The sequence below is a fragment of the Bradyrhizobium sp. SEMIA genome, assembly GCF_014844175.1.
GTDB classification, from domain to species: domain Bacteria; phylum Pseudomonadota; class Alphaproteobacteria; order Rhizobiales; family Xanthobacteraceae; genus Bradyrhizobium; species Bradyrhizobium arachidis.
This window is the reverse complement of sequence record NZ_CP046601.1, coordinates 1926416-2378822: the sequence shown is the minus strand read 5'-3', so window position 1 is coordinate 2378822 and position 452407 is coordinate 1926416. Positions and strand designations below refer to the sequence as shown.

General features: G+C 63.7%; 412 protein-coding genes, 6 tRNA genes and 30 pseudogenes (1 of these 448 only partly in view). 164 read left to right on the top strand and 284 right to left on the bottom strand.

Translation table 11 applies throughout. The annotated features are described in order from the left end of the window. Nucleotides 1–680, top strand: partial view of a lytic murein transglycosylase gene (locus FOM02_RS11485; RefSeq protein ID WP_027559303.1) — the 3' portion only. The gene continues 145 nt to the left of window position 1, outside the view; the window shows 680 of its 825 coding nt (coding positions 146–825); its start codon lies off the left edge, out of view; the stop codon is at nt 678–680. 73 nt (nt 681–753) lie between these two features. Here the strand turns inward: FOM02_RS11485 and FOM02_RS11480 are convergent, their stop codons facing one another. Continuing rightward, entirely contained in the window at nt 754–1080 is a 327-nt protein-coding gene (locus tag FOM02_RS11480) for a hypothetical protein (RefSeq protein ID WP_027559304.1), read from the bottom strand. 664 nt (nt 1081–1744) lie between these two features. On the opposite strand from FOM02_RS11480, the gene FOM02_RS11475 reads away from it, so the two are divergent. The 4 genes from FOM02_RS11475 (at nt 1745) to FOM02_RS11460 (ending at nt 5204) form a co-directional block, all read left to right on the top strand. Next, the gene (locus tag FOM02_RS11475; protein ID WP_007590701.1) at nt 1745–1897 is read left to right on the top strand and encodes a DUF1127 domain-containing protein; all 153 of its coding nucleotides are present in this window, start codon (nt 1745–1747) and stop codon (nt 1895–1897) included. Between the two features lie 125 nt (nt 1898–2022). Continuing rightward, the gene (gene trmFO, locus FOM02_RS11470) at nt 2023–3450 is read left to right on the top strand and encodes a methylenetetrahydrofolate--tRNA-(uracil(54)-C(5))-methyltransferase (FADH(2)-oxidizing) TrmFO (protein WP_027559305.1); all 1428 of its coding nucleotides are present in this window, start codon (nt 2023–2025) and stop codon (nt 3448–3450) included. Between the two features lie 7 nt (nt 3451–3457). After that, nucleotides 3458–4552: a serine/threonine protein kinase gene (locus FOM02_RS11465; protein WP_027559306.1), complete on the top strand. Its 1095-nt coding sequence runs from the start codon at nt 3458–3460 to the stop codon at nt 4550–4552. A 97-nt stretch (nt 4553–4649) separates the two neighbouring features. Next, a complete protein-coding gene (locus tag FOM02_RS11460) occupies nt 4650–5204 on the top strand; it encodes a CAP domain-containing protein (protein ID WP_027559307.1) in 555 nt (184 codons plus the stop codon). 12 nt (nt 5205–5216) lie between these two features. Here the strand turns inward: FOM02_RS11460 and FOM02_RS11455 are convergent, their stop codons facing one another. From FOM02_RS11455 to FOM02_RS11435, 5 genes are all read right to left on the bottom strand, one after another. Next, on the bottom strand, nt 5217–5690 hold the full coding sequence (locus tag FOM02_RS11455; RefSeq protein WP_027559308.1) for a VOC family protein: 474 nt from the start codon (nt 5688–5690) through the stop codon (nt 5217–5219). A gap of 126 nt (nt 5691–5816) precedes the next feature. After that, nucleotides 5817–7148, bottom strand: coding sequence for an MFS transporter (locus tag FOM02_RS11450; RefSeq protein ID WP_027559309.1), 1332 nt, complete (start codon nt 7146–7148; stop codon nt 5817–5819). A 41-nt stretch (nt 7149–7189) separates the two neighbouring features. After that, nucleotides 7190–8131, bottom strand: coding sequence for a hydroxymethylglutaryl-CoA lyase (locus FOM02_RS11445; protein WP_027559310.1), 942 nt, complete (start codon nt 8129–8131; stop codon nt 7190–7192). Then, complete coding sequence (locus FOM02_RS11440) at nt 8128–9321, bottom strand: CaiB/BaiF CoA transferase family protein (RefSeq protein ID WP_027559311.1); 1194 nt, start codon at nt 9319–9321, stop codon at nt 8128–8130. The genes FOM02_RS11445 and FOM02_RS11440 overlap by 4 nt, the downstream gene beginning before the upstream one ends. A gap of 113 nt (nt 9322–9434) precedes the next feature. Continuing rightward, entirely contained in the window at nt 9435–10391 is a 957-nt protein-coding gene (locus tag FOM02_RS11435) for a LysR family transcriptional regulator (protein ID WP_051378460.1), read from the bottom strand. A gap of 200 nt (nt 10392–10591) precedes the next feature. Here FOM02_RS11435 and FOM02_RS11430 point away from each other — a divergent pair, with 200 nt between their 5' ends. Beyond that, on the top strand, nt 10592–11770 hold the full coding sequence (locus FOM02_RS11430) for an aminotransferase class V-fold PLP-dependent enzyme (protein ID WP_027559313.1): 1179 nt from the start codon (nt 10592–10594) through the stop codon (nt 11768–11770). Nucleotides 11771–11783: 13 nt separating this feature from the next. Here FOM02_RS11430 and FOM02_RS11425 read toward each other — a convergent pair. The 6 genes and pseudogenes from FOM02_RS11425 to yajC form a co-directional block, all read right to left on the bottom strand. Next, a pseudogene (locus FOM02_RS11425) lies at nt 11784–13027 on the bottom strand (threonine ammonia-lyase). A 45-nt stretch (nt 13028–13072) separates the two neighbouring features. Further along, nucleotides 13073–13933, bottom strand: a complete 861-nt coding sequence (locus tag FOM02_RS11420) for a phytoene/squalene synthase family protein (protein ID WP_027559315.1) — start codon at nt 13931–13933, stop codon at nt 13073–13075. After that, the gene (locus FOM02_RS11415; protein WP_027559316.1) at nt 13930–14313 is read right to left on the bottom strand and encodes an Mth938-like domain-containing protein; all 384 of its coding nucleotides are present in this window, start codon (nt 14311–14313) and stop codon (nt 13930–13932) included. Before FOM02_RS11415 ends, FOM02_RS11420 begins: the two co-directional genes overlap by 4 nt. Before the next feature lie 60 nt (nt 14314–14373). Next, nucleotides 14374–15393 carry a protein translocase subunit SecF gene (gene secF / locus FOM02_RS11410; RefSeq protein ID WP_027559317.1) on the bottom strand — a complete coding sequence of 340 codons (1020 nt, stop codon included), beginning with the start codon at nt 15391–15393 and terminating at the stop codon, nt 14374–14376. A 10-nt stretch (nt 15394–15403) separates the two neighbouring features. Then, nucleotides 15404–17008, bottom strand: a complete 1605-nt coding sequence (secD, locus tag FOM02_RS11405) for a protein translocase subunit SecD (RefSeq protein ID WP_027559318.1) — start codon at nt 17006–17008, stop codon at nt 15404–15406. Nucleotides 17009–17057: 49 nt separating this feature from the next. Continuing rightward, nucleotides 17058–17414, bottom strand: coding sequence for a preprotein translocase subunit YajC (gene yajC, locus FOM02_RS11400; RefSeq protein WP_027559319.1), 357 nt, complete (start codon nt 17412–17414; stop codon nt 17058–17060). A gap of 182 nt (nt 17415–17596) precedes the next feature. Here yajC and FOM02_RS11395 point away from each other — a divergent pair, with 182 nt between their 5' ends. Next, nucleotides 17597–18589 (top strand): ATP-binding protein, encoded by a 993-nt coding sequence (locus tag FOM02_RS11395; protein ID WP_027559320.1) that lies wholly within the window; start codon nt 17597–17599, stop codon nt 18587–18589. Nucleotides 18590–18899: 310 nt separating this feature from the next. Here the strand turns inward: FOM02_RS11395 and FOM02_RS11390 are convergent, their stop codons facing one another. From FOM02_RS11390 to FOM02_RS11360, 7 genes are all read right to left on the bottom strand, one after another. After that, nucleotides 18900–19985, bottom strand: coding sequence for a SphA family protein (locus tag FOM02_RS11390; protein WP_084334322.1), 1086 nt, complete (start codon nt 19983–19985; stop codon nt 18900–18902). Nucleotides 19986–20067: 82 nt separating this feature from the next. Continuing rightward, nucleotides 20068–21498 carry an outer membrane protein gene (locus FOM02_RS11385; RefSeq protein ID WP_027559322.1) on the bottom strand — a complete coding sequence of 477 codons (1431 nt, stop codon included), beginning with the start codon at nt 21496–21498 and terminating at the stop codon, nt 20068–20070. 360 nt (nt 21499–21858) lie between these two features. Then, nucleotides 21859–22896 (bottom strand): HAD family hydrolase, encoded by a 1038-nt coding sequence (locus tag FOM02_RS11380; RefSeq protein ID WP_092214142.1) that lies wholly within the window; start codon nt 22894–22896, stop codon nt 21859–21861. A gap of 178 nt (nt 22897–23074) precedes the next feature. Continuing rightward, nucleotides 23075–24853 carry an arylsulfatase gene (locus FOM02_RS11375; protein ID WP_231164033.1) on the bottom strand — a complete coding sequence of 593 codons (1779 nt, stop codon included), beginning with the start codon at nt 24851–24853 and terminating at the stop codon, nt 23075–23077. A 15-nt stretch (nt 24854–24868) separates the two neighbouring features. Further along, complete coding sequence (locus FOM02_RS11370; protein WP_027559325.1) at nt 24869–25864, bottom strand: formylglycine-generating enzyme family protein; 996 nt, start codon at nt 25862–25864, stop codon at nt 24869–24871. 378 nt (nt 25865–26242) lie between these two features. Continuing rightward, nucleotides 26243–27628: a LysM peptidoglycan-binding domain-containing M23 family metallopeptidase gene (locus FOM02_RS11365; protein ID WP_265441776.1), complete on the bottom strand. Its 1386-nt coding sequence runs from the start codon at nt 27626–27628 to the stop codon at nt 26243–26245. A 109-nt stretch (nt 27629–27737) separates the two neighbouring features. Continuing rightward, nucleotides 27738–28388 carry a protein-L-isoaspartate(D-aspartate) O-methyltransferase gene (locus FOM02_RS11360; RefSeq protein WP_027559327.1) on the bottom strand — a complete coding sequence of 217 codons (651 nt, stop codon included), beginning with the start codon at nt 28386–28388 and terminating at the stop codon, nt 27738–27740. A gap of 241 nt (nt 28389–28629) precedes the next feature. Here FOM02_RS11360 and FOM02_RS11355 point away from each other — a divergent pair, with 241 nt between their 5' ends. Continuing rightward, nucleotides 28630–29001 (top strand): response regulator, encoded by a 372-nt coding sequence (locus FOM02_RS11355; protein ID WP_027559328.1) that lies wholly within the window; start codon nt 28630–28632, stop codon nt 28999–29001. Nucleotides 29002–29004: 3 nt separating this feature from the next. Here the strand turns inward: FOM02_RS11355 and surE are convergent, their stop codons facing one another. Then, nucleotides 29005–29778, bottom strand: coding sequence for a 5'/3'-nucleotidase SurE (gene surE / locus FOM02_RS11350; RefSeq protein WP_265441775.1), 774 nt, complete (start codon nt 29776–29778; stop codon nt 29005–29007). Nucleotides 29779–29913: 135 nt separating this feature from the next. On the opposite strand from surE, the pseudogene FOM02_RS47100 reads away from it, so the two are divergent. Then, nucleotides 29914–30114 (top strand): annotated as a pseudogene (locus FOM02_RS47100) (hypothetical protein); the annotation flags it as partial. Between the two features lie 110 nt (nt 30115–30224). On the opposite strand, the pseudogene FOM02_RS11345 reads toward FOM02_RS47100, so the two are convergent. The 3 genes and pseudogenes from FOM02_RS11345 to FOM02_RS11335 all read right to left on the bottom strand — a co-directional run. Next, nucleotides 30225–31267: pseudogene (locus tag FOM02_RS11345) on the bottom strand (SPOR domain-containing protein); the annotation flags it as partial. A gap of 140 nt (nt 31268–31407) precedes the next feature. Beyond that, nucleotides 31408–33197 (bottom strand): annotated as a pseudogene (argS, locus tag FOM02_RS11340) (arginine--tRNA ligase). Between the two features lie 9 nt (nt 33198–33206). After that, a complete protein-coding gene (locus FOM02_RS11335) occupies nt 33207–34415 on the bottom strand; it encodes a deoxyguanosinetriphosphate triphosphohydrolase (RefSeq protein ID WP_027559339.1) in 1209 nt (402 codons plus the stop codon). Nucleotides 34416–34537: 122 nt separating this feature from the next. Between FOM02_RS11335 and erpA the strand changes: the two genes are divergently transcribed. Continuing rightward, complete coding sequence (gene erpA / locus FOM02_RS11330) at nt 34538–34867, top strand: iron-sulfur cluster insertion protein ErpA (RefSeq protein WP_027559340.1); 330 nt, start codon at nt 34538–34540, stop codon at nt 34865–34867. Nucleotides 34868–35088: 221 nt separating this feature from the next. Here erpA and FOM02_RS11325 read toward each other — a convergent pair whose 3' ends face one another. The 3 genes from FOM02_RS11325 to FOM02_RS11315 all read right to left on the bottom strand — a co-directional run bounded on the left by FOM02_RS11325 (nt 35089) and on the right by FOM02_RS11315 (nt 38304). Continuing rightward, complete coding sequence (locus FOM02_RS11325) at nt 35089–35403, bottom strand: hypothetical protein (RefSeq protein ID WP_028146277.1); 315 nt, start codon at nt 35401–35403, stop codon at nt 35089–35091. Continuing rightward, on the bottom strand, nt 35385–35756 hold the full coding sequence (locus FOM02_RS11320) for a hypothetical protein (RefSeq protein WP_141263039.1): 372 nt from the start codon (nt 35754–35756) through the stop codon (nt 35385–35387). Before FOM02_RS11320 ends, FOM02_RS11325 begins: the two co-directional genes overlap by 19 nt. A 217-nt stretch (nt 35757–35973) precedes the next feature. Beyond that, nucleotides 35974–38304 (bottom strand): hybrid sensor histidine kinase/response regulator, encoded by a 2331-nt coding sequence (locus FOM02_RS11315; RefSeq protein WP_027559341.1) that lies wholly within the window; start codon nt 38302–38304, stop codon nt 35974–35976. Between the two features lie 136 nt (nt 38305–38440). Here FOM02_RS11315 and xth point away from each other — a divergent pair, with 136 nt between their 5' ends. Further along, entirely contained in the window at nt 38441–39238 is a 798-nt protein-coding gene (xth, locus tag FOM02_RS11310) for an exodeoxyribonuclease III (protein ID WP_035729702.1), read from the top strand. Nucleotides 39239–39299: 61 nt separating this feature from the next. Here the strand turns inward: xth and FOM02_RS11305 are convergent. The 3 genes and pseudogenes from FOM02_RS11305 to FOM02_RS11295 all read right to left on the bottom strand — a co-directional run bounded on the left by FOM02_RS11305 (nt 39300) and on the right by FOM02_RS11295 (nt 42749). Then, nucleotides 39300–40127: pseudogene (locus tag FOM02_RS11305) on the bottom strand (tetratricopeptide repeat protein). Continuing rightward, nucleotides 40114–41838: a dihydroxy-acid dehydratase gene (ilvD, locus tag FOM02_RS11300; protein WP_027559344.1), complete on the bottom strand. Its 1725-nt coding sequence runs from the start codon at nt 41836–41838 to the stop codon at nt 40114–40116. The pseudogene FOM02_RS11305 and the gene ilvD overlap by 14 nt, the downstream one beginning before the upstream one ends. A gap of 716 nt (nt 41839–42554) precedes the next feature. Then, entirely contained in the window at nt 42555–42749 is a 195-nt protein-coding gene (locus tag FOM02_RS11295) for a hypothetical protein (RefSeq protein WP_027559345.1), read from the bottom strand. A 237-nt stretch (nt 42750–42986) separates the two neighbouring features. Between FOM02_RS11295 and FOM02_RS11290 the strand changes: the two genes are divergently transcribed. Then, nucleotides 42987–43499: a hypothetical protein gene (locus FOM02_RS11290; RefSeq protein ID WP_265441774.1), complete on the top strand. Its 513-nt coding sequence runs from the start codon at nt 42987–42989 to the stop codon at nt 43497–43499. Between the two features lie 344 nt (nt 43500–43843). Here FOM02_RS11290 and FOM02_RS11285 read toward each other — a convergent pair whose 3' ends face one another. The 4 genes from FOM02_RS11285 to FOM02_RS11270 all read right to left on the bottom strand — a co-directional run bounded on the left by FOM02_RS11285 (nt 43844) and on the right by FOM02_RS11270 (nt 46655). Further along, the gene (locus FOM02_RS11285; protein WP_265441773.1) at nt 43844–44167 is read right to left on the bottom strand and encodes a hypothetical protein; all 324 of its coding nucleotides are present in this window, start codon (nt 44165–44167) and stop codon (nt 43844–43846) included. A gap of 105 nt (nt 44168–44272) precedes the next feature. Next, complete coding sequence (locus FOM02_RS11280) at nt 44273–44485, bottom strand: hypothetical protein (RefSeq protein WP_027559349.1); 213 nt, start codon at nt 44483–44485, stop codon at nt 44273–44275. A gap of 153 nt (nt 44486–44638) precedes the next feature. Further along, nucleotides 44639–44815: a hypothetical protein gene (locus FOM02_RS11275; protein WP_167336499.1), complete on the bottom strand. Its 177-nt coding sequence runs from the start codon at nt 44813–44815 to the stop codon at nt 44639–44641. A 103-nt stretch (nt 44816–44918) separates the two neighbouring features. After that, nucleotides 44919–46655 (bottom strand): adenylate/guanylate cyclase domain-containing protein, encoded by a 1737-nt coding sequence (locus tag FOM02_RS11270; RefSeq protein ID WP_027559350.1) that lies wholly within the window; start codon nt 46653–46655, stop codon nt 44919–44921. 322 nt (nt 46656–46977) lie between these two features. On the opposite strand from FOM02_RS11270, the gene FOM02_RS11265 reads away from it, so the two are divergent. Further along, nucleotides 46978–49164 (top strand): lytic transglycosylase domain-containing protein, encoded by a 2187-nt coding sequence (locus FOM02_RS11265; RefSeq protein WP_027559351.1) that lies wholly within the window; start codon nt 46978–46980, stop codon nt 49162–49164. Nucleotides 49165–49239: 75 nt separating this feature from the next. Here FOM02_RS11265 and FOM02_RS11260 read toward each other — a convergent pair whose 3' ends face one another. Genes FOM02_RS11260 through FOM02_RS11250 form a run of 3 tightly spaced genes read right to left on the bottom strand, consistent with a single transcriptional unit; the run spans nt 49240 to nt 50179 of the window. Further along, a complete protein-coding gene (locus FOM02_RS11260) occupies nt 49240–49602 on the bottom strand; it encodes a hypothetical protein (RefSeq protein ID WP_051377871.1) in 363 nt (120 codons plus the stop codon). After that, nucleotides 49599–49787, bottom strand: a complete 189-nt coding sequence (locus FOM02_RS11255; protein ID WP_035729695.1) for a hypothetical protein — start codon at nt 49785–49787, stop codon at nt 49599–49601. The genes FOM02_RS11260 and FOM02_RS11255 overlap by 4 nt, the downstream gene beginning before the upstream one ends. Beyond that, a complete protein-coding gene (locus FOM02_RS11250; RefSeq protein WP_231164035.1) occupies nt 49784–50179 on the bottom strand; it encodes a hypothetical protein in 396 nt (131 codons plus the stop codon). The genes FOM02_RS11255 and FOM02_RS11250 overlap by 4 nt, the downstream gene beginning before the upstream one ends. A gap of 721 nt (nt 50180–50900) precedes the next feature. On the opposite strand from FOM02_RS11250, the gene FOM02_RS11245 reads away from it, so the two are divergent. The 3 genes from FOM02_RS11245 to FOM02_RS11235 all read left to right on the top strand — a co-directional run bounded on the left by FOM02_RS11245 (nt 50901) and on the right by FOM02_RS11235 (nt 54035). Then, nucleotides 50901–52883, top strand: coding sequence for a PAS domain S-box protein (locus FOM02_RS11245; RefSeq protein WP_035729692.1), 1983 nt, complete (start codon nt 50901–50903; stop codon nt 52881–52883). Then, complete coding sequence (locus tag FOM02_RS11240) at nt 52880–53551, top strand: response regulator transcription factor (RefSeq protein ID WP_027559354.1); 672 nt, start codon at nt 52880–52882, stop codon at nt 53549–53551. Before FOM02_RS11245 ends, FOM02_RS11240 begins: the two co-directional genes overlap by 4 nt. Nucleotides 53552–53648: 97 nt before the next feature. After that, nucleotides 53649–54035, top strand: coding sequence for a response regulator transcription factor (locus tag FOM02_RS11235; protein ID WP_027559355.1), 387 nt, complete (start codon nt 53649–53651; stop codon nt 54033–54035). Between the two features lie 29 nt (nt 54036–54064). Here the strand turns inward: FOM02_RS11235 and FOM02_RS11230 are convergent, their stop codons facing one another. The 16 genes and pseudogenes from FOM02_RS11230 to FOM02_RS11155 all read right to left on the bottom strand — a co-directional run bounded on the left by FOM02_RS11230 (nt 54065) and on the right by FOM02_RS11155 (nt 70756). Continuing rightward, nucleotides 54065–55036, bottom strand: coding sequence for a tripartite tricarboxylate transporter substrate binding protein BugD (locus FOM02_RS11230; protein ID WP_027559356.1), 972 nt, complete (start codon nt 55034–55036; stop codon nt 54065–54067). A 182-nt stretch (nt 55037–55218) separates the two neighbouring features. Beyond that, nucleotides 55219–56460, bottom strand: a complete 1242-nt coding sequence (locus tag FOM02_RS11225) for a threonine synthase (protein WP_027559357.1) — start codon at nt 56458–56460, stop codon at nt 55219–55221. Nucleotides 56461–56646: 186 nt separating this feature from the next. Then, entirely contained in the window at nt 56647–58068 is a 1422-nt protein-coding gene (gene lpdA / locus FOM02_RS11220; RefSeq protein WP_027559358.1) for a dihydrolipoyl dehydrogenase, read from the bottom strand. Nucleotides 58069–58085: 17 nt separating this feature from the next. Then, complete coding sequence (locus tag FOM02_RS11215) at nt 58086–58319, bottom strand: hypothetical protein (protein WP_027559359.1); 234 nt, start codon at nt 58317–58319, stop codon at nt 58086–58088. A gap of 8 nt (nt 58320–58327) precedes the next feature. After that, nucleotides 58328–59531: pseudogene (locus FOM02_RS11210) on the bottom strand (2-oxo acid dehydrogenase subunit E2). A gap of 63 nt (nt 59532–59594) precedes the next feature. Next, nucleotides 59595–60047, bottom strand: coding sequence for a nucleoside deaminase (locus FOM02_RS11205; protein ID WP_027559361.1), 453 nt, complete (start codon nt 60045–60047; stop codon nt 59595–59597). 2 nt (nt 60048–60049) lie between these two features. Then, nucleotides 60050–60352 (bottom strand): DUF5076 domain-containing protein, encoded by a 303-nt coding sequence (locus FOM02_RS11200; RefSeq protein WP_027559362.1) that lies wholly within the window; start codon nt 60350–60352, stop codon nt 60050–60052. 3 nt (nt 60353–60355) lie between these two features. Next, nucleotides 60356–61747, bottom strand: a complete 1392-nt coding sequence (locus tag FOM02_RS11195) for a pyruvate dehydrogenase complex E1 component subunit beta (protein WP_265441772.1) — start codon at nt 61745–61747, stop codon at nt 60356–60358. Between the two features lie 29 nt (nt 61748–61776). Continuing rightward, entirely contained in the window at nt 61777–62799 is a 1023-nt protein-coding gene (gene pdhA, locus FOM02_RS11190; protein WP_265441771.1) for a pyruvate dehydrogenase (acetyl-transferring) E1 component subunit alpha, read from the bottom strand. A gap of 257 nt (nt 62800–63056) precedes the next feature. Continuing rightward, nucleotides 63057–64436 carry a glycerophosphodiester phosphodiesterase family protein gene (locus FOM02_RS11185; protein ID WP_028146276.1) on the bottom strand — a complete coding sequence of 460 codons (1380 nt, stop codon included), beginning with the start codon at nt 64434–64436 and terminating at the stop codon, nt 63057–63059. 166 nt (nt 64437–64602) lie between these two features. Further along, a pseudogene (gene adh, locus FOM02_RS11180) lies at nt 64603–66118 on the bottom strand (aldehyde dehydrogenase). A 190-nt stretch (nt 66119–66308) separates the two neighbouring features. After that, nucleotides 66309–67235 (bottom strand): annotated as a pseudogene (locus FOM02_RS11175) (GAF domain-containing protein). A 215-nt stretch (nt 67236–67450) separates the two neighbouring features. Next, on the bottom strand, nt 67451–67768 hold the full coding sequence (locus FOM02_RS11170; RefSeq protein WP_027559368.1) for an FtsB family cell division protein: 318 nt from the start codon (nt 67766–67768) through the stop codon (nt 67451–67453). Nucleotides 67769–67959: 191 nt separating this feature from the next. Beyond that, entirely contained in the window at nt 67960–68511 is a 552-nt protein-coding gene (locus FOM02_RS11165) for an NADPH-dependent FMN reductase (protein ID WP_027559369.1), read from the bottom strand. A 183-nt stretch (nt 68512–68694) separates the two neighbouring features. Beyond that, nucleotides 68695–69693, bottom strand: coding sequence for an MBL fold metallo-hydrolase (locus FOM02_RS11160; protein ID WP_027559370.1), 999 nt, complete (start codon nt 69691–69693; stop codon nt 68695–68697). Nucleotides 69694–69811: 118 nt separating this feature from the next. Beyond that, nucleotides 69812–70756, bottom strand: a complete 945-nt coding sequence (locus FOM02_RS11155; protein ID WP_035729687.1) for an AraC family transcriptional regulator — start codon at nt 70754–70756, stop codon at nt 69812–69814. Between the two features lie 123 nt (nt 70757–70879). On the opposite strand from FOM02_RS11155, the gene FOM02_RS11150 reads away from it, so the two are divergent. After that, nucleotides 70880–71617 (top strand): SDR family oxidoreductase, encoded by a 738-nt coding sequence (locus tag FOM02_RS11150; RefSeq protein ID WP_027559371.1) that lies wholly within the window; start codon nt 70880–70882, stop codon nt 71615–71617. 35 nt (nt 71618–71652) lie between these two features. On the opposite strand, the pseudogene FOM02_RS11145 reads toward FOM02_RS11150, so the two are convergent. Together FOM02_RS11145 and eno are read right to left on the bottom strand one after the other, a co-directional pair. After that, nucleotides 71653–72785: pseudogene (locus tag FOM02_RS11145) on the bottom strand (zinc-binding dehydrogenase). Nucleotides 72786–72833: 48 nt separating this feature from the next. Beyond that, nucleotides 72834–74117, bottom strand: coding sequence for a phosphopyruvate hydratase (gene eno / locus FOM02_RS11140; RefSeq protein ID WP_027559373.1), 1284 nt, complete (start codon nt 74115–74117; stop codon nt 72834–72836). A gap of 174 nt (nt 74118–74291) precedes the next feature. Here eno and FOM02_RS11135 point away from each other — a divergent pair, with 174 nt between their 5' ends. Continuing rightward, nucleotides 74292–75269, top strand: coding sequence for a lyase (locus FOM02_RS11135; RefSeq protein ID WP_265441770.1), 978 nt, complete (start codon nt 74292–74294; stop codon nt 75267–75269). Nucleotides 75270–75365: 96 nt separating this feature from the next. Then, nucleotides 75366–75839: a preQ(1) synthase gene (queF, locus tag FOM02_RS11130; RefSeq protein WP_108914397.1), complete on the top strand. Its 474-nt coding sequence runs from the start codon at nt 75366–75368 to the stop codon at nt 75837–75839. Between the two features lie 46 nt (nt 75840–75885). On the opposite strand, the gene FOM02_RS11125 is transcribed toward queF, so the two are convergent. Continuing rightward, a complete protein-coding gene (locus FOM02_RS11125; RefSeq protein WP_027559376.1) occupies nt 75886–76752 on the bottom strand; it encodes an FkbM family methyltransferase in 867 nt (288 codons plus the stop codon). 373 nt (nt 76753–77125) lie between these two features. On the opposite strand from FOM02_RS11125, the gene FOM02_RS11120 reads away from it, so the two are divergent. Next, complete coding sequence (locus FOM02_RS11120; RefSeq protein WP_027559377.1) at nt 77126–77359, top strand: hypothetical protein; 234 nt, start codon at nt 77126–77128, stop codon at nt 77357–77359. A gap of 228 nt (nt 77360–77587) precedes the next feature. Here the strand turns inward: FOM02_RS11120 and FOM02_RS11115 are convergent, their stop codons facing one another. The 3 genes from FOM02_RS11115 to FOM02_RS11105 form a co-directional block, all read right to left on the bottom strand. Continuing rightward, nucleotides 77588–78799: an MFS transporter gene (locus FOM02_RS11115; protein ID WP_027559378.1), complete on the bottom strand. Its 1212-nt coding sequence runs from the start codon at nt 78797–78799 to the stop codon at nt 77588–77590. Then, nucleotides 78799–79671 carry a 3-deoxy-8-phosphooctulonate synthase gene (gene kdsA, locus FOM02_RS11110; RefSeq protein ID WP_027559379.1) on the bottom strand — a complete coding sequence of 291 codons (873 nt, stop codon included), beginning with the start codon at nt 79669–79671 and terminating at the stop codon, nt 78799–78801. The genes FOM02_RS11115 and kdsA overlap by 1 nt, the downstream gene beginning before the upstream one ends. A 126-nt stretch (nt 79672–79797) precedes the next feature. After that, nucleotides 79798–80124: an NIPSNAP family protein gene (locus tag FOM02_RS11105; RefSeq protein ID WP_027559380.1), complete on the bottom strand. Its 327-nt coding sequence runs from the start codon at nt 80122–80124 to the stop codon at nt 79798–79800. 187 nt (nt 80125–80311) lie between these two features. On the opposite strand from FOM02_RS11105, the gene FOM02_RS11100 reads away from it, so the two are divergent. The 3 genes and pseudogenes from FOM02_RS11100 to FOM02_RS11090 all read left to right on the top strand — a co-directional run bounded on the left by FOM02_RS11100 (nt 80312) and on the right by FOM02_RS11090 (nt 83133). Next, nucleotides 80312–80986 carry a response regulator transcription factor gene (locus FOM02_RS11100; protein ID WP_027559381.1) on the top strand — a complete coding sequence of 225 codons (675 nt, stop codon included), beginning with the start codon at nt 80312–80314 and terminating at the stop codon, nt 80984–80986. Then, nucleotides 80983–82358: pseudogene (locus FOM02_RS11095) on the top strand (sensor histidine kinase). The gene FOM02_RS11100 and the pseudogene FOM02_RS11095 overlap by 4 nt, the downstream one beginning before the upstream one ends. 112 nt (nt 82359–82470) lie before the next feature. Continuing rightward, nucleotides 82471–83133 carry a class I SAM-dependent methyltransferase gene (locus FOM02_RS11090; protein ID WP_027559383.1) on the top strand — a complete coding sequence of 221 codons (663 nt, stop codon included), beginning with the start codon at nt 82471–82473 and terminating at the stop codon, nt 83131–83133. 4 nt (nt 83134–83137) lie between these two features. Here the strand turns inward: FOM02_RS11090 and FOM02_RS11085 are convergent, their stop codons facing one another. The 3 genes from FOM02_RS11085 to tpiA form a co-directional block, all read right to left on the bottom strand. Then, nucleotides 83138–84769 carry a CTP synthase gene (locus FOM02_RS11085; protein ID WP_027559384.1) on the bottom strand — a complete coding sequence of 544 codons (1632 nt, stop codon included), beginning with the start codon at nt 84767–84769 and terminating at the stop codon, nt 83138–83140. Nucleotides 84770–84935: 166 nt separating this feature from the next. Next, on the bottom strand, nt 84936–85322 hold the full coding sequence (secG, locus tag FOM02_RS11080; RefSeq protein WP_027559385.1) for a preprotein translocase subunit SecG: 387 nt from the start codon (nt 85320–85322) through the stop codon (nt 84936–84938). Nucleotides 85323–85461: 139 nt separating this feature from the next. After that, a complete protein-coding gene (gene tpiA, locus FOM02_RS11075; RefSeq protein WP_027559386.1) occupies nt 85462–86217 on the bottom strand; it encodes a triose-phosphate isomerase in 756 nt (251 codons plus the stop codon). Between the two features lie 224 nt (nt 86218–86441). Between tpiA and FOM02_RS11070 the strand changes: the two are divergent. The 4 genes and pseudogenes from FOM02_RS11070 (at nt 86442) to moaC (ending at nt 90701) form a co-directional block, all read left to right on the top strand. Then, nucleotides 86442–88324: pseudogene (locus tag FOM02_RS11070) on the top strand (SurA N-terminal domain-containing protein). 14 nt (nt 88325–88338) lie between these two features. Continuing rightward, on the top strand, nt 88339–89352 hold the full coding sequence (trpD, locus tag FOM02_RS11065; protein ID WP_027559388.1) for an anthranilate phosphoribosyltransferase: 1014 nt from the start codon (nt 88339–88341) through the stop codon (nt 89350–89352). 7 nt (nt 89353–89359) lie between these two features. Further along, nucleotides 89360–90181, top strand: coding sequence for an indole-3-glycerol phosphate synthase TrpC (gene trpC / locus FOM02_RS11060; RefSeq protein ID WP_027559389.1), 822 nt, complete (start codon nt 89360–89362; stop codon nt 90179–90181). A 1-nt stretch (nt 90182) separates the two neighbouring features. Beyond that, complete coding sequence (moaC, locus tag FOM02_RS11055; RefSeq protein ID WP_027559390.1) at nt 90183–90701, top strand: cyclic pyranopterin monophosphate synthase MoaC; 519 nt, start codon at nt 90183–90185, stop codon at nt 90699–90701. Nucleotides 90702–90704: 3 nt separating this feature from the next. On the opposite strand, the gene FOM02_RS11050 is transcribed toward moaC, so the two are convergent. Next, on the bottom strand, nt 90705–91298 hold the full coding sequence (locus tag FOM02_RS11050) for a CGNR zinc finger domain-containing protein (protein WP_027559391.1): 594 nt from the start codon (nt 91296–91298) through the stop codon (nt 90705–90707). A gap of 101 nt (nt 91299–91399) precedes the next feature. Between FOM02_RS11050 and FOM02_RS11045 the strand changes: the two genes are divergently transcribed. Both FOM02_RS11045 and FOM02_RS11040 read left to right on the top strand, forming a co-directional pair. Next, on the top strand, nt 91400–92815 hold the full coding sequence (locus tag FOM02_RS11045) for an amidase (protein ID WP_027559392.1): 1416 nt from the start codon (nt 91400–91402) through the stop codon (nt 92813–92815). Continuing rightward, nucleotides 92812–94068, top strand: a complete 1257-nt coding sequence (locus FOM02_RS11040) for an MFS transporter (protein ID WP_027559393.1) — start codon at nt 92812–92814, stop codon at nt 94066–94068. Before FOM02_RS11045 ends, FOM02_RS11040 begins: the two co-directional genes overlap by 4 nt. Here FOM02_RS11040 and FOM02_RS11035 read toward each other — a convergent pair. Further along, nucleotides 94049–94213, bottom strand: a complete 165-nt coding sequence (locus tag FOM02_RS11035; protein ID WP_027559394.1) for a Flp family type IVb pilin — start codon at nt 94211–94213, stop codon at nt 94049–94051. The genes FOM02_RS11040 and FOM02_RS11035 overlap by 20 nt on opposite strands. A 314-nt stretch (nt 94214–94527) precedes the next feature. Between FOM02_RS11035 and FOM02_RS11030 the strand changes: the two genes are divergently transcribed. Together FOM02_RS11030 and FOM02_RS11025 are read left to right on the top strand one after the other, a co-directional pair. Further along, nucleotides 94528–97248, top strand: coding sequence for an EAL domain-containing protein (locus tag FOM02_RS11030; protein ID WP_265441769.1), 2721 nt, complete (start codon nt 94528–94530; stop codon nt 97246–97248). A gap of 318 nt (nt 97249–97566) precedes the next feature. After that, nucleotides 97567–98322, top strand: coding sequence for an SDR family oxidoreductase (locus tag FOM02_RS11025; protein WP_027559396.1), 756 nt, complete (start codon nt 97567–97569; stop codon nt 98320–98322). 73 nt (nt 98323–98395) lie between these two features. Here the strand turns inward: FOM02_RS11025 and FOM02_RS11020 are convergent, their stop codons facing one another. After that, complete coding sequence (locus FOM02_RS11020; RefSeq protein WP_027559397.1) at nt 98396–99733, bottom strand: S41 family peptidase; 1338 nt, start codon at nt 99731–99733, stop codon at nt 98396–98398. Between the two features lie 318 nt (nt 99734–100051). On the opposite strand from FOM02_RS11020, the gene FOM02_RS11015 reads away from it, so the two are divergent. From FOM02_RS11015 to FOM02_RS10980, 8 genes are all read left to right on the top strand, one after another. Then, entirely contained in the window at nt 100052–101185 is a 1134-nt protein-coding gene (locus FOM02_RS11015) for an alpha-hydroxy acid oxidase (RefSeq protein ID WP_027559398.1), read from the top strand. 8 nt (nt 101186–101193) lie between these two features. Beyond that, entirely contained in the window at nt 101194–101823 is a 630-nt protein-coding gene (locus FOM02_RS11010; protein WP_027559399.1) for an HAD family hydrolase, read from the top strand. Nucleotides 101824–101990: 167 nt separating this feature from the next. After that, entirely contained in the window at nt 101991–102185 is a 195-nt protein-coding gene (locus tag FOM02_RS11005) for a hypothetical protein (RefSeq protein ID WP_027559400.1), read from the top strand. 232 nt (nt 102186–102417) lie between these two features. After that, nucleotides 102418–103629: a gephyrin-like molybdotransferase Glp gene (gene glp, locus FOM02_RS11000; protein WP_027559401.1), complete on the top strand. Its 1212-nt coding sequence runs from the start codon at nt 102418–102420 to the stop codon at nt 103627–103629. A 176-nt stretch (nt 103630–103805) separates the two neighbouring features. Further along, nucleotides 103806–104507, top strand: a complete 702-nt coding sequence (lexA, locus tag FOM02_RS10995) for a transcriptional repressor LexA (protein WP_027559402.1) — start codon at nt 103806–103808, stop codon at nt 104505–104507. A 199-nt stretch (nt 104508–104706) separates the two neighbouring features. Then, complete coding sequence (locus tag FOM02_RS10990; protein WP_027559403.1) at nt 104707–104931, top strand: hypothetical protein; 225 nt, start codon at nt 104707–104709, stop codon at nt 104929–104931. Nucleotides 104932–105137: 206 nt separating this feature from the next. Beyond that, complete coding sequence (locus tag FOM02_RS10985; RefSeq protein ID WP_027559404.1) at nt 105138–105572, top strand: hypothetical protein; 435 nt, start codon at nt 105138–105140, stop codon at nt 105570–105572. A 203-nt stretch (nt 105573–105775) separates the two neighbouring features. Then, nucleotides 105776–106717, top strand: coding sequence for a GAF domain-containing protein (locus FOM02_RS10980; RefSeq protein WP_027559405.1), 942 nt, complete (start codon nt 105776–105778; stop codon nt 106715–106717). Between the two features lie 9 nt (nt 106718–106726). Here FOM02_RS10980 and FOM02_RS10975 read toward each other — a convergent pair. Beyond that, a pseudogene (locus FOM02_RS10975) lies at nt 106727–109020 on the bottom strand (ComEC/Rec2 family competence protein). 175 nt (nt 109021–109195) lie between these two features. Beyond that, a complete protein-coding gene (locus tag FOM02_RS10970) occupies nt 109196–109870 on the bottom strand; it encodes a hypothetical protein (protein ID WP_265441768.1) in 675 nt (224 codons plus the stop codon). Between the two features lie 12 nt (nt 109871–109882). Here FOM02_RS10970 and FOM02_RS10965 point away from each other — a divergent pair, with 12 nt between their 5' ends. Further along, nucleotides 109883–110038 carry a hypothetical protein gene (locus FOM02_RS10965; RefSeq protein WP_265441767.1) on the top strand — a complete coding sequence of 52 codons (156 nt, stop codon included), beginning with the start codon at nt 109883–109885 and terminating at the stop codon, nt 110036–110038. A gap of 514 nt (nt 110039–110552) precedes the next feature. On the opposite strand, the gene FOM02_RS10960 is transcribed toward FOM02_RS10965, so the two are convergent. From FOM02_RS10960 to FOM02_RS10940, 5 genes are all read right to left on the bottom strand, one after another. Continuing rightward, nucleotides 110553–111464 (bottom strand): IS1595 family transposase, encoded by a 912-nt coding sequence (locus tag FOM02_RS10960; RefSeq protein ID WP_265441766.1) that lies wholly within the window; start codon nt 111462–111464, stop codon nt 110553–110555. Nucleotides 111465–111574: 110 nt separating this feature from the next. After that, entirely contained in the window at nt 111575–111808 is a 234-nt protein-coding gene (locus tag FOM02_RS10955) for a DUF2171 domain-containing protein (protein ID WP_027559407.1), read from the bottom strand. A 179-nt stretch (nt 111809–111987) separates the two neighbouring features. Next, nucleotides 111988–112374 carry a nuclear transport factor 2 family protein gene (locus tag FOM02_RS10950; protein WP_027559408.1) on the bottom strand — a complete coding sequence of 129 codons (387 nt, stop codon included), beginning with the start codon at nt 112372–112374 and terminating at the stop codon, nt 111988–111990. A 9-nt stretch (nt 112375–112383) separates the two neighbouring features. Continuing rightward, nucleotides 112384–114060, bottom strand: a complete 1677-nt coding sequence (locus FOM02_RS10945) for a glutamine--tRNA ligase/YqeY domain fusion protein (protein ID WP_027559409.1) — start codon at nt 114058–114060, stop codon at nt 112384–112386. 79 nt (nt 114061–114139) lie between these two features. After that, the gene (locus FOM02_RS10940; protein ID WP_027559410.1) at nt 114140–114727 is read right to left on the bottom strand and encodes an NAD(P)H-dependent oxidoreductase; all 588 of its coding nucleotides are present in this window, start codon (nt 114725–114727) and stop codon (nt 114140–114142) included. A gap of 67 nt (nt 114728–114794) precedes the next feature. On the opposite strand from FOM02_RS10940, the gene gltX reads away from it, so the two are divergent. The 8 genes from gltX (at nt 114795) to FOM02_RS10900 (ending at nt 124150) form a co-directional block, all read left to right on the top strand. After that, a complete protein-coding gene (gene gltX, locus FOM02_RS10935; RefSeq protein ID WP_027559411.1) occupies nt 114795–116225 on the top strand; it encodes a glutamate--tRNA ligase in 1431 nt (476 codons plus the stop codon). A gap of 157 nt (nt 116226–116382) precedes the next feature. Further along, nucleotides 116383–117687 carry a citrate synthase gene (gene gltA, locus FOM02_RS10930; protein WP_027559412.1) on the top strand — a complete coding sequence of 435 codons (1305 nt, stop codon included), beginning with the start codon at nt 116383–116385 and terminating at the stop codon, nt 117685–117687. A gap of 278 nt (nt 117688–117965) precedes the next feature. Beyond that, nucleotides 117966–119144: an ROK family transcriptional regulator gene (locus tag FOM02_RS10925; RefSeq protein WP_027559413.1), complete on the top strand. Its 1179-nt coding sequence runs from the start codon at nt 117966–117968 to the stop codon at nt 119142–119144. Between the two features lie 62 nt (nt 119145–119206). Next, nucleotides 119207–120493, top strand: a complete 1287-nt coding sequence (locus FOM02_RS10920) for an ABC transporter substrate-binding protein (protein WP_027559414.1) — start codon at nt 119207–119209, stop codon at nt 120491–120493. After that, entirely contained in the window at nt 120490–121413 is a 924-nt protein-coding gene (locus FOM02_RS10915; protein ID WP_027559415.1) for a carbohydrate ABC transporter permease, read from the top strand. Before FOM02_RS10920 ends, FOM02_RS10915 begins: the two co-directional genes overlap by 4 nt. Next, on the top strand, nt 121406–122263 hold the full coding sequence (locus FOM02_RS10910) for a carbohydrate ABC transporter permease (protein ID WP_027559416.1): 858 nt from the start codon (nt 121406–121408) through the stop codon (nt 122261–122263). Before FOM02_RS10915 ends, FOM02_RS10910 begins: the two co-directional genes overlap by 8 nt. Nucleotides 122264–122273: 10 nt before the next feature. Then, entirely contained in the window at nt 122274–123383 is a 1110-nt protein-coding gene (locus tag FOM02_RS10905; RefSeq protein ID WP_027559417.1) for an ABC transporter ATP-binding protein, read from the top strand. After that, the gene (locus tag FOM02_RS10900) at nt 123380–124150 is read left to right on the top strand and encodes an SDR family NAD(P)-dependent oxidoreductase (RefSeq protein WP_027559418.1); all 771 of its coding nucleotides are present in this window, start codon (nt 123380–123382) and stop codon (nt 124148–124150) included. The genes FOM02_RS10905 and FOM02_RS10900 overlap by 4 nt, the downstream gene beginning before the upstream one ends. Before the next feature lie 136 nt (nt 124151–124286). Here FOM02_RS10900 and lpxB read toward each other — a convergent pair whose 3' ends face one another. From lpxB to FOM02_RS10830, 14 genes are all read right to left on the bottom strand, one after another. Next, nucleotides 124287–125465, bottom strand: a complete 1179-nt coding sequence (gene lpxB / locus FOM02_RS10895) for a lipid-A-disaccharide synthase (RefSeq protein ID WP_027559419.1) — start codon at nt 125463–125465, stop codon at nt 124287–124289. Then, nucleotides 125462–126319, bottom strand: coding sequence for an LpxI family protein (locus tag FOM02_RS10890; protein ID WP_035731199.1), 858 nt, complete (start codon nt 126317–126319; stop codon nt 125462–125464). The genes lpxB and FOM02_RS10890 overlap by 4 nt, the downstream gene beginning before the upstream one ends. Nucleotides 126320–126338: 19 nt before the next feature. Then, a complete protein-coding gene (gene lpxA / locus FOM02_RS10885; RefSeq protein ID WP_027559421.1) occupies nt 126339–127130 on the bottom strand; it encodes an acyl-ACP--UDP-N-acetylglucosamine O-acyltransferase in 792 nt (263 codons plus the stop codon). Between the two features lie 190 nt (nt 127131–127320). Further along, nucleotides 127321–127782, bottom strand: coding sequence for a 3-hydroxyacyl-ACP dehydratase FabZ (gene fabZ, locus FOM02_RS10880; RefSeq protein ID WP_027559422.1), 462 nt, complete (start codon nt 127780–127782; stop codon nt 127321–127323). Beyond that, on the bottom strand, nt 127779–128846 hold the full coding sequence (gene lpxD, locus FOM02_RS10875) for a UDP-3-O-(3-hydroxymyristoyl)glucosamine N-acyltransferase (protein WP_027559423.1): 1068 nt from the start codon (nt 128844–128846) through the stop codon (nt 127779–127781). Before lpxD ends, fabZ begins: the two co-directional genes overlap by 4 nt. Nucleotides 128847–128983: 137 nt before the next feature. Continuing rightward, nucleotides 128984–131539: an outer membrane protein assembly factor BamA gene (gene bamA, locus FOM02_RS10870; protein WP_027559424.1), complete on the bottom strand. Its 2556-nt coding sequence runs from the start codon at nt 131537–131539 to the stop codon at nt 128984–128986. A gap of 188 nt (nt 131540–131727) precedes the next feature. Continuing rightward, the gene (gene rseP / locus FOM02_RS10865; protein WP_027559425.1) at nt 131728–132879 is read right to left on the bottom strand and encodes an RIP metalloprotease RseP; all 1152 of its coding nucleotides are present in this window, start codon (nt 132877–132879) and stop codon (nt 131728–131730) included. Between the two features lie 45 nt (nt 132880–132924). Beyond that, nucleotides 132925–134148 carry a 1-deoxy-D-xylulose-5-phosphate reductoisomerase gene (gene dxr, locus FOM02_RS10860; RefSeq protein ID WP_027559426.1) on the bottom strand — a complete coding sequence of 408 codons (1224 nt, stop codon included), beginning with the start codon at nt 134146–134148 and terminating at the stop codon, nt 132925–132927. 4 nt (nt 134149–134152) lie between these two features. After that, nucleotides 134153–134995: a phosphatidate cytidylyltransferase gene (locus FOM02_RS10855; RefSeq protein WP_027559427.1), complete on the bottom strand. Its 843-nt coding sequence runs from the start codon at nt 134993–134995 to the stop codon at nt 134153–134155. Further along, nucleotides 134992–135747 carry an isoprenyl transferase gene (locus tag FOM02_RS10850; RefSeq protein WP_265441765.1) on the bottom strand — a complete coding sequence of 252 codons (756 nt, stop codon included), beginning with the start codon at nt 135745–135747 and terminating at the stop codon, nt 134992–134994. Before FOM02_RS10850 ends, FOM02_RS10855 begins: the two co-directional genes overlap by 4 nt. 10 nt (nt 135748–135757) lie before the next feature. After that, nucleotides 135758–136321, bottom strand: coding sequence for a ribosome recycling factor (gene frr / locus FOM02_RS10845; RefSeq protein ID WP_027559429.1), 564 nt, complete (start codon nt 136319–136321; stop codon nt 135758–135760). 65 nt (nt 136322–136386) lie between these two features. Next, complete coding sequence (pyrH, locus tag FOM02_RS10840; protein WP_027559430.1) at nt 136387–137103, bottom strand: UMP kinase; 717 nt, start codon at nt 137101–137103, stop codon at nt 136387–136389. Between the two features lie 60 nt (nt 137104–137163). Beyond that, the gene (gene tsf, locus FOM02_RS10835; RefSeq protein WP_027559431.1) at nt 137164–138087 is read right to left on the bottom strand and encodes a translation elongation factor Ts; all 924 of its coding nucleotides are present in this window, start codon (nt 138085–138087) and stop codon (nt 137164–137166) included. 132 nt (nt 138088–138219) lie between these two features. Further along, entirely contained in the window at nt 138220–139215 is a 996-nt protein-coding gene (locus FOM02_RS10830) for a 30S ribosomal protein S2 (protein ID WP_027559432.1), read from the bottom strand. Nucleotides 139216–139922: 707 nt separating this feature from the next. Here FOM02_RS10830 and panB point away from each other — a divergent pair. Then, the gene (gene panB, locus FOM02_RS10825) at nt 139923–140795 is read left to right on the top strand and encodes a 3-methyl-2-oxobutanoate hydroxymethyltransferase (protein ID WP_265441764.1); all 873 of its coding nucleotides are present in this window, start codon (nt 139923–139925) and stop codon (nt 140793–140795) included. 13 nt (nt 140796–140808) lie between these two features. Then, nucleotides 140809–141648, top strand: a complete 840-nt coding sequence (gene panC, locus FOM02_RS10820) for a pantoate--beta-alanine ligase (RefSeq protein ID WP_265441763.1) — start codon at nt 140809–140811, stop codon at nt 141646–141648. A 246-nt stretch (nt 141649–141894) separates the two neighbouring features. Here the strand turns inward: panC and FOM02_RS10815 are convergent, their stop codons facing one another. Continuing rightward, on the bottom strand, nt 141895–142098 hold the full coding sequence (locus FOM02_RS10815) for a hypothetical protein (RefSeq protein ID WP_084334696.1): 204 nt from the start codon (nt 142096–142098) through the stop codon (nt 141895–141897). A gap of 832 nt (nt 142099–142930) precedes the next feature. Here FOM02_RS10815 and FOM02_RS10810 point away from each other — a divergent pair. Further along, complete coding sequence (locus FOM02_RS10810) at nt 142931–143899, top strand: Fic family protein (RefSeq protein WP_265441761.1); 969 nt, start codon at nt 142931–142933, stop codon at nt 143897–143899. Nucleotides 143900–144859: 960 nt separating this feature from the next. Then, nucleotides 144860–145018, top strand: a complete 159-nt coding sequence (locus tag FOM02_RS10805; protein WP_265442302.1) for a hypothetical protein — start codon at nt 144860–144862, stop codon at nt 145016–145018. 141 nt (nt 145019–145159) lie between these two features. On the opposite strand, the pseudogene FOM02_RS10800 reads toward FOM02_RS10805, so the two are convergent. The 3 genes and pseudogenes from FOM02_RS10800 to FOM02_RS10790 all read right to left on the bottom strand — a co-directional run. After that, a pseudogene (locus FOM02_RS10800) lies at nt 145160–145641 on the bottom strand (transposase zinc-binding domain-containing protein); the annotation flags it as partial. Between the two features lie 376 nt (nt 145642–146017). Beyond that, nucleotides 146018–146317, bottom strand: a complete 300-nt coding sequence (locus FOM02_RS10795) for a hypothetical protein (protein WP_265441760.1) — start codon at nt 146315–146317, stop codon at nt 146018–146020. A 234-nt stretch (nt 146318–146551) separates the two neighbouring features. Further along, nucleotides 146552–147298 (bottom strand): C13 family peptidase, encoded by a 747-nt coding sequence (locus tag FOM02_RS10790; protein ID WP_265441759.1) that lies wholly within the window; start codon nt 147296–147298, stop codon nt 146552–146554. Nucleotides 147299–148467: 1169 nt separating this feature from the next. Between FOM02_RS10790 and FOM02_RS10785 the strand changes: the two genes are divergently transcribed. Continuing rightward, nucleotides 148468–148674 carry a hypothetical protein gene (locus FOM02_RS10785; protein ID WP_027562302.1) on the top strand — a complete coding sequence of 69 codons (207 nt, stop codon included), beginning with the start codon at nt 148468–148470 and terminating at the stop codon, nt 148672–148674. 617 nt (nt 148675–149291) lie between these two features. Here the strand turns inward: FOM02_RS10785 and FOM02_RS10780 are convergent. After that, entirely contained in the window at nt 149292–149495 is a 204-nt protein-coding gene (locus FOM02_RS10780) for a hypothetical protein (protein ID WP_265441758.1), read from the bottom strand. A 262-nt stretch (nt 149496–149757) separates the two neighbouring features. Between FOM02_RS10780 and FOM02_RS10775 the strand changes: the two genes are divergently transcribed. The 7 genes from FOM02_RS10775 (at nt 149758) to FOM02_RS46790 (ending at nt 161709) form a co-directional block, all read left to right on the top strand. After that, nucleotides 149758–150120 carry a hypothetical protein gene (locus FOM02_RS10775; protein WP_322596961.1) on the top strand — a complete coding sequence of 121 codons (363 nt, stop codon included), beginning with the start codon at nt 149758–149760 and terminating at the stop codon, nt 150118–150120. A 311-nt stretch (nt 150121–150431) separates the two neighbouring features. After that, complete coding sequence (locus FOM02_RS10770; RefSeq protein WP_051378090.1) at nt 150432–151601, top strand: hypothetical protein; 1170 nt, start codon at nt 150432–150434, stop codon at nt 151599–151601. Between the two features lie 11 nt (nt 151602–151612). Then, on the top strand, nt 151613–153475 hold the full coding sequence (locus tag FOM02_RS10765; protein ID WP_265441757.1) for a caspase family protein: 1863 nt from the start codon (nt 151613–151615) through the stop codon (nt 153473–153475). Continuing rightward, nucleotides 153472–154503, top strand: coding sequence for an AAA family ATPase (locus FOM02_RS10760; RefSeq protein ID WP_265441756.1), 1032 nt, complete (start codon nt 153472–153474; stop codon nt 154501–154503). The genes FOM02_RS10765 and FOM02_RS10760 overlap by 4 nt, the downstream gene beginning before the upstream one ends. A 1-nt stretch (nt 154504) precedes the next feature. Beyond that, on the top strand, nt 154505–158335 hold the full coding sequence (locus tag FOM02_RS10755) for an SAV_2336 N-terminal domain-related protein (RefSeq protein WP_265441755.1): 3831 nt from the start codon (nt 154505–154507) through the stop codon (nt 158333–158335). 623 nt (nt 158336–158958) lie between these two features. Continuing rightward, entirely contained in the window at nt 158959–159345 is a 387-nt protein-coding gene (locus FOM02_RS10750; RefSeq protein ID WP_265441754.1) for an ectoine synthase, read from the top strand. A 426-nt stretch (nt 159346–159771) separates the two neighbouring features. Then, on the top strand, nt 159772–161709 hold the full coding sequence (locus FOM02_RS46790; protein ID WP_322596960.1) for an AMP-binding protein: 1938 nt from the start codon (nt 159772–159774) through the stop codon (nt 161707–161709). Here the strand turns inward: FOM02_RS46790 and FOM02_RS10740 are convergent. The 5 genes and pseudogenes from FOM02_RS10740 to FOM02_RS10720 form a co-directional block, all read right to left on the bottom strand. Continuing rightward, a pseudogene (locus FOM02_RS10740) lies at nt 161660–162907 on the bottom strand (caspase family protein); the annotation flags it as partial. The gene FOM02_RS46790 and the pseudogene FOM02_RS10740 overlap by 50 nt on opposite strands. Before the next feature lie 179 nt (nt 162908–163086). Next, a complete protein-coding gene (locus tag FOM02_RS10735; RefSeq protein ID WP_027559434.1) occupies nt 163087–163827 on the bottom strand; it encodes a carbonic anhydrase in 741 nt (246 codons plus the stop codon). A 59-nt stretch (nt 163828–163886) separates the two neighbouring features. Then, nucleotides 163887–164414, bottom strand: a complete 528-nt coding sequence (locus FOM02_RS10730; RefSeq protein ID WP_051377869.1) for a DUF2846 domain-containing protein — start codon at nt 164412–164414, stop codon at nt 163887–163889. Nucleotides 164415–164521: 107 nt separating this feature from the next. Further along, the gene (dnaE, locus tag FOM02_RS10725) at nt 164522–168025 is read right to left on the bottom strand and encodes a DNA polymerase III subunit alpha (protein ID WP_265441753.1); all 3504 of its coding nucleotides are present in this window, start codon (nt 168023–168025) and stop codon (nt 164522–164524) included. Between the two features lie 455 nt (nt 168026–168480). Continuing rightward, a pseudogene (locus FOM02_RS10720) lies at nt 168481–169199 on the bottom strand (outer membrane protein). A 253-nt stretch (nt 169200–169452) separates the two neighbouring features. Here FOM02_RS10720 and FOM02_RS10715 point away from each other — a divergent pair. The 4 genes from FOM02_RS10715 to FOM02_RS10700 all read left to right on the top strand — a co-directional run bounded on the left by FOM02_RS10715 (nt 169453) and on the right by FOM02_RS10700 (nt 172927). Continuing rightward, a complete protein-coding gene (locus tag FOM02_RS10715; protein WP_027559438.1) occupies nt 169453–169755 on the top strand; it encodes a DUF3551 domain-containing protein in 303 nt (100 codons plus the stop codon). A 1-nt stretch (nt 169756) separates the two neighbouring features. Continuing rightward, a complete protein-coding gene (locus FOM02_RS10710) occupies nt 169757–170005 on the top strand; it encodes a DUF3551 domain-containing protein (protein WP_027559439.1) in 249 nt (82 codons plus the stop codon). Nucleotides 170006–170111: 106 nt separating this feature from the next. Next, nucleotides 170112–171443, top strand: a complete 1332-nt coding sequence (locus tag FOM02_RS10705; protein ID WP_141263034.1) for a hypothetical protein — start codon at nt 170112–170114, stop codon at nt 171441–171443. 173 nt (nt 171444–171616) lie between these two features. Continuing rightward, on the top strand, nt 171617–172927 hold the full coding sequence (locus tag FOM02_RS10700) for an MFS transporter (protein WP_035731196.1): 1311 nt from the start codon (nt 171617–171619) through the stop codon (nt 172925–172927). A gap of 12 nt (nt 172928–172939) precedes the next feature. Here FOM02_RS10700 and FOM02_RS10695 read toward each other — a convergent pair whose 3' ends face one another. Then, entirely contained in the window at nt 172940–173578 is a 639-nt protein-coding gene (locus tag FOM02_RS10695) for an HD domain-containing protein (RefSeq protein WP_027559442.1), read from the bottom strand. A gap of 49 nt (nt 173579–173627) precedes the next feature. Continuing rightward, nucleotides 173628–174089, bottom strand: coding sequence for a carboxymuconolactone decarboxylase family protein (locus tag FOM02_RS10690; RefSeq protein ID WP_027559443.1), 462 nt, complete (start codon nt 174087–174089; stop codon nt 173628–173630). A gap of 118 nt (nt 174090–174207) precedes the next feature. Here FOM02_RS10690 and FOM02_RS10685 point away from each other — a divergent pair, with 118 nt between their 5' ends. Together FOM02_RS10685 and FOM02_RS10680 are read left to right on the top strand one after the other, a co-directional pair. Further along, nucleotides 174208–175614 carry a PLP-dependent aminotransferase family protein gene (locus tag FOM02_RS10685; RefSeq protein ID WP_027559444.1) on the top strand — a complete coding sequence of 469 codons (1407 nt, stop codon included), beginning with the start codon at nt 174208–174210 and terminating at the stop codon, nt 175612–175614. A 108-nt stretch (nt 175615–175722) separates the two neighbouring features. After that, nucleotides 175723–176979 carry a hypothetical protein gene (locus tag FOM02_RS10680; RefSeq protein ID WP_027559445.1) on the top strand — a complete coding sequence of 419 codons (1257 nt, stop codon included), beginning with the start codon at nt 175723–175725 and terminating at the stop codon, nt 176977–176979. A 32-nt stretch (nt 176980–177011) separates the two neighbouring features. Here the strand turns inward: FOM02_RS10680 and FOM02_RS10675 are convergent, their stop codons facing one another. After that, nucleotides 177012–180158: a GAF domain-containing protein gene (locus FOM02_RS10675; RefSeq protein ID WP_027559446.1), complete on the bottom strand. Its 3147-nt coding sequence runs from the start codon at nt 180156–180158 to the stop codon at nt 177012–177014. A gap of 197 nt (nt 180159–180355) precedes the next feature. Next, nucleotides 180356–181129: a helix-turn-helix transcriptional regulator gene (locus FOM02_RS10670; protein ID WP_027559447.1), complete on the bottom strand. Its 774-nt coding sequence runs from the start codon at nt 181127–181129 to the stop codon at nt 180356–180358. Between the two features lie 107 nt (nt 181130–181236). Between FOM02_RS10670 and FOM02_RS10665 the strand changes: the two genes are divergently transcribed. Further along, the gene (locus FOM02_RS10665) at nt 181237–182316 is read left to right on the top strand and encodes an MDR/zinc-dependent alcohol dehydrogenase-like family protein (RefSeq protein WP_265441752.1); all 1080 of its coding nucleotides are present in this window, start codon (nt 181237–181239) and stop codon (nt 182314–182316) included. A 130-nt stretch (nt 182317–182446) separates the two neighbouring features. Here FOM02_RS10665 and FOM02_RS10660 read toward each other — a convergent pair whose 3' ends face one another. From FOM02_RS10660 to FOM02_RS10610, 11 genes and pseudogenes are all read right to left on the bottom strand, one after another. Then, the gene (locus tag FOM02_RS10660) at nt 182447–183148 is read right to left on the bottom strand and encodes an ABC transporter ATP-binding protein (protein WP_027559449.1); all 702 of its coding nucleotides are present in this window, start codon (nt 183146–183148) and stop codon (nt 182447–182449) included. Between the two features lie 7 nt (nt 183149–183155). Continuing rightward, the gene (locus FOM02_RS10655; protein WP_027559450.1) at nt 183156–184436 is read right to left on the bottom strand and encodes a lipoprotein-releasing ABC transporter permease subunit; all 1281 of its coding nucleotides are present in this window, start codon (nt 184434–184436) and stop codon (nt 183156–183158) included. A 73-nt stretch (nt 184437–184509) separates the two neighbouring features. Continuing rightward, nucleotides 184510–185829 carry a proline--tRNA ligase gene (gene proS / locus FOM02_RS10650; RefSeq protein ID WP_027559451.1) on the bottom strand — a complete coding sequence of 440 codons (1320 nt, stop codon included), beginning with the start codon at nt 185827–185829 and terminating at the stop codon, nt 184510–184512. 142 nt (nt 185830–185971) lie between these two features. Then, a complete protein-coding gene (locus FOM02_RS10645) occupies nt 185972–187534 on the bottom strand; it encodes a copper resistance CopC/CopD family protein (protein WP_027559452.1) in 1563 nt (520 codons plus the stop codon). Then, nucleotides 187534–188049, bottom strand: a complete 516-nt coding sequence (locus FOM02_RS10640; RefSeq protein ID WP_027559453.1) for a YcnI family protein — start codon at nt 188047–188049, stop codon at nt 187534–187536. Before FOM02_RS10640 ends, FOM02_RS10645 begins: the two co-directional genes overlap by 1 nt. A 20-nt stretch (nt 188050–188069) precedes the next feature. After that, entirely contained in the window at nt 188070–188492 is a 423-nt protein-coding gene (locus FOM02_RS10635) for a hypothetical protein (RefSeq protein ID WP_231164036.1), read from the bottom strand. An 11-nt stretch (nt 188493–188503) separates the two neighbouring features. Beyond that, on the bottom strand, nt 188504–189034 hold the full coding sequence (locus tag FOM02_RS10630) for a copper chaperone PCu(A)C (RefSeq protein ID WP_027559455.1): 531 nt from the start codon (nt 189032–189034) through the stop codon (nt 188504–188506). Between the two features lie 29 nt (nt 189035–189063). Then, nucleotides 189064–189561, bottom strand: a complete 498-nt coding sequence (locus tag FOM02_RS10625) for a TlpA family protein disulfide reductase (RefSeq protein ID WP_027559456.1) — start codon at nt 189559–189561, stop codon at nt 189064–189066. After that, complete coding sequence (locus FOM02_RS10620; RefSeq protein WP_027559457.1) at nt 189558–190769, bottom strand: sialidase family protein; 1212 nt, start codon at nt 190767–190769, stop codon at nt 189558–189560. The genes FOM02_RS10625 and FOM02_RS10620 overlap by 4 nt, the downstream gene beginning before the upstream one ends. A gap of 26 nt (nt 190770–190795) precedes the next feature. Next, nucleotides 190796–193194 (bottom strand): annotated as a pseudogene (locus tag FOM02_RS10615) (TonB-dependent receptor family protein). A gap of 84 nt (nt 193195–193278) precedes the next feature. Further along, nucleotides 193279–193656 carry a DUF2946 family protein gene (locus FOM02_RS10610; protein ID WP_027559459.1) on the bottom strand — a complete coding sequence of 126 codons (378 nt, stop codon included), beginning with the start codon at nt 193654–193656 and terminating at the stop codon, nt 193279–193281. Between the two features lie 476 nt (nt 193657–194132). On the opposite strand from FOM02_RS10610, the pseudogene FOM02_RS10605 reads away from it, so the two are divergent. The 4 genes and pseudogenes from FOM02_RS10605 to FOM02_RS10590 all read left to right on the top strand — a co-directional run bounded on the left by FOM02_RS10605 (nt 194133) and on the right by FOM02_RS10590 (nt 198245). Then, nucleotides 194133–194535 (top strand): annotated as a pseudogene (locus FOM02_RS10605) (globin). A gap of 141 nt (nt 194536–194676) precedes the next feature. Next, nucleotides 194677–195699: a sugar ABC transporter substrate-binding protein gene (locus FOM02_RS10600; protein ID WP_027559460.1), complete on the top strand. Its 1023-nt coding sequence runs from the start codon at nt 194677–194679 to the stop codon at nt 195697–195699. 6 nt (nt 195700–195705) lie between these two features. Then, nucleotides 195706–197208, top strand: coding sequence for a sugar ABC transporter ATP-binding protein (locus FOM02_RS10595; protein WP_027559461.1), 1503 nt, complete (start codon nt 195706–195708; stop codon nt 197206–197208). Between the two features lie 11 nt (nt 197209–197219). Beyond that, on the top strand, nt 197220–198245 hold the full coding sequence (locus FOM02_RS10590; RefSeq protein WP_027559462.1) for an ABC transporter permease: 1026 nt from the start codon (nt 197220–197222) through the stop codon (nt 198243–198245). Between the two features lie 243 nt (nt 198246–198488). Here FOM02_RS10590 and FOM02_RS10585 read toward each other — a convergent pair whose 3' ends face one another. From FOM02_RS10585 to FOM02_RS10535, 11 genes are all read right to left on the bottom strand, one after another. Then, entirely contained in the window at nt 198489–199211 is a 723-nt protein-coding gene (locus FOM02_RS10585) for a hypothetical protein (protein WP_027559463.1), read from the bottom strand. 135 nt (nt 199212–199346) lie between these two features. Next, the gene (locus FOM02_RS10580; RefSeq protein ID WP_027559464.1) at nt 199347–199721 is read right to left on the bottom strand and encodes a hypothetical protein; all 375 of its coding nucleotides are present in this window, start codon (nt 199719–199721) and stop codon (nt 199347–199349) included. Between the two features lie 15 nt (nt 199722–199736). Further along, complete coding sequence (locus FOM02_RS10575) at nt 199737–200690, bottom strand: CHAT domain-containing protein (RefSeq protein ID WP_265442176.1); 954 nt, start codon at nt 200688–200690, stop codon at nt 199737–199739. Beyond that, nucleotides 200681–201286, bottom strand: coding sequence for a hypothetical protein (locus FOM02_RS10570; protein ID WP_265441751.1), 606 nt, complete (start codon nt 201284–201286; stop codon nt 200681–200683). Before FOM02_RS10570 ends, FOM02_RS10575 begins: the two co-directional genes overlap by 10 nt. A 43-nt stretch (nt 201287–201329) precedes the next feature. Continuing rightward, nucleotides 201330–201542, bottom strand: a complete 213-nt coding sequence (locus FOM02_RS10565; RefSeq protein WP_265441750.1) for a hypothetical protein — start codon at nt 201540–201542, stop codon at nt 201330–201332. 53 nt (nt 201543–201595) lie between these two features. Continuing rightward, nucleotides 201596–202567 (bottom strand): ankyrin repeat domain-containing protein, encoded by a 972-nt coding sequence (locus tag FOM02_RS10560; protein WP_265441749.1) that lies wholly within the window; start codon nt 202565–202567, stop codon nt 201596–201598. Between the two features lie 518 nt (nt 202568–203085). Beyond that, nucleotides 203086–204129 (bottom strand): ABC transporter ATP-binding protein, encoded by a 1044-nt coding sequence (locus FOM02_RS10555; RefSeq protein ID WP_027559466.1) that lies wholly within the window; start codon nt 204127–204129, stop codon nt 203086–203088. Then, nucleotides 204122–205102 (bottom strand): ABC transporter ATP-binding protein, encoded by a 981-nt coding sequence (locus FOM02_RS10550; RefSeq protein ID WP_027559467.1) that lies wholly within the window; start codon nt 205100–205102, stop codon nt 204122–204124. Before FOM02_RS10550 ends, FOM02_RS10555 begins: the two co-directional genes overlap by 8 nt. Next, the gene (locus FOM02_RS10545; protein ID WP_027559468.1) at nt 205099–205920 is read right to left on the bottom strand and encodes an ABC transporter permease; all 822 of its coding nucleotides are present in this window, start codon (nt 205918–205920) and stop codon (nt 205099–205101) included. Before FOM02_RS10545 ends, FOM02_RS10550 begins: the two co-directional genes overlap by 4 nt. Beyond that, a complete protein-coding gene (locus tag FOM02_RS10540) occupies nt 205917–206840 on the bottom strand; it encodes an ABC transporter permease (RefSeq protein WP_027559469.1) in 924 nt (307 codons plus the stop codon). Before FOM02_RS10540 ends, FOM02_RS10545 begins: the two co-directional genes overlap by 4 nt. A gap of 60 nt (nt 206841–206900) precedes the next feature. Then, nucleotides 206901–208490 (bottom strand): ABC transporter substrate-binding protein, encoded by a 1590-nt coding sequence (locus tag FOM02_RS10535; protein WP_027559470.1) that lies wholly within the window; start codon nt 208488–208490, stop codon nt 206901–206903. A gap of 255 nt (nt 208491–208745) precedes the next feature. On the opposite strand from FOM02_RS10535, the gene FOM02_RS10530 reads away from it, so the two are divergent. After that, nucleotides 208746–209630: a hypothetical protein gene (locus FOM02_RS10530; RefSeq protein WP_027559471.1), complete on the top strand. Its 885-nt coding sequence runs from the start codon at nt 208746–208748 to the stop codon at nt 209628–209630. 32 nt (nt 209631–209662) lie between these two features. On the opposite strand, the gene mtnK is transcribed toward FOM02_RS10530, so the two are convergent. The 25 genes and pseudogenes from mtnK to FOM02_RS10405 form a co-directional block, all read right to left on the bottom strand. Further along, nucleotides 209663–210952, bottom strand: coding sequence for an S-methyl-5-thioribose kinase (gene mtnK / locus FOM02_RS10525; protein WP_027559472.1), 1290 nt, complete (start codon nt 210950–210952; stop codon nt 209663–209665). A 33-nt stretch (nt 210953–210985) separates the two neighbouring features. Further along, nucleotides 210986–211333, bottom strand: coding sequence for a hypothetical protein (locus FOM02_RS10520; RefSeq protein WP_027559473.1), 348 nt, complete (start codon nt 211331–211333; stop codon nt 210986–210988). A gap of 35 nt (nt 211334–211368) precedes the next feature. Next, nucleotides 211369–211644, bottom strand: a complete 276-nt coding sequence (locus FOM02_RS10515) for a DUF1467 family protein (protein WP_027559474.1) — start codon at nt 211642–211644, stop codon at nt 211369–211371. A gap of 9 nt (nt 211645–211653) precedes the next feature. Continuing rightward, a complete protein-coding gene (gene mce, locus FOM02_RS10510; RefSeq protein WP_027559475.1) occupies nt 211654–212058 on the bottom strand; it encodes a methylmalonyl-CoA epimerase in 405 nt (134 codons plus the stop codon). A 42-nt stretch (nt 212059–212100) separates the two neighbouring features. Next, nucleotides 212101–213771, bottom strand: coding sequence for a ribonuclease J (locus FOM02_RS10505; protein ID WP_027559476.1), 1671 nt, complete (start codon nt 213769–213771; stop codon nt 212101–212103). Next, nucleotides 213771–214576 (bottom strand): annotated as a pseudogene (locus FOM02_RS10500) (biotin--[acetyl-CoA-carboxylase] ligase). The gene FOM02_RS10505 and the pseudogene FOM02_RS10500 overlap by 1 nt, the downstream one beginning before the upstream one ends. A gap of 1 nt (nt 214577) precedes the next feature. Further along, nucleotides 214578–216015 (bottom strand): annotated as a pseudogene (gene nuoN, locus FOM02_RS10495) (NADH-quinone oxidoreductase subunit NuoN). A 22-nt stretch (nt 216016–216037) separates the two neighbouring features. After that, on the bottom strand, nt 216038–217546 hold the full coding sequence (locus FOM02_RS10490; protein ID WP_027559479.1) for an NADH-quinone oxidoreductase subunit M: 1509 nt from the start codon (nt 217544–217546) through the stop codon (nt 216038–216040). Beyond that, nucleotides 217547–219619 carry an NADH-quinone oxidoreductase subunit L gene (gene nuoL / locus FOM02_RS10485; protein WP_027559480.1) on the bottom strand — a complete coding sequence of 691 codons (2073 nt, stop codon included), beginning with the start codon at nt 219617–219619 and terminating at the stop codon, nt 217547–217549. 8 nt (nt 219620–219627) lie between these two features. Beyond that, nucleotides 219628–219936, bottom strand: coding sequence for an NADH-quinone oxidoreductase subunit NuoK (gene nuoK, locus FOM02_RS10480; protein ID WP_008547737.1), 309 nt, complete (start codon nt 219934–219936; stop codon nt 219628–219630). After that, nucleotides 219933–220571: an NADH-quinone oxidoreductase subunit J gene (locus FOM02_RS10475; protein WP_027559481.1), complete on the bottom strand. Its 639-nt coding sequence runs from the start codon at nt 220569–220571 to the stop codon at nt 219933–219935. The genes nuoK and FOM02_RS10475 overlap by 4 nt, the downstream gene beginning before the upstream one ends. A 9-nt stretch (nt 220572–220580) precedes the next feature. Further along, nucleotides 220581–221069 (bottom strand): NADH-quinone oxidoreductase subunit NuoI, encoded by a 489-nt coding sequence (gene nuoI, locus FOM02_RS10470; RefSeq protein ID WP_026232873.1) that lies wholly within the window; start codon nt 221067–221069, stop codon nt 220581–220583. A 16-nt stretch (nt 221070–221085) separates the two neighbouring features. Continuing rightward, the gene (nuoH, locus tag FOM02_RS10465; protein WP_092213972.1) at nt 221086–222153 is read right to left on the bottom strand and encodes an NADH-quinone oxidoreductase subunit NuoH; all 1068 of its coding nucleotides are present in this window, start codon (nt 222151–222153) and stop codon (nt 221086–221088) included. A gap of 10 nt (nt 222154–222163) precedes the next feature. Next, on the bottom strand, nt 222164–224239 hold the full coding sequence (nuoG, locus tag FOM02_RS10460) for an NADH-quinone oxidoreductase subunit NuoG (protein ID WP_027559483.1): 2076 nt from the start codon (nt 224237–224239) through the stop codon (nt 222164–222166). 5 nt (nt 224240–224244) lie between these two features. Then, on the bottom strand, nt 224245–225570 hold the full coding sequence (gene nuoF, locus FOM02_RS10455) for an NADH-quinone oxidoreductase subunit NuoF (protein ID WP_027559484.1): 1326 nt from the start codon (nt 225568–225570) through the stop codon (nt 224245–224247). 15 nt (nt 225571–225585) lie between these two features. Next, nucleotides 225586–225792, bottom strand: coding sequence for a hypothetical protein (locus FOM02_RS10450; protein ID WP_027559485.1), 207 nt, complete (start codon nt 225790–225792; stop codon nt 225586–225588). Then, nucleotides 225792–226403, bottom strand: a complete 612-nt coding sequence (nuoE, locus tag FOM02_RS10445) for an NADH-quinone oxidoreductase subunit NuoE (RefSeq protein WP_027559486.1) — start codon at nt 226401–226403, stop codon at nt 225792–225794. The genes FOM02_RS10450 and nuoE overlap by 1 nt, the downstream gene beginning before the upstream one ends. 10 nt (nt 226404–226413) lie before the next feature. Beyond that, nucleotides 226414–227376, bottom strand: coding sequence for an FkbM family methyltransferase (locus FOM02_RS10440; protein WP_027559487.1), 963 nt, complete (start codon nt 227374–227376; stop codon nt 226414–226416). After that, the gene (locus tag FOM02_RS10435; RefSeq protein ID WP_027559488.1) at nt 227376–228572 is read right to left on the bottom strand and encodes an NADH-quinone oxidoreductase subunit D; all 1197 of its coding nucleotides are present in this window, start codon (nt 228570–228572) and stop codon (nt 227376–227378) included. Before FOM02_RS10435 ends, FOM02_RS10440 begins: the two co-directional genes overlap by 1 nt. A 2-nt stretch (nt 228573–228574) precedes the next feature. Then, nucleotides 228575–229186, bottom strand: coding sequence for an NADH-quinone oxidoreductase subunit C (locus FOM02_RS10430; RefSeq protein ID WP_027559489.1), 612 nt, complete (start codon nt 229184–229186; stop codon nt 228575–228577). 11 nt (nt 229187–229197) lie between these two features. Further along, nucleotides 229198–229785 carry a NuoB/complex I 20 kDa subunit family protein gene (locus FOM02_RS10425; protein ID WP_027559490.1) on the bottom strand — a complete coding sequence of 196 codons (588 nt, stop codon included), beginning with the start codon at nt 229783–229785 and terminating at the stop codon, nt 229198–229200. Next, the gene (locus FOM02_RS10420; protein ID WP_008136158.1) at nt 229776–230141 is read right to left on the bottom strand and encodes an NADH-quinone oxidoreductase subunit A; all 366 of its coding nucleotides are present in this window, start codon (nt 230139–230141) and stop codon (nt 229776–229778) included. The genes FOM02_RS10425 and FOM02_RS10420 overlap by 10 nt, the downstream gene beginning before the upstream one ends. Before the next feature lie 444 nt (nt 230142–230585). Beyond that, nucleotides 230586–231722: a PepSY-associated TM helix domain-containing protein gene (locus tag FOM02_RS10415; RefSeq protein WP_035729667.1), complete on the bottom strand. Its 1137-nt coding sequence runs from the start codon at nt 231720–231722 to the stop codon at nt 230586–230588. 22 nt (nt 231723–231744) lie between these two features. Next, the gene (locus FOM02_RS10410) at nt 231745–233994 is read right to left on the bottom strand and encodes a TonB-dependent siderophore receptor (protein ID WP_027559491.1); all 2250 of its coding nucleotides are present in this window, start codon (nt 233992–233994) and stop codon (nt 231745–231747) included. 175 nt (nt 233995–234169) lie between these two features. Continuing rightward, nucleotides 234170–234685 carry a MarR family winged helix-turn-helix transcriptional regulator gene (locus FOM02_RS10405; RefSeq protein ID WP_027559492.1) on the bottom strand — a complete coding sequence of 172 codons (516 nt, stop codon included), beginning with the start codon at nt 234683–234685 and terminating at the stop codon, nt 234170–234172. A gap of 192 nt (nt 234686–234877) precedes the next feature. Here FOM02_RS10405 and FOM02_RS10400 point away from each other — a divergent pair, with 192 nt between their 5' ends. After that, nucleotides 234878–236068 carry an aromatic ring-hydroxylating dioxygenase subunit alpha gene (locus FOM02_RS10400; RefSeq protein ID WP_027559493.1) on the top strand — a complete coding sequence of 397 codons (1191 nt, stop codon included), beginning with the start codon at nt 234878–234880 and terminating at the stop codon, nt 236066–236068. A 60-nt stretch (nt 236069–236128) separates the two neighbouring features. Continuing rightward, nucleotides 236129–237421, top strand: coding sequence for a spinster family MFS transporter (locus FOM02_RS10395; RefSeq protein WP_027559494.1), 1293 nt, complete (start codon nt 236129–236131; stop codon nt 237419–237421). 104 nt (nt 237422–237525) lie between these two features. Here FOM02_RS10395 and FOM02_RS10390 read toward each other — a convergent pair whose 3' ends face one another. Further along, nucleotides 237526–238428, bottom strand: a complete 903-nt coding sequence (locus FOM02_RS10390; protein ID WP_028146275.1) for an alpha/beta fold hydrolase — start codon at nt 238426–238428, stop codon at nt 237526–237528. Between the two features lie 356 nt (nt 238429–238784). On the opposite strand from FOM02_RS10390, the gene FOM02_RS10385 reads away from it, so the two are divergent. After that, nucleotides 238785–238988 (top strand): hypothetical protein, encoded by a 204-nt coding sequence (locus FOM02_RS10385; RefSeq protein ID WP_027559495.1) that lies wholly within the window; start codon nt 238785–238787, stop codon nt 238986–238988. Between the two features lie 83 nt (nt 238989–239071). Here FOM02_RS10385 and FOM02_RS10380 read toward each other — a convergent pair whose 3' ends face one another. From FOM02_RS10380 to FOM02_RS10370, 3 genes are all read right to left on the bottom strand, one after another. Further along, nucleotides 239072–239347, bottom strand: a complete 276-nt coding sequence (locus FOM02_RS10380) for an SEC-C metal-binding domain-containing protein (RefSeq protein WP_027559496.1) — start codon at nt 239345–239347, stop codon at nt 239072–239074. Between the two features lie 5 nt (nt 239348–239352). Then, nucleotides 239353–239679: a hypothetical protein gene (locus FOM02_RS10375; protein WP_231164037.1), complete on the bottom strand. Its 327-nt coding sequence runs from the start codon at nt 239677–239679 to the stop codon at nt 239353–239355. A gap of 172 nt (nt 239680–239851) precedes the next feature. After that, nucleotides 239852–239928, bottom strand: a tRNA-Asp gene (locus tag FOM02_RS10370). A 236-nt stretch (nt 239929–240164) separates the two neighbouring features. On the opposite strand from FOM02_RS10370, the gene FOM02_RS10365 reads away from it, so the two are divergent. From FOM02_RS10365 to FOM02_RS10355, 3 genes are all read left to right on the top strand, one after another. Beyond that, on the top strand, nt 240165–240464 hold the full coding sequence (locus FOM02_RS10365; protein ID WP_027559498.1) for an HU family DNA-binding protein: 300 nt from the start codon (nt 240165–240167) through the stop codon (nt 240462–240464). A 105-nt stretch (nt 240465–240569) separates the two neighbouring features. Beyond that, nucleotides 240570–241820: a peptidase T gene (gene pepT, locus FOM02_RS10360; RefSeq protein WP_027559499.1), complete on the top strand. Its 1251-nt coding sequence runs from the start codon at nt 240570–240572 to the stop codon at nt 241818–241820. A gap of 91 nt (nt 241821–241911) precedes the next feature. Then, a complete protein-coding gene (locus tag FOM02_RS10355) occupies nt 241912–242727 on the top strand; it encodes an alpha/beta fold hydrolase (RefSeq protein ID WP_027559500.1) in 816 nt (271 codons plus the stop codon). A 17-nt stretch (nt 242728–242744) separates the two neighbouring features. Here the strand turns inward: FOM02_RS10355 and FOM02_RS10350 are convergent, their stop codons facing one another. Continuing rightward, nucleotides 242745–243638, bottom strand: coding sequence for a hypothetical protein (locus tag FOM02_RS10350; RefSeq protein WP_027559501.1), 894 nt, complete (start codon nt 243636–243638; stop codon nt 242745–242747). 368 nt (nt 243639–244006) lie between these two features. Between FOM02_RS10350 and FOM02_RS10345 the strand changes: the two genes are divergently transcribed. From FOM02_RS10345 to FOM02_RS10320, 6 genes and pseudogenes are all read left to right on the top strand, one after another. Then, nucleotides 244007–244249, top strand: a complete 243-nt coding sequence (locus FOM02_RS10345; RefSeq protein ID WP_027559502.1) for a hypothetical protein — start codon at nt 244007–244009, stop codon at nt 244247–244249. A gap of 118 nt (nt 244250–244367) precedes the next feature. Beyond that, nucleotides 244368–244727 (top strand): hypothetical protein, encoded by a 360-nt coding sequence (locus FOM02_RS10340; protein ID WP_027559503.1) that lies wholly within the window; start codon nt 244368–244370, stop codon nt 244725–244727. Nucleotides 244728–244784: 57 nt separating this feature from the next. Further along, nucleotides 244785–245877, top strand: a pseudogene (locus FOM02_RS10335) (TolC family protein). Next, nucleotides 245874–246851, top strand: a complete 978-nt coding sequence (ihpB, locus tag FOM02_RS10330; RefSeq protein WP_027559505.1) for a divalent metal ion exporter adaptor subunit IhpB — start codon at nt 245874–245876, stop codon at nt 246849–246851. Before FOM02_RS10335 ends, ihpB begins: the two are co-directional and overlap by 4 nt. Then, nucleotides 246844–250054, top strand: a pseudogene (locus FOM02_RS10325) (efflux RND transporter permease subunit). Before ihpB ends, FOM02_RS10325 begins: the two are co-directional and overlap by 8 nt. Before the next feature lie 2 nt (nt 250055–250056). After that, entirely contained in the window at nt 250057–251043 is a 987-nt protein-coding gene (locus FOM02_RS10320) for a cation diffusion facilitator family transporter (protein ID WP_265441746.1), read from the top strand. A gap of 211 nt (nt 251044–251254) precedes the next feature. Here FOM02_RS10320 and FOM02_RS10315 read toward each other — a convergent pair whose 3' ends face one another. Further along, nucleotides 251255–252115 (bottom strand): class I SAM-dependent methyltransferase, encoded by an 861-nt coding sequence (locus FOM02_RS10315; RefSeq protein ID WP_027559508.1) that lies wholly within the window; start codon nt 252113–252115, stop codon nt 251255–251257. Between the two features lie 189 nt (nt 252116–252304). Next, nucleotides 252305–252496 carry a hypothetical protein gene (locus FOM02_RS10310; protein WP_027559509.1) on the bottom strand — a complete coding sequence of 64 codons (192 nt, stop codon included), beginning with the start codon at nt 252494–252496 and terminating at the stop codon, nt 252305–252307. Nucleotides 252497–252746: 250 nt separating this feature from the next. On the opposite strand from FOM02_RS10310, the gene FOM02_RS10305 reads away from it, so the two are divergent. From FOM02_RS10305 to FOM02_RS10295, 3 genes are all read left to right on the top strand, one after another. Next, nucleotides 252747–254510, top strand: coding sequence for a caspase family protein (locus tag FOM02_RS10305; RefSeq protein WP_027559510.1), 1764 nt, complete (start codon nt 252747–252749; stop codon nt 254508–254510). A gap of 430 nt (nt 254511–254940) precedes the next feature. Then, nucleotides 254941–255297, top strand: a complete 357-nt coding sequence (locus FOM02_RS10300) for a hypothetical protein (RefSeq protein ID WP_027559511.1) — start codon at nt 254941–254943, stop codon at nt 255295–255297. Between the two features lie 220 nt (nt 255298–255517). Then, nucleotides 255518–255594: transfer RNA gene (locus FOM02_RS10295), tRNA-Val, on the top strand. A 94-nt stretch (nt 255595–255688) separates the two neighbouring features. Here the strand turns inward: FOM02_RS10295 and FOM02_RS10290 are convergent. From FOM02_RS10290 to FOM02_RS10265, 6 genes and pseudogenes are all read right to left on the bottom strand, one after another. After that, the gene (locus FOM02_RS10290; RefSeq protein WP_027559512.1) at nt 255689–256093 is read right to left on the bottom strand and encodes a GFA family protein; all 405 of its coding nucleotides are present in this window, start codon (nt 256091–256093) and stop codon (nt 255689–255691) included. 74 nt (nt 256094–256167) lie between these two features. Continuing rightward, nucleotides 256168–258591, bottom strand: coding sequence for an endopeptidase La (gene lon / locus FOM02_RS10285; RefSeq protein ID WP_027559513.1), 2424 nt, complete (start codon nt 258589–258591; stop codon nt 256168–256170). A 323-nt stretch (nt 258592–258914) separates the two neighbouring features. After that, nucleotides 258915–260186 carry an ATP-dependent Clp protease ATP-binding subunit ClpX gene (gene clpX, locus FOM02_RS10280; protein ID WP_008547851.1) on the bottom strand — a complete coding sequence of 424 codons (1272 nt, stop codon included), beginning with the start codon at nt 260184–260186 and terminating at the stop codon, nt 258915–258917. Between the two features lie 463 nt (nt 260187–260649). After that, a complete protein-coding gene (locus FOM02_RS10275; RefSeq protein ID WP_027559514.1) occupies nt 260650–261285 on the bottom strand; it encodes an ATP-dependent Clp protease proteolytic subunit in 636 nt (211 codons plus the stop codon). Nucleotides 261286–261561: 276 nt separating this feature from the next. After that, nucleotides 261562–262922 (bottom strand): annotated as a pseudogene (gene tig / locus FOM02_RS10270) (trigger factor). A gap of 175 nt (nt 262923–263097) precedes the next feature. After that, a tRNA-Leu gene (locus FOM02_RS10265) sits at nt 263098–263182 on the bottom strand. A gap of 153 nt (nt 263183–263335) precedes the next feature. Between FOM02_RS10265 and FOM02_RS10260 the strand changes: the two genes are divergently transcribed. Next, complete coding sequence (locus FOM02_RS10260) at nt 263336–264664, top strand: multicopper oxidase family protein (RefSeq protein ID WP_027559516.1); 1329 nt, start codon at nt 263336–263338, stop codon at nt 264662–264664. 87 nt (nt 264665–264751) lie between these two features. Here FOM02_RS10260 and FOM02_RS10255 read toward each other — a convergent pair whose 3' ends face one another. Beyond that, nucleotides 264752–265204 carry a GNAT family N-acetyltransferase gene (locus FOM02_RS10255; protein WP_027559517.1) on the bottom strand — a complete coding sequence of 151 codons (453 nt, stop codon included), beginning with the start codon at nt 265202–265204 and terminating at the stop codon, nt 264752–264754. After that, nucleotides 265204–266217: pseudogene (locus FOM02_RS10250) on the bottom strand (NAD(P)H-hydrate epimerase). The gene FOM02_RS10255 and the pseudogene FOM02_RS10250 overlap by 1 nt, the downstream one beginning before the upstream one ends. Nucleotides 266218–266598: 381 nt before the next feature. Between FOM02_RS10250 and FOM02_RS10245 the strand changes: the two are divergent. Beyond that, the gene (locus FOM02_RS10245) at nt 266599–266937 is read left to right on the top strand and encodes a P-II family nitrogen regulator (protein ID WP_007603495.1); all 339 of its coding nucleotides are present in this window, start codon (nt 266599–266601) and stop codon (nt 266935–266937) included. A 150-nt stretch (nt 266938–267087) separates the two neighbouring features. After that, the gene (gene glnA / locus FOM02_RS10240) at nt 267088–268497 is read left to right on the top strand and encodes a type I glutamate--ammonia ligase (protein ID WP_014494828.1); all 1410 of its coding nucleotides are present in this window, start codon (nt 267088–267090) and stop codon (nt 268495–268497) included. Between the two features lie 91 nt (nt 268498–268588). Here the strand turns inward: glnA and FOM02_RS10235 are convergent, their stop codons facing one another. From FOM02_RS10235 to FOM02_RS10225, 3 genes are all read right to left on the bottom strand, one after another. Beyond that, the gene (locus FOM02_RS10235) at nt 268589–269350 is read right to left on the bottom strand and encodes a slipin family protein (RefSeq protein ID WP_027559519.1); all 762 of its coding nucleotides are present in this window, start codon (nt 269348–269350) and stop codon (nt 268589–268591) included. After that, nucleotides 269347–270756, bottom strand: coding sequence for an NfeD family protein (locus FOM02_RS10230; RefSeq protein WP_027559520.1), 1410 nt, complete (start codon nt 270754–270756; stop codon nt 269347–269349). The genes FOM02_RS10235 and FOM02_RS10230 overlap by 4 nt, the downstream gene beginning before the upstream one ends. 159 nt (nt 270757–270915) lie before the next feature. After that, nucleotides 270916–271173 carry a tautomerase family protein gene (locus FOM02_RS10225; protein ID WP_027559521.1) on the bottom strand — a complete coding sequence of 86 codons (258 nt, stop codon included), beginning with the start codon at nt 271171–271173 and terminating at the stop codon, nt 270916–270918. A gap of 151 nt (nt 271174–271324) precedes the next feature. Between FOM02_RS10225 and FOM02_RS10220 the strand changes: the two genes are divergently transcribed. Further along, nucleotides 271325–272344 (top strand): GlxA family transcriptional regulator, encoded by a 1020-nt coding sequence (locus FOM02_RS10220; protein WP_051377865.1) that lies wholly within the window; start codon nt 271325–271327, stop codon nt 272342–272344. Here FOM02_RS10220 and FOM02_RS10215 read toward each other — a convergent pair. The 5 genes from FOM02_RS10215 to FOM02_RS10195 form a co-directional block, all read right to left on the bottom strand. Then, nucleotides 272332–272652 carry a hypothetical protein gene (locus tag FOM02_RS10215; RefSeq protein WP_028146274.1) on the bottom strand — a complete coding sequence of 107 codons (321 nt, stop codon included), beginning with the start codon at nt 272650–272652 and terminating at the stop codon, nt 272332–272334. The genes FOM02_RS10220 and FOM02_RS10215 overlap by 13 nt on opposite strands. A gap of 15 nt (nt 272653–272667) precedes the next feature. Next, nucleotides 272668–273732, bottom strand: coding sequence for a hypothetical protein (locus FOM02_RS10210; RefSeq protein WP_265441745.1), 1065 nt, complete (start codon nt 273730–273732; stop codon nt 272668–272670). A gap of 119 nt (nt 273733–273851) precedes the next feature. Then, nucleotides 273852–274457, bottom strand: a complete 606-nt coding sequence (locus FOM02_RS10205; protein ID WP_027559524.1) for a hypothetical protein — start codon at nt 274455–274457, stop codon at nt 273852–273854. 97 nt (nt 274458–274554) lie between these two features. Further along, nucleotides 274555–275328: a gamma-glutamyl-gamma-aminobutyrate hydrolase family protein gene (locus tag FOM02_RS10200; protein ID WP_027559525.1), complete on the bottom strand. Its 774-nt coding sequence runs from the start codon at nt 275326–275328 to the stop codon at nt 274555–274557. Between the two features lie 91 nt (nt 275329–275419). After that, entirely contained in the window at nt 275420–276136 is a 717-nt protein-coding gene (locus FOM02_RS10195) for a hypothetical protein (RefSeq protein ID WP_265441744.1), read from the bottom strand. Between the two features lie 136 nt (nt 276137–276272). Between FOM02_RS10195 and FOM02_RS10190 the strand changes: the two genes are divergently transcribed. Then, nucleotides 276273–277406, top strand: coding sequence for an AI-2E family transporter (locus tag FOM02_RS10190; protein ID WP_027559526.1), 1134 nt, complete (start codon nt 276273–276275; stop codon nt 277404–277406). A 16-nt stretch (nt 277407–277422) separates the two neighbouring features. Here FOM02_RS10190 and FOM02_RS10185 read toward each other — a convergent pair whose 3' ends face one another. The 6 genes from FOM02_RS10185 to FOM02_RS10160 all read right to left on the bottom strand — a co-directional run bounded on the left by FOM02_RS10185 (nt 277423) and on the right by FOM02_RS10160 (nt 281098). Beyond that, a complete protein-coding gene (locus FOM02_RS10185) occupies nt 277423–277719 on the bottom strand; it encodes an antibiotic biosynthesis monooxygenase family protein (protein WP_027559527.1) in 297 nt (98 codons plus the stop codon). Nucleotides 277720–277820: 101 nt separating this feature from the next. Next, nucleotides 277821–278057, bottom strand: coding sequence for a hypothetical protein (locus FOM02_RS10180; RefSeq protein WP_027559528.1), 237 nt, complete (start codon nt 278055–278057; stop codon nt 277821–277823). Nucleotides 278058–278115: 58 nt separating this feature from the next. Next, entirely contained in the window at nt 278116–279336 is a 1221-nt protein-coding gene (locus tag FOM02_RS10175) for a GGDEF domain-containing protein (protein ID WP_027559529.1), read from the bottom strand. 229 nt (nt 279337–279565) lie between these two features. Continuing rightward, nucleotides 279566–280045: a 30S ribosomal protein S9 gene (rpsI, locus tag FOM02_RS10170; protein WP_027559530.1), complete on the bottom strand. Its 480-nt coding sequence runs from the start codon at nt 280043–280045 to the stop codon at nt 279566–279568. A gap of 1 nt (nt 280046) precedes the next feature. Continuing rightward, entirely contained in the window at nt 280047–280511 is a 465-nt protein-coding gene (gene rplM / locus FOM02_RS10165) for a 50S ribosomal protein L13 (protein ID WP_011087726.1), read from the bottom strand. 158 nt (nt 280512–280669) lie between these two features. Next, on the bottom strand, nt 280670–281098 hold the full coding sequence (locus FOM02_RS10160; protein WP_027559531.1) for a PaaI family thioesterase: 429 nt from the start codon (nt 281096–281098) through the stop codon (nt 280670–280672). An 86-nt stretch (nt 281099–281184) separates the two neighbouring features. Here FOM02_RS10160 and FOM02_RS10155 point away from each other — a divergent pair, with 86 nt between their 5' ends. The 4 genes from FOM02_RS10155 to FOM02_RS10140 all read left to right on the top strand — a co-directional run bounded on the left by FOM02_RS10155 (nt 281185) and on the right by FOM02_RS10140 (nt 284681). Then, nucleotides 281185–282009 carry an enoyl-CoA hydratase gene (locus FOM02_RS10155; RefSeq protein WP_027559532.1) on the top strand — a complete coding sequence of 275 codons (825 nt, stop codon included), beginning with the start codon at nt 281185–281187 and terminating at the stop codon, nt 282007–282009. 123 nt (nt 282010–282132) lie between these two features. Beyond that, on the top strand, nt 282133–282717 hold the full coding sequence (locus tag FOM02_RS10150) for a CoA-binding protein (protein WP_027559533.1): 585 nt from the start codon (nt 282133–282135) through the stop codon (nt 282715–282717). A gap of 149 nt (nt 282718–282866) precedes the next feature. Continuing rightward, the gene (locus FOM02_RS10145; RefSeq protein ID WP_265441743.1) at nt 282867–284147 is read left to right on the top strand and encodes an O-acetylhomoserine aminocarboxypropyltransferase; all 1281 of its coding nucleotides are present in this window, start codon (nt 282867–282869) and stop codon (nt 284145–284147) included. Between the two features lie 189 nt (nt 284148–284336). After that, nucleotides 284337–284681, top strand: coding sequence for a hypothetical protein (locus tag FOM02_RS10140; RefSeq protein WP_027559535.1), 345 nt, complete (start codon nt 284337–284339; stop codon nt 284679–284681). On the opposite strand, the gene FOM02_RS10135 is transcribed toward FOM02_RS10140, so the two are convergent. After that, nucleotides 284682–285764: a COX15/CtaA family protein gene (locus FOM02_RS10135; protein WP_027559536.1), complete on the bottom strand. Its 1083-nt coding sequence runs from the start codon at nt 285762–285764 to the stop codon at nt 284682–284684. A 109-nt stretch (nt 285765–285873) separates the two neighbouring features. Between FOM02_RS10135 and FOM02_RS10130 the strand changes: the two genes are divergently transcribed. Continuing rightward, entirely contained in the window at nt 285874–286095 is a 222-nt protein-coding gene (locus tag FOM02_RS10130) for a DUF2842 domain-containing protein (RefSeq protein ID WP_027559537.1), read from the top strand. Here FOM02_RS10130 and FOM02_RS10125 read toward each other — a convergent pair. Then, on the bottom strand, nt 286079–287128 hold the full coding sequence (locus FOM02_RS10125; RefSeq protein WP_027559538.1) for a polysaccharide deacetylase family protein: 1050 nt from the start codon (nt 287126–287128) through the stop codon (nt 286079–286081). The two genes, FOM02_RS10130 and FOM02_RS10125, sit on opposite strands and share 17 nt — an antisense overlap. Before the next feature lie 128 nt (nt 287129–287256). Here FOM02_RS10125 and FOM02_RS10120 point away from each other — a divergent pair, with 128 nt between their 5' ends. Continuing rightward, a complete protein-coding gene (locus tag FOM02_RS10120; protein WP_027559539.1) occupies nt 287257–288435 on the top strand; it encodes a GNAT family N-acetyltransferase in 1179 nt (392 codons plus the stop codon). 156 nt (nt 288436–288591) lie between these two features. Here the strand turns inward: FOM02_RS10120 and FOM02_RS10115 are convergent, their stop codons facing one another. Next, nucleotides 288592–290880 carry a GumC family protein gene (locus tag FOM02_RS10115; RefSeq protein ID WP_027559540.1) on the bottom strand — a complete coding sequence of 763 codons (2289 nt, stop codon included), beginning with the start codon at nt 290878–290880 and terminating at the stop codon, nt 288592–288594. Nucleotides 290881–291080: 200 nt separating this feature from the next. Between FOM02_RS10115 and FOM02_RS10110 the strand changes: the two genes are divergently transcribed. The 3 genes from FOM02_RS10110 (at nt 291081) to FOM02_RS10100 (ending at nt 295295) form a co-directional block, all read left to right on the top strand. Beyond that, nucleotides 291081–292214 carry a glycosyltransferase family 4 protein gene (locus FOM02_RS10110; protein WP_027559541.1) on the top strand — a complete coding sequence of 378 codons (1134 nt, stop codon included), beginning with the start codon at nt 291081–291083 and terminating at the stop codon, nt 292212–292214. Nucleotides 292215–292332: 118 nt separating this feature from the next. Then, nucleotides 292333–293880, top strand: a complete 1548-nt coding sequence (locus FOM02_RS10105; RefSeq protein WP_027559542.1) for an undecaprenyl-phosphate glucose phosphotransferase — start codon at nt 292333–292335, stop codon at nt 293878–293880. A 158-nt stretch (nt 293881–294038) separates the two neighbouring features. Further along, nucleotides 294039–295295, top strand: a complete 1257-nt coding sequence (locus FOM02_RS10100; protein WP_027559543.1) for an O-antigen ligase family protein — start codon at nt 294039–294041, stop codon at nt 295293–295295. Here FOM02_RS10100 and FOM02_RS10095 read toward each other — a convergent pair. Then, nucleotides 295264–295740 (bottom strand): MarR family transcriptional regulator, encoded by a 477-nt coding sequence (locus tag FOM02_RS10095; protein WP_051378454.1) that lies wholly within the window; start codon nt 295738–295740, stop codon nt 295264–295266. The genes FOM02_RS10100 and FOM02_RS10095 overlap by 32 nt on opposite strands. Before the next feature lie 147 nt (nt 295741–295887). Here FOM02_RS10095 and FOM02_RS10090 point away from each other — a divergent pair, with 147 nt between their 5' ends. Further along, a complete protein-coding gene (locus FOM02_RS10090; protein WP_027559545.1) occupies nt 295888–297084 on the top strand; it encodes an FAD-dependent monooxygenase in 1197 nt (398 codons plus the stop codon). A 134-nt stretch (nt 297085–297218) separates the two neighbouring features. Here FOM02_RS10090 and FOM02_RS10085 read toward each other — a convergent pair whose 3' ends face one another. The 4 genes from FOM02_RS10085 to FOM02_RS10070 form a co-directional block, all read right to left on the bottom strand. Next, nucleotides 297219–298394: a saccharopine dehydrogenase family protein gene (locus tag FOM02_RS10085; protein WP_027559546.1), complete on the bottom strand. Its 1176-nt coding sequence runs from the start codon at nt 298392–298394 to the stop codon at nt 297219–297221. A 29-nt stretch (nt 298395–298423) separates the two neighbouring features. Next, complete coding sequence (locus FOM02_RS10080) at nt 298424–299602, bottom strand: saccharopine dehydrogenase family protein (RefSeq protein ID WP_027559547.1); 1179 nt, start codon at nt 299600–299602, stop codon at nt 298424–298426. Nucleotides 299603–299611: 9 nt separating this feature from the next. Further along, the gene (locus FOM02_RS10075; protein WP_265441742.1) at nt 299612–300394 is read right to left on the bottom strand and encodes a DUF169 domain-containing protein; all 783 of its coding nucleotides are present in this window, start codon (nt 300392–300394) and stop codon (nt 299612–299614) included. Nucleotides 300395–300455: 61 nt separating this feature from the next. Then, a complete protein-coding gene (locus FOM02_RS10070) occupies nt 300456–301172 on the bottom strand; it encodes a YdcF family protein (RefSeq protein WP_231164040.1) in 717 nt (238 codons plus the stop codon). A 233-nt stretch (nt 301173–301405) separates the two neighbouring features. Here FOM02_RS10070 and FOM02_RS10065 point away from each other — a divergent pair, with 233 nt between their 5' ends. From FOM02_RS10065 to FOM02_RS10055, 3 genes are all read left to right on the top strand, one after another. Beyond that, complete coding sequence (locus tag FOM02_RS10065) at nt 301406–302347, top strand: acetamidase/formamidase family protein (protein ID WP_027559550.1); 942 nt, start codon at nt 301406–301408, stop codon at nt 302345–302347. 199 nt (nt 302348–302546) lie between these two features. Further along, the gene (locus FOM02_RS10060) at nt 302547–302744 is read left to right on the top strand and encodes a hypothetical protein (protein ID WP_007603456.1); all 198 of its coding nucleotides are present in this window, start codon (nt 302547–302549) and stop codon (nt 302742–302744) included. A 72-nt stretch (nt 302745–302816) separates the two neighbouring features. Next, nucleotides 302817–303296 (top strand): GcrA family cell cycle regulator, encoded by a 480-nt coding sequence (locus FOM02_RS10055; RefSeq protein ID WP_027559551.1) that lies wholly within the window; start codon nt 302817–302819, stop codon nt 303294–303296. A gap of 340 nt (nt 303297–303636) precedes the next feature. Here the strand turns inward: FOM02_RS10055 and FOM02_RS10050 are convergent, their stop codons facing one another. Further along, nucleotides 303637–305193: a porin gene (locus FOM02_RS10050; RefSeq protein WP_027559552.1), complete on the bottom strand. Its 1557-nt coding sequence runs from the start codon at nt 305191–305193 to the stop codon at nt 303637–303639. 405 nt (nt 305194–305598) lie between these two features. On the opposite strand from FOM02_RS10050, the gene FOM02_RS10045 reads away from it, so the two are divergent. Then, on the top strand, nt 305599–306105 hold the full coding sequence (locus FOM02_RS10045; protein ID WP_027559553.1) for a MarR family winged helix-turn-helix transcriptional regulator: 507 nt from the start codon (nt 305599–305601) through the stop codon (nt 306103–306105). 116 nt (nt 306106–306221) lie between these two features. Here FOM02_RS10045 and FOM02_RS10040 read toward each other — a convergent pair whose 3' ends face one another. Together FOM02_RS10040 and FOM02_RS10035 are read right to left on the bottom strand one after the other, a co-directional pair. After that, nucleotides 306222–307331, bottom strand: a complete 1110-nt coding sequence (locus tag FOM02_RS10040) for an alpha/beta hydrolase family protein (protein WP_027559554.1) — start codon at nt 307329–307331, stop codon at nt 306222–306224. A 274-nt stretch (nt 307332–307605) separates the two neighbouring features. Beyond that, a complete protein-coding gene (locus FOM02_RS10035; protein ID WP_027559555.1) occupies nt 307606–308577 on the bottom strand; it encodes an SDR family NAD(P)-dependent oxidoreductase in 972 nt (323 codons plus the stop codon). A 456-nt stretch (nt 308578–309033) separates the two neighbouring features. On the opposite strand from FOM02_RS10035, the gene FOM02_RS10030 reads away from it, so the two are divergent. Further along, entirely contained in the window at nt 309034–309273 is a 240-nt protein-coding gene (locus FOM02_RS10030; RefSeq protein WP_027559556.1) for a hypothetical protein, read from the top strand. A gap of 119 nt (nt 309274–309392) precedes the next feature. On the opposite strand, the gene FOM02_RS10025 is transcribed toward FOM02_RS10030, so the two are convergent. Beyond that, nucleotides 309393–310367 carry an alpha/beta fold hydrolase gene (locus FOM02_RS10025; protein ID WP_027559557.1) on the bottom strand — a complete coding sequence of 325 codons (975 nt, stop codon included), beginning with the start codon at nt 310365–310367 and terminating at the stop codon, nt 309393–309395. 123 nt (nt 310368–310490) lie between these two features. Between FOM02_RS10025 and FOM02_RS10020 the strand changes: the two genes are divergently transcribed. Together FOM02_RS10020 and FOM02_RS10015 are read left to right on the top strand one after the other, a co-directional pair. Then, the gene (locus FOM02_RS10020; RefSeq protein WP_027559558.1) at nt 310491–311123 is read left to right on the top strand and encodes a TetR/AcrR family transcriptional regulator; all 633 of its coding nucleotides are present in this window, start codon (nt 310491–310493) and stop codon (nt 311121–311123) included. A 151-nt stretch (nt 311124–311274) separates the two neighbouring features. Next, entirely contained in the window at nt 311275–311595 is a 321-nt protein-coding gene (locus FOM02_RS10015) for a hypothetical protein (RefSeq protein ID WP_265441741.1), read from the top strand. A gap of 13 nt (nt 311596–311608) precedes the next feature. On the opposite strand, the gene FOM02_RS10010 is transcribed toward FOM02_RS10015, so the two are convergent. The 3 genes and pseudogenes from FOM02_RS10010 to FOM02_RS10005 form a co-directional block, all read right to left on the bottom strand. Beyond that, nucleotides 311609–312727, bottom strand: coding sequence for a tyrosine-type recombinase/integrase (locus tag FOM02_RS10010; protein ID WP_265441740.1), 1119 nt, complete (start codon nt 312725–312727; stop codon nt 311609–311611). 29 nt (nt 312728–312756) lie between these two features. Beyond that, nucleotides 312757–312921: pseudogene (locus FOM02_RS47095) on the bottom strand (helix-turn-helix domain-containing protein); the annotation flags it as partial. After that, complete coding sequence (locus tag FOM02_RS10005; RefSeq protein ID WP_265441739.1) at nt 312921–313781, bottom strand: hypothetical protein; 861 nt, start codon at nt 313779–313781, stop codon at nt 312921–312923. The pseudogene FOM02_RS47095 and the gene FOM02_RS10005, both read right to left, overlap by 1 nt. 1217 nt (nt 313782–314998) lie before the next feature. On the opposite strand from FOM02_RS10005, the gene FOM02_RS10000 reads away from it, so the two are divergent. The 3 genes from FOM02_RS10000 to FOM02_RS09990 all read left to right on the top strand — a co-directional run bounded on the left by FOM02_RS10000 (nt 314999) and on the right by FOM02_RS09990 (nt 317547). Further along, nucleotides 314999–315211, top strand: a complete 213-nt coding sequence (locus tag FOM02_RS10000) for a hypothetical protein (protein WP_265441738.1) — start codon at nt 314999–315001, stop codon at nt 315209–315211. Between the two features lie 1149 nt (nt 315212–316360). Further along, nucleotides 316361–316705: a YybH family protein gene (locus tag FOM02_RS09995; RefSeq protein WP_265441737.1), complete on the top strand. Its 345-nt coding sequence runs from the start codon at nt 316361–316363 to the stop codon at nt 316703–316705. A gap of 293 nt (nt 316706–316998) precedes the next feature. Continuing rightward, nucleotides 316999–317547 carry a hypothetical protein gene (locus tag FOM02_RS09990; RefSeq protein WP_265441736.1) on the top strand — a complete coding sequence of 183 codons (549 nt, stop codon included), beginning with the start codon at nt 316999–317001 and terminating at the stop codon, nt 317545–317547. Between the two features lie 608 nt (nt 317548–318155). Here the strand turns inward: FOM02_RS09990 and FOM02_RS09985 are convergent. From FOM02_RS09985 to FOM02_RS09910, 17 genes are all read right to left on the bottom strand, one after another. Beyond that, the gene (locus FOM02_RS09985; protein WP_265441735.1) at nt 318156–318857 is read right to left on the bottom strand and encodes an NYN domain-containing protein; all 702 of its coding nucleotides are present in this window, start codon (nt 318855–318857) and stop codon (nt 318156–318158) included. A gap of 411 nt (nt 318858–319268) precedes the next feature. Further along, complete coding sequence (locus FOM02_RS09980) at nt 319269–319937, bottom strand: recombinase family protein (RefSeq protein ID WP_265441734.1); 669 nt, start codon at nt 319935–319937, stop codon at nt 319269–319271. 138 nt (nt 319938–320075) lie between these two features. Then, entirely contained in the window at nt 320076–320777 is a 702-nt protein-coding gene (locus FOM02_RS09975) for a M48 family metallopeptidase (RefSeq protein WP_265441733.1), read from the bottom strand. After that, entirely contained in the window at nt 320774–324031 is a 3258-nt protein-coding gene (locus FOM02_RS09970; RefSeq protein WP_265441732.1) for a type I restriction endonuclease subunit R, read from the bottom strand. The genes FOM02_RS09975 and FOM02_RS09970 overlap by 4 nt, the downstream gene beginning before the upstream one ends. Further along, nucleotides 324028–325350: a restriction endonuclease subunit S gene (locus tag FOM02_RS09965; RefSeq protein ID WP_265441731.1), complete on the bottom strand. Its 1323-nt coding sequence runs from the start codon at nt 325348–325350 to the stop codon at nt 324028–324030. The genes FOM02_RS09970 and FOM02_RS09965 overlap by 4 nt, the downstream gene beginning before the upstream one ends. Continuing rightward, nucleotides 325343–327982 (bottom strand): type I restriction-modification system subunit M, encoded by a 2640-nt coding sequence (locus FOM02_RS09960; RefSeq protein ID WP_265441730.1) that lies wholly within the window; start codon nt 327980–327982, stop codon nt 325343–325345. The genes FOM02_RS09965 and FOM02_RS09960 overlap by 8 nt, the downstream gene beginning before the upstream one ends. Nucleotides 327983–328145: 163 nt before the next feature. Continuing rightward, nucleotides 328146–328724 carry a hypothetical protein gene (locus FOM02_RS09955; RefSeq protein ID WP_265441729.1) on the bottom strand — a complete coding sequence of 193 codons (579 nt, stop codon included), beginning with the start codon at nt 328722–328724 and terminating at the stop codon, nt 328146–328148. A 38-nt stretch (nt 328725–328762) separates the two neighbouring features. Continuing rightward, on the bottom strand, nt 328763–328996 hold the full coding sequence (locus tag FOM02_RS46785) for an HGGxSTG domain-containing protein (protein WP_322596985.1): 234 nt from the start codon (nt 328994–328996) through the stop codon (nt 328763–328765). Continuing rightward, a complete protein-coding gene (locus tag FOM02_RS09950) occupies nt 328926–329516 on the bottom strand; it encodes a hypothetical protein (RefSeq protein WP_265441728.1) in 591 nt (196 codons plus the stop codon). Before FOM02_RS09950 ends, FOM02_RS46785 begins: the two co-directional genes overlap by 71 nt. A gap of 171 nt (nt 329517–329687) precedes the next feature. Then, complete coding sequence (locus FOM02_RS09945) at nt 329688–330902, bottom strand: virulence-associated E family protein (RefSeq protein WP_265441727.1); 1215 nt, start codon at nt 330900–330902, stop codon at nt 329688–329690. A gap of 359 nt (nt 330903–331261) precedes the next feature. Beyond that, a tRNA-Pro gene (locus FOM02_RS09940) sits at nt 331262–331339 on the bottom strand. Between the two features lie 125 nt (nt 331340–331464). Further along, nucleotides 331465–332040: a MerR family transcriptional regulator gene (locus FOM02_RS09935; protein ID WP_027559560.1), complete on the bottom strand. Its 576-nt coding sequence runs from the start codon at nt 332038–332040 to the stop codon at nt 331465–331467. Between the two features lie 26 nt (nt 332041–332066). Then, a complete protein-coding gene (locus tag FOM02_RS09930; RefSeq protein ID WP_026311906.1) occupies nt 332067–332408 on the bottom strand; it encodes an integration host factor subunit alpha in 342 nt (113 codons plus the stop codon). A gap of 132 nt (nt 332409–332540) precedes the next feature. After that, complete coding sequence (locus FOM02_RS09925) at nt 332541–333521, bottom strand: beta-ketoacyl-ACP synthase III (protein WP_027559561.1); 981 nt, start codon at nt 333519–333521, stop codon at nt 332541–332543. After that, complete coding sequence (gene plsX / locus FOM02_RS09920) at nt 333518–334579, bottom strand: phosphate acyltransferase PlsX (RefSeq protein WP_027559562.1); 1062 nt, start codon at nt 334577–334579, stop codon at nt 333518–333520. Before plsX ends, FOM02_RS09925 begins: the two co-directional genes overlap by 4 nt. Nucleotides 334580–334877: 298 nt before the next feature. Continuing rightward, complete coding sequence (locus FOM02_RS09915; protein ID WP_027559563.1) at nt 334878–335447, bottom strand: YceD family protein; 570 nt, start codon at nt 335445–335447, stop codon at nt 334878–334880. Next, on the bottom strand, nt 335444–335995 hold the full coding sequence (locus tag FOM02_RS09910; RefSeq protein WP_027559564.1) for a ubiquinol-cytochrome C chaperone family protein: 552 nt from the start codon (nt 335993–335995) through the stop codon (nt 335444–335446). The genes FOM02_RS09915 and FOM02_RS09910 overlap by 4 nt, the downstream gene beginning before the upstream one ends. A gap of 98 nt (nt 335996–336093) precedes the next feature. Between FOM02_RS09910 and FOM02_RS09905 the strand changes: the two genes are divergently transcribed. Together FOM02_RS09905 and FOM02_RS09900 are read left to right on the top strand one after the other, a co-directional pair. Beyond that, on the top strand, nt 336094–336579 hold the full coding sequence (locus FOM02_RS09905) for an outer membrane protein assembly factor BamE (RefSeq protein WP_027559565.1): 486 nt from the start codon (nt 336094–336096) through the stop codon (nt 336577–336579). A 117-nt stretch (nt 336580–336696) separates the two neighbouring features. Then, entirely contained in the window at nt 336697–337698 is a 1002-nt protein-coding gene (locus FOM02_RS09900) for a Bug family tripartite tricarboxylate transporter substrate binding protein (RefSeq protein ID WP_027559566.1), read from the top strand. A gap of 252 nt (nt 337699–337950) precedes the next feature. Here the strand turns inward: FOM02_RS09900 and FOM02_RS09895 are convergent, their stop codons facing one another. The 13 genes from FOM02_RS09895 to FOM02_RS09835 all read right to left on the bottom strand — a co-directional run bounded on the left by FOM02_RS09895 (nt 337951) and on the right by FOM02_RS09835 (nt 349406). Next, nucleotides 337951–340071, bottom strand: a complete 2121-nt coding sequence (locus tag FOM02_RS09895; protein WP_027559567.1) for a sodium-translocating pyrophosphatase — start codon at nt 340069–340071, stop codon at nt 337951–337953. A gap of 271 nt (nt 340072–340342) precedes the next feature. Beyond that, entirely contained in the window at nt 340343–340948 is a 606-nt protein-coding gene (locus tag FOM02_RS09890; protein ID WP_027559568.1) for a hypothetical protein, read from the bottom strand. Nucleotides 340949–341046: 98 nt separating this feature from the next. Then, complete coding sequence (thiL, locus tag FOM02_RS09885; RefSeq protein ID WP_051377863.1) at nt 341047–342078, bottom strand: thiamine-phosphate kinase; 1032 nt, start codon at nt 342076–342078, stop codon at nt 341047–341049. A 143-nt stretch (nt 342079–342221) separates the two neighbouring features. Next, nucleotides 342222–342719 (bottom strand): transcription antitermination factor NusB, encoded by a 498-nt coding sequence (nusB, locus tag FOM02_RS09880; protein ID WP_027559570.1) that lies wholly within the window; start codon nt 342717–342719, stop codon nt 342222–342224. Between the two features lie 3 nt (nt 342720–342722). Then, on the bottom strand, nt 342723–343214 hold the full coding sequence (gene ribH / locus FOM02_RS09875) for a 6,7-dimethyl-8-ribityllumazine synthase (RefSeq protein ID WP_027559571.1): 492 nt from the start codon (nt 343212–343214) through the stop codon (nt 342723–342725). Nucleotides 343215–343381: 167 nt separating this feature from the next. Further along, nucleotides 343382–343990, bottom strand: coding sequence for a riboflavin synthase (locus FOM02_RS09870; protein ID WP_027559572.1), 609 nt, complete (start codon nt 343988–343990; stop codon nt 343382–343384). A gap of 1 nt (nt 343991) precedes the next feature. Continuing rightward, on the bottom strand, nt 343992–345140 hold the full coding sequence (gene ribD / locus FOM02_RS09865; RefSeq protein ID WP_027559573.1) for a bifunctional diaminohydroxyphosphoribosylaminopyrimidine deaminase/5-amino-6-(5-phosphoribosylamino)uracil reductase RibD: 1149 nt from the start codon (nt 345138–345140) through the stop codon (nt 343992–343994). Further along, complete coding sequence (gene nrdR / locus FOM02_RS09860; RefSeq protein ID WP_027559574.1) at nt 345137–345619, bottom strand: transcriptional regulator NrdR; 483 nt, start codon at nt 345617–345619, stop codon at nt 345137–345139. The genes ribD and nrdR overlap by 4 nt, the downstream gene beginning before the upstream one ends. Nucleotides 345620–345634: 15 nt before the next feature. Next, nucleotides 345635–346933: a serine hydroxymethyltransferase gene (gene glyA / locus FOM02_RS09855; RefSeq protein ID WP_027559575.1), complete on the bottom strand. Its 1299-nt coding sequence runs from the start codon at nt 346931–346933 to the stop codon at nt 345635–345637. A 273-nt stretch (nt 346934–347206) separates the two neighbouring features. Continuing rightward, the gene (locus FOM02_RS09850; protein ID WP_027559576.1) at nt 347207–347428 is read right to left on the bottom strand and encodes a hypothetical protein; all 222 of its coding nucleotides are present in this window, start codon (nt 347426–347428) and stop codon (nt 347207–347209) included. A 37-nt stretch (nt 347429–347465) separates the two neighbouring features. Continuing rightward, a complete protein-coding gene (locus FOM02_RS09845; protein ID WP_027559577.1) occupies nt 347466–347702 on the bottom strand; it encodes a hypothetical protein in 237 nt (78 codons plus the stop codon). 201 nt (nt 347703–347903) lie between these two features. Next, nucleotides 347904–348422 (bottom strand): transcriptional regulator LdtR, encoded by a 519-nt coding sequence (gene ldtR / locus FOM02_RS09840; RefSeq protein WP_018320040.1) that lies wholly within the window; start codon nt 348420–348422, stop codon nt 347904–347906. Between the two features lie 492 nt (nt 348423–348914). Further along, complete coding sequence (locus FOM02_RS09835) at nt 348915–349406, bottom strand: DUF6163 family protein (protein WP_027559578.1); 492 nt, start codon at nt 349404–349406, stop codon at nt 348915–348917. 122 nt (nt 349407–349528) lie between these two features. Here FOM02_RS09835 and hemB point away from each other — a divergent pair. From hemB to FOM02_RS09820, 3 genes and pseudogenes are all read left to right on the top strand, one after another. Further along, nucleotides 349529–350591 (top strand): annotated as a pseudogene (hemB, locus tag FOM02_RS09830) (porphobilinogen synthase). Between the two features lie 236 nt (nt 350592–350827). Further along, on the top strand, nt 350828–351370 hold the full coding sequence (locus FOM02_RS09825) for an RDD family protein (RefSeq protein WP_027559580.1): 543 nt from the start codon (nt 350828–350830) through the stop codon (nt 351368–351370). A 130-nt stretch (nt 351371–351500) separates the two neighbouring features. Further along, nucleotides 351501–352277, top strand: coding sequence for an arginyltransferase (locus tag FOM02_RS09820; protein ID WP_027559581.1), 777 nt, complete (start codon nt 351501–351503; stop codon nt 352275–352277). A gap of 70 nt (nt 352278–352347) precedes the next feature. Here the strand turns inward: FOM02_RS09820 and FOM02_RS09815 are convergent, their stop codons facing one another. After that, the gene (locus tag FOM02_RS09815; protein ID WP_027559582.1) at nt 352348–353700 is read right to left on the bottom strand and encodes an Nramp family divalent metal transporter; all 1353 of its coding nucleotides are present in this window, start codon (nt 353698–353700) and stop codon (nt 352348–352350) included. 170 nt (nt 353701–353870) lie between these two features. Here FOM02_RS09815 and FOM02_RS09810 point away from each other — a divergent pair. Beyond that, nucleotides 353871–355069 (top strand): annotated as a pseudogene (locus tag FOM02_RS09810) (MFS transporter). A 174-nt stretch (nt 355070–355243) separates the two neighbouring features. Here the strand turns inward: FOM02_RS09810 and FOM02_RS09805 are convergent. After that, nucleotides 355244–356503 (bottom strand): adenylate/guanylate cyclase domain-containing protein, encoded by a 1260-nt coding sequence (locus FOM02_RS09805; RefSeq protein ID WP_027559584.1) that lies wholly within the window; start codon nt 356501–356503, stop codon nt 355244–355246. Between the two features lie 177 nt (nt 356504–356680). Between FOM02_RS09805 and FOM02_RS09800 the strand changes: the two genes are divergently transcribed. Next, a complete protein-coding gene (locus FOM02_RS09800) occupies nt 356681–357835 on the top strand; it encodes an MFS transporter (protein ID WP_027559585.1) in 1155 nt (384 codons plus the stop codon). Here the strand turns inward: FOM02_RS09800 and FOM02_RS09795 are convergent. Next, nucleotides 357832–358746 carry a DMT family transporter gene (locus FOM02_RS09795; protein ID WP_265441726.1) on the bottom strand — a complete coding sequence of 305 codons (915 nt, stop codon included), beginning with the start codon at nt 358744–358746 and terminating at the stop codon, nt 357832–357834. The genes FOM02_RS09800 and FOM02_RS09795 overlap by 4 nt on opposite strands. Nucleotides 358747–359032: 286 nt before the next feature. On the opposite strand from FOM02_RS09795, the gene FOM02_RS09790 reads away from it, so the two are divergent. Both FOM02_RS09790 and FOM02_RS09785 read left to right on the top strand, forming a co-directional pair. Then, nucleotides 359033–359956 (top strand): ABC transporter ATP-binding protein, encoded by a 924-nt coding sequence (locus FOM02_RS09790; RefSeq protein ID WP_027560599.1) that lies wholly within the window; start codon nt 359033–359035, stop codon nt 359954–359956. Beyond that, nucleotides 359953–360714 (top strand): ABC transporter permease, encoded by a 762-nt coding sequence (locus tag FOM02_RS09785; protein WP_027560600.1) that lies wholly within the window; start codon nt 359953–359955, stop codon nt 360712–360714. The genes FOM02_RS09790 and FOM02_RS09785 overlap by 4 nt, the downstream gene beginning before the upstream one ends. Before the next feature lie 57 nt (nt 360715–360771). Here FOM02_RS09785 and FOM02_RS09780 read toward each other — a convergent pair whose 3' ends face one another. Next, nucleotides 360772–361095: a hypothetical protein gene (locus FOM02_RS09780; protein ID WP_027560601.1), complete on the bottom strand. Its 324-nt coding sequence runs from the start codon at nt 361093–361095 to the stop codon at nt 360772–360774. A 360-nt stretch (nt 361096–361455) separates the two neighbouring features. Between FOM02_RS09780 and FOM02_RS09775 the strand changes: the two genes are divergently transcribed. Further along, the gene (locus tag FOM02_RS09775) at nt 361456–362235 is read left to right on the top strand and encodes a L,D-transpeptidase (RefSeq protein ID WP_027560602.1); all 780 of its coding nucleotides are present in this window, start codon (nt 361456–361458) and stop codon (nt 362233–362235) included. Nucleotides 362236–362273: 38 nt separating this feature from the next. Here the strand turns inward: FOM02_RS09775 and FOM02_RS09770 are convergent, their stop codons facing one another. Then, nucleotides 362274–363530, bottom strand: a complete 1257-nt coding sequence (locus tag FOM02_RS09770) for a hypothetical protein (RefSeq protein WP_027560603.1) — start codon at nt 363528–363530, stop codon at nt 362274–362276. A 244-nt stretch (nt 363531–363774) separates the two neighbouring features. On the opposite strand from FOM02_RS09770, the gene FOM02_RS09765 reads away from it, so the two are divergent. The 3 genes and pseudogenes from FOM02_RS09765 to FOM02_RS09755 all read left to right on the top strand — a co-directional run bounded on the left by FOM02_RS09765 (nt 363775) and on the right by FOM02_RS09755 (nt 365720). After that, entirely contained in the window at nt 363775–364029 is a 255-nt protein-coding gene (locus tag FOM02_RS09765) for an acyl carrier protein (protein ID WP_027560604.1), read from the top strand. A 25-nt stretch (nt 364030–364054) separates the two neighbouring features. Beyond that, a pseudogene (locus FOM02_RS09760) lies at nt 364055–364978 on the top strand (AMP-binding protein); the annotation flags it as partial. Nucleotides 364979–365207: 229 nt separating this feature from the next. After that, nucleotides 365208–365720, top strand: coding sequence for a hypothetical protein (locus tag FOM02_RS09755; RefSeq protein ID WP_416207809.1), 513 nt, complete (start codon nt 365208–365210; stop codon nt 365718–365720). Between the two features lie 7 nt (nt 365721–365727). On the opposite strand, the gene FOM02_RS09750 is transcribed toward FOM02_RS09755, so the two are convergent. Genes FOM02_RS09750 through FOM02_RS09740 form a run of 3 tightly spaced genes read right to left on the bottom strand, consistent with a single transcriptional unit; the run spans nt 365728 to nt 369102 of the window. Continuing rightward, nucleotides 365728–366684: a hypothetical protein gene (locus tag FOM02_RS09750; protein ID WP_051377664.1), complete on the bottom strand. Its 957-nt coding sequence runs from the start codon at nt 366682–366684 to the stop codon at nt 365728–365730. 28 nt (nt 366685–366712) lie between these two features. After that, on the bottom strand, nt 366713–368095 hold the full coding sequence (locus FOM02_RS09745) for an MBOAT family O-acyltransferase (RefSeq protein ID WP_027560607.1): 1383 nt from the start codon (nt 368093–368095) through the stop codon (nt 366713–366715). Between the two features lie 47 nt (nt 368096–368142). Then, nucleotides 368143–369102 (bottom strand): acyl-CoA desaturase, encoded by a 960-nt coding sequence (locus FOM02_RS09740; protein WP_231164105.1) that lies wholly within the window; start codon nt 369100–369102, stop codon nt 368143–368145. 333 nt (nt 369103–369435) lie between these two features. On the opposite strand from FOM02_RS09740, the gene FOM02_RS09735 reads away from it, so the two are divergent. Next, a complete protein-coding gene (locus tag FOM02_RS09735) occupies nt 369436–370293 on the top strand; it encodes an alpha/beta fold hydrolase (protein WP_027560609.1) in 858 nt (285 codons plus the stop codon). Nucleotides 370294–370435: 142 nt separating this feature from the next. Here FOM02_RS09735 and FOM02_RS09730 read toward each other — a convergent pair whose 3' ends face one another. Further along, entirely contained in the window at nt 370436–372715 is a 2280-nt protein-coding gene (locus FOM02_RS09730; protein WP_027560610.1) for a fused MFS/spermidine synthase, read from the bottom strand. A 283-nt stretch (nt 372716–372998) separates the two neighbouring features. Between FOM02_RS09730 and FOM02_RS09725 the strand changes: the two genes are divergently transcribed. Together FOM02_RS09725 and FOM02_RS09720 are read left to right on the top strand one after the other, a co-directional pair. Beyond that, nucleotides 372999–374609 (top strand): phytoene desaturase family protein, encoded by a 1611-nt coding sequence (locus FOM02_RS09725; protein ID WP_027560611.1) that lies wholly within the window; start codon nt 372999–373001, stop codon nt 374607–374609. Between the two features lie 186 nt (nt 374610–374795). Beyond that, nucleotides 374796–374981, top strand: a complete 186-nt coding sequence (locus tag FOM02_RS09720; RefSeq protein ID WP_028146180.1) for a hypothetical protein — start codon at nt 374796–374798, stop codon at nt 374979–374981. Nucleotides 374982–375119: 138 nt separating this feature from the next. Here the strand turns inward: FOM02_RS09720 and FOM02_RS09715 are convergent, their stop codons facing one another. Next, nucleotides 375120–375275 carry a Flp family type IVb pilin gene (locus tag FOM02_RS09715; protein ID WP_092212661.1) on the bottom strand — a complete coding sequence of 52 codons (156 nt, stop codon included), beginning with the start codon at nt 375273–375275 and terminating at the stop codon, nt 375120–375122. Nucleotides 375276–375438: 163 nt separating this feature from the next. Here FOM02_RS09715 and FOM02_RS09710 point away from each other — a divergent pair, with 163 nt between their 5' ends. After that, a complete protein-coding gene (locus tag FOM02_RS09710) occupies nt 375439–376326 on the top strand; it encodes a 50S ribosomal protein L11 methyltransferase (RefSeq protein WP_027560614.1) in 888 nt (295 codons plus the stop codon). 96 nt (nt 376327–376422) lie between these two features. Here FOM02_RS09710 and FOM02_RS09705 read toward each other — a convergent pair whose 3' ends face one another. After that, complete coding sequence (locus tag FOM02_RS09705) at nt 376423–376608, bottom strand: hypothetical protein (RefSeq protein WP_027560615.1); 186 nt, start codon at nt 376606–376608, stop codon at nt 376423–376425. 188 nt (nt 376609–376796) lie between these two features. Here FOM02_RS09705 and FOM02_RS09700 point away from each other — a divergent pair, with 188 nt between their 5' ends. Then, on the top strand, nt 376797–378626 hold the full coding sequence (locus FOM02_RS09700) for an aminopeptidase P family protein (protein ID WP_027560616.1): 1830 nt from the start codon (nt 376797–376799) through the stop codon (nt 378624–378626). Between the two features lie 341 nt (nt 378627–378967). Further along, on the top strand, nt 378968–380248 hold the full coding sequence (locus tag FOM02_RS09695; RefSeq protein ID WP_027560617.1) for a multidrug effflux MFS transporter: 1281 nt from the start codon (nt 378968–378970) through the stop codon (nt 380246–380248). A gap of 168 nt (nt 380249–380416) precedes the next feature. Here FOM02_RS09695 and ligA read toward each other — a convergent pair whose 3' ends face one another. Further along, nucleotides 380417–382570, bottom strand: coding sequence for an NAD-dependent DNA ligase LigA (ligA, locus tag FOM02_RS09690; protein ID WP_027560618.1), 2154 nt, complete (start codon nt 382568–382570; stop codon nt 380417–380419). 117 nt (nt 382571–382687) lie between these two features. Here ligA and FOM02_RS09685 point away from each other — a divergent pair, with 117 nt between their 5' ends. Beyond that, a complete protein-coding gene (locus FOM02_RS09685) occupies nt 382688–382975 on the top strand; it encodes a GIY-YIG nuclease family protein (RefSeq protein ID WP_265441724.1) in 288 nt (95 codons plus the stop codon). 95 nt (nt 382976–383070) lie between these two features. Here FOM02_RS09685 and recN read toward each other — a convergent pair. The 7 genes and pseudogenes from recN to dmeF all read right to left on the bottom strand — a co-directional run bounded on the left by recN (nt 383071) and on the right by dmeF (nt 389809). Next, nucleotides 383071–384730 (bottom strand): annotated as a pseudogene (recN, locus tag FOM02_RS09680) (DNA repair protein RecN). A 25-nt stretch (nt 384731–384755) separates the two neighbouring features. Next, nucleotides 384756–385643 (bottom strand): outer membrane protein assembly factor BamD, encoded by an 888-nt coding sequence (locus tag FOM02_RS09675; protein ID WP_027560621.1) that lies wholly within the window; start codon nt 385641–385643, stop codon nt 384756–384758. Between the two features lie 245 nt (nt 385644–385888). Continuing rightward, entirely contained in the window at nt 385889–386851 is a 963-nt protein-coding gene (gene lpxC / locus FOM02_RS09670; protein WP_027560622.1) for a UDP-3-O-acyl-N-acetylglucosamine deacetylase, read from the bottom strand. 364 nt (nt 386852–387215) lie between these two features. After that, nucleotides 387216–387491: a hypothetical protein gene (locus tag FOM02_RS09665; RefSeq protein ID WP_265442301.1), complete on the bottom strand. Its 276-nt coding sequence runs from the start codon at nt 387489–387491 to the stop codon at nt 387216–387218. A 2-nt stretch (nt 387492–387493) separates the two neighbouring features. Then, on the bottom strand, nt 387494–387847 hold the full coding sequence (locus FOM02_RS09660; RefSeq protein WP_265441723.1) for a DMT family transporter: 354 nt from the start codon (nt 387845–387847) through the stop codon (nt 387494–387496). Nucleotides 387848–387931: 84 nt separating this feature from the next. Further along, entirely contained in the window at nt 387932–388753 is an 822-nt protein-coding gene (locus FOM02_RS09655; RefSeq protein ID WP_027559587.1) for an N-acyl homoserine lactonase family protein, read from the bottom strand. Nucleotides 388754–388843: 90 nt separating this feature from the next. After that, nucleotides 388844–389809, bottom strand: a complete 966-nt coding sequence (dmeF, locus tag FOM02_RS09650) for a CDF family Co(II)/Ni(II) efflux transporter DmeF (protein ID WP_027559588.1) — start codon at nt 389807–389809, stop codon at nt 388844–388846. 198 nt (nt 389810–390007) lie between these two features. Between dmeF and FOM02_RS09645 the strand changes: the two genes are divergently transcribed. Next, nucleotides 390008–390790, top strand: coding sequence for a chromate resistance protein ChrB domain-containing protein (locus tag FOM02_RS09645; protein ID WP_265441722.1), 783 nt, complete (start codon nt 390008–390010; stop codon nt 390788–390790). Here the strand turns inward: FOM02_RS09645 and FOM02_RS09640 are convergent. The 3 genes and pseudogenes from FOM02_RS09640 to FOM02_RS09630 form a co-directional block, all read right to left on the bottom strand. After that, nucleotides 390756–390923 (bottom strand): annotated as a pseudogene (locus FOM02_RS09640) (amidohydrolase family protein); the annotation flags it as partial. The gene FOM02_RS09645 and the pseudogene FOM02_RS09640 sit on opposite strands and share 35 nt — an antisense overlap. A gap of 178 nt (nt 390924–391101) precedes the next feature. After that, nucleotides 391102–391605, bottom strand: coding sequence for a GAF domain-containing protein (locus FOM02_RS09635; RefSeq protein ID WP_265441721.1), 504 nt, complete (start codon nt 391603–391605; stop codon nt 391102–391104). Continuing rightward, nucleotides 391602–392957, bottom strand: a complete 1356-nt coding sequence (locus FOM02_RS09630; protein WP_092220729.1) for an MFS transporter — start codon at nt 392955–392957, stop codon at nt 391602–391604. Before FOM02_RS09630 ends, FOM02_RS09635 begins: the two co-directional genes overlap by 4 nt. A gap of 112 nt (nt 392958–393069) precedes the next feature. Here FOM02_RS09630 and FOM02_RS09625 point away from each other — a divergent pair, with 112 nt between their 5' ends. Continuing rightward, complete coding sequence (locus FOM02_RS09625; protein WP_027559996.1) at nt 393070–393993, top strand: LysR family transcriptional regulator; 924 nt, start codon at nt 393070–393072, stop codon at nt 393991–393993. A 148-nt stretch (nt 393994–394141) separates the two neighbouring features. Beyond that, the gene (locus FOM02_RS09620) at nt 394142–395173 is read left to right on the top strand and encodes an LLM class flavin-dependent oxidoreductase (RefSeq protein WP_265441720.1); all 1032 of its coding nucleotides are present in this window, start codon (nt 394142–394144) and stop codon (nt 395171–395173) included. Between the two features lie 15 nt (nt 395174–395188). Here FOM02_RS09620 and rlmB read toward each other — a convergent pair whose 3' ends face one another. After that, nucleotides 395189–396016, bottom strand: a complete 828-nt coding sequence (gene rlmB / locus FOM02_RS09615; RefSeq protein ID WP_265441719.1) for a 23S rRNA (guanosine(2251)-2'-O)-methyltransferase RlmB — start codon at nt 396014–396016, stop codon at nt 395189–395191. A gap of 207 nt (nt 396017–396223) precedes the next feature. On the opposite strand from rlmB, the gene FOM02_RS09610 reads away from it, so the two are divergent. Beyond that, nucleotides 396224–396309, top strand: a tRNA-Tyr gene (locus FOM02_RS09610). Between the two features lie 689 nt (nt 396310–396998). On the opposite strand, the gene FOM02_RS09605 is transcribed toward FOM02_RS09610, so the two are convergent. The 6 genes from FOM02_RS09605 to FOM02_RS09580 form a co-directional block, all read right to left on the bottom strand. Continuing rightward, nucleotides 396999–397490 carry a hypothetical protein gene (locus FOM02_RS09605; RefSeq protein ID WP_265441718.1) on the bottom strand — a complete coding sequence of 164 codons (492 nt, stop codon included), beginning with the start codon at nt 397488–397490 and terminating at the stop codon, nt 396999–397001. A gap of 30 nt (nt 397491–397520) precedes the next feature. After that, a complete protein-coding gene (locus tag FOM02_RS09600) occupies nt 397521–398417 on the bottom strand; it encodes a nucleotidyltransferase (protein WP_265441717.1) in 897 nt (298 codons plus the stop codon). Nucleotides 398418–398429: 12 nt separating this feature from the next. Further along, nucleotides 398430–399368, bottom strand: a complete 939-nt coding sequence (locus FOM02_RS09595) for a patatin-like phospholipase family protein (RefSeq protein ID WP_265441716.1) — start codon at nt 399366–399368, stop codon at nt 398430–398432. Nucleotides 399369–399511: 143 nt separating this feature from the next. Next, nucleotides 399512–400429 (bottom strand): non-homologous end-joining DNA ligase, encoded by a 918-nt coding sequence (gene ligD / locus FOM02_RS09590; protein ID WP_416207765.1) that lies wholly within the window; start codon nt 400427–400429, stop codon nt 399512–399514. 115 nt (nt 400430–400544) lie between these two features. Continuing rightward, nucleotides 400545–400835, bottom strand: a complete 291-nt coding sequence (locus tag FOM02_RS09585) for a hypothetical protein (protein WP_265441714.1) — start codon at nt 400833–400835, stop codon at nt 400545–400547. Between the two features lie 390 nt (nt 400836–401225). Next, nucleotides 401226–401765 (bottom strand): hypothetical protein, encoded by a 540-nt coding sequence (locus FOM02_RS09580; RefSeq protein ID WP_265441713.1) that lies wholly within the window; start codon nt 401763–401765, stop codon nt 401226–401228. A gap of 811 nt (nt 401766–402576) precedes the next feature. On the opposite strand from FOM02_RS09580, the gene FOM02_RS09575 reads away from it, so the two are divergent. From FOM02_RS09575 to FOM02_RS46780, 5 genes are all read left to right on the top strand, one after another. Then, the gene (locus FOM02_RS09575; protein ID WP_265441712.1) at nt 402577–403164 is read left to right on the top strand and encodes a hypothetical protein; all 588 of its coding nucleotides are present in this window, start codon (nt 402577–402579) and stop codon (nt 403162–403164) included. Next, complete coding sequence (locus FOM02_RS09570; RefSeq protein ID WP_265441710.1) at nt 403161–404324, top strand: hypothetical protein; 1164 nt, start codon at nt 403161–403163, stop codon at nt 404322–404324. The genes FOM02_RS09575 and FOM02_RS09570 overlap by 4 nt, the downstream gene beginning before the upstream one ends. A 50-nt stretch (nt 404325–404374) precedes the next feature. Further along, a complete protein-coding gene (locus tag FOM02_RS09565; RefSeq protein ID WP_265441709.1) occupies nt 404375–405031 on the top strand; it encodes a hypothetical protein in 657 nt (218 codons plus the stop codon). A gap of 217 nt (nt 405032–405248) precedes the next feature. Continuing rightward, complete coding sequence (locus tag FOM02_RS09560) at nt 405249–405413, top strand: hypothetical protein (protein ID WP_265441708.1); 165 nt, start codon at nt 405249–405251, stop codon at nt 405411–405413. Nucleotides 405414–405546: 133 nt separating this feature from the next. Next, nucleotides 405547–405996 (top strand): DUF6894 family protein, encoded by a 450-nt coding sequence (locus FOM02_RS46780; protein WP_322596959.1) that lies wholly within the window; start codon nt 405547–405549, stop codon nt 405994–405996. A 343-nt stretch (nt 405997–406339) separates the two neighbouring features. Here the strand turns inward: FOM02_RS46780 and FOM02_RS09550 are convergent, their stop codons facing one another. From FOM02_RS09550 to FOM02_RS09520, 7 genes are all read right to left on the bottom strand, one after another. After that, nucleotides 406340–406648 carry a hypothetical protein gene (locus FOM02_RS09550; RefSeq protein ID WP_265441707.1) on the bottom strand — a complete coding sequence of 103 codons (309 nt, stop codon included), beginning with the start codon at nt 406646–406648 and terminating at the stop codon, nt 406340–406342. Nucleotides 406649–407504: 856 nt separating this feature from the next. Beyond that, nucleotides 407505–408059 (bottom strand): hypothetical protein, encoded by a 555-nt coding sequence (locus tag FOM02_RS09545; protein ID WP_265441706.1) that lies wholly within the window; start codon nt 408057–408059, stop codon nt 407505–407507. Between the two features lie 68 nt (nt 408060–408127). Further along, the gene (locus FOM02_RS09540) at nt 408128–408763 is read right to left on the bottom strand and encodes an HK97 family phage prohead protease (RefSeq protein WP_265441705.1); all 636 of its coding nucleotides are present in this window, start codon (nt 408761–408763) and stop codon (nt 408128–408130) included. Further along, a complete protein-coding gene (locus tag FOM02_RS09535; protein ID WP_265441704.1) occupies nt 408760–409683 on the bottom strand; it encodes a hypothetical protein in 924 nt (307 codons plus the stop codon). The genes FOM02_RS09540 and FOM02_RS09535 overlap by 4 nt, the downstream gene beginning before the upstream one ends. A 663-nt stretch (nt 409684–410346) precedes the next feature. Beyond that, nucleotides 410347–410928 carry a hypothetical protein gene (locus tag FOM02_RS09530; protein ID WP_265441703.1) on the bottom strand — a complete coding sequence of 194 codons (582 nt, stop codon included), beginning with the start codon at nt 410926–410928 and terminating at the stop codon, nt 410347–410349. After that, entirely contained in the window at nt 410921–411319 is a 399-nt protein-coding gene (locus FOM02_RS09525; RefSeq protein WP_265441702.1) for a helix-turn-helix domain-containing protein, read from the bottom strand. The genes FOM02_RS09530 and FOM02_RS09525 overlap by 8 nt, the downstream gene beginning before the upstream one ends. Nucleotides 411320–411581: 262 nt before the next feature. Next, nucleotides 411582–412394: a hypothetical protein gene (locus FOM02_RS09520; RefSeq protein WP_265441701.1), complete on the bottom strand. Its 813-nt coding sequence runs from the start codon at nt 412392–412394 to the stop codon at nt 411582–411584. Nucleotides 412395–413027: 633 nt separating this feature from the next. Between FOM02_RS09520 and FOM02_RS47090 the strand changes: the two genes are divergently transcribed. After that, nucleotides 413028–413225 (top strand): helix-turn-helix transcriptional regulator, encoded by a 198-nt coding sequence (locus FOM02_RS47090; protein WP_416207764.1) that lies wholly within the window; start codon nt 413028–413030, stop codon nt 413223–413225. Further along, entirely contained in the window at nt 413222–413524 is a 303-nt protein-coding gene (locus tag FOM02_RS09515; RefSeq protein WP_265441700.1) for a hypothetical protein, read from the top strand. The genes FOM02_RS47090 and FOM02_RS09515 overlap by 4 nt, the downstream gene beginning before the upstream one ends. A 125-nt stretch (nt 413525–413649) precedes the next feature. On the opposite strand, the gene FOM02_RS09510 is transcribed toward FOM02_RS09515, so the two are convergent. The 3 genes from FOM02_RS09510 to FOM02_RS09500 all read right to left on the bottom strand — a co-directional run bounded on the left by FOM02_RS09510 (nt 413650) and on the right by FOM02_RS09500 (nt 416256). Further along, entirely contained in the window at nt 413650–414849 is a 1200-nt protein-coding gene (locus FOM02_RS09510; protein ID WP_265441698.1) for a tyrosine-type recombinase/integrase, read from the bottom strand. 395 nt (nt 414850–415244) lie between these two features. Continuing rightward, nucleotides 415245–415727, bottom strand: a complete 483-nt coding sequence (locus FOM02_RS09505) for a hypothetical protein (RefSeq protein WP_265441697.1) — start codon at nt 415725–415727, stop codon at nt 415245–415247. Nucleotides 415728–415770: 43 nt separating this feature from the next. Then, complete coding sequence (locus FOM02_RS09500; RefSeq protein ID WP_265441696.1) at nt 415771–416256, bottom strand: hypothetical protein; 486 nt, start codon at nt 416254–416256, stop codon at nt 415771–415773. Between the two features lie 315 nt (nt 416257–416571). Here FOM02_RS09500 and FOM02_RS09495 point away from each other — a divergent pair, with 315 nt between their 5' ends. Both FOM02_RS09495 and FOM02_RS09490 read left to right on the top strand, forming a co-directional pair. Further along, nucleotides 416572–417048, top strand: coding sequence for a hypothetical protein (locus tag FOM02_RS09495; protein ID WP_027560001.1), 477 nt, complete (start codon nt 416572–416574; stop codon nt 417046–417048). 181 nt (nt 417049–417229) lie between these two features. Beyond that, nucleotides 417230–417304: transfer RNA gene (locus FOM02_RS09490), tRNA-Thr, on the top strand. 308 nt (nt 417305–417612) lie between these two features. Here the strand turns inward: FOM02_RS09490 and FOM02_RS09485 are convergent. The 3 genes from FOM02_RS09485 to FOM02_RS09475 are packed head-to-tail and all read right to left on the bottom strand — an operon-like array spanning nt 417613 to nt 422026. Continuing rightward, nucleotides 417613–420726 (bottom strand): efflux RND transporter permease subunit, encoded by a 3114-nt coding sequence (locus tag FOM02_RS09485; RefSeq protein ID WP_265441695.1) that lies wholly within the window; start codon nt 420724–420726, stop codon nt 417613–417615. Beyond that, nucleotides 420723–421826, bottom strand: coding sequence for an efflux RND transporter periplasmic adaptor subunit (locus FOM02_RS09480; protein WP_092213836.1), 1104 nt, complete (start codon nt 421824–421826; stop codon nt 420723–420725). The genes FOM02_RS09485 and FOM02_RS09480 overlap by 4 nt, the downstream gene beginning before the upstream one ends. A gap of 5 nt (nt 421827–421831) precedes the next feature. Continuing rightward, on the bottom strand, nt 421832–422026 hold the full coding sequence (locus tag FOM02_RS09475; protein ID WP_265441694.1) for a hypothetical protein: 195 nt from the start codon (nt 422024–422026) through the stop codon (nt 421832–421834). Nucleotides 422027–422162: 136 nt separating this feature from the next. On the opposite strand from FOM02_RS09475, the gene FOM02_RS09470 reads away from it, so the two are divergent. From FOM02_RS09470 to FOM02_RS09445, 6 genes are all read left to right on the top strand, one after another. Continuing rightward, nucleotides 422163–422681 carry a Na+/H+ antiporter subunit E gene (locus tag FOM02_RS09470; protein WP_092213738.1) on the top strand — a complete coding sequence of 173 codons (519 nt, stop codon included), beginning with the start codon at nt 422163–422165 and terminating at the stop codon, nt 422679–422681. Then, a complete protein-coding gene (locus tag FOM02_RS09465; RefSeq protein WP_027560005.1) occupies nt 422674–422964 on the top strand; it encodes a monovalent cation/H+ antiporter complex subunit F in 291 nt (96 codons plus the stop codon). The genes FOM02_RS09470 and FOM02_RS09465 overlap by 8 nt, the downstream gene beginning before the upstream one ends. Further along, the gene (locus tag FOM02_RS09460) at nt 422961–423254 is read left to right on the top strand and encodes a cation:proton antiporter (protein ID WP_027560006.1); all 294 of its coding nucleotides are present in this window, start codon (nt 422961–422963) and stop codon (nt 423252–423254) included. The genes FOM02_RS09465 and FOM02_RS09460 overlap by 4 nt, the downstream gene beginning before the upstream one ends. Continuing rightward, entirely contained in the window at nt 423251–424102 is an 852-nt protein-coding gene (gene mbhE / locus FOM02_RS09455; RefSeq protein ID WP_265441692.1) for a hydrogen gas-evolving membrane-bound hydrogenase subunit E, read from the top strand. The genes FOM02_RS09460 and mbhE overlap by 4 nt, the downstream gene beginning before the upstream one ends. An 88-nt stretch (nt 424103–424190) precedes the next feature. Then, on the top strand, nt 424191–424532 hold the full coding sequence (locus tag FOM02_RS09450) for an NADH-quinone oxidoreductase subunit K (protein ID WP_027560008.1): 342 nt from the start codon (nt 424191–424193) through the stop codon (nt 424530–424532). Further along, complete coding sequence (locus tag FOM02_RS09445; protein WP_027560009.1) at nt 424532–426301, top strand: complex I subunit 5 family protein; 1770 nt, start codon at nt 424532–424534, stop codon at nt 426299–426301. The genes FOM02_RS09450 and FOM02_RS09445 overlap by 1 nt, the downstream gene beginning before the upstream one ends. A 763-nt stretch (nt 426302–427064) precedes the next feature. Here the strand turns inward: FOM02_RS09445 and FOM02_RS09440 are convergent. Together FOM02_RS09440 and FOM02_RS09435 are read right to left on the bottom strand one after the other, a co-directional pair. Next, the gene (locus FOM02_RS09440; protein ID WP_027560010.1) at nt 427065–427484 is read right to left on the bottom strand and encodes a GFA family protein; all 420 of its coding nucleotides are present in this window, start codon (nt 427482–427484) and stop codon (nt 427065–427067) included. Continuing rightward, a complete protein-coding gene (locus FOM02_RS09435; protein ID WP_027560011.1) occupies nt 427481–428167 on the bottom strand; it encodes a class I SAM-dependent methyltransferase in 687 nt (228 codons plus the stop codon). Before FOM02_RS09435 ends, FOM02_RS09440 begins: the two co-directional genes overlap by 4 nt. 86 nt (nt 428168–428253) lie before the next feature. On the opposite strand from FOM02_RS09435, the gene FOM02_RS09430 reads away from it, so the two are divergent. After that, nucleotides 428254–428520: a hypothetical protein gene (locus tag FOM02_RS09430; protein WP_265441691.1), complete on the top strand. Its 267-nt coding sequence runs from the start codon at nt 428254–428256 to the stop codon at nt 428518–428520. Beyond that, complete coding sequence (locus FOM02_RS09425; protein ID WP_265441690.1) at nt 428517–429014, top strand: dienelactone hydrolase family protein; 498 nt, start codon at nt 428517–428519, stop codon at nt 429012–429014. The genes FOM02_RS09430 and FOM02_RS09425 overlap by 4 nt, the downstream gene beginning before the upstream one ends. A gap of 213 nt (nt 429015–429227) precedes the next feature. Here the strand turns inward: FOM02_RS09425 and FOM02_RS09420 are convergent, their stop codons facing one another. Then, nucleotides 429228–430925 (bottom strand): methyl-accepting chemotaxis protein, encoded by a 1698-nt coding sequence (locus FOM02_RS09420; protein ID WP_027560013.1) that lies wholly within the window; start codon nt 430923–430925, stop codon nt 429228–429230. Nucleotides 430926–431171: 246 nt separating this feature from the next. Between FOM02_RS09420 and FOM02_RS09415 the strand changes: the two genes are divergently transcribed. Beyond that, on the top strand, nt 431172–431363 hold the full coding sequence (locus tag FOM02_RS09415; protein ID WP_027560014.1) for a hypothetical protein: 192 nt from the start codon (nt 431172–431174) through the stop codon (nt 431361–431363). 3 nt (nt 431364–431366) lie between these two features. Here the strand turns inward: FOM02_RS09415 and FOM02_RS09410 are convergent, their stop codons facing one another. Then, entirely contained in the window at nt 431367–431600 is a 234-nt protein-coding gene (locus FOM02_RS09410) for a hypothetical protein (RefSeq protein WP_141263066.1), read from the bottom strand. Between the two features lie 45 nt (nt 431601–431645). Between FOM02_RS09410 and FOM02_RS09405 the strand changes: the two genes are divergently transcribed. Further along, nucleotides 431646–432029: a hypothetical protein gene (locus tag FOM02_RS09405; protein ID WP_027560015.1), complete on the top strand. Its 384-nt coding sequence runs from the start codon at nt 431646–431648 to the stop codon at nt 432027–432029. Nucleotides 432030–432332: 303 nt separating this feature from the next. Then, nucleotides 432333–432587, top strand: coding sequence for a hypothetical protein (locus FOM02_RS09400; RefSeq protein ID WP_027560016.1), 255 nt, complete (start codon nt 432333–432335; stop codon nt 432585–432587). A 36-nt stretch (nt 432588–432623) separates the two neighbouring features. Here the strand turns inward: FOM02_RS09400 and FOM02_RS46775 are convergent, their stop codons facing one another. From FOM02_RS46775 to FOM02_RS09380, 4 genes are all read right to left on the bottom strand, one after another. Next, nucleotides 432624–432866 (bottom strand): DUF6719 family protein, encoded by a 243-nt coding sequence (locus FOM02_RS46775; protein ID WP_027560017.1) that lies wholly within the window; start codon nt 432864–432866, stop codon nt 432624–432626. 242 nt (nt 432867–433108) lie between these two features. After that, nucleotides 433109–433816: an outer membrane protein gene (locus tag FOM02_RS09390; RefSeq protein WP_027560018.1), complete on the bottom strand. Its 708-nt coding sequence runs from the start codon at nt 433814–433816 to the stop codon at nt 433109–433111. 285 nt (nt 433817–434101) lie between these two features. Then, a complete protein-coding gene (locus FOM02_RS09385) occupies nt 434102–434524 on the bottom strand; it encodes a hypothetical protein (protein ID WP_027560019.1) in 423 nt (140 codons plus the stop codon). 313 nt (nt 434525–434837) lie between these two features. Next, on the bottom strand, nt 434838–435206 hold the full coding sequence (locus tag FOM02_RS09380) for a His-rich protein BRANT (protein WP_027560020.1): 369 nt from the start codon (nt 435204–435206) through the stop codon (nt 434838–434840). Nucleotides 435207–435456: 250 nt separating this feature from the next. Between FOM02_RS09380 and FOM02_RS09375 the strand changes: the two genes are divergently transcribed. After that, nucleotides 435457–435999: a tetratricopeptide repeat protein gene (locus tag FOM02_RS09375; RefSeq protein WP_027560021.1), complete on the top strand. Its 543-nt coding sequence runs from the start codon at nt 435457–435459 to the stop codon at nt 435997–435999. Between the two features lie 109 nt (nt 436000–436108). After that, a complete protein-coding gene (locus FOM02_RS09370) occupies nt 436109–437494 on the top strand; it encodes a serine hydrolase domain-containing protein (protein WP_265441689.1) in 1386 nt (461 codons plus the stop codon). On the opposite strand, the pseudogene FOM02_RS09365 reads toward FOM02_RS09370, so the two are convergent. Continuing rightward, nucleotides 437484–439068 (bottom strand): annotated as a pseudogene (locus FOM02_RS09365) (S10 family peptidase). The gene FOM02_RS09370 and the pseudogene FOM02_RS09365 overlap by 11 nt on opposite strands. Nucleotides 439069–439323: 255 nt before the next feature. Here FOM02_RS09365 and FOM02_RS09360 point away from each other — a divergent pair. Further along, nucleotides 439324–440103, top strand: coding sequence for an NAD kinase (locus tag FOM02_RS09360; RefSeq protein ID WP_027560024.1), 780 nt, complete (start codon nt 439324–439326; stop codon nt 440101–440103). 8 nt (nt 440104–440111) lie between these two features. Here the strand turns inward: FOM02_RS09360 and FOM02_RS09355 are convergent, their stop codons facing one another. From FOM02_RS09355 to FOM02_RS09340, 4 genes are read right to left on the bottom strand one after another with little or no spacing between them, the layout of a single operon-like run. Next, nucleotides 440112–440300 (bottom strand): hypothetical protein, encoded by a 189-nt coding sequence (locus FOM02_RS09355; protein WP_265441688.1) that lies wholly within the window; start codon nt 440298–440300, stop codon nt 440112–440114. Between the two features lie 10 nt (nt 440301–440310). Further along, complete coding sequence (locus FOM02_RS09350) at nt 440311–440688, bottom strand: hypothetical protein (protein ID WP_265441687.1); 378 nt, start codon at nt 440686–440688, stop codon at nt 440311–440313. 33 nt (nt 440689–440721) lie between these two features. After that, the gene (locus tag FOM02_RS09345) at nt 440722–440976 is read right to left on the bottom strand and encodes a helix-turn-helix domain-containing protein (protein WP_051377734.1); all 255 of its coding nucleotides are present in this window, start codon (nt 440974–440976) and stop codon (nt 440722–440724) included. Between the two features lie 2 nt (nt 440977–440978). Continuing rightward, nucleotides 440979–441542: a DUF2975 domain-containing protein gene (locus FOM02_RS09340; RefSeq protein ID WP_092213714.1), complete on the bottom strand. Its 564-nt coding sequence runs from the start codon at nt 441540–441542 to the stop codon at nt 440979–440981. Nucleotides 441543–441712: 170 nt separating this feature from the next. On the opposite strand from FOM02_RS09340, the gene FOM02_RS09335 reads away from it, so the two are divergent. Continuing rightward, nucleotides 441713–442258, top strand: a complete 546-nt coding sequence (locus FOM02_RS09335) for a response regulator (RefSeq protein WP_008549760.1) — start codon at nt 441713–441715, stop codon at nt 442256–442258. A 27-nt stretch (nt 442259–442285) separates the two neighbouring features. Next, nucleotides 442286–442864: an Hpt domain-containing protein gene (locus FOM02_RS09330; protein ID WP_265441686.1), complete on the top strand. Its 579-nt coding sequence runs from the start codon at nt 442286–442288 to the stop codon at nt 442862–442864. Nucleotides 442865–442994: 130 nt separating this feature from the next. On the opposite strand, the gene FOM02_RS09325 is transcribed toward FOM02_RS09330, so the two are convergent. The 4 genes from FOM02_RS09325 to folE all read right to left on the bottom strand — a co-directional run bounded on the left by FOM02_RS09325 (nt 442995) and on the right by folE (nt 446730). Then, nucleotides 442995–444170: a DUF2336 domain-containing protein gene (locus FOM02_RS09325; RefSeq protein ID WP_265441685.1), complete on the bottom strand. Its 1176-nt coding sequence runs from the start codon at nt 444168–444170 to the stop codon at nt 442995–442997. Nucleotides 444171–444342: 172 nt separating this feature from the next. Then, nucleotides 444343–445404: a lytic transglycosylase domain-containing protein gene (locus FOM02_RS09320; protein WP_265441684.1), complete on the bottom strand. Its 1062-nt coding sequence runs from the start codon at nt 445402–445404 to the stop codon at nt 444343–444345. Nucleotides 445405–445587: 183 nt separating this feature from the next. Next, nucleotides 445588–446010 (bottom strand): phosphoribosyl-AMP cyclohydrolase, encoded by a 423-nt coding sequence (gene hisI / locus FOM02_RS09315; RefSeq protein ID WP_265441683.1) that lies wholly within the window; start codon nt 446008–446010, stop codon nt 445588–445590. A gap of 27 nt (nt 446011–446037) precedes the next feature. Beyond that, nucleotides 446038–446730 carry a GTP cyclohydrolase I FolE gene (gene folE, locus FOM02_RS09310; protein WP_027560031.1) on the bottom strand — a complete coding sequence of 231 codons (693 nt, stop codon included), beginning with the start codon at nt 446728–446730 and terminating at the stop codon, nt 446038–446040. A gap of 242 nt (nt 446731–446972) precedes the next feature. Here folE and FOM02_RS09305 point away from each other — a divergent pair, with 242 nt between their 5' ends. Continuing rightward, on the top strand, nt 446973–447428 hold the full coding sequence (locus tag FOM02_RS09305) for an iron-sulfur cluster assembly scaffold protein (RefSeq protein WP_092213708.1): 456 nt from the start codon (nt 446973–446975) through the stop codon (nt 447426–447428). A 118-nt stretch (nt 447429–447546) separates the two neighbouring features. On the opposite strand, the gene FOM02_RS09300 is transcribed toward FOM02_RS09305, so the two are convergent. Then, a complete protein-coding gene (locus FOM02_RS09300) occupies nt 447547–448455 on the bottom strand; it encodes a hypothetical protein (RefSeq protein ID WP_027560033.1) in 909 nt (302 codons plus the stop codon). 228 nt (nt 448456–448683) lie between these two features. Between FOM02_RS09300 and yidD the strand changes: the two genes are divergently transcribed. After that, on the top strand, nt 448684–449022 hold the full coding sequence (gene yidD, locus FOM02_RS09295) for a membrane protein insertion efficiency factor YidD (protein ID WP_265441682.1): 339 nt from the start codon (nt 448684–448686) through the stop codon (nt 449020–449022). A gap of 120 nt (nt 449023–449142) precedes the next feature. Beyond that, nucleotides 449143–449361: a hypothetical protein gene (locus FOM02_RS09290; protein ID WP_265441681.1), complete on the top strand. Its 219-nt coding sequence runs from the start codon at nt 449143–449145 to the stop codon at nt 449359–449361. A 7-nt stretch (nt 449362–449368) separates the two neighbouring features. Here the strand turns inward: FOM02_RS09290 and FOM02_RS09285 are convergent, their stop codons facing one another. From FOM02_RS09285 to FOM02_RS09270, 4 genes are read right to left on the bottom strand one after another with little or no spacing between them, the layout of a single operon-like run. Beyond that, on the bottom strand, nt 449369–449728 hold the full coding sequence (locus FOM02_RS09285) for a 2Fe-2S iron-sulfur cluster-binding protein (protein ID WP_265441680.1): 360 nt from the start codon (nt 449726–449728) through the stop codon (nt 449369–449371). Further along, nucleotides 449718–450326, bottom strand: a complete 609-nt coding sequence (locus FOM02_RS09280; protein WP_265441679.1) for a ferredoxin reductase — start codon at nt 450324–450326, stop codon at nt 449718–449720. The genes FOM02_RS09285 and FOM02_RS09280 overlap by 11 nt, the downstream gene beginning before the upstream one ends. After that, entirely contained in the window at nt 450323–450844 is a 522-nt protein-coding gene (locus FOM02_RS09275; protein ID WP_265441678.1) for an MOSC domain-containing protein, read from the bottom strand. Before FOM02_RS09275 ends, FOM02_RS09280 begins: the two co-directional genes overlap by 4 nt. A gap of 55 nt (nt 450845–450899) precedes the next feature. Further along, nucleotides 450900–452213 carry an MFS transporter gene (locus FOM02_RS09270; protein ID WP_265441677.1) on the bottom strand — a complete coding sequence of 438 codons (1314 nt, stop codon included), beginning with the start codon at nt 452211–452213 and terminating at the stop codon, nt 450900–450902. Nucleotides 452214–452407 lie beyond the last annotated feature (194 nt).

The window sequence follows — 452407 nt, the reverse complement described above, 5'->3', positions numbered from 1 at the left end:
CCAAGGGCATCTCGCAGCAGGCCATCACCGCCGGGCTTGCCGGCGTGACGCTCGACCAGAGCGTGCTCAATCGTGACAAGTCGCAAAAGGTCTTCACCCAGACTTTTGAAGAGTTTTCCGGCCGCATGGTGCCGCCGCGGATGACGCGCGGCTCCAACATGATGAAGCAATACGGCTCGGTGCTCTCGCGGATCGAGCAGACCTACGGCGTGCCCGGCGAGGTGCTGGTCGCGATCTGGGGGCTCGAGACCGATTTCGGCGTCAACACCGGCAAGTTCGCCACCATCCGCTCGCTGGCGACGCTGGCCTATGACTGCCGGCGTTCCGAGCAATTTCGTGCTGAGCTGATGGATGCGCTGCGCATCGTCCAGCGCGGCGACCTGGCGCCCGGCGACATGAAGGGCGCCTGGGCCGGCGAGCTCGGTCAGACCCAGTTCATGCCGTCGTCCTGGATGAAATATGCCGTCGACTTCGACGGCAACGGCAAGCGCGATCTCCTGCACAATGCGCCCGATGTGCTGGCGTCCACCGCCAATTATCTCGCCGGGTATGGCTGGCAGAAGGGTAAGGATTGGCAGCCCGGCAGCCCGAACTTCGCGGTGCTCCAGCAGTGGAACAAGAGCGAGGTCTATTCGAAGACCGTGGCCTATTTCGCCACTCAGCTCGCGCGCGCTCCTTAAGACAACACTCTGCAAACGCATAGGGCCGATCGCCCGGCGACCGGCCCTCTCTTGAGTGCGTTTACCTACCCGTTTACTTGCCCATGGTGGCGTGCATCGCCTTGTTCAAATGCGCTCCGCACACACCCATCTTGCCATTGAGGAGCGCGTCCTGCGCCGCAGCGATCTCCTTCTGCGCGACGAACTTGCTGTCGCCGTCGGCCATGGCTTCGATCGCGGTTTCGGTCTTCTCCAGATTGGCCGAGCTGCAGCCGCCCATGGCGTGCTTGGCGGCCTGGGCCGGCGCGACGGCGAATGCGACGGCGGCAATTGCGATAACCCCGAGTAACTTCGTCATGATGTTACTTTCCTTCTCTTGTTCTTGAGACAGATCCAGCGACATTGCCGGAATCTGCGGCATGACTTTCCTCCGGGCGCGGCAACTTGCCGCAATAAATTCCCCGCGAGAATTGCGTGATGTTGCGCGCTGCGCAGAGGCGCATGCGAAATTTCTGATTTTCATTACAACTTGGTAATAAAACCACACCCCTGACGTGTGCGCACCGCGCCGGGAGAGGTCAAGACGCGAACCACGCCCGGATCAGCTCCCTCTGTCCCTGCCGGTTCCTTGGTCTCCGTCGTTCGGCCCACCGGCTAAAGAGCTGACGAATCGGTGGTGGCGCCCCATCGAGGAGCTGTCTGCTCGTGCTCAGCCCGCCCCTTATAATGAATTAATGTTCATTCTTTAGACTCAACCACACATGCGATTCGCGCATGCGAGACTTGGGCCCAGTAGCTGACCGGTCGCCTTGCGTGGGAGGGGAACACGACTTATTTCGGTCTCGAAGGGAACCGCGATTGTAATCATAAGCCCGTGTATTCACGGACATTTATGACAATCTGACGTCTCGCTCGCCCACTCTTGTGCGAGCTTGCCTCCGGGTTAATCGTCCGTTACCGGCGCTATGCATCCGACGCTTAGCTGCATCGCAACATCGGAACTTTCGCAGTGCACCACTCTCATCTATATTCATTTCAACGATGAGGCCTTGGGAAAGGCTGAATCGAACTACAGGAGACTACCAATGCTGCTCTCGCTCATCCGCATGATCCAGGCTTTCCGGGACTATCAGCGCAATGTTGCCGAGCTGTCCCAGCTCAGCGATCGCGAACTGGCCGACATCGGCCTCGATCGCTCGGACATCCCGCGCGTTGCCGCCGGTCAGTATCAGGGCTGATATCGTTCAGCCCTTACCGGACGAACCGATAGCGCCCGCCTCGTGCGGGCGTTGTCGTTTCTGATGGCAGAAAACTCGATCTCGGCGATTCCACTCTGCGCCGAAAAGCGCTACCTGTCCGCCCCATGACAGGACCCCAATCGAACATCGTGCACGTGATCGGTGCCGGCCTTGCCGGTTCCGAGGCCGCCTGGCAGGTGGCGAAATCCGGCGTGCCCGTCGTGCTGCATGAGATGCGGCCGACCCGCATGACCGAGGCGCACCGCACCGACGGTCTGGCCGAGCTCGTCTGCTCCAATTCGTTCCGCTCGGACGACGCCGCCAACAACGCCGTCGGCCTGCTGCATGCGGAGATGCGCCGGCTCGACTCGCTGATCATGCGCGCGGCTGACGCCAACCAGGTGCCCGCCGGCGGCGCGCTCGCGGTCGACCGCGACGGCTTCTCGGCCGCCGTCACCAAGGCGCTGAACGACCACCCCCTGATCGAGATCGCCCGCGGCGAGATCGCGGGCCTGCCGCCGGCCGACTGGAGCAACGTCATCGTTGCGACCGGTCCCCTCACCTCTGCCCCCCTCGCCGATGCCATCCGCGAGCTGACCGACGAGAACGCGCTCGCCTTCTTCGACGCGATCGCGCCGATCGTGCATCGCGAGTCCATCGACATGTCGGTAGCCTGGTTCCAGTCGCGCTACGACAAGGTCGGCCCCGGCGGCAACGGCGCCGACTACATCAACTGCCCAATGACCAAGGAGCAGTATGACGGCTTCGTCGGCGCGCTGATCGCCGGCGAGAAGACCGAGTTCAAGGAGTGGGAGACCAACACGCCCTATTTCGACGGCTGCCTGCCGATCGAGGTGATGGCGGAGCGCGGCCCCGAGACCCTGCGCCACGGCCCAATGAAGCCGGTCGGCCTCACCAACCCGCACGATCCCGCCACCAAGGCGTACGCGATCGTGCAGCTGCGCCAGGACAACAAGCTCGGCACGCTCTACAACATCGTCGGCTTCCAGACGAAGCTGAAATATGGTGAGCAGCAGCGCATCTTCCGCACCATTCCCGGGCTGGAGAAGGCCGAGTTTGCCCGCCTCGGCGGCCTGCATCGCAACACCTTCCTCAACTCGCCAAAGCTGCTCGACGGCCAGCTGCGCCTGCGCGCGCAGCCGCGGCTGCGCTTCGCCGGCCAGATGACGGGCTGCGAGGGCTACGTGGAATCCGCCAGCGTCGGCCTGATCGCCGGCCTCTACGCGGCAGCCGACGCCCGCGGCGAGACGCTGGCGAGCCCGCCGGGCACCACGGCGCTGGGATCGTTGCTCGGCCACATCACTGGCGGCCACATCGAAACCATCGAGCCGGGTACCCGCTCGTTCCAGCCGATGAACATCAATTTCGGCCTGTTTCCGCCGCTCGCGAGCGCACCGACCAAGAAACCGGACGGCACGCGGCTGCGCGGCAACGAGAAGACGGTGGCCAAGAAGCAAGCGATGAGTGCGCGGGCGCTCGCCGATCTCGATCGCTGGATCGCCGATCACCTGCGCATTGCCACCGCGGCGTGAGTTTCAGATGAGCCTCCCCAAAGACGACGCCGCGACCTTGTCGGCGCGCTGGACCGAGGGCGTTCTGCTCAAGCGCGACGTGTTCTCGACCGTCGAGCGCGGCCGCTTCCGCGGCGAGAACGGCGAGGTTGACGCGGTGCTGCGCCGGCTCGATGAAGTGCCATGGTGGTCCTTCCTGCTGGCGCGCCATCTGTTCGCGCGCGAGAAGCATGCGCTGGCGCTCGCAAAGGGCCTGAACGTCGGCCCCGAGCTGCTGTGGGCCGGACGCCGCGCGCTCGTGCGTGGCTTCGTCGACGGCGTCGCGCTGCATCTGGCAAAGCCCCATGGCGACCTCGCCTATTTTCGCTCGGCCAAGGCGGTGCTGCGCCGGCTGCGCCGCGCCGGCATCTGCCACAACGATCTCGCCAAGGAACAGAACTGGCTGGTCGGCCGCGACGGCCTCGCTTACGTGACCGACTTCCAGCTCGCAGCGTGCTTCAAACGGCGCGGCCGGCTCTATCGCATCCTCGCCTATGAAGACCTCAGGCATCTGCTCAAGCACAAGCGCTCCTACGCGCCCGAGGCGCTGACTCCGCGCGAGCGAAAGGTCCTTGCGAAGAAGTCGTTCGCCGCGAGCCTGTGGCTTGCCACCGGCAAGAAGGTCTATCGCGCCATCACCCGCGGCCTGTTCAACTTCACCGACCGCGAGGGCGGCGGCCGCCGGCTCGTCAACGATGCGCCGGTGCTGGCCGAGCTGATCCGCAAGAATCCCGCCGTGCGCGATACCGCCATCGTCGCCTTCGCCGACCGCCGCTCGGGCGTCGGGCTCTATGCCTTCGTCGAGGCCGATCAGGCCACGCTCGAAGGCCAGCTCCGCAACGAGCTGACCGCCGCGAGAGGCCCGAAGCCGCCGGAACACATCCAGGTCGTGCACGCCCTTCCGCGCGATCCCAGCGGCAAGCCGCGCACGGAGATCCTGCAGCTGGTCGCCATGAACCAGCTCGACCTGATCGAGCCGATGATGAGGAACGACCAGGATCGCGCCTTCCTCAAGGACATCCTGGAGCAGCGCAAGAACCTACGCGACCGCTTCAATTTCGAGGCGGACCTGCCAACCACCTAGCGCGGGGCCCTGTGCCTTGAAGCGTCCACATTGGCAATAGAGAAGCGGTCGAACGAAGGCAGGCTTTGGCGGAATCATGGGGACGCGGGGGACGACGATGCATGGTGTGGTTGGCGGCCTGATCGCCAGCCTTCTGCTGCTGGTGGCCGCCCCGGCCATGGCCGAGTCTCCGGCCGAGCAGATCTCGAGCTTCCGCCTCAAGCACGGTGAAGTCCGCGTCGTCCGCGACGCAACGCTGGACCGCATCGCCATGGACCAGGCGCGCGCGATGGCGGCGAAGGACGACCTCAGCCATGATGCCCTCGGCCCGTTCAACCGGCGCGTCGCCCCGGCCGGCGCGGGCCGCGCCGCCGAGAACATCGCCTATGGCTACGACAATTTCGAGAAGACGCTCGGACAGTGGATCGACTCCTCCGGGCACCGCAAGAACCTGTTGCTGCACAACGCCTCCCGTGTCGGCATCGCCAGTGCCAAGAACGCCAGCGGCAAGCGCACCTATTGGGCGATGGTGATCGCCGGCGATTACGAGCCCAAGGGCAAGAAGAAGAATAAAGATAAGGAGCCGCTGGTCGCCGTGAAGCGCGAGACTGCACCCGCGAGCAAGCCTAAATCCAGCGGCTGCCACGTCAAGCTGCTCAGCCTCTGCATCTGAGGTCGGACGATTTCAGCCGCGGCGCGCGGCCTCGATCGCTGCGACGTCGATCTTCGTCATCTCCATCATCGCATCGAACGCGCGCTTGGCCTCGGCACCACCGGCGGCAAGCGCTTCGGTCAGCATGCGCGGCGTGATCTGCCAGGAAACGCCCCATCGGTCCTTGCACCAGCCGCAGGCGCTCTCCTGCCCGCCATTGCCGACGATGGCGTTCCAATAGCGGTCGGTCTCCTCCTGATCGTCGGTGGCGATCTGGAATGAGAAGGCTTCGTTGTGCTTGAAGATCGGCCCACCGTTGAGGCCGAGACAGGCGACGCCGGCGACGGTGAACTCGACCGTGAGCACGTCGCCAGCCTTGCCAGACGGATAGTCGCTCGGCGCGCGGTGTACGGCACTCACCGTGCTGTCGGGGAACGTCGCGGCGTAGAAGCGGGCAGCCGCCTCGGCATCCCTGTCGTACCAGAGGCAAATCGTGTTCTTCGCCATCGTGTATCCCCTTCGGTTTCAAGACGATCGCACCGACATTCGTTGAGAACGGATAGTGGCGCGATCTTCTTCACGCTAGATACCCTCTTGGATGCGCGCCACCAAGGCGCGCCGATTGCCGCAGCCCTACCGTGCTGGTTCCGCCAAATCCTTGGCTTTCAAGTCGCGCGGCAGCACCGTCAGCAACAGGACTGCACAGAGCGCGCACAAACCACCGATGACGTAGAGCGCGGGCGTCGTGCTGCCGGTCCAGTCCTTCACCGACCCGACCATGACCGGGCTGACGATGCCGCCAACCTGCCCCAGCGTATTGATGAGCGCGATCCCGCTCGCTGCGCCGGCGCCGGCGAGAATCTTCGGAGGCAACGTCCAGAAGGTTGGAATGGCCGCAACCACACCACCGCCAAGGATCGCGAGCGCGCCAACCAGCGTGACCACGTTCCGGTCGAATGCGCCGGACGCGAAGAAGCCGACCGCTGCGGCCAGGATCAGGCCCGCGACGAACTTCGGGCGCTCGCCCGAGGCATCCGACAATCGCCCGACCACGATCATGCAGATGGCGCCGCAGATGTAGGGCACCGCCGTGAGGAAGCCAATCGCAGCCGCGCTGCCACCGCCGGCCGCCTTGATCAGATCGGGCGCCCAGAAATTAAGGCCGTAGGACGCGATCTGGATCAGGAAGTAGATGAAGCCGAGCAACAGCACGCCGGGCATGAGCAAGGAGCGCCACGCCGAATGCTCGCCGATTTCGCCCTTCTGGCGATCCAGCTGCCCCGAGATCAGCCGCCGCTCGTCATCGCTCAGCCATTCGGCCTGCTCGATCCCGTCATCGAAGCGCAATAACACGACGATGCCGAGCGCGACGCAAGGAATGCCGCCGGCCAGGAACAGCCACTGCCAGCCGGCGAGGCCATGCAGCCCGTGCAGATAATTGAGGATGAGACCCGAGATCGGTGCGCCGATGATTCCCGAGAATGCGGTGGCGAGAAAGAACACGGACGTCATGCGGCCGCGATGCGATTTTGGAAACCACAGTGTCAGATAATAGAGAATGCCGGGCGCAAAGCCGGCTTCCATCGCGCCGATCACAAAGCGCAGCGCGTAGAACTGCCACTCGCTGTTGACGAAGACCATGGCGGCCGTCGCCAGGCCCCAGGAGATCATGATGCGGGCGATCCAGCGCCGTGCGCCGAAACGATAGAGCAGCATGTTGCTCGGCACTTCCAGCAGCACATAGCCGACGACGAACAGGCTGGCGCCAAATCCGTAAGCCGTGTTGCTGAGGCCGAGATCGGCCTGCAATGCGGCCTTGGCGAAGCTGATGTTGACGCGATCGAAGAACGCGAAGAAGTAGCAGACGATGATCAGCGGCATCAGCCGCCACGCGATCTTCTTGATGACTTGATGCTCGGTAATTCCAGTATCGAGGTCGGCCGTCGTCGCCGTTGCAATCGTCATGGTTTCCTCCAATTTGCTTTAAGATTTTGATTGGCGGCCGCTCAGCCAGAGCGCCGCAGTCGTTCGGGTATGGGATGCAGATCGAGAGGACGGCCGGCCTTGGCGACCTGCCCCGGCACCTCATGTCCAACCAGTCCGGGCAATCGTAACGACAGATCGATCAAGCGCTGCAGATCGAGACCGGTCCGCAAGCCGATCTCATGGCAGAGATTGACGAGGTCTTCGGTACAGACATTGCCGGTGGCGCCCGGCGCAAATGGACATCCACCGAGACCGCCGAGGGCCGCATCGAAGCGGCGCGCGCCGGTGTCGTGGGCCGCGAGGACATTGACCAGTCCGAGCCCGCGCGTGTTGTGGAAGTGAAGCGTGAGCATGTCCGCGGGGACGAGCATCAGGACCTCGGCCACCAGCTGCGAGACCTGGTTGGGATTGGCCATGCCCGTGGTATCGGCAAGCGTGACGCCGTCGACACCGAGGTCGAGATAGCGTTTGACGATGTCGAGAACCTTCTTGAACGGCTGAACGCCCTCGAACGGACAGCCGAACCCGGTCGCAACCGTGGCGTTGACCATGGCACCACCGGCATGGGCCGGCTTCACGGTCTCGGCGAGCGCAGCGAGCGATTGCGCGTGCGTCATGTTCATGTTGGCGCGATTGTGCGTCTCGCTCGCAGACATCACGAAATTCAGTTCGTCAGCGCGGGCCGCCACCGCCAGCTCGGCGCCCTTCCGGTTCGGCACGAGCGCCGTGTAGATCGTGCCCGGACGGCGTTCGATGCCGGCGAAGACGTCCGCCGCGTCGCGCAGCGACGGGACCGCGGCCGGCGACACGAACGACGAGACCTCGATGCGGCCGAAGCCGATCGCGGACAGCGAATTGATGAGCCGAACCTTGTCGCTGGTCTCGACCCATTGCGCCTCGATCTGGAGGCCGTCGCGCGGGGCCACCTCCTGGATCATGATATCGGGCGGTGTTGCCATCATTGCACCGCTCCGCTGCGGCGCAGCTGCGCGATATCGGCAGGCTGCAGGCCAAGGGCCGTCAGCACCTCGTCGGTGTGCTGTCCCAGCGTCGGGCCGGACCATCTGACCGCGCCGGGCGTGTCGGAGAGCTTTGGCGCGATGCCCGGCATCTTCACGGTGACGTCGCCCGGCAGCTCGGTCGGCAGGATCATGTCGCGGGCGGCGTAGTGGGGATCGTCAACGATATCGGCGACCGAATAGATCCGGCCCGCAGGAACATCAGCCGCATCGAGGCGCGCGAGGATCTCGTCCATCGTCCGCTCCGACGTCCACGCGGCGATGGCGGCATCGAGCAAGGCGTTGCTGCGGACGCGTCCGTCATTGCTGGCGAGCGCCGGATCGTCGGCAAGGTCCGGACGGCCGACCACCTGCATCAAGCGCTTGAAGATCGCATCACTATTGCCGGCGATGACGACGTGGCGGCCATCGGAGCTCGGATACGTATTTGAGGGACTGATGCCCGGGAGGGCCCCGCCGGTGCGGGTCCGGACGTGCCCCATGAGATCATATTCGGGGACGAGGCTCTCCATCAGATTGAACACGCTCTCGTAGAGCGAGACGTCGACGACCTGCCCTCGCCCCTGCCCGGTCTTGACGCGCAGCAGCGACATCAGCGCACCGATCACGCCGTGGAGCGAGGCGAGGCTGTCGCCGATGCTGATGCCGACGCGGGCCGGCGGACTGTCCGGATCACCCGTGGTGAAGCGCAGTCCGCCCATGGCCTCGCCGATTGCACCGAACCCGGAGCGGTCGCGATAAGGCCCGGTCTGCCCATAGCCGGAGATGCGCACCAGCGTAAGGTCGGGGTTGAGCTTCGACAGCACATCCCAGCCGAGGCCAAGTTTCTCGAGGCTCCCCGGCTTGAAATTCTCGATCACGACATCGGCTTGCGCGGCCAGCCGCAGCGCCACGTCGCGTCCATCCGGCGATTTCAGATCGATCGCGATCGACTTCTTGTTGCGCGATTGCAGATACCACCAGAGCGAGGTGCCCTGATGCAGCTTGCGCCATGTGCGCAAGGGATCACCGCTGCCGGGCTGCTCGATCTTGATGACCTCAGCGCCGAACTCGGCGAATAGCCGCGCAGCAAATGGCGCAGCGATCAATGTTCCGAGTTCGACGACCCGTATTCCTGATAGTGGTCCGTCCACGTTCGGCGCTCCTCGATCTTCTTTGATCGTGGTGTCGCCGAGCGCAGGGTCTTATGTCCAATATCCTTTGATGAACACGCGTTCGCGGACGACGAACGAGGTTGAGGCCGGCGTCAATGCGGCCTGCCAGGCGATCGCAGATGCTCGAGCATCAGCTGGCTCGTCGCCGACAATCCTGCCGGATCTCGCGCGACCAGCACCAGCTCGCGATCGGCCCAGTCGTCCGTCAGCTCGATCGCCGTCAGGTTCATGCCGTGACTGAGGACCTCGAACGCACGGTCCGGAATGAGGCCGATGCCCATGCCGGCCTGCACCATCCGGCACACCGCATCGAAACCCGGCACATGGACTCGCAGCCGGATCGACTTGCCGATCTGCTGTGCGGTGTAGTGCGAACGAAGATAGATCGAGCTGGTCGCAAACAGGCCGACATGGTCGTAGTCGAGCGTATCGGCGAACGACACGTCCGTCGCGCCCGCAAGCGGATGATCCGTGCGCACCACGATGACGAGGCGATCCCGCCGGTAGGCGAACCGCTCCAGCCCGCGGGTCGAGACATCCGCCGAGCAGATGCCAATCTCGGCTACGCCCTCCTCGACGCCCCGAACGACATCGGCGCTCGGACGCTCCTGAAGGTCGAGGCGCACCAGCTCGTGCGCGCGGAAGAAGCCGGGCAGATCGTCGGGAAGGAACTCGACGATCGACGACAGATTGGCCAGCATCCGCACATGCCCGCGCACACCCCTCGCGTGCTCGGCCATGTCGACGGCGATCTTTTCGACGTTGAGCAAGGTCACCCGCGCATGATGCAGCAGCGATTCGCCGGCCGGCGTCAGCGCCATGCCGTTGGGATGCCGCTCGAACAGGGCGACCTCGAGCATCTCCTCAAGGTCATGCATGCGCTTGCTGACGGCCGACGGCGCGATCGCCTCGCGCTGGGAGGCGCGCGTCAGATTGCCCTCTTCGCAAATGGCGATGAACAGCCTGAGGGTCGTGAGGTCGATCCGTCGGGCGATGTTGATCTTGGCCGCCCCGCTCGCTGGGCGCGACGATTGCGATTTCTCTTGCATGGTCGGTTTCTCATCCGGGAGGATATCGCGTTCGGCGCCCATGGATTTCTCAAAATCCGGGGCGGGCGCCCTCCGGTTTGGAATCTGATACCAATAGGAGGCAGCAATCTGCGATTTTGTTCCAAGCGGCGCATCGCTTGCTCGCGCTTGTGATCGCGCCTAATTCAAATGACCGGGATAGCAGTGGCGGAGACCAGCACTTGATCGACATCGACCAGATTCGTGCCGACACGCCGGCCGCCGGCCGGCTCGCGTACCTCCACAATGCCGGAGCGGCTCTCATGCCGACCGCCGTCGTCAATGCCATGAAGCAGCATATTGATCTGGAGAGCGAGATCGGAGGCTATGCCGCCGCCGACCGCGAGGCCGAACAGCTCGATGCGGTTTACGGCTCGGTCGCACGCCTGCTGAATGCGGCGCCCGACGAGGTCGCCCTCATGGAGAACGCGACGGTCGCCTGGCAGATGGCGTTCTATTCGCTTCCATTTCGCCAGGGCGATCGGATCCTCACCGCCGAAGCGGAATATGCCGCCAACTATGTCGCGTTTCTTCAAGTCGCGAAACGAACTGGCGCGACGATCGATATCGTGCCGAGCGATGCCAGCGGAGAGCTCGATGTCGCCGCGCTCGAACGCATGATTGACGCGCGCGTGAAGCTGATCGCGATCACCTGGGTCCCGACCAATGGCGGGCTGGTCAATCCCGCGGCGGCGATCGGCAAGATTGCGCGGGAGCACGGCGTTCCCTACTTGCTCGATGCCTGCCAGGCCGTCGGCCAGATGGAGGTCGATGTCGAGGCCATCGGCTGCGACATGCTGTCGGCGACGGGGCGCAAATTCCTGCGCGGCCCGCGCGGCACCGGCTTTCTCTATGTCCGCCGCGCGCTGCTGCAGCAGCTCGAACCGCCGATGATCGACCATTTCGCGGCGCCGTGGGTCGCACGGAATGAATACCGGCTGCGCGACGATGCGCGCCGTTTCGAGACCTGGGAGAACAACTACGCGGCCCGGCTGGGGCTGGGCGCTGCCGTGGACTACGCCCTCGATATCGGTCTTGGCCCGATCGAGCAGCGCTGCCACCTGCTCGCCGATCGCCTGCGTGCCGGCCTTGCATCCATTCGTGGCGTCACAATTCGTGACCTCGGCCGCACGCCGGGCGCGATCGTCAGCTTCACGATGGAGGGGCATGAAGCGGATGCCATCGTCCGCAGCGCCGCTGCGGCCGGCATCGCCATCGGCGCTTCGGATCCGGCGAGCACCCGCATCGACGCCGAAATCCGCGCGCTGCCGCCGCTCGTGCGCGCATCCCCGCATTACTACAACACGGAAGCCGAGATCGATCGGCTTGTCGATCACCTCGCGGGTTTGGCGGCGCGGTAGCGGCGCGCACTGCTCAGGTGCAGCGCGCGCTCAGTCCGGATGCACTGAGCCTCGCCATGACCTCGTCGAGATGCGCGGCGTCGCGGGTCTCGATGACGAGTTGCAGCAGGGTCGCCTTGGCCGGCAGGTCGGAGAAGGTCCGCTGATGCGAAACCTCGATGATGTTGGCGCCAGCCTCGGCCAGCAGCCCCGCCACCGCAGCGAGCTGCCCGGGCCTGTCGGGGATATCGAGCGACAACTGGGTCAGCCGCCCCTCGCGCGCGAGCTCGCGGGTGAGAACGGATGCGATCAGCCGCGTATCAATGTTGCCGCCGCTCAGCACCAGGCCAACTTTCTCGCCGGCGAAGCGGGAGGGATCGGACATCAGCGCGGCAAGGCCGGCGGCGCCGGCGCCCTCGACGACCGTCTTCTCGATCGAGATCAGGGTCGCGACCGCGCGCTCGAGCTCGGCTTCGTTCACGAGCGCGATGTCGTCGACGAGGCCGCGGACGATCTCGGTGGTGATCTTACCCGGCGACTTCACCGCGATGCCTTCGGCGAGCGTGTCGCCGCGTGCCGGCAGATTGCCGTCGTGGATGGCGTTGTACATCGAGGGATAGAGCCAGGCTTCGACGCCCAGGATGCGCAGCGACGGCTTGATCGACTTGGCGGCGATGGCGATGCCGCTGATCAGCCCGCCGCCGCCGATCGGGACGACCAGCGTATCGAGCCCCGGCACGGCCTTGAGCATCTCAAGGCCAACGGTGCCCTGGCCCGCGATCACCAGCGGATCGTCGTAAGGATGGACGAAGATCATGCCGCGGGCTTCGCCATGGCTGCGCGCAAACGCCGCCGCCTCTTCCAGAGTTTCGCCCGTGACCACCACTTCGGCGCCATGGTGCCTGGTGTTCTCGATCTTCACCATCGGCGTGCCCACAGGCATCACGATGGTGGCGGGAATGCCGAGCGCCTCGCATGATAAGCGACGCCCTGGGCGTGGTTGCCCGCCGACATCGCGACGACGCCGCGCGCACGCTCTTCCGGCGTCAGCGCGGTGAGCCGGTTGAGCGCGCCGCGCTCCTTGAACGAGGAGGTGAACTGCAGGTTCTCGAATTTCAGCCAGATGTCGCAGCCGCAGATGTTGCTCAGCGTGCGGCTGTAGCTGCAGGGCGTCTCGACGACGGCGCCGCGGATGGTCTCGGCGGCGGCATGGATGTCGCGAGGTGTGACCGGATAGCTACCGAGATCCGCGGACATGTTTTGGGACAACTCAGCCATAGGACAGCATAGAGCATTTAGCCGGCTCAGGCGATAAGCCGGCCGCTATTTGGTAAATTCCCGGGAGCGCGAGGCACGCCATAGCGTCCACAGCGTGCGCAGCCGCGAGGCCGGCTGCGGCGTAAACGGATTGCGCGCTGGCTGCGCCAGGCGCTTGAGATCGGCCCGCACCAGCCCGAGCGGCAGAAAGGCTGGCCGGGCCGCGGTTGGCAGCTCCGCCAGCAGCGATAGCGCCGTCGCCAGATGCTGCTGCGCTTCGCCCGTGAGCTGGTCCAGCACGGCACGCAGGTTCGGCGTGTCCTTGCCGGCGAACACGTCCTCCATGTTGCAATTGTGGCGCGCCAGCACCTGCTGGGGCAGGAACAATTGCCGGTGCGCCGCATCACGCGGCAGGTTCGCGATGACCTGCGCGATGCCCTGCGCCAGCCCGGCGTGACGGGCGAGATGCTCGGCCGCGTCCGAAGGCGGCGCCATGATGCGGGCCGCGAGTGCAAACAGCGCCGACGAGGTCGCTGCCAGATAGCCTTCCAGCGCCGTCGTGGTCGGCATCGGATCGTTGTAGAGATCGAACTGGTGCTCGTCGACGAGCAGCGACAGTGGTTCGACCGGCAGGTCGAAATCGCGGATCGCGCGGAGCAGCTCTGCCGCCACGGGATTGCCCTCGGCGCTGCCATGGACATGGCCCGCGAGCAGATCGGTCCACCATTGAAAGCGGATCTCGCCCGGCAAGGGCTGGCTCACCTGGTCGCGGACGCGGACGATCTCGACGTTGAAGGCATAGAGTGCCAGCAGCGCGCGGCGCTCGGCGGCAGGCACGAACAGCGTCGCGGCATAGCGCGGAAAGTCATGGCCGCGCAGCAGATCGGCGCAGTAAGTCACGGTGTCCGGCGGCGCGGCGCTGCTCATGGCACGGCGATCAGCGCGGCCGCGACACGGCGCCGTTCGCCGATCATAATGTTGTAGGTGCGCACGGCTGGACCGGTCTGCATCGTGTCCAGCACCACCCTCACCGCCTTGAGCGCCTGGCGCAGCTCCGGCGGCGGCAGCCAGAGCCCGGTTCCGGTACCGATCAGCAGCGTGTCGATGCCGTTGGCGGCCGCGAACACCCGGTCCAGCGAATAGCGGTCGATCTTGGCGGGATCCGTCACGTCCCAGGCCCAGATCGCGTCGGGCAGGCAGAGCAGCGAGCCGCGATGCGACATGCCGGCAAAGGCGAAACCGCCCTTGCCATAAGCCTCGATCGGCGCCGAGCGCGGGAAATGCGGAGCGTTGGGATCGCCGGCCATGAACTTCGTCCGAATGGGCTGACTACCCTCGCAAACTCGTGCGAGGGCATAGGGTTCGGATCACGCCTTGGTTTTCTTCGCCGGCGCAGCCGTATCGGGCGCATCCTCGCGGTGCTCGCCGACGCCGAGATAGATCAGGATCGGAGCCGCGATGAAGATCGAGGTGTAGGTACCGACCAGCACGACGCCGAACATCATCACCGCGGTGAAGCTGTGAATGGCGTGACCGCCAAACAGTAGCAGCGCCAGCAGCGCCAATGTCACCGTGACGTGGGTGATGATCGAGCGCGACAGCGTCGAGTTGATGGACTCGTTGAGCAGCTGCGGCATCGGCATCTTCTTGTAGCGGCGCAGCATCTCGCGGATACGGTCGTAGATGACGACGGTGTCGTTGAGCGAATAGCCCAGAATCGTCAGCAGCGCGGCGATGCTGGTCAGGTCGAAATCGACCTGGCTGATCGACATGAAGCCGATCGTCAGCACGATGTCGTGCACGTTGGCGATCATGGCGCCCAACGCGAACTGCCATTCGAAGCGGAACCAGAGATAGATCAGGATCGCGACGATCGCGAGCATCAGGCCGAGCATACCGTAGGCCAAAAGCTCTCCGGCGACGCGCGGACCGAGCACCTCGGTGCGCTGAATGTCGACGCTCTCGCCGAGCGCGCCACGAAGCTTCTGCAGGGCTGCCTGCTGCGCGGCGTCGCCCCCTGGCTGTTCCGCAACACGGATCAGGACGTTCTCGGGGCCGCCGAACTGCTGCAACTGGACTTCGCCAAGACCCAGGGCGTCGAGCGTGGTGCGCATCGCCGCGATGTCGGCAGTGCCGGACCTCGCCTTCACCTCGAGCAGCGTGCCGCCCTTGAAGTCGATACCGAGGTTCAGGCCGTGGGTGAAGAACAGCGTGATCGCGACGATCGACAGCACCGCCGAGATCGGGAAGCTGATGCGGCGGAAGCGCGTGAAGTCGAAATGCGTGTTGTCCGGAACGATGCGCAGCGACGGCAACAGGCCAAGCGCCGCGACCACGGTGAGAATGGCAATGAGGACGCCGAGCCCGATGAGAACGGTGTGAGTCACGATCAGGCTCCTAGATCGGCACGCTCTGCGGCCGCTTCCACCGCACCCACCAAGCGACGATCAGCCGGGTCAGGGTGAAGGCGGTGAACACCGTGGTGATGATGCCGATGCCGAGCGTCACGGCGAAGCCGCGCACCGGGCCGGTGCCGATGTAGAACAGCACCGCGGCAGCAATGAAGGTGGTGATGTTGGAATCGAGGATGGTTGCGAGCGCGCGCTTGAACCCGGCGTCGATCGCCGAGATCGCGTTGCGGCCGCCGCGCAGCTCCTCGCGGATGCGCTCATAGATCAGCACGTTGGAGTCCACCGCGATGCCCACGGTGAGCACGATGCCGGCGATGCCGGGCAGCGTCAGCGTGGCGTTGAGCAGCGACAGCAGGCCGAAGATCATGGCGACGTTGATGGTCACCGCGATGTTGGCGAACACGCCGAACAGCCGGTAGGTCAGCAGCATGAACACGATCACGAGGATCGAGCCGACGTAAGCCGCAAGCTCACCCTTCTCGATCGAGTCCTGGCCGAGGCCCGGGCCGACGGTGCGCTCCTCGACTACGGTCAGCGGCGCCGGCAGCGCGCCGGCGCGCAGCAGGATGGCGAGATCGTTGGCCGATTGCACGGTGAAGCTGCCGGAGATCTGGCCCTGGCCGCCGGTGATGGGCTCGCGGATCACGGGCGCCGAGATCACCTTGTTGTCGAGCACGATCGCGAAGGGCAGCCCAACGTTTTCCTGCGTCGCCTGCGCGAATTTGCGCGCCCCCGACGTGTTGAACTTGAAGCTGACGACCGGTTCGCCGGTGCGCTGGTCGAAGCTCGCCTGGGCGTCGGTCAGGTCACCGCCGGCAACCAGCACCTGCTTCTTGACCACGTAAGGCGTCGGCGGCGGTGAGGCACTCATCAACAGCTCGGATTCCGGCGGCAACCTGCCCTGCTGCGCCTGATCCGGCGGCACGGAGGTATCGACCATGCGGAATTCCATCTTCGCGGTCTTGCCCAGCAATTCCTTCAGACGGGTCGGGTCCTGAAGGCCGGGGACCTGCACCAGGATGCGGTCGTTGCCCTGGCGCTGGATCACGGGCTCGACGGTGCCGAGCTCGTTGACGCGGCGCTCGACGATCTGGATCGACTGCTCGATGGTCTTGCGCATGCGGTCGAGCATCGCGGCCTGCGGGATGGTCAGGCGGATCACGCCGCCGCCGGCATCGGTCACCTCGAGGTCGCGCTGACCGCTCGATCCCATCAGACCGCCCAGCGGCTGGGACAGCTCGCGCAGCTTGGCGAGCGCCGGCTGCACGTCGGTCTCCTTGGTGATACGCACCTCGGCCGCGTCGTTGCGTACGGTGACGCCGCCGGTGAAGCCGATCTTGGCATCGCGCAGCGTCCGGCGCACGTCGTCACGGATCTGATCGAGCCGCTCCTTCTTCACATAGGCAGAATCGACCTCGAGCAGCAGATAGGAGCCGCCCTGGAGGTCGAGGCCGAGCACGAGCCGGCGCTGCGCCCAGGCCGGCCAGGTCTTGACCTGCGCTTCGGGAAAGAAGTTCGGGACCGCGCAGAGGCACACGATCAGCGCCGTCAGGATAATCCCGAGCGCCTTCCACCGCGTGAAATACAACATCGACTGGACCTGTCAGATCAGGAGACTTGAGATGCTCGCGGCAAAGCGCTCACTTGGCCGCGGTGTCGTCCTTCGCGCTTTCCTTGGCCGGCTCGCCCTTGGCGCGCACGCCGGAGATCATCTGGCGCATCTGCCGCACGCGCACGCCATCGGAGATCTCGAATTCGATCTGGTCGTCATCGACGACCTTGGTGACCTTTCCGACGAGGCCGCCCGAGGTCACGACGGTGTCGCCGCGGCGGATGTTCTTCACGAGGTCGGCATGGTCGCGGACCTTCTTCTGCTGCGGACGCAGAATCAGGAAGTACATGATCACGAAGATCAGGGCGAACGGCAGCAGCGACATCAACATGCTGTTGGTGTCACCGGCGCCCGCAGCCTGGGCATACGCAGGGGTAATCAACATTTCGGACGATCCTCGTGAGAACGGGGGACAGCCGGTCAGGCCCTCAAAGGCGACCGGTTCGGTCAAATTCGCGCGGACTATAGCGGCCACCGCCCCAATTGCAACGCTGCCAGACCGTCGATTTGGCCACCTTGCGGCGCGCCGTCAGGCCCGATAAGGCTGCGTTCTCAGGAACTTCGGACATGCCCAAAAAACCAAGCAAAAGCCCGGCCGGCAAAGGCCCCCGTACCCCTGCCAAGAAGCCTGCCCGCCTCGCGGCAAATCGCCCCAAGGGGGCCGTCAAGGCAGCCGCCACAGCAGCCTCAGACCTTAACCAGGAACGTGTCGTCCGCGCGCTGGAGACGATCGCGGCACACCTTGCCGCCCAGGGCAAGCCGATCGCTGAACCCGCCTCGTTCGACCGGGCGGACGCCTATGTCTGGCACCCCGATGGCCGCCTCGCGCCGGTGCCGCGGGTCAGCCGCGTCGAGCTGTTCCTGCTCAAGGGCGTCGACCGGATGCGGGACATCCTGATGGAGAACACCGAGCGTTTCGCCAACGGCTTGCCCGCCAACAACGCCCTGCTCTGGGGCGCGCGCGGCATGGGCAAGTCGTCGCTGGTGAAGGCCGCGCATGCCAGCATCAATGCGGACCGCAAGCCGGCAGACAAGCTGAAGCTGATCGAGATCCATCGCGAGGATATCGAAACGCTGCCGATGCTGATGGAGAAGCTCCGCGACGCCAGCTTCCGCTTCATCGTGTTCATCGATGACCTCTCCTTCGACGGCAATGACGCGTCCTACAAGTCGCTCAAGGCCGTGCTCGAAGGCGGCATCGAGGGCCGGCCCGAGAACGTCATCCTCTACGCCACTTCCAATCGCCGCCACCTACTGGCGCGTGACATGATCGAGAACGAGCGCTCGACCGCGATCAATCCCGGCGAAGCAGTCGAGGAGAAGGTCTCGCTGTCGGACCGCTTCGGCCTGTGGCTCGGCTTCCATCGCTGCAGCCAGGACGAATATCTCGCCATGGTGCGCGGCTATTGCAGCCATTTCGGCATCAAGGTCGACGACGAGGCGCTCGAGCGCGAGGCGCTGGAATGGTCGACCACGCGCGGCTCGCGCTCTGGCCGCGTCGCCTGGCAGTTCGTGCAGGAGCTTGCAGGACGGCTGGGTGTGAAGCTGACGGCGACGTAGCGGTCGGATCGCACCCCGGTTGCGGCTGTCTTTCCCCGAAGACGGGGAATCAAGGACGCGTACGTATCAAACCCGCCTCTGGCGCGTTTAGGGACCTGGGGGGCCGAGTTTGTACACTGCGCTTCAACATTGATGTTGAGCAGGCGCGTGCCCTCACCCGCGAGCGCGCTTGCGCGGGTCGCGCGCAGAGCTCCCTTCTCCGGTTGATCCCCTTACTTCATCACCCTGTGCCGGGTCGGCGCAACGGTGCTTTCCGGCGCGGCGGACGAAATCGCGTAGAAGAGGCGCGATTTGCCGTAGGGGCATGATCCTACTTAGTAATAATGTGCCTCGAGGGTGTCGGCGGCGTTGCCGCCGGGGGCGAAAGATTGAACGTCAGCCAGACGTTCCAGCCCGCTGGCCGATTTTCATTGGCGAATTCGCCGTAGGCCTTCAGGTTCAGATATCCCTGCATGTCTCCGACCGGGAAAATGTAGCCGACCTGCGGTCCAGCGCCGAGCACTCGCGACCGGAAACAGCCGACGCGATCGCCGGAGCCGCTGTCGCAGCCGAGCTGCTGATAGGCGTAACCCACGAGGCCGACCTGCCACTGCTTGGTCAGGAATTGCGACGCGCCCCAGTCGAAGTGCATGTCGACGCCGCTTTGATATTGAGTGGAGGGGTTGACGAAGTTGTATGTAAATCCCAGCACCCCTGAAAACTCGTGCCCGGTCTTTGGATTGAAATAAGTATAGCCACCTCCAGCGTCGATTGCCCAATGCCCGAGCCCTAAATTTGCAAGACGATCCGACTGATAGGCCCCAACCGGGATGTCCCCGGTGATGTAGGTCATGTAGTTGTGAACACCGGCGTTCCATTTCAGCTGGAACATCGGAAGCAGATCGCCAAATGCAGTGATCGAGCTGTCGATGCTGTCGAAGCGCGAGAATGGCAATACTCCGCCTCCTGGTCCCGTCACTGTCCCCACCAGTGATCCCGCCAACGACGTCGAGTTGGAGCCGTAGACACCCAGCAGGGAGGCCTGCGCCTGCGCGCCCAGCACCGGTGTCGCAAAGGTGTAGGTCCCGACTAAAAGGCCAAGATCCACATTCGCCTTGACGTTCGCATTCACGTTGACGTTCAGATTCGCGGGAATGCGACCGATCGTGATCTCCCGTGCCCGCGCCACGTCGCCGCCGGCGGAAACCGAGGTATGATAATAAATCGAGGTCACCGACCAGCCGGGCGCCTGCGCGGGGGCGGCGGCGAGGCTGCCAAAGAAGCCGGGTATCCAGAAGCTGACACCGCCTTCATCGGCTCGCGCCGCATCATTGGGGAGCGCGAGTAAGGTGGCAATTGCCGCCGCGCCCAGCCGACAAACGAAACCAGTCCTTGGTGTCAATTTCTTGCTCTTCATCGCGGATCTCCCATCCTTTCACGGTCTGCAACGGAGCCGGATTGCGTGACCAGAAATCTCCCAATCTCGAAGCAAGCACCTCTCACCTCTCGGGGAAGAGCAGTGACAATTCGGCCCGCAACTGCCAACTCGGCGTGCCGGTTGGACGAACGACGTTGTAATAGCCGGCTATATTTGCACTCACTGGCTGGTCGCCGATCTTGAAGATTCGGCCGAAACCGCCACCGATCGGTACGGTCCACTGCTGACCGGGGGCCGCCAGCCAGTTCGCGGTGATCACAGGTGAGCTTGTCAGGTACCACCCGTGCGCCATGTTGTAGTTGACGAACGGCTGCGCGAGAAATGCGTTTACGGGCGGCCGCAATGGATTGCCGCCAACTGACCACTGATTGTTGACCAGCACGCCGATCACCCAGTGTCCGGGCGTCACGAGGGCAACGGCGGTCGGACCGAACAACACCTTACCGGTTCCGAGAATCGGATCGCTCGCGGACGGAACCGTGAAGACGGGACCGACGCCCCAGATCAGAGTGCCTGGATGGGTGGGGGTGAAAAAGAACTGCTGGGTAATGTCGCCAATTCCATTCGTGTTGTTGTTAAAAAACGGACTAGGTTGACTGATCACGGGCATGATGGTGCGCGAGATCACATTCCAGTCCGCGTTGATGCGCAGCGGTATGACTGGCTGAATGTTGAGGACTTCCTGGGTGCGATTGAACGGCCCGGCGTTGAAATTCGTATTGCTTTGGAACGGAACGCTGACGAGATCGGCGATAGGATTCTGTGATTTCTTGGCTAGGTCTTCATCTTCGGAGTGCTCGGCAGAATGCGCGGTTCTTGCCGGCGCGACCGTATCGGGAAGCCCGCTCTCGAATTTGTAGTTCGCACCAAGCTTGACCATCTGAAGGTCGCGGTTCAGCGGGATGGACGGGACGGTGGGCGAAGTCCATTGTCCCAGCCCAATGTAATCGTATTCGAGTTTGAGCGTCCAATTCGCCTTGAAGCCGTACTCGATACCGACGCCAGCCAGCCAGCCAGAGCTGGTGTTGGACCCCTGCCAAGCGACGCCGGGGAAGTTCAACGAGGCATTGCTGCGCACCCAGCCACCGCCAAGCTTGGTGTAAAAAAGCCAGCGGTCTTCCACGAGCCCGACGCGGCCTGCCACCGTTCCGATCCAGTTCTGGCTCACCGAGCCGAGCGTAGGAGTCGGAAGCACGGGATGACCAAATGTCGCCCCATCGAAATCACCTTCCACGCCAAACAAAAGATGGCCGGCCTGGAAATTGTAGCCGGCCTGAACGCCACCGATGAATTCCGTCAGCCCGCCATATAAATTGTTGCCTGGAATGTTCAGGCTGCCGCTGGTCCAGGCCCCACCGACATTTGCGCCAAGATAAAACCCTGACCAATTGTATGGCGGCGGAAGAGCGGCCGGAGCCTTCACCGGCATATCCGCAGCACGCGCAGTGACGCTCACCAAGATAGCAAGCAGAGCCGCAAGGAACGACTTCATGGCACGCTCCCATATGGGGTAACGATATTGCCAGAATTTCCCGTCGCGTCCTCATTCAACTACAACTAGTTATTTTTGACTGTCTCTTACGGGACACACCCGGCGAGAATGTCGATCGGCTGGGTGCTTACCGCACACGAGGCCGCTTTTGGCCCGTTTGAGACAGACCAACCGGCTCAGAATTGTCCGCTTATGGGGTAGACCGGAAGCGACGGGTGCGTCGGCCATGTTCCAGGCCCGATGTCCGTTGTGAATTGGCCACAACCCGAAACTTAGTTGGCGTGCTCTGCCCAATAGCGTGCATTTAGCTTGATGGTTGATTCGCACATTCGCGCGGCCAGGAGCCTTACGATCTCGCCTCTAGTCAAACGAAAAGATCCTCTTCCAGTCCTTCTTCATGTCCACAACGGTCCACCTGTTCAGCGCTGCAGCATCGAGAGCGACATCGAGCTTGCCGAAATGTGATTGGCGATCGTAGGCATATTCACGTTCCGCGTCGGTATGGTGGACGATCAGGCCGAACCGCGCGCCGCTGGTACCGAGCGTCGCCCATTGCAGCATTTCGAGGTCGCCATCGGAGTTCCCGAAGGCGGCGATCGGACGCCGGCCAATGTGGCTATTGATCCCGATCGGCTTGCCGGCCTTGTCGTCGATGAAATCGACCTCGGGCAAGCGAAATAGAACCGGCGTGCTGTCGCGCATTTCATAGCGAGTCTTGATTGACGATCCGACGACCTGCTCGGGAGGCACTCCATAAGTCGTCTCGGTCCATGGCCGCATGAATTCGATGCCGCCACCTGACACGATGAAGGTCTTGAAGCCGTTGGTGCGGAGGTAAGCGAGCAATTCGAGCATAGGGTGATAAACGAGTTCGGTGTAGGGGCGTTTGAAGCGACCATCACGCGCGGTCGCAAGCCACTCTGTGACGATCTTCTCAAACTCCGCTGTCGTCATGCCGGCGTGAGTCACCGCCACCAGCTCGGCCACGCCCTTTTCTCCGAAAGCTGCGAGCGCCTTCAGGTCGCCGTTCAGCACGGCCGCGAAGGGCTGCTTTTCCTTCCATTCCGGATGCATGGGCGCAAGAACCTTCACGCGATCCAGCGCAAAAGCGAGCTGCACATACATCGGCTGCTCGATCCAAAGCGTCCCATCGTTGTCGAAGGTCGCGATGCGTTGATCGGGCGGTACGAAATAGGGCCCGCCACTCTCCGTGATCCGTGCGACGAAGTCGACGATCGAAGCTTTCGTCGGGCCGTCATTCCAAGATGGCAGAGGTCCGGCTTGCGTCTGGGCCATGGCCGACGTGGAACGTAGAGCGGCAGATAGAAACGGAAGCATCGCCAGAGACGAGAGCAGCGCGCGACGGTCAAGGCGTGGAAATCGCATGATCTGTTTCATTGTCGATCCGTTTTCGATTGTGCGGTCCCCACCGGCCAACATTGAAGGTGCGTGCGAGGCTGGCGTAGCGCTGCTGTTCGTCGCACGCTTGCCGATATGCTGCTTCGCGAGCAGTTGGATTCGGACCGCAGTGGATTGGCGAGCGCCGAAAGCGACGCCCGCCATTCATACTGATCCACTAGTCGCTGCGACCGGCGATTTTGGCCTGCTTGACCTGTTGCAGCACCTGCTCGAGGTTGTAGCTCGCCGGGTCCTGGAGCGGCGGGTACGGAATATAGCTCTCCAGTTCCTTCAGCCAGAGCGCCTGGCCGATGGGCAGCATGTTCCAGTCATAGACGTAGGCTGTAGAAGGGGAGCCGATGACGCCGCCCAGGCCCATGAGTGTCTTGTATTGTGCACCAATGGAGGTCTCGAACGGGTCTCGCTTGATATTGACGACCTGGGCCCAGTGATAAGGAAGCGCTCCGGCAATAAAGCCCTGCGGCGCGTCGGACACCATCGTGAAGTAGATCTTCCAGTTCTTGTAGCGCACCGCCGACGGATCCTTGCCCGAATAGTAGAAGAAGGTATCGCGCGCCGACTTTTCCGAACGTCCGGAAAGGTACTCGGCCTGATCGACGCCATCGAGCGTCGTCTTGACGATGCCGGGATATTGGCCGGCCTCGATGCGCTTCTTCAACTCGTCTCCCTTTGCGCCGCCCGCGATGCTGACAAACGTCGGCAGCCAGTCGAGTGACGCGAAGATGTCGTTCTTGATGGTACCGGGCTTGATGACCCCCGGCCAGCGAACGAGCGCCGGTGCGCGCATGCCGCCTTCCCAGGTGCTCAGCTTGCCGCCCTTGAACGGCGTGGTGCCGCCGTCCGGAAAGGTGATGGTTTCGGCACCGTTGTCGGTCGTGAACACGACGATCGTGTTGTCGAGTTGTCCCATGTCCTGGAGCTTCTTCAGCACATAGCCGACGTTGTCATCCAGCTGCTTCATGCCGGCCTCGTTGAGGCCCCAGTCCTTGCCACCGGGCTCGCCGACCATGGCCGCGTACTTGTCATTCAGCACGGTCGTGATGTGCATGCGCGCTGGGTTGTACCAGACGAAGAAAGGCTTGCCTGTCGTCTTCGGATCATTGCGATCGAGGAAGTCGATGACCTTGGCCGAGATTTCCTCATCGACACCCTTCGATCGCTCGAGCGTCAGCGGGCCCTGGTCGACGCACTGCTGAGTCCTGCCCGTACCATCGGACTTGCACGACAGGATGTTGCGCGGAGGCGTCAGGCAAACCGCCGTTTTCGGATCGACCGCGCCCGGTACCTCCGGGATGCCGGGGATCGGCGTATTCTTGCATGGCGGAGCAACCGTCTGCTGGGTGGGGGACTTGTTGATGTCAGGGAAACTCACGCCCTGCATAGCATCGAGGTGATACAGGTAGCCCCAGTATTCCTGGAAGCCGTGCGCGGTTGGCAGTGCGTCGGTGTGATCGCCGAGATGGTTCTTGCCGAATTCGCCGGTGTTGTAGCCGAGATCGAGCAAGAACTTGGCGAGCGCCGGGGTGCCGGGCCGCAAATAGGACGGGCTGCCGGGCAATTGCGGAGGAATCATTCCCGTTCGCAGCGGATGCATGCCGGTGAAGAAGGCATTGCGGCCCGCGGTGCAGCTCTGCTCGGCATAGTAATGCGTGAAGATCGCTCCTTCGTTGCCGATGCGATCGATGTTGGGCGTCTCGCCGACCATCAGGCCGCGATGGTAGATGCTCGGCTGATACAGGCCGATGTCATCACCCATGATGAAGAGGATGTTGGGCTTTTGCGCCGGCTGCTGGGCGGCTGCCGGAGTGCTGACCAATTCCTGCGACGGTATCATTATTGTCGCACTGAGCAGCGCTAGACAGGACCGCTTGATCCAGCTCCGCGTCTTGCCCGGCGTTGCAACCGAAAGCTTGTCATTGAATATGCAATTCAACATGGCATTGCTCTCCCGTTATGATGCGTTAGAGACACCTCGCCTGATGCACCGAAATCCAAGATGACTTGTGGATGTGTCGACCGGCTCGGCATGCCGCGCAGCCGGCCGGTAGCGCCGGCAGTAGTTCGGCGCGCACAAATGCGAGCCGCCTTTGATGACCTTGCGTGGAATCTTGACGTTGGTCGTTCTGGGGTCGTAGCTGTCGGCCTCGCGGCCGCCGCGCGGGTTCTCTGGAATGCAGCAGGCTTTTGCAGCGTCGGCCTCATGCCGAGGCGAGTACCAGTCGGACGTCCACTCCCAGACGTTGCCGATCATATCGTGCAGCCCGTATCCGTTCGGCGGAAATGCGGTGACCGGCGATGTCCGTTCGTACCCATCGTCGCCGGTATTTTGGCGTGGAAATTCGCCCTGCCAGGTGTTGGCCATGTGACGGCCCTCGGGCGCAAATTCATTTCCCCATGCGAACTCGGCGCCATCCAGCCCGCCGCGCGCCGCGAATTCCCATTCCGCCTCGGTCGGCAAATCCTTGCCGGCCCATTTTGCGTAGGCGATCACGTCGCTGAACGCCACATGCACGACGGGATGATCGTCCAGCCCACGAATGTCGCTGCCCGGCCCGTAGGGATGCCGCCAGTCCGCGCCTTTGGCGAAGGTCCACCACTGGCTGAAATCCTGGAGACTGACCGGATACGCGGGCGGAGAGAACATCAGCGAACCCGCGTAGATCATATGCGGGAGCATTCCGGGATAGTCCTTTGGATCGGGCGTGATCTCGGCAACGGTGACGTGGCCGGTAGCTCTGGCGAACGCCTTGAATTGCCGGTTCGTCACTGGATGGCGATCCATCCAGAACGCATCCACGGTGACGCGGTGGACCGGCGCTTCCTCCGGATAGTGCCGATCCGAACCCATGCGAAACGTGCCGCCCGGCACGTACAGCATTCCCTCATCTGCTGGATGCTGGAGCGATTGTCCGGAGTGAGGCGGTGATTTCGTATCAACCAGCTTCATGCCAATCTCCGGACCCGTGCGTCATTGGCCTGCGCCGCTACGGAAACGGAACGCCACTCTTCTAGGTTGATCTAGATCAAGGGTACCGGATCGGGTCTTTCACGCTGGCACTCTCCGCTGCGCCGTCGAAACCGAAGCAAACTCAAAACACTAGAAGATCGCACCGACAGCCATCGGCTACTTTGCATGGGGTTGTTTTTCGAAATTTGATTTTCCGCTCGCAAAAGACTCAGTGAGCCATGGTTCGAGGCAGCATCTCGGCTTGGCGACCGCCGCCTCTGGAATAGTGGATCGCCCGCTCGAGTGCGCAATGCGCACAAGGCGGGCGATGACAGCATATTTGTGGTGATTGCGCGCCCGACTCCGTGGGCCCTTGCCTCACGCCCCGTTCAGGAATTGAAGCGGGTCAACCGGGCTCGATCCCTTGCGGATCTCGAAGTGGAGCTGCGGCGACGCCACCTCACCGGATTGACCCGACTTGGCAATGACCTGACCGCGCTTGATGGTGTCACCGCGCTTCACCAACAGCTCACTCGCATGGGCATATGCGGTGACGTAGCCGTTGGAGTGCCGAACCAGGACCAGATTGCCGTAACCTTTCAGCTCGTTGCCGGAATAGGCAACGACGCCGTCTTCAGCCGCCTTGACCGGGGTGCCCTCGGGCACCGCGAGATTGATGCCGTCATTGGATTTGCCGTTAGTCTTGGCGCCATAGGTCGTGACCACCTTGCCGCGCACCGGCCAGCGGAAGGTCGGCAGCGCGCCGGTGGCTTCCGCAGCCTTCGCCGGCGTCTCGACGGGCTTCTCTTCGACATTGGTAGCCTGGGCCAGACGCGCGCTCTGCACGGGAGCGGCAGCCGCCATTTTGGTCGCCGGAACGGGAGCGGCCGCGACGGGCTGGAGCGTGCCCGCAACCGGCGCAGCCGCGACGGGGGCCGGAGCAACCGGCGCGGCAACCGCGACGGTCTTGGCGCCGGGCACGTTCAGCTTGGTGCCGAGCTTGAGCTTGGCCGACGGCTCGAGGCCGTTGGCGCGGGCGAGCTCGGTCGCCGAGATGTGGTTCTTGCGGGCGATGCTGGCGAGCGTGTCGCCGCGATTGACGAAGTGGATGCTCGGCGGCGCGGCGACGGCCGCAACGGGCTTGGCAGCAGGCGCCTTCGCCGGAGCCGCCGCGACCGCAGCAGGCGCCGGTGCAGCCGCCGTGGCCGGATGCGGAATGATCAGCTGCTGACCCGGCGAAAGCGCGCGCGGGCCCTTGTAACCGTTGGCGGCGAGGATCGCCTGCGGCGTGACGTGATACCGCTTGGCGAGCACGTCGAGCGTGTCGCTGGTGCCGACGATGATCTTGGTCCCGCCGGCCGGCTGGGCTGCCGCGACCGAGCGCGGCGGCACGGTGGCGGTGGTCTCGAGGTGGGGCTGTGCCGGGGGTGCATAGGAGCTGACACCCCGCCCGCCTCCGGACACGCCCCCACCCGATGTGACGGGATAGGATTGCGGTGCGGACACGGCCGGCGGCGGCAAAGGCTGCGACTGGTAGTAGCCGGGCTGGGTCTGAGGCCGCGCATATTGCGGCAGCTCACGCTGCGGCGGCGGGGCCTGCTGCACCGAACCGGTCTGCTCAGACGAGAAGGGATTGGAGAAGTTCGATTGGGACAGCCGCGACGACATGTCGGCGCTGCACCCTGCGAAGCTGAAGGAAATCAGCGCCAGCACCGCGACCTGCGGCACGCGGCGCGAGTAAAGCAACTCGGCGACGACAGACATGGTTACTCACTCGTACGCAACAGAACTGGTCTTTTAAGTAAACACCCGCCGAGTAAATAACGGCTTAACCCTCCCAATAAGATGTTGGCAGCACAGCCGATCCGGAATTCTACAGCTCCCGCGCCACGCCCGGCAGCGCGGGCACGAAGCGCACCTCGACGAGTTCCCTGCGCTCGATCCCCGCTTCGGTCCGGGTCAGCCGGATCAGGGTCTGCACACCCTGATGCGGGCCGACCGGGGCGATCAGGATGCCGCCGACCTCGAGCCGCTCGACCAGATTCTCCGGAAGCTGCTCCACCGCAGCGGTGACGATGATGCGATCGAACGGGCCGATATTGGGCGGCAGGTTGAGACCGTCGCCGAGCATCACCTCGACATTGTGACAGCCGAGCTTTTCGAGCCTGGCGCGCGCCGTGTCGGCAAGCCTGCGATAGCGCTCGACCGTCAGCACCTGCCCTGCGAGCCGCGACAGCACCGCGGCCTGGTAGCCGGAGCCGGCGCCGATCTCGAGCACGCGGTGCTGCTTCTGGAGCTGGAGCTGCTCGGTCATGTAGGCGACGACGAAGGGCTGGCTGATGGTCTGCCCGCAGGCGATCGGCAGCGCGCTGTCGCGATAGGCCCCCTCGCGATCGGCCTCATCGACGAACTCGTCGCGCGGCACCTCCTCCATGGTCCGCAGCACCGCCTGATCGCTGATGCCCCGACGCCTCAGCGTGAGCTGAAACATCATCTTTTCCGGCGGGTGCTGATTGGGGGTCATCGCTATTTGTATCGTCTCGTCAGGTCCGGATCGTCGCGCCCATTGCTAAGACCCGCGCCAAGAATCTTGTTCCTGCTCAGGAACCCATGATAGCTTTTTTGCTGGAGTATTTGACCACAAATTGGCTTGCATAGGCCTGACCGCAAAGGCCATTTTCAGGCGTCCGTTCGCCGAAACGCGCATTGCGTCGATTCGCGTTATCTGCGAACGTTTTCTGCAAATGGGCAAGGACTGAACGACAATGACTGCGACAGGGCTTTCGGGCCGCTCTGTATTCCTCGTCGAGGACGAGGTGATGATCAGGATGATGGTCGCGGACATGCTCGAAGAGCTCGGTTACAAGGTCGCCGCCGAGGCCGGCGATATCACCGAAGCCATGCGGCTCGCCCAGGCGACCGAGTTCGACATCGCCATTCTCGACGTCAACGTCAACGGGAAGGTCATCTCGCCGGTCGCGGACCTCATCAAGGCGAAGGGCTGCCCGTTCATCTTCGCCACCGGCTACGGCTCCTCCGGCCTGCCCGAGCAGTACCGCGATCGCCCGGCGCTGCAGAAGCCGTTCCAGCTCGACGCGCTCGGCAAGACCATCGAAGCCGCGCTTCGCGGCGGCTAGCCGCTATTTCAGCGTCGCGCTCAGCGCTTCGGAAAACGCCTCATTGGTGCGGTCGAGCCGGAGCGGGGTGACCGAGACGTAGCGCTCGCGAAGTGCCGCGAGATCGGTGCCGTCCGCCGGCGTGTCCATCATCGCCGCGCGCTCGAAGCCGATCCAGAAATAGGGATTGCCGCGGCCGTCCCTGCGCTCGTCGATCCTGAGGAAGCCGAGATTGCGCTTGCCCTGGCGCGTGACGCGGATGCCCAGCACATCCTCCGGCGCGCAGGACGGGAAATTGACGTTGATGACGGTGTCCTTGGGGATGCCGGCGGCGATCACCTTGCGCAGGATGTCCGGGCCGAACTTGCGCGCGGTGTCCCACGGCGGCCGTTCGCGCGTCTCGACGCTGAACTCCTGCGACAGCGCGAATGACGGCAGCCCCAGGATGGTGCCTTCGAGCGCACCGGCAATGGTGCCGGAATAGACCACGTCCTCGGCGACGTTACGGCCCTTGTTGACGCCCGACAGCACAAGGTCCGGCGGCTTGGTGCCGAGGATATGCCGCGCGCCCATGATGACGCAGTCGGTCGGCGTGCCGCGCACGGCGAAGTGCCGCGGGCCGACCTCGCGCAGGCGCAAGGGGTCGTTCAGCGATAGCGAATGCGACACCCCGGACTGGTCGAGCTCGGGCGCGACGACCCAGACGTCATCGGACAGCGCCTGCGCGATCTCCTCCACGACCTTGAGGCCGGGGGCATGGATACCGTCGTCATTGGTGCAGAGGATACGATAAGACATTGAGACCGCTAAAGAAAAACGAGAACAGCTTTACTTTCGTTAGCCCGAACGGTCCCATTTGTCACCATCCGCCCCCGCATTTCTAGCATTTCGTTAGCCGGGGCTAATCGCCAACTGTCGCCATTGGCGGGCCCAATGGCGACGAAAAATGGGGAAAACTCCGTGCCTGTCTTTATTACTGAGAAGCACCTCGTCGCCGGGGCCGCGCGCAAGACCTACAGCGACGGCGGCCCTAAGGGTCAGAAAGGGTTCGCTTTGCGCACCACCCCGAACGGCGTCTTCACTTATTATTACCAGCACCTCAACCCGAGCACCGGCAAGCGGGACTGGCACGTCATCGGCACCCACCCGGAGTGGACCCCTGCCCGCGCCCGCGCCGAGGCCACCCGCCTCGCCGGGGTGCTGATATTGCACAACCTGTCGCAGTCCGAGTGCCGAGCGCAAGTCGATGACCTCGGCGGCACCGCGGAGGGCGAGACGCTCGCCACCGACGGCGGATTGGCGTTCTGGTTCAGCGGCGGGAACACCACGCGGGGGCCGCTGGCCTTGGCGTTGACGTCGACCGGCGCCTCTTCGCGCGGCACGATCTTCTCGGAGCCGTCGCCGCTCGCCATCCGATCCGGCACCTTGGCCGAGGAGTCAGTCGGCGCCGGCACGATCTTGGTCGGCGTGTTGTCGGCCCGGATGATCGGCGGCTCGCCGCTGCGGGGCGAGCCCACATAGGTCTTGTAGGCGAAGGCCGCGCCCGTGCCGACAACAGCGAGCGCGAGGATCGCCGCGACCGTCATCATGCCGCCGCGATGCTTCTTCGGCTCGTCCTCGTCGAGATCGGATTCGGGATAGTCGCTCTGGAACGCGTAGGGATCATCAGGATAGGCGGGATCGCGCTGATAGTCCTGCTCGCCCGCCTCCAAGCGTCCGTAGAGCGCATCGTCGTAGCGCGACGGATCGGGCTGCGGATACGGCTCCTGATAGGCTTGCTCCTGCTGGGCCTGACCGTGCTGCTGGTAGGCCTGATCCGGGTAGGCTTGAGCCTGATGAGCCTGATCCTGGTAGCCGTGATCGGGATAGGCCTGCGGCTGATGGTAATCAGGCGCGGGCGCGGCCGGCTGGGCTGAATAGCGATGCAGCGGATGAACCGGGCTCACAGAGACGGGATAGTCGGGCTCGGGCGCCGGCTGCGGCTGCGGCTGCGGCTGCACGTTGGCGCGCCGCATCCACGACGGCGGCCCGGATGGAGGCGGCGGAGCCTGCTCGGCATGGTCCTGCTGATAGTCATCCTGCGAATAATTGTCGTCGTGATAGCTCTGGCTGGGCGCGGCGCTGCCGGCGGGCGGGCGCTGGGCTGCGACTGCGCAGCGAACGGATCGGTCTGACCGATCAGGCGGGCGAGCTCGGCCAAGGGGTCGCTTTCCGTCTTCCCATGCTGGTCGCCGCCGCGACCATAGTCATCGGAAGGAAACGGTCTGTTGTGATATCGTTCGGCCATCGTGATGATGCGTCCCTTCGGGAAAGCCGCGCGCCCCTCGACCAAGGCACTGCTTTCGACCCACAAGGCTTTCAACCAAGTCTAAGCGATCCGGCTTCTGCCGGTTACCCCCGAATTCCCATTAAGTAGTTCGCCCCAAACTACCGCATCTCGTCCGGAGCATGGACGCCGAGGATGGCGAGGCCCGATGCCAGGACAGAGACGACGCCCTGGACCATGGCCAGCCGCGCCTTCGTAAGATCTGCATCATTATTGATAATGAAGCGTAAATAGGGCAAATCGCGCCCCTTCGTCCAAAGCGCGTGAAATTCGCTGGCTAAATCATAGAGATAAAAGGCAATTCGGTGCGGTTCATGGGCCGCGGCGGCCGCTTCCAGCATGCGCGGATAAATTGCGAGGCGCTTGAGAAGATCGAGCTCGACGGGGTCGGACAGCCGATCCACCGCCGACTCACTGAGCCAGGCAATGCGCTTTTCGGCGTCCTCCGGCAGGTCCGGGAACACCTCCGCCCGCGCGTTGCGGAAGATTGAGTGGCCGCGGGCATGGCCGTACTGGACGTAGAACACCGGGTTGTCGCGCGACTGTTCCATGACCTTGGCGAGGTCGAAGTCGAGCACCGCGTCGTTCTTGCGGTACAGCATCATGAAGCGGACGGCATCCTGGCCGACCTCATCCACCACCTCACGCAAGGTGACAAAGTCCCCGCTCCGCTTGGACATTTTCACCGGCTCGCCGTTGCGCAGCAACTTCACGAGCTGGACGATCTTGACGTCGAGCGTGCCCTTGCCCGACGTCGTCGCCTTCACCGCCGCCTGCATACGCTTGATGTAGCCGCCATGGTCGGCGCCCCAGACGTCGATCATCTCGGCAAAGCCGCGGTCGAACTTGTTCTTGTGGTAGGCGATGTCGGAGGCGAAGTAGGTATAGGAATTGTCCGACTTGATCAGCGGACGATCGACGTCGTCGCCGTAGGCGGTCGCCTTGAACAGCAGCTGCTCGCGGTCTTCCCAATCCTCGACCGGCGCGCCCTTCGGCGGCGGCAGGCGGCCCTCATAGACGTCACCCTTGGCCTTCAGGAAATCGATGGTCTCGGCGACCTTGTTGTTGCCGGTCTCGATCAGCGAGCGCTCGGAGAAGAACACGTCGTGGCGGATGTTGAGCGCGGCGAGATCGTCCTTGATCTCATCCATCATCATCGCGATCGCCTTGGCGCGCACCGTCGGCAGCCACTGCGCCTCGCTCATGGCGAGCAGCTTGTCGCCGTGCTCCTTCGCCAGCGCCTCGCCGACCGGCTTCAGATAGTCGCCGGGATAGAGCCCTTCCGGGATCGCGCCGATGGCCTCACCGAGCGCCTCGCGGTAGCGGAGAAACGCAGAGCGGGCGAGCACGTCGACCTGCGCGCCGGCATCGTTGATGTAATATTCGCGGGTGACGTCGTGGCCGCCGAACTCAAGCAGGCTCGCCAGCGCATCGCCAAACACGGCGCCGCGGCAATGACCGACATGCATCGGCCCGGTCGGATTGGCCGAGACGTATTCGACGTTGACCTTGGCGCCGCCGTGGACGCGGCCGTAGTCAGCGCCCTCACGCAGCACCGTGCGCAGCGCCTCGGCCCAGGCGGCCGGCTTCAAGGTCAGATTGATGAAGCCGGGACCGGCGACGTCGACCTTGGCGATCAGCGCGTCAGTCGCAGCCGCTCGGCGATCTGCTCGGCGAGATCGCGGGGTTTTGCCTTTGCCTCTTTCGCAAGCACCATGGCGGCGTTGGTCGCCATGTCGCCATGGGAGGCATCGCGGGGCGGCTCGACCACCACGCGGGAGAAATCGATGCCCTCGGGCCAGTTGGCGTCCGCCGCGAGCGCGCGGCAGGCGGCGTGCACGCGTCCGAGCACGTCGGCGAACAAATGCAGGGATGAGGATGTCTGGGGCATGGCCGCCGCCTAACGCAAATCCGGGGTCGAGTCAAAAAGCCGCTGGTGCTCGGTCAGGGCGAAACGGTCGGTCATTCCGGCAATGAAATTGCCGATCCGCCGGGCCCGGTCGCCCTCATTGTCCGCCTCCGCCCCCGTGAGCCATTCCGGCGGCAGCTCGGCCGGCGATGTCAGGTATTTGGCGAACAGGTCGAACAGGATCTGCTCGGCCTCCCCCATGACCCGCATCACCCGCTTGTGGCGGTACATGTGCTGGTAGAGAAAGGCCTTGATGGCGGCTTCTTCCTCGGCGACCTCGGCCGGAAACGCGATCAGCGCCCTGCTCTGCTGGCGCACGTCCTGGGCCGATTGCGGCTTCACGGCATTGAGGTTCTTCTGCGCCTCCGCGAACACCGCGCCGATCAGGTGCGAGATCAGCTCGCGCACCAGCTCGGCCCCGCGCCGGACGTCTTCGAGGTCAGGGTAATGCGCGGAGGTCTCGGCGATGATCTCCGCGGTGAGCGGCATCACCTTGAGGTCGTCGAGATGGAACAGGCCGGCCCGCAACCCGTCGTCGATGTCGTGGGCGTCGTAGGCGATGTCATCTGCGATGGCGGCGACCTGGGCTTCGAGCGAGGCGAAGCTCCACAGTTCGAGGTCGTACGTCTTGATGTAGTTGGCGATGCCGACGGGGACGCCGTGCTCGCGATAGCGCCCGACCGGCGCGCCGCTGCGATCGGTCAAGGGGCCGTTGTGCTTGACGATGCCCTCAAGCGACTCCCAAGTCAGGTTCAGGCCGTCGAATTCAGGATAGCGGTGCTCCAGCGCGGCGACGACGCGAAGCGTCTGGGCATTGTGGTCGAAGCCGCCGAACTGCTTCAGGCAGGCATCCAGGGCCCGCTCGCCGGCGTGCCCGAACGGCGGGTGGCCGAGATCATGAGCCAGCGCCAGGGTTTCCGTGAGGTCCTCGTCCAGCCCAAGCTGCCGGGCCAGCGCCCGGGCGATCTGCGCCACCTCCAGCGAATGGGTGAGCCGGGTGCGGTAATGGTCGCCCTCGTGGAACACGAACACCTGGGTCTTGTACTTCAGGCGGCGGAACGCGGTGGAATGGATCACCCGGTCGCAATCCCGCCGGAACGGGCTCCGGGTCCGACTCGGCGGCTCGGCGACCAGCCGGCCACGGCTGCGATCGGGGTCGCAGGCATAGGGCGCGCGGGGGGCTGCCATTCCGACGGACACGGCGAATTTAGTCCCTATCCATTTGATTCTGCGTATGGTGGCACTTAACTATGTCGGACGCGGGATACCAACTGAATTGGGCAAGTGACCCTGGTATGACGCGGGACTATCGGAGACCAGCAATGACCACTGCCGTGACCATCAGCGACCGCGCCGCACGCCGGATTGGGGAGATCCTCAAGGGCGAAGGCACAGGTGCGATGCTGCGCATCTCCGTCGAGGGCGGCGGCTGCTCCGGCTTCCAGTACAAGTTCGACATCGACCGCGACCGCACCGACGACGATCTGGTGATCGAGCAGGACAATGCGGTGGTGCTGGTCGATTCCGCCTCGCAGCCGTTCCTGGCGGGCTCGCAGGTCGATTTCGTCGACGACCTGATCGGCGCCTCGTTCCGCGTCAACAATCCGAACGCGACGGCGTCCTGCGGCTGCGGGACCAGCTTCTCGATCTAGTCCGACTCAAAATCTGAAAAACAACCCCATGCACAGTAGCCGGGAAGCCGGCACGATGCGCTTCTGATTTTACGAAATTAATTTGACCCGTCGGGCAAAACAGGGGTAGGATGTCATCGTCGCGAGATCCCCAAAGTTGGGGCGTTCGACCTTGCTCCCAAGGTTTCGGTCGGTAATGTCGGGGATTGTCGATAGCGGACCAGTCAGGGGTCGCGAGTATCCTAACTCGCGATTTCAAGACTAGCCGCAACGTCCTCGCCTGTACGGGCAAGCCGACGCATTCGCGTGTCCTCCATCGCTGACGAAAGATCGCGGATCAGCTCCTTAAGCTGTGGCGCAAGGTGCACCGTATTCACGACCTTGATGACGTAAGGAGGCTTGAGGACATTCATGCCGCCCCCGAAAATTGAATCTAGGAAAGCAGCCGCTATATCACCATGCCATTCCGGAGCCCCTATTGCTGCCTTGAGGGCTGATCGAAAATCATAAGCAGTTTTCCAACTGCCGGCATCGAGCTCTATTGTGAGAATAGCCATTTTTGCGCTGTCTGCATTTGCGCCCCGGCACTAGGTTGATTTTTGTGCTGTCCTAGTTGCGTTCCGAGGCGACTGCAGAATTCCATGACGCCTGATGCAATAACTTCGTCGGTTTGCTTTGAATGATCCCACAGTCGGACTGAGCCGTCGCAATGGCGAAGGATGAAGTTGCCGTTGAGGTCGGCGCCAATAATCGAGACATCCTTGCCATGCCACCATGGTGCTCTCAGAGGACGCCAATCATCCCCGCGGATCAGGAAGGCAATTTTAAGCTCTCTGTCTGGACCAATCGCAAGGGCCTTCCACCGACCATCGGATCGAACTCGTTCAATGGCTTCTTGATCTCGTGTCATGTTAGGATAATTTCGGGTGCAATGCCGCCTCAGTTGGCGGCCTCCTTCCTATTACAGCCATGTCGCCTTGTGGCTCATCAGGCCGTTCCCGGGATTGATCGAAAGGGCCGGCATCGAAGGGGCAGGCTTCGATCCTGTTCGCCCCGGTCAAGCGGCATCCGGAGTCCGGCTCGGTCGAGCGCCTGAAGGCGGTCGCCGCGCGGGTCTATGGAAAGCTCTACGCGCCCGTCATCTGCCTTTCCTCGTCCGTCCACTCCACCTCAAGCGGCATCAGCTCCGGCTGAAGCGGCGCGTCCTCCGACATCGCGTAACCGTCCAGCGAACGCAGCAAGGCCGCGACCAGGGTGGGCTTGCGCAAGGGCTTTGCCAGAAAATCCGACATCCCCGCCTCGCGGCAGATCTTGACGTCCTCGGGGAAGGCATTGGCGGTCAGCGCGATGATCGGCAACGCGTCGAACCGGCCGCCTTGCGCACGGATCGCGCGGGTCGCGGCAAGGCCGTCCATGTCGGGCATGCGGACGTCCATCAGCACGACATCGTAATCGCCCTCTGAGGCTGCCGCGACGGCCTGGACACCGTCGGTCACGACCTTCAGCTCGACATCGAAGGCCCCCAGCATCTTGCTCACGACCATGCGGTTGACCGCATCGTCCTCGGCGACCAGCACCTTGAGCGGCCGGTCGAGCCCGGCGATGCGCGCCTTGAGCGCGTCGGCCTCGTCGGCGCCGGCCGCCTGGTCGGATGCCTGCGCCTGGCTCCAGGGCAGCACCAGCGTGAAACGGAAGGCCGAGCCCTCGCCCGGCATCGAGGTGACGCCGATGGTGCCGCCCATCTGCTCGATGATGCGGCGGGAGATCGCAAGGCCAAGTCCAGTACCGCCGAAGCGGCGGCTGATCGAGGCATCGGCCTGCGCGAAGTCGCTGAACAGCTGGCCGACCTTCTCGGGTGCGATGCCGATGCCGCTGTCGGTCACGGTCCATTCGACGGTGGCGAGCAGGTCGCGGCGCGCCTGGCAGGTCGCAGCGATCGTCACCTCGCCTTGATCGGTGAACTTCACGGCGTTGGAGGCAAGGTTGAGCAGCACCTGGCGGATGCGCGCGACGTCGCCGCGCAGCGTCGGCGGCAGGTTCGGATCGAGCGAGACCTTGACCGCGAGCCCTTTGCCCTTGGCGCTCGCGCGCGCGACCGTCGCAACGGTTTCGACCAACGCCTGCGGGGCGAAATCGATCGCCTCGAACTGGAAGCGGCCGGCCTCGAGCTTGGAGAGGTCGAGGATGTCGTTGAGGATGCGCTGGAGATTGTCGCCGGACTCCCGGATCGTGGTGACCGCCTCGCGCTGCTCCGGATCGAGCTTTGTCTCGAGCAACATGCTGGCCAGCCCGAGCACGCCGTTCATGGGCGTGCGGATCTCGTGGCTCATGACTGCGAGGAAATCCGACTTGGCGCGGCTCTCGGCCTCGGCCTTTTCGGCGCGCCAGCGCTCTGTGACGTCGCGGCCGAAGCCGCGATAGCCCAAGAATTGCCCGTCGCGGTCATAGGCCGGTTTCGCCGTCAGCGACCACAGCCGCGCCTCGCCGCCGGCGACGACCTTGAGGTTCATCTCGTGCAGCGGCTCGGCATGTTCCATCAGGCCGACGATGTTGTAGGCGGCGCTCTTGTCCTCGGGACAGAGCATGTCGAGCACGTCGGCGAATTGCGATCCCTTGAGCAGCGGAAGCGGCAGCTGCGCGACGTCGGCGAAGCGCTGGGGCACGTCGACGAGATGCCCCTCGGCGTCGGTCTGCCACAGCCAGTCGCTGGCGTTCTCCTGGAAGTCTTTCAGCAGCAGCGAGATGATCTCGGTCTGGCGCTCGAGCTCGAGCCGGGCCTTGAGGTTGCCGAGGAACAGGTTGCCCTGCGAGACGATGTTGCGCGCCATGAAGAACGCGAACAGCAGCAGGAATACCGCGGTCACCGGGTATGGCCCGCTTCCGCACAGCAATAGCGCTCCGGCGCAGGCGACCGTCATGGTGGCGAGATAGACGAGGCCGGCGCGCGGGAAGGTCGACAGCGTGAAGGCGCCGCCCGACATCATGCCCACCATCAGACAAGCCAGGATGAGCTGGCTGGTCGGCTCGATGCGACTGAACAGTGCCAGCGGCAGCGTGCCCCAGATCGCGGCGAGGAAAAACGCCTGCCGCAGCATCTGACGCGCGGCGCGGGGCGAGGCCTCCTGCAGTGGGCTCTGGTGCGAGCGGCGCCAGGCGCGCACGGCGAGCGAGGCGGTGACGGCAAGGGTCATGCCCCAGATCGCGAGGAAATCGTTCCAGCCCCTGCCCCAGAACAGGATGAGCACGATGGCGACATTGAGCATGGTGACGGCCATCGTCACCGGGATGGCCCGCATCACCGCGTCGATCTGCTTGGCGCGGATCCGGCGCAGCTCGCGCTCGCTGAGGCCGGCGGTCAGGCCGTCCTCGATCTCGAAGCCGCCGAGCCAGTACAGGAACGCGCCGATCAGGCCGTCGCGCGGCTCAGTCTGTCCCAACGATTTATCCGGCCATCCCATCCGCGGAACCTTTTCCGTATCAATGGCCTGCGGCCTGCTTAAGCCGGGTTAATTTTGTGGGAGATTCTGCGGCGTCCTTGACGGGCGTGTTTGCAGTTTGTTCTAACCATGGCCCTTGGTCCGGAGCCCCACCGACATGCCCATCAGAGTTGCCACCTGGAACGTGAACTCGGTCCGGCAGCGGATCGACCTGCTGCTGACCTGGCTGAAGGAGTGCCAGCCGGACATCGTCTGCCTGCAGGAGATCAAGTGCGTCGACGAGGCCTTCCCACGGCTGGAGATCGAGGCGCTCGGCTACAACGTGGTCACGCACGGGCAGAAGACGTTCAACGGCGTCGCCCTGCTCTCAAAACTCCGCTTCGACGAGACCAAATCGGGCCTCGCCGGCGACGACGAGGACGTCCATGCCCGCTTCCTCGAGGGCGTGGTGACGCTCAAGCGTGGGGTCCTGCGCATCGCCTGCCTCTATCTACCCAACGGCAATCCGGTCGGGACCGAGAAATATCCCTACAAGCTCAAATGGATGTCGCGGCTTCTTGAGTATTCGAAGGAGCGCCTCAAGACCGAGGAGCCGCTGATCCTCGCAGGCGACTTCAACGTGATTCCGCATGCCCGCGACGTCCACAATCCCGCGGCCTGGACCGAGGACGCCCTGTTCAAGGCCGAGACGCGCGAGAGTTTTCAGTCCCTGCTCAGCCTCGGCCTGACCGATGCCCTGCGGGCGGTGACCGACGAGGGTGGGCTCTACACGTTCTGGGATTACCAGGCCGGCGCTTGGCAGAAGAACCAGGGCCTGCGCATCGACCATCTCTTGCTGTCGCCGCAGGCCAGCGACAAGCTCGCCAATGTCGGCATCGACAGCTATGTGCGCGGCTGGGAGAAGCCGTCGGATCACGTGCCGGTGTGGGCGGATCTGGATCTAGAGGCGGCGTAACGTTCGCAGGGTTGGTGGGCACGCTGCGCTTTGCCCACCCTACGGCACCGAGGTCGCTGCCCTACTCGCGGCGGCCCTGCACCCACTGTTCCAGCATTTGCAGGCACATGGCGCGATCGTCGTCGGAGCCTTGGCGAAGGCGCGGTTGTAGCTTTCCTTGATCCAGGTCTCATCGGCGCCTGCGCTGTCACGCGCCAGGGTCAGCCACATCAGGCCGCGCGCAGCCTGCCGCGGCAGGCGGTCGCCGTTGAACAGCATCTGGCCGAGCAGCGCCTGGGCCTCGTGCTGGCCCTTCTGGGCGGCAAGGCCGAGCCAGCGCGCGCCGTAGCGGAAATCCTCGCGCGAAGCGTCCGGCGTCTTCAGGTAGAGCCGGGCGAGATCGTACTGGGCATCCGCATTGCCGAAATAGGAGGCCGCGTAGGAGAACATCTCACGCGCCCGGTCCTGGTCCGGCTTGACCTTGGAGTTCGGGATGCCGCTCAGATAGTAGCGGCCGAGCGCGACGAAGGCATTGGCCACGACCTGCGCCTGCGGCGCCGACGGGCTGTCCTCGGCATGCGCATTGGCGATCCGGCTGAAATATTCGAAGGCGCGGACATCGTCCTGGGCCACGCCGTCGCCATTGGCGTACATGCGGCCGAGCTTCCACTGCGCGATGGGATGACCGCCCTCGGCGGCATATTGCAGTGCGCTGAGGCTGGTCTCCTGAGGCGCGGTCACCGGCGCCGGCACCTTGCTGCGCACGGCGGGCGCGGCACCCGGCAAGGTGGTCACGACCGGGATGGTGGCGTCCTTGTTGACCGGCGCGCCATCAAAGGCGAGCGCGGGCGCGGCCAGCGCACCGGCCCCCGAACACAAACGCAACAATGGCACGCCTAGATGTCCGCATAGCACTGTTTCTCGTGCGCGCCGCCCGGATGGGTTACTGCCCCTCCGACTGCTGGTCCAACCTGCTGAGCATACTTCCAGAGCGCACCCGACGTGTGGTTAGTCGCGCGAGCGCTCCATTTGGTCTTGCGCTGAGCGAGCTCAGCGTCACTCAATTTTACGTTAAGGGTACCGACGTCCGCATCGATCTCGATGATGTCGCCGTCCTCGAGCAGCCCGATCGGGCCGCCGACCGCCGCCTCCGGGCCGACATGGCCGATGCAGAAGCCGCGGGTGGCGCCGGAGAAGCGGCCGTCGGTGATGAGCGCGATCTTGCCGCCCATGCCCTGGCCGGTCAGCGCCGCGGTGGTCTGGAGCATTTCCCGCATGCCGGGACCGCCCTTGGGCCCCTCGTAGCGGATCACGATGACTTCGCCTTCGCGATAGGTGCGCTTCTGGACCGCCTCGAAAGCATCCTCCTCACGGTCGAAGCACCTGGCCGGACCGGTAAACTTGAGGTTAGACATTCCCGCGACTTTCACGATCGCACCTTCTGGCGCCAAATTCCCCTTCAGACCGACCACACCGCCTGTCACGGTGATGGGCTTGTCTGCCGGGTGCACCACGTCCTGGTGCGGATTCCATTTCACGCTTTTGAGGTTTTCGGCGATCGTTCGACCGGTGACCGTAATGCAGTCGCCGTGGAGAAATCCGTTGTCGAGCAGCGTCTTCATCAGAAGCGGTATGCCACCTACTTCAAACATGTCTTTGGCGACATAACGACCACCCGGCTTCAAATCCGCGACATAAGGTGTCTTTTTGAAGATTTCGGCGACGTCGAATAAGTCAAACTTAATGCCGGCCTCGTGCGCGATCGCCGGCAGGTGCAGTGCAGCATTGGTCGAGCCGCCGGACGCGGCGACCACGGCAGCGGCATTCTCCAGCGCCTTGCGGGTGACGATGTCGCGCGGCCGGAGGTTCTCGGCGATCAGGTCCATCACTTTCTCGCCTGCGGTCATGCAGAAGGCGTCGCGGATCTCGTAGGGCGCCGGGGCACCGGCCGAGTAAGGCAGCGCGAGGCCAATAGCTTCCGAGACGGTCGCCATGGTGTTGGCGGTGAACTGCGCGCCGCAGGCGCCCGCCGAGGGGCACGCCACGCGCTCGATCTCGTCGAGGTCCTCGTCCGACATGGCGCCGACCGAGTGCTTGCCGACCGCCTCGAACATGTCCTGCACGGTGACCTGCTGCCCGCGGAAATTGCCGGGCAGGATCGAGCCGCCGTAGATGAAGATCGAGGGCACGTTGAGACGGACCATCGCCATCATCATGCCCGGCAGCGACTTGTCGCAGCCGGCGAGACCGACGAGGGCGTCATAGGCATGGCCGCGCACGGTCAGCTCGACCGAGTCGGCGATGCATTCGCGCGACGGCAGCGAGGAGCGCATGCCGTCATGGCCCATGGCGATGCCGTCGGTGACGGTGATGGTGCAGAATTCGCGGGGCGTGCCGCCGCCCGACGCGACGCCCTTCTTCACCGCCTGCGCCTGGCGCATCAGGGCGATGTTGCAGGGAGCGGCCTCGTTCCAGCAGGAGGCGACGCCGACGAAAGGCTGGTGGATCTGCTCGGTGGTCAGACCCATGGCGTAGAAGTAGGACCGGTGCGGCGCGCGCGCAGGGCCTTCCGTCACGTGACGGCTTGGCAGCCTCTGCTTGATGTTGGCCTTCGCGTCCATTGCAAACCAGTTTCCCCGGCTAACCCTTTCAGACCCGAAAAATCAGAGCCAAGATTTGAATCGACCAAGATTCGAATCGACCCTTGGATTTCCCGTCGCCTTGTTCGGACCGCCGCTGTCTCTCAAACTTTAGAGCGATTTTATTCATGTTCAGGTGTGGCCAAAAAGCGGCGCTGATGCGAACCGGCAGTGACGAGAGTTAAATCCGCCGTGAGTGTTGCGTGGACAGCACAATCGTTACCGGGAAGACACGGGTTGGCTTACCTTGATACCGTAGCGAAAATGACAATCCACAACTTGAGATTTTATGACACGAGCAGCGCGCCCGGCTTCGGCGCAATGACCGCGTATCCGCATTTGAGTCGACCCCTCACCGTTAGTGCCGTGGAGCGGGCAAAGGCGCAAAGTGCCGTGCCCACCACCGCTCCACCCTACGATGCTGGATCGCTTCGCTGCGCTCGCCATGACGGGGTACAGCATCTGAGGTAGAGCGCAGCGAAACCCATCGACTCTCGTCGGCGCCGAAGCATGATGGGTTTCGCTCCGCTCTACCCATCCTGCGGCCTCGCAGACACCTTTCCGGCCTCGCCGGCTTAAATCCGAATTTCGGTAAAGTGGAATAATTCTACAAAGATCGATTGACAGCCTCGCAGGTGTTTTGCCCGTCGGGCAACACGTCTCGATACGACAAGATCACCGTCCCGAGCGAACCAGGACTATTTCCTGTGCATGTGTCCGGACTGCGCTTCGAATCTCGCGACCGGCCGATCAAGTTGCCAGAGCTCCACATCGTGGCTGTCAACGAGTTTGGCGGCGCGAGAGATCGCCGATTCATCGTCGGTGCAGTCCATTTGAACCACCCCGATCGGTACGCTGTGGCGTCCCACCACAAATGCGCGATATGCCGGCATCCTGATCTCCGAAAAAGAATTGCAGCTCCACGTCAGAACATGACGCCGGGCAAATCTGAATTCGATGAGGATCGGAGCGCCGGTTTGTAGGGGCGGCATAGTGGCCGCACCGGTCCTATGCGGACCCTATACAATCGGGACCGCGCTCATCTCGAAATCATATCGCGACCAGCAACATATCGAGCCGGTCACGCCTGTCCGCGTGACGCATCGCAGGGAATGCGAACCGCGCGTGGCGTGGCGAGCCGCCACGATCCATCCCGCAAGCTTCGGCCTGCCCTGCCTGGCAACAACAACCGAACCGGTGAACTCATGTCTACCTCAGAGGTCAGCGACAGGATCATTGAACCGATGATCGCGCTCGCAGGCTGCTCACCCCGGCAGCGCATTGTCGTGGTCGGCGCGAAGAGCATGGAATTGATGATGGATCTGCAAAGGCGCGGATATTTTCTGGCTGCCTCGGCCGGCAATTGCGGCCTCCCGGCCGCCCAGTACGACGCAGCTCTCGTGGATTGGCGACGACGCCCGCTCAGCGCGCTCGATGCGGCGATGGATTGGCTCGACGGCTTCCTCGGGCCCCGTGCCGTGCTGGTGATCTGGCTCGACGCGCAGAAAGCGCAAGCGAAGGACAACCTTCGCGCCGCGGTGGCGAAGCGTGGCTTCGTCGTCCTGCAGGGCGCCGAACATCCGTGCGGCAGTGCCCTGCTCGCGCGACGATCGCAAGCCTATCCGATGCAAAAGGCGGCATAGGCACGCTGCCGATCATGGCGAGACCGGAGCAGCCGCGCGGCTTGATCCTGCCGCTCCCCGATCCGCTCTCCCTGATCCATCTCGTGGAGACCTCTCCCATGTTGAAGTCGAGGATACGGCGCGCCGTCATACGCGAGTGGATGGCACGTGCGCCCGAGCAGCGGCGATCGCTCCAGCAGGCCCTCGCTTTCGCAAGAGACGCGAGCGCGAGGCACAGGCTGCCACGCAGCCGCCAGTCGCCATGCGGCGTGATCATGCAATGGTTGAAGCCGCGCACGGGACGCGGCTAGCCGAAGCCGCGGGCGGGCTGATGGGCGCGCTCACGATCTTCGGCCTGCTGTCGGTCAGCGCGTTGCTGCCGTTTCAAGCGCTCGAACAGCGGAGTCAGCAAATCGCGGGTCGGCTTGCCGCTCAGCCCCGCCCCCGCGGGCGTGGGCCAGGGCCCAGGCGGCGGTCACGTCGCGTGGCGGAACTTCGATGCGCTTGATCGGGGTCAGTTCGCCGGACGCGGAGACGATGGCGGTCTCCTCGCTGCGGCAGCGCGGACACACGAAACGGACCTCGTGCGGGGTCGCCGACCAACTCGAACGTTTCAGGTTCGCCGCCATCGGCCAGGCGTCACAGTGCGAGCACGACACCAGGAACCGACCGGGATCGAGCATACCCATTCCATAGGACTCCGCGTCCTGCCGCCCCTTCAATGATTAACCCATGTGAATCGTTCCGGTGGCTGGGCACCGTCGGCCCTCGGCGAGCCGCCCCCGGCCCGCGGCTCAGTGCGCGCCCTTGAGGGTGCAGGAAGTGGTGCAGGTCACGGTGTTGCCGTGGTCGCACGCCTTGCAGGCGGCAACGCACTGGTTCATGTCGCGGGGATTGAAGGAGCTGTAGGTCCGCATCGGGCACGCCGGCGTCGAGCCGGTGATGTCCTGCTCCTGATTGCAGGCCGCCGTCATCAGCGCGAAGATGATCACCGCAAGAAGGCGCATGCGATTGCCCCAGGAGCGATCGGCAAAGGACGTCATCAGGGAACGCTGTATCGCAACGGCTCCCGGCATTCCCGCTGCGAGCCATCGCGAACCGCGACGCTCACATCCGGCAAGGATGCGTGCCAAACCTTAAGAACGGATTGCCGCCCCACGTCAGGCCGCGGCCCTGGTCGCGATCGCCCGCCGCGTGTCCAGCGCCAGCTGGCGATACTGTTCCGAGAGTTTCAGATAGAACTCGCGCTTGGCGCTGTCGGTGGCGAGCTTGGTGATGAGCTCGCATTCGGCGGTGAGCGTCTCGAACCGTTCCAGCCTGTCCTGAAGTTCTGTCATCGGCGTGTCCCCATCAAACGCCTTAGGGACAGCAAACCTAAGCCCGGGAAATAGGTCACGGCGAACATCGTTATGAAGTAGAATCAATTATTCCGGCGCGCCGCTATTTCTGCTCCAAACGCCAGGCGCCGTCCCATCCCTCGTCGGGCGGATCGGTCTCGAACTGTGCGATGCGACCGAGCAGCGTGCGCGAAGGACCGTCGCCGGGGACGGCTTCGAGCGCCGCGTTGAGGGCGGCACGCGCCTCGTCGAAACGGCGGGCACGGTAGGCGGCAAGGCCTTCGGCATAATGCGCGCGCAGGCTCGCTTGCGTGCCGGTGAGCGCGCCGGAGCGTGCCATCACCTCGAAGATCGGTTGCGGGATGGTCTGGCCCACGACCGCGAGCCGGTCGATCTCGCGCAGCTCGAGCTGCGTGCCGATCGCCTCCGCGGTCGCCTGCGCGATCAGGATGCGGGTACCGTACGTCTTGTTGACGGCCTCGAGCCGCGAGGCGAGGTTCACCGCGTCGCCCATCACGGTGAAGCTCATCATCAGCTCGGAGCCGATGCTGCCGGTCAGGACCTCGCCGGTGGCGATGCCGATCCGCAGATCGCACGGCGCGGGCATGGCGCGGATGCCGAGCAGGTCAGGCAATTGCCGTTGGAGCGCCGGCACCTGCTCGGCCATGTCGATGGCGGCAAGGCCCGCGAGCAGCGCGGGCTCGTCCTCGTCGATGAAGGGCGGGCCCCAATAGGCCATCACGGCATCGCCGATATATTTGTCGATGACGCCGCGATTGCTCCTGATCGGACCGGACATCACGGTGAAATAGTGGTTCATCACCTTGACAAGGCCGCGCGGGGTCATGCCCTCGCTCATCGAGGTGAAGCCGCTCATGTCGCAGAACATGATGGTCATGACCCGGCGCTGGCCGTCGATGGCGACCTCCGGGCGGTCGATCAGCCCCTGCACCACCTTGGGGTCGATGTAGCGGCCGAAGGTCTCGCGGATGCGCTCGTTGTGGCGGAGCTGCTCGACCATGCGGTTGAAGGCGGCAGCGAGCTCGCCGATCTCGTCCTTTGTCGAGACCGTGATGGGCTTGTCGAAGCGCCCGGCCTCGACCTCGCGGGTGCCGGCGAGCAGCAGGCGCACCGGCCGCGTGATGCCGCTCGAGACCAGCATCGCGAAGACAAAGCCGACGATCGCTGCGAGCAAGGTCACGATGCCCGAGATGATGATCGCCTGATGCTGCCGGCCGATCACCGTCGACGTCGAGGCAAAGACCTGCTTGAGCATGTCGCCACGAATGCCGTCGATCCTCTGATTGAACTGGTCGCGCAGGACGTCGAGACGCTCCAGCGTGCCGCGCGCCTCCGGCATCTGCTTGGCATCGATCTGCTTGAGGAGCCTTGCATGCTCCTCGTTCATGCCACGACGCAATTCGGAGACAGCGGTTTCGATGTGGGCGTCGATCCGCGCCAGCGCGGCATTGTCCGAGGGCGTTCTGGTATCGTCGATGATCGCGTTGATGTGGCTGCGCGCGTCCGAGGTCTCCTGCTCGATCCTGCGGTCGGCTTCCTCGAACTCCTTCAGCCGCGCCGCGTAGGCCTCCTCGTCCGGAGCCTCCTGCATCTTCATCATGACCATGCGGCGCAGCGCCACCGACCGCTCCAGCGAGCGGATATTGGCGCGCGCCAGATCGCCATAGGCGGGGATGTAGCGGTTGGTCAGCTCGTCCAGGAGGACGCCGACCTGGCTCGACATCACCATCGACAGGATCGAGGTGACCAGCATCAGGACGATCAATCCGAGGGCGATGCCGACGATCTTGCGCCGGATCGACTGGTTGAAAAGCGGCATGAGCGATTGGGACAAAGTGCTGAGAGGACGGATGGAACCCAATATACCGGATTTGGCGGCGGGAACACGCGCAATCCGGCTCTTCATGGCGCCGCCAGCAGCCGCAACCGTCGCGCGAGCCTTATTCGTTAACAAAGATTAAAGATACTGCCTTTTCCGCCGTTTCGGAAGTTCCCGTCTGCATCCGTATTTTGCCGCATTGTTGCGTGAGCGTGAGGAATGCGAGACGATGTCGTGACATCGTTTTGGTGTCGTCGTTGATTCTCAAGCCGCATGTCGTCGCGGACCTTGGTTTGTAGTGGTTTCGCAGGGGGACCATCCAATGAACCAGTGCCTACGCTCGCTCGCGTGTGTCGTTGCCGTGGCCGCGATGGCCTTCTTTCCCACTGAACTGGCGGCGAAGAGCAGTCACAAATCATCCGCGCCGAAGAAGACGCATGAGGCGAAAGCCGGCAAGCAGCGCCACGCCGCGGCCAAATCGCGGCACGGCAAGCATGCCGAGGCCAAGCGCAAATCGAAGAAGCAGGATGACGAACCCGCGGACAAGCCGGCTCCGCCGCCGCTGACCGGCGATCTCGCCGCGCTGAAGGACGCGATCGACCTCGCCCGCAAGGGCAAGAGCGACGATGCGACCGCCGCGCGCGACCGCATCGCGGATCCCGCCGGACAAAAGCTCGCCGACTGGTTCATGCTGCGTCATTCCGAGAGCACCGCACCTTTCAAGCGCTACGCCGGCTTCCTCGCCGCCAATCCGGACTGGCCGAGCAGCGCGCTGCTGCGCCGCCGCGCCGAAGCGCGGCTGTGGCAGGAGAAGAGCGACGCGGCGACCGTGCACAAATTCACGATGGACCGGCCGACCAGCGCCAAGGGCAAGTTTGCGCTGGCCCGCGTGCTGCTGAGCGAAGGCGATGCCGACCGGGCCGCTCGTCTGGTACGTGAGGCCTGGCGCAGTGAGGAGTTGTCCGAACGCAGCGAGGAGGATTCCTACGAGGCGTTCCGCGATCTCCTCGCCGCCGAGGATCACCGCGCGCGCATGGACAAGCGCCTCGGTGCCAAGGACTATGGCGCTGCGCGGCGCGCGGCAAAACGGCTCGGCGAGGACGCGCTCGCGATCGTCAAGGCCTGCGCCGCCGTCACGGGCAAGGCCAACAAGGCCAAGGACTATCTCGACGACGTGCCGGCCGATGCGCGCGCCGATCTCGGCTATGTGCTGTGCCGCGCGCAGTGGCACCTCCAGAAGGACCGGATCGACGACGCGGCCGAGGTGATCCTCGCCGCCGCGCCCGGCATGATGGCGGCGCAAGACACGGATGCCTGGTGGCGCGAGCGGCGCCTGCTGGCGCGCAAGCTGCTCGACCAGGGCAAATTCAAGACGGCCTACGACGTGGTGCGCTCCGCGGCGGTGCCCGAGAAGGAAGTCTACCGCATCGACTATCACTTCATGTGCGGCTGGATCGCGCTGCGCTATCTCGACGATCCCAGGACCGCGATGGTGCACTTCGCCGCCATCGACGAGGGCTCGGTCAATCCGATCGCGCTGTCGCGCGCGCATTACTGGCGCGGCCGTGCCGCCGAGGCCATGGGCGCAACCGCCGACGCGCGCATGAGCTACCAGGCCGCGGCACGTTATCCGACCGCCTATTACGGCCAGCTCGCGCGTGCCAGGCTCGGCATCGACCGCATCGAGCTGCGGGCGCCCTCGCCCGTGCTGGCCTCCGCCGACACGCCGCCAGCCGACGAGCGCGTGCGCGCCGCCGACATGCTCTACGGCATCGGCGAGCGCGACATGGTGTTCTACTACGCCGAGGATTTCGCCAAGGAGAGCACCGACGTCGCGGTCCTCGAAGCGCTCGGCGAGCTCGCCGGCCGGCGCAACGACGCGCGGGTGATGCTGGAGGTCGGCAAGTCGGCGCTGGCGCGCGGGCTCGCGCTCGACCATTACGCCTTCCCGACCATCGGTATCCCCGAGCACAAGCAGCTCGCGCCCGCGATCGAGACCAGCGTGATCTATTCGGTGGCGCGCACCGAGAGCTCGTTCGACCAGCGCGACAAGTCGCCCGCCAACGCGGTCGGCCTGATGCAGGTGACGCCGGAAGCCGGACGCGACACCGCAAAGCGCTTCGGCCTGACCTATGACTGGGACCGGATGGTCTCCGACCCCGTCTACAACACGCAGATGGGCGCCGCCGAGCTCAGCGCGCTGTTGTCGGAATATCGCGGCAACCAGATCATGACGTTCGCCGGCTACAATGCCGGCCGCGGCCGGGTGCGCGAATGGGTGCAGGCGCGTGGCGATCCCAGGGATCCCAATGTCGATCCAGTCGACTGGGTCGAACGCATCCCGCTGTCGGAGACGCGCAATTACGTCCAGCGCGTGATGGAGAACGTGCTGGTGTACCGCGCCCGGCTCGAGGATGGCGGCGTGGTCGCCAGCAAGAGCGATCAGCACGTGGTGACGCAGCAGGCCGGCGCAACCGCGCCCGTGGCGGCCGCAGCAACCGCTCCCTAGTCGGCGCCGCCGGGGCTGGACACGGCGCTCGCAAGGCTGCGTTGCTGCGGCTTCCACGCGAGTGCGGTCGCGCGGCTAGGTATCACCTCCTTCCGTCGTGATCAGGTCGCGGCCGTCCAGGTATGCGCCGGTCAAGGCTCTCGCGAAGGTCCAGGTCTGTATCGTGCAGCTCCAGCACGAGATGGCACTCAGGACCGCCAACGTCTCGATCATGCTTCGGGCAGCGGCCTCGACGTTTCCGGCGGCCGGCTCTGTGCGCCCAGGCAGCGGCCATTGCATCAAGAACGTCGTGAATTCGCCGCGCCGATAGCAATCGTAGTCACAGTAGCGCTGCTGTGTCCGCACATGCCGGACATAGCCGGACCGGATCGACCGCGAACATGTGCTGCACGTGGCCGCGCACAACGGGGGCTCGTGATTGACCAGCACGAATTTCATGAAGCCGCCCTCACGCGATCTTTCGCCAGGGCCTCGCAGAACAACGCGTAGCACTGATGGTCGCAATAACACAGACCGGTCGCGATCTCGCGGAGATAGCTGTCGCTGACCGGCTCGGAGCACTGCATGCACCCGATCCGCCGGAACGGGGTCCGGTCGTTCACCAGCACGAAGGCGAATTTCATGTGGCACCTCCCAAGGCGAAGCAGTAGACGCTGTCCAACGGAGACAATGCGGGCGGTGGAGCGCAAAGATGGTTTCGGCCGTCCGGATTGTCCCTGTGTCGCTCCACTTTTTGCGGCGGGACGAGGATGTACCTCCCGTCCTCCCTGCGTCGTGCAAAGATCTTGCCGTCGACGTACTTGATCTCGGTCGGATAGCAGTCGGCGCTGTTGCAGCAGCTCAGGCTCGGATTGTCCGGCATGTGCCAGGTCGAATAGAATTTTTCGTGCAGCTCCTGGTCCTGGGGCGGGTGCTGGCGATGAGCGGCACCGTGTCCCGTCTCCTGCGCCTCGATCGTCGCGCTGGAGCAGAGGAGAACCACCGGCCACAAGAGCTTGCATGAGCGGCTCAACATACGGGCTCCCGGATCAGAGAACGATGTCAGCTCTCCAATTCAGCCTCACGCGAACTGAGCCCGAAACAGCCACCGGCGGTCGCGCTCGCGGCGGGTGCGGAAGCGATCCACACATGTCTTCGAGCAGAGCGCGGTGCGCCACGAGTAGTGGCGGATCAGACCAAACTTGCCGCCGCACACCGCGCAGCCATTGACTGAAGAGCAACGTTCGGACTGGGATAGGCCACGCTCAGGAAGTACGGATGCATCGCACATTGCTGTCTCCCTCTGTTGCTTGCGGTTGCCCGTCGAGAAGTGCGGCGGCCTCGTCCGTGATCGCTGCCCGACGGAGAGACGTTCTCGTACGCTCGCTGCGATCGGCTGGTCGACACTCCCGATTGGTCGTGAGGATAGTCCGCCGGGCACGAAGCGCTCAATTGTACGGAGGTAAATGCCCGACATGACTTGGATTGGAGGAGCTATACCTAGGTTTGTCCGTATTCGCCCGGGGGCGCCCGCGCTCATTCATGTTCAACGAGACGGCGCATGATGCTCCGGCTGCACGGGCACGGTGAAATCTCAGTCGGCATGGCGCACGTAACGCGCTGCGATGGCCAGTGCGGCGAGCGGTCGATTCAAGGGCGAACGCCATGACCCCAATCCGACTTTGGCCGGAATTGCTCCTCTCGCGGCAACGTGCTCTACTTGTTATCACGCAGATAGATTGCCGGGAGCGTCTGCGATGAAGCCTCGCCGGGCCGTGTCGTTCGGGAAGTCAGCCGCGCAATTCCTCGCCGGCTGCGTCAAGCAGACTGTAACCGCCAAGCCGCACACCGATCCCGATGGCGGCTTGCTCGAAGCGGTCAAGCAGTGGCAGCAAGTGTTCGAGCACAATCCGGTCATGTATTTCATGGTCGATCCGGCCGGAACCGTGATCAACGTGAATACGTTCGGCGCCGCGCAACTGGGCTATACGGCCGCGGAGTTGATCGGCCGATCAGTGCTGGATGTCTTCTTCGAGGAGGATCGCGACTTCGTCCGCGCATGTGTCGCGCTGTGCCTCGAGACGGTCGACCAGTCCCACACCTGGGAAATCCGGAAGGTGCGCAAGGACCGGTCGGTGCTCTGGGTGCGCGAGAACGCCAAGACCATGCAGCGGGCCGATGGCGGGCCAATCGTGCTGGTGGCCTGCGAGAACATCACCGAGCGCAAGGAAGCGGAGAATGCGCTGCGACAGAGCGAGGCCTATCTCGCCCAGGCGCAGGAATTGAGCCACACTGGCAGTTTCGGCTGGAGGGCTGCAACCGGCGAGATCAGCTGGTCCAAGGAGACCTATCGCATCTTCGAATGCGATGAGGGGAGCAAGCCACGGATCCCGGTCATGCTCGAGCGGATCCATCCGGAGGACCGGCTTGCAGTGCAACGCATGACGGGCCGGGCTGCGCGCGAGGGAAAAGACTACGATCACGAATACCGGCTCGTGATGGCCGATGGTTCCATCAAGTACGTCCGCGCGGTGGCCCGGGCCACGCGCGATTCCGGCGGCCAGGTGGAGTTCGTGGGATCGGTGAGCGACATCACGGCAACCAAGGAGGCCGAGCGCAGGCTTCGTGAGAGCGAGCAGCGCTTTCGCGACTATGCCGAAACCGCGTCCGATTGGTTCTGGGAGACAGGGCCAGACCATCGCGTCACCTTGATCTCGGAGCACTCCGATACCATCACCGCGCCAGCAGGCCTGATCGGGCTCACCCGCTGGGACATCGCTCCGGACGCGGATCTCGAACCCGAAAAATGGCGAGAACATCGGGCCGCGCTCGACGCCCACGTTCCATTCCGCGACCTCGTGTATCGCAGCAAGGACCGCAGCGGGCAGCCGATCTACGTCCGGACCAGCGGCAAGCCGTTCTTCGACGCCGACGGGAGCTTTCTGGGCTACCGTGGCGTCTGTACCGACGTGACCGCGGCGATCCGCGCCGATCAGGCCGAAGAGGCGCTGCGCAAGGCCCAGGCCGAGCTTGCCCATGTGACGCGCGTCACGACGCTGGGTGAGCTGACCGCTTCCATTTCCCATGAAATCAATCAGCCGCTCGCCGCAGTGATCGCAAACGCCGACGCCTGCCTCACCTGGCTGAAGCGCAGTCCGCCCGATTTCAACGCGGCCCGCCGCTCCGTGGAGTGGATCATCGAGGACGGCACGCGCGCCAGCGATGTGATCCGCCACGTGCGGGCGCTCGCCAAGCGGTCCGACATCGAGATGGCTCCGCTCGACGCAAACGCGGTCGTGCGCGAGGCGGTCGCGCTCGTTCAGCGCGAGATGGCCAGCCACGCCGTGTCGGTACGGATGGAGCTGTCGTCCGCGCTGCCCAAGATCTTTGGCGATCGGATCCAATTGCAACAGGTCCTCATCAACCTGATCATGAACGGCATCGAAGCGATGGAATGCGTTGATGATCGTCCGCGCGAGCTGGACATCCGCTCAGCGGCGTGTGACGACGAGGCGGTGCTGGTGAGCGTCGCCGACTGCGGCGTCGGCATCTGTGAACAGGCGATGGACCGCCTGTTCACGCCATTCTTCACGACGAAGTCCTCCGGCATGGGCATGGGGCTGTCGATCTGCCGGTCCATCATCGAGGCCCATGGCGGACGACTTTCCGGCGCATCGAACCAGGACCGCGGCGCGACTTTTCAGATCACCCTGCCCCGCCATCGAGAGGAAACGTCGTGACCGAGCGCGCGGAGCCTTCGCCGTCGCAGGAGGACGGCGACCAGCCGGTCGTCTTCATCGTCGACGACGACGCGTCCATGCGTCGTGCGCTCACCAATCTTTTCGAGTCGGTCGGCCTCAAGGTCGAAGCCTTCGGCTCGGCAGCGCAACTGCTTCAGGCCAGGCCGCCGGAAGTCCCCAGTTGCCTGGTGCTCGACATCCGCCTGCCCGGAGCCAGCGGCCTGGACCTGCAGTCCGATCTCGCCAAGGCAAACATCCAAACGCCCATCATCTTCATCACCGGTCATGGTGACATTCCCATGACAGTTCGGGCCATGAAGAGTGGCGCCATCGACTTCCTGACCAAGCCGGTTCGCGACCAGGACATCCTCGACGCAGTCCAGGCCGCGATCGAGCGAGATCGCAAGCGCCGCGACCTCAACAAGACGGTCTCGACCGTCAAGTCACGCTTCGAGTCACTGTCCTCGCGGGAGCGAGACGTATTGTCGCTGGTGACGTCCGGCCTGATGAACAAGCAAGTGGCCGCCCAGCTCGGATTGGCGGAAATCACCGTCAAGATCTATCGCGGCCAGATCATGCGGAAAATGGGCGCGAAGTCGCTGGCCGATCTGGTGAGAATGAGCGAGGCACTCGGAATTCGACCCAGCAAGCCCGACATACAAACCTAAGTATGAGTTTCCAATGGTGACTGGCAGGTCCACCCTGCGCGCTCATGTGTAGCCGTGGCGACGGCAAGCGCGTAACCTCGGGCTAGGAGTGGACGTCTTGTCGGTGCCTCCGGTCATTTCGGTGCTTGACGATGACCCTTATGTGCGGGCCGCGATCAACAATCTCCTGGAATCCCGCGGATACACCGTCCATACATTCGCCTCCGCCGATGAGTTTCTGAGGTCGACAGATTCGACTGACGCCTCGTGCGTGATCGCCGACGTGCAGATGCCGTTCATGACCGGCATCGATCTGCTGACGCAGATGCGTGCTCAGGGTTCGGCGACGCCGTTCATCTTCATCACGGCTTTTCCGGATGAGAGCGTGCGCGTGCGCGCGCTCAAAGCCGGGGCGGTCTGTTTTCTCGGTAAGCCGTTTGCCCCCACGGACATGATGCAATGCCTGGACCGGGCGTTGGCGGCAGGCGGCGAAACCAGGGGGTGATTGTCGGCCAGCAAACGCGACGGTCCGCCTCAATCCACCTTGATGTTCGCCGCCTTGATGATCGGCCACCATTTGGCGATCTCGGCCTTCTGGCGATTGCCCAAGGCTTCGGGGGTGAGCTGATCCTTTGGCGTCATCTCCAGGCCCTGGCTTTCGAGCTGCTTCTTCACCGCGGGATCGTTCAGCGCTTCGACGGCAGCCGCATTGAGCTTGGTGACGATCTCCTTGGGCGTCCCCTTCGGCACCCACATGCCCGACCACAGCGTCATGTTGAAGCCTTTCAGCCCCGCCTCCTCCGCAGTCGGAATATCGGGCGCCGAGGCCAAACGCTTGTCGTCGGTGATGGCGTAGGCGCGGATGGTGCCCGCGCGGACCTGGTTGATGGAGTTCGAGGTCTGGTCGACGATGACGTCGATCTGGCCGGCGATGAGATCGTTCAGCGCGGGCGCGGTGCCGCGATACGGCACGTATTGCAGCTTGATGCCGGACACGCTCTCGAAATAGACGCCGGCGATGTGGCTGCCGGAGCCCGCACCGGCCGTGCCTGCGGTCGGCGGTGACGGTCGCGACTTCAGCCACCCCAGCAGCTCCTTCAGCGAGGTCGCTGGCACCGCGTTCTTGCTGACCACGATCATCGGATTGCTGGGCAGGAGCACCACGGGCTCGAGATCGGCGACGAGATCGTATTTGAGCTTGTAGACGGCCCCGTTGGCGACGTGAGTGCCGAGATGACCGAAGGAGATGGTGTAACCATCAGGCGGCGATTGCACGGCGCGCCCGACGCCGATCGAACCGCCCGCACCTGTGACGTTCTCGATCACCAGCGGCTGGCCGAGCGTCACGCGCATGCGCTCGGCGAGCACGCGCGCCATCGCATCCGACGGACCGCCGGCCGCAAAGGGCACGATGATGGTGATGGGATGCGAGGGATAGTCGTCGGCGCGCGCGGCGCCAGTGAGAGCGAGAATACCGATCAGCCCGGCCCAGATGGCCTTCTTCATTGTGTTCTCCCCAGCGATGTCGTTGTTGTTTTTCTTCACCTCGCCCCGCTTGCGGGGAGAGGTCAATTCGTGCGCAGCGCGAATTCGGGTGAGGGGGTACAGGTCTCACGAATATCTCATTCGCGGAGAGAGGCCCCTCACCCCAGCCCTCTCCCCGTAAGAACGGGGAGAGGGAGAGATTTCTAGAACTGCGAGTAGTCGATCGGCTTGTGGCGATCGAGCGTTCGGGTGACCGGCGGCAGCGGGTATTTCAGGCCGCTCGCGCAGTTGAACAGCATCACCCGGTCACCCTTCGAGACGCGGCCGTCGGCAAGGCTGTCCTTGTAGGCGGCGTAGGTGACAGCACCTTCGGGGCAGAGCAACAGCCCCTCCTCGCGCGCGACCTCGTTGAGCGCCGCAGAGATCTTGTCGTCGTCGACCGCGATGGCAAAGCCCTTGCTCTCGCGCACCGCACGCAGAATGAGAAAATCGCCGATCGCCTGCGGCACGCGGATGCCTGACGCGATGGTGTGGGCGTCCTCCCAGCGCGTCGCATGCTCGGTACCGGCCTCGTAAGCGCGCACCATCGGCGCGCAGCCCGAGGCCTGCACCGCGACCATGCGCGGACGCTTGCTTCCGATGAAGCCGATCTTCTCGAGCTCGTCGAACGCCTTCCACATGCCGATCAGGCCGGTGCCGCCGCCGGTCGGATAGAAGATCACATCGGGCACGTCCCAGCCGAGCTGCTCGGCGAGCTCGAGGCCCATCGTCTTCTTGCCTTCGATACGGTACGGCTCCTTCAGCGTCGAAGTGTCGAACCAGCCGACCTTGGCCTTGCCCTCGCCGACGATCTTGCCGCAATCGTCGATATAGCCGTTGACGCGGTAGACGGTCGCGCCCTGCAGCTCGATCTCGCTGACGTTCACCTCCGGCGTATCGGCCGGGCAGAAGATCGTGGTCTTGATGCCGCAGCTCGTCGCATAGGCAGCGAGCGCCGCGCCGGCATTGCCGTTGGTTGGCATCGCCATGTGCTTGATGCCGAGCGCCTTGCCCATCGACACCGCCATGACGAGGCCGCGGGCCTTGAACGAGCCGGTCGGCAGGCGCCCCTCGTCCTTCACGATGATCTCGCCGCCGCCGAGCTTCTTGCCGAGCTTCGGCAGCCGGATCAGCGGCGTCGTGACTTCACCGAGCGAGACGATGTCCTTGCATTTGCGCACCGGCAGCAGCTCGCGATAGCGCCACATGTCGGCCGGACGCTGCGCGAGGGTATCCTTGGTCAGCGCCTTCTTCACGCCGGCGAGGTCGTAGCGCACCAGCAGCGGCTTGCCGGCCTTGGAGAGGTTATGGACCTGGTCGGCGGCGTAATGATCGCCCTCCATCGCGCATTCGAGATGGGTGACGAAGGTCGGCCGTTCGATGGTGAGGTTGTCGTTGTCGTGCATGGGTTCATTCCCTTTTGTTGTTGTGTTGTTTCATTCTCTATTCGATCCCGTCACCCTGAGGTGCCGGAGCGAAGCGGAGGCCTCGAAGGGCGGCGGGCCCGACTGCTGCATCTCGGCCGTGCATCCTTCGAGGCTCGTTGCGCGAGCACCTCAGGATGACGGGTCCAATTGCGGCGCGCTCGCCCGTCAAATATTCAGCACCCGTCCGTACGCATCCAGCACGGCTTCCTTCATCATCTCCGACAGCGTCGGATGCGGGAACACCGTGTGCATCAGCTCTTCTTCCGTGGTCTCCAGGTTCATGGCGACGACGTAGCCCTGGATCAGCTCGGTCACTTCGGCGCCAACCATGTGGGCGCCGAGCAGCTGGCCGGTCTTCTTGTCGAAGATCACCTTGACGAGGCCCTGGTCCTCGCCGAGCGCGATCGCCTTGCCGTTGCCGACGAAGGGGAAACGGCCGACGCGGATCTCGCGGCCGCTCTCTTTGGCCTTGGCCTCCGTGAGACCGACCGAGGCAACTTGCGGGTGGCAGTAGGTGCAGCCCGGGATCATGTTCTTGTCCATGGGATGCGGATGCAGGCCCTTGATCGCCTCGACGCAGATCACACCCTCATGCTCGGCCTTGTGCGCAAGCATCGGGGGGCCCGCAACGTCGCCGATGGCGTAGATGCCGGGCACGTTGGTCTTGCCGTAGCCGTCGATCACGATGCAGCCGCGATCGGTCTTCACGCCGAGCTTTTCGAGGCCGAGATTCTCGATATTGCCGACAACGCCCACCGCCGAGATGACGCGCTCGAACTCGGTCGTGACAGGCTTGCCCTTCCCGTCATCGATGGTGGCAACGACGCTGTCGGCCTTCTTCTCCAGCTTCGTGACCTTGGTCGAGGACATGATCTTGATGCCCTGCTTCTCCAGCCGCTTGCGCGCAAGGCCCGCGATCTCGGCGTCCTCGACGGGGAGGATCTGCGGCAGCACCTCGACGACGGTAACGTCGGAGCCCATGGTGTGGAAGAACGAGGCGAACTCGATGCCGATCGCGCCGGAGCCGACCACCAGCAGCGATTTCGGCATCTTCTCCGGCACCATTGCTTCAAAGTAGGTCCAGACCAGCTTCTTGTCGGGCTCGAGCCCTGGCAGCACGCGCGGCCGCGCACCGGTCGCGACGATGATGTGCTTGGCCTGATAAGTCCCCTCGCCCAGCGAGCCCTTGGGGCCCTCGACATCGGACTTCTTCACGGTGACCTTGCCGGGCGCGTCGATCGAGGCGGCGCCCCAGATCACGCTGACCTTGTTCTTCTTCATCAGGAAGCCGACGCCGTCGTTCAGCCGCTTCGAGACGCCGCGCGAACGCTGCACCACCGCCTTCGGGTCGAACGAGACGTTGTCCGCCGACAGGCCGTAATCCTTGGCATGCTGCATGTAGTGATAGATCTCGGCCGAACGCAGCAGCGCTTTCGTCGGGATGCAGCCCCAGTTCAGGCAGATGCCGCCGAGATAGGATTTTTCGACGATCGCGGTCTTGAAGCCGAGCTGCGCGGCGCGGATCGCGGTGACGTAGCCGCCGGGACCGGAGCCGATGATGATGATGTCGAAAGACGTGTCGGCCATGGCGGCTCCCATTCAACTCAAGCGGTCGTTGCGCCGCGGGCGCGGCGTTTGAAGACGAAGGTTCTGATCAGCCATTCCAAGAGAATGACTGCCGCCATGATGGCGAAGATGGTGAGCGCGATCGGCCCCCAGATGTTGCGCGACAGCGCTTCACCGGCAAAGAAGGCGGCCTCAATGATCTCGCGGCCGAACGGGCTGAGCGTGAGGATCAGCGAAACCAGCATCGAGATCCAGGGCCAGCGCGTCGTCATGCGCCATCTCAGACCATCATCATGACGGGATTTTCAATCAGCTGCTTGAACGCGCCGATCAGCTCGGCGCCGAGCGCGCCGTCGATGGCGCGGTGATCGCAGGACAAGGTCACGCTCATCATGTGCGCGATCTCGATCTTGCCGCCGCGCACGACGGGACGCTCCTCGCTGGTGCCGACCGCGAGGATCGTGGCATGCGGCGGGTTGATCACGGCGGTGAAGTGGCTGATGCCGTACATGCCGAGGTTGGAGACCGCCGTGGTGCCGCCCTGATACTCCTCGGGCTTCAGCTTGCGCGAGCGGGCGCGCGCGGCGAAATCCTTCATCTCGTTGGAGATGGTCGAGAGCGTCTTGGTCTCGGCCTTGCGGATGATCGGCGTGATCAGGCCGCCGGGCATCGCGACCGCGACGCCGACGTCGGAATGGTGATGCTTGACCATGCCGCTTTCGGTCCAGCTCACATTGCAGTTCGGGATCTTCTGCAGCGCCACCGCCATCGCCTTGATGACGAAGTCGTTGACCGAGATCTTGTAGAGCGGCTTCTTCTCCTTGTCCTTTGGCGCAGCGGCGTTGATCTCCTCGCGCGCGGCGAGCAGCTTGCCGATGTCGCAGTCGATGGTGAGATAGAAGTGCGGAACGTTCTGGATCGATGCGGTCAGACGCTGCGCAATCGTGCGGCGCATGCCGTCGTGCGGGACGATGTCGTAGGAGCCCGGCTCGAACAGCGACAGGATCTGCTTGTCCGACATGGTCGCGCGATCGAGGGCGCGCCTGACGGCGCCGCGGCAGGTGCCTTGAGGCCCTTGCCGGACTTGGCCTGCTCGACGTCGCGCGCCACCACGCGGCCGTGCGGGCCGGTGCCGGTGACCATGCCGACATCGATGCCGGCCTCCTTGGCGAGACCTCAGCGGCTTTCGGCGGCGCGGCTGAGGCGCTCGGCTTGGCGGCGCCGGCCGCCTTCACATCCTCGCCCTCGCCGGCGAGCACCGCGATCACGTCATTGACGGGCACGTCCTGCGTCCCTTCGGGCACCAGGATCTTGGCGATCGTGCCCTCGTCGATGGCCTCGACCTCCATGGTCGCCTTGTCGGTCTCGATCTCGGCGATGACGTCGCCGGATTTGACCTTGTCGCCTTCCTTCTTCAGCCACTTGGCGAGGTTGCCCTTCTCCATCGTCGGCGAGAGAGCGGGCATCAGGATGTTGATGGGCATGCTGACCTCACGAAGAACTTCTCAAAACGTCGTCCCCGAGAGCGAGGACGAACAGGACCAGGTTTAGTTGCCGATGTCGCCCTGCCACAGGCGCTCATTGGCGGGATTGGAACGCCACGTCTTCATCATGGTGATGGAGCGGTCGTCGGCAAGATCGATCCAGGGGATGCCGAACTTGTCGAGAATGTCCTTGGAGCCCTCGAAGGTGACGGATTCCCCGATCACCACGAGCTTGACCTTGAACAAAGCGAGCGCGCCGGCGCACATCGAGCACGGCGACAGCGTGGTGTACATGACGGTGTCGTGGAACGAGATCGCGCCGGCCGCACGCAGGCAGCTCATCTCGCCGTGCAGGATGACGTTGTTCTCCTGCACGCGGTTGTTGTGGCCGCGGGCGATGATCTTGTTGTCGCGCGTCAGCACGGCGCCGATCGGCAGGCCGCCCTGCGCAATCGAGTCCTGCGCCTCGCGGATCGCCTCTAGCATGAAATCGTAATGATGGGATTCGATCGCCACGGTCAGTGCCCCTTCCCGCGCGGCGTCGTCGTGCCGGTGTCGGTGGGACGCTCGATCTCGGCCTGGAACATGTCGAGGATCCGGTTCAGCGCGTCTTCCTCGGTATATTCGCTCTCGCGCGCATAGGCGCGCGCGGCGTGCCGGGCGAGATCGACCAGCAGCAGCCCCCACATGTCGGGCTCCTCGAAGGCCCGCTGGAACGCCATCGACAGCCCGCCGTCCAGCACGAACACGCGCAGGATCTCGACCGCATCCTCGCGGGTCATGACGTCGGGTGGCAGTGGCTGCTCCTTGGGGCCCGCCATGGTCTACCTGTAGCAGACGGCTTTGGCGGCCTCGACCACTTCCGCCGCCGAGGGCAGCGCGAGCTTCTCCAGGTTGGAGGCATACGGCATCGGCACGTCCTTGCCGGAGACGCGCGTAACCGGCGCGTCGAGATAGTCGAAGGCGTTCTCCATGATGCGCGCGGCGATCTCGGCGCCGACGCCGCTCTGGGCCCAGCCCTCTTCCACGGTGACGGCGCGCCCCGTCTTCTTGACGGAGTTGACGATGGTCTCGGTATCCATCGGGCGCAGCGTGCGCAGGTCGATCACCTCGGCCTCGATGCCCTCCTTGGCGAGCTCGTCGGCGGCCTTGAGCGCATAGGTCATGCCATTCGACCAGGAGATGATGGTGACGTGGGAGCCCGAGCGCACGATGCGCGCCTTGCCGATCGGGATCACGAAATCGTCGAGCTTCGGCACCTCACCGGTGTGGCCGTAGAGCACCTCGTTCTCGAGGAAGATCACCGGATTGGGATCGCGGATCGCGGCCTTGAGCAGGCCCTTGTAATCGGCGGCCGAGAACGGCGCGACGACCTTGAGGCCCGGGATGTTCGAGTACCAGGACGAATAATCCTGGCTGTGCTGCGCGGCGACGCGGGCTGCCGCACCGTTGGGCCCGCGGAACACGATCGAGCAGCCCATCTGGCCGCCGGACATGTAGAGCGTCTTGGCCGCGGAGTTGATGATCTGGTCGATCGCCTGCATGGCGAAGTTGAAGGTCATGAACTCGACGATCGGCTTCAGGCCCGTCATGGCGGCACCGACGCCGACGCCGGCAAAGCCGTGCTCGGTGATCGGGGTGTCGATGACGCGCTTGGCGCCGAATTCCTGGAGCAGGCCTTGCGTGACCTTGTAGGCGCCCTGATATTCGGCGACCTCTTCGCCCATGACGAAGACGTCGGCGTCGCGGCGCATCTCTTCGGCCATGGCGTCGCGCAGCGCTTCGCGGATGGTCTGCGTCACCATCTCGGTGCCGGCGGGCACTTCCGGATCGGGCTCGGCGACGGCCTGCGGCGCGGGTGCAGCCTTGGGAGCTGGCGCCTCGGCCTTTGCGGCGCCTTGCGGCGGCGGCGGCGCGGACTCCGCAGCCTTCGCGGCCGGTGCAGGGGCTTTCGCGAGATCAGCCGCGCTCTCACCATCGGCGAGAATGGTCGCGATCGGCGTGTTCACCGCGACGTCGGCGGTCCCCTCGGGGATCAGGATCTTGCCGAGCGTCCCCTCATCGGTCGCCTCGACCTCCATCGTCGCCTTGTCGGTCTCGATCTCGGCGATGACGTCGCCAGACTTGATCTGCTCGCCCTCTTTCTTGAGCCACTTGGCGAGGTTGCCCTTCTCCATCGTGGGCGACAGCGCGGGCATCAGCACTTGAATTGGCATATCGACTCCAAAAGAAAGCTTGCGCGCGTTCAGCGGTAAACGTCGGTCCAGAGCTCGGCGGCATCCGGCTCGGGATCATGCTGGGCAAAGTCGGCGGACGCATTGACGATGTCGCGCACCTCGGCGTCGATCGCCTTGAGATCGGCCTCGTTGACCTTGGCCGCGAGCAAGCGGTTGCGCACCTGCTCGATCGGGTCCTGGTCGTGGCGAACCTTCTCGACCTCCTCGCGCGTGCGGTATTTTGCAGGGTCGGACATCGAGTGGCCGCGATAGCGGTAGGTCTGCATCTCCAGGATGAAGGGGCCCTTGCCGGCGCGGCACCAGGCCGCCGCCTCGTCGCCCGCAGCCTTCACGGCGCGGACGTCCATGCCGTCGACCTGCTTGCCGGGAATGTTGAAGGACGCACCGCGCTTGGAGAAGTCTTGCTGGGCAGAGGCGCGCGAGACCGAGGTGCCCATGGCGTAACGGTTGTTCTCGATGACGTAGATCACCGGCAGCTTCCACAGCTCGGCCATGTTGAAGCTCTCATAGACCTGGCCCTGGTTGGCCGCACCGTCGCCGAAATAGGTGACGCTGACGCTGTCGTTGCCGCGATAGTGATTGGCGAAGGCGAGGCCCGTGCCGAGCGAGACCTGGGCGCCGACGATGCCGTGACCGCCGTAGAAGTGCTTCTCCTTGCTGAACATGTGCATGGAGCCGCCCTTGCCCTTGGAATAGCCGCCGCGGCGGCCCGTGAGCTCGGCCATGACACCGTTGGCGTCCATGCCGGTGGCGAGCATATGGCCGTGGTCGCGATAGCCGGTGATGACCTGATCGCCCTCTTTCAGGGCCATCTGCATGCCGACCACCACGGCCTCCTGGCCGATATAGAGATGGCAGAAGCCGCCGATCGCACCCATGCCGTAGAGCTGGCCGGCCTTTTCCTCGAACCGCCGGATCAGGAGCATGTCGCGGAGCGCCTTGAGCTCCTGTTCCCTGGTGAATTCCGGGGGCGAACCGCCGTCGGTCTTGTCCTGCGCAGCGCCTGCGGCGGCTTTCTTGGGTGCGGCCATGGGAATTCCGGGTCAGAGAAAACTTCAGCCCTCTCTAACCCAAGTCAAACGCGGTTGGAAAGCACCGCAACGGAATAGCACGATTTTCATTATGCCGCACTGCAACGTGGCCGAAACTTTGCAAAACCTTTGGCGCCGATTGGGCAACATTAGCTCCGCGCCAATGCAGGCCGTGCCAGCAGATGCGGCAAGCATATCGGACACGCGCATCCCACGAGCAGAGACCCTTGGCGCGTGTCCGATTCGTACCGTCGGCCTTACCAGCCGAGCTCGCGCAGATAGGCTGTGCGGGCGGCAACGCCGGTGTGCGTGAAGTCGGTGAAGACCCCATCCACGCCGAGACGGAAAAATTTGAGATATTCGAGACCGGGATCGCCGTGATAATCGGCGGCGAGATATTTCTTCTCGTTCCGGAATGTGAAGACGTGCACGAACAGGCCGAGCTTGTGCGCACCGGCAACGAGGCTGGTCGGCTCCTGCGTCGATGCCTCCGGGGTCGATCCCTTGTAGGGCGTGCCGTCGGCGTTGCTGTCCTTCCACGGCGCGATCTTGAGCGGCACGATATAGGCCTTCCACGGCCCGATGCCGTCGGCATAGGCCTTGATCTCGGCAAGGCCCTCAGGGGTCAGCATCGCATCGTAGAGGCGCGCATCACCCGCAACCGTCCAGTCGAACGGACGTGAGCTCGTGATGTTGTTGAGCAGCACCTTGCCGGTCTTGAAGTCGATGCCGTTGCCGTCGATGAGCTGAACCTGCCGCGTCTGAAGCCCATGGCTGCGCATATATTTCAGGCTGCCGGGCTCGAAGCTCTGGACCAGGATGGGCGCATCCTTGGTGTTGAGGCCATTGTCCTTGATGATCTTGATCAGGGCATCCTCGAGCGGACGGCTGCCGGGCGCACCGCAGCCGTTTGCGATGGCCTGGGCATTGTTCCAGGTCGGGTTCTTGGTCTCGGGATAGACCAGGATGGGACGCCCGGTCGCCTTGCCCTTGGCCTTGGCGATGTCGATGACGTCCTGGAAGCTGATGACCGGGAATTTGCCGTTGAAGACTTTTGGCCGTTCGTTGGCGGCATCGTAGGTCGTGCCGGCGATCCATTCCTTCAGCTCGGCCATGGTGAAGTCGGTGATCGACCAGTCATTGGTGTGGTCCTCGCCGTCCACGATCAGCGACTTCAGCACCGATTTCGGATCGGCGGGATCCGTAAGATCAGTCAGATAATCAGCAGGCGCGGTCGGGGAAGCCGGCGCCTTGACGCGCACGCCGGGCACGGTGCGCTTGCGGGCCGCAACAGTCGCGTTGGTCTTGGCGACCTCGGCCACATTGGTGTTGTCGCTGAGCCAGGGGTTATGGCGCACCACCAGGACGCAGTCCTTGGTCAGGTGCAAATCCTCTTCGAGCGCGTCGGTGCCGAGCGCCGCGGCAAGCTCGTACGATGCCTCGGTCTCTTCGGCCACCAACCCCGGCAGGCCGCGATGGCCGAGGATCAGCGGGGGCTTGCCGTCGAGGGTCGGGACCTGCTTGGCACCAGCCGGAGCCGGGCCGGTCTGTGCGAAGGCCATCGACAGGGGAAGGAGCGCCGCGCCGACCAGCATCGCTCCAATACGCACCGTCCGACGTGAACGATTGTCCTGCATGACAAGCCTCCATCTTTGCGCAGCATCGCGTCAAAACGCCACAAGGGCGAGCCTGTCGTCTTGTCTCAATTCTCTGACAGGCGGATGACGGCGGGTGCGCAATGATAGATGCGCACAGGCGGCGCCGCCATGACGCCGCCTCTGCCTTGCCATCAGGGCTTGCCGATCAGAAGAAGCCGAGCTTCTTCGGGCTATAGCTGACCAGGAGGTTCTTGGTCTGCTGATAGTGATCGAGCATCATCTTGTGGGTCTCGCGGCCGACACCCGACTGCTTGTAGCCGCCGAAGGCGCATGCGCGGGATAGGCATGGTAGCAATTGGTCCAGACCCGGCCGGCCTGGATCGCCCTTCCGAAGCGGTAGCAGCGGTTGGCATCGCGGCTCCAGACGCCGGCCCCGAGGCCATAGAGCGTGTCGTTGGCGATCGCGAGCGCCTCATCGTCGGTCTTGAAGGTCGTGACCGAGACCACGGGGCCAAAGATCTCCTCCTGGAAGATGCGCATCTTGTTGTTGCCTTCGAACACCGTCGGCTGGACGTAGAAGCCGCCGGCGAGATCGCCCGCGAGCTCGGCGCGTCCGCCGCCGGCCAGCACCTTGGCGCCCTCCTGCTTGCCGATATCGATATAGGAGAGGATCTTTGCGAGCTGCTCGCTGGAGGCCTGTGCGCCGATCATGGTGTCGGCCGCGCGCGGGTCGCCCTGCTTGATCGCGGCGACGCGCTTGAGCGCCCGCTCCATGAAGCGGTCGTAGATGTCGGCATGGACCAGCGCCCGGCTCGGACAGGTGCAAACCTCGCCCTGGTTCAGCGCGAACATGACGAAGCCTTCGATCGCCTTGTCGAAGAAGTCGTCGTCTTCAGCAGTGACGTCGCTGAAGAAGATATTCGGCGACTTGCCGCCGAGCTCCAGCGTGACAGGGATGAGGTTCTGGCTGGCATATTGCATGATCAGCCGGCCCGTCGTGGTCTCGCCGGTGAAGGCGATCTTGGCGATCCGCGGGCTCGACGCCAGCGGCTTGCCGGCCTCGAGGCCAAAACCGTTGACGATGTTGAGGACGCCTGGGGGCAGGAGATCGCCGATGATCTCGGCCCAGACCATGATCGAGGCCGGCGTCTGCTCGGCTGGCTTGAGCACCACGCAATTGCCGGCGGCGAGCGCGGGGGCGAGCTTCCAGCACGCCATCAACAATGGGAAGTTCCAGGGAATGATCTGGCCGACCACGCCGAGCGGCTCATGGAAATGATAGGCGATGGTGTCGTGGTCGATCTCGCCGATCGAGCCTTCCTGCGCGCGGACGACGCCGGCGAAGTAGCGGAAGTGATCGATCGCCAGCGGCAGGTCGGCAGCGCGGGTCTCGCGGATTGGCTTGCCGTTGTCCCAGGTCTCGGCGATCGCGAGGCGCTCGAGATTCTCCTCCATGCGGTCGGCGATCTTGTTCAGGATGGCGGCGCGCTCGGCGACGCTGGTGCGACCCCACGCGCCTTGGCAGCATGGGCCGCATCGAGCGCGGCCTCGACGTCCTGCGCATCGGAGCGCGCAATCTTGCATACGATCTGGCCGTTCACCGGCGAGGCATTGTCGAAATATTTGCCGGCGATGGGTGCTGTGAACTTGCCGCCGATGAAATTGTCGTAGCGTTCGGCGAAGGGGCTTTGGGTGACGCCGAGGAATTCCACCTTGTTCATTGCTCACTCCCGATGTTGATGTTTGCGCGATCCGCCGTGTATTCACGACTTGCGCCGACGATCTCGCGGGAGGTGGTTTCTGTCAGCCCTGATAGAAGCGATGGCCGGGCGGGAGTGTCGCAGTTCTGCGACAGTCGCGGGGGAGATGGGACGCTCGCGGCCTCCACATCGTCATTGCGAGGACGATGGCCTAATGCCTGATATCGAACCGCTTCAGCTTCCGGTGCAGCGTGGCGCGGCTGACGCCGAGGGCTTTGGCGGCGGCCGAGACATTGCCGCCGGCGCGGAGCAGCGCCCGCTGCAACACCGCGCGCTGGCCGCCGGCAAGGTGATCATGCGCGGCATCGCCACCGAGCAGATCGGCCGCGGCCCAGTCCCGCGCGGGCGGTGCGGGTCGCGCCGATCACGAGATCGTCCGCATCGACCGCGACGAGGCCGATCGACTGGCCGTCCGGACCTTGCGTCAGCACGACGCGGGCATGAGCAAACGCCCGGCGAAACAAGTCGGCCTCGATGCGCCTTGCCGCCTCGCCGGCCGCGAGCGCGATCAGGCTGGAGAACGCATCGGTGCGGTCGGCGCGGCAGGAGGAGACGTCGAGCACGCCGGCGAAAGCTGCCTCGTGATCGTAGATCGGAACGGCGGTGCAGCTCAGCAGCGTGTTGCGGGTGAAGAAGTGCTGATCACGGTCGATCGTCAGCGGCCGCTGCTCGACGACGCAGGTGCCGATGCCGTTGGTGCCCTCATGCTCCTCGCTCCAGAGTGCACCGGTCCACAGGCCCCAGGACTGAAACGTGGCATCGTCGGCCGGCGTGCCGCGGCGGTCGACCGGCACGCCCTCGCCGTCGGCGAGCAACACGCAACAACCGGCCGCGCCGACAGCCTGGTAGAGCCGGTCCATGGCGCCTTGCGCGGCGGCAAGCAGCGGCGCGATGCGCTCGCGCGCCTGCCGCAACTCGGCGTCGCTGAGCCGCACCGGCAGATTGCGGCCGGCGGGATCGAGATGATGCAAGCGGGACGAACGGCACCATGAGGCCACCAGCGCGGAACGCGCGGCCTGGCCTGACGCAATGGCGGCCTGACACGGGCCGCGTGATGCCGGGACATTGGCCCATTCATCACTGTTTCCTCCGGGTGGCAGTCTAGGCTGTGCCGGCACGACCCGGTTGATCTGCGTCAACTCAGGCCGACAGCATAGAAAGCCATGAGCCAGCGCCGGCACTGCCGTCAAGCGGCAGTCCGGTTCCATGCTTGCGACCTTCGGTAGAATTGATCGACGCGTGCCGGATTTCGGCAGCGGCTTTCGATGCGGCTTTCGAATGGAGCGGAAAGCGCTACTTGGCCGGGATCATCCGAACGAGATCATGCGGATTGACGTAGTCGAGCTGGAAGCGCGCCCGCTCGTCCAGCATGTCGGGATCGATCTTGTCGGTGCGCAGCAGCGACACGCGCTGCTCGCTCCTGGCGCGCTCGCGCTTGAGCTGCGCCAGCTCGCTCGTCAGCGCGATGATCTCCTGGTCGAGCTCCTGGCGGGCGTTGAGGCCGTATTTGCCGGTATAGGCGTTGACGCCGAAATAGCCGACGATCGCGACCGCCATCGCATAGAGGGCAAGGCCGGTCAGGATCGATTTCAGGCGCGCGCGGGAGACCATCTCGGGAAGATGGGGGCAGCTTGGTTAAGGGAGTGTTAGTGCGCCCTGCCCGTTCGTCGGTCTGCCGACCCCATCGTCATGGCCGGGCTTGTCCCGGCCATCCACGCCTTGGCCCGCGGCGACGAAGAACGTGGATGCCCGGCACAAGGCCGGGCATGACGGAGAGGTTGAGCAAGCTTAAGCGGAGAGCCTCAGCCGTGGTGCTTCGCGACGTGCGCGGCGAAGGCGTCGATATAGGCCTGGAGCACGGGCTTGAGCGAGTCCTTGGTCAGGTTGCCCTCCGCATCGAAGGCATCGCCGACCGCGTTCAGATAGGTCTCCGGCTGCTGCATGATCGGGCCGGCAATGCCCGGCAGGATGTTCTGCAGCGTCTTGGCCGCACTGACGCCGCCGAGCGGGCCCGGCGAGTTCGAGACGATGCCGACCGGCTTGCCGTTGAACGAGCTCTTGCCATAGGGGCGCGAGGCGACGTCGATGGCGTTCTTGAGGACGCCCGGGATCGCGCGGTTGTATTCGGGGGTGACGAAGATGACGCCGTCGGACTTCTGGAGCTTGTCGCGGAAGGCCAGCCAGTCGGCCGGCGGCGCGCCCTCGAGGTCCTGGTTGAAGAACGAGATGCCCCCGAGGGTGACGACCTCGAGTTTGAGCGAGGCAGGCGCGAGTTTTGCCAGCGCATTGGCGATCTTCAGCGAAAAGCTGTCCTTGCGCAGGCTGCCGGCGATGACGACGATGTTGTAGGCCATGGAGTGTCCTTGAGGGCTTGAGCGGGAGTGCCGGGGCGGCACTTAAGCGATCCGGATCGATGGATGCAAGTGCATGAACCGGTCCGATTTGGAAACGCTGCGTTTCGCGAAAGCAGATGGTGACCAAAAACAATCGGGCCGCAAAGTGGCGGCCCGATCTTTCGTGCGAATCTGCAAATCCACTCAGATCGTCGGATTCCACGCCGACGGGATCAGGCGATATTTGGCGCCGTCCTTCTCGACATGGCCGACCGAGGGGAAGGTGAAGTGGAAGCCGACGACAGTGGCCTTCTCCGCCGCGGCCATGTCGTAGAATTTGTGGCGGGTCTCCTGCGCCAGCGCGGGATCGTTGTCGAACGCTACGTGCCAATCCGGATTGCGCAGGAAGAATTCCGGAATGTTGGTGACGTCGGACTGGATCAGGACCTTCTTGTCGCCGGAGGCGACCGCGAACGAGGTGTGACCCGGCGTGTGGCCCGGCGTCGCGATCGAGGTGATGCCCGGCGCGACTTCCTTGCCCCACTCGTATTTCGTGACCTTGGACTCGAGGCCGTCAAAGGTCTTCTTCACGTTGGCGAAGTAGTTCTTCATCATCGGATTGGACTCGGCCTTGGCGGCGTTGTCAGCGCTGGTCCAGAACTCCCAGTCCTTGCCCGGCACCATGATCTCCGCATTCGGGAAGGCGAGCGCGCCGTCGGCGAGGCGAATGCCGTTGGTGTGGTCGGGATGCAGATGCGAGAGCAGCACCACATCGATGCTCTTGGGATCGACGCCGGCGGCCTGGAGGTTCTGCAGCGTGCGGCCGACCGCGCCCTTGCTCGGCTCGAGATTGGCGACGCCGTTGCCGGCGTCGATCAGCACCAGCTTGGGGCCGGTGTTGATGAGCTGCGGGTTGAACGGCACCGTGACCATGCCCTTGGGCATGTAGGCGGCCTCGCCTGCGGCGAGCGCCTCCTCCTTCGACAGGTTGCTGACGAATTTGTCGGGCATCGGGAAGGTGCGCGCACCGTCATTGATCGAGGTGCACTCGATGCTGCCGACCTTGTAGCGATAGAAGCCCGGCGCCTGTGTCCCGGCTGGCGGCACCGAGGCATCGGCGATGGTCGGGCGAAGCCCGGTGGCGGCAGCCGCGCCGATGGCGGCGGCGCCTGCGAGCAGATGACGGCGATTGAGATCAGTCATGGAGAGGTCCCCTTCTGAGCGCCCTGCGGTTTTTCCGCTTTCAATGGCGGCGGAATAATCTCCAGCTTCGCTCAGAAGGCAAGACCTTCTTTCGGTGACGTGCCGCCGCTCGTCACGATTATTTATTCGAAGTGGTGGGGAATTTTTCGCCAGTGGCATGTCTGCGCCAATACCGCTTCGGTGCATGGCCGTAGACGCGTTTGAAGGCATGCCCGAAGGCGCTCTCCGAAGAGTACCCGACCTGCGTCGCGGTTGCCGAACTCGTCGCTCCACGACGCAGCCGATCGCATGCAAGTCGCATGCGCCATCGAAGCAAATAGTCGAGCGGCGCCAGCCCCACCAATGACTTGAACCGCCTCGAAAATGCGGATCGCGACATGGCGGCTGCGCCGGCCAACGCATCCAGGGTCCAGGGGTGGGCGACGTCCGCATGCATCAACCTGATCGCCTTGCCGATCCTCGCATCGACCAATGCGCCGATCCATCCGAAGCCTTCGCTGGCGCTCTGATCCAGCGCCGCACGGAGCACCTGGATGAGCAGGACGTCGGCGAGCCTGTCGGTGAGAACGTCCGCGCCGATTCCCGTTCCCCTGATCTCGAGATCGAGAATCTGCAGCGTGGACTGAATGACGGTTGCCGACGGACTGCGCGACGGTATGAGCAGAAAGCGGGGCAGCGCATCGAGCAGCAATTCGGCGCCTGACGCTTCGATCGCAAAACTGCCCGCAAGAAGAACGGTGTCGCTGCCCCCGCGACGCGCGACGTCGGATTGCGCCCAATCGAACGAAGCTATCCCGTCTTCGGGCGCCACGTCTTCGTCATTGGCCAGGACATAGGCCGGTGCATTCGCCAGCAGAAAACAGTCGCCGGTGGCGAGCCGGTGACTGGCTTCGTCGCCGAAGTCGATCCAGCAATCACCGCGGATGACCGCACCGAACTTCAGGGCGGGCTTGGCCGGGAACCGATACGACCAATTGCCGCCGGCCGCGAACCGCGTGCAGCGCGCGGCGCGAACATCCAGGAGCGAGAAGACTTGAGACAGAGGGTCGTGCGCTGGGTCCAAGGCTCAATCCGATACTCAATCCGATCGCTTGATCCGATCTCGACGATTTTCGAGCGCTTTGAGCATAGATCATCCGCGATCCCGATGCGAAGTTCATCTCGCAACACGCTGGAAGGAACATCCATGACGGGTATCGCAGGCAAGGTCATCGCGATTACGGGCGCGAGCAGCGGTATTGGCGAAGCCGCCGCCAGACTTCTCGCCGAACGGGGCGCCGTCGTGATCCTCGGCGCGAGGCGCGCCGAGAGGCTGGAAACGCTGGCCGCGAGCATTGCGTCAACGGGCGGAGAGGCTTTGTCTCGCGTCACTGACGTTCGACGACGCGACGATGTCGCCGCGCTGGTCGATCTGGCGAGAGACCGGTACGGAAAGCTGGATGTCCTGATCAACAATGCCGGGATCGCGCCGATTTCCCGACTGGATGATCTGAGGGTCGACGACTGGGATGACATGATAGACGTGAACGTGAAGGGCGTGCTCTACGGAATAGCTGCCGCCCTGCCCGTCTTCCGTCGCCAGGGCTTCGGCCATTTCGTCAATACATTGTCGACCTCCGGCATCAAGATCGTTCCAACGATGGCCGTCTATGCGGGATCAAAGAATGCCGTCAGGGCGATCTCCGAAGGGCTTCGTCAGGAGGCCGGCCCGGCCCTTCGGGTGACGAACATCTCCCCCGGTTACGTCGACACCGAACTGCCGTCCTCCATGACGGATTCGGCGTTACGGGAGCAAGGGCAGGCAAGCATGAAGGCGATCGCAATTCCGGCTAGCGCCATCGCGGAAGCGATGGCCTTCGCGATAGCGCAGCCGGATAGCGTGGACGTCGGCGAGATCGTTATCCGCCCCACCGCTCAGGCGTAAGTTCGATCAGGCCCGGACGCCGCTGCACGTCACGATTATTTATTTGGGTTGATGAGGAATTTTTCGCCGGTGGCGCGTTTGGCGTACAGCGCGATGTTGGCGGGATCGAGCACCTCGGTCAGCGACACCACCTTGGTGTAGTGGCTGGCGAAGGTGGTCTTGAGCTCCGACGCCACGCGCTGGCGCAGGCGGCCGATCTCGGCCGGACCGATGTTCTGGAGGAACGGCGTCAACAGCCAGCCGCCAACGCCCCAGCTCAGGCCGAACGACCGGTTCAGCTCGGTCGGACGCGTGTCGAGACTGCCGTAGATGTAGACATGCTTGTACACGTTGGAGCCGTAGCGGCTGTATTCCTTCGCGGTCTTGTTGGCCGCGACCTCCATCGCCGTGAGAATCTGGCTTGCGAGCTTGCCGCCGCCGATGGCGTCGAAGGCGATCGTGGCGCCGGTCTCGACCAGCGCATTGGTGAGATCGTCCATGAAGCTCGGCGCGGAGGAATCGACGACGTGCTTGGCGCCGATCTTGTGCAGGATGTCGGCCTGCTCCTTGCTGCGGACGATGTTGACGAGGCCGATGCCGTCCTTGATGCAGATCTTGTTGAGCATCTGGCCAAGGTTCGAGGCCGCGGCCGTGTGCACCAGCGCCTTGTGGTTCTCGCGCCGCATCGTCTCGGTCATGCCGAGCGCGGTCAGCGGATTGACGAACCAGGACGCGCCGTCTGCGGCCGTGGTGCCCGCCGGCAGCTCCATGACGTCGCGGACCTTGAGCACGCGATATTGCGTGTACATGGCGCCGCCGATCATCGACACCGTCTTGCCCATCAGCGCTTTCGCAGCATCCGACGCACCGGTCGCGATCACCGTGCCGGCGCCCTCATTGCCGACCGGAAGTGACTGGTCGAACCTCGCCGCCATCATCCGCATCGCGCCCTCCGGCATCGTCGCGGTGATGACCGGCATCTCCTTGGTGCCGGACGCCTGGCGGCCGACATGTCGGCCGCGCCGATCAACAGGCCGAGATCGGACGGATTGATCGGCGTCGCCTCGACGCGGACCACGACCTCGTCGTCCGCCGGCTCCGGAGTCGGGACATTCACGAGGGACAATTCCAGTTCGCCGCTCTTCTTGAGCAGCGAACGCAGTTGCAGTCCGGTCTTGCCGTCGCTCATGTCCGATCCTCCCTGTCCGTGTTTCGCGCTTCGCGCGGTGACGCTGGCTTACGCCAGCGCCTTCAGTGCCGCCTTGCCGCCATAGAGCGCCTGTTTGCCGAGTTGCTGCTCGATGCGCAGGAGCTGGTTGTATTTGGCGGTGCGATCGGAACGTGCAAGGGAGCCGGTCTTGATCTGACCGCAATTGGTGGCGACCGCGAGGTCGGCGATGGTGGAATCCTCGGTCTCGCCGGAGCGGTGCGACATGACGGAGGTATAGCCGTTCTTGTGCGCCATCTCGACAGCGGCGAGCGTCTCGGTCAGCGTGCCGATCTGGTTGACCTTGATCAGGATCGAGTTGGCGCGGCCGGCCTTGATGCCTTCGGCGAGGCGCTTGACGTTGGTGACGAAGAGGTCGTCGCCGACGAGCTGGCACTTCTTGCCGATGAGATCGGTCAGTTCCTTCCACCCGTCCATGTCGTCCTCCGACATGCCGTCCTCGATTGTCACGATCGGATAGCGGCCGACGAGGTCCGCGAGGTACTTGGCCTGCTCGGAGATCGAGCGGGTCTTGCCCTCGCCCTCATAGACGTACTTGCCGTCCTTGAAGAACTCGGTCGAGGCGCAGTCGAGGCCGAGCACGATGTCGGTCCCGGCCTTGTAGCCGGCCTTGCCGATCGCGTTCATGACGAATTCGAGCGCGGCGTCCGCCGACGGCAGGTTCGGGGCGAAGCCGCCCTCGTCGCCGACATTGGTGTTGTGGCCGGCCTTCTTCAGCTCCGACTTCAGCGTGTGGAAGACCTCGGCGCCATAGCGCAGGCCCTCGGCGAAGGAGGACGCGCCGACCGGGAGGATCATGAACTCCTGGAAGTCGATCGGATTGTCGGCATGCACGCCGCCATTGATGATGTTCATCATCGGCACCGGCAGCAGCCGCGCCGCGGTGCCGCCGACGTAGCGATAGAGCGGCATGTCGAGCGAGTTCGCTGCCGCCTTGGCGCAGGCGAGCGAGACGCCGAGGATGGCATTGGCCCCGAGCCGGCTCTTGTTCGGCGTGCCGTCGAGGTCGATCATGATCTGGTCGATCTGGGCCTGCTGCTCGACGTCCAGGCCGCTCAGGGCCTCGAAGATCTCGCCGTTGACGGCGCCCACCGCCTTGGTGACGCCCTTGCCGAGATAGCGGGTCTTGTCGCCATCGCGCAGTTCCACCGCCTCATGGGCGCCGGTCGAGGCACCGGAGGGCACCGCAGCGCGGCCGAGCGCGCCATCTTCCAGCACGACGTCGACCTCAACGGTGGGATTGCCACGGCTATCGAGAATTTCGCGGCCGATAATGTCGATGATGGCGGTCATGATGTGCACTTCCGTTCGTTAGGGCTGATCGGTGCCGCGGGTCTTACACGGGCCGCAAGCAAATGTGAACGCTTGGAGGGCGGGCTTCGACTGACGCGTGAAGTGGCTCGGACTAAGCTTCACCCCGCCTGATCTGCGCGTCCAACCTCAAACTGAGACAGTCGGGGTAACGCCATGAATCGCCGCCGGTTTCTTGCCTCGAGCGCCGCCCTCCTCGCGACCCGCCCATCTTTTGCGCAGGAGGGTCCGTTCCGGACGAAATATTTCCCCATTAGCGCCGGCATTGGCCTGCACGACCTCGCCCCCGCGCCCGACGGCACGGTCTGGTTCACGGCCCAGGGCAAGGGCCTGCTCGGCAGGCTCGATCCCCGGGATGGCAGCTTCAAGACCGTCAGCCTCGGCCAGGGCGCCGCTCCGCACGGCGTCACCATCGGCCCCGACGGCGCGCCCTGGATCACCGAGGGTGGCCAGAACGCGATCGCGCGGGTCGATCCGTCTGATCTCAAGGTCACGCTGTTCCGACTGCCGGAAAAGTTCGCCTACGCCAATCTCAACACCGGCGTGTTCGACAAGACCGGCACCTACTGGTTCACCGGCCAGTCCGGCTACTACGGCCGGCTCAAGCCGACATCGGGCGAGATGGATGTGTTCAAGGCAGCGAAGGGCGTCGGCCCCTACGGCATCGCGGTGACGCCCAAGGGCGACGTCTGGTACGCCTCGCTCGCCGGCAGCTACATCGCCAGGATCGATCTTGCGACCGGCAACGCCAGCGTGGTCGAACCGCCGACGCCGGACCAGGGCTCGCGGCGGGTCTGGTCGGATTCGAAGAACCGGATCTGGGTCAGCGAGTGGAATAGCGGGCACGTGTCGGTGCACGATCCCGCCGACGGCTCATGGAAAACGTGGAAGCTGCCGGGCGAACGCCCCCGCACCTATGCGGTTTATGTCGATAACAAGGACAAGGTCTGGCTCACCGATTTCTCCGCCAACGCGATCGTCCGCTTCGATCCCGCCACCGAGGCGTTCAACGTGTTCGCCAGCAACAAGGCCAATGCCAATGTCCGCCAACTCGACGGCCGCCCCGGCGAACTCTGGGGCTGCGAGTCCGGCAACGACCGGATCGTCATGATCCAGACGATCGCTGCCGGTTGACGGCAGCGGCATTTGCGTCCATCCCGGCACCCTCTGGAGCGCGATCTTATCGCGTTCCCGTTTTTCGTTGAGCATGATCTTTCGGAAGACCGGATCATGCTCGAACAGGATGTGACGATGGCGAAAAAATCCCTCCAGCTCGGCCGCGCGGTCGAATGGCCCCACACGCCGGAAGAAGCCCAGCTCGACCGCGTGCCCAATCCGCAAATGGGCACCGACTATCTGGTGCGCTTCACCGTGCCGGAATTCACTTCGCTCTGCCCGGTCACGGGGCAGCCGGATTTCGCGCATCTGATGATCGACTACGCGCCGGGCCAGTGGCTGCTGGAGTCGAAATCGCTCAAGCTCTACATCGCGAGCTTCCGCAATCACGGCGCCTTTCACGAGGACTGCACCGTGATGATCGGCAAGCGTATCGCGAGCGAGATCAAGCCGAAATGGCTGCGCATCGGCGGCTATTGGTATCCGCGCGGCGGCATCCCGATCGACGTGTTCTGGCAGACCGGCCGCGTGCCGAAAGGCCTGTGGGTGCCCGAGCAGGGCGTCGCGCCGTATCGCGGGCGGGGCTAGCGCGAGCTCAACCGCTGAGGGGCGCGTCCATATGATTATGCAGCGCCTACCGTGGCAAGCAGAGCCAGTGTTCTTCGTGATCGACCGCGATCAATCGATGGTCGTAACCACATTCGCCAAGGAATCGTGAGATTTCGTCTGCGGAGGTCCCAAACTTCGGGAGGAACGGAGGGTGGACACTTAGCATCAACATCGGCTTGATGTCCTGCAGGATCCGATTCAAGCCACGCAGGACGATCATTTCTCCGCCCTCGACGTCACATTTGACGAGGCACGCGCGCTCTCTGTTTGCTTGCAGTTCTTCAAGCAACAGGCTGTCGAGGGACACCCTGGGAACGTCTGCGGCGAGATCATCAAGCGTGATCACATGCTCCAGCGTCCATTGAGGATTTCCAGTCACGTTGGGGTCGGAAGCCAGGACAGCACGTGTGTCGGCGACGTGTTGGGACAGGGTTTTGACCGGAGGGGCGTCTTCGCCGACGAGCGCCCGGATGACGCGCAATCGCGAGGCAACGCCGGGAGCAAGCGAGCACATCGCGTCGAGCACGCCGAGGTTTTTTGCTTCCGAGTCGATTGCGACAACCCTGCAGGCAGGATCAGCAAACAGCGCGCCGGCGGTCATGAAGCCGAAGGAGCAGCCAATGTCGACGAAGTAGCAGCCGTTATGGGTGTCGAACCACTCCCGCATCGCGCGGCACGCCTCGACCTCGTAGTCGACCATCTCTTTCGCGAGGTACTTTGGGGGAACCTGGATCGGAAATGACCTGCCGACATTGAGAGTCAGGCCTTCTTTTCCGGCATGCCCGATGATCCAGTGATACGGTTTACGAAGCAGATCTCGAAGCCAAGGAAGCTTCGGCAAATAAGGATTTTGGCGAAAGACCTTGTCAAATAGCTCGATCGTTCCAGCCATGGAAATGCGTCCCTCTATCTGTCTTTCTTAGTTGTGCCCCCACAATTCGATCTCCGGTTGCGCAAGCCGGAACACGGCCTCTCGCAATAGATGATAAGTTCCTCTCTTTAGAGAACCGCGGCGGTCGCAGCGGTGTGCGGCTTCTGCCACCGCTTTCATCTGGCTTACGAAACCGTGGACGTCGAGCTCGCGGGCGGCGAGCTGGCTCGGCTTCGAGAGGAGGGCTCGACAACTCTTCCACGAAAAATAGGTCAGATCAGGGCGACCTGTCCTCGCTTCGGCCACACGGTCGATTCATGTGAGCTGGTCGAAGGACTCACTCGGACCGCGCGGCTCTCGCGGCATCTCCACAAGCAACCGCACCGTGGCCTAGATGTTCGATGCTAATAGGATTGCAGAGAGAACCAACACGGCGATCGATATAACGCCCAGCGCGATCTTCTCTCTGCGGGTCATGCCGCTTACCATTGATCGCGGCCTATATCTTCAGGCGCCTGCGGATCTTGGCGATACTCCCACTTTCCACCAACGCCTCGCCGCCGCCAAGTCTTCCCCGGATAAAGCGAGCTATCAGTCCAGCCGCCATCAACCGTTCGTCGCGGAATGATTGGCGGTGCGCACTCATGCCACGCCAACTCGGCGTCCGGATACTTCCGGTCCCGCCACCAGTAAAAAAATCGCATTAAGTAAGCCCTCAGTCAGAAATGGCCTACCAGCGGTTGCGATGCACAATCAAGCCGCGAGATTTTCTACTTTGGAAGGAGGGTTATTCTCCCACATCCGTCCTCTTCCTCCGGGGAACCCGCAGCGGCCGCTCTGTAGCGCGATACTTCCGTCAGGCCCGCGCGTCCGACGGCGCACGCGGCTTGAGCAGCCGGGCGCAGACGAGGCCCAGCAGCACCATGATCGCCGCGCTCACGCTCAGGGTCGGCACCTTGCCGGCATGCGCAAGGCCAAAACCATAGGCGATCGGGCCGACCGTCTGCCCCATGAAGAAGAAGAACGAATGCAGCGACATCGCCGTCGCCCGCGCGCCGATCGACAGCTCGCTGGCGAACACCTGCAAGCAACCATGGATCATGTAGAAGCCCCAGCCCATCGCCAGCATGCTGGCGAATTGCAGCTTCCATCCGGGACCGAAGGCAAGCGCGCCGAGCTGGAGGGCGACGAGGCTCGCGCCCGCGATCATCATGCCCTTGACGCCTAGCCAGGGCAGAAAGCGCGAGACCGTGAACGTGTAGAACAGCCCGCCGATGGCAAAGCCCGCGATCACGATGCCCGCGATCGACAGCGACTTCTCGCCGAGATCGAACAGCAGCGCGGCGATGAAGGGAAACAGGCCGAACACGCAGCAGCCCTCGACGAACACCGCCGAGTAGCAATAGCGCGTGTTGGGATTGGCGAAGATGGTGCGGTAGCCCTGGCGCAAGGTCTTCAGGTCGGTTTTCGGGGGCGCCGTCAGCGCGGCACCGCGGAAGCCGGCGGCCACGGCAACGGCCGCGATCAGACCGAGCCCGCCGAGGATCATGAGCACGCCGCGCCAGCCGATGAGATCGCCGATGATGCCGGAGGCACTCGCGCCGAGCAGATTTCCGGTCATCGAACCCGCCAGCGTGCGCCCGATCGCGACCTGCCGCTTGGCTGGCGCAACGAGGTCGGCGGTGAGACCGAGCGCAACCGGAAACACGCCGCCGGAGGCGATGCCGGCCAGGATGCGGCTTGCGAACAGGCCCGAGAAAGTCGTCGCGATCGCGCCGAGAATGCAGGCGACGCCGAGCAGCGCCAGACACAGCGTCATCAGGCGCGCCTTGCCGAACAGATCGGCAGCGGCGCCGATCACTGGCTGGACCAGCGCGTAGATCAAGGCATAGCCCGCCGCGATGCTGGCGGCGGTCGTGATGCTGACCGAGAAATCCTCGGCGACGTGCGGCAGAACTGGATCGAGCGCCCGCGTCGACAACGCCGCCGAGAAGCTGGCGAGCGCGATGATGTTGATCGCGGGCGGAAACTTCTGATCGGCGGACGGCCCTATCACAGGCTGGTGCATCAGCGCGTGATGCCCTTCGTATTCTTGGACGTATTCTTGGCCAGCGCGTCGAACGCCATCAGCTGAGCGATCAGCCCCTCGAACTCGCGCAGCGGCACCATGTTGGGGCCGTCGGAGGGCGCCCGATCGGGATCGGGATGGGTCTCGATGAAGACGCCGGCAACGCCGACCGCCACCGCCGCGCGCGCCAGCACCGGCACGAATTCGCGCTCGCCACCCGAGGACGTCCCCTTCCCGCCCGGCTGCTGCACCGAATGGGTGGCGTCGAAGATCACGGGCGCGCCGGTCGTGCGCGCCAGGATCGGCAGCGCGCGCATGTCGGAGACCAGCGTGTTGTAGCCGAAGGACGCGCCACGCTCCGTCACCAGCACATTCGGGTTGTTCGCGCCCGTGATCTTGGTCACGACATTGGCCATGTCCCAGGGCGCGAGGAACTGGCCCTTCTTGACGTTGACGACCTTGCCGGTGGCGGCCGCCGCCAGCAGCAGATCGGTCTGCCGGCACAGGAAGGCCGGGATCTGCAGGATGTCGACGGCCTGCGCCACCTCGGCGCATTGCGTGGCTTCGTGCACGTCGGTCAGGACCGGCAGGCCGAGCGAGGACTGGATCTCCGCGAAGATCGGCAGCGACTGCGCAAGACCAAGGCCGCGCGCGGCGGACGCGCTGGTGCGGTTGGCCTTGTCGAAGGAGGTCTTGTAGACGAGACCGATGTTCAGCCGCGCGGCGATCTCCTTCAGCGCGGAGGCCACCTCCAGCGCATGCTGGCGGCTTTCGAGCTGGCAGGGTCCTGCAATGATCGAGATCGGCAGGTCATTGCCGAAATTGACCTTGCCGATGGTGACGACCGGCGCCGCTGACGTCGAAGAGCTCAAGGCAAATCCCTCGTTTCGGCGCGACCATAGCCGCCATGAGGGTCGGATCAACCCTATTCGGCGCGGGCTGTCAGAATATCAGGGTTGCGCCGGGGCTGCCGGCGCCGCCCTAGTATCGGCAGGTTCCTACTTCACCGCCGAGAAGGCCGTCGGCGTCAGGAGCTGGCTGACGATGTTGCCGACGATCTGGCCATCCGCTTCGCTCTCGGCGCGTGCTTTCATCCAGTCCGGATCGGTCATGAACTTGCCCCACTTCGTCTCGCGCTCGGCGAGCGAGTCCCAGGCCAGGAAATAGGTCAGCTCCTGGTTGGATTCGCCGATCAGCGTGGTGAAGAACCCGGCCTGCTTGATGCCGTGCTTCTCCCACAGTTTCAGCGTGACCGTCTCGAACCGCTTCAAGAGCGCCGGCAGGCGGCCGGGCACGCAGCGATAGATGCGCATTTCGTAGATCATTCTTGGCTCCTCCCTGAACAGGTCGGGCGGTTATAGCGGCTGGCCCCGACGGTGTCTTGAGCGCCGCCCGGCCGCCCCTGTGGCGTTCTGCGCATGGCTTGAGCTTCCGGTACTGCGGCAGACCCCGCAATGCTGCCGCAATGATCGGGCCGCTACAAAGGCTCAGTTGTGGTTCAGGTGCCCATACATGCGGATCTTGCTCGTCGAGGATGAGGCGGAAATGGCCGGCGCGCTGGCCTCGGCGCTGAAGCGCTACGACATGGTGGTGGACCATGCCCCGACGCTCGCCGAGGCGGAAGAGGCCATTTCCGCCGACGTCCATGCCGCGGTCCTGCTCGACCGCCAGCTTCCCGATGGCGACGGCCTCGCGTTGATCCCCAAGCTTCGCGCGCGCGCCGACGGCGTGCCGATCATCGTCCTCACCGCGCGCGGCGAACTCGCCGACCGCATTGCCGGGCTCGACAGCGGCGCCGACGACTATCTTGCAAAACCGTTCGCGGTCGAGGAGCTGCTCGCACGCCTGCGTGCAGTGCTGCGGCGGCCCGCGGGCCTGTCTCCCGAAATCATCCGTGCCGGCCGCATCGCCTTCGACCTCAGTCATCGCGAAGCCAGCATCGACGGTGCGCCGTTCGAGCTGCCGCGCCGGGAGCTCCTGGTGCTCGAAGCCCTGATCCGCCGCATGGGGCGCACCGTGCTGCGCTCGGCCCTGGAAGAAGCGGTCTACAATTTCGACGACGAGATCCAGTCGAACGCGCTCGACACGCACGTCTCGCGGCTCAGGCGAAAGCTCGCGGATGCCGAGGCGGGCGTCGAGATCCATGGGATTCGCGGCGTTGGCTATCTCCTCAAGAAGCTGCCATGAGCAAACACCACGATCCCTATTGCCTGCGCTCACGGCTGAGCTGGCGCCTGCTATCGCTCCAGGCCGCACTGCTCCTTGCACTGGTTGCGGTCGTGGTCGGAGCGTTGTGCGCATCGGGCTTCGTGCTCGCCGGGCGCGACGAGGACCGTGTCATCGATGTCGTCCAGCGCGCGCTCACGCGCGATGCGAAGGCGCGCTGGCCCTGCGGCCGACGGCCGAGCTGACGCAGTTGCGCGGCGAGACGCCCGATCTCTGGTTCCTGGTCCGCGACCGGCAGGGTCGCGTCCTCAGCGAAGGCGCCGTGCCGGCCGAATTCGCCGCGATCGGCGCCGGCCTCGACCAGATCAGCCAGGCCCGGCTCGGCTGGCAGATGTTCGAGGACGATCCGCGCAAGCCGGCGGCGCGGCTGAAGCGGGTCGACACCGATGCCGGCCATGTGCAAATCATCACGGCGACGCAGGGACGACTGACGGGCGCCAAGGCGCTGTTGACGACGTCGCTTGCGTTCCTCGGCATCGCCCTGCCCGGCCTGCTGCTGATGGGGACGGCGACATTCATCGCGACGCCGATGATCGTGCAGCGCGCGTTCAGGGGGCTCGATACCACGGCGGACGAGGCGCGGCGCATCGACATCCATCAGCGCGGCGCGCGGCTCTCGGTGGAGCGGATTCCGCTGGAAGTCGTGCCGCTCGTGACTGCGGTCAATGATGCGCTGGCACGGCTCGACCAGGGCTATGCGCGCCACAAGCGCTTCGTCGCCGACGCAGCCCACGAGCTGCGCACGCCGATCGCGATCCTGAACACGCGCCTGGAGTCGCTTGCGCCGGGGCCGGACAAGACCCGCCTGCTCGAGGATGCCGCGCGGCTCGCAACCCTTGCCGAGCAATTGCTCGACATCCAGCGGCTCGACCGCTGCGGCCATCCCTTCACGCGCGTCAATCTCGCAGCCGTCGCGCAAAGCGTAGCCGCCGACCTCGCGCCACTGGCGATCGCCGCAGGCTACGAGCTGGCGCTCGATGCCCCACCGGCACCGATCGAGACGATCGGCGATGCGGCGGCGCTTGAGCGCGCGCTGACCAACCTCGTGCAGAATGCGATCCAGCATGGCCCTCGCCGCGGCATTATCGGAATTCGCGTCAGCAGCCCTGGGAGCATCGAGGTCACCGATGAAGGCGCCGGCATTCCCGCCGATCAGCGCGAGCAGATCTTCGAGCCGTTCTACCGGCTGGCGCCGCTCGATCGCGGTGCCGGACTCGGCCTCAACATGGTGCGCGAAATCGTGCAGCTGCATGGCGGCCACGTCTCGGTGACGGACGGACCGGATGGTGGCGCCTGTTTCAGGATGACGCTGCCGCCGGCGCGACAGAGCTGATTCAAGCCGCATCCGCTTCTGGCAGCGCAATGCTGTCGCAATGCGCCTCCGCAACATTGCATCCGTCACACCTCGAATCTTTAGGAGGTGCAAACCAGATGCCGGAGTGCGCATGCCCAACGATTTTCTTTCGTTCTTCCTGTCCTGGATGTCGTCTCCGCGTCAGGTCGGCGCCATCGCACCATCGGGTGCGGCGCTCGCCGATCTCATCACGCGCGAGATCTCTGCAACGACAGGTCCGATCCTCGAGCTCGGTCCCGGCACCGGCGCGTTCACCTACAAGCTGCTCAAACGCGGCGTCCGGCCGCAGGATCTGACGCTGATCGAATACGGCTCCGACTTCATGAAGCTGCTGCAAATGCGCTTTCCCGGCGCGCGCGTGCTGTGGATGGACGCGGCACGGCTCGCAACCGAGCGCCTCTATGACGGCGCACCCGTCGGCGCGGTCGTGAGCGGCCTGCCGCTGCTCAACATGTCGAGACGCAAGGTGATGTCGATCCTCAGCGGCGCGTTCAGCTACGTCCGCCCCGGCGGCGCCTTCTACCAGTTCACCTACGGCATGAGCTGCCCGGTGCCGCGGCCCGTGCTCGACCGGCTGGGCCTGCGCGCAAAGCTCGTGGACCGCGCCCTGCTGAACGTGCCGCCCGCCGCGGTCTACCGCCTGACGCGGCGGCCGCAGATGAAGCTGATCACGGGATCGCTTGCGCCCGAACCATCAGCGCGGGTCGCGTTGGCGCCGATGCAGCAAGCGCGCGGCTATTCGACCGCGCGCTGAGCCGTCAGACCAGCCGGCTCTGCACCATCGCCGCCTGGATGAACGAGGCGAACAACGGGTGTGGCTCGAACGGCCGCGACTTCAGCTCCGGATGGAATTGCACGCCGATGAACCAGGGATGATCCTCGTACTCGACGATCTCAGGCAGCACACCGTCGGGCGACAGGCCGGAGAATTTCAACCCGTGCTGCTCGAGGCGATCCTTATAGGCGGTGTTGACCTCGTAGCGGTGGCGGTGGCGCTCGGAAATCTCAGTCGCGCCGCCATAGACCTGCGAGACACGGCTGCCGCGATTGAGCGCGGCGGGATAAGCGCCGAGCCGCATCGTGCCGCCGAGATCGCCGGCCTGCGAGCGCTTCTCGAGCTCGTTGCCGCGCAGCCATTCCGTCATCAGGCCGACCAAGGGCTCCTTGGTCGGGCCGAACTCGGTGGAGTTGGCGTCCTCGATGCCGACGAGGTTTCGCGCGGCCTCGATCACCGCCATCTGCATGCCGAAGCAGATGCCGAAATACGGCACGTCGCGCTCGCGCGCGAACTGCGCCGCCTTGATCTTGCCTTCGGCGCCGCGCTGGCCGAATCCGCCGGGCACCAGGATGCCGTTGACGTGCTCGAGGAACGGCGCCGGATCTTCCTTCTCGAAGATCTCGCTCTCGATCCAGTCGAGATTGACCTTCACCTTGTTGGCGATGCCGCCGTGCGAGAGCGCCTCGATCAGCGACTTATACGCATCCTTCATGCCGGTATATTTGCCGACGATGGCGATGGTGACGTTGCCTTCGGGATTGCGGACGCGCTCGTTGATCTGCTGCCAGCTGCGCAGCTCCGGCGGAATCCGCGAGGCGATGCCGAAGGCGGCGAGCACCTCGTCGTCGAGGCCGGCGTTGTGATAGGCCTCGGGGACGGCGTAGATGTTGTCGACGTCGCGCGCCTCGATCACGGCGCTTTCGCGCACGTTGCAGAACAGACCGAGTTTGCGCCGCTCCTCCTTCGGGATCTCGCGGTCGGTACGGCACAGCAGGATGTCCGGCTGGATGCCGATCGAGCGCAGCTCCTTTACCGAATGCTGCGTTGGCTTGGTCTTCAATTCGCCAGCGCTCGGAATGTAGGGCAGCAGCGTGAGATGGATGTAGACGGCGTGGTCGCGCGGCAACTCGTTCTTGAGCTGGCGGATCGCCTCGAAGAACGGCAGGCCCTCGATGTCGCCGACGGTGCCGCCGATCTCGACCAGCACGAAATCGTACTCGTCGTTGCCGTCGAGCACGAACTCCTTGATGGCATTGGTGACGTGCGGCACCACCTGGATGGTCGCGCCGAGATAATCGCCGCGGCGCTCCTTGGAGATGATGTCCTGGTAGATCCGTCCCGTCGTGATGTTGTCGGCCTTGGTCGCCGGCCGCCCGGTGAAGCGCTCGTAGTGACCGAGATCGAGATCGGTCTCCGCGCCGTCATCGGTCACGAACACTTCGCCGTGCTGATACGGCGACATCGTTCCGGGATCGAGGTTGAGATAGGGATCGAGCTTGCGGAGGCGGACCTTGTAGCCCCGGGCTTGCAACAACGCACCGAGTGCCGCTGAAGCCAGACCCTTGCCGAGCGAGGAAACCACGCCGCCGGTGATGAATATGTACCGCGCCATGGGACTTAACCTCTAATCCCTCGAATTCGATTCGCCAAAGCGATTCGTATTCCGCCCCAAAGATTCTGCGGGCCTGTGGGTGATCCGAAACTGAGAGTGCTGACAGAGCCTTGATGGGGATTGTTGATGCAGGACGGTAGCCACCGCCCTGCATGGCCCCCCTGCTTTATTGCGAGCGCGGCACCTGCGGGCCTGACGGCGCCTGGTTCTGCTGCTGCTCGTCGGCCTTCTTCAGCGTGTCGAGGATGCCGCCCGAGGTCGGCGCCGAGATCGGCGCGCCGCCGGCCGGCTGGCTCTGCGAGGCCGGCTGGCCAATGATCGACGAGGGTGCGCGGTTGTACCCGGCGTGCCAGGACAGGAACAGGCTAGTCAGGAAGAAGCCAGCGGCAAGGATCGCGGTGGTCCGCGTCAAAAGGTTCGCGGTGCCGCGGCTCGACATGAAACCCGCGCCACCGCCCATGCCGAGGCCGCCGCCTTCCGACTTCTGGAGCAGGACGGCGCCGATCATGACGGCGACGATCATGAGGTGGATGACGATGACAACGGTCTGCATAATGTCCTTCCGTCACAAGCGGGCAGCGCCTGACGGCGGCCGGTCGCGCTTCGCGGGTTTTCCTGAAGTTGCGCGGTGTTACACGATCGGGAGGGGCATTGCCACCCCCGATCGGGCTCATGCCGACGGTTTGAAATAGCTAGGGGCAGCCCTTGGCAATCGCAAGGAAATCGGCCGCCTTCAGGCTGGCACCGCCGACCAAGGCGCCGTTGACGTTTTTGACCGCCATTAGCTCGGCCGCGTTGGACGGCTTGACCGAGCCGCCATAGAGGATGCGCATCTTCGCCCCTTCGGCCCTAAACCTTGAGGTCAGGAACTCCCGGATAAAGCCATGAATCTGCTCGACATCCTGGGCTGTGGGGGTGAGACCGGTGCCGATCGCCCAGACCGGCTCATAGGCCACGACCAGGTTGGCGGCGGTAGAGGCGTCCGGCAGCGAGCCGTCGAGCTGGCCGCGCAGGATATCCAGGGTCTGGCCGGCATCGCGCTGGCCTTGGGTCTCGCCGATGCAGACGATCGCGACCAAGCCGGCGCGCCAGGCGGCTTCCGCCTTCTGCCTGACGAGGGCATCGCCCTCGCCGTGGTCGGCGCGGCGCTCGGAATGGCCGACGATGATGGCGCTCGCCCCCGCATCCGCCAGCATTTCGGCGGCGATATCGCCGGTATGGGCGCCCGAGGCCTTGGGATGGCAATCCTGGGCCCCGACCGCGACCATCTTGCCCCGCGCCTTGTCGGCAAAGGCCGCGATCAGGGTCGCCGGCGGGCAGACCAGCAGGTCGGCCTTGGCAGCCACATCTGCCGCGCCGTTGAGCATGGCGTCGAATTCGGCAGCCGAACCTTTCAGGCCGTTCATTTTCCAGTTGCCGGCGATCAGGGGTCGGATGGCATCGGTCATGTCAATTTCCAGCAAAATGAGGTTTGCGCATGCGCTAGCAGAGCTGTCGCGGCAGTTCCAGAGACCAGAGGCCTTTAACCGCAGCTCTGGGGGACCGCCTGACCTGAGGTTGCGGGGGCAAAGCCACCACTTTATGATGATTGATCAATTTGGTGAGGCGCTTTTGCGGAATCTGCATTAAGACGCGCTCCCGTTCCCCTCCTGACCAAAACAAGTTGGACCAAATGCTTCGAGGAATGCGCAAGGCCTCATCAAACTGGGTCGGCAAGACCATTATGGCGATCGTGATGGGCGTGCTGATCATCAGCTTCGGCATTTGGGGCATCGCCGACATCTTCAAGGGCTTCGGTCAGTCCACGGTGGCCAAGATCGGCCACACCGAGATTTCGCTGAACGAGTTCCGCCAGATCTACACCGACCGTCTGCAGCAGATCAGCCGCCAGTTCGGCCGTCCGCTGACGCCTGACCAGGCGCGCGCCTTCGGCCTCGATCGCCAGGTGCTGCAGCAGACCATCGCGGAGGCCGCGCTCGACGAAGAGGCGCGCCGGCTCGGGCTCGGCCAGTCCGACGAGCAGATCCGCCAGGTCATCATGAACGACCCCAACTTCAAGGGCGTCGACGGCAAATTCGACGCCAACCGCTTCCAGGCCGTGATCCGCAATTTCGGCTACACCGAGCAGCGCTACGTCTCCGAGCAGCGCAAGGTGTCGCTGCGCCGGCAGCTCACCGGCACGATCGGCGCCGGCCTCGAGCCGCCGAAGGCGATGATCGACGTGCTGACGCGGTTCCAGAACGAGCAGCGCGCCATCGAGTTCGTCAGGCTCGACGCGGCGCAGGCGGGTCAGATCGATGCGCCCTCGCCCGAGGCGCTCGCCGCCTATTTCGAGGATCACAAGGTCCAGTTCCGCGCCCCCGAATATCGCAAGATTGCCTTCGTCGTGGTCTCGCCGGAGGAGATCGGCAAGTGGACCGAAGTGTCGGACGAGGACGCCAGGAAGGTGTTCGATCAGCGCAAGGACCGGTTCGGCACACCCGAAAGGCGCCAAATCCAGCAACTCGTATTCCCGAACGCCGCCGATGCGCAGGTCGCTCGCGAGCGCCTGGTCGCCGGCACGTCGTTCGAGGATCTCGGCAAGGAGCGCGGGCTGAGCGCCTCGGACGTCGACCTTGGGCTCGTGACCAAATCGTCGCTCGACTCCGCGGTCGGGAATGCCGCCTTCGCGCTGCCCGCAGGTGAGATCAGCCAGCCGATCCAGGGCGCCCTCGGCGTCTCCATCGTCAAGGTCGACAAGATCGAGCCCGGTGTCGAGCCGGACTTTGCAAAGGTCGCAGCCGACATCAAGCGCGAGATCGCCACCGAGCGCGCACGCGTCAAGGTCGCCGATCTCCGCGACAAGATGGAGGACGAGCGCGGCGGCGGCTCCAGCGTGATCGACGCGGCGCAGAAGCTCGGCCTCACCGCCGTGACAATCGACGCCGTCGACCGCTCCGGCCGCGCGCCCAACGGCCAGCCGGTCGCCAACATCCCGCAGGGGCTCGACGTGGTGTCGCAGGCCTTCAACACCGATGTCGGCGTCGACAACGACTCGATCTCGTTCAAGGGCGGCTATGTCTGGTACGACGTGCTCGCCATCACGCCCTCGCGCGACCGCAATCTCGACGAGGTCCGCGACCAGGTCGAGGCGCGCTGGCGCCAGGATCAGATCGCCGCCAAGCTGAAGACCAAGGCGACCGAGATGGTGCAGAAGCTCGAAGCCGGCGGCAAGCTCGCCGATGAAGCCGCCGCGATCGGCGTCAAGGTCGAGACCGCCTCGGGCTTCAAGCGCGACGACTCGCCGCGGCGGTGGCGGCCGCGTTCCGCACCGCCAAGGACGGCGTCGGGCAGACGCCCGCGAGCGGCGGCAGCGAGGTGATCGTCTTCCGCGTCACCGACATCGTCGACCCCGCGGTCGATGCCGCCTCGGATGCGGTCAAGAAGCTGAAGGACAGCCTCGACCGCGCGCTGACCGAGGAGCAGGTCACCGCCTACGTCAACAAGCTTGAAACCGACATCGGGACCACCATTAATCAGGCCGCCTTCGCGCAGGTGACCGGCGCGAACCAGTGAGTTGAAAGCACGCGATGGACGACCTGAAATCGATCATTGGAAAAGTGGCGACCGGCGCCAGCCTGTCGCGTGAAGAAGCCGCTTCCGCCTTCGACGCCATGATGTCCGGCGAGGCCACGCCCTCGCAGATGGGTGGCCTCTTGATGGCGCTCAGGGTCCGCGGCGAGACCGTGGACGAGATCACCGGCGCAGTGTCGGCGATGCGCTCCAAGATGCTCACCGTCGATGCGCCGGCAGATGCCGTCGACATCGTCGGCACCGGCGGCGACGGCTCCGGCTCGGTCAACGTCTCGACCTGCGCCTCCTTCATCGTCTCGGGCACCGGCCTGCCGGTCGCCAAGCATGGCAACCGCGCGCTGTCGTCGCGCTCGGGTGCCGCCGACGTGCTGGCCTCGCTCGGCGTCAAGATCGACCTCCGGCCGGAGCAGGTCGGTCGCTGCGTGCGCGAATGCGGCATAGGCTTCATGTTCGCGCCCGCCCATCATCCCGCCATGAAGAACGTCGGCCCGACCCGGGTCGAGCTTGCGACCCGCACGATCTTCAACCTGCTCGGGCCCCTGTCCAACCCGGCCGGCGTGAAACGGCAGATGGTCGGCGTGTTCTCGCGGCAATGGGTGCAGCCGCTGGCGCAGGTGCTCAAGAACCTCGGCTCCGAATCCGCCTGGGTCGTGCACGGCTCCGACGGTCTCGACGAGATCACCCTCACCGGCCCGACCTTCGTTTCCGCGCTCCACAAGGGCGAGATCCGGAATTTCGAGGTGACGCCGGAAGAGGCCGGCCTGTCGCGCTGCGAGCCCGGTGCGCTCAAGGGCGGTGACGCCGACGCCAACGCGGTCGCGCTGCAAAACGTGCTCGACGGCAAGCCGAGTCCGTACCGCGACGTCGCGCTGATGAATGCCGCCGCCGCGCTGGTCGTGGCCGGCCGCGCCAAGGATCTGAAGGAAGGCGTCGCGATCGGTGCGAAATCGCTCGACAGCGGTGCGGCAAGCGCGCGGCTGAAGCATCTGATCGCGGTCTCGAACGGCTGAGTTTCCCATGTCGGACATCCTGACCAAGATCGAAGCCTACAAGCGCGAAGAGATCGCCGCCGCCAAGCGCGCGCAGCCGCTCTCGGACGTCGAGGCCAGGGCCAAGGCGCAAGCCGCTCCCCGCGGCTTCGTCCGCGCCATCAAGGCCAAGCACGCCAATGGCGACTTCGCGCTGATTGCCGAGGTGAAGAAGGCTTCGCCCTCCAAGGGCCTGATCCGCGCCGACTTCGATCCGCCCGTGCTCGCCAAAGCCTATGAGGCCGGCGGCGCGGCCTGCCTGTCGGTGCTGACCGACACACCCTCGTTCCAGGGCCATCTAGACTTCATGGTGGCCGCACGCGCGGCGACGTCGCTGCCGGTGCTGCGCAAGGATTTCATGTTCGACACCTATCAGGTGGCGGAAGCGCGCGCGCACGGCGCCGACTGCATCCTGATCATCATGGCGGCGCTCGACGATGCCACGGCAAGAGATCTCGAAGACGCGGCGCTCGCCTACGGCATGGACGTGCTGATCGAAATCCACGACCGCGCCGAGCTCGACCGCGCGCTGAAGCTCCGCTCACCGATGATCGGCGTCAACAACCGCAATTTGCGCACCTTCGAGACCACGCTCGCCACCAGCGAGACGCTGGCGCCGCTGATCCCCGGCGAGCGGCTGATGGTCGGCGAGAGCGGCATCTTCACGCCCGCAGACCTCGCGCGGCTCGAGCGCGTCGGCATGTCGACCTTCCTGGTCGGCGAAAGCCTGATGCGGCAGGCCGACGTGACCGCCGCCACGCGCACCCTGCTCACGCGTGAGACCGCAGCGCGCGCCACGGGCACGCGCTGACATGGCGCGCAAGCCGTCTGCATCCAAGCCGTCAAGAGCGAAGGCCAGCCCTGCCCTCACCCATATCGGCGCCTCCGGCGAGGCGCGGATGGTCGACGTCTCGGAGAAGCCCGCGACCGAGCGGCTCGCCGTCGCCGAAGGCCGCGTCGTCATGACCAGGGCGACGCTCGACCTGATCGTCTCGGGTAACGCCAAGAAAGGCGACGTGCTCGGCACCGCGCGCATCGCCGGCATCATGGCGGCGAAGCGCACCTCGGAGCTGATCCCGCTCTGTCATCCGCTCGCGCTGTCGAAGGTCACCGTCGACATCGAGCCCGACAAGAAGCTGCCCGGCTGCCTCGTCCGCGCCAGCGTGAAGGTGACGGGACCGACCGGCGTCGAGATGGAGGCGCTCACGGCCGTGTCGGTCGCGTGCCTGACCATCTACGACATGATCAAGGCGGTCGAGCGCGGGGTGCGCATCGAGGGCATCCATCTCGTCGAGAAGCTCGGCGGCAAGTCGGGCCATTACCGCGCCTGAGATCTATTTCGCCTCGCGTTGCCGCTCGCGATAGGCACGCGTCTTGACGCGGTTTCCGCACAGCGTCGACATGCACCAGCGCCGCGTCGATGGTTTCGAGCGGTCGAAGAACACCCGGCAGCATTCCTCGGACGCGCACATCTTCAGTCGGTCGAGCGTTCCCAGCAGCGTGGCATCGTGAAGCTCAATCGCGATCGTCGAGAGGCCGCCAAGCGCATCCTCGCGTGCCGCCGACAATATTGCGCCGCGCCCGGCACGCGCCTCCACCCGCAATGGAAACGGCGCGAGAGCGCGGTCAAGCGCGTCGAGAACGTCCTTGTTGCGGCGCCGCTCGGCCGGCTCGCACTGCAGATAATCGCGCAAGGCGCCGCGCAGCTGTAGCGCAGTCTCGAGCATTGCGGGCGTGACACGTCCGCCCTCCCCCCCAAGACCGCGTTCCCGCATCCAGTCCGCCAGTTGCTTCGGCCCGCCGAGCTCGTCGCCCTGCGGGTGCGCCACGCCGAAATGCGTGAAATGGCGGACATCGAGCGTGTTGGCGAAGTCGTAGACGTTCGCCAGCGCGTCGGGAACCTTGAATTTGCGGGACTCTTTCGACATCGGACCACCGGGGATTGGAACACCAGTAAAACAGATTTACCGGTTGACAGCAACCAACACCTGTATAGTCTTTTTACAGGTGTCGATGGAGAACGCGAACCGTGACCGAAGCCCTTCACTATCTCGAACTCACCGAGCTCGCGGCGCGCATCAAGGCGCGCGACATCTCCGCGCTGGAGGTGACTCGCGCGCAACTCGGCCGTATCGACGCTCTGGACCGTGAGCTCTCCAGCTACGTCCACGTGATGGCGGAAACGGCGATTGCCGCGGCGGAAGCCGCGGACGCCGAAATCGCACATGGCCGATACCGGGGCCCGCTGCACGGCGTGCCGGTAGCGCTGAAGGATCTGTTCTGGACCAAGGGTATTCCGACAGCGGCCGGCACCACAGTTCATCGCAACTTTTGTCCCGGTGACGATGCGACCGTCGTGCGGCGGCTCAAGGACGCCGGCGCAGTGGTGCTCGGCAAGGTGCAGCTCACGGAGGGCGCCTATTCCGATCACCATCCGCAGGTGACGCCGCCGCAGAATCCGTGGAATGCGGCTTACTGGCCGGGCATTTCATCCAGCGGAGCGGCGGTCGCGACCGCCGCCGGGCTCTGCTTCGCCTCCCTCGGCTCCGACACCGGCGGCTCGATCCGGTGGCCGTCGGCGGCCAACGGCCTGACCGGACTGAAGCCCAGCTGGGGGCGGGTCAGCCGTCACGGTGCGTTCGAGCTGGCCGCGACGCTCGACCATGTCGGCCCGATCGCTCGCAGCGCGACCGATGCCGGCGCGCTGCTCGGCGTGATCGCCGGACACGACCCGAATGATCCGACGTCGCTGTGCGATCCGGTGCCCGACTTTCTCGCCTTGGCTGCACAGGACGTACGCGGCTTGCGGATCGGTGTCGACGCGGCTTGGAACAATGACGACGTGGAGCTCACGACACAGCGCGTGCTGGCGGACGCCATCGAGGTCTTCCGCTCGCTCGGCGCTGACATCGTCGATGTCAAATTTCCCGACGTGACGCAGGCGATCGCCGATTGGGCGCCGAATTGCGCGATCGAGGCTGCGGTCGCGCACGAGGCGACCTATCCCGCCCGCAAGGTCGAGTATGGCCCGATCCTCGCCGCGGTGATCGAGGCCGGTCGCGCGCTCTCCGCGCTCGATTACCAGAAGATCCTTTTGCGGCGGCTCGCGCTGCGCGGACGCGTGGTTGCACTGTTCGAGACCATCGACGTGCTGCTGATCCCGGTGCACCCGTTGCCGCCTGTGACGCTCGCCATGATCAGCACGCTCGGCGAACGGCCGGACCTGATCGCAAAGCTGCAGCGCTACACCTGCCCGTTCGACATGACCGGTCATCCCACGATCACGCTGCCGGGCGGCGTATCGGCGGATGGAATGCCGATCGCGTTCCAGCTCGTCGCGGCCCATCTCGACGAAGCCGTGCTCGTCCGTTCCGGCGCCGCATTCCAGCGCGCGACGTCCTGGCATCATCGCCATCCTTCTCTCACCTCGCGGAGGCAACATTGACCAATCAATCCACGCAGGCTCATCGGAGCATTTTCCACGGCTGGTTCGTCGTCGCAGCGGCATTCGCCGTCATGTTCGTCGGCTTCGGCTCCGCCTACACGTTCAGCGCCTTTCTCGAGCCGCTCCAGCGCGATTTCGGCGCCTCGCGCGGCTCGATCTCGCTGGTGTTTTCGATCGCGGGCTTCCTCTACTTCGCGCTCGGTCTCGTCAGTGGTCCCCTTGCCGATCGGCTCGGCTCGCGGCCGCTCGCGGTCGCCGGCATGATCCTGGTCGCGGTCGGGCTTGCGGCCGCAAGCATCGCGCGCTCGCTCGTCGAGGTCTATCTCGCCTATGGGCTGGGCGTCGGCATTGGGGTCGGCTGCGCCTATGTTCCCGCGATCGGCGCGGTGCAACGCTGGTTCGTGCGGCGCCGCGGTTTTGCCTCCGGGCTCGCGGTCAGCGGCATTGGGCTCGGCACGCTGGCGATGCCGCCGCTAGCCTCGCTTCTGATCGCATCGGTCGGCTGGCGCGGCGCCTATCTGGCGCTGGGCGCGATCGCACTGGTGCTCGGCGGCGGGCTCGCTCTGCTGATCGAGAACGATCCGAAGGACCGGGACCTCGGCCCGGACGGCGATCCACCTCGCGAAGCCTCCGCTGCCACCAACGCAGGCGGCGCCTCCGTGCGTGAGGCCGTCCGATCGACGCGTTTTGCCGGTCTCTATGTGTCATGCCTCGTCTGCTCCTTCGGCGCCTTCGTTCCGTTCGTCCATCTCGTGCCCTACGCGCGCGACCGCGGGGTCGCGGCATCATCGGCCGTGCTGTTGCTCGGGATGATCGGGGCCGGCAGCACCGCAGGCCGGTTCTTCCTCGGCGCGCTTGCCGACCGGATGGGCCGCGACCGCTCGCTGATCATGGTGCTGATCGGAATGGCGTTCGCGATGGTGATCTGGGCCGTCGCGGCAGATGTCTGGGCACTCGCCGCCTTCGCCTTCGTCTATGGCGTGTTCTACGGCGGCTGGGTCGCGGTCCTGCCGGCGGTCGTGATGGACTATTTTGGCGGACGCAATGTCAGCGGCATCATCGGCGTTCTCTACACCAGCGTCGCCTTCGGCACGCTGGTCGGCCCGAGCGCCGCCGGCTTTGCCTATGACTCGAGCCACAGCTACGCGCTGCCGATCCTGCTCAGCGCCGCCGCGAACATCATCGCGGCGCTGATCGTGATGGCGATATTGGCGCGCAGCGGAGCGCGCACGGTCACTTCAGCGACGAGCTGATCGATCCGAATTTTGCGCTGAGCTTGCTGCCCATCCCGTTGATGACGGTGATGATCGCAAGCGCGATGCCGGCGGCGATCAGGCCGTATTCGATGGCGGTCGCCCCGGATTCGTCGGCAATGAAGTTCTTCAAAACGTTTTTCACGATCGCATCCTCTCTGTCTCGTTCGCAGGGCTTTTCGCAAATCACGTGCCAAAGTCGCCGTTAGGATCGCCAGCAACTTAGATGGTTAAGCCTTGGTTGATCGCGGCCCGCGCGGCAGAAATTGACCGGCATGGTCGGGACGTCCGGCAATTCCTGCATCGCCATTCTCGCGCACAGATCGATTGCTTTTGCGCGCGTTCCTTCATGTCGCATTAACCAGCCTTCCTAACTTCGCCTCCACACCGTTCCCGTAAACCAACGGATGTTTTCGGGCTCAAGAATTGACCCTGACGTGTGCACGGCAATGATCCAGCATGATGACGAGATTTGGCAGCCGCCTTTTTGACCAAGCCTTCGTGCGCAGCGGACCGATCCGCTGGCTGGTGGTGGGCGGCACGCTTTTGATCGCGGCGATTGCCGTCGGCGCGACGCTGATGGCGCAGAATTTCCGCGAGCGCGCGTTGCGCAACGCCGGCCGCGAGCTGGAAAACACCGCACTGCTGCTTGCCCACCATTTCGATCAGCAGCTGCAGGATTTCGCGGTCATCCAGAAGGATTTCGTCGACCACGTCCGCACCACCGGAATCAACTCCGCGGAGGACTATCGCAAGCGTCTCTCCGGCCAGGAGGTCCACCGCATGCTGCGCTCGAAGATCGAGGCCCTGCCATACATCGGCGGCGTCAACATCATCGATGCCGAAGGCAACTTGATCAATTCGTCGACGGCCTGGCCGGCCCCGAAAGTGAATGTCGCCGACCGCGCCTATTTCCGCACCTTCAAATACGATCCCTATTCGCCTGATGTCCTGATCGAGCCCCTGCACAGCCGCATCTCGGGCGCCTGGACCATCCTGATCGTCCGCAAGATCGTGGGGCCGAACGGCGAGTTCATGGGCGTGGTCGGACGCGGCATCGAGCCCGCCAATTTCGAGAAGTTCTTCGCCTCCGTCGTCCTCGGCGATGGCGCGACGATCTCGATGCTGCACCGGGACGGCACGCTGCTCGCCCGCTATCCCCATTCCGGCGAGCTGATGGGACGGAATTTCAAGACCGGCTCGTTCGAGCAGCAGAGGATTTTCGGCCTCGATCATTTCGCCGGCCGCTTCATGAGCCCGGTCGACGGCGAGGACCGGCTGGCCTCGGCACGGGCCCTGCCCCACTTCCCGATCCTGATCATGGCCACCACGACGCGCGCCGCGGCCCTGACTGACTGGCGCGAGCAGATCAGCATCCTGATCTCGGTCGCCGGCGCCTCCGCGCTCGCCATCGCCGGCGTTCTGATCGCCATCGTGCGCAAGCTGCTGGAGCAGCATCGCGCTTCCCGCGAGCTGCTGACGCTGGAGAAGCAGCGTCTCGATCGCGCCGTCAACAACATGACGCAGGGCCTGCTGCTGTTCGACGCCGAACGGCGGCTCGTGGTCTGCAACCAGCGCTACATCGAGATGTACGGACTGTCGCCGGACGTGGTGAAGCCCAGCTCCAGCTTCGACGACATCATCGCCCATCGCAAGGCGACCGGCTCCTTCACCGGCAACGTCCAGGACTATGTCGCGCGCGTGCTGCGCGACATCCATGTCCGCAACTCCATGGTGGTCGACACCGCCGACGGCCGCTCGATCCACATTCTCAACGAACCGCTCGCCGACGGCGGCTGGGTCGCCACGCACGAGGACATCACCGAGCGCCGGCGCATCGAGGAGCGCATCACCCATCTCGCCCACTACGACGCGCTCACCGACCTGCCCAACCGCGCCATGTTCCACGAGCATCTGCGCGCGGAGCTGGCTGGCGTCACGGCCGGCGAACAGGTCGCGGTGCACTATATCGACATCGACGAGTTCAAAGGCGTCAACGACGCGCTCGGCCATCTCGTCGGCGACGAGCTGCTGAAGTCGGTGGCGGCGAGCCTGAGCCGGTGCATTGGCCCCGCGGATTTCGTGGCGCGGCTCGGCGGCGACGAATTCGCCATCGTGCAGAGCGCCGTGACGTCGCCGGACCAAGTCAACGAGCTCGTCGCGAGGGTCTTTCAGGCGATCCGCGCCCCGTACGACTGCATGGGCCATCATCTCACCACCGATGCCAGCATCGGCATTGCGCTCGCACCGGAGCACGGCACCGTGCTCGACCAGATCCTCAAGAACGCGGATATGGCGATGTATGCGGCCAAATCCGCCGGACGCCGCACCTATCGCTTCTTCGAGCCGGAGATGGACGCCAAGGTGCACGAGCGGCGGCAGCTCGAGATCGACCTTCGCCACGCCATCGCGCATGAAGGCCTCGAGGTCTATTACCAGCCCTGCCTCGGCCTGAAGGACGACCGCATCACCGGCTGCGAGGCGCTGGTGCGCTGGCGCCATCCCGAGCGTGGCATGGTCTCGCCGGCCGAGTTCATCCCGATCGCCGAGGATACCGGCCTGATCAACGAGATCGGCGAATGGGTGCTGGCGACTGCCTGTCGGGATGCGGCGGGCTGGCCCGACGATATCCGCCTCGCCGTCAACGTCTCGCCGGTACAGTTCAAGAGCGGCACGCTGGCGCTGAAGATCATGGCGGCGCTCGCCGCCTCCAATCTGCCGGCGAGCCGGCTCGAGCTCGAGATCACCGAGGCGGTGCTGATCCGCGACGACGATGCGGCGCTCGCGATCCTGCACCAGCTGCGCGCCATCGGCGTGCGCATCGCGCTCGACGATTTCGGCACCGGCTACTCGTCGCTGAGCTATCTGCACCGCTTCCCGTTCGACAAGATCAAGATCGACCGCTGCTTCGTCAAGGACATCGCCGGTCCCGACGGCTCCGCCAGCATCGTGCAGGCCGTCGTCAATCTGGCTGCCGCCCGCCGCATGGCCACCACGGCCGAGGGCGTCGAGACCGAGGAGCAGCAGCGCCTGCTCCGCGCGCTCGGCTGCTCGGAGATGCAGGGCTATCTGTTCAGCGCCGCAAAGTCCGCCGACCAGGTGCTGGAGCTGTTCACCCTGCATCGCAGTCGGCTCGCCGAGCGCAACGGCGCGGAAAGCCGCCGCCGCGAGGCGAGCTAGCCATTCGGCCTGCCCGCCGTGCTTGACGGTGGCATCAGGCCAAAGTATTTCAGCACTTGCAGCCGCCGAAACGCCGCTGCCGTAGGCGTTACCGTCATCCAACGCGTCCTTTGTCGAGAGGATCCCGGCTGGGAGATCTCGATTCACGAGACGCCACGGTCATGCCATCACTTTCCCCGCTTGCGGACATTTCCCCGTTCAAGACGTCGATTCCAGCGCGAGTCCTGTGCGCCTGGATGTTCGCGGTCTTGTCGGGTTGCTCGCTGCCGGGGTCTTCTGGGTTGCCGTGGCCTTCACCTCCATCGAAAGGCGGCAACCATGAAGATGACCGGCAACACGATCCTCATCACCGGCGGCACCAGCGGCATCGGCCGCGCGCTGGCCGAAGCTTTCCACGACCGCGGCAATCGCGTCATCGTCACCGGCAGGCGGCAGGCCCTGCTCGATCAGATCGCGGCTGAACGCCCCGGCCTGATCGGCCTGCCGCTCGACCTCGATGATGCCACGGAGCTACCGCGCCTGTCGGCTGATCTGTGCGCGCGCTTCCCCGAGCTCAACGTGCTGATCGCCAATGCCGGCATCTCGCGGCCGGAGGACATGACGGCGGACGGCTGGGATGCTTCCGATGCAGAAGCCATCGTCGCGACCAACATTGTCGGCGTGCTGCGCGTCACGGCGGCATTTCTGCCGCTCCTGAAGACGCAGCGGAACGCCACGATCATCGCGACCAGCTCGAACCTTGCCTTCGTGCCCCGCGCCGACTTCCCGGCCTACTGCGCCAGCAAGGCGTTCCTGCACTCCTGGCTGCAATCATTGCGGCACCAGCTCCGCAGGATTCCGGTCGAGGTGCTGGAGCTCGCGCCGCCCTATGTGCAGACCGAGCTCACCGGCACGCAGCAGGCCAGCGACGCGCGCGCCATGCCGCTTGCCGCCTACATCGCGGAAGTGATGCAACTGCTGGAGCTGCGGGTTCACCCTCGCGACGAGGTGCTGGTCGAGCGCGACCGCGCCCGCCGCTGGGCCGAGCGCGACGGCCGCTACGAGGCGACCTTCGCAGCCATGAATCCGAGCTGAGCCGGCGCCCAAAACGAATTCGCCCGGGAGCGGTATCCACTCCCGGGCGATCGATGTCTCGACGTTGTAGGGTTTAGTTCGGCACCGCAGCCTTCGGCGCGGGCTTGGCGGCGACCGCATTCGCGGTCTGGCCGTGGAGGAAATCGTAAGCCGCGTGCAGCGCCTTGTCGTCCTCCTCCTTCGGAGGAACGTAGGACTGCGATCCGGTCTGCTCCGTGCCGTCGGCAGCCGAGAGGTGGCCGCGCATCTGCGACTCCGCCATGGTGTCCATCCGGCCCTTCAGCTCCGCCGGCACGTCCTGGAGGATCTCGATGTCGGGCGCGATGCCCTGGGCCTGGATCGAGCGGCCCGACGGCGTGTAGTAGCGCGCGGTGGTCAGCGCCAGCGCGCCGTTGCCGGTGCCGAGCGGGATGATGGTCTGCACCGAGCCCTTGCCGAACGAGCGCGTGCCGATGATCGTCGCGCGCTTGTGATCATGCAGCGCACCGGCCACGATCTCCGAGGCCGAAGCCGAACCGCCATTGACCAGGATCACGAGCGGCTTGCCCTTGGTGAGGTCGCCGCCATGCGCGGTGAAGCGCTGAGTCTCTTCCGGATTGCGGCCGCGGGTCGAGACGACCTCGCCACGCTGCAGGAAGGCGCTCGATACCGACACGGCCTGGTCGAGCAGGCCGCCCGGGTTGTTGCGCAGGTCCATCACATAGCCGACGAGCTTCTCCTGCGGGACCTGCTTGGAGATCGCGGCGATCGCCTTCTTCAGCCCGTCGGTGGTCTGCTCGTTGAACGAAGTGACGCGGATATAGCCGATGTCGCCATTCTCGACATGGAATCGCACCGGGCGCACGTGGATGATCTCGCGCGTGATCGCGACATCGAGCGGCGCATCCGCGCCCTTGCGCACGATCGTGAGCTTGGTCTTGGTGTCGACCGGCCCCTTCATCTTGTTGACGGCCTGCTCGAGCGTCATGCCCTGCACGGCCTCGCCGTCGATCTTGGCGATGAGGTCGCCGGACATGATGCCGGCCTTGGATGCCGGCGTGTCGTCGATCGGCGAGACGACCTTGACCAGGCCCTCCTCCATCGTGACCTCGATGCCGAGGCCGCCGAACTCGCCGGAGGTGGTCTCCTGCATCTCGGTCCAGGCCTTGTCGTTCATGTAGCGCGAATGCGGATCGAGCGATGTCACCATGCCCGTGATCGCACCTTCGATCAGCTTGGCATTGTCGGGCTTCTCGACATAGCTCGCCTTCACGCGCTCGAAGACCTCGCCGAACAGGTTGAGCTGGTTATACGCATCATCCGCGCTCGCTGCCGCCCGTGCCGCCCATACGCCGCCATGGGGGCTCGCTACCAGAAGGGTCAGACACGCTCCGGTGAGCGCGCCCAGGGGGAACAGCAGGGATTTCCGCATGGAGGGCCTTCTTAGCTGGCGGTTCTCTTTGGAGGTCTGGAAGCCGCCATGCAAATGGCGATCCAGCCCGCTTCTCACAACACCATTCAGGTTTCTTCATGGCCGGGCTGCCACGCTGGCGGGTGCATGGCAAAAATCCCTTCGCCAAAAAGCCTTGGCCCGAGACCTAAACTTTTGGCAACGTTCCGAAATCGTTTCAAGCAAAGCGGAATCGGTCGGATGGGCCACGCCTCGCAGGTATGCGATCTTAGGATGGTTTTGCAGGTCCGGACGGGCTAAGGCGATGAGACAAGGCTTCAAATTCTCGGGAGGATAACAATGAACGAAGCACCCCGCATCCGGCCGGAACGGAACGTCGAACTCGGCGCCAGCAACGAGCCGTTCCAAAATCTGCACGAATTCGTCCGGAAGGCGCGTGCCAACCTCAACCAGAATGCCTGGGACTACATCGTCGGCGCCGCCGAGACAGAGACCACGATGCGCCGCAACCGCATGGCGCTGGACGAGATCGCCTTCCGCCCGCGCGTGCTGCGTGACGTCCGCAAGGTCGACGGCTCGGTCGAGCAGTTTGGCCGCAGGATGCGCCTGCCGGTGGTGCTGGCCCCGGTCGGCGCGCTCGAGATTTTTGACCCCGATGGCGCCGCGAGCGTCGCGCGCGCGGCCGGCACCTTCGGTGCGGCGCATATGCTGAGCTCGGTGTCGGAGCCTGGTCTGGAGAAGACCGCCGAGGCTGCCCCCGATGCGCTGCGCCTCTACCAGCTCTATGTCCGCGGTGACGATGCCTTCGTCGCCGATGTCGTCGCCAGGAGCGAGAAGAACGCCTACGCCGCGTTCTGCCTGACCGTGGACACCGCCCATTACAGCCGTCGCGAACGTGACATCGCCAAGCGCTATGTTCGCGAGAGCCGCCTGCGCGCCACCGGGGGCGACTACCAGAAGGGCCTGGAGTGGCGGACCGTGAAGATGATCAAGGACAAGTTCAAGATACCCCTGATCCTCAAGGGCATCGCCACCGCCGAGGATGCGCTGATCGCGCTCGACCATGGCGTCGAGTGGATCTACGTCTCCAACCATGGCGGGCGCCAGCTCGATCACGGTCGTGGCGCCATGCATGTGCTCCCTGAGATCGTCGAGGCCGTGAAGGGCCGCGCCAAGATCATGGTCGACGGCGGCTTCTGCCGCGGCACCGACATCGTCAAGGCGGTCGCGGCGGGCGCCGACCTCGTCGGCATCGGCCGGCTGCAATGCTGGGCGCTGGCGGCGGCGGGCGAAGCCGGCGTCACGCGGATGCTGGAACTGCTGGAGGACGAGGTGCTGCGCTGCCTCGGCCTGTTGGGCGCCACATCCTTCGCCGAGGTCAGCAAGTCCTGCCTGCATCCGGCGACCGCGACCAATGCGCCGGGCGTGTTCAGCGCGTTCCCGCTGTTCGATCACGACCCCTACCGGTACTGAATGAAAGGATGCAGGTGACCTCGCTCTCTCCCGGCAGCGCCGATGCGCTTCTGTTCGATCTCGGGCGCGTGGTGCTCGACATCGATTTCTCCAAGGCGATCGACTGCTGGGCGGGACATGCCGGCTGCAAGCCCGAAGCCATCGTCGCGCGCTATGTGCGCGACGAGGCCTACCGGCTGCACGAGGTCGGCAAGATCAGCGACGAGGACTATTTCGCCTCGCTGCGCACCTCACTCGGGATCGGCATTTCCGACGCGCAGTTCCTGGAGGGCTGGAACGCGGTCTTCGCCGGCGAGATGCCAGACATTGCCGAGCTGTTGCCGCGCGCGGCGCGGCAAATGCCGCTCTACGCCTTCTCCAACACCAACCGGCCGCACGTGGACTATTTCTCGAAGGAATATGCCGACCTGCTCGGCCATTTCCGCGAGGTCTACCTGTCCTCCAGCATCGGCCTGCGCAAGCCGGACGCGGAGGCTTTCGACCATGTCGTGGCCGCCATCGGCGTGCCGGCCAACCGGATCGTATTCTTCGACGATCTTGCCGAGAACATCGAGGGAGCCCGCGCCCGCGGCTTGACCGCGGTGCATGTGACCTCGCCCACCGATGTCGGGAACGCCTTGAAGGCACTCGGGGTTTGACGTTGGGGGCCGGTTCGGCCCGTCGCTGGGGCGCGCCGGTGCTGGACCTAATTTGGCGCAAAATGAGGAACCCAATCACTTTGTGCAATTTTGTACGGAGTTCCCGGAACGAATACCGGCTTCCGGACTCATGAGTCCGTTGGGAATTCTACATCAGGCTTATCGTCGTGTTGGGCAAAACCTACCTCACCAAGCAGGCCTCGCTGCTGATGAAATACGCCAGAACCACCTCGGATTCTGAGCTCTCCGCCAAGCTGATCAGCAAGGCCGCCGACCTGAAATCGCAGGCCGATCCGCTGCCCGACAAGGATCAGAGTCCCAAAGCGCCGGACGTCAGTCCGGACGAGCAGCCGGGGAGTTGACCGATGCTGGCCGTGGCACTCGTCCTTCTCGTCCTCGCCATGGCCATCCTCGTCCCGGTCTGTCTCGCCTTCTGGATCATGCCGCGGCGGACTTGACGTCTATCCCTCACTGCAGAGCGGACAACGCAGGATGAATCATCCTGCGTGATCGCCTTTTTGCCTCTGCGCCTGCACTCGGCTAGAACTCTCGCCGCCGATTTGCCCGAACGGGGCGCAGCTGGAGTTTTCACCCGTGGCCCTGATGCCGGTTTCTGACGCGCTTGCCGCGGTGCTTGCCGGCGCAGAGCCGCTGCCTGAAGAAATGCTCGCCCTCGACCAGGCCTTCCAGCGCGTGCTTGCCCACGACGTCGCGGCGCGGCGCACCCAGCCGCCGCAGGCGATGTCGGCGATGGATGGCTATGCGGTGCGTGCGGCCGACGCCGCCAAGATCGATTCCCAGCTCACCGTGATCGGCGAGGTCGCGGCGGGGCGGCCGTTTGCAGGATCGGTCGGCGCCGGCGAAGCCGTGCGGATCTTCACCGGCGGCGTCGTTCCCGACGGCGCAGACGCGGTCGTGATCCAGGAGGACACGGTTGCGGACGGCAGGCGCATCACGATCAAGGAAGCGGCCGTGACGGGACGACACATCCGCCCCGCCGGTGTCGATTTCAGCGAGGGCGACGTGCTGCTGCGCAAGGGCATCCGGCTGACGGAGCGCGACCTCGCGCTCGCCGCCGGCATGAATCACCCGTTTCTACCCGTCCACCGCCGCCCGAAGGTCGCGATTCTCGCCACCGGCGACGAGCTGGTGATGCCGGGCACCACGCCTGGCCCCGGCCAGATCGTCTATTCCAACGGCTATGCCCTGCACGCGCTCGCCCGCAGCGAGGGCGCCGATACCGTCGATCTCGGTGTTGCCGCCGATACCCTGGACGCCACCACCGCGGGCATACGCCGCGCCCGCGCGAGCGGCGCCGACATCCTGATCACCACCGGCGGCGCCTCGGTCGGCGACCACGATCTGGTCCAGCAGGCGCTGAAGGCCGAGGGCACCGCGATGACGTTCTGGAAGATCGCGATGCGGCCCGGCAAGCCGATGATGCATGGAAGGTTGGCGGCGATGCGCGTGATCGGCCTGCCCGGCAATCCCGTGTCATCCTATGTGTGCGCCTTCCTGTTCATGGTGCCGCTGATTCGGGCGCTGTCGGGCCGCTCCGTGATTCACCATCGCCGCGAGCGCGCGGTGCTGGGCCGCGACGTCGGCGCCAACGACCAGCGCGAAGATTATCTGCGCGCACGCCTGGAGACGCGCGACGACGGCACGCTGATCGCCCTTCCCGTCAATCACCAGGATTCCTCGCTGCTTGCGAATCTCGCTGCGGCACAGGCACTTCTCGTGCGCGCGCCGTTCGCGCCGAAGGCCGAAGCCGGCACACCTTGCGAGGTGCTGCGCCTGCCGGTCTGAACGCGCTGGCCACACGCGTGACGCGAACTTTGTCGCGTTCACGGTAAATTAAGCAGTTGCGGAACATGTATCGAACATATAGTGTCCGTTCATGATTTGTTTCGAGCATGCAGCGGCTTATCGCTGAATTCAGCGTCTCGGAATCGAACGACATCAACCGGGGGATTTTGGTCGAGATGTTAACGCGCAAACAGTACGAGCTCCTGCGGTTCATCAGCGAGCGACTGAAGGAAAGCGGCGTACCGCCCTCCTTCGACGAGATGAAGGACGCGCTCGATCTGCGCTCGAAATCAGGCATCCATCGCCTGATCACCGCGCTCGAGGAGCGCGGCTTCATCCGCCGCCTGCCCAACCGCGCCCGCGCCATCGAGGTGATCAAGCTGCCCGAGCTGCAGGCGGCCGCCGGCAATCGCCGCGGCTTCACGCCGAGCGTCATCGAGGGCAATCTCGGCAAGGTCCGCACGACCTCCAGCCCGCCTGCGGACGAGGGCGAGCGTCCCGTCGCGGTGCCGGTGATGGGCCGGATCGCGGCCGGCACGCCGATCGAGGCGTTGCAGACCCGCAGCCACACCATCAGCGTCCCGCCCGATATGCTCGGCTCGGGCGAGCACTACGCGCTCGAAGTGCGCGGCGATTCCATGGTGGAAGCCGGCATCCTCGACGGCGACATGGCGCTGATCCAGCGCAACGAGAGCGCCGACACCGGCGACATCGTGGTGGCGCTGATCGACGACGAGGAAGCGACCTTGAAGCGCTTCCGCCGCCGCGGCGCCTCGATCGCGCTCGAGCCCGCCAATGCGGCCTATGAGGTGCGCATCCTTCCGCCGAACCGGGTCAAGATTCAGGGCAAGCTGATCGGGCTTTATCGGAAGTACTGATACCGCAAGTACTAGGCGCGCTGTCCGCGCGCTTCGATCGGCATCGCCGACTAGAGATCGGAGCGGATGATTGTCCGCTCGCGCTGGATAGTCTTTCTGGTTTCGCGCAGATTATCCGGCCCCTCCTCCGGCGCTACATCCTCGCCACGCCGCACGAAGCAGCACCGCTTCGGAAAGGCTTTCGGTTCGAGGAGATGCCATGCGCAAGATCATCCTGAGCACAGTAGCAGCGGCGCTGATCGCAGCATCAGCATCGCAAGCCGTTGCCGCACCATCGCACCGCCATGCCCGTAAGAACGTGGCCAAGGAGACGGCCAAGGAAACGGCAATGAGCGAGCAAGTCCGCAACGCGCGCAATGCGCTCACGCAACCATCGCAACCGGTCTGGCCATACTCCGGTTGGTCGGCGCCGGCTGGCCGCTGAGCTGGCCACTGATACGCCCACCGAATGCACGAAAGCAGGCTTTGTTCCCGGGGGATTCGGGAAAGATAATGTGATCGCACGCTGCGGCAGCGAGCCGCAGATTTGCCTATAACCGGGCAGACGCTATGATGCTTCCACTCTGATAGAGGCCTGCGCCTCGTAAGACAGAGGCGCGGGTTGCTATCTCCGCATGAGGAGCACCCACGATGTGTGACTACAGCCTGCATGCCGTCGCATCGCGCCCTGCCGAGGTCGGCGAGACGATCGTGACGACAACGTTCCGCGGCACCTCGACGCGCGGCTTTGCCTCCGCGGCCGATCCGACCGTCGCGGTCTGCCTGCTGCCGGGAACGGAGCTCGCCTTCGCCGACAACGTCCGCTACGACAATCGCTGGATCTGGACGCGCACCGTCAACTCGCGTGTCGGCAAGTTCGGCAAGATTGATCCGCACATTCCCGATCGCCATCATGACGCGATCGAATTCCCCGACGGCAAATACGTGCTGGTGACTCAGCTCGTCGAAGGCCAGCAGGCAACCGTGCTGCAACTGCCCGTGACCCAGCCGCTCGGCGAGCGCGAGCACAAGCCGCAGGTCAGTGCCGAGAACCGCCCGACGACGCCGCGTCTGCCGATCGGTTGAAGCAGATATCCCCGGCCGCCAGGTCGGAGCCCGGAATTGAGATCGCCATCGCCGGCCGCGGCCGGCGACGTGGTGTTGTTTGTGTCTCTCGATATCCCACCTTCCCGTCGCACGAAGTTTGCGCGGCGCTGCCTGAATTTTGAACGTCCGTTTCACAGGCAAATGGCCGATGCTGTTCCGGCTTGGGACGGCGGACGGACTCGATGAAAACCTTCATTCGTGTCGTTGAACTCTGGGTGCCCGACAGGACGCGCATGCGTCTGGAATTCGGCGGCGGCCTCTACGGCGAAGGGCTGTCCGCGTTCAGGGCTGTGAGCGAAGATCTGCACTTCGGATATGACGAGGGGCTCCCCGGCAAGGCCTGGGCGTCCGGCCACCCGGTGATCCTCACCAAATTCGCCAACTCCTATTTCAAACGGACCGACCAAGCCCTTGCAGCCGGTCTCACCTGCGGCGTCGCGGTGCCGGTCTTTGCAGGCGAATTCCTGCAAGCGGTGATGGTGCTGTTCTGCGGCGACGACGAGGCGCATGTCGGCGCCATCGAGCTCTGGCACAACGACGCCGATACGTCCCACGAGATGAGGCTCGTCGACGGCTACTATGGCACCGCCGACATGTTCGAGTTCAACTCCCGCCACACCAGGTTTCCGCGCGGCTTCGGCCTGCCCGGACGCACCTGGAAAGCGGGCCTGCCGCTGATCATCAAGGACCTGCACAACGCCAAGAGCTTTCTGCGCTGGGAGGACGCGGCCGAAGTCGGGATCAACCTCGGCGTCGGCATCCCCTACCGAGCCGGCACTGAGAAGACCTGGGTTCTGACATTCCTCTCCGCGCAGGCAACGCCGATTGCGCGGCGCTTCGAGATCTGGGTGCCGAACGAGATTCGTTCGGCGCTGGTCTTCCACGCCGGCGACTGTGGCGCGCAGACCGACCTCACCGCGCTCTATGCGAACAAATCCATCGCCAGGAGCGAGGGCAGCATCGGCGGCGCCTGGGCCACAGGCATGCCCGCGCTCAATGACGATCTCGCGCATGACGGCTCGATCTCCGGCTCCGAGGCCCAAACAGCCGGACTGAGCCGGATGGTGGCGCTACCGGTGATCGGAGGTGCGGGACTCGACGCCGTGCTGGCCTGGTACTTGTAGCCGATCTGCTCAGTCATCGGCCTGCAAGTCGGCCTCGGACGGCGTTGCGTCCCGGTTGCGGAGCGTCGCCGCCTGCGGCGCAAGGCTCGTCCCGAAATCAGCCTCGCTCGCGATCGCCGGCGACCATGGACGGTCCGTGCCCCTCGCCTTCACTGCCTGGACCGCGAAGCCGTCGCCGCGATGTGTCAGGGCGAGCGCTCCTTGTGCGGCAAGACGCTGCCGGTCGACCACCATCGCCGCGCAATCCGGCGGCGCGGGCCTTGCCGTCACCACCAGTGCAGCGCGACTGCAATCATCCGCCAGCGCGTCGATCCGAAGGGACAGCGCCACCAGCCGCCCGTCGGCGAGCGGCGTGACGCAGCCGGCCTCGTCGCATGACCCGCCGTCAGCCAATGCGGCACTGCCGGCCTCGCGCGCATCGGCGTCGGCGGCGAGCCACTCCTTGAGCAGAAAACCGTCCTTGCTGGCCCTGATCAGATGCAGGCGCCCGTCCCTGCCCCGCACCGCGACGCTCTGGCCGTCCCCGGCAATCAGAATGTCGGGCTGGCGCGCCGCGAGGCCCCAGAGGATCGCCGCCAGCAGCACCACGGCGCCGGACCAGCGCAGCGGCGTGCGCACAAACCCATCACGATGACCCCGCAGGCTCGCCGCGATCAGCGGGCCTATGCCGAAGGCCGGGATGCGGCCGACCGCGCCTGGCAAGCCCGCTACCCAGCGCGAGACCGCGATCATCCAGTCGATGCCGATCCCCATCAGCCACCAGAACACGCCGTCGAGCCCGAACGGTGCCGCAAGCAGGCCCAACAGCCCGGCCGGCATGACCAGCGCCGAGACCACCGGCATGGCGCCGAGATTGGCGAGCACGCCGAACGGCGTGACGCGGTGGAAGTGGAAGGCGGCGTAGGGCGTGGTCGCAAGCCCCGCGATCAGCGAGGCCAGGAACAGCATCGCGATCTCGCGCCCGCCCCACAGCGCGATCCGCGCGGTCGTGGAATGCTCGGGCGAGGCAAACAAATTGGGCATGCCGATCTGCACCAGCGCAACAAGTCCCAGCGTCGCGGCGAAGGACATTTGAAAACTCGGATGCACAAGCGCTTCCGGCGCGACCGCGAGCACGATCAGCGCTGCCACGGCCAGCGTACGGAACGTGATGGCGCGGCGGTCGACCATCACTGCGATCAGCACCACCGCCGTCATGAAGAACGATCTTTGCGTCGCGACTTCCGCGCCCGACAGCAGCAGATAGAACGCCGCCGCGACCAGTGCCGCGGCCGCCGACCATTTCTTGATGGCGAAGCCGGCCGCAAGCCGCGGAATCAAGGCCAGCAGCGCGCGCACGGCGAAGAACACGACGCCGGCGACGACCGCCATGTGGTAGCCGGAGATCGACAGCACATGCCCCAGCCCCGAGATGAACATGGCGTCATTGACGGGCGTCGAGATCGCATCGCGCCGACCGGTCAGCAGCGCCGTCGCGATGGCGCGATTGTCGCCCTCGAGCGTCGCGCGGATGCGCGCGTCGATCGCATCGCGCAGGCCCTGCATGAACGCGGCATAGCGCAGCCGCAGGCCACCGGTATCCGGTGGCACGGACGCCGTGATCGCTCCCATCACGAAGCCGGAGGCGCCGATGCCCTGGAAGAACATGTCGCGCGAGAAATCGTAGCTGCCGGGTCGCACCGGCGAGATCGGCGGCAACAACCGCGCCTTCAGCTGCACGAAGCTGCCGACCTCGGGCGCGGTCCCCTTGCGCACCGACAAGCGCACGCGCTCGAGTTTTACATCACTGCGCTGCGCCTCCATCGCGGTGACACGAAGGACAAAACGGTCGGTGCGCTCGCGGATGTCGCGGTCTCGACGAAGCCCGACAGCGAGACCGAATAGAGCGGCTTTGCCAGCACCGTGTGCGCGATACGCGCCGTCTTCCAGGTCGCCACGGCCAGGCCGGCCGCGACCGTCGCGATCAGGAGCGCAGGCGCAAACCACCGGCTCCGCCGCAACAGGACCGCACCACAGATGAGCGCGACCGCGGTGGCGGCAACGACCCACAGCACCGGCTCATGATCGGCCGCGAAGTACAGCGCGATGCCGCCGCCGAACGCGACAGGCACCCACGGCAACAGCCGCCCGGCCAGCCGCCCGGCGCCGCCTCCGCCGCGCGCCCATTCGCCCAGCGTCTCGACGATCGCGGGCCAAAGGCCGGAGCCCGCCGGCGCAAAGCCGCCCGCCGAGGCGGTTCGGCCCGTCGGCCAAGTTCCCGCGATCCCTTGCGAGACACGCTGCGGCCGGCCCGGCTCCGCCATCCCCTAGCACCCTGCGATACGCGACGGGTGCCGAGGCTACCGGAACGTGCAGGCGGACGAATGAGGATTATATACTTGGCACCACACGGTACAGGATATAGAATCGGCGCTGTCTCCGGTGATTTGCCGGAGGCTGGCGCGCCCGGTGTCACGGAAGCCATGATCGACGCTGGCGTCAGGTCGTGGCAGGCATGGAATGATGACCCTGATGATTGGTCCGTAAGAAGTCTAGTAAGGCGAGTTTATCTTGCCATGCGAGACCCGGAACCTGTGGGTTCGGATAATGAAAATCGCAAATAGCCCCGTTCAGATGAGCTAGGTCTGATGCGAGGTCTTCTAGTTCGCTGAGAGAGAAAAGTTGGACGATATCGCGTTTGGCCTTCGTATCTCTGCCGGAGATTTGCAGGTAGAGCGTTGCTTCGGGCTCCATGGCCGGATCATCGTGTTTTACAATGACTCTCAGGTCTATTTTCCCGTGTACAATGAGATTGCGCCGCGGCTGGAGAAACTCCGCCCAAGATGTAATCCGCTTGAGATGGATGGCGATCAGAGGATAATAGCGAAACGCGCAATCCGCTTCGGCTCGAAAGCGAGTTAGTTTCTTGTCGAAGAAAATGCGTTCCCACGGATCGTTTTGTGTTCCATTTGCTACTACCATTGCCTTTAGCATTTGCATGAAGGATGCCTCGAACTGAGCCCAAATGGTCGCGATCTGTCCGATGGATGGCAAAAACTCTTGCGGTATGGGCGCCCAGGCTATCGATCCTCGCAGATTGCGGATTGGCGGCGCTCCGACGAGCACCTCTAACCTGCGACCACCGTCATCAAATAGCGTCCATGTTGCTGACATGCGGAGGCCTCAATGGGAATGAACGCAGATGACAAGTTCAACGAGAAAGAAGCTCAAGAGCGTTTTGAAGCTGCGCTGCGAGGCGCGCTGAAAACGCCGCATGAGCCGTTGAAGGAAAAGCCGAAGGTCCGCGCGGAAAAACCCGCGAAGAAGAAGCCCGGCAAATAAGCCGGGCTTCGATGTTACTTCTTCCGCTTCGGCGGGGAGGACTTTGACGGACGATGTTCGGTCTCAGTCGTTTTGGGGTGCGCTTTGACGTATTCCTTGCTCACAAAGCGCCCGCTATCTGAGTTACGCCTAACAATCTTGGTACCACCCTTAGCCATTGAGAAAACTCCTTGAGTAATGTGGTGCAACTGAACGCAAGCGAGCCCGACGTGTGGCAGTGCCAATGTGGCAGCCATACGTTTTGGCTCTATTCATCCGGCGTCGCTTGTTGCTCTGAATGCGAGACGGATGCTCTGGAAATGACGGGTTGCTGGCATGTGCCAACAGGCAGCAGCCCGAATCATCAACCGGAAGCTGTGATCTTAGCGTTCCCGGATGGCGTCAATCGATGAATCTTCAGCAGTTCCACTGAATTCACCGGGTGCGCCAGTATTTTACCCGGATCGGCGGTTTCGGTGGGTAACGCTTCGCTCGCCACTTGAGGAAGCGGCGAGCCAGCCGTTTGAAGTCATGCTTAGTGAGATTGACGATACGTCAGACGCTTGCCGGCCGCACCCTTGACGGCAAGGTCTGCACGTTCCCCGTCCTCGACGCCGAGCGCGGAGCGGTTTGAGTAGCGGAAGTCGAATTCCGCGAGATAGCGATGCAGGTGCTTCTCAGCGCAGTGCTGATAGACGCCCTTCATGCCGCGCTTGAAGATCGAATAGTAGCCCTCGACCGTGTTGGTACTGATGTCGCCGCGAACGTACTCGTCCTTGGAGTGGTTCACGGTCTCGTGGCTGAGGCCCTCGACTTCGGCAATGTACTTGTAAGCGTTCGCTTCGTCGGTCATCAGGCGCGCCTCCTTGCTGAGGTTGGCGCGGATGATCGGCAGGATTTCGCCAGCGCGAACGCCGTCAATGTGGAAGCTGCGAGCGGCGCCGCCACGCTCCACCAGAGTGAGAACAACGTTTTTGTTAGCCCAAGCGTAACGGCCCTTCTTCGGCATGCCTTTGAGGCGGCCGTAGAAGGTCTCGTCAACCTCAACCGGCTTGCCTCCGCCCCCCATGGGCGGGAGGAGCCCGCCAGCGCGCATCGCCTCCCGAATGCGATGGGTGAGGAACCAAGCCGATTTGTAGGTGATGCCGAGCGTGCGGTGGAGCTGATGGGCGCTCATGCCCTTCTTGCTCGACGCCATCAGGTAGAACGCCTGCAACCAGACGTGCAGCTTGATATGGCTGCTTTCCATCACGCTCTTGGTCGTGACGGAGAAGTCCTTGCGGCATTCCTTGACGCGGCAGCGGTAGACGCCGGGCTTCTTGGTAAGGAACGACTGATTGACCACGCCACAGTGCGGGCACACGCGCTCAGCGCCCCAGCGGAGACCTTCAAGGTACTCGCGGGCGGCTTCGTGGCTCTGAAAGTGCGGCGCGGTGAACGTAGACATAGGCCCCAATCCCCAAAGAATGCGGAGATTCTAGGGATTGGGCCTTGTGGTGTCAAGTATATAATCGCCGGACGAATAGCGGTACGGATCGGGAACGAACGGAGGCCCGCCTACTTTTCCTCTTCCATGGTCACGGCGACATCCGCTTTCGCCGACAGGCGCACCTTGTTGCCTTCGACGTCGGCAACGAGGCCCTTGTCGATGAAGTGATGGTGCCCCTTGTGGCTGCCCTCGCCGCTGTCCTTCTTGGTCAGCTTGATGCGATTGCCCTCGACCCGGTCGACGGTGCCGATGTGGACGCCGTCGGCGCCGATGACTTCCATATGCTCTGCGATGTTCTGCATGGCGGATCCTTGGTTGGGAATCCATCTCAACGCAGCCGACGCGCGTTCGTTTCCATCGTCATTCCGGGACGCGCCCCTTGGCGCGAGCCCGGAATCCATAACCACGAGCCGGGGTTATGGATTCCGGGCCTGGCCCTTCGGGCCATCCCGGAATGACGGAGCCAATGGAATACGGTGCGCTAGATCAGCGGCAGCTGCGACGAGGCGTGGTGATTGACGATCTTCCACTCGCCGTCCTCGCGCATGATGACCCAGCTCATCTTGACGATGAGATCGTCCCGCTCGCCTGCGAGGTCGAACGTGATGGTGGCCGCCATGTTGATCAGGTCAGGGCCGGCCTGCGCCGCGTTCACCTCGGAAAAGGCCGCAGATGGCTTGCGCCAGCGCGGCAGGCCGTTGAAGTAATCGGCAACGCCGTCCCTGCCCCGATAGAGCTTTGGATTCGAGCCGAAGAAGAAGGCATTCTTCGCATAGAGCGACGACAGCGCGCCGGCGTCGAGCGTTGCGAAGCCGGCGCACCATTTCGCGATGATGGCGGAAACGATGGCGTCGGCTTCACTGCTCATCTCAGATCCTCAGCCTTTAGCGACTTCCTTCGCGAACGTATCACGCAGGCCGATGGTGCGGGAGAACACCGGCTTGCCCGGCGTCGAGTCCTTGTCGCGCACGAAATAGCCCTGGCGCTCGAACTGCATCGGCTCCATCGAATTGCTCTCGGCGACCGATGCCTCGACCCGCGCATCGGAGAGGATCTCCAGCGAGTTCGGATTGAGATCGGCCGCGAAGTTCGAGGCGTCCGGGCTCGGATTGGCGAAGAGCTGATTGTAGATGCGGATTTCCGCCGGCTTCGATGCCCCCGCCGGCAGCCAGTGCATGGTCGCCTTGACCTTGCGGCCGTCGGGCGCGTTGCCGCCCTTGGTCGCCGGGTCGTAAGTGCAGCGCAGCTCCACGACCTCGCCCTTGTCGTTCTTGATCACGCCGGTGCACTTGACGAAATAGGCATAGCGCAGGCGCACCTCGTTGCCCGGCGACAGGCGGAAGAACTTCTTCGGCGGGTTCTCCATGAAGTCGTCCTGCTCGATATAGAGCTCGCGGCCGAACGTGATCTTGCGCGTGCCGGCTGAGGGATCGTCGGGATGATTGATCGCCTCGAGCTCCTCGGTCTGCCCTTCCGGATAGTTCTCGATGACGATCTTGAGCGGCCTCAAGACCGCCATGCGGCGCTGCGCCGTGCGGTTCAACTCCTCGCGGATGCAGAACTCGAGCATGCCGACATCAACGACGCTGTTGGCCTTGGCCACACCGATGCGCTTGACGAATTCGCGTAAGGCGGCCGGCGGCACGCCGCGGCGGCGCATGCCCGCCACGGTCGGCATGCGCGGATCGTCCCAGCCGGCGACATGACCGTCGCGGACGAGCTGGGTCAGCACGCGCTTGGACAGCAGCGTGTAGGTCAGATTGAGCCGCGCCATTTCGTACTGGTGCGGCTCGGACGGCACCGGCAGCTTCTCGATGAACCAGTCGTAGAGCGGCCGATGGTCCTCGAACTCCAGCGTGCAGATCGAATGCGTGATGCCTTCAATGGCGTCCGACTGGCCGTGGGCGTAGTCGTAGCTCGGATAGATGCTCCACTTGGTTCCGGTGCGCGGATGGTGCGCATGAAGGATGCGGTAGAGCACGGGATCGCGCAGGTTGATGTTGCCCGAGGACATGTCGATCTTGGCCCGTAAAACGCGGGCACCGTTCGGAAATTCACCGGCCTTCATGCGGCGGAACAGGTCGAGGTTTTCGTCCACACTGCGGTCGCGGAAGGGCGAGTTCTTGCCAGGCTCGGTCAGCGTGCCGCGCGAGAGGCGGATCTCCTCCTGGGTCTGGTCGTCGACATAGGCGAGCCCCTCGCGGATCAGCTGCTCGGCCCATTCGTACAGGCGGTCGAAATAGTCAGAGGCGAAGAACAGGTTCTTGCCCCAGTCGAAGCCGAGCCAGCGCACGTCGGCCTGGATGGAATCGATATATTCCTGCTCTTCCTTGACCGGGTTGGTGTCGTCGAAGCGCAGATGGCAGCGGCCCGGAAACTCCTGGGCGATGCCGAAATTGAGCGCGATCGACTTGGCGTGGCCGATATGCAGGTAGCCGTTCGGCTCCGGCGGGAACCGGGTCACGATCTCCTTGTACTTGCCCTGATCGAGGTCGGCCTGGATGATGTCACGAATGAAATCGCGCCCAACCTCGCCTGCCACCGGTTCTGTCATTACGAAAATCCTGTAGGGAAATCAGCGGCCCTTCTGCCAAATTCGTGCCGAAAGGCCAAGCCCCATGCCAGCCCCCCGATCAAACTTCGGCGATCCTGGTGCGGACGCGTTCGACAAAGGCCGCCCGGGACGCCGGGGTGGAACGATCCATATCGTAGTGCGCCAGATAGAACGAGCGAACACCGGCGCCGCACATCGGCTTCAGCGCACGAAACAGGACCTTGCGGCCGGGGTCTTGCATGACAATCCGGGTCAGCCACCAGGGCGAGCCGTAGCTGGTCACGACGCCGAACGTTCGAATGTTGGTGAGCAACGGCCTGATACGCCCGCCCTTCAGATCGTGGGTAAACGCCGTTCCTGGCGCCCAGACCCGGTCAAAATAGCCCTTGAGCATGGCAGGCATCGAAAACCACCAATGTGGGAAGCAGAAGATGATGCCGTCGATGCGCCGCAAATCCGCAATGAGGCGTGCCACCGCATCCTCGGTATAGGAGCCCTGATAGTAGCTACGCCGCTCCGCCTCGGTCATCGCGGGGAAGAAGCCCTCACGGTAAAGGTCGGTCGCGATCACCTCATGCCGGCGCTTCAGCGTCGCGACGATGGTTTGGAACAGCGCGTGATTGTAGCTGTCCGCGAGTGGATGGCTATGAACCACCTGGATTAGCATTGGCAAAATCTCCCAACCCTATGATACACGGTCGCCCCACACCTTGACCGTCCCAGCTCACTATCGAATGACCACACCTCAAATCGTCACCCGCTTCGCTCCCTCCCCGACCGGCTTCCTCCATATCGGAGGCGCCCGCACGGCGCTGTTCAACTGGCTCTATGCGAAGAAGCACGGCGGCAAGATGCTGCTCCGGATCGAGGACACCGACCGGGAGCGCTCCACGGAAGCCGCGATCGGCGCCATCCTCGACGGCTTGAGGTGGCTCGAGCTCGGCTGGGACGGCGAGGTCATCTACCAGTTCAGCCGCGCCGCGCGCCACCGCGAGGTCGCCGAGCAGCTGCTCGCCGACGGCAAGGCCTATCGCTGCTACGCCACCGCCGAGGAGCTGACCGCAATGCGCGAGAAGGCGCGCGCGGAGGGCCGCACCCGCCTCTATGACGGCATGTGGCGCGACCGCGACCCGGCAACCGCGCCTGCCGACGTCAAGCCGACCATCCGACTGCGCGCCCCGCAGACCGGCGAGACCGTGATCGAGGATCAGGTCCAGGGCCGCGTGGTCTGGCAGAACGAGAATCTCGACGATCTCGTGCTGCTGCGCGGCGATGGCAACCCGACCTACATGCTCGCGGTGGTGGTGGACGACCACGACATGGGCGTCACCCACGTCATCCGCGGCGATGACCATCTGATCAACGCCGCCCGCCAGAAGCAGATCTATGATGCGATGGGCTGGGCGCTGCCGAGCATGTCCCACATCCCGCTGATCCACGGCCCGGACGGCTCAAAACTCTCCAAGCGCCACGGCGCGCTCGGCGTCGATGCCTACCGCGCCATGGGATACCTCCCGGCCGCGCTGCGCAACTACCTCGTCCGGCTCGGCTGGAGCCATGGTGACCAGGAAATCTTCTCGACCGAGGAGATGATCGCCGCGTTCGATCTCGCCAATGTCGGCCGCGCCGCCGCCCGGTTCGATTTCGCCAAGCTGGAAAACCTCAACGGCCACTACATCCGCAATGCCGACGATCAATCGCTCGTGAAGATGTTCGAGGACGTGCTCGACCACGTCGTGCCGGCCCGCGACGATATCAAGGCCAAGTTGAACGACACCACGCGGGCGCAACTGCTCAAGGCCATGCCGGCCCTCAAGGAGCGCGCCAAGACGCTGATCGAGCTGATCGACGGCGCCTATTTCATCTTCGCCGACCGGCCTCTGGAGCTCGATCCCAAGGCGGCCGCCCTGCTCACGCCGGAAAACCGCAAGCTGATCGGCCAGCTTCATTCCGCGCTGGAGAAAGTCGACACCTGGAGCGGCGCAACCACCGAAGCCGCACTGCGTACCTTTGCCGAGGAAAAAAGTCTCAAGCTCGGCGCGGTCGCCCAGCCCTTGCGGGCGGCGCTGACCGGCCGCACCACGTCGCCTGGTATATTTGAGGTTTTGGACGTGCTGGGACGCCAGGAGAGCCTTGGCCGTCTTAAGGATCAGGCCAAGGAATAGTCTACGACGTAAGTAGGCCATGGCTGCCATGATCTTGCAGCGCACACAGCAATAATATACCCATCTCCCCCGTACCTTCTGGAATATCCGGCCTGCCCCACCATGTCATCGGGGCCTTCCGGGTCCGGCCCGTTTCACCATACATCGGGGACCTCTGATGGACGCAAAACCAAGCAACAAGACCGCCACGCTGACGGTCGGAAACAAGAACTACGATCTTCCGATTCACAGCGGCAGCGTCGGGCCTGATGTCATCGATATCGGCAAGCTCTACGGCCAGTCCGGCCTGTTCACCTACGATCCGGGCTTCACCTCGACCGCGAGCTGCCAGTCCAAGATCACCTATATCGACGGCGACGCCGGCGTCCTCGAATACCGCGGCTACCCGATCGAGCAGCTCGCCGAGAACGGCGACTTCCTCGAGACCTGCTATCTGCTGCTCTACGGGAATCTCCCGACCGCCGCGCAGAAGAAGGATTTCGACGACCGCGTGATCCATCACACGATGGTGCACGAGCAGATGGCCCGCTTCTTCCAGGGCTTCCGCCGCGACGCCCATCCGATGGCCGTGATGGTCGCCTCCGTCGGCGCGCTCGCCGCGTTCTATCACGATAGCACCGACATCAACGATCCGAAGCAGCGCATGATCGCCTCCATGCGCATGATCGCGAAGATCCCGACCCTGGCCGCGATGGCCTACAAGTACACGGTCGGCCAGCCCTTCGTGTATCCGAAGAACTCGCTCTCCTTCGCCGAGAACTTCCTCAACATGTGCTTCGCCGTGCCGTGCGAGGAGTACAAGATCAACCCGGTGCTCGCTGACGCGCTGGACAAGATCTTCATCCTGCACGCCGACCACGAGCAGAACGCCTCGACCTCGACCGTGCGCATCGCCGGCTCGTCGGGCGCCAACCCGTTCGCCTGCATCGCCGCCGGCATCGCCTGCCTGTGGGGCCCCGCGCATGGCGGCGCCAACGAAGCCGCGCTCGCGATGCTCGCTGAGATCGGCACCGTGGACAAGATCCCCGAGTTCATCGCCAAGGTGAAGGACAAGAACAGCGAAGTCCGCCTGATGGGCTTCGGTCACCGCGTCTACAAGAACTACGATCCGCGCGCCAAGATCATGCAGAAGATGTGTCACGCCGTTCTCAAGGAGACCGGCCATGGCGACGATCCGATGCTGAAGGTGGCGATGGAGCTCGAGAAGATCGCGCTCAGCGACCAGTACTTCATCGACCGCAAGCTGTACCCGAACGTCGACTTCTATTCGGGCATCACGCTGAAGGCGATGGGCTTCCCGGTCTCGATGTTCACCGTGCTGTTCGCGGTCGCCCGCACCGTCGGCTGGATCAGCCAGTGGAGCGAGATGATCGAGGACCCGCAGCAGAAGATCGGCCGTCCGCGCCAGCTCTACACCGGCGTCACCCGCCGCGACTACGTCGCGATCAAGGATCGCAAGTAAGTCCTAGCCGAAACGGCTTTCGAAACGGCGCCATCGCAGGATGGCGCCGTTTTTGTTTGCGTCCTTGTAGGGTGGGCAAAGCGCAGCGTGCCCACCACCTCTCCGTGATGGGAACGAAACCGTGGGCACGCTTCGCTTTGCCCACCTTACGAGACCGGCCGAATCCGCGCCCGTTGCTGCCACGCACAACAACAAGTCCGCCCATCGCGCCACCCAGCGCTTGACAGTCGAAACACTCCGCGCGCAAATTCTTACTCTAAGTAAGAATGACCACAGGGATGGAAATGCCGGAGCAGCCGAGAAGTCGGCGGCAGACGCGCGCTGCCATTTTGACTCATCTGCTTCAGTCGGGCGGCTCGTTCCGGCCGCCGCTGGCCAAGGCCGTGCGCCTGTCGGAGGCGAGCCTGTCGCGCATCCTGTTCGACCTGAAAGCCGAGGGCTTGATCGAGGAAGTCAGGCGCCCCGCCCCCTATGTCGGCGGCCCGACGGGCCTCGTGTCGCTCGATCGCACCGTGGCGCTTGCGGCCCTCGAGCTGACCGGCCAGTGGCTCGGTATCGGCGTCGGCGGCTTGTCGGGCGATCTGCATTACACCGAGCGCGTGCCGCTGCCGAAAACAGTGACGGTCGAGAGCGTCGGCAACGTGTTCCGCGAAGCGCTGACCTTGCTGCGCGACTGGACGCGCCGCCGCCGCATCACGCTGGCGCAGATCGGCATCACCATTCCCGGCCTCGGCCGCCTGAGCGAGTTCGGCAACCCGATCATTCCCTGCGACGTCGGGCGGATCGGCGACATGTTCGGCGAGCTGTTCGCGGACGTTCCGGTCGCCTTCACCAATTCGGTGGTGGCGCACGCCACCTTCCATCGATGCCGCACGGAGAGCTATCCGTTCAGCGATGCGCATCTGTTCGTCTTTGTCGGCCAGGGCGTCGCCGCGACGTGGATGGACGATCCGATCGAGGAGGATACGCTCCAGCCGGTCGAGCTCGGCCACATGGTGTTCGGCGCCGACGGACCGCGCTGCCGCTGCGGCCATCACGGCTGCGTCGAAGCCTATACGTCCCTGCCGGCGCTGGCCGAGCTTCTGCGCACCAACGAAGCGGAATTGCTCCGGCTCGGCAGTGAATGGGTGACCACGATCCCCCTGACATCGCGGGTGCGCCAGGAATTGCGGCAGCGGCTGTTCAGGCTGGGCCTTGCCATCGGCAACACGTTGAACGTCAAGCCATGCCGCGGCGTCGTCGTCAGCGGATGGCCATCGGCTCTCTCTGAAGAGGATCGCAAAGCCGTGGTCGACGGGATCGACGCCTGCCTGCTGGGCGGGCGGAAGCTGGCGCAGGTGTCGCTTGCCTTCGTGCCGCCCTCGAACGGCAACGATCCGCAGGCTGCCCTCGCCTTTGCCGCCTTCTGCCTCGCCAGCCGCGGCGGCATGCCCGCGGCCTCGACGGAGGCCGCCTGACATGTCCTGACGCGCAGCCTCAGGCACTCAACAAGAAAGTTCACACCCGGGAGGAACTTGCCATGCCGATCACAACAACAAGGCGTCGTCTGCTCGCTGGATCTGCTGCCATGCTTGCGCTGCCGGCCTTTGCCCGCGCCCAAGGCGCCGTCAAGCCGCGCCTCACCGCGATCTCACAATGGTCCGCGGGCAGCGATGGCGCTGCCATCACCGCGCTCGGGAAGAAGTTCGAGGAGAAAGGCGGCGTCTGGCAGCACTCGCCCGTCCCCGGCTTCACCACCGAGATGATGAACAAGCTGCGCGCCCAGATCATCGCCGGCGATCCGCCGGCCTGCTCGCAGCTCAAGGGCCCCGAGATTGCGGCCTGGTCGAAGATTGCTCCGACCGTCGATCTAGACGCACTTGTCGCTGCCGCCGGCTATGAGAAGGTCGTCGCGCCGGACCTTGCAAAACTGCACAAGCCGGCCGGCAAGTGGATCGCACTGCCGCTGCAGATCTACAGCACCAACATGCTGTTCCTCTCCAAGCGCGCGATGGATAAGGCCAAGGCCGACAAGATCCCCGTCACCTGGGCCGAGTTCAATGATCTCGCCGAGAAGATGAAAGCGGGCGGCGTCGCATATCCCGTCGCCAACGGCGGCACCCGACCCGATGATGGGCAGAAGTTCGAGGCCGCTTTGGCGGGCATCAGTCCGGCCGTCTATCGTACGGCCATCATGAATCTCGACGAGAAGGCCCTGAAGGCCCCCGAGATCAAGGCTGCGTTCGTGCAGGTCCGCAAGATCGCCGATTGGATGGACCCGAACGTCGGCGCCCAGCATTTCTCGACCAATCTGAAGCGCTTCGTCGACGGCGACATGGGCATGATGATCATGGGCGGCTGGGCGCAGGGCGTGTTGCGCAACGCCGGCTTCAAGTTCGAAGACTTCATGATCGCCCCGGGCCCGAGCGACAATGGCAAGCCGGTCTTTCTGCTGAATGCCGATGCCTTCATCTTCTGGCAGCGCAAGGAGGCAGACCTGCAAGCCGGGCAGACGCTGATGGCCCAGCTCGTCATGGATCCGGCGATCCAGACCATGTACTCGCAGATCACGGGATCGATCCCCGTGCGCACCGATGTCGATCTCTCCGGCGAAGGCTGGTCGGACGGTCAACGGCGGACCGCCGCCGCTCTGAAAGACGCGATCGCCAGCAATCAGGCCGTCCTCAGTCTTGCGCACAACATGGCGCAGGAAAACGGCATGACGGCAGCGATGATCGACGTGATCACGGAGTTCGTGAAGAACAAGACGATCAAGCCGGAGCAAGCAGCCACGCGCCTCGCCGAAGCCGTCGAGAGTGCCCGTTGACCATCGCCGTCTCGACAAGACCGGGCCGGCCGGCGGCGTCTGACATGGTCCGCCGGCTGCCCGAAATTCTCACGATCTGGGTGCCGCTGCTGCTGTCCGCAGCGCACCTCATCGCGTTCTCGCTGTGGACGATCTGGATATCGTTCACACCATCCACGCTGGTTCCTCTTACGGGCTGGGTGGGTTTGCGCAACTATTCCGCGGTCGCGGCCTCACGGAACTGGCAGATCGCCCTCGACAATCTGCTGCTGTTTGGCAGCGCCTTCGTGTTGCTGAGTCTGGCGACTGGCCTCGTCCTTGCCATCCTGCTCGATCAGCGCATCCGCGGCGAGAACGTGCTGCGCTCCATCTTCCTCTATCCCCTGGCGGTGTCGTTCGTGGTCACCGGCACGGTCTGGAGCTGGCTGCTCAATCCCGGCCTGGGAATCCAGAAGCTGGTCCACGACCTCGGCTGGACCTCTTTCCGGTTCGACTGGCTGATCGACCGCGACATGGCGATCTGGACCATCGTCATCGCGGCGATCTGGCAATCCTCCGGCTTTGCCATGGCGCTCTTCCTCGCCGGCCTCCGCTCCGTCGATGCCGACCTGATCAAGGCCGCGCAGATCGACGGCGCCGGACCTATCAGGATGTACCGGCGCGTCATCCTGCCGACGCTTTGGCCGATCACCGTCACCGTCATCGTCATCCAGCTACAGTTCGCGATATCGACCTTCGACCTCGTCCGCGCGCTCACCAATGGCGGGCCTGGGATCGCGACCCAACTGCCGGCGCTCGTCGTCTATGATCTGATGTTCCAGCGCAGCCTGCTCGGCCGGGGCGCGGCCGCGGCGGTGCTCATGCTGCTCATCCTTCTTGCGGTGCTGCTGCCCTATGCAGCGTGGCGCTATATCCAGCGGCGGCGGGCGATCCATGCGTGAGCGGACCTTCGCCCCAAGCCGGATCCTGATCTATCTCGTCGTTTCGCTGATCGCCGTCGCATGGCTCGCGCCATTAGCCGTTGTCGTGCTGAATTCGCTCCGCAGCAACGAGGAGATCGCGCAGGGCTCGATGATCGGCTGGCCGCAGCACCTGGCATGGAGCAACTACGCCGCCGCCTGGAGCGGCTTCTGCGTCGCCGAGACCTGTGCCGGCATCCGGCCGTACATGCTGAACTCCGCGATCGTGACCATTCCCGCGACGATCTTCTCCACCCTGCTTGGCGCGGTCGCCGGTTACGCGGTCACGCTCTGGCGCTTTCGCGGCGACAGCTGGATCTACGGCATCGTCACGCTCGGCATCTTCCTGCCGCAGCAGATGCGCTTGCTGCCCTGGACCATCGTGCTGCGCGACACCGGCCTGATGAACACGCTCACCGGCTTGGTCGTGATCCACACGATCCAGGGGCTTTCCTTCACCACCCTGTTCTGCCGAAACTACTACGTGGCCATCCCCCAGGAGTTGATCAGAGCCGCGCGCATCGATGGCGCAGGGTTCTTTCGCATTTTCTGGCGCATCATCCTGCCGCTCTCGCCGCCGATCCTAGTCGTCACCGTGATCTGGCAGTTCACGCATATCTGGAACGAGTTCCTCTATGGCGTGACATTCACGACCGGTCAGCAGCAGCCGGTCACAGCAGCGCTGATCGCGCTCTCCGCCGCGGTCGCCGATATCCCGCAGCATGGCGTACAAAGCGCCGCGGTCATGATCGCCGCCCTGCCGACGCTGCTGATCTATCTGATCGGCGGCAAGTACTTCGTGCGCGGCCTCACCGCAGGCGCAGTGAAATGATGGATCTGTCATGACAGCACTGAGCATTCGCGCCCTGTCGAAGCGCTACGCCAATCTGGAGGTGCTGAAGGGCATCAACCTCGACATCGAGAGCGGCGAGTTCACCGTGCTGGTCGGGCCGTCCGGCTGCGGCAAGTCCACGCTGCTCAACATCGTCGCCGGGCTCGATCGCGCCAGCGCAGGCACGGTGGAAATCGGCGGACGTGTCGTCAATGACGTCCCGCCAAAAGACCGCGACATCGCCATGGTGTTCCAGTCCTACGCGCTCTACCCGTCGATGACGGTGCGCCAGAACATCACCTTTGGCATGGAATGCCGCCACGTCCCGAAGGCGGAGCAGGAGAAGGCGGTCGCGAATGTCGCAAAACTGCTGCAGATCGAGCCGCTGCTCGGCCGCAAGCCGTCGCAGCTCTCAGGCGGCCAGCGCCAGCGCGTGGCGATGGGCCGCGCGCTGGTGCGCGATCCCCTGCTCTTTTTGTTCGACGAGCCGCTCTCCAACCTCGATGCAAAACTGCGCGTCGAGATGCGGATGGAGATCAAGCGGCTGCACCAGCGCATCGGCGCCACCATCATCTATGTCACCCACGACCAGATCGAGGCGATGACGATGGCGACACGGATCGCCGTGATGCATCAGGGCAGCGTGCAGCAATTCGCCGACCCCGATACCGTGTACCGCTATCCCGCCAATCTGTTCGTCGCCCGCTTCATGGGCTCGCCGCCGATGAACACCATGCCGGCCCGGCTCGAGGCAGATAGCAGCGGGCCGGTGGCCGTGATCGGCCCTGGACGACCGGACGAAGTTCGTCTGCGCCTGCGGGGACACGACGGAGCAGCGTCCTATGTTGGCCGCGACGTCGTCGTCGGGATCAGGCCGGAATGCATCGCCGAGGCCGGCCGCGTCTTTTCCGCAGAAGCCCCCGTCCTTGTCGATGCGCCAGTTGAGATGGTCGAGCCGACCGGCGCCGAGACCATCGTCCTGCTGCGGCTTGGCGGTGAGCCGGCGCAGGCGCGCATCTCACCGGATATCCGCCCCGCGCCGGGTGCGACCGCGTCCTTCGCGCTCGACACCCGCCGCATTTGCCTGTTCGACCCAGAGACGGAGCGACTGATCGCATGACTGAAGTCACCTATTCCAGCCTTGCCGGCCGCGTGGTGCTGATCACCGGCGGCGCCAGCGGCATCGGCGCGGCCTTCGTGCGCGCCTTCGCCGCCCAGAAAGCCCGTGTTGCCTTCCTTGACATCGATCAGGATGCGGGCAAGGCGTTGGTACGAGAAGTGACCGCCGCATCCGACAGCGCCCCTCTCTTCGTGCCCTGCGACCTCCTCGATATCGACGCCTTGCGCGCTGCAATCGTGCAGGTTCAACAGGTACTCGGCGACACCGCGGTCCTCGTCAACAACGCCGCCAACGACCAGCGTCAGGCGCTGGCCGAGGTGACGCCGGCCGAGTTCGACTGGACGATCGGGGTCAACCTCAAGCACGTCTTCTTTGCCGCACAGGCCGTGGTGCCGCAGATGCAGGCGCGCGGCGGCGGCTCGATCATCAACATGTCATCGGTGGCGTGGATGCGCGGCGCGCCGCAACTGCCGGTCTATGCCGGGGCGAAGGCGGCGATCGTCGGCTTCACCAATTCGCTGGCGCGGTCCGTCGGCCCCGACCGCATCCGCGTCAACGCGATCGCACCGGGCATGGTGATCACCGAGCGCCAGCGCCGGCTGTGGTATCCGGACGAGCAAGCCATCGCCGAGATTCGCCGCACCCGACAGGCGGTCCCTGACGCGGTGACGCCGGAGGACATCGCGAGCATGGCGCTGTTTCTCGCATCCGACGAGAGCCAGCGGATCACCAGCCAGTGCTTCCGGGTCGATGGTGGCCTGGGTTAGGCATGATCCGGCCACGCTAGCGCAACATGCGCGGTATCATAGGGTGGGCAAAGCGCAGCGTGCCCACCACCTTTCCGCAGCTAAGAGAAAAAAGGTGGGCACGCTTTCGCTTTGCCCACCCTACAAGACCGTCGTCTTAGCGCCGGCCCTTCCGCATCGTCGCCAGCACGATGTCCGCGGCGAGCACGCTCGGCGATCTGTTGCCGGTCGACATGACCTGATCAAGCTGCGCAAAGGCTTCGACCTGCTCCCGGCGCAGCGGCGAGTCCGTCAGTGCGTCGGCGAGCGCCGGCGCGAGCTTCTCGGGCGTGCAATCCTCCTGCAAGAACTCCGGAATGACGTCCTTGCCGATCACGAGGTTGGCGAGGATCACCGAGGAGACGCGGATCGCGCGGCGCAGGATGAAGGCTTCCATCGCGCCGACGCGGTACGCCGTGACCATCGGAATGCCCGACAGCGCGAGTTCGAGCGTCACCGTTCCCGACTTTGCCAGCGCCGCACGCGCCAGACGGAAGACTGCGCGCTTCTCGTTCTCGCCGACCACGATCCGCGGCTTGACCGGCCAGTTCGCGGTGCCCTCGCGCACGGTGGCTTCGAGATGCGGCATGGTCGGCAGCATCAATTCGAACGCACGCCCTTCCGCCTGAAGCCGTCCGAGGGTTGCGCCAAACACCTCGAGATGATGCCGGATCTCGCTGCGGCGGCTGCCGGGCAGCACCAGCAGCACTGGCGGGTCGGCATCGCGGCGGCGCTGCTCGTCGGCATTCGGGCGCAGCGAGGCCAATTGCTCGATCAGGGGATGGCCGACATAGCTGCAGGGCGGCCCGCCGAGCTTGCGGTATTCCTCCGGCTCGAACGGCAGCAGGCCGAGCACATGGTCGACATAGCCGAGCATGGTCCGCGCCCGTCCCGGCCGCCACGCCCAGAGCTGCGGCGAGACGTAATCGACCACCGGGATAGCAGGATTCTTCGCGCGCACGCGGCGGGCGACGCGATGGGTGAAATCCGGGCTGTCGATGATGACGAGCGCGTCCGGCGCGGCCTCCACCACGGCGTCCACGGTCTGGCGGATCAGCCGAAGGATTTTCGGCAGTTGCTGCACCACTGCGGCGAAGCCCACGATCGACAGCTCCTCGATCGGAAACAGCGACTCCAGCCCCTCGCGCGCCATGGTGCGGCCACCGACGCCTTCGAACTGCACGCCATCGCCGAGGCGCTGGCGCAGCACCTTCATCAGGGCGCTGCCGAGCCTGTCGCCGGATTCCTCCGTCGCGATCAGGAAGATCCTGCGCTTGGGATCGCGGCCCTGCATCACGCTGTCAGCCCGATGATGAAGAGATACTTTGCGTCGGCGAGCGCGATCATCGCCTGCGGCTCGGCGGCGATGGTGTTGCCGGCGATGACGGCGATGCCGGCAAGGCCGGCCTTGGCGACACCTTCGATGGTGCGCGGGCCGATCGTCGGCAGGTCGAAGCGCAGATCCTGGCCGCTCTTCGGCGCCTTCACCAGCACGCCGCGGCCCGTGGCGGCGCGGATCCGCCCCTCCTCGCGCAGGCGTGCGACGCGCGCCAGCAGCGCGTCGGTGCCCTCGATGTCCTCGACCGCCACCACATGGCCGTCGATCACCACCGCAGCCTGACCGATGTCGAACGGGCCGAGCGCGGTCAGCACCGCGCGGCCGCGCTCGATGTCTGCCTTGGCATTGTCGGCCGGCCAGGCGCGACTGATGCAGCCCTCGGGCATCAGCAGATCGGGCGCGACATCCTTGATGCCGATCATGCGAAAGCCATCCTGCTCGAGGATGCGGCCGACGCCGGACAACAGATGATCGTCGCCGCCGCGGAAGGCGCGGATGACGTTGCCGAGCAGACGCAGCGTCTTGACGTCGAACCTGATCTCGGAGAGCGAGGGCCGCACCAAGGTGCCGATGAAGATCAGGTCGCGGCAGCCTTCCTCGCGGAACAGCCGCATGGCGCGGCCGAGCTGGCCGACCGAGATCCAGCGATGGCGGAATTTCTCCACCCGCGCTGGATCGCAGGCCCCGCGCAGCGGGAACAGCACCGGCGTGATGCCGCGCGCGGCGAGCGAGTCGGCGACCGCGAACGGCATCGCGCCGCCGCCGGCGACAATTCCGACCGGCGATGAAAACTCCGAAGCCGCCGATGTCATGCCCGCGGCCATGTCAGGATCACTTTGCGATGGCGGGAAGACAGAGCGGGCGCTTGCCCTTGCCGATGAAGTCGAGGATTTCGGCAATGGCCGGATCTTCGCTCGCGAGCGGTCGCGCCGCCTCCAGCCGCGCGGCGAAGGTGCCGGGGCCGTAGAAAAGCTTTTGGTAGAACGCACGCACGGCGGCAAGCCGCTGCTTGGTGAATTTGCGCCGCTTCATGCCGATCAGGTTGAGGCTCTCCAGCACCGCATACTGCCCGTTGGCCAATCCGTACGGGATGATGTCGTCGCGCACGCCCGAGAGGCCGCCGACCATCACATAGGAGCCGATGCGCGTGAACTGATGCACCGCCGAGAGGCCGCCGATATAGACGGCGTCGCCGATCTCGCAGTGCCCGCCGAGCGTCGCCGACGTCGCGAAGATCGCGTTGTTGCCGACGATGCAGTCATGGCCGACATGGCTGTTGTTCATGAAGTAGCCGTCGTTGCCGACGCGCGTCTTCCCCCCGCCCTTGACGGTGCCGACGTTCATCGTCGCGCCTTCGCGAATGGTGTTGCCGGAGCCGATCTCGAGCGTGGTCGGCTCGCCCTTGTAGCTGAGGTCCTGCGGCGCGCCGCCGAGTACCGCGGACGGCGAGATCACGCAATTGTCGCCGACCGAGGTATGGCCGATGACCGTGACCTGCCCGATCAGCTTGCAATTCGCGCCGATCACGGCATGCGGGCCGATGATGCAATAGGGCCCGATCTCGGTGCCCGCGCCGATCACGGCGCCGTCCGCCACGCGTGCGGTGGGATCAATCTTGCTCATCAAGCAATCTTACTCATCAAGAAGGTCTGCTTATGTGTTGAAGTCGTTCGCTTTTCCGGTGGTTAGCGCGACCAAGCCCGATCTGTCCAGTGACGTATCATATCGGCGCGTTTCACCGGCCGGTCGAAGCAGCCGCCTCGGCACGTGAACGACTTCATCCTCCGCATGAAGAAGCGCGCCGGAAGCGCCCTCAATCCGTCAGCATGGCGCCGACGTCGGCTTCCGCGACCACCTGGCCGTTGACCTTGGCGTCGCCGTGAAACCACCACATCGTCTTGCGGCGGCCGAGCGAGCGCATGTGATACTCGATGGTATCGCCGGGCAGCACCGGCTTGCGGAATTTGCACTTGTCGATGGTGAGGAAATAGACCGCGCGCGGCTTCTCTGTGCCTTCCACCGACTTGATGCCGATCACGCCCGCGGTCTGCGCCATCGCCTCGATCATCATGACGCCGGGATAGACCGGGCGCTCGGGGAAGTGCCCCTGGAAGGCCGGCTCGTTGAACGTGACGTTCTTGATGCCGATGCCGCTGTAATCGGCGCGGATGTTGATGACGCGGTCGATCAGCAGCATCGGAAAACGGTGCGGCAGCGTCTGGAGGATCGCGTTGATGTCCACCAGCTCGAACTTAACAGGTGATTCCTCCGTCATTCCCGTCCCTCGTCTTTCGGATCGGCCTTGCTGTCGCGTACCAGGCGCTCCACCGCGATGATCTCCTTGAACCACTGTTTGGTCGGCTTGGCGAAATGCCCGCCCCAACGCCCGCCCGGTGGGATGTCGTCCTTGACGGCGCTCATGGCTGTTACCTGCGCCCCGTCGCCGATCTTGAGGTGGTTGTTGATGCCAACCTTCGCTCCCAGCGCCACGTTGTCGCCGATGGTCAGGCTGCCGGCCAGCCCGATCTGGGCTGCCAGCAGGCAGTGCCGGCCAATCGTCACATTGTGGCCGATCTGGACCTGATTGTCGATTTTGGTCCCCTCGCCGATCACGGTGTCCCGCAAGGAGCCGCGGTCGATCGTGGTATTTGCACCGACCTCGACGTCGTTCTGGATCAGCACCCGACCGGTCTGCGGCACCTTCAGATGGCCTTCCGGGCCGAAGAAGATGAAGCCGTAGCCATCCTGGCCGATTGAGCAGCCCGGGTGGATCAGTACGTTGTTGCCGATCAGGGCGCACTGGATGGCCGTGCGGGCGCCGACATTGCAGTCCCGGCCGATCTTGACGCCCGGGCCGATCACGGCGCCGACGCCGACCACCGTGCCGCTGCCGATTTCCACGTCGGGGCCGATCACGGCCAGGGGATCGACGATCACGCCGTCCTCGAGCCGCGCCGTGGGGTCGATGATGGCGGAGGGCGCGATGCCGGCATTGCCGGTCCAGGATTGCGGCCGTAGCGCCTCGCTGTGCCATTCCCGGGCGATCTTGACGAAGGCGCGGAACGGCTGCGCCGCCCGCAGCACGGCCACATGCGCGGGCACCTGGGCCTCGAAACGCGGGCTGACGAGGCAGGCGCCGGCCTTGGTCGCCTTGAGCTGGTCGGCATATTTGAGGTTGTCGAAGAACGCCAGATGTATCGGGCCGGCTTCGTCTAGCGAAGCGAGGCCCGTGATGATCTGGCCGCCCCTGCCGGGGTCGACAAGCTGCGCCTTGGTCAGCGTGGCGACATCGGCCAGTGCTGTAGCAGGCGGTTTTGTGAAGAAGGTCGGCTGCGCCATTCCACCCCGTCGCGGTCCGGCTTCGGCATGAAGCGGCCAGGCCGCATCATGCCTTATCTCATGGATTGAGCACGATCTTTTTGGCGACCGGCCCCAAGGGAAATCCCAGGGGGCCGGATCATGCCCTGCTGATCGAATTAGAACGTGGTACCGCCGCCGAACCGGAACTCCTGGGTACGGTCGTACTTGCCCTTGCTGAGCGGCACGGCGTAGTCGAAGCGCAGCGGACCGAACGGCGACTGCCAGATCAGACCGACACCGACCGACGAGCGGATCACCTTGCTGTCGTCATAGATCAGGCCGGTACAGGTTCCCGCGCTCACCGGATTGGTGGTCGAGGGGATGCAGTTCGAGTTGGCTGGCGTGGTCGTTTCGCCGGTCACGCTCCACGTCGTCGGTCCCTTGTAGTCATACAGACCGCCGGCATCGGCATAGACCGCACCCTTCAGACCCACTTCCTTCGGCAGGAACCAGAACGGCATCTGCAATTCGAGCGAAGCGCCCCAGTACTTGGTGCCGCCGAGCGCGTCCTGCGTGTCGAACGGATTGATGTCGCGCGGACCGATGCCGTTCGGGGCGAAGCCGCGGACGAGGTTCGGGCCCATCTGGAAGTGATCGAGCATGCGCAGATCGTTGTTGCCGATCTTGTTCAGCATGCCGCTCTGCACGTGCACGAGGCCGACGACGTCGGACACCAGCGGAGCGTAGTACTTCGCATCGATCACGGACTTCAGGTAGGAGACGTCGCCGCCGACGCCGGCGAAGTCCTGACGGAAGTCGATGAGCAGACCGTCGGTCGGGTTCTTGTTGTTGTCCAGCGTGTTGTAGGTCAGCGAGTAGCCGAGCGCCGACGTCAGGGTCTTGCCACCAGCAAGCTCCTTGCGGACCGGCAGCGAGGCTTCGCCGTCGCTGTAGCAGCCGAGGCCGTTGGTCGAAGCGGCAAGGGGGATACCAGTTGCGTTGGAGAAGGCCGGGCTCGGGTTGAAGGCCGGATTCGGCGTCCCATCCGGCAGGAACTGGATGTTGTTACAGTTCGCAAGGTAGCCCGGCAGCGAGATTTCCTGCTGGTAGATCGAGTAGCGCAGCTGGAGCGCGAGATCTTCACGCAAGGAGAAGCCGAGGCGCGGCGAGAAGCCGAGCGTCTTGGTGCCGTAGGAGATGTAGCTGTTGGACAGCTGCTGGCGCTGATAGAGGTCGAGGCCGAGCGCGACGCGGTAGTCGAGCAGATACGGCTCGACGAACGACAGCGAGTAGCCGCGGGCATACTGGCCATAGGTCACCGACGCCTTGGCGAACAGGCCGCGGCCGAGCAGGTTGCGCTCGGAGATCGAGACTTCGGCCAGCGCGCCGTCGGTGGTGGAGTAGCCGCCCGAGATCGAGAAGTCGCCGGTCGATTTCTCTTCCATGTCGACGATCAGGATGACGCGGTCGCTCGACGAGCCAGGCTCCGTCGTGATCTTCACGCTCTTGAAGTAGTCGAGGTTCTTCAGGCGCCGCTCGGCACGGTCGACCAGGGCGCGGTTGTAGGCATCGCCCTCGGAGATGTCGAACTCGCGGCGGATGACATAGTCGCGCGTACGGGTGTTGCCGCGCAGATTGATGCGCTCGATATAGGTGCGCGGGCCCTCGTCGATGTTGAACACGACGGAGACGGTGTGCGCCTCGAAATTGCGGTCGCCGCCGGGACGGACCACGGCGAAGGCGTAGCCGCGGCGCGAGGCCTCGATCTGCATTTCCTCGACCGATTTCTCGACCGATTCGACGTTGTAGAGCGAGCCGACATTGACGCGCGAATAGGCGCGCATCGAGGTGGGATCGAAGTTCGGAATGCTGGAGCGGAAATCGACCGCGCCGACGCGATATTGCGAGCCTTCCTCGATCTTGAAGGTGACGTTGAAGCCCTTCTTCTCCGGATCGTATTCGGTGAGCGCGGCCACGACCTGCACGTCGGCAAAGCCGTTCTTGAGATAGAAGCGGCGAATCAGGTCGCGGTCGGCTTCGACGCGATCGGGATCGTAGATGTCGCCGCTGGCGAGGAAGCTCAGCAGATTCGATTCGCGGGTCTTGATGACGTCGCGGAGGCGATAGGACGAGAACGCGTTATTGCCGACGAACTCGATCGACTTGACGCCGGTCTTGGCGCCCTCGTCGATCGTGAAGATCAGGTCGACGCGGTTGTTCGGCTGCTCGATGATTTCAGGCGTGACGCGCACGTCGTAGCGGCCGGACCGGCGATAGATCTCGGCGATTCGCAGCGTGTCGGACTGCACCATGGCACGGGAGAAGGTGCCGCGCGCCTTGGACTGAACCTCGGCGGTGAGCTGCTCGTCCTTGATCTTCTTATTGCCCTCGAAGGCGATGCGGCCGATCACCGGGTTTTCCACAACGGAAACGATGATCTGGCCACCGGCGCCGCGGTTGATCCTGACGTCCTGGAACAGGCCGGTCTCGATCAGAGCCTTGAGGCCGTCGTCGATGGCGCCCTGATCCAGGCGACCGCCCGGACCCGGCTTGAAATAGGAGCGGATCGTCTCCACCTCGACACGGCGATTCCCTTCGACGGAAATCGACTGAACGGTCTGAGCGAGCGCAGACGAAGACACGAAAACAGCCCCGACCGGGGCAACCACCGGCGCGCCGAACATGATTAGGGTTGCGAGCAAGCCCCCCCGGAGTCGCAGTCCAAACTTCATGCGCAACGCGCCCTTATCATTCCGTACCAGACCCAACCCCAACGCCGGTCTGGGAGATTCCCCAAGTTCAGGCCGCTTGTAGCCAATTTCACCGACGCCGCAAACGGCCGAGCGCGCCGCGATTTCAATTTCATTCCAAGACGTTGCTGAACAGCAACGCCATCAGTCGCGCCACAAAAAAGCCCCTATCAGGAAGCCGCCATCCGAAGGATGTCGTTGTAGGTCGCAAACACCATCAGCATCAGCACCAAACCGAGGCCGATTCGGAACCCCATCTCCTGAGTCCGCTCGGACAAGGGCCTGCCGCGCACCACTTCGGCCGCATAGAACATAAGGTGACCGCCATCGAGCAGCGGAATCGGGAACAGATTCAGCAGACCGATCGACACCGACAGCACCGCGCAGAGGTTGATCACGAACTGGAACCCGGCGCTGGCCGCCTGCCCCGACATCTTCGCGATTCCCAGGACGCCGCTGACCTCGTTGGGATTGCCCTGCCCGACGAACAGCGAGCCCAGGAACTTGAAGGTGCTGGTGATGATGAACCAGACCTGTTCGACGCCGATCTTGAGCGCTTCGCCGACACCGACCGGGGCGGTCGAGGCCTCGCCGGCCTGTGACTTGTGCTCGACGCCGAGCACGCCGACGCGGTGGCTATTGCCGAAGGGATCCTTGCGCTCGAGCAGCGCGGGGGTGGCGGTCAGCGACACGATGGCGCCGTCCCGCTTCACCTGGAACGCAAGCGCAGAACCAGCGTTCATCGCAACGATTCGCTGCATGTCGGCGAAGCTCTCGATCGGCTTGCCGTCGATCTGGACGACAACGTCGCCGATCTTGAAGCCGGCCGCGGCCGCCGCACCTTCCGCAACGACGCCGTCGACGCGCGCGATCGTGCTCGGCTTGCCGTAATACAGCGCCATGCCGGCGAAGATCAGCGCGCCCAGGATGAAATTGGCGATCGGGCCGGCCGCGACGATGGCGGCGCGCGGGCCGACCTTCTTGTGGTGGAAGCTGCCGGCGCGCTCCTCCTCGGTCATGGCCGCGAGCGTCTCGGCCGACGGGGTCGAGGCCTCGCTCTCATCGCCGAAAAACTTGACGTAGCCGCCGAGCGGGATCGCCGAGATCTTCCAGCGGGTGCCGTGGCGATCGTTGAAACCGACCAGCTCAGGTCCGAAACCGAGCGAGAAGGTCAACACGCGAACGCCTGCCCAGCGCGCGACCAGGAAATGGCCGAGCTCGTGAAAGAACACGACGATGGTCAGGACGAACAGGAAGGGAACCACGTAACCGAGAAGCCCATGGCTCAAGGCATTGAAACTATGGACGAAAAAGTCGATCATCGATTCCTCTTATCCAGCGCCGCAAAGGCCCTGGCCCGAAGCCATCTAAGATGCCTTTAAGGCAATTTGAGGCAATAGGGCGGCAGCTCTATTTCGAGCAACATGGTCAACAGAGATTGCATCATCCGCGGAGGTCATCGGCGCCTGGTTGCCGCCGCGGATCCAGTCATCGAGCGTCGCCTCGACCAGCCGCGCGATCGCGCCGAACCGGATCTTGCCGGCGATGAAAGCGGCGACCGCGACCTCGTTGGCGGCGTTGTAGACGGTGGTCGCCCCCTTCCCGGTCCGAAGCGAATCGAAGGCCAGCCGTAGTCCGGGGAACCGCTCGAAGTCCGGCGCCTCGAAGGTCAGCTGGCCGATCTTGGCGAGGTCCAGCTTTGCCGCGGGTCCCTTGATCCGGTCGGGCCAGCCGAGGCAGTGCGCGATCGGCGTGCGCATGTCGGGCGCGCCGAGCTGGGCCATCACCGAGCGGTCGGAGAACTCGACCATGCCGTGGATGATCGACTGCGGATGCACGAGAACATCGATCTCGTCGGGCGAGAGCGCGAACAGATAGGACGCCTCGATCACCTCGAGGCCCTTGTTCATCATCGAGGCCGAGTCGATCGTGATCTTCTGGCCCATGCTCCAGTTCGGATGCTTCAGGGCCTGCTCGAGCGTTGCCTGCTCGATGTCGGCCGCCTTCCAGGTGCGGAACGGGCCGCCCGAGGCCGTGATGATGACGCGGACCAGCTCGTCGCGATTGCCCGATGCCAGCGCCTGAAACAGCGCGTTGTGCTCGGAATCGGCCGGCAGGATGCAGGCGCCCGCTTTCGCCGCGCGCTGCATGAAGAAATCGCCGGCGCAAACCAGACATTCCTTGTTGGCGAGCGCGACATGGGCGCCGCGATCGACCGCGGCCAGTGCCGGCTTCAACCCGGCGGCGCCGCTGACGGCGGCCATGACCCAATCAGCCGGACGCGCACCGGCCTCGATCACGGCGCTTTCGCCGGCGCCGCATTCGGTGCTGGTGCCGGCGAGCGCGGCCTTGAGCTCGGCGAGCTTGGAGGTGTCGGCGATCGCGACGTAGCGCGCGGAGAATTCCTTCGCGAGCTTGGCCAGCGCCGCGACATTGCCGTTCGCGGTCAGGGCCTCGACGCGGTAGCGCTCGGGCGAGGCGCGCAGCAAATCCATCGTGCTGTCGCCGATCGAGCCGGTGGCGCCGAGAACCGTGACGCTGCGGACGTCGGACGCAGCAAGCCTGTTGTTACGCAATGGGACTGCGCTCATATCCTCACCAAACCATAAGACCGCTTCCGGCGCTATGCACACCATGGCGAACAAAGCCGATAATCCATGCCATCAGGATAGCGGCAACAAAGCCGTCCAGGCGGTCCATAAGGCCGCCATGGCCGGGAATTAAGTGACTGGAATCCTTGACGCCGAAGCGCCGCTTCACCGCGGATTCGAACAGATCGCCGGCCTGCGATACCACCGACAGGATGGCGCTGACGAGCAGCAGCGGAATAGCTTTGCCGATCCCACAGGCCGCAAACCCGCCCGCCACCGCAAGGCTCGCCATGAAGCCGCCGAGCGCGCCGGACCAGGTCTTCTTCGGGCTGACGCGCGGCCACAGCTTCGGCCCGCCGATGCTGCGCCCCGCGAAATAGCCGCCGATATCTGTCGCCCACACCACCAGCAGCACGAACATCAGCGCCGAGAAGCCGTTGGCGAGATCCTTCCGCACCAGGATCGAGGCCAGCAGCGCCGCCGCTGCGTAGGCAAAGCCGGTCGCCGCCCACACGAACTTGCCGCGCGCGATCAGCATCACGATCACGCCGCCGATGCAGCCAACGATGATTGCGGTCTTGAGCGCGCCGGCGGCCACGCACAAGCCCATCATGGCGATGGCGATCGTCCCTGCCCCGGTCAGCGCGGTCGAGCCCGCACCCACCACCATCAGCCATTCCGCGAACAGTCCGATCGACACCAGGGTGACGAGCAGCGCCCACAGCCAGCCGCCGGCATAGGCCAGCGCAATGGCGAGCGGTGCCAGCACCAGCGCTGCGAGGACCCGCATCACGAGATTGCTCGGGGCAGGCTTTTCGCCCGCCGATGCGGCGTCGGGTTCGCTCACGAGGCGGTTTTCGCGACCAGACCGCCGAAACGGCGCTCGCGCCTGGCGAATTCGGCGATCGCGCCTTCCAGCGCCGCCTTGTCGAAATCGGGCCAGTGGATCGGCACGAACACCAGCTCGCTATAGGCGGCCTGCCACATCAGGAAGTTGGACAGGCGCTGCTCGCCGCTGGTGCGGATGATGAGATCGGGATCGGGAATGTCGGGCGCATCGAGATGCGCGCCCAGCGTCTCGGCGTCGATCGTGCTGGGATCGCGCTTGCCTTCCGCGACCTCGCGCGCAAGCTTCTGCGCCGCCTTCGCGATCTCCTGCCGCGAGCCGTAGTTGAAGGCGACGACGAGCGTCAGGCGCGTGTTGTCGCGCGTCAGCTCCTCGGCCTCGTTCAGAAGCGCACAGATGTCGCTCTCGAGCCCTTCCCGCTCGCCGATGATGCGCACCTTGACGCCATCGCGATGCAGGCTCGCCAGATCGTTGCGGATGAAGCGCCGCAGCAGGCCGAACAGATCGCCGATCTCGCTCGCCGGTCGCGACCAGTTCTCCGACGAGAACGAGAAGATGGTGAGATAGCGGATGCCGAGCTCATGCGAGGCCCGCACCACGCGGCGCAACGCCTCGACGCCGCGGCGATGCCCTTCCGCACGCGGCAGCCGCGCGCGCCGCCCAACGCCCGTTCCATCCATGATGATGGCGACATGCGCAGGCGCGTCGGACCGGTCGGGTCCTTCCGTTGCGGGCGCGGCGGCGTTGGACATGGAGGCAGCCTTAAACAGTCAGGATTTCTTTTTCCTTGGCGGCCAGCAGCTGGTCGATCTCGGTGATGGTGCCGTCGGTCGCCTTCTGCACCTCGTCGGCGTGACGCTTCTGATCGTCCTCCGACATCTCGTGATTCTTCTCGAGCTTCTTGAGAACGTCGAGACCGTCCCGGCGGACATGGCGCGCGGCGACCTTGGCGGCTTCGGCGTATTTGTGCGCGACCTTGACCAGCTCCTTGCGGCGCTCCTCGTTGAGCTCGGGGATGCGCAGGCGCAGCACCTGGCCTTCGGTCGCCGGCGACAGGCCGAGATTGGAATCGACGATCGCCTTCTCCACCGCCTTGACCATCGACTTGTCCCAGACCTGCACCGAGATCAGGCGCGGCTCCGGAACGCTGACGGTGGCGAGCTGGTTGAGCGGCATGTGGCTGCCATAGGCATCGACCTGCACCGGATCGAGCATCGAGGCGGAGGCGCGGCCGGTGCGCAGACCGCCGAGCTCGTGCTTGAGCGACTGGACGGCGCCCTGCATACGGCGCTTCACTTCGTTGAGGTCGAAATTACCCGTGGACATCACGTTTCTCCTTCAAAATCCCGGCGACCTCTCCGCGCCCTTCCTCGGGGCGCGCGAGATGAGCCTCAGCCGGCGACGATGGTTCCGTGGCCGGCGCCGCGCAGAATCGCACCGATCGACCCCGGCTCCGCGATCGAGAACACGATGATAGGCAGCGATGTCTCGCGGGCAAGCGCGAAGGCGGTCGCATCCATCACCTTGTAGCCGCCCTCGATCGCCTGGGAATGCGTCAGCCGTTCGAAACGCGTGGCCGACGGATCCTTCTTGGGGTCGGCCGAGTAGACGCCGTCGACATTGGTCGCCTTCAGCACCGCCTGGGCGCCGATCTCGGCGGCGCGCAGCACTGCTGTCGTGTCGGTGGTGAAGAACGGATTGCCGGTTCCGCCGCCAAGCAGCAGGATCCGGCCCTCGGCGAGATATTTGTGCGCCGCCGCACGGGTGAACAGCTCGGAAACCTCGGGCATGACGAACGCCGAGAGAGCCCGCGCCGGCGCGCCCTTGCGCTCGATCGTGGCTTCGAGCGCGAGGCAGTTCATCATGGTGGCCAGCATACCCATGGTGTCGCCGGTCGGGCGCGACACGCCGCGGGAGGATACCTCGACGCCGCGAAAGATATTGCCGCCGCCGATCACGACCGCGACCTCGGTGCCGAGATGGCGGGCGGCGATCAGATCGTCCGCAACCCGGTCCATGGTCGGCTGATCGATGCCAAAGCCTTGCTGCCCCGCGAGATATTCGCCGGACAGCTTGATCACGACGCGACGATAGACCGGATCAGTCATGAGCACTTTCCTTGTCCGGGCGCCGCTTCCGGCGGCACGCCGGAAGGAACGTTCCGGCGCTTACTTCTTGCCGCTGGCCGCCGCGACCTCGGCTGCGAAGTCGCTTTCCTGCTTCTCGATTCCCTCACCGAGAGCATAGCGCACAAAGCCGGCGATCTTCACAGCGCCGCCGACCTTGCCTTCGGCTTCTTTCACCGCCTGCGCCACCGACTTGCCGGTGTCGTGGATGAAGGCCTGCTCGAGCAGGCAGACTTCCTTGTAGTAGGTCTTGAGGCCGGACTCGACGATCTTCTCGATCACGTTCTCCGGCTTGCCCTGCTGGCGGTACTTGTCGGCGAGCACGTCCTTCTCGCGCTTGACGACCGCCGGATCGAGGCCGGACGGATCGAGCGCCAGCGGGTTGGCGGCGGCGACATGCATCGCGATCTGGCGGCCGAGCGCTGCGAGCTCGTCGGCCTTGCCGGGCGATTCCAGCGCCACGATCACGCCCATCTTGCCGGCGCCGTCGATGACGGCACCGTGGACGTAGTGCGACACCACGCCCTGGCTGACTTCAAGCGCCGCGGCACGGCGCAGCGTCATGTTCTCGCCGATGGTGGCGATCGCGTCATTGATCGCGGCTTCGATGGTGACGTCGCCGACCTTGGCGGCCTTGATCTTCTCGACATCGGCGCCGGCGTCGAAGGCAACCTGGGCGATCATCTTGACCAGGCCCTGGAACTGGCCGTTGCGAGCCACGAAGTCTGTCTCGGAGTTGACCTCGACCACGACGCCCTTGGTGCCCTTGGTGAGCGCGCCGATCAGACCCTCGGCGGCGACGCGGCCGGACTTCTTGGCGGCCTTCGACAGGCCCTTCTTGCGCAGCCAATCCTGCGCCGCTTCCATGTTGCCGTCGTTCTCGGTCAGCGCGGCCTTGCAGTCCATCATGCCCGCGCCGGTGGACTCGCGCAGATCCTTGACCATCGCAGCAGTGATCGTTGCCATCGTTGAAAATCCTTCTTGCCTGCCGGTTTGCCGCGGCGTGGCTCCAATTGCCCCGCCGCGGTCCATCTCAGGAATTCGCGTCAACTGAATGAAATGGTGGCCGGATCCGATCCGGCCAACCGATCGCTCTGATTATTCCGCTTCCGCGGTCAGCGCCTTGGCCTTGGCCACCCAGGCATCCGCGCGGCTCGGCAGACCGACTTCTTCGCCGATCGTGTGCGCGGTGTCGTGGTCGAGCTCGGCGAGCTGCCAGTAGTGGAAGATGCCGAGGTCGTTGAACTTCTTCTCGATCGCACCCGACACGCCCGGGAGTTTCTTGAGGTCGTCGGCCGTGCCGCGCGGACCGGCAAGGCCCTGGAAGCCGCTCGAGGACGGGGCCGGCAGCTCTTCGGCGAGCGGACGGGCGGAGGCGCCGATGTCGATGCCCGAATCGCCCTGGGCGCGCGAGATGCCGTCGATCGCCGCACGCGCGATCAGGTCGCAGTACAGCGAAATGGCGCGGCCGGCGTCGTCATTGCCCGGCACCACATAGGTGATGCCCTTCGGATCCGAATTGGTGTCGACGATCGCGGCGACCGGGATGTTGAGGCGCTGGGCCTCCTGGATCGCGATGTCTTCCTTGTTGGTGTCGATCACGAAGATCAGGTCGGGCAGACCGCCCATGTCCTTGATGCCGCCGAGCGAGCGGTCGAGCTTGTCGCGCTCGCGCTGAAGCGTCAGGCGCTCCTTCTTCGTGTAGGAATTGGCTTCACCGCCCGAGAGCACGTCGTCGAGATGACGCAGACGCTTGATCGAGGCCGAGATCGTCTTCCAGTTGGTCAGCGTGCCGCCGAGCCAGCGCGAATTGACGAAATACTGCGCGCAGCGCTTGGCAGCATCGGCAACGCCGTCCTGCGCCTGGCGCTTGGTGCCGACGAACAGGATGCGGCCGCCCTTGGCAACCGTGTCGCTGACGGCCTGGAGGGCCTGGTGCAGCATCGGCACGGTCTGGGCGAGATCGACGATGTGGATGTTGTTGCGGGTGCCGAAAATGAAGGGAGCCATTTTCGGATTCCAGCGGTGAGACTGGTGACCAAAGTGCACGCCAGCTTCGAGCAGCTGACGCATAGTGAAATCGGGTAGTGCCATCGTTCTAATTCTCCGGTTGGTTCCTCCGGAAACGTGTGAGCAAAACGGAGCGTTCTCGCCCCGGTTGCCACCGGACGGCCTTGTGAGCCATGTTTCCGTGTGAGATGGCGCGCTATATAGCGCCATTTCGGCCAGAAGCAAGGAAATAAGGGCCATTCGGGGGCGGTTTTCGCCCGCCGAAGGCTGTTTCCGTGAGGCCTCCGCCCTGCCCTAAAGCATGATCCGGACCCGGAGGGCCGCGTTAGCGCAAAGTGCGCAGCGGTTTTCCGAAAAGATCATGCTCAAACAACAACCTAAAGCGCGATGACGATCAATCCTAATCTCATCGCGCTTTAGGGCAGGCACGGAGGTGGACCCCCAAGACGGAGTCCCCACTGCGCGCATCTCCAGCTCGGTCCGGGCGAGCCGTCACCGTTTGGAGAGACTGCAATCAGCCCAGAAACGCGTGCAGATGGTGGCTCGTCGCGAGCGTCGCTCCTCGATCGAGGCTCCGGCCGGCATAGTCGCTGAAACTGTAGGGGGAAGACGAGCCATCGGGTGGAGAAATCGTGATGAGGAAGGTCTTGGCTCATGGTTGCGCGACCATTGGACTGTTTTTGCGCTGTTCTCCAGTTTTAGAGAACTGGGATCTCCATCCTCCATGCCATTGACAGGTTTCTCCCGCCTTCTCTAGGAAGCGCGGACGGTGTGTGGGGAGCGGATTCAATATGAGCCACAGTTCAGGGCAGCCTCTAGAACGTGTCACGATTCCGGCACTGCAGCAGTGGAAGGATGAAGGACGTCGTGTCGTGATGACCACCGCCTACGATGCGGTTGCGGCGCGCATCGCGGATCCCATTGTCGATATCATCCTGGTTGGCGATAGCGTTGGAAACGTCTGTCTGGGATTCGACAACACGCTGCCCGTCAGCGTGGCCATGATGAATCATCACCTGGAGGCTGTTGCGCGCACGAGGCCTCGTGCACTGCTTGTGGCCGACATGCCCTTTTTGAGCTTTCATGTCGGTTCTGAGGATACGATTCGCAATGCAGGAGGTTTTCTGCAGCGTGGCGCCGATGCTGTGAAACTCGAGGGGGGTGCCAAACGCGTCGAGATGGTACGCGCCTTGGTCGATTGCGAAATTCCTGTGATGGGACATCTCGGTCTGACCCCGCAGAGCGTCAACGTCATGGGTGGATTCAGGGTGCAGGGAAGGACAACGGATACCGCCTTGCGGCTGCTCGATGACGCGCACCGTCTGCAGGAAGCCGGCTGTTTCGCTTTGGTCCTGGAGGGGATCCCTGCCGAGCTCGCGGCGCGAGCGACCCAATTTCTCACGATACCCACCATCGGAATCGGAGCAGGACCCGATTGCTCGGGCCAAGTGCTCGTGTTCCATGATGTTTTGGGGCTAACCGAAGGCCACCGCCCCAAATTCGTTCGTGCCTATACAAATGGATTCCAGCTGTTCCAGGAGGCGCTATCGCGCTGGGCTGCCGATATTCGCAAAGGTGCATTCCCGGGCTCAGAGGAGTGCTATCGGCTTCCTGATCAGCTTCGCGATGCCATCGCCAATTGGGTGCCCTCCAATTCAATCTGAAGCAAGGTAAGAAATGCAAGTAATTACGAAGCTCATTGAGCTGCGTCGGGCCCTTGCAGACGTCCGCAACGCCGGTAAGCGCATTGGGTTTGTTCCGACGATGGGATACCTGCACGATGGCCACCTGTCCCTGATCTCGGCCAGCCGTGGACACTGCGACGTCACTGTCGTTAGCATCTTCGTCAACCCCACTCAGTTCGGCCCAAATGAGGATCTCAGCAGGTACCCTCGCGACTTCGCGCGCGATGAAGCCTTGTGCCGTAATGCCGGCGTCTCAATCATCTTCGCGCCAGGTGCAGAGGAGATCTATCCGGCTCAGTTCGAGACCTTTGTCGAGCCGGGCGAACTCGCAAAACCGCTCTGCGGAGGTTTCAGGCCTGGACATTTTCGTGGTGTAGCGACTGTCGTCTGCAAACTATTGAACATGGTGCAGCCGGACCTCGCGTACTTTGGACAGAAGGATTTTCAGCAATGCGCCGTGATACGCCGCATGACGGTTGATCTGAATCTTCCGATCGAAATTGTCACCGTGCCGACCGTGCGGGAGCCGGACGGGCTGGCAATGAGCAGTCGCAACCGTTATCTCAGCCGGGAAGAACGCGGTCGGAGCCTTGCGATCAGCCGTGGGTTGTTCGCCGCAGCGCAAGAGTTTGCCTCAGGGGAGCGCGACGCGGCAACGCTGATTGCGCTTGCAACAAAGCATTTGGAATTGATCGATCGATTGCAGTACCTTGAGCTTGTCGACGCTAGGACTCTCAGGATTGCCGAGAGCCCGCTGCGCTATCCGGCGGTGCTCTGTGTCGCAGCGTACGTCGGCTCGACTCGGTTGATCGACAATGTAGTTCTGAGCTAGCCCGTAGCCAGATCGCGCAAGCGGCTGCGCTCAGAAGCAATCGAATCCGATCAGTTGGCGCTGAAATCCTCAAACATCCTGAAAGAGCTCTCGAACGCGATCCGAAACTGCTCCTTTACGTCCTAAACAACTGCCCCACACCCGATCACTTGATGTCGGTTGATCGGCTTTGCCGCTGACAAAGTGGAGCGAGACGGAGCCGCTCCACTCTGCGGAGAGCAGCCAAGCGCGGGTTCGCTTTTCGTATTATGACTTGGGCGGCTCGCTCAGACGTTCCGGGCCATTCTGACTGCTTTGCGCGCTTTCTACGACGTGGCGCAAAGCAATTTCAGAAAGTCGTACAACCAGCTGTTTGAGGCGCGCAATTTCCTGCCTGCAGCGCTCCAGCTCGTACTGTTCGGCCGTCATCACGGATGTTGTGCGACGTTGCCTGCTGCCGAGATGATTCATGTAGCTCCTTTTCCGATTCGACAAACACAGCAGAAAGTCTGAATTGCCCAGTCGGTTCTCTTCGCTGAACGAGGCGTCTCGCCGTCAGATCGGAGTTTCACATGCAGCCGGCGGCGGGCTGGTTTGCTAGCTCATTCCCCTGCAAAGGGCTCGCGCCCAGCTCGCTGATGCGACCGCCCTTCGGCGACGCCATCTCGCTCATGGCTCATGCTCAGTTGCAGTATTGGCTCACAATGTGGCCGCGGAATATGCCGCCTCCGGGTGCGTGTGATCGCTCTGGGCGGAGAGACTGTAACAAAATGGCAATATCGATTAATGCGACGAGCCGCGCTCCCGCGCTCAAATCCTGCATTACGGCGGCACCCCCGATGATTTTTCACACGACGTTCGGGTGCCCGTGTGCCTGGGTCCTTCGGCTAAACCAGGCTTATATGTCCAAAACGCAAGTCGCTACTGAGATCATCCGCCTGCAAGCGGGCATTCCCAAAGGAGGCTCGCTCAAAATCGTGTGCTGCCAATACGTGCGATTAATCAATAGCCACACGCCCACCATGAAATCGCTTCACGATCGCGAGACAACCTCCCCAAGCTGCATAAAGCCGAAGATCGCCAAGAGCGGCTAGGGGGCGACTCACGGGTCACTGATCGTAGGCGCCGGATCTTGGCGCGATTTCGTCGTCAAATACGGGGCGGGCGCTGGTTTTTGGCGTGAAGATAGAGGGGAGCGCAAGCCGATGATCGATGTGATCTTTCCTTCCTATTTTCAGGCCGAAACACACGTCGTAGCAGGGTCGACTCATAGGTCGCATGGAGCAATTGGGGTTCAATCTCCGTGCCGAAGCTTCTCTCCAAACTTTTGACCGAAGAAATCGTCGAGTCCAGCGAGATCGAAGGCGAAAAGCTGGATCGAGATCAGGTCCGCTCATCTATTGCTCGACGTCTCGGTATGGACGCAGGTGGGCTGCCGTCCGCTGACCGAAACGTTGAGGGTGTAGTCGAGATGATGCTCGACGCGACCGAGAAGTACGAACAACCTTTGACGAAGGAAAGGCTGTTCGGTTGGCATGCTTCGCTCTTCCCTGCCGGCTATAGCGGCATGAGCAAGATCAAAGTGGGCGGTTGGCGGGACGATACGTCAGGGCCGATGCAGGTGGTATCTGGTCCAATCGGCAAGCCGAAGGTCCATTATGAAGCTCCGGCCGCCGACAAGCTTGAAAAGGCGATGGAGGACTTCATCGCTTGGTTCAACAACTCTGGCTCGCTTGATCCTGTTCTCAAAGCGGCTGTTGCTCACCTTTGGTTTGTCACCATCCACCCATTCGAGGACGGCAATGGCCGCATTGCACGCGCGATTGCTGACCTTGCGCTGGCCCGATCGGAGCAGAGCAGGCAGCGCTTCTACAGTATGTCGGCCCAGATCCGCAAAGAGCGGAATGGATACTATGACATCCTCGAAGCGACTCAGACGGGTGATCTTGACATCACCGAGTGGTTGGCGTGGTTCTTGGATTGTCTGGATCGTGCGTTTGACGGTGCTGAAGAAATCTTGGGCGGCGTGTTGCGAAAGGCCAGTTTCTGGGAGAAGTTCCGCGAACTGGCGCTCAACGCGCGTCAGCGCAAAGTTCTCAATCGTCTGCTCGATGGTTTCGAAGGAAAGCTTACTTCATCCAAATGGGGTTTGCTGACGAAGGTTTCACAGGCGACGGCCTCCCGCGACATCGACGAATTGGTTGCTCGGGGAGTTCTGAAGAAAGACGCGGCGGGTGGGCGGAGCACAAGCTATTCTCTCGTAGAGGACTAAACGGCCAGGACTGGGCACTGGATAAGGTCGGCCCGGATGCATCGCGGGTCTTTCCCGCGATACAACAGCAAATGGCAGAGCAGTTCAGGTCTTGCACAGTAAAATAGCCCGAGACCGGTTCGAAGCGCTCGTCGAGAAGACCGCCGCGAGCCGCGCGGTCAGTTAACTTTTGTTGTTCTTGCACCGTGTGGGTCCGCTGGCGGCACGAGGCTTTCGTCGATTTCATGGATCTGCGGGAGGATCTTCGATCGCCATACGCGGCCGATAGTGTGCAACTCTTGTCAGTTTCTCCGAAGAGCTCCACATCAAGCATCGTGCAGACGCAGCCTCCGAAATAAGCGTCTGATGAGCCAAACGGAGCTTCTCAATGTTTTCGAAGAGAGCGTTCCTCGGCCGGCGCAGCTTTGCGATTGCCGCCCGACTTTCGTCTCGCTGCCGGCGAGCCTCTGATATAATCGTTGCGGCGCGATCCAAGAGGTCATGTCCTTCATCCCGCGCTTCGGAACAATGGGTCGCACTAAAACAAAGGAGCAAGAAGAGCGCGCGATCAGCTTTGTAACGTGCTCCCGCTCGAGTATGCTCCGAGCCTGACATAAGAATTTGTCCCGCTGCTGCGTTGACGGCCCATTTCCAGCGGCTTCGCCCGCACTTCTTCAGCACGACTGTGAAATGTGCGAACGGCTGATATTCCCGCATGCCACGCCCCCAAGGACTGTTCAGGAGGGCAGTTTATGGGACCGATCTGATCAGGCAAGGTCGACTCTTGCAGAGCGATTTATCGCCCTTGTGGCACCCGTCGGCCATGCCATAGGTGGTTCTTGCCCACTCCACTCAAGGACATCGCGGACCTTCAGATCTTTTGCAAGTCGTTTTGGCGGCACCACCGGAGCCATCCCGCTTAACATGAGTTAATGCCCCAGCTGCCGCAGCTATAAGGCCTATGCTACTGGACGACCGGAAATGCTGCGCGAGTACATCAAGAACCGAGTCGCTCGGCAGCGCGTCAACGATGAAATGATGCAGGGGTATGCTGCGGCGCTCGCGGCAAGCGGCGGCATGATCGGAGGAATTGCTGAAGCTTCCGGTGCCCGTCGTCTGGGCATCCGGAGCCGCCCATAACGTAAGGCCATCACCAGTGGCAGCCTGTGCCGATATTGGGTCTTGTGCAGGTTTTGGACGCCGGCACCAAAATGGCTCCGCAGGCACAATTGACTGGCGTCCAAAAAGTGCCAAGGCACGAAGTCGCGGGGAGTTGGCACCGCCTCCGCCCGGCACGATCATGTGCACGTATGGATGATGGGTGAGCGCCGAGCCCCGGTGTGCAACACGGCCGTAACACCGATCCGTGCGCCGAGGCGCTTGGGATCGGCGGCGATGGCGAGCGTTCTCTCGGCCGCCGCCTTCATCATTAGGTCATAGACCACGCGCTTGTTCTGGTAAGTGATGTCGCGCAACTGCCTCGGCAGCGTGTACACGGCGTGGAAATACGGCACCGGCAACAGCTCCGCTTCGCGCCCGGCCAGCCATTGGCGTGACGCCACAGCCTGGCACTTTGGACAATGACGGTTGCGGCAGGAGTTATAGGCGATCTCCGTATGGCCGCATGCTACGTTCTCGCAGCGTGCGACATGCCCGCCGAGCTCTGCCGTGCGGCAGCGCTCGATGGCACTCATCACCTTCAACTGGTCGAGGCTGACATGCCCGCGATTGGCCTCGCGCCACGCAGGGCCGTGATCTAACAAATGGGTCGCGAAGCTTTGACGGAGCGCGTGACAGAGATGGCGCCTTGCGCAATCCACCGTCTTTGACCGCCTCCTTGAACAGCCGGCTGAACTGACGCGTGGTCAACGGCCGATGTTGACTGCGGCCGGGAAACAGACAGCGCTGTTCCGGCGCGACGCCGGCATCATGCCTGGTCGGTCGCACCTTCCACCATTGTCGCAACAGGTCGAGGACTTCCACCGGCAGCATCACGTTGCGGTCCTCGACTGCACGATACGGATGATCATCTGCGCACTATCGATGTCGCCCGCGCGCAGCGCACCACTTCGCCGGCACGCAGACCGCAGCCATAGGCCAGCGACAGCATCGCCTGCGCCTTGAGCCTCGTCGCCATGGTCAGGACACGCTGACCTCCTCGGGGCTCAGCACCGGCGGTAGCTTCAGCGACTCCTTGATGTGCCAGACCTCGGCCGCCAGATCGTGGCGGCGCAGCGTGACTCGGAACAGGAACCGCAACCCGGTCATGATCCGATTGCGGTTGCAGATGCTGGCACGTATCGGGCGAGCGCCTAAGCAAGGCGGCAAACCGCTTGCAGCTTTGGATGTGACTGCGTTGCGTGTGGGGGTTAACTTGCGCGGAGCCACATCTTCGATCACACGCTGGCGCAGCGGACTGACGGTGTTGGTCTCGCTCATGGGGAGCTCCATTCTGAGAGAGGTTGTCGACACCTCGATTTCTCAGGACGGGGCTCTCCAACGGCTATTGGGATCCTCTCGACCGACTACCGCTCTCTCGGCTCTTGCCGCCGCACAGCGGGCTGGAGCGCAGCGACTTTGTGCTTTGGCCCGAATACGAAGTCTAACGGCAGCCAAATGGTCTGCTTGTCGGGGGTGACCGGAGCAATAACCTCTGCGCTCACGGCCGGTTGTTCAAGGGCGTCCGACGAGCAATGGCAGCACGTCCGCACCGCCCGCCATGAGCGGATTCGACGGCTCAAAATGTTCCCGCAATTCTCGCTTCCGGACGAGTGAGCGCGCATCGAGAAACGCATCCTTCAGGCTGACGGCTTTCCGGAGCGCGACGTTGAAAAAAGCGTCCCCAAAATAGGTCCACTTGGCCTTGTCCTGGCAGCCGAACGACGGATGCTTGTCATCGGCCGCGGTGATGACCAGCACATCGGCAGTCGCCAGGCGCGGGATAAAAACTCCGGAATAACAAGCCGAGATGACCACCACCTTGTGTCGCACACCTGTCCTCGCGAGCATGTCGCGGAGACGAGATGGTGTAAGCGTTTCTGTCAGCTGCCCCGCTTTGATTGCAAGGCCATCAGTAGAGCCATGCGAGGTGAGAATCAAAAAGAGAACATCTTTCTCGGGATCCAAGCGGTTAGCTACCGTCTGCAACGACTTGGTCAGAGCTTCGATCGTTGCATTTCCCCCTTTCTTGGAATTGTACTCCACGTTGATCGGTCCAGTCTCGAAACGGCCGGCCACGACCTGAGCCGCGCCGGTTGCCTCGGATCTAAACACGCCTTGATCCCCATACAGGCCAAAGGACACCACGCCAAGCTTTGCAGCGTCCTCAATAGCATGTACCGGAAGAACCAATGGCCAGATGGTCAGAAAAAAAGCGACGAGCGGCGCGCCAAGCCGCCTGATCGAGGACCTGGAGGTCATCGCGAACCTCGTTTCGAGATCGCCGCTTCAGAACTGCGGCTCAATACAAATAGCGGAAAGCCAGTGGATTTTCATCCTTTCGAATGAAGTGCAAGGTCCGGACATGGCGGACGGCGGCCTTCGATGCGCCTCAAAAAAGGTCAGCTTGTCAGGCAGGCCCGGAAGCCCCGATCCGGCACATTGGGGGCCGAGTCTGACGTTCAGTCGGGGCCGCCCCAATCGAAACCTACGGCGATCCGACGAGTTGATCCGACAAGGCTTCGGGGCTTAGCAACGCGCGAGCCATGCAATGACCTGCTTATCCGCGAAGGATGCTCTCGACCGTGTTGACCATGAGCTCGACGTTTTTGCTCGAGGTCGGCTTCTTCGCGTGGATGGGGATATTCTGATCCCAAACGGAAGCCCACGCCGGTTCGCAAGTCGCAGGGCTGGTGAAGGCGCAGCTCCAGACCTTCGCCTCCTGAGACCAAACAATGAGATGCGCAACATCGCCTGGGCCATGACACCGTCCGACGAAGCCGGCTCCTACTGCGGGTTCAGCGCCTAGGCGATTATCACATGGGCTTGCCGCGGCTTGAATTTGGACAAACGTCAACCAGCCTGATGATAGGAGACTCAAGCCTGCGCCTCCGCCCTTAATTGGCATCGCATCAACAGTGGTCGATCCCATCAGTCCAAAAGGCTGCATCAACTTCGAGTCGAAAAGCGCGAGCTGTCCGTCGTAGATTTCGAATTTCGGTCGCGCGGCGCGGCGATCGACGTCTCTTATTTTGTTGATGTTTTAGGTTTTTGTGCTTCTGGCCGCAATTGAACCTGATGAGGTCCGCAACCGAACTGGCACCCTCCGAACACATTGGCCTGCCGCAGCCGGCCAGCCAATCCGGCGCGCATAGAAGTCCCAGCATGCCCTGCGTAATCGCAGGGCGTCGCATTGGGCTCTGAGCTCTGCCAAGCTTGTCTGTTAAGCCGGAGAGGAGCGACGAGAAAAGCAAAAGCAGGCCGGTTAAGCGAGCTGCCGCAATTGATCCGCGATCGCAGAGATGCTGGGCATAGCACCGTCGTGAAATCGACTGACGCGCAGTCGCGAAGCCTCATACGATCTGATGTACTTGCGTTGCCGCCCAGCAAATGCCCATTATCTTCCTCGATGGAATGAGGGAGATCTCCCAATGCTGGACGGTGTCACGACCGCGCTCCTGCGCACGATCTTGGAGGAGGTTTGCGAGAACGTCTCACCGTATGACGCCGGCGTCCGCGCCTACGTTGCCTCCAAAATCCTGGAGGCCGCCACCAGAGGTGAGACGCGCCCCGATCTGCTTAGACAGATCGGTCGGGAAGCTCTTTCCAAAGCGCCAACGATGTGGCGGTACACCTAGGACCTGGCTTGTCATTGAGGTAAATTTCCAAATCACAGTGCTGAAGATCCTGGCCCGTTCTCTAGGTTCGCGCCGTCGCGCCGCCTGCGGCGTAGCGATCCGGCCAGCTCGCAGAGGTCTGTTGTGGTCGCAAATCGATGGCGGCCTACGTCACCCAAGACGCAGCGTCATCGGATGGAGCATTGTGATGGCGCATCCTTTCGCGCGCAGCGGACGCGAACGCGATCCACGTGTTGAAGCTCATTGTTCATGTCGTGGCTCATAAACCATCCAACCCTTCCCGCCCTTCCGAACGAAGAATCTGTTTTGCGAACAAGCGCCGTCAGTCAATCTTAGCCCCCAGGTCATTGCCTCGATACGTCACGGTAGGCCCATGCAAGCCGCCGCGCCGCATTTGCATATGTGAATCGGTAGGCGGGTTGCTCGCTGCGAGCGGCCAAGCGTTGAAAGAGAGCAGCTCGCGCAAAAGGCAGCGCATCCAAGCCTTCGCACGCATCCTTGCGCGCCACGATACCGGGGAGGCGTTGTGCTCATAACATTCATTCGCAAATGCGGGCGAAGTCAGTCTTCGGCGCCGGAGCGCCGTCAACTCACGCGAGCCGGTGCGCCGTTGCTGTTTACTCCTGTGGGAGCGCCGCAAGTGCCTTTTCGATCACTGTAATTTCTTGACTGATCTGAACGATTGCTTCCTTCGGATCAGTTCCGGTAACGCGGTTCAACTTCTGCAGTAGCTCCCGCCGATGCGTCAGAAGGTTCTCCAGCGCGCTGCGGTTGTTTAGTTTCACATAGCCGTCCACAATCAATCCAATCGAAAGAGACATCGAAACTCTCAAACAAACCTGTTCTCAACGAAGCTGCGTATAGCACATCGGCAGATGATGTTCAGCTCGCCGGGAGAGAATACTGGCGGGCGAGCTTGTTGGCGACAAGCGTCCGCCACCCGCGGCCTGCCGACTATTCCTTGCGCCTTACAAGCGTCCAGCTCTGTTTGAGGGACTACCGGAGCAGAAAATCGGCGCTGGCGAGCGAAAAACGCTGCGGATCGTCGAAATGGAAATGCTAGGAATGATATCATGAGCTGCCATGCCGAACGGTTTCCGCGATGCGACGACAGGCAGCGCGTTAACCAGCGACATCTCGCCTGAATATCTCTTCGTAGACATTGCGACGACGTCAGGAGCGTCCAGGATGCTCGATGAATACTTCGCCCGCATTCGTGCTTACCGCAACAACATCCACCGCTATCGTCGCCTGCTGAAGTCGAACCTGTCGGATGTGGAGCGTCAGTTCATCGAAAAACGCCTCACAGAAGAGCAGATCGCGCTCGAGTCTCTTTCGGCCGAAACCTTCCCGCTCGCGTTTGGCCTTCGGAAAGGGGGCGGACGAGCCGGCGAGCTAGGTGCGGAGCCGCGAACGACGTGCGCGTCCGGAACCCCGGCGGTCTGATCTGCTGACCTGCGTGGGGCGCCGTGGCACCCTAGTTCTACTCAGGGATGCCCAATTTTTCCGACGAAATCGAATTAAAGATCAATATGTTAGTTAGAGTGTCTCTGGGACGCGCACGCGACTCATCGAAGCAAAATGGCCGCGCGAGCGAGCGGCCGTTTGTCCCTGGGACGAGCGGGCTGGCAAGGGAATAGCCTGGCTCAGTAGGTTGAGCGTGCGCCTTCCGCCCGCGTTCAAACAGAACGCCACCGATTGAAGACGTGCAGGGGGCGCGGTAGGCTCGTGCAGGTGGTGATCAGCGGAGTCCTATCATGCCGCAAGGATCTATTCTTCTCGTGCACGGCACTGGTGTTCGCCTTGGCAATTACGAGAAGAGCTTAGAGGTCGCCGAGAAAACGGCCAGCGAGTGCAGCTTGGGACGGAATTTGTTCCCCTGTGCTTGGGGAGACCCCCTCGGGGTTGAATTCGAAGGGCTTTCTCTTCCGGATGTTCCGACCGCGGAAGTCGAGCTCAAGGCGGAAGAGGATCTCGCTCAGTGGATCTGGATCCTAGATGATCCGCTTGTCGAACTTTCCTTGCTCGGAATTCCCGATGGAAGTGCTGCAAATGCAGGCGTTCTGAATCCGGAAGGACCAACGCCGGCCGAGCAAAATCTCGAACAGGTGAGGGCGTACGCTCCCAGCCTGGAGTTCCGGCAATTGCTCGCTCGCGGTGGCCTTGAGGATGTTTGGGAGCCCGCCCGAACCCGGATTTTATCCGATAAGGTCACCGAGCGCGCATTTGAGGCGTCCGAGCATGAACCTCAAGAAGCGTTCCGCGCGCTCGCCCGAGCTTTGGTGGCGCAGCTGCATGTGGAAGCCATCTCTCGCTCGCGCCCCGCTCTGTCCGCCGTTCACCGCGAGAAGCTGGTGCAGCGGCTCTTGATTGACTGGAAGCAACAGGTGTTCGGGATAAGCGACCGATTTCTCAAATTTGTGGCGCGCGCCGGGACGAGATACGTCAGAGATCGTCGCAACGCGCTCAATGCGGTCGCGGCTCTCCCTCTCGGAGACGTCCTGCTTTATCAGACCAACGGAGCCAAGATCCGCTCGTTCATTAAGAGCAAGATTGAGTCCTGTCCTGCGCCAGTGACCATCGTCGCACATAGCCTCGGCGGCATCGCCTGTGTGGATCTGCTGGCTTTAGGCGACATTCCGCAGGTCGATGGTCTCGTGACCCTCGGCTCCCAATCGTCGTTCATGCACGAAATAGGTTCGCTTTCCTCATTGAAACTTGGAGAGAAGCTGCGCGAAGGCTTTCCGAGATGGCTGAATGTCTTCGACAGAAATGATTTTCTGAGTTTCTTCGCCTCGAGAATTTTTCCCAATGCGATCGATTTCGAGGTCGCCTCAGGGCAACCCTTCCCTGAATCTCACAGCGCTTACTTTGGCAACGAAGTCGTCTGGACCAGGATCAGAAGTTTCATCACCGGGCAGGAATAATGAGAGAGATTGTGGCCGTAATCGTTGGAATTGAGAAATATTCCCGTAGCGGAATCGATATCTCCTCGCCGTTTGCTAATGCGATGACTGCTGCTCGCCACCTCTTGGGGATGGGCGCCAAGGCAAAGAACATTCACCTTCTCGTCAATCGGACCTCATCGTCGGACGGGTATAGGGGCGAAGTGGACATCGAGAGACTTCGGGCCGAGGGCGTAACAGTCTTGGAGGAACCGACGAAGGCGGCTATTCTCAATGAACTGGCTTCCGTTCCAGCTGGGATACCGCCGGACTCGCGGCTGTTCTTATACTGGTGCGGACATGGATATGCCGGCGCAGGAGATCGGATCCTTCTCTGCAGCGACTACGATGCTGGGAGATGCGATGACCGAACTTTCAATGCCACACGGAGATTCCGCCGGCTCGGCTCCCATCCGGAATACACTTGTTTCACCGAGCAGATCTTTCTGGTCGACGTCTGCGCAAGGTACAGCGACGTGATTGATCCGGACCAGCTTTCGGTCAGCGGGCAACGGCACGCAAGACAGGTCGCAGCTTTCGCCACACGGGAAGGCGGGTACTCCAGAGGCGGATTTTCTGACGTCGCGCTGGATTGGCTTGGTCGGCAGAAAACCTGGCCTGACACGGGTATTGTGCTCAAGACACTCCTACCTGAGCTGGATAAAGCCAAGCTGAAGCCGTTCACGCTTGATGCCGATGACGAGGCGACGACGATCGCAGGCCGACGGTTCGGCGGATCCTCCGCACGGTCATATCCGCCCCATGTATTGGAGATGCAGGCGTTGCTTGCCAGCGCAAATCTGAGTTCGCAAGCAATCCGCAACTCCTATGAGGCGACCCTTGCAGATTTGAGACTGCCAGTGGAAGGTGATCCCGACCTGGTCCAGATGCTCGCCGAGCTCGCGGAAATGTTGGATGCCGAGGACCTTACGGACATATCGGACGCCTTCCTGCAATTCGTGACGAGGCTCAGTTTCGATCCCGAGGGCGCGCCTCTGAAACGGTGGCTCGAGGAGTTGCCAGCACCTCTCGCGTACCGGCGAAACTCGGTCAGGGAAAGATTAGCCGCCGAAGCAGACGAGAAGCTGCTTATCGTTGAAATTGACGGCAATGAACGCGCAGACCCTTCGCTTCTTTCCGCATTTGCATGCACGCGGGCGGGGAAGTGGCTGAATGTTCCGCCTTTCCAACGGCAGCTAGCGGATTGGGATGAGCTGAGCGCTGCCGTGAACAGCGCGCTCGACTCCATGGTTCAGAAAGGAGTCCAGATCAGCGAGATCCAATTCGTGGTGCGGCCTTTCCTCTTTCATCACGAATTCCACAAAATACCGCGGCCCAACGAGGGCGAACTAGGTGAGCACTACGTCGTGGTGCTGCGCGACAAGTACCGAGCCTATCAAGATCCGCCGCCACAAGCCGTTCTGGCTTACAAGCAGGCAATGGCGAAATGCTCGCCGGACAAGATCAAGCTCGTACAGATTCCGAGCGAAGCAACCAAGCTGCCGCAGATGTTTTCTGGTGATCAAGGCTTCTGCTATGCCGGCTTCATTTGCGGGCCCGATCCTCACGCGGAAACAGGGCGCCGCGATATTCTAAGACGCGTGGTGCTGCGCGGAGTTGGTTACGCCTATTGGCTTCAGAAGGAGCCGGCCTGCGGCGGAGACTGGACGATCGCACTGAAGAAATATCTTCTAGACGCCCTAGCCGGTGTGGGTCAGCTCAAAGACCTTCCAAGCTGGATTCGTAACGGACGGCAGGAATGCAACGAGTTGGCGGTGCACGGGGCCTTGCTATGGGACGATCCTGATTTCAAGCCATTTTTGAAACTCTCATCTCCTTCGCGAACGAGCACATGACACAAGACTGGAAGATATTTACCGGCAAAGACGCAGAACAGACCGACAGGCTCTACGATCTTCCGCCGGCGCCGCCATGGCGGTTCGCTGGCCGCAACAGCCAATTATCGCGTCCCGCGGGGCTGGACTTGGCCTCCGAGAAGAAGAGGGCCGACCCCTTTATTCCCACTGAACCGATGAGGATGGCTGTCAATGCTGCCCTCTATCTTAGGCGCCCGCTGCTCCTTACCGGCAGGCCAGGAACTGGCAAATCGACCCTCATTTCGAAAGTTGCTTACGAACTCCGCCTTGGATCTGTCATCCGTTGGCCGATCTCCTCGAAATCTACAGTGAAGGGCGGGATCTACGAGTATGATGCGGTTGGCCGCCTCCAAGCGAGCAAGACAAAGGATCCGCCTGTGGAGGACTTCCTCCGCCTTGGCCCCTTGGGTACAGCGCTGATGGGCCAGACCTGGCCGCGGCCTCTCCTCATCGATGAGATCGACAAGTCCGATCTGGATTTCGCCAACGACTTGCTGAACGTTATTGAAGAGGGTACCTATGAAATCCCCGAGCTCGTGCGCCTGAAGCCGAAGCCGACGACAGCCCGATCCCGGAAGCGGGGCACGAATGCGCATGAAGTCCGGGTGCGAGACTACTTTGGAGATCTGGTCACGATCGCCGACGGAAGGATCGTGTGCGGCGAATTTCCCTTTGTGGTCATTACTTCGAATGCTGAGCGCGATTTTCCTGCTCCTTTTCTGCGCCGCTGCATCAGATTGAACGTTACCCAGCCCTCCGAGACACAACTGGCTGACATCGTCGAATCACAGCTGGGCAAGTACGAGGATGAGGATCGCACGAATAAGAGACGTCACCTCATCCAGGAATTCGCGGAACGGCTGGCAAAAAATGAGGATCTCGCAACGGACCAGCTGTTGAACGCCATGTTCCTGACGGTCTCGCTAGCCGATGGTACAAGATCCTTCAACAAGGAGGAACTCGAACAACTGAAGCAAAACCTTCTCCGCTCACTCACCGCGAGCTGATATGCAGCTTTCCGACCTTTTGAGGGGGCTGCGCTCGGGCGGTGTAGATCTAGCCGCTGAGCATATGCTCGACTGCTTTTGGCTGGCCCACCACGTCAGTGGCAAGTTATTCGACGACGTGGAAGACGTGCAGCAACGCACGCCGGCCGTCCAAACGCAGCCGGCGCTCGATGGTGCTGCCGTCATCGAGCGGACCAGCGAAGCCGCCGCTGGTCCACGAAGCGCCGCGCCCGCCCAAGTCTGGGCCGACGCGCCGAGCGGGGTGGGGACGCGCAGGGCCTCGCTCGGCTCCGTTCCTTCAGCGCGTGCCTTACCAAACCGCCTAGACTTCTCGCGCGCTTTACGGCCGTTCACGCTCCGTAGAAAATCTGCCGAGCGGTCAGAAATGGACGAGGAGCAAACAGTCGACGCATCCGCGACCATCGGTTTTCCCTTTCCGATCCTTAAACCCTCGGAGCAGCGCTGGTTTACCGTCGATCTCGTGCTCGAGGACGATCCGGCGATCCCAATCTGGCGACAAACACTTCGCGAATTTTTCAAGATCCTGCAGGAAAGCGGCGCTTTCGACGATGTGCGTCTCTGGCACCTTGAGAAGCGGTCCCGCGCGAGGGATGCGGAGGGTTCTGATTTCGTGCTCGTGTCACAGGCTGGCGCGCGCATCTCAACGAAGTTCGTCGCCGGCAGCGGAGTTGCAAGGCTCGTCCTTCTCGCCACGCACGGTTCTTCGCCGAATTGGACGAACGGCAGTTATGATCGGCTTCTGCGCGATTGGCTGGACACATCGTCGGTCGCTCTCATCTATTTACTGCCAGAGCGTGATCGCAAGCGATCCCCGTTGGGAGAGCCTCAAGGCCTCTGTTCGGCTGTGAAGCCGGGGCTTCCGGTAGCGCAGCTCGACGTACGCCGTTATTGGTGGACGATCTCTGACGAAACGACCAGTCCCTTCGTGCCGGTGCTAGGCCTGGATCCCGCGAGCGTACACCGATTTGCCAAGATGCAGATGGGGCTCGGCGGAAGCAATCCGGTGATCTTCCTGGATTCCTCGCGCATCACGTCATTGCTGCCGAACCGGGCCAACCGTTCCGAGTCCGATTTCGAGCAGATCATCTCAGCTCTCGCGGTGCAGTCACCCGACGCGCTCAGGCTTGCGCGTCTATTGTGCACGACCCCCTTCACGCTTCCCGTCGCGCGGCTGGTCCAAGAAGCAGTTCTCGGACGAGATACCTCTCCCTATGTGCTTGCGCAGGTTATGCTGAGTGGGATCGTCGGCACCGCGGAAGCGGCGGCGAACAGCGATCCGGAGCGCACCTATTTTGAGGTCCGTGCGCTCGCTCGAAGAATCTTATTGCGGTCTCTGCGCAAGTCTGAAGCCGAAGCTGCTGCGTCCGAGTTGGAGGCGCGCGTCTCGATGCATTTGGAAAATATCCAGGATCGCGTGGGCAGATACGCCGTGAGATACCTCGACGAACGCGGGGAACATTCAATTCCCGATTTCGCATCAGCATTCGCCCGAGTGAGCCGGGCTCTGCTTGGCGATCCAGCAACGGCCGCTGATTTGAAGGCGAAGGCTCACCAATTTAGAAACAGGTTTTCCGAGCGCCGGCTTGCTGACGTTCTGGATAAGCTCCGATACGGGCGCCATCTACCACTTGACCCAGAAAGCACAGAGGATGACGTTTGGAAAGGGCTGCTTGAAAACGGACTCGTACGGCAGAACTCGAGTGGCGAATGGCGGCTGAGGGTCGGAGTGTGGGAGGAAATCGCGGGCGAGCCGCTGGCCGACGATGAAGGTGAGCAAGCTCCGACTGCACCCCTCAAGACCGTTAGCCAGTTCGCCCTGGTCATTGGCGCTCCCGGCGTGCCGGGGGTGCCGCTGATTGCCGACGCTCACGCCGACGCGCAAAGTTTTGTGGGGTGGCTCGGCGAAATAGGCATCGCGCGCGAGCAGGTTCTCTATTTGGAACAGCCCGACCGAATTCAACTGCTGGATGCGGTCGAAAGCTTAGCCAAGCACGCCAAAGGCGCTGGCGACCATCGCCGAGTTTTCATCTATTTTGCTGGACACACGGTTGTCGACGGCCAGCAGCAGCTCTTTCTGAGGATGGGCTCGTCAGAACCGGAAGATATTGCGCTCTCGGAGATTGTATCTCAGTCGGCAAATCACGGCTCGTTTGACGATATCGTGTGCATAATCGATGGAGAAGGCGCGCCCCTATTGGGGAGCGAGACCATCATGCCGCTGTCTCTCGTGCAGCGGATACCTCATCCCGTGCTCCCAAACATCCTGACAATTGTTGCCCAGGGATTTGGGCGGCGGGCTATTGCACCACGGTCCTTTACGGCGGAGATACTGGACGCCTTGCGTACGGCGACCGTGAACGGCTACGTGACGACGCGATCCCTGACCCAAAGGTTGCATAAGCGTCTGAGTAGCGAGGTCTCGATTCGCCTATCCGGGAATGATTTCACGATTTGCGGACCTTTAGCCGCAATGATTCCGACCCAAGGCCCAATCCGATCTTCGTGGATTGTCACCAGTATTGGCGAAGTGAAGGAACTGCTTGCCCGCGAATTTCGTCGGACTGGGAGCTCGCGGGACGAGCTCGACTCGTTTGAACTCAAAGGACCTGATGGCGGGATGAGCTTGTCACTTTTTCCAAGCAAATTTCGCATGCCGCGTGCCGATCCTCCTCAGGCAATCATCGTGGTCGGGACCGCTTATCGAGCAAACGAGTCCGACCGAAGTCGACTATTGGTCGCGACCGAGTTCGCCCGGGAGGAGCGCGAAACGCTGGCTCCTTCAATGAGACTTCTCAATGCTGCGCACAGAGTGTCCTACGGCGACGACTGGTCTCGGTATATCTCCATTCCAAACCCCGGGGCGCCGCATGTAGCCTTCGGGACTCTCGCCGATATGCGAATGAAAAGGGGCCGGTCGGCTTTGTCCGTCGCCGGCTTTTCGTCCGGCATGGACGAAATCGCCGAGCTGCAGGAGGAGTTTCCGCAGGCGCATCTTCTAGCAGTATACGTGTTGAGCGATGCTCCACGGCAGGATCTAACGGTCAATAGACAGCTTGCGTCGTTGTTCGTGCGCGCACTTGTTCAGTCTCTGCTGGAGCCGCCTGAAGAGGAGCAAAGCCGATCATCAGTTGTCCTCGATGTTCGACAACAGCTCGAACGCCGCCTCACTGCGGCCCTGGCCGCTTTGCCGCAGTCTCCAGTCGAATCCGAGAGCGAGCTTGGACAGGTCGCAAAGTTATTGTCGAGAGATCGCAAACGAGACATCCCATGGATGCATTTAGAAGCCCGGCTCGCCGCTGCCTATGTCCAAGTGTCCTCCCGGATAAACCAAGCAAAAAACCTCTCCGCGGCAATCCAACACTATTTACGCCTTCGGGAATATTATCCCAAAGTCGAGCGGGACCCGCTTGAAATTGCGCGCGTGGAGAGCCACCTCGGTGACACTCTCTTGCTCAGAAGTGAGCTTACTGAGAGCGTGACTGATCGCAAAGCCGCGGAGGCGTGTTTCCGACGGGCCGCAAACCATTTCCGCGCCGCTGGTCGCACAAATGAAGCAGCGAGCCTACAACACCGCGTCGAGGTGTTGGTCGGACGAGTGCAGAGCGCTTTTCAAGATGGTCCTGTGACTAAGAAGACCGGCCCAAGATCGCCACGAGCGAAGAAGGCCCCCTCCGAGTCAAAGTCTGCTAAATCTGCGACCAGAACTCGGAAGCCGAAGCGCAAGATTGCGAAAAAAAAAGAAATAGCTCAAAGGACAGCCACAGGGCGGCGCAGCTTATGCCAAGATTTCCGAGCGCGACGCCAGGAGTAGTTTGCAACTTCTAAAAGCGCGGATTGAAGTGGTTTGGGGACGTTGAGGCTCCGCTCTGCTCGACCGATTCTCGCTCGAGGACCTGTTTGTATTCGGCCAATATCTCGCCAGTTTGTTAGATTGGCTACACGCGCGGCCAAATCGCTCACTCGCTAGCCAGCTGAGACAGCCACAATATTTGTCGTTCATCGGTATGCTATCACGGCATGACATTTGCTCTAGTGAGACGATGGGTGTCCGTGTTCGCGGCGACAGGCACAGCTAGGAAGGAGACGACTTGCCAAATCTGCGACTGGAGACAGTTGATGTCGCCGGCAATATCTCCAGCAGCATTCTGGGAAATACAAAGGTAAGCGGTGCCATCAAGCTGGTACGCGCCGATCGGGACGGCTGCGAAATACCTCGCGCCTATGGTTTAACAGTCGATGTGGGGCGAATGGCAGGGCGTTTGCGTGTAGCCAATCCCGTAGGATTACTGCACGGGTTCTCGGCAACCGGCGGCGGGGTTTTTCGACGGAGATCCCAGTCGGCCGCGCGACGGGGGAGGCCGCAGTTCTGGGGCAGAACAACCGCCTCCAGTCTTTGGATCAATCACGTCAATCTGCACGGGGCAATCGAACACTATGATTGTGCGTAGTCTGCACGACGTTGAAGCAACCGATCACTTCGTCGATTGGGGCAATGGTACTAGCCACCGCCTCCTGACGGATAAGGACGGCATGGGTTTTAGCATCTGCCACACCGTCGTGCGCGCGAACACCGTTTCGCTTCTGCAATACCGGAATCATCTCGAAGCCTGCTACTGCATCGGCGGAGAGGGTGAGGTCGAGGACATGAACGGGAATGTCTTTCCCATTCGCCGGGGCGACATGTATGTTCTTGACAAGCATGACAAGCATTTCCTGCGCGGGGGACGGGGCAAGGACTTGATCCTCGTTAGCATCTTCAACCCGCCCCTCACCGGAACCGAGCGCCACAAGCTCGACGACCCTGCAGGCTCCACATATTGAGCGATGCGAAGAAACACCGATCCAATATGAACTGCCGCTAATTGCGAGAAACGTTTACTCGAGCCATCCAGCACTGCCCCGTACCGCACGCGCGGACCTCAGAAAAACTCTTTGTCCCGGTTTGCAAGTTGGTCCGACAAATTACTTTGGGAGTCCAGGCTTGTCCGGAAGACCAAGCGGTGGATGCTTATGCCGATTAATGGCGCGTTCAATTGTACGATGTCGGGCGACGCTGTTGGAGAGCTGACATAGCCCCGCTGTGACGATCGCAGTGATCGCACTCGATTTCACCGTTGGCACGATACATGCGTAATCCTCTAAAGAGCGCCATAGAGGAGAAGTCGTTCGATGAGAACGCTTACCAGAAACGCTGACCCGGTTGAGGGGCAGCTGCGATACTGCCGACACCATACTTGGTGATGCGGAATGAGCGATGAACACGTGCAGAGCATATCTGGCGCACATGAGCTGCTGGCGCGCGGGGAGGAGTTTTGGCGACGGCGCCTCGAGCAGTTTAGAAGATTGCATCCTCCTTTCGTGTCATCGTCCGTCGCTGCGGCGCCTTCCCGATGGCAGTCGAGTTCGTGGTTCAGCTCAAGCGCGTTGGCTAAACTGTCCCCGCAAGAACGCTCGGAATATTTGGTAACGGCTTGGCTAATCTATCTCGCTCGGATCACGAGGCAAGAAGAGTTTCAACTGGGATGGAAGCCTGCATGGGACGGATTGCAAACTGGCTGCAAACTCGTCGAGATGTTGATCGCCTCCGTCGTGCCGATGGATGTTTGCATCGAGCTTGGTCATGATTTTGAAAAGGTCCGCAAAACCGTAGCGGCCGAAGTCGCTCAGCTGAAAGCGTACGCTAGCTTTTCCCGAGATCTGATCGCGCGCTGCCCGACATTGCGAGGAGTGGAGGCGCTACGGGCGCCTCAGCCTTGGCCGATCGGCATTGCCATCACGACAGAGAGCCGTTCCGTCGCCGACGGTCTGTCGACGAACCATAAGGCTGCCCAAGCCATATGCGGCGATTTGCTGACCTTTGAGGTTCGCGCTCTGGATGGGCGCTTCCGCTGGCATTTTGATGCCGCTCGATTAGCGCCCAAGCAGATTGACCGCATGACACAGCATTTGCAAGCTTTGTTACGCGGCGTGATGGACGATGCGGGGCAGTCTGTCGGCCGAATCGGCATTCTGCCAACCGACGAACGCGCGTATCTACTCGAGGATTTGAACCGGACGGCGGCGCCTTATTCTTTTGAGCGATGTATCCATGAGCTGTTCGAGGCGCAGGTGCAAAAGGCACCGGAAGCGGTGGCTGTGGTCCATGAGAAGGAGAGACTGAGCTATGGCGAACTTAATGCGCGCGCTAACCGGCTGGCGCATCATCTGATCGAGCTCGGGGTCAAGCCGGACCAGCCGGTGGCGATCTGCCTGGAACGCAGCCTAGCGATGGTGGTTGGTGTCTTGGCGATCCTGAAGGCCGGAGGCGCCTATCTGCCGCTAGATCCGGCGCATCCCTCAGCGCGGCTGCGGCAGATTGTCGACGATGCAAAACCGAAACTGCTGCTTTGCGACGTCGCCGGTCGAACCGCAGTGGGCGCCGAGGTCGTGGCCGATGTGAAGGTGGTCGATCTGGAGATGGCGGCCCCGACTTGGGGCGAGCGGCCGCCTTCGAACCCGGACCCAGTCACGCTTGGCCTCACATCGCGCCATCTCGCCTATGTCATCTATACCTCCGGCTCAACCGGAATCCCCAAGGGCGTTGAAATGTCCCACGGCGCACTCGTGAATTCGCTTGCGGGGATCGGCGCGTCAAAACTGCGCACACTTCAATTTGCGACCCTGAACTTCGATGTGTCCTGTCAGGAGTTGTTCATCTGTTGGAAGGACGGCGGAGCGCTTGTGCTCGTGCAGGAAGAGACCCGGAGGCGCTTCTCCGACCTGCTGGAATTTGTACAGCGGGAGGCGATCGAGCGGCTTTTCCTCCCGTTCGTAGCATTGAATCATTTTGCGGAAGTCTGGAGTAGGCAGCGCGTGCAGCTGCCCTCTTTAAGAGAGCTTTATACAGCCGGCGAACGACTGCAATCCACTCCACTGCTTAGGGCGTTCTTCGAAGCACACCCGAACGCGAGATTGATCAATCAATATGGGTCCACAGAAATCAGCGTCATTTCCGAGCACCGCCTTGCAGCTGATCCGTCATGTTGGTCCGAAATGCCTCACATCGGCCGTCCAATCGCCAACACGCGGGTGTACCTGCTGGACGGCCATGGCGCCCCCGTGCCGTTTGGCGCGGTTGGCGAGCTTTACATTGGCGGGGCGGGGGTGGCACGTGGCTATCTGAACCGCCGAAATCGGGGTCGCTGAAGTACAGCACCGGACGGTCGACATAGACCACCTCCTCCGGCGGCGGCGGCGGCACGTCGTAATCCAGCATGGCGAAGCTCGGCGGCGGCTCGAGCGGCGCAGTCAGGATCGCAAGCCTGCGCTGTGCGTCGCCGGCATGCGGCCCGCGCGGATAGCGGCGCAGATAGGACCAATAGGCATCCGGCGTGTCGGCGCGATAACTCCGCCGCCAGGTGATCGCCTCGCGGCGCGCCGCCACGATCGCCATCACGCGCTTCGACAAGGGATCGCCGGGATAGGCCCCGAGAAACTCCTCATAAGCCGGCAGCGTGTCGCGTGCGAGCGCGGCGGCATAGGCATCCTGCACGCCGAGATCACGCATCGGCTTGCTCCGGATCGCGGCGACCTGGTCGGGCGCAACCGCCGGCGGCGGCGCATCGGGCCCGCGCTCGAAGAACGAGAACTGCGAGGAGATCTTCTGCTCGTTCCAGGGCACCTGCGCGCCCTTGGAGGATTCGTTGACGCGCAGGCGGACACGGTCGAACACGTCGGGAAGCGCCAGCCCGCCAGTGCGGATCATCTCGGCCAGCGACTGCGCATAGATGCCGTACGGCCCCGGCTCCTCCGGCGCGACCGTGCCGGGCGCAGCGTTGAAGGCGATCAGCATGTTCGCCTCGGGCTCGACCAGCGCCAGGCCGCTGGCGATCGGCTGGCCGCCTTCGATGAAGGGCTGGGCGCGGGCCGCATCGAGCACAACGATGTTGGCCTTGAGCTGGATCGACGCGAGCTGGCGCACATAGTCGCTGATGCGCAAGGCTTCGGTCGGAATGTCGGTGTCGCGGCTGATGTTGGAATCGACCGGGATGAAATAGTTCTCGCCCGCAAGCTGCACGCCGTAACCGGCCAGATAGATCATCGCGACGGTGCCGGGGCCGGAGGCCTGGGCCTTCTGGATGAAATCGCGAAAGCTCTTGCGCAGCGTGTCGCCATCGAGATCGCGCGCGCCGACCACGTCGAAGCCCGCCGCCTGCAGCGTCTGCGCGATCAGGCCGGCATCGTTTGCGGTCGTCGCCAGTGGCGATTTGGCATACGCGCCGTTGCCGACCACGAGTGCGATGCGCTTTTCCGGCTGCTGTGCGCGCGCCTGATCCGGCGCGCCCGCGGCAAGGACCGCGAGCGGCAGGAGAAGGCAGATGAAGGCTCTGAGCGTCCCACGCATGGCTTGCTTGCCCGGCTTTGTCGTTGAAGTGCCAGCGCGCATCAGACGCGCGGCTGGCTGAATGGCGCTTGAACGAGATGCCCGGATTGAGGCGGTGGCATGGCGCCCAGCCAACGTCAAACGCCGGTGTCAGGCCCGCGCAAGCTTCGCATCGGCAAAGACGGCGCGAGCCCGCTTGCTCAGCCCTGCGCGATCACGTCGACCGTCCCCGTCGTGAGCCGGTAGATGCCGCCCACGACCTTCAGCTTGCCCTGCTCCACGGCCACATTGAGGATCGGTGCCGCCGATTTCAGCTTGGCGACATTGTCGATCACGTTCTGCCGGATCGCATGGTCGAGCACCTCCCCGCCCTGCTGCATCGCGGCCTTGGCGGCAGGCGCGATCGCATCGACCAGCGAGGGGATGTGTCCCGGCGGCGACGTGTTGTCCTTGATCGCCTTCAGCGTCGCATCGATCGCGCCGCAGGCCTCATGGCCAAGCACGAGGATCAGCGGCGTGTTGAGCACGGCGACGGCGTATTCCATGCTGGCGATGGTCTCGGTGCCGGCAAAATTGCCGGCGACGCGGCACACGAAGAGATCGCCGCGGCCGGTGTCGAAGGCGTATTCCGGCGCGATGCGCGAATCGGCGCAGCTCAGCACGGCCGCAAACGGGTTCTGGCCGCCCGCCAGCGCTTCGCGCTCGTGCTTGAAATCGTGACGCCGCGCCACGCCGTCAACGTAGCGTGCATTGCCCTGCATCAGACGCTTCAACGAAGCGTCGGGCGAAAGCACGTTCTGCGGTTTCGGCGGCGGCTTGGTCTCCTTGGCCAGCGCTTTGCCGGCAAAGGCCAGGCCGAGGGCGGCGACGCTCGAGTGGATGAGCGATCTCCGCGAAGGCCCGCTGTGGACATTGCGATCACGAACGCAGGTCTCGCACATGCTTTGTTCCTCCGCACCGAGCCGCCTTCGTCGAAGCAGAGAGGCGGGCACACCGCATCTTAGTCCACGGCTTGCAACTCGGCGAGCTTGGTTCGTGCGGTCGCCTCGTCGAGCAGGACCAGCTCGGCCGGTCCCGGGTTCGCCTCTCCAGCCGTCGCGACGGACACGGCCGCAAGCCCGATCAGTCCGCCGAGCACCGCTCCGCCGGTCGCGGCGTCATGCCGGGGACTGCTCTTGATGAGGTAAAAATGCGTGCGGCCGGATTCCATCACGATCTCTCGCTTGGTGTCGCCCGGGAATAGCGCTTCGGTGACCAGCAATTCGTGACGGCCGGCCGGACGATCGGCATAGGCGTATTTGCCGGCGATGACTTTCCCGAGCGGCGCCCCGTCGAGCTTCACCTCGCAGGCGCAGAGCGCCATGCTCAGGCCTTGCCGCTTGTCCTGCAAGAAAACCACGCGCGACTGTCCCGCGCGCGGCGGACCGATCTTTTGCGACACCGATGCAAAATCGGTCCCGACCTGATCGCTCACGCATCCGGCAAGCACGGCACCAACGGCAAGCAACAGCACGCCCAATCGCAGCATGACAACCCCAGCTCATTCCCCGGGGCATGCTAGCCGGAAACAGCGAAAGGTTGCAACCAAGCCGGTATGACAACCTCGCAAGGCCCGCCCGCCACAGCGGCGCGCGGCTAGAGCTGCTGCACGTCCACGACGCCCGCGACCGCCTTGATCGCACCGGCGATCTGCGGCGAGACCTTGAAGCGGCCGGGCAGCTTCATCTCGACCTCGGTCTCGAGGTCGAGCATCATCACCAGCGAGACCTCGCCGTCGCCATTGGAGCGCGGTGCGATGCCGGGGCTGCCGATCTTCGGCGCGGCACCGTTGCTGGCCGCCATCTCGGGGCCGGCGAGACGCTTGGCGATCGACTCCAGCGGCTTGGTGTCGCGCAGGAAGATGCGCAGGCCCTTCTGCGTCTTCGCGGCGGCGTCATCGAGCGGCTCGGCATGCAGCACGCGGGCGCGAACGTCCTCGCCCTGCAATTCCGCGCCGAGTTGAAGCAGCACGGCCGCGCCCGGCTCCAGCACGTCGCGATATTGCGCAAGGCCCTCCGAGAACAGCACCGCCTCGAAATGGCCGGTGGGATCGGACAGCCCCATGATGCCCATCTTGTTGCCGGTCTTGGTGCGCCGCTCCATGCGCGACACCACGGTCGCAGCGACCTTGCCGGCGGTGGCGCCCGTCTTCACCGCGCGCGAGAACTCGGCCCATGACTGCACCCGCAGGCGCTTGAGCACGGTGGCGTAATCGTCGAGCGGATGTCCGGACAGGAAGAAGCCGATCGCGTCATACTCGCGGCGCAGCCGCTCGGCCGGCAGCCAGGGCTCGATCTGCGGCAGCATGATGGTCGGCGCGTCAGCCGACATGCCGAACATGTCGTTCTGGCCGATCGTCTCGGCCTGATGCGAACGCTGGCAGGCGGCCAGGATCGCGTCCGCACCGGCAAAGACGCGGGCGCGGTTCGGCTCCAGCGTGTCGAAGGCGCCGGCGGCAGCTAAACTCTCGATGATGCGCTTGTTGATCGCGCGCGGATTGACCCGCGCGGCGAAGTCGGCGAGCGAGGTGAACAGTCCCCGCCTGGTGCGCTCCTCGATGATCTGTTCGATCGCCTGGATGCCGACGCCTTTGAGCGCGGCGAGCGCATAGTAGATGACCTTGTCGCCGACCTCGAAGGTCGCGCCGGAGCGGTTGATGTTCGGCGGCTCGACCTTGATACCGAGGCGCTGCGCCTCGGAGCGGAATTCGGAGAGCTTGTCCGTGTTGTTGAGATCGAGCGTCATCGACGCCGCGATGAACTCCACGGGATAATGCGCCTTCATATAGGCGGTGTGGTAGGACACCAGCGCATAGGCCGCCGCGTGGCTCTTGTTGAAGCCGTAGTCGGCGAACTTGGCGAGCAGCTCGAAGATGGTCTCGGCCTGCCCCTTCGGCACGCCATTCTTCACCGCGCCCGCGACGAAGATGTCGCGCTGCTTGTCCATCTCGGCGCGGATCTTCTTGCCCATGGCGCGGCGCAGGAGGTCGGCGTCGCCGAGCGAATAGCCCGACATCACCTGCGCGATCTGCATCACCTGTTCCTGGTAGATGATGACGCCGAAGGTCTCCTTCAGGATCGGCTCCAGCACGGGGTGCAGATATTCCGGCTCCTCGTCGCCGTGCTTGCGCGAGCAATAGGTCGGGATGTTCGCCATCGGGCCCGGTCGGTAGAGCGCGACCAGCGCGATGATGTCCTCGAAACGGTCGGGGCGCATGTCGACCAGCGCGCGGCGCATGCCCTGGCTTTCAACCTGGAACACGCCGACCACCTCGCCGCGCGCCAGCATCTGGTAACTCTCGGCATCGTCGATCGGCAGCGTGGCGAGATCGACATGGATGTCGCGCGGCTTGAGCAGCTTGCACGCGACGTCGAGCACGGTCAGCGTCTTCAGGCCGAGGAAGTCGAACTTGACGAGGCCCGCAGGCTCGACCCATTTCATGTTGAACTGGGTCACCGGCATATCCGACTTCGGATCACGGTACATCGGCACGAGTTCGCTCAACGGGCGATCGCCGATCACGATGCCGGCCGCATGGGTCGAGGCGTGGCGGGTCAGGCCTTCGAGGCGCTGGGCGATGTCGAAGGCGCGCGCCACCACCGGGTCTTCGTCGCGGAACGCCTGGAGCTTCGGCTCGCTCTCGATCGCGGCGGCCAGCGTCACGGGCGCCGCCGGATTCTGCGGCACCAGTTTTGTCAGCTTGTCGACCTGGCCATAGGGCATCTGCAAGACGCGGCCGACGTCGCGCAGCACGCCGCGCGCCTGCAGCGTACCGAAGGTGATGATCTGCGCGACCTGGTCGCGGCCGTAGCGCTCCTGCACGTACTTGATCACCTCGCGCGCGGCTCGTCGGCAGAAGTCGATGTCGAAGTCCGGCATCGAGACGCGTTCCGGATTGAGGAAGCGCTCGAACAGCAGGCCGAACTTGATCGGGTCGAGGTCGGTGATGGTCAGCGCCCACGCCACCAGTGAGCCGGCGCCGGAGCCGCGGCCCGGCCCGACCGGAATGCCGTGCGCCTTGGCCCATTTGATGAAGTCGGACACGATCAGGAAGTAGCCCGCGTACTTCATGCGCATGATGACGTCGAGCTCGAACGCCAGGCGCTTGCTGTAGTCCTCCTCCGTGGTGCCCTGCGACAGGCCATGGACGCGCAGGCGGTTGGCGAGCCCCTCCTCCGCCTGGCGCTTCAATTCGGCGGCCTCGACCGCGGCGGCATCGGAGCTGGCGGCGGCGCCGACGGTGAAGAACGGCAGGATCGGCTTGCGCGTCATCGGGCGGAACGAGCAGCGCTCGGCGATCTCGACCGTCGAGGCCAGCGCCTCCGGAATGTCGGCAAACAGCACCGCCATCTCGGCGCGGGTCTTGAAGCGATGATCCGGCGTGAGCTGGACGCGATCGGTCTCGGCGATCAGCCGGCCGCCGGCGATGCAGAGCAGCGCGTCATGCGCCTCGTAATCGTCGGTCGCGGCGAAATACGGCTCGTTGGTCGCAACCAGCGGCAAGCCCTTCGCATAGGCGATGTCGATCAAGCCGCCCTCGATGCGCCGCTCCTTGTCGACGTTGTGGCGCTGCAATTCGATATAGAGGCGGTCGCCGAACAGATTGGCCAGACGCTCGCAGCGCGTCGCGGCGAGCTCGGCCATGCCGCCGGCCAGCGCCAGCGAGATCGGCCCGTCCGGTCCGCCCGTCAGCGCGATCAGGCCCTCGGTCTCGCCGTCGAACCAGTCGAACTTGATGAACGGGGCATGGCTGTCGGGCGATTCGAGGAACGCGCGCGAGTTCAGCCGCATCAGGCTGCGATAGCCGCGCTCCTGCGCCGCCAGCAGCACCACGCGCGAGGGCCCCATCGCGTTGCGCGCGGTCGGGTCCTGGTCGCCGAAATCGATCGCCAGTTCCAGGCCGACGATCGGCTGGATGCCGGAGCCCGCCATCTTGTCGGAGAACTCCAGCGCCCCGAACAGATTGTCGGTATCGGTCAGCGCCAGCGCCGGCTGGTGGTCTTTCTTCGCAAGCTCGGCGAGCTTGGCGATCTTGATCGAGCCCTTGAGCAGCGAATAGGCCGAGTGAACGTGAAGGTGGACAAATCCGGCGCTCGGCATGGTCGCGTGACGGCCTCTTGCAGATGGGATGGAGCGGTTGCCGGCTCCTCAAGGCATCATGCACTTGCCCGGCCGACTCGCCTCACAATGGTGGGGTGTCGCGCCGCGAGAGTCCACGCCGGACCGGCCGATCCGCCGCGTCGTCCCGCTTTTCCCCAACCGGGCCTGCCGAGAACTGGGAATCAGAGCTGCGGAATCACCTGCGCCCAGATCGCGATCATCCCGACGAACAGCGTGATCGAGGCGAGTGCGGCGGCTTCTTCCACGAAAATCCTGAACATGGCTGGCTCCATCACTAGAACGTATGAAGAACATTGTTCTCCTTTCGTTCCCTGGAGTCAAGCCATCTCAGCCACCGCAAAACGCAATGGTTAACTTGCTGAATTCACGCAATAAAAAAGCCCCGGCGCAAGGCCGGGGCTTTCGACGATCACTTCCTGCGAAGCGACTGTATCTTAGTAACGGCCGATGAGCGGGCCGCCGAACTTGTAGTTCAGGCGGACGAGACCCATGTCGACGTCCTGCTTGATGTGCTCGGAGCCGGCGAAGCCAGCGAAGGTGACGTCCTTGCCCGACAGGAAGATGTGGTTGTACTCGACGCCAACCGACCAGTTCGGAGCGAAGCCGTATTCGAGGCCGGCACCGACCGTGCCACCCCAGCGGGTGTCGCTGGTCGAAGCGAGCAGCGGACCACCGAGCGCGAAGATCTCGTACTTGTCGCTGACCACAGCCGCACCACCCTTGACGTAGATGAGCACGTTGTTCCAGGCGTAGCCGACCTGGCCGGTGATCAGACCGAACGCGTCGATCTTGGTGCGGTTGCGGGTGGCGAACAGCGCGCTGGCGTTGTCGCCGGAGAAGTCGGCCCAGTTGCCCTGGCCTTCAACGCCGAACACCCACTGGCCGGACTGCCAGCGATAGCCGACCTGGCCACCGACCGTGCCGCCGGTCGCATCGTGCGAGCCTTCGCGGCCGACGCCGACGAAATCCCAGGTCGCATGCGAGGAACCGCCGCCGCCGTTGATACCGATGTAGAAGCCGCTCCAGTCATAGATCGTCGCGACCATCGCGGGCGCTTGGTGTAAGGACGCGCAGCGAGATCAGCAGCCAGCGCCGGCGCAGTCGCGCTGAGCGCGACGAGGCTCACAGCGGCAAGCAACAGATTCTTTTTCATTTGATTCCCGTTCCAGTTTCTTCAGTAGGCCCCCGGGCCGTGTTGTCGTCATAGCAGTGATCGACAGAATTGCTGTAACCTCGACGCCACAGTGAGAGCCAAAGGCCCTTGCTACGTTAATGCATGTTTAGCAGCGCGCGCGGGAAACCCTTTGAAACAAGTGTTTTCACGAGTTCCAATGTCGACTACACGACATTCATCGCGTGCGCGCGTAACGAAGTCGCGCGCACAAACACGTGATTGGAGAATTGAAATGCGTGGACGAACTACTCTCCCCATTGTCGCCACATTCTCGCTCGCTCTCGCCACATTCGCGCTCGACGCAAGCACGCCCGCGCGCGCGTTCGGAACCAATCATGCGTTCTGCCTCACGGGCGACGAATGGCCGGGACTGAGCAATTGCAGGTTCGACAGCTACGCGCAGTGTCAGGCAAGCGCATCGGGCCGCGCGCTGACCTGCATCGCCAATCCCTACTTCGCAGGCCAGAGCGATGATCCCTATGCGTATCAGAACCGACCGCGCACATTCACGCCGGGCTATTTCTCGTCGCGCTGAGATGCGCCGCACATCCCTTGCGCTCGTTGCGATCAGCGCGCTCTTCATGAGCACGCCTGCGCGCGCGCAGACTTATGATCCGAGCTATCCCGTCTGCATGCAGATCTACGGTCAGGTCGGCTATTTCGATTGCCGCTACGCCTCGCTCGAGCAGTGCAAGTTTCTCGCCGTCGGACGTTCGGCGAGCTGCGTCGTGAACCCGTATTTCACTCAGGCAAAACCTGCTCGGCGGTCGAGACGCGCCAATTAGGGTAGCTTGCGTCATCCTCAACGTTTAGGCGCATCAGGACGTGCGATGACGGCCTTTGAATGAGTTACGTTGGAGCCCCTTAACGTTTGTGCCCGAGGATGCGGTCATGCGACGCCAGCTCATCGCCTCAGCCCTTTGTGCCATCATCTCGTATCTCGGCTCGCTGCTGACGGTCGGCGCTGTCGAGCGGATAAATGGTAACGATCCAGCCAGCCAAACGCAGGATGCTGCACCGGTGGGTCCGGGCCCGCTCAGGCTCGCAAAATTGTTTCATCAAAGGATGCAAATCGATTTCAGGCAGCTCTCGATGGTGTCGCCGGATGGTCGCGCCATCATGTACCTTCAGGGCGGCAGCCACTTCGCGGTGGAACGCAAGCTCTTGCATGTCGCGCGGCTGGATACGCAGGATGGCTGGAGCAGCTACGCATTGAACATGGGCGCGTTGTGGCAGTTCGGCGGGGCCAACAATTCTATCCCGGCTTATGGATGGGCGTCCGATTCATCGGGCATCTGGACCGCAACACGGGAAGAGATCGGCCCCGGCGGAATTTCCGGCTCAGGCCTGCAACCCCTGTTCATCTCGCTTGAAGACGGCAGCATCCGACTGTTTGATCCACCTCGTCACGAGGCGGGTCCGCTGGACGGCCTGTTGTGGGCGGGCGGCGACGGACTGGCCCTCGCCTATTTCGGTGCAAGAGGCCCGTCATATCAGCCGCAGCGCCACGATAGACATCCAACATTCGCAATGATCGATGCAAAACGCGCCGCTGTGCTGGACACGCTTCCGTTCGATGTCTTCAAGGGCCTCAAGGACGCCTACTACATCGCTAACGTCAACAACGCCGCGGTCACAAGGCTGCAAAACGGCAAGTTGCGCGCTCTGTTGAGCGCGCTCGACCAGTGGGTCGTGTGGACGCAGGGCGAACCGCCTCACATTCTCGCCAGCCCGTATCCCGATCGCGGTGAGCGCCACAACAAGATGGTCATCTCGCGCGACGGATCCCGCCTCCTGGTCGCGCGGCTCCGCTGCGACGCTGGCACCGTCGATGTCGAGACAGGCCCCCCTTTTCGTAGAAGACCTCTCTCGCCAGCCTGCAAGCCGGTCGAAAGCGTCGTTGCGGCGCTGTACGATCTCGACACGGGGCATCAGCTCTGGGACGTTCGGGCCACAGTCAACCGGCCCGGCTTTTATCCAAATCCGGCAATCAGCGAGGATGGGCGCTATGCGCTCGTCGGACTTCCGTACGAAGGCACCGATGCGCCCGCTGCAATTGCCTTGGTTTCCATGAGCGATGGAAAGGTCGTGCAGCGCATCCGCCCGCCGGGATCGGGACCGGTGGACGCCATCGGCTTCCTTGGAGGAGACCGCGGCATATGGATACACGACTATATCGAAGGCTCGACCGCGCTCTATGCTTTCGATTCCCGCGCGCAATGATGCTCGGGCGCGGAATGGCCACGCCCAAACCGGGATGCAGCTATGCGGCAGGCTCCGCATTGCAGCCGTAGTGTTGACGCGGGCTGATCCGGGTTTAAGTTCAACGGACAAATCTTGCAGGGATGGTGACGTTCGCTGGGCTGGTTCCCGTTGACGCCACCAATGCAGGACACATGACGACCTCGCACTCCGCGACCTCGCCCCGCGCGAACTCATCCTCGGCTTCCGCGCCCCCTCACCTCGCCGTCATCCTGTTCTCGCTCGCAATGGGCGGCTTTGCGATCGGAACCACCGAATTCGCGTCGATGAGCCTGCTGCCGTTCTTCGCCGCCGACCTCCATATCGACGAGCCGGCCGCAGGACACGCGATCAGCGCCTATGCGCTCGGCGTGGTGCTGGGCGCACCGCTGATTGCCGTAGCTGGCGCACGCTTCGCGCGGCGCACGCAGCTATTGGTGCTGATGGCCGTGTTCGCGCTCGGCAACGCTCTCACCGCGCTGGCACCTGGCTTCGGCTGGATGATCGCGGCACGCTTCCTCTCGGGGCTGCCGCATGGTGCCTATTTCGGCATCGCTGCGCTGGTCGCGGCCTCGCTCGTTCCCCAGCATCGCCGCTCCCAGGCGATCGGCCAGGTCATGCTTGGCCTCACCATAGCCACGATCATCGGCGTGCCGCTGGCCAATCTGATCGGCCAGGCGGTCGGCTGGCGCGCGAGTTTTGGTCTCGTCTCTGTGCTGGCGTTGCTGACGGTGTTGCTTTGCGCGCTGTTCGCGCCGCGCGACCAGGCCGGCAAGTCCGACCCGCTGCGCGAGCTCGGTGCACTCCGAAGCGGACGCGTCTGGATCACGCTGGCGATCGGCGCCATTGGCTTTGGCGGCATGTTTGCCGTCTACACCTATCTGGCGACGACATTGATCGAGGTCACCAGGGTCAGCCCTGCCGTGATCCCGTTCTTTCTCGCGATATTCGGTATCGGCGCCACGCTCGGCAATCTGTTCGTGCCGCGCTTCGCCGACCGCGCCTTGATGCCGACGGCGGGCGTGATCCTGCTGTTCGCTGCGGTCGCGCTGCTGCTGTTTCCGCTGGCCGCCGGCAATCCCTGGCTGCTCGCGGCGGACGTCTTCGCGATCGGCGCCAGCGTCTCGCTCGGCGCCATCCTCCAGACCCGGCTGATGGACGTGGCGGGCGATGCACAGGCGCTCGCTGCCGCGCTGAACCATTCGGCGTTCAACACCGCCAATGCGCTCGGTCCCTTCCTCGGCGGCCTCGCCATTCGCGAGGGGCTGGGCTGGACCTCGACCGGGCCCGTCGGCGCCGTGCTTGCGCTGCTCGGTTTCCTGATCTGGATCGTCGCCTGGCGAGACGCCAAGTCTGCGCCGGTCGTGGTCAATACCCCGCCCTTGACCTCGCCCTTGGCTCCAGCACGACCGGCGCCACCGCTTGCGCCGGATCACTGCAGCCGTGCAAAGGATCCGGTCGCATAGCGCGACTTCGGCTCAGCTTGGCCAGGGCGTGTTGCGGATGCGCGTGCACGCGTTCGGCTTGCGGAAGGAGGGATCGTGATCCTCGATGTAGTCGAAGTTCACCGTCCCGAACGTGGTCTGCGGCTTCTTCAGCGCTGAGCAGGTCTGCACCTTCAGGAACTCGTTCTTGAAATCGCCGCGCGGAAACGCTGATATCACCTGCTCGCGCTGCTCCGGCGTATACTCGTCGAACCCAACGCCGACGACGTCCACCAGCACTCCCGCGTTGGTGAGCGCGATCTCCGGCCGCATATATTGCGGAATGCCGGGAGTGGTGTGCAGCGCGATCGCCTCCCACACCAGATCGGCTTGCGCCTCGCCGATGTCGCGCGCCCGGAGGAAGTCACGCGCGGCATCCGCACCGTCGACCTCGAACCGCTTGGTCTGCGTATGGTAGTGATCGACCAGGCCGAGATCGTGGAACAGCGCCGCGACATAGAGCAGCTCAGAGTCGAATTTCAGCTTTTGACGCTCTCCCTTCATCGCGCCGAACACGTAGACGCGAACAGAATGGTTGAACAGCATCTCGTCCTCGTAACTGCGCACCAGTTCGGTTGCCTCGCGCGCCAGCTTGCTGTCGGGAATCTTCACGCCGGAGATCATGCTCGTCATCTTCAAGTTCCTGCTTTGCACCAAGGTCGATCGATGGCGCTCGCGGCCGTCAGGCCGCCTTTTCCGCCACGGCCCGCGGCGTCTTGCGGAAGCTGATCGCCATGCGGTTGTACGTGTTCATCAGGCCGATCGCGATGGTGAGATCGACGAGCTCGCGCTCCTCGAACACCGTCCGGGCGGCCTCATAGGCCTGATCCGGCACGCCGGTATCCGCAACGCGCGTCACCGTCTCGGCCCATGCCAGAGCCGCGCGCTCGCGCGCGTCGAAGAGATCACCGGCTTCCGGCCACGCCTGCAGCAGGGCGAGCTTTTCGATCTTCACCCCGCTCTTGAGCAGATCGCGCATGTGCAGATCGAGGCAGTAGGCGCAGTTGTTGATCTGCGACACGCGCAGATAGACGAGGTTGAACAAGCCCGCGGGAAGATCGCTCTGCATGATGTAGCCGTAGACGCCGCCCAACGCTTTCACGCCTGCCGGTGCGATGCGGTCGTAGTCGAGGCGCCCAGTCATTGTCTTGCTCCTTGATGATCATTCGTGAGGGCCTGGCCCTTTTTCTCCCTCCCTAGGTGCCCCTGCCGTGGTCCAAGGAAAAGCACCAAGAACGCACAAAAATCGTGTACCAAGGGGCATGACCAAACCGCTGCGGCTGGAGCTCGATCGGTCCGCCAGGACGCCGCTGGCAGAGCAGATCCACAACGGGATCAGGGCCGCTATCGAGAACGGCGTGCTCGCGCCGGGCGCCCGTCTGCCCTCCTGGCAGGACCTCGCCGCCCAGCTTGGCGTCGCGCGCGGCACCGTGCGTTCGGCCTATGAAAAGCTCTCCTCCGCCCAGCTGATCGTCGCCGGCCGCGCGACCGGAACGCATGTCGCCGATCGGCTCTCCTTCCCCGTTCGGCAGGACAAGGCCCCGGACCCCGGCTCGTTCATGGAAATGTACCGCGAGCTCACCGCGGGGCCGGCCTTCTTCCAGATGGGCGTGCCCGGCCAGGCAATCTTGCCTGCAACGCTGCTGGCGAGGATCCGCGCACAGGCGGTTCGCGTCGAAATGAGCGCGCCGGCGATCTATCCGGATCCGCGCGGCGAGCTGGAGTTGCGGCGCGAGATCGCGGCCTACCTTGCGCTGGCACGCGGAATCGCGTGCGCGCCGTCCCAGATCGTCATCACCGGCGGTTTCAGCGGCGGCCTTGGCCTCGCGCTCCGGGTGCTCGGCCTCGAGCAGGAGAAGGTGTGGATGGAGGACCCGGGCTTCCCGTTCACCCGCCACGGCCTCGAGCTGGCGCGGTTATCGGTCGTGCCGATCCCGGTCGATGCGGATGGCATCGACGTCACTTATGGGCTGCAACATGCCCCTGACGCTGCGCTGGCCGTCGTGACGCCAGGGCAGCAGGCGCCACTCGGATCGACGCTCTCGCTGGAACGACGCGCGCGTCTGCTCGACTGGGCCGCACAGGGCAAGGCGTGGGTGATCGAGGACGACTATCTCAGCGAGCTCCAGCTCAAGGGCCGCGCCACGCCGGCGCTCGCCTCGCTCGACCGCGCCGGCCGCGTCATTCACATCGGCTCCTTCAGCAAGACCGTGACGCCGACGTTACGGCTCGGCTTTGTCGTTGCGCCCACAGCTCTCGCCTCGCGCTTTGCCGAAGCCGCAGCCTGCCTTGCGCCGGCGCCCGGGCCCGCGGTGCAGCTGGCGATGGCCGATTTCATCCGCGAGGGTCATTATCTGCGGCATCTTCGACGCACCAAGCGGGCCTACGCAGCGCAAGCCGATACGTTGCTGAAACTGCTCCGCGCCCGCACCGCCAATGTCGCACTTGCAGGATTGGCCGCCGTCCTGCGCCTGCCGAACGGAACATCCGACCTCTCCATCGCCAGGGAAGCGGCATCGTTCGGACTGGCGCCTACGCCGCTGTCGCTGTGGTATGCGTCCGAGGCATCGGCGCGGCCGGGACTGCTGCTGGGTATCGCCACATCTCCACAAAAGCGCATCGAGGCGTCCTGCGAGAAGCTATTCGAGATCATCGAACGCCAAGTATGACCGATCCGGCCATTGTCGCCAAAGCAGAGCAATGACGTCACCGAAAGTTGTAAGTAAGCCGGCCCTCACGTAATATCGGCGACAACCGTTCCCCGCGTGCCCCATCACATGCTTGCCCGTATCCTGTTTCTCGTGGCTTCACTGTCGCTTCCCTGCGCATTGCACGCCGAAGAAACAGCGGCTGAGAAGGCCGGATTTGCGCCCACGTTGACGATTTATCTTGCCAGGGGAGCGCCGGACGCGTGCGGGCCGGGCTGCGACCGCTGGATCGCCATCGAGGGCAAGATCGACGAAAACGCCGCAGCGCGCGTTCGCCACTTCCTGGCCGCTGTCAAGGATACGCAGCGTCCGATCTACCTCCATTCACCCGGCGGCAACGTGGAGCAATCCTATCTCATCGGGCGGCTGCTGCGCAGCCGCAAGGCGGTCGCCCGGGTCGGCCGAACCATCGTGACCGCGTGCGCCGCGGAGACGCAGGTGGACGCTGAGTGCCTGAAGCTGAAGACTGCAGGCGGCGAGATCGAGGCCCAGCTCACCACCTACCATGCGATGTGCAACTCGGCCTGCGGTTACCTGTTTCTCGGAGCGACATCGCGCGAGGTGGCGCCCGATGCGGTGCTGGCGGTCCATAACTCCCGGCTCGTCCTCAACATTCAAAGAGAACCGCCTCCGGAGGTGCTCGCAGAAATCAGGCAGCGCCGGATGGCGACTGCCGAACGCGTCCGCGCCGCGTTCATTGCGGCGATGGGGATCAGCCGCGAGCTCGATGACCTCATCCGGACCGTAACCTACGAAAACCTGCACGTGCTGACGCGCGCCGAGCTCTATCGTTTCGGGATCGACACGCGGCCCTTTGCCGAGGGGACGTGGAGGCTGGAGACGGGGGCACGGCCCTTCATCAGCAAGATCGCCGTGACGAAGACAGAAAACGGCTCGTCATTCCGGACGATGGAGTGGCGCATGTATTGCGAAAGCAGGAATCGCGTGCCGCTGATGTTCGCGGGTGACATCGACAAGGCGAGCACCGGCAAAAGCACGATATCGATGACGGCGGATGCCGACCCGAGCAAGGAGGCGGGAGGGTCTCCTGTAAACGCCGGGAAGTACGAAATGTGGAGTGGCAGCGTCGACCGCGACATGGTCTCGACGATACTGGCATCTCGCTCGCTGCATGTCCGTCAAACCACGACCATGCCGGACGAAAAGACCGACACGACAGGACTAGCCATCGACCTGACAGGCCTGGCGCCCATGTGGCCACGGCTTGTGACGGCGTGTTCGTCGGTGGCGGCCAAGCCGAAGAGTCCCTGGCCGGCAATTCCGCCGGGCGCCGGCGCCAAACCGGCGGCCGCGCCGGCGCAATAGGTGGAAGCCCCGGTTTGGATGGAGCCGGCGGATCAAAGCTCGTCAAGCAGACTGCGGACCTTGGCTGCCAGATCTTCGATCGCAAACGGCTTGGAGAGCAGATGCTTGCCGGCATCGAGCATGCCGTTATGAACGATGGCATTGCGCGTATAGCCTGTTGTGAACAGCACTTTCAGTCCAGGGTGTCGTTTCAACAGCTCGGCTGCCAGCTCGGCGCCTGTCATTTCAGGCATCACGACATCCGTAAACAGCAGATTCGGAACGGGACCGTCTTCGATCTTCCTGATCGCCTCTTTCGCGCCTGCCGCTTCGAAGACGGTGTAGCCGAGTTCGCGCAGACTTTCCGACGAGATGTTGCGCACACGTTCATCATCCTCGACGACGAGAATGGTCTCCTTGAAGTCCGCGCCGGGATGCACCGTGCTCTCCAAGGCCTCCCGAATTTTCTCATCGCCGACGAAGCGCGGCAGGTAGACCTTGACGGTCGTGCCGACGCCGACCTCCGAGTAGATTTTCACGTGGCCGCCTGACTGCCTCACGAAACCATAGACCTGGCTCAGTCCAAGGCCGGTCCCCTTGCCCACTTCCTTGGTCGTGAAGAACGGGTCGAACACCCTGCCCAGCACGTCGTTCGCTATTCCGACGCCGTTATCCGTCACGGCAATGAGGACATATTGCCCGGGCGCCAGTGCGTATTCGCGAGCATATCTTTGATCGATCGACGCGTTGCTTGTTTCGATGGTCAGCTTGCCGCCCTTGGGCATGGCATCGCGGGCATTGACCGCCAGATTAAGCACCGCGCTTTCCAGTTGCGCAGGGTCCGCTCTGACGCGCCAGAGACCGGCCGCCAGAACCGTTTCGAGTCGAATGAGCTCGCCAAGCGATCGGTCGAGCAGTTCGCTCATGCCGCCGATCATCTTGTTGATGTCCATGATTTCAGGCGCAAGCGGCTGCTGGCGGGAGAAGGCCAGCAGCCTCTGCGTCAAGGTGGCTGCGCGGTTCGCTCCGTCAATGGCCCCATCGATGAAGCGGTCGATGTTGACCTCGCCCTTTCCGAGCCGCCGCTTGGCGAGGTTCAAGCTGCCGAGAATGACGGCCAGCATATTGTTGAAGTCGTGGGCGATGCCTCCGGTCAACTGCCCCACGGCTTCCATCTTTTGAGCCTGCCGCAGCTGCTCCTCGGCTTTCATGCGTTCGGCAATCTCGTCGGCAACCCGCTGCTCCAGCTCGGCATTGAGCATCTGGAGCCGGGCCAGAAGGCGCGCATTGTCGATGGCGGTTGCGGCATGGCCGGCGATGCCGAGCAACGCGGACTCGTGTTCGGCCTGAAATTTTCCGGTTTCACCGTGACCGAAGAACAGTCCGCCGAGCACTTCACCGCTTCGCGAGACCACGGGGACTGCCAAATAGGATCGAACGGGAAGATGGCCCTCGGGCATGCCCTTCCGCGGCACATTCTTGCCATAGCGAGGGTCCTGCAGGATGTCGTCGGACCTGACCACCGCCGTCCCCTTGAAGGTCGGCTCGAACACGGCGGTGTTGCGCGGCATCGGAAAGTTTTCAAACGCGGATCTAGGCGCGCCAGACAATGCATAGAGCATGTAGCTGCCGCCGTCCTGCGTCAGCACGTTGTAGAAAAACGCCCCGAACTGCGCGCCCGACAGTTCGACGCCGGCGTCCGTGACGACCTGAACGATCCTCTCGAGCTCACGTTCGCGCGCGACCGAGGCGCCCGTGTCGTTCAGAATTCTCAGATGACGCTCGGACTTTTTCTTCTCGGTGATATCCAGGACCGTGCCGATGAACCGGACAGCGCGACCGTTGGAAAAGAGAGCATCGCCGGTGGCGGCGATCCAGCGTTCGACACCGTCCTCGATGCCGACCGTCCGATACTCGATGTTGTAGGTTGCCGGGGACTCCGGCGACAGGGCCTTGGAAACAGCCTCATGCGCGCGGTCCCTGTCCTCGGGATGCAGGCCCTTCAGGAAGGCCCCTTCATAGCTGACGTCCGCATCGGCGGACAAACCGAACAATGCCTTGCAGCGGTCGTCCCATCGCAAGACGTCGTTGATCGGGTCATAGTCCCAGGTGCCGATCCCGGCGGCGCTGTTCGCAAGACTGAGCCGTTCGGCAGCCTCCCGCGCAGCCTCTTCCGATCGAACGCGCTCGATGTGCGCCCAAGATCGCTCGGTCACCTCGGTGAGCAGAACGAGTTCGCGCCGGGTCCAAAGGTGCGGCCCGCGGTGATGAATTGCCATCAACGCGGTCAGGCGCCCCTCCTTGACGAAGGGCATGCAGATCGTGGAGCCGATGCCGATCCTCTGGAACGTGGCCGCTTCCTCTGGTGCAATCTCCTTCAGATTGTCATTGATGACGAGCGGCCTGCCGGCACTCAGCTCCTGAACCGCCTTCTTGCCGAAATCGGCGAGGCTGTAGTGCCCCACGATGTGGATCGCCCCCGGGGCCGCCCAATCCCCGCGTATGGTGAAGCCATCCTCGTCGGGGTCCATATCGGCATAGGCGCAGCTCGACACGCCGAGATGCTCACCGAGCATCCTTGTCGTCACCGCAAGGACACCGTCCGCATCGCGTGTCTTGGCGGTCGCCTTGTTGAGCGCATCCAAAAAGAGCAGGCGTCCTTCGTTCTCGCGGACGGACGTCTCCGCGCGCCGACGCTCGACGGCCGTGCGCGTGCGCTCGGCAACTTCGCGGATGAGCTCGAGCTCTTCCGAGATCCATTCCCGAGGCGTTGCATGGTTGAGGTAGAGCAGAGCCACGACCCCATCGGGCTCCGAGATCGGCATATTGACGAATGCACGGGCTGAGATCGCCTCGAGCGCCCGCGCGCGATCGCCGACGCGCGGGTCCTTCTCTGCGTCGGCACAAATGACAGTGTCGCCGCGCTTGAGGTCGTCGATGTAACTGCCATAGTCGCGGAAGTGCAGCACGCCGGCGAGGCTCAAAATGCCGGGCGCATTCCAATCGCGGTTGATGGTGATGGTTTCGGCCGACGTGTCGACCGTACCGTAGCCCGCCCGACTCACATCGAGGCTGCGGCCGAGCAGCTCCGCCGCGGCATAGGCGAGATCGTCGGGATTGCTGATCTCCCGGATGTAGTCGCCAAGGGTGGCAAGGACGGAGTTGCGATCGGTCAAATGCGCCCCGGTCGCCGTCGTCATCGCTCCACCCCCGACAATTCCCTCTCCCGGCCAAATCTGGATGGAAACGACCATTCGCGCCACTCTCCACTCTTCAGGAGATGGCCCACCCGACTGCCCTCTACTACCTGAGGGCGTTTAGGTTCCCTTGCGTTGAGAGACTGCCGGCGTGCTTGCCTCGCGCTCGGCTCCCGACGTCGTCGTTGTGCTCGATGCCCCTACACCGGCGTATAGATCACGAGCTTCAGCGCGGGATCGTCATTGGCCTGGAAGCTGGTGTGCTCGAACCGGAGCAGGCCCCTGGTCGGATGGTTCATGGTCTTGAGGCCCGACGAGGTGCTGCGGATCTCGTGCGCCTCCCACCATTTGACGAACTCCGGACTGCCCTCGCGCAGCCGCATCAGCAATTCGGCGAAGGCGGGATCGCCGGCCCAGACGTCGTGGGTGGCGCGAAACATCGCGACCATGCTCTTGGCGACGTCGCTCCAGCCCGCGCCGTAGAACTTTCGCGTCTGCTTGTTGGTCAGCACCAGCAGCAGCGTATTGCGATCCTGCTCGGGCAACTGCCCGAAGGCGAAGACCTCCTCGGCGGCATCGTTCCAGGCCAATACGTCCCAGCGCCGCCCGGTGATGTAGGCCGGATGTGGCAGGCTCTCGATCATGCGCCGAATGGGCGCCGGCACGACCTCGCGCGTGAACGCGCGCTTGTCGCCGTCGCGCGCCAGCGCCTTCAGATGCGCGTGCTCGGTCTTGGTCAGGCGCAGCGCGCGGGCGAGCGCGTCGATGGTGGTGACGGAGGGACTGACGGTGCGGCCTTGCTCGAGGCGGATGTACCAGTCGACACCGATGCCGGCGAGCTGGGCGACCTCCTCGCGGCGCAGCCCCGCGGTGCGCCGCCGGCGGCCGGCCGGAAGCCCGACGGTCTTCGGTGACAGCTTCTCGCGGCGGGACCTGAGGAAGTCGCCGAATTCGACGCGGCGTGGGTCGGCCATGATCGCTCCTCGCGATGGAGGGTCTTTGGAATACTAGGATAATACCAGGCCTTCTTGTCACTACAAGGGCGTTGCATATGCGTATCACCCGACCTTGAGGTGAACACATGAAAGCTGCCGTACTCAAATCCCTGGGATCGCCGCTGGTGATCGAGAATGCCCCCGATCCGGTGCTCGGCACCGGCGAGGTCGTCGTCGACGTCGTCGCGACGCGCGTCTTGTCCTACATGAACGAGGTGTTCGACGGGACCCGCAACTACGCGCTCGACCTGCCGATCATCCCGGGCCCCGGCGGCATCGGGCGGGTGCGCGCGATCGGTCCGGATGCGACCAAGCTTGCCGTCGGCGACTGGGTGTTCTGCGATCCGACCGTGCGTTCGCGCGACGATGTCGTCGCGCCTGATATCGCGCTGCAGGGGCTCACGGCCGCCGGCCCCGGCGGCATGCGCCTGCAACGGCATTTTCGCCACGGCTCGTTCGCCGAGCAGATGCGCGTGCCGACCGAGAACGTCAAACGCCTCGGCGCGATCACGTCGGAGGAAGCCGCGCAATGGTGCGCGCTGGGGACGCTGCTGGTGCCCTATGGCGGCTTCCTTGCCGCCAACCTGCAAGCAGGCGAGACCGTGCTGGTGAGCGGGGCCACCGGCAATTTCGGCAGCGCTGCGGTGTCGGTCGCACTCGCGATGGGCGCCGCCTGCGTGGTGACGCCGGGCCGCAACGAAAAGGTCCTCGCCGACCTCGTCCGCCGCTTCGGCAGCCGCGTGAAGCCGGTCAGGCTCACCGGCAATGAGGACGACGACCGCGAAGCGATGAAGCGCGCCGCGCCGGGGCCGATTGATTGCGTGTTCGACATCATGCCGCCCTCGGTGAGCCCGATTGTCGTGCGCGCGGCCGTGATGACGGTGCGCGCCTATGGCCGTGTCGTGCTGATGGGCGGCGTCGGCATGGCCGGTGGTCCCGGCCTCGAACTGCCCTACCCCTGGCTCATGCGCAACTGCATCAGCATCCACGGCGTCTGGATGTATCCGCCGGATGCAGCAAGCCGCCTGATCGCGCTGGTGCGGTCCGGGCTGCTGCGCCTCGACGAATACCAGACGACGGCGTTCGATCTCGACCATGCCAACGAGGCGGTGGCCCATGCCGCGGCCAATGGCGGACCGTTCAGATTGACGGTGATCAGGCCGTAATCGGCCTGCCCGCTGCGGCGATGGGCCGTCGCGGCGGGTTGACCTGACACGTCAAGGGATTGGCATGCGTCATCCCGCTTGCAGCCGGCAGTGTCCGGCTACTGTGCATGGGGTTGTTTTCGTAAGTTTGTTATTCGAGCTCGACGACCTGGCCGTTCGACAGCGACACCCGCCGGTCCATGCGGCCGGCGAGCTCCATGTTGTGGGTCGCGATCAGCATCGAGACCTGGGTCGCCTTGACCAGCTGCATCAGCGCCTGGAACACGTGCTCGGCCGTGCCGGGGTCGAGATTGCCGGTCGGCTCGTCCGCAAACAGCACGCGCGGCGCGTTGGCGACCGCGCGCGCGATCGCGACGCGCTGCTGCTCGCCGCCTGACAACTCGGCCGGGCGATGGGTGATGCGGTCGCCAAGGCCGAGATAGCCGAGGATCTCCTTGGCGCGCTTGACGCTCTCGGATTTCTTCAGGCCGCGGATCATCTGCGGCATCATCACGTTCTCCAGCGCCGAGAACTCCGGCAGGAGGCGGTGCGACTGGTAGACGAAGCCGATGTCGGTGCGGCGCAGCTGGGTGCGCTCGATGTCGGGCAGCTGCGAGGTCGGCGCGCCGTTGACGTAGACCTCGCCGGAATCCGGGGCCTCGAGCAGCCCCGCAATGTGCAGCAGCGTGGACTTGCCCGAGCCCGAGGGCGCCACCAGCGCGACGGACTGGCCCGGCCACAGCGCGAGCTTGGCGCCGTCGAGGATCGTCAGCGGCACCTCGCCCTGCAAGTACTGCCGCTTTATCTCGTGGAGATAAATGACCGGTACATCGTCAGCCCCCTGCTGCTCCATCAGCCCCTCACTCGTACCGGAGCGCTTCGACGGGATCGAGGCGCGCGGCGCGCCAGGACGGGTAGAGCGTCGCCAGGAACGACAGCGTCAGCGCCATGATGACGACCGCCGTGGTCTCGCCGATGTCGATCTCGGCGGGCAGCTTCGACAGGAAGTAGAGCTCCGGCGAGAACAGCTCGGTCGAGGTCAGCCAGGACAGGAATTGCCGGATCGATTCGATGTTGAGGCAGATCACGAGGCCGACGAAGAAGCCGACCAGCGTACCGACCACGCCGATCGAGGCGCCGGTGATCAGGAAGATGCGCATGATCGAGCCTTGCGATGCCCCCATGGTGCGCAGGATCGCGATGTCGCTGCCCTTGTCCTTCACCAGCATGATCAGGCCGGAGACGATGTTGAGGGCGGCGACCAGCACGATCATGGTCAGGATCAGGAACATCACGTTGCGCTCGACCTGGAGCGCATTGAAGAACGTCGAGTTGCGTTGCCGCCAGTCGACCAGGAACACCGGGCGGCCCGCGGCCTCCGTCACCGCCGTGCGGAAGGCGTCGATCTTGTCGGGGTTGGTGGTGAACACCTCGATCGAGGTGACGTCGCTGCTGCGGTTGAAATAGGCCTGCGCCTCCGCCAGCGGCATGAACACGAAGCCGAGATCGTATTCGGACATGCCGATCTCGAACACGGCGACGATCTTGTACGGCTTGATGCGCGGCGTCGTGCCCATTGGCGTGACCGCGCCCTTCGGCGCCACCAGCGTCACGCTGTCGCCGGCATGCAGCGACAGCTGGTCGGCGAGCCGCCGGCCGATCGCAACGCCCTGCCCCTCGTCAAAACCCTCGAGCGAGCCCTGCTTGATGTTCTTGGCGATCGAGGTGAGGTTGTTGAGGTCGTCGGAGCGGATGCCGCGCACCAGCACGCCGGAGGCGTTCCACGGCGATGACGCCAGCGCCTGGCCGTCGACCACGGGCGCGGCAAGCCGGATGCCCTGGACCTGGCTGATGCGATCGGCGACGTCCTTCCAGTCGGTCAGCGGCGATTCCAGCGGCTGCACCAGGATGTGGCCGTTGAGGCCGAGGATCTTGTCGAGCAGCTCTTTCCGGAAACCGTTCATCACGGCCATGACGATGATCAGCGTCGCCACGCCGAGCATGATGCCGAGGAAGGAGAACCCGGCGATGACCGAGATGAATCCCTCCTTGCGGCGCGCCCGCAAATAGCGCGCCGACAGCATCCACTCGAATGGCGCGAAAGGCGCGGTTTGCTTGGTTTCGGTCATGGTCTCGTCCATCGCTCGATAATCCCATGATTCGGGGTCAATTGTGGCCGGATTGGCGGCCGCGATCTCGGGCGATGAACAATATTCAGCCGACCAGGCGGGCGACCGCGTCCGCAGGCGACATGGTCTCGCGGGCGCCGTCATTGCGCTTCTTGATCTCGACCTTGCCGTCGGCGAGGCCCTTCGGCCCGATCATGATCTGCCAGGGGATGCCGATCAGGTCGGCGGCGGCGAATTTGGCGCCGGCGCGCTGGTCGGTGTCGTCGTAGAGCACGTCGACGCCCTTGGCGGTGAGCTCCGCATAGAGCTTCTCGCAGGCCGCATCGACCGCGGCATCGCCCTGCTTGAGGTTGAGGATCGCCACGCGGAACGGCGCCACCGCCTCCGGCCATTTGATGCCGGCATCGTCATGGCAGGCCTCGATGATGGCGCCAAGCAGGCGCGAGACGCCGACACCGTAGGAACCGCCATGGATCGGCACGTCGACGCCATCGGGACCCGCCACCAGCGCCTTCATCGCGTCGGAATACTTCGTGCCGAAATAGAAGATCTGACCGACCTCGATGCCGCGGGTGTTCACCCGCTTCTCCGCCGGCACTTCCTGCTCGAAGCGCGCAGCGTCGTGGACGTCCTCCGTCGCCGCATAGACCGAGGTCCACTGCTTGATGATCGGCGTCAGGTCACTGTCATAGTCGACGTCCTCGCCCGGCACCGGCAGGTCCAGCACGTCGCGATTGATGAACACGCCGGATTCGCCGGTCTCCGCAAGCACGATGAACTCGTGGCTGAGATCGCCGCCGATCGGGCCGGTCTCGGCGCGCATCGGGATCGCCTTCAGCCCCATCCGCGCGAAGGTGCGCAAATAAGCGACGAACATCTTGTTGTAGGCGACGCGGGCCGCGGCCTCGTTGAGGTCGAACGAATAGGCGTCCTTCATCAGGAACTCGCGGCCGCGCATCACGCCGAAACGCGGACGCTGCTCGTCGCGGAATTTCCATTGAATATGATAGAGATTGAGCGGCAGGTTCTTGTACGACTTCACGTAGGCGCGGAAGATCTCGGTGATCATTTCCTCGTTGGTCGGCCCGTACAACAGCTCGCGCTTGTGGCGGTCGGCGATGCGCAGCATCTCCGGACCGTAGGCGTCGTAGCGGCCGCTCTCGCGCCAGAGGTCGGCGAGCTGGAGCGTCGGCATCAGCAGTTCCAGCGCACCGGAGCGGTCCTGCTCCTCGCGCACGATCTGCTCGACCTTCTTGAGCACGCGGAAGCCGAGCGGCAGCCAGGCATAGATGCCGGCCGCTTCCTGGCGGATCATGCCGGCGCGCAGCATCAGCCGATGCGAGACGATCTCCGCCTCTTTCGGATTTTCCTTCAGAATGGGCAGAAAGAACCGCGACAACCGCATGGCAATACTCGAGGAATCAGTGAGGGCTTGCAGTGAAAGCGGATTGGGAGCGAAAACACAAGGCCGGGAATGAGGAAAAGCCGCTAACGCGGCGAAATTCCTGTCATTTTTCCGTTGCCTTCAGGTTCGACTTGAACCTCGTCTAGGGTGGCCCCACCTCGAGATCGTCCTCGAGCGTGATCTTCTCGAAATCGGTCACCAGCGCGTCGATCCGCACATGCCAGCGCCCGGCAAAGGGCAGCTCGACCTTGCGCACGTGCCAATAGCCGTCCGGTCCGAGCTCAGCATTGCGTTCCATCGGCTCGATGCCGCGCTCGGGCAGGCTCAGGGTCAAGGTCGCCTCCTTGGCCGCAAGCGGCGTCGCCTCCCCGGTCATGAGCTGGAGCACGAAGTCGTCGATGCCAGCCTTGCCCGGCGAGACCAGCACCTGGAACATCGCCTTGTCGCTATGAATGTGGATCGCCAGCGGCGTGTCCGGAACAATGGTCCGCGGCGGCGGCGTGAACCGCCAGCCGGCGACGGTGGCGAAGATGGCGAGCGCGATGCTGCATTCGAGCAGGATCGAGCGCTTGAGCGCAGGCGTCGATGTCTCGTCCCGGGCCAGAGCGGGTGTCAGCCGGAACCGATTCAACGCCGCAAGCGCCAGCAATCCCGTGACGAGTACAAGCTTGATCGAGAGGACGAGCCCGTAGCGGGTCTCGACCAGCGCTGCCGGCTTTTCGAGCTGAACGATCGCAAGCGCGAGACCGGTCGAGGCGAGCACGCCAACCGCCAGCGCAGCGAGGCGGGAGAAGCGGTTCACGACGGGGAGCGATGCAGTCGCCGGCTTCGACATCAGCGCGATGAGCGGCGCGAGGGCACCGATCCAGATGGTGACGCCGAGCCCGTGGAGAAAGATCGCCGGCCGGGTCAGCGCCTCCGGCGGAGCCGTTGCAGCGTGCCCGGTCGTGGCGAGCGACAGACCGACGCCGATGAACGCGACGATCGCGAGAGCCCGCGCGTACCATGCGCTCCGCAGCGCCATCCAAGCGAGCAGCATCGCCGCGATGGCAATGAGCAGCGCGGGGCCGGCGCTGGTCGCGAACGCAACCTTCCAGGGAGCGGCCGTCGCAAGCGCCGCCAGCGGCAGGCCGAGCAGATCGAGGCCCAACGCGCCAAGGGACGCAATTGCGCCCGCAAGGCCGATGGCGAGCGCGACGCGCGGAACGGTCATGCCGATCATCGACCACGCAATCCAGCGCGCAAAGAACACGCCGCCGACACCGACAAACAGACCTAGGTAGAGGCCGATCCGCGCCAGCCAGATCAGCGCGTTCAAGGCGCCACCCAAGGTGACCGGAGGCTTTGTCGCCGTCGGCATGCCGATCGAAAAGATCACGGATCCCGAGACGGGATGACCGTCCTGCGAGATCACGCGGTAGCTGACCACGGCCGTCCCCTGCGGCAGGTCCGGCGGCATCGCGACCGAGATGGTCTCACCCGATGCATTGACGCGCGCATCGTCCCGCGCCCTGCCCGTGCCGTCGATCAGCTGGATCGCGCCGGGCGTCACCGCCTCGTTGAAGCGCAGCTCCACCGCTTTCGGCGCGCTCGCAAGCATGCTGCCGCTCGCCGGCTCGACCGAGACGAGCGCCGCATGCGCCGACGCCCCGGTCGCGAAGCCGACAGTGAGAAGCAGCGTCGCAAGCGCGGCGATGAGGCGCATCAGGGTTTGGGCAGCAGCTTCACGCCAGGCGCGGGCGAGTTGCCCTCATGCGAATGCCCTGCCCCTTCCGGGATCTCGATCCAGCGGCTGACGCCGGTCTCGCATTCCTGGACGACGGGGAAGTACAGCGTCGTGTTTGGCTTCAAGCTGTCGGTGAGGAAGCTGCTGATGACGAACTCATCGTAATTGTGATCCGGCAGCTTGCCGCCGGACCAGGCCACCTCCTTGACGCCGGAGGAGAGCTTGTTGCCGTGATAGTCGTACTCGTTGGCATATTTGCCCTCGACGACATCGACGCTCCAGCCCGCCTTCGGCATCGGCTTCACCGCGAGCACCCCTTCCGGGATCTGCACGCGGATCTTCACCGTGGGCGAGCCCTTGCAGCCGTGTGGCACGGCGAACACGGCCTTGTAATAGGAGCCAACCGCCGCCTGCTTGGTCTCCAGTGTGATATGCGCCGCCGCCGGGGTCGCGGTGAGCGCGGCCATCAGGATCAGGCAGGATCGCTTCGACATGTTCAACCTCTTCAGCGGGGTCATTTGATCAGGATCGGCGATTCAACGCTGACATGGTCGGCGTCGGAGATCGAGATTCCGAGACCCAGCATCCAACGCCCGGGCGTCAACTGCGCCACCTTCACGCGCCAGCTGTCTTCACCGTCGCGCGACGCCTCGACCGGCGCGAGCTTCCGGCCGGATTGCGTATCGACGAGGGTCACCGACACGGCTTTCGCCGAGAGCGGCGTCTCGTCGGTGGTTTCAAGCTGGATCGCGATCTCGACCGGGCCGGCGCGGCCTGGCGAGACCGTGACATTGGCCATCGCCTTCTCGGTGTGCAGATGGGTGAAGAAGCTGTCGTCGTCGGTCGCCGCCGCAAGCGGTGTGGCGGCAACCGACAGCAACGCAGCCATCGCGAGCGCGAGGCCCGCAAGATTTCGACGCGAGGTCATGGGAAGCATGATCGGCCTCATCACATCTTCATTCCCGAATGATCCGGCATTTTCTTCATCTCATGGCCGGAATGGCCGGCATCGCCCGGCGCCTGCGCGCCGACGCCCTGCACGTCGAGCGAGACCGCGACCTTGCCGGCCTTTTCGAACTCCAGCGTCAGCGGCACCTTGTCGCCCTGCTTGAACGGCCCCTTCAGCTCTTGGAGCATCAAATGATAGCCGCCGGGGGCGAGCTTTACCGTCTTGCCGGGATCGATCACGAGCCCCTTGTCGAGCGGACGCATCTTCATCACGCCATTGTCCATCGCCATCTCATGGACCTCGGCCTTGCCGGCGATATCGGCGGACACACTGACCAGCTTGTCCGCCGTCGTTCCCTTGTTCTCGATCGTCAGGTAACCGCCGGCGACCTTGGCCCCACCCGGCGTCGCCCGGCTCCACGCCTGCGAGATGACGAGATCGCCGGCCTTGACGTCCTCGGCCGCCGCAGGTGCCGCGCAAAGTGCGAGCGCGACCGCCGCGAGCATCACATCTTTCAACATCGTCTTCATATCGGTCTTCCCGTTTTGCAGATTGAATTTCAGTGGGTGCCGAGCTGTTGGCCCGACCATTTTTCGAGATCGGCCATCTCGGCCGAGCCTTCGATCGTCGTGACGGTCCCGTCCCGCGAGATCAGCATTGTCCGAGGGATATCGCCCTGCCAGGCAGGATCAATCTCGAATCGCAAGCGCTCGACGAAGCCGTCGCTGAAGATGAAATTCTCGGTCGACGATAGCCCCGCCTTGTCGAGCATCGACTGCGTGGCGGCTGGCAGATTCGGCACGAGGTCGGCACTGATTGTGACCACGTCGATCCCGGGATGGTCCTTTGCAAACCGCCCGAGCTCCGGCAGCTCGAGCTTGCAGGGCCCGCAAGTCACGCCCCAGAAATGCACCAGCGTCGGGCGGCCGGCATGGCCCTTCAGCACGCTTTGCCAGGTACCACGCTCAAAGGGTTTGAGGGCCGGCGCCGCCGCGAGCGTAGCGGCCGACGCGACCAGGGTCGCCAGGGCCAGAATGCCGGCAAATCGATATGTCATGGTTGATCCTCGATCGCTGTGAGCCGATAGCCTTCCGCCTTCGTCATCCATGACAGGTAGACCTGCCGGCCATTGGACACCAGCAAGGGGTGGTCGGAGGTGTCTGTCGTGCTCGATATCGTCTTCGGCGGCGACCAGCTCTCTCCGTCATCTCGGGAGATCGTCATCTGGACCGAGGTCTTCTCGCCATCGAACTCCTTCCAGACCATCACCGTTCCGGCGGGGCCCGCGAGCACGTAGGGGCGCGTCGGATTGCGGCCGGGCTTCCCCAGCCCCATCGGCGAAGAGAACGTGCGGCCTTCGTCGCGCGAATGCGCGTAGAACAATCCCTTCCGCGCCTTGCCGTTCGTGTACCAGGCGACGTGATAGGTCCCGTTCGGCGCAACCGTGAGGCTCGGCCCGTGATGCGGGCAGGCGTTGATCTGCCAGTCATCGTTGCTGACCCGGCGGATGTCGCCTGGAGTCGCGACGTCGGTGAAGGTCATGACCGCATGATCGCGGACGCCGCCTTCAAACATGTTCCTGAAAATCACGGCCGGTCGCCCAGGCGCCGCGAATGTCAGTCCCAACCGGCAGCATTCGCAGGTGCCTTCGCGCGCCAATCGGGCCTCCGCGAAGGTGGTGCCGCGGTCGCTGGACGAAGCAAAGAACAGCCCCGCCCCCTCGTACTTCTGTCCCGCCTCCTTCGCGAGAACGCGATTGCGCTTGTCGAGCCATGCCGCGAAGACCGTTCCGTCCTGATCGAGCGCCAGCGCCTCAAAACGCTGGCTCTCGTTGCTGGCGGTGATCGGCTTCAGCTCGGCAAAGCTCTTCCCGCCATCGGCCGAGCGCGTATAGAGCACCTGGCCGTTGAAGGCCTCATCCCTGAAGATCGAGAACGCGAGCGCGATGCCACCCTTGCGATCGACCACGATCTTCGGCCGCGCGTCCGGGCCCCAGTCGAGGTTCAGCCGCTTCGTCGTGACCTGGACGGGAGCCGAGAAACCCTGCCCCGCATCCCGCGAGCTTGCCACAGAGACCTGCCCGCCCGCCATCCAGACCAACCACAATGTACCGTCCGGAGCGAATGCGGGCGTCACCTTGGTCGCACAGCGTAGCGTCGGCTCGTCGCAAGCCGCCTCCGATGCATGCTGACCGTGCATCTGTGCGAGCGCCGCACCATGCAAGAACGCAAGAGTGACGATTGCGAGCAAGCCAGTTCGGATCATGGCCCGATTCCCTTCGAGAGCCCGGCTCATTTGAATGCCACCTTCATACCTGCAACGAAGGTGCGCGGCGAGCCTGCGTAGATCGAACCGGTCGTATTTGCGAGGACGCTCGCAGGATTTTGAAGGCCTGCTGCTGTCACCGTGTTGGCGATGTTGTTTGCCGAGCAACGTAGGTGCGGTCGAACACGTTCCTGACTTCGAGAAACAGGTTCAGCGATCTGAATGTGTCCGACACAAGATCGGTCTTGTAGTGAACGTTCACATTCACCAGCTCATAGCCTGGCGCTTTCAGCAGATTCGCGTTGTCCATGTAGAATGAGTCCTTCCACTGGATCTCGACGAAGCCACCAAGGCCCGCCAGCGACCCGGCGAACTCGTCGTAGCCGACCCGGGCCGTCAGTTCGTTGGGCGAGATGCCGGGGATCTTGTTGCCTGCCCGGTTGAAGCTGAACACCGCACCATTGGTGATGTTCTCGACATACTCGGTGTAGACCTCGTCGAGGTAGGTATATGCCGCCATGAACCGCCAGCCCGGATAGAACTTCCAATCCGCCGCAAGCTCGACGCCGCGATGCTCCGATCGCGGGGCGTTGAAGGTATAGGATATGCCGTTGATCGGAGTTGCCTGACTGACGATCTCGTTGCGGAAGAACTCGTAGAAGCCGGTCGCGCTCAGCTTGAGCGCATTGTTGGGCGTCCAGTCGAATCCGAGGTCGTAGCCAAGATTCTTCTGGGTTTGAAGCTGGGTATTGTTGCCCGACAAGCCGGTCGGAAGGACGAAAAGATTAGAGACCTGCGGGGTGCCGTATCCTGTGGCGACCCGTCCGCGGAACAGCCACTCGTTGTTGAGATTGTAGAGGAGCGCCAACTCCGGCGCGGCATTCTGAAACTGCCGATCCGCCGTCGTGAGGGTTGTGGTGGTAATGCCGGTGGGGCCGGCGTATGCGTATGCCGTGTTGATACCCTTCAGGAGGGTTGTCTCCCAACCGATGCCGGCGACCGCAGTCAGTGCCGCAGTGAGCTTGAGCTCTTCCCTGGCACGAACACCATAGTTGGTGGTCTCGCTATAGAGATTGCTCGACAATCTGCCGAGCGTTGCATTGCCACCCGGCATCACGTTCCACGTATCGCTCGAGGCCGTTAGAGTATTGTAGAAGGCGCCGAAGAACGTGGTGGACTCGAGGCCGACAATCTCGCCGCGCTTGGTGACGTCGCTCATAAAATTGTATGAGGGAAAATCTCCGATGGCGCTGGTCGCGCCGGTCGGCTGGTTGATGTTCCTGTCGTCAAAGACGAACTGATTGCGCCAGGTCGTGGTGTTGTCGAAATCGTGCTCCCAGCGACCACCGACGATGGTGCGGCGATCATTGCGGCCGAGCCCGGCCTGCACAGCCGTTTCCTTGTCCGTGCCTGCCGCGGTATTAAAACCGTTGTTGAACAGCGTGACCGTACCGCATCCGGCCGCGGCCGTGACACCGGTCGCGCAGCCCTGCTGGAAGGGATTTTGATAGTACTGGTTCAGCGACTGCCGGATCGGCAGCCGCGCGCTGAGGTCGTTGTTGATGATCTTGACCGTGAAGCGATCGTCCGGCGTCGCCTTGAGCGTGCCGAGGAAGTTGACGGTCTGCGTGTTGAACCAGCTGTTGCCGATGTAGCCGTCGCCGCGCGCGTCGCTCGCGAATAGCGAGCCCTCGAAATTTCCCACCTTCTTGCCTGCGGCAAGGTAATTGTTGAGATAGCCGTAGCTGCCGCCGTCGACGCCATATTCGACGCCGTCGATCGTGCCGCCCGGCCGCGTCCGGAAATTGAGTGCGCCGCCGGTCGCGTAGTTGCCGTACAGCGCCGACGAGGGACCACGGACGACGTCGATTGCACCATAGGCACGGGGGTCGATCAGGTCGCTCCGCGACAGGCCATCCGGCTGCGTCACCGGAAAGCCGTCGTCGAAGATCACGAGATTGCGGATACCAAAGCCGTTCCTCGCGTTGGACCCGCGAATCGAGATGCCGAAATCGCGCGGGCCATTCCCCTGCTTGATCGAGATGCCCGGGCTGTCCCGCAGGACGTCGCTGACCGAGAACGCGGGACGATTATCGAACTGGCTGCGATCGATGGTCGTCGCGGTCTGGCCGGATGGCGCTTGATTGAGACTGTCGCGCGCTGCGCTGGCAGTCACGGTCCTGTTCTGGGTCGGCGCACCGGCGCTTGCGCTCGGCGCAACGGGTTTCGGCGCGCGGCTCGCGGACACGGATCGCGGTTTCGAGGCCCGGACGACCGGTTTGGCGCGAGCCGCCTGCGGCGCCTCGACAGTCACAGCGGGGAGCTCAGTGTTGCGGCTTTGCGCGAAGGCTCCGCTCGACGACGCAAGCAGCGCGGCCTGAATGGCAACGAGGCTCACGCCACGACGGGCATGACAAACTGACATGGGGCATTCCTGATGCCGGCTTTCGCTCCGGCCAATCGACAACATCAATCGCCGCCGGACGGACCGCGGCGATCACGAGGGTCGTCAGGAAAGATGAGGAGGCGCGCGCGCCTGGGTGTTCGAGCCCTTATCGGCGGCAACGAGGGTCACCTCCGCGGCACGCCACGACACGCGCTCGGCGTGGCGGAGGGGAACGGAGAATGCGAGCTGCGGCGGCGAATCGAGCGAGGCGCCCGCCTGCGCCAGGCAACACAACGCGCAGGCCGCGCCATGCGCGGTCGGTGTGCCGGTCCGATCGTTCGGACCACCGCCCTGTTCGCCCACGCTGTGGCAGATGACGGCGGCCGACAACGGATCGGCCACGGCCTGGCCGGCCGACCAGCACGCGGCGATCGGTGCCAGCACCTGCATCGCCAGGGCGAGCAGGACGAGAGGCAGGAATTTTTGCAGCCGTGCGCGCATCCACCGAACCGTTCGTTCGTGCGCTAACTAAACACCCGGCCGGGGGACGAGTCGAGGTCAGTTCCGCCGCCTTCTTGGTCCAGCGCAAATTTGCCGGAAACTGTGATCGGGCCGCCCCACGGGACCGGGCGCCCGGCATTTGAGGCAGCGGCCAAAGCCTGCCCTATCCACAGATTTCTTATATTTGTCATATGCTTACGAGGTAAACAGCCCGATCATTTCGTCCATTGCTCGAATTTTGAACATTCGTTGCCGAAAATGATGACAAGTGAGAAAAGTTGATCTAGCATCCTCTTGCTCAGGCCTGACCGCGAGGTCGACGTCTGGTGGTCCAAGTCTCGGGAGGAGCCCCTGGCGCGCAAAACGCAGCGTCGCCCCGTCAATCAAGATCAAATCTTAAGATCGGGGATAATAGGGTCGACACAATTTTTGAGCGGGGCCAGGGCCCCGCTCTTTTTTTTGTCTGGGTGGCTCCAGTGAGCGCTTCCTCTGATCCGATCGAACAGAGTTTTGAGATCGCGGCATCGCGCTGCGCCGATCTCACGCCGCTCGTCTACCAGCGTCTGTTCGAACAGCATCCGGAAACGCACGATGTTCCGCGCGCAAGGCCGCGAGCTGGTGATGGGAGCGATGCTTGCCCTGACCATCGAGGCAATCCTCGACTTTGCGGGTGAGCGCCGCGGGCATTTCCGGCTGATCGCCTGCGAAGTCGCCTCGCACGATGGTTACGGCACGCCGCGCGAGCTGTTCATCGCTTTCTTCGGCATCATCAGGGATACGCTGTGCGATCTCCTCGGCGACGAATGGTCGGCCGAGATGGCGCAGGCCTGGGACCAGCTGCTCCCAGATATCGATGCATTCGCCACCGCTCCCGCCTGACGCTTTGCGCTGCACCAACGCAAAGCTGCGGCGATCCCGCGGCTGATTGCAGATTGAGTGGCACCAACTCTTGTGAGAGACTTTCGGACATCGGTCGCGCAAGCAATGACGCGCCGACGATAAGAGATATGGGAGCGAGCGATGTCCGGGACGAAAGATTTCTCGACGACGAGGCGCGATCTTCTTCAGGCGGCAGCGGCCGCCGGCGCCGGGGCTGCCCTCTTCGGCAGCATGGGCATAAACCCCGCATTGGCAGCCGAGGTCGGACGCAGCGAGAAGCCGCTGAAGGCGGCGTTCTCCAATGCAGGCCTCCAGGCGACCTGGTGCGCGCAAGGCAAGCAGGCCGCGGAATTCTGGGGCAAGCTGTTCAATGTCGAGGTCACCTGGTTCGACGGCCAGCTCGACGCGGTGAAGCAGCGCGCCGCGATCGACAACATGGCCTCGCAGAAATGGGATTTCGTCGCGATCCAGGCCTTCGGCATCGGCACCCTCACCCAGCCCGTGCAGAAGATGATCGACGCCGGCACGCCCGTGATCGACATGGACACGCTTATTGCTCCCCTCGATCAAATTAACGTCCACTCCTTCCTCGCCCCCGACAACGAGTTCATGGGCGCCTCGGTGACGCAGGCGCTGTGCAACGCCATGGGCGGCAAGGGCAAGATCATCATGACGCAAGGCGCGCTCGGCCACACCGGCGCGCAGGGGCGCGCGAAAGGCTTCAACACTGTGGTGAAGCAGTTCCCGAACATCGAGGTGCTCGACACCCAGCCGGCGGACTGGGACGTCTCCAAGACTGCGCGCCTCTGGGAAACCTATCTCACCAAGTATCCGCAGATCGACGCGGCGTTCTTCCACAATGACGACATGGCGCTTGCGGCGGCCAACATCATGAAGGCCCGCAATCGCACCAACATCCTGATCGGCGGCGTCGATGCCATGCCGCCGGCGATCCAGGCGGTGAGCGAGGGCCGCATGTTCGCGACCGTCCGAAATCCGTCCTGCCGCATCCATGGCGGCGCCATCATCGCGGGCGTCTCCGCCGTGGTCGGCGGCGAGAAGAGCGGCCAGGGCATCCCCAAGAACGTCGTCACCGACGGCCCGGTCGTGACCAAGGCCAACGCCGCCGGGATGCAGTGGATGCAGGATCACTTCCTGATCTGAGCTTCCATGTCAGCGGGTCGTTCGCCCATCCTGGAACTGCAGGGCATCACGAAGAGCTTCGGCGGCGTCGAAGCGCTTCGTGGTGTCGACTTCGCGCTTCATCCCGGCGAGATCCACGGTCTCGTCGGCGAGAACGGCGCCGGCAAAAGCACGCTGATGAAGATCATCGCCGGCGTGCACACCGAATTCTCCGGCCGCTTCCTGATCGATGGCCAAGAGAAGCATTTCCGCTCGGCCCGCGACGCGCATGCCGCCGGCATCGCCATGGTGCATCAGGAGCTTTCCGTCGCGCCTGACCTGACGGTCGCCGAGAACGTCTTCCTCGGCAACCAGCCGACCAACGCCCTTGGCCTCGTGCAATGGCGGCGGATGGCGCGCGAGGCCGGCGAGCAGCTCGCCCGCTTCGGCATCGACGTCGATCCGATGTCGAGGCTCGGCGATCTGCCGATCGGGCTGCAGCAGCTGATCGAGATCGCGCGCGTGCTGTTTTCCGGCGCCCGCATCGTCATCCTGGACGAGCCGACCTCCGCCCTCTCCCCGCCCGAGGTCGAGCGACTGTTCGCAACCCTCCGGCGCTTGCGCGAGGAAGGCACCAGCATCGTCTTCATCTCGCATTTCATCGAGGACATCCTTCGCGTGTCCGACACGGTGACCGTGTTCCGCAACGGACGGAAGGTCGCGGAGACAGCAAGCGCCGCGACCAGCAAGGGCGCGCTGATCGAGGCCATGATCGGCCGTGGCGGCGAGGCGCTCGAGCACAGCTACACCGACGATCTGATGCTGCCGCAGCCGAGCGACAACGCGGTGGTCCTGAAGGTCGACCAGCTGTCGCTGTCGCGCAGCCTGAAGGACATCTCCTTCGAGGCGCGTGCCGGCGAGGTGCTCGGCATCTACGGCTTCATGGGCTGCGGGCAACAAGAATTGTCCCGCATCCTGTTCGGCAAGCTCAAGCCTGATAGCGGCACCCTTGCCGTCGAGGGCACGCCAAAATCCTTCGCCAGTACGGCGGCGGCGCGGCGCGCCGGGGTAGCGCTGGTGCCGGAGAGCCGGCGCGACATGCTGTTTCACCAGGAGCCGGTCTACAAGAACATCTCGATCAGCATTCTCGATCGCATCTCTTCCCTGCTGCTCAAGCCGGCGCAGGAGCGCGACATCGCAAAGCGCCAGGTCGAGCAACTGCAGATCAGGCCGCCGGTGGTCGGCCTCGATCTCGGCATGCTCTCCGGCGGCAACCAGCAGAAGGTCGCGCTGGCGAAATGGCTGACCTACCCGCCAAAGCTTCTTGTGCTGTGCGAGCCGACCCGCGGCATGGATGTCGGCGCCAAGAACGACGTCATCAACATCGTCCGCGACCTCCGCACAAAAGGGCTCGCGATCATCGTGCTGTCGACTGAGCCGGAAACGGTGCTGTCGCTGGCCGACCGCATCCTCGTGCTCAAGCGCGGCGAAGTGGTACGGGAATTCAGGAATGAGCCGGTCAGCAAGGACCGCCTGCTGGAAGCGGCGTGACGGAGAAGCACATGAGCAGCGAGACGGCTTTGGCGGCGGGGCAGCGGGCGCGGGGCCTTGCGCCCTTCCTGCGCTCGCAGATGCGCAACATCGCCCCGTTCCTGACGCTGATCTTCCTGTCTGCCTTCTTCGCCTTCGCAAGTCCCTCCTTCGCCACGCTCGACAATCTCGGCAACATCCTGACGCAGGTGTCGGTGACCGGCATCATCGCCGTCGGCCTCACCTTCGTGATCCTCTGCGCGGAGATCGACCTGTCGATCGCCAGCATCGCCAACGTCACGGGCATCGCGGTCGCCTACTTCACGCTGCAGGAGTCCTACGTCAACATCGCCAATATCCCCCTGCCCGGCGCGGTCGCGATCATCCTCTCGATCCTGCTCTGCGCATTGCTCGGCCTCGTCAATGCGCTGGGGCTGACCGTGATCGGTATCCCCTCCTTCATCATGACGCTGGCGATGATGCAGATCGCGGCCGGCATCTCGGCGCTGCTGGTGCGCGGCCAGATCGCCTACAAGGTGCCGAGCCTGATCACGACGCTCGGCTCGGGCTCGATCGGCGGCATCCCCTGGATCGTCATCGTCGCCGCCATCATGCTGCTCGGCGGCCACCTCGTGCTGACCTACACGCGCTTCGGCCGCTACGTCTACATGGTCGGCGGCAATCGCGAGGCTGCCGAATATGCCGGTCTCAACGTCAAGCTCATCTTAGGCGCCGTCATGGTGATCTCGGCGGTGTGCTCCGGCATCGGCGGCATGCTCGGCGTTGCCCATTTCGGCAGCGCGCAGCAGAACGAGTTCGACACGTACCTGCTCGACTCCATCGCTGCGGTCGTCGTCGGCGGCACCAGCCTGTTCGGCGGCCGCGGCGGCATCGGCAACACCATCGTCGGGCTTTTCGTTCTCGGAGTTCTCAATAACGGCCTCGACCACGTCAACATCGACAGCTTCCTGAAGATCCTGATCCGTGGCCTGATCCTGCTGGCGGCGCTGGTCATCAACGTCTATGCGCAGCGTTTGCGAGAAAAAACGGCGGAATAGACGGCCTAAAAACAAAACCGCGAAAACAACCCCATGCACAGTACAAATCATTGGAGAATTTGGCGCGGAGCGAGTCTGAGCCGACGCCGTGGCGACGTTTGACTCGTCGGGCAAAACAGGAGCATGATGTCATCATCGGTCAAGCGCTCAAGCAGTGAGCCTAGACCGGCGGCAGCTCTTCCGTCGTGGCGCCTTGTGACCTCATCCGCGCTTTCACGCCACACTCATCCCCAGGCGTTTGAATCACGACTCAACAGTTAACCAGCCAAGCTCGAACAGCCGACGGACGACATGATCGTAGGGTTGGCTCTGCGTGATCTGCTCTTTGGTCATACCGAAATTCGAAATAGCGCCGCTCTCGATCAGCTCACCGACAAACCAAAGAAAAACGGCATACATCTTTGGTCGATCCGTTTCGTTCAGCGGCCCGTTCTGCACGAGCTCGTAGAGCGATTGAAGTCGCAGGCGATTTGCGTCGGGCAGCAGGTGGATAATGCGCTCGCGCGGGAGCGCAAACGCGGCCTGCACGTACGACGCGACCAGAAACAGTTTTTCGAAACCGAACTGTCTGACGACGGGAAGCAGTATTGCGTATAGTTGCCGCGCCTCCGGAGGCGCGGCGGCGATCAGTGCATCGTGCGGTTGCCTTTGCCCCGTCAGGACGGGCTCTGCCACCGCGATCACGTCGGTTGATCCGGCCGGCGGATCGCCATTGTGTTGGCGGATCATGGCCATCACAGAGATGAACATGGCCTGATCCGGATTGAAGCCCAGGAAGCCGCCGCCGAAGCCGGGAGATATTCCAAGGGAGCCAAGCTGGAGGGCCACCTGGTCACGGATCACCTGATGTCGGCCGGCGGCATCGGCCCGTCGTCTCAAGTCCTCTGCCTGTGCGATGATCTCCACGGGCAGCTTTTGCCACGACCACCGCGCCAACAGGGCTGCATGGGCCACATTCTGGTGCATCCAGATGTCCCAGATTTTTCCTAGGAACCCCTGATATGGATTCTTCGGCTGGAAAAGCTTGCTGAGGATTCCGAAAATGGGAGCCTCCCATCATTGAAGTGCAATGAGCGGCGGTGACCTTTGACTTTCGCGCTTTCAGTGCCTGCGGGGGGCTCGCAATTCCTTGTCGATCTCCTCCGGCGTAACGCTCTCCAGCGAGCGCGGCCTTCCGCCGATCTCGACCTTAATAGCCCGGATCAACGCCCCACCCTCGGTGACCATTTTGCGCAAGGCAGCAAGAAGCTTTGCTCCGGCTCCAACCGCGCCGGCCATGGCAGTCAGCAGGACCGCGAGATGGGCGACCGCGACGGGATCGAGATTTGCCTCCGAATCCACGGCCATGCCGTCGATCGCAACACCGCTTACATCCCCGAGGCTCGCGCGCGCCAACGCGGTGATCTCGTCTTCGTGTTTCGCGGCGATTTTCGGATCCTGGTCCCCGTTGATTTCGACGTAAATCTGCAAACTCATCGCAACCTCCGTACGTTATGCTTTCATGCCAAATTGCACCGCCGTGAACGGGGCCCATTCGTACTTTTGCTGATGGAGAGGGTCCTTGTAGAGTTCCCGCGCCGCTCTTTGGATGCTTGTGGCGGCATCCGCACCATTGACCCAGGCGTCGTACACGAGGCCTGCCATCGACTTTGCGGCGCGGACCTTGGCATTCCAGAGCGATCCGATGACCTGGCGCACGCCGGCGGCGCGAAAGGCGGCCTGGAGTCCGAACAGATCGTCCCCGGGCCAAAATTGAATTCCCATCCCGCCGACGGCCCGCTGCCCGGAGCAGCACGCGACGAGCACGACAAGATCGGCGGGAACGCGAGATCTGGAGATCATGTCTGCAGTCAGCCGTTCCGACCCCAGTTGCAGGAACGACTCTCCGGGGACATCGCCCTGTGCGGACGTGCCATGGCAAGCCAGCAGCAAGAAGGCGGCATGGTCCAGCTCACCGCCGGCCAGCATCCCTGCAAGTGTATTGCAGACGCCCGGCTCCGTGAGCCGATTGGCCGGAAGTCCGCGAGCCTCGTGCCTCGCAACGATTTCTTCGGCGACGCCGTCAAATCCCCTGGTCGGTTGAGCGGTGGGATAATAGTCAATGCCCGCGGCAACCACGCCTTGCCCGTCGGTGACCGGTATACGACGATGGATGGCCCCGAGATTTGGGATCGTCGTCCAGGGATAACTTAAACCGAGACGACTTCCCCCGAACCTGAGCAAGCTGAAGGGAATCGCATGAAGCGACCGATGCGGGAGGATGAACAGCTTCCGGGCGTTCGCCAGTCGCGACGTCACCAGGGAGGGTAACAGCGCTGGAAGCAAGACATCGAGCAAATCAGCCTCTTCGGACGTGAAGCTCCAGCCTCCGATTCCGCCGTTTCGAAGATGGGCCGAGAACGACTCCAGAATGCGCAAAGCCTCTGGATTGACCGTCACCGGCACTGACTGCAACGAATTTCGCTCGACGGTCGCGACCAGAAGCCGGCCGCTCCCAACCAGGTGTAGACAATGGCGAGCTCGCCAATCTCCAGCGCCTCCTGAACCAGCGTCAAGTCCAATGGCGGTTCACCTGGCAGCGCGGGCCGCTGGTTCTCAGCCGCCTTCAGCGCGCACGCCAGACGTCCAGCGGCCAAGGCGGCCGAGGTCGCGCTCTCGAAGATGCGAATGCGATCCAGCATCGAGGTTGCCCGGAGAATTGGTTCCGTTGTTTGTTCACGATGCTGCCGGGCCAGCTCGATCGCGCGCTGTGTCAGATCGTAGGCGCGATCCGGCTGGGGCTCCTTGTCCTTCAAGGCGGCGTCCGCCTCGATCGTGAGCGAGAGCGCCGTAACGTTCGGCGCCGTCGTCTCGTCTACCAGCTCGCGCGCCTGCACGGCAAAGCATCGCGCCTTGGCAGGCTCATCATCGAGCCAGGTGTCGGACAATTCCACCAGGGAAGCGGCTTTGATAGTGCGCTGTGGCAGCGCGGCCGCTTGCGCTACGAGCCTTTCGGCCGCCGTACGCCTGTCGCGCCCCGACACGCCCGACAGGCGCTGCATTCGAACCTCCGTCAGGAGCTGGTTGACCGCCAGGAGCACGCCACTACTTCCCCTGGGTCTGCAGTTTATGATCTACAATGAGGCGGGCATAACGATCCGCCTCGCTCGGGTTGCCGAGGTTGGCCTTGTCGACCGGGCCATAGGCATTCTTCAAGCCGAAGTATAACCGGTAGAAAAGCAGCCTGAGCTTCAGGATGTTGCCGGCACGCTGCACCAGCTGAGGGCCATTTCCGGCATCGCTCATCATCGATGCCATTATCTCGTTGAAGATCGTGCCGGGGGCTGGCGGCTCCTTGTAACCTGCCTGTCTCAGGGTGGCTTCCGCGTCCTTGAATGTCGCGATCGCCGCCAGTTGATTGCGGACTTGCAGCTGGATTTCACCAGCTGGATCAAATGAGACGCTCTCGAAACAGTGGATGGAGGTGCCGAGGCGACCGCCGCCCGCGCGCGCTCTTGCCGCTGCTCGACATTGCCGGACGCAACGTCGAGGCACGCTGCCGCGTTATCGGCAGCGTCCCGGGCTTCCGCCCAAAGGCCGGCCCTTTCGAAGATGGCCTGCGCCGCCTTGTATTGAGCCGCGGCGCGACCCGGCTGCTCCAGCACGGTATCGAGGATGAAGGCGGAGAGCCGAGAACATTCAGCCGCTTGCGCGAGAGGCGACGCCTGCCACCCGCCAGCCGGCACCGACTGACCCGCAAGAGTCAAAAAGTCGGCTTCGATCTGCTTCAATTCCACGATTGTCGTCTCGTCCACCCGCATCGACGACACTCCAAACGCTCCCGCAGCAGCTGACGGTAGACTCCAGCTCATTGAGGCGAACGTGACTTTCAGGCTCACATGCCGAAGCCGCGCATCCGCATCGAGGAACGCATTAATTTGGCGCATGGCATCTGAGCCGGCACTCGGCCTTCGTCGAAGGCGACTGAAGACCGCGCGATAATCATTGAGCGCGGCCATGTCCGACGCGGTTCTTCCGTTCGCGTCACGCAGATCCGGATCGGCGCCATGCTCGAGCAATACCTCCACGGCGGCGAGTTGCCCCGCCGTCGCGGCGGACATGAGCGCGGTGACGCCCTGATCGCCGACAGAGTTCGGATCGGCTCCCCGCAACAGCATCAGACGGAGAACATCGACTTGCCCACGTTGAGCCAAGAGATTGAGCAATGTCGGCCCGCCCAAATAAATGTTTGGCGGCATTCCTCTGTCCAGCGCCTCGGCAACGACCGCCACATCGCCCTTGATAGCCGCTCCGGCAACTCTCAGGATCTCTTCTTCTGTCATGCGCTTGCTCACCAACTTCGCAGATTGAAGCGAGCCGGACCAGCCATACGCGATTGGCTCGTCGACGTTGGACCAGCCTTGGAAGCTCCATCAACGGCAAGAAGGTGTGGCCGGCGCTGCGGGCCACGTCCCGTCGCCTATTGTGGTTGGCATACGCGCCCCCCAAAAGTCCAAGCACGTCGAGGATCGAGAGGGTTCGCTGAAGCCGAAGGTTCTTACTCCCGGAAAGGCTTCAACAAGCATTTCCTGCGGCGCAACCCGAGGGTGAATCTAGCATGGCATACTCCGTCGTGACAGCCGCCGCCCCGCTCCGCGCATCTACAACTTAAGCGCGTTTCCGCCCGTAGCGTGTGAACCAATTCACCACGAACATGCGATCTTCAGCCCGCCGAAATCGTCGCTCTTATGGCTAGCATCTTCACCATATGACGGCATCACCCGAACGGGTGATGAGCTAGGAAGACTGCAAGGAAGTGTCTCGGCCGCGCCCTTCGAGGGCCGCTGAAGAAGCGGCCACCTCAGGGTGACGGTGATAGAGAGACGCTCGCTGCACCGATCTCGTCTGCACGCCAGCACCTCACCGCATGCCCATCGGCGCGCGTTTCCAGCGATGGCCCCGGCTCGCTCCGGCACACATCTTCGGCATAACGACATCTCGGGCTGAAGGCGCATCCATTCGGCGGATTGAGCGGATTGGGAAGATCGCCGCCGGTCGTCGCCAGCGGCGCATGGCGCAAGGGGTCGGGGATGGCTGATATCAGAGCCTGCGTATAGGGGTGCGCGGGACGTTCAAATATCTCGCGCCAGTCGCCGTTCTCGACGATGCGGCCGAGATACATCACGGCGACGCGGTCGCTCATGTGCTCGACGACGCCGAGGTCGTGGCTGATCATGATGTAGGAGAGACCGAGCGTATCCTTCAATTCCAGGAGCAGATTGATGATCTGGGCGCGAATCGAGACGTCGAGCGCCGAGACCGGCTCGTCGCAGATGACGATTTTGGGATTGAGGATCAGCGCGCGGGCGATGCCGATGCGCTGGCGCTGGCCGCCGGAGAATTCGTGCGGGTAGCGGTCGGCCTGCTCGGGCCGCAGGCCGACATGGCGCAGCATGGTCGCGACGCGGTCCTCGATCTCGCTCTTTGCGGTCACGCCATGCACGCGCAGGGGATCTTCGAGTGTGCGGCGAACGGTCTGGCGCGGGTTGAGCGAGGCGTAGGGATCCTGAAATACGATCTGCACGATGCGGGCCAGCGCCTTGCGATCACCGGATGGCCTGCCCGTCACGACCTGCCCGTCCAGCACGATGCGGCCGCGCGTCGGCGTCAGCAGGCCCAGGATCGACAGAGCGACCGTCGACTTGCCCGAGCCGGACTCACCGACGAGGCCGAGACATTCGCCCCGCTTCAGCTTGAGATCGACCCCGTCGACGGCGCGCAGCAGCCGCCGGCCGCGGCCCAGCAGGCCGCCGCCCATCGGAAAATGAACCGCAAGATCCTCGACGCTGAGGATGAGATCGTCGTCCACCCTGCCCTCACCCGATCTGTTCTTGGGCTCATGCATGGTGGTGACACCGCACCAGACCGCCGGCTTCCAGCAAATCCGTCTCCGGCACGACTGTGCGGCAGATCTCGGTCGCCTGCGCGCAGCGCGGATTGAACCGGCAGCCATCGGGGAAGCTCGTGATGGCGGGGACGACGCCCGCGATCTCCTTCAGCCGCGTCCGGCCAAGCGCTGCGCGGCTGCCCAGCCGCGGCAGCGAGGCGACCAGGCCCTGCGTATAGGGATGCGAGGGGGTCCGGAAGATATCGGCCGAGCCGCGCTCCTCGACGATGCGGCCGGCATACATGACGGCGACGCGGCGGCAGACATTGGCGACGAGGCCAAGATCGTGGCTGATCATCAGGATCGCCGTGCCCCGCTCGGCGCACAAATTGCGCATCAGCTCGATGATCTCGGCCTGCACGGTCACATCGAGCGCGGTGGTCGGCTCGTCGGCGATCAGGAGATCCGGACCGCAGGCGAGTGCAATGGCGATCATCACGCGCTGGCGCATGCCACCTGAGAGCTGATGCGGATAGTCGTTGACGCGCCGCTCCGGCGCAGGGACGCGGACGCTCGCCAGGGCCTCGACCGCCAGTCGGTTAGCCTCCCGCCAGCTCTTGCCCTTGTGCAGCACGAACATCTCGGCGATCTGCCGCCCCACCGGCGAGACCGGATTGAGCGCCGTCATCGGCTCCTGGAAGATCATGGCGATGCGGTTGCCACGCAGCTCACGCTGCCTGGCCGCCGAAAGTTGCTGGATTTCTTGCCCGTCGAAGCGGATGACGCCACCGCCGATCGACAGCGGCGACCGCAGCAGGCCGATCAAGGCGAGCGCCGTGATGCTCTTGCCGCAGCCGGATTCGCCGACGAGCCCGAAGGTCTCGCCGCGATCGATGCGGAACGAAATGCCCTCGGCGGCAGCGACGCGCCGCGATCCGTCGTCGAGATCGATGCGCAAATCCCTGACTTCGATCAGCGGCGCGCCCGTCATGTCCGCCGGCTCCGCGATTGTGGATCGAGAATGTCGCGCAGTCCGTCGCCGAGCAGGTTCAGGCCAAGCACGGTCAGGAAGATGGCAAGTCCGGGAAAGATCGAGAGCCACGGCGCCGTCGTGATCTGCTCGCGCGCCTCCGACAACATACTGCCCCAGCTCGGAAACGGCGGGCGGACGCCGAGGCCGAGGAACGACAAGGCGGCTTCGGACAGGACTGCGCTGCCCATGCCGAGCGTGCCGATCACGACGATCGGCCCGAGCATGTTTGGCAGCAGCTGCGTGACCATGATGCGCAGATCGCCATAGCCGAGCACGGTCGCCGCCTGCACGTAGCCCTGGCTCCGCAGCGACAGCGCCGAGGCCCGCGCGATCCGGCACGTGAAGGACCAGTTGGTCAGCCCGAGTGCGATCAAGAGGCTGGTCAGGCCGGGGCCGAGCACCGCCATGATGGCGAGCGCGAAGATCAGCGAGGGGATCGCGAGCATGAGGTTGGTGAGCGCATTGACAAAATCATCCCACCAGCCGCCCCAATAACCGGCGCTCAGGCCCAGGGCCACGCCGATCACGCTGTTGATGAGCTGCGAGACGATGCCGACCGTCAGCGAGACGCGCGCGCCGTAGACGACACGGGAATAGATGTCGCGGCCCTGGTCGTCCGTGCCGAACCACCAGGTCCAGCTCGGAGGCTCCTCCGCGTTCATCAGATTGGCGTCGAGGACCGGATCGGTGTGCGCCAGCCAGGGCGCGAGCAGCCCGACCAGGATCGCGAGCGCGAACAGCGCCCCGCCGATGATGAGATTGGCGCGGAGCTTCATGCGTATCTGATCCTCGGATCGATCACGCCGTAGAGCACGTCGATCAAAAGATTAATCGCGAGAAAGGCCAGCACCACCACGAGAATGGAGCCCTGGACGGCCGGAATGTCGCGCTGCAGCACACTGTCGACGAGCAGAGAGCCGATGCCCGGCCAGGAGAACAGCTTTTCGACGACGACCGCCTGCCCCATCAGACCGCCGAACTGCAGGCCGACGGTGGTGAGAATGATGACGAGCGCGTTGCGCATCACGTGCCATTTCACGACGCGGGTCTCGCTCATGCCCTTGGAGCGCGCGGTGCGGACGAAATCCGCGGTCATGATCTCGAGGACCGCGGCGCGCGTCGTGCGGGCAAACAGCGCCATCGGCGAGACGCCGAGCGTCACGGCCGGCAGCAGCAGATATTGCAGCCCCCCGTCGCCATAGCCGAAGCTCGGCAGCCAGCCGAGCTTCAACGCGAACAGATACATCAGCACCAGGCCGAGCCAGAACTTGGCGATGGAAAGACCCGACACCGCCACCACCATGGCAAGCGTATCGACGATGCCGCCGGGCCTCAGCGCGGCGACGAAGCCAAGCGGCACGCCGATCAGAATCGCAAACGCCATGGCCGCGAAGATCAGCTGCAGCGTCGGCCATGCCCGTTTGGCGATCATGGTGATAACAGGCTCGCGGGTCCGGAACGAGGTGCCGAAATCGCCTGTTGCGAGCTTGGCGATGTAGGCGCCGAACCGCACATAGACGGGATCATCGAGACCTAGCTGCTTTTTCATGCGCAGCTCGACCTGCGGATCGCTGTCGTCGCTCATGCTCGAGACGATACTGCCGGGCACGACGCTGAACAGCACGAAGACCAGTAGCACGACGGCGAGCACGGTCGGAATGGTTTGCAGCAGGCGACGGAGCAGGAACGAGAGCATCTCAAGCTTTCCTCTCTCCCTGCATCGTTCGGCGCGATGGAGGGAGCGCGAGAGCGTATGTCACTTCGCGGGCGAGGTCTCGTCGACCCAGAGGTCCTCGACGTTCTGATGGGTCAGCTCTGTCGCATTCAGCTGAACGCCCTTGAGCCACGGCTGCACCGCCATCACCGCCTTGTTGTAGTTGAAGAACCAGACCGGCGCCTCCTCGTAGAGCAGCGCATTGGCCTTTTGCAGCAGCTCGGTGCGCTTTGCGGCGTCGTCGGCCTGCCCGGCCGCATCGATCAGCTTGTCGAACTCCGGGTTCTTGTAGTTCATGTAGTTGCAGGCCGGCTGCGGCGTCGACGAATGGAAGCATTTGAGCGCGGCCTGGGGATCCGGGCCGCTCTGCTGGGAGTAGATGAAGGCCTGGTAGTCGCCGCTGCGAACCACTTCGGCCAGTACCGCGGTCTCGACCTGCTTGACCTTCGCCTTGATGCCGACCTTGTCGAGCATCGGGATCACGGCCGAGACGATCGGCAGGCCCCAGCTTTCGTTCTGGCTGGTGGTCCATTCGAACTCGAAGCCGGAGGGATAGCCCGCCTCGCTAAGCAGCTGCTTGGCCTTGGCGGGATCGTAGGGGTACGGCTTCATCGCCTTGTCGTAGGCGGGCGAGGTCAGCGGCAGCCAGCTGGTGGCGCGATAGGCCTTGCCCTTGACCAGCTTGTTGATGATCAGGTCGGTGTCGATCGCGTAGTTGATCGCCTGCCGGACCCGCTTGTCGGCGAACGGCTTGAAGGCGGGATTCATGCCCATGTAGCGCGTGAAGACCTCGGCGACCTCGACGATGGTGCCCTTGAGATTGGCGTCGGACTGGTAGGCGACGTATTGCGCAGGTCCCAGCACCGAGGTGTCGATCTCCTTGTTGCGGAAGGCGACGTCGCGCGCCGCGGCCTCGGCCATGATCGACACGACGATCTTGTCGGCGTAGGGCTTGCCGGGCTTGTAGAACCGGTCCCACCGCTCCAGCACGATGCGCGATCCCGGCACATGCTCGACGAATTTGAACGGTCCGAGACCGATCGGATGCTGGATGAAGCTGTCCTTGGCGGCCTCGTCGGCGGGATAGATCGAGGTCAGCGCGGTGAAGAAGTAGAAGCCCGGATCGACCTTCTCGGTCAGCTTCATTTCCAGGGTGAAGTCGTCGATCTTCTTCAGGCCGGAGATTTCCTTGGCCTGGCCCTTCTCGACCGCGGCCGCCCCCTCGATCACGCGGACGAAGCGCGCGCCGGGAAAGGCCTTGGTGCCGTCCATGATGCGGTTGAAGGACCAGATGATGTCGTCGGCCGTCATCTTGCGGCCATTGTGGAAATACGCGTCGTCGCGGAGCTTGAAGGTGTAGACGAGACCGCCGCCCGAGACGACGACCTCCTTGGCCAGCTCCGGAACCGGCTTTCCTTCCGCGGAATCCCAGATGTAGAGCGAGCGATGCAGGGCCTTGGCGTAGATCTCGTCCTGGGCGCGCTGCGTGGTGTGAATGTCGAGACTGGTGAAGCTCGAGCCGTAAGGCGCGGTCATGCGGATGGTTCCGCCCTTGCGCGGGGTCTGGGCCTCAACGGATCCGGTGAGCGCCAGTGCCAAACCCGCGACGATCGCAATCATCCTGAACATCATGTGTCCCCCAACAACGCAGGCATTCCGATCAGGGATTTGATCATTCGTCGGCCGTCGAACGCAAGCTTCGTTTTGATGGCGACCGATGCCGGTTCCGGAAGGCCGCGATGCAGACCTCGGTCGGGTTGCATCCTCCGCCGATGCAAGCCGCCGATTGACGCGGTGCGTCATCGGGCGACCGGCCAGTGAACATTTTTCGCGATCGATGCGACCAAGCTCAGGATCGTTATCTGAGCCCCAGGGATCGCGGAAAAAATGAAGCGCCGAACGTTAGGTATCTTGGTCGCGGGCAGCGTGCTCGCTGCGACGGCGGCGATGGCGATTCCCGTCACGCCGGACCCTGCCCGGGACAATCCGACTGACACCATCCACACCGGCTGGTCCCACACCTCGCGATCAAACGGGTATGTCGACGATACCTGGTGGGCGGTCAGGGACCGTTGCGCCCCCGACTATCTCGGTGAGCGCCTGCTCTGCAACGCCGTTGGCGGGCTGGCACGGGCCACAAGCCGGACCTTCGAGGGCAAGATGTCTGAAGATGTGGGTCTGCCGCTCCCCGACGGCTGGGGCCTGATGACCGCGAAGAATTCGCCCTTCATCCGGTCGTCTCACGTCGAGACGCCGCTCGATCTCAAGGCCGTGCTCGGCTTCTATCGCGCCGCACTCGGCGGGCGCGGCTGGGAGGAGAATGACGGCGCGGCGGTCGAGCCCGATCGGGCCGTGATCGCCTTCACGACTTCAGATGGACCGGCCTCGCTCCGGCTCACCCGTCAGGATGGCAAGACCACCGCAGATCTTTCGCTGCGCAAGCCGGCGGTCGCGACATCAGGCATTCTGCCCGAGCCGGGGCAAGTGAGGCTGTTGCTCGGTAACAAGACCGATCAAGCGGCCGAAATCACCGTCAATGAGCGAACCATCAAGCTGGCGGCGCGCGCCGGAGAAAAACTGGCGCACTCCGACGCCGCTGCGGGCGAATTGCCTGATAGCCAGAAGATCGATCTGCTGCCGGGCAAGTACAAGGTCATCATCAAGCCGGACGGTAGCGCGGCGCAGAAGCGCGAGTTCGAGGTTGCAGCCAACGAGACCTGGGGCCTGCTGGTTGGCCCGGACGGCGTCCCGCTGCCGATGCGGCTGTATTGAGGCGCGACGATCCCTCACCTCGCGCGACGTCTTCAGCCTGACAATTCCGGCAGCCAGTCCCGCAGCTTTCGGGCAGAGCCGGTGACATCAGTGATCGTCCGGAACGCTGGCGCTTCCACCATCATCCCGCGCGCGAGCCGCACGGCGCGGGCTTCGCTGATCGCCCGCGTCTTCGGGTTCTCGATCAGCTCGAAATCGATGTTGTGGGCGAGGCCGAAGATGCGGCGGATGGTCTTGGCGGCGGCGAAGCCGACCGTGTCGGTGAACAGGCGCTGCATGTAGGCTTGCCGCTCGGCCTCGAGGCGCATCGCGCCCTTCTCGCCGGTAAAGAGTGAGACCGGATAGGCATCGCCCGTCGGCCCTGCCCGCCAGAGGTCGAGGAATTTGCGGGCGAACTCGTTCCAGACCTGCTCGACGCTCTCCAGCACCCAGACCTCGAATTCGCGCCGCTCGCCCGGCGTCCGCTCGTGGCCGGCGGAGGCGAAATAGGCCATCAGCAGATTGGCGAGCACGGCGCCGACGTCGAACCCCATCGGGCCGTAGAACGCGAATTCGGGGTCGATGACGCGCGTCTGGCTGTCCGTGACCATGATCGAGCCGGTGTGGAGGTCGCCGTGGAGCAGTCCTTCCGGGCTTGCCATGAACTTCAGCTTCAGCCGCGAGATCGCGACATGCAGCTCCATGTCATCGCGCAAGGATGCGGCGAGGCCATCGAGATAAGGCGCGGTCCAGCGGTTCTGCTCGGCGATGCGGTAGGGATCGGTGAAGATCAGGTCCTCGGTGATCTTGCAGAGCGCGTGGTTGCCGGCGAACGCAGCGATGCCTTCCTTCTTCTCGGCCGCCGACAGCGCGAGGTCGGAGGTGAAGAACAGGGTGCGCGCCATGAAGGTGGTGATGTCGTCGACGAAGCGCGGATAGTGGGTTGCCGCGACGAGCCCCTTGCGCATGATGATGTGCGGCTCGAGCAGCTCCATCACCGTCAGCGCCAGCGTCTCGTTGTGGTGCAGCAGGGCCGGCACGAGGCCGGGGACGAGTTCGGCCTGCCGGGACAAGGCCAGGAATTCGTAGTGAGCCCGCGACAGCGGCAGCGGCCAGCTCTCGCCGACGAGCCGGACGTAAGGCAGCGCCTGCTTCACCGCGATGCCGCCACGCGCACCCTTGACGATGAAGACGAGGTTGAGATTGCCGTCGCCGACCTCGGTGATCGCCCAGGCGGCCGGCTCGCCGCCGAGGAGCGCTGTGATGTCAGGCAGGCCCGCGAGATAGTCCCGCAAGGCCGCCTCATGCAGAATCCGATAGTCCCCCGTCCGGCTCCCGGTCATGACGATCCCATCCCATCTGTAGAGACCGGATCGTTACTCCCGCTCCAGGAAGCTCGAGCCGATCTCGGCCTTTCTTTTGATCGGATCGTAATCGCAATAGACGAGGTCCGCCACCAGCGTGTAGCTGGCGCTGACGTTGTGTTTGTCGAGCTTGACCGAGTTCAGCCCGATCACCGAGGTGCTCTTGCCGCCGTTCCACTTGAACGGCGTCGAGCTCTTGGCCTGCTCGCAGGCCATCACCGCCTCGTTGAAGACGTAGCCCTCGACAAACGCCTTCAGGGTGCGCACCTGCGCCGCCATCCTCCATTCGAAATAGCCGATGGCCCCGAGCCCCGCGACGATCAGCACCAGCAGTGCGACGACGATCCGCTGAAAAGTCATTCGTTCCCCCCGAAACAACGACACAAATCAAAAACCTAGAACGGCATTCCCATCAATTTCGACAGGCGCTCGATCGAGAGATAGCCGGCGTGGTAGGCGGCCATGCCGAGGCCGTAGATGATCGCCGAGATGATCGTGGTCCAGATCAGCTTGCGGCCCATCCGGGTCAGGATCGGGGCGCCGGGATCGGTGCCGGGCGCGCCGACGCCGTCCTCATGCTGGCTGCGCACGCCGAACGGCAGCGTCAGGAACAGCGCGATCCACCAGATGACGAAGTAGATCGCGATCGCGGTCGATATCTGGATGGCCATGGGGCGGCCTTATGCCTGCTCGATCTCGACCAGCGCGCCGGAAAAATCCTTGGGGTGCAGGAACAGCACCGGCTTGCCGTGGGCGCCGATCTTCGGCACGCCGTCGCCGAGCACCCGGGCCCCCTCCTTCACGAGCGTATCGCGCGAGGCGATGATGTCGACGACCTCGTAGCAGACATGGTGGATGCCGCCGTCAGCGTTGCGCTCAAGGAATTTTGCGATCGGCGAGGCTTCGCCGAGCGGCTCGATGAACTCGATCTTGGTGTTGGGGAGCGTCGCGAACACCGTGGTGACGCCATGCTCGGGCAGCGGAACGGCTTCCGAGATCTGCGCTCCGAATGCCGCGCCATAGATCTTCGCGGCCTTGACCGCGTCCCTGGTCGCGATCGCGACGTGGTTGAGGCGACCCAGCATGTTTCTTCTCCCTCAAGGCATGATCCGGAGACCACGCCCAATCTACACTGTCAGGACATGTACCAGACAGGGGGGCTTTTTGCCCCAATGTTCGTTGATCACGGCACGGACGGCGCGGCGCACCGATTCACCCAGCGCGTCCGGATCGCGCCGGCGCGCCCGCGGCAGGCCCTCGATGGTGGACATCACGGCGTCGAAGACGATGTCGTCAAAGGCCTCGCCGGCCCTGTTCTTCTCGGGAATGCCGACCAGATCGACCTCGGGATCGTCGGCGAGCTCGCCCTGCTCGGTCATGGCGATGGCGACGAAGGCGCAGCCGGAGAACGCCATGCGGCGTCGCTCGATCACGGCGCGGGACTTAGAGTCCTCCAGGATCGTGCCGTCCTTGTAGAGACGGCCCGACGGCACCTCACCGACCACGCCGGGATCGCCCGGGCCGAGCTTGACGAGGTCGCCATTGCGGACGACCAGCACGCGCGGCACGCCGGCGGCGCGCGCGAGCTTGGCGTGCTCGTTCAGGTGCAGGGCCTCGCCATGGACGGGGATCAGCAGCTGCGGCTTCACCCAGGAGATCATGTCGCGCAGCTCGTCGCGGCGCGGGTGGCCGGAGACGTGGACCAGATGGTCGCGGTCGGTGAGGACCTCGACGCCCTGGAGCACCAGATTGTTGATGATCGAGCCGACCGCCTTCTCGTTTCCCGGGATGGTGCGCGAGGAGAAGATCACGCTGTCGCCGCGGTTGAGCGTGATCTCGGGATGGTCGTCATTGGCGATGCGCGCCAGCGCGGCGCGCGGCTCGCCCTGGCTGCCGGTGCAGAGCGCCAGCACCTTGTCCTGCGGCAGATGCCCGTAGACCTCGGGCGAGCGGAAATTCTGCACGCCGTCGAGATAGCCGGTCTCGCGCGCGACCTGCACCACGCGCTCCATGGCGCGGCCGACCACGACGACCTCGCGGTCGGCGGCTTTCGCAGCATCGGCGACAGCCTTGATGCGGGCGACATTGGAGGCAAAGGTCGTCACCGCGACGCGGCCCTTGGCGGCTTTCACCAGGTCTATGATGGTCCGGGCGACCTCGGCTTCGGAAGGCGAGCGGCCGTCGCGCACGGCATTGGTGGAATCGCCGATCAAGGCGAGCACGCCCTCCTCACCGAGCTCCCGCAGCCGCTTCTCGTCGGTGGGACGTCCCAGCGTCGGGGTCGGGTCGATCTTCCAGTCGCCGGTATGCAGCACCGTGCCTGCCTCGGTGTGGATCGCCAGCGCGTGCGCTTCGGGAATGGAATGCGCGACGGGGATGAACTCGACGTTGAACGGGCCGACGTCGACGCGGCCGCCGGATGGGATCACGGTGACGGGGATCTCCGGCGCATTGCGCTCGGCGGCACATTTGGCCTCGAACAGCGCGGCGCTGAACTGCGTCGCGTAGATCGGGCATTTCAGCTTCGGCCAGAGGTCGATGATGGCGCCGAAATGGTCCTCGTGGGCATGGGTCAGCACCAGGCCCATCAGGTTCTTGCGTTCCTTCTCCAGGAAGCTGATGTCGGGCATGATCAGGTCGATGCCCGGCAGATGCTCCTCGTCGCCGAAGGAGACGCCGAGATCGACCGCCAGCCAGGCGCGCTGGTGGCGGTTGCCGAGGCCGTAGATCGACAGGTTCATGCCGATCTCGCCGACACCGCCGAGCGGCGCAAACACCAGTTCGTCGGGCCTCGCCATCACGCAGCCCCCACCGAGCGGACCGGGCCGAAGAACACCTCGCCTGCGGCCACCGGCACAAGGCGGCCCTCCGCGGTGCGCACGATCAGGCAGCCGGTGTCGTCGATGGTGTCAAAAATGCCTTCCAGCGTCATGGTTCCCGTGTGAATAGCGACGCGCTCGCCGAGGCCGGCGGCGCGCTCCAGCCACAGCTTACGGATTTCGGCAAAGCCGCGGCCATTGTCCCAAATGCCGCGGAACTCGACCCAGGCGTCGGACAGCGCCGAGAACAGCTCCTCCGCGCCAATCTGGACGCCGAGGGCGGCCAGCGACACCGCGGGCGTCGGCGTGCCCTCGGGCGCGGCGACGACATTGGTGCCCATGCCGGCGACGACCGCCAGCCGGTCGCCGATGGCCTCGGCCTCGAGCGCGATGCCGACCAGCTTCTTGCCGCCGGCGAGCACGTCGTTCGGCCATTTCAGGGCATAGCGGGGACGCCCTCGCCGAGGCGCAAGGCGGCTTCCAGGCTGACCTTCTCCAGCGCCGCCTCCTGCGCCAGCCCGGCCGCGAACCCGAGGGTGGCGGCGACGGCCGGGGCGACGTCCATGACTTCGAGGATGCTGGCGGCGAGATTGCCCTTGGGTGCGATCCAGGCGCGCTGGCGGCGGCCGCGGCCGGCGGTCTGCTCATCCGTGACGAACCACATCGGGCCGCGTTCGCCGGCCCGCGCGTGCTCGATCGCATCGGTGTTGGTCGAGCCGGTCCGTTCGAAGGCCGCGAGCTTGTAGCCCGCGGACTGTGCGCGAGGACCGAGCGCGAATGCCATCCTAGAACAGCGACTTTGCCGCGGCGGAGGCGACGCTCACCACCGGACCCGCAAACAGCGCGAATAGCAGGTTGAATACCCCCGTGACCGCCATCACCGCCTTCACCTCGATCCGAACCGGATCGACCTGGCCGGCCGGCTCGTCGAAATACATCGTCTTGACGATCGAGAGATAGTAGTAGGCGCCGACGACGCTGGTCAGCACGCCGATGACGGCAAGCGTGAACAGATTGGCCTTGATGGCGGCGACGAAGACGTACCACTTGCCGAAGAAGCCGGCGAGCGGCGGCACGCCCGCAAGCGAGAACAGCAGCATCGCGAACAGGAAGGCGAGCATCGGATTGGTCCGCGACAGACCGGCGAAATCGCTGATCTGCTCCACCGCCTGGCCGTTGCGCTTCATGGCGAGGATGATCGAGAACGAGCCGAGCGTCATCGCGACATAGATCACGATGTACATCAGGACGCCCTGCGCGCCCTCCGGCGTGCCGGAGGCGAGACCGACCAGCGCGAAACCCATATGGCCGATTGAGGAATAGGCCATCAGGCGCTTGATGTTGGTCTGGCCGATCGCGGCGAAGGAGCCGAGCGCCATCGAGGCGATCGCCACGAACACCAGGATCTGTTGCCACTGCGAGACGATGCCCGGGAATGCGGTCAGCGTGACGCGGGTGAAGACAGCGAGCGCGGCCACCTTCGGCGCCGAAGCGAAGAAGGCGGTGACCGGGGTCGGCGCGCCCGTCGTAGACGTCAGGCGTCCACATGTGGAACGGCACGGCCGAGACCTTGAAGCAGAGGCCGGCGAGCAGGAACACCAGGCCGAACACCAGGCCGACATTCGCCATCGTCGCGGCCTGGGCGATGCCGGTGAAGCTGACGGTGCCGGTGAAGCCATAGATCAGCGAAGCGCCATAGAGCAGCATGCCCGAGGACAGCGCGCCGAGCACGAAATACTTCAGGCCGGCTTCGGTCGACTTGGCATTGTCGCGGTTCGAGGCCGCCACGACGTAGAGCGCGAGCGACATCAGCTCGAGGCCGAGATAGAGCGAGATCAGGTCGCCGGCCGAGATCAGCACCATCATGCCGAGCGTCGAGAGCAGCACCAGGATGGCGTATTCGAAGATGCGGCGCGACGGATCGGACAGGAACTCGGCCGACAGGATCAGCGTCGCAGCCGAGCCGATCAGCGCCATGATCTTCATGAAGCGGGCGAAGTCGTCGACGATGAAGCTGCCGCCGAACGTCACCTGCTTGCCGGCAGGCTGCGCGTAGACGAGCACGCCGACCACGACGAGGAGCACGACCGCCAGCGAGGTGACCGCGCCGGTCGTCCCCTGCCCGCGATAGGCTCCCAGCATCAGAAGCGCCATCGCGCCGACCGCGAGCACGATCTCGGGCAGCACCGGCGCCAGTTGATAACCTGCAGTCTCAAAGCTCATGGCGATATCCTGACCTGCCCGATCACTGGAGCAGTGCGGCGGCCTTCACGGCCGTCACAGCGGTGTTGTAGTTGTTGACGAGTTGCTGGACCGAGGCGGCCGACATGTCGAGCACCGGCTTCGGATAGACGCCGAACAGGATCGTCAGCGCGATCATCGGGAACAGCGTCACGCATTCGCGCAAGGTGAGATCCTTCATGCTCATCAGCGACGGCTTCACCAGCGCGCCGAACACGACCTTGCGGTAGAGCCACAGCGCGTAGGCCGCCGACAGGATGACGCCGAAGGTGGCGAAGAACGCGGTCGGGATCGAGACCTTGAAGGTGCCGAGCAGCGTCATGAACTCGCCGACGAAGCCGCTCGTGCCGGGCAGACCGACATTGGCCATGGTGAAGACCATGAAGGTCATCGCGTAGAGCGGCATCCGGTTGACGAGGCCGCCATAGGCCGCGATCTCGCGGGTGTGCATGCGGTCGTAGACGATGCCGACGCAGAGGAACAGCGCGCCGGAGACGATGCCGTGCGAGATCATCTGGAACATGCCGCCGGCGACGCCCTGCATGGTGCCGGCGAAGATGCCCATGGTGACGAAGCCCATATGCGCGACCGAGGAGTACGCGATCAGCTTCTTCATGTCCTCCTGCATCAGCGCCACCAGCGAGGTGTAGATGATGGCGATGGCCGAGAGCGTGAAGATCAGCGGCGCGAAGTCGTGCGAGGCCAGCGGGAACATCGGCAGCGAGAAGCGCAGGAAGCCGTAGCCTCCCATCTTCAGCAGGATCGCGGCGAGGACCACCGAGCCCGCGGTCGGTGCCTCGACGTGCGCGTCGGGTAGCCAGGTGTGCACCGGCCACATCGGCATCTTCACCGCGAAGGAGGCGAAGAACGCCAGCCAGGCCCAGGTCTGCAACGACCGCGGCACGGCGGTGTGCATCAGGGTCGGAATATCAGTGGTGCCGCCGTTCCAGTACAGCGCCATGATGGCGAGCAGCATCAGGACCGAGCCGAGGAAGGTGTAGAGGAAGAACTTGAAGGAAGCGTAGACCCGGCGCGGACCGCCCCAAATGCCGATGATCAGGAACATCGGGATCAGGCCGCCCTCGAAGAACAGGTAGAACAGCACGAGATCGAGCGCCGAGAAGGTGCCGATCATCAGCGTTTCCAGGATCAGGAACGCCATCATGTATTCGCGGACGCGGCTCGTGATCGCCTTCCAGCTCGCGATGATGCAGAACGGCATCACGGCGGTGGTCAGGATCAGCAGCGGCAGCGAGATGCCGTCGACGCCCATGTGGTAGGTGATGCCGGTGGCGAGCCAGCTCGCCTTCTCGACGAACTGGAAGTCGGCGCTCGAGGGATCGAAGCGCAACACCAGGATCACCGACACCGCGAAGGTGATCAGCGTGGTCCAGAGCGCAATCCAGCGCGAGTTGCGCTTGGCCGCCTCGTCATCGCCGCGGCTGAGATAGACGATCAGCGCGCCGACCAGCGGCAGAAACGTCGTAACCGAAAGGATGGGCCAGGTTGTCATTTACTGGCCTCCAAAGCCGAACATGAACCAGGTGATCAGGCCGGCGGCACCGATCAGCATGGCGAACGCATAGTGATAGAGATAGCCGGTCTGGATCTTCACGACGTTGCGGGTGACGTCCAGCACGCGGGCGGAGACGCCGTCGGGACCGAGGCCGTCGATGATGAAGCCGTCGCCCTTCTTCCAGAGCTGGTAGCCGATCCACTTCGCCGGACGGACGAAGATGAGGTCGTAGAGCTCGTCGAAGTACCATTTGTTGAGCAGGAACTGGTACAGCATCGGCTGCTCTGCGGCGAGCCGAACGGGGATGTAGGGCCGGCGGATGTAGAACAGGTACGAGACGAGGAAGCCCAGCACCATCATCACCGTCGGCAGGAAGGCGATGGTCTCGGGGATGTGGTGCATCTCCTCGATGATGTGCGGGTTCATCTTGACGGACTCGCGGAAGAACTCCTCGACGCCGTGACCGGCGAACAGCTCCTTGAACGGGAAGCCCGCGACGATCGAGCCGACCGCGAGCACGCCGATCGGGATCAGAATCCAGAGCGGGGCCTCATGCGCGGCTTCGTAATGATGCTCGTCATGCGGCTCGCCGTGGAAGGTCTTGAAGATCAGGCGCCAGGAGTAGAACGAGGTCAGGCCGGCGGCGACGACCGTCATCAGGAAGCCGTACACCGCGAACGGATTGTGCGAGGCGTAGGCGGACTCGATGATCGCGTCCTTGGAGAAGTAGCCGGCGGTGAGCGGGAAGCCGGTCAGCGCCAGCGTGCCGACCACCATCACCGCGTAGGTGTAGGGGATCTTGCGCCAGAGGCCGCCCATGTTGCGGATGTCCTGCTCGTGGTGCATCGCGTAGATCACCGAGCCGGAGCCCAAGAACAACAGCGCCTTGAAGAAGGCGTGCGTGAACAGGTGGAACATGCCCACCGAATAGGCCCCTGCTCCCATCGCCACGAACATGTAGCCGAGCTGCGAACAGGTCGAGTAGGCGACGATGCGCTTGATGTCGTTCTGGACGAGGCCGATGGTCGCCGCGAAGAACGCGGTGGTGGCGCCAAAGAACATCACCACGGCTTGCGCGGTCGGGGCGAGCTCGAACAGCGGCGACAGGCGCGCCACCATGAACACGCCGGCGGTGACCATGGTCGCGGCGTGGATCAGCGCCGACACCGGGGTCGGGCCTTCCATCGCGTCCGGCAACCAGGTGTGCAGCAGGAACTGCGCCGACTTGCCCATCGCGCCCATGAACAGCAACAGGCAGGTCAGGGTCAGCGCATCAGCGTGCCAGCCGAGGAAGTTGATGGTCTTGCCGGTCAGGCTCGGCGCCTGGTGGAAGATCGTCTCGAAATCGGTCGAGGCGGTCAGATAGAAGATCGCGAAGATGCCGAGCGCAAAGCCGAAGTCGCCGACGCGGTTGACCACGAAGGCCTTGATCGCGGCCGCGTTCGCCGAGGGCTTCTGGTACCAGAAGCCGATCAGCAGGTAGCTGGCAAGACCCACGCCTTCCCAGCCGAAGAACAGCTGGACCAAATTGTCCGCGGTCACCAGCATCAGCATGGCGAAGGTGAACAGCGAGAGATAGCCGAAGAAGCGCGGCCGGTACGGGTCCTCGTCCATGTAGCCGATGGAATAGAGGTGCACGAGCGAGGACACGGTCGTCACCACCACCAGCATCACCGCGGTGAGCGTGTCGACCCGGAGCGTCCACCAGACCTGGAGGTCGCCCGAGAAGATGAAGGGCAGCAGCTGGATCCGGCCGTCGTGGTGCATGAAGCCGACATCGACCAGCGTCATCCAGGACAGCGCGGCCGCGACGAACAACAGTCCGGTGGTGATTAGCTCGGCAGCGCGCGAGCCCGCCGCCGCCGGCTCAACCGGGCCGTGGTCGTCGTGAGCGTGATCGTCGTGACCATGGTCGTCATGAGCAGCCGACGCATGCGCGTCGCCATGGCCGTGATCGCCGTGATGCTCGACCTCGTCACCCGAGGGGTTGCGGGCATGCGCGCCGACCAGGGAGATGAGCCCGGCCAGAATGGCGCCCAGCAGGGGCAGGAAAACGATTGCCTGAACCATTTGAGAGCTCAGCCCTTCATCAGATTGACGTCCTCAACCGCGATCGAGCCGCGGTTGCGGAAATAGACCACCAGGATGGCGAGACCGATCGCGGCTTCCGCCGCGGCCACAGTCAAGACCAGAAGCGCGAAGACCTGGCCGACGATGTCGCCGAGGAAGGTCGAGAACGCCACGAGGTTGATGTTGACCGAGAGCAGGATCAGCTCGATCGACATCAGGATGACGATGATGTTCTTGCGGTTCAGGAAGATGCCGAGGATCCCGAGCGTGAACAGGATCGCGCCGACGGCAAGATAGTGTCCGAGCCCGATCGTCATTTCACCCACTCCGCCGCATCGGCGTCCGAGAGCCCCTGCCCCGATGCCACCTTGCGCATCGCCATCGCCATTTCGGGCGTGCGTGCGTTCTGAACGTTGATGTCCTGCCGCTTCACGCTCGCCTTGTGGCGCAGCGTCAGCACGATGGCGCCGATCATGGCGACCAGCAGCACCATGCCCGCGAGCTGGAAATAGTGGATGTACTTCGTATAGAGCACGAGCCCGAGCGCCTCGGTGTTGGAGACGTTGGTCGGGATCGCCGCCGTGATCGTCTTGGAGACGCCGGGGTTGATGACCCAGAAGCCGACCGTGAGCAGCAGCTCGAACAGGAAGATGCCGCCGATCACGAGGCCGACCGGCAGGTACTGGATGAAGCCTTCGCGCAGCTCGAGGAAGTCGACGTCGAGCATCATGATGACGAACAGGAACAGCACCGCGACGGCGCCGACATAGACGACGATCAGGATCATCGCGAGGAATTCGGCGCCCATCAGCACGAACAGGCCGGAGGCGTTGACGAAGGCCAGGATCAGGTACAGCACGGAGTGCACGGGATTGCGCGAGACAATCACCATCACGGCCGAGGCGACGCAGACGCCGGCGAACAGATAGAAGAACAGCGCGGGAAGGATCATGCCCTCACCTCACCGGTACGGCGCGTCGAGCTCGATCGCTTTCGCGATCTCGCGTTCCCAGCGGTCGCCGTTGGCCAGCAGCTTGGCCTTGTCATAGAACAGTTCCTCGCGGGTCTCGGTCGCGAACTCGAAGTTCGGACCTTCGACGATGGCGTCGACCGGACAGGCCTCCTGGCAGAGGCCGCAATAGATGCACTTCACCATGTCGATGTCGTAGCGCACGGTGCGGCGGGTGCCGTCGTTGCGGCGCGGCCCGGCCTCGATGGTGATGGCCTGGGCAGGGCAGACCGCTTCGCAAAGCTTGCAGGCGATGCAGCGCTCTTCGCCGTTCGGATACCGGCGCAGCGCATGCTCACCGCGGAAGCGCGGCGAGATCGGCCCCTTCTCGAACGGATAGTTCAGCGTCGGCTTCGGCTGGAAGAAATAGCGCATGGCGAGGAAGAACGCCGAGACGAATTCCGACAGCAGAAGCGAGCGTGCAGTGGCGTTGATGTTGATACCCATGGCGGGGCCCTCACTTCGGCGCGATGCCGGCGAAGTGCAGCACACCGGCCACCACGATCACCATCGCCAGCGAGATCGGCAGGAACACCTTCCAGCCGAGACGCATCAGTTGATCGTAGCGGTAGCGCGGCACGATCGCCTTCGCCATCGCGAACAGGAAGAACATGAAGAACAGTTTCAGCGCGAACCAGATGATCCCCGGCACCCAGTTGAAGGGCGGCAGGTCGACCGGCGGCAGCCAGCCTCCGAGGAACAGGATGGTCGCCATCGCGCACATCGTGACGATCGCGACGTACTCGCCGAGCATGAACAGCAGGTACGGCGTCGAGCCGTATTCGACCATGAAGCCGGCGACGAGCTCGGATTCCGCCTCGACGAGGTCGAAGGGCGGACGGTTGGTTTCCGCCAGCGCCGAGACGTAGAACACCACGAACATCGGGAACAGCGGCCAGACGTACCAGTTCAGGATGGTGAGCTGGGGCAGCCCGATCAGGCTGGCAAGGCCGCGGGCGTGCTGGGCCTCGACCACGGCCGAGAGGTTCAGCGTGCCGGCGCAGAGCAGCACCGTGATGATGACAAAGCCGATCGAGACTTCATAGGACACCATCTGCGCCGCCGAGCGCAGCGCGGCGAGGAACGGATATTTCGAGTTCGACGACCAGCCGGCCATGATGATGCCGTAGATCGACAGCGACGAGATCGCGAAGATGAAGAGGATGCCGACATTGATGTCGGAGATCACCCAGCCGAGATTGGTCGGGATCACCGCCCAGGCCGCGAGCGCGAGCACGCACGACACCAGCGGCGCCAGCAGGAACACGCCCTTGTTGGCGCCGGCCGGGATGATCGGCTCCTTCAGCACGAACTTCAGAAGGTCCGCGAAGGATTGCAGCAGGCCCCAGGGGCCGACCACGTTCGGGCCGCGGCGGATCTGCACCGCCGCCCAGATCTTGCGGTCGGCGAGCAGGATGTAGGCGATCGCGACCAGGAGGACGACGAGCACCAGCACGCTCTCCGCGACCATGATGATCAGCGGCCAGAGGAAACCGGTCCAGAATGCGCTTTCAAAGAATTCCATCAGATCACGCTCACTCCGCTGCGGTCAGCATCTGCCCGGAGGCAAGCCGCGAGCATTCCGCCATCACGGCGGACGCACGCGCGATTGGGTTGGTCAAATAGAAGTCCTCGATCGCCGCCTTGAACGGCGCCTTCTCGGGCGAGCCGCCCTTCCCCGCCAGCTTCTTGATCTGGTCGGCGGAGCCGGCCTCGATCTGGTCGAGCCGGATCAGATGCGGCACCGCCTTGAAGATCGCCTGGCGCAGCGCCGGCAACGAGTCGTAGCCGAGCTTCTTGCCGAGCGCTTCCGACAGAGCACGGATAATCGCCCAGTCCTCGCGGGCTTCGCCCGGCGGGAACGCGGCGCGGCCCGTCATCTGCACGCGGCCCTCGGTGTTGACGTAGATCGCGGACTTCTCGGTGTAGGCGGCGGCCGGCAGGATCACGTCGGCGCGGTGCGCACCGCGATCGCCATGGGTGCCGATATAGACGACGAAGGTGCTATCAGGCGCCTTGATCTCGTCGGCCCCGAGCAGGAACAGCAAGTCCAGCGTGCCGAACGTCGTCATCTGCGCGGCGTTCAGGCCCCCCGCCGAGGCGGTGAAGCCGATATCGAGCGCGCCGACGCGCGAAGCGGTCTCGTGCAGCACGCCAAAGCCGTTCCAGCCGTCCTTCACCGCGCCGACGTCGAGCGCGAGCTTGGCGGCGGCGGCCAGAATGGCGGCGCCGTCGTGGCGCGAGGCCGCGCCCGCGCCGACCAGGATGATCGGGTTCTTGGCGTTCTTGAGCACGTCCATGAAGGAGTGCCTGCCCGCCGCGAGCTCACCGAGCGTGTCGGTGCCCGCGCCGAGATGGTCATAGTCATAGGTGAGATCGGCCTTGGCGCCGATCACGCCGACCTTGAAGCCGCCGGCGCGCCAGCGCTTGCGGATGCGGGCGTTGAATACCGCCGCCTCTTTGCGCGGATTGGCGCCGATGATCAGCAGCGCATCGGCGTGCTCGACGCCGGCGAGCGTCGGATTGAAGATGTACGAGCCGCGGCCGAGCGCGGGATCGAAGGCGTCGCCGCCCTGCACCGCCAGATTGCTCGAGCCGAACTTGGCGAGCAGGTCCTTCAGCGCAAACATCTCCTCGACGCCGGCGAGATCGCCGGCGATCGCGCCGATGCGCTTGCCGTCGGTGCGGCCCGCCTTGGAGGCGATCGCGGCGAAGGCTTCCTGCCAGCTCGCCGCGCGCAGCTTGCCGGCCTCGCGGATATAGGGCCGGTCGAGGCGCTGGGTGCGCAGGCCGTCGACGATGTGGCGGGTCTTGTCGGAGATCCACTCCTCGTTCACGGCCTCGTTGATGCGCGGCAGCACGCGCATCACCTCGCGGCCGCGGGTATCGACGCGGATCGCAGAGCCGAGGCCGTCCATGACGTCGATCGACTGGGTCTTGCCGAGCTCCCACGGGCGCGCCGCGAAGGCATAGGGCTTCGAGGTCAGCGCACCGACCGGGCAGATGTCGACAAGATTGCCCTGCAATTCCGACGTCAGCGCGTGCTCGAGATAGGTCGTGATCTCCATGTCCTCGCCGCGGCCAGTGGCGCCCATTTCGGGCGCGCCGGCGACTTCCGCCGAGAAGCGGACGCAGCGCGTGCACTGGATGCAGCGGTTCATCGAGGTCTTGACCAGCGCGCCGAGGTACTTGTCCTCGACCGCGCGCTTGTTCTCGGCGAAGCGGCTGGTGTCGACACCATAGCCCATCGCCTGGTCCTGAAGATCGCACTCGCCGCCCTGGTCACAGATCGGGCAGTCCAGCGGATGGTTGATGAGAAGGAATTCCATCACGCCTTCGCGTGCCTTCTTCACCATCGGCGAACGCGTGGAAATCTCCGGCGGCTCGCCCTTGGGACCCGGACGGCAGTCGCGCACGCCCCAGGCGCAGCTCGCGACCGGCTTCGGGCCGCCCTTCACCTCGACGAGGCACATCCGGCAATTGCCGGCGATCGACAGCCGCTCGTGATAGCAGAAGCGCGGAATCTCGGCGCCCGCCGCTTCGCACGCCTGGAGCAGCGTGTACTCAGCGGGGACATCGATCTCTTTGCCGTCGATGATGAGCTTGGTCATGTCTCTTACTCCGCCGCGACCATGTTCACGGGATCGCGGACGCCGATATCGTCGATGTCGGCCTTGTGCGAATACTGGTCGATGCGCGCTTCGATCTCATGACGGAAATGCGCGATCAGGCCCTGGATCGGCCAGGCGGCTGCGTCGCCGAGCGCGCAGATGGTGTGGCCTTCGACCTGCTTGGTCACTTCGAGCAGCATGTCGATCTCGCGCTTATGCGCGCGACCCTCGGCCATGCGGGTGAGCACGCGCCACATCCAGCCCGTGCCCTCGCGGCACGGCGTACACTGGCCGCAGCTCTCATGCTTGTAGAAGTACGAAATACGGGCGATGGCGCGGATCAGGTCTGTGGACTTGTCCATCACGATCACGGCCGCGGTGCCGAGGCCCGAGCGCAGCTTGCTCAAGCTGTCGAAATCCATCGGCGTGTCGATGATCTGCTCGGCCGGCACCATGCGCACCGACGAGCCGCCGGGGATCACGGCCTTGAGGTTGTCCCAGCCGCCGCGGATGCCGCCGCAATGCTTGTCGATCAGCTCACGGAACGGAATGCCCATGGCCTCTTCGACGTTGCAGGGCCGCTCGACATGGCCGGAGATGCAGAACAGTTTCGTGCCGACATTGTTCGGACGGCCGATGCCGGCGAACCAGGCCGCGCCACGGCGCAGGATGTCGGGCGCAACGGCGATCGACTCGACGTTGTTGACGGTGGTCGGGCAACCGAACAGGCCGACGTTCGCCGGGAACGGCGGCTTCAGGCGCGGCTGGCCCTTCTTGCCCTCGAGGCTTTCGAGCAGCGCGGTCTCCTCGCCGCAGATGTAGGCGCCGGCGCCGTGGGCGACATAGATGTCGAACGGCCAGCCGTTGACGTTGTCCTTGCCCACCAGCTTGGCGTCATAGGCCTGGTCGATCGCGGCCTGGAGATGCTCGCGCTCGCGGATGAACTCGCCGCGGACATAGATGTAGCAGGTGTGCGCGTTCATCGCGCAGCTCGCGATCAGGCAGCCCTCGATCAAGAGATGCGGATCGTGCCGCATGATCTCGCGATCCTTGCAGGTGCCGGGCTCGGACTCGTCGGCGTTGACGACGAGATAGCTCGGACGGCCGTCGGTCGATTCCTTCGGCATGAAGGACCACTTCAGACCGGTCGGGAAGCCGGCGCCGCCGCGGCCGCGGAGCCCTGAGGCCTTCATCTCGTTGATGATCCAGTCGCGGCCCTTGTCGATGATGTTCTTCGTGCCATCCCAGGCGCCGCGGCGCCGCGCGCCCTCGAGCCCCCAATCGTGGAGGCCGTAGAGGTTCTTGAAGATGCGATCCTTGTCCTCGAGCATTTCAGTGCTTTCCGATCAACGGTTGGCTTGCTTGTAGGCAAGCCCGGCGGCGCAGACGCCAAACGTCAGCGCCCAGAGCAGGCTGGATTCCAGCGACGCGTTCAGGCTGAAGCGTTGCAGGAGAAAGATGAAGGCGGCCGCCACGGCGGCATGCATTGCGATGAAGCCCCACTTCTTCATGGCACCGCTCCCCTCCACCGAAGGCTGCGAGAGACCACGCATCAGGTGATCTCCTTCAGCGTGGTCGGCCCGGTGATCGGCGCCGAGAACTGGCGGCCGTTCTGCGGGCCGGGCTTGGGCGGATTGCCCGACGCGAAGCCGTCGAGCACCTTGCCGAAGCTCTCCTTGGTCAGGTCCTCATAAGTGTCCTTGCCGATCAGCACCATCGGCGCGTTCACACAGGCGCCCAGGCACTCGACCTCTTCCCAGCTGAAATTGCCGTCCTTGGAGAGGTGGAAGGGCTCGTGATGGATGCGGTGCTCGCAGACGTGGATCAGATCCTCGGCGCCGCGCAGCCGGCACGGCGTGGTGCCGCAGACCTGGACGTGGGCCTTCTTGCCGACCGGGGCGAGCTGGAACATCGTGTAGAAGGTCGCGACTTCCAGCACGCGGATATAGGGCATGTCGAGCAGGTCGGCGACCGCGCGGATCGCGGCTTCCGACACCCAGCCTTCGTGCTGCTCCTGGACGCGCCAGAGGATCGCGATCACTGCAGAAGCCTGTCGGCCGGCCGGATATTTCGCGATCTGCTGCTTGGCGAATGCGAGGTTCTCCTCCGTGAACGCAAAGCTCGCGGGCTGGACTTCCTTCGGTGCTAATCGGCGAACGGACATCTCTTATCTCTCACTGCATACGGCGCGCGGTCTTGGCATTCAGGGTATCAATCCTATCCTGCCAGAACGCGCTTGCGGTGCCGAAAACGTTGTAGCCGACGTGGGTCGAGACCTTGATGCGGTCGAGGATCGACAGCTCGGTCACGGTCTCCAGACGGTTGCTGCGCGGATCGAACACGATCAGCTTCAGCGGGGTCTGTTCGAGGATGTAGCGCGACACCGCATGCGAGCGGTCGCTGCCGTGCTCCTCGCACATGATGACGCTGTCGGCCTCAAGCAACCGGGCGCCGCCCTTGATCGCCTCGATCTCGACGCCCTCGACGTCGAGCTTGATCAGGTATTTGCCGGTGCTCGCGACCTTGCCGTCATCGATCAGATTGTCGAGCGCGAGGACGGGCACTTCCTCGCCGCCATCAGACGGATCGCCGGCGATGCTGAAGGCTTCGTGCTTGGTGCCTGACAGACGCGCGGTGCCGCGCGTGGCGCCGATCGCGCACTTCATGGTCTCGAAGCGATCACCGTTGACGCGGGCGTTGTTGGCGAGTTTCGGATAGTTCTGCCCCGACGGCTCGATCGCGATCGCCTTGTGCGAACCGAACGGCTTGCTCGACACCAGCACCGACCAGTAGCCGTAGTTCGCGCCGCAATCGAGCAGCGTGTAGTCGACGTCGACGCTATCGGCGAACAGCAGCTCGAGCTCGTCCTCGTAGTTGTAGGAGCGGTTGAGCAGCTTGCTCCAATAGCCATCGCCGTAGGGAAACTCGAACACGGCGTCGGGATTGAGCCTGATCGCGATGTTGCGTTCCGGCAGCGTCTTTCGCAGCAGGTTGGCGCAGGCGATGTAGCCCATGTGCGAGAAGTGCGAGGAGATCTTCGATCCCGTCACCAGCGCCAAGGCAGCCGTCCGCTCCCACAGGTTGGCCCCTTCAAGGGCCCCCGAGGCTCGGTCAAACTGGATTGGCGCCTGCCCCATCACCGATCGACCTCTCCGAACACGATGTCGAGCGAGCCGAGAATCGCCGAGACGTCGGCGAGCAGGTGGCCGCGGCAGATGTGGTCCATGGCCTGCAGATGGGCAAAGCCCGGCGCGCGGATCTTGCACTTGTAGGGCTTGTTGGTTCCGTCGGAGACGAGATAAACGCCGAACTCACCCTTGGGCGCTTCGACGGCGGCATAGACTTCGCCGGCCGGCACGTGAACGCCCTCGGTGTAGAGCTTGAAGTGGTGGATCAGCGCTTCCATCGAGCGCTTCATCTCGCCGCGGCGCGGCGGCGCGACCTTATTGTCGGCGACGACGACGGGGCCCTTGCCATCCGGCGCGTTCAGCTTCTGGATGCACTGCCTCATGATGCGCACGGACTGGCGCATCTCTTCCATGCGGATCAGGTAGCGGTCGTAGCAGTCGCCGTTCTTGCCGATCGGAATGTCGAAATCCATCTCGGCGTAGCACTCATAGGGCTGCGACTTGCGCAGGTCCCAGGCCGCGCCCGAGCCGCGGACCATCACGCCCGAGAAACCCCACTCCCAGGCTTCCTTCAGCGGCACCACGCCGATGTCGACGTTGCGCTGCTTGAAGATGCGGTTGGCGGTCAGCAGGCGATCGAGGTCGTCGACCACTTTCAGGAACGGATCGCACCAGGCCTCGATGTCGTCGACCAGCTTCTGCGGCAAATCCTGATGCACGCCGCCGACGCGGAAGAAGGCCGCGTGCATGCGGCTGCCCGAGGCGCGCTCGTAGAACACCATCAGCTTCTCGCGCTCTTCAAAACCCCACAGCGGCGGGGTCAGGGCGCCGACGTCCATCGCCTGCGTGGTGACATTGAGAAGGTGCGAGAGGATACGGCCGATCTCGCAATAGAGCACGCGGATCAACTGGCCGCGGCGCGGCACCTCGATGCCGAGCAGCTTTTCGGCGGCGAGGCAGAAGGCGTGCTCCTGGTTCATCGGCGCGACGTAGTCGAGCCGGTCGAAATACGGAATCGCCTGGAGATAGGTCTTCTGCTCGATCAGCTTCTCGGTACCGCGGTGAAGCAGGCCGATATGGGGATCGACGCGGGCGACGATTTCGCCGTCAAGCTCCAGCACCAGACGCAACACACCGTGCGCCGCCGGATGCTGCGGTCCAAAGTTGATCGTAAAATTGCGAAGCTGTTCAGGTTGCTCGTTCATGATCAGGCCTTCGGTCCTGCCTTCTCGTCACCGGGAAGCGGATAGTCCGCCCCTTCCCATGGCGAGAGGAAATCGAACTTGCGGAATTCCTGGTTGAGCCGGACCGGCTCGTACACCACCCGCTTCTCCTGGTCGTCGTAGCGAACCTCGACGAAGCCGGTGAGCGGGAAATCCTTGCGCAGCGGATGGCCCTCGAAACCGTAATCGGTAAGCAGGCGGCGCATGTCGGGATGGCCGACGAAGAACACGCCGTAGAGATCGTAGGCCTCGCGCTCGAACCAGTCGGCGCCGGGGAATTCGTCGATCAGCGACGGAACCTGCGTGGTCTCGTCGGCGGCGACGCGGAGCCGGATCCGCGTGTTCAGGATCGGTGACAGGAAGTGATAGATCACGTCGAAGCGCTTTTCGCGCGAGGGATAGTCGACCGCCGTGATGTCGGTGATGTTGACGAAACGGCAGCTCGGATCGTCGCGGAGGTGCTTGACCACCTCGACGATCTTGCTGGCCTCGACATCAACCGTGAGCTGGTTGAAGGCCACCGTGTGACCGGTGGCGGCGCCCGGAAGCGCGCTAACGATCGTTTGCCCAAGGGCGTCGAGCTTGCCGTCGTCCATGACGTAAAACCTTAGCGTTCGATGGTGCCGGTGCGCCGGATCTTCTTCTGGAGCAGCAGCACGCCGTAGAGCAGCGCTTCCGCCGTGGGCGGGCAGCCCGGCACGTAGATGTCGATCGGCACGATGCGGTCGCAGCCGCGCACGACCGAGTAGGAATAGTGATAGTAGCCGCCGCCATTGGCGCAGGAGCCCATCGAGATGACGTAGCGCGGCTCCGGCATCTGGTCGTAGACCTTGCGCAGCGCCGGCGCCATCTTGTTGGTCAGCGTTCCCGCGACGATCATCACGTCGGACTGGCGCGGCGAGGCACGCGGGGCGAAGCCGAAGCGCTCGACGTCATAGCGCGGCATCGACACCTGCATCATCTCGACCGCGCAGCAGGCGAGACCGAAGGTCATCCACATCAGGGAGCCGGTGCGGGCCCAGGTGATGAGGTCGTCGGTCGCGGCCACGAAGAAGCCCTTGTCGGACAGCTCGTGATTGACCTCGAGGAAGAACGGATCATTGGCCCCGACCGGCTTGCCGGTCGACGGATCCAGGATGCCCTTGGGGGCCGGCGCGATGACCGGACCGGTGGACGTTGCAGGGTTCAATCCCATTCGAGTGCCCCTTTCTTCCATTCATAGGCGAACCCGACCGTCAGCACGGCGAGGAACACCACCATGGACCAGAAGCCGGTCGCGCCAAGCTTGCCGAACGCCACCGCCCAGGGAAACAGGAACGCCACCTCGAGGTCGAAGATGATGAAGAGGATGGCGACCAGATAGAAGCGGACGTCGAACTTCATGCGGGCGTCGTCGAAGGCGTTGAAACCGCACTCATACGCCGACAGCTTTTCCGGGTCCGGCTGCTGGAACGCGACGATGAAGGGCGCGATCAGCAGCACCAGGCCGATGAGGCCCGCTACCCCTATAAAAACGACGAGTGGAAGATAGTTCTGTAAGATGCCGCTCATTGACGAGCCCTTTTTCCCGCAGCCTCGGGACAGCCACGGATTCGTCCGATTTGGAATTATTCTGAGCCTTAGCGCAGTGCACCAATGGGCGCAAGACACGCTCTATTTAGGCCCTTTTGCCGCCCCCTGAACCGTGGAAACCCCGGAATCACCCCGCGGCTGGTATGGAGCAGATCGACCGCCCCAGCAAGGGTGATCCCGATCAGTTCACGCGCGCTCGGCGGTGACGTCCGCTGTTGGAGCGGCTCACTTTATTTAAGCCGCGGCGCAGCAAAATCCAGCCTACAACGAAGACAGGCGCCCCTACCGTCACCCAGGCGACATATTGGCCAGGCTCGCCCCAGAGCAGCGCGGCCAGGAGGCCGGTGGTGGTCGCGGCCGCGAGCAGGATAGGTGCAGCAAAGACACGTATCCACAGGCGCGATCGGTCAGAGGAGCCATGCATCACGACGGGACCGGGGCTCGTCTGGCGAATGCGTCGGACTTCGCAGACACGCGCTTGCGCCGGCGCGCCACCCAGAGATAGAGACCGCTGCCGATCACAACGATGGTGAGCAGGTCGAGCGCGGCCCAGATCACCTTCAGCGGCATCCCGCCATAATCGCCGAAATGCAGCGGCTGCGAGATCAGAAGCGCCTGGAGATAGAGCGGCAGCGCCCGGCTGTCGGCCACCTCCCCGGTCTCGCCATCGAGCAGCACCGGCTTGAGCAGCCGCGCCGTCAGCGCGGTGTCGCCGCGCATGAAGGCGGCGAAATGATGCGAGGAGGTGAAGGGCGTGCCCGGGAACGCGATGAAGGCGATCTCCATGCCGGGCGCTGTCTGTCTGGCGCGCGCAACGACGTCATCGAGCGAGGCTAGACGCGTCGGCGGCGGCTTGCCGGCATAGGGCGCGACCATGCTGGCGAGCTCGGTCGCCTTCCACTGGTTCAGCATCAGCTCGGCCCAGGTGTTGACGACGCCGGTCAAGCCCACCACCAGCGCCCAGGCGATCGTCACGACCCCGATCAGATTGTGCCAGTCGAGCCAGCGGACGCGGCGCGAGGCGCTGTCCCGAATGGTTGCAAAGCGCAGGCGGCGGGTGAACGGCCAGTACAGCACCACGCCGGAGACGATGGCGATCGCAAACAATAGGCCCATCCCGCCGAGGAACAGCTTGCCGGGCTGACCGGCAAACATGTCGGTGTGCAGCTTGAGCATGATCAGCATCGGCCCGACGCCGACCGGCCCGAGCAGTCTTGTCGAGACAGCATCGAAGGCGCGCACCGTCGTATTGTCAGGCAGCCCGTCGACGGCGCTGTTGGTGAAGGCGGTGACGATCCCGGGCTCGTCCTTGTCCCAGGAGATATATTGCAGCACGCGGCCGGGATCGGCGGCGAGCGCGGCGTCGGCGATGGCTTGCGTCGTCGCGCGCGCCGCGCCCGCATGAGCTTCGGGCTGGGGGGCATAGCCCAGGAGCTCATCGATCTCGTGATGGAAGATCAGCGGCAGGCCGGTCAGGCAGAGCAGCAGCAGGAACACGGTCGAGATCAGGCTGGTCCAAGTGTGGACCACGGACCAGAGCCTGACCGTGCGCGCCTTCACGCCGCCCTCCCCGCGCCTGCGCCTACCATTTGTAGGAGACGCTGGCGGTGACGCGCCGGCGGTCGCCGTAGAAGCAGGACGTCGCCGACGCGCAGCTCGCGACGTAGATCTTGTCGGTCAAGTTGATCACGTTGAGAGCCGTGCGCCAGTTCTGCCACTCGTAATGGAGTGCGAGGTCGCCGAGCACGACAGCGGGAACCTCGAGCGTGTTGGCGGCGTCGGCCCAGGAGGAGCCGACATAGCGAACGCCGCCACCGAAACCGAATCCCTCGAGCGGCCCATCCTTGAAGGTGTAGTCCGCCCAGCCCGAGACCAGCAGCTCCGGCGTGTTGGTCGGGGTCTTGCCGACCAGCGACGGGTCGAGATCCCTACTGGTGAACAGGTGATAGGCCGTGAAGGCACCGATCAGCTTCAGCTCCCTGGTGGCGTTGGCCACCGCTTCGAGCTCGATGCCGCGCGAAGTCACCTCGCCGGTCTGGTTCTGCAGCAGCGCATTCGTCGGATCGGTGGTCAGCGCGTTCTGGCGCTTCAGGTCGAAGAATGAGGCCGTGAAATAGCCGTCAAATCCCTTCGGTGCGACCTTGACGCCGATTTCAGCCTGCTTGCCGGTCTCCGGAAGCAGCAGCTGATTGCTCGCATTCAGACCGATGACGGGATTGTAGCTCGTCGCATAGGAGATATAGGGCGCGATACCGTTGTCGAAATTGTAGATCAATCCGGCGCGTCCGCTGAACCGGCTGTCGTCGCGTTGAGCGACGTTCGCGCCGGTGTCACGCGCGGCCTGCGTGGTCTCGACCCAATCGTTGCGGCCGCTGAGCACCAGCGTGAAGTTGCCGAGCTTCATCTGGTCCTGAACGTAGGTGCCGGCCTGCTTCTGCGTGATCAGGAAGTTGCGGAACGGTGCGCCGGTGATCGGAACGTTCACGCCATAAACCGGATTGAACACGTTGATCGACGGCACCGTGCCGAAGTTGAAGGCCTGATAGTCGTCGATCTGGTAGCCGCGCAAATCGACGCCGAACAGCATCGTGTGCTTCACGGGACCGGTGCCGAAGCGGTATTCCAGCTGGTTGTCGAGATTGCCCTGGTTGGCGGTGTCCTTCGCATACCAATTGTACCGGCCCATCGTGGCCGTGTTGATGTTGTCCCAGCCGTTGCCGACATAGCCGCGATAGGTCACGTCGACATGCGCAAAGCGGGCATTCTGGCGGAACGTGAGGTCGTCGGTGAGATTGCGCTCGAACTGATAGCCGAGCATTTCCTGCTCGCGCGTGAACTTGTCCACGCTGGGATCGCCGACGAAGAAGCTGGTCGGAATCTTGCCGAACGGCGCGTTTGTCACCGTGCCCTGATAGGGCAGGAAGTTGATGCCGCGCGTCTCCTGCCGCGAGGCCGAGGCCAGCACCGTGAACGTGGTGTCGGCATCCGGCTTCCAGGTGAAGGACGGCGCGATGAAATAATTGTTGTCGGGCGTGAAATTGACCTGTGTCGGGCCGTTCTGGACCTGGCCGACCACGCGGTAGAACAGCTTGCCATCCTGCGGCTGCGTCGCGACCGGCCCGCCGAAATCGAAGCCGACATAGGCGTTGCCGAAATTGTTGACGCCGGTCTCGACATAGCGGATCGGCTCGGCGGGCGGCATCTTGCTGATGACGTTGACGATGCCGCTCGGGCTCGATCCGCCGTAGAGCACCGCCGACGGGCCGCGCAGCACCTCGACCCGCTCCATGTTGGGCGTCTGCAGCTTCCAGCTCGCATAAGACGTGTAGAACAGCTGCATGCCGTCGAGGAACAGGCCGACGTCGTCCGACTTGAAGCCGCGGATCAGCCACCAGTCGTTGCGCGTGTCCGCGCCGAAAGTGCCGGCGCGTACGCCGGCGGTGTAGCGCAGGACCTCGTCCAGCTTGTTCGCCTTCTGGTCGCGGATCTGCTCGGCGCCGATGACCGAGACAGACTGCGGCGTCTCCATGATCGGCGTGTTGGTCTTGGTGCCCGACGAGCTGCGACGCGCGACATAGCCATGCACCGGGCCGTTCGGCGTCTCGACGGCGCCGACATTGCGCTGCGGCTGCGGACTGGTTCGATTGGCGGTCTGCACCGATCGCGCCGCACGGCGCTGGGGGGCCGCGGCCGCACGGCGGCGCTGTTCCGGTGCCGCAACGGTCACCGGCGGCAGGTTCTGCGCCCCACTCTGCGTGGACGATTGCGCAAGCGATGCCTGCGGTACCAAAACCCAAGCGGATGCGGTCGCCAACACGGCCGACCGCAGCATTCCAAGACTGTTCAACGCGCCACCCCGAAGCTGCATGTTTGATGCGTCATGCCGCCGATCCCCGCGCGGCATGCGCTTGCAGCGACGCTTATGTGAGCGCGCGCGAATTCCCTAATTGAAACGTTCTTAGAAGGAGTCCAATCCGGTTCCGGCGTTTCCGGATGTTTCCGCGCGCTCAGCGCGCTTCCTTTTCTGCTTCGAGCATCTTCTCGGCGGCGGCCGTGAGGCGATCGATCTGCGCCAGCAGCGTCTCGAGCTCGTTCGTGCTCAACTGTTCCAGCAATTGCCGATTGCGCTCCTGTGCGCCTTCGACGATCGCATCATGCGCGGCGAGGCCCGCCGCAGTCAGCGAGATCAGCACCTCGCGGCTGTCTTTCGGGTTTGCCGATTTCGCGATCAGCTTGCGCGACAACAGATTGGCGAGCGCGCGGCTGATCTGCCCCTTGTCCTGGCCGACAGCCTCGGCGAGACGCGCCACGCTCATCGGCGGACGGCGGCCGAGCGAGGCGACGAGACCGAACTCCACCGAGGACAATCCGGTGAGGCGCTTGTAGCGCAGGATGGCGCCGCGCTTGAGCAGGTTGGCGAGCACCATCAGCCGCGACGACAGCATCGCGGTGATCGGCGCCGCCGAGTGGCTTTCGTCCGCGTCGGACGACGCACCCCCGGCCCTGCTGAATGTCTCGCTCATGGTCCACCTCTGCCAAGAAAGCCAGGGCGTGCCAAGTCTCGGCTGAGCCTTGGTAGCGCAACCTCCCCAACCCGATCCGAATGCGATCAAGAAGCGTTCTGGAAGATCGTTGACATTGTCATCGAATTATCTTTCACTCGGTCAAAGACGAAGTTGAGACCCGGCCATCAAGGCCGCGGCGGGAGGACCAGCATGACCATCACCCAGCGGGATCGCGATCTCGGCACGGCCTATGCGATGAAGCCGGCGCAAACGCGCATCGAGCTCACCTCTGTCGTACGCGGCACCCCGATGGGCGAGCTTTTGCGCCGCTACTGGCATCCGGTCGGGCTGGTCGGTGACGCCACCGGCACGCCGAAGAAGGTGCGCGCGCTGGGCGAGGATCTCGTGCTGTTCCGCGACAAGCATGGCCGCGCCGGTCTCTTGCATGCCCGCTGCTGCCATCGCGGCACCACGCTCTACTACGGCAAGGTCGAGGAGGACGGCATCCGCTGCTGCTATCACGGCTGGAAGTTCGACACCGAAGGCCATTGCCTGGAGCAGCCCTGCGAGCCCGACGGCGGCCAGTTCAAGGACAAGGTGCGCCAGCCCTGGTATCCGGTCGAGGAGCGCTACGGGCTGATCTTCGCCTATATGGGCCCGGCCGAGAAACGCCCTGTGCTGCCGGCTTACGAGTGTCTGGAAAACATGGACGAGGGCGAAATGGTCGAGGCCGACGATTCCTCGATCGGTGGCGGCGGACCTGCCGTCATTCCCTGCAACTGGCTGCAGCATTTCGAGAACGTGGTCGATCCCTACCACGTGCCGGTGCTGCACGGCTCGTTCTCGGGGCCACAGTTCACCAACATGATGGCGTCCATTCCGGAGGTGAAGTTCGAGAAATCGCCGCGCGGCGTCCTCGTGCGCTCGGAGCGCAAGCAGGACGACGGCAAGATCTTCTACCGCGTCTCCGAGGCCGCGCTGCCGACGTTGCGCGTGGTGCCGAACCCGCGCGTCGCGCAGTTCGCTCGCGTCGAATCCATCGGCTGGGTGCTGCCGATCGACGACACCTCGTTCCGGATCTACGTCGCCGGACGCGTCAAGGCATCGGGCGAGATCGGCCGCATGCGCTCGAAATTCAACGGCAAATTCTGGTGGGACATGACCGAGGAAGAGCACCAGCAATTCCCCGGTGATTATGAAGCCCAGGTCGGCCAGGGCGAGGTCACGGTCCACTCCGAGGAGCATTTCGGCCAGAGCGACCGCGGCATCCTGATGATCCGCCGCATGCTGACCGAACAATTGGAGGCGATGGAAGCGGGCCGCGATCCGATCGGCGTCTCCTTCGATAAGAGCGCGCCGCAGGTGGAATTCGAAGCGGGGAATTACATCCGCGAAGGGTGACCAACCAGCTCCAACAAGGGCTGGACCGACAACGATAACAAAGACAGATTGGGGGAAGCGATGGTCGATGTGACGTCACAGGTGTCGGTGCAAACGGCCGCCGCGGCAAAGCCCTCGGCACGTCGCTATTACGTGCTCGGGCTGCTCACCATCATCTATGCGCTGAACTTCCTCGACCGCACGATCTTCAACGTCCTGATCGAGCCGATCAAGAAGGAGTTTGCCCTCAGCGACACCATGATGGGCCTGCTGGCCGGCTTCGGCTTCGCGCTGTTCTATTCCCTGCTCGGCATCCCCATCGCGCGGATCGCCGATCGGCTCAACCGGCGCAACATCGTCGCCGTCGCCTTCGCGTTCTGGAGCGCGATGACGGCGCTGTGCGGCGCGGCCACCAGCGTGACCTCGCTGGCGCTGGCCCGCATCGGCGTCGGCATCGGCGAATCCGCGGGCTCCCCTGCCTCGCAATCGATCGTTGCCGATCTCTTCGCCAAGAACGAGCTTCCGCGCGCGCTCGGCATCTACGCCATCGGCACCTATCTCGGCGTCTTCCTCGGTTATTTCGTCGGCGGCTACGTCAACCAGCACTATGGCTGGCGGATGGCGTTCTACGTCGCGGGCCTGCCCGGCATCTTGCTCGCCGCCATCCTGTGGCTGACGATCTCCGAGCCGAAGCGCGGCGCGATGCAGGAGAATTTTGTGCCCGAGCCGCTCGGGCCGACGCTGCGCTTCCTGGCCTCGCAGCGCAGCTTCATCATCGTGCTGATCGGCTTCTGCCTGACGACCTACACGAACTACGCCACCGCGGCCTGGATCCCGCCGTTCCTGGCGCGCGTGCATCATCTATCGAGCGCCGAGATCGGCACCTATGCCGGCACCTTCAAGGGCCTCGCCGGCATGGCCGGCACCCTGCTCGGCGGCTTCGTGGTGGCGCAAGTGAGCCGCCGCGACGACCGCTGGAAGCTGTGGGCGCCCGCGATCACCTCGGGCCTTGCCGGCCCCGTGTTCGCGCTGTGCATGCTGACGCAGGATTTTGCGATGATGGTCGCCATGCTGGCGCTGACCTCGTTCCTGGTCGGCTTCCATCTCGGACCGATCTTCGCGATCGCGCAGACGGTGGCGAAGCCCAGCATGCGGGCGCTGGCCTCAGCGCTGATCGCGCTCACCGCCACCTGCTTCGGCCAGGGCGTCGGCCCGCTCGCCGTCGGAATGGTCAATGACGCGCTGAAGGGCAGCTATGGCGCGGATGCCGTGCGCTATTCCCTGCTCTCGGCGGCGGTCACGACCACGCTCGGCGCGCTGCTGTTCATCTGGGCGGCGCGGAGCATCCGCACCGACATCGCACGGGCGAGCTGAACGCCTAAAGCGCGATGAGATCAGATGAATCGTCATCGCGCTTTAGGTTGTTGTTCGAGCATGATCTTTTCGAAAAACCGCTTCGCACTTTTCCGGATCATGCTTCAGGCGCCGATGAACGCGAGCATGTCGGCAAGCAGCCGCTCGCCATGCGTGAGCGGCAGCGGATGCGGCGCGCCCTCATAGACGATGAGCTTGCTGCCTTTGATCAGCTTGGCGGTCTTGGCCCCGGTCAGCGGCAGCGGCGCGCTGGCATCCTTGTCGCCGTGGACGATCAGCGCCGGGCGATCGATCCCGGCGGCGGCTTTGCGGAGATCGGCGAACGCGATGGTCTTGCGGCACGCCAGCGCCACCGGCAGCGGCACGCTCAGCATCATCTGCCGGATCCAGGTCCGCGTGATCTCCGGCGTCTCGGCGGTGAAGAACGGGGCCTCGTTCGCCGCGATCCATTTGGCGAAGTCGCGCGCGATGGCGGCGTTGTCGGCCTCGATCATCGCCTTCGGGATCCCGTCCGGATTGTCCTCGGTCCTGACCAGGAACGGCGTCGTCGGCGCGACCAGCACGAGCCTTGCGATCCGCTCCGATCCGTGGCGCGCGAGATAGTTCACAGCTTCCGCCGTTCCCATGGAGAAGCCGACCAGCGTCACGTCGCGCAGGTCGCGCTGCTCGATCACGGCGGCGACGTCGTCGGTCAGCGTGTCCAGGTCATAACCGGTCGATGGCATCTCGGAACGGCCATGCCCGCGCCTGTCAGGCGCGACGCAGCGGAAACCCTTCTCAGTGAGCGCGGCAATGTGGCTGCCCCAGGTGCTGGCGTCGAAGGTCCAGGCCGACAGCAGCAGCACCGGTTTTCCGCTTCCCCAGTCCTGCACGAACAGCTTCGTGCCGTCCCGGGCCGTCACATAGGGTGATCGCGCGGTCTGCTGGGCTGCTGGAGCGCTCGCGACCGAGGCTGCCGCAAGGACGCTCCCAAACAGGGTGGCTTCGAGGACGGTCCGACGATTCATCGCGTGTCTCCCTCAAGATCGGTCGGCACGTCGCTTGCTGCCGACGGACACGATCATGGCGAAGGCAGCTCCCGTCCGCGATTACGCGGCAGGTAAGACATCACCCACTTCTGGGAACGACGGCCCAAGCCAGCCTCGTGGCCGCCTCGGCGGCGACCCGTTGTTTTCGTGATGGTTTTCCGTCTCAGGCGCTCTGATGCGGCCGTCCGCAGCGGACCGCTTGAAGCCGCAAGCCCGGCGAAACCAACCGGGCGTATTAATGAAACCATTTTGCGAAACCGGTGAAACCATCCGGAAACAGATGGTCCTTAGAAGATGAGCCCATAGACGGCGGCAAAGCCCGTCGGGAGGCTCAGATGAACCACTCAATTCACTCTGCTGATCGTGCGACCCACCTGAAAATCGTGGTGGTGGCGCTGATTGCCGGCATTGCGGTGGCCGGCTTCGGGATCGCAGCCCGCACCAATGCCGATTACAACCAGACCGCCCAGTCCGCTCACGTGGTCAAGGCCGGCAAGCCGGTGGCGGTCACGAGCGCGGGCACGTCCGAGATCCGCTGATCGACCAAAAAAGGTCCGATTTGACACCAAACGGTTGCCTCTGGCGGCCGTTTTGCTTTATTGGCCGTCCCCGGGTGCCCGCGTCAGACGGGTCCGTAGCTGCCGCAACAGTGCTTGAATTTTTGCCCCGAACCGCAGGGACAGGGATCGTTGCGGCTGATGTCGCTCGGGCCGTAACGCAGCCGGTTGAGGATCTTCTTGTTCTGCTCGAGGACCATCTTTCGGCGCGCCTCCTGGACGCCGATCACCGCGGTGTTGTCGCCGGGATCCCAGAACGCCCGCGGCTTCAGATGCGCGAGCTTGCCGCTGACATAGACCGGGTAGAACCAGCCGAGCGTTCCGTCGCGCAGGCGCTGCAACGTCGTCAGGTCGTAGAGGAAGAAGCCCGCCTCCAGCAGTGTCGCGTTGATGTCGACCAGTAAGGATGCACCGACTCGGTGATCTCGATCTCACCCTCATGATCGGTGATGGCGCAGATGCGATAGTCCCCGCCAAGCGCCTCCTTGATGGCCCGGAGGGAGTCTTCGTAGATCCCGTTGGCATCGATGTTGAGAGGCACCGCACCGCCGAGACAGGACAGATGGTTGAGCACGAAGTGTCCATCGGCACAGCCGAGATCGACCACGGTCCCGTAGCGCACGCCCTTCGCGAACAAATTTTGCAGCGTTGCGCTGAAATCGGCTGCCTGCATGAGATCGATTCCGCCAAGTCCCGTTTCAGCCAGTCGTGGCCGTGCTCGCGTGATGCGCGATTTGTTGCGCATTGCCCGCCACAGGCAAAATCAGAAACATAGGGATTTCATCCCGACCACGTGTCGGGAAGGCTCAGGTCCGGCATGTAAGCTATTGAGATTCCGCCAAAAATGGCGCGAGAGACGGGGCTCGAACCCGCGACCTCCGGCGTGACAGGCCGGCGCTCTAACCAACTGAGCTACTCCCGCGTGACGCGTATGTGTCCGCGCGGAACGAGGGGGGAATTAAAGGCCGGACCAAGTGAAGTCAAGGACGTTGGTACCTAAAGCCGGAATAGTCCCGTCCCCCGCCGATTGCGTGCGTGCAGAGCCTCCTCCACCTCTCGCGACGTAGTCAGTTCAGCCCCGAATCGTCTACGCCTTCCGTCACTTGCGTGGTTCCGAGGCCCTCCCCGAGACCTCGCCAGGAATGGAGGAGGCCAGACATGGCAAAGAAAGCTGCCGCTCCCGCCACCATCACGCTCAAGCACCTCGCCGCCGATATCGCGGAGAGCCAGGACCTGTCGAAAAAGCACGCCGAAGCCGTCCTCACCGACATGGTCGAGCTGATCACCAAGCACCTGAAGAAGGGCGACCGCGTCCGCATCGTCGGCCTCGGTATCCTCCAGGTCCGCAAGCGCGCCGCCCGCACCGGCCGCAATCCCGCCACCGGCGAGGCCATCCACATCAAGGCCAGCAAGAAGGTCGCGTTCCGCCCGGTCAAGGAACTGAAAGAGGCGATCTGAGCGGCTTACGTCTCGTTAAGCCTGATCCCATCTCGTCCGGCCGCATCAAGGCCCGCTTTTCTGATATACCGCCTGCTTCCCCAAAGACCCGGCGGTTGACCAGAAATGTCCTCTCTCTCCTTTTCGCACACCGTGACCGAGCGCTTCCTGCGCTACGTCACCATCGACACCCAGTCCGATCCGGATTCCCCTCACTCGCCCTCGACCGAGAAGCAGAAAGACCTCGGCCGCGTGCTCGCCGCCGAGCTGAAGGCCATGGGCGTGGCGGACGCCCATCTCGACGAGTACGGTTACGTCTACGGAACGATTCCGGCCACCACCGACAAGAAGGTGCCGGTGATCTGCTTCTGCTCACACATGGACACCTCGCCCGACGTCACCGGCAAGGACGTCAAGCCGCAAATGATGAAGAACTATCGCGGTGGCGACATCACACTACCCGGCGATCCCAGCCAGGTGATCCGCTTCAATGAGCACCCCGCGCTGAAGAACCAGATCGGCAACGACATCATCACCACCGACGGCACCACGCTGCTCGGGGCCGACAACAAGGCCGGCGTCGCCGAAATCATGGATGCCGCGCATTTCTTCATCAACAACCCCGACGTGAAGCACGGCACCATCAAGATCCTGTTCACGCCGGATGAAGAGATCGGGCGCGGCGTCGACAATGTCGACCTGAAGAAGCTCGGCGCCGATTTCGGCTACACCATGGACGGCGAAAGCGCCGGCAGCGTCGAGGACGAGACCTTCTCGGCCGACGGCGCCACCATCACCATCAACGGCGTCAGCGCCCATCCCGGCTACGCCAAGGGCAAGATGGAGCACGCGATCAAGATCGCTTCCGCCATCGTCGAGCGGCTGCCGAAGGAAGGCTGCTCGCCGGAAACGACCTCGGGCAAGCAGGGCTTCCTGCATCCGATCGGCATCGACGGCGCGCTGGAGCAGGCGACGCTCTCCTTCATCGTGCGCGACTTCACCGAGGAAGGGCTGAAGGAGAAGGAGGCCCTGCTCGAGGGCATCGTCAAGGACGTGATGAAGGACTATCCGCGCTCGACCTACACGTTCGAGATACGCGAGCAGTACCGCAACATGAAGCAGGTGATCGACCGTCACCCGCACGTGCTCGAATACGCCATCGAGGCGATCCGCCGCGCCGGCCTGCGCCCGATGCGCACCGCGATCCGCGGTGGCACCGACGGCTCGCGCCTGTCCTTCATGGGCCTGCCCTGCCCCAACATCTTCGCCGGCGAGCACGCGTTCCATTCGCGCCTGGAATGGGTGAGCCGGCAGGACATGGAAAAGGCGGTGCAGACCATCGTGCATCTGGCGATGATCTGGGAGGAGAAGGCTTAGCCTCTCGAAGACAGGGATGGCCGCGCTCGTCCCGGCCCGTCCCAGTCGCGACGCCGTTAGCCTTGGACATGCATTAGTCTTGGACATGCAAATGCAATATGTTCGGTCCGGTCGCGCCAACCTTGCAACAGACGTGGCGGGCAACGGCACTGCCGTCGTCTTTCTTCATGCCAATGTGTGCGACCGGCGGATGTGGCGCGTCCAGCTGAATGGAATGAGTGCGACCCACAAGGCGGTCGCTTATGACCGACGCGGGTTCGGCGAGACGCGCGCCGAGCCTGAAGACTTTTCCGCCCTCGCAGACCTCGTGGCGGTGCTGGAGGCTACCGCAGACAACGGGCCCGCGATCCTCGTTGGCTGCTCCCTTGGCGGTCGCATCGCGCTCGATGCCGCCCTCCGACACCCGTCGCTTGTTCGCGCGCTCGTCCTGATCGCTCCGAACGTCGCGGGGGCACCCGATCCGGTCTACAGTCCCGACATCGAGAAACTGATGATGCAGTCGAAGGAAGCCGAGGCATCCGGCGATCTCGATCGGCTCAACGCGATGAAGGCCCGCCTCTGGCTGGACGGACCGCTGGCGCCCGAAGGTCGCGTTGCCGGCTCCGCCCGCGATCTGCTCCTCGACATGAACGGCATCGCGCTTCGCTCCCAACCCTTCGGCGCGGATGTGGACGTTGTTCCCTTCTTCCACCGACTCCATGAAATCGCGGTACCGACCCTCATCGCGTGGGGCGACCTCGATTTCCCCTATGTCCAGGATCGCTGTCGTCGGGTCGTTGCGGCAATCCCGGGGGCGGAGGGCCGTGAAATGCCGGACGTGGCTCATCTCCCTAGCCTGGAGCGTCCCGCGGAAATCACGAGCCTGATCGCCGAATTCGTGGGCCGGCGTGCGGGGACGGACAGCTAGGTCCGCGCCTCGCATGCTTACGGCACCGGCATCGCCCGCGGACTGCGATGGAAGCGGTTCGAGCTTGCCATCCAGTTCGGCAACGGCTCGCCATCGCGGTGGCGTCCGCCGGCAACGGCGGCACCCCAGGCGACTGCGGCACCGATCAGGGCCGCCGCCGCAACCGAGAAGGCCACGATGATCGAGTTGCGCCGCGCGCGGTTGATCGCCGTGTGGGCTTCCGCGATCATCGCGTCGACCCGCCGCTCGGAATCAGGCGCCGCCAATCCCGTGGCCGCAGCGACCTGCTGCACGAGATAGGTCCGGTCGTCGGTGCTGACACCGCTATGGCTCGAAGACGTCATCAGGATGCGTCCCGCCTCGGCGCGGGCTTCCCGCATGTCGGTGTTGGGCGGCCTGCGCGGCGCGCGGAACAGCTTGTCGAGCTCATAGCTGAGCAGCGGCTCGGCTGAGGTGACATTACCGGCTCCGCTGCGCATCGGCGAACGGTCGAGCGCGGCCGCACCGAGGATCGCCAGCAGCGCCGCACCGATCAGCACGGCAAGAGCCCAGGACGTCAGGCCGTGCAGCCCGTCCCGTCGCTCGCCGTCATCCTCGATCGTCGTTAGCGCCGGCGCCGGTCGCGTGGTCCGGCCGGCGATGTAGCCGCCGAAGCCGAAGCTGACGATCGCCTGGATGATCAGATACAGCCCGGACAGCAGTGCCAACGCCGCCGACGCATCACGCCATGTCGGCGAGGCCGAACTGACCCCGAGGCCGATGGCAACGCCAAAGCCGACGAGGATGAACGACATCGCTCCGGCGGCGAATGCGCCTGCCAGCACCGGGCCCCATTGGATGGTCCGGCGATCCTCGGCGATCGCCGCGCCGCCCTCCATCACGTCTTCCTGCACGAGAGTTTCGATTGTCATCGCGGCTCTCTCAGCGCAGGCCAAAGAATGACAGGATCGCCATGATCACGACGATCAAGCCGATGAGATAAATTAGTCCGTCCATGGTCCTTCCTCCTCAACATTCCCAATCGCTAATCAGGAGGCAGGAGGAACGTTCCTAATTCGGCATGGTCTTGTGGAACGAACCGGCGAGATGCGAATTGTCTGTCCAAGTCCCAAGGATGAAGATTGTGAGCACAAAAGGCCCCAGCCGGGCAGCCCCGGAGCTGGGGCCTTTCCGCGTGTGCGACCGCCTGACCTGCCCGTTTCCTGTCGTATGTTAACGACGCCGGCGGCGGGATCATCAAAGATGCGATCGGGACGGGACCTGCAAATCGGGAGAGCGCGTGGACCGCAGAACGGCGTGCCTGCATCAGGCGGATATATTCCGGGAGAAGGCCCTCGCCGATCCCGAGCACCACGATCAATGGATCGACGAAGCCATCAAATGGCTGGAGCGGGCGATGGAGGCGAGCTGTCACGCCGTCATCACAGTCGAGGCTGACGAGATCAGCCATGTTCCGGAGCCGGCGCGCGCGACCGCGATCGAAACGCTCGCCTCGCCCCTGCGTGTAATCGCCCGCCAGTGAGAAGCGCTCGCAGCTCGCGCTGCTGCGGCAAATGTTCCTGGGACGTAACAATGTTGCGGGTCGACACTGTTCCCGCCGCCATGCTAGGTCGGGCCCAGACCGCAACCAGAGTGACGTCGTGCGCGCGAACCGCCAGCCCTCAGCATCCCGCCGACCGCGCAACTGGCGCGGCCTGCTGTCCGTGCTGATCGCGGCCGTCTATCTGCTCGCCGGCGCGCTGCACGGCCTGCACGACGTCGACGTGACCACGCCTGCCGGCGGCTCGGAAATCGCGGCGGTGCTCGATACGGCCGGACATAGCGACCACAAGGCGATCGGCGGCCATCATTGCCATGGCTGCTTCTCGGTCGCAGTCGTTCAGCCGGCACCATCGAGCACGTCGATCCCATTCGTGGCGGCTCCGCACCCTGAGCCCGAGCCCCGCCTCACCGGCATCGTCCCCGATACCGACTCCCGGCCCCCCAAGCATCTGACCTGAACGGATCAGCCGGGCGCCAGCTGCGCGCCCATCTCGTCTCCTTCACAGGTCCTATTCATGCTTTCCAGGCAGACGGCCGCGCGCATGGCATGCGCGATGGCTCTTCTCATCAGCCCACCGCTGGTGCTGACCTCACACGCCCAGACGCTGACGATGCGCGCGGCGCTATCGCGTGCGCTGGCCGCGAGCCCGCGCCTGACGGCGGCGGAGCGCGATGTCGGCATCGCCACCGGCCAGCGCATCCAGGCGGGCGCACTGCTCAATCCGGAACTGTCCTATGAGCAGGACAACTCGTTCGGCTCCGGCATCTATCGCGGCACAAGGTCGGCCGAGACCACGCTTCAGATCAGCCAGGCCTTCGAGCTGTTCGGCAAGCGCGAGGCGCGGGTCGCAGCCGGCGCGGCCGGCATCGAGGTCGCCGCGATCCAGCGCAAGGCGGTCAGGCTGGAGGGCCGACCGCGAGCGCTTCAAGGCGACGCTGGCGAGCGTACGGCGCGAGCTTGCCGTGCTGATGGGCGATCCTGCCGCGAAATTCGGCGAGGTCTCCGGCCGGCTCGACACCATGGGCAAGCCGCCGACGTTCCAGTCGGTGGTCGCCGCCATCGACGCCAATCCGCAGCTGGTGCGCTGGACCGCGGTCTATGCCCAGCGCAATGCCGAGCTGCTGATGGCGCGCCTGCGGCCCTACCCAGACGTGCGCATCGCCGCCGGCTGGCGCCATTTCAACGACACCAATGACGACGCGGTGCGCCTCACCGTCTCGGTACCGATCCCCGTGTTCGACCAGAACCAGGGCAACATCCTCTCGGCGCAGGAGAGCCTCGCCAAGACCAAGGCCGAGCGCGAGGCGAGCCGCAACACGCTGATCGTGGTCGCCGGCCGCGCCTACGACGCGGTGCAAGGCTCGCTGCGCGAGCTCGCGGTGCTGCGCGAGACCGCCATACCCAAGGCGACCGAAGCGTCCGAAGCGATCTCGCAAGGCTACGGCCAGGGCCGCTTCACCCTGCTCGAAGTGCTCGACGCCCAGGCGAGCGTGACGCAGGCGCGCCTGCGCGAGCAGGAGGCCTTGCAAAACTTCCATGTCGGCGTTGCCACCATCGAAGGCCTCGTCGGCAATCCCTTCACGCTCGCGCGGGAGAGCGCACGATGAAGACAGTCTCCACCATTCTCGTTGCCGTCGTGGCCGCCGCGTTCGGCGCTTACGGCTATTCCCTGCTCGCGCCGTCCAAGGTCGCGCACACCGACCATACCGAGCATTCCGAACAGAAAAAGCCGAACGATCATGTCGAGCAGGATGAGCACGGCGCCGACCGCATCCGCATCTCCGACGTCAAGCTGGCCGCAGCGGGCGTGACGCTGGCGGAGGCCGCGAGCGCGACGCTGACCGACACGCTGTCCTTCAACGGCATCTTGCGCGCCAACCAAGAGGCGGTGGTTCAGGTCACTCCCCGCTTTCCCGGGCTTGCAAAATCGATCCAGAAGCGCATCGGCGACAAGGTCGCCAAGGACGACCTGCTCGCCGCCATCGAGAGCAACCAGAGCCTGACGGTCTACGAGCTGAAGGCGCCGATCGCCGGCACCGTCATCGAGCGCCAGATCTCGCTCGGCGAATACGCCTCCGAGCAGAAGCCGGCCTTCGTCGTCGCCGACCTCTCCACCATCTGGGTCGATCTGTCGATCTACCGGCAGGATCTGCGGCGCGTGCGCCTGAACGACGAGGTGCTGATTGACCCCGACGACGGCCGCGGCGAGATCAAGGGCACGATCTCCTACATGGCGCCGATCGGCTCGAGCGAGACCCAGACCGCGCTGGCGCGCGTGGTGCTGCCAAATCCGGACGGACGCTTGCGTCCCGGCCTGTTCGTCACGGCGCGGCTGATCCTCGCCGCCCGCAATGTCGCGGTCGCCGTGCGCCGCAGCGCGATCCAGACACTGGAGAACAAGACCATCGTGTTCGTGCGCGAGGATGGCGACAAGATCGAGGCGCGGCCGGTCGAGCTGGGCGACTCCGACCCGCGCTATGTCGAGATCAAGGCAGGCCTTTCCGCCGGCGAGCACTACGTCGCGGAGAACAGTTTTGTGGTGAAGGCCGAGATGGGCAAGGGGGAGGCCGAGCATGATTGAGCGCCTCATCGCCGCCTCGCTGAAGCAGCGCTGGCTGGTCCTCCTGCTCGCGCTCGGCGCCGTCGCGTTCGGCGGCTGGAATTTTCAGCGCCTGCCGATCGACGCCGTACCCGACATCACCAACGTGCAGGTGCAGATCAACACCCGCGCGCCCGGCTACTCGCCACTCGAAACCGAGCAGCGCATCACCTTCCCGGTCGAGACCGTGATGGGCGGGCTGCCCAAGCTCGACTACACGCGCTCGCTGTCGCGCTACGGCCTCAGCCAGGTGACGGTGGTCTTCAAGGACGGCACCGACATCTATTTCGCCCGGCAGCTCGTGGGCGAGCGCATCCAGCAGGTGAAGGACCAGCTGCCGGCCGGCGTCGAGGTCGCAATGGGACCGATCTCGAGCGGGCTTGGCGAAATCTTCATGTACACCGTCGAGGCCAAGGCGGGCGCGAAGGCACCAGGCGGCCATGATTACTCGCTGACCGACCTGCGCACCGTGCAGGACTGGATCATCCGGCCGCAGCTTCGCAACGTGCCGGGGGTGATCGAGGTCAACACCATCGGCGGCTTCGAGCGGCAATTCCACGTGCTGCCGGACCCCGGCAAGCTGATGGCCTACCGGCTCGGCTTTCGCGACGTCATGACGGCGCTGGCCGCCAACAACGCCAATGTCGGCGCCGGTTATATCGAGCGCAACGGCGAGCAATATCTGGTGCGGTCGCCGGGCCAAGTCGGCAGCATCAGCGAGATCCAGGATGTCGTGATCGGCTCGCGCGGTGGCAATCCTGTCAGGATCCGGGACATCGCCACCGTCACCGAAGGCCGTGATTTGCGCACGGGCGCGGCGACGCGCGACGGTGAGGAGACCGTGCTCGGCACCGCCATGCTGCTGATCGGCGAGAACAGCCGCACGGTGGCGCGTCGTGTCGCGGCGCGTCTCGAGGACATCGCCAAATCGCTGCCCGACGGCGTCGTGACGCGAACCGTCTACGACCGCACCCATCTGGTCGAGGCCACGGTCCGCACGGTCCAGAACAACCTTGTGGAAGGCGCGGCACTGGTCGTGGCCGTGCTGTTCCTGATCCTCGGCAACATCCGCGCCGCGCTGGTGGTGGCTTGCGTCATTCCGCTGTCGATGGCCATGACCATCACCGGAATGGTCGAGACCAAGGTCAGCGCCAACCTGATGAGTCTCGGTGCGATCGACTTCGGCATCATCGTCGACGGCGCCGTGATCATCGTCGAGAATTGCCTGCGCATGCTGGCGGTGGCCCAGCGCGAGAAAGGCGGCCTGCTCACGACCTCCGAACGGCTGCGCGCGATCCAGCGCGGGTCGAGCGACGTCATCAAGCCGAGCCTGTTCGGAACGCTGATCATCGCGGTGGTGTACCTGCCCGTGCTGACGCTGACGGGCGTCGAGGGCAAGATGTTCACGCCGATGGCGCTGACCGTGCTGATGGCGCTCGGCGCGGCGGTCATGTTCTCCATCACCTTCGTGCCGGCGGCGGTCGCCATCTTCGTCACGGGCAAGGTTTCCGAGCACGAAAACCTGTTCATGCGGATGGCAAAGCGCGCCTATCTCCCCCTGCTCCGCTTTGCCATCGACAACCGGGCCGCCGTCGCGATCATGGCCGTCGTCATCGTGGTCGCGAGCGGCATCGCCGCTTCGCGAATGGGCGGCGAGTTCATTCCGAGCCTGGACGAGGGCGACGTCGCGCTGGCCTCGATCCGGATTCCCGGCACCAGCCTCACCCAGTCGCTGGACCTCCAGAAGGCGCTGGAAAAGCGCATCATGCAGATTCCGGAGGTGAAGGAGTTCTTCACCCGCATCGGCACCGCGGAGGTCGCCACCGATCCGATGTCGCCGGCGCAGACCGACGGCTACATCATGCTGAAGCCGCGCGCCGAATGGCCCGACCCGGACAAGCCGAAATCGGAGGTGATCGAAGCCATCGACAAGGCCGCCGACGACATTCCCGGCAGCGCCTATGAGCTCTCCCAGCCGGTCCAGTTTCGCGTCAACGAGCTGATCTCCGGCGTGCGCAGCGACGTCGGCATCAAGGTTTTCGGCGACGACCTCGACATCCTGCAAGGCGCGGCAAAGCAGGTCGAGGCGGCGATCCGCGGCATCCGCGGCGCCAGCGACGTCAAGATCGAGCAGGTCTCGGGCCTGCCGATCCTCACCGTCCGCCTCGATCGTCAGGCGCTCGCCCGCTATGGGCTCAGCATCAGTGAGGTGCAGGGCATCGTCGAGATCGCGGTGGGCGGCAAGTCGGCCGGAAAGCTGTTCGAGGGCGACCGCCGCTTCGACATCGTCGTGCGCCTGCCGGAGCAGCTGCGCGGCAATCTCGAGGCGATCCGCGCCATCCCGATCCCGCTGCCGCCAGGCGAGGACGCCGCGGCCAGCGCGCCGATCCGCACAGCGCTGTCAGGCTCTCCCCTCGCTCAGATGCGCTACGTGCCGCTGTCGTCGGTCGCAACCGTCGATACGACGCCCGGCCCCAACCAGATCAGCCGCGAGAACGGCAAGCGGCGCATCGTCGTCACCGCCAACGTCCGCGCGCGCGATCTCGGCTCCTTCGTGAGCGAGGCGGAAGCAGCCGTCGCCGAAAAGGTCAAGCTGCCGCCGGGCTACTGGATCGGCTGGGGCGGACAGTTCGAGCAGCTGGTCTCCGCCACCAAGCGCCTGACGATCGTCGTGCCGGTGGCGCTACTGCTGGTATTCCTGCTGCTGTTCATGGGCATGGGATCGGCGGCGGATGCGGCGCTGGTGTTCTCCGGCGTGCCGTTGGCGCTGACCGGCGGCGTTGCGGCGCTGCTGTTGCGCGGCATCCCGCTGTCGATCAGCGCCGGCGTCGGCTTCATCGCGCTGTCGGGCGTCGCCGTGCTCAACGGACTCGTCATCATCGCCTTCATCGAGCGGCTGCGCAGCGAGGGTCGGCCCATTGCGGAAGCCGTGCGCCGAAGGCGCCCTGACCCGTCTGCGCCCCGTGCTGATGACGGCCCTGGTCGCCTCGCTCGGCTTCGTGCCGATGGCACTCGCCACCGGCGCCGGCGCCGAGGTGCAGCGGCCGCTCGCGACCGTGGTGATCGGTGGCATCATCTCCTCGACGGTGCTGACGCTCTTGGTACTGCCGGCGCTCTATGTGCTGTTCCGCCGTGACGCCGCGGGCGAAGCGCCTACAATGGCGGCTGACTTGGCGGAGCGCTAGAATTGGCAAGCCACGACCATCACAGCCATCACCATCATGATCATGCCGGCCACGGGCATGATCATGGTCACAGCCATGGCCATGACCACGCGCATGGTGCCGGACACGTCCATGCGCCCACCAATTTCGGCAAGGCGTTCGCGATCGGCATCACCCTGAACACCGCGCTGGTCGTCGCCGAAGCGGTCTATGGCTATATCGGCAACTCCACGGCATTGCTCGCGGACGCCGGCCACAACCTGTCCGACGTGCTCGGCCTTGTCGTGGCCTGGGGCGCCTCGGTTGCGGCAAAGCGCGCGCCGAGCGGCCGCTTCACCTACGGTTTCCGTGCCTCGACCATCCTGGCGGCGCTGGCGAACGCGGTGTTTCTGCTGGTCGCGACTGGCGCAATCGGCTGGGAGGCGATCCTGCGCCTGCGCGAGCCGGAGCCGATCGCGGGCGTCACCGTGATGGTGGTCGCCGGCATCGGCATCCTCATCAACGGCTTCACCGCCATGCTGTTCGCAAGCGGCCGCAAGGACGACATCAACATCGAAGGCGCGTACCTGCACATGGCGGCCGACGCCGCGGTCTCGCTCGGCGTCGTGGTCTCGGCAGCGCTGATCATCTGGACCGGCTGGCTCTGGCTCGATCCCGTCACCAGCCTCGTGATCTGCGCCACCATCCTCTGGAGCACGACGAGCCTCTTGCGCGGCTCGATCGACATGTCGATGGCCGCAGCCCCGAAGGGCACTGACCTTGCGGCGATCAAGGCGTTCCTGCTGGCGCGGCCGGGCGTGTCAGGGATTCACGATCTCCACGTCTGGCCGATCTCGACCACCGAGACGGCGCTGACCTGCCATCTCGTCATGCCCGCCGGCACCGGCGATGCATTCCTGATGGAGACCGCGCAGCTGCTGAGGACATCGTTCCGCATCGGCCACACCACGCTTCAGGTGGAGACGCATCCCGACAACGGCTGCGCGCTGGCGCCGGATGATGTGGTGTGAGGGACGGCGACCGTTGTGGCGCGCATCGCTGCCGCTCGCTCGGTGTCGTCCCCGCGAACGCGGGGACCCATAACCACAGGGAGAAGTCGCGGCGCGAGCCGACGACCACGAGTCCTCGTCAAACTTCTCCCCGTGGTTATGGGTCCCGGACCTGCGCTCCGCTTGTCCGGGACGACACCGGGGATTGGAACGACGCTGAGCAGCAAACTCTCTACGCCGCCTTCGCCGTCACGATCCAGATCGCACCCTGCAGCGCCACGCTCTGCCCCTTCAGGAACGGCGCGAGCGTCTCGCGGATCGAGGCTTTGGCAGCGTCATAGGTCTCCGGCGGATGGCCTTGCAGCGCGCGGCTGGCGGGGCCGATCTGGAGCGAGCCGTCGACGGCGGCGTCGAGACCGCCGCCGATGGCGATGTCCATGGGGAGATTGTGCGGCTCCATCGCGACGTCCGCGAAGCCGGCGCCCTTGAGGATGCGCATCACGCGCTCTTCCGAGGCGAAGGCGAACGGGCCCGGCTCCTCCGGCCCGACCGGCGGCATCTTCGGCACGTGTTTGTAGACCGCCATCAGCGGCGCCATCATCCACGGGTTTTCCTTCGGCTCGCGCCAGCAGACGAAAGCGAGCCGCCCTGTAGGCTTGAGCGCACGGCGGAGATTGCTGAAGGACGCGATGGGATCGGCGAAGAACATCACGCCGAAGCGCGAGGCCAGGAGATCAAAGCTCGCCGGCTCGAATGGATGGACCGTCGCATCCGCCAGCACGAAATCGAGCGGCAGACCCTTTGGCGCAAACGCGCGCGCCTGCGACAGCATCGGGTCGGACACATCGAGGCCGAGCGCAAGGCCATCGGGCGCAACCGCCTTTGCGAACGCGACCGTCGTCGCGCCGGAGCCGCAGCCGACATCGATCACCCGCTCGCCCGGCTTTGGTTTGGCACGGTCGATCAGGACGTCGGCGATCGGCCCGAGCAGCTTCTCCTGCGCCGCATGGCGGTCGGCCCAGCGCTGCCCGCTCGGGCCGTTCCAATAGGCGATCTGGTCGGCGTTTTGCTCGTGTCCGCTTGGCTGTTCCATGGGGGCCTCTCTGGCAGCTCGGTCGAAAGACCCCGATGCCGAAAAGCAATGACGCCGTCAACCGAGGTTGCTCTGTCCACCTGCCGGCGAGACATGCCTCCGTTCTCGCCGCGTTGCGCGGCGTCACAGATTGACGGACGGTGAGAGGACTTACTGCCGAGCTGCGCTATGCCAATGCGCTCCGCAAAGTCATTCGGCCGCCAGCGAGGCTCCAGTTCGCTTCGCAAGAACCCGGCGGAAGTCCGTTGCCAGCTCGTCATAATAGCGGGCAAGCTCCTCATAAAAAGCCTTGCCGGCTTCGTCGCTCGCTTCCTGAGCTGCTTTCATGCAGTGAGCGGCTTTGGACTCGTACCTTTCCAACTTCGTGCGAAGATCACTCATCACGGCGATACTCCACGCTAATTAAGGGAACTGGAACGGTGGTTCGCGGTGCGATCTAAAAGATGACCGAAGGAAGGCAATTTTGGACCCGCCACGAGTCTCTTTCAGGGCGCCGGATGCCTGGTAAAAGCCCGCCTCCGCCCGTTGGGCTCTGGCGCGGCAGCAGGCGCCTGTGACATTCATCACACAGCGGCCTTTGCCGCGATGGCACTCTGCGACTACTCTGATCACATTGCGATTTGGGGCTGCAATGGGCGCGACTCGGATTTTTTTGGTCTTATTGACCTTCATCTGTTTGGACTGCGGAGGAGCGCACGCGGAAAAGCGCGTGGCGCTCGTGATCGGCAATTCCGCCTACAAGAGCGCGCCGAGGCTCGCCAATCCCGTGAACGACGCCTCTCTCGTCGGCGGCATGCTGAAGAGAGCCGGGTTCGACCAGGTTGATATCAAGCTCGACCTCAACGCTGCGGAGATGCGCCGGGCCTTACGCGACTTCGGTGCCAGGACGCGTGAGGCTGATGTGGCCGTCGTCTATTATGCGGGTCACGGCATCGAGCTTGACGGCGTCAACTACCTGATCCCCACGGATGCCAGCCTTGAGACCGACAGCGATGTCCTCGACGAGACGCTGCCGCTGGATCGCGCTCTGTTCGCGGTCGAGCCGGCCATGCAACTCCGGCTCGTCATCCTCGATGCCTGCCGGGACAATCCATTCGCCAAGACCATGAAGCGGACCATGGCCGCGCGCTCGATCGGGCGCGGCCTCGCCAAGGTCGAGCCGACCGGCCCGAACACCATGATTGCTTTCGCGGCAAAGGCCGGCTCGACAGCTTCGGACGGCGACTCCAAGAACAGCCCGTTCGCCGCGGCGCTGGTCGAGCGCCTCCCCACGCCCGGGCTCGACCTGCGCAAGGCGTTCGGCTTCATCCGCGACGATGTTCTCAAGAACACCGGCTACAAGCAGGAGCCTTATGTTTACGGCTCGCTCGGCGGCGACGACGTGTCGTTGGTCCCGGCCAAGCCTGCTGTCACCACGGGGCCGCAAGCGAACCCGCAGGACGCGATCCGTCGGGACTACGAGCTGGCGCTGCAGGCGGGAAACCGGGACGCCTGGGAGGCCTTCCTGCAGGCCTATCCCGACGGCTTCTATGCCGGCCTCGCCCGCGCGCAGCTGAAGAACGTTGCCGCAGAAGAAGCGCGCGCCGCCGCAGCCGAAAAGGCGCGCCAGGCGGAAGAAGCCAAGACCCGTCTCGCCGCCGAGCGCGCCAACAAGGCCGAGCAAGAGAAGGCCGCGGCGGCAGCCAGGGTGGCCGAGGAGAAACGGCTTGCCGCCGAGAAGGCCAAGCAGGTCGAGGAAGCCAAGGCGGCCGCAGCCGAGCAACGCAGGCTGCAAGCGGAGGCCGCAGCGGCGAAAGTGCTGGCTGACAAGCAAAAGCCCGCAGAAGGCGAGCAAAAGGTCGCGGCGATCGCGCCGCCGTCGGCTTTAGCGCGGCCGACGATGTCGACCGAGGAGCTGACGAAGGTTCTGCAACTCGAGCTGCACCGTGTCGGATGTCACCCGGCGCCTGCGGATGGCATCTGGACGGCCTCATCGCAGGCTGCGTTGGCGCAGTACAACAAATATGCCGGAACCAAATTTGACGAAAGGCTGCTGGGCTACGACGTGCTCGATGCAGTCAAGGCGAAGCAAAGCCGGGTCTGCCCACTGGTCTGCGACCACGGCTTCAAGGCGAGTGGCGATGCCTGCGTGAAGATCGCCTGCCGCGCAGGCTACCGCGTCAACGACGACAATGAATGCGCAAAGGTGCAGGAGAACAAGCCAGACGCCGCGCGCAATGATGCAAGCAAGCGGGACATGGAGCGCAAGAAAGTGGAGTCCGCCCCGGCAAAGCCCCAGGCCTCAGGGCAGGTCATCTGCAATACCGGCGGCTGTCGCCCCGTGAGACCTGGATGCCGCGTCGTCCAGAAATGGGGGGGGGCGGCCGCCAGCTACCAGGTCGAAGAGTGCAATTGAGATCGCGGATAGATCAGGGTCGGCAGCGACCGCAGTTGGCGCGACAGCCATCGCGCCCCTGTCACCGATCGGATCGGGTCTGCCGATCCGAGGCACGCCTCCAAACACCCGCCTTCGCCCCGCTGGGCTTCGGCGTGGCAGCCTTGGCTCGCTTCGCGTCAATAAGTTCGGAGGCTGGCCTGCCCAGCCGTAGCTCGCGAAGCGAGCGAAGGCTGGTGGGCGGTCGAACCGCGGACCCTCTCGGTGTACACGAGATGCTCTAACCAGCTGAGCTAATTCCTTGCCGTAGGCATCATCGGACCCGCGCACCGTGTCTCATCTGTGCGCATTGCGGCCGCATTGGTTTCACCGAACGGCCACACCGGAATCAGATGCCAACCAGATTTCCTCGATAGGTTCGCCGTTCCTCAAATCCGGAAAGGCATGGACCATGCGCAGCTTCACGGCATCCGTCATCGTTGCAGTTCTCTCCCTCGGAACACCTGCTCTGGTGCAGGCACAGGGCGCATCGTCGCAACCCGGCACCGAACAGCCGTCCACACAGTCCAGCACAGTGATCCGGAGCATACAGGTTGTGGACGTCAAAGAATTGCAGCCGGCCGTGCGCGCGAAGGTCGATGAACTCGTGGCGCACACAAGCGACCAAGACATCCAGTCGCTCCGGCAGTCCATCGACGCCACACCGCAGGCCGCCTCCGTGCTCAAGGCCAAGGGCTTGAGTTCGTCGCAAGTCATCGCGATCAACATCGCCGACGGTGTTCTGACGATGTTCACCAAGACAGCCTGATATCAGACGGGAGTTGAGGCGCTGCACGGCGGCCGTGAGCACGATCGCCTCCTCGCCGGACGACGATCCGCGCTACGAAAGAGGGTTGCCCTGCAGCGGGCCCGCTGCAGGCCTGCCCGTATCGAGCATGAAACCCCCGACAAGGCCGCAAATTGGAGTCAGTTCGCGACGCGCTCGGCTCTTGCTTCGGCACCCACCGGGGCGCTAAAGAGGCGCACTTGGGCGGTTAGCTCAGCTGGTTAGAGCATCTCGTTTACACCGAGAGGGTCCGCGGTTCGAATCCGTGACCGCCCACCAGCCTGCGCTCGCGCAGCGACGCAGGATGCCACGCCGGAGCCCAAAGAGCGAAGGCCGGCTTTTCGCAGCGAGCTATGGCTAGGCAAGCCCGACCTCAATCCCTCGGCCGCCCCGGCAGCAGCGGCACCGCGTCGATCCAGACTGCAGCCGACTGGCACCAGATCTGCCTGACGGGCCGCAATTGGTCGCGTTGGCGGATGCTGCCCCAGCGGATGCCCCAATCGTCGGCCTGGTCGCCCTCGCCGTTGGTGAACAAAGGCGAACCGCACTCGGCGCAGAAGTGCTGGAAGCGCATCCGGCCGTTGTCGCCGCGCTTGCCATAGATTTTGGGCGTGCCGGCGGTGAGCTTGACGTCAGCCTTGGTGCAGATCGCGGTGACCCGGAACGGCGAGCCGGTCAGCGTCTGGCAGTCGGTGCAGTGACACACCGAGACCGCCTCAGGGTCGACTTCGGCCTCAAAGGTGATCTGCCCGCAATGGCATTGTCCGTCGACCTGCATCGCCCGCGTCCCCTTCCCTCAAAACAAAAACGGCGCCCGAAGGCGCCGTTTTATCATCTTTTTGAACTGCGTTCTCAGTGAGCGGTCAGGCCGCCGGCGGCCTCATCGCCGTCCGGCTTCACCGTCACCTTGGTGTCCTCTTCCCAGACGATCGGCACCGGCTTCTTCACCAGCGCCTTGGCGACGACGTCGTCGAGACGGGAGACCGGGATGATCTCCATGCCGCCCTTGATCGCATCGGAAATCTCCGTGAGATCCTTGGCGTTGTCCTCGGGGATCAACACCGTCTTGATGCCGCCGCGGGCAGCGGCCAGCAGCTTCTCCTTGAGGCCGCCGATCGGCAGCACGCGGCCGCGCAGCGTGATCTCGCCGGTCATCGCGACATCGTGGCGGACCGGGATGCCGGTCATGACCGAGATGATCGCGGTGGCCATCGCCACGCCCGCGGACGGACCGTCCTTCGGCGTCGCGCCCTCCGGCACGTGCACGTGGATGTCGCGCCGGTCGAACAGCGGCGGCTCGACGCCGTAATTGATCGCGCGGGAGCGGACGTAGGACGCCGCCGCCGAGATCGATTCCTTCATGACGTCGCGCAGGTTGCCCGTGACCGTCATCTTGCCCTTGCCGGGCATCATGACGCCTTCGATGGTCAGCAGCTCGCCGCCGACATCGGTCCAGGCAAGGCCAGTGACGATGCCGACCTGCGGCTCGCTCTCGATCTCGCCGAAGCGGTACTTCGGCACGCCGAGCAGCTCTTCCAGAGTCTTCTCGGTGACCTTGACCGACTTCTTCTTGGAGATCATCAGCTCCTTCACCGCCTTGCGGGCGAGTGTGGAGAGCTCACGCTCCAGGTTACGCACGCCCGCTTCGCGGGTGTAGCGGCGGATCAGCAGCAGCAGCGCGTCGTCGTCGATCGAGAACTCCTTGGAGTCCAGGCCGTGCTTGGACACCGCGTTCGGGATCAGATGCTTGCGCGCGATCTCGACCTTCTCGTTCTCGGTGTAGCCCGCGATCCGGATGATCTCCATGCGGTCCATCAGCGGGCCGGGAATATTGAGCGTATTCGCGGTCGTGATGAACATCACGTTGGAGAGATCGTAGTCGACCTCGAGATAGTGGTCGTTGAACGTTCCGTTCTGCTCGGGGTCGAGAACCTCAAGCAAAGCCGAGGACGGATCGCCGCGGAAATCGGCGCCCATCTTGTCGATCTCGTCCAGCAGGAACAGCGGGTTGGACGACTTGGCCTTGCGCATCGACTGGATGATCTTGCCGGGCATCGAGCCGATATAGGTGCGGCGGTGACCGCGGATCTCGGCCTCGTCGCGCACGCCGCCGAGCGAGACGCGCACGAATTCGCGCCCCGTCGCCTTCGCGATGGACTTGCCGAGCGAGGTCTTGCCGACGCCGGGAGGACCGACGAGGCACAGGATCGGACCGGTCAGCTTGTTGGCGCGGGATTGCACGGCGAGATACTCGACGATGCGTTCCTTGACCTTCTCCAGACCGTAGTGATCTGAATCCAGGATGGCTTGCGCCGCCTCCAGATCCTTCTTCACCTTGGACTTCTTGTTCCACGGGATCGACAGCAGCCAGTCCAGATAGTTGCGCACGACGGTCGCTTCCGCGGACATCGGCGACATCTGGCGCAGCTTCTTCAATTCATGCTGCGCCTTCTCGCGCGCTTCCTTGGAGAGCTTGGTCTTGGAGATCTTCTCTTCGAGATCGGCGAGCTCGTCGCGACCATCGTCGTCGCCAAGTTCCTTCTGGATCGCCTTCATCTGCTCGTTGAGATAATACTCGCGCTGGGTCTTCTCCATCTGGCGCTTGACGCGCGAGCGGATGCGCTTCTCGACCTGCAGCACCGAGATCTCGCTCTCCATCAGGCCCAGCACCTTCTCGAGGCGCGTGGTGACCGACAGCGTCTCCAGGATGCCCTGGCGGTCCGCGATCTTGACGGCGAGATGCGAGGCAACGGTGTCGGCGAGCTTGGCGAAATCGGTGATCGCCTGCACGACACCGACGACCTCGGCCGAGATCTTCTTGTTGAGCTTCACATAGCTCTCGAAGTCGGACACGACCGAGCGCGCCAGCGCCTCGGCCTCGACCGACTTCGCATCGGTATCGGCGAGCGCGACGGCGGTGGCTTCATAGTAGTCGGCGCGATCGGTGTATTTCTGCACGCGCGCACGCTCGAGCCCTTCGACCAGCACCTTCACGGTGCCGTCGGGAAGCTTCAAGAGCTGGAGCACGCTGGCAAGCGTACCGGTCTCGTAAATGGCATCGGGCGCCGGATCATCGTCGGACGCGTTCTTCTGCGTCGCGAGCATGATCAGCGCATCGTTCTTCATCACCTCTTCGAGCGCGCGGATCGACTTCTCGCGACCGACGAAGAGCGGCACGATCATGTGCGGGAAGACGACGATATCGCGCAGCGGCAGCACGGGATAAGCGTGCGCCTCGCCATGGACGATGGTTGGCCGGGGTTTTGGATTAGTCATGGCCTTTTCCTTTTGCTTTGCCCCCTTGCACGCAGCCCGCTGTCTCATGCGCAACCGCCACAAGGTGCCGAGGTGATCGACAGAGCCGGTCTACCATTCGCAGGTTGGACCAGGCTTGCCGGATCGGAACAGCGGCGAATCTTGAACGGAATTCTCGCTCGCCGCCGACATTAGGTGGCTATCGACCCGGGGGGTGTCAAGTCATTGAAATACGCGCGCCATCAGGCGCTTACGCACACAGGTAAGCGACGCAACATGGGCTGCGGAGAAGCATTCCGCAGCCCTCAACTGATAAGACGTTCGGAGCGTTCCAGCGCCGCAATTTAGGCGCTGGCGTTCTCGACCGCGCGATCGGAGCGATCGGCGTAGATGTAGAGCGGACGGGCCGTGCCTTCCACGACTTCGCGCGAAATCACGACTTCTTCCACACCTTCCAGGCCCGGCAGGTCGAACATAGTCTCGAGCAGGATCGCCTCGAGGATCGAGCGCAGGCCGCGCGCGCCGGTCTTGCGCTCGATGGCCTTGCGGGCAACCGCGCCGAGCGCCTCGTCGGCGAAGGTGAGCTCGATGTTCTCCATCTCGAACAGCCGCTGGTACTGTTTCACCAGCGCGTTCTTCGGCTCGGTCAGGATCTTCTTCAGCGAGGTCTCATCGAGGTCCTCGAGCGTCGCCACGACGGGCAGACGGCCGACGAACTCGGGGATGAGGCCGTACTTCAGGAGGTCCTCAGGCTCGACGTGACGGAAGATCTCGCCAGTCCGGCGGTCCTCCGGCGCGAGCACCTGGGCACCAAAGCCGATCGAGGTCGACCGGCCGCGCGCCGAGATGATCTTCTCGAGGCCGGCGAACGCACCGCCGCAGATGAAAAGGATGTTGGTGGTATCCACCTGCAGGAACTCCTGCTGCGGATGCTTGCGGCCGCCCTGCGGCGGGACCGAAGCCACCGTGCCTTCCATGATCTTCAGCAGCGCCTGCTGCACGCCCTCACCCGACACGTCGCGCGTGATCGAGGGATTGTCGGACTTGCGGCTGATCTTGTCGATTTCGTCGATGTAGACGATGCCGCGCTGGGCGCGCTCGACATTGTAGTCGGCGGCCTGGAGCAGCTTCAGGATGATGTTCTCGACGTCCTCACCGACATAGCCGGCTTCGGTCAGCGTGGTCGCATCCGCCATCGTGAACGGCACGTCCAGGATGCGGGCGAGCGTCTGCGCGAGCAGCGTCTTGCCCGAGCCGGTCGGACCGATCAGCAGGATGTTCGACTTCGCGAGCTCGACGTCGTTGTGCTTGGTCTGGTGGTTGAGGCGCTTGTAGTGGTTGTGCACCGCGACCGACAGGACCTTCTTAGCATGGCTCTGGCCGATCACGTAGTCGTCCAGCACCTTGCAGATTTCCTTCGGCGTCGGAATGCCGTCGCGCGACTTCACGAGCGAGGACTTGTTCTCCTCGCGGATGATGTCCATGCAGAGCTCGACGCACTCGTCGCAGATGAAGACCGTGGGACCCGCGATCAGTTTGCGGACTTCGTGCTGGCTCTTGCCGCAGAACGAGCAATATAGCGTGTTCTTGGAGTCGCTCGTGCCAACCTTACTCATTCATGTCTCCGTCCGCGGTTCGATCGTCTCGCTCGATCGCTCCATCCCGGCACGAATGGCCGGTATGAAGTTCAAATAGAGCAAATTCCGTACCAAAAAAGACCCTACGCGTTACATCCCGTGCGAATCACGGTCACTCGATTCTCCCGCGATCATAGCCGATCATGCGTAGCCAACCATGCTGTCACCCGACTATCAAGAATTCGCTAATCGGGGGCCGCCGGCTACCCGTGACAATACCGTGATTTCCGGTCTTGGCACGAGCGAAGTGATGGAAATCACCCCGGCGTTGCTGGATTGCCACGAAAAACAAGCACGAAAGCGGAACTTTGTGCCCATCGCAGCGCGCAAACGGCGTTTTTTTTGCGACGCGCACAGACGTCCGTAACGTCAACACCGCCTTGACGGTGTCCCGCGATCCCCGGGGTATTCTCCCAGGGATCGCCGCTGCAGCCCAGTAGTGTTACGGGGCCTTCGCCGGCGCCGGCTCTTCGGCGCGCTTGTCGATGACCTTGTCGACCAGGCCGAACTCCTTGGCGTCGTTCGCGGTCAGGAACTTGTCGCGCTCCAGCGCGTCCTCGATCGACTTGTAGGTCTGGCCGGTGTGCTTCACGTAGATCTCGTTGAGCCGCTTCTTCAGGTTCAGGATCTCCTGGGCGTGCAGCATGATGTCGGTGGCCTGACCCTGGAAGCCGCCGGAGGGCTGATGCACCATGATGCGCGCGTTCGGCAGCGAGAAGCGCATGTCCTTCTCGCCGGCGGCGAGCAGCAGCGAGCCCATCGAGGCCGCCTGGCCGGTGCAGAGCGTGGAGACCGGAGGACGGATGAACTGCATGGTGTCGTAGATCGCAAGGCCCGACGTCACCACGCCGCCCGGCGAGTTGATGTACATCGAGATTTCCTTCTTCGGATTTTCCGCCTCGAGGAACAACAGCTGCGCGACGATCAGCGTCGACATGCCGTCCTCGACCGGACCAGTCACGAAGATGATGCGCTCCTTCAGAAGGCGCGAGAAAATGTCGTAGGCGCGCTCGCCACGGTTGGTCTGCTCGACCACCATGGGCACGAGGTTCATGTAGGTTTCAACCGGATCGCGCATGAGTCACCTAGGGTTTTTGAGAGGCGGACATCGCCAGTCTTGGCCGCCAGTTTTGGCTGGATGTGCCGGAAGGCAGATGGACGTCCCGTGATGCAGGAACTTTCGTAGAAGAGCTAGCGACAGATATAGCCCAATTCGTGCCAGACAAGTCCTGAACGAATTAAGGCTTAATCGATCAGGCCGTTGAAGCTGATTCGCATAAAGAGGCCCAGCCGGCCATCTGGCTAGCTGGGCCCCTTCGCTGATCATCCTTAATAGAAGGCTGTTTCAAAGCTTTCAGGCGGCGGTCTTTTCCGCCTCGTCGTCCTTGTAGAGGTCCTCGCGCGAGACCTTCTTCTCGGTCACGTTGGCGAGCTCGAGGATGAAGTCGACGACCTTGTCCTCATAGATCGGTGCACGAAGCTGGGCCAACGCCTGGGCGTTGTTGCGGTAAAAATCCCAGACTTCCTTTTCGCGGCCCGGCATCTGGCGGGCACGCTCGATCACGGCGCGGCCGACCTCGTCGTCGGTCACGGTGATCTTGTTCTTCTCGCCGATCTCGGAGAGCACGAGGCCCAGCCGAACGCGGCGGTCGGCGATCTTGTGGTACTCTTCCTTCGCCTTCTCCTCAGTGGTGTCCTCGTCGGCAAAGGTCTTGCCGGCGGAGTCCATCTCGGCCTTGACCGAGTTCCACATCAGATTGAACTCCTCCTCGACGAGCGACGGGGGAGCCTCGAAGCGATGCGCCTCGTCGAGCCGGTCGAGCAGCGCGCGCTTGACGCGCTGGCGCGTCGCGGTCGCGAACTCGGCAGCCAGACGCTCGCGCGCGGCTTCCTTCAGCTTGTCGAGCGATTCAAGGCCGAGCGTCTTGGCGAACTCGTCGTCGACCGCGAGATCCTGCGGCGACTCGATCAGGGTCGCGGTGGTCTCGAACTCGGCCGGCTGTCCAGCGAGCTTGTCGTTCATGTAGTTCTTCGGGAACGACACCTTCAGCGTGCGGGTCTCATTGGCACCGATGCCGATGAGCTGCTCCTCGAAGCCGGGGATGAAGGTGTTGGATCCGATCAGCACCTGGATGCCCTCGCCGGTGCCGCCCTCGAACGCTTCGCCGCTGATGGTGCCCTTGAAGTTGATCGTAACGCGGTCGCCCGAGGCGGCCTTGGCGCCCTCGCCCTTCGCTGCATAGGTGCGGTTGGAATCGGCGATGCGCTTGATCGCCTCGTCGACGTCGGCATCGGAGACTCGGCGACGGGCTTCTCGACCTGGAAGCTCTTGAAGTCGGCGAGCGCGATCGACGGCACAACCTCGATCGCGACCGTGTAGGTCAGATCGGTCTTGCCGTTCAGCAGCTCCTCGACCTCGGCCTGCTCGGTCGGCATGGTGATCTTCGGCTCGGTCGCAAGGCGGAAGCCGCGCTCGGAGAACAGCTGCGTGTTGGTGTCGCGGATGGTCTGGTCGATGGTCTCGGCCATCACCGAACGGCCATAGACCTTCTTGAGGTGCGTGACCGGCACCTTGCCGGGACGGAAGCCGTTGATGCGGACCTTGTCCTTGAGGTCGACGAGCTTGGCGCCGGCCTTGGCGTCGAGATCAGACGCGGGAACGCTGATCTTGAACTCGTGCTTCAAACCTTCCGAGAGGGTTTCTGTGACCTGCATGGCGTCCAATCTTCTTTTCGCTCGGTCCCGGCACATTGCGCGTCGGGACGCTGTCATTAATCGATCCGGCGCGAGGCGAATGCCTCAACGCCGGTGGTTCATCGAACCGGCCTCCGGCGGACAAAACGTCCACGAGAAGCAGGCCCTCGTAATCCGTGCAAACGCGAGAAGCGCTTGGTGCGGGCGGAGGGACTCGAACCCCCACAACTTTCGTCACTGGAACCTAAATCCAGCGCGTCTACCAGTTCCGCCACGCCCGCGTGAATTTGCATCAAGACCGGCCGCGATGCCGCGGGCGGCCGGGCTTATAACATGTGCCTGACTGTTCGCAGCAAAAAAATGGCCCGATGGAGGCAAGCTTTACGTAGGCACGATGGCTGGACTTATCCAGCGCGGCATGGTCCGGATCGCGCATGAAAACGCGGATATCTGCCCCCGATCGGCGCGACGTTTTGGCCGGGCTTGGCGCCTCAATTGGCGTCTCCCTCGGCGCCTCGGCGGCCGGGTTGATCGCCGGCGGCGCGGGCCCGCTTATGACCGCCCAGCTCGCCCTTCAGGCCAGGGCGGCAACGCTGGCTCTCAGGCCGGGACAGCCGCCTACACCAATCTGGGAGCTTGCCGCCGTAAGCCACCTTGGCGACGTCCGTCTCAAGCGTTTCGACGGCTGCCAGGTGGTGTTCCGGAACGACCTGCCTGTGCCGCTTGCGCCAGTCTGGTACGGCCTCAATGCCCCGACCGGGGCCGATCCGCTCCGGGGCCGCGCGCCGGCGGCACCGGACACGACAGAAACGTCAGTTATTCCAATACCTAATGCGGGAACCCTGCTGGCCGACTTCCGGCTCTTCGAGGATGTCCAGAAGCAGCCCGCGCGCCCGCTTCCGATCATCGCCACCGAGTCGAGCCGGGTCGCCGTCGATCGTGACGTGGTCCTCCTGATCGAGGAATGGCGCCTGCGGCCGGACGGGACTGCGCTTCCGCCGGGCCGAGAGGCGGACGGCACGACGCCTCTCTATACGATGAATGGAATGGCTTCATTCGAACTCTCAGCTGCGGCCGGCGAGCGGCTACGGCTGCGCTTTATCAACGGCTCCCAACGTTCTGTTCTGGCGATCAAATTGGAAAGCCATGAGGTCCGGGTCATGGCCCTGGACGGGCAGCCGGCCGAGCCGTTCCCGGCGCGCAACGGCGCCCTCGTGCTGGCCCCCGGCGGACGCGCCGACGCGTTTGTGGATACGGCCGCATCGGCCGCGTTCCTGCTGCATGATGGCAAAGAGGCACGCCAAGTGGGCAGCCTCAAGATATCAGGCCAACTGGACCGGCGAGCGCCGCTGTCATCGCCACAGCCCCTGCCGCCAAACGATCTCCCCGAGAAGCTCGATCTGAAGGGCGCCCTGCGGTTCGATGTCGCGCTCGGAGCGGCCGAGGCCGGCTGGATCAAGCCTGCAAACTTCTCGACCGCCTCGGCACCCGCCTTCCGCGCCAAGACCGGCCGCACCGTCGTGCTGGCCCTGAAGAACCCCGCCCCCATCACGACCGTCTTCCACCTGCACGGCCATCCCTTCCGCCTGCTCGACAGGCTCGACGACGGCTGGAAGCCCTACTGGCTCGACACGCTCGCGGTCGAGCCCGGCCAGACCCAGCGCATCGCCTTCGCCGCGACGTCGCCCGGACGATGGCTGCTCGAATCCGTCGCGACCGACTGGGCCGCGCCGCGGCTGGTGCGGTGGTACGGGGTGGAATGAGCCTTCGTAGGATGGGTAGAGCGCAGCGAAACCCATCAAGATCGCGCCAAGGTTTGAGATGATGGGTTTCGCTTCGCTCTACCCATCCTACCGGGCTTGTCGGCCCGGCCGCGTCCAGAGGTACCGAGCGTCGGGCTCTTTCTCCTCGTTCCGCGCGCCGTCAGTTTCCTCGACCAGCATGAAACCGCGCGCCTCATAGAAGCGCCGCGCCAGCGCGTTGCGCTGAAAAGTCCAGAGCTGCAGGCATTCGCAGGCGCCTTTGGCGACGACAAGGAGTTCGCTGCCGACGCCGCGGCCCTGGGCCGCGGGAACCACGTAGAGCTGCTCGATCCAACCGTCGCTGAAGGCGATGATCCCGATGAGCTCGTCATCGTCGAAGCGGCCCCAGATCTGGCATGTCGGAAAAACGCGCTCGCGGTAGAACCAGAGATCCTCGTCCGGCGTGTGCAGGCCCGCGAGCCACGACATCACCTGGTCGAACGCGATCCGATGAACCTGCGCCGCGGCGCCCATGTCGGTGAGCGCAAGTTGCCTGAGCACTAGTACTCCACCCCCAGCGCATTATAGATCCGCCGGTGCACGGCCGGCAGCGTCTCGGTCAGATCCTCCGCGATCAGGCCGGGCCCCGCCTCGCTGGCCGCCTCGCCATGCATCCAGACGCCGATGCTGGCGGCTTCGAAGGCCGGCACACCCTGCGCTAAGAGCCCGGCGATGATGCCGGCGAGCACGTCGCCGCGCCGGCGGTGGCGAGCCAGGGTGGCGCGTTGGCAGCGATCGTGGCGCCGCGCGCGGCGAGCCGTGCGGCGCCGGTCGCGGCCGCATCGCCCGAGACCGCCAGCACATGGCCGCGTGCATATTTGTGGCCGTCGATGCGCGGCACCGGAAAGGCTGCGCCCCAGAAGTCGGGATCGTTCTCGAAGACTTGCGGCCTGATCTCGTCCAGCACCGGCGCCTCGATGCCGATGTCGGCGAGGCGCACGCGGCCGCAATGCATCCGGCCCGGGAGCAACAGATGTGCAGGCTTCTTGCGGAAGAAGGTGACGGTCTCGGTGGCGTTGACCGCCACGCCCAGCACGGCGGCGCTGGTGCCGTTGATGCCGCTCGGCAGATCGACGGCGAGCACCGGGGCGCCGTTGGCGTTGATCGCCTCGATCATCTCGCGCGCCTCGCCCTCGACGGGCCGGCTGAGGCCGGCGCCGAACAGCGCGTCGATGATCAGCGCGGGTCTTCCGATCGCCTGCGGATTGAACGGCAGCACCGGATGCTTCCAGCCGCGCGCGGCAGAGGCGGCATCGCCCTGGAGCTGGTCGCGCTCGCACATCAGGATCACCGAGACCTCTCGCCCTGCGCGCGAGCTCGGCGGCTGCGACAAACCCGTCACCGCCATTGTTGCCGGGGCCGGCCACGATCAGGATCGGCCCCTCCTCCACCAGCGCATTGGCGGCCTCGGCGACCGCCTGCCCCGCGCTGAGCATCAGCTTGAAGCCGGGCGTGCCCGCGGCGATGCTGAGCTGGTCAGCGCGCTGCATTTCGGCGTTGGTCAGTACTTCCATGCCACTTCCCTGGTACAAACGCCTCTTCAACAGGCATCTTTCGTGCCGATCGGACGCCGGGAACACCTGTCTGCACACATATTGAACCGTTTGCCTATTTCATAGTCTTCGGTATTTTGGGTCGGTCGGCGCCACCTATCGGAGATGCTCGTTAAAAGGCTGATAACGCTCCAATAATCAGGGCATTTGCAACTTGGCATAGACCCTGCTTTCGAGGAAGCCGCTTCGGTTTGTCGTGCTCACTGGCATTTATCAGGGTGTGGCCGGCCGTTGTTGCCGGACTGGTCAGGGATCCCGGCATAGCGAAGACACGATCGTGCGTGAGAAAAGCGCATCCTGACGAAGACGTTGCTATTTGATCGAAAGGCCGGGAGGCGCGCAGTGAAGAAAATCGAAGCCATCATCAAGCCATTCAAGCTCGACGAGGTGAAGGAAGCGCTTCAGGAAGTCGGCCTTCAAGGCATCACCGTCACCGAGGCCAAGGGCTTCGGCCGGCAGAAGGGTCATGCCGAGCTTTACCGCGGCGCAGAATACATCGTCGACTTCCTGCCCAAAGTGAAGATCGAGATCGTGATCGGCGACGATCTGGTCGAGCGCGCGATCGACGCGATCCGCCGCGCCGCGCAGACCGGCCGCATCGGCGACGGAAAAATCTTCGTCTCCAACATCGAAGAGGCGATCCGCATCCGGACCGGCGAATCCGGGCTGGACGCTATCTGAGCCGGGTGCTATCCCGAATTTTGCGACACTCTGAAAGAAAAAAGGCTGCTTCGGCGGCCTGATTTCGTTTGTGCGGTTGCTCGAACTCGCCGAAAGCGAGAACAAATCTGCTCACCTGGAAACCGACCCGCAGAGCCAAAAGGGGTATGCATGAAGACCGCCAAAGACGTCCTGAAATCGATCAAGGACAACGACGTCAAATACGTCGACCTGCGCTTCACCGATCCGCGCGGCAAGTGGCAGCATGTGACGTTCGACGTCAGCATGATCGATGAGGACATTTTCGCCGAAGGGACGATGTTCGACGGCTCCTCGATCGCCGGCTGGAAGGCGATCAACGAATCCGACATGTGCCTGATGCCCGATCCGGTGACCGCGACGATCGATCCGTTCTTCGCCGAAACCACGATGGTCATCACCTGCGACGTGCTCGAGCCGACCACCGGCGAGCCCTATAACCGCGACCCCCGCGGCATCGCCAAGAAGGCGGAAGCCATGGTGAAGTCGATGGGCGTGGGCGACAGCGTGTTCGTCGGCCCCGAGGCCGAGTTCTTCGTGTTCGACGACGTGCGCTTCTCCTCCTCCCCCTACAACACCGGTTTCCGCCTCGACTCCTCGGAGCTGCCGACCAACACCGACACGGAATATGAGGGCGGCAACCTCGGCCACCGCATCCGCACCAAGGCGGGCTACTTCCCCGTCCCGCCGCAGGACTCCGTGCAGGACATGCGCTCCGAGATGCTCGGTGCCATGGCCAAGATGGGCGTCAAGGTCGAGAAGCATCACCACGAGGTCGCTTCCGCCCAGCACGAGCTGGGCATGAAGTTCGACACGCTGACGCTGATGGCCGACCACCTGCAGATCTACAAGTACTGCATCCACCAGGTCGCGCATATCTACGGCAAGACGGCCACCTTCATGCCGAAGCCGGTCTATGGCGACAACGGCTCGGGCATGCACGTGCACCAGTCGATCTGGAAGGACGGCAAGCCGGTGTTCGCCGGCAACAAGTACGCCGACCTGTCGGAGACCTGCCTCCACTACATCGGCGGCATCATCAAGCACGCCAAGGCGATCAACGCCTTCACCAACCCGTCGACCAACTCCTACAAGCGTCTGGTCCCGGGCTATGAGGCCCCGGTGCTGCTGGCCTATTCCGCACGCAACCGCTCGGCCTCCTGCCGCATCCCCTACACCGCTTCGCCGAAGGCCAAGCGTGTCGAGGTGCGCTTCCCCGATCCGCTTGCCAATCCCTATCTCGGCTTCGCCGCGATGCTGATGGCCGGCCTCGACGGCATCAAGAACAAGATCGATCCGGGTCCGGCGATGGACAAGGACCTCTACGACCTGCCGAAGGAAGAGCTGAAGCAGATCCCGACCGTCTGCGGCTCGCTCCGCGAGGCGCTGGAAAACCTCGACAAGGACCGCGGCTTCCTCAAGAACGGCGGCGTGTTCGACGACGACTTCATCGACGCCTATATCGAGCTGAAGATGACCGAAGTCGAGCGCTTCGAAATGACCCCGCACCCGGTCGAGTTCGACATGTACTATTCGGGCTAAGCGGCTCGAACTCTACACGACAAGCAAAAGGCGCTCCGAGAGGAGCGCCTTTTCGTTTGGCATTGTCGTGATCACCCCGTCGCGCTTGTGGCTACGGGTTGTCGCGCCGCGGCAAGAAATGATCGAGCAAGCCCGTCGGCAGCGGAAAAACGACGGTCGACGACCGTTCGCCCGCGATGTCGTGCAGAGCCGCGAAGTAACGCAGCTGCATCGCCTGAGGCTCCTGCGCGAGAATCCGGCCGGCCTCGACCAGCTTTTCGGCCGCCTGCTGCTCACCCATTGCATTGATCACCTTGGCCCGCCGCAAGCGCTCCGCTTCGGCCTGTTTGGCAATCGCGCGCACCATGGTTTCGTTGATATCGACGTCCTTGATCTCTATGCCGGTGACCTTGATGCCCCAGACGTCAGTCTGCTTGTCGAGAATCTCCTGGATGTCGGCGTTCAACCTGTCGCGCTCGGCAAGCATCTCGTCGAGCTCGTGCTTGCCGAGCACCGAGCGCAACGTGGTCTGGGCGAGCTGGCTGGTGGCTGCCATGTAATCGCCGACCTTGATGATAGCGCGCTCGGGGTCGACGATGCGGAAGTAAAGAACGGCGTTGACCTTGACGGAGACGTTGTCCCGCGAAATCACGTCCTGCGGCGGCACGACCTGCACCATCACCCTTAGATCGACCTTGACGAGTTGCTGCACGATCGGAACGAGGAGGATGAGGCCCGGGCCCTTCACGCCGGTAAAGCGCCCGAGCGTAAAGATGACGCCACGCTCGTATTCGCGCAGGATTCGAATGGCTTGGGATAGAAACATGATGACCAGCAGCGCGAGCACCGCATAGGTCAGATATTCCAGCATCATGATGGACCTCCCTCGCCGGTTCGGGCTGATGCGCGCCGTATCAGCAGCGTCAAATCGATGACGTTGGCGACCTCGACCCTCTCTCCGGGCTTGAAGGTTTCGGCGCCGCGCGCCTGCCAACGCTCACCGTGGGCGAAGACATGACCCTCGCTCCCGCTCCAATCGAGAACTTCGGCGGGTAAGCCTCGCATGGCCTGCGCACCGACCCGTTCGGGAGCTTTGGCGGCGCGCCGAAGCGAACCAAGCACGACGAGCACAAAACCTACGAACACAGCCGCGGTGGTGCCGATTACCCACCACGACAGCTGGTAGCCAGGCGCCTCGCCCCTGAAGAGCATCAGGGCTCCCAGCACGAAAGCGATGACCCCTCCCAAACCGATCACCACGGTCGGGTTGAAGGCTTCGACGGTGAGAAGCACGAGTCCCACCAACATCAGGGCGAGGCCGGCGTAATTGACCGGCAGCAAATTGAGCGCATAGAGGCCGATCAGCAGGCAGATCGCGCCGACGACTCCCGGGGCGACTGCACCGGGAGATATGAACTCGAAGATCACGCCGTAGATGCCGACCATCAGGAGAATGAACGCCACGTTCGGATCGGTGATGACCGCCAGGAAGCGGGATATCCGTCCGGGGTCGATGGCTTCAACGACAGCATCCTTGGTCACGAGGCGCTGCGTCTTGCCGCCTGCAACCTCCACCTCACGGCCATCGAGTTGTCTCAGCAATTCAGCCTGATCGCGCGCGACGAGATCGATGGCATGAGCCGCCAGCGCGCCGTTGGCGGAAAGTGTGGCAGCCTCACGGACCGCCTTCTCCGCCCACTCCGCATTGCGGCCACGCAGCTCCGCAAGGCTGCGGATGAAGGCAACCGCATCATTGGTCGCCTTTGCCGTCATTGGATCCTTGAGCTGATCCTTGCTTTGATCCTTGGGCTCGCTCTGCTGGTCACCGTCCTTCTTGTCCTTGCCGCCCTTGTCCGGCGCACCGCCCAGCGGCCCGCCAATCTGCACCGGCGTCGCGGCACCGATATTGGTGCCTGGCGCCATCGCCGCGATGTGGGTCGCATAAAGGATATAGGTCCCCGCGCTCGCCGCGTGGGCGCCAGAGGGAGCAACGTAACCGACGACAGGAATCGGCGAGGCCAGCACATCGGCGATGATCTCGCGCATGCTGGAATTGAGACCGCCGGGAGTATTCATTCTCAGAAGCACGACCTCGGCGCGACGTTCGCTTGCCTTGGCCAAAGCCTCCTTCACGTAGCTGGCCGACGCAGGGCCAATGGCCCCGTCGATCGAAACTATCAGTGCAAGGCGGCTGTTCTCCTCCGCTGGGCTGGGACGGAGGCCGCAGATCAAAGCCACGACGCCAATCGCCGCAACGAGGGCCGCCTTCATGGTCTGCACGGCAGTGCTCCCTTGCAGAGCATATGGTGCGCGTCTTGCGAACCTCAATGTGGCCGCGTGCAGACCATCGTCGTGATTGTGCGATGCAATGGAATAGCCCTGCGCACAGGGCGGTGGCGGACCATGCCTTTGGCTGATCCGCCCGTGCATTCTGCACCGCTACGGCCGCCGGACCCGCACCCCGTCCGCCCCGATCGCACCGAACGTGCCGGCGATGATCTCGCTCGTCAGCGGCATGCCACCGAGCGACCAGTGCGCGGGCTCCTGCTCCTCGATCCTGACCCAGACGTTGCGGCGGAAGTCCGGACTGCCCTGCCCTTCAACCTCGACCATCAGGTCGGTGATGCGCTCGAGCAGCGCCTTCTTCTGCGCGGCGTCCAGGATGCCTCGGACGGTGGAAATCGTGATGTATGGCATGTCTCTCTCCAATCATGTGGTGTGACGACAGCGCGAGATTGGACCTGACGCCGCCAACACGGCAGTGGCGGACAAGCCAGAGATCGGGCAATTTCCGCCACCGGCCCGCCGTTCCGGTCGGATAAGATGGGCGCACTTGCCTGGAGACGTCATGAAGCTCGCGGTTCTCGCACTGGAAGGCTGCATGCATTCTGCGATTGCCGGCATCGCCGACATCCTCGCGCTTGCCAATCACGTGATGCAGCAGAGCGGCACAAGATCGCGCTTCGCCCTTCAGACGCTCTCGCTCGACGGCAAACCGGTGCGCGCCGGCGGCGGACAGATGGTCGCGGTCGATGGCGCGGTCGGCAAACGCGGCCGCTTCGATGCGATCCTCGTCCCCGGCAACCTCGTCGATCACGTCACGGCCGAGCGGCTCCAGCCGCAATATGCCCGTGCAGGAGCCTGGCTGCGGCAGCAGCATGCAAGCGGCCGGCTGATCGGCGCCTTTTGCAGCGGCGTGTTCGTCCTGGCCGGATCTGGCCTGCTCGACAATCGTCGCGCCACCATCACCTGGTGGCTGCAAAGCGAGCTGCGGCAGCGCCATCCCGCGATCGACCTCGCACCCGACGCCGTCATCACCGTTGCCGACCGCATCGTCTGTGCGGCCGGACCGATGTCGTGGGTCGATCTCCTGCTCAGGCTGATCGAGATGGTCGAGGGCAAGGAGATCGCCAAATTATGCGCGGACTACGTCGTCATCGACACCGCGCAGCGCACCCAATCGATCTTCATGCCCGTCGGCTACCTGCTGTCGCAGGACCCGCTGCTGACCAAGGCGGACCTGCTGGTTCGCCGCAGCGGCAACAGCCCGATGACGGTCAGACGCCTCGCCGAGGCGCTTGGCCTCAGCGAGCGCACGCTGAACCGGAAGTTCCAGGCGCTCACGCGCGAACCGCCGCAGGCCTTCATCACGCGCCGCCGCGTCGAGCACGCGCGCACGCTGCTGGAGACGACGATGCAGCCGGTCAAGACTATCGCGCGTGCGGCCGGCTATGAGGACGAGAGCAGTTTTCGCAAGGCCTTCCGCAAGCTGACCCTGATGTCGCCGCAGGCCTATCGGGCACGGCGGATGGAGCGAGCGGACCTGTCGCAGGATCGGCGGGTCGCCGCCGCCTCCTACAATTCGTGATCATCATCGGGAAATGGCGGGACCTGGGGGACCTTCCTCGCGCGCCTGGCGACCGGTGCTCTCGGAGCGGGCTGACCCAACTCGAAATCGTCATCAGGAAACGGCGGGACCTGCGGGACCTTCTTCTTTCCACCACGGCCGCTCCTCCTAGCCTTCTTCGGGGCCTTCGAGGACTTCTTCTTTGACGCCTTCCTCTTCAACGCTTTCCTCTTTGACGCTTTCTTTTTCGACGCCTTCTTCTTCGAAGCTTTCTTCGACGCCTTGCTCTTGACAGCGCCCTTTTTCGATCTCGACGTTGATCTTGCCATGGACAGCCTCCTTGATCAGCGAGCCGGTATGAGTTGAAGTTCGCGACTCTTGAGCTGGTCAATCGCCCAGACGGCGTACTTCTCAGCCAGCGTCGTGGTCACCGCGGTGACGCGATTGCCGACGGTGATGGGCGCGCCTGTCGTGGCATTCCGCGACGCAACTGCCGGGACACCCACCTCCCGCGAGAAGACGTAGGATCGAATTGCAGCGACTTCCGTGACGGAACTCGGCAGGATCGCCAGCCCAATCGTGACCTGGTGAACATCCGAACGCCGCGCGGTCCCAGTGATCGAAGCGTCGGCCACCTGGAATCCGGCGCTGACCGGCGTGAACGTAACCATCGGCGTCGCCGTAGCGTCGAGCGTCGTTGTGAACGTCAACTTGTCGGCCATGTTGGGAGCATTGCTGCCGCCCGGATTGTCCTTGTCTCCCGCCAGATTGCCAAAATAAGTCAGTTCGAGAAAAGTCCGTACGGACTTGTCCACGCCGATGCGGCCGGCGATGGGATAGACGTAGTTTGCCTGGGTGACGATGAAACCCTCGCAATAGCGCTGTTTCCGTACCTGCCCCGGCCTGTTCAGAGTCCTCATCAGGAAATCGAAAGTGTCGCTAATGGTGAAGGTCCGCTCGTTGCTGCGCTGGCGGTTTGCGTTGCCGCCGAGGCCGAGATTGAATCTCTGTGTCCACGGTCCGATCGTGTTGATGGTCGTGCCGAGGTTGTTGTCCTCGGTCATCGTGAGATCGAAATTGTAGGCGATCGCAGCCGAATAAATCACGTTGAACGCGTGCCGCACCGCCTCATATTGGGGCCCCCGAAACACCGCGGGCGTGAAATCGGCGATGGATTCCGGATCGTCCTGATATCGCTGCAAGACGTCCTGGGCGATCTTGTCGTCGTGCCTCGCCAGGGCATCGAGCCGTTCGAGAACGACCGACTTGATCGCCTCGCGCGCCTCGCAGCGGATCTGCCTCACGATGTGATAGGTGTTCACGCCGGTGACATCCTCCGGCACCGGATGGATCGAGCAGCCCAGCAACAGAGCTGCGGCAAGGCACGCTGCAAAAATACGAGCACTCATGCGCCGGCCCCCACGCCCAAGACGCAAAAATAGTCACATCATATAGTTGGCACTGCGCACTTGCCACACTATCGCGGCAGTTGCAGCTAAGAATAGGCGCTACCTTATCCCGGATTTTGCTATCTGTCCGGAAAATTCACGCCAATCTCCGTCACCACAGGCGCCCATTTCACCAGAGTCGCGTTGTCGGAGGGCGCCTTCACGCCATCACCCAGCAACGACTTGGGCGCGGCGGATTTCTTGTCGAAGCGGATCGTGACGGTGCAGCCGCCTTGCAGCGGGCGGCCGAGCGCCCCGCCCTTCCAGTCGGTGACGAAGCCGCCATAGTCCCATTCGAAACCACTGACGAGGAACGGCTTACCGTTGGCCTTCTGCACGTCGGCAAGGCTCGATCCGATCGTGACGCCATTGACGCTCCAGAGGCTGGTCTTGCCTGCGTCGCGCAATGTCAGGCCGGAGGCGCGCATGGCCTTGTCGTCGGTGAAGGCGATTTCGATGCGGCGGTCCCTCGCCTTCGGAAACAGCACGAGGCCTTTGTACTTCTCGCCCTCGGCGCCCGGCAGGTCCTGCACTACGGCATCCTTGCCAAAGCGCTGCTTCAGGGTTCGCTCGGTATCGTCGGGCGCAACGGGCGAAGCGCAGGTGATCGGGCCTTCCCGCGGCGGCGTGGTTTGGGCGAATGCAGGGGACGCGAGCAGGACAAAGGCGGCGGCCGTGTGGCGCATCATCGGGGTGCAATTCCAGACCTAAAAATCCGGTCAGCAACGTAGCGCGCGAGATCAGCTCGACACAACTCCCCGTCATCGCGAGGGCAGCCAGCGTCTACGCCGCTGCCTTCTGCTTCGCCACCATCGCTTCACCGAAAGCCTCGAACAGTTTCCGGTTGATCGGATTGCGCTGCGGATCGTACTCGGCGTGCCATTGCACGCCGAGCGCGAAGGTCGGGGCTTCCGCGATGCGGATCGCCTCGATGGTGCCGTCCTCGGCGACGCCCTCGATCAGCACGCGCTTGCCGGGGTCGAGGATGCCCTGCCCGTGCAGCGAATTGACCCTGATCCTCTCGCAGCCGAGCAGTTTTGCGAACGCCCCGCCCGGTGTGAGGTCGACGTCGTGGCGATCGGCGAACACCACGGTCGGATCGGGATGAATCTCGCCGTTCTCGAGCCTGGGCATGCGGTGGTTCATGCGGCCCGGAATCTCGCGGATCTCCGGATGCAAGGAGCCGCCGAAGGCGACGTTCATCTCCTGGAGGCCGCGGCAGATGCCGAACAGCGGAATGCCGCGGGACACGCAGGCGACCGAGAGTGCCAGCGCGACCTCGTCGCGGTGGATGTCGTAGGGCTCGTGCTTCTCGCAAGGGTCGACGTTAAAGCGGGTCGGGTGGACGTTGGCGCGGGCACCGGTGAGGACGATGCCGTCGACGGTGTCGAGCAGCGCAGCGATGTCCGTGATATCGGGCGCTCCCGCGAACATCACCGGCAGACCGCCGGAGACCTCGGCCACGGCGCGCAAATTCCGCTCGCCGACCATTTGGACCTGAAATCGATTTTCGACGCGATGGGCATTCCCGATCACGCCGACGACCGGCTTTCTCATCTCCCGTTCCGACCTCCCGCCGAGAAAAGATTCCTCAAACATGCCCTTGGGATGGAACAAATTCAACAGAGGGGATCGCGGGACGGCAATGCTATTTTCGCGCAAATGCCTCCCGGGCCTCGGCTGCCCCCAGGTCGGGCAGGCCGGCAGCCTTCAGAGCGGTTGCGGCGGGATCGCCCGGCGCAGCCAGCCAGGGCAGTTTCGCATCGATTCCGCGCGTCACGGGCTCCCCGAGCACGCCGCCGAAATCGATCGGCCAGAACCCGTTGGGCACCACCTCGGCGGTGAGACTGTGGATGGCATAGCCGTCGCCCAGAACCGTCTCCGCGTGGTCGGCGGCGACAAGGCGCGCGCTCGCAGGGTCCCTGGGATCGGCGAAGCTCACCAGCACGGGAATGAGCTCCCCCTGCACCGGGACGATGCCTGTCTGCCGGCTGATGTCGTTGAACGAGACGCGGTTGCCCCGCGCGGCGCCGTAGGCGCGGAGCGCCACATAGTTGATGTCGTCGAGATCGAGCTTGCCGCCCTGCCGATGCGCCAGCAATGCCACCAGATTCTTGCCCTGGCGGAGGTCTTGGCCGAGATCGACGAACACCGCCTCCCCGCGCATCGTGGTGCGGCCGCCGCGATTATAGTTGCGGTCGGGCACGACGGCCAGAATGCCGGACCCGGTCCTGATCCCGTCGGGCGTCGTCACCTCGACCGTGAGGCGATATTTGTGGCCGGGCCGGTTGATCCGGATCTGGTCGCCGATCACGAGCACGGCCAGAAGCCCGAGCAGACCGGCCCACTTGCTGATGAAACTCAAGCGCCCCCCACCTGTTCTTCCTCATCGCTCTGCACCCTTCGCGCGGCAGCGTCAAACCAGCGCGTTGACGCGGTCTTGATCGGACGCGCGTTTGTCGAAAGAGTGCGCCACCCGGAGCCGCCGAAAAGGACATGATGTGACCATTCCAGCAGACCAACGCCCCCGGACGCGCGCCGACCTTGCCTGGGCGATCTCGGTCGGCGGCATTGGCGTCGTGCTGTTCACGGCTCTCCTGGTCTTCACCTGGTATTTTGCCGCTACGCTGCTCCTGATCTTCACCGGCATGCTACTCGGCGTCGGCCTCAACGCGCTGACGGGTGCGCTCGGCCGCCGCGTCCCGCTGCCCCATCCGGTCCGGCTCGCGATCGTCTGCATCGTGCTGGCCTTGATGCTCGCCGGCGTCGCGTATCTCGGCGGCGCCACCATCGCCGAGCAGGCCTCGGTGCTGAGCAAGACCATCAAGTCGCAGATCGGAAACGTCCGCTCTTTCCTCGAGAACCACGGCATCGACACCAGCGTGTTCGATCTCGGCAATGCCGCGCCCGCCGCCACCGGCGATGCAACGCCGACGCCCGCCCCGAACCCCGCCTCGCACGGCGGATTGCCGGGCGCAGGCGCGCTTGCCTCGAGCGGCGGGGCAATCGTCAGCCAGACTTTCAAGCTGCTGTTCGGCGCTATCAGCGCCGTCGGCAACATCTTCATCGTGCTGTTTCTGGGCCTCGCCTTCGCCGCCCAGCCGGGCGTCTATCACGATGGCCTGCTGTTCCTGGCACCGGCGAAGCATCGCAGCCGCGCCGCCCTCATCATCGACCACATCAGCGAAACGCTGGAACGGTGGCTGATCGCACAGATCGTGGTGATGATCGCAGTCGGCGCCGTGACCTGGATCGGGCTTGCCATCATCGGCATCCCCGGCTCGTTCATCCTGGGAATCCAAGCGGGCCTGCTCGCCTTCATCCCGACCGTTGGCGCCATCATCGCCGGCGTCGTCGTGGTGCTGGCGAGCCTCGCCTCGGGCTGGATCCCGGCGCTGTCGGCCTTTCTGCTCTTCATGGGCGTGCACGCCATGGAGAGTTACGTGCTGACGCCGATCCTGCAGCGGCAGGCGCTGGACATCCCGCCGGCGACGCTGTTCGCGTTCCAGATCCTGCTCGGCGTTGTGTTCGGCATCTGGGGCCTTGCGCTGGCGCTGCCCCTCGTCGCCATCGCCAAGGTCATGATCGACCATTTCAAGACGTATGAGACGCCGCCCCTGGCCGAGGCGGCGTAAGGCGTCTTGAAGTCGCTCAGGTCGTCAGCACGGTCTCGGTGTGCTCGACTTCCGGGGGCGCGGCAAAATACTGGCCGACGAGGCCGCGCCACTCGGTGAAATTCTCCGAGCCGCGGAAATCGACGGTGTGATTCTCCAGCGTCGCCCACTTCACCATCAACCGGTAGCGCTGCGGCTTCTCGATCGACTTGTGCAGCTCGAAACCGCAAAAGCCATTGGAGCGGCCGAAGGCGGCCTTGGCCTTGGCGACGGCGGCCTCAAAGTCCTTCTCGCTGCCCGGCTTGACGTCGATTTGCGCGATCTCGGTGACCATCGGTTTCCACCCTTCTTTGTTTGATGGGCGTGTCTACCGCAGACCGGGGCAAAGAAAAAGGCGCCGAAACGGCGCCCTGCCCGGCCAAAAATGCGTCGCTCTCAGGCGAACAGCAGCGCGGTGCCTGCCACGATGAGCGTGCAGCCGATAAACAGCGCGACCGGCCAGTAGCTGCGCCCTTGCGTGTAGCGCCCCTGCGCGCGCCGCTCGTTGATCAGCGCGCTCTCGTATTCATCCGCCGTGGAGAACAGGCAGGCGAAGCCGCCGCGCGCCGAGCTTGCGGCGGCTTCGAGCGACATCAGGGCAGCCTGCGGGTTCTGTCGGGGGATCGATTCCATGACCGCGATGGTAGGGATCGAATGGTAAACAGAGGCTTACCGCAGCCGCTCCCGCGCTTCAGGCGGTGGCCGGACGCGCTTGCTGCGCGCCGGTCCGCGCAGCACTCTGGCGGCGCCAGTTCTCCAGCGACAGCGGCAGCTCCTCCGCCGCCTCGACGCGGTTACGGCCGCCGCGCTTGGCCTGGTAGAGCGCAGTGTCGGCCGAGGCCAGCAGCACCTCGAGTTCGGTGCCGGCCGGGCCGCCCGCAACGCCGATGCTGACAGTGGTGTCGACCGGGCCTTCATCGACGACGACGCCGGAGGTCTCGAACGCTTCGCGCACGCGCTCGGCGACCAGCACGCCCTCCTCGAGCGAGCACGGCAGCAGTGCGGCGAACTCCTCGCCGCCGATGCGGCCCGACAGGTCGGAGATGCGCAAGTTGCTGATGACCACGGTCGAGAACAGTTTCAGCATCTCATCGCCGGCGGGATGGCCGAAGCGGTCGTTGATCGACTTGAAATGGTCGATGTCGAAGATCATCACGGTCACGGGACGGCCAGCCTTGGCCTCGCGCTCGATCACGCGTCCGCAGGCTTCCGAGAAGCCGCGGCGGTTGAGCATGCCGGTCAAGGGATCAGTGGAGGCGGCAGTGCGGTGCGCCGTCACCGTGCGCTCGGACACCAGCATGAAGATCACGAACACGGTGCCGACGGCATAGAGGATCAGCTCGACCGCGAACACGGTGACCCAGATGCTACTGGAGAAGCCGGCATCGTGCGGGCGCAGGAAGCTGCCGAGCAGGATCGGCAGCATCAAGACGCAGCCGTGCATCACCGGCACCACGAAGGCCGGCCAGCGCCGTTGCAGGCTCTTGCGCCGCTCGACCCAGAGCTCGCTCGCGGTCAGCGCCGCATAGACCGAGACGATGGCGGCGCCGACAATCATGCGCAGCATGGACGCTGCGGGATCGAGCAGCGAGACGGCAGCGACCCAGGCGAGCGCGCCGATGAGGAGGCCCGGCCAATTCGGCTTGCGGCCGTGGAAGACGCGCGCGGCATTCCACACCATGCCGCAGGCGACAAAGCCGACCGCATTTAACGCCAGATAGAGATGCGGCCCGAGCTTGTCGCCGGCCGCGGTCCATAACGCGACGGAGGCGGCACCGAGCAGATAGGCGGTGCCCCACCATTTCAGCGCAGGACTGTTCTCCTGCCTGCCAAAGAATACCATCATGGCGCCGAGCAGTGCGGCAACCATGGTGGCAACCAAATAGAGCGTGATGCTATCGAGCGACATCATGTCGGCCCCCTTGAAAACATAGCAGTTACGCGATCGGCACATCCGATTTGCGCGCCCTTCCGAATGCGACGCTATGTCCCGCGAGTTCCATTCAGGTTTTCGCGCGAGCCCAAGTTTTCGGGAAACACGCCATCAATTTGCGTACAAACGAACAACAAAAAGGGCGCTGAAATCAGCGCCCTTTTGCATCTCATTGAAGCCGCTTTCGCGGCGAATGTGACCGAAGCGATTAACGCTTCGAGAACTGGAAGGACCGGCGGGCCTTGGCCTTGCCGTACTTCTTACGCTCGACCACGCGCGAGTCGCGGGTGAGGAAGCCGCCCTTCTTGAGCACGGAGCGCAGCTCCGGCTCGAAATAGGTGAGCGCCTTGGAGATGCCGTGACGGACGGCACCGGCTTGGCCGGACAGACCGCCGCCGGCGACGGTGCAGATCACGTCGTACTGGCCGGAACGCTGGGCCACCGAGAACGGCTGCTCGATCATCATGCGCAGCACGGGACGGGCGAAATAGACCTCGACCTCACGCGCGTTGACGGTGACCTTGCCGGCGCCCGGCTTGATCCAGACGCGGGCGACCGCGTCCTTGCGCTTGCCGGTGGCGTAGGCGCGGTTGAACTTGTCGACCTTCTTCTCGTGCTTGGGCGCCTCGGGCGCGGCCGCCGTCTTGAGCTGCGAGAGCTGGTCGAGCGACTGGATGGATTCGGCCATGTTATGCGGCCCTCGTGTTCTTGCGGTTCAACTTGGCGATGTCGATCTTCTCGGGCTGCTGCGCCTCGTGCGGATGATCGGCGCCGCCGTAGACACGGAGGTTGCCCATCTGCACGCGGCCGAGCGGACCACGCGGGATCATGCGCTCGACGGCCTTCTCGAGCACGCGCTCGGGATGCTTGCCCTCGAGGATCTGGCGCGCGGTGCGCTCCTTGACGTGGCCGACGTAGCCGGTGTGCTTGTAGTAGGTCTTCTGCTCGCGCTTGCGACCGGTGAGGACCGCATGCTGCGCGTTGATGATGATGACGTTGTCGCCGCAATCAACGTGCGGGGTGTAGGTCGGGAGGTGCTTGCCGCGCAGGCGCATGGCAACGATGGTGGCGAGACGGCCGACGACCAGACCCTTGGCGTCGATCAGCACCCACTTCTTCGTCACCTCAGCCGGCTTTGCCGAAAAGGTTTTCATGTCAGAGTTTCCGTGGACGGGGAGCATCGGCGCGAACACCGCACCGGACTGCGCGGTTTTCTAGAGAAGAGACGCTCAGCGGTCAATGCCCGAAGACGTAGATTATCTACGCGAAATCAATAACTTAAAAATATGGTGCTATCTTACCTGCGAAAAGGTCAAACATTTGGAATGGAATAGGTCGAGGTGACATGGGCAATCGGGTCGGCTGAGGTCCCGGACAACAGGTTCACCTCCCCGACGGCCAGGCGCTTGCCGAGCTTGAGCAGCCGGGCTTCCGCCAGCACGTCCTGCCCGGGCTGGCCTTTGCGCAGGAAGTTGATGTTGAGATTGGTGGTCACGGCGAGCCCGATCGGTCCGATCGCGGACAGAAGCACTACGTACATGGCGAAATCGGCCAGCGCCATCAGCGTCGGGCCGGACACGGTTCCGCCCGGCCGCAGCATCCTTTCGCTGAAACGCTGGCGTAACAGGCAGGTCTGGCCATCCGCGCTCTCGATCGTGATGTCGTCGCCGCTGAAGGCCTGGGGAAACTCGTCGCGGAGAAACTGCTCGACCTCCGCCACGGTCATTTTCGCTGCCGCCATGCTGTTCCACACCCTCGCTTCGCTTGCCCTGTTACATTAAGTTATCTGCGTCATCCCATTGCAATCATCCAACGGAAACCGCGTCAATGTCCGTTCAGGCCGCCCGCGCCCCCTCCCCGCACCCGCCGATCCTGCTGCGCGAGACCGTCGGCCCCATCGCGGTCCTGACGCTGAACCGTCCGGCCGCCCGCAACAGCCTGTCCGCGGCGATGATCGCCACCCTGCACGCCGAGCTCAACGAGATCCGCGACGACAAGGCCATCCGCGGCGTGGTCATCGCCGCCAACGGCCCCGCCTTCTCCGCCGGCCACGACATGAAGGAGCTGACCGCGCGCCGCACCGACCCGGATCGCGGCCGCGCCTTCTTCGCCGAGATGATGAACGCCTGTAGCGCGATGATGCAGGCGGTCGTGCATCTGCCCAAGCCCGTGATCGCGTCCGTCCAGGGCATCGCGACCGCGGCTGGCTGCCAGCTTGTGGCAAGCTGCGACCTCGCGATCGCCTCGGAGGATGCGAAGTTCGCAACGCCCGGCGTCGACATCGGCCTGTTCTGCTCGACGCCGATGGTGGCGCTGTCGCGCAACGTCCCGCGCAAGCAGGCGATGGAGATGCTGCTCACGGGTGAGCCTGTTACCGCCGACCGTGCCCGCGAGATCGGCCTCGTCAACCGCGTGGTGCCCGCCGGCACCGAGCTCGGCGCCGCGATCGAGCTTGCGCAGCAGGTCGCGTTGAAGTCCGCCTACACCGTCAAGCTCGGCAAGGAAGCATTCTACCGCCAGGCCGAGATGAGCCTTGCGGACGCCTATCGCTATGCCGCAGAGGTGATGACCGAGAATATGATGGCGCGTGATGCCGAGGAAGGCATCGGCGCGTTCATCGAGAAACGCGAGCCGATATGGCGGGATGAGTGATTTGTTGCGCAGTCATTCCGGCGGCTCGAAGAGCCGACCCGGAATCTCGAGATTCTCAGGTGCGCCATTGCGCACCATAGTTCGATGCTGCGCACCGCCCCGGAATGACGAATGAAGGATCACATGAACCACGACGCCTATCCCGACAATTACATCCGCAGCATCCTCAACAGCGTGAAGTCGATCGCGATGGTCGGCGCCTCGCCGGTCAATGTGCGGCCGAGCTATTTCGCGTTCAAATATCTGGCCCAGCGCGGCTACGACATGATCCCGATCAATCCCGGCCATGTCGGCAAGGAGCTGCTCGGAAAACCCTTCGTCGCCTCGCTCTCCGACATCGGACGTCCCGTCGACATGATCGACATCTTCCGCAATTCCAGCCACATCATGCCTGTCGTCGACGAGGCTCTCACGCTCGATCCGCTGCCGAAGGTGATCTGGATGCAGCTTGGCGCACGCGATGACGCCGCCGCGGAAAAGGCGGAAGCGGCCGGGATCAAGGTCGTGATGAATCGCTGCCCCAAGATCGAATATGGCCGTTTGTCATCGGAGATTTCCTGGATGGGCGTGAATTCGCGCACGCTCAGCTCCAAGCGCCCGCCGGCGCCGACGCAGGGCATGCGACTCTCCCTCAATCGGATGAGTGTCGGCGGCGGCGACACCGCGGCCTCCGATCGCGCGGCCAAAAACAAGACCGAGCAAAGCTGAGACAATCGCGAAGGATTCCTTTCGCGAACGCGACAATGCGTAGCAAGATCATGCCCAAATCATTCTGATGTGAAGCGGCAGCTTGACGGCGGCCACGGCGGCCATCAGCATGCCGCGCGATTTCAGACCACAAGAACAGGACGCCCTCAATGAGCGATCGCCTTCCGGGATTTTCAACCCTCGCCGTGCATGCCGGTGCACAGCCCGATCCGACCACCGGTGCGCGCGCGACTCCGATTTATCAAACCACGTCTTTCGTCTTCAATGACGCCGACCATGCCGCCTCGCTGTTCGGCCTGCAGGCATTCGGCAATATCTACACCCGCATCGGCAACCCCACCAACGCGGTGCTGGAAGAGCGCGTCGCCGCGCTCGAAGGCGGCACCGCCGCGCTCGCGGTCGCCTCGGGCCATGCCGCGCAGGTCGTGGTGCTGCAGCAGCTGCTCCAGCCCGGCGACGAATTCATCGCTGCGCGAAAACTCTATGGTGGCTCGATCAACCAGTTCACGCATGCGTTCAAGAGCTTTGGCTGGAACGTGGTGTGGGCCGATCCCGATGACATCGCAAGCTTCGAGCGCGCGGTGACGCCGCGCACCAAGGCGATCTTCATCGAGTCCATCGCCAATCCCGCCGGCAGCATCACCGACATCGAGGCGATCTCGACGGTCGCCCGCAAGGCGGGCGTTCCGTTGATCGTCGACAACACGCTGGCCTCACCCTATCTGATCCGCCCGATCGACCACGGCGCCGACATCGTCGTGCACTCGCTGACGAAGTTTCTGGGCGGCCACGGCAACTCGCTCGGCGGCATCATCGTCGATGCCGGCACGTTCGACTGGTCGACCGGCGGCAAATATCCGATGCTGTCGGAACCGCGGCCGGAATATCACGGCATCCGCCTTCAGGAGACCTTTGGCAATTTCGCCTTCGCGATCGCCTGCCGCGTGCTGGGTCTGCGCGATCTCGGGCCGGCGCTCTCGCCCTTCAATGCCTTCATGATCCTCACCGGCATCGAGACGCTGCCGCTGCGCATGCAGAAGCACTGCGACAACGCCAAGGCGGTCGCCGAATTCCTCGCCGCCCATCCGGCGGTGGCCTCGGTGAGCTATGCGGGCCTGCCGAGCGACAAGTACAACCAGCTCGCGCGCAAATACGCGCCGCGGGGCGCGGGCGCGGTGTTCACCTTCAGCCTCAAGGGCGGCTATGACGCCGGCGTCAGCCTGGTGTCGAAACTGCAGCTGTTCTCGCACCTCGCCAATGTCGGCGACACCCGCTCGCTCGTCATCCACCCGGCCTCGACCACGCACAGCCAGCTCGACGACGCCGCCAAGGTCAAGTCCGGCGCCGGTCCCGACGTGGTGCGGCTCTCGATCGGCATCGAGGACAAGGAAGATCTGATCGCGGACCTGGAGCAGGCGCTGGGGGCCTAGTTTTCCGCTGTCATTCCGACCGGGATGGTCCGAAGGACCAGACCCGGAATCTCGAGATTCCGGGTTCGGTGCTTCGCACCGCCCCGGAATGACGGCCGCGCTGTTTGGCGATCGCCCCCGTTAACAGTCATTAACCATATCTGCCCCATACATCGTTCGAGGATCGCCCCCCTTGATTCGGAGCCGACGATGTTGCGCTGGACGCTGCCTGCCCTCGCGGCGATGCTGACGGTTTCAGCCGCTGTCGCCGCCGATTTGCCGGCCACGCCGAAGCGGCGCGCCGTCGCTCCGCCGCCGGAACCGCCGACGGTCTATGTCGAGACCGATCCGGATGCGCTGATCTCGCCGGCGTACGGCATCGGCAGCTATATCCGCAACCTGCCGGGCACGCCGCTCCTGCCCGGCTCCAACACGTTGCCGGGCTATTACGGCCGCCCCTGGAGCTACGATTATCAGGGCCCATACTACGGCGGACCGCAGGTCGGCTATTTCTGGCGGCTGCCCTATGCGTGCGGCATCTACGGCTATTGCTGATCAACCTGCCTGGCTAACCGGAACCGCACTCGGCTGCGTCGCAGTCGACTGCCGCGAAGCGAGCCGCTCCACCTGTATCACCGCGAGTGTGAGCACCACGATCGCAACAGCCTGATGCGAAAGCGCGAGATCAATCGGCACCTGATTAAGCAGCGTGAGAATGCCGAGCACCGCCTGCAGGCCCACCGCCGCGAGAAGCAACAGCGCGCCACTCGCCGCTGCACCTGCGCGCGAGCGCGCCGCGTCGATCGCATGCAGCGCCGCCAGCACGAACAGCGCGTAAGCCGTCATGCGGTGCTCGAACTGCACGGTGAGCACGTTGTCGAACATGTTGCGCCACCACGGCGTCTCGAACCACAGCCGGTCTGCAGACGGGATGAAAGCACCGTCAATCTGCGGCCAAGTGTTGTAGGCACGGCCCGCGCGCAGGCCCGCAACCAGCGCGCCGAAATAGATCTGCACAAAAGTCACGACGAGGAGCAGCGCGCTCGTGAAACGCAGCCGCGTGGGCGCTGCGATCTGCGGGCGCTCTTTGAGCCGGCGCACCGTCCAGACGATGCCGGCGAAGATCAAGAGCGCCAGCATCAGATGCGTCGCCAGCCGATATTGCGAAACCTCGACGCGTTCGGTGAGGCCCGAGGCCACCATCCACCAGCCGACCGCGCCCTGCAGTCCGCCGAGCGCGAACAGCAGCCACAGCCTCCGCTTCAGCTCACCGGAGAGGCCCCCCCGCCACAGGAAGAACAGGAACGGCAGGAGATAGGCGATGCCGATGAAGCGACCGAGCAACCGGTGGCTCCATTCCCACCAGAAAATCTCCTTGAACTCAGACAGGCTCATGCCCGCGTTGAGCTCGCGATATTGCGGGATCTTCTTGTAGGCCTCGAAGGCCTCGGTCCACTGCGCTTCCGAGAGCGGCGGGACGCTGCCCGTGACCGGTTTCCATTCGACGATCGAGAGCCCGGATTCCGTCAGCCGCGTCGCGCCGCCGACCAGCACCATCAGCGCGATCAGCGCGGCCACGGAAATCAGCCACCAGCGCACGGCGCGATGCGGCTCGGACGGGGCGGAAATCGGCGTCATTTCAAGGGCTAAACCAGGTCTATAGCTAAGAGACTTGAACCGGACTGCGTGCCCCTTATAGTCCCCCGCTTCCGCAGTGCAAGTTACGCGAAAGCCGCAGTCATCCGCCATGACGATCCGCACCCGCAAGTTCCTCGGCGCCATCCTGCTCCTGGTGCTAGCCACCGTCTGGGCCCTGCTCGGCATGGCGGCCGCGCAGATGCCATGGATCGCCGAATCCGGCTGGCGGCAGGCGATCTATTACGTGGTGGTCGGCATGGGCTGGGTGCTGCCGGCGATGCCGATCGTGAGCTGGATGCAGCGGCCCGACCGCGTCAAGTCGAGCTCGTGACGCTGCCCGTCGGCTTCACCGGCGCAAAGGCGACACCCGACATCAGCACGCGCAACATGCGCAACGAGCGCACGCGCCCGTCCCAGGAAATCCGCGGCAGTGCGCGCAGATTGGTGCGGCCCTCCGCATCGACGATGCCTGGGATCGTCGACACAGCGCTGGCAAAACCCGCCTCCTCCGCCATCACGACATGGCTGCGCCGGAACGACGAGCGGTCGCCGAACGGAAAGGCGAGATGCCTGACGTCGCTGCGAAAGGCAGCTTCCGCGACGGCCTTGCCCATCGTCATCTCGCGCAGCGCGGCTGCATCCTTCATGTTGGCAAGAACGGGATAGTTCACGGTCGCGCTGCCGATCGTCACCAGCGGGTCGGCAGCCAGCTTCGCCAGATCCTCCCAGTCCATCGACGCTTCGCGCGAGAGCGCGGCAAGATCGATCCGGTAGCGCGTGCAGAGATCGGCCATCGCCGCCGACAGCTCCGCCGGCGGCAGCGAGCGCAGCCAGCCTTCAAGATACGAAAACAGTGCCCGCTTCTCGGCATTGCCCGTGACGGTGAAACGCTGCTCCTTCTCGCCCATCATGAGGCTGATGCGGCTCTCGCGCGCGATCACCTGCTCGAGGCCGAGCCACCAGGCTTCTCCGACACCGTCGGGAAAGGCGGTGGGAACGTAGATGGTGAACGGGACCGCGTGGCGCGCCAGCACCGGATAGGCGAAGCTGATGAGGTCCTTGTGCGCGCCGTCGAAGGTGAGCGCCACGAAGCGGCGCTTCTCCCGCAGCGTCACCGCACGGCGGCAAACCTCGTCCATGCCGAGAAAGTCATAGCGCCACCGCTTCAGCGCGCGAATGGCGCGGTCGAGGAATTGCGGCGTGATCTCGTCCTCTCGCAGCGGCTGGAACCCGCCGCGCCGCCGCGGCCGCACGCGCGAAAACCGCAGGATGGCCCCGGCGCCGCGGCTGCTCAGCGCAGCCTTGCCGGTGAACCAGGCCAGCTCGAGGCGCAGCCGCTCCAGCCATCTGTCGTCCGATGCCAATATCCCACCTTCGCGTTCGCTGGCGGCCCGTTCCCGCAGCTATTGTCATTACCCTTTGTTGACATTTCTTTGCAAAGGTCGGCCACAGGCCGAATTGCGCATTTTTCGTTTCTCGACAGGTTTCGCGAATGACCATGGCTGCGGCGATGCAAAGCCGGACGGCAGAAGCGCCAGCGCGGTCGAAAGCGAGCCGTATCGCGCATGTCGAAATCGTCACCGATCTCGCCGAGGCCGAGATAGCCTGGCGCGCGTTCGAGGAGAGCGGCCACCTCTTCACGCCCTATCAGCGCTTCGACCTGCTGGGCCCGTGGCAGCGCCTGGCCGGCTGCGAGGACTCGCGCCCCTTCATCGTCATTGCCCGCGACGCCGATCGCCAGCCGCTGCTGCTGCTGCCGCTCTCGCTGCGTCAGGGGCACGGCTTGCGCACGGCCTGCTTCATGGGCGGCAAGCATACGACGTTCAACATGGGCCTGTGGAACGCCGAATTTGCCGTGCAGGCCACCGTCGCCGACCTCGACGCGCTGCTTGCGCCGCTGCGCGAGCATGTCGATGTGCTCTCGCTGACGCAGCAGCCGCTGCGCTGGAACGACCAGCAGAACCCGTTTGCGGCTCTGCCGCGGCAGAGCGCAATCAACGGCTGCCCGCTGCTGGTGATGGAGCCCGGCGGTCCGCCCACCTCGCGGATCAGCAACTCCTTCCGCCGCCGTCTCAAGAGCAAGGAGAAGAAGCTCCAGGCGCTCGCGGGCTATCGCTATCACCTTGCCACCACGGACGCGGACGTCACCCGCCTGCTCGACTGGTTCTTCCGCGTCAAGCCGGCGCGGATGGCCGAGCAGAAGCTGCCCAATGTCTTCGCCGAGCCCGGCGTCGAAGCGTTCATCCGCAGCGCGTGCCTCGCCCCGCGCGGCGACGGCCGCGTCATCGACATCCACGCGCTCGAATGCGACGACGAGGTGATCGCGATCTTCGCCGGCGTCGCCGACGGCCAGCGCTTCTCGATGATGTTCAACACCTACACGATGTCCGAGCACGCCCGCTACAGCCCCGGGCTGATCCTGATGCGCTACATCATCGACCGCTACGGCGAGCGCGGCTACCGTTCGCTCGATCTCGGCATCGGCTCGGACGACTACAAGCGCATGTTCTGCAAGGACGATGAGGACATCTTCGACAGCTTCGTTCCCCTGACCTCGCGCGGAAAACTCGCGGCGATGGCGATGTCCTCGCTGAGCCGCGGCAAGCGGCTGGTGAAGCAGAACCAGATGCTGTTTGATTTGGCCCGGCGGCTGCGGCAGGCGTTCGGGTAGTTCTCTTCCCTTCTCCCCTTGGGGGAGAAGGTGGCGCGAAGCGCCGGATGAGGGGTATCTCTCCGCCCGCTAGACTGTTCGTGAGGAGAGAAACCCCCTCACCCGGCTTCGCTTTCGCGAAGCCACCCTCTCCCACAAGGGGAGAGGATAAGAACGTCACGCCGCCACGACGCGCGGGGCTTCCGGTGCGTTTGACGGCTGCACCGGCCTAGTCAGCATCGTCACCTCGCTGAAGCCGACGCCCCTCAGTTGCTCGCACATCAGCGTGCGCGCATCCTGCGCCATCGACGCATCGGGCACCACGACGGCGCGGGCATGCGCCGTCAGCAGCTCCGCAGGCAGGTCCGAAGCGCTACCGGCGTCGAGCAGCACGTGGTCATAGGCACGGAGTAGCGCGTCGACCGCGAGCGTCACCCGCGGCGATTGCAGCAGGCTGCGGTCGAAGCCGGGACGGCCGGCCATGACCAGGTGCAGCCGCGAGAGCTTGTCGCGGGTGATGACCTGCGCGAACGAGGCTTCACCCTGCATCAGCTCGGCAAGGCCAGGTGCCGTGGTATCGACGGACACGGCGGCGATGGTCAGCGACGCCCCGGCGAGATCGACCACGACGACCCGCGCGTCGCGCGCCAGATGCCGGGCGAGCGTCAACGTCGACAGCGTGATGGCTTCGCCCGAGGCGGTGCCGAGCACCGTGACTTTCTTGGCCGCAGCACCAGCCGCGCTCAGGCGCTCCGCCAGATGCTCGATCTCGGCGAACTCGCTGACATCGGCATCGGCCGTGATCTCCGGCTGGAGCGGCGCGGGCTCCGCCATGACCGGATCGACGAGCGGTTCGACGACCGGCTCGACCACCCGCTCCTGGCGCACCGGCGTCGGTGCCGGGACGACCGCCGCCACTGCGCGCGGCGCGGTCTGGCGCAGCAGCTCGCCGGTGACGACGACGCCGGACGACAGCAGCAAGGTCGCGATCGTCGCGATCAGCACGATCGGCAGCTTCTTCGGATAGGCCGGCGTGTTCGAGACGATGGCACGCGAGATGATGCGTCCGTCAGTCGGCGCGGTGTCGATGGTCTCGCGGGTGTTGGCCTCGCGGTATTTGGCGAGATAGGTCTCGAGCAGGTCGCGCTGCGCCTTGGCTTCGCGCTCGAGCGCACGCAGCTGTACGTCCTGACCGTTGGTCGAGGTCGCCTGCTTCTTGAGCTGCTCCAGGCTCGCCGACAATTCCTGCACCCGACCGCTGGCGAAGCGCGCGTCGTTTTCCAGCGAGCGGGCGATCTTGGCGGCCTCGTCGCGGATCTGGTTGTCGAGATCGGCAAGCTGCGCCTTCAGCTCCTTGATGCGCGGATGATTGCCGAGCAGCGTCGAGGATTGCTCCGCCAATTGCGCCCGCAGGGCTACGCGCTGCTGGGATGGCCCACGAATCGATTCCGAGTTCAGCACCTCGGAGGCCTCGATCGGCTTGCCGCTCTGGAGCATCTCGCGGATCAGCCGCGCCTTGGCCTCGGCATCGGCCTTCAATGCGCGCGCATTGTTGAGCTGGGTGTTGACCTCGCCCATCTGCTGGTTCGACAGCGTGGTGTTGTTGGTGCCGACGAACAGGCTCGACTTGGAGCGGAAATCCTCGGCCTTGGCTTCGGCCTCGGCGACGTTCCGCCGCAGCTCGTCGATCCTGCTGCCGTACCACTGGCTCGCGTTCTTGGCTTGATCCTGGCGCGCATCCTGCTGCAGCACCAGATAGCCGTCGGCGATCGAGTTGGCGACGCGCGCGGCAAGGTCGGGATCGGCGGACTGGAATTCGACCACGATGACGCGCGACTTGTCGACGGCATAGGCTTGCAGGCGCTCGTAATAGGCGTCGAGGACGCGCTCTTCCGGCGTCATCGAGAACGGATCGCGGCCGATGCCGACCAGCGCGGCCAGTGACTTCAGCGGCGAAATGCCTTGAAGCACCGGATCGAATTCGGGCCGCTCCGCAAGCTTGTTCTTCTTGATGATCTCGCGCGCGAGTTCGCGCGACAGCACGAGCTGCACCTGGCTGGTGACGGCTTCGGCGTCGAGCGCCTGCCGCTCCTCGGTGCGGTCGCTGTTCGGCCGCAGGAACACGTTCTCGCGGCCGTCGATCAGGATGCGCGCCTCGGATTTGTAGCGCGGCGTGACGAGATTGACGGCGGCAATGGAGGCGACGAGCGCGAGCACCGTCGGCACGATGATCCAGCCGCGCTTGCGCGCCAGCGCCGCGCCAAGCGCGTGCAGGTCGATGTCACCGGATTCCACGGGCGCCTGCTTAGGAGCAACAGGCGCAGGCTTTGCTTCGACCCTGGTGGCTTCAACCTCGGATGCGGCTTCGGCTTCCTTGGGTCCAGCCTTAGGTTCGGTCTTGGGCTTCGAAACAGCCCGCTCGATCACAGCCTTGTCCTTGCCGGCACGCCAGAACGCTAAACGCATCGAACACTCCCGCAGGGCAATGCTGCGACTCTACCTCAACCACGGCGATTACACTCCATTAAGGTTGCCGCTGGGTTAATCGCGCCGCACAGCGACCGGCGGACTTGCACCCGACACCGTTTGTTAACCACGAGGGCTCTTAATCCATCTCGATATTTCGAGAATTGTTCGAGCATCGCCTTCGAGCGCTGGTTCTGATCATGCCCCCCTCTTCCGACCGGCCGCTCCGCATCCTCCACGCCGTACGCGCGCCCGTCGGCGGCATCTTCCGCCACATCCTCGACCTCGCCAACGGGCAGGTTGACCGCGGCCATCATGTCGGCATTCTCGCCGACAGTCTCACCGGCGGCGAGCGCGCCGAGAAGGCACTTGTCGAGCTCGCGCCGCGGCTCAAGCTCGGCGTGCATCGGCTCGCAATCCGCCGCGAACCTTCTCCGGATGATTTCCTGGTGTGGCTGCGGATGCGCCGCCTGATCGCCGGCCTCAAGCCCGACGTCATGCACGGTCACGGCGCCAAGGCCGGCGCCTTCGTCCGGATGCGGCGGCGCTCCGACGACACCATTCGCATCTACACCCCGCATGGCGGCTCGCTGCATTACCCTCTCCACACGTTCAAGGGCGAATTCTACGCACGCCTGGAACGCACGCTGATGGATGCGACGGACCTGTTCCTGTTCGAGAGCGCCTTTGCCCGCAACACCTATCAGCGCATCGTCGGCACGCCCAAGGGCGTGGTGCACTGCGTCTTCAACGGCGTGACGTCGGAGGAGTTCGAGCCTGTTATCACCGCGGAGGATGCCACCGATCTCGCCTATGTCGGCGAGTTCAGGCACATCAAGGGCGCAGATCTGCTGGTCGATGCGGTGGCGCGCCTGCATGCAGGCGGCAGGAAGGTGACGCTGACGCTCGGTGGCGATGGCGAGGAAACGGCGACCTTGAAAGCGCAGGTCGAGAAGCTCGGCCTCGCCGGTGCCATTCGCTTCATCGGCCACGTCAAAGCGCGCTACGGCTTCTCCAAGGGCCGGCTGCTGGTGGTGCCTTCGCGCGGCGATTCCATGCCTTATGTCGTGATCGAAGCGGGAGCGGCCGGCATTCCCATGATCGCCGCCCGGGTCGGCGGCATCCCCGAGATCTTTGGTGCCGACAGTCCGGCGCTGTTCGCGCCGAGCAATGCCGAAGCGATGGCGGAAGCAATTGCAGCCGCGCTGGACGATCCACAAGGAACCGCACAGCGTGCATCCTCTCTGCGCGAGCGCATCTCCGCGCATTTCTCGCAGCAGGCGATGGTCGATGGCGTGCTCGCGGGCTATCGCGACGCATTTGCCAATCATTAACATTGTTCGGGTCGCTTTAGAAAATCTTCCGATTTGTTCGATAATCGACGTGCCAGGGGATGCTCACCCGGGGCGCAAAGTCGCTGCCCGCGGGTCTTTGGAATGGACGTGGACGCCCGTGGAACCGCTCAACGCACGCTCGATGCTCGATGCCGCGACCAGCGCCGCGGCCGTCCCGGTTGATAAACCCTTCGTCGAACGACGCCGCCGGCTTTCGCCGGCCGCGCTCGATGTCGTCAACCAGAAGGTCGCTCGCGCCTATTCGCCGATCGTGATCACAGGCTTCGTGCGCGCGGCCGACTTCACGCTGCTGAGCCTCGTCGGCGCCGCACTCTATGTCGGCTATGTCATGCCGCTGTCCGGCTTCAGCTGGGTCTATCCTGCGCAGATCGTTGCCGTCGCGGTGGCCGCCGTGGTCTGCTTCCAGGCTGCCGACATGTACCAGGTGCAGCTGTTCCGCGGCCATCTGCGGCAGATGACGCGGATGATCTCGTCCTGGTCGTTCGTCTTCCTGCTGTTCATCGGCGTCTCCTTCTTCGCCAAATTCGGCAGCGACACGTCGCGGCTCTGGCTCGCCGCCTTCTTCTTTCTCGGACTTGGCGTGCTGATCGGCGAACGCCTCGTGCTGCGCTCGCTGGTGCGCAACTGGGCCCGTCAGGGTCGCCTCGACCGCCGCACCATCATCGTCGGCTCCGACCGCAACGGCGAGGAGCTGGTCGAGGCGCTGAACGCGCAGGAAGACTCGGACATCCACGTGCTCGGCGTGTTCGACGACCGCAACGACAGCCGCGCGCTCGACACCTGCGCCGGCGCCCGCAAGCTCGGCAAGGTCGACGACATCGTCGAGTTCGCGCGTCGCACCCGCGTCGATCTCGTGCTGTTCGCGCTGCCGATCTCGGCCGAGACCCGCATCCTGGAGATGCTGAAGAAGCTCTGGGTTCTGCCGGTCGACATCCGCCTCTCCGCGCACACCAACAAGCTGCGTTTCCGGCCCCGCTCCTATTCCTATCTCGGCGAGGTGCCGACGCTGGACGTGTTCGAGGCGCCGATCACCGACTGGGATTTGGTGATGAAGTGGCTGTTCGACCGCGTTGTCGGCGGCCTTGCGCTGCTCGCGGCGCTGCCGGTGATGGGACTGGTGACGCTGGCGGTGAAGCTCGACAGCCCCGGCCCGGTGCTGTTCCGCCAGAAGCGCTTCGGCTTCAACAACGAACGCATCGACGTCTACAAGTTCCGCTCGATGTACCATCATCAGGCCGACCCAACCGCCTCGAAGGTCGTCACCAAGAACGACCCGCGCGTCACCCGCGTCGGCCGCTTCATCCGCAAGACCAGCCTCGACGAGCTGCCGCAGCTCTTCAACGTGGTGTTCTCCGGCAATCTCTCCCTGGTCGGCCCGCGCCCCCATGCGGTGCAGGGCAAGCTCCAGAGCCGCCTGTTCGACGAAGCCGTCGACGGCTATTTCGCCCGTCACCGCGTCAAGCCTGGCATCACCGGCTGGGCCCAGATCAACGGCTGGCGCGGCGAGATCGACAACGAAGAGAAGATCCAGAAGCGCGTCGAGTTCGACCTCTATTACATCGAGAACTGGTCGGTGCTGTTCGACCTCTACATTCTGCTGAAGACGCCGATCTCGCTGCTGACCAAGAACGAGAACGCGTATTGAGTTGAGTTGCTCTGTCATGCCCCGCGAAGGCGGGGCATCCAGTACGCCGAGACGCCGGGGCTGAACCTCGCTGCCGCGGAATACTGGATCGCCCGGTCGAGCCGGGCGATGACAGCGGTGTTTGTGGCGTACCAGTTGCGTAAGCGTATGAGCGTGTGATGGCGTATGCGGCGACAGCCGGTGGAGTGAACGTAGCCGGGCCGGCTGCGCCTGGCGTGCTGGCGCTCCAGCGTGCGCTGGTGTGGCTGGTCGGCGCCTCCGGCGCGATCGTCTTCATCGAACCGAGCCCCTACGAAATCGCGACGCTGCTTGCCACCGTCGCCTTCTTCGCCACCGGTTTGCGGCTGAAGCTCGTGCTGATACCGCTGGTGCTGATGCTGGTCCTGCTCAATGTCGGCTACACCATCAGCGCGATCCCGCTGTTCGAGCAGAGCGAGGTGGTGAGCTGGATCGCGACCTCCTGGTACATGGCAGTCACCGTGGTGTTCTTTGCGATGATCACCTCAGAGGACACCGCCGCCCGGCTCGACATGCTGCTGCGCGGCCTCGTGGTCGGCGCGATGGTTGCCTCGCTCGCGGCGATCGCCGGCTATTTCCACCTGGTTCCGGGCGGCGACGATCTCCTCACCCTCTACGGACGCGCGCGCGGCACGTTCAAGGACCCGAACGTGCTCGGCGCCTTCCTGATCCTGCCGGCGCTGTTCGCGCTCCAGAGCGTGGTCTCCGACAAGCTGGCCAAAGCGCTCCGGAACGTCATCGCCTTCGGCATCATGTCGCTGGCGATCCTGCTCGCCTTCTCCCGCGCCGCTTGGGGCGGGTTGGTGCTGACCTCCGCCTTCATGCTGGCGCTGATGGTCCTGACCAGCCGCACCAATGCGCAGCGCTCGCGCATCGTCGTCATGGCGATCGTCGCCGCCGTGCTGAGCCTCGCGCTGATCGCGGTCCTGCTGTCATTCGATTCCACCGCCGAGATGTTCAAGCAGCGCGCCAGCTTCGACCAGAGCTATGACGAAGGCCGCTTCGGCCGGTTCGGCAGGCACATCCTCGGCGCGGAGATGGCACTCGACCTGCCGCTCGGCATCGGCCCGCTGCAATTCCACCGCTTCTTTCCCGAGGACACCCACAACTCCTATCTCAACGCCTTCATGTCGGGCGGCTGGCTCTCCGGCGTGTGCTATCCCGCGCTGGTCTTCACCACCGTGATCATGGGCTTCCGAAACGTCTTCGTCCGCGTGCCCTGGCAGCGCGCTTATCTTGCGATCTTCTCTGCCTTCGTCGGCACCGTCGGCGAGAGCTTCGTGATCGACACCGACCACTGGCGGCACTTCTGGATGATGCTGGGCGCGATGTGGGGCATGATCGCCGCTGCGCAGGCCTACAAGATCAAGGTTTCGGACGAAGCTTCTTCAGCTTGAGATCAGGACGCTTCTCCGGCGGCGTGTCGAGCAGGCCCTTCAGCGCCTCGGTCGCCGCCAGCACGCCCTTGTAACCCTCGGTCGCGAAGCGCAGCAGCAGCCGCAGTTCCTCATCGGAATAGGCGCCAAATACCTTTTCCATCGCCTGCTGCATCGGCACGTAGAGCTGGCCGATTTTCATCGCCTTCTCCGGCACGACCGAAATGAAGACCTTGCGCCGATCTTTCTCGTCGCGCTCGCGGCGCACCAGGCCGGCCTTCTCGAGTCGGTCGACCACACCGGTGATCGCGCCCGTGGTCAGGCCGGTGACCTCGGCGAGCCGGCCTGCGGTGACGCGGCCCTCCAGATACAGGATGTCCATGCATTCGAGGTCGGAATTGGCAATTCCGGCAACGTTCGCAACGGTCTGGCCATAGAGCACGCCCTGCGCGGACGACCTGCGCATTGCCTCCTCGAGCTCCTGCAACAATGCCACGCGCGCTTTCGTCCTTGACAAGGCTGGCCTCGTATCTTAGTCGATATATATCTTAGTCACTAAGAGATTTAGCAACCTTAATTCCTCCTAGCACCACGGAAACGTCGGGAGCAAGCCATGTCCAGCCCTCCACGCAAGGCCCTGATCATCGGCGCCGGCATCGCCGGGCCAGTCGCGGCGATCCTGCTTCGCCGCGCCGGCATCGAATCCGCGATCTACGAGGCATGGCCCTATTCGAAAGGCATCGGCGGCGGGCTTCAGATCGCGCCGAACGGCATGCAAGTCATGGACGAGATCGGCCTTGCGGGCGAGCTGATCGGCCGCGGCTCGGTCGCGGAGTCCTTCGACTTCTACTCGCAAGGCGGCGAGCGGCTCGGCTCGATCAATCGCGACATGGAACGGCGCTTCGGCCAGCCGGCGGTCAATGTCTGCCGCGCTACGCTGAACGAGATATTGATCGACAAGGCCTGGTGCGCTTGCGTCTCGCTCTATTTCGAAAAGCGTCTGATCAAGATCGAGGATCGCGGCGACCAGCCGATCATTGCCTATTTCGCTGACGGCACCACAGCCGAAGGCGACTTCCTGATCGGCGCCGACGGCGTGCATTCCATCACCCGGCGCCAGGTGGTGCCGGACGGACCGCAGCCGTTCAACACCGGCCTGATCGGCTTTGGCGGCTTCGTGCCGCACGCCGTGCTCGACGGCCGGCCGATCGGCCGGCACGTCGAGACGACGTTCGGCCAGAGCGGGTTCTTCGGCTACGGCTATTGCAGCCCGGATCCGACCGACGGCGTGATGTGGTGGAGCACGCAGCCCGCCCACGGCATGGATGCCGCGATGTTCCGCGCGCTCGACCAGGCGACGCTGAAGCAGCATCTGCGCGGCTTCCACCGCGGCTGGCACAATCCGATCCCCGACATCATCGAAGCCGCCGAAAATATCGTGGTCACCGATACGCTCGACGTCGCGACCCTGCCGACCTGGTCGCGCAAGCGCTCGCTGCTGATCGGCGACGCCGCGCATGCGACCAGCCCCCATGCCGGCCAGGGCGCCTCGCTCGCGCTTGAGGATGCGATGAGGCTCGCACGCCTGATGCAGGACGGCCAGGAGCTCGGCACCACCTTCCAGGCCTTCGAGGCCGAGCGCCGCCCCCGCGCGGAGAAGATCGTTGCCATGGCCCGCCGCAACGGCAACAGCAAGCGCGAGTTCAGCGCCACCGGCGCGTGGATGCGCAATCAGATGATGAAGTGGCTGCTGCCGCTGGGCGCCAAGAGCATGGATTTCATGTACGCGTATGACGCGCGGGCGGCGTAGCGGGACACTGCCGTAGTAGCGACACACTGCCGTAGGGTGGGCAAAGCGCAGCGTGCCCACCATTTGCGAAGCGAAACCGCAGAGAGATGGTGGGCACGGCGCGTTGCGCCTTTGCCGACCCTACGAGAGCTGAATTAACTCTCCACCTCAAACCTCAGCCCAGCGTTCTCGACCAGCCGCCCGATCAGCTTGTGTTGCATCGCTGCGCCCGGCGTCCAGAGACCAGCCGGCACGTCAGGCGTGTCGCGCAACAGGCAGATCGCGCATTCGGAGACGATCTTCGCGGTCGACGCATAGCCGGGATCGAGATCGCCCTTCACCGCCGCGCGAACCTGACGGCCGTCGGGCGCAATCGCGACATAAAGCAGGTCGTAGTGACCGTTGTCGCGCTCTTCCTTCGTGGGGCCCTCGCCGGGCTTGAGCGCTTCAGGACCTGTCTTTTCGCTGTTGGCGGCCATGACGCGCTTGGCGTTGGCCTGCCCTTCTTCCCCCGCTCCCGTCAGCACCATCTCGTCGTAGACGAAATCCCTGCCATACGGGAATCCCATCAGCATGTTGGAGCGGTGGACGTTGCGCGTATTCAGCGTCGCCATCGCGAACGGGGCGGACCACGATTGCAGGTCCTCCTCGAAAACAGGCCTGTTGCCGCGCGGCTGTTTCGGCCCCTCGATGCCAGGCGTGAATGCGAAGGGGTCCTTGAGGATCGACACCAGGCTGAGATCCTGCGCGACTGCTTCGAAGGTCACCCTCGCGCTCGCCGAGGTGCCGCCTGAGAACTTCCAGCTGAGGTCGCGGACGCGCCCCTTGACGCGCGGCACTGGCGCTCCGAACACGCGCCTGGCTTCCTCCTGCACGAAGAACGCCCCGAGCTCGAACGGCACGGAATCGAAGCCGCAGGAGAAGATGATGCGCGCACCGCTCGCCTTGGCGGCCGCCTCATGCCTGTCGATCATCTGCTTCAGCCAGATCGGCTCGCCGCAGAGATCCATGTAGTCGGTGCCATCAGCGACACAGGCCGCAAGCAGATCGGATCCGTAAAGCTGGTACGGGCCGACCGTGGTGACGACCAGCCTCGCTTGATCGACCATCGCCCGCAGCGACGCGGGATCAGCGGCATCGGCAACGATGAGGGGCGTGTCCGCGGGGGCTCCGATCGCATCGAGAACGGAGGCGAGCTTGTCCCTGCTGCGCCCGGCGAGCGCCCAGCTCGGCGAGCCTTCACCGACATAGTGCGCGGCGAGATACTCGGCGACGAGCTGGCCGGTGTAACCGGTTGCACCGTAGACGACGATGTCGAACTTCGCTGACACAGATCACGCCTTCTGCAGGACCGTGGGGTCTAGGCTTCCACCCTGAACGTCAGCCCCGCGTGGTCCTGCAGCCGCTTGATCAGCTTGTGCTGCATCGCTGCGCCCGGCGTCCAGAAGCCGGCGGCGACATCAGTCGCATCACGCAGCATGCAGATCGCGCATTCGGAGATCATCTTCGAGGTCGAGCCGTAGCCGGGATCGCGGTCGCCGGTGACGCCGGCACGCACCATGCGACCGTCCGGCGCGATCGCGACATAGAGCAGGTTGAACAGACCGTTCTCCCGCTCTTCCTTCGACGGCCCCTCGCCCGGCTTGGGCGCGTTCGGGCCGGTCTTCTCGGCGTTGGCCGCCATCACACGTTTCGCGTTGGCCTCGCCTTTTTCGCCGGGACCGGTCAGGACCATCTCGTCGTAGACAAAGTCCTGGCCGTAGGGGAAGCCCATCAGCATGTTGGAGCGATGGACGTTGCGCGTGTTGATCAGCGCCATCATGAACGGCGCGGCCCAGGATTGCAGATCCTCCTCGAGCAGCGCCCTGTTGCCCTTCGGCTGTTTCGGACCGGTGAAGCCCGGCGTCAGCGCGAACGGATCGTTCAGGATCGCAACGAGGCTGATATCCTTTGCGACCGCATCGAAGGTCGCCTTCGCGCTCGCCGCCGTTCCGCCCGAGAGCGTACCGCGCATGTCGCGCACGCGCCCCTTCACGCGCGCGGCGGGAGCGCCGAACGCGCGTTTGGCCTCGTCCTGCACGAAGAACGCGCCGAGCTCGAACGGCACGGAATCGAAGCCGCACGAGAACACGATGCGTGCGCCGCTCTGCTTCGCCGCCGCCTCGTACTTGTCGATCATCTGCCGCATCCAGACCGGCTCGCCGCACAGATCGAAATAATCCGTGCCGCCAGCAACGCAGGCCGCGAGCAGGTCCTCGCCATAGAATTGATACGGACCGACCGTCGTGACGACCGACCTCGTCTGCGCCACCATCGCCTTCAGCGAGGCGGCATCCGACGCATCGGCGACGATCAGCGGCGTATCCGCGGGCGCGCCTATCGCATCGCGCACCGTTTTCAGCTTGTCGAGGCTACGGCCTGCCATCGCCCATTTGAGCGCCTTGTCGTCCTTGTAATGTGCCGCCAAGTATTCGGCGACGAGCTGGCCGGTGAAACCGGTCGCACCGTAGACGACGATGTCGAATTCCTGAGAGCTCATGGTCGTCCCTTACTTTTTCGCGTAACTCACGCCCATGCCGGCACGGACGTCGCTTTGAATACCATAGGGCGGGATCGGATAGCGCAGGCCGTTCTTCGCCAGCGCCTTCATCCCCTCGATCGCCTTGGCGAGATGGGAGGGCTTCAAGGCCATCAGCATCTCCTCGTCCGGCACGCCGCCATAGCGCCGTTCGGCATAGCATGGCAAGGACAGGCTGGGCTCGCCGGTCTTGAGCGCCCTGCCCCAGGAATCCGCGCAAGCGGTCTCGCCGACCACGCCCCATTCGAACTTCTTGTAGCCGGTATACTGCAGGCCGTTGATCAGGATGATCATCTGCCCGGGTGTCGCGTAGACGAGGCAGATGTCGGGCGGATCGAGCCGGCCGCTCTGGAGCGGACTGACCTCGAGCGCCTGGTAGTGCCCGAACGGCACGACGTCCAGCGCCTCCTGGCGCTTGCGCGCATCTTCGGCCGTGCCGTGCCATACGCCGACATAGTTTTCGCCGGCGAGCCATTTTTCGTCCTGTGGCGCGAGGCCGATCACCGCACGGCACTGTGCGCCGACCAGATCGTCGCCGGTGATGCCGACGGTCCAGCCCAGACGCGCGGCCATGCTAACGATCTGGTCGGTGGTATGGATCGCGTTCGGCCGCCGGATTTTCGGGATCGCCTCCATCTCCGCGGCTTGCGCGAACAGCTTCATGCCGATCACCGTCGTCTTCAGTCGCAACAGGCTATTGAGATCGGCGACGAGGCCGGCAAGATCGATCCTGTCTGCGCTCTGCTGCTGCATGGCATCCTCCGGGGCCGGCGATCGCGCGCCGGTGCTGTGTTCTTGTTTTGCAGCCCCCGTTCTAGTCCTTGCCCGGTCCCGGAAGCAACTCGCCGGTCCGTCCCGTGATGCGGTACGCCACAAGGCCGATCCATTCGCGCATGGCGACGTCGGTCTTGCTGAGGCCCTCCGCGCCGTTGCGGGTGAAGGCGAAAAGCGCGTCGCGCCCGCCCATCCGCCAGTCGACGGGATAGGCCTCGACGTCAAATCCGGCCTTGCGGAAGGTCCCCATCGCGCGCGGCATGTGGAAGGCCGAGGTGACCAGGAGCCACCGTTCGCCCGGCTTCGGCATCACCAGCTGCTTCGTGAAGATCGCGTTCTCCCAGGTGTTGCGGGACTCGCGCTCGAGGATCAGCCGCTCCTTCGCGATGCCCAGGCTTTCCAGGATCGGCGCGGAATAGTCGGCTTCCTTGGCCTCGGTCGAGATCAGGTTCGCCGAGCCTCCGGTGAAGACGACGCGCGCATTCGGATAACGGCGCGCGAGCTCGGCCGGCGCAAAGAAGCGATCGGCGGCGTGCGAGACCACCGGCGTGCGGTGCGCCGCCGACAAGTCGGAATCGACGGAGCCGCCGAGCACGATGATGCCGTCGGGCGCGCCGCGCGAGGAGTCCCACGCCGGAAACCGCGATTCCAGCGGGTACATCAGGAGATTGCCGAGTGGCGAAAATGCAACCAACGCCAGCAGGACCAGCGTGGTCACGGCCAGCTTGCGGCCGAGCGATGCAAAGCGCGTCACCATCAGCAGCAGCGACAGGATTCCGAGCTCGATCAGCAGATTGATCGGCAGCAGCGCGGTGCCGAGCGTCTTGGAAAGGACGAAATACAGGGGAGCCTCGCTGGAATGATCATGCCGGACTTGACCGGCCCATCCTTCTTCAGAAAATCTTCTTGAAAGAGGATCGATCGCCGGGTCAAGCCCGGGCTTATCAGGTTCTCATGACGAGCTCTGATGAAACCGGACGGACGCGACAAATGACCCATCATCACCTGCATTCAAGCCCCGAGACCTGCCATTGGGGCTTCTTCGAAGCCGCCCTCAAGCCCGTCCTCACCATCGCGAGCGGCGACGAGGTGACGGCCGACACCATCAGCGGCGGCCCGGACGTGCTGCCCGACCGCAACAAGTTTCACATTCCGCCGGAGATGCACGAGGTTCATGCCAAGAACGAGCGCATGCTGCCCGGCCACATCCTCACCGGCCCGGTCGCGGTCGAGGGCGCCGAGCCCGGCGACGTGCTCGCGGTCGAGATCCTCGACGTCCAGCTCCGGCAGGACTGGGGCTGGAACATGATCAAGCCGCTGTCGGGCACCCTGCCCGATGATTTCCACGCGACGCGTGTTCTCAACATCCCGCTGGACCAGACGCGGATGGTTGGCCGCATGCCGTGGGGCCTCGACCTGCCCCTCAAACCGTTCTTCGGCGTGATGGGCGTGTCGCCGCCGCCGGCTTGGGGCCGCATCTCCTCGCTGGTCCCGCGCGCGATGGGCGGCAATCTCGACAACAAGGAGCTTGGTGCGGGGGCGACACTGTACCTGCCGGTGTTCGTGCCGGGCGCGCTGTTCTCCTGCGGCGACGGTCATGGTGTGCAGGGCGATGGCGAGGTCTGCGTCACCGCGATCGAGACCGGGCTCCGGGGCCGCTTTCGGCTGACCCTGCGCAAGGATCTCAAGTTCGACTATCCCCGCGCCGAGACGGCGACGCACTACATCACCATGGCGATGGACCCCGACCTCGACCAGTGCGCGGTGCGCGCGCTACGCGACATGATCGTGCTGCTCGGCGAGGTGCGAAACCTGTCACGCGAGGATGCCTACACGCTGTGCAGCCTGGCGGCCGATCTCAGGGTGACCCAGACCGTCAATGGCGCCAAGGGCATCCATTGCATGATCGAAAAGGCGATCGCGCACGGCTGAGCCAAACCGCCTTCCCTGACCTGCTGACGCCACGCCGCCGCCCTGCCTTCCGGGCGGCGCGCTGAGCCGCGCCAAATTTCACGTGTGATTCCAACGGGCTGAGCCACGAACTCAACCTGCATTTGACTTCCACCCCTGAACCTAAATAGAGTCTTAATCGTTACTTTTATGTACCCGAGTAAGAGGCTAGCGTTCGGCCATGGCCACCGAAAAAGCCGAGACTGACCGCATTCCCGTAACCTTGGCGCTCTCGACCATCACCTACCTGGAGAAACTGGTGAGACAGGGCACCCATGGCACCAGCGTTCCCGGCGTCGCGCGGACATTGATCGAGGAAGGCATCCGTCTCGCCATCAAGGACGGGCTTTTGTCGATTCGCGACAATGGCAGGACGTGAGCGCGCAGCGGACGCGAGGCGGACGGATCTTGCGATGCGGATGGCCAACATCTGCAACCTGGGACCGTTACAATGCCTGTTCTCTCACCTACCTGGACTGACGAGCGAATTGAACTTCTGAAGCAGCATTTCGAAGCCGGCCTCTCCTGTCGCGAGATCGCGGCCGATATCGGCGTCAGCCGCAATGCCGTGATCGGCAAGCTGTCCCGGCTCAATCTGACGCGCAGCCGCGCGGTCGAAGACCGCAGGCTCGAGCGAAGCCTTGCGCCGCCGGCCCGCGCGACCCGCGCCGTACCGCGGCTGCAATACGAGATGCTTGCCACGATCTACGGCGAGACCGGCGCGCCCGTGATGGCCGGGCCGATCGATGACACCAATCGCTGCTCACTGCTCGAGCTGTCCGAGAATCGCTGCCGCTGGCCGATCTCGTCGCCGGGCGAAGAAGATTTCTGCTTCTGCGGCAACGCCGCGCCCGACGGCCAGCCCTATTGCGCCGGCCACAGCCGCCTCGCCTACCGGCCGAATTCGCGTGCCCGCGTGATGCGCGGCTAGCTTGTTGGTTGGCGCGTTTTCCTGACGCGAACCGGTATCGACTTCGCTCGAAAACGCTTTCCCCCAAAAACGAAAAACCTCCGGCGGGGCATCACCGGAGGTCTCTGGAGGCTTAGCGTGAAGCTAAGAGCCGTGACTTTCGTAATCGGCTGAAGAGAATATAGCTGATCAAGTCAGGTAAGTAAATAAGTTTGAAGACGATCGAATCGCATGGCTCGTCTTCGTGGCCTGCAGAGGCTGCCGGATTTTCCGAAATCCGTCCCTGCCAGAAGGCCCCTCTCGCAAAAAAGCCCCGGCGGTGTCCCGCCGGGGCTAAGGTCAGATCAGACAGACCTTGAGCTTACCAGTTGCGCTGGGCGCGCAACAGCAGGCTGTAGGTGTCCTGGTCCTTCAGCTCGTAGGTGGCCGCCGGCTTGGCGACGCTCGTCAGAGCACCGGTCGTGATCGTGCCCGAGTACTTCTGGTCGAGATGGCTGTAGGTGAAGTCGGCCGAGAAGGTCAGGTTCTTCACCGGCGTCCAGCGGGTGATGACACCCACCTGGCCGATGTTGAAGTCCGGGTTGCAGGTGCCGGTCAGGGTGGCGAACGCGGCGCTGCCGCAGATCAGGCCCTTGGCCGTGCCGCTGTAGTTGACCGCAGCCCACGCGCCGTACAGCGCCGTGTTCCAGTACGGGCTCCAGTTGTGGGTGTAGGCACCACGGAAGCCGTAGGTCTTGGTCAGCTCCATGCCACCGCCGGGAGCGAACACAGCGTCAGACACGCCGGCAAAGCCGATGCTCTGATAGGCGGCGTTCGAGCTGCCGAACATCGAGTAGCTGGTCGCGGCCAGCTCCTGGAAGTTGTAGCGGCTCGCACCGTCGGTGTAGACGCCCGAGATGTTGATCACGTCGCCAGCGCCGGTCGGGATGTTCTTGATCTGCAAGGCGAGCTGAACGGCCCAGCCCCACTTGTCTTCGGGGTGACCGGTGATTTCGCTCGCACCGTAGTAGGCGGCGTGGTTGTCGTGCGCGGCGACCGACGCCTGGAACAGACCCCAGGCCTGATCGACGCGGACCATGCCGACGAGGTCCGGAGACCGGGTGCCGCCGAGCGTGTTCGAGCCGTAGGCACCGCCGAGAACGCCGGTGGTGGACATGCCCGCGGTGTTCCAGATCGCGGTCTGGAAGACCTGCGTCTGGTCCTGCGCCGAGAACGCAGCCGTCACGCCCTGACCGAAATCAGCGGTGTAGGTGATCTGGGCGACGCCGTTGGTGGTGCCGCTGCCGCCGACCAGCTGGTCGAAGTTGTTGCCGGGATAGTTGATCCAGGGCGCGTCGAACTGCGACACGGCCTTACCGAGAGTGAAGCCGGCGAACTGGATGAAGGCGTAGTAGACGCCGAGCGCGCCGCCCGAGATCGCACCGTCGGTGCCGTTGACGGCGCCGCCGGTCGAACCGACGAGGCCGGTGCCGGCCGCGTTGAGGCCGAGCGTGCCGCTGTACTGGGTCCCGCCAGTGCCCGAGCCGGTGCCGACATAGTTGCCGGTCGTCCAGGTGAAGACCGCGTCGAAATAGGTGCGGACCACGCCGTATTCGGTCGCGGTGCGCGTGTCGATGTTGAGATCTTCACGAGCGCGCATCGAGTAGTAGTTCGTCAGGCGGTTGTTGGCCGCGAAGACGTTGTTGTAGGAAGCGCTGTAGTTGCCGCCGGAATTCAGCGCGACTTCGGCACGCAGATAGCCGCCCAGCTTGATGCAGGTGTCGCTGCCCGGGATGTAGTAGAAACCCGCGCCGTAGAGCGAGCAGACCTTCACGTACTCGACCGCCTTGGCCTTGACCGGAAGATCAGCCGCCTGAGCTCCACCGACGGCGATCAGACCCGCCGCAGTGCCGAGCAAAAGGCTCTTCACCACTTTCATTTAAAACCTCCAAGTTCTCATTTTACGGAGACCGGACCGTGAGGCCCCCCAGATCCCCATCTCTTCAAATCCGCTCGGCCGCTTCGCGCTTTCGGACACACCCGCATTCGACGCGAGGTACGTGAGCGAACCACCTGCAACGGGACGATCGAGTACCCCCCACCGTCACGGAGCAATATGCCTGCGCCGTTCCGCTAATCAAAATAGTTTATCTGCTCAGCTTTGTTGTTTCATTAAACCTGTGCCCCGCGGGCAACACCAGGGTCGACCGATCTGCTGAGTCGGTCATCTTTGTAATTTTAGTGACAAAATTACCCTGCTCTGCACTTGCGTCAGAGCAGGCTTGCGTGGACTATGGCCTTCCACGACACCAGCCCAGAAGAATCAGATCACGGGAGTGACGCTGTGTCCGCAACGAGGAAGGAAGGAGCGCGCCTGCGCTCCATCGGAAATCTCGATATCATCCGGCGTTTCACCTGGGAGATATCGTCGATCAACATGTATCTGGAAGAACTGCGTCAGTTCTGGGCCAGAACGCTCGGCATCAGCGGCCCGCAATGGCTGATCCTGATGGCGATCTCCGACCTCGACAAGGACGACGGCATCCCGGTCAACGTGGTCTCCAAGCTGCTCCACGTCGATCCGTCCTTCGTCACGACCCAGTCCAAGCTGCTCGAGAAGAAGGGCCTGTTGCGCCGTCGCCCCTCCCCGACCGACGCCAGGGTGGTCCGCCTCTCCCTGACCGAGAAGACGCAGAAGCACCTGGCGAGCCTCAACGAGCAGTACAAGACCATCAAGGAATTCGTCTTCCAGGAGTTCGACGAGAACGAGCTCACCGAGTTCACCGCCAAGCTAGCGACGCTGAAGACCCGCCTGGAGAAGGCTTGCGTCCGTCTCAGCCTCGAGTTCTGACGCGCGACGCCGCCGCTAGAGCATGATCCGGAAAAGTGCGCAGCGGTTTTCCGAAAAGATCGTGCTCAAACAATTACCTAAAGCGCGATGACGATTCGTCCTGATCTCATCGCGCTTTAGATGCGCGCGGCACCGAGCCGCGATTCGAGCCAGTCGAAGATGTATTCGTTGGCAAGACTCGGATTATCCGCATGCGCTTGCGCTGCGCCGGTCTCCGCCGCGGTGAACACCTTGAGCATGACATCCGAGCTGCCGAGCCGGGAGGTCTGAACGATCTGACGGGCCCGATCGGCCTTGAGCCAGCCGTCCTCGCCCAGCGTGATCAGCACCGGACAATCGGCGCTGGAGGCCATCAGCGGCGCGTGCGGCACCGGGACGATGCTGACGTCGCTCATGGCAAACCGGCTGGCGAAAAAGGCGCGCTCGTGCAGGTCCCACAGCCCGCCATCGCAGACGGCGGCGGCAAGCCGCGGCTCCTGCAACACGGCGCGCGCCACGAAGGAAGAGCCCCAGCCATCGGCGACGATCGCAACGCGGTCGAAATCGACGTCGCGGCGGGTCTCCAGATAGTCCATGACGCCCGGAATCGCGCTCTCGAGATCCCGCCGCCGCAACAGCACGTCGAGATAATCGTCGCGCTGCTCGCCGAACAGATCCAGCGCCAGCATCGAGAAGCCGCGCTCGCGCGCATGCGGCGCGAGCTTGAACAGGAACTCCTCCTTGCGGTGGCCGGGCTCGCCGATGCAGATCACGGTCGGAGCCCGCCCGCCTGCCGCCGTCGCGGGCAGGAAGTAGCCCTGCAAGGCATGATCCTCGATCCAGGGTATCGTCACGACCTCGCCGGACGGGCTGCGCGCCGTGAGATAGCGGCGAGCGCATTCCTGCATCGCGAGCACCGCAACCCAGCGCCGCTCGTCGGCCTGGTCCAGCGGCATCGCCGCTGCGCCATAGTAGTTCAGCGCACGCAGCCAATTGCGCTGCGCCGTCGCCATGTGGCCTTCGGTGAAGGCGGCTTCGGCACGCTGACGGTTCACTTGCGCGAGCTTCTTCCACTCGCGATGCCAGGATTGCTCGTCGCCCCGCTTGAGCTGGCGCGCGATCATCAGACATTCTGCGATCGTGGCGCCGCCCTCCTGGGCCGCGGTGAGGAGCCGCGTGAATTCAGCGGAGATGTCCTCTCTCTCCGGGCAGAGGGTCCATTCGTCGGAGAGGCATGCGGGTATCATCGGGAGCTACGCTCTATCATCGCGTTACCCCTGATTCACTAAACTATTTTGGTTCCCTGACCAAGACGCCGTGCGCCGAATGAGACCCGTTTAACATCACCATCGCTTGAACGATGCTTGATGGGCAGCGGTGTCGCATGCGTGACATTCCAATTCGTCATAAGGCGCCGGACATTGGCAGGAGGTGGCACGTAAAATCATCGGCGCACCTCTTGCCATGACGCGCATCATACATACATCCGCGCGCCATCGTTGACGGCGTCAGCAGGCAGGTTCAGCCGAGACGCCAGCCGACCTCCTGCGTGAAACTTTCGTAGAAGGCGCGGTCATAGGCTTGCTCCGGCGTGGCGCGCACGCGCTCGTCAAGACGCTTTGCATCGTCGCCCACAAGAATCCGCCATCGCTCCGCCCTGACCCCGTCGAGAATGATCTTGGCGGCCTGCGCGGCGGTCGTCGGCGCATCCTCGAGGAAGCTGCGGGCGCGCTCGGCGAACACCGCCTGGATATCCTCATCCGACATCCTGTCGGCATCCGGCACGCCGGCCACAACCATCCGCTTGCGGGTCAGCGCGACCTCGTCGGCGTTGAGGCGGTCGGAGCCGTCACTGCTCTGCACCTTGCGTGAATTGGAAACGATCGAGGTGCCGATGTGGCCGGGCATCACCACCGAGCATTTGACGTGCGGTGCATGCAGGCGCAGGTCGTTGATCAGCGCCTCGGTAAATCCCTTCACCGCGAACTTGGCCGAGCTGTAGGCGGTGTGCGCCTGGTTCATGCCGATCGAGGCCCAGAAACCGTTGACGCTCGCGGTGTTGACGATGTGGGCCTCATCCGCGGCGACCAGCATCGGCAGGAAAGTGCGCACGCCGAGATAGACCCCGCCCCAGCAGATGTTGAAGGTACGCTCCCACTGCTCGCGCGTGTTGGTGAACAGACTGCCGCCGCCACCGATGCCGGCATTGTTGAACAACAGATGGATCTTGTCGGTCTTCTGCTGCTCGGCGAGCTCGTCGCGAAAACGCTTGAGGTGATCCTCGATCGCGACGTCGGCGACATGCGTCGTGATGCGCAGTCCCTGCGGCAGCTTCTCGACCTCGCAGAGCCGCCTGGTCTCGGCCATCGCCGCTTCCGAGACGTCGCACATCGCGACATTGCAGCCCTCGGCAACGAGCTGCCGGGCGAGCTCGCGTCCCATGCCCGTGCCGCCGCCGGTGATGACGGCGATCTTTCCTGCAAAATCCTTCATGGGACGTCGATCCCTCCCCTTGTCGGTCTGTTTCTTTGTGGCCGCGCCACCGACAGCGGCGCGCGCAAAATGTAGCAGCACCGCTTCTGCGCGCAAAAGCGGATCGACACGGCGCGCCGATCAAACATTGCGCCTTATTTCGACGCGCGGACTATTCCGCGCGAATCCGAGACGTGACGAGCTCGGCACGACCCGCAGCTGCCGGCTGACCACGCGATGCACAGCGTATCGAGGCACTGGCCGCCGCTGTGGCGCGGCCGCCACAGGCGATTGATCCCGCCGGTTCCCCGTATTTGTCCGGCTTCGGTTTAAGGGCAATTTTTTTACAATCCGAATCGCCCACTGGAACCGGACGCTGGGTCGAGTCGGCTAGGCCAGCGTGTTGTTTGCGTCACAGGCTCTGGCACTCCGCTTGCATCCTCTTCGTGGTCAGAAACTACCGATGAGGTGACTGGAATGTTCGTGACTGTCGTAGCCGTGCTCTGCCGGCTTGGTGCATCCGCCACAGGCGGCTGCGTCGAAGAAATCGTGACCGACAGCAACATGACGCCCGAGATGTCGATGATGCAGTGTGCGGTCGGCGCACAGGCCCCCTTGGCGAAATGGATGGGCGAGCATCCGATCTATCACGCCAATTGGCGCCTCGAGCGCTACAAATGCGTGCCGGGCCATTACGAGATCAAGGGCCACGCCTAAGGGCCCGCAAAACGACGTCCATCCGAGGAAACGCCCGGGGGCTGCCTTGTCCCTCTATGCGGATACAGCGCCAGACTCATCGAGGCGGCGCCTTGCGTGACAATGGTCACGCCTTTCCCTCAAGCCACCGCTCGCAAAATGATCCCGCGCGCTTGCCGCCCTTCCGGCGTCGGCATCAGCGCATAATTGTGCGGCTGGTCACGGAGCAGATGCAGCTCGACCGGCACGCCCACCGCCCTCGCCCGCTCCGCAAGATCGACGCTGTCGGGATAGAGCAGATCGCGCGTGCCGGAAAAGATCGTCATCGGCGCAAGCGCGCGGAAGGCGCCATTGAGCGGGCTGACGAAGGGATGGCCGACATCGAGCTCGCCGGCATAGAGGCGCGCGGCCTCGACGATCCCCGGGATGTCCTGGATCGGATCGCGCGCCGCGATCGCCGTCTGCTCCGGGCGGCTGACCGAGGCCTCGGCCGCAGGCGAGATCAGCATCAGCCGGTTCGGCTGCCGATGGCCGCGATCGCGCAGCCATTGGCATGCGGCGAGCGCGAGGCCCGCGCCGGCCGAATTGCCGACCACCGTGACCTTTGCCGGCCCGGCATCCTCCAGCAGCATCCGCAGCAGCTCGGCCGTCGCCGGCACGACGTCCTTCGCCGTGGCGCGCGGCGCCAGCGGATAGATCGGCACGACGCAGACGACGCGCGCCTTGCGCGTCATCTGGCCGATGAAGCGCCAATGCGCCGGCACGATCTCGTTGATGTAGCCGCCGCCATGCAGGAACATGACGAAGTTGCAGCCCTCATGACCCGACGACGGCGCCGTGTAGTAGACCGGCCAGCCGCCCATCTTGGTCAGCGTCGCCTCGACGCCGCGGCCAAGTCCCGTCGGCTCGAACGAGGCCGGCTGCAACGCGAGCTTCTGCACATGGGCCTGCACCGCCTCGGCTGACGCGAGCTGCTCCTTATACGGGCGCTGCCGCAGCAGCAGGTTGAAGGCGCGGCTTTGCAGACTCGGCGCCGGATCGCGCGGCGCCTGCGCACCGAACATGCAACCGCCGGGGCAAAACTGCAAAGCCGACACAAGTCTTGCAACGCTCATGGTCCGTTCTCCGCCTTGGCTCAGCATCCATATGGCGACAAAGCAGCTTGCCGGAAGGCCGCACTTCGCCGTTATAATGCGAGTGATCGCTCGTTTTTCCTACTCGCATTTGGATTCGACGCCATGGCGCGCAGGCCGCCGACAAAACCCCGGAAAAATGCCTCGCAAGCGCGCTCGCGCGCCACCGTCGACGCGCTGATCGAGGCAACCGCTCGCATTCTGGTCCGCGAAGGTTTCGAGAAGACCAGCACCAACCGCATCGCCGAAATCGCTGGCGTCAGCGTCGGCTCGCTCTACCAGTATTTTCCGAGCAAGGAGGCGCTGGTCGCTGCCGTGATCGACCGTCACAACGACGAGATCATGCAAATCGTCCGCGCCGCCTTCGTCGAGGTCGCGGAGATGCCGGTCGAGAAGGCGGTGCGCCGGCTCGTCACGGTCGCAATCGAGGCCCATCACATCGATCCGAACCTGCATCGCGTCCTCGCCGAGCAGATCCCGCGCTCGGGGCGGCTGGCCGAAGTCGAGGCCTTCAATCACGAGGTCCACGCCCTCGTGCGCGCCTATTTCGAAAGCCGTCGCAAGGAGATGCGCAAGATCGACCTCGATATGGCGACCTTCATCTGCGTCAGCGCGATCGAGGCGGTGGCGCACAACACGGTGCTGCACCAGGCCGACATGCTGTCCGATAAGACGGTGAAGGTGCTGGTCGACGAGACGACAAGGATGGTGGCGGGCTACTTGCGTCCATCCGCTTAGCACGCGCCGCCCTGTTACAGATCTGTCGCACTTCAAGAAAGCGTGCGCGAGCCTCGTCGAGGTCTTGAACTTGGCGAAAAAGCCCCACTTATCCGGCGAGCGACAAAATACCTGAGAAAGTCAGCTAATGCAGTCACCAGAATGGAAGGCAATGAGCGTCGCCGGAACGATTTCGCTCCTGTCGGTGACCCTGCTGGCCGCCGACGCAACGCTCGACCTGAGCGCCAGCGGGTTCGCCAAGCGCCTCGAAAGCGCGCAGGCGTCCATCGTGGACGCGGTGGGACCGCGCCAGCTCGCCTTCGCCGTCCGGACCTGGGCCCATGGCAAGCCACTGCCCGAGCAGCAGTGCGAGCATAGCGCGGCGATCGCGCAAAGCTTTGGTCCATTTGAGAAGAAAATGGTCGGAGCGAGAGGATTTGAACCTCCGACCCCTAGTCTCCCAGTGGGATACTCACATTCCAGCATTCCATAGTTCCTTCAGTAGCTTAGCTGGCCTTGCGGCCTGTGGTTCGGGACTTCTTTCGGGACTTCTGCATCGCGTCCACGCCAGCCGCGACCTCGTCGTCGACAACGTGCGCGTACTTGGTGGTGGTCTTGATGTCGGCGTGGTTGAGCGCCCGCTGCACCAGCTTCAGGTTCTTGGTTTCGCGCAGAAGCTTGGTTGCGAAATCGTGCCGGAAGTCGTGGAATCTGAAGCCGAAGACGCCAGCAGCGGCCCTTGTCCGCTTCCACACAGTCTTCAGCCCGTTGTAAGTGATGGGGTACCGCTGCCCCTTGATCAAACCAGCGGCCTTTTTGGTTCGCCGGGCGACGTAAGTGAACACTGCCGCGGGATGGTGCCCGCGCAGTGGCCAAAGGATCTGGCGGATTGCATCGGTGATGGGCACAGAGACGCGCTTATCGCCCTTTCCCTGCTTCTCGATCTTGCGGGCGTCCCAGTTCACCTCGGACCAGCGCAGAAGACACTCGTTCAGGCGAAGCCCCGATGCGCTGGCCAGTTCGAAAACCGCCCGGTAGTCGTCTCTGGTGGCATCTTCCAGCCGATCTGCCTCGTCTCCGCGAAGCTCGCGAACAATCTCCTGCGGCTCCTTAAGCCAATGCTGCTTCCAGTTCGGTTCGTGGTCGAAGCGGATACCCCAGGCCTTGGCCCTGGTGAATAGTTTCTTGAGCATCTCGGTTGTGCTGCGATTGACCGTCGCTGGTGCAATCAGGGGTGCGAGCTTCTTTTTCCCTTTGCCGTGACGGGTAACGCGGTGCCCCCGTCGCCATGCAATCAGCCTTGCGACATCGTCGTCCCTGATCTCCGTCAGTGACTTTGTCGTTCCAAAATAGTCGATCAACCGCTCGATATCTCGCCAAGTAGTGTCGGCGCCCGCGTGGTGCTGACCGACCTCATTCCAATATCTGCCTGCAACATCGTCCAACTTGGTCGACGCCGGCGATGTTGTGGTCTTTACGAATTGCTTCGCCCTGTCGCGCTCGGCCCGCTCGTAGGTTTCGGCATCGCGCCTGTTCGTGCATCCCGTAGAGCCGTGAAAGCGACTACCCTTGTATTGGAAGTCGAAATGGTAGAACGGGCTGTCTTTGTGCTTGTAGACTGACACGGGACGTCCCTCCGGGCTCTGCGCTCGATCAACTCGTCGATATCCTCATCTGTGAATTTGCGGCGCTGTTTCTTGCTGCCGCGCCCCACGTTGATGTAGCGAAGTTCACCGTCGCGGACATATCCGTTCAGCGTCTTCACCGACACGCCCAAACGCTCTGCTGCACTTTGTGGGGATCGGAGGTGTGGGGACATTAGGCGTCCTTCGCAGAGCGGTCGCTAGGCTTCGCAGCGCTGAACTGTCTCGCAAAAAGCGAATCGACCGGTTTGAGAGTCGCAACAGCCGACGGTGAAGCCATGTTATCAACCACCAGCGCAACGGCAGCCAATGTGTGCTGGGTAAATCCGGCCGTGAGCTGGAGGCGATGCGCGCCCTTTGCCTTGCCGCCGCGATCGGGGCCAAACGTCACGACACCCATCACCTGGGGGCCGTCCCAATCTCGCAGAAATTCGATTTCAACGGATGGGACCAATCGATTGAACCGGACTTCGACGCTGATATGTTCCCCAAACTTCAGGGTTTCGGGTTGATGGGGCGTAATCAAGCCCTCTCTGATCAGATCCTCCATCCGCTTGTGACGATGAGGATTGTCTTTCTCGTTGATCCACTGCGCCCACAGATCGTTTGGAATCTCGGCTGCAGGAATGTGGCGAAACAAATCTGCCAATTGACCAGTCAGCGTGGACTTGATCAAGAACTCGAAAAAATTACCGAAATTTCCTGGGATTCGGACTCCACGCGTTCCCGGTGAGGTGTCCGGACGAACGCTGTAACCTGCGAGGAAATTTATGCCCGCAGTGAGAAATTCTGCACCCTGAAAATCATAGAAGCGACCGTTTTTCAGATTGCGAAACGTCTCGACGGCCGCACCCGCTTCACGGGTGACGGCAGTGCCTGCAATCGCCATCAGCAAATTGGCCGCGTCCCCGATATTCATTTCCGCGGCGCTTCGTCCACGCCCCGATTGACCGATGACGCCGGCTTGTCTGGCAAAGCGACCGTAAGCGAACACGGTAGCGGCAGGCAAGCCCGTAACCGCGGCGATGGCTTCCACCAAACTGCTTAAAGTTGCCATGGGCCCCCGAACTGTTGCCACAACATTAGATCCTGCCATTTGTTGCGTCAACAATTGGTTCGCTGATACTCCCCAGAAATTGCGATGACTAAGCCAACTCGGGTTGATCGACGTTCGATCGGACCCATTCCGGACCTGCACGGGAAAGGTCTGTTTCTCGGGGCAAAGCGGAACGTTGCTTACCTGGATATGATCGGCTCCTTTTGACCCGGAGCGGACCTTTCACCGGTTCTCATGGCGTGCTGGGTCGGAGAAGCGGGAGGCGGCAATCACTTCGCTTTGGCGAAGCAACACAGCAGGTTTGAGATAGTCTACATGGAAGTTGTGGTGTCCTAATTCCCGTCTGCGGGTGTCCTGTTGAACCCTTGAGCGCCTCGGTCAGACATATGAGATCGGGATTTTACAATCTCCCTCCCGGGGCTGGAAGCCGCCGCCTGCGCTGATTTTCAAGCGGGCGGCGTTTCGTTTCGCCCATGCAAACTGCCACCGTCCTAATTCCCCTCTGCGGATGTCGAGCTGAACGAGAAAAAAGCCCCAGCTCGCAGGGGGCGATGGAGCTGGGGCCGACTTGGGGTCACACCCTTTTGGGGAAGGGTGTCGGGAAAACGTGGCAATCGCCCAAACGTTCCTGTCCTAATTTCAAGTCGCGAGTGTCCGAATAGGACAGCACCCGTTGGAACGAATTGCTGGCTTTAACTTATGTAACTCATTCGGGCCGGGTTAAGTGCATGCCTGAGAGCCAGAAGGCCGAAATACTCAAGCAACAGCCGCAGGAAAAAGGCCCCCGGTGCCCAACCTGCGCAGCCTTTCCCCGCCTGACACAATCCCTACTCGACAGTCGGAAGGGCAAGACCGTTCGCCTCTATCAATGCCGGTGCGGCGAACGCGTTTGGGACGATTGAGTGTATGGTGCTGCATGGACCGCGCCATCCTTCGAGAGCACCTAACCAAGCCCGACGACACGCCGCGATGGGTGAGCATCATCTTGCCCGGCAGGAGCAGCTAATCGCGGAATTGGACCGGAATGGCCACGATACCACGGGCGCCATGAGGATGCTTGCCACGTTGAGGCGCACGCAAGAACTGCATAAGCTCGATATTGAGCGCCTGCTAGTGAACTGGCAAAGTAAGGCCGCCTCGGTTGGCGGCCTTTACCGGTGCTCTATAAACCTAAGCCCGTTTTGGTGCTAAAGCGGATGCAACAGGTTCATTTGGTTCGCGTCACAACCGACAGCGGCGAACGCCAGCTCTGGCTAGCAGCGACGGAGCGCGGCGCCGCTGTGGATCGAGTGCTCGACGCGATTCCCGAAGGCTGGGCAGCAAGCCTAGTTGAACGGGAGTTGGATACGGACCTGACAGCTTCATTGAACATGCAGCCCGGCGAAGTCCGACGACATGTGGTGTCCTAAGCAGGGGTTGCATTTGGTTGATCGCAACGATCCGGTTTGCGAGATCGTAGCCCGCAAGGTTATTGAATGGAACCGATCCTACTCACAAAGCGCAAGAGATCGCCGCCCTAGCGATCAAGCAGCTTGGTCCGTAAGCTGGGGGCACAGTATCTATTCAGAGTTGTGTGCTGAGCGAACAAGGATTTCGTATGCCCGCTCTGCCTGCTCCCTGGTCAAATTGGCTGCCAAGTCGGTCCCGACTAGCGCCGGGCCCCGGCGCTCTCGATCGTAGACCATCCAACCGTCGCCTCCGATCCGAATGAGAAATCGGCTCGGGGACTGCGCAATTTTGCTCACCATAGCGCCCACTTCCTGCGGACCGACGAGTAGGCCGCGCCCATTCCTGGCCTGCATTTGCTCGCGCCCATTCCTGGCCTGCATTTGCTTATGTGAATCAGCTCGGGAAAAATAGGCAGCGGAATTGTGCGAAAGCGAAGAGAGCAGCCGTTCGGCCCGTGAGTAGGCGCACCTTTTTTGGTGCAACCGACACTAAGCGCCTCCAGCGACCCCGGCCTACACCCCACGGCATACCGGACGCCGGCTGCAAATTCGGGCCGTTCGCTGTGACGACGAAGGCCGCAGCGATCTCAATCGCTGCGGCCTCGCATGGTCAAAATGAACCGGGAGAAAACGATCTAGGTGGACTATGGAGCCAGCCCCAGCTTGCTGAATCTTCCCCGTGCCCTAGTTCCTAGTTCCCGCGGCATCAAATGTGAATCCATCTCGCGCCACCCCCTACATCGATTGCATATCGCTAGAGCGCCCGAGCCCTGTGCACGTTGAGCCTTGGGCCGGCACGACCCCATCGGCTTTGGCCTACTGCGTAGTATCGGCCCCAACTCAGCCCCCAAGTTGGGCCGCTTTTTGCGAGACGCAAGCGTGGTGCCTCAGCTCCATCGACCTTCCAGCTTCACCAATAGACCTCCTTCGCCTGTCGCCAGCACCGTAAGTTGCGCTCTCGTGGATCTCGAGCCGGCCGTGCCCGACGACCCTAAGGCATTCGGCATATGGCCTGACCTAAGCACGATCATCAAAGTGGAAGCATCGATTGGGCTAAGAGAGCTGGCTGGGTAGTCCGGCCAACCCTTCCGTCCGCATGGAGGTGCTTGTATGTCCTTTGACGCGATGGCCGCCGCCGTCGACTGGCTGGATGCCTGTCGTGCGGGTGATATCGAAGCATTACTCGAAATGTATGCCGAGGATGCGGTGGTCAGCTGCGGGTGTGACGAACTGACCATCAGTGGCAGAGACGGCCTCCGAGCCTACTGGGCTGCTCGTCTGAGGGAGCGCCCCGCTACCGAGCTGGACGATCTTCAGCCCTCGCACGGTGGGACATTGATCTCGTATATCAGCGGGAAAACTGTAGTGAAGGCGTTGTTGTCGTTTGACGCTGCCGGAAAGATCAAGACCTTGAGCTGCGGTCCGCTCCAACAGGACTGCGCGAGCTCGTGCTAAGCAGAGTCTGTGGCTGCGCGACCATTAGCATGGGAGTGGCTTCATGGGGATCGAACGCATGCACACGCCCAAGTATTGGCGCAATCGGGCGGAGAAGTTTTGGGTGAAGGCCGACAATGCATTGCACCAGCAAACAAAGGAAATTCTGAGCCGCGCGGCCGAGATCTATGAAGACCTCGCCCGCCGCGCCGAGCAAATTCGCACCGCCAAAGACCTCGCAGTTAAGCTGGCGGCCCCTGCAGTTGAGCCATCCCGCTTTTCCTCAGGCGAGAGATCGAGCGCGGGACGGCCTGGTGGTCGGCCTGACCTGCACGATCATCACCGTGACCGTCTCGCTCCTCGCCAGCGCTTTGAGCCGGATCGTGCTCTCGGGATTGGACCCAGCGGGAAAGGTCGCATTGAACCTATCAAGGTTAACCCGCGATCCAGCTTCGCTCGAGTCCGACTTCGATAATACGCTGGGAAGCTCTCCTGAGGGTGGTACCCGCGCCATGGTCACGACCGAACTCATTGGGCTCGTCGCCGTCTCCTTCCTCCCGTTCCTTGTGTCGATCGGAGCAGTGCTCGTGGGCGGGGGGCCCCGCAAATGGCCTTTCCTGTCTTACGCATTTTCCTTTGCAGCCTGCTTAGTGGCTGGCAAGGGCTTTGGCCTTTTGCCTTGGTTCATTTGTTGGATGATCGCGTGGGTTTTTGCCGTTATTGCCCTGCAAGCGCGCGTGAACAGTTCGATCCCAACCTCACCTGACAATGCGCAGGACCAGGATGCTGAAGCACGTGAAGGGAAGAGCGTTTCAACTGAAGAGCGGCAGCGAGCTTCAGTGCCGTCGCCGCATTCGCAGTGATGGCACGTCGCGCGCCGGGGGCGTGTAGCGTCGGGCGGTATTGCAGTTTCTTAAATCAAAGCGGCCCCAATCGGGGGCCGCCAACCCGCGCGGACGCGGGTTTTCCTCCAGTTGGGGGGGTAACCTCGGCTGGAGGCGCTAAACCGACGCGTCGCTCAGTCTTTTGTTCCTCGGTGTGCCAAGTTTTCCCGCTTAGGCAGAGTAAGGCCGCCGCCTCTCTGCGGCCGGTCCTCGCCGAGCTCGTCAACCTGTCGCTCCGAGAGCAGGCCGCTGAGCTGAACTGCCGCGGCGTCCCGACTCCGGCTGGCGGCCAGTGGCATGCGGTCACGGTCAACCGGGTTAGGTCGCGACTAGCGTCGACGACGTTCCGTTGATCGAACCTCGTTCATCAGGATCATTGCGAGAAGGAATTGGACTGCTAGTCTCCCGCTCCGACTAACGCCGCAAAGTGAAGATTCTCCTTGCCAACCAGGAGCCGTTCACACATGGCCCATCTGCGAAGTGGCGACGCCCCTCGTTGAGGTCAGCTTAGCAGCGGATAGCGGACGAGATTTGCTTACGCGCTGAGTTTCTTCGCCTTAGGCCACTAGGGTTTTCAAGGTATGCCACTAGATCGCGGCTGGTTGCCAGCCTTCGGGGGGAGCGTAGAGGGGTGGTCGCGCCGCTATGAGCTCGCCGCCTTTGATAATCGTAGGTCCGTCAAAAAGGCAGTTCTCAAGGGTCTCGCGTCGGATAACGCGGGTGTCGTCGCTGTTGGTGATGATTTCCTTGCTGTGACTACGACCGGGCGGTGCGACCGAAATAAATTGTTTTTCGGGCAACCGATCCATCACCATCTTCGCTGTAGCAACTTGGTCAGAATCCGCCGTAACAACGTAAGCGACGTCGTACACGTTCAAATGACCGTCGCTAATCACACTGATCGCGAGGTTTACATCACCCTCTTTTTCAGTGGGGTGGAAATAGTCGTGTCCTTGATGGCAGCGGCGCGGCTCCTCTGTGAAGTGGCCTACCAGTACAGCAACGCCAACAGATTCTTGAGCTTTCTTATAAGCGCGCCATCGCAACATCTTTTGGGTGTTTTTTGTATTGACCGCGGTGCACCAAACCACACGTTCAAGCCGTTCACCTTTGCGGATTATCCGTTCCGATAAAGCGCGTAGGTTTACCCACTTCAAATGAGGGGCGCCTAGGTCAGCGATGGCATGGTAAAGGTTGAAGCCGTCGATATATACGGCTGCTCTTAAAACAGTTCCGGCGGCACTAGGGCCGCCGGGGGCCACCGGTAAACCAGTGGCGTCGATAGGCATACACATAGCGCAAATACCCCCGAAATCAAGGGTATTGGAACCTGAAAAGCTAGAATATTTCAACCCTATGGCGAACCTGAAGTAGCTTTTACCACCCTGAATTACCGGAAATCTCCGGGGTCTCCGTGGCCACGCAGGGCCAGCGAGCGCGGCGTCCACAAGCTGGCATTGGTCCAGGCCTTGTCAGCTAAGCCCAGCGCCTTCGCGGAGTCGTGCGCACGGCTTCATGGGGAGGGCAGAGGTTCAATGCGCGACAGCGCGATCGCTGCAAAGTAGTTATCCAACTTCTGCTAAAGCCGGTGGTTAACCGGGTGAACCGGCGCTATCCGCCGCCGCAGGTTCGGTATTCAATGTAGCTGGCTGAATCGACTGCTCGGGACCGCCGGGTACTACGTCGCAGGATTGCCCCAATCAGATTCGGCTCAATACGCGCTGCACTTGGACTGCAGACCATTTTCTATTCCGCGGCGTCAGAATCCCCGCCTCGTTCAACCCTTCAGCGATCGCCCTGAGCGACGTTTTGCCCGCCGCCCGTAGCTCGCTAATGATAGGCTCCAAGTCTGAAGCCCTTGCGTTGGCCCGCTCCTGGAGCGTCCTGGCAGCCATTTCCCGCGCCTTTTTAGTCGGAACGACGCCCCGATCACCGCCGAGCTTGGTCCCTCGCCTTTTAGCAGCAGCCAGCGCGTCTATTGTGCGCTTGCTAATCATGCGGCGCTCTTCTTCGGCGACCATCGCCATGATACCCACAGTCAGCCGATTAGCGTTCGGCATATCGGCCGCGACGAAGTCGACCCCCGCTTTTTCCAAGCCCAGCAGGAAGTGGGCGTCGCGGGATAGCCGGTCCAGTTTCGCGATGACCAGCTTGGCTCCATAGATGCGGCAAGCCTTGATAGCCTCGTCAAGCTTTGGGCGATCGGTGCGCTTGCCGCTCTCGACCTCGACGAACTCCTTCACCAGCGACCAATTGCCGCCATTAAGATATTCAGCCACGCCGTTACGCTGAGCCTCGATGCCCAAGCCAGATTTTCCCTGCCGATCGGTCGAAACGCGGAGATAGCTGATCCATTTTCCGTCTGCCATGCCGTCCTCACAAACCAGTCAACCTTCGTTGATTGATTTGTAACAGGCTATAAGTCGGTTTGCAAGCCTATCGGGTCGCGAAACGCCCCGGCGGCGCTCGGCTAAAGCAGCGTTGAAACTCAGCTAAACTATCGCAGCCTACAGATCCAGCGCAGCCCCGTTCACTCTGAGCCAATGCTTCCGCTCGCGGTATCGCGGCAGCACCTTGTCCACCTCATTCCAAAATGCATCTGAATGATCGCGGTGGCGCAGGTGGCAGAGTTCGTGCACCACGATGTAGTCAATGACAGTCTGCGGAGCCATCAGCGTCTTCCAGTGGAAGTTCAACGCGCCGCCCGCGCCGCATGATGCCCAATGGTAGCCTAATTCTTTGACGGCGACCTCACCGGGCTCCACGCCCACCAACGGTGCAAGGCTTTGAATCCTCTGCGCGAAAATCTGGGTGCCTCTCATGATGTAAAAGTCCCGAAACGCCTTGCGCACGGCAGGCTCGCCTTCTCTTGCGACAAAGGCCTCCGACAATTCCCAACGTCCGTTCTTGAGGCTCAGTGGAACGTCAGCATCGGCGACGAACTTCAATCGATAGGATCGGCCAAGATAGGCGAAGCCCTGACCTTGAACCAGTGGCCGGTGCCTGCGGCTGGAATTCAGCTCTTCCCATTCCGCAAGTGAACGATGTACCCACAGCGCCCGGTCTGCGACTGCTTCGCGAACCTTTTCGTCGTCGATCCCGGCGGGCGCGCGAACGATCACGTCGCCCGAACGCTCGATCACGATGTCCGCTGTTTTCCGGTCGCTACGGATCAGCGTGAACTCAATATCCTGGGCGCACATCTTCATGACCGAAGCAACTCCGCGTGACGCTTCTCGGCAAGCCTGGTCAATTCCACGGCGATACGTTGGTGCTGATCCTGAACAAAGCCGATGCCAGAGACCATCAGCTCAGTATCGATAGTTGCTCTGAGGCGACGCACCTGATCTGGCTTACGCCAGAAATCGACGATCGAAATGGATTCACGGATGACGCCAACCAGGCGAGAAGAGAGCGCATCCAGCAGGGCGGCATCCTCGACCGAAAGCGTGGCCCCGTCACCAATCAAGTCGCGGAGGTTATCACGAAAGACGAGCACTTCGGGAGGGTGCTCGGCCATCGTCTTACCGCGCCCCGCCCTGATCTCCGATCGCAGTTCTTCGTAGTGTTCGGCCAACGCCTTCCAGTCATCGCCATGTTTTGCGATGATCGTGTCGAGCTTCTCGCTCATCCGCTTGAAGAAGGCCGGGTCTTCGTCAAAATGGATGGTGCAGTGCTTGCGGATGGCGTGCTCCATCTCGCTTGCCTTCGCTCGGGAACTTCCCTGCGCGTGCCCCGTTACCTGCTCGACAAAATCCTGGTTCAGCAATTCGACCGGGGGAATTTTGGGATCGACCCCCAGTTCCACGAGGTGCTTGTTGATCAGCGCGGCGACCTTTTCGCCAACTCCTGCAAAATCAATGGAGTCGTCCTTGTACCGCTCCTTAGTCATGCGCATCAGATAGCCCAGCCGCCTCGCCGGCCCGCGATATCGATGCGCCGCGGCGCCTGGCAGAATGAGGTCGAGGCTCGTCAGGAACTTCTTGAGATAGACCTCGAAGTCTGCTCGCGCCTTGATGGGTTCAAGTGCGTCCACGGCCTTGTGGACAACACGAACTTCCTCGGTTGGATTGCCAAGTGCGCCGGTGAGAAACGGCTCGATATCGCGCACACCCAGTCCCTGGAAATGCTGCAGCAGCCGACGATAGCGTTCTTCCAGAATCGGCAGTTCCGAGGTCAGATTCTTCAACCCGGCCTGAAGGTCGGCGAGGTCCTCGCTGGCGTAGATTTTCAGCGCGTCAGTGAGGTGGTTGGCGAGGCCGATATAGTCGACGATGAACCCCCGCTGTTTGCCTTGCGTCACGCGGTTCACGCGGGCGATAGCCTGGAGCAGGTTGTGCTCTTTCAGTCGCTTGTCGATGTACATGACCTGCTCGATCGGGGCGTCGAAGCCCGTCAAAAGCATGTCACACACGACGAGGAAGGCAATGCCGGTGTTGGCCTTGTCATAATCATCGAGATTGAACGGCTTGCAAAAGTTCTCGACCGCGTTCCATTCCCGCGCTTCTTTGCGGGCAGCGGTGATTTCTGCAGCTTCGTTGGTCGCGTCCGACGACACCACGACCGCCACCTTGAGGAAGGCAATCCGACTGATCAGATCAATATCGGGTTCTTGCTTTGCACGTTCCGCCTCTAGCCGTTCCTGCAAGGCCTTCCGCAAGGCGCGCTGGTATCGCACTGCGGCCAGCTTAGAATGGCAGACGACCTGCGCCTTGAACCCGTTGGGCAGGATGTTGTCGATGTAGTGGCCGACCAGATCGCGCGCGATGGCGCCGATGCGGTCTTCCGCTTCGAGAATGTCGCCAGTGGCTCCATACTTCTTCTTGATGGCGAGTAGGTCTTCGGCCGAGCGGTCGGCGAAGAGATCCTCGAATGCCGAGTCGAACTCAGCCTTGTCGCGCAGGGCGGTGTTGGCAGTTCGCCCTTCGTAGAGGATTTGAAGGGTAGCCCCGTCCTCCACCGAATCCATAAGCTTGTAGGTGTCGATATATTCGCCGAACCGCTTCACGGTTTGCTTGCCACCATGCCGTTCGGTGATCAACGGGGTTCCGGTGAAGGCAACGCGGGCGGCATTGGGAAACGCCTCGAACAAATTGTCTCCCATGTCGGACCCTTGCGTGCGGTGCGCCTCGTCCACCATGATGAGGATGCGCGGGGACTCGTTGACGACGCCGAAAGTCTCGGCGCTGGGCGGCGGGGCATAGCGCCCCAGCTTTTCGCGCAAATCGTCGGGAAAGTCGTCCTTCGCCTCGACGAATTTGTGGACCATCACCATGTTCACGTCGGAGGCGGGAGACGCGAGCACGTCGCGCACCGCGGTGCGGCTGTCGACTAGGTTGATCTTCCCCCCGATCAGCTTAGCAGTATCGGATAGCTGGTCTTCCAGATCGGTGCGGTCGACCACCATAAGAATCTTGATGTCGTTGAGATCGCGGCTGGCGCGCAGCATCCGGCCGACGAAGACCATGGTAAGCGACTTACCCGAGCCCTGCGTGTGCCAGACGACCCCGCTGCGCGCCATCGGCGTCTTGCCGGCGCGCAGACGCTCGACGATGCGGCGGGCGGCGCGGTGCTGCTGATAGCGGGCGAGCACCTTGACCCGCTTGCCGTTGGGCAGGTCCATGAACACTGAGCAGGTGCGCAGCATGTCGAGCAGGCAATGCGGGTTGAGCAGGCCCTGCGCCAGTTCCTCCTGAGCGCGGACCTCACCCAGTGGCGGGATGATCGCACCATAAGTCTCCGGCCAGATGTTGCGCCAACCGTAGAAATGTTCAGGGGCCGAACTGATCGTGCCGAACTCCGCCGCCTCGCCGCAGGTGCGGATCACGGCGAGGTTGGGGTAGAACAACTTCGGCTCGCCCTCACGCAACCCGGCGCGTCCGGTTTCCGGACGGGCGTCGCGATAGCGCTGCAATTGCACGAAGGCCTCGTGCATCGGGTTCGCGGTGTTGGCGTCGCCAATCTTGGCCTCGATCACCACCAGCGGCAGGCCGTTCACGAACATCACGACGTCGGGGATGATGAAGCCTTTCACGCACCCCGGCGTATCGACGCGGAACTGGTTGATGACGTGGAAGCTGTTGCGCTCTGGATTGGCAAAATCGATCAGGCGGACGGTCGGGTCCTTCTCGCCGGTCAGCTCGTTGCGGTCCACCTGCGCCTTGAGCAACAGCGCCTGTACCGACTCGTTGGCATCGAGCAGGCTCTTACCCGGCTGGCGGAAGATATCATCGATCAGTCCTGCCAATTGCCGTTCGGTCAACCATTCGCGGCCATCGGGCAGCGGATTAAGCGCGCGGACGCTGTCGCGGAACACCTGTGGGAGGATCAGATCGCGAAAGCTTGACCGCAGCGAAGTCACTGGGTCCTGCGGAATCATCTGGCAGCCCTGGTCAATTACCCTCCATCCGAGCCCAGCAAGCTGAGTCAGCAACGGCTTTTCGACATGGGCGTATTCACTCATGCGGCGACAGCTCCAAGCAGAGGCGTGACGGAAACCTTGCCAGTAAGCAGGTCTTGCATCATGCCCTCCTTTTGGAGACGCAGTTTGGCGATTTCACCCTTCATTGCTTCGATCGCAGCCATCGCCTCATTAAGGATTGCAGTAATACGATTTTGCTCTGCGACCATGGGACCGGGAAAGCGGAGGGAGGTTATTTGCTGGGTATTGATCCCCTCACGAGTGCCTCGTCCCTTCGACCGCTCAATCTGGTGAGTGATCAGCCAGCTGTTGAACATCGATTCAACGAATCGCGGGTTGCATTTCGTTGGGTCAAGCGAAACTCGAATGATGTGATAATTAATCAGAGCACCGTCGACTTCCTGGCTCGCTAGTGCATTGCGCCCCGTTGTAGCGCCTTGCCGGGCGAACAACAGATCGTTTGGCGTGATTCGATATTTCGCGAGCTGTAGCGCCTTGCCTTCCGATACAAACAGCAAATCGTCTAACCTTAGATGACGATCCTGGACATTACCAATCCGCAGCAACGGAACGCCGTCATCGACAAAATCAGCAGATCCTAGGTCCGCCCCAAATGGGCCTGTCAGGATAGCCTGCCGGGATTCCGTGCAATAACGCAGGATGCTGCTAGTATCCCACTCCTTCGGCAGCCAGCCTAGTTGGGTCTGGTGGTAGAATTGCGGGGCTTCTTGGTGGGGCGGACGGAGCTGACCGTGTTCGTCGACGCCGCGCGTGAACAGGTCCTGCATCAGCCCTGTGCGCACTTGTTCCTGCTTAGCAATCAAGGCCTCTGTCGCCTCTATCTGAACGTCGAGCAATTGGAGAATGCCAGCGATCTTGGCCTGTAGGTTGATATCGCGCGGCAGACGCAGGGTTACGGCCTTGGCGAAATCCGAGTTCAAGCCGGGTTGAGCGGAACCTGTAATTCGTCTCGCAATCTGATTTTGTGCGCGGCCATCAAGTATTGAGTAAAATAGGTAACCAGCATCAATCTTATTTGGATCAGCTCTTACGATAAAGACGTGCTCGTTGATCCAGGCATCTGCAAACCGTCCATCATATTGAGCTACCTTGCCTGTCTGAGCGCCGTCCTTGTTGATGAGAGTGTCGCCCGATTTCACCTTCCCCTTTTTCAAAAGACGGGCGTAGGCAAGCAAAATTCTATTCACGTTTGAATACGACATCTTGCCATCGGCGTCGATGTTCTCGCCTCCGAGACTTGGTACACCTTCAGTTTCCGCGCTTACGCCACCTGCGGGGCGCTTCCCGGTTTCAAGCGGGCTGATCAGTTGCGCGAGCGGCTTCTCGATCCAGTCAGACATAGCCAAGCGCTTTCATAAAGCCGTTCAGCTCGGCCGCCGCCATGGCGCGTTTTCCCTCGATGTCTCGCACCGTCACCGCATACTTGTCGTACAGCTTCGCAACCGCAGCCGCCACTGTCCGCCGATCGGCATTGAGATAGGCGCGGTAAGTTTCGAACAGAGTGTTGCGGAAGCGGGCGAGAATCTGGCTCCGCGCGGCTTCAGGGGTTATCTTTTCACGGGCGGCGGCGACCAGTTCCTCCCGTTTCTTTTCAGCCGCGCGCAGCGAAGCCTTCAGAATCTTGGCTTCCTCCTCCAGCGCCTTGTGCCGAGCGAGCCTGTTTTCCGCATCGGCCAGCGCGTCAACAATTGCCCGCCCCTGTTGGGCCAGTGCCCGGACCGGCGCGGCAAATTGCGAGGTGCTGCCCACCCTGTCTGCCTCCGCCGCCAGCCGGTGCGCGGCTTCAAAATCAGGGTCGCCCAGCTTGCCCAGTTTCGCAGCCGCCTTGGGTAACCCCACTTCGGCAACCAGGTCAGACGCAGCCCCTTGCGCCGCCCTGACCAGTGCCTTCAGCTCCGCACCTTGCGTCTTGAGCAAATCCTTCAGCCGCTTGACCTCGGCTGAGGCGAGAACGCCGCTGTCATCCTCGTCCTCATAGCCTTCGTCATCGGCAGCGGCAAAAAGCGCCTGCACCTCGTCTATTCGGGCTCGCTTCGTCGCCAGCTCCTCGATCAGCTCCGGAAATTCGCTTTGCAGGATTTCGTCGTCGGGGATCAGCTCCGCTCCCCAGCCGCTTGCCGCGACCGACTTCAGGTCGGTCTTCAGGCTATCGACATAGCGTGCCATGGCCCCGCGAATCTGGAAGGGATTGAGCAACAACTGGTCGGCAAACGCTGCGTCGATGTCCGTCACTAACGCCCGGCGGAGTGCATAGACATTCCCGCCGCGTCCTCCTGCCGCCGCATCCGCCGGTGCAAGCTGGGCGATGGCCGGCTCGTTCGCCTGCCACCACTGCATCAGCCGGCTCATGAACCCCTGATGTGTAGCCGATACGCTGGGATGGACCTTAATCAGCTCAGCGATGTCGCTCTTTGCGGCGAGCGCGGCAGCAAAATCGCAATAGGCCGCATCGCTTGCGCGCAGCGAGAAGCACGTTTCGCGCAGACCCTCATAGTTGAGCCAGAAGCGTTCCAGCGCATCAACTTCCGCCACGGGCACGCCACCATGAATATGCGCGCGTACATCCTGCGACTCTGGCGGCGGCGCATTGTCGACATAGCGGCGGATGTTGCAGTTGAACTCTTCGGCTTCGATCTCCGAAATGGGCACAACACGGGCATAGCCCGGCACATCCTTCCGCCGCCGATACACATCGACGATCTTCGACATGTCCTCGGGGCGTAGGAAGTTTTGCGCTTTGCCTTCGCGATATTCCCGGTCTGCATTGATGAAAAGCACGTCCTTTCGGATCTCAGCATGCTCCTTGTTCATTACGAGGATACAGGCTGGGATGCCGGTACCGTAGAACAGGCTGGGCGGCAGGCCGATGACCGCATCGAGCCATCCCTGCTTGATGAAATGTTCCCTCGCGTCCTTCTCCTCGCCGCCGCGAAACAGCACACCGTGCGGCATCACCGTTGCCATGCGGCCCTCGCTTTTGAGCACCGCCAGCATGTGCTGGACGAACATCAGGTCTGCCTTCTTGCCCTTCTCCGGCATCCATTTCACAAACCGGCCTGCGAACTCCATATCGTTAGCGCTGTAGTTTTGGCTGAACGGCGGATTGGCGAGCACCCGATCGAAGCGCATTAATTCGCCGTCGGCGGCCCGGTGCTGGGGCTTGGTCAGTGTGTTCTCCTGCCGGATGTCCGCCGACTGGATGTCGTGCAGGATCATGTTCATTCGGCAGATCGACCAGGTCGTCCCCTGCGATTCCTGCCCGGCGAGCGAGAGGTTATTGGGATCGCCGCCGTTGTCGCGGACGTAATCGCGTGACTGGATCAGCATGCCGCCCGAGCCGACCGTCGGATCATAAATGCTCATGCCCGGCTGCGGGTCGACGATCTCGACCATCGTGCGGACAACATCTGCGGGGGTGTAGAACTCACCCGCTTTCTTGCCGGCCGAGTCAGCAAAGTATTTGATCAGGTATTCGTAGGCGGCGCCAAGCAGGTCGGGAAACTCGAAGTTCTCGTCGCGCAGAGGGATGCTCTCGAACACCTGGATGAAATCGACCAGCGTGTCGTCGCTAAGCGTGCGTTGTCCGATCTTGCGGTTGAAATTGATGTGTTCAAGCACATCCTCAAGCTGATCCTTGTTATTCCGCTCAAGCTCACCGAGTGCGGAATTGAGCGCGTTACCAACGTCCTCCTTTAGGTGGCGGATTCTCTCCCAGCGCGATAATAGCGGTACATAGAAGGTGTACTGGTCTCGACTTTCCAACAGGGCTTCGAGCCGTTCGCCATCAAGGCCCCGAGCGCGCAAACTGGCCGTGAGCTTCTCGCGCTGCTGATCGAACAGGTCGCTGCATCGTTTCAGAAATAGAACGCCGAAGATGTACTCCTTGTACTCCGAGGCATCCATGTTGCCGCGGAGCTCGTCGCACGCCTTGAAGAGCAGACTTGTTAGCTGAGAAAGAGTTAGCTTGGTCATTTGAAACCGATCGCGCCCTGTGTCGATGACAATCCGTCCTTCAAAAGGAACTGATTATCTTTTGCCCCGTAATTTCACCGCTTATCCCCGATCAACTGCTGCTCGTCCGCCGGCAAGCCAGCAAATCGAAATCTGTTGTCTAACTTGATTCTATCCATTGAATTCAAACGATATTTTTGGCCATCAACTTTGCTAGCAGTGATACACAGCCATAGTCCAGCACATCCTCAAAGTGATCGTACTGGGCTTCGTACCGTTTGTAAGTGGCCCAACGCATCCATTTCGGTTTCGGTGGGAAATCCCATTCATCTGGATCTAGACTCGCTATCAGTCGTGACTTGATTCGGACCTTTCCAGCGTGAGCGCGGTTCGTCGCATCGTTGAATTGGGATTGGTAGGCGACTTGTCGGCCCCAGGTTTGCCGACTGCAAAATCGCGTCGCGCCCGCCGGCCTCCACAGGACAGACGCGAGCCGGTTCATGACAGGGCACACAAAATACCATTGTCGGCCGCCGAAATGGCGAGGACGCGAAACAAGAATGATCCGCTGGTCTAAGCTGCCAAGCTGGATGCGAAGCCAGCCTTCGGCTTGGCCGCTCATCTCGGCGCTAATCACGCCAGTGGCAATTTCACCCCAATACGAGTGCGTCCAAGTAATGCCCCGAACGCCGATGTTCGCGCCTGGCTTGATGAATTGCTTGCGAACAAGACGGTTCAGGTCCAGCTTCAGGCCGTCCTGCAAACAAACTCGTACTCTCGATCGCGGCATTTTGGCGCCGCCTATTCGATTATTTGCCGGGTCGTATCCTTCATTGCGGCAAGCAACGTCGAAATTCCGCGCCGGCGTTCAATCGCGTCTGCGCTGTACCGGCCGTGCTTGAAGGCGTTTCTGTTGCCCTTGGGAGCGCCTGGAGACCGCCCGCCATGCATCCGGCACCTTCCATTACTCATCGCGGGTGATTGGCAAGGCTTGCCCGCTCGCGTCCGCGCTCCGCATCTCTTCGCGCGGTGCATATCCAAGTGCATGGGGTTGATCCTCCGTTTTCGCCTCGCCCCTGCCCCCCAAGGGCTCGACCATTCCGACCACTGCCTGCCCGCCCGCATGAACGTGGACGTGCTCAACCGTGACTTTTTGCTGGCCTTTGCCGCGATGGCGGTTCAAGGCTTCGAGCAACGCCGCATAGGTGCGCGACAGCTTGCCGGCCTGGGCGAGGTTCTCGTGTCGTCCCTCGAAGGTCTGTTCGCCGATCATGGCGCGCCGGTAGCATTCCATCGCAGCGTTGTGGGCGGCTATTAGCTGCGCCGCCATCATGCCTTCCAGTTCGTCCTTCGGCCCGATCCCGGCAAGCGCGGCAAGGGTGGCGCTCAATTGCTTGTCGCGGTCTTCCTGGCTGGAGTTCTTCACCCAGAGCGACTGGAGTGCTTGATTGGCAAGAATCTTGTTCCAGTGATCCGATTGCGATCCGCCGAGATCTTTCAGCCGCCCTTTTCGGTCCTCGGGATCGTTGGCGACCCGTGTTTTCGGTGCGTTCATTCACGTCCTCTCGAAAGGCTCGCTGCTTGCAAGTAAGTTAATCAATCCGGTCGTCCCTCATTCAGATCCCACCACAGCGCACACAGCGCAGAACAGCGTATTTCCCTATAGAAGCTCCATAGCCACCAACCCTCTATTGGAAAGTGGGCTGTGGTGCGCAGTGCGCTGTGGTCAGTCCGCCTTGATCCACCACCTCTTGCCTTGCCAGTCGGGCTTGCCATCGTTGTCCCGCTTCCAGCAGAGGTGCTCCATGATGCCGGTGATCCGGCGCTGGTCCGCCGTGCCGATCCTGGCGGCCTCCATGAACAGGGCCTCCTTGGCAACTTGACCGACGGTTACCTTGTGCTGGGTCGCGAGGTAGTTCTCGATGGGGTCCTGCCAGGCGTCGGCTTCGAAGCGCGCCTCCTGCTCCGGCCTGATATGCTGCCGTTCGAAATTGCGATCTGGCCACCATGGCTCGCCCTCTTTGTAGAGGTGAACCGCCTCCGCGAAGAGTTGTTCGCGATCTTCAGCTAACCCTGCGGTATCAATCTGCCCAACTTTTACGGGCCAAAACCGACGTCCTCCAGTTTCGTCACGGAGATACGCGTCCTTGTTGGTGGTGCCGATGAATACGCACTGCCGAGGCTCTGTGACCTCGAAGCGGCCGTAGCTAGGCCGGTAACGCTCGACCTGCCGCGTAATGAACGCCTTGAGCTGCGCGCTTTCGGCGCGCTTCAAGGCGTGCATCTCCCCGATCTCGATCAGCCACTTGCCACGAAGATGTTGAGAGACGTCCTTGCCTTCGCCGATCTCGGGAAGATTGTCAGAGTAATAGTCGCCACCCAGTATGGCGCAGGCCGAGGACTTCATGGCGCCCTGGGTACCCTCAAGGACTACCATGTAGTCCACCTTGGCTCCGGGTTCGCAGATCCGGGCGACCAGGGAAATCAGGAACATCTTCCCGATCGCCTGGGTGTAGGGATTGAGCGCGGCTCCAAGCTTAGTCGTCATCCATACGTTGACGCGCTTCTGGCCGTCCCAGATAAGGCTCTGAAGCCAATCGCGGATGGGATGGAAGCTGCGCTCGCGCGCCCAGGCATTGACCGCATCGCGTACCGTATCGCGGGCGATCCTGCGGATGCCTGCCTTCTGAAGATACTCCGTCACTATTGTGACGTCCTCGTCCACCACGGGCCTAGAATTGAATGGCGCGAACGGCTGGCCGATCTCGTGCAGCAGCATGACGCAACGCTGCATCTCGTCATAAGCGAAGGCGTCGCTGATGTTCGGATCTCGCCGGAGGGCGACCAGCGCATTGGTGACGATCGGGAGCGGTTTGCCATTCTCGCTGATACATTGAGCCAGCCACGTATCTTTGACCGGGAATTGAGCAATGACATTCATCGCGGGCCTCCCGCGAAGGCGAGGCTGGCGATGGTGCAGGCAGTGGTGTAGCCAAAACAGTAGATCCGACTCAGCATGGCCGCTTGAAGAGCGATCAGCGACGTGTCAGATTCTTCGTTGCTCGTAACTGAACTCTGCGATCCCGCCCTGTGCCCTTGCTCCCCAGCTGGCACGGGGCTTTTCGTTTCAGGGGGTGCCAGCATTCAGCGCCTCCCTAGCGAACGGTCCAAGAACGCAGTTCGGGACTATTTCGGGAGTTTTTGCGCCGAACTGTGCAAACCGGCGCCTATTTGTTCTCATTCGGCGGCGGATTGGTGCCAGAGCCGAAAACAAAAACCCTTGCAGATCAAAGGGCTTGATGGTCGGAGCGAGAGGATTTGAACCTCCGACCCCTAGTCTCCCAGACTAGTGCGCTAACCGGGCTGCGCCACGCTCCGAATGCCGTTCCATTAGCTAGGATCGCCGCGTTGCGCAAGGCGAGGTCACACCATTTTGGTGTCGCGATCTGATTGGCCCCGAGCCCAGCTTCCCGGAACTGCCCGCAAAGCCGGCGAAAAGCGCCTCAGCCGTCCTTCAGCGCCTGATCCAGCATCTCCCGGCAGGCGACGAGGTCGGCGAGCGCACGCCCGAGTCGCTCCCGGTCGACGGCGCTGGGGCCCGCCGGCGCGGCAGCGCCGCCCTTGCGGAAGGTGGTGAGGATTTCCTCGTCATCGACCTCCGTGAAGCGGAAGTCGATGCCCTCCTCCTCATCCCCCTGGTAATCGTCATCGTCAGCGTCAGTGATGCCCGTGATGGGAGCCTCGTCGTCCGGCTCCATCAGGCTCTGGCCGATGGCGTCCTCGATGGCCCCGAACGAGACCGCAGCCGCACCGTCTGCGAGGCCCTGCACCGACTTGACGCCATGCTCCTTCAGGATCCGCTGCACGCCGCGGATGGTGTAACCCTCGCCGTAGAGCAGACGGCGGATGCCCTTGAGCAGATCGACGTCGTCGGGGCGGTAGTAGCGGCGGCCGCCGCTGCGCTTCATCGGCTTGATCTGGGAGAATCGGGTCTCCCAGAACCGCAGCACGTGCTGCGGAATGTCGAGTTCCTGCGCTACTTCGCTGATGGTTCGGAACGCATCCGGCGCCTTGTCCAAATGCCAAATCCTTATCCGGAGGGCGGTTACGCCTCGGGTTGAACCTTGCTGCCATCGCCGTTGGTACGGTGCTGGGCGTTGATCCGTTGCTTCAAGATCGCCGACGGCTTGAACACCATCACCCGGCGCGGCGAGATCGGCACTTCGGTGCCGGTCTTCGGGTTACGGCCGATGCGCTGACCTTTCTTGCGCACCATGAAGGAACCGAACGAGGACAGCTTCACCGTCTCGCCCTTTTCCAGGCAGTCGGTGATCTCCTTCAGCACGAGTTCCACGAAGGCGGACGATTCCGTACGCGACAGGCCCACCTTCTGGTAGACGGCTTCGCAGAGATCGACACGCGTTACGGTTTTACTTTGATCGGTCATCGCCCTGCCCCACATCACGGCGAACAATTGTTGTCTGAAATTATGAGGTTACGGCACGGCGGTCAACAGGGCTCATCAATGCAGACGCATCGATAATCGGCGCTGATTCCGGCAAAATTTTATCGACTGTCGCTACCAGCGCACCAGCGCGGAGCCCCAGGTGAAGCCGCCGCCCATCGCTTCCAGCAGCACCAGGTCGCCGCGCTTGATGCGGCCGTCCTTGCGCGCCACCGACAGTGCCAGCGGGATCGAGGCCGCCGAGGTGTTGCCGTGACGGTCCACCGTCAGCACCACCTTCTGCGGTGCGATATGAAGTTTGTGCGCGGAGGCATCGATGATTCGCTTGTTGGCCTGGTGCGGCACGAACCAGTCGATGCTGTCGGCATTGAGCCCGGTCGCCTCAAAGGCATCGACGATCACGTCCGTGATCATGCCGACCGCATGCTTGAAGACCTCGCGGCCCTCCATGCGCAGATGGCCGACGGTCTGGGTCGAGGACGGTCCGCCGTCGACGAACAGTTTTGCCTTGTGGCGGCCATCGGAGCGCAGATGCGTGGTCACAACGCCGCGGTCGGTCGCGGCCTTGCCCGGCTGCTCCTGCGCTTCCAGCACTACCGCGCCGGCGCCGTCGCCGAACAGCACGCAGGTGCCGCGGTCGTTCCAGTCGAGGATGCGCGAGAAGGTCTCCGCACCGATCACCAGCGCACGCTTGAAGGCGCCGGTGCGCAGGAAATTGTCGGCGGTGGCGAGTGCGAACACGAAGCCCGAGCACACCGCTTGGAGATCGAACGCGGCGCCATGGTTGATGCCGAGCCCGTGCTGCACAGCGACAGCGGTTGCCGGGAATGTATTGTCGGGCGTCGAGGTCGCCAGCACGATCAGCTCGATCGATTGCGCGTCGATGCCGGCATCGGTGAGCGCGGCCTGCGCCGCCTTGATCGCCAAATGCGAGGTGAACTCGCCCTCGGCCGCGATGTGCCGCTCGCGAATGCCGGTGCGCTGCACGATCCACTCGTCGGACGTGTCGATACGCGCCGCCAATTGGGCGTTGGTCACCACCTGCTCCGGCAGGTAGGAGCCGCAGCCGAGCACGACCGAACGAATTTGAGTCACGAAACAGCCTCCTGCGCGGACTGCACGGAATTGAGTGCACCACCCTCGCGGTTGAGCATCTGATTGATCTTGTTCAGGAGATCGTAGTGAGCCATCTCATAGCCAACATCGATCGCATAGGCAAAGCCTTCGGCGTTGATTCCGCCATGGCTTTTGACCACCAGTCCGTTGAGCCCCAGCAACACCCCGCCGTTGGACTTGTTGGGGTCCATCTTGTTGCGCAGGGCCCGGAAGGCGCTGCGGGCAAAGAGATAGCCGAGCTTGGACAGCCAGCTCCGTTGCATCTCGTTGCGGAGTAATTCCGCCATCTGCCGTGCGGTTCCCTCGGCGGCCTTGAGCGCGATATTGCCGCTGTAGCCTTCGGTCACGATGACGTCGGCCAGCCCCTTGCCGATGCCGTCGCCCTCGATGAAGCCGATATAGTCGAGTTCCGGCAGGTTCCGCGCACGCAGGATTTCACCGGCCTCGCGGATCTCCTCGTGTCCCTTGATTTCCTCGGTCCCGATGTTGAGCAGGCCGACCGTCGGACGCGGCTTGTTGAATTGCACGCTCGCCATGGCCGCGCCCATCACCGCGAGCGCCACCAGATGTCGCGCGTCGCCGCCGATGGTGGCGCCCAGGTCGAGCACGACGGATTCGCCGCGCCTGGTCGGCCATATCGCGCTGATGGCCGGGCGGTCGATACCCGGCAGCGTGCGCAGGTGGAAGCGCGACATCGCCATCAGCGCGCCGGTATTGCCGGCGGAAACCGCGACATCCGCCTCGCCCTTCTTCACCGCGTCGATGGCAAGCCACATCGAGGAGGTCTTGCGGCCGCGCCGCAGTGCCTGGCTCGGCTTGTCGGAGCCGCTGACGGCAACGTCGGTGTGGATGATCTTCGAAGCGGCCTTGAGGGCGGGATGTTTCTCGAGCTCTGGCTCGATCCTGGCGCGGTCCCCGACCAGCAGGAATTCGGTGTTGCGATGCCTGCCAAGCGAGATGGCAGCGCCTGGAATGACCACGGCGGCGCCGGCGTCGCCCCCCATGGCGTCCAGCGCGATGCGAACCTTACTTAGCATGAAAGTCCTGGAAACCTGGTCTGGTGCGGTCTTGAACGAGCGGGGCCGCGAAATGGGTTCGCCGTTGATTTGGCGACCGGCCAAGCGCCCCGCCGCACCCGGACCGCGGCGCGACAATAGCGTTTTGTTATCCCGAAACAACCTCTTGCCCCCAGCCTTTTGCATTCAGGACGATCGGCTGGCGGGCGGTCAAATTCGAGATAAAGCACAATAAAATCAAATGGATGAAACTGCTCTTCAAACCATCCCGGCAAACGCCTCGCGCTCCCTCGCAAGGCGCTCACTTGGAAATGCCGGGCTATCGGCCTTTCTTCTCGTCCTGAAGCGCCTTCAGCGCCGCGAACGGATGATCCTCCGGATCGGGAGCGGTGACCTCCGCCTCGAATACGGCCCCCGGCTTGCGGGGATAGGGGTCGATCGCCAGGAACAGCGCATCGGTGGCGAGCCGGCCGAGATCGATGATGCCGCCGACGATGGCCTCCGGCGGGTCGGCGACCTCCGGAGGCTCCTCGTCGTCCTGGCCCTCCTCGATCAGGTCGGCGAGGCGCCGCGCCTCGGCTTCGGGCGCGAACATCAGGTCCACCTCCTCCTCGATCTCGTTCTCGATCGGATCGAGCGTCACCACGCAGGTCTGGCCGATTCTGGCGCGGACGTGGCCCGTGACCTGGTAGCGGCCGCCGCTTTTCGGCACGACGTCGAAGCTGGCCTTGGCGGACAGGATCTCGCGAAGGCCGGCGAGCTCTGCCATGGCCTGCCGCTCAGCGGCCGACGCCTCGAGCTCGCGATAGAGGCCGGTGTCTGGAATCTGCGCAACGATGACAGGGGCCCGCCAGGGATCGGGCTCGGTTCCGGTGTGCGGTCGGCTCATGGCGAAAGATCCTCGGAAAGCGCCGGGGGAAACTTGAAGGACGCGCGCAGCAGCGCGGCCTCGCTGGTCCGAGCAAGATCGGCCTCCGTAGCCCGGGCGTAAGCCGCGAGCCGCCGTGCCTGGTCCAGACCGGACCCATTCAAGATATTCTTGCAGATCGCCGCCGCCAGCGCCTCACCGCCGACTTCGATCGCCTGGTCGTAGGCCTGCACCCGGCCGTAAAACGCCTCGCCGAAGGCCCGCATTCGCTTCGGCACGGTCTGGTCGCCGACCCCCATCTCGCGCAGATTGTCGTCCATGTCCTCGCAGAAGCGGTCGAACAGCGCCTGCGACAGCTCGGTGGCGCCCTGGACTGTGCGCAGGCGGCGCAGCACCAGCCAGAGATGCAGCAGCAACAGGTCGAAACGCCCGTTAACCGTATCGGACACGCCCAAGTCGCGGTAAAATATGGGTTGTCGCGCCTGCGTCACGATCATGCCATAGATGGCTTCAATGGTGCCGGCCGGGGCTAGCCGGGGTTTCCTGAAGTGATTGAACGGCCAAAGCATTGTGGTTTCCGCAAGCGGGCGCGCGCGTGTTGCATTCAGAGCCTCCGCCCGGTACTTCAGCGCCTCGCGCGACGCAAGGGGACGGAATCAGTTCCACTATGACGATAACGAACCAGACCAGCCTGCGCGCAAGCCAGCCGCGCGGCCTTTTTGCACGCTGGCGCGGCTTGCGCATGGCCGCCGCCGTGGCCCTGGTCGGCGCGGCACTCGCGGGCTGCACCGGCGAACAATTCCAGAAGGGCTACATCCTTCCTCCCGGCGCGCTGGAGCAGATTCCGATCGGCGCGAGCCAGGACCAGGTGCTGATCGTGATGGGCACGCCCTCCACGGTCGCAACCCTCGACGGCGAAGTGTTCTACTACATCTCGCAGCGCTCGGAGCGCATGGTCGCCTTCATGAACCAGAAGGTGGTCGATCAACGCGTGATCGCGATCTATTTCGACAAGAACCGGCGCGTACGTCGCCTTGCAAATTACGGCCTGCAGGACGGCAAGATCTTCGACTTCATCAGCCGCACCACGGCGACGTCGGGCCAGGAGATGAGCTACCTCGCGCCGCTGTTCAAGCTGCTGAGCTTTAACTGATCTTTCAGCCTGCGGCGTCCTGCCGCTGTCCGCACGGCGCTTGCCGCCGCGCGCGACTTGCCGTTGCGCGCGGCCTTCCCTACGCTCCCTGCAAAACAAGAAGCAGGGAGTGGATTCGTGCCCAATCGTTTGTTGTCCCGCCGTCGCGTGCTGACCGCTGCTGCCGGCCTCTCGGCCGCGGCGATCCTGCCGCGCTCGAGCCTGGCGGACTGGAAGCCCACCGAGAACGTCCGCGTCGTCGTGCCGGCCGCGGCCGGCGGCTCGACCGACGTCATGGGCCGGCTCTTGGCCGCGCATCTGCAAACCGCCTGGGGCCAGTCGGCCGTTGTCGAAAACCGCTCCGGCGGCGGCGGCACGATCGGCACGGCCGAAGTGGTCCGCGCCAAGCCTGATGGACACACCATCCTGATCGGCAATCCCGGTCCGAACGCCATCGCCTACAGCATCTTCAAGAACCTCACCTACAAGCCGGACCAGCTCCAGCCGGTCTCCAACATGATCCGGATCCCGAACATCGTCTCGGCGCATCCGAAGACCGGCATCAAGTCGGTCGCCGAGCTGATCGCATATCTGAAGGCCAATCCGGACAAGCTCAGCTACGCCTCCTCCGGCGTCGGCCAGAGCCCGCATCTCACCGGCGCCTGGTTCCTCCAGCTCACCGGCCTGAAGATGACGCACATCCCGTTCCGCGGTGCCGGTCCCGCGCTCCAGGCCGCGCTCGCCGGCGACATCCAGATCCTGTTCGACAATCTCTATCCGAGCTTGCCGCAGGTGCAGAACGGCACCCTCACCGGTCTCTGCGTCACGACGCCGGAGCGCAGCGACCTCGCGAAGGACCTGCCGACCATGCGCGAGAGCGCGCCGGAGCTCGCCAATTTCGACGTGTCGTCCTGGTTCTCGGTGTTCCTGCCGAAGGGCGTCCCCGCCCCCGTGCTCGACGCGCTCAATCTCCAGGTCAAGGCGATGCTGGAGCGCGACGACATCAAGAAGCAAATCGCCGCCATGGGCGCCCGCGCCGACTACGGCACACCGCAGCAGTTCGCCAACTTCGTGGACGCCGAGACGAAGAAGTTCGCCGGCATCATCCAGAAGGAAGGGCTGCAGATGGACGTGCAGTGACGCGCGCTCAAGAGAGGTCGGCACAAGGATAGCGCCCAACACACCGCTGTCATTCCCCGCGAAGGCGGGGAATCCAGTACGCCGCGCCCTATCCATATGCCATTATGGCCTCTGGAATACTGGATCGCCCGCCTGCGCGGGCGATGACGGCGAGGTTGAGGCTGCGCAATGACGGGATGACAGATATCGGCCTCCCCAAACAAAAACCCCGCGGCTCGCGCCGCGGGGTTTTGTCTTTCACGTCTGCGCCGCTCAGTGCGCCAGAATCGCCAGCAGCAGCAAGGCCACGATGTTGGTGATCTTGATCATCGGGTTCACGGCGGGGCCGGCCGTGTCCTTGTAGGGATCGCCGACGGTGTCGCCGGTCACCGCCGACTTGTGGGCATCAGAACCCTTGCCGCCGAAATGACCGTCCTCGATGTACTTCTTGGCGTTGTCCCAGGCGCCGCCGCCCGAGGTCATGGAGATCGCGACGAACAGGCCCGTCACGATCACGCCGAGCAGCATCGCGCCCACCGCCGAGAACGCCGCCGACTTGCCGGCAACGCCGCCGCCCGCGATCGCGTAGATCACGAAATAGACGACGATCGGGGAGAGCACCGGAAGCAGCGAGGGGATGATCATCTCCTTGATCGCCGCGCGGGTGAGCAGGTCGACCGCCTTGCCGTAATCAGGCTTGTCGGTGCCCTGCATGATGCCCGGCTTCTCGCGGAACTGACGCCGCACCTCCTCCACGATCGCGCCGGCCGCACGGCCGACCGCCGTCATGCCCATCGCGCCGAACAGATACGGCAACAGGCCACCGAACAGCAGGCCGACGACCACGTAGGGGTTGTTGAGCGAGAAGTCCGGATTGACGCCGGCGAAGTAAGGATGCTTCGCGGAGTCCGCGACGAAGAACTTGAGGTCCTGGTTGTAGGCCGCAAACAGCACCAGGGCGCCGAGACCGGCGGAACCGATCGCGTAGCCTTTGGTCACCGCCTTGGTGGTGTTGCCGACCGCGTCGAGTGCGTCGGTCGACTTGCGCACCTCCTTCGGCAGGCCCGCCATCTCGGCAATGCCGCCGGCGTTGTCCGTCACCGGGCCGAAGGCGTCGAGCGCGACGACCATGCCGGCGAGTGCCAGCATGGTGGCGGTCGCGATCGCGATGCCGAACAGGCCGGCGAGGCTGTAGGTGACGAGGATGCCGGCGATGATCACGATCGCGGGCAGCGCAGTCGCCTCCATCGAGACGGCAAGGCCCTGGATCACGTTGGTGCCGTGACCGGTCACCGAGGCCTGGGCGATCGACTTCACCGGACGATAGTCGGTGCCGGTGTAGTATTCGGTGATCCAGATGATCAGCGCGGTGACGACGAGGCCAACCACGCCGCACTCGAACAGCGCCATGCCGGTGTAGTCGACGCCATCGAGCTTGCCGAAGCCGATCAGGGAGTAGATCACTACGGCAATGCCGATCAACGACAGGATGCCGGTTGCGATCAGGCCCTTGTAGAGCGCACCCATGATCGACTGGCTCGGCCCGAGCTTGACGAAGAAGGTGCCGATGATCGAGGTGATGATGCAGATGCCGCCGATGGCGAGCGGCAGCGTCATCATGTTGGCGAGGATCGGCGTCTTGGCGAAGAAGATCGCCGCGAGCACCATGGTGGCGACCGCAGTCACCGCATAGGTCTCGAACAGGTCGGCGGCCATGCCGGCGCAGTCGCCGACATTGTCGCCGACGTTATCCGCGATGGTCGCGGGATTGCGCGGATCGTCCTCGGGAATGCCGGCTTCGACCTTGCCGACGAGGTCGCCGCCGACGTCCGCACCCTTGGTGAAGATGCCGCCGCCGAGACGGGCGAAGATCGAGATCAGCGAGGCGCCGAAGCCGAGCGCCACCATGGCGTCGACCACGGTACGGCTATCGGGCGCGAGCTTCAGCGAGTGGACCAGGAAGCCGAAATAGAGGGTCACGCCGAGCAGCGCGAGACCGGCCACCAAGAGGCCGGTGATCGCGCCGGCCTTGAAGGCGAGCTCGAGGCCGCCGGCCAGCGACGTGGTCGCCGCCTGGGCGGTACGCACGTTGGCGCGGACCGAGACGTTCATGCCGATGAAGCCGGCCGCCCCCGACAGGATGGCGCCGATGGCAAAACCGATCGCGACATAAAGCCCAAGGAAATAGGCAAGCAGCACGAAGATGACGATGCCGACGATACCGATCGTGGTGTACTGGCGCCGGAGATACGCCTGTGCGCCTTCACGCACCGCTCCCGCGATCTCCTGCATGCGCGGTGACCCCGCATCCGCACTCAACACCGAAGACGTCGCCCAAATCGCGTAGACGACGGAAAGCACTCCGCAGAGCACTATCAACCATAATGCTGTCATGTGATTTTTGCCTCAGATCCTTGATGTACCCCCGGCGCCTTTTGTTGTCCGTCGTGCGGTATGGCGCCTTGATTTTGAACAAAGCCGCCCCCAGGCGGCTTTAGTCGGTTGCGAGCTTGCCAAAATCAAATTGAGGGTGCAACGCCGGATGAGGCCGAAAAAGCCGATCTCGGCAAGTATTTAGACCAAATCCTGAGCAGCATTTGGCCGCTGACTTGCCCAGTGCATGCGAAAGACCGCTGAACCGGGCTCAGCTCGACCGCGGCCATGTTCAGGCCGCCGACCTCACGGGGTGACGGGAAGAGGACGCGATCTCGAAGGTCTGACCATCATCCGTCTTTCGGGTTGTCGAGACCTTGATCTCGTAGACGCCACCGTTCGGACCGGGCTCCAACCGAACCGCGATCGTTTGCTGGGGTGTCAGAGGACCGAGCGCCACATCCTGGTCAGGCAATACGAGCGTCGCCTGGTCGTTGACGAAAACGACGACGTACATGCCTTTCGGCATGTTCTTGGTCGCCCATTGCCGCAAGTGGTCGTGATAGGGCTGACGGCTCCATGCCGAAGGCAGGCCTGGATCCACCTGGATCTGGATGTTCCGGGTGAGTGGATGGATGGTGACCACCATCTTCGCCTGATCCGGCTTCCATTGCGCCGGCATCGCCGCGTCCGTCCGCCAAAGGCAATTGAATTCCGCGCACTGGCTCGGCAGGTTGTCGTGAATCTTGCAGCCGCGCCCGGGCTTGCATTGCCCGCACCATTTGCCGGCGGCTTTCTGGATCTCGGGAACGTTGTAGACCTTGCAGCACAGCGTGCAGCTTCCGCATTCCCTGCCGGGCACAGGCTGCAGCGTGCCCGCGGCTGAAACCGCCGTCATCCGAATCAAGTCCGTCAGTTGCGATTGCCGATGTTACCCGGTTATCGCGGAAAAGCAGAGGGACTGCGTTCGCTGCGGACGCAAGGTCGCACCCGAATCTAGAAATGGCTGTACGAGAGCCGTTGCAGCGCGATCTCGTTGCCGTGCGCGTCCGTCCAGCGCGGCGCGTCGCGGCCGACGACGACGGTGCCGATCGCCGAGACGGGAACTCCCGCCTGTTCGGCCTCGCGGATGAAATCAGCGCAGCGCGCGTCCGGAACCGCGCACAGGACTTCGTAATCGTCGCCGCCCGACACCAGCTTCTCAAGGCCGACGGCGGAGATGGCGAGAGAGGCGGCAGGTGATTTCGGAATGCGGTCAGCCTCGATCAAGGCGCTGACGCCGGAAGCGGCGCAGAGCTTGGCGAGATCACCTGCCAGGCCATCGGACACATCCATCGATGCATTCGCGTGGGTGAGGACCGCTCCCGCCAACGCATTGCGCGGCCGCGGAACGCGATAGCGCTCGATCAGGTAGTCCTGCGCGGTTTGGTCCTTCAGCACAGCCGCGACCGCCCCACCCGTGAGCACGTCGAGGCCGAGCGCAGCGTCTCCGATTGTCCCCGTCACCAGGATGCGATCGCCCGGCTTTGCGCCGATGCGGCCGACCATCCGGCCCTTCGGCACGCGCCCGAACGCCGTGATCGAGATCATCTGCGGCCCCGGCGTCGACACCGTGTCGCCGCCAAGCAGCGGGCATGCGAAGGTTCTTGCGTCCTCGCCGAGCGCATCCGCGAACGACCGGAGCCATGCATCCTCCTGGCTACGCAACGCCAGCGTCAGCACGAAGCCGGCAGGCGCAGCCCCCTTGGCGGCGAGGTCCGACAGGTTCACCCGCAGCGCCTTGCGCGCAATCGTATCGGGGGGATCGGTGGCAAGATAATGCACGCCTTCGACCACGGCGTCGGTGGTGACGACGATGTCGTCGCCGGACGAGGACAGGACCGCGGCATCATCGACCAGCCCGAACGCGCCGGGATCGGTCGCCAGCGGCTTGAAATAGCGCGCGATGAGAGAGTCTTCGGCGGAGGGCTGTGTTCTGTCCTGTGTCACGACAGTAAACCCGTCATCCCTGCGAAATTGCGAAGCCATTTTCGCCGGAGGTGCGAGCCCTTGCGAGCCTCGAAGGATGCACGGCCGAGGTGCACCTTCAGTGGCACGCCGTCGTCCTTCGAGGCCTCCGCTTCGCTACGGCACCTCAGGATGACGGCTACTGCCAAAGTCATCGTCTCGTCCTACCCCCGCCCGAACTCGTCGCCGCGAAACTGGCGGCCGATCTGGTCGAGCACGGCGTTGACCATCCCGGTCTCCTCGCGGTCGACGAAGGCGTTCGCGACGTCGACATATTCTGACACGACGACGCGGCCCGGCACGTCCTTGCGGTGCTCCAATTCGTACGCCCCTGCCCGCAGCACCGCGCGCAGGATCGCCTCGATCCGCTTCAGCGGCCAGCCCTTCGACAGCGCCTCGTCGATCAGGGGATCGAGCCTCTTCTGGTCGCGCACGACGCCGGAGACGACGTCGCGGAAGAAAGCGGCTTCCGCCGGCAGGTAGGTGTCGCCCTCGACCTCGTTGCCGAGCCAGTGGCTCTCGAACTCGGCGAAGATGTCGTTGATGCCGGCGCCGGCGATGTCCATCTGGTACAGCGCCTGCACGGCGGCGAGCCGCGCGGCACCGCGCCGGTTTGCTTTCTTCTCGGTGGCAGAAGCCGGTTTTTTGGTGTTGTCAGCCATTGTTCAGGCCCGCGCCAAGCGGCGTTTGATGCGCAGCATCGCGAGCGCGGCGCGCGCGGCATCGCCGCCCTTGTTCAGCTCGCTGGCGCGCGCCCGCGCCCAGGCCTGGTCCTCATTGTTGACGGTGAGGATGCCGTTGCCGAGCGGCAGCTTGCGCGCCACGGCGAGGTCCATCAGCGCGCGCGAGGATTCCTGCGAGACGATCTCGAAATGGATGGTGTCGCCGCGGATCACGCAACCAAGCGCAATCACCGCATCATAGGGCTTGCCGTTCGCCGCCGCCGCATCGACCGCGATGGCGATCGCCGCCGGGATCTCCAGTGCGCCGGGAACCGTGATGACGTCATGGGTCAGGCCGGCCGCTTTCAGCTCGGCGACCGCGCCGTCCAGCAGCGCGTCCTGGAGATCGTCATAGAACCGCGCCTCGACAATCAGCGCCCGCGCGCCGGAAATGTCGGTCTGGTCCTTCAGGGGTGCGCGCCGCGCGTCTGCCATCGTTCAATCCGTTTCGAAAGGGGTCGGCGCGCTATGTAGTCGCCGCCACAGACTAAGCCAAGTTCAAAGAGATTGTCATTCCGGGATGGCGCGCGAGCGCCAGACCCGGAATCTCGAGATTCCGGGTTCGATGCTTCGCATCGCCCCGGAATGACCGGCTTCGCCGGTCACTTCATTTCCGTCAGCCGCGCCGCGTAGCGGGCCATCAGGTCGACCTCGATATTGACCTCGTCGCCCGCCTTCCAGCCGCCGATGGTCGTGACATCAAGCGTGTGCGGGATGATCAGCACCGAAAAGGTCACGTCCTTCACCGTATTGACCGTCAGCGAGACGCCGTCGAGCGTGATCGAGCCCTTGGTGGCGATGAAGCGCGCCAGCTCCCGTGCGGTCGAGAGCTCGAACCGTGCCATATCGGGCAAGTCCTCACGGCTGACGAGGGTTGCAATGCCGTCGGCGTGGCCTGCGACGATATGGCCACCGAGCTCGTCGCCGATCTTCAGCGCGCGCTCGAGATTGAGCTTCGTGCCCACCTTCCAGTGCTTTGCCGTCGTCAGCGCCAGCGTCTCCGCCGCCGCATCGACGTCGTACCAAGTCCTGCCGCCTGCGACGCCGGAAGCAACCACGGTCAGGCACACGCCGTTGCTGGCGATCGAGGCGCCGTCGGCGATGGTGGTCTGATCGTAGCTGCAGGCGATGCGCAGGCGGTGCAGCTGGCCCTGCGCCACAGGCGTGAAGCTGACGATCTCGCCGATGTCGGTGACAATGCCGGTGAACATGTTAGGCGCGCTCGTAGATGGTGAGAGTATCCTTGCCGAACGTTTCGCTAGCATGAACCTTGTAGGCCTGCGACTGCGTGATTTTCGACAGGGGCATTGCATCGAGCGCATCGACGCCGCCTTCGCCGACCGCTTCCGCCCCGCGGAACAGCCAGATCTCGTCGACGAGGTCGGCCGCCACAAAGGCCGCAGCGACGCGGCTGCCGCCCTCGACCATCAGCCGCGAGATGCCCCTCCCGGCCAGCCCATGCAGCACGGCCGGAAGATCGAGCCCGGTCGCGCTGCCCGGGGCTACGCGAATGATCTGCGCGCCGGCTGCGCCAAGCCGTGTCGCGGCCGCCGCCTCGGCGAGCTCCGAGCCCACCACCCAGAGCGGCGTCTCGCGCGCTGAGCGCACGAGCTGGCTCGATGCGGGAATCCGCAGGCTCTGGTCCAGCACCACGCGCACCGGCGAGCGCGCCGCCATGCCCGGCAGGCGGCAGTTGAGCTGCGGATCGTCCGCCAGCACCGTGCCGATACCGACCAGGATGGCATCGCTCTGCGCGCGCAAGAGATGCACGCGATCGCGCGCGGCATCGCCCGTGATCGCGACCGGCTTGCCACCGGCCGCGCCGATCTTGCCGTCGGGCGAGACCGCGAGCTTCAGGATCACATGCGGACGTTTGTCCCGGATGCGGCGGAAATGCCCGGCGTGGTCGAAGGCGGCCTCCGCTGCGCACAGGCCCACGTCCACGGTGATGCCGGCGGCACGCAGCCGCGCATGGCCCTGGCCTGCGACCTCCGGATTGGGATCCTCGATAGCTGCCACGACACGCTTGATGCCGGCGGCAATCACCGCATCCGCACACGGCGGCGACTTGCCGAAATGCGAGCACGGCTCCAGCGTGACGTAGAGCGTGGCGCCGCGCGCCGCCTCGCCCGCGCGCCGCAGTGCTTCAGGCTCGCCATGCGGCCGTCCACCCGGCTGGGTCCAGCCGCGGCCGACGATCACGCCGTCTTTCACGATGACGGCGCCCACGGCCGGGTTTGGCCAGGTGCGCCCCTGCCCGCGCCGCCCGAGCGAGAGTGCCAGCTCCATGAAGCGTCGATCGGCGTCTTTGGCCTCGCGGGCCTTCTGCGCGAACTGATCTTCCAGGATGCGGAAGATCATTTGCGGATCGCGGCGAGCCGCGCTTCCTCCTCACCGGAGAGCTCGCCGAGCACGTCGGCGAAATCCTTGGCCTCGCGGAAATTGCGGTAGACGGAGGCGAAGCGCACATAGGCGACATCGTCGAGCGTGCGCAGATGCTCCATCACGGTCTCGCCGATCACCTCGGAGGAGATCTCGGCCTCACCGCCGGTCTCGAGCTCGCGCACGATGGTGGAGACCATCTTCTCCACCCGCTCCGGCTCGACCTGCCGCTTGCGCAAGGAAATCTGCACCGAGCGCATCAGCTTGTCGCGGTCGAACGGCACGCGGCGGCCGTTGCGCTTGATCACCGTGAGCTCGCGCAGCTGCACGCGCTCGAAGGTGGTGAAACGGAATTCGCAGGCGACGCACACGCGCCGCCTGCGGATGACGGAAGAATCCTCGGTCGGACGCGAGTCCTTTACCTGCGTATCGAGACTGTTGCAGTTCGGGCAGCGCATCCGTTTGCCTTGACCTTACTGATAGATCGGGAACCGGTCGGTGAGCGCCTTGACCCGTTCCTTGATCGCGGCCTCGACCAGCGGCGCCTTGCCGTCGTCGGACTGTGCGATCGCGTTGAGGACCTCGGCGATCATGCCGCCGACCTGCTGGAATTCAGCGACGCCGAAGCCGCGGGTCGTCGCCGCAGGCGTGCCGAGACGCAGGCCCGAGGTGACGAACGGCTTTTCGGGGTCGAACGGAATGCCGTTCTTGTTGCAGGTGATGGCGGCGCGAACCAGCGCCTTCTCCGAGACATTGCCCTTCAGGCCCTTCGGCCGGAGGTCAACCAGCATCAGATGGTTATCGGTGCCGCCCGAGACAATGTCGAAGCCATGGCTCTTCATCGCTTCGGCCAGCGCCTTGGCGTTCTTGACGACGTTCTTCGCATAGACCTTGAAGTCCGGACGCAGCGCCTCGCCGAAGGCGACCGCCTTCGCCGCGATCACGTGCATCAGCGGACCGCCCTGGAGGCCCGGGAAGATCGCCGAATTGAGCTTCTTGGCGAGCACCTCGTCGTTACTGAGGATCAGACCGCCGCGCGGACCGCGCAGCGACTTGTGCGTGGTCGTGGTGGTGACATGGGCATAGGGCACGGGCGAAGCATGCACGCCGCCGGCGACGAGGCCGGCGAAGTGGGCCATGTCGACCAGCAGATACGCGCCGACGCTGTCCGCGATCTCGCGGAAGCGCTTGAAGTCCCAGGCCCGCGAATAGGCCGAGCCGCCGGCGACGATCAGCTTCGGCTTGACCTCTTCGGCCTGCTTCTGGACCGCGTCCATGTCGATGATCTGGTCCTCGCGGCGCACGGTGTAGTGCGCGGCCTTGAACCACTTGCCGCTCATGTTGACGGGCGAGCCATGGGTGAGATGGCCGCCGGCCGCAAGATCGAGACCCATGAAAGTGTCGCCGGGCTGCAGCAGCGCCAGGAACACCGCCTGGTTCATCTGGCTGCCGGAGTTCGGCTGCACGTTGGCGAAGTTGGCGCCGAACAGCTTCTTGGCGCGATCGATCGCGAGGTTCTCGGCGACGTCGACCCACTCACAACCGCCGTAATACCGCGCGCCCGGATAACCCTCTGCGTACTTGTTGGTCATCACCGAACCCTGCGCTTCCAGCACGGCCCGGCTGACGATGTTCTCGGAGGCGATCAGCTCGACCTCGTGGCGCTGCCGGCCGAGCTCGCCCTTGATGGCGGCGGCGATTTCCGGGTCGGCCTGCTCGAGCGAGGCGGTGAAAAACGAATCGGGCGCAGAGGCGGTTTTGGCGAGGGTCATCTTGCGAATATCTCCACCGCCGCAGCCTTTTGGCAGGCTACGGGCGGGTCTGGTGTGGCGATCGGAAGCACGCGCGATCTACCACATCGCCCGCCCCCGGCCAAGCATTTGCGGGTCGGGCCTGATAATTATGCAAGATATGGTGGGGATTGAAGGTTTTCCGCCCCAAGGCGGGTTCTATGAACTCGCTCCCTTGCCGATCTCTCCGAAGAGGCCGTTTTGGACCTTAAATTCCCCCATACCGGCCCAAGCCCGATGAGGGCCAGATCGCCACTACAACCCCGTATACCCCGCCTTCACCGGGTCCACGCTGCCGTCGAGCTGGCGCAGATAGGTCAAGCCGCAGACAGTCAACCGGTGGGTGTCCTTCTCGCCGGCTTCCACCAGAATATTGAGGTAGTTCGTCACCTTCATGCGCGCCTCCTCGCTGGCCGCAGCGGTGCGGTTGGCGAGCAGGTCATAGGTCTGCATGATGCGATCGATGGCAGCTTCCATGGCACCCTCTGGTTCTTCCAATTTCGGGGAGTCTTGATCAGGCAACCGCGCGGGCCTCGGCCTCAGCCTCGAACCGGACGATCGCCTTGTTGGCGAGCCTGATCTTGTTGAATTCGCCGTGCTGGAGCAGCTTGATGATGATCCCGAGCAGGCGCTCGTCGGTGACGAGGGAGTCGGGAATCGCGCCAGAACGGCGGAGGTAGTTCGCAGCGATGGCGTAGGCCTCGCTCACGAGTTCCACGTTCATCGCCTGAAGCCCGCGCTCGACCAACATCGACATTTCTCCGATCCGAAGGAGATAAGCGGCGAGCCGGACGCTGGTTCCGCAGTGCCGTCGATTTTTTTCGCAGTCGCAAAAAGCAAAACGCACCGGTCCGGGCAAAGCCGGGCCGGCGCGCTTGGGGAAGTTAGGCACGTTCGGGAGGCTTGCCGGTCTTGTTGTGGGGCCGGCTTGGCCTTGATCCCTCGGAAAAACTCAGAGCCGGTACAGGATCTGGTCGGTCCAGAACCGCTCGAGACGGTGCAGCGACTTGTTGAGCGTGGAGAACTCCTCGCCCGAGATGCCACCGACCTGCTCGACCGTCTTGACGTGCTTCTGATAGAGCGCGTCGACGATGCGGCGGACTTCCTGGCCCTGCGGGGTCAGGCGGATGCGCACCGAGCGGCGATCAACGCGCGAGCGCTGATGATCGAGGAAGCCGAGCTCGACGAGCTTCTTCAGATTGTAGGAGACGTTGGAGCCGAGATAGTAGCCGCGCGTGCGCAACTCGCCCGCGGTCAGCTCCTTGTCGCCGATGTTGTAGAGCAAGAGCGCCTGCACCGAATTGATGTCCGCGCGGCCGCGGCGATCGAACTCGTCCTTGATGACGTCGAGGAGACGGCGATGCAGCCGCTCCACCAGAGTCAAAGCTTCCAGATAGAGCGACTGCACCGAACCTTGCTGGCCGGAGACGCGCTCTGCCGTATCTGCCGCAGTTGCGACGGCTTTCATCATGACACTTCCCCTGTTGTCGTTTTTATCGACACTTATTCGACGAAACTTGTGTCCCGCCTGATAGGTGCAACTTAAGGGGGGCGTTTGAAGATCGGCTTAAATAAGAGAATAAAGAGATCATGAATTTAAGACAGTGAATTGCGGATTAAGCCTGTGCCAGAAGGACTTTTCGCAACCCTCTGTTGACCCTCGCAAGGTCTTGTTCACCCTCCGTCCGCCACATCTGTCGCATTCCAGAACAGCCCCGCCCCGTTTCGAAACGGCCGCGTAACAGCTGTGGCGGAACAGACTGGTCAATGAAAACTTACCGCGAATTTTAGGCAACCAGCGGTCAACCAACGCGCACGACTTCGCGAGCTTCGCTCTCGTGTCCCGGAGTTGAACAGATCGTAGGATGGGTAGAGCGAAGCGAAACCCATCCTCGTCGTGAGACAGCATCGATGGGTTTCGCTTCGCTCTACCCATCCTACACGAAGCCTGCGCACGCGATCGCTACGGCGGCCGTTCGCGCGCGGCCATCCAGGCGAGCGCGAGATAGGCGGCGAGCATGAAGGCCTCGACCCCGACCACGATCAGGCTGCCGCCGTAGATACCGGGGAACATCAACTCGATCACCGCCATCGACACCACGGTGGTGAGCCACACCACCGCGCCCCACGGCGTTGCCAGCCAGAGGCCGACCGCGGCGACGAGCTCGATCACCGCGAAGTAGACGGTTGCGGCCTGCCAGGCCATCGGCTGGTTCTCGAACGCCTCATCCTCGCCGCCGACGAAGCCGGTCACCTGGGCCCAATGATAGAGGCCTTTCAGGATCGAGAGCAGTGCCATCACCCGCAGGAACAGCACGAGCCGGCGCGTCCAGACATTGTCGTCGGACTGAGCCCGCTCGGAGGAGATCGCCGCGACCGATATCGCATGGTCGCGCGCAGCGTCCCTTGCAAGGGCGCTGTCGCGGGCCGCATCGCGGGTGGAGATCTCGGACATGCCCCCTTCTGGCTGCTTTGCCCCGCAAAATCAATCGGCCGCCATCTCTTGCGGCAGGTCAAGCCGCGGTGGCGGGAACCATGCGAGCTGGTATAAGAATAATTCCAGCCGGAGGAAGAGTGATGGCGATCAAATACGGACGTCCGATCGAATTGCGCGAGGTGTCGCGCGGGACCGGTACCGCGGTGCCCCATGCCCTCGATCTGACGGTCCGCCCGCGCCGCAACCGCAAGGCCGAATGGGCCCGGCGGATGGTGCGCGAGAACGTGCTCACCACGGACGATCTGATCTGGCCGCTGTTCCTGATCGACGGCAACAACAAGCGCGAGCAGATCGCCTCGATGCCGGGCGTCGACCGCCTCAGCGTCGACCAGGCCGTGCGCGAGGCCGAGCGGGCGATGAAGCTCACCATCCCCTGCCTCGCACTGTTTCCCTACACCGACCCGTCCTTGCGCGACGAGGAAGGTTCGGAAGCGACCAATCCGGACAATCTGGTCTGCCAGGCGGTGCGCGCCATCAAGAAGGAGTTTCCTGAGATCGGCATCCTTTGCGATGTCGCACTCGATCCCTTCACCAGCCACGGCCATGACGGCCTGATCTCCGACGGCAAGATTCTGAACGACGAGACGGTCGCCGTGCTGGTGCGCCAGGCGCTGGTGCAGGCCGAGGCCGGCTGCGACATCATCGCGCCGTCCGACATGATGGACGGCCGTGTCGCGGCGATCCGCGAGGGGCTCGATCGCGCCGGGCTGCTCGACGTGCAGATCATGGCCTATGCCGCAAAATACGCGTCCGCCTTCTACGGCCCGTTCCGCGACGCCATCGGCTCGGCCAAGACACTCACCGGCGACAAGCGCACCTATCAGATGGACAGCGCCAACACCGACGAGGCGGCTGCGCGAGGTCGAGCTCGACATCGCCGAGGGTGCCGACATGGTGATGGTGAAGCCCGGCATGCCCTATCTCGACGTGGTCCGCCGCGTGAAGGACACGTTTGCGATGCCGACCTTCGCCTACCAGGTCTCCGGCGAATACGCGATGATCGCGGCAGCAAGCGGCAACGGCTGGCTCGACGGCGAGCGCGCGATGATGGAGAGCCTCTTGGCGTTCAAGCGTGCCGGCGCCGACGGCGTGCTCAGCTATTTTGCGCCGAAGGTGGCGGAGAAGCTGCGGGCGCAGGCGTAAGAGCGACGCCGTCATTCCGGGGCGATGCGTCAGCATCGAACTATGGTGCGCAATTGCGCACCTGAGAATCTCGAGATTCCGGGTTCGGTCCTGCGGACTGCCCCCGAATGACAACGGTAACCGCACCGCCCCCGAATCGCCGGAATATTTCGGCTTGTTGACACCCTCGCGCCCTTGGCACGGGGATGGCCTGTTCCCATGTCCTGCCCCGAGGGTTTTCCTCCGGAGGACGGATCATGTCGTATGACTCGGGTAGTTCAGGCGCCTGGCGCAATGACGGCGCGATGCAGCCGCATGCCTATGACCCTGACCTGCATCCGGAACTGTTCCGCGGCGTTGCGACGCGGCGGGCGTTCGCCTTCCTGATCGACCTCGTCATCATCTCGGTGCCGGTGATCCTCGGCTACATCTTCATTTTCGTGTTCGGCGTGGTCACGCTCGGCGTCGGCTTCCTGCTGTTCGGGATCGCCTGGCCGGCCTCCGTGGTCTGGGCCATCGTCTATTATGGCGCCTGCATCGGCGGTCCCTCGTCCGCAACGATCGGCATGCGCCTGATGGATCTGGAGCTGCGCACCTGGTACGGGGCGCCCGGCTATTTCGTGCTCGGCGCCACCCATGCCGTGCTGTTCTGGGTGACGGTCTCGTTCCTGACGCCCTTCGTGGTGCTGGTCGGCCTGTTCAACGGCCGCCGTCGCCTCCTGCACGATTTCGTGCTGGGAACGGTCGTCATCAACAATTCCGTGCGCGCCCCTCTGCCGCAGGCAGCCAGGACCTACTGAGAGCCCGGTGATCAACGACCTATCAACCCGGATCCACTAAGCTGTCTGATCTGATCTGCCGAGCAGGCCAATTGACCAGGGACTTCCGTAGCGCGATGCTTATGTTCAGTTCGGAGGCCCACGACGTCCCTTGACCCAGCACTCGCGCGATACCCCGCAATTCTACCTCACGGCGCCGTCGCCCTGCCCCTATCTGCCGGGCCGGCATGAGCGCAAGGTGTTCACGCACCTCGTGGGTGACCGCGCCGGCGACCTCAACGACCTTCTGACCCATGGCGGGTTCCGCCGCAGCCAGTCGATCGCCTACCGCCCGGCCTGCGACCAGTGCCGCGCCTGCGTCTCGGTCCGGGTCGTTGCCAACGAGTTCCGTCCGTCCCGCAACTTCCGCAAGGTGCTCGCGCGCAACGCCGACATCGTCGGCGAGCAGCGCAGCGCGGTGCCGACCTCCGAGCAATATTCGGTGTTCCGCGCCTATCTCGATGCCCGCCACCGCCATGGCGGCATGGCCGACATGACCGTGCTCGACTACGCCATGATGGTCGAGGACAGCCATGTCGAGACCCGTATCATCGAATACCGCAAGCGCGGCCCCGACAGTGGCATCACCGGCCGCGGCGAGGAGCTGATCGCGGTCGCGCTCACCGATGTGCTCAGCGACGGCCTGTCGATGGTCTATTCGTTCTTCGACCCGAGCCAGGTCAGTCGCTCGATGGGCACCTTCATGATCCTCGACCACATCGCCCGCGCCCGCCGGCAAGGCTTGCCCTACGTCTATCTCGGCTATTGGATCGAGGGCTCCAAGAAGATGGACTACAAGGCCCGCTTCCTGCCGCAGCAGCGCCTCGCGCCGTCAGGCTGGCTGCGCATCGACGCACAGGGCGATATGGCGTCCGAGCCGCAGGATTGAGCGGCGAATGATGAGTGGCGAATAGCGATTAGAACTGCATTCGCTATTCGCCACTCGCCATTCGCGCTTCTCACCCAAACAACGTATCGGCCAGCAGCTTCACATTCAAAACCACGATCACGCCCGCGACGATCCATGCAACCGCGGCGACTGACATCGGTATCGCGAACTTGCCCATCTTGCGGCGGTCGGAGACGAAGCGGACCAGCGGGATCACGGCGAAGGGCAGCTGCATCGACAGCACGACCTGGCTGAAGACCAGCAGATCGGCCGTGCCGCGCTCGCCATAGATCGCGGTGACGATGATCACCGGAATGATGGCAATGCCGCGCGTGAGCAGGCGGCGCGCCCAGCTCGGCAGGCGCAGGTCGAGAAAGCCTTCCATCACGATCTGCCCGGCGAGCGTCGCGGTCACCGTCGAGTTCAGGCCCGAGGCGAGCAGCGCCACCGCGAACAGCGTCGAGGCGATGCCGAGGCCGAGCAAGGGCGAGAGCAGCTCGAAGGCCTGGCCGATCTCAGCGACGTCGGAATGGCCACTCTTGTGGAAGGTCGCAGCTGCGACGACGAGGATCGCGGCGTTGATGAACAGCGCCAGCATCAGCGCGATGGTCGAGTCCGTCGTCGCCCATTTGATCGCCTCGCGGCGGCCGGTGTCGTTGCGCTCGTAGGCGCGCGTCTGCACGATCGAGGAGTGCAGATAGAGATTATGCGGCATCACCGTCGCGCCGATGATGCCGATCGCGATGTAGAGCATCTCCGAATTGGTGAAGATCTCGGTCTTCGGCACGAAGCCGTGCAGCACTTCCGCGACCGGCGGGGCAGCGGCGACGATCTGGACCGCGAAGCAGACCGCGATCACCGCGAGCAGCGCCATGACGAAAGCTTCGAGGAAACGGAAGCCGCGGTTCATCAGGAGCAGCAGCAGGAAGGCATCGAGCGCGGCGAGCAGCGCACCGCCGATCAGGGGAATGCCGAACAGGAGTTTCAGCGCGATCGCGGTGCCGATGACCTCGGCGAGATCGCAGGCGATGATCGCGGCTTCGCAGGCGAGCCAGAGCAAGAAGTTGACGGCCGGCGAATAGGTCGCGCGGCAGGCCTGCGCGAGGTCGCGGTCGGTGACGATGCCGAGCCGCGCCGCCAGCGACTGCAGCAGGATCGCCATCAGGTTCGAGAGCAGAATGACCGAGAGCAGCGTGTAGCCGAACTTGGAACCACCGGCGAGGTCGGTCGCCCAATTGCCGGGGTCCATATAGCCGACCGAGACCAGATAGCCCGGACCGACGAAGGCAAGCAGCCGCCGCCACCACGCCGCCGCCGCCGGGATGGCGACCGTGCCATTCACTTCGGCGAGGCTCTTGGTGGTGGGCGCATCGGCGCGCCAGCCGGCGGCGTCGGAGCTCAGGTCAGGCGATCGGGCATCCATGAAGCCAGAATACCGAAGTCGAGGCTTATTGCAACTCATTTGCAACTGCATCTAGCCGGATCGGTTCCCGCAGAGCCTCCTTGCTGCCCCGGACTTGTCGGGAAGCGGGTGGGTTTGGCCGGCCGCCGAGGCCGATACTGGCGTCAATCCGACTTTGCAGGAAATGCGCCATGTCAAATCCGCCCCGCCTCCCCGACACCTTCAACCGCCTCGCCTGGTCCAATCTCGCGGCGCAGTCGGCCGAGCAGATCGCGCTGGCCGCGGCCCCCATCGTCGCGGTGCTGACGCTGGGCGTGGCTGAGGGCCAGACCGGCCTGCTCCAGCACGCCCTCACCCTGCCCTTCGTCCTGTTCGCCATTCCCGCCGGCCTGCTCGCCGACCGCATCTCCCGCCGCTCACTGATGGCGGGCGCCGAGGCGCTGCGGGCCGCCGCGCTCGCAGCGATCGTGCTGCTGCTCGCGCTCGGCGCGCTCAATCTGCCGCTGCTGGCGCTGCTCGGCTTTGCCGCGGCCTCGCTGGTGAGCGCGGAGCCTCTTGCCGGCAGCCAAGCCCGGACGAGCTTGCGCGCACCATTGCCTTCGCCAGCGGACCTGCGCTCGGCGGCGCGCTGGTGGGATGGTGGGGCGCGAGCCCGGCCTTCGCCTTTGCCGCGGCGCTCTCGGCGATCGCGGTCGTGCTGCTCTCCGGCATCTACGAGCCCGCGCGTACGCCCGCCCCCCGGCGGCATCCGTTCCAGGACATCCGCGAAGGCGCAGCCTTCGTGTTTCACCATCCGCTGCTGCGGCCGGTGTTCATCACCCAGTTCATCTTCAACACCGGCTGGTTCCTGCAAATCGCCGTGTTCGTTCCTTACGCCGTGCGCCATCTCGGCCTGACCGCCGCCGGCGTCGGCACCGTGCTGACCATGTACGGCGTCGGCATGGTGATCGGCGCGCTGTTTGCCACGCGCGTGATGCAGCGCATCGCGTTCGGTACCGTGGTCGGCCTCGGCCCGGTCACCGGCTTCGTCGCCGCTGTCGTGATGGCGCTGACGGTGCTGGTCCCCTCGCCCTGGCTCGCAGGTCTCAGCTTCTTCCTGCTCGGGGTCGGGCCGATCCTGTGGGTGATCTCGACCACGACGCTGCGCCAGTCGGTGACGCCGCCACGCCTTTTGGGGCGCGTCTCCGCCATCAACATCATGAGCTACGGCGCCCGCCCGCTGGGCTCGGCACTGGGCGCGATCGTCGGCGGTCTCTGGAGTGCGGAAGCGTGCCTGTATCTCGCGGCGGCCGTGTTCGGCGTGCAGGCGCTGATCATTTGGCTCTCGCCCGCGGTGGCGCTGGATCGGCAGCCGAGCATGGTGGGAGATGAGGTGGCCGCGCGGTGCTAGGACGTCGCCGGTGCAACAATCTCGATCGTCGTCCCCGCGAACGCGGGGACCCATAATCACAGGGAGAAGTTTGACGGAGGCTCTCAGTTACAGAGCCATTTGTTGGAACTAGCACCGTTCGCGTTTGATAGGTCACGCGTTATGGGTCCCTGCTTTCGCAGGGACGACAGAGAGCTAATTCGCCAGGTACCGCTCGTAACTCCCAGCCACCGGCTCGCTCGCATCGACTTCCGGATCGAGCGTGTAGAGATCCTGCGCGCGGCCGATGCCGCGCAGGGCGTATCGGCCAGTGGAGACGAGGTAGCGCCGGCCCGCGGCGTCGAGGCCCTTGTAGAATTCCGCTGAAGCCAGCAGCTCGCGGTCGACCGAGCGGCTCATCGAGGCGATGCGGCTGACCTCGTTCACGGTGGGGCCGACCACGGTGAAGTCGAGCCGGTCCTCGCTGCCGATATTGCCGTAGAAGACCTCGCCGACATGCAGGCCGATATAGGCCGACGTGGTGGGACGGCCGTCGGCGGTGCGACGCACGTTCAGCGCCGCGACATTCTTGCGAAAGAGGTGCTCGGCCCGGAGCGCCGCGCGGCGCGCATCCGCCATGTCCTCGCCGGTGAACATCGCGAGCACGCCGTCGCCGATCAGCTTCAGGACGTCGCCGCCGGCGTCATGGATCGCGTCGATCACGGCCTGAGCGTAGTCGTTGAGGAACGGGATGATCTCATCCGGACCAATGCTCTCGCTGATCCCGGTCGAGCCGCGCAAATCCGAATACCACAGCACGGCGTTGATGCGCTCGGTGACGCCGCGCGAGATGCGTCCGCGCAAGACCTGTTCGGAGGCATCGCGGCCGAGATAGACCCGCCCGAGCGTGCGTGCGATGTCGACCTGCTGCGCCGACTTGATCGCGAGCCCCAGCACCGGCACGAGATCGCGCAGGGCCTCCAACCCCTGTTCGCCAAAGCCTTCCGCGCGGCGCGTGGTCCAGCAAGAATAAAGGCAGTCCATCAGGCCGAGCGCGCCGTTCTCGCCGAAGCGATGCACGAAGGCGAGATAGTGCTTGTGGCCCTTCTCGGCGAGCTCGCCGATCTGCGAGAAATCCATCGAGGGGGCATCGGCGAGATCGATCACCATCTCGTCGTGGCCCTGCTCGAGCATGTGGAAGAACACCGAGCGGCGCCAGCTCCTGGCCGCGTCGCCCTCGGCGGTCGAGCCGTATTCGAAGGCGTCGCTCTCGTTGCTGGGGCGGTCGCTCCAGCGAAAGCCGCGGCCCTCGTAGATCGGATGCAGCGTGTCGATGACGACCATCCCGCGCGACAGTTCCAGGCCCTCCGCGCGACAGCGCTCGCAGAAGCCGCGGAGCAGGTCGATTTCGGGCAGGCCGGTGAGCCCCTGGCCGGTCAGCCAGTTCATCAGCGCAAGGCGGGAGGTGAGTTGCATACGCCATTATGGCGTGCATTCGTGACGAGCGAAAGGCGGAAACCACGCGCAGTCCGTGCGCAAGGCTCCCGTCCCTTGCAGGTCGAACATGCCGCTGCCGTGGTTGACGCGCGCGCGAGGCGGGCGGCAAATGCCTCACATGATGATTTCGTCGGCCAGAATCGGAAGTGCGCGAGGATGAGCCAGCGCCAGCTTCCGATCATCCTGGCGCTTGGCACCACGCAGACCCTGGCCTGGGCCTCCAGCTATTATCTGCCGGCGCTGCTCGCCGATCCCATGGCGCGCGACCTCGGCGTCTCCTCCAACTGGGTCTTCGGCGCTTTCTCGGCCTCGCTGGTGATCTCAGCCATGCTCGGCCCGCGCATCGGGCGGCAGATCGATCTGGTCGGCGGACGGCAGGTGCTGTCGGCCTCCAACCTGACCATCGCCGCCGGCCTCGTCCTGCTCGGCCTCTCGCAATCGGTCGCGGTGATGGCGTTCGCCTGGCTCGTGCTCGGCATCGGCATGGCGATGGGACTTTACGACGCAGCCTTCGCCGCGCTCGGCCGCATCTACGGCACGGAAGCCCGCGGCTCGATCACCGGCATCACGCTGATGGCGGGCTTCGCCTCCACCGTCGGCTGGCCTCTCACCGCCTGGGGCCTCGCCCATATCGGCTGGCGCGAGACCTGTTTTGCCTGGGCCGCCGCCAACATCCTGATCGGCCTTCCCCTCAACTTCTTCATGCTGCCGTCGATCAAGGGCGCGAGGCAGGCGGCCGCGACTGCGGAAAAGCCGCATGTGCCGCTCGACCGCACCATGATCCTGCTCGCCTTCGTCTTCGCCGCGGCCTGGACCGTCACCGGTGCGATGGCCGTGCATTTCCCGCGCATCGTGGAAGCAACCGGCGCGACGCATGTCGAGGCGATCGCGGCCGGTGCGCTGATCGGTCCGGCCCAGGTGGCCGCGCGCGTCCTCGAAGCCGGCTTCCTAAGCCGTTTCCATCCGCTGTGGTCGACGCGGCTTGCCTGCCTCACCCATCCGATCGGAGCGGCCGTGGTGGCCATCTTCGGAGGCGCCGCCGCAAGCGCCTTTGCGCTGCTCCACGGCTCGGGCAACGGCATCCTGACGATTGCCCGCGGCACGCTGCCGCTGTCGATCTTCGGCCCCAAGGACTTCGGCTACCGCCTCGGCATCATCGGGGCTCCGGCGCGGATGGCGCAGGCGGTGGCGCCGCTGGCCTTTGGCCTCTTGATCGACGTCATGGGCGCCAAGGTGCTGATCGTTTCCTCCGCGCTCAGCCTGTCGGCACTGGCGGCGTTGTTCCTGATCCGCGCCGCGCCCCGGAGCTAGGCTTTCTTCGCCTCGCTGGTCGCGATCCAGATGCCGGTGAACACGGCGATCAGCCCGACCAGAAGATTGGGCGTGATCGGCTCGCCGATCAGCAGCGCCGCCAGCAATGCAGCGGCGATCGGATTGACTGTCATGGTATTGGCGACCCGGGTCGGCGTCGCCCGCGCCAGCGCCATGACCCAGAGGATGAAGGCGAGCGCGCCGCCGCCGATCCCCAGATAGATGCCGGCGATCCACTGTCCCGTCGTGAAGTGATCGAGTGCTGCAAAACTGCCCTTCACAAGGCCTGCCAGCACCAGCACGAGGGCGCCCGCGCCCATGCCGACCGTGAGAAAGCCGAGCGCGCTGGAGCGTTGCATCCGCGGCCGTGACAGCACGTTGTAGAATGCCATGCAGAACACCGCCCCGGTCATGATCAACTCGCCGCGCCAGGCCCCCGGCGGGCTCTGCGCGAGGCGCTCGGCACCGGTCGAGAGCCTAGTCTTGAACACGGAGTCGAGGCCGATCGCGAGCTTCACGGGAACGCCGAGCTGGTTGAGCTTGGCGATCATGTCGGGCAGCGCGGTCGCGCCGGAGGAATGGCCGACCAGGATGATGGTCTTGAGGCGGCCGGCCCTGTAGGCGGTCGCGGCTTCATCGGCAAGCGAGGACCAGGACACGAAGTTGGCGACGGTCACCGGGATCCCCTGCGCCTGGAGCCGGGCGCCGATGGTGTCGAGCCCGAGCGAGAAGATGTTGAGCACGCCGCGGAGCAGGTAGACATGCGTGGTCGCGACCTGGGCCTGGCTCGGGGCCGCCCGGGCGGTGGTCGGGCTGATGGCAACAGCTGACAGCAGGAGCAGGCAGAGCGCCCACACGCGGAGGGCGGACAATTGGCTGGCGCCGGCGGTGTGACGGCCGTTCGGTCTCATCGATGTTTTCCCTGGGGACGATACGCTTTGCGATTGGCCGGAATCGTAGCCACGGCCCGCTCGCAGACGCAACAAAGAGGCGCGTGAGCGGCGATCTTAGCGGCAAGCCGTGACCATCGCGCAACACTTGCCGGGAACCTGCCACTCAACCACCTGTTTTGAGGCCATTTTTCTCCGGGCAATTGCGACCGGGCAAGGGCATTCCTATCTCAGGGCACCGCTGACCCGCCTCCCGGCGGGTTCCAGCTTCCTTCCCCAGCCTTTGCCCCTCAGCCTTGCGGCCATCATGTCCTCCATCATTTCCGTCGCCAATCTGTCGAAGACCTATGGGTCCGGCTTCAAGGCGCTCAAGAACGTCAATCTCGACATCAAGCGCGGCGAGATCTTTGCGCTGCTCGGGCCGAACGGCGCGGGCAAGACCACGCTGATCTCGATCATCTGCGGCATCGCCAATCCCAGCGAAGGCAAGGTTCTGGTCGGCGGCGAGAACATCCAGACCTCCTACCGCAAGGCGCGCTCGCTGATCGGCCTGGTGCCGCAGGAACTGCACACCGACGCGTTCGAGAGCGTGTGGGCGACGGTGAGCTTCTCCCGCGGCCTGTTCGGCAAGCCGAAGAACCCCGCCCATATCGAGAAGGTGCTGAAGGACCTCTCGCTGTGGGACAAGAAGGACAACAAGATCATCACGCTTTCCGGCGGCATGAAGCGCCGCGTGATGATCGCCAAAGCGCTGTCGCACGAGCCCCAGGTCCTGTTCCTGGACGAGCCCACCGCCGGAGTCGACGTCGAGCTACGCAAGGGCATGTGGGAGGTGGTGCGCACCCTCCAGCAATCCGGCGTCACCATCATCCTGACCACCCATTACATCGAGGAAGCCGAGGAGATGGCCGACCGCATCGGCGTCATCAACAAGGGCGAGATCGTGCTGGTCGAGGACAAGACGACCTTGATGCAGAAGCTCGGCAAGAAGCGGCTGACGGTGCATCTGCAAGGCAAGATTGCCTCGCTGCCGGAGAGCCTCGCGCATTACGAACTCGACCTCTGCGACGGCGGCGCGACGCTGGTCTACGACTACGACACCAAGGGCGAGCGCACCGGCATCACCAGCCTGCTCAGCGACCTCCGCACCGCCGGCATCCGCTTCAACGATCTCGACACGACGCAATCGTCGCTCGAGGACATCTTCGTCGACCTCGTGAGGACGTCATGAACCACCGCGCCATCCGCGCCATCTACCTGTTCGAAATGGCGCGCACCTGGCGCACGCTGCTGCAAAGCATCGTCTCGCCGGTGGTCTCGACCTCGCTCTATTTCGTGGTGTTCGGCGCGGCGATCGGCTCGCGCATCAGCCAGGTCGAGGGCGTCAGCTACGGCACCTTCATCGTGCCGGGCCTGATCATGCTCTCGGTGCTGACGCAGAGCATCGCCAACGCTTCGTTCGGTATCTACTTCCCGAAATTCACCGGCACGATCTACGAGATTCTGTCGGCGCCGATCTCCTATTTCGAGATCGTGCTCGGCTATGTCGGCGCCGCCGCGACCAAGTCAATCATCCTGGGCCTGATCATCCTGGCGACAGCCGGCCTGTTCGTGCCGCTGCACATCCATCATCCGATCTGGATGCTGGCCTTCCTGGTGATGACGGCGGTGACGTTCAGCCTGTTCGGCTTCATCATCGGCATCTGGGCCGACGGCTTCGAGAAGCTGCAGATGATCCCGATGCTGGTGGTGACGCCGCTGACCTTCCTCGGCGGCAGCTTCTATTCCATCGACATGCTGCCGGCGGGCTGGCGCACGGTCGCGATGCTCAATCCGGTCGTCTATCTGATCTCGGGCTTCCGCTGGAGTTTTTACGAGATCGCCGACGTCAGCGTGTCCGTCAGCATCGGCATGACAGTGGCGTTCCTGGTGGTCTGCCTCGCCATCATCTGGTGGATTTTCCGCACCGGCTACCGGCTGAAGAACTAACCTCTTCCGTCATTCCGGGGCGCCCGTAGGGCGAGCCCCGGAATGACGGCCGTGAACTCACCGATAGCAGTGGAAGCGGTGATAGCCGTCGTAATAGCCGCGGCAGTGGCGATAGTGACGGTGGGGAATGCCGAACACGCCTTCCACCGCGCCGACGGCGCCGCCGACGCCGGCGCCGACCGCGCCACCTACGACGCCGCCCACGGGGCCGGCGATGCGGTTACCTTCATACGAACCTTCCTGCGCGCCGCGCACGATGCCCTGGGCGTGGCCGGCGTGCGGCAGCGCCAACAGCGCGAGCAGGATGGCGGCAGCTGCGAACAGCAGGCGGGCAGGCAGACCGGCCGGCAGGGCTGCGGCGGCGATACGGGCTTTGTTCATCTTCGATCCCAAGGGGTGTTCGGCGGCGGACGCCGCCTGTCGCGGCAGGCGACAATCAACGTTCGAAGCGGCCAAATGGTTGCGCCTTTGTGACGAATTGTCGGCGTTGTGAATGCCCGTCCGCTCGCGAAAATGTCAGCATCGCAGCTCACCACGTGGCACAAAGCGGCCTTGCTTACATCACGCATCACGTTAACGATGGCTGGGCAGGCCGCTGGAACGAAAGCCGGATTGCAGGCATATTGCACGCCGGGGGACGGAGAGCCGCGGTGCTATTGTTTGAGCATGATCTTTCGGAAAACCGCTACACACTTTTCCGGATCATGCTCTAGCGTGAACAGGCCGGAGGCCAGACGTCAGATGCGTTCATATTTAATCGCGTTCACTTCCCTGATGCTTTTGAGCGCGGGCACCGCGCACGCCAAGGTCGACATCACCGTCGACAAGGACAATCAGCAGATGACCGTCGTCGTCGACGGCGTGACCCGCTATCACTGGCCGGTGTCGACGGGCATCCCCTCGCGCGAGACGCCGAGCGGCGCCTTCCGCGCCTTCCGCATGGAAGAGGATCACTTCTCCAAGGAGTTCGACGACGCGCCGATGCCGCATTCGATCTTCTTCACCAAGGTCGGACACGCCATTCACGGCACCGACTCGGTCGGCCGTCTCGGCTCGCCGGCCTCGCATGGCTGCGTCCGGCTGTCGCGCCAGAACGCCTCGACGCTCTACGCGCTGGTGCAGCAGCAGGGCGTGCTCAACACCACGGTGACGTTGACCGGCTCGGCGCAAGTGGCGCTGGCGCGCAACCCGCGCGGCCGCAATGCCAATGCGGTCGCTCGCGCCCAGCAGCCGGCCGAAGAGCAATACGCCACCTCAGGCGATCCCGTGAATCTGGCGCCGCCGGCGCAACCCGCCCGCCGCTACATGCCGCAGGACGACAACTACATCTATCCGGCCGACGGCAGCGACACCGGCGCACGCTATCCGGCCCCGCGCTCTGCCGGCCGCCCGCTCTATGACGCGCAGGTTTATCAGCAGCAGCAGCCGCAGCAGTATTACAATCAGGGCTACGGCCAGCAGGGCTACTATCAGCAGCAGCCGCGGCAGTATTATCAGCCGCGCGGCTACTATCAGAACTGACGTTGTTATTTGAGCATGATCCGGGTTCGGATCATGCTCTATCTGAACGCGGCCTCGCCGCGTTCGACGATCTTCCGCGCAGCATCGACGAAGGCACGGGCGACCGGCTCGAGGATGTCGGCCCCGGTCGCAGCGAGATCGTCCGACGGAGTGTGGAACGTCCGATGGCGGCCGGCCATGCCAAGGAAATTGGCGTAGCCCGCTGCATGCACGTCGCGCAGCTCGCCGACTGCCTGCTTCTCCGTCACCAGACGTTTGGCATCGACCCTGGCGAAGGCCTCGTCGGTCAGCGCGACGGCCGATTTGCTCAGCACGAGATAGCGCTCTTCCTCAGGCCGATCGGTGCGGGCTCCTTCCGCAAAGGCGTAGCAGGCGTTCGACGAGCCGAAGTGAATCCACGCCAGCGTCTGCTTCGTCGCCGGCGCGCCGTGCTTCAGGAACAGCTCCATGCCGCCATGGCCGATCTCGTGGCCGGCGGTCGCGATGAAGACGAAATGCGCCGGCCATTTTTCCGCAGCGACGGTGCGCGCGAGCGCGAGGAAGTTGGCGATGCCGGGGCCGCGCTCGCAGACGCAGCTGTACCAGCCGGTCATCGGCGTCGAGACGACGATGGTCGGGCCGGTGCCGATCGAGGCGATGACGTTGCGGCCGGCAACATCGCGCTCGTAATGGCCCTTGACGTCAAGGGTGACAGGCGCACCTGACGCCAGCGCGCGCTCGAAGGTCGGGCGCGATCTGGCGCCGACCACGATCACCGGCACCGGCCAGGGCGTGTCCTCCTGAGTGACGTTGTAGGCAAAACGGTCGTCGGCGGGATTGCCGATCGTCAGGAGGATGCCAGTGGGCTTCTTCGCCGCCGCCTCGCTGATCGCCGCGCGATGGGCGGGGCCGAGATAGGCGCCGCGATCGAATGGCAGGTCGAGCAAGAGGATCTTCCCGGCGACATCGCCATCGCGCGCGAGCGGCGCCGTGAGATGGAAGCTCGCTTGGTCTTCCGGCGGCCACCAGAACGGTGTCGCCTCCACGCGCGTGCCGCCGGCATCGACGCTGGCCTGCTCGACGACATATTGCCGGCCGAGCACGACGGGCTGGAAGCTGACGTCAAATCCCGCCTGCTTCATCTCGCCGGCGATCCAGTCCGCGGTGGCGCGGTCGCCGGGCGAGCCGAAGCGGTGCAGGCCGAAGGAGGCGTAGCGCGTGACGTCTTCGTAAAGACGAGCCCCCGAAAGCACATCCTTGGCTGCCGCCTGCCCAACCATGAGAACCGCCATCGCTGCGATCAAGATGCGCCGCATGTCTGTCCCTCCCGGAACCGATCTTCTTTTGAGAACCAGTTTCGCTGCTTCGCGGCCGTCGTCAACCGCCTCACCGACCAACATGCCGCTGCCTAAGGCAGCAAACCGAGTCAGTCTGGGCACGAATCGAGCAGCGAGCGGCGCAAAGGCAACAGTCCCCAACCTTCAACGCCGCGGCGTTTCGGCCAAATTGACAACCTTGGGGTCGCCCGTATTGTCTTTCCAATTGTTTCTGGGAAATGACATGACTCGCGAGCAGATTTCGGATTTCTGCGTTACCGCTTTGGCCAATATCCTGCGCATCTCGAAGGATCGGGTCGACACCGGCACCAAGTTCAACCGCCTCGGCCTCGATTCGGCGATGCTGGTCTATCTCATGATGGAGCTCGAGGAGAAGCTCGACCTCGAACTGTCGACGGACGACTTTTACGACCATCCGACCGTCGAGGCCCTGTCGCGATTTCTCGCCGACAAGCGCGCGATCCGCACCGCCGCCTGACGGCGGCTGAACCCGGCGCAGCCCAATGGACAGCTTCCGCTCGCTCGTGGCGCTCCTGGCGCGGCGCGCCGCGGAGCAGGCTGACGACCGCGCCTATGTCTTCGTCTCCGATCGCGGCACGGAAGAAGCCGCCCTCACCTTCCGCCAGCTGCGTGACGCCGCAAGCGCGCTTGCGACGCGCTTGACTGCGGCCGCACGGCCCGGCGAGCGTGCCATCCTGGTGTTTCCGCCCGGCATCGAATTCATGGTGGCGTTCTTCGGCTGCCTGATGGCCGGCATCATCGCGGTGCCGATGATGATGCCGCGGCGAAACGCCGCGCGCGACGCCAGCGCCGCGATCCTCGCCAATTGCACACCGGCGCTGGCGCTGACCAGTTCGGCTTTCGCGCTTCGCGGCGATCTGCAAACGCGCTTTGCGCAGGCGAACATCCGCTGGATCGAGGTTGATCTTGCCGCCGATGCCGCGGCGGCAGTCGATCTGCCCGAGCCGACGGCCGAGGACATTGCATTCCTGCAATACACCTCAGGTTCAACCTCGGAGCCCAAGGGCGTGATGGTGAGCCACGCCAACCTGCTCGCCAATCTCGAGATGATCCGGCTCGCGCTCGGCAACACCAGACAGTCGACCTACGTCAACTGGGTGCCGCTCTATCACGACATGGGGCTGATCCTGAACGCGCTGCAGGCATTCTATGTCGGAGCTACTTGTGTGCTGATGGCGCCGAATGCCTTCATGCAGCGGCCGCTTGGCTGGCTCCGCGCGATCTCGCATTACCGTGCGGAAGTGGCGTGCAGTCCGAATTTCGGCTTCGATCTCTGCGTCAGCCGCTATCGCGCCGACCAGATGGAGGGCGTCGATCTCTCCTCGCTCAGGATCGCGCTGAACGGCGCCGAGCCGGTGCATGCGGACACCATCGAGCGGTTCGTCACGGCTTTCTCGCCCCACGGATTCGATCCGCGCGCGATTTATCCGGCCTACGGCATGGCGGAGGCGACGCTGCTGATCTCCGGCGGACGCCGCGGCGGCGGTCACGTCACGCGCAGCGTGAGCGCCGTCCAGCGCGGACGACACGCAGATCGTCGTCGGCTGCGGGCGCGCGCTCGCCGGCGAACGGATCGCGATCGTGGACCCGGAGCAGCGCACGCGTCTGCCCGCCGACCGCGTCGGCGAGATCTGGGTGAATGGCGCCAACGTCGCCCGCGCCTATTGGCGCAACGGCGAAGCGAGCCGCGACGGGCTCAATGCTGAGATCTCCGGCGAGCACGGCCTGTGGCTGCGCACCGGCGATCTCGGTTTCCTCGATACAAATGGCAAGCTGTTCGTCACCGGGCGGATCAAGGACCTCATCATCATCCGCGGCATCAACCATTATCCGCAGGACATCGAGCGCACGGTGCAGTCGCTCGACGGTGCTTTGCGCGAAAACTGCGGTGCGGCCTTCTCGGTGCCGGACGAGGGCGAAGAGACGCTCGTCATCGTGCAGGAAGTCGAGCGCACTGCGCGCCACACCATCGACACCGAGGAGATCAAGGGCCGGATCCGCGAAGCCGTCGCCGACAGCCATGAGCTCTCCGCGCGCCACATCGCGCTGATCCGTCCGGGCACGCTGCCAAAAACCACCAGCGGCAAGATCCAGCGCAAGCTGGCGCGCCGGCTGTGGCTCGACGGAGGATTTGAGGAGATCGGCTGAGGCCGACTCAGAAATCGATCTTTGCGCCCTGACCGTCTCGCAGGCTCGCGGCGATGCCTTGCTCAATCCTGCGCGCGATGGCCGCGCGGTAGTGGACGAGATCCGTAAAATTGGCGGGATCACGCGTCAACGCGTTGTCGACGCGATAGTCGACCAGGTTGCTGTTTGCGCGCCCGCTGACAATGGAGCGGAAGGCTTCCCTGCAAGCCGCATGAACTGCGGCGTCGCGCGTGCCGGGAACAGGCACGATCGTGTAGAAGGTCGGGGGCATCACCAGCACGACCGCCACCTCGCGCGGAAATTTTCCGATCGCGGCGGCCAGCATGTCCGCGTACGGAAAATGATCCGTGACTTTGCCTCTGAACGGCGCCGCGTTCGCCGGCTCCGCAGCAGTCGGATGCTTCGCGCCGGGCGCCCATAGTTCTTCGTAATTCCAATAGCCATCGGCGCGGACCGGCTGGCGGGCGCCGCGAGCGATGGCGATACGTTGGAATGAGCGATCGAGCGCGGCCCAGGTGAAGAGATGGCCGAGCTGGCGCAATGTGCCGCCCTCATAAAGCCAGTACGGAAATGGGTCCTTCGACAGAGGCAAGACCGCCTGGCTGCACCAGGGCTGATCGATCGAGAAGACGAGGGCGCGGATCGTCTGGTGGTGCCGGGCAAAGAAATCGAGAATCGCGAGATCGCCGCGCGGATCGGCGCCAGGCGCGACAAGCTGAACGAAGCGCAGACCCGTCGCCTTGTCCAGTCGCGCAGGTTCGAGCAGCTGCCCGGTCGAATTGCCTAGGATGGCGGAATCAAATTGCGTGTCGCGGGCTCGGCTTACATTGGCCGTCCAGGGATTGCGGTCAGCCACGCCGCGAATGGCGAAGGGACCAAAACGGCCGCTATCGTAGGGATCGACAAGGATCACGAGGGTCGCAATCAACGCCGCGCCCAGCGCGAGCGCGCCAAAGCAGGCCACGAGGCAACGGCTCCATCCGGATGAGACGTCAGAACTGGAAGTAGACGAACTCATGGACCCCTCGTTCGCCGATCTGAATCAGCAAGGCAAGAATGCCGACACCGAGCAGGCCCGCCAGCACCACGTTCGGACGGCGGGTGAAGAAAGCCACGATGTCCTGGCTCGCCGGCAGCACGAACGCGAACAACGGCGCTGCGATCAGCGGCCACAACTGTCCACCGCGTTCGAGCGGCAGCGGCGACAACAGCCCGGAGAAGACATGCCAGGCCGCCTCCACCGATCCCGCGCGAAAGATCACGCCGGTCGCGAGCACGAACAGCACCGTGAGCGCCCAGCCGAGCCATGACGGGCAGCGCGGACCATAGCGCCGCCACAGCGAACAAACGACCTGCGCGAGTCCGTGCAGCATGCCCCACAGCACAAAGGTCCAGCTCGCGCCGTGCCACAGGCCGCACAGCGCCATCGTGATCAGCATCGCGCCGAAGAATTGCACCGGCAGAAAGCGCCGCGGCAACAGGCGCGAATTGACCAGTGGGTAAAACACGTAGTCGCGCAGGAACAGCATCAGGGTGATGTGCCAGCGCTGCCAGAAATCCTGGATGTTGGTCGAGCGCAGCGGCGCGTTGAAATTGTACGGCAGTTGCACGCCGAACAGCAGGCCAAGGCCGATCGCGATGTCCGAATAGCCGGAGAAGTCGAACAGGATCTGGAATGAGAAGCAGAAGGCGAGCCAGGCATCGCCGCTTGGAAGCGGCCCATGTGCTGCCGCCGCGTAGATCGGATCGAGCAGATGCGCGATGCTGTCGGCAATCATGATCTTCTCGAACAGGCCGAGCGCGATGAAGCTGGTCGCGATGCAGAACTGGCGCTGCCAGCCCGGCACGTAAACCTGCCTTCCGAACTGGTGCATCACCTCCGACCAGCGCGCCAGCGGCCCTGCAATCGCCTGCGGGAAGAAGGCGATGTAGAGCGCGTAGCGGTCGAGCGCGTAGAGCGGCGCCTTGCCGCGCTTCAGATCGACCAGGTACATGATGTGGTGGAAAGTGAAGAAGGAGATGCCGAGCGGCAGCCCGATGTCGAGCGCCGGCAGCGTGGTGCCGAGCACGAGGCCGACATTGGCGAGCAGGAAGTTGGCGTATTTGAACAGCGCCAGCACCGCAAGATCGAGCACGATCACCAGCGTCAGCAGGGTCTTCCATTTCACCCGCCCATAGACGACCGAGGCGAGCCAGTTGATCGCGATCGAGGCGATCAGCAGCAGGATGAAGGACGGACTGCCCCAGGCATAAAAGGCGAGCGACAGCGCGACCTGCACGCCGATGCGCAAATGCGGATAGGGATCGGCCAGGCGGTAGATCAGCAGTGCCGCCGGCAGGAAGACCAGGAGAAAGGCATAGTCGTTGAAGAGCATCGGATCAAAGCCGCGCCATCACCGGCGCTCGCGCCGGCCGATGACGCTCAGCCCGTTTCCAGATCGGGTGCGGCATCGCCCGGCTGCCGCAGCATGCGCCGCGCGATCTTCTCCTCGCTCGGCACCTTGACGTCCCAGGCGAGCCCCGCCGCTTCCAGCGCGCGGATGAAGATGAAGCCGGGATCGAACTCGAACCAGCGCAGGCCAAAGGCCGCGGAATACGGAAAGGCATGGTGGTTGTTGTGCCAGCCCTCACCCCAGGCGAGCCAGGCCATTACACCGAGATTGCGGCTGTTGTCGTCGCGGGTGACGAAGGGCTGCGTGCCAAAGGTGTGCATGACGGAGTTGATGGCCGAAAAGGTCTGCTCGACCACGAACATGCGCACCACGCCGCCCCACAGGAAGCCGTTCAGCGCGCCCCACGGGCTCATGGTGACGAGGCCGCCGATCGCCGCCGGCAGCACCAGGCCGAGCACGACCCAGCTGTAATAGTAGCTGTTGACGGCGACCAGCCTGCGGTCCGCCATCAAGTCTGGCACGTAGTGCGCCACGTTGGGATAATCGTGCGCGATCATCCAGGTCAGGTGCGCGTGCAGGAAACCGCGCAAGCGGCCGAGCAGGCTGTCGCCATGCAGAAGCGGCGAGTGCAGGTCGCCGTCGTGATCTGACAGTTCGTGGTGGCGCCGGTGCATCGCCGCCCAGGACAGCATCGAGCCGCGGCCGGCCATCGACCCCATGATGATCAGCATCGCGCTCACCGTCGTGGAGGTCGCAAAGGCGCGGTGGGTGAACAGGCGGTGATAGCCGACGGTGAGGCCGAGGCCGGTGATCAGCCAGAAGCCGAGGAACAGGCCGAGCTCCATGGCACCGATCGGCCGGACGAACAACAGCCCCAGCGCAGCCAGCGCGCCGAGGAAGGGCAGCACATCGAAAAGGATGAAATGCCGCCGCTGCATCTTGTGAAAATGCCGGCTGCGGATGATGCGGTGATCGCGTTTCTGTGGCACGGGCGGATTCCAATGCAATCATGAGTACATACAAGCCGGGCGGGCGCAACCCAAGCCGCCGCCTCAAGTTTCAACAGGTCCGGCCCATGGGCCCTGGGCCCCGGCGGGGGCCGGAAACCGGCAATTCCCTCACTTTTGCGAGAGAATCCCGCCTTCCGGCCGCGCGCAAACGGCCGGTCATCCAACTGTAAAAACCCCGCAATAGCTTCCGGCCCATTCATCGAGCCAGGACGGCTGGCGGAAAGTGTTGCGGCGCGCCCGGAATTTGTGCCGGGCATGATCCAAGCGATGGCCCCGCCCGCAGGATTGAGATCACCGGATGCGGAGACTGTCATGAAGCGAGGCATTGCCGTTTTCGCCTCAGCCGCGGCGCTGATGGCCTTCACCTATTTCGTTGCCGGCAAATGGGCGATCCACCACACGACCCTTGCGATGGCCGACATCCTGCGCGGCGACCGCGACGTGACCGTCGAGGTCTCGGTTCGCCGCGACCGCGAGATCCAGTCGATGGCCGAAATGATCGACCTGCCGGTCGTCATTCTCAGCCACGGCAACACGGTCAAGCACACCGAGTATTCGTTCCTGACCAACACATTCGCCGCGCGCGGCTATCTCGTCGTGAGCATCCAGCACGATCTTTCGAGCGACGATCCCATGGTGACCAAGGCCGGCGAGGAATATGTCGGCCGCCGCTCGCAATACAATCGCGGCATCGCCAACATCCTGTTCACGATCGAGCGGCTCAAACAGCTCTATCCCAATGCGGACTACCACCATTTGACTTTGGTGGGGCATTCGAACGGCGGCGACATCTCGATGTATTTCGCCAAGCTCCATCCGGAGCTGGTGAAGAAGGTCGTCACGCTCGACAATCTGCGCGTGCCCTTCGTCACCGACGGCAGGGTCAAGATCCTGTCCTTCCGCTCCAGGGATCCGCAGTTCAAGCCCGATCCCGGTGTCGTCCCTGACGACGAGACCTGCGCCAAGGCGGGCATCCAGGTGGTGAAGACCGAATTCCAGCACAACGATCTCAGCGATCGAGGCTCGGACCAGGTCAAGGGCTTCATCGAAGGCGCGGTCCACGACTTCCTCAACGAGCTCGGCGAGGACGACAGCCCGTTCAACTTGCCGCGCCTGGGGAAGCCGCGGCCAACCATCGATCAGCTGGCGGCCGCGGTGCCGGAGCGCTGAGCGTGCGGCCTTGCGCCTCTCGTGCCCCGGACGCGGCGCAGCGCGTAGCGGTGCGCTGCAGAGCCGGGGCCCATCTTTCTGGGTCCCGGCTCTGCGTCGCGTCAATTCATGCCGCGCCGCGTCCGGGACACGAGAGCCTCGATCACTCCCCGTCCCTTATCCGCCGGTACAGCGCGCCCAAAATATTGGAATAATCGTCGGTCCAGACCCGCACCCTGTCGTCGGCTTCGGTTTCCTCCCATTGCTTGGAGGATGCGATCCTGCCGACGTCGTCCGCATCGCGCGCGGAAATGACGACGTCGGTGGAGAAGATGTAATCGGAATCGCGGCCCGAATCCTCGTTGTAGACCCAGCTCTTCAAATCGTTGGCGTCGGCGATGCCGACCACGACGGGCTCCAGATCGAGATGCCGGTTGGAGACGTGCATCACCACCGCGCCGTGCGGGGCGAGCTTGTCCTTGTAGATCTTCATCGCCTCTTCGGTCGCGAGGTGAATCGGGATCGCATCCGACGAATAGGCATCGACGATGATGAGATCGTAGGCGCCGTCGGGCTCCTTCGCGAAGGTCAGGCGTGCGTCGCCGATGACCGGCTTCAGGTCCGGCAGGCAGCTCGAGATGTAACGAAAATTCTTCGGATCCCGCGCCGCATCCACCATCGACTGGTCGATCTCGAAGAACTTCCAGTCCTCCCCTCGTTCGGCGGCGCAGGCGAGCGTGCCCGAGCCGACGCCGATTGCCGCGACCTTCAGCGGGCCGCCCTTGCGCTCGCGCATCGCGGTGACGGCCTGACCGATGCCGCCGTCCTTGTGATAGTAAGTGATCGGCTCCGGCCGGCCGGCGACGGGCGTGCCGTCATTGTTGAGGAAGCGCTCGGCGCCGTGGATGGTGGTGCCGTGCATCAGCACGTGGAAATAGCCGCCGGGCGTCACCACGATCTTGTGCACGCCGAAGAAGCTGCGCACCGTGGTGACGCGGCCCTCGTCCGCGGGATAAACGCGGATCAAGGCCAGCGCCAGCGCGACGGTGGCAAAGATCTTCCAGCGGTCTGCATTGAATGCCAGCGCCAGCAGCGCGGCGAGCACGCCGACGCCGCCGGCGACCCAGACGCGGTGATCCTCGAACCAGGTCGACAGATCACCCGTGGTGGTGGACGGCACAACCAGCGCGACCGCAAGCGCGGCGAGCACCAGCCAGTACCATTTGACGACACCGGCGAGACGCTCGCTGGCGGGCGGCCGGCACAGCGCGGCAAGCGCGACCAGGATCGGATATTCGGCGATCCATGAGAAGGTGAAGGGAGCAACGAGACCGGCAAACAGCCCGCCGATCATGCCGCCGAACGACAGCGCGACATAGAAGCCGGTGAGATATTTGGCCGCCGGCCGGGTCCGCGCCAGCTCGCCATGACAGGCCATGGCGATGACGAAGAAGCAGAGCTGGTGCCCGCCGAGGGTCAGCAGCAGGTTCTGCTCGCCGCCGAATGCCAGCAGGACGATGACGCCCGCGATCGCAACCGGCTGGAGCATCAGCATCCATTTGTGGGGCAACAGCGGGCGCGACTGGAACACCACCACCCAGGTGAGCAGATACAGCGAGAGCGGCAGCACCCATAGCAGCGGCGCCGCCGCGACGTCGGTCGAGATATGCGCGGTGACGGCGATGAGCAGGCCGGACGGCACCGCGGCGAGGAAGATCCAGCGCAGCCGCGTCAGCAGACTCGGGGCCGGCGCATTGATCTCCTCGGTTTGCGCATCGACCACGGGAAGCTTCGGCGAGCGCAGCAGCAACACGCCGCAGCCGCCGATCAGCAGGATCAGCAGGCCATAGCCGGCGGTCCAGAACCGGTTCTGCGTGTGCAGCGTGAACATCGGCTCCAGCAGGAAGGGATAGGACAACAGCGCGAGGAAGCTGCCGATGTTGGAGGAGGCATAGAGGAAATAGGGATCGTGGCCGGCAGGATGGCCGGTGCGGACGAACCAGGCTTGCAGCAGCGGGTTGTTGGCGGCGAGCGCGAAGAACGGCAGGCCGATCGAGACCACGAACAGGCCGAGCAGCCAGAATGCGTAGCCCGACGCCGGCGGCTCGCCATAGGCAGAGGCGATGCCGAGCGGCAGGGTGGCGAAGGCCGCGATCAGCAGCATCAGATGCACCACGACGGGAACGATGCGGTTCCTGACCCGCATCAACAGATGCGCATAGGCATAGCCGGCAAGCAGCAGCGACTGGAAGAACACCATCGCCACCGACCACACCGCCGGCGAGCCGCCGAGCCGCGGCAGCACCATCTTCGTGAACAGCGGCTGCACCGAGAACAGCAACAGCGCGCTGACGAAGATCGCGGCGGTGTAGACCGTCAGCAGCAGCCGGTTGCGCGACGACGACGGCTGCTCCGTGGCGGCGGGTTGCACGATCGAATCCATGAAAGCTCCGGCAAAAGCGTTTTCCAGCGAAGCGGGCACCGGTTCGCGCTGGAAAACGCGTCGAATAACTCCCCCGGCGGGCGCCGGACCGCGCGCAATGGAGCACACCGCGCCTGAACGGGCAATAAAGGGGCACGTGATGTTGCAGCGGGGAATGCTTGATATAGAGATGTCATTCGGGGGCGCGTCGAAGAGGCGAACCCGGAACCTCGAGATTCTCCGGTGCGGAGCCCGCACCATAGTTCGATGCTGCGCATCGCCCCGGAATGACGCCAGGGACATCATGACCGAAACCGACGTCGTCATCATCGGCGCTGGCCATAATGGCCTCACCTGCGCGGCCTATCTCGCGATGGCAGGCCTGCGCGTGCGCGTGGTCGAGCGCCGCAAGGTGGTCGGCGGGGCCGCGGTCACCGAGGAGTTTCATCCTGGTTTCCGCAATTCGGTCGCCGCCTACACGGTGAGCCTGCTCAATCCGCAGGTGATCCGCGATTTGGGCCTCGCCGAGCAGGGCCTGCGAATCGTCGAGCGGCGCGCGCAGAATTTCCTGCCCGCACCTGATGGCAGCTATCTCCTCACCGGCGAGGGACGGACCAAAGCGTCGGTCGCACGGCTCAGCGCGCATGATGCGGAGGCGGTTGACGGCTTCTCGCGCGAGCTGGAGGACATCGCCGACGTGCTCAGGCAATTCGTGCTGCGCGCACCGCCGAACCTGCTCGACGGCTTTGGCCCGAACGCGATCCGCGAGGCCGTCAACGCATTGCAGAGCGCCAACATCCTGCGCGGCCTGACATTGGAGCAGAGCCGCAGCCTGCTTGACCTCTTCACCCGCTCGGCCGGCGAGATGCTGGACGAGCGCTTCGAGCATGATCTGGTCAAGGCGCTGTTCGGCTTCGATGCCATCGTCGGCAATTACGCCAGCCCCTACGCCGCCGGCTCGGCCTATGTGATGCTGCACCACGCCTTTGGCGAGGTGAACGGCAAGAAGGGCGTCTGGGGCCACGCCATCGGCGGCATGGGTGCGATCACGCAGGCGATGGCGCGCGCCGCGCAGAGCCGTGGTGTCGTGATCGACCTTGATGCCGGCGTGCGCGAGGTGATCGTCGAGCGCGACCGCGCCGTCGGCGTGGTGCTGGAGAACGGCACGACCATTCGCGCGAAATACGTCGCAGCCAACGTCAATCCAAAGCTGCTCTACACGCACCTGATCGCGGCCGACGCCCTGCCGGCGGAATTCCTCGCCCGTATCAGGCACTGGAAGAACGGCTCCGGCACCTTCCGCATGAATGTGGCGCTGGACCGCCTGCCCTCCTTCACGGCGCTGCCTGATGATGGCGATCACCTCACCTCCGGCATCATCATCGCGCCAAGCCTTCCCTACATGGACCGCGCGTATCTGGATGCGCGCGCGCAGGGCTGGAGCCGCGAACCGGTCATCGAGATGCTGATCCCCTCGACGCTCGACGACACGCTCGCGCCGGAAGGCAAGCACGTCGCCAGCCTGTTCTGCCAGCACGTCGCGCCGGAGCTGCCCGACGGCAAGTCCTGGGACGACCATCGCGACGAGGTCGCCGATCTCATGATCGCGACGGTGGATAACTATGCGCCGGGCTTTGCGGCAAGCGTGCTCGGCCGCCAGATCCTGTCGCCGCTCGATCTCGAACGGCAGTTCGGCCTCCTCGGCGGCGACATCTTCCACGGCGCGCTGACCTTGAATCAGCTGTTCTCGGCGCGGCCGATGCTGGGCCATGCCGATTATCGCGGCCCCCTCAAAGGCCTCTATCATTGCGGCTCGGGCGCCCATCCCGGCGGCGGCGTCACCGGCGCCCCCGGCCACAACGCGGCGCAGGCGATCCTACGGGATCATCGCAGCCTGTTCGGAAGCCGTGGATAGGTCTGTGGACGAGTTTGTGGATGGGCTGTGGAGAGGCCTGTTGGCAGGGCTGTGGTGAACCGGGCATGGTCCTTTCATACAAGCCCGGATCAGCTGTGGAAAAGGCGCGGGATAAGTAGGGTATAAGACGGTGGATGGCCCCCGAATGACGGGCGGACAGGCTGTGGACGCCGGGGAGTGTCTCGCATGATCGACGAAAAGAGAAACGCGGAAGACATCCGCTGGAGCGAGCAAATTGCCGCGTCGATCGTGGACGAGTTGCTGGTCGCGAAACTGATTGCGGAAGATCAGGCTGAATGGGCGCGCCGGATAGTCGCCCAAGACATTCATATCCAACTGGTCTCTGGCTTCAGGCCACCCAGTTCAAACTGAGGCACGACCGCGTCTTCCTGTCAGAAGCAGCCCCTAAAACGACCTCGCCCGCCGGAGGGCAATTCCCCCAGCGGGCGTTCGTCGAAATATGACTGTCCATGAAGAAAGGTGCCCCCGCTGGGAAATAGGAGGCGGAAATTACTTCAAGGAGCTGCTAATCGAACCGAACTTCTCGTTCATCGTGGTGCCGAGACCGTTCACCACGGTGATGATCGCGAGCGCAATACCGGCCGCAATCAGGCCGTATTCGATCGCGGTCGCACCCGATTCATCGGACCAGAACTTCAAAACCATGGACTTCAAGATTCGCCTCCGTTTCCATTTCAAGCTGTGTTGGTCAGCCCCAACATCCGCAAATCTACGGGGCGCAACCTGCAGTCGGGTTAATCGGCGAATTGCAAGTTGTACGGAAATTTGGAACAAAAGTTCCAAAAATTGAACCTGACGGAACCCCAGGATGCAGCCTTCCCCCACCCACCGCGCTAGCTTTTCGCTTGCCGACGAGGCCTCGGCAAAGCGCGTTGTCGATGTGCTCACCGAGGTGTTCTTCGAGGGCGATGCGGCGGTCGCGGCGTTCGAGCGGCCGGACGGACGATGGGACGTCACGCTGCATTTCGCCGACGCGCCGGATCAGGAATTGTTGCGCGAACTCGTTGCAACTTCAGCAGGAAATGAGATCGCCGCGACTCTCGTCTTCGATACGGTCGAAGCCAAGGACTGGGTCAAGGCGAGCCTGGAAGATCTCGTCCCGGTGCCGGCCGGACGCTTCGTGGTGCACGGCAGCCACGACCGCGACCGCGTCGCGCCGAACAAGCTCAAGATCGAGATCGAGGCGGCGCTCGCCTTCGGCACCGGCCACCATGGCACCACCCGCGGCTGTTTACTGTTGCTTGACCATGTCCTGAAGAGTTCCGGGCCACGGAACATTCTCGACCTCGGCACCGGGACCGGCGTGCTCGCCATCGCGGCGGCGAAGGCGCTGCATCGCGCGGTACTGGCCTCCGATATCGACCCGCCCTCGGTGCGGGTGGCGGCCGAGAACGCGGCGCTGAACGAAGTCGGCACCTGCGTCCGGGTGATCCGCGCGACCGGCTTTGCCGCACCCGATTTTGCCAAATCCGGCCCGTTCGACCTGGTGCTGGCCAACATCCTTGCCAATCCGTTAAGGCAACTGGCCGGGCCGATGGCGCGGCACCTGGCGCCCGGCGCCCGCGTCATCCTCTCCGGCCTGCTCACGCACCAGGCTCCCGCCGTGATCGCCGCCTACCGCGCGCGCGACCTCGTGCCGCTCAGGCATCTACGGATCGAGGGCTGGAGCAGCTTGTTGCTGCGGAAGGTGGGGTAAGCGAGATGACGTAGGGTGGGCACAGCGAAAGCGTGCCCACCATCTGTCGCCGCTGGAGAAAGATCGTGGGCACGGCGCTTCGCGCCTTTGCCCACCCTACGAAACTTCGCCCGGCTTCTCGTCCCGTTGCATCGCGCCCTCGCCCTGCAAGGCGCGCCTGGCGCGGCGTTCGGCGAAACGATCGATCAATTGGCTGATGAGGCCGCGCGGCTTCTCAGGCTGGGTTTCGGCCGGGGCGCGGCGGACCGGCGGCGTGATCTTCTCAAACGTGAACGCTGGCATCGTGTGTCCCCTCGCCGTTGAGATGAACCACTTGCTCGAATTTCCCTGTTATCCGGACGAAGCGCAACTGCTGCATCCTGTACTCCACTCAATTCGAATGGCAGATTTTCAAGCACAGTCCATGCCAGATGCGGCGCAATTGCGTCCGCATTGCGGACCGATCCCCATGGTCCTAGATTGAGCCCATCATGTTCGAAGCACACTTCCAGACATTCGAGGAACCTGAAGCCGGCGTCGCATTGACGGCGCGCCTGGCCGCGCTCCGTGAAGAGCTCGCCCGCCGCAAGCTGACCGGCTTCATCGTTCCGCGCGCTGACCAGCAGCAGAACGAATATGTGGCCCCGTCGGAGGAGCGCCTCGCCTGGCTGACCGGCTTTACCGGCTCGGCAGGCTTGGCCGTGGTGCTGACGCACGAGGCCGCGGTGTTCGTCGACGGCCGCTACACCATCCAGGCCGCCAAGCAGGTCGACGCCAAAGCCTGGGCGGTGGAGTCTCTGGTCGATCCGCCCCCGGAGAGCTGGGTGTCGGCGCACCTGAAGGCGGGCGATCGCCTAGGATTTGATCCGTGGCTGCACACTTCTGCGGCAGCCGAGCGCCTCGCGGCGGCCTGCGCCAAGGCCGGCGCCGAGCTGGTCGCCGTCGACAGCAATCCGGTCGATGCGATCTGGCAGGACCGGCCGCAGCCGCCGCTCGCGCCCGTCGCCGTCCACGGCCTGCAATATGCGGGGACCGCCGAGGCTGCGAAGCTCGCGCAGATCAGGAGCGAGATCGACAAGCTCGGGGTCGACGCGCTGGTGCTGTCCGACAGCCATGCGGTGGCCTGGACCTTCAACATCCGCGGCGCCGACGTCGCCCATACGCCGCTGCCGCTGTCCTATGCGCTGGTGCCGAAGGACGGCCGTCCCACCATCTTCATCGACCACCGCAAGCTCTCGAATCTCTCGCGCGATCATCTCGAGCAGTCCGCCGATGTGCGCGAGCCCGACGCGATGGCGCCGACGCTGATGGCGCTGGCCAAGAGCGGCGCGGCGATCGCGCTCGACAATGCCACCGCCGCCGACGCGCTGAGCCGATTGATCGCGAGCGCCGGCGGCAAGCCGGTGCGCGGCAACGATCCGATCGCGCTGCTCAAGGCAGTCAAGAACGCGACCGAGATTACCGGCACGAAAACGGCCCATGTCCGCGACGCCGTGGCGCTGGCACGCTTCCTCGCCTGGGTCGACCGGGAGGCCGGAAGCGGCAAGCTCACCGAGATCGACGCCGTCGAGGCGCTGGAGACCTTCCGGCGCGACACCGGCGCGCTGAAGGACGTGTCGTTCCCGACCATCTCCGGAACGGGGCCGAACGGCGCCATCGTGCATTACCGCGTCACCCGCAAGAGCAACCGGCGCATCGCGCCGGGCGATCTCCTGCTGATCGATTCCGGCGCGCAATATGAAGACGGCACCACCGATGTCACCCGCACCATGGCGGTGGGCGAGCCGACCGACGAGATGCGCGACCGCTTCACCCGCGTGCTGCGCGGCCATATCGCGATCGCGCGCGCCGTGTTTCCCGATGGCACCACCGGCGCGCAGCTCGACACGCTGGCGCGGCAATATCTCTGGTCCGCCGGCGTCGATTTCGAGCACGGCACCGGCCACGGCGTCGGCAGCTATCTCAGTGTGCATGAAGGGCCGGCGCGCATTTCCAAGCTCGGCACGACGCCGCTGAAGCGCGGCATGATCCTCTCCAACGAGCCCGGCTACTACAAGACCGACGGCTTCGGCATCCGCATCGAGAACCTCGAGCTCGTCGTCGCCGCCGACATCAAGGGCGCCGAGAAGCCGATGAACGCGTTCGAGACGCTGACGCTGGCGCCGATCGATCGCCGGCTGATCGATGTGGCGATGCTGAGCCGTGACGAGCTCGACTGGCTCAACGCCTATCATGCGCGCGTGCGGGCCGAGGTGCGACCGGCACTGGACGAGGCGACGAAGGCGTGGCTCGACCAGGCGACGGCGGAGCTGAAGGCGTAGCGCGCGTGCCGGAGCACGACGCATAGCTCTACGCGATTTGCGCAACGCTCCCGCTTCACCACAGCTGTCATGCCCCGCGAAGGCGGGGCATCCAGTACTCTGCGGCCGCTCGATTCAATCACGACTGCCTCTGGAATACTGGATTCCCCGCCTTCGCGGGGAATGACAGCGAAGATGCGGCACGAACGCACAACATCTCGACACGCGCGCCCCGTAGAATAACGGCCTGCGCACGGTCTCATCACCACCGTCCCGAAATCCGAATAGCCGCATTCCGAAACGCCGATATCCGTCTTGCGTGAGCACGCTACAGTCGATTCGACTTCGAAAGACGGACGACAATGCACGGCATGATCAGCAGGCCGCCGGATGCGGCAACGAAGAACATCGCGACCTCGCGCGTGGTGTTGCTGTTGCTGGTCGTCATGACCGGGATCGCGCCGATATCGCTCTACATCCTGGTTCCGGCACTGCCGGTGCTGGCGACGACGTTCGGGCGCGACATCTCGATCGCGCAGATGACGGTGTCGCTCTACATGGTCGGCATCGCGATGTCGCAGCTCATCATGGGGCCGCTGTCCGACAAGTTCGGCCGGCGTCCGGTGCTGCTTGGAGGCCTCGCGCTGATGGTCGCAGCGAGCATCGCCTGCATCTTCGCCGAGACCCTGCCGCAACTGATCGCAGCGCGCTTCTTCCAGGCACTGGGCGGCGCCTCCGGCATGGTGATCAGCCGTGCCATCATCCGAGACATCTACGAGCGCGACCGCGTTGCCTCCATGATCAGCCTCGTGGTTGCCGCCCTGATGATCGGCCAGATGGTCTCGCCGCTCACCGGCGGCCTGATCGAGACCGCGTTCGGCTGGCGCGCCATCTTCTACGCCGTCACGATCGGCGCGATCGCGGTCGCCGTCGGCATCGCGATCGCATTGCCGGAGACGCGCCGCGACCGCGCAGTCGGCAGCGGCGGCTTTCGCAGCGACGTCGGCACCCTGATCAAGAGCCGCGCATTCATCGGCTATGTGATGTGCCAGGTACTGGCGTCGCAGATCATCTTCACCTTCGCCGGTGGCGGCCCCTATATCGTGGTCACGCAGATGGGCCGGACCAGCGCAGAATACGGCGCCTGGTTCGCTACGACCGGCTTTGCCTATCTCGTCGGCAATTTGCTCTGCGTGCGCTTTGCGCCGCGGCACTCGCTGGAGAAACTGATCTGGTTCGGTCTCGGCCTGCAGCTGTGCGGCAGCCTGCTGAACCTGCTGTTCAGTTTCACCGGCTGGAACGAGGCACCGGCCTGGCTATTCGGCACGCAGATGATCGTGATGGTCGGCAATGCCTTCGTGATGGCGAACTCGGCCGCAGGTGCCATCAGCATCCGCCCCGAAGCAGCCGGCACCGCATCAGGCGCGATGGGCTTCCTCCAGCAGGGCATCGGCGCGCTGATGTCGCAATTCGGCGCCTATCTCGGCGGCCATTCAACAACGACGCTACCGCTGACCTCGGCAGTGCTGGCGATCTCGCTGCTCTGTGCTTGCATGATGATCTTCGTCGTCCCCCGCCGCGAGGTGGTGGTGAGCGAGACGCTGATCGAGCAGGCGGAAGAGGAAGAAAGCGGAATGATGTAGCCGTCGCTGTGGGCGACGGCAGTCACAACACCCTCGGTGTCATCCCCCGCGAAGGCGGGGGGATCCAGTACGCCGCGGCTTGTCCGCATCCTCGCGCTGTCTTTGGAATACTGGATCGCCCGGTCAAGCCGGGCGATGACATCGGAGTAGGTGGAGAGTGAATTGCAATCACTCCCCGATCAGCTTCAGCCACTCGTCCTCGGTCAGCACCTTGACGCCGTGCTTGTTGGCCTCCGCGAGCTTCGAGCCGGCGCCGGGGCCGGCGACGACGAGATCGGTCTTCTTCGACACCGAGCCCGACACTTTCGCGCCCAGACGCTCCGCGGTGGCCTTGGCCTCGTCGCGCGTCATCTTCTCCAGCGAGCCGGTGAACACCACCGTCTTGCCGGCGACGGCGGAGTTGCTCTTCGGCTTCTCGGCGTCGACGATCTCGACCTCTTTCGTCAGCCGCTCGACGATGCCGCGGTTGTGGCTTTCGCCGAAATAATCGGCGATGCTCTTGATCACGGTGTCGCCGATCTGGTCGAGCGCGTCCATGTCCGTCATCGCCTCCTCGTCGCCCTTGGCGACCTTGAGGCAGGCGTCGTGGAAGGCATCCCAGGAGCCGTAGCCGCGTGCCAGCGCCAGCGCCGTGGTCTCGCCGACATGGCGCATGCCGAGCGCATAGACGAAACGCTCCAGTGCGATTTTGCGCCGGCTCTCGATCGCGCCGAACAGATTGCGCACCGAGGTCGCGCCGTAGCCTTCGATCTCCTCGAGCTTCAGCTTCGAATTGCGCTTCTCCAGCGTGAAGATGTCGGCGGGCTCCTTGACCCATCCTTCATCGAAGAAATACTGGAGCTGCTTCTCCCCGAGCCCATCGATGTCGAACGCGCGCCGCGAGACGAACAGCTTGAGATGCTCGATCTTCTGATAGGGGCAGGCGAACTCGCCGGTACAGCGGGCGCGCGAGCCCTCTTCGCCCGCCGCCGTCTCCTCGCGCGTGACGTCGGTGTGCAGCGGGCACGGGCACTTCTTGGGAAAGTGGAATTCCCTGGCGGTCTTCGGCCGCTTGTCGAGGACGACATCGACCACCTGCGGAATGACGTCGCCAGCGCGCTGGATCACGACGGTGTCGCCGATCCGGATGTCGCGGCCCTCGCGAAGCACCTCGCCCTTGTTGCCGATGCCCTTGATGTAGTCCTCGTTGTGCAGGGTGACGTTCTGCACGATCACGCCGCCGACGCCGACCGGTTCGAGCTTGCCGACCGGCGTGAACGAGCCGGTACGCCCGACCTGGATCTCGATGTCGCGCAGCACCGTCATGGCGCGCTCGGCCGGGAATTTGTGCGCGATGCCCCAACGGGGCGTGCGCGAGACGAAGCCGAGCCGCTCCTGCCAGTCGATGCGGTCGACCTTGTAGACGACGCCGTCGATGTCGTAGTCGAGCCGCGCGCGTTGCTCCTCGATGGAATGATGGAAGGCGAGCATCTCCTCGACCGAGTGACACAGCTTGGTCAGCGGATTGGTCTTGAAGCCGCAGCGCTCGAACCAGCCGATCATGCCGCTCTGCGTGCCCTCGGGCATCGCGCTCATCTCGCCCCAGGCATAGGCGAAGAAGCCCAGGGGACGCGAGGCGGTGATGGTCGGGTCCTTCTGCCGCAGCGAGCCCGCGGCCGAGTTGCGCGGGTTGGCGAAGATGGTGTCGCCCGCCGCCTTCTGCCGCTCGTTGAGCGCCAGGAACGCCTTCTTGGTCATGTAGACCTCGCCGCGCACCTCGCAGATGTCGGGGACGTTGCGGCCCTTCAGCTTCTGCGGCACGTCTTCGAGCGTGCGGATGTTGGCGGTGACGTCCTCGCCTTCCGCGCCGTCGCCGCGCGTCGCCGCGGTGACGAGATCGCCGCCCTCGTAGCGCAGCGACATCGACAGGCCGTCGATCTTCGGCTCGGCGGAGAAATCGACCTTGCCGTCGTCGAGCTTCAGGAAGCGCACGATGCGGCCGACGAAGTCGCGCACGTCCTCTTCGGCAAAGGCATTGTCGAGCGACAACATGGGAAGGGAGTGACGCACCTTCGTGAAGCGTCCCGACGGCGCAGCCCCGACCTTCTGCGAGGGCGAGTCCGCGCTGACGAATTCCGGAAAGCGTTTCTCGATAGCGTTGAAGCGTTGGCGCAGCGCGTCGTATTCGGCGTCGGTGACGCTGGGCGCGTCCTCTTGATAATAGCGGCGATCGTGCTCCTCGAGCTCGAGCGCGAGCCGCATGTGCTCGACCTTGGCCTGCGCCTTGGTGAGCTCGGTGACGTCGCGAAGCGGCCTTGCTTTGGATTTTGCTGCTCTTGCCATTGTACTTAGAGTTGTGCTCCGTCGTTCCGGGATGGTCCGAAGGACCAGACCCGGAACCTCGAGATTCCGGGTTCGCACTTCGTGCGCCCCGGAATGACGAAGTCGTGGGAGGGGCTCATGGCGTATTACGTCTATATTCTAGCAAGCCGACGAGATGGGGCAATCTATGTCGGCATCACCAATGACCTCGTGCGTCGCGTCTACGAGCATCGAATCAAGGCCGTCCGGGACTTCACGGCCAAATACAACATCACGCAGCTAGTTTGGTTCGAGGTCTACGACGATCCGATCTCGGCGATCTCACGCGAGAAAGAACTCAAGAAGTGGAAGCGGGCCTGGAAAATCCAGCTGATCGAGAAGGACAATCCAGACTGGAATGATCTGTACGAGTCGATCTGCAAATAAGGAGTCCTTCCGGGATGGTCCGAAGGACCAGACCCGGAATCTCAAGATTCCGGGTTCGATGCTTTGCATCGCCCCGGAATGACGGTGGAAACAGACTACGCCGTCGCTGCCTTGAGCAACCTCTCCGCGGCGGCCCTCGCCTCCGCGGTGATCTCCGCTCCCGCCAGCATCCGCGCGATCTCCTCGCGGCGGTGGTCGGCGGCGAGCGCATTGACGCGGGTGGCGACGCGCTTGCCCTTGTCGAGGGCGTCCTTGGAGATCAGCAAATGCTGGTCGGCGCGGGCGGCGACCTGCGGGGCGTGGGTCACGGCCATCACCTGCACCTTGCCGGCGAGGCGCGCCAGCCGCGCGACCGCACCGCCGACGCCGGTGTCGATCTCGTCGAAAGACGAGCGTCGGCGCCGAGCCGCGGTCGGACAGCACGACCTTGAGCGCCAGCAGGAAGCGCGACAGCTCGCCACCGGAGGCGACCTTCATCAACGGCCCCGGCCTCGTGCCCGGATTGGTCTGCACCCAGAACTCGACGCGGTCGAAGCCTTGCGGGCCTGGCGCCGCCTCGTCGGTCTCGACCTGGGTCATGAACTTGGCGCGCTCGAGCTTGAGCGGGGCGAGCTCGGCGTTGACGGCCTTGTTGAGCTTCTCCGCGGATTTCTGCCGCGCCAGCGACAGCTTCTTGGCGGCAGCCGCATAACGCGAATCGGCCTCGATCGCGGCCTGCTCCAGCTTCTTGAGCTGCGAGGCGCCGGCATCGATCAGCACGACATCGGCGGCATATTTGGCAGCCAGCGCAGCCAGGCCATCGACCGGCGTCGAATATTTGCGCGAGGCCGCACGCAAAGCGAACAGCCGCTCCTCGATGCGCTCGAGCTCGGCCGGGTCGAAGTCGGTCGCGGCAAGTGCGGCCTGGAGATGCTGGTCGGCTTCCTCCAGCGCGTTGATCGCGGTGTCGATCGCCCGCACGGCAGGCTCGACCAGCGTCGGCGAGTTCACGCCGCGACGTTCCAGCCGGCGCACCGCGGCCGACAGTGCCGCAACCGGCGAATGATTGCCACCGACGGCCTCCTGCGCCTCGCGCAGATCGGAGGCGATCTTCTCGCCCTGCATCATGGTGGTGCGGCGCGAGGCCAGCGCTGTCTCCTCGCCGTCCTTGGGCGCGAGCTGCTTCAATTCGTCGGAGGCATGGCGCAGATAGTCGGCCTCGCGCGCGGCGCGCTCCATGCCGGCGCGGTGCACTTCCAGCGTGGTGTTGGCGGTGCGGCGGGCCTCCCAGAGCGCTTCGACTGCGGCGACGTCCTTCTCCAGACCGGCGAAGGCATCGAGCAGGCGGCGGTGGGTGGCGGCATCGACCAGCGCACGCTCGTCGTGCTGGCCGTGGATCTCGACCAGGGCGGCACCGACCGCCTTCAGCGTCTGCACGCTGATCGACTGGTCGTTGATGAAGGCGCGGGTGCGGCCGTCGGCGAGCTGCACCCGGCGGAGAATCATCTCGCCGGTGTCTTCCAGGCCGTTCTCGGCGAGGATTTTTGCTGCGGGGTGATTCTTGGGGACATCGAACACGGCGGTGACCTGCCCCTGCTCCGCGCCGTGACGCACGAGGCCGGCATCGCCGCGGCCGCCGAGCGCCAGCGCAAAGGCATCGAGCAGGATGGATTTGCCCGCACCGGTCTCGCCGGTCAAAACCGCAAGGCCAGTGGCGAATTCGATATCGAGCCGTTCGATCAGGACGATGTCACGGATCGACAGACGCGCCAGCATGGAACCAGATTTCCTAGCCGAGGACCTACAGACCTATCTTCTTGAAGGTCCGGCTGATCCAGGACCCCTGATTCTCGCTCGGTTCGAGACCGCCCGATTTTACAAGATTATAGGCGTCCTTGTACCAGCGGCTGTCAGGAAAATTGTGGCCGAGCACGGCGGCCGCGGTCTGCGCCTCGCCGACGATGCCGATCGCCATATAGGCCTCGGTGAGGCGGAATAGCGCCTCCTCGACGTGGCGCGTGGTCTGGTACTGCGTCACGACGGTCTTGTAGCGGTTGATCGCCGCGGTGTAGTCGCGCTTCTGCGCGTAGTAACGGCCGACATTCATTTCCTTGCCGGCGAGCTGGTCGCGCGCACCCTCGATCTTGGCCTTGGCCGAGGTCGCATATTCCGAGTTCGGATATTTGCGCACCACCTCTTCGAGCGCGGCGATCGCCTTCTCGGTGCGGGCTTGGTCGCGGCTGACGTCCGGAATCTGGTCGTAATGGGAGGCGGCGATCAGGTACTGCGCATAGGCCGCGTCCGGGCTGCCGGGATGCAGCGTGACGTAGCGGGTGGCGGCACCGATGCAGCCGTCAAAGTCGCCGCCCTGGTAGGAGGCGTAGGCCGACATCAGCAGCGATTTGCGGGCCCAGTCGGAATAAGGATGCTGGCGGTCGACCTCTTCGAACTTCTTGTTCGCCGCCTTCATGTCCTTCTTTTCGTTCATGAGGTACAAGCCCTCATTGTAGATCTTGTCGGCGGGCTCCTCGACGAAGGTGTCGTCCTTGGCGGTGAACTTGTCCCAGAGTGCGCCGGTGCCGCAGCCGGCCAGCGGCAGCGCGAGCAGGATGAAGGTGGCGGCGTGAAGCAGCCCGCGGGCGCCAGACGAGACCGAGAGATATCCGCGCGTCATACGCTGTGCCGACATGAATTTAAGACCTGACGCCCTGTGATGCGGTGCCCGCCAGCCCATGAACCCGGTCATGGGCGCGAAATGTGACCGTGGTGCCTGCCATGCGACCACGCAGGAGTAACCGAAAAACGTTCGCTAACCCACCCGATAGGCAGGCATTCCGCCCGGATTAAGGCGAAATTGCCGCAATGCTAGCGGATCATGGTTACCAGGAGTTTCCCGGGGAAAAGGCCGCCGCGCACCCGCGACAACAGGTCTGTTCAGGACACGTCCGGCCCGTAGGCCGCAGCGATCCGGCCGCCGACGATGCCGCGGCCGACTTCGCCCAGCGGACGCGCGGTGCGGCGAGCCGCCTCGCCCTCGACAACGCGCCAGGCCGTACGGTCGGCAAGCAGCGCGGTCAGGACGGCATGGTTGAGCTTGTGGCCGCCGCGAACCGAACGGTAGGCGCCGAGCAGCGGCAGGCCGGCCAGCGCGAGGTCGCCAATCACGTCCAGCACCTTGTGGCGGGCGCATTCGTCGGCGTAGCGCAGGCCTTCGGTGTTGAGCAGCCGCTCCTCGTCGAACACGACGGTGTTGTCGAAGGAGGCGCCGAGGGCGTAGCCCGCGCTCCAGAGACGGGCGACATCGCACATCAGGCCGAAGGTGCGGGCGCGGCCGACTTCGCGGCGGAAACGTTCCGTGCTGAGCTCGAAGGAATAGCTCTGCTGGCCGATGACGGGATTGGTGAAGTCGATCTCGACTTCGGCACGGAATCCGTTGGCATAGGGCCGGATCTCGCCGAAGGAGTCGCCGATCTTGACCGAGATCGGCTTCAGAACCTGGATGAAGCGGCGCTGCGCCGGCTGGGTGACGATGCCGGCCTGGTCGATCGCCGCAATGAAGGCCGCCGCGCTGCCGTCCATGATCGGCACTTCCGGTCCGTCGATCTCGATGGTGGCGTTGTCGACGCCCATGCCCCGCAGCGCAGCAAGCACATGCTCGGCGGTGGACACCAAAGGACCGCTGCGGTCGCCGAGGACGGTGGCGAAATCGGTTGCGATCACCTGCTCGGCGGTCGCCTGAACTTCGCGGTCACTTCCCTCAAGGCCGGTACGGACAAAAATAAAACCCGCGTCGACAGGCGCAGGCCCGAGCGTGAGAGTCACGGGAAGACCGGAGTGAACGCCTACGCCTGCCACGGTGGCTTGCGCGCGAAGCGTTGTTTGCCGGCTAAATTTCATCAGGAATCCGCCCCACTACGACCCACTGCGACTTATACTAGACCCACTTGGCCGGCCAGTGCCGACGGTTGCGAATCTCCGTATCCCCAAGTCACGGCAAACCATAGTTGCTGCCTCAAACAGCGCCAACTCACGCTTTTTTACCGATTGTTACCCCAAACCTGCCGTATTCGCGCCAAGGCTTAACCAAATTGCGCCGGAGTTTCGAGCCGATATCGGCAGTTTTACTGAACCACCGAATACGTAATTAATGATTTAAAATCAGTTGTTTGGCTGCGCAATCCGGGCATGCACGGGAGAAAAGGAAAGGTCCCGGCAAGCTTGCTGCCGGGACCTTTTTTCGTCTGCCCTATTGTAACAATCCTCAGGTCGCCTGCCGCCGCAGGAAGGCCGGGATATCAAGATGGTCGTCACCCTGTGGCGCCGGCGCAACAGGCGCCGGGCGGCCATGCATGTCCAGACCCTGCGGCGCGGGACGGCGCGCATACTCCGATACCGGCTCGCTGGCCGCGATCTGCTGCGCCGCCCCGGTCATGATCAACTCGCCGCGCCAGGCCCCCGGCGGGCTCTGCGCGAGGCCCGCGGCCAAGGCCGCTGTCACGCCGAGCACGGCGATGGCAACGCCCGTGATCTTGCGCACCGTCAGCCGCTCCACGCCCAGGATCGCACCGACCACCATGGTGTGGAGCGGCAGCGTCGCCAGCGCCAGGCTGGCGCGGGCGCGGTCGTATAGGACACCGCGATGTTGTAGAGGATGAAGAACAGGCCGAAGAAGCAGATGCCGAGCAGCGCCACGGAAGGCCAATCGGCGCGCGGCGGCCAGCGCACACGGAGCACAAGCGCACACGGCAGGAGGCAGAGAAAGCCGATGCCCCAGCGCAGGATCGCAAGCAGGATGGGATCGGCCCCGCCGACCAGATAGCGTGTGATCGCCGCGGCGGTGCCGCCGATGCTGCTCGAGACAAGCGCGATCGCAACCCCAAACCACTCGCCCACGCTTCGTCTCCTGTTTCGGAGCTTCGCGGAGGCGGCTAGCACATTCCTGCTGCCAACGTCATGGCAGCAGGAGCGTGGCGCACGTCAGTCGTAAAACTCCGGCGCCATCTTCTGACCGTCGCGCTGGACCTTGTCGTGGTTGATCCAGAGCTGCGCCTTCTCCTTGTCGAGCGTGTCGGCGATCTTCTGCATCGAGGCCGCGCTCATCTCCTTGTTGGCGTTCATGCTGGGGACGCGGCGGTTGTCCCAATTGTCTTTGAAATGGACGGCGTCGCCGGAGAGCACCACCGCGCCGGTCTTCGGCAGCCTCACCAGCAGCGACTGATGTCCCGGCGTATGACCGGGTGTCGACAGAATGGTCACGCTGCCGTCGCCGAACACATCCTTGTCGCCCGTCAGCACCTCGACGGGATGCGACGGCTTGAACCGCGGCTCGTTGTTGGCGCCGGGCCAGTCATATTCAGCCTTCTGGACGTAGAGCGTCGCCTGCGGGAACAGCTCGACATTGCCGATATGGTCGGGATGCGTGTGCGAGACCGCCATCGCCTTGATGTCGTCAGGCTTGAGGCCGAGCTGTTCGAGCTGCGCAGCAAGCGTCTTCGGCCGACGCCAGGTCACGGCCTTGGGATCGGCAGGCGCAAGGCCGTTCGGCATGGCCGCAACGGAGTCTGCGATGCCGGTGTCCCACAGGAACCAGCCCTTGGCGTGCTTGATCAGATAGCAGCTGTCGACGAAGTCCATCGACTTGCCTTCGTTGAGGCCGGGCGTCCAGCGCGAGATGTCGCCGGCTGTGCCCTCGCCGCAATTGAGGACGTAGAGCTTTTCGACGCCGGTCTGCGCGACAGCTGCCTGGCTTGACAAGGCGAGCGTGGCAACGACGAGAGCGAGCTTGAGTCTGGGCATCATCCTTGGTCCCTCCTTGGCAAGCGCCCTGCAGGGGCTGCGACCGAGGATCAACCCCGGCCGCACCGCTGAATTCCGCTCGCGCGGATCACGTCAATGTGGGCAGGTCTCGACCTCGACCGTGATGTGGCTGAGCCGCTTCAACCCGGCGAGCCGCTTCTTGTAGACGGCCGGCTGCTTCGGCTTGTCCGACACCAGCGAGACCAGCACGGCGCAATGGCCGGGGCCGACCTGCCAGAGATGCAGGTCGGTGACGCGGTCCTCGCCGACCTCCATGCGCGCGCGGATCACCCGCTCCAGCTTCTCATCGGCGCGCACGTCGAGCAGCACCGCCCCTGACGACTTGATCAGACCGAAGGCCCAGCTCGCGATCACGACGCTGCCGATCAGGCCGACGGCCGGATCGGCCCAGACCCATCCTGAATACATCGCGACCACCAGCGCGCCGATGGCCAGCACGGAGGTTGCGGCATCCGCCATGACGTGGACATAGGCAGCGCGGAGGTTGTTGTCGTGATGAGGGTGGTGATGATGATCATGATCGTCGTGGTCATGATGCGCATGGCTGTGGCCATGATCATGGCCGTGATGATGGTGATCATGGCTGTCGCGCAGCAGCCACGCGCTGGCGAGGTTGACGCAAAGGCCGAGCGCGGCGACCGCAATCGCTTCGCCGTAGACGATCGGCACCGGCGTGATCAGCCGCAGCACGCTCTCATAGGCGATCTCGACCGCGATCAATCCCAGGATGATCGCGCTGGCGAAGGCGGCGAGATCGCCGAACTTGCCGGTGCCGAAGGTGAAATGCGCATTGCCGAGGTGCCGGCGCGCGAAACGATAGGCGAAGGCAGCAATGCCGAGCGCCGCCGCATGCGTACCCATGTGCCAGCCGTCGGCGAGCAGCGCCATCGAGCCGAACAGCGAGCCGGCGACGATCTCGCCGACCATCATGACCAGCGTCAGGACGACCACGAACCAGGTGCGCCGCTCGTTCTCGTCGTGTTTTTCTCCGAGGAAGGCGTGGTCGTGGGTCCACTGTTCAATGGAGTGGGAATGCATCGAATTCTCCAGACAATTCAGCTCAGTCAGTCAGCAATATAGACCGGCAGACAGCAATTTTCTAAGGCCCAATCGCCTCGCGCATTGACAGTTCCGTTTAGTTTAGCTGTAATCAGCCTATGGGGATTGAGCGATCTCCCCACGAGGCGACATGCCCAAGTATCGCGTCCCGTTCGGTTCCTACGAGGACGCATCAACATGTCTACTTTCACGACCATATCGTCCGACAAATTGGCGCGCCTGATTGGCACGGCCAATGCTCCTGTCCTGATCGATGTCCGCACCGAGGAGGATTTCGCCGCCGACCGGCGGCTGATCCCAGGCTCGATCAAGCTCAGCCACGAGACTGTTGCGGAATGGGGCGGCGAATTTGCCGGCCGCTCCGCCATCGTCTCCTGCCTGCGCGGCGCCAAGCTCGCACAGGGCACAGCGGCTTGGCTGAGGCAGCTCGGCGCTGACGCCGAAACCCTGGAAGACGGCTTCGAAGGCTGGAAAGCGGCCAAGCTGCCACTGCTCGACACGCGGAAACTGCCGCCGCGCGACGCCAAAGGACGCACCGTCTGGGTGACGCGGGCACGGCCGAAGATCGACCGCATCGCCTGCCCCTGGCTGATCCGGCGCTTCGTCGATCCCAATGCGGTGTTCCTCTATGTGGCGCCGTCCGAGGTGGTCGCCGTCGGCGAGCGCTTCAATGCCGCCCCGTTCGACATCGAGAACGTGTTCTGGAGCCACCGCGGCGAGCTCTGCACCTTCGATGTGATGATCGAGGAGTTCGGCATCGCCACGCCGCCGCTGCTCCGGCTCGCAACCATGGTGCGCGGCGCTGACACCGCGCGGCGAGCGCGCCCGCATGTCGCCGTGGCCGCCGGTCTGGCTGAGTGGCGCGGCCGGAGACGAACAGGCGGGGGCCATCAGTCAGGCCGGTGTCGATCGCCTGCTTCAGCGCATGGCCGGCGCCGCCGGCATCGCGGACGGTGGTGAAGCCTCGCCGCAGCATCCCGCGCAGCAGCAGGGTCGAGCGCAGCGTCACCAGGACGTTGGGCATGTGCACCTGCTGCGCCAGGTTGAGCTCGACGGCGATGGCATGCACGTGAAGATCGATCAGGCCGGGCATCAGCGTCTTGCCCTTCAGATCGATGGTGCGATCCGCAGCGGCCTGGATCGGGCGGTCCGAGACCTCCTTGATCAGGCTGTCTTCGACCAGCACATGGTGCCCCTCCAGCAAGTCCGGCTGAAGCGGATCGAGCAGTGCGGCGTTCTTGAAGAGGATGCTTGGCATCGCGACAGTCCTGTCAGAGATCGGCCGGCGCAAGCAGCGCCGGCAAGGTGAGCTGGGCAAAGGGAAGGCACGCGGCGACATCATCTTCGCCGTACCAGCGCGCCTCGTGAAGCAGATTCAGCGAGCCGAGCGTGCGCCCGCGCCAGCGCACGGGCATGTTGAGCACACTCTCGCAGCCGAGCGAAGCGATCAGCTCGTGATCGGAGAAGACGCTGCGCAGATCATCCCGCGTGCGGCCGATATAGGCCTCGCCGCGGTCGAGCACGGCTTCGCTCCACGGCCCCGGCGCGAGGCGCTTGCGCCCGCCGGTCGGGTAGGGTCCGGGGAGATTGGAATAGAGCCGCGCCGCTTCGCCGCTGTTGCCATCATAAGTCAGGATCGTGAACAGCTTGTGCCCGATCGCCGACTTCACGGCCTGGTCTAGCGCCGCGAACAGCGCATCCGGCTGGTCCGCCCTGCCCTGCGCCGCCGCGACGGCGCAGAGGAGCGGATCGGCCTTGGATTTCGTCCGCGTCATGCCACCTCACCCGCCGCGATCTCTTCCAGCGAGCGGCCGCGCGTCGGCACGCCCATCAGCACGACGGTGACAGCTCCGAGCAGCAGCACGGTGGTGGTGACGCCGAACACGCCGCCAAAGCCGAAGTTCGGATAGAGATATCCGACCAGTATCGGCGAGACGATCGCGCCGATACGGCCGATCGCCGACGCAAGGCCTGCGCCCGTGGTCCTGACCGGCGTCGGGAACACCTCGGCGGTGTAGGCATAGACGCCCGCATAGGTACCGTTCATGAACAGCGACAGGAAGATTCCCGCCGCCATGATCTGCTGGTCGCTCTGCGCGAAGGCGAGCCCGAGCGCACTGACGCCGCCCAGCACCATATAGGTCGCGATCGTCGCCTGCCGGCCAATGCGCTCATTGAAATACGCGGCGCTGAAATAGCCGGGGATCTGCGCACAATAGATCGCGATGGAATAGGCAAAGCTCTTGGTGATGCTCATGCCGTTCTGGACCAAGAGGCCGGGGATCCAGACGAAGAAGGAATAGTAGCTGAAGGTGATCGCAAGCCACATGATCCAGGTCATGATGGTGATGCGCGCCTGCCGGCCAGCGAGCAGCGCGGCGAAATTGGCGAGCAGCGTCCCGCCGGCGGCCGGCACTGTTGCTTCGACGACCGGCTGCGGCAGGACATGACCCTCGCGCGCAAAGCCCGCCTCGATCCTGTCCAGCAAGGCTTCGGCTTCCTTGCCCCTGCCCCGGCTTTCGAGCCAGCGCGGCGATTCCGGCAGCGACCGGCGCCACCACAGCAGCATGACGACCGGGACTGCGGTGATCACCAGCACGATACGCCAGCCGTTGTCGGAGGTCGGCACGATGAAGTAGCCGAGCAAGGCCGCGGCAACGAAGCCGAAGGAGAAGAAACCGGCCAGAGCCCCGGTGAAGCTGCCGCGGTAACGCCGCGCCACGAATTCCGCGAGATAAGGCGCGATGATCGCGCTTTCCGCGCCGGTGCCCATGCCCGCCACGACACGGGCGGCGAAGAAGGAAGGCCATGTGTCGACCGCCGCGCTGACGATGGAGGCCGCGCAATACAGCGCCAGCGCAGACATCATCACCGCGCGCCGGCCGATCAGGTCGCCCAACGTGCCCGCCAGCAACGCGCCGAACAGGAAACCGATATAGGTGCTGCTGCCGAGCACGCCGATCTGGACGCTCGACAGATTCCAGGCCGTGCGCAGCACCGGCAGGATGAAAGCCAGCACCGCCGCGTCCATCGCGTCGAACATGTAGCCGAGCCCGCCCATCAGCAGCAGATGCGTGTGGAAGCGTGCGAACGGAAGGCGCTCAATGCGCGCCGATATCATCGACATGAAAGTCCCCCTCGATTGTCACGGGCCCGGCGCGCCGCTCGGGTGCGAACCATAGACAAAGCAATATTATCGTCATAATTTATAATCATGATCTGATATATCACTGTGGTGAATGTTCGTGTCGTTCCGCGCACTCGACCTCAATCTCCTGAAAGTCTTCGAGGCGCTGATGACAGAGGGCAGCGTCACGCGCGCGGCGAATGCGCTGCGAATGACCCAGCCGGCGGTGAGCAACGCGCTGGCGCGGCTGCGGGACGCACTCGGCGATCCCCTGTTCGTGAGATCCGGCACCGGCATCCGCCCGACCCAGCGCGCCGTGGTGCTGTGGGAGCCGATCGGCGAGGCGCTGGAAAGCGTGCGCGGCGCGCTTGACGAGCAGGTGTTCGATCCCGCACGTGCGCAGACCGAATTCAGCCTGTCGATGTCGGACTACGTGTCTTCGCTGGTGATGCCGAACCTGCTCGGCCATCTCGGCAAGATTGCGCCGAAGTCGCGCGTCCACACCGTGCCCAATACCGTCATCGAAATCGCCGACCAGCTCGAGGACAACAGGGTCGATTGCGTGCTCAGCGTCTATGTCAACGAGGCGCAGCAACCGGCCGCCATTCGCTCGCGCTTGCTATGGACCGTCGAGTATGCCTGCTTCATGCGGCGCGGTCATCCGCTCGCCGCCCAGAAACGGCTGAGCACGCGGACCTTCCTGAACGCGGGCCATGTCGACGTGAGCCTCGCGGGCAAGACCATGCCGTCCTACGACCTCTTCCTCGCCTCGCGCGGCCTGTCGCGCAACCTGGTCGCGACCGTCAATCACTACAGCGCCGCCTACGAGGTCGTACGCCAGTCCGACCTGATCGCCGTGCTGCCGAGCGACCTGCGCTCGCAATCCCGCCATGCGCCATTCCTGCATGCCATGCCGCTTCCGCTCAAGGCGCCGCCGCGCATCGTCAGCCTGTTCTGGCACCAGCGCAACGACACGGTGCCGGCCCAGCGCTGGCTGCGCGAGACCCTCGTCGAGATGTTCGCCGAGTCCGGCTGAGCACGCGCGCGGGGCCCAATGCGCTCCAAAGAGGAAACGGTGCGTTTCTCGCGGCAACATTGTCGCACGGGCCGCCGCGGCCTAGCTCCACCCCAAACAATCCCTTCCACCGTGACACGCGCAAGCTGCGCCCATAGAGACCTCATCGATGACCGCACCGCTCGAATTCGGACTGGATACTTTTGGCGACGTCACCAGGGACGCCTCCGGCGCCACGCTTGCGCATGCACAGGTGATCCGCAACGTCGTCGACGAAGCTGTGCTGGCCGACGAGCTCGGCCTCGATTTCATCGGCCTCGGCGAGCATCACCGCTCAGATTTTGCGATCTCCTCGCCCGAGACCGTGCTGGCTGCGATCGCATCGCGCACGAAACACATCCATCTCGGCTCGGCCGTGACGGTGCTGAGCTCGGACGATCCGATCCGCGTGTTCCAGCGCTTTGCGACGCTGGATGCGCTCTCGAACGGACGCGCCGAGGTGATCCTCGGGCGCGGCTCGTTCACCGAATCCTTCCCGCTGTTCGGCTTCGACTTACGCAAATACGAGGAGCTGTTCGAGGAGAAGCTCGACCTGTTCGCCGCGCTGCTGCCGCAGCAGCCGGTGACCTGGCAGGGCAAGCTGCGTCCGCCGCTGAAGGATCAGCTGGTCTATCCGCCGGTCCAGAACGGCCGGCTCAAGACCTGGATCGGCGTCGGCGGCAGCCCGGAATCGGTGGTGCGCGCCGCCCATTACGACCTGCCCTTGATGCTCGCCATCATCGGCGGCGATCCCGCGCGCTTTGCGCCTTACGTCGATCTCTATCACCGCGCCTTCAAGGAGTTCGGCCGCCCCGCGCAGCCGATCGGGGTGCACTCGCCCGGCTACGTCGCCGAAACCGACGCGCAGGCGCGCGAGGAGCTGTGGCCCGACTACAAGGCGATGCGCGACCGCATCGGCAAGGAGCGCGGCTGGCCGCCAATGGGCCGCGACGAGTTCGTCAGCGAGGCCGAGCACGGCTCGCTCTATGTCGGCTCACCGGAGACGGTGGCGCGCAAGATCGCGAAGACTGCCAAGGCGCTTCGTATCTCGCGCTTCCAGCTGAAATATTCCGCGGGGCCATTGCCGCACGAGAAGCTGATGAAGAGCATCGAGCTCTATGGGCGGAAGGTGGTGCCGATGGCGCGGGAGATGATGGAGTAGCGATCGAGGCAGCCGCTACTTCATCAGCCCGAGCCGGCTCGCGCCGACATAGAGCGAGAGCACCGCGGCATTCGAGACGTTGAGGCTCTTGATCGCGCCGGGCATGTCGAGCCGCGCCACCACGCTGCAGGTCTCGCGGGTCAATTGCCTGAGGCCCTTGCCTTCGGCGCCCAGCACCAGCGCAAGCGGCTCGCGCAGTGCGACGTCCGAAAGGTTCTCGGTGCCCTCGCTGTCGAGGCCGACAGTCTGGAAGCCGCGTTCGTTCAGCGCGGTCAGCGCACGGGCGAGGTTTTGCACCGTCACCATCGGAACCAGCTCCAGCGCGCCCGAGGCGGCTTTCGCCAGCACGCCGGTCGCCTCCGGACTGTGGCGCGCGGTGGTGACGATCGCCTTGACCGCGAAGGCCGCGGCCGAGCGCAGGATGGCGCCCACATTGTGCGGATCGGTGATCTGGTCGAGCACCAGCACCATGCCTTCCTGCTTCAGGGTCTCGATATCAGGCGAAGGCAGCGGATCGGCTTCCGCGAGCAGGCCCTGATGCACGGCATCGGGCGACAGCAGACGGTCGATCTCCTGGGGCCGGACGATCTCGGGCGCAACACGGGTCTCGATGTTGTCTTCCGCGAGCCGCCGGGCGGCGTTCTCGGTCAGCGTCAGCTTACGGATCCGCCGCGCCGGATTAGCCAGCGCCATGGTGACGGTGTGCCAGCCGTACAGGATGACGGGCCCGTCGGCGTGCGAATCGCGGTCGCGCCAGGACGGGCGGCTGGCCGATTTTCCGGGCCGGTTGAAGGGCTTAGCCCCGCCACGCGGGCCTTTCGGTGCAAATTTTCGATCCTTCATGGGCTCGCTTGTGTCACGGGTCCCGGAATATGGCAATTTGGGTGCGAATGGAGGCGATTTTAGCTGTTCGCCTCGGTTGACTTTGCCCCACCGCTTCGCCCATAAACGCGCCCGGTCGCGCCCCCATCCGGGCTGTCGCGGCCTTCACGTTCCATGGCCGTCTTCGGTCCGCCGGCAAGGTCCGGCCCGATTGTGCTGCCGTCGAGCGGGGGAGTGTCCCGAGTGGCAAAGGGAGCTGACTGTAAATCAGCCGCCTCATGGCTTCGCAGGTTCGAGTCCTGCCTCCCCCACCAATCTTTTCAGTCATTTAGATAGGGCGTGCTTCCCAGCGAGTCTGTGCTTCCCGCAATTGGGAAGCACATGGGAAGCACCCGGCTACAGCAGAACGTTCACCACGCGTTCCAATGCACTTTCCGGCGCTGGCCTGCTTCCGACCACATGGCCTAATTTGAAAAGTGTAGTGGCCTGATCTGCTTTTCTGGCGCATAAAGATGCATGTCAGAATCTCACCATCGGTCCTGTCAGTGCGGCGCTGTTTACAGCCGCACCGAGGCGATGGCCCCCTCGCGGGAAATCGCCAGCTTCGACTGCTCGGTCTGTGGCGCAACCATGGAATCGTGGAACACCGCTTGGGTGCCCACATATCGTTTGATAGCTGGCCCGGTTCGACTGCCCCAAAACAGCAACTAGCGACGCGCTGTCGCGTTAGCCAGCAATGGCGGAGTCTTTCGGCAATTCGTTCACTATCGTTGAGGTGGCGTCAGACGACGCGCCGCCAACGAAGCAGATGTGGTTAGCCTTAGCCAAGCCTAGGCAGGCGTTGACACTGGTCCTCGCCGCCGTTCCCGAAGGTTGGACGGCGGAAGTTGTCCCAGCGGTCCTTACGGAAAGGCAGCAAACGACGTTCGAGAAACTAAACCTCAATCCGGGCGACGTTTATAGGATCGATCCAGAGTAAGGCCGCCTCAGTTGGAGGCCTCTTTCACTTCCCAGACTCGACCCCGAGTTCGAGATAGATGCGCCGATGAAGCTCTACGAACGCTTGACAATATCGATTGATAGCGTCGACGGCGTCTTGGAGATCATTAACGGTAGCAAGCCACGTGCATAGCGTGAGCCCGTCGCCACGTTGCTCGTAGCGTCGAAACTCGAACAGGTGCCTGTTCTGCGCATCCTTCGTGAAGATGAGGAAGCCGTGAGCGAACCAGTGGCGGCGCTCTGTCCAAGCGTAAATTCCTTCAATCAACGGGACAATTTCGCTGGAGTAGGCGTTTAGAGGTCCATTGCTCTCTGCCATGATCTTGGCAGCGTTCACGCGCTTGTCGAGAGGATAGCGAAAGCGACTGTCGAATTTGACCGAAAGGTCGGCCAACAAAAATTCGCACTGCGCATAGCTCGTAAGGTATCGCCCTCGTAAGTAGGCGGCTCGGTCCACATGCTCTATGACCCAACCCTCAGGTTGCTCGTTCGGCATGCGCAACGTCCTTCTTCACTCCCGAGCGAATCACTTCATATCGCTTATCCAAAGCGCCTTGAGTGCCTCAAGGAAGGTAACGCAATTTTCCGCTCGCCAAGTTACTGACGAGGTTCCTAAGAGCGCATGAATCTCGTTGGCGCACTTGAACCGCGAGCGATCAGCGGAATTTAGATAGTTGTAAGTATGCACAAACGTGTCTTCGAAGCTGGTGCCAAATCTGTCGTTTGGCACGTTGTACAACATACCTTCGATGAAATATGACGGCGCCACCCCCTCAGCGAGCATGTTTCGCTCAATCATGTAATTGCGCATGTTTTTGTAGATGCGCACTGAAGGCTTAAACCACGAATTGGTGCTTTGGTGCTTGGTCGTGCAGTTATCCGAATGCTGCTTTGGGAAATTTACGATCTGCGTGCCATCTTGCAGGTAGAAGCAGATTCCCGAGGCGTATTTCTGATCCTGAGCACTTCTAAAGTGATAATATCGTCGGTACTGAATAGCGGGCAGCACGTCGCATTCCCGGCGGTTTTGACCGGCGGGGATATAGATTGCTTTCCTGCCCGATCGGACGCCATTTCCGTATTTGGACGTCAGCCACGTTAGCACGTCATTCTTATACTGAGAGTACGAATACGATGCGGGGCCGACATAGGTGTTCTCGAATGCTTGATACTGCTCTGCGGAGAGCGTCGCTGCATCATGCGCGAATGTCGTCGGGATAAGAGCGACAGCATCCACATCGCTATCTCGCGCGACATTGGTGTCGTTGCCATATGATCCTTGGAGAAAAACTTCGGGGTTTTTCCCGGCATATGGCGCGGCCGTGTCTTCTAGGATTTTCTTCACGGCAGCATAGGTCTCGCGCGACGGGCCGGGCGCGCCCTGTTTGGACCACGTATCAAGCTGGGCTTCAGCAATGGGCATTTGGAAAAACTCCTAAATTAAAAAGTGCTTCAGTTGCGCGTCCTGCTCGCGTGCTGAATCGCGCCCCCGGTTCCATAACTTTCCGAGCTTTTCTACATTCGACTCGAGCATGTCAGTCGCCATTTCAGGATGCGTGTACTTCGTATTGATCCGGATCACCGGCACGTCGCGAAACAACACGCGACAGAGTTGGTCCATTGATTGCGTATTGATCTCCAAGAGCTTCTGAGAGAATTTTACCGTCGGCAATTTGCTAAGCCACTTGCGCGCGCTAGTAGCCGGCAGCCTCGGTGGGGGGTATTCGCCGACACCTACACTCAGAACACGAATGTGCTCACGCACATTACCGAGCGATTCCGTCGCGTCGGCAATGGCGTAGAGCGTGGGGTTGTTGGCGACAAAGCCGCCATCCCTGACTTCAATTCGATCACCGCGCGCGGTCGTCACAATCTTCTTGAGAAAGAAAGGATAGGCTGAGCATGATCCGATCACCGCATCGGCAATCGTGCAACCGAAGCCGGGCTCGAACGATCCGACGCCGGCAAAAGCCTGACCGGGGTTCGTTTTGAAGATCATGGGACGGTCATCTTCCCAACGTGTCCCCACGATTCCCATGTCGGTTTCGAATGCGTCGAAACGAAGATCGCCAAAAACGTCTTTCGCAAGGGTCGCCAGCGCTGCGCTTTTCTTATGCGGCAGCAGTTCTCCCATCACCTCCACGACTCGCAGCCGATACAGTGACTCGATCTCGTCTACTGATTTGCCCAGCCCGAGGAGTGCCGCGATAATTGCTCCGGTACTGGTGCCGTAAATGAGATCGAACTTAGCGCAGAGCGGCATGCCTACTAGGGCTTCGACCTCTTTAAGGACGCCCAGTGTAAAAAAGCCCTTGGCTCCTCCTCCATCGAGACTCAACACCCTGTAGGGCTCCGGTGCCGGTTCGATGGACATTGCTGCTCGCGGTTGCGCGTTACGAATCACTCAATGAATGCTAGCAATCGGACCGCGTGGCAGGCAGTCTCAGTTTAGCTATGCCCGATTTCCACAACTACGCATGATCGTTCTGACGGCCGGAGAGCGGAAATGCGGCACTTTCAGGAGCGACGCGTCCCCTTGCTGAGACCCTTGTATGAACTTGCCCGTAGCAATCCTTCCGAGGTGACATCCCGGTACTCGATATCGGCGAAAAAAACGGGCTCGACCCACGTTGCCTTTGGCTTCCGAATTGGCTTTGTGAGCTTCGTCTTCGGGCTGACCACGGTCTCAAGCTGTTTCCTGATCTGGCCGGACACGGTACGAGACCAGCCGGTACCGACCTTGCCTATGTAACGCAGCTCTTTGCCTTCCTTCTTGCCGAGATAAAGCGCGGCCACGCCCGAGGGGTCCTTGATGAAACCGACGACCGGGAAATTTTCTCGCCGGACGGCTTTGATCTTCACCCAAGTCTCAGTCCTCTCGGAGCGGTATGGAGCATCGGCCCTCTTGGAGACAAGGCCTTCGTAATTGAGCTGGCTCGCGTGCTCGAACAACTGCTGCCCATCGCCTTCTAGATGCTCGCTGTACATCAGCGGAGGTTTTAGATCGTATTCGTCGAACAGCCCCTTGAGCAGGCGTTTACGCTCCTCCTGCGGCTTATTTCGCAAGTCTCCGTCCAGCCAAAGAAGATCGAATGCGTAGAAAAGTAGGCGGTCTTGATCCCCTCTAGCTAAATCGGCTTGCAGCTCGGAAAAGTTGGCTCTGCCCTCATGGACCACAACGATCTCGCCATCGATGATGGCTTGACAGGGAATGTCAAACGCACCCCCGATGGCGGAAAACCTCTTGATCCAGTTCAAGCCGTTGCGCGTGAACGCTTTGCGGTCATCGCCGTCGATGTGAAATTGAGTCCGATAGCCATCGTACTTGATCTCGTGGAGCCACCCAGCGCCGGACGGCGCTTTGCTCTTTAGGGTGGCGAGTTGGGGCTTGATGAAGCCCGGCATCGCCGGACGCGATTTGGTACGCTTCGCCACGCTACGCAACTCACGAAAAGCCCGCCGCTGGGGTCAACGGCGGGCAGTGTACTTAACTCCTTCCGACGAGTCTCTTCAACGATTAAGGCCCTAAAGACCACGGGGTGAAGGGACATCATCTCCGATATCGTCCCGCCCAGTCCGCGTGCCCCATCTCCGCATAGGCCTTCGCCAACGCCTCGGCGCCGTGCTTGGCTTTGAATGCTTCCCACGCCACCCTGAACCGTCCCTTGGCCTCATCGAGCGTCGCCGCGTCGCCGAACTGTGCGCGATCAGGGATCGTCACGGTGATGTGCCACACCCAAATCGCGGGTGAGCGCTCAGTCGCAAGCCGGATGCGGCCAACGGAATGGCCGTCATCGCGGATGGCATAGTCGTCGGGTGCGATAAGGCGGACCGTGAGCATCCCGATCAACGGGCGACGTGGGCGGCCCGTTCCAAAAACGCTTGCCTAGAGGAACCCCTCCTCGCAGGACAAGGTTGAAGCAGCAGGACCGAGTGCCAGAGGACCCCGCCGTGAACCCGCTCCGCTGACTAATGGCGGCTTGGACAGGCCGACCGACTGATTGCCCGCGCCGGAATGGCGCTCATGGATCAAATCGCCTGTTTGGACAGGGAGCGCGTCGACTCTGCTCGACGGCTTGCGCCAGCGTGTCCCACTAAGCGGCCAGCCGGAGCCACTTTCCTGTCCCGAGGGCTAATTGCCTTTTCTGCCAAATGGCGGCATTCCTCCGCCTGCTCGCGATACCTATGTGTATCCGCGTCGCTCATTGCGACGACGAATGCACAGCGTCGGTCAGTCGAAGCCAATGGGCTCGTCGAATAACACCGCTGGGCCATAGACAGCCGGCAGGCGTTCCGGATCGGCCCCCGGGTTTTTTGCGAGGTGGTTGCCTCGATAGAGTGTGGTTGCGCGCTCGTTGCGTGGAAGGTCTTTGAGAGAACCCAACTCGTCGACGAACATGTCGAGGGTCTGCCCGCCGACGACAACACCAATTCTCATTCCGCTGGCTCCGCCAAGGTAGCCACGAAGGCAGTCGAGATCGTCGAGCGTAGAGACCATTGCGGCACCGCGGCGTATCGGCAAAGAAGCATCATCCGGAATGATCTGAAACTGCTTCACCAATGGAGTGAGCGCTTTCTCAATCGCCACCGGTACCTCCTCTAGGATTTGGTTGACCCGGTCGGGGCCGCTCCTCTGATAGATCACATATGCAAGGCCCACGATTGCCTTGGCAGCTTGCTCTTCGAACAGTGGGTAACCGTGGTCATGTAGCAGCCTCTCGAACGCTCTTGCGACTGAGTGTTGGATGTTTGTGTCGATGGTGCTCAGCATTCTTGCTTCCATGGTTGTGTGGACCCGGCGACACTTGGCAGGTCGTGGCGAGGTTGCAATGGCCCCGCGACGGCTGGAGAAGGCCGGAGGTGAGTGATACTTGCGTGGAGAAGAAAGTGAGCGTGGACGCGCACGGGCAATCATTCGCGGCCGCGAGCTATGCGCGACAATCAGTCAAGTAACGGTTGCCATGCATTAGGCTTATTGCGGCGCAGAAAGGCTCAAGAGATGTAAGTAGCCGTTAGTACAGCTTGCGCGCGCCGCCTGCCTGAGCTTGAATGTTAGCCATGCGGGGGGGAGCGGTTCTTATTGTAGCAGGGCTTGTAGCCTTGATTGCCTATACGGCCGGGCGCCATGATGCTCCGTCGGCTGGAGCACCGTCGCCACCCGCGTCAGCAGCGCGCCCCGCCAAACCACTCGCTTTCCTAGAAGTGCCGCAACGAGCTGAGCAAATCAGTCCTCAACCTTCGCCAAGTCCTTCACCCGCGCCGATAGCTCAGCCCAGACAACCGGAACTAGCACCCGCGCATCCGGACACGAAGCGAAAAGCGGAGGTGGTGCTGACCGCGGCGGCCATTACAGCGATCATCATTAAGGTGAGTAGAGATCGGTACCATGCAACGGGGCATCCCTGCGCCTGTCCCGATGATCTGATGCGTAATGGGCGCCGATGCGGTGGGAGTAGTGCGCACTCACGGGCGGGAGGAGCAGCACCGCTCTGCTATCCAAGCGATGTCACCGCGGCGATGATCGATGATTATCGCAAAACGACTTCGCGTTGAGCGGTGGCATGATGGGAGAGAATAGTGCGATGAGAATGTTTGTAGCTGTGGTCGCAATGATTGCAAGCCTTGGCTCCGTTGCGGCGGAGGAGAGGCTCGGAGGCACTATCGATACCATCACAAAGTCCGCGAAGGACATTTTGCCTTCCATGCCGTCACTTCCGTCGGTTTCGTTGCCGTCCATCCCTGACTTCGGCATTCCAGATTTCTCGGATGCCTCAGGAAAGATGATAGCCGAATTCAATTCCTTCAGTCAGCAAGTCGGAGCCGCGCTGCCGATTCTGGAGCAGATGGGTTACGAGGTCAGTACCTTTAAAGTGACATGGAGATTGCCACCGAAGGCCCGGTTGAGATTGAAGTCCAGCGGCGCCACACCTCTCCAGAGGGTCGAGGAGATCGCAGCAAAAGGACTCTCGAATAACGGAGTGTTGGTCTCTGCGCTGATCAATAGTGCCGTTGCTGCGAAGCGAATTCAAAGCACGATGAAGCTCGGTGCAGCTTACCTCGACGTTGACTTCGCTTTACCTCCACGAGTGAACATGAAGTTCGTGAACTCGAAGGGGACGGAGAAGGAGGAGAGCCGCGACTTGGATGATCTGGAAATTGCCTGCAAATGACGCTGCCGCACAATCTGCAAGCGGTGCGTGAGGCTGCGCGACGTGCCCTCGGTCCAGTCCTCCCAGCGGGTAACTCTACCGCTGCCGACCCGAACTTTTTGTTCAATGCAGCGCGGTCCGAGGCAAGTGGCGACCTGCCGCCGTACTACCTGATCTTTTTTGTGCTGGTGGAGCTGCTTGGCTTCGAGAATTTGGGAAAGTCTGAGAAAGTATCGTGGTCGGTGCCACTCGACTACAAAGGCCGTGCGTTTCTGGTCGAGCACCGGAAGTTCGGTGTCGGTATCTTTGTTCAAGATCGTGACGCAGACGAGAGCGACGCAAAAGAGATCGTTAAGCGGATACGGAAGGCTGTCAAAACGGCAGAGCCGTATTTTGACTGGCTTGCGGGTGAAGCCCTCCAAAACTCCAAGCTAAATCTTATCAACAACAGTGCATCGCTTTTTGAGCGGTTCCAATTTTTCAAGAGCGAGTACACGAAAAAATCGGAAGAGGCAGACGCTCGCAAAGATGAAAAGATTGTAACGCAGGGGAATGGATGGACATCGGTTTCTCGTCCATCCTATCGACTTCGGGTAGAGGTGAGTTGGTTGGCGCTTGCGACCATCGAGTCGTTCTTTAGTTGGACCGAGCACGTATTTATCCACATCGCGGCGTTGCGCGGCAATGTTGCGAGCGGCGTGGAGGTTGCTCAACTCGCGAAGGAAGATTGGTCTCAAAAATTCAAATCTGCTCTTGATTTAACTGATCCGGAGTCGAAGAGGCTTTATGATCAGCTCATCGAGCTTCGACAGGCGCTTAGGAATTTCGTGGCCCATGGCGCGTTTGGGAGGGACGGTGAGGCTTTTGAGTTTCACTCGCGCGCGGGTGCGGTACCATTGATGCTTCCGCACCGGTCCAGCAAGCGCCGTGTCAAGATGTCCGAGCGCCTAGTCTTTGATGACGCCGTCGCGCTCAAAACGATTGATGAATTTATCACGCACCTATGGAGCGGAGAACGCGCTCCGGCGGAGCTGTACATTCAGCAGAGCCAATTGCCAGTGATCTTGCCTCACGTGTCAGATGGAGTGTATGCGCACGCGATGCGCTCTAGCGAGAACATGACTGCTCTGACAGATCGATTGGAGTACGAATTTGACAGAGCCGCAAACATGGATTGGTAGCTTTCGCAGCCGTTCAAGGTCCATTTTGTGCGAGGGAGAATAGGTTCAAAGTGTCTGAGGAAAGCAAGAAGGAAGCCGCTGACGAAGTTATTTCGCCAAGTAGCTTTCTGGAGGGGCTCTATGGAGATCCTCTCCGCGAGGAGACAATGCGCACGGCTCGGCATCTTGTCATTGTTTCTGCGATCACAATGGCCGCAGTTCTCTTCAATGTTCGCCTTCAATCAACTAGCCTCATCCCCCTAGATTTTGGTCAGCGCGCCGACGTGTTGTCGATGTTGCTTTCTCTCTCGGTCGTGATCCTGCTGGTAAGCTTCTTGCTCCGCGCGACTACAGACCTGCTCCGCGACCACGAGACAGATATTCTAGTGACCCGTTACATCGAAGGGGAACGTGCCGGAGCTGCTCTGGCCGCTGCTCAAGACGTAGATGCCGATTTAGCCGAACAGGAGCGGCAATACCACGAAGGCGATTACTCCGGGGGCAATGATCCGTGGTGGGACGCATATATAGAAGTGAAGGAAGCAGCAGATGCGGCCGTCAAAAAAGTGGAGGGCCGGATTGGCATAAGGAGAGCACCACGAATTCTAAGGCGAATACGTAAAGCGCTAGAAGTTGGAGTGCCGACTGCAATTGCACTGCTTGCTTTAGTCCTTGCCAGAAATTCCTTAGTCAGCTTTGCCCGTGCTCTAGTAGGCGCGTTCTGGTAGTAATGCACGCGCGTAGCGAATTGCCCCACGTGTTGGACGGCCCTAGAAGTCCTTCTCGGTGAGGGTGTCTGCTCGGCAGAGCTTCACCGCTTTTGACGCAATGCAGTCAATTACGGCGAGACCCTTGAAGCTGAACACGGGTGTGGCTGTGCCGATGCTCCGAGTCCGTGCTTAAGAACATTTCTCCCGTCGTAGCGTTAGCCGTCAGGAGCAAATCATGAATTATCAGGACTGGCGCTTTTACGGATTTGTGGGCGGATGCTTACTGGCCGCCGGCATCTTCCTCGCAGCGATTGTGGGCGGCCAGGTTGGTGGAACACGAGTGGCTGAATTGCCTCAAAACCAGCACGGTAAGCCGAGTCAGAACCCGGGAATGAAGTGATCGATTACGGCGCAGATGCAATTTGCGGAAACGGTGGTAAGATAGTTCGGAATGGGCGGTTCCTACAGGAACTATTGGGCCCCCGATCCCCGTCCAAGCTTGATGCTTGCGGTTGATAGATTGGAAGAGTCCCATGAAGCGCTACTATTTTGACCTGAAGGATGGAAACGACCTTTCCCACGATGAAGAGGGCATAGAGTTGCCGGACGTGCTGTCAGCGCAGCAAGAAGCAGCCCAATCGCTGGCCGACATGGCCAGAGACGCGATCCGCTCAGATGGAACGGGCCATCAAATGGCAATCGAAGTCCGTGACGCTAATGGCCCAGTGTTGCAAGTGAAGTACGTGTTGGAGATTGGTGAGTCCGCCATGGACAACAAAGAAAGTGAATATCGGCGGCACGCTGCCGAGGCACAGAAGATGGCGGACTGCGCGCGTAATGACGACGATAGGGCCTCATGGCTGCGCGTCGCTCAGGGGTGGCTCGGCCTCCTAAGGAAAAGTCCCCAGACTGATCAAGAAGCCTTCGATCAAGCTGTGTCCGAACATGGCACCGCGCAGGAACAGAACAAGACATCAAATTAGCCTCGCTGTCGCCGTCGCGCTCCCGATGTAGGCCGCCTCTTTGCATTGACAGCCTTTCACCCCTAGCCGAAATCTCGGCCACGCAAACAACCGCGGGTCCTCCAGCCATCAGTTCTGGATGAGCTTGGCGGTTGAAATGGGCCAGTCACCATCATGCCCAGCGATTGAAATGCGAAGTCCGTGCACATCGTCGAGATAGACATGATCAATCGTTTCAGCTTTGCCGAACGTCAGTCAGACGACAGACTTACCGATTAACTAGTCCTCGGCAGCTTGCAAGATGCTAACGGCTCTTCCCTCACCAGTGCTAGACGTGGTCACGCGCGAAAAAATGACATAAACGTCACGAAGCCGACGTGCTCCGAAACGGACGTGCGAGCTTGTGTCGTATGACAGTGAGCCAAGCCCACAGCTTTGCAAACCAGTGAAGCTTCAGCAGCTTTGGCTTCACCACCGCGAACAGTCGTTCCACAATGAGCAGGCTGGCGGCATACGCTGCGATGATCATGGCTGTGCCGGTGATCCAGTGGCCCTCGCCCGCCACCGCTACAGCGATGAACTTCAAAGGCTCAACCAAACAGACTGGCACGGCTAACAGCGTGAGCGATTGGTAGGGACCAAGTCTGACTATGGCTTGCCGCAAGCTGGTCACAGGTTTCCGCCTCCTTCCGGCCTAAGCGAATAACACTCAGATGCACAGATGAGTTCCCGTGGCGATTTCCGGAGACGGCCCCAAGCGGCGGCTGCGGGTGTTAGCTGTCCCGCCGCTGTCGGGCGTAGAGCGGACATCTACCCGGTGATGCGCGGCAGACTACACACCAGTTAGTCCACGATCATGGTCTAGCTAATGAACCCCGCATCGACTACTTCGAGGACGTAGACCCCTCCATCTGCGCCGCTGATTGCGTAGAACTCGCAGTTGGGACAGACGCGCATTCCGACTGGTACGCCTCCCTTGAATATTGGTCCACCTTCCAACTCATAGCTGCCACCCTGACCGTACGGTGAGTTGGGCGCCTGAAGGCCCACGCCTTGGCCGGGGCCAGCATCGGCAGCCGTCGTGATCGAAACCGTAGATGGTCCGCTATTGAAGAAGCCGATGTATTGTCTCTCAAGTCGGCCGGGACTGACTAACTGCGCCTGCCCGGCAGCGAGAGGGAAAAACGTTCCTTTAGCTTTGGCGCCCATTTGGATCATCCTTGTGCGTGCTGTTAAAACAATGCGTTCGGACGACCCAATTAGAGACCGCCGAAGCGCTTGAGATACTCGGTTTCGGTCCAGCCGATCTCGGGGACAGCATGCTGGATCGTGGCGATTGCTCCGATGTGAGAGGGCAGACGTGAAAGCCGATAGGCGCATTCGATGGCGTCCTGCTCCGACGAGCATTCGATAGCGCCATTAGGGTCTACAAGTAGCGCCCCATCGTCGCGACGGACGATGGGCTTAGCATAAAATGATATGGACTTTTGGTGCATAGCTATCTGCTTCGTTGTGTAAGGGAGTATTCGTCAAGCGCGGGAGAGACCCCAACGGCTGAGTTCACGCTCAATGAGCGCGACGATCTCGGCACCGGGTAAGGTGCGGCGTTCATGAAGAATGTCGATAAGGGGATCGAAGATGAGGGAGTATCGCCGAATGACGGCTTCTGCCTCCGTCTTGGCGGCTTCGATCAGCAGCTTTATCCCGCATTCGGTCTCCGCGAGTTGACCCGCATGAAGGCGCGATTTGCGAAGGTCACTGCCCTTCAGACCACGGCCACTACCGAGGTAGACATCCTCAGCAACGCACCCTGCGGCCAGGATGACTAGGCGTTCGAACCGGTCGGCATCATCGGATATCTCGCTTGCGCCGAAAACTGAGCCGTTGACGACTCGACCATCCGCCCTCGCGCGTCGCTCGATGGTGATGCCTTTGATGGGCCAGCCGAAGTGCCAGCGTAGCATGCAATGCCCTAACTCATGGCTAGCAACGCGTAGCTCCTCAGCCACAGAGCGCGCCCGCGACGTCGTCGGTTGGTGATTGATCATGTCATCGTTTTTCAAAGAGACGCGCGGGCGAGCCATGCTCTCGCCCGCGGCGCCACCTTATCCCGCGAAGAAGCTTAAGAACTCGGGATGAGATACTCGTCCGCTCAACGCATGCGACCGATCATTCGCTGTCGGGCACGCATGCGAGCCAGAGTGTCACGAATGTAAGGCGGAGGGGCGCCAAGGTCCCGCACCATGGCCGCGCTATCGGCGGGCACAGAAACTAACGAGACTTCGAGGAGAGACCAGCGCGTTGCTTCGAACACCAATTCCTCGCCGTATGGGATACGGTCGCGTTCCGGATCGAGCAGGTGTCCATCCACATCGCGCACTTCCCACTCGTTGACCATATAGCCGACGCTAAGTGAAGTGAGTTCCCCTCGTTCGACCATCCCCATCGCACGGCTACCTTCGGGGGTCTCGTTGAAGCGTATTCGACCGAGTAGAGTAGCATTCTCAAACCAAACTCGGGCGATGCGACCAAGTGCGTTGGCAATGCCGCGCTGCTCGTGACTATCCAGCAAGGGAATGCCGCCGGCCTTCAGACGCGACAGATCGACAGCATTCTTATCGATGCGAAGCAGCTCCTTTCCGAAACTGCGCTGTACGGCCGACCCTTTTGATAAGACGGCATCTACGGTTCTGGCGTCGGGGTCAAATGTGCGGGGAGCGCCGGCAACAGCTGCGAAGCGCTTGGTGGTGACAAGACGCCGCAGCTCGTTCCGCCGACTAAACGTCATCGCTTAGCTCCACTGTGGCCGAGATGCGTGCCTTCCATCACTCGGAAGTTTGCAGCAGCAAGCTTCTCATCGACGGCCGACACATACTGCTTCGCTTTGAGATGTGGGTCCATGAGATCGACGCATCCAGCGGCCGGAGGAGGCGCAGTAAAGCCAGAGGCCCACAACTTCGCGCGCTCGTCGGTGATTTCGATGGCATAGCCCTTTGCGACTGCTCGGTCCGCGATGTCGACCGGCATGTCGGTCTGCTGGTGACGTGCACAAGTCTCAACAGTCTCACCGATTTTCCAGCACAGCTTAGCGGTGCTGAAAACCCGCCGCGTTGAAATTGTGTCCGGTACGCTCGCGGGCGCCTCGGGCTGGGGCAGCTTGTACGACCGGGCGCCAATCAGAATTTGCTCCTTGGTTGAGCGCACTTCTTCGGCGATGCGCGTCGCCGCAATCGGCACCTCGGTCGAGGCAGTGCGAGCGAGAGCCGCAAGCTCTCGGCTCGTGAGGGTCGTGAGGCCCAACTTATCGGCGACGGGGACCAGCTCCTTCGCGGCACGGATGAAGACGGAGAGCTTCGTGACGAACGCTGTATGATCCGCCTCGATGCTATCGGCGGCTTGCTGGGCGGCTTCGCGGCGTTCCAGCTCAGCAAGCTGACTGGCGGTCTCGACGATCTGCGCGTCGATCAAGGCAAGGGCAGCATCGAGAGCCCGGGCTCGACGTTCGGCGTCGGCGACCGCGCTTTCGGCCGCCCTTACGGCATCCTCGGAGGCACCGTCGACGAGGATGTGCTCAAGATGCTGTTGGCGGGTTCGGACGGTCGATTTGCATTCGGTGCTCTGGCGGCTGAGATCGGCTTGCCGGGCACGCAGCTTGGTATGTTCGGCCTGCAATTTTGCAGCAGGGGACGCCTTCCCGAAAAGGGACATGGAATTCTCCGACGATGGGGGATGATTTGCGCTGGAGAACGTCGGGCAGAGCTCCGCCCGTTCCAACGAGCGCGCGCAGGATGACCCAAAAGAGGCCCGGTCGGGGCATGTTTTTAAAGACTTTCAGAAATGACAAGGCTGGCTTTACAAATATGCCGAGCTTCGCAAGCTCTATCAGCGGGGTCACGGTGATGAACTGGAATGCGAAGTGCGCCATCCTCCTCGGCCTGCTTACCTACCGACGCTTCCCCGCCGCCCGGCGCGACGTGATAGCGCTCCAGCGCGAAGGGAGCTGAATGCCGCGGTGTTGATCGCCGAACAGCGCAATTTGGTTCACGCGCTCGGTGCGCGATGGTTACCCCAGTCACCGACCGAGCGTTGCAGGTCCGGCGGCGTCACGGAGCCCCGCGCCCTGTTCTGCCTTGATGATCGCGAGCCTTGCGAGTTCATAAACACGCGCTTGCGATTTACCGCCTCGGCACTGAAGACACGCGGTGCAGGAGCACTACGCGTCCTGCCGTCGAGACCGGTGCGAGCAACTGGCTCACATGAGCCAGTTGCTGCTCTCCGAGCGCGGGACTCCGTCTAGGCCACGCCTTCTGGTCACTGCGGAATTTTCCGCAGTCGCTTCGCGATGTCGAACTCGATGCCGGTGACATGCGCCTAAATTTCCGGCCGAAAGAAGGTGCGGCCTCGTCTTCGTGCGTACTGGTCGAGCTTACTCAGTAAGGAGTCAACGTTGACATCCCATGGCGAATTGGAGCGCGTACCATCCTTCTGCTGCGCCACGACTTGGCCGTTTACGAGCCAGCTCCATACCGTGGTGTACGACACCAACCCCGGATTTGCTTCCAACACATGCCTCATCACGGTTGCCAATGGCAACCAGCGGCACGCGGGGCGCGGTCGATTGTCTGCCTTGATTTGATCCAGCTCCGCTCGAATGCCCGGTAGCGCCTCGGCGCGCGCTTCGGAGGTGGATGCGCGCAGTTCGGCACCAGCGAGTTGCGCCCGCAAGGCATCGACGGGCTTCTCACCCGCCAGGGCCGCCCGCGCTATGTCAGGACCGACGCCGTCGAGCAACCGGTCGGCGCGGTCGGCAACGGCTGCTGCCATCGCGATCAGCGAGTTGATCATCGCCATGTCGGCCGGGGCACTGATGACGGTGCCACCGGGCAAGATCATCGGCTCCGTATCCGCCGCCGTAGCCTCCTCGTACGGCATGGCTTCGACGGCGTCACTCATTGCCGTCCACGGTAGGGTTGAGGTCCGCCAGATGGGCGGCACTGACGGGAAAGTCCAGAGGTTCGCCCAGCTCAGGAGGCCGCGTGACCTCGCATGCGGCCGGGAAGCCGAGTTGCTCCGCGGTCAGAGTGCGGTCGTCCACGAGCTTCCGAGGTGTGACGTCCGGGCAGCGCCTGAATAACTCGGAAACGCTCGCCAAATCGATCAGCGTCGATCCACGGAGCTTGATAGCTCGAATGTCGCCCTCGCGGATCAATTTGTAGAGCGTGCTCCGGCTGCATCCAATCAGCGTCAATGCGTTCTTGATGCGTTGGTACCGAGCATGACCGGCAAACGGTTCCATGCGGTCGAAAGCCGAGCCCGGTAGACTCGAAGGTGCACTGCCGTTCATTGTGATGTAATCCTGTTTACTTGCAGCAATGATCTAAACCCCCTATGCGCGCGCTGGCGCTACGTACCCCAAATGCTTGCGCGTGACCCGCGGGCGTATGCCCCTCCGGAGGAACCTATAGCGTAATAGGCAGCCCCTGACCCTTCATTTCGGGGCGGCAGGCGCGAAGCGGAGGCGACGGGTTGAGTTGGGAAGAGAAGGAGGAGAGAGAGCGCGTCTCGCTCTTTCCCTCTCTGTGGCTTTCCTATCGCGTTGGAACGGGTCACGACGACCAGCTCGGTGCAGGTGTTGCGGCAACCGTGGTCAGCCACCTGCTCAACGGTGGGAGTGTGTCACCATCGTTTAGGTCAAGTTTGGCTTCGTCCAACAGGCAGAGGATGTGCTCTGTGCAGTATCCTGCCGCGCGCGCAAGCGCGAAGGCCGCGAGGGCCTCTCGCCCATCGTCCCCCCGCTGTTCCCTCGGGTAGCTTTGATAGATCGGTCTGAATGCGTCCTTGCTCTGGACTGTCACAGCTTCTCTATCCTCATAAACGGTACTAGGCAGCGCGCTACGCGCTGCCGTATCTTCATTATTCATTTCACTATTCTTTTGGGAGGCCATCCTGTGTGGCACTATTGAGGGGACATCAGGCATGTCACCATTTGGACCATCGTCAATGGTGACATTCATGGCGTCACTATTGCTGAATTCATCAATGGTGACTCCCTGACCGTCACCATTAGGGATCGTCAGGGTGTATTGGTTGGATGAGCCAAATCCTACCTTGCGGCATTCAAGGTAGCCCTTGTCGATGAGTGCCTGAACGACGCGCTTCGACTGGCGGATGCTACACCCTATCTCCTTGGAAAGCAGGTCGTGCGATGGATTGCATCGCATAAAGAGGTGGTCGTTTTTCAGATGCAAGTGGTTGCTGATGAAGACGGCCGCGCGCCATTCCATGCCACCGCTGATGGAGTGGTCGGAGGCGATGGTGTTTTGCCAAGCCGACTTGAGCTTTAGATTATCGACGACGATTTTCTTGTCGAAGCGTGCAAGCGACTCTTGCGAGCGAGCCGAAGAGGTTGTAGTAGCCACTGTACAGACTTTCTATCAAGCTAAACCGACCCGCTTCCTTTGCAGAGGAAGCGGGTCTTTCGTTTTCAAGCCGCAATTAGTCCGAGGCGCACGGCTTCGGACCGCGGCACCATTCGCACCTTGCCAACGAGGACGATCCGGAGGTCGCCGCCCTTAATCTGGCGCCACAACGTGGTGCGGCTCGTGTTCGTAAGCCCCATCCACTCCGGGAGCCGCCAAGCGAGGCGATCAGAAATAGGATATTGGTTTGCGCAGCCTCTATCGAGGCGCGCAGTGTGCGCGTTTTCCATGAATGATCCTGATTGTCTGCGGCGCGATAATGTTCGCGACGTTTCAAATCTAACATCTGGTTGACGCATCGCAAGTCGATCATCGAGCCCGTTCGATCAAACATTAAAAATGGCGGGCGAGGACCGCATCGTTGGGGACCATGCATCGCCCGGTGGATAACCATGCCGGACATCTCCGCGGCAGCCGAAAAATATATTCGTACGCTTCGATATGGACTTAGGCGCGGTGGCACTGCGGTTTGGCCTAAATACAGGCCAGCCGGCGATTTGACGATGACGAACAGCAAGCTCATCTAGCCACGCATGAACTCGCCAGAACTGCGAGGCAGAGAGGAGCAATCAAGTGCAGCGACGACGTATATTATCTTTCGACGATCTCCGGGATCAGTTCGGCATCCCGTACACGCGGCGTCATCTGTTGAACCTAGAACTCGCGAAGAAATTCCCAGCGAGGGTACCAATCGGCGAGAACCGGGTGGGGTGGATCGAGTCGGAAGTACAGAATTGGATCGAGCGCAAGGTTGCGGAGGCGAGACGGTGAGTGAGGAAATGAGCAATGTTATCGAAATCGATCTGGAACGTATTGTCCGCGATCTGGAAGAGGTTGCGTTCTGGGTCAGAGAATATGAGGAGCGTCTAACTCCGCAGTGGCTTTGGAACTACGCGGCGACGCGACCGCGAGCGGCGGGCTCACTCGTCTGGAAACTCGATAGCCTTCTCGCGAAGCTTACCGAGCTGAGAAGCTCCGCGCCCGCCGCGTTCATTGCAGACTGGGCGGAGGAGAAGATGCAGTTGGAGGAAATCATTTCTGTCCTGCCCCTGCTACCTTTCCCGGAATGAAGGGTTTGTTCTGCTACCGATAGCCTAGGCGGGCTAAACGCTGGGTCTCTTGCCAGCGTCTTTAACTGTGGCGACGAGAAATTCTGCGGGCTCAGAACCTCGTCGCCTCGCGCCCGGACGGACTTTTAGGCCACTTCGGCGAGCAAGGCTTGGCCGCGTACCACTGCCAACACGTGGCCTTCCCATGCGGTGATCGCTTCCCGCTTCTGCCGTAAGTATTGCGCGTTGTTGTAGACCTTATCCATATCCTTCTTGCCGTGGTTGAGGATCGCTTCCGATACCTCATGCGCCACGTCGAGGTCCTCGCTCATGACAGTCTTGCCGGTGCGGCGGATATCGTGAAACCACCAGCCCTCATTGAACTTCACGATGGCGTCGATCTTCTCTTTGAGGTGCGTGTAGTTGGCGAAGCCGGTATCCCAGCGGCCGAACACAAAGGTCCGCTCATGCAGGTCGCGCTTGGCAAGGATGGCCTGAGCCCGGGGGCCTATAGGCATCATGTGCTTCGCGAAGCCCTTATTCTTGGCGCGGGCTCGGGCCCACGTCAGCCGTCTACCTTCGTCGTCGATCTCAACGACGCGGAGGCTCCCGATTTGGTCCTCGCGCTGGAGCGTCAGGATCATGAGTCGGACCAGATCACGCTCATCCGCTGAAAACTGATCGTCGTCGAGGCAATGCCACAGTCTCTGCAACTCGGCGCTGCTCAGAGCGCGGTCGCGAGCGATCTCTGGAGCCTTGTTCGTCTTCTCGGCGGGATTGTTCTCGCAGAGACCTTCACCAATTACCCAATTGAAGAATGCGGAAAGGTGCGAGCGCGCGCGGTTCCGAGTCGTGCCGCCCCGCTCGGATTGGATCGTTGCCAGCTCGTCGGAGACAATGGTCCGGGTGATCTCGGAGAGAGACTTAGCGTGCAGCTTCTTGAAGTAGACCCGCAGCGAGCGCGCTACGTCGTCGTGGTAGCTCTCGCTCCATCCCGCTTTCTTGGCGAGAAGGTAGCGCTCGAAGAGCGGCGGGAGCGCCTGTGTGTGCTTCCGCTCTGCCTGCTCGCGGACCGACCGGGGGCTTTGACCGCCCTCAGCGAGTTCTAGAACTGATCTGGCGGCCTTCCGGGCGGCATCAATAGTGTTGAACTTTGTGATGCTGCCGATGGTCTCGCGACCTTGTTTACCGCCGCGGCCACCGATCCGGTATTGCACCACGTATGTCTTGGACCCTCCCTCCCGGATACGAACTCCGAAACCGGGAAGTTCGTCGTCCCAATGGATGAGGTCTTTCTTGTCAGAGGGCAGGCTGAGCTGATCAATGCTTGTCTTGGTCAGTTTCATGGGAGCCGTTTGGGAAGCACATGGGAAGCACCGGAATGGTCCTTCGATGTCCGACGACTTCCACACAATCAGGCATCAATCAAGCGATTTCAAATACTTAGGTCTCTCATTTCCGTCCATTGCCCACGCGTTCCTGTTGATTTATTGACTGTAAATCAGCCGCCTCATGGCTTCGCAGGTTCGAGTCCTGCCTCCCCCACCAGCCTTCGCTCGCTTCGCGAGCTTCGGCCAGGCAAGCCATCCCAGCTCAACATAAAGCGAAGTGAACGAAGGCTGACGCGCCGCAGCCGACAGGCGTAGGCGGGCCATCACAACGCTGTACGGTTCACGCGCAAAAACAAAACGCCTGCCCGCATCGCGCGGACAGGCGCCTCGTCAACTCGACCGATCAGAGATCAGTAATAGCGGCGCAGCACGCGATGGCCGCCGTAGTAGTACGGCGCGTAGCGATGGGCGTAGCCGTAGCGCGGACCATAGCCGTAATGCGTGCGCGGCAGGTAGCCGTAGCGCGGGCCGTAGCCGTAGCGATACGGACGGTAGTACGGGCGGTGATAGGGATAGGCGGCGGCGCGATAGCCATAGCCATAGCCGTAATTGGCGGGCGCAACGACCGCGTCCTCACGATAGGTCGGATACGGCGCGAAGGCGCCCGGGCCGGTATAGGTCGGGCCCTGGTTGACGTAATAGTACTGCGTGGTCGGCTCGGCGAGGCGCTCAAAGGCGCCATAACCGTATCCATAACCACCGCAGCCGGTGTTGCAGCCGGAATAGACCGGTGCGACCGGCGCGCAGGTGGTGAAGCCGCAGGCCGCGGCAGGCGCGGTCGCGACGAACATCACGGCAGCCGCCGCGATCAGTCCCGAAATCATTTGACGCATTACTCTCTCCTGTTGAATTCCGTCTTTTGGATTTTGACGTTTCTTAACCCGGCGGCCTACCGGGAATGTTTGCACGCGGCCGCGGCCGATGAGGCCGCGGATGGTCGTTGAACTCGGGCGCGTAGATCACCGGCGGCGGATCGACCGGCACGTCCATCTGCGCCGGCAGCGGCGCCGATTGCGCGCCCCAGCTCTGGTGATAGCTCTCGGCGGGTTTTGGCAATTTGCGGTTCGCGGGCGGCTCGACCTCGAGCCGGCCATAGCCCGGGCGCAGGCCCAGCGTCGGATAATAATGACCGACGTCGTCGGGCTGCCGCTCGGCGATATAGCGCCCGCCATAGATGGTCGGCTGCACCTGGACGTTCTTGCCGAGGCCCCAGACACCTTCGACGACGCTGTAGGACGCGTCGATATTGTTGATGATGATCGGCACGCCGGGACGGCCGGGCACGACGATGTCGAAGCCGCCGCCGGCCAACGCCGTCGCGGGCAGTCCGATCAGAAAGGCGGCGAGCGCCATGGCGCGCATGAGGAGGTCCCGGTTATCCGGAACACAACCTAACCGATCGTGACACCGAGAGGGTTAAGGCCCGCTCACCAAATTCCGGTAAGCCTAATGTGTAAGGATTGTGCGCCGCTCAAATGCTGCAAAGCGGGCTAGCGAAGCGTTAACGGCGATGCACCGGCCGCCCCAACGACGAACGCCGAGACCATGCGGATTGCTGGCACGAACTGCACATCCTCTGCGGGTTCACGTCGATGTGACGCAACCCACACGAAACTGCGGAACCACCCCATCACCGGCACGCTTAGCAACCGTTGCAACCAACATGGAGTCAATGCCATGACGAGCCTGAAACTGATCGGCGCGGCCGCGATAGCCGCATCCACACTTGCAGGCCCTGCAATGGGTCAATCATCCATCACCAATCCCGCCGCCTGCGAATCCATGTTCGCCAGCGCCAATTGCCTGAATGCGGGCGCCGGCAGCCCCTATGCCACCAGTCGCCAGGAGCGGCAATATCGGAGGACGGCCTATCGGCAGCAGAACCGCAATGACAGCGGCTTCTGGCCAGTCGACACCGCGGGCGCAGTTGCGGGCGCCGCCGTCGGCACCGCTGCAGCCGTAGCTTCGGCGCCGTTCCGCGGCTGGGGCAACTCCTATGCCTATGACACTTCGGGCGGCTATAACGGCAACTACAATCGCGGCGAAATGGGCTGGTACGGCAACTGGGATACCTACGCGGCCCGCAACGGCATCGTTTGCCGGCCCGGCACCTGGGTGAAGGGCGAGGACGGCCGCCGGCACATCTGCCAGTAACACATCTGCCAGTAAGGCGTCTCAATCGCGCGCGACAGAGCAGGCGGCCGAAAGGCCGCCTGTTTCCTATCCGCGATGCGCGTTGCGGGTTCTGGCACTTCCCGAGCAAGTCTGGTAATGCGACGCGCGGGCGGGCGAACGCTCCGGCCCATGCCGGGCCCCGCCCCGGTTCCTCGGCGTCGCCGGCTTAGCTCAGCGGTAGAGCAGCGGTTTTGTAAACCGAAGGTCGGGGGTTCAATCCCCTCAGCCGGCACCATTCGACTATTCCCAGCCTTCGCCAGACTTCGTTTCAGTGACAGAAATTGCTGAAACATAGGTGATTTTCCCTTCGTAGACGTTCGCTATCGTCCGCGAGCTGCCGCGCCTTTTGTTGGTATCCGTGTCGGTATGCGCGCTTTTGAAGCCGAGGAGATACCAACAACTGTTCGGGGAAAACAAAAACAGAGGGGGTGGATGATGGCTTTGACGGACGCACCCTGTCGAGCCGCCGAGAAGGCCGAAAAGCCGTACAAGTTGAGCGATAGCGGCGGCTTTCTTTAAGGGGGATGAGCGGCTTTGAGCTTGCTACATCGTCGTAGGCGAAGATTCCCCTTCCGAGCTTTGCCCTCCGCGTATTAGCGGCTTACGCAGCGCGGGATCTTTGGCCGACTCCGAGGCGCCGAACCAGGTGATATAGAGCGTCGGGAGGAAGACGAGCGTAAGAACCGTGCCAACCAGCAAGCCACCCATGATCGCGAAGGCCATTGGCCCCCAGAAGACTGTTGGTGCGATAGGGATCATTCCAAGGACAGTTGACACAGCGGTCAACATGATCGGGCGAAATCGGGAGCCGCTGCCGTCGACCGCGGCTTCCCAGGGCGTCTTCCCTAGGGCGCGCTCGGCGTCAATCTGACCAATCAGAATGACCACGTTCTTGCTGATCATGCCGAGAAGCGCCAGCACACCAAGAATGGCGACGAAGCCGAGCGGCCTTCCTGAGAGCATCAAGGCGGCAACGACACCGATCAGACCAAGCGGCGCCACGCTGAGGACCATGAAAAGTTTCGGAAAGCTCTGGAGTTGCGCCATAAGGATAGTGAACATGACGAACAGCATCACCGGAACCACGGCCAGCACAGATGCCTGGGACTTCTGGCTCTCTTCCACCGTGCCACCCACGACCACGTCGTACGACGGCGGAAGCGTCTTTCTGAAGCTCTCGATCGCCGGCCACAGCGACGTGACCACGCTTGCCGGCAACGTGTTGCCGACGATAGCCGCCTGGACGGTCAAGGTCGGAACGCGATCGCGTCTCCAGATGAGTGGAAATTCTTGATCATATTCGAAGGATGCAAACTGGCTGAGAGGAACGGTTTGTCCGCTCGGCAAGGCCACCTGCAGATTGCGCAGGCTGTCGAGCGAAACTCTCTGCGCGTCGGTCGCACGCGCGACCACGTTGACCAGGTAGATATCGTCGCGAACCTGGGTTATCGGTATGCCGGTCATCACCGCGTTCAACGCGGTTGCGATCGCCTGCGAGCTGAGGCCGAGAAGGCGGGCTTCACTCTGATCGATGCGGATGCGCACCTGTCGATCGGGCTCCATCCAGTCGAAATTGACCTGCTTGGTCTCCAGACTCGAACCAACGATCCGTCCAACATCGAGCGCAATCTCTCGTACCCGTTCTACGTCAGGCCCGCTGACGCGGAACTGTACTGGCCATCCAACCGGAGGTCCAAGCTCGAGCGGAGAAACGAACGAAATCGCTTTGGGAAATTCCTGAGCCAGGAGCTTTTCAAGCTTGGCATGCAGCCGTTCGCGGGCCGCGACGTCCTTGGCGACCACGACGCTCTGGGTGAAGAAGTCATTCGGTAGTTGCACATTGAGCGGCAAGTAGAAGCGGATGGCGCCGCGTCCAACATAGGTGCTCCATCTTGCGACATCGGAATCCACCCCAAGAGCTGCATCCAGACGCTTCGCCGCCGCCTCGCTCGCATAGATTGACCCGTTCTGCGGCAAACTGATGTCTACCAGCAATTCCGGACGATCCGACGACGGAAAGAACTGCCGCGGGATCAACGGCATCGCAAGGACCGCGGCTACTAGGAGCGCCACCGAGATCGCGATCGTCAGCCATTTCCCGCGCATGGCGAATGTCAGGAAGCTCCGGTACATCCGGAAAATCCTGCCCGGATCCGCGGAGTCGCGTTGCCGCGGCGGGACCAAGATCGCAGCGCCGAGCAGTGGCGTAAAAATGACCGCCACGAACCACGATACCAGCAGCGCGATCGTGACCACGGCGAACAGCGAGAACGTGTATTCGCCGGCCGAGCTCGCCGCAAACCCCACCGGGATAAAACCCGCGATCGTCACCAACGTGCCCGCGAGCATCGCCATCGCATGGGTCCGGTATGCGAAAGTTGCCGCTTCGACCTTGCTGGCGCCCTCCGCCAATTTGCTGAGCGTCGCGTCGGTCGTGGTCATCGCGTCGTCGACCAGCAACGCGAGCGCAATGATCAGTGCGCCAAGCGATATGCGCTGCATGTCGATGCCGAGTAGCGCCATGATCGGAAACACGATCGCCAGCGTGAACGGTATCGCAAGTGCGATGATCAGGCCTGGTCGTACGCCGAGGCTGATGAAGCTCACCACCATGATGATGGCGATCGCCTGCATCAGCGAGACCATGAACTCCCGGATCGCGTGCTCGACAACAACGGGCTGGTCCGCGACCAAGCTGGGCTCAATTCCGATCGGAAGTTCCGCCTTGATCCGGGCCATCGCCTTACTGAGGTTGGCGCCGAGCGCAAGGATGTCGCCACCATCCCGCATGGCGATTGCAAGTCCTATTGCCGGCTGGCCGTTGACACGAAACATCGGGTGGGGCGGGTCGGTGTAACCGCGCCGTACGCGGGCTATATCGCTCAAGCGCAACATGCGGCCGCCGGCCGAGAAGTTGATGTTGGCGATGTCCTGCTCCGACTGGAAGCTTCCCGACACCCGAATGGAAATGCTTTCCGAGCTTGTCTGTATCGTTCCGGCCGGGCGCACGATGTTTTGCGACTGGAGCGCTGCAATCAGGGCGGATCGATCAACCCCGAGAGCCGCGAGCTCCTTGGTAGAAAATTCGACGAAGATCACTTCATCCTGCTCGCCCAACAGCTCGATCTTCGACACGTCGGGCACGAGAAGCAGCCTCGAGCGGATCTCCTCGACCCGATCGCGCAACTCACGCTGGCTGAAGCCGTCGCTGGTGAAGCCGTAAATGATCCCGAACGTATCGCCGAATTCGTCATTGAACCCCGGTCCAATCACGCCGTCGGGCAGCGTATGGCGCATGTCGCCGATCGACTTGCGCACGTGGTACCATGTATCGGCAACCTCTCTTGCGTTTGCGCTGCCCTTCAGATTCACGAAGACGGTCGAGACGCCGGCCCTCGTGAAACTTCGCAGGAAGTCGAGATGCGGCGTCTCCTGCAGTCGACGTTCGAGGCGCTCCGTCACCTGCTTCACCGTTTCCTCAACGGATGCGCCGGGCCAGGCGGCCTGAACGACCATGGTCTTGATAATGAAGGCTGGATCTTCGTTGCGCCCCAAGCGGAAATAGGACAGTACGCCGGTAATGACCGCAATGATCATCATGTAGACGACCAGCGAGCGGTGTTTCAGCGCCCAATCGGAAAGATTGATTCCGCTCATAGCCCTGATCCGAGAACGCGGACTGTCTGACCCGGGTGAAGCGCCTGGACGCCGGCGGTGACGATGACTTCACCGGTGTCTAGTCCTTGCGAGATCACCGCTTGAGCTTCGTCGAACCGTAGCACATCCACATTGCGAACTGAGACAGTGTTGTTGGCGGGATCGACGACCCACACGGCGGGGCGCTGGTTCATCCTGGTCAGGGCGGAAGAAGGAATATCGATCATCGGCCCGGCGCTCGTGTTCACCCGTCCGACGACCGTCGCGCCCAGCCGCATCGCCGGCGGGGGATCGGTCAGACCGACTCTGACCTCGAAGGTCCTCGTCACGGCGCTGGCCTGCGCGGCGACCTCGCGAACGCGCCCCCTCGCCTTTATTGTCTGATCATCGGCTAGGCTGACTTCGACCTCCGGATCCGAGGAAGCCGACCTGACCAATTGAGAGGGAACGTCGAAGACGGCATCGCGGCCGTCTTGTCGCGCGATCCTCGCAATCATCTGCCCGACCTGGACCACTTCGCCGGCTCCCGGGCCGGTGGCGGTTATCACGCCGGGCGCATCGGCCGTCAGTTCGGTGAAACCGACGAGGTCATGTGCGGCACTCAGTTGCGCCTCAGCCGCGTCGACCTGCGACTGCGCGGTTTGCCGGGCCTGGGTGGCAGCATCGAAATTGGCGCGCGTTGTCCATCCCTGCGCCAAGAGCGTCTCCTGACGGTCGAAGTGATTGCGCGCCTGCGTCAACTGTCCCTGCGCCGCAGCCAGGGATGCCTGCGCCTGACGCAGTCCATTCAGTTCGTTCTGTGACTCCAATCGCGCCAGCACTTGGCCGGCTTTGACCCTGTCGCCAATCTTGGCGTCGTTGCTCAGCAGTCGCCCGGATATCCGGAACGCAATATTCACTTCATCTTCGGCCTCGATCCGCCCTGTAAATGTCAGGGGTGTTGTGACCTTGCGCTTTTCCACAGTCGACGTGCGCACGATTCGCGGAACCGGCGTGTCATTCGTTGCCTGTTCTCTGCCGCAAGCCCCCAGGCTCAGCGAGAATGCCGCCACGAACGTCGACGTGACCATGTATCGGAACGTGCAACGGCTGCCGCTCATAGACATCACCTCTTGCGTTCCAAGGCTGTCTTGCGTTCCAAGGCTGTCGCCCTGGGTATTTTGCCGAACGGCTCCAGCGTTAAAATCGGTAAATCTACTCGGTGCAGCTGGATATAATCGTGGTTTGCCGAGGTGAGTTCGTAGGGAATATCCTGAGAGGTGATCAGGCCTTCACCCGATATCGCCAGTTCTGCTGCCAACACATGATGAGAGCGTGAGATGGAGCATGGCGCGCGGCGGAGCCGTCGCGCGCTACTCGCGCTTCACTCGGATCGGCGCCGTTGATCGCCGCAGCGCAGACGCTGACGCAAGTCGGAAACGAGCCAGGAAGCGGACATGAAAGGTCCCTCGGCTGATCCAGATGCATGCGCCGCCGCCGCTGGTCGATTGTGGCCGGTCGCGACGTACCGAGCGGCATTGTTCTTTTGCCTGTGGCTGGTGCTTGCCGGTGTCGATGTTGCCGATCTTCCCGCCGCCGCGGCCGCGATTGCCGCGGCAACTTGGACGAGCCTGCACCTGCTCGAGCCGAGCCGCGCGCGGCGATCGGTTCGCGCCATCGCCCGCCTGATCCTTCTTTTCCTGTATCACTCGGTGGTCGCCGGAGCAGACGTTGCAGGGCGCGCACTTAATCCCCGATTGCCGCTGCACCCGGGATTTGTGACCTATCCGAGTCGGCTTTCGCCCGGGCTGCGGCAGAACGTGTTCACGACGCTCACCAGCCTGCTGCCCGGGACGGTGCCGGCGGGCGAGGAGGACGGAGAGATTGTCTATCATTGCCTCGACATCCGGCAGCCGGTCGTGACCGATCTTGCCGCCGAGGAATTGGCGCTGGTTCAAGCCCTATACAATGACTGAGTTCCTGACCGCCGCAGTCGGCTTGATCCTGGCCCTGCTGGCACTCGGGCTGGTGTCGATATTGCGTGGTCCGGGCGATGCGGACCGTATGATGGCGGCGCAATTGATCGGCACCGCAGGCATTGCCGTGTTGCTCCTTCTCGGCACCGTGACGGGCGTCCCGGCGGCCATCGACGTGGCATTGATCCTGGCGTTGCTCGCCACCTTCGCGTCCATCGCGTTCGTCAAGAAGGGGCTTTCCCGCCTCGAAACCGACGGGCTTGATTCAACGGGGGACAGATGAACCTCGCACGCGACGTCGTGACGATTGCCTGCGTGTCGGCGGGAGCGTTCTTCTTCCTCGCCGGCACCGTCGGCCTTCTTCGCTTTCCCGACACCCTGACCCGCCTACACGCGCTGACCAAGGCAGACAATCTCGGCCTGGGCTTCGTCGTGCTTGGCTTGCTCCCACAGGCAGGAAGCCTGCGCGACGGGTTGAAGCTGATCTGCATCTGGATGTTCGCACTGCTTGCCGGCGCCACCGTTTCCCAGTTGATCGCGCGCACGGCGCGCCAGAGCGGAGCGGCCAAATGAGTACCGCAACAGTCTTCGAGATCGCACTCGCCGCCGTGGTGCTGGGCCTCGCCATCTGGACCATCGCCGTCCCCGATACCTATTCGGCGACCGTCGGGTTCGTCGCCTACGGCCTCCTGGTTGCGCTGATATGGGTGCGTCTCGACGCGGTCGATGTCGCACTAACGGAGGCCGCCATTGGCGGAGGTCTCGGCGGCGTGATGCTGTTAGGGGCGGCCGCCAGACTGCGCGGTAGCGAGGTGGCAACGGCCGGACGTTGCAGCCTAACTGTGCGTCTCAGCGCCGCCATATTGTCTGCATCGACAGCGGCGATGCTGGCTTTCGCAATATTGCTCCTGCCGAATCCGCCACCAACGTTGGCACCGGCGGCCGTCTCGAATGCGGGAGCAACCGGAATGGCCAATCCCGTCACCAACGTGCTCATGGCCTTCCGCGGGATGGACACCATGCTCGAGAAGGTCGTGCTCCTGCTTGCCATCGTCGGTGTGTGGTCGCTCGCGGCGGACCGCAATTGGGGCGGTCGTCAGGGACCGCGCCACGAGGCCGACCCCAAGGGCGTTCTCGCCTTTCTCGCGCGCCTCCTTCCTCCCGCGGGCATCGTCGTCGGCATTTACATGCTGTGGACGGGGGCCGATCACCCCGGCGGAGCATTTCAGGGCGGCGCGGTTCTCGCGTCGATGTGGCTCTTGGTCATCATGGCTGGTTTGGCGGATACGCCACCCGTGAGCAGTCCACGGCTGCGGCTGGTCCTGGTGGCCGGGCCGGCCTGTTTCTGGCCGTCGGCTTCGGTGGACTTTGCTTCGGAGCGGCGTTCCTCGCCTACCCGGTTGCAATCGCTAAACCTCTGATCCTTGGCATCGAGGCCGCGATGACCCTGACGATTGCAGCGACACTCGCCCTCCTGCTCGCCGGCGCGCCGGAAAGGAGTGTCGAGCCATGAGCGGCGTCACGGTGTTTGGATCATTCGCAGCGGCGGCGATTGGACTTGGGCTCTACGGCCTGATTACCAATCCGCGACCGCTTCGCAAGATCATCGCATTCAATCTGGTCGGCAGCGGCGTCTTTCTTCTGTTTGGCATCGTCGGACGAAGGGGCACCGCGGCGGGCGTTGGCAATGATCCGGTCCCACAAGCCCTGGTGATCACGGGAATCGTGGTGGCGTTTTCCGCAACGGCCCTGGCGATTGCCTTGCTGCTCCGATTGTTCCAGACCGGCGGCCCCTTGACGCTCGGCAGTCGCGCGCCGCCGGGCCCGCGGTCAGATCCATCCGGTGACTAATGTTGCCTCCTGCCTCAGCGCTGGCGACGACGACGTCCGGCTTCCTGCTAGTCCTGTCGATCGCCATACCGGTCGCTGGCATCCTGCTGGCGTTCACTCTCGGCGACCGTTACGTCCGGCAGGTAGCCCTCGCGGTTGTACCGTTGGGGTTGGCGATTGCGGGGGCCATTCTCCTGGCCGTGCCGCAGGGCGGCGGCCTCATAGTCTATCTACTTGGTGCATGGTCGCCCCCGCTGGGAGTGGCCTTGCGCGCGGACGGACTGTCGGCGGTGATGCTCGCGACCACCGCGATTGTGATCTGCGTGGTCGCCGTCTTTGCCACGACTGACTTTCGTCCAGCATCGGACGCACGCACATCCTTCGCATTCTGGATCCTGTTGCTTGCCGTTTGGGCAGCGCTGAACATGATCTTCGTTGGCGGCGATCTCTTCACCCTGTATGTCGCGCTGGAGTTGCTGACATTCGCCGCAGTCCCGCTGGTCTCCCTCGATGGCCGCGCGGAGACGCTTCAGGCCGCGTTACGCTATCTTGTCTTTGCGTTGCTCGGCTCGGTTCTCTACCTGCTGGGCGCGGCCCTGCTCTACGGCTTTTATGGGACGCTCGACATGGTGCTCATGTCGCGTGTCGTCTCAGCGCAGCCGGGCGTGCTCATTGCCGTCGCATTGATGACGATCGGCCTCCTCGCAAAGACCGCGCTCTTCCCGTTGCACCTTTGGCTGCCGTCCGCTCACGCCGGCGCGCCGGCCGCGGCGAGCGCAATTTTATCCGGCTTGGTCGTGAAGGGATCGTTTTTCATACTTTTGCGGCTTTGGTTCGACGTGATACCCGGCTTGCCCAGCCTTGCCGCCACGCAATTCCTGGCGGCACTGGGGACCGGCGCGATCGTGATCGGAAGCGTGGTCGCCTTGCGGCAGGAGCGCCTCAAGCTGCTCGTAGCATATTCGACGTTGGCTCAGATCGGGTATCTCTTCTTGATGTTTCCGCTCGCCGTCAATGCCGTGGGTCAACTCGAGACCGGGCAGGCCCTTGCGGCGGGATTGCTGCAGACGATCTCTCACGCCACTGCCAAGGCGGCGATGTTCCTGGCCGTCGGATCGATCTACACTGAGCTGGGGCACGACCGCATCACCGGGCTGGGCGGTGCCGCACGTGTCCTACCTCTCAGCGTACTGACCTTCGCAGTGGGTGGCCTCGCGCTGATGGGCGTTCAACCCAGCGGCGCAGCCTTTGCGAAAGAGCTTCTGCTGCAGGAGGCAATGAGGACAGGACAGTGGTGGTGGGCCGCGGTGCTGCATGCCGGTGGAATGTTCACGACCGCCTATGTCCTGTTGGTTCTGGCCTTTGCGCTCGCGCCTTCCGATCAACCGATCGCGCCCATCCAGACGGCGCTGCCAAGCCGCGACCTAGCCGCGCTCGCCCTGGCGACCTGTTCGCTGCTGCTTGGCTTAGTACCCTGGGAACCATACCTGCCGATCTCACATGATGTGATGCCGAAATTGTTCAGTCGCGATGGGCTCGCAAAATTGCTCCTGTCCGTGCTGGGAGGTGCGACGCTCGCGATCCTGCTAAATCCCTGGCGGCATCCGCTGGCTGCCTCGTCCGGTTGGAAAGCGATGGGCAAGGTGCTCGAGCCGCTACGGCGCATCTGTTTTCGATTCGGCGACCTGGTCGACAAAGCCGATCGTATTCTTCGCCAATGGGCCGCCGCAGGCATCTCCCTGCTAATGCTCGGCCTGGCCCTCGCCGTATTGATGTTCGCCGCAAACTGAAGACACACCGTTCGGATTGATCCAGCCCGGCAGCAGCTGGTTCTGCCGCACACCACCATCATTCGCACCGGGTTCGCTTTGCAAGCGAGACATCAGCCCAGCCAAGCGGATCAGCCTCAGCACTCCGACTTCGCAGGAAGTGACAGTGTTTGTATTTCTTGCCGTTGCCGCAGCAACACGGCTCGTTGAGTTTCGGTTTGCCGGAACTTCGCATCTCGCTACCCCGGAAATTTGACCAATCACCATATAGGTGGCGTCAGTGGACAGGGGCCGCGGGTTGCCGGCGTTTTCCTCAGCGAAACTTCGCCTGCCTTCGCGATCTGTTGGTATCCGCGTTGGCATGCGGCTGAGTTGCCATGCAAAAGATACAATAATCTCAACTAATTAACACCAATAGTTCATCCCCTCAGCCGCACCATTGGTTTAGCCGCCACCGCGTCCTGGCCTGAAGCGAGAACCAAATCTTCAGGTCGGCGTTATCCTTGGGCTCTAGAGCCGTCTCGCGGAGGTCTAGCGATGGACCCGAATGATCGGACAGCCTTGGCCCTATCCGCTGTCGCCTTGGCCATCGCCCTTGTGGTTGCAACGACAGTCACGTTGGAGCGCGTCAATACCCGCACCGCCGGCAACGACTCGCCTCCCGGAACGGTAGGCCTCGCTCGGCCTCACCCGCCGCTGGACCGTGCGCCCGGCGAACCGATACAGACGACAGGAGCGCCGTCTAACGGAAGTGTTCGGCAGCGTCCCTGAGCGAACGTCGGCCTCAGCCTGAAGCCTTGCGCGCGCTGCTCTGTTCGAAGTGCTCGACACCCGCGCCGGCGATCTCGACCCAGGCATGTTTCGACTGCTCGAACACGGATCTGACCGGCGCCGGAAAATCCGGGTCCGCGATGGCGCCGACGGCAACGCCGATCATCGCCGGCAGATTGTCGGCCTTCCAACAGACCGTCGAGCCGCAATCGGAGCAAAAATAGAAGCGGACCTCGCCCCCGCTTGCGGCGGCGCGAACGTATTCCTTCGGTGCGCCGGAGATCGTGACGGCTTCGATCGGATAGAACGCAGCGACACCGAACGGTGCCCCGGTTCGCCGCTGGCAGTCGATGCAATGACAGGCCGCGACCAGCTTGGTCGGTCCCGGAAGCGAAAGTGAAACAGCGCCGCAACTGCATCTGGCATCGATCATCGGACATCCTCCAGCCGCCACAGCCCAAGGCTCTTGTCGCGCCAGCCGCCTCCGCCCTCCTCGCAGCGCTCGTTGATCAACTCGCGCGGCGCGGGCCAGTTGAACGGCGCCTTCACCATGTTCAGCGCGCGCCAGTCGCCGTCCTCGCAATCCCTATTGTCGTCCCATTCGGGAAACGTCGTGAGAAGCAGGAAGCGCGCGCCGCTCGCGCGGAAGTTCGCGACAGCGCGAGCGATGTTGGCGAAACTCAAATGCACCAGGCAGTCGCGGCACAGGATCAGATCGGCAGACGGCACCACATCGCGGGTGATGTCGGCGACTTGGAAGCGACCGGGAAGCTCACCACGGGCCGCACGCTCGCTGTTGGCCGCGATCAACGACGGCACGATATCGATGCCGGTGTAACCCACGTTTAGCTTCATGCTGCCAATCCAGCCCGCATCGCCGCAGGGCGCATCGAGCAGCGCGCGCGCGCCGAGTCGTTGCAACAACGGCGGAAGCGCGTCCCGGATCGCGGCGGTGGCGCGGTCCTCCGAGCCGAGGCCCGACACTGACGTGGCCGCGCCCCACAGGTTGGTCCGCTCGATCCGCTCGAACCGCGCGGCGAGATCGAGGCCCGCGAAACTGTCGCGGTCGGCGACGAACCGCTCATGGGCCAGCACGGGTGGACGTTCGGGAATCATCGGACCTGCACGAGTCAAACTTCCGTCGCAAGCCCACTATACAGCCGGTGTGCCGCGCCTGAAATCTCCTTGAAGCGAGCCTGCCGATGATCACCCGACGGATGGCCATGGCCAGTCTCGCCGCGCTGCTGTTGCCTGCCACGGCGCGTAGCGCGCCAAACGAGCAGTTCAGCGTCGCGGCCGGCAACGAGAGCCTGCCCGTCTTGCGCTATGCGGCGAAAGTCACCGGAAAGCGCCCCGCGGTCATCTTGCTGCACGGCTCGCGGGGCATCGAGCTGAGAGACGCGCCTATGAGCGCTATGCGGATGCGCTGTCGGCCGGAGGCATCGACGCCTATCTCCTGCGCTACATGACAACCAGCGACACGGCCGCGCTCGATCCCAAGACGAGCACGCAAGCGAACCGCAAGGCCTATGACACGGGGCGCTTCGACGGCTGGTCGGACACGGTCTCCGCCGCCATCACGACCATTCTCGGCCGCCCCGACAGCTCCGGACATATCGGCCTGCTGGGCTTTTCACTCGGTGGCTTCATCGCCGCCAATACTGCTGCCCGTGACGAGCGCGTTGCCGCGCTCGCCGTACTCTATGCCGGCTTGCCCGACGCGATGGCCAGCAAGGTCAGGCATTTGCCGCCGATGATCGAGCTACACGGTGAAGCCGACCGGAACGTACCGATCGCAAACGGCAAGAAGCTGATCGAGCTGGCGAGGTCCGTCGGCGCGGAAGCCGAATTCGTGCCCTACCCTGACAAGGCCCACGGCTTTGATTTTTCTGATACCGACCCGGCGACTTTTGACGCGATCGGTCGCGTCACTCGTTTCTTCCACAGCAGGCTCGCCGCCTGATCGCGTCGTGGCCGGCTGCCGTCCACGGATCTCGGTTCAACATGCGCTAGCATCCGGCGCCATGCGCCCCAGCACCACAAAACAGAACGCCAGGATTATCGCCGGCGCCGTGACGGCCGTCATCATGACGGCCGTCCTGTTTGTCATCGCGCTTGCATTTCTGCTGGCACGATAGAGGTGGTCAGCGCGGCGGACGGGTGCCGCCGCGCGCCCTTACGCCGCGCGCACGGTGCGCAGGAATTTTCCGACTTCGTCCTTGAGGCGGTTGCTGTCGGTCGCCAGCATCTTTGCGGTCGAGAGCACTTGCGAGGAGGCCGAGCCGGTCTCGGCCGCGCCGCGCTGCACGTCGGTGATGTTCGAGGAGACCTGCTGGGTGCCGTGGGCGGCCTGCTGGACGTTGCGGGAGATCTCCTGGGTCGCGGCGCCTTGCTCCTCGACGGCGGCTGCGATGGTCGAGGACACTTCCGACAGCCGCTCGATCGTCGCGGAGATGTCGCGGATCGCGTTCACCGATTCCTGCGTCGCGGTCTGGATGCTGGAAATCTGCTGGCTGATCTCGCCGGTGGCCTTCGCGGTCTGCTCGGCCAGCGTCTTGACCTCGGAAGCGACGACCGCAAAGCCGCGGCCAGCCTCGCCGGCGCGCGCCGCCTCGATCGTGGCGTTCAGCGCCAAGAGGTTGGTCTGGCCGGCAATGGTGTTGATCAGCTCGACGACGTCGCCGATGCGCGTGGCCGCAACTGACAGCTCGCTGACGCGCTCGGTCGTGGTGCGGGCCTGGGTGACGGCTTCGCCCGCCATCCGCGCCGATTCCTGCACCTGGCGGCTGATCTCGTTGACCGAGGAGGACAGCTCTTCCGTCGCGGTCGCAACCGATTGCACATTGCCGGTGGCCTCGCCCGACGCGGCGACGACGACCGAGGTCAGCTCCTGCGCGCGATGCGCGGTGGTGGCCAGCGTCGAGGACGACGCCTCGAGCTCGGTGGACGCCGATCCGACCGTCTCGATGATCTCGCCGACCGCCCGCTCGAAGCCATCGGCAAGGTTGATCATGTCGCGGCGGCGCTGCTCAGCCGCCTGCTTCTCGGCTTCGGCCTGCGCCGCCTTGAGCCGCTCGACCTCGAGCCCGTTGGTCTTGAACACTTCGACGGTCTTGGCCATCTCGCCGATCTCGTCGTGGCGGTCCTTCTCGGGCACCTCGGTCTTGAGATCGTTGCGGGCGAGGCCTTCCATGGCGAGCTTGAGGCGGGCGATCGGCCGCGACATCGCGTTGAAGCCGATGAACAGCGCGATCGCGATACCGAGGACCAGGCCGCCGGCGCTGACGCCCATCGCGGTCCACGTCGCGGACCTGGCGTCGCGGGTGATGGCTTCCTTGCGCTTGCTCGTCGCCTGCGCGGTCTCGGTCACGAACGTGACGATGCGTGCGAGAGCCGCGTCCAGCACCGGGTCGCACTCCTTGTGCGCGCGGTCGGCAGCCTTGGCATTGTCCTCCATGCTGCTTGCCTGCGCGCCGGCCTGGAGCACCGGATCGCAGCTGGTGAACGCGGCCTTCAGCTGATCGCCGATGCTCTTGACCTGGCTGGCGCGAGCGGGGTCGTCTTGCACGGCGGCATCGAGGTACTGGCCGATTTCATTGCGGTTCTGGTTTGCGGTCTTGAGGCGAGCGGCGTTGCCCGCTTCGGTCGCCTCGGTGAAGATGGCATAGAGCGCTGCATGGTAGGTCTCGGCGCGGCGCTGGGCCCGGGTCAGATTGAGCGCCGAGGATTGTGCGGCGGAGAGCTCGGCGAACCCATCCACGGTCGCCGAGAGTTCGCGTGCGCCAAAGCCAGCGACCACCACCATCGCGCAACCCATCACGGCCACGATCAGCGCGACCTTCCACACGATCTTCAGATTGTTCAAAAAGCTCATCTCAGCCGTCCAATGATGTTCCGCCCAGGCGTAAGCCCAGCAACGTGCATTGGAACCCGGTATCGTTAAGAATTGATGCCAAATGGCCCGAGTAGTCATACGGAAAAATAACCTTCTGCTGCGCACCCGTAAGCTCGGCGTAAGCTTCAGCGCATTTTGCCGGCATCTCGAACAATCCAGCCCGCGGAACGAATTGCGCGCGTCGATCGTTTTCGGCCCATGCGGATCTGGGAAGAAAATCGAAACATGCTTCTGCTGGGGACCGTGACGCTTTGTTGCGCCCTCATAGCCGGCACGCTTGCGCTGCTGGAGCCGGTCTTCGGACCGCCGCCGCAGCGGCAGGTCGCTGACAGAGGACCGATCGATACGGCAGCGCCGGGGACAGTCAGGGTGATCGGTGCGCCCTTCGTGCCGAACGTCAATCCGCGCGAGCGGTAGCACTCACCTCGCCGGCGCGCCGTCACCTTCGCCGGCCTGGGCATGAAGACGGACCAGCTCCTCGACGAACGCGATCACCTCCGCCCGCTTGTGGGGCGGCAGCAAGAGGAAGGCGCGGACCAGCCTCAAGCCTTCCACTTCGTCCAACTTTTCTTTTTCTTGTCCGGCATCCATTCCCGCACTGTCGGGCGCACGGGAAAAATATGCAATCCCTTGCGGGATACCTTCTTGATTCATGCCTCGCGCTTTGGTGGAATGGTCGCAGCAAGGGTGGGGTGGCCCATGAAGTGGATCAGAGAGCGCGACGCACTGATCGCGCAGACACTGGCCTTCGTCCAATCCGTAACCGGCAAGAAGGATGAACTCCATCCGCCGGAGCGCCCGACTGCTGCTTTCGAGGTGACTCCGGACGCGACCATCAAGGCGGTCACGATCGAAGCCGAGCCGGAAGCCGCATCTCCTCCGCCGGAGCCACCTCGGACCCTGCAGGTCCCGCCACCCCGCATGAGTGGCGATTTCCGCACCGAGATGCAGGTCCGGATCGCGAATTTCCGCAAACATCAGGAGCGGTTCGAGCGCGAGCGTGAGGATTACTGTGCGGCAACCCTGACCAAATTGCGCGCCGCCATTCGCGACGGCTCTACCCGTCCGCCGGCCGAAGAATAAGGCCGGCTCCGCGATCGGGACCTTACAGCCAGGACCAAACCAGCAAGAGATTGGCTGCGCAGGCGCCAAACAGTGCCAGCGTCAACGGCAGGAGCATGTGCCCGCAGCAGGTTTTGAGGTCGCTCGTCATGACCAAAACATCCGCTGATTCCGGCTGGAGAGTCCCAGGGATTCTTTTTTTTGGGATTCAGGACTCGTTTACGACTCAAGGCTTGGCCGCCCCGATCACGGCGCCGTGATCGTACGGTCGGCCGGAACCCCTCCCCAGCGCAATCGTTAACGGGCTTTCCCGGAGCGGAAAGAATGCCCTACGCCCTGTTCTGCAACGACGCCCAAATCAGCAAAGCCTATCCTGATGAGTCCGACGTCTGGAAGATCGCACAGCGGAGCGGCCTGGTCGTCGATATCACGACCGACGAGGAGCGACACGGCCCGCGCCGGGTACTCGACAACGACTATGAGATCAAGCCGTGCCGGGCAGCCCAGGGCGAGGACCCCGCCAGGAACAAGGCTGAGGCCGAACGGGACTCGCGCCTGGAGCTTGAACTGAATTCCTAGGCTGCGGCCGGAAGCCCAGAGGATCTCAAGAAGAGATCAGGGTGTCGCGGTCGCCAGGGATGCCTGCTCGCCCGCCAGGGCGACACAGGCCTTGCGCCGATGCAGCCCGCGGATGGCGCCCGTCACCTTCAGCACTTTGCCCGACGGGCAGGACGCGTCCTTGACGAAGGCCACCTCATAGGGTGCCAGCATCAGAGGCTCCGATTTGAGGATTGTCTGTGCAGAGCACGGCAGGCAGGTGAAGCATGAGAGCACTACTGCCGACACAAAGATACGCATGTCCGTCGTCCCACCAGCCCGGTAATTCTCATATAACGCGCCCCGGAGTGCGAGTTCCGTAAGCGGCAAAAATTATTTTTGCTTTACCCCAGTCCCATGACGCGCGTGAGAAGGCGCGCGCCCGAATGTTTGCTTGCAAATGACGCGCCAGATGGTTCACGCAAAGCAAACATCGGCGGCCGGCAAACGAAAGGCCGGCGCGAGGCCGGCCTTTGTCAGATCCTGGATGGCGGTGGCCGGGCTCAGTAGCGCGAGCCCGCCGGCCCGCCCCAGCCGAAGCGGTAGTTCACACCGACCTTGACGGTATGCTCGTCCTCCCGGCCGCGAACCCCGACGATGTCGGCCGGGCCGGAGGTGAAGGTCGTGCTGCCGAAATTATAGTACTGGTACTCGGCCTTGGCCGACCAGTTCGGGGCGAACATGTATTCGAGGCCGGCACCGACGGTGTAGCCGTCCTTGTTGTTGCCGGTCGCGGTGAAGCCCTGCGGCACGCCGGCGATGTTGACGCCGAGGCCGCCATTGCGCCAGGCGTAACCGCCCTTGGCGTACAGCAGCGTCGGGCCCCAGGTGTAGCCGATGCGGCCGGTCACCGAGCCGAGCTGGTCGGTGTTGGACGTCACCTGCGTGCCCAGCGGGAACGTCACGCCGTTGTTGTTGGTCGGGAGCCAGGAGTACTGGGCCTCGACACCCACCACCCAGTTGGGCGCGAACTGGTAGTCGAAGCCGCCCTGCACGCCGCCCAGGAAGCGGGCGTCGCTGGACTGAAAGCTGCTGTCGCCGGCGAACGCGCCGCCGACATGGCCGCCGATGTAGAACCCGGTCCAGTTGTAGATCACCTGCGGCGGCGTATAGGCCGGCGCCTTGGTGTAGGTGCGCGGCTGCATGTCGGCCGCTGCGGCCGGCGCGGCCAGCGCAAGCAGGGCAACTGCGCCCAGCAAAATCGTCTTCATGGTCATCCCCGTTCTTTCATACGACACTCTGGAAACAACGTGGCGTGAATTGGGTTGCTTCGCGGCGATGCCGGAACGTTGATCGTTCGCGACTGTGACGGGGTGGCAACAACGCGATTTTGTTCCGTCGCATCTGCTGGCGCCGACAGATTCTGTCGTCGGCGCGAGACCCGCCGTCACCATTTGTCGCAAGGCGAAACCACCCCGTTCAAAGCTCGCCGAAATGTGATCCAGCAGCTCCGGCAGCGTCCGCTCTAGCACGCGGTGATGAAGGCCGGCTTTGCGCTACCGCGTCATCTTTTCCAGTTCCGGAAAGGCTGCGTAAACCGCGCCAGCGCAGAGCTCGGTGGTCCGGTCGACGACGCGGTCCGCCCGGCCGTTGACGAAGATGACGGCGCGCTCGCGCATGGCCTTGTAGCTGCCGTCGCTCTCGCGCGGGGTGAAATGCAAGCAGCTGATATAGAACTGCCGACCGCCAACCTCACGCTGCACCGGCTCGGCCATGCTGGCCTCGCGCACACCGACCGGATTGTTGAGGTAGGTGCGCATCAAGGCGAGCGTGTCGCTGCGGAAATTGTCGGGAAACGGCTGCGGCCCTCCGGCCTGGGCCCCGCCCATCAGGGTTGGACGGTCACCCTCGCTGCCGAAACAGGCCGCGAGCGCCAGCGGCAGCACCAGGATCGCCGCACGTTTCGTCAATCGCCCCAAGGGACCACATTCTCCGGCCAGTCAGACTCGGACAATGTTCTAGAGCATTTTCGGTTCTGATTGAATCAGAACCGAAGCTCTAGATTCTTGTCTTGACGCGTTTTCTTCACACGAACCGGCGTCCACTTCGCTTGAAAACGCTCTCGCTCCAAGGTTGCGCAAAGGGAATTCGCTTCGCAATCCAGCCAGCACGGCGCACCGGCCCGCCGGCCAGCACCCGTGCTACCGCGCGGGGCATGACGAACGGGCCGGGCCTGAATTCCGCACGCGGCGACAGGGCAATGCCAGGGATGCCGCCGCGCGGGATCAGTCGTTAGCTGCGCTTCTCGGTCGTCACCGGCTTGGTGACATCCGGCTGCGTCTTCAGCGACTTCTTCGACGACAGGTGCTTGTGGTGATGGCGATGGGTACGCACGGTCTTGTGCTCGTCGGGCGTCACGGCCGCGTTGGCATTCATCGCCTTCGACTTGGTGTCGGCCTTGGCATCCGCCTTGACGTCGGCGGCCTTGCTGTCGGCCTTGACGCCGGCGTCCGGTTTCGCGACCGTCGTCGACGTCTTGGTCTGGCTCTGGTCCGCCTTGATCACCGGGGCGGTCGTGGTGGTCTTGCCGGCCTCAGCCGCGAAGGCCGGGGCTGCGATGACGGTAGCGGCGAGCAAGGCTGCGGAAATGGTCTTCAGCATGGTGGTCTCCTCTTGGAAGGATCTTGAGGCGGCGCCCTCTCGCCGACCCTTCGATCGTAGGTGGGAGGCTAGGCGCCACGCACTGAACCCAGTCTGAAGCCGGTTGCAGGCTTCCGTTCATCTCGATGACAAGTTTGTCATCTGGCTTGGGGAGAATAGATCGTGCGAAGCGGGAATGTTTCTGCCCAATGGGTGTTCCGGTCTTCGGGCAATCGTGTAGGATCGCCACGTTCCATACGGGAGAACTTAGATGCGCAAACTCTCAATGCTTCTTGTGCCGGGACTAGTCGCCATGACGCTGGCGGCCGCACCGGTGCTGTCCAGCGCCTATGCCGCGGGCAGTGACGAGCCCTCCTCACCGCCGAAGTCGGACTCCTCGTCCAAGAAGGGCAAGAAGAAGAGCTCCTCCGTCAGCGATCCCAAATTCCTCGCGGCCTATCGCACCGCCTATACCGCCATCTACGACAACCACGACTACACTGGCGCGATCGGCCAGCTGAAGTCGCTCAAGCGCGACGACGTCGCCGACGTTGCGAACCTGATCGGCTACTCCTATCGCAAGCTCGGCGATTACCAGTCGTCGAAGGTCTATTACGAGATCGCGCTGAAGGACGATCCGAACCACGTCCGCACCTGGCAGTATTACGGCCTCTGGCAGCTCGAGCAGGGCAACCGCGAACAGGCGCAATATCACCTCAACAAGATTGCCTCGCTCGCGGGCACCGACAGCTCCGAATATCGCTCGCTGGCCGCAGCGCTCGACAAGCCGACCGGCGCGACGCTCGTCTACTAAGACAATCGCATCTTGCAACTTCGCGAACGGGCACAACCTTTCGGTTGTGCCCGTTCCGCTTTCTCGGCTAGCCTTGCGTACCAATCCTCCCCTCGCAAATTGGTGCGCAATGGACACGTGGCTGCGATCCGCGATCGACTACATTAGCTCCTGGATCGAATTTCAGCAGACGACATTCCAGCAACCCGGCGCCATCATCGCATTCGTCCATCGGGGCGAAATCGTCGCCGAGCATGCGTTCGGCCTTGCCAATCTTGACACCGGCGAAAAACTCACCCCGCGCCACCGCTTCCGCATTGCCTCGCATTCGAAGAGCTTTACCTCAGCCGGCATCATGAAGCTGCGCGAGCAGAAGAGGCTGCGGCTCGACGATCCGGTCGGCCAATATGTCGGCGGCCTCAATCCGCGCGTTGCCGAGACGACGATTGCGCAGGTGCTCTCGCACAGCGCGGGGCTGACGCGCGATGGTGCCGATTCCGGCCAGTTCATCGACAGCCGGCCTTATCTCAACGCGAAGGAGCTGCTCGCGGAATTGAAACTGCCGACCGCGATCGAGCCCGGCACGCGCTTCAAATATTCCAATCACGGCTTTGGCCTGATGGGCCTCGTGATCGAAGCCGTGACAAAAGAGCCCTACTCCACCTGGATCAAGCGCGAGATCATCGCGCCGGCGGGCCTGCGCGAAACAGAACCGGACGCGCCGCCGCCGAAGGGCGCCGCATTCGCGCGCGGCCATACGCGGAAGCTGCCGTTCGGCGAGCGCTGCGTGATCCCGGGGGACAATCCCGCGCATGCGATGGCATCGGCCGCGGGTTTCGTCGCCACCGCCGCCGACACTGCCCGCTTCTTCGCGCAGCTCGCACCCAATGCCAAAAAGAGCGTGCTGTCGGTTGCCAGCCGCCGGGAGATAACGCGACAGCATTGGCGCGTTCCGCAGAGTTTCGAGGCCTATTACGGCCTCGGTGTCAACGCCGGCAAGACCGACGGCTGGGACTGGTTCGGCCATGGCGGCGGTTTCCAGGGCTACATCTCGCGGACCTGCTCGATCCCTGCCTGCGAGCTGTCGATCAGCATCCTCAGCAACTCCATCGACGGAGCGGCGCCGTTCTGGATGGACGGTGCGATGCAGATCCTGCGCGTCTTCAGGAGCCGCGGCGCACCCGACCGACGTGTGCGAGACTGGACCGGCCGCTGGTGGACGATCTGGGGCGCGAACGACTTCGTGCCTGCGGGCAACCGCGTGCTGATCGCCAATCCGCAATTCAACAACCCGTTCATGGACGCCGCCGAGATCGAGGTCACCGGGCGCGACACCGGCAAGCTCGCCTGGGCCGCCGGCTATTCCAGCCACGGCGAGCTGGTGCGCCGCGCCCGCGACAAGCGCGGCAAGGTGAGCGACATCTGGATCGCGGGTGCCAATGTGAAGCCAGCGAATGTCGTGGCACGCGAGATCGCACGCCGCTATCCCCCGCGCAAGCGGCGGCCTACTCCCTGATCAGAGCCTCGACCTCGCTGCGGAACGCCTGCCGTGAGCCGTCGCGCGAATAGAACATGTGGCCGCCGGGATAGACCACGAACTTGACGCGCTGGGTCGCGAAGGCCGGGAGCTGGTCGAGCACCCGCCTGGTTCCGAAATAGGGCGTGGCGAGATCGAACAGGCCGTGTCCGACCAGCACGTTCAGCCTCGTGTCGGTGGCAAGGATCTGGCGCAGCTCCGACACCGACTGCGGCGGGTTGATGCCGCGGCCGAAGTCCCAATGGCCCTCGACGGCGCCGTTCAGGACTTCGTAGGAGCCATCGGGCCGCCAGTTCAGCTTGCGTGTGAGCACGTCGACCGCGGCGCTCGTCAGCGGCGCCTGGAGGGAGTCGCCCGAGGGATCGCCGAAGCGCGAGCTGCTCGAATCCGGATAGGGATCGAGGCCGCGCACCGAACCGTCATAGCGCCCGGTCACCTTGCCGTTCTTGCGGTCCAACTCGCGGCGGAATTCGCCGACGTCGAAGCGGCCCGCGAGCCTGCGGCTGACCGCCTGGTCGATGCCGGTGAGCTCGGCGACCTTGTCGGCGAGCCTGTTGGCGGCCTCCCTGTCCGCCTCGCCCTTGACGAGGTCGGTCAGGAATTCGCCGCGCGCATAAGCCTCGACGTCGGCGAGATCGGTGCGCGTGACCGGTCCTTTGGCCTCGCGCGCGACCGCCACGTAGCTCGGCAAGGTCGCGACATATTGCAGGAGGCTGGTGCCGGTGAACTCGCGGAAGTCGAGCAGCGGCGACACCAGGATCAATCCCCTGACGCCGACGCCATGCTGGAGCTGCAACTGGCGCACGACCTTCGGCCCGCGGATGCCGCCATAGCTCTCGCCCGCGACATATTTCGGCGAGGTCAGCCGGTCGTGCTTCTCGAGCCAGCGGCGGATCACCAGCGCGATCGCATTGGCGTCGCCGTCGACCGAGTAGAACGATTTTCGCGCATCTTCCCCGCTGGCGACGAAGCGGCTGTAGCCGGTGCTGACGGGGTCGATGAAGACGAGATCGGTGAAGTCGAGCCAGGTGTCCGCGTTCGGCTTCACCTCCGGCGAGGCCGACGGAGAGAGAGCTTCGCCGTGGAGCGGCAGCCGCCACGGCCCGGCCGCACCGAACTGGAGCCAGGCCGACGATGCGCCGGGTCCACCGTTGAACAGGAAGGTCACGGGGCGCGTCGCGCGGTCGGCACCGCCTAGCTCGTAGGAAGTGTAAGCGATGTCGGCCAGCGGCTCGCCCTTGCCGTCGAACACGCGGATCGAACCGGCGGTCGCGGCGAAGCTGAGGGTGCGGCTGGGCAAATCGAGGGTCTGCTGCGTGGTGGAGTCCGGCGGGAGACGATGCAGTTCGGCAGGCGACGACGAATTCTGTGACGCGCCTTGCGGGCCACCGCCGCGTCCGCCCTTCTGACCGGCTGGCGCGGCCGCCTCGGGCGCGGCCGCCTCGGCGCGCGGCTGCGGCGGATCGTCCGCACGCGCAACGCCCCGCGACCGCGAAGATCGACACCGCCAGCACCAGGATCGCGCGGCGCGGGCCCCGCAAGGTCGTAACCATGAGCGTTCTCCCTGCCCGGCTATGAGAGCCGGTGCACCTCCGAAGGCTAGCGAGCAAATGCGACGGTTTGGGGGACCGCCGCTCCGGGGGCACTCGAGGAGGCCGGTCGGGCTCAGATCGAGCCGATTTTATCCTCAAATCGAGATGGACAATCGTCCGTTTGCCTTGACGAGCGGTCCTCCTCGACAATGCGGGCCCAGGTCGTATAGACGAGCCCGGCGGAACTTTCTCCAGCCAGCGGCCTTGCCGGAAGCCATGACCAAGCCCATGCGATACGACCGGATCGCCTTCGTGGCGAGCCCAAGCAACGAGGCGCAGACCGCCTTCAACCAGCTCACCAAGGACTATGGCAATTGCGATCCGCAAGATGCCGACGTCGTGGTCGCGCTCGGCGGCGACGGGCTGATGCTTCAGACGCTGCACCGGAACATGCGCACGGGAAAGCCGATCTACGGCATGCACCGCGGCACCGTCGGCTTCCTGATGAACGAGTATTCGACGCACGATCTGCGCGCGAGACTCGCGGCGGCGCATGAGACCGAGATCAACCCGCTCCTGATGCGCGCGACGGACGCCAACGACCGCGTGCACCTGCATCACGCCATCAACGAGGTCTACCTGTTCCGGCAGACCTACCAGGCCGCACGCCTGCGCATCCTGATCGACGAGCGCGAGCGCATGCCCGAGTTGATCGCCGATGGCATCATTGTCGCGACGCCCGCAGGTTCGACTGCCTACAATCTGTCGGCGCAAGGCCCGATCCTGCCGATCAACGCGGCGCTCCTTGCACTGACACCGATCAGCGCCTTCCGGCCGCGGCGCTGGCGCGGCGCCCTGCTGCCCAACAGCGCCTATGTCGTGATCGAGGTGCTGGAGGACGACAAGCGCCCGGTCGCGGCCGTCGCCGACCATGAAGAGGTCCGGAGGGTCCGCCGCGTCGAGGTGCTCTCGGACAGGTCCATCTCGATGCGCATGCTGTTCGATCCCGGCCATAGCCTGGAAGAGCGCATCCTGCGCGAGCAGTTCGGCTACTGATCCCCAGCTCACTGGCCGCAGGGCTGAACCGCGTCCAGGCCTCCCGCCATGGCGGGATCGCTCAGCAGGTCAAAATCCCTGACGACCGGAACGAAGCTCTTCGTCTCCGATGTCATCAGATAGATCGTCACCAGCAGCGAGGCCTGCGGGCCCGCATTCGTGCGGCAGAATTCCTTGGCGGCGACGCCAAGTCCCATCGATCCGCGCTTACCGTTCCTCCCCTGCTCGACCATCGAGGCGCGCAACGCCTCGAAGCGCGCGGCATCTTCCGGCGACAAGCGAAAGGCGTAGATGGAGGAGTGGCTGGGCAGGCAAGCCGCCCCGCTCGCGTGCGCTCAGCTCCATCATGGCGAAGCTCGTCTTGGCCTCAGCCTCCCCCGCCAGCTTGGTGACGACGTCGAGCTTGACCCCGCCCGAACGCGACCGCAGCGCGTCGGGCAATTGCACGGCGACGCGCAGCATCGACAGATCCGTCGTCCTGGCATCGATGCGGGCGAGCGGCGGGATCGACGTCAGCGGCACCGAGCCGCATCCGCCAAGCATGAGCGCAGCCGCGCTCGCAAGAACGCGCGCAAGGCCGTTCATCGCAGGCTTCTCCGGTCTGGATTAACGAGTTGGCTAGGCCGATTTCCGGCCGGCCGTGCGAGGCTCCAACGCATCGTCCGCATTGTCAGGGACGTATTCCAGGATATCGCCGGGCTGGCAGTCGAGCACGGCGCAGATCCGCTCGAGCGTATCGAAGCGGATGCCACGCACCTTGCCCGATTTCAGCAGGGAGACGTTCGCTTCCGTGAGCTCGATGCGGGCCGCAAGCTCACGGGACCTGATTTTGCGCCTGGCGAGCATGACGTCGAGATTGACGACGATCGGCATGGTCAGATGATCTCGCTGTTCTCGTGCCACAAGCGAACAGCATCCACCATCACGGTCGCGAAGGCGATGAGCGCAAGCCCGCTCAGCACCGACAGCGCATGCGACTGATCGATGCCGAACATCACCACGATCTGGCCGGGCTGGTTGGCCCGCGTCAGATTGACCGTCGTGAGCATCTGCACCAGCGGCGAGATCAGCGCGCCCACGATCAGCGCAAGGCCCATCCGGCGGATGCGCCAGGCGTTCTCGGTCACGAAGACCTCGCCGCGCGCGAAACGGGAGAACAGCATCGAGAGCTGCAACAAGGCGTAGAGAACAGGCGCAAGGCCGATCAGGCTGATCAGCGCACCGGCGAAGCGCGTGCCGGGATTGAGGGTGAAGGGCTGCGCCCCCAGCGGGGACTGGGTGGCGATCCAGTGCCGAAGCACCTCGTCGCTCGACCAGAGCAGCGGCACCGCAATCACCGCGCCCGCGACGCAGACGAGCGCGCCGACGGCGACGATCCGTCCGATCCGCCGCAATCGCGGCTCGGCCGGCACGGGATAGGGAAACGCGATCACGCTCATTGGACGATGCTCCCGCTCGATTAAGTATTTTTATTGTTTTACGATAAAAAATGGCAGAATTACGATATACGTAGCCCCTCTTCCGATCCGCCGCGAGATGCAAGCGCAACCGTTCATTAACCCCCGACGCGATATGGTTAACGAAGGTTGACCGCTTTGGCCCGGGCGTCATGTTCCGCATCGATTTCAACAAACTGCGCTTCCTCGTCTGCGACGACAATCCGCACATGCGCCGCATCCTGCGGACACTGCTGCATTCGTTCGGCGCGCGCGAAGTCTACGAGGCCGAGGACGGCGCCACGGCGCTGGAAATGTACAGCCATTACGTGCCCGATATCGTCATCACCGACTGGGCGATGCCGATCTTCGACGGGCTCGAGCTCGCGCAGATGATCCGGCAGCCGGAGTCCAAGGGCAATCCTTACGCGCCGATCATCATGCTGACCGGCCACTCCGAGAAGCGCCGCGTCACCGTCGCGCGCGATGCCGGTGTCACCGAATTCCTGGCCAAGCCGATCTCGGCGAAAGGCCTCTACCAGCGCATCCTCAACGTCGTCGCCAATCCCCGGCCCTTCATCAAGACCAAGACCTATTTCGGTCCGGACCGGCGTCGCAACACCAACTCCGCCTATATGGGCCCCGAGCGCCGCGTCGGCGAAAAGCACGAGGTGCTCCAGCAGCCCTCGCTGCTCGACAAGGCCCGGTCCTCCATCTAGCGCAACGTCTCACACGGGGCCGGCATCATGGCGAAGAACAGCGCAAAGGACATCGAGGTCACGGCCTTCGCCACGCATCAAGTCATCACGCAGCCCAATCCGCTGCGCAAGGTTCTGCGCCGTGTCGAAGACCAGGACATGGACGATCCGATCGGTCGCGCCGAGCAGGCGCTCGCGGGTCTGTCCGGCGAGTTCAAGGACTGGATGACGACCGAGGTCAACCGCCTGTCGGCCGCCTACGTCGCCATCCGCCATGACGGCTTCACCAAGGAGCGGCGCGACGAGCTGTTCCGCGCCGCGCATGACATCAAGGGCGATGCCGCGACGTTCGGATTTCCGGCGGTCGCAGGAGTCGCCGAGAGCCTGTGCCGCGTCATCGAGCACGCGCCCGACCTGGAAAAGGTGCCGGCCGAGCTGTTCACCCACCACATCAACGCGATTCTCGCCATCGTGCACGAGAACACCCAGCTCGACAGGATCAGCGTCTCCGCCGAGCTCAGCCGCCGTCTGCGCAAGGTCGCCGACGATTATCTCGCCCAGGTCAACCGCGACCGCCCCGAGCATCTCGAGGCGATCCTCGCGCCGAGCATCGTGCCGGTGGAGTAAGAACTCTTCTCTATCGGCACAATCAGTATCGTAGGGTGGGCAAAGCGGAGCGTGCCCACCATCTGGGTGCAATTAAAGGAAAGCTCGTGGGCACGGCGCTTTGCGCCTTTGCCCACCCTACGGCATCTCGCTAGGCGGCAATCAGATCATCGTACACCGGATCGATCGCATCGTCCGCGACGATCTCGTCGCAGAACAGCCGCGCCTCCTCGCGCGCCGATTCCGTCGCGAAGCGGCGGAGCAGCACCATCAGCGGCTCGGCGGCGCCGCGGTCGGTCTCGCAATGGGTCAGCACGCGCTCGACCATGCGTCGGCGCAGCCGCGCCGCACCGTCGTCGCTGTCGACAAAGCCCTGCTCGTGGCAGGCATCGAGCGCCACCTGGAACGCGGCGAACGTCGCCTCGGGCAAGCCGGCGCGGCGGAGCAGCGCATGCAGGCTGTTGCCGCCGCGGTCGTGCAGCAGCGCGGAGACGCGCGCCAGCGGCAGATCGGCGAGCTCGGCCAGCGCCGCGTCGAACAAATCGAGATTGCTCGACAGCAGCGCGCGCAGGATCAGGCCTGCGGTCAGCTGGCCGGTGACACGGAGGTGATGCACCAGACCCTGCATGTCCTCGCCGCGCGAGCGCGCCGCGATGTTCATGGTGGAGCGGTCGCGCGCCTCGATCGTCACGCGCTCGGCGCGGTCGGCGCTCAGCCAGTTCCGGGCGACGACGAATTGCGCCAGCGTCTCGGACAGCTTTGCCACCAGCGCGGCACGCGTTGCCGCCGGCAGATCCTCCAGCACCAGCATCGCCTCGCGGATCGCGGCGAGATGGCCGTGACGCTCGACAATGCGATTCCACGAGAACGGCGCCAGCTCGGCATGGGGATTTTCGATCAGCTCGAGCGCCGACGCCGCGCAGCCGACTTCGGCGATCGCCGCGCAGACCGACACCGGCAGCGCGATGCGGCGGGCGACCGCACACTGCACCTCGTCATTGCCGGTGGCAACGATGTCGACGAGATCGGCATCGATCAGCAGCGGTGAATGTTCGAGCACGGGCAGCGCGACGGTCGGCTGGTCTGCCGACAGTGCCCGCACGATCGCGGCCGGCGCATCAAGGCTGCGCGCAAAGGCCTCGGCCATCGCCTGCCGCACCAGCGGCGAGGGATCGTCGAGCTGCATCAGAAGCGCGCCTTCGGCGGCGATGCGGTCGTCTGTCGATAGGTCTGAGATCAGCCAGGCCCGGGCCAACGCCCGTGTCGCCTCCGCCCGCTCGCCAGCGGGCGCGGTCCTGATCCAATTGATGAACTGCCGAACGATCATGCTGCTTCCGGCTTACACAACAAACAAAAATGGTGACGGCTCGTCACCTGCAACACAAAATAAACCACGACGCTTAACAAAGCGTTCACCATAACTGGCTGGTTTCATTGACGTTTTGTTAAGGGAACAAAGGCGGCGGCCGCACGCTGCGCAGCACGTAGAGGTGCGCTGACTAGCTCGAGAAGGTGCCGCTGCGATCGCTGAAGAGATCGAGTGGTTGCGGCGGACGCACGTCAGGCGTCACGGAAGCGACCGAGGTGAGCGAGGCGTTGTTGCCCCACAATTTCTGTACCGTGGTCGAGACCGGCTGCGTGATGTCGCCTGGCTGATAGATCGAGCGGAATGCGGGGGTGACCGGCGTGTTGTCCGCAACCGTCGTCGACGATGTCGTGCTCACTGGCGTGACACCGCGTGCATCGGGAAAAGTCTGGAGATAAGCGGCGTTGTCGATGACGGGCGCGGTCGGCTGCATGCCATTGGCGCTTGCGACCTGCGTGGTCGACGGCGTGTCGCCATACATCGCCATCGCGCTGCGGGTGAGTTTCGAATTCGCCGCGCTGGCGTAGCGCGCGTCGAGCACCGAATAGACTTCGGAGACGCTGCGGGCGCGGCCGTCCCCGGCGTAGAAGATCGAGCGGTTGGCGGAGGCCGCATTGGGAAACAGCCGCGCGCCGACGGCCTGCGTGTTGTCCTCGGCATTGGCGATCAGTTTTGCCGCTCCGCCGACGCCCATGAAATGGGCCATGTAGAGCTCGCTGTCGGACGGCCTGCGGCCGAGCAGACCGGTCAGCTTGAAACTGTTCGACTGCGTCAGCGCCGCCGCCATGCTGGATGCGGCTTCCGGATCGTCCCGCAGCTTCATGATCGACCGCTTCATGAAGGGATCGTCGACGGTGTAGCTGCCGGACGAGGTCCTGGTGATGGCGTTGGCGTAGTTGCCATAGCCGAGCTGGGCGCCCGCCTCCTTCACGGTGCCGAGCCAGGTCTGGTCGATGAACTGGTAGAGCCCGTGCGCCGACGATGTGGTGGCGCCCGCCGTCGGATCGAAATCCGATTCCATCTTGGCGGTGGTCAGCATGTACTGGAAGCTGACGCCGGTCCGGTTGGAGACGTCCTTGATCGCACCGGCGACGCGCGCCCGCGTCGGGTCGAGAGCGACCGTCTGCGTGGCACTGGAATTGTCGACCGACATGATGAAGTGCCCGCCCCGCGCGGCGTTGAGCGGCGCCGGCAATTCGGCGCCCTATCGTCTCACCGTGGGACAGGTATGGTTAATGCGGGGTTAATTGGGCTTCACCGTCTGCCCCGAGTCATTCCCGGGCATCGCGAAGCGATGAGCCCGGAATCCATTCCACCGCACGTTATGCCGTACGATGGATTCCAGGCTCGCGCTGCGCGCGCCCCGGAATGACGGCGGCTACTTCTTATAGACGTCGCTTGGATCGAACAGCCTGTCAGCATCCACGAAGACCAGCCTGGCGCCACCGCCCTCGCCTTCGACCTTGCGGTAGAAGCACGACCGTCGCCCGGTGTGGCAAGCCGCGCCCACCTGCTCGACCTTGATCCACACCGCATCCTGATCGCAATCGGTGCGCATCTCGACGACGTGCTGGGTCTGACCTGAGGTCTCACCTTTTCGCCACAAGGCATTGCGCGAGCGGCTGAAGTACCAGGCCTCGCCGGTCGCGATCGTCTTGCGCAGCGCCTCATCGTTCATGTGTGCGACCATGAGCACGTCGCCGCTGGCAACGTCGGTCGCGACGACCGTCACGAGGCCGGCTGCGTCGAACTTGGGGAGGAAGGCGAGGCCTTCCTCGATCTCATGGGAGTGAGCGGACACAGCAACTCTCGCCAGTCATTCGCGAGGTCAGCGCTGCAGGCCTCGCACCAGGGACAGGAAACGGGCCTGCTCCGCCGGATTGTCGCGGAACATCCCGGTGAAGCGGCTGGTGAAGGTGGAGGCGCCATGCTTGGCGACGCCGCGCACCGACATGCAGGTATGCTCGGCCTCGATCAGCACCGCAACGCCGCGGGGTTTCAGGATCTCGTCGATCGCCGCCGCGATCTGCGCCGTCAGATGCTCCTGGGTCTGGAGTCGGCGGGCGAAGATGTCGGTGAGACGGGCAAGCTTCGACAGGCCGACCACGCGTTCCACCGGCGTGTAGGCGATGTGTGCCTTGCCGTAGAACGGCATCATGTGATGCTCGCACTGCGAGGTGAACTCGATGTCGCGCACCAGCACGAAGTCGTCATAGCCGGCGGTCTCGCCGAAGGTGCGGTCGAGCACCTCGGCCGGGCACTGGTGATAGCCCTGATAGAGCTCGTCGAAGGCCTCGACCACGCGGCGCGGCGTGTCCAACAGCCCCTCGCGCTCGGTGTTCTCGCCGATATAGGCGAGCAGCGTCTTCACCGCTGCTTCCGCCTCGGCGCGCGCGGGGCGCGGCTGGTCGGCGCGGACGGCGACCGCGAGGAATTCGGCAGGGTCAAGCTCGGCCGGGCGGCTCTCGGGCTGCCGGTCAGCGGGCTTGTTGGGGCGGATGGATTTGATGGTAGCGTCCATGTCTACTCCGTTCGACGGCCTCAACGGCCGGAGTGTCACCGGCAGACGGGGCGGCAAGCCGCCGGACGCCTGAAGAGAACAGTTTTGACGAAAAAGGCTCCTGCGTCATCACGCTGGCAGCGCAGGTCTGGATCATCCCCACCGCACCGCTGGACTGTTTTTCCGCCAGTTCCGTCCCTATATAGGACCCTGGGCGGCGGCCGCCAAGGCCGATCCGGTAGGTAAGTGCTGGACTCCATCACATGCTGAACGACATCTATAACAAGCGGATCATCGAGCTGGCCGGGAATATTCCGCGCCTCGGGCGGTTGTCCGACGCCGATGCCACCGCCACCGCCCACTCCAAGCTGTGCGGCTCGACCGTGAAGGTCGATCTCAAGATGGAGGGCGACATCGTCACCGACTTCGCCCATGACGTGAAGGCCTGCGCGCTCGGCCAAGCCTCTTCATCCATCATGGCAAGTCACGTGGTCGGCTCGACCGCGAGCGAACTCCGTGCGTTACGCGAAACCGTTCGCAAGATGCTGAAGGAGAATGGCGCGCCTCCTGAAGGCAAATGGGAAGAGATCAAGTTCCTCGAGCCGGTCCGCGACTACAAGGCGCGGCATGCCTCGACGCTGCTGACCTTCGATGCCGTGGTCGATGCGATCGACCAGATCGAGGCGAAGGCCAAGCAGCCGGCCGCGGCGCAGGGTTAATTCCATCGGTGTCATTCCGGGCGTCGCCAAGCGACGAACCCGGAATCCAGAGCTTGCCGATCGAGATTCCGGGTTCGCGCTGCGCGCGCCCCGGAATGATCTGCCAGGATTTAGGAGCTTACTTCTGCACCGCCGCAGCCGGCGTGGCCACGCTGCCGGTCGGCACCAGGGCTTCCGCCGTCTTGGTCGACTTGGCGGCCTGTGGCGCCTGCTCCGGTTCGGCGCCGAACCTCGCCTGCGTTTTCGGCGCCAGCTCAGCCATTGCCGGCGCGGAGACGTCGACATGCGGCAGCACGTCGGCCACGAGATCGGTCGTCACGAGATTGGTGAGCTTGAGCTCGCCTGCGTCGAGTTCGTGCAGGTCTTCCCACGGCGGCACGCTAAGCGCGAGCGACAACAGATCGCCGGCACCGCCCATGTCAAAGGTGTATTTGGCGAGCCGGCCGATGTCGCGTTCCACGATCATCAGGTCCTGCGCGCTGTAGCTTGCCGCCTTGGCATCGTCGGCCCGGTCGCCCATCCAGATCTGGTGAACCCGGACATGGGCCGCATCGGGCACGTAGCGCTTCTTGCCGGCCAGCAGCAGGAACACGCACATGGATTCGCAATAGGCTTCAGGCGCCACCGCCGGACGGGCCGACGGACCGCCGCGGTTCTGAACGCTGATCCCGACCGTGGTCAGAAGGCCAAGATTGCGGAAGCGCCGGCCGAGCGTGATCGCATCGTTGACGGAGCCGCCGCTGGAGTCGAGCACGACGGTGGCGCCGCCAAGCTGACGCGCGCGCGCGAATTCCTCGAAATCCTTGGGGGTATCGGACGTGATGATCCCGACCGCGCTGACCCACCCACGGCAGTTGGGCTCGCAGGCGACCCAGTTGAACTTCATCGGCAGCTTGCGCTCTTCAAGCGCAGCGCCAGCCCGGGCAGACGATCCAAACGTCGCGATGGCCCCCGCCAGCGCGATACCACAGACGGCGGTTCCCACAAGCAACCAGCCGCGAAGATTGAGCGACGTCAGAAGTTTCAAACTGGTCCCTTCCCCAAGCCCCAAAGCGATTCAGGCAAGCCCCGTTTTGCGTTCCATGAGTCTACACATGGACGTCATAAAAATGGTATCCGGGGGAATACAGATCGTCCATAGGTACTTGCTGCACTGCTCCCAAAAAGCACGTAAAATATGGCGCGCAAACAACAGCTTGCGGTTCCCTGCACCGGAACCGTGCAGCACCTCGCTCAACGTCGCGGCAAAGCGCACATGAAGCATTCAGCCTGCGAACATTGTTCCAATCCAGTCGAGGGCGCACTCCGGCTCCCACGCAGATTCGGCCGCGCGCTGATCTGGCTCTACCGCCACACGCTCTCGCCGCTGGTCGGCTACAATTGCCGGCACCTGCCGACCTGCTCCGTCTACGGCGACGAAGCAATCGGGCGGTTCGGGCTTTGGGCCGGCGGCTGGATGACGCTGGCGCGCCTGCTCCGCTGCAACCCGTTCGGCACGTCAGGCATCGACAACGTGCCGCTCAACGCACCGCAGGGCGCGCACTGGTATCTGCCCTGGCGCTACGGCCGCTGGCGCGGCGTCAACGCCCACTAAAGGGTGCGCATTTTCTCGATCATGCCGGCGTTTGCTGCGGTGCTCTGCGCATCGCTGCCCCGAGCGGAACCGGAACTTTCGCCTCGCGTTGTTGTGATGCTCCCCCGGGAGGAAACAACAATGCGCTGGAAAATCAGCCCTCATTTTCACTTCAAGCCTGGTCCCCGTTCCGGTCCCGGCGGGCATCATCATCATCACGATCCCAGAACCCTCGACATGCTCGCTATCATCGCCCTGCTGGTGCTCGCGGCCGGCTCCGGCTGGTACTTGGCAACGAGCTTCGCCACGCCGCCGAGCTCCACGGCCTTCATCGTGCCGAGCCAGAGCGTGCACTGGTAGCTCGACGTTAGAGGTCCAGCACCAGCCGATCGGCGTCCGATCCTGCGACGCAGACCATGAGATAGCGCTCGCGCTCGTAAGGCGACAGGATGCGGTCGCGGTGCACGGGCTTGCCCTCGATCCAGCCGACCTTGCAGGCGCCGCAGATGCCGCCGCAGCACGAGGTGGCGACGTCGACGCCGCCTTCCTGCAACGCGGCCAACATGGTCTGGCCGGCCCGCACCTCGATCTTCATGCCGGAGCGCGCCAGCAAAAGCGTAAAGGGCTTTGCATCCGGATCGATCACAGGTGGCGGCGCGACGAAGCGCTCGACATGAACATTCGCCGCGGGCCACGCTGCCGTTAGCCGCTCGAAATCATCGGTCATGCCTTCCGGGCCGCAACAGGCGACCAGCGTGTCCGATCCCCCCCTCCCCTACGAGCGCTGCGAGATCAGGACGCCCGGTCCGGGACGTTCGATGCACGACGACGCGTCCCTCTTCGATCAGCGCGCCGAGATGCTCGGCCAGCGGCACCTCCTCGCGCACGATCAGATGCAGTGTGAAGCCGGCCTGATCCGTTCGCTCAAGATGCCGTGCCATGGACAGGAACGGCGTCACGCCGATGCCGCCGGCCACGAACACATAGCGTGCGATGCGCGCATCGGGCGTCATGCCGCGGCGCGGCAGCGAGACGCCGATGACGTCGCCGAGCCTGACCTCGTCGTGCAGCACGCGCGAGCCGCCGCGCCCCTCCGCCTCGCGCTTCACGGCGATGACATAGCGCGTATTGTCGGCGGGCTCGTTGCACAACGAATAGGTACGCACGAGCCCGTTCGGCAGATGCAGATCGATATGCGCGCCGGGCTTGAACGGCGGTAGTTCCCAGCGATCGGGATCGACCAGGGTGAACAGCTTGATCCCGCGGCCTGCCTCCTCGATGTCGGCGACGACCGTCTTGACCGTCGTGATCGGGCGCGCCTTCATGCCGCGTTCCGCACGATGTCGCCGACATTCACGAGGCCGCCTTGCAGGATTTTGCAATTAAGGCCCGAGCGGTTGATCAGGGGATCGAAGATCGCCTTGCCGGTGATCTCCTCGATGTGTCTGCACGGCACCGACAGCCGCGTCGCCTCCAGCAAGGTCTCGCCCAGCCAGAAGCGGCGGCCGACCAGATGGTTCAACGGCACGCCCTCGACCGTGACGTTGCGCCGGTGTTCCTCCGGTCTGAGCTCGATGCCGGCGTCGCGCTTGAGCGCAACCAGCGTTTCGAGCTCGAACAGGGTGACCTGCCGGCCCTCCTCCGGCTTGTGCGAGTAAAACCCCTCTTCGTTGCCGATCATGTAGCGATCGCCTTCAATGCCCCGGCCGGCGACGAGATTGATTTGCTCCGCTGCGCGCATCGGCAGGAACGCGCGCGGGGTGAAATGAAGGAAACGCACCACGCCGGTCCAGCCGAGCTGTGTTGCGTTCTGCGCCGAGCCGACGCTGACGGTATCGAGCATGACAATTCCCCTTGGGTGAACGATGGCGCGCCGCCGGCAGCGGCGCGCCGCGGGATCAGGTCAGTTCCTTGTTCGCCATCTCCGGCGCGAAACTGGTTGCAGTCGCGGTGATAGCGGCGCAGGCAATGAGGAAGAGCGAGACCGGCCAGGTTGCGCCCCCGCTCCAGGCCATCAGAGACGCCGCAATCAGCGGCGTCAACCCGCCGCTCAGGGCCGCACCGACCTGGAAGCCGAGCGAGGCGCCGCTGTAGCGCAGCCGCGCGGAGAACAACTCGGAATACCAGGGCGCACCGATGCCGAACATCACCATCTGACCGAACGTGATCGCGACCACGATGGTGCAGACGACGATGGCGGGATCGCGGGTGTCGAGCAACCAGAACAGCGGGAAGGCAAACAGCGCCGAGAAGGCGCAACTCGCATAGAACATCGTCTTGCGGCCGACGAGGTCCGACAGCCAACCGAACAGCGGAATGGCAAACAGCGCAACCAGCGATGCGGCGAACGCACCGTTCAGGACTACCGCGCGCGGCAGCCCCAGATTGGCCGTGGCGTAGGACATCACGAACACGCCGCCGATGCTGGCATAGGCGATCTCGGAGATCTTCAGACCGACCGCGGTGAAGAACGGCCTGCGGTGATGCCTGAAGATCTCGACCAGCGGCATGCTGGCGACTTCCTTCTTGGCCTGGACCTGACGGAAGGCGGCGGTCTCCTCCATGTTGAGACGGATGTAGAGACCGACGCCGACCAGGAGGATCGAGATCAGGAACGGAATGCGCCAGCCGTAAGTCATGAAGTCGCTTTCCGGCAGGCTCGCCACCAGCGCGAACATGCCGATCGCGGCCAGATTGCCGATGGGATTGCCGACCTGCACCATGCTGCCGAGTAGTCCGCGACGATGTGTCGGACAGTTCTCGACCACCATCAGCACGGCCCCGCCCCACTCACCGCCGAGACCGATGCCCTGGAGAAAACGCAGGCCGATCAGCAGCAGCGGCGCGGCGATGCCGATCTGTTGGTAGGTCGGCAGCAGGCCGATCAGGAAGGTGCCGATACCCATCACCATGATGGTGATCGCGAGCATCGCCTTGCGGCCGACCCGGTCGCCGTAATGGCCGAAGATCGCCGCTCCAAGCGGCCGCGCCAGGAAGCCAACGGCATAGGTGCCGAAGGCCGCGATGGTGGCGAGCGTGGGATTGCCGGCGGCGAAGAAGACCTTGTTGAACACCAGCGCGGTCGCCGTGCCGTAGATGAGGAAGTCGTACCATTCGACCGCGGTGCCGATCACGCTCGACCACACGATCCGTCGCAAGCTCGCCGCCTCGTCCGGCGCTACGTTCAGGGTTACGTCGTCTGCTACGGTCATCGATCTCTCCAAAAGGTACCGGCGCCTGGGAAAAGCAGTTGGTTCGGTCCGTGGAGCCCATCGGCAGCCAGGACGGTAAAAATCGATCATGTTTACTATTGGAAATCAACGCACGGAACGCGGCAACTGCCGTCGATCACGGCAAAGGGCATGAAATGCACTACTTTTCGGCTGATTTCTGCGATATACCAGAA

What these genes read in the sequence shown, in the direction of transcription:
- FOM02_RS11480 (WP_027559304.1), bottom strand. Translation starts at nt 1,080, where the DNA reads ATGCCGCAGATTCCGGCAATGTCGCTGGATCTGTCTCAAGAACAAGAG.
- FOM02_RS11475 (WP_007590701.1), top strand. Translation starts at nt 1,745, where the DNA reads ATGCTGCTCTCGCTCATCCGCATGATCCAGGCTTTCCGGGACTATCAG.
- trmFO (WP_027559305.1), top strand. Translation starts at nt 2,023, where the DNA reads ATGACAGGACCCCAATCGAACATCGTGCACGTGATCGGTGCCGGCCTT.
- FOM02_RS11465 (WP_027559306.1), top strand. Translation starts at nt 3,458, where the DNA reads ATGAGCCTCCCCAAAGACGACGCCGCGACCTTGTCGGCGCGCTGGACC.
- FOM02_RS11460 (WP_027559307.1), top strand. Translation starts at nt 4,650, where the DNA reads ATGCATGGTGTGGTTGGCGGCCTGATCGCCAGCCTTCTGCTGCTGGTG.
- FOM02_RS11455 (WP_027559308.1), bottom strand. Translation starts at nt 5,690, where the DNA reads ATGGCGAAGAACACGATTTGCCTCTGGTACGACAGGGATGCCGAGGCG.
- FOM02_RS11450 (WP_027559309.1), bottom strand. Translation starts at nt 7,148, where the DNA reads ATGACGATTGCAACGGCGACGACGGCCGACCTCGATACTGGAATTACC.
- FOM02_RS11445 (WP_027559310.1), bottom strand. Translation starts at nt 8,131, where the DNA reads ATGATGGCAACACCGCCCGATATCATGATCCAGGAGGTGGCCCCGCGC.
- FOM02_RS11435 (WP_051378460.1), bottom strand. Translation starts at nt 10,391, where the DNA reads ATGCAAGAGAAATCGCAATCGTCGCGCCCAGCGAGCGGGGCGGCCAAG.
- FOM02_RS11420 (WP_027559315.1), bottom strand. Translation starts at nt 13,933, where the DNA reads ATGAGCAGCGCCGCGCCGCCGGACACCGTGACTTACTGCGCCGATCTG.
- FOM02_RS11415 (WP_027559316.1), bottom strand. Translation starts at nt 14,313, where the DNA reads ATGGCCGGCGATCCCAACGCTCCGCATTTCCCGCGCTCGGCGCCGATC.
- secD (WP_027559318.1), bottom strand. Translation starts at nt 17,008, where the DNA reads ATGTTGTATTTCACGCGGTGGAAGGCGCTCGGGATTATCCTGACGGCG.
- yajC (WP_027559319.1), bottom strand. Translation starts at nt 17,414, where the DNA reads ATGTTGATTACCCCTGCGTATGCCCAGGCTGCGGGCGCCGGTGACACC.
- FOM02_RS11395 (WP_027559320.1), top strand. Translation starts at nt 17,597, where the DNA reads ATGCCCAAAAAACCAAGCAAAAGCCCGGCCGGCAAAGGCCCCCGTACC.
- FOM02_RS11390 (WP_084334322.1), bottom strand. Translation starts at nt 19,985, where the DNA reads ATGAAGAGCAAGAAATTGACACCAAGGACTGGTTTCGTTTGTCGGCTG.
- FOM02_RS11385 (WP_027559322.1), bottom strand. Translation starts at nt 21,498, where the DNA reads ATGAAGTCGTTCCTTGCGGCTCTGCTTGCTATCTTGGTGAGCGTCACT.
- FOM02_RS11380 (WP_092214142.1), bottom strand. Translation starts at nt 22,896, where the DNA reads ATGAAACAGATCATGCGATTTCCACGCCTTGACCGTCGCGCGCTGCTC.
- FOM02_RS11375 (WP_231164033.1), bottom strand. Translation starts at nt 24,853, where the DNA reads ATGTTGAATTGCATATTCAATGACAAGCTTTCGGTTGCAACGCCGGGC.
- FOM02_RS11370 (WP_027559325.1), bottom strand. Translation starts at nt 25,864, where the DNA reads ATGAAGCTGGTTGATACGAAATCACCGCCTCACTCCGGACAATCGCTC.
- FOM02_RS11365 (WP_265441776.1), bottom strand. Translation starts at nt 27,628, where the DNA reads ATGTCTGTCGTCGCCGAGTTGCTTTACTCGCGCCGCGTGCCGCAGGTC.
- FOM02_RS11360 (WP_027559327.1), bottom strand. Translation starts at nt 28,388, where the DNA reads ATGACCCCCAATCAGCACCCGCCGGAAAAGATGATGTTTCAGCTCACG.
- FOM02_RS11355 (WP_027559328.1), top strand. Translation starts at nt 28,630, where the DNA reads ATGACTGCGACAGGGCTTTCGGGCCGCTCTGTATTCCTCGTCGAGGAC.
- surE (WP_265441775.1), bottom strand. Translation starts at nt 29,778, where the DNA reads ATGTCTTATCGTATCCTCTGCACCAATGACGACGGTATCCATGCCCCC.
- erpA (WP_027559340.1), top strand. Translation starts at nt 34,538, where the DNA reads ATGACCACTGCCGTGACCATCAGCGACCGCGCCGCACGCCGGATTGGG.
- FOM02_RS11325 (WP_028146277.1), bottom strand. Translation starts at nt 35,403, where the DNA reads ATGGCTATTCTCACAATAGAGCTCGATGCCGGCAGTTGGAAAACTGCT.
- FOM02_RS11320 (WP_141263039.1), bottom strand. Translation starts at nt 35,756, where the DNA reads ATGACACGAGATCAAGAAGCCATTGAACGAGTTCGATCCGATGGTCGG.
- FOM02_RS11315 (WP_027559341.1), bottom strand. Translation starts at nt 38,304, where the DNA reads ATGGGATGGCCGGATAAATCGTTGGGACAGACTGAGCCGCGCGACGGC.
- xth (WP_035729702.1), top strand. Translation starts at nt 38,441, where the DNA reads ATGCCCATCAGAGTTGCCACCTGGAACGTGAACTCGGTCCGGCAGCGG.
- ilvD (WP_027559344.1), bottom strand. Translation starts at nt 41,838, where the DNA reads ATGGACGCGAAGGCCAACATCAAGCAGAGGCTGCCAAGCCGTCACGTG.
- FOM02_RS11295 (WP_027559345.1), bottom strand. Translation starts at nt 42,749, where the DNA reads ATGCCGGCATATCGCGCATTTGTGGTGGGACGCCACAGCGTACCGATC.
- FOM02_RS11285 (WP_265441773.1), bottom strand. Translation starts at nt 44,167, where the DNA reads ATGGGTATGCTCGATCCCGGTCGGTTCCTGGTGTCGTGCTCGCACTGT.
- FOM02_RS11280 (WP_027559349.1), bottom strand. Translation starts at nt 44,485, where the DNA reads ATGCGCCTTCTTGCGGTGATCATCTTCGCGCTGATGACGGCGGCCTGC.
- FOM02_RS11275 (WP_167336499.1), bottom strand. Translation starts at nt 44,815, where the DNA reads ATGACAGAACTTCAGGACAGGCTGGAACGGTTCGAGACGCTCACCGCC.
- FOM02_RS11270 (WP_027559350.1), bottom strand. Translation starts at nt 46,655, where the DNA reads ATGCCGCTTTTCAACCAGTCGATCCGGCGCAAGATCGTCGGCATCGCC.
- FOM02_RS11265 (WP_027559351.1), top strand. Translation starts at nt 46,978, where the DNA reads ATGAACCAGTGCCTACGCTCGCTCGCGTGTGTCGTTGCCGTGGCCGCG.
- FOM02_RS11260 (WP_051377871.1), bottom strand. Translation starts at nt 49,602, where the DNA reads ATGAAATTCGTGCTGGTCAATCACGAGCCCCCGTTGTGCGCGGCCACG.
- FOM02_RS11255 (WP_035729695.1), bottom strand. Translation starts at nt 49,787, where the DNA reads ATGAAATTCGCCTTCGTGCTGGTGAACGACCGGACCCCGTTCCGGCGG.
- FOM02_RS11250 (WP_231164035.1), bottom strand. Translation starts at nt 50,179, where the DNA reads ATGTTGAGCCGCTCATGCAAGCTCTTGTGGCCGGTGGTTCTCCTCTGC.
- FOM02_RS11245 (WP_035729692.1), top strand. Translation starts at nt 50,901, where the DNA reads ATGAAGCCTCGCCGGGCCGTGTCGTTCGGGAAGTCAGCCGCGCAATTC.
- FOM02_RS11230 (WP_027559356.1), bottom strand. Translation starts at nt 55,036, where the DNA reads ATGAAGAAGGCCATCTGGGCCGGGCTGATCGGTATTCTCGCTCTCACT.
- FOM02_RS11225 (WP_027559357.1), bottom strand. Translation starts at nt 56,460, where the DNA reads ATGCACGACAACGACAACCTCACCATCGAACGGCCGACCTTCGTCACC.
- lpdA (WP_027559358.1), bottom strand. Translation starts at nt 58,068, where the DNA reads ATGGCCGACACGTCTTTCGACATCATCATCATCGGCTCCGGTCCCGGC.
- FOM02_RS11215 (WP_027559359.1), bottom strand. Translation starts at nt 58,319, where the DNA reads ATGACGACGCGCTGGCCCTGGATCTCGATGCTGGTTTCGCTGATCCTC.
- FOM02_RS11200 (WP_027559362.1), bottom strand. Translation starts at nt 60,352, where the DNA reads ATGGCGGGCCCCAAGGAGCAGCCACTGCCACCCGACGTCATGACCCGC.
- FOM02_RS11195 (WP_265441772.1), bottom strand. Translation starts at nt 61,747, where the DNA reads ATGCCAATTCAAGTGCTGATGCCCGCGCTGTCGCCCACGATGGAGAAG.
- pdhA (WP_265441771.1), bottom strand. Translation starts at nt 62,799, where the DNA reads ATGGCCGCACCCAAGAAAGCCGCCGCAGGCGCTGCGCAGGACAAGACC.
- FOM02_RS11185 (WP_028146276.1), bottom strand. Translation starts at nt 64,436, where the DNA reads ATGCAGGACAATCGTTCACGTCGGACGGTGCGTATTGGAGCGATGCTG.
- FOM02_RS11170 (WP_027559368.1), bottom strand. Translation starts at nt 67,768, where the DNA reads ATGGTCTCCCGCGCGCGCCTGAAATCGATCCTGACCGGCCTTGCCCTC.
- FOM02_RS11165 (WP_027559369.1), bottom strand. Translation starts at nt 68,511, where the DNA reads ATGGCCTACAACATCGTCGTCATCGCCGGCAGCCTGCGCAAGGACAGC.
- FOM02_RS11160 (WP_027559370.1), bottom strand. Translation starts at nt 69,693, where the DNA reads ATGACTGATCTCAATCGCCGTCATCTGCTCGCAGGCGCCGCCGCCATC.
- FOM02_RS11150 (WP_027559371.1), top strand. Translation starts at nt 70,880, where the DNA reads ATGACGGGTATCGCAGGCAAGGTCATCGCGATTACGGGCGCGAGCAGC.
- eno (WP_027559373.1), bottom strand. Translation starts at nt 74,117, where the DNA reads ATGACCGCCATCATCGACATTATCGGCCGCGAAATTCTCGATAGCCGT.
- FOM02_RS11135 (WP_265441770.1), top strand. Translation starts at nt 74,292, where the DNA reads ATGAATCGCCGCCGGTTTCTTGCCTCGAGCGCCGCCCTCCTCGCGACC.
- queF (WP_108914397.1), top strand. Translation starts at nt 75,366, where the DNA reads ATGCTCGAACAGGATGTGACGATGGCGAAAAAATCCCTCCAGCTCGGC.
- FOM02_RS11125 (WP_027559376.1), bottom strand. Translation starts at nt 76,752, where the DNA reads ATGGCTGGAACGATCGAGCTATTTGACAAGGTCTTTCGCCAAAATCCT.
- FOM02_RS11120 (WP_027559377.1), top strand. Translation starts at nt 77,126, where the DNA reads ATGTTCGATGCTAATAGGATTGCAGAGAGAACCAACACGGCGATCGAT.
- FOM02_RS11115 (WP_027559378.1), bottom strand. Translation starts at nt 78,799, where the DNA reads ATGCACCAGCCTGTGATAGGGCCGTCCGCCGATCAGAAGTTTCCGCCC.
- FOM02_RS11105 (WP_027559380.1), bottom strand. Translation starts at nt 80,124, where the DNA reads ATGATCTACGAAATGCGCATCTATCGCTGCGTGCCCGGCCGCCTGCCG.
- FOM02_RS11100 (WP_027559381.1), top strand. Translation starts at nt 80,312, where the DNA reads ATGCGGATCTTGCTCGTCGAGGATGAGGCGGAAATGGCCGGCGCGCTG.
- FOM02_RS11090 (WP_027559383.1), top strand. Translation starts at nt 82,471, where the DNA reads ATGCCCAACGATTTTCTTTCGTTCTTCCTGTCCTGGATGTCGTCTCCG.
- FOM02_RS11085 (WP_027559384.1), bottom strand. Translation starts at nt 84,769, where the DNA reads ATGGCGCGGTACATATTCATCACCGGCGGCGTGGTTTCCTCGCTCGGC.
- secG (WP_027559385.1), bottom strand. Translation starts at nt 85,322, where the DNA reads ATGCAGACCGTTGTCATCGTCATCCACCTCATGATCGTCGCCGTCATG.
- tpiA (WP_027559386.1), bottom strand. Translation starts at nt 86,217, where the DNA reads ATGACCGATGCCATCCGACCCCTGATCGCCGGCAACTGGAAAATGAAC.
- trpD (WP_027559388.1), top strand. Translation starts at nt 88,339, where the DNA reads ATGGACGACCTGAAATCGATCATTGGAAAAGTGGCGACCGGCGCCAGC.
- trpC (WP_027559389.1), top strand. Translation starts at nt 89,360, where the DNA reads ATGTCGGACATCCTGACCAAGATCGAAGCCTACAAGCGCGAAGAGATC.
- moaC (WP_027559390.1), top strand. Translation starts at nt 90,183, where the DNA reads ATGGCGCGCAAGCCGTCTGCATCCAAGCCGTCAAGAGCGAAGGCCAGC.
- FOM02_RS11050 (WP_027559391.1), bottom strand. Translation starts at nt 91,298, where the DNA reads ATGTCGAAAGAGTCCCGCAAATTCAAGGTTCCCGACGCGCTGGCGAAC.
- FOM02_RS11030 (WP_265441769.1), top strand. Translation starts at nt 94,528, where the DNA reads ATGATGACGAGATTTGGCAGCCGCCTTTTTGACCAAGCCTTCGTGCGC.
- FOM02_RS11025 (WP_027559396.1), top strand. Translation starts at nt 97,567, where the DNA reads ATGAAGATGACCGGCAACACGATCCTCATCACCGGCGGCACCAGCGGC.
- FOM02_RS11020 (WP_027559397.1), bottom strand. Translation starts at nt 99,733, where the DNA reads ATGCGGAAATCCCTGCTGTTCCCCCTGGGCGCGCTCACCGGAGCGTGT.
- FOM02_RS11015 (WP_027559398.1), top strand. Translation starts at nt 100,052, where the DNA reads ATGAACGAAGCACCCCGCATCCGGCCGGAACGGAACGTCGAACTCGGC.
- FOM02_RS11010 (WP_027559399.1), top strand. Translation starts at nt 101,194, where the DNA reads ATGCAGGTGACCTCGCTCTCTCCCGGCAGCGCCGATGCGCTTCTGTTC.
- lexA (WP_027559402.1), top strand. Translation starts at nt 103,806, where the DNA reads ATGTTAACGCGCAAACAGTACGAGCTCCTGCGGTTCATCAGCGAGCGA.
- FOM02_RS10990 (WP_027559403.1), top strand. Translation starts at nt 104,707, where the DNA reads ATGCGCAAGATCATCCTGAGCACAGTAGCAGCGGCGCTGATCGCAGCA.
- FOM02_RS10985 (WP_027559404.1), top strand. Translation starts at nt 105,138, where the DNA reads ATGTGTGACTACAGCCTGCATGCCGTCGCATCGCGCCCTGCCGAGGTC.
- FOM02_RS10980 (WP_027559405.1), top strand. Translation starts at nt 105,776, where the DNA reads ATGAAAACCTTCATTCGTGTCGTTGAACTCTGGGTGCCCGACAGGACG.
- FOM02_RS10970 (WP_265441768.1), bottom strand. Translation starts at nt 109,870, where the DNA reads ATGTCAGCAACATGGACGCTATTTGATGACGGTGGTCGCAGGTTAGAG.
- FOM02_RS10965 (WP_265441767.1), top strand. Translation starts at nt 109,883, where the DNA reads ATGGGAATGAACGCAGATGACAAGTTCAACGAGAAAGAAGCTCAAGAG.
- FOM02_RS10960 (WP_265441766.1), bottom strand. Translation starts at nt 111,464, where the DNA reads ATGTCTACGTTCACCGCGCCGCACTTTCAGAGCCACGAAGCCGCCCGC.
- FOM02_RS10955 (WP_027559407.1), bottom strand. Translation starts at nt 111,808, where the DNA reads ATGCAGAACATCGCAGAGCATATGGAAGTCATCGGCGCCGACGGCGTC.
- FOM02_RS10950 (WP_027559408.1), bottom strand. Translation starts at nt 112,374, where the DNA reads ATGAGCAGTGAAGCCGACGCCATCGTTTCCGCCATCATCGCGAAATGG.
- FOM02_RS10945 (WP_027559409.1), bottom strand. Translation starts at nt 114,060, where the DNA reads ATGACAGAACCGGTGGCAGGCGAGGTTGGGCGCGATTTCATTCGTGAC.
- FOM02_RS10940 (WP_027559410.1), bottom strand. Translation starts at nt 114,727, where the DNA reads ATGCTAATCCAGGTGGTTCATAGCCATCCACTCGCGGACAGCTACAAT.
- gltX (WP_027559411.1), top strand. Translation starts at nt 114,795, where the DNA reads ATGACCACACCTCAAATCGTCACCCGCTTCGCTCCCTCCCCGACCGGC.
- gltA (WP_027559412.1), top strand. Translation starts at nt 116,383, where the DNA reads ATGGACGCAAAACCAAGCAACAAGACCGCCACGCTGACGGTCGGAAAC.
- FOM02_RS10925 (WP_027559413.1), top strand. Translation starts at nt 117,966, where the DNA reads ATGGAAATGCCGGAGCAGCCGAGAAGTCGGCGGCAGACGCGCGCTGCC.
- FOM02_RS10920 (WP_027559414.1), top strand. Translation starts at nt 119,207, where the DNA reads ATGCCGATCACAACAACAAGGCGTCGTCTGCTCGCTGGATCTGCTGCC.
- FOM02_RS10910 (WP_027559416.1), top strand. Translation starts at nt 121,406, where the DNA reads ATGCGTGAGCGGACCTTCGCCCCAAGCCGGATCCTGATCTATCTCGTC.
- FOM02_RS10905 (WP_027559417.1), top strand. Translation starts at nt 122,274, where the DNA reads ATGACAGCACTGAGCATTCGCGCCCTGTCGAAGCGCTACGCCAATCTG.
- FOM02_RS10900 (WP_027559418.1), top strand. Translation starts at nt 123,380, where the DNA reads ATGACTGAAGTCACCTATTCCAGCCTTGCCGGCCGCGTGGTGCTGATC.
- FOM02_RS10890 (WP_035731199.1), bottom strand. Translation starts at nt 126,319, where the DNA reads ATGACATCGGCGGCTTCGGAGTTTTCATCGCCGGTCGGAATTGTCGCC.
- lpxA (WP_027559421.1), bottom strand. Translation starts at nt 127,130, where the DNA reads ATGAGCAAGATTGATCCCACCGCACGCGTGGCGGACGGCGCCGTGATC.
- fabZ (WP_027559422.1), bottom strand. Translation starts at nt 127,782, where the DNA reads ATGACGGAGGAATCACCTGTTAAGTTCGAGCTGGTGGACATCAACGCG.
- lpxD (WP_027559423.1), bottom strand. Translation starts at nt 128,846, where the DNA reads ATGGCGCAGCCGACCTTCTTCACAAAACCGCCTGCTACAGCACTGGCC.
- bamA (WP_027559424.1), bottom strand. Translation starts at nt 131,539, where the DNA reads ATGAAGTTTGGACTGCGACTCCGGGGGGGCTTGCTCGCAACCCTAATC.
- rseP (WP_027559425.1), bottom strand. Translation starts at nt 132,879, where the DNA reads ATGATCGACTTTTTCGTCCATAGTTTCAATGCCTTGAGCCATGGGCTT.
- dxr (WP_027559426.1), bottom strand. Translation starts at nt 134,148, where the DNA reads ATGAGCGCAGTCCCATTGCGTAACAACAGGCTTGCTGCGTCCGACGTC.
- FOM02_RS10850 (WP_265441765.1), bottom strand. Translation starts at nt 135,747, where the DNA reads ATGTCCAACGCCGCCGCGCCCGCAACGGAAGGACCCGACCGGTCCGAC.
- frr (WP_027559429.1), bottom strand. Translation starts at nt 136,321, where the DNA reads ATGTCCACGGGTAATTTCGACCTCAACGAAGTGAAGCGCCGTATGCAG.
- pyrH (WP_027559430.1), bottom strand. Translation starts at nt 137,103, where the DNA reads ATGACTGATCCGGTCTATCGTCGCGTCGTGATCAAGCTGTCCGGCGAA.
- tsf (WP_027559431.1), bottom strand. Translation starts at nt 138,087, where the DNA reads ATGGCAACGATCACTGCTGCGATGGTCAAGGATCTGCGCGAGTCCACC.
- FOM02_RS10830 (WP_027559432.1), bottom strand. Translation starts at nt 139,215, where the DNA reads ATGGCACTACCCGATTTCACTATGCGTCAGCTGCTCGAAGCTGGCGTG.
- panB (WP_265441764.1), top strand. Translation starts at nt 139,923, where the DNA reads ATGAGCCACAGTTCAGGGCAGCCTCTAGAACGTGTCACGATTCCGGCA.
- panC (WP_265441763.1), top strand. Translation starts at nt 140,809, where the DNA reads ATGCAAGTAATTACGAAGCTCATTGAGCTGCGTCGGGCCCTTGCAGAC.
- FOM02_RS10815 (WP_084334696.1), bottom strand. Translation starts at nt 142,098, where the DNA reads ATGAATCATCTCGGCAGCAGGCAACGTCGCACAACATCCGTGATGACG.
- FOM02_RS10805 (WP_265442302.1), top strand. Translation starts at nt 144,860, where the DNA reads ATGCTGCGCGAGTACATCAAGAACCGAGTCGCTCGGCAGCGCGTCAAC.
- FOM02_RS10795 (WP_265441760.1), bottom strand. Translation starts at nt 146,317, where the DNA reads ATGAGCGAGACCAACACCGTCAGTCCGCTGCGCCAGCGTGTGATCGAA.
- FOM02_RS10790 (WP_265441759.1), bottom strand. Translation starts at nt 147,298, where the DNA reads ATGACCTCCAGGTCCTCGATCAGGCGGCTTGGCGCGCCGCTCGTCGCT.
- FOM02_RS10785 (WP_027562302.1), top strand. Translation starts at nt 148,468, where the DNA reads ATGCTGGACGGTGTCACGACCGCGCTCCTGCGCACGATCTTGGAGGAG.
- FOM02_RS10780 (WP_265441758.1), bottom strand. Translation starts at nt 149,495, where the DNA reads ATGTCTCTTTCGATTGGATTGATTGTGGACGGCTATGTGAAACTAAAC.
- FOM02_RS10775 (WP_322596961.1), top strand. Translation starts at nt 149,758, where the DNA reads ATGCCGAACGGTTTCCGCGATGCGACGACAGGCAGCGCGTTAACCAGC.
- FOM02_RS10770 (WP_051378090.1), top strand. Translation starts at nt 150,432, where the DNA reads ATGCCGCAAGGATCTATTCTTCTCGTGCACGGCACTGGTGTTCGCCTT.
- FOM02_RS10760 (WP_265441756.1), top strand. Translation starts at nt 153,472, where the DNA reads ATGACACAAGACTGGAAGATATTTACCGGCAAAGACGCAGAACAGACC.
- FOM02_RS10755 (WP_265441755.1), top strand. Translation starts at nt 154,505, where the DNA reads ATGCAGCTTTCCGACCTTTTGAGGGGGCTGCGCTCGGGCGGTGTAGAT.
- FOM02_RS10750 (WP_265441754.1), top strand. Translation starts at nt 158,959, where the DNA reads ATGATTGTGCGTAGTCTGCACGACGTTGAAGCAACCGATCACTTCGTC.
- FOM02_RS46790 (WP_322596960.1), top strand. Translation starts at nt 159,772, where the DNA reads ATGAGCGATGAACACGTGCAGAGCATATCTGGCGCACATGAGCTGCTG.
- FOM02_RS10735 (WP_027559434.1), bottom strand. Translation starts at nt 163,827, where the DNA reads ATGTGCGAGACCTGCGTTCGTGATCGCAATGTCCACAGCGGGCCTTCG.
- FOM02_RS10730 (WP_051377869.1), bottom strand. Translation starts at nt 164,414, where the DNA reads ATGCTGCGATTGGGCGTGCTGTTGCTTGCCGTTGGTGCCGTGCTTGCC.
- dnaE (WP_265441753.1), bottom strand. Translation starts at nt 168,025, where the DNA reads ATGCCGAGCGCCGGATTTGTCCACCTTCACGTTCACTCGGCCTATTCG.
- FOM02_RS10715 (WP_027559438.1), top strand. Translation starts at nt 169,453, where the DNA reads ATGCGTGGACGAACTACTCTCCCCATTGTCGCCACATTCTCGCTCGCT.
- FOM02_RS10710 (WP_027559439.1), top strand. Translation starts at nt 169,757, where the DNA reads ATGCGCCGCACATCCCTTGCGCTCGTTGCGATCAGCGCGCTCTTCATG.
- FOM02_RS10705 (WP_141263034.1), top strand. Translation starts at nt 170,112, where the DNA reads ATGCGACGCCAGCTCATCGCCTCAGCCCTTTGTGCCATCATCTCGTAT.
- FOM02_RS10700 (WP_035731196.1), top strand. Translation starts at nt 171,617, where the DNA reads ATGACGACCTCGCACTCCGCGACCTCGCCCCGCGCGAACTCATCCTCG.
- FOM02_RS10695 (WP_027559442.1), bottom strand. Translation starts at nt 173,578, where the DNA reads ATGACGAGCATGATCTCCGGCGTGAAGATTCCCGACAGCAAGCTGGCG.
- FOM02_RS10690 (WP_027559443.1), bottom strand. Translation starts at nt 174,089, where the DNA reads ATGACTGGGCGCCTCGACTACGACCGCATCGCACCGGCAGGCGTGAAA.
- FOM02_RS10685 (WP_027559444.1), top strand. Translation starts at nt 174,208, where the DNA reads ATGACCAAACCGCTGCGGCTGGAGCTCGATCGGTCCGCCAGGACGCCG.
- FOM02_RS10680 (WP_027559445.1), top strand. Translation starts at nt 175,723, where the DNA reads ATGCTTGCCCGTATCCTGTTTCTCGTGGCTTCACTGTCGCTTCCCTGC.
- FOM02_RS10675 (WP_027559446.1), bottom strand. Translation starts at nt 180,158, where the DNA reads ATGACGACGGCGACCGGGGCGCATTTGACCGATCGCAACTCCGTCCTT.
- FOM02_RS10670 (WP_027559447.1), bottom strand. Translation starts at nt 181,129, where the DNA reads ATGGCCGACCCACGCCGCGTCGAATTCGGCGACTTCCTCAGGTCCCGC.
- FOM02_RS10665 (WP_265441752.1), top strand. Translation starts at nt 181,237, where the DNA reads ATGAAAGCTGCCGTACTCAAATCCCTGGGATCGCCGCTGGTGATCGAG.
- FOM02_RS10660 (WP_027559449.1), bottom strand. Translation starts at nt 183,148, where the DNA reads ATGGAGCAGCAGGGGGCTGACGATGTACCGGTCATTTATCTCCACGAG.
- FOM02_RS10655 (WP_027559450.1), bottom strand. Translation starts at nt 184,436, where the DNA reads ATGGACGAGACCATGACCGAAACCAAGCAAACCGCGCCTTTCGCGCCA.
- proS (WP_027559451.1), bottom strand. Translation starts at nt 185,829, where the DNA reads ATGCGGTTGTCGCGGTTCTTTCTGCCCATTCTGAAGGAAAATCCGAAA.
- FOM02_RS10645 (WP_027559452.1), bottom strand. Translation starts at nt 187,534, where the DNA reads ATGCGCCTCATCGCCGCGCTTGCGACGCTGCTTCTCACTGTCGGCTTC.
- FOM02_RS10640 (WP_027559453.1), bottom strand. Translation starts at nt 188,049, where the DNA reads ATGTCGAAGCGATCCTGCCTGATCCTGATGGCCGCGCTCACCGCGACC.
- FOM02_RS10635 (WP_231164036.1), bottom strand. Translation starts at nt 188,492, where the DNA reads ATGCTTCCCATGACCTCGCGTCGAAATCTTGCGGGCCTCGCGCTCGCG.
- FOM02_RS10630 (WP_027559455.1), bottom strand. Translation starts at nt 189,034, where the DNA reads ATGAAGACGATGTTGAAAGATGTGATGCTCGCGGCGGTCGCGCTCGCA.
- FOM02_RS10625 (WP_027559456.1), bottom strand. Translation starts at nt 189,561, where the DNA reads ATGACATATCGATTTGCCGGCATTCTGGCCCTGGCGACCCTGGTCGCG.
- FOM02_RS10620 (WP_027559457.1), bottom strand. Translation starts at nt 190,769, where the DNA reads ATGATCCGAACTGGCTTGCTCGCAATCGTCACTCTTGCGTTCTTGCAT.
- FOM02_RS10610 (WP_027559459.1), bottom strand. Translation starts at nt 193,656, where the DNA reads ATGCGCGCACGGCTGCAAAAATTCCTGCCTCTCGTCCTGCTCGCCCTG.
- FOM02_RS10600 (WP_027559460.1), top strand. Translation starts at nt 194,677, where the DNA reads ATGTCCGGGACGAAAGATTTCTCGACGACGAGGCGCGATCTTCTTCAG.
- FOM02_RS10595 (WP_027559461.1), top strand. Translation starts at nt 195,706, where the DNA reads ATGTCAGCGGGTCGTTCGCCCATCCTGGAACTGCAGGGCATCACGAAG.
- FOM02_RS10590 (WP_027559462.1), top strand. Translation starts at nt 197,220, where the DNA reads ATGAGCAGCGAGACGGCTTTGGCGGCGGGGCAGCGGGCGCGGGGCCTT.
- FOM02_RS10585 (WP_027559463.1), bottom strand. Translation starts at nt 199,211, where the DNA reads ATGCACCAGAATGTGGCCCATGCAGCCCTGTTGGCGCGGTGGTCGTGG.
- FOM02_RS10580 (WP_027559464.1), bottom strand. Translation starts at nt 199,721, where the DNA reads ATGAGTTTGCAGATTTACGTCGAAATCAACGGGGACCAGGATCCGAAA.
- FOM02_RS10570 (WP_265441751.1), bottom strand. Translation starts at nt 201,286, where the DNA reads ATGCAGCGCCTGTCGGGCGTGTCGGGGCGCGACAGGCGTACGGCGGCC.
- FOM02_RS10565 (WP_265441750.1), bottom strand. Translation starts at nt 201,542, where the DNA reads ATGGCATCGATGATGAGCGATGCCGGAAATGGCCCTCAGCTGGTGCAG.
- FOM02_RS10560 (WP_265441749.1), bottom strand. Translation starts at nt 202,567, where the DNA reads ATGACAGAAGAAGAGATCCTGAGAGTTGCCGGAGCGGCTATCAAGGGC.
- FOM02_RS10555 (WP_027559466.1), bottom strand. Translation starts at nt 204,129, where the DNA reads ATGCATGAGCCCAAGAACAGATCGGGTGAGGGCAGGGTGGACGACGAT.
- FOM02_RS10550 (WP_027559467.1), bottom strand. Translation starts at nt 205,102, where the DNA reads ATGACGGGCGCGCCGCTGATCGAAGTCAGGGATTTGCGCATCGATCTC.
- FOM02_RS10545 (WP_027559468.1), bottom strand. Translation starts at nt 205,920, where the DNA reads ATGAAGCTCCGCGCCAATCTCATCATCGGCGGGGCGCTGTTCGCGCTC.
- FOM02_RS10540 (WP_027559469.1), bottom strand. Translation starts at nt 206,840, where the DNA reads ATGCTCTCGTTCCTGCTCCGTCGCCTGCTGCAAACCATTCCGACCGTG.
- FOM02_RS10535 (WP_027559470.1), bottom strand. Translation starts at nt 208,490, where the DNA reads ATGATGTTCAGGATGATTGCGATCGTCGCGGGTTTGGCACTGGCGCTC.
- FOM02_RS10530 (WP_027559471.1), top strand. Translation starts at nt 208,746, where the DNA reads ATGAAGCGCCGAACGTTAGGTATCTTGGTCGCGGGCAGCGTGCTCGCT.
- mtnK (WP_027559472.1), bottom strand. Translation starts at nt 210,952, where the DNA reads ATGACCGGGAGCCGGACGGGGGACTATCGGATTCTGCATGAGGCGGCC.
- FOM02_RS10520 (WP_027559473.1), bottom strand. Translation starts at nt 211,333, where the DNA reads ATGACTTTTCAGCGGATCGTCGTCGCACTGCTGGTGCTGATCGTCGCG.
- FOM02_RS10515 (WP_027559474.1), bottom strand. Translation starts at nt 211,644, where the DNA reads ATGGCCATCCAGATATCGACCGCGATCGCGATCTACTTCGTCATCTGG.
- mce (WP_027559475.1), bottom strand. Translation starts at nt 212,058, where the DNA reads ATGCTGGGTCGCCTCAACCACGTCGCGATCGCGACCAGGGACGCGGTC.
- FOM02_RS10505 (WP_027559476.1), bottom strand. Translation starts at nt 213,771, where the DNA reads ATGGCGAGGCCCGACGAACTGGTGTTTGCGCCGCTCGGCGGTGTCGGC.
- FOM02_RS10490 (WP_027559479.1), bottom strand. Translation starts at nt 217,546, where the DNA reads ATGACAACCTGGCCCATCCTTTCGGTTACGACGTTTCTGCCGCTGGTC.
- nuoL (WP_027559480.1), bottom strand. Translation starts at nt 219,619, where the DNA reads ATGGTTCAGGCAATCGTTTTCCTGCCCCTGCTGGGCGCCATTCTGGCC.
- nuoK (WP_008547737.1), bottom strand. Translation starts at nt 219,936, where the DNA reads ATGACGATCGGGCTCGGACACTATCTTGCCGTCGGCGCGATCCTGTTC.
- FOM02_RS10475 (WP_027559481.1), bottom strand. Translation starts at nt 220,571, where the DNA reads ATGATCCTTCCCGCGCTGTTCTTCTATCTGTTCGCCGGCGTCTGCGTC.
- nuoH (WP_092213972.1), bottom strand. Translation starts at nt 222,153, where the DNA reads ATGGAATTCTTTGAAAGCGCATTCTGGACCGGTTTCCTCTGGCCGCTG.
- nuoG (WP_027559483.1), bottom strand. Translation starts at nt 224,239, where the DNA reads ATGACCAAGCTCATCATCGACGGCAAAGAGATCGATGTCCCCGCTGAG.
- nuoF (WP_027559484.1), bottom strand. Translation starts at nt 225,570, where the DNA reads ATGCTCGAGGACAAGGATCGCATCTTCAAGAACCTCTACGGCCTCCAC.
- FOM02_RS10450 (WP_027559485.1), bottom strand. Translation starts at nt 225,792, where the DNA reads ATGCGTGGTCTCTCGCAGCCTTCGGTGGAGGGGAGCGGTGCCATGAAG.
- nuoE (WP_027559486.1), bottom strand. Translation starts at nt 226,403, where the DNA reads ATGTCCGTTCGCCGATTAGCACCGAAGGAAGTCCAGCCCGCGAGCTTT.
- FOM02_RS10440 (WP_027559487.1), bottom strand. Translation starts at nt 227,376, where the DNA reads ATGGGGCAGGCGCCAATCCAGTTTGACCGAGCCTCGGGGGCCCTTGAA.
- FOM02_RS10435 (WP_027559488.1), bottom strand. Translation starts at nt 228,572, where the DNA reads ATGAACGAGCAACCTGAACAGCTTCGCAATTTTACGATCAACTTTGGA.
- FOM02_RS10430 (WP_027559489.1), bottom strand. Translation starts at nt 229,186, where the DNA reads ATGGACGACGGCAAGCTCGACGCCCTTGGGCAAACGATCGTTAGCGCG.
- FOM02_RS10425 (WP_027559490.1), bottom strand. Translation starts at nt 229,785, where the DNA reads ATGGGATTGAACCCTGCAACGTCCACCGGTCCGGTCATCGCGCCGGCC.
- FOM02_RS10420 (WP_008136158.1), bottom strand. Translation starts at nt 230,141, where the DNA reads ATGAGCGGCATCTTACAGAACTATCTTCCACTCGTCGTTTTTATAGGG.
- FOM02_RS10410 (WP_027559491.1), bottom strand. Translation starts at nt 233,994, where the DNA reads ATGCTGCGGTCGGCCGTGTTGGCGACCGCATCCGCTTGGGTTTTGGTA.
- FOM02_RS10405 (WP_027559492.1), bottom strand. Translation starts at nt 234,685, where the DNA reads ATGAGCGAGACATTCAGCAGGGCCGGGGGTGCGTCGTCCGACGCGGAC.
- FOM02_RS10400 (WP_027559493.1), top strand. Translation starts at nt 234,878, where the DNA reads ATGACCATCACCCAGCGGGATCGCGATCTCGGCACGGCCTATGCGATG.
- FOM02_RS10395 (WP_027559494.1), top strand. Translation starts at nt 236,129, where the DNA reads ATGGTCGATGTGACGTCACAGGTGTCGGTGCAAACGGCCGCCGCGGCA.
- FOM02_RS10390 (WP_028146275.1), bottom strand. Translation starts at nt 238,428, where the DNA reads ATGAATCGTCGGACCGTCCTCGAAGCCACCCTGTTTGGGAGCGTCCTT.
- FOM02_RS10385 (WP_027559495.1), top strand. Translation starts at nt 238,785, where the DNA reads ATGAACCACTCAATTCACTCTGCTGATCGTGCGACCCACCTGAAAATC.
- FOM02_RS10375 (WP_231164037.1), bottom strand. Translation starts at nt 239,679, where the DNA reads ATGCAGGCAGCCGATTTCAGCGCAACGCTGCAAAATTTGTTCGCGAAG.
- FOM02_RS10365 (WP_027559498.1), top strand. Translation starts at nt 240,165, where the DNA reads ATGGCAAAGAAAGCTGCCGCTCCCGCCACCATCACGCTCAAGCACCTC.
- pepT (WP_027559499.1), top strand. Translation starts at nt 240,570, where the DNA reads ATGTCCTCTCTCTCCTTTTCGCACACCGTGACCGAGCGCTTCCTGCGC.
- FOM02_RS10355 (WP_027559500.1), top strand. Translation starts at nt 241,912, where the DNA reads ATGCAATATGTTCGGTCCGGTCGCGCCAACCTTGCAACAGACGTGGCG.
- FOM02_RS10350 (WP_027559501.1), bottom strand. Translation starts at nt 243,638, where the DNA reads ATGACAATCGAAACTCTCGTGCAGGAAGACGTGATGGAGGGCGGCGCG.
- ihpB (WP_027559505.1), top strand. Translation starts at nt 245,874, where the DNA reads ATGAAGACAGTCTCCACCATTCTCGTTGCCGTCGTGGCCGCCGCGTTC.
- FOM02_RS10315 (WP_027559508.1), bottom strand. Translation starts at nt 252,115, where the DNA reads ATGGAACAGCCAAGCGGACACGAGCAAAACGCCGACCAGATCGCCTAT.
- FOM02_RS10310 (WP_027559509.1), bottom strand. Translation starts at nt 252,496, where the DNA reads ATGAGTGATCTTCGCACGAAGTTGGAAAGGTACGAGTCCAAAGCCGCT.
- FOM02_RS10305 (WP_027559510.1), top strand. Translation starts at nt 252,747, where the DNA reads ATGGGCGCGACTCGGATTTTTTTGGTCTTATTGACCTTCATCTGTTTG.
- FOM02_RS10300 (WP_027559511.1), top strand. Translation starts at nt 254,941, where the DNA reads ATGCGCAGCTTCACGGCATCCGTCATCGTTGCAGTTCTCTCCCTCGGA.
- FOM02_RS10290 (WP_027559512.1), bottom strand. Translation starts at nt 256,093, where the DNA reads ATGCAGGTCGACGGACAATGCCATTGCGGGCAGATCACCTTTGAGGCC.
- lon (WP_027559513.1), bottom strand. Translation starts at nt 258,591, where the DNA reads ATGACTAATCCAAAACCCCGGCCAACCATCGTCCATGGCGAGGCGCAC.
- clpX (WP_008547851.1), bottom strand. Translation starts at nt 260,186, where the DNA reads ATGAGTAAGGTTGGCACGAGCGACTCCAAGAACACGCTATATTGCTCG.
- FOM02_RS10275 (WP_027559514.1), bottom strand. Translation starts at nt 261,285, where the DNA reads ATGCGCGATCCGGTTGAAACCTACATGAACCTCGTGCCCATGGTGGTC.
- FOM02_RS10260 (WP_027559516.1), top strand. Translation starts at nt 263,336, where the DNA reads ATGAAAACGCGGATATCTGCCCCCGATCGGCGCGACGTTTTGGCCGGG.
- glnA (WP_014494828.1), top strand. Translation starts at nt 267,088, where the DNA reads ATGAAGACCGCCAAAGACGTCCTGAAATCGATCAAGGACAACGACGTC.
- FOM02_RS10235 (WP_027559519.1), bottom strand. Translation starts at nt 269,350, where the DNA reads ATGATGCTGGAATATCTGACCTATGCGGTGCTCGCGCTGCTGGTCATC.
- FOM02_RS10225 (WP_027559521.1), bottom strand. Translation starts at nt 271,173, where the DNA reads ATGCCATACATCACGATTTCCACCGTCCGAGGCATCCTGGACGCCGCG.
- FOM02_RS10220 (WP_051377865.1), top strand. Translation starts at nt 271,325, where the DNA reads ATGAAGCTCGCGGTTCTCGCACTGGAAGGCTGCATGCATTCTGCGATT.
- FOM02_RS10215 (WP_028146274.1), bottom strand. Translation starts at nt 272,652, where the DNA reads ATGGCAAGATCAACGTCGAGATCGAAAAAGGGCGCTGTCAAGAGCAAG.
- FOM02_RS10210 (WP_265441745.1), bottom strand. Translation starts at nt 273,732, where the DNA reads ATGAGTGCTCGTATTTTTGCAGCGTGCCTTGCCGCAGCTCTGTTGCTG.
- FOM02_RS10205 (WP_027559524.1), bottom strand. Translation starts at nt 274,457, where the DNA reads ATGCGCCACACGGCCGCCGCCTTTGTCCTGCTCGCGTCCCCTGCATTC.
- FOM02_RS10200 (WP_027559525.1), bottom strand. Translation starts at nt 275,328, where the DNA reads ATGAGAAAGCCGGTCGTCGGCGTGATCGGGAATGCCCATCGCGTCGAA.
- FOM02_RS10185 (WP_027559527.1), bottom strand. Translation starts at nt 277,719, where the DNA reads ATGGTCACCGAGATCGCGCAAATCGACGTCAAGCCGGGCAGCGAGAAG.
- FOM02_RS10180 (WP_027559528.1), bottom strand. Translation starts at nt 278,057, where the DNA reads ATGGAATCGATCCCCCGACAGAACCCGCAGGCTGCCCTGATGTCGCTC.
- FOM02_RS10175 (WP_027559529.1), bottom strand. Translation starts at nt 279,336, where the DNA reads ATGATGTCGCTCGATAGCATCACGCTCTATTTGGTTGCCACCATGGTT.
- rpsI (WP_027559530.1), bottom strand. Translation starts at nt 280,045, where the DNA reads ATGGCCGAATCCATCCAGTCGCTCGACCAGCTCTCGCAGCTCAAGACG.
- rplM (WP_011087726.1), bottom strand. Translation starts at nt 280,511, where the DNA reads ATGAAAACCTTTTCGGCAAAGCCGGCTGAGGTGACGAAGAAGTGGGTG.
- FOM02_RS10160 (WP_027559531.1), bottom strand. Translation starts at nt 281,098, where the DNA reads ATGGCGGCAGCGAAAATGACCGTGGCGGAGGTCGAGCAGTTTCTCCGC.
- FOM02_RS10155 (WP_027559532.1), top strand. Translation starts at nt 281,185, where the DNA reads ATGTCCGTTCAGGCCGCCCGCGCCCCCTCCCCGCACCCGCCGATCCTG.
- FOM02_RS10150 (WP_027559533.1), top strand. Translation starts at nt 282,133, where the DNA reads ATGAACCACGACGCCTATCCCGACAATTACATCCGCAGCATCCTCAAC.
- FOM02_RS10145 (WP_265441743.1), top strand. Translation starts at nt 282,867, where the DNA reads ATGAGCGATCGCCTTCCGGGATTTTCAACCCTCGCCGTGCATGCCGGT.
- FOM02_RS10140 (WP_027559535.1), top strand. Translation starts at nt 284,337, where the DNA reads ATGTTGCGCTGGACGCTGCCTGCCCTCGCGGCGATGCTGACGGTTTCA.
- FOM02_RS10135 (WP_027559536.1), bottom strand. Translation starts at nt 285,764, where the DNA reads ATGACGCCGATTTCCGCCCCGTCCGAGCCGCATCGCGCCGTGCGCTGG.
- FOM02_RS10130 (WP_027559537.1), top strand. Translation starts at nt 285,874, where the DNA reads ATGACGATCCGCACCCGCAAGTTCCTCGGCGCCATCCTGCTCCTGGTG.
- FOM02_RS10120 (WP_027559539.1), top strand. Translation starts at nt 287,257, where the DNA reads ATGACCATGGCTGCGGCGATGCAAAGCCGGACGGCAGAAGCGCCAGCG.
- FOM02_RS10115 (WP_027559540.1), bottom strand. Translation starts at nt 290,880, where the DNA reads ATGCGTTTAGCGTTCTGGCGTGCCGGCAAGGACAAGGCTGTGATCGAG.
- FOM02_RS10110 (WP_027559541.1), top strand. Translation starts at nt 291,081, where the DNA reads ATGCCCCCCTCTTCCGACCGGCCGCTCCGCATCCTCCACGCCGTACGC.
- FOM02_RS10100 (WP_027559543.1), top strand. Translation starts at nt 294,039, where the DNA reads ATGGCGTATGCGGCGACAGCCGGTGGAGTGAACGTAGCCGGGCCGGCT.
- FOM02_RS10095 (WP_051378454.1), bottom strand. Translation starts at nt 295,740, where the DNA reads ATGCGCAGGTCGTCCGCGCAGGGCGTGCTCTATGGCCAGACCGTTGCG.
- FOM02_RS10090 (WP_027559545.1), top strand. Translation starts at nt 295,888, where the DNA reads ATGTCCAGCCCTCCACGCAAGGCCCTGATCATCGGCGCCGGCATCGCC.
- FOM02_RS10080 (WP_027559547.1), bottom strand. Translation starts at nt 299,602, where the DNA reads ATGAGCTCTCAGGAATTCGACATCGTCGTCTACGGTGCGACCGGTTTC.
- FOM02_RS10075 (WP_265441742.1), bottom strand. Translation starts at nt 300,394, where the DNA reads ATGCAGCAGCAGAGCGCAGACAGGATCGATCTTGCCGGCCTCGTCGCC.
- FOM02_RS10070 (WP_231164040.1), bottom strand. Translation starts at nt 301,172, where the DNA reads ATGGTGACGCGCTTTGCATCGCTCGGCCGCAAGCTGGCCGTGACCACG.
- FOM02_RS10065 (WP_027559550.1), top strand. Translation starts at nt 301,406, where the DNA reads ATGACCCATCATCACCTGCATTCAAGCCCCGAGACCTGCCATTGGGGC.
- FOM02_RS10060 (WP_007603456.1), top strand. Translation starts at nt 302,547, where the DNA reads ATGGCCACCGAAAAAGCCGAGACTGACCGCATTCCCGTAACCTTGGCG.
- FOM02_RS10055 (WP_027559551.1), top strand. Translation starts at nt 302,817, where the DNA reads ATGCCTGTTCTCTCACCTACCTGGACTGACGAGCGAATTGAACTTCTG.
- FOM02_RS10050 (WP_027559552.1), bottom strand. Translation starts at nt 305,193, where the DNA reads ATGAAAGTGGTGAAGAGCCTTTTGCTCGGCACTGCGGCGGGTCTGATC.
- FOM02_RS10040 (WP_027559554.1), bottom strand. Translation starts at nt 307,331, where the DNA reads ATGATACCCGCATGCCTCTCCGACGAATGGACCCTCTGCCCGGAGAGA.
- FOM02_RS10035 (WP_027559555.1), bottom strand. Translation starts at nt 308,577, where the DNA reads ATGAAGGATTTTGCAGGAAAGATCGCCGTCATCACCGGCGGCGGCACG.
- FOM02_RS10030 (WP_027559556.1), top strand. Translation starts at nt 309,034, where the DNA reads ATGTTCGTGACTGTCGTAGCCGTGCTCTGCCGGCTTGGTGCATCCGCC.
- FOM02_RS10025 (WP_027559557.1), bottom strand. Translation starts at nt 310,367, where the DNA reads ATGAGCGTTGCAAGACTTGTGTCGGCTTTGCAGTTTTGCCCCGGCGGT.
- FOM02_RS10020 (WP_027559558.1), top strand. Translation starts at nt 310,491, where the DNA reads ATGGCGCGCAGGCCGCCGACAAAACCCCGGAAAAATGCCTCGCAAGCG.
- FOM02_RS10015 (WP_265441741.1), top strand. Translation starts at nt 311,275, where the DNA reads ATGAGCGTCGCCGGAACGATTTCGCTCCTGTCGGTGACCCTGCTGGCC.
- FOM02_RS10000 (WP_265441738.1), top strand. Translation starts at nt 314,999, where the DNA reads ATGCAACAGGTTCATTTGGTTCGCGTCACAACCGACAGCGGCGAACGC.
- FOM02_RS09995 (WP_265441737.1), top strand. Translation starts at nt 316,361, where the DNA reads ATGTCCTTTGACGCGATGGCCGCCGCCGTCGACTGGCTGGATGCCTGT.
- FOM02_RS09985 (WP_265441735.1), bottom strand. Translation starts at nt 318,857, where the DNA reads ATGCCTATCGACGCCACTGGTTTACCGGTGGCCCCCGGCGGCCCTAGT.
- FOM02_RS09980 (WP_265441734.1), bottom strand. Translation starts at nt 319,937, where the DNA reads ATGGCAGACGGAAAATGGATCAGCTATCTCCGCGTTTCGACCGATCGG.
- FOM02_RS09975 (WP_265441733.1), bottom strand. Translation starts at nt 320,777, where the DNA reads ATGAAGATGTGCGCCCAGGATATTGAGTTCACGCTGATCCGTAGCGAC.
- FOM02_RS09970 (WP_265441732.1), bottom strand. Translation starts at nt 324,031, where the DNA reads ATGAGTGAATACGCCCATGTCGAAAAGCCGTTGCTGACTCAGCTTGCT.
- FOM02_RS09965 (WP_265441731.1), bottom strand. Translation starts at nt 325,350, where the DNA reads ATGTCTGACTGGATCGAGAAGCCGCTCGCGCAACTGATCAGCCCGCTT.
- FOM02_RS09960 (WP_265441730.1), bottom strand. Translation starts at nt 327,982, where the DNA reads ATGACCAAGCTAACTCTTTCTCAGCTAACAAGTCTGCTCTTCAAGGCG.
- FOM02_RS46785 (WP_322596985.1), bottom strand. Translation starts at nt 328,996, where the DNA reads ATGCACCGCGCGAAGAGATGCGGAGCGCGGACGCGAGCGGGCAAGCCT.
- FOM02_RS09950 (WP_265441728.1), bottom strand. Translation starts at nt 329,516, where the DNA reads ATGAACGCACCGAAAACACGGGTCGCCAACGATCCCGAGGACCGAAAA.
- FOM02_RS09945 (WP_265441727.1), bottom strand. Translation starts at nt 330,902, where the DNA reads ATGAATGTCATTGCTCAATTCCCGGTCAAAGATACGTGGCTGGCTCAA.
- FOM02_RS09930 (WP_026311906.1), bottom strand. Translation starts at nt 332,408, where the DNA reads ATGACCGATCAAAGTAAAACCGTAACGCGTGTCGATCTCTGCGAAGCC.
- plsX (WP_027559562.1), bottom strand. Translation starts at nt 334,579, where the DNA reads ATGCTAAGTAAGGTTCGCATCGCGCTGGACGCCATGGGGGGCGACGCC.
- FOM02_RS09915 (WP_027559563.1), bottom strand. Translation starts at nt 335,447, where the DNA reads ATGAGCCGACCGCACACCGGAACCGAGCCCGATCCCTGGCGGGCCCCT.
- FOM02_RS09910 (WP_027559564.1), bottom strand. Translation starts at nt 335,995, where the DNA reads ATGCTTTGGCCGTTCAATCACTTCAGGAAACCCCGGCTAGCCCCGGCC.
- FOM02_RS09905 (WP_027559565.1), top strand. Translation starts at nt 336,094, where the DNA reads ATGACGATAACGAACCAGACCAGCCTGCGCGCAAGCCAGCCGCGCGGC.
- FOM02_RS09895 (WP_027559567.1), bottom strand. Translation starts at nt 340,071, where the DNA reads ATGACAGCATTATGGTTGATAGTGCTCTGCGGAGTGCTTTCCGTCGTC.
- FOM02_RS09890 (WP_027559568.1), bottom strand. Translation starts at nt 340,948, where the DNA reads ATGACGGCGGTTTCAGCCGCGGGCACGCTGCAGCCTGTGCCCGGCAGG.
- thiL (WP_051377863.1), bottom strand. Translation starts at nt 342,078, where the DNA reads ATGGCTTCGCAATTTCGCAGGGATGACGGGTTTACTGTCGTGACACAG.
- nusB (WP_027559570.1), bottom strand. Translation starts at nt 342,719, where the DNA reads ATGGCTGACAACACCAAAAAACCGGCTTCTGCCACCGAGAAGAAAGCA.
- ribH (WP_027559571.1), bottom strand. Translation starts at nt 343,214, where the DNA reads ATGGCAGACGCGCGGCGCGCACCCCTGAAGGACCAGACCGACATTTCC.
- FOM02_RS09870 (WP_027559572.1), bottom strand. Translation starts at nt 343,990, where the DNA reads ATGTTCACCGGCATTGTCACCGACATCGGCGAGATCGTCAGCTTCACG.
- ribD (WP_027559573.1), bottom strand. Translation starts at nt 345,140, where the DNA reads ATGATCTTCCGCATCCTGGAAGATCAGTTCGCGCAGAAGGCCCGCGAG.
- nrdR (WP_027559574.1), bottom strand. Translation starts at nt 345,619, where the DNA reads ATGCGCTGCCCGAACTGCAACAGTCTCGATACGCAGGTAAAGGACTCG.
- glyA (WP_027559575.1), bottom strand. Translation starts at nt 346,933, where the DNA reads ATGACCCTCGCCAAAACCGCCTCTGCGCCCGATTCGTTTTTCACCGCC.
- FOM02_RS09850 (WP_027559576.1), bottom strand. Translation starts at nt 347,428, where the DNA reads ATGGAAGCTGCCATCGATCGCATCATGCAGACCTATGACCTGCTCGCC.
- FOM02_RS09845 (WP_027559577.1), bottom strand. Translation starts at nt 347,702, where the DNA reads ATGTTGGTCGAGCGCGGGCTTCAGGCGATGAACGTGGAACTCGTGAGC.
- ldtR (WP_018320040.1), bottom strand. Translation starts at nt 348,422, where the DNA reads ATGATGAAAGCCGTCGCAACTGCGGCAGATACGGCAGAGCGCGTCTCC.
- FOM02_RS09835 (WP_027559578.1), bottom strand. Translation starts at nt 349,406, where the DNA reads ATGTCCGAGATCTCCACCCGCGATGCGGCCCGCGACAGCGCCCTTGCA.
- FOM02_RS09825 (WP_027559580.1), top strand. Translation starts at nt 350,828, where the DNA reads ATGTCGTATGACTCGGGTAGTTCAGGCGCCTGGCGCAATGACGGCGCG.
- FOM02_RS09815 (WP_027559582.1), bottom strand. Translation starts at nt 353,700, where the DNA reads ATGGATGCCCGATCGCCTGACCTGAGCTCCGACGCCGCCGGCTGGCGC.
- FOM02_RS09805 (WP_027559584.1), bottom strand. Translation starts at nt 356,503, where the DNA reads ATGCAACTCACCTCCCGCCTTGCGCTGATGAACTGGCTGACCGGCCAG.
- FOM02_RS09800 (WP_027559585.1), top strand. Translation starts at nt 356,681, where the DNA reads ATGAGCCAGCGCCAGCTTCCGATCATCCTGGCGCTTGGCACCACGCAG.
- FOM02_RS09795 (WP_265441726.1), bottom strand. Translation starts at nt 358,746, where the DNA reads ATGAGACCGAACGGCCGTCACACCGCCGGCGCCAGCCAATTGTCCGCC.
- FOM02_RS09790 (WP_027560599.1), top strand. Translation starts at nt 359,033, where the DNA reads ATGTCCTCCATCATTTCCGTCGCCAATCTGTCGAAGACCTATGGGTCC.
- FOM02_RS09785 (WP_027560600.1), top strand. Translation starts at nt 359,953, where the DNA reads ATGAACCACCGCGCCATCCGCGCCATCTACCTGTTCGAAATGGCGCGC.
- FOM02_RS09780 (WP_027560601.1), bottom strand. Translation starts at nt 361,095, where the DNA reads ATGAACAAAGCCCGTATCGCCGCCGCAGCCCTGCCGGCCGGTCTGCCT.
- FOM02_RS09775 (WP_027560602.1), top strand. Translation starts at nt 361,456, where the DNA reads ATGCGTTCATATTTAATCGCGTTCACTTCCCTGATGCTTTTGAGCGCG.
- FOM02_RS09770 (WP_027560603.1), bottom strand. Translation starts at nt 363,530, where the DNA reads ATGCGGCGCATCTTGATCGCAGCGATGGCGGTTCTCATGGTTGGGCAG.
- FOM02_RS09765 (WP_027560604.1), top strand. Translation starts at nt 363,775, where the DNA reads ATGACTCGCGAGCAGATTTCGGATTTCTGCGTTACCGCTTTGGCCAAT.
- FOM02_RS09745 (WP_027560607.1), bottom strand. Translation starts at nt 368,095, where the DNA reads ATGCTCTTCAACGACTATGCCTTTCTCCTGGTCTTCCTGCCGGCGGCA.
- FOM02_RS09735 (WP_027560609.1), top strand. Translation starts at nt 369,436, where the DNA reads ATGAAGCGAGGCATTGCCGTTTTCGCCTCAGCCGCGGCGCTGATGGCC.
- FOM02_RS09730 (WP_027560610.1), bottom strand. Translation starts at nt 372,715, where the DNA reads ATGGATTCGATCGTGCAACCCGCCGCCACGGAGCAGCCGTCGTCGTCG.
- FOM02_RS09725 (WP_027560611.1), top strand. Translation starts at nt 372,999, where the DNA reads ATGACCGAAACCGACGTCGTCATCATCGGCGCTGGCCATAATGGCCTC.
- FOM02_RS09720 (WP_028146180.1), top strand. Translation starts at nt 374,796, where the DNA reads ATGATCGACGAAAAGAGAAACGCGGAAGACATCCGCTGGAGCGAGCAA.
- FOM02_RS09715 (WP_092212661.1), bottom strand. Translation starts at nt 375,275, where the DNA reads ATGGTTTTGAAGTTCTGGTCCGATGAATCGGGTGCGACCGCGATCGAA.
- FOM02_RS09710 (WP_027560614.1), top strand. Translation starts at nt 375,439, where the DNA reads ATGCAGCCTTCCCCCACCCACCGCGCTAGCTTTTCGCTTGCCGACGAG.
- FOM02_RS09705 (WP_027560615.1), bottom strand. Translation starts at nt 376,608, where the DNA reads ATGCCAGCGTTCACGTTTGAGAAGATCACGCCGCCGGTCCGCCGCGCC.
- FOM02_RS09700 (WP_027560616.1), top strand. Translation starts at nt 376,797, where the DNA reads ATGTTCGAAGCACACTTCCAGACATTCGAGGAACCTGAAGCCGGCGTC.
- FOM02_RS09695 (WP_027560617.1), top strand. Translation starts at nt 378,968, where the DNA reads ATGCACGGCATGATCAGCAGGCCGCCGGATGCGGCAACGAAGAACATC.
- ligA (WP_027560618.1), bottom strand. Translation starts at nt 382,570, where the DNA reads ATGGCAAGAGCAGCAAAATCCAAAGCAAGGCCGCTTCGCGACGTCACC.
- FOM02_RS09685 (WP_265441724.1), top strand. Translation starts at nt 382,688, where the DNA reads ATGGCGTATTACGTCTATATTCTAGCAAGCCGACGAGATGGGGCAATC.
- FOM02_RS09675 (WP_027560621.1), bottom strand. Translation starts at nt 385,643, where the DNA reads ATGTCGGCACAGCGTATGACGCGCGGATATCTCTCGGTCTCGTCTGGC.
- lpxC (WP_027560622.1), bottom strand. Translation starts at nt 386,851, where the DNA reads ATGAAATTTAGCCGGCAAACAACGCTTCGCGCGCAAGCCACCGTGGCA.
- FOM02_RS09655 (WP_027559587.1), bottom strand. Translation starts at nt 388,753, where the DNA reads ATGATGCCCAGACTCAAGCTCGCTCTCGTCGTTGCCACGCTCGCCTTG.
- dmeF (WP_027559588.1), bottom strand. Translation starts at nt 389,809, where the DNA reads ATGCATTCCCACTCCATTGAACAGTGGACCCACGACCACGCCTTCCTC.
- FOM02_RS09645 (WP_265441722.1), top strand. Translation starts at nt 390,008, where the DNA reads ATGTCTACTTTCACGACCATATCGTCCGACAAATTGGCGCGCCTGATT.
- FOM02_RS09635 (WP_265441721.1), bottom strand. Translation starts at nt 391,605, where the DNA reads ATGACGCGGACGAAATCCAAGGCCGATCCGCTCCTCTGCGCCGTCGCG.
- FOM02_RS09630 (WP_092220729.1), bottom strand. Translation starts at nt 392,957, where the DNA reads ATGTCGATGATATCGGCGCGCATTGAGCGCCTTCCGTTCGCACGCTTC.
- FOM02_RS09625 (WP_027559996.1), top strand. Translation starts at nt 393,070, where the DNA reads ATGTTCGTGTCGTTCCGCGCACTCGACCTCAATCTCCTGAAAGTCTTC.
- FOM02_RS09620 (WP_265441720.1), top strand. Translation starts at nt 394,142, where the DNA reads ATGACCGCACCGCTCGAATTCGGACTGGATACTTTTGGCGACGTCACC.
- rlmB (WP_265441719.1), bottom strand. Translation starts at nt 396,016, where the DNA reads ATGAAGGATCGAAAATTTGCACCGAAAGGCCCGCGTGGCGGGGCTAAG.
- FOM02_RS09605 (WP_265441718.1), bottom strand. Translation starts at nt 397,490, where the DNA reads ATGCCGAACGAGCAACCTGAGGGTTGGGTCATAGAGCATGTGGACCGA.
- FOM02_RS09600 (WP_265441717.1), bottom strand. Translation starts at nt 398,417, where the DNA reads ATGCCCATTGCTGAAGCCCAGCTTGATACGTGGTCCAAACAGGGCGCG.
- FOM02_RS09595 (WP_265441716.1), bottom strand. Translation starts at nt 399,368, where the DNA reads ATGTCCATCGAACCGGCACCGGAGCCCTACAGGGTGTTGAGTCTCGAT.
- FOM02_RS09585 (WP_265441714.1), bottom strand. Translation starts at nt 400,835, where the DNA reads ATGCTCACGGTCCGCCTTATCGCACCCGACGACTATGCCATCCGCGAT.
- FOM02_RS09580 (WP_265441713.1), bottom strand. Translation starts at nt 401,765, where the DNA reads ATGCTGAGCACCATCGACACAAACATCCAACACTCAGTCGCAAGAGCG.
- FOM02_RS09575 (WP_265441712.1), top strand. Translation starts at nt 402,577, where the DNA reads ATGAGAATGTTTGTAGCTGTGGTCGCAATGATTGCAAGCCTTGGCTCC.
- FOM02_RS09570 (WP_265441710.1), top strand. Translation starts at nt 403,161, where the DNA reads ATGACGCTGCCGCACAATCTGCAAGCGGTGCGTGAGGCTGCGCGACGT.
- FOM02_RS09560 (WP_265441708.1), top strand. Translation starts at nt 405,249, where the DNA reads ATGAATTATCAGGACTGGCGCTTTTACGGATTTGTGGGCGGATGCTTA.
- FOM02_RS46780 (WP_322596959.1), top strand. Translation starts at nt 405,547, where the DNA reads ATGAAGCGCTACTATTTTGACCTGAAGGATGGAAACGACCTTTCCCAC.
- FOM02_RS09545 (WP_265441706.1), bottom strand. Translation starts at nt 408,059, where the DNA reads ATGGCTCGCCCGCGCGTCTCTTTGAAAAACGATGACATGATCAATCAC.
- FOM02_RS09540 (WP_265441705.1), bottom strand. Translation starts at nt 408,763, where the DNA reads ATGACGTTTAGTCGGCGGAACGAGCTGCGGCGTCTTGTCACCACCAAG.
- FOM02_RS09535 (WP_265441704.1), bottom strand. Translation starts at nt 409,683, where the DNA reads ATGTCCCTTTTCGGGAAGGCGTCCCCTGCTGCAAAATTGCAGGCCGAA.
- FOM02_RS09530 (WP_265441703.1), bottom strand. Translation starts at nt 410,928, where the DNA reads ATGAGTGACGCCGTCGAAGCCATGCCGTACGAGGAGGCTACGGCGGCG.
- FOM02_RS09525 (WP_265441702.1), bottom strand. Translation starts at nt 411,319, where the DNA reads ATGAACGGCAGTGCACCTTCGAGTCTACCGGGCTCGGCTTTCGACCGC.
- FOM02_RS09510 (WP_265441698.1), bottom strand. Translation starts at nt 414,849, where the DNA reads ATGAAACTGACCAAGACAAGCATTGATCAGCTCAGCCTGCCCTCTGAC.
- FOM02_RS09505 (WP_265441697.1), bottom strand. Translation starts at nt 415,727, where the DNA reads ATGCGTCAAATGATTTCGGGACTGATCGCGGCGGCTGCCGTGATGTTC.
- FOM02_RS09500 (WP_265441696.1), bottom strand. Translation starts at nt 416,256, where the DNA reads ATGCGCGCCATGGCGCTCGCCGCCTTTCTGATCGGACTGCCCGCGACG.
- FOM02_RS09495 (WP_027560001.1), top strand. Translation starts at nt 416,572, where the DNA reads ATGACGAGCCTGAAACTGATCGGCGCGGCCGCGATAGCCGCATCCACA.
- FOM02_RS09485 (WP_265441695.1), bottom strand. Translation starts at nt 420,726, where the DNA reads ATGAGCGGAATCAATCTTTCCGATTGGGCGCTGAAACACCGCTCGCTG.
- FOM02_RS09480 (WP_092213836.1), bottom strand. Translation starts at nt 421,826, where the DNA reads ATGAGCGGCAGCCGTTGCACGTTCCGATACATGGTCACGTCGACGTTC.
- FOM02_RS09470 (WP_092213738.1), top strand. Translation starts at nt 422,163, where the DNA reads ATGAAAGGTCCCTCGGCTGATCCAGATGCATGCGCCGCCGCCGCTGGT.
- FOM02_RS09465 (WP_027560005.1), top strand. Translation starts at nt 422,674, where the DNA reads ATGACTGAGTTCCTGACCGCCGCAGTCGGCTTGATCCTGGCCCTGCTG.
- FOM02_RS09460 (WP_027560006.1), top strand. Translation starts at nt 422,961, where the DNA reads ATGAACCTCGCACGCGACGTCGTGACGATTGCCTGCGTGTCGGCGGGA.
- mbhE (WP_265441692.1), top strand. Translation starts at nt 423,251, where the DNA reads ATGAGTACCGCAACAGTCTTCGAGATCGCACTCGCCGCCGTGGTGCTG.
- FOM02_RS09450 (WP_027560008.1), top strand. Translation starts at nt 424,191, where the DNA reads ATGAGCGGCGTCACGGTGTTTGGATCATTCGCAGCGGCGGCGATTGGA.
- FOM02_RS09445 (WP_027560009.1), top strand. Translation starts at nt 424,532, where the DNA reads ATGTTGCCTCCTGCCTCAGCGCTGGCGACGACGACGTCCGGCTTCCTG.
- FOM02_RS09440 (WP_027560010.1), bottom strand. Translation starts at nt 427,484, where the DNA reads ATGATCGATGCCAGATGCAGTTGCGGCGCTGTTTCACTTTCGCTTCCG.
- FOM02_RS09435 (WP_027560011.1), bottom strand. Translation starts at nt 428,167, where the DNA reads ATGATTCCCGAACGTCCACCCGTGCTGGCCCATGAGCGGTTCGTCGCC.
- FOM02_RS09430 (WP_265441691.1), top strand. Translation starts at nt 428,254, where the DNA reads ATGATCACCCGACGGATGGCCATGGCCAGTCTCGCCGCGCTGCTGTTG.
- FOM02_RS09425 (WP_265441690.1), top strand. Translation starts at nt 428,517, where the DNA reads ATGACAACCAGCGACACGGCCGCGCTCGATCCCAAGACGAGCACGCAA.
- FOM02_RS09420 (WP_027560013.1), bottom strand. Translation starts at nt 430,925, where the DNA reads ATGAGCTTTTTGAACAATCTGAAGATCGTGTGGAAGGTCGCGCTGATC.
- FOM02_RS09415 (WP_027560014.1), top strand. Translation starts at nt 431,172, where the DNA reads ATGCTTCTGCTGGGGACCGTGACGCTTTGTTGCGCCCTCATAGCCGGC.
- FOM02_RS09410 (WP_141263066.1), bottom strand. Translation starts at nt 431,600, where the DNA reads ATGAATCAAGAAGGTATCCCGCAAGGGATTGCATATTTTTCCCGTGCG.
- FOM02_RS09405 (WP_027560015.1), top strand. Translation starts at nt 431,646, where the DNA reads ATGAAGTGGATCAGAGAGCGCGACGCACTGATCGCGCAGACACTGGCC.
- FOM02_RS09400 (WP_027560016.1), top strand. Translation starts at nt 432,333, where the DNA reads ATGCCCTACGCCCTGTTCTGCAACGACGCCCAAATCAGCAAAGCCTAT.
- FOM02_RS46775 (WP_027560017.1), bottom strand. Translation starts at nt 432,866, where the DNA reads ATGCGTATCTTTGTGTCGGCAGTAGTGCTCTCATGCTTCACCTGCCTG.
- FOM02_RS09390 (WP_027560018.1), bottom strand. Translation starts at nt 433,816, where the DNA reads ATGAAGACGATTTTGCTGGGCGCAGTTGCCCTGCTTGCGCTGGCCGCG.
- FOM02_RS09380 (WP_027560020.1), bottom strand. Translation starts at nt 435,206, where the DNA reads ATGCTGAAGACCATTTCCGCAGCCTTGCTCGCCGCTACCGTCATCGCA.
- FOM02_RS09375 (WP_027560021.1), top strand. Translation starts at nt 435,457, where the DNA reads ATGCGCAAACTCTCAATGCTTCTTGTGCCGGGACTAGTCGCCATGACG.
- FOM02_RS09370 (WP_265441689.1), top strand. Translation starts at nt 436,109, where the DNA reads ATGGACACGTGGCTGCGATCCGCGATCGACTACATTAGCTCCTGGATC.
- FOM02_RS09360 (WP_027560024.1), top strand. Translation starts at nt 439,324, where the DNA reads ATGACCAAGCCCATGCGATACGACCGGATCGCCTTCGTGGCGAGCCCA.
- FOM02_RS09355 (WP_265441688.1), bottom strand. Translation starts at nt 440,300, where the DNA reads ATGGGACTTGGCGTCGCCGCCAAGGAATTCTGCCGCACGAATGCGGGC.
- FOM02_RS09350 (WP_265441687.1), bottom strand. Translation starts at nt 440,688, where the DNA reads ATGAACGGCCTTGCGCGCGTTCTTGCGAGCGCGGCTGCGCTCATGCTT.
- FOM02_RS09345 (WP_051377734.1), bottom strand. Translation starts at nt 440,976, where the DNA reads ATGCCGATCGTCGTCAATCTCGACGTCATGCTCGCCAGGCGCAAAATC.
- FOM02_RS09340 (WP_092213714.1), bottom strand. Translation starts at nt 441,542, where the DNA reads ATGAGCGTGATCGCGTTTCCCTATCCCGTGCCGGCCGAGCCGCGATTG.
- FOM02_RS09335 (WP_008549760.1), top strand. Translation starts at nt 441,713, where the DNA reads ATGTTCCGCATCGATTTCAACAAACTGCGCTTCCTCGTCTGCGACGAC.
- FOM02_RS09330 (WP_265441686.1), top strand. Translation starts at nt 442,286, where the DNA reads ATGGCGAAGAACAGCGCAAAGGACATCGAGGTCACGGCCTTCGCCACG.
- FOM02_RS09325 (WP_265441685.1), bottom strand. Translation starts at nt 444,170, where the DNA reads ATGATCGTTCGGCAGTTCATCAATTGGATCAGGACCGCGCCCGCTGGC.
- folE (WP_027560031.1), bottom strand. Translation starts at nt 446,730, where the DNA reads ATGGACGCTACCATCAAATCCATCCGCCCCAACAAGCCCGCTGACCGG.
- FOM02_RS09305 (WP_092213708.1), top strand. Translation starts at nt 446,973, where the DNA reads ATGCTGAACGACATCTATAACAAGCGGATCATCGAGCTGGCCGGGAAT.
- yidD (WP_265441682.1), top strand. Translation starts at nt 448,684, where the DNA reads ATGAAGCATTCAGCCTGCGAACATTGTTCCAATCCAGTCGAGGGCGCA.
- FOM02_RS09290 (WP_265441681.1), top strand. Translation starts at nt 449,143, where the DNA reads ATGCGCTGGAAAATCAGCCCTCATTTTCACTTCAAGCCTGGTCCCCGT.
- FOM02_RS09285 (WP_265441680.1), bottom strand. Translation starts at nt 449,728, where the DNA reads ATGACCGATGATTTCGAGCGGCTAACGGCAGCGTGGCCCGCGGCGAAT.
- FOM02_RS09280 (WP_265441679.1), bottom strand. Translation starts at nt 450,326, where the DNA reads ATGAAGGCGCGCCCGATCACGACGGTCAAGACGGTCGTCGCCGACATC.
- FOM02_RS09275 (WP_265441678.1), bottom strand. Translation starts at nt 450,844, where the DNA reads ATGCTCGATACCGTCAGCGTCGGCTCGGCGCAGAACGCAACACAGCTC.
- FOM02_RS09270 (WP_265441677.1), bottom strand. Translation starts at nt 452,213, where the DNA reads ATGACCGTAGCAGACGACGTAACCCTGAACGTAGCGCCGGACGAGGCG.